This window comes from Posidoniimonas corsicana (assembly GCF_007859765.1).
Classification (GTDB): Bacteria; Planctomycetota; Planctomycetia; order Pirellulales; family Lacipirellulaceae; genus Posidoniimonas; species Posidoniimonas corsicana.
The window spans coordinates 3,079,156-3,540,528 of record NZ_SIHJ01000001.1 but is presented as its reverse complement, the minus strand read 5'-3'; the positions used below and the strand labels follow the sequence as shown (position 1 = coordinate 3,540,528).

The 461,373-nt window shown below is 67.4% G+C and carries 329 protein-coding genes, 9 tRNA genes, 2 other RNA genes and 2 riboswitches (1 of these 342 only partly in view); of the genes, 169 read left to right on the top strand and 171 right to left on the bottom strand.

Annotation, left to right across the window (positions count from 1 at the left end; genetic code table 11):
• A protein-coding gene (locus KOR34_RS13505) for a hypothetical protein (protein ID WP_146565090.1) crosses the window boundary here: on the bottom strand, positions 1-1,217 show its 5' portion. It extends 343 nt beyond the left edge of the window; 1,217 of the gene's 1,560 nt are visible here — the first part of the coding sequence; its start codon is at positions 1,215-1,217; the stop codon falls past the left edge of the window.
• Positions 1,218-1,436: 219 nt separating this feature from the next.
• Between KOR34_RS13505 and KOR34_RS13500 the strand changes: the two genes are divergently transcribed.
• Together KOR34_RS13500 and corA are read left to right on the top strand one after the other, a co-directional pair.
• Entirely contained in the window at positions 1,437-2,006 is a 570-nt protein-coding gene (locus KOR34_RS13500) for a potassium channel family protein (protein WP_146565089.1), read from the top strand.
• Positions 2,007-2,068: 62 nt separating this feature from the next.
• On the top strand, positions 2,069-3,238 hold the full coding sequence (corA, locus tag KOR34_RS13495; protein ID WP_146565088.1) for a magnesium/cobalt transporter CorA: 1,170 nt from the start codon (positions 2,069-2,071) through the stop codon (positions 3,236-3,238).
• Between the two features lie 405 nt (positions 3,239-3,643).
• On the opposite strand, the gene KOR34_RS13490 is transcribed toward corA, so the two are convergent.
• Together KOR34_RS13490 and KOR34_RS13485 are read right to left on the bottom strand one after the other, a co-directional pair.
• Positions 3,644-6,817 carry an efflux RND transporter permease subunit gene (locus tag KOR34_RS13490; RefSeq protein WP_146565087.1) on the bottom strand — a complete coding sequence of 1,058 codons (3,174 nt, stop codon included), beginning with the start codon at positions 6,815-6,817 and terminating at the stop codon, positions 3,644-3,646.
• A 9-nt stretch (positions 6,818-6,826) separates the two neighbouring features.
• The gene (locus KOR34_RS13485) at positions 6,827-8,074 is read right to left on the bottom strand and encodes an efflux RND transporter periplasmic adaptor subunit (protein WP_146565086.1); all 1,248 of its coding nucleotides are present in this window, start codon (positions 8,072-8,074) and stop codon (positions 6,827-6,829) included.
• A 406-nt stretch (positions 8,075-8,480) separates the two neighbouring features.
• On the opposite strand from KOR34_RS13485, the gene KOR34_RS13480 reads away from it, so the two are divergent.
• Positions 8,481-10,163 carry an efflux transporter outer membrane subunit gene (locus tag KOR34_RS13480; RefSeq protein WP_146565085.1) on the top strand — a complete coding sequence of 561 codons (1,683 nt, stop codon included), beginning with the start codon at positions 8,481-8,483 and terminating at the stop codon, positions 10,161-10,163.
• On the opposite strand, the gene KOR34_RS13475 is transcribed toward KOR34_RS13480, so the two are convergent.
• A complete protein-coding gene (locus tag KOR34_RS13475; protein WP_197531391.1) occupies positions 10,143-12,053 on the bottom strand; it encodes a lamin tail domain-containing protein in 1,911 nt (636 codons plus the stop codon). The two genes, KOR34_RS13480 and KOR34_RS13475, sit on opposite strands and share 21 nt — an antisense overlap.
• A gap of 286 nt (positions 12,054-12,339) precedes the next feature.
• Between KOR34_RS13475 and KOR34_RS13470 the strand changes: the two genes are divergently transcribed.
• Entirely contained in the window at positions 12,340-12,666 is a 327-nt protein-coding gene (locus KOR34_RS13470; protein WP_228714603.1) for a hypothetical protein, read from the top strand.
• A gap of 85 nt (positions 12,667-12,751) precedes the next feature.
• On the opposite strand, the gene KOR34_RS13465 is transcribed toward KOR34_RS13470, so the two are convergent.
• The 4 genes from KOR34_RS13465 to KOR34_RS13450 all read right to left on the bottom strand — a co-directional run bounded on the left by KOR34_RS13465 (position 12,752) and on the right by KOR34_RS13450 (position 20,754).
• Complete coding sequence (locus KOR34_RS13465) at positions 12,752-13,765, bottom strand: DUF1559 family PulG-like putative transporter (RefSeq protein WP_146566000.1); 1,014 nt, start codon at positions 13,763-13,765, stop codon at positions 12,752-12,754.
• A 95-nt stretch (positions 13,766-13,860) separates the two neighbouring features.
• The gene (locus tag KOR34_RS13460; protein WP_146565082.1) at positions 13,861-16,413 is read right to left on the bottom strand and encodes a hypothetical protein; all 2,553 of its coding nucleotides are present in this window, start codon (positions 16,411-16,413) and stop codon (positions 13,861-13,863) included.
• Positions 16,414-16,593: 180 nt separating this feature from the next.
• A complete protein-coding gene (locus KOR34_RS13455) occupies positions 16,594-19,227 on the bottom strand; it encodes a CehA/McbA family metallohydrolase (RefSeq protein WP_146565081.1) in 2,634 nt (877 codons plus the stop codon).
• 306 nt (positions 19,228-19,533) lie between these two features.
• Positions 19,534-20,754, bottom strand: a complete 1,221-nt coding sequence (locus tag KOR34_RS13450; RefSeq protein ID WP_146565080.1) for an amidohydrolase family protein — start codon at positions 20,752-20,754, stop codon at positions 19,534-19,536.
• Between the two features lie 449 nt (positions 20,755-21,203).
• On the opposite strand from KOR34_RS13450, the gene KOR34_RS13445 reads away from it, so the two are divergent.
• The 3 genes from KOR34_RS13445 (at position 21,204) to KOR34_RS13435 (ending at position 33,400) form a co-directional block, all read left to right on the top strand.
• Positions 21,204-26,432: a non-ribosomal peptide synthetase gene (locus KOR34_RS13445; protein WP_197531390.1), complete on the top strand. Its 5,229-nt coding sequence runs from the start codon at positions 21,204-21,206 to the stop codon at positions 26,430-26,432.
• Between the two features lie 115 nt (positions 26,433-26,547).
• A complete protein-coding gene (locus KOR34_RS13440; RefSeq protein WP_146565078.1) occupies positions 26,548-28,188 on the top strand; it encodes an NAD(P)-binding domain-containing protein in 1,641 nt (546 codons plus the stop codon).
• A 1-nt stretch (position 28,189) separates the two neighbouring features.
• Entirely contained in the window at positions 28,190-33,400 is a 5,211-nt protein-coding gene (locus tag KOR34_RS13435) for a non-ribosomal peptide synthetase (protein ID WP_146565077.1), read from the top strand.
• A 1,428-nt stretch (positions 33,401-34,828) separates the two neighbouring features.
• Here KOR34_RS13435 and KOR34_RS13430 read toward each other — a convergent pair.
• From KOR34_RS13430 to KOR34_RS13415, 4 genes are all read right to left on the bottom strand, one after another.
• Positions 34,829-35,230, bottom strand: a complete 402-nt coding sequence (locus KOR34_RS13430) for a hypothetical protein (protein WP_146565076.1) — start codon at positions 35,228-35,230, stop codon at positions 34,829-34,831.
• A 292-nt stretch (positions 35,231-35,522) separates the two neighbouring features.
• Entirely contained in the window at positions 35,523-36,119 is a 597-nt protein-coding gene (locus tag KOR34_RS13425; protein WP_146565075.1) for a suppressor of fused domain protein, read from the bottom strand.
• 85 nt (positions 36,120-36,204) lie between these two features.
• The gene (locus KOR34_RS13420) at positions 36,205-37,332 is read right to left on the bottom strand and encodes an ABC transporter permease (protein WP_146565074.1); all 1,128 of its coding nucleotides are present in this window, start codon (positions 37,330-37,332) and stop codon (positions 36,205-36,207) included.
• Between the two features lie 17 nt (positions 37,333-37,349).
• Positions 37,350-38,201 (bottom strand): hypothetical protein, encoded by an 852-nt coding sequence (locus KOR34_RS13415; protein WP_146565073.1) that lies wholly within the window; start codon positions 38,199-38,201, stop codon positions 37,350-37,352.
• Between the two features lie 136 nt (positions 38,202-38,337).
• Between KOR34_RS13415 and KOR34_RS13410 the strand changes: the two genes are divergently transcribed.
• On the top strand, positions 38,338-39,654 hold the full coding sequence (locus tag KOR34_RS13410) for a DUF3754 domain-containing protein (protein WP_146565072.1): 1,317 nt from the start codon (positions 38,338-38,340) through the stop codon (positions 39,652-39,654).
• Here KOR34_RS13410 and recJ read toward each other — a convergent pair.
• The 3 genes from recJ to KOR34_RS13395 form a co-directional block, all read right to left on the bottom strand.
• A complete protein-coding gene (gene recJ / locus KOR34_RS13405; RefSeq protein WP_146565071.1) occupies positions 39,630-41,435 on the bottom strand; it encodes a single-stranded-DNA-specific exonuclease RecJ in 1,806 nt (601 codons plus the stop codon). The genes KOR34_RS13410 and recJ overlap by 25 nt on opposite strands.
• 75 nt (positions 41,436-41,510) lie before the next feature.
• Positions 41,511-41,687, bottom strand: coding sequence for a 50S ribosomal protein L33 (rpmG, locus tag KOR34_RS13400; RefSeq protein ID WP_146565070.1), 177 nt, complete (start codon positions 41,685-41,687; stop codon positions 41,511-41,513).
• A gap of 517 nt (positions 41,688-42,204) precedes the next feature.
• Positions 42,205-42,301, bottom strand: a riboswitch (cyclic di-GMP riboswitch).
• A gap of 162 nt (positions 42,302-42,463) precedes the next feature.
• Complete coding sequence (locus KOR34_RS13395) at positions 42,464-44,320, bottom strand: DUF7453 family protein (RefSeq protein ID WP_146565069.1); 1,857 nt, start codon at positions 44,318-44,320, stop codon at positions 42,464-42,466.
• 250 nt (positions 44,321-44,570) lie between these two features.
• Here KOR34_RS13395 and KOR34_RS13390 point away from each other — a divergent pair, with 250 nt between their 5' ends.
• Complete coding sequence (locus KOR34_RS13390; protein WP_146565068.1) at positions 44,571-45,485, top strand: serine/threonine-protein kinase; 915 nt, start codon at positions 44,571-44,573, stop codon at positions 45,483-45,485.
• A gap of 21 nt (positions 45,486-45,506) precedes the next feature.
• Here the strand turns inward: KOR34_RS13390 and KOR34_RS13385 are convergent, their stop codons facing one another.
• Positions 45,507-47,066, bottom strand: a complete 1,560-nt coding sequence (locus KOR34_RS13385; RefSeq protein WP_228714602.1) for an RNA polymerase sigma factor RpoD/SigA — start codon at positions 47,064-47,066, stop codon at positions 45,507-45,509.
• 229 nt (positions 47,067-47,295) lie between these two features.
• Between KOR34_RS13385 and KOR34_RS13380 the strand changes: the two genes are divergently transcribed.
• From KOR34_RS13380 to KOR34_RS13370, 3 genes are all read left to right on the top strand, one after another.
• Positions 47,296-48,423 carry an acyclic terpene utilization AtuA family protein gene (locus KOR34_RS13380; protein ID WP_146565067.1) on the top strand — a complete coding sequence of 376 codons (1,128 nt, stop codon included), beginning with the start codon at positions 47,296-47,298 and terminating at the stop codon, positions 48,421-48,423.
• Between the two features lie 44 nt (positions 48,424-48,467).
• Complete coding sequence (locus KOR34_RS13375) at positions 48,468-49,262, top strand: enoyl-CoA hydratase/isomerase family protein (protein ID WP_146565066.1); 795 nt, start codon at positions 48,468-48,470, stop codon at positions 49,260-49,262.
• A 101-nt stretch (positions 49,263-49,363) separates the two neighbouring features.
• Positions 49,364-51,712 (top strand): penicillin acylase family protein, encoded by a 2,349-nt coding sequence (locus KOR34_RS13370; RefSeq protein WP_146565065.1) that lies wholly within the window; start codon positions 49,364-49,366, stop codon positions 51,710-51,712.
• A 34-nt stretch (positions 51,713-51,746) separates the two neighbouring features.
• Here the strand turns inward: KOR34_RS13370 and KOR34_RS13365 are convergent, their stop codons facing one another.
• The 3 genes from KOR34_RS13365 to uvrA form a co-directional block, all read right to left on the bottom strand.
• Positions 51,747-51,965 carry a hypothetical protein gene (locus KOR34_RS13365; protein ID WP_146565064.1) on the bottom strand — a complete coding sequence of 73 codons (219 nt, stop codon included), beginning with the start codon at positions 51,963-51,965 and terminating at the stop codon, positions 51,747-51,749.
• 124 nt (positions 51,966-52,089) lie between these two features.
• Positions 52,090-53,124: a ThiF family adenylyltransferase gene (locus KOR34_RS13360; protein WP_146565063.1), complete on the bottom strand. Its 1,035-nt coding sequence runs from the start codon at positions 53,122-53,124 to the stop codon at positions 52,090-52,092.
• A gap of 35 nt (positions 53,125-53,159) precedes the next feature.
• Complete coding sequence (uvrA, locus tag KOR34_RS13355; protein WP_146565062.1) at positions 53,160-56,045, bottom strand: excinuclease ABC subunit UvrA; 2,886 nt, start codon at positions 56,043-56,045, stop codon at positions 53,160-53,162.
• Between the two features lie 107 nt (positions 56,046-56,152).
• On the opposite strand from uvrA, the gene ligA reads away from it, so the two are divergent.
• From ligA to KOR34_RS13310, 9 genes are all read left to right on the top strand, one after another.
• The gene (gene ligA / locus KOR34_RS13350; protein WP_146565061.1) at positions 56,153-58,180 is read left to right on the top strand and encodes an NAD-dependent DNA ligase LigA; all 2,028 of its coding nucleotides are present in this window, start codon (positions 56,153-56,155) and stop codon (positions 58,178-58,180) included.
• Between the two features lie 607 nt (positions 58,181-58,787).
• Positions 58,788-60,209 carry a circularly permuted type 2 ATP-grasp protein gene (locus tag KOR34_RS13345; RefSeq protein ID WP_146565060.1) on the top strand — a complete coding sequence of 474 codons (1,422 nt, stop codon included), beginning with the start codon at positions 58,788-58,790 and terminating at the stop codon, positions 60,207-60,209.
• A 91-nt stretch (positions 60,210-60,300) separates the two neighbouring features.
• Positions 60,301-61,287: an alpha-E domain-containing protein gene (locus KOR34_RS13340; protein ID WP_146565997.1), complete on the top strand. Its 987-nt coding sequence runs from the start codon at positions 60,301-60,303 to the stop codon at positions 61,285-61,287.
• Positions 61,288-61,356: 69 nt separating this feature from the next.
• Positions 61,357-64,824, top strand: coding sequence for a transglutaminase family protein (locus tag KOR34_RS13335; protein WP_146565059.1), 3,468 nt, complete (start codon positions 61,357-61,359; stop codon positions 64,822-64,824).
• Complete coding sequence (locus KOR34_RS13330) at positions 64,824-67,409, top strand: circularly permuted type 2 ATP-grasp protein (RefSeq protein ID WP_146565058.1); 2,586 nt, start codon at positions 64,824-64,826, stop codon at positions 67,407-67,409. Before KOR34_RS13335 ends, KOR34_RS13330 begins: the two co-directional genes overlap by 1 nt.
• Before the next feature lie 104 nt (positions 67,410-67,513).
• Complete coding sequence (locus KOR34_RS13325) at positions 67,514-68,386, top strand: transglutaminase family protein (protein ID WP_146565057.1); 873 nt, start codon at positions 67,514-67,516, stop codon at positions 68,384-68,386.
• A gap of 166 nt (positions 68,387-68,552) precedes the next feature.
• Positions 68,553-69,569: a TRAP transporter substrate-binding protein gene (locus KOR34_RS13320; protein WP_146565056.1), complete on the top strand. Its 1,017-nt coding sequence runs from the start codon at positions 68,553-68,555 to the stop codon at positions 69,567-69,569.
• 18 nt (positions 69,570-69,587) lie between these two features.
• Positions 69,588-70,112: a TRAP transporter small permease gene (locus tag KOR34_RS13315; protein ID WP_146565055.1), complete on the top strand. Its 525-nt coding sequence runs from the start codon at positions 69,588-69,590 to the stop codon at positions 70,110-70,112.
• Between the two features lie 6 nt (positions 70,113-70,118).
• On the top strand, positions 70,119-71,411 hold the full coding sequence (locus KOR34_RS13310; RefSeq protein WP_146565054.1) for a TRAP transporter large permease: 1,293 nt from the start codon (positions 70,119-70,121) through the stop codon (positions 71,409-71,411).
• 10 nt (positions 71,412-71,421) lie between these two features.
• Here KOR34_RS13310 and KOR34_RS13305 read toward each other — a convergent pair whose 3' ends face one another.
• Positions 71,422-72,000, bottom strand: a complete 579-nt coding sequence (locus KOR34_RS13305; protein WP_146565053.1) for a thioredoxin family protein — start codon at positions 71,998-72,000, stop codon at positions 71,422-71,424.
• 280 nt (positions 72,001-72,280) lie between these two features.
• Here KOR34_RS13305 and trxA point away from each other — a divergent pair, with 280 nt between their 5' ends.
• Entirely contained in the window at positions 72,281-72,604 is a 324-nt protein-coding gene (trxA, locus tag KOR34_RS13300) for a thioredoxin (protein WP_146565052.1), read from the top strand.
• Positions 72,605-72,833: 229 nt separating this feature from the next.
• Positions 72,834-74,339: a hypothetical protein gene (locus KOR34_RS13295; RefSeq protein ID WP_146565051.1), complete on the top strand. Its 1,506-nt coding sequence runs from the start codon at positions 72,834-72,836 to the stop codon at positions 74,337-74,339.
• A gap of 30 nt (positions 74,340-74,369) precedes the next feature.
• Here KOR34_RS13295 and KOR34_RS26715 read toward each other — a convergent pair whose 3' ends face one another.
• Both KOR34_RS26715 and KOR34_RS13280 read right to left on the bottom strand, forming a co-directional pair.
• Positions 74,370-75,266 carry a hypothetical protein gene (locus KOR34_RS26715; RefSeq protein WP_197531389.1) on the bottom strand — a complete coding sequence of 299 codons (897 nt, stop codon included), beginning with the start codon at positions 75,264-75,266 and terminating at the stop codon, positions 74,370-74,372.
• A gap of 229 nt (positions 75,267-75,495) precedes the next feature.
• Complete coding sequence (locus KOR34_RS13280; protein WP_146565049.1) at positions 75,496-76,788, bottom strand: M20/M25/M40 family metallo-hydrolase; 1,293 nt, start codon at positions 76,786-76,788, stop codon at positions 75,496-75,498.
• A gap of 382 nt (positions 76,789-77,170) precedes the next feature.
• On the opposite strand from KOR34_RS13280, the gene KOR34_RS13275 reads away from it, so the two are divergent.
• Positions 77,171-77,476, top strand: coding sequence for a hypothetical protein (locus KOR34_RS13275; protein ID WP_146565048.1), 306 nt, complete (start codon positions 77,171-77,173; stop codon positions 77,474-77,476).
• A 94-nt stretch (positions 77,477-77,570) separates the two neighbouring features.
• Here KOR34_RS13275 and KOR34_RS13270 read toward each other — a convergent pair whose 3' ends face one another.
• The 3 genes from KOR34_RS13270 to KOR34_RS13260 form a co-directional block, all read right to left on the bottom strand.
• On the bottom strand, positions 77,571-78,956 hold the full coding sequence (locus tag KOR34_RS13270) for a tRNA modification GTPase (RefSeq protein WP_146565047.1): 1,386 nt from the start codon (positions 78,954-78,956) through the stop codon (positions 77,571-77,573).
• A 406-nt stretch (positions 78,957-79,362) separates the two neighbouring features.
• Complete coding sequence (yidC, locus tag KOR34_RS13265) at positions 79,363-81,777, bottom strand: membrane protein insertase YidC (protein WP_146565046.1); 2,415 nt, start codon at positions 81,775-81,777, stop codon at positions 79,363-79,365.
• A 108-nt stretch (positions 81,778-81,885) separates the two neighbouring features.
• Positions 81,886-82,653 carry a metallophosphoesterase family protein gene (locus KOR34_RS13260; RefSeq protein WP_146565045.1) on the bottom strand — a complete coding sequence of 256 codons (768 nt, stop codon included), beginning with the start codon at positions 82,651-82,653 and terminating at the stop codon, positions 81,886-81,888.
• A gap of 217 nt (positions 82,654-82,870) precedes the next feature.
• On the opposite strand from KOR34_RS13260, the gene tsaB reads away from it, so the two are divergent.
• Positions 82,871-83,566 (top strand): tRNA (adenosine(37)-N6)-threonylcarbamoyltransferase complex dimerization subunit type 1 TsaB, encoded by a 696-nt coding sequence (gene tsaB, locus KOR34_RS13255; protein WP_146565044.1) that lies wholly within the window; start codon positions 82,871-82,873, stop codon positions 83,564-83,566.
• A gap of 8 nt (positions 83,567-83,574) precedes the next feature.
• On the opposite strand, the gene hemL is transcribed toward tsaB, so the two are convergent.
• Together hemL and KOR34_RS13245 are read right to left on the bottom strand one after the other, a co-directional pair.
• On the bottom strand, positions 83,575-84,873 hold the full coding sequence (gene hemL / locus KOR34_RS13250) for a glutamate-1-semialdehyde 2,1-aminomutase (RefSeq protein WP_146565043.1): 1,299 nt from the start codon (positions 84,871-84,873) through the stop codon (positions 83,575-83,577).
• A 69-nt stretch (positions 84,874-84,942) separates the two neighbouring features.
• Complete coding sequence (locus KOR34_RS13245) at positions 84,943-86,718, bottom strand: serine/threonine-protein kinase (protein ID WP_146565042.1); 1,776 nt, start codon at positions 86,716-86,718, stop codon at positions 84,943-84,945.
• 211 nt (positions 86,719-86,929) lie between these two features.
• Here KOR34_RS13245 and KOR34_RS13240 point away from each other — a divergent pair, with 211 nt between their 5' ends.
• Positions 86,930-88,198: an SH3 domain-containing protein gene (locus KOR34_RS13240; RefSeq protein WP_146565041.1), complete on the top strand. Its 1,269-nt coding sequence runs from the start codon at positions 86,930-86,932 to the stop codon at positions 88,196-88,198.
• Positions 88,199-88,242: 44 nt separating this feature from the next.
• On the opposite strand, the gene KOR34_RS13235 is transcribed toward KOR34_RS13240, so the two are convergent.
• Entirely contained in the window at positions 88,243-89,337 is a 1,095-nt protein-coding gene (locus tag KOR34_RS13235) for a HEAT repeat domain-containing protein (RefSeq protein WP_146565040.1), read from the bottom strand.
• A 289-nt stretch (positions 89,338-89,626) separates the two neighbouring features.
• On the opposite strand from KOR34_RS13235, the gene KOR34_RS13230 reads away from it, so the two are divergent.
• A complete protein-coding gene (locus KOR34_RS13230; protein WP_146565039.1) occupies positions 89,627-90,529 on the top strand; it encodes a hypothetical protein in 903 nt (300 codons plus the stop codon).
• Here KOR34_RS13230 and KOR34_RS13225 read toward each other — a convergent pair.
• Positions 90,526-92,094 (bottom strand): AMP-binding protein, encoded by a 1,569-nt coding sequence (locus KOR34_RS13225; protein WP_197531388.1) that lies wholly within the window; start codon positions 92,092-92,094, stop codon positions 90,526-90,528. The two genes, KOR34_RS13230 and KOR34_RS13225, sit on opposite strands and share 4 nt — an antisense overlap.
• Positions 92,095-92,269: 175 nt before the next feature.
• On the opposite strand from KOR34_RS13225, the gene KOR34_RS13220 reads away from it, so the two are divergent.
• From KOR34_RS13220 to KOR34_RS13200, 5 genes are all read left to right on the top strand, one after another.
• Entirely contained in the window at positions 92,270-92,557 is a 288-nt protein-coding gene (locus KOR34_RS13220) for a hypothetical protein (RefSeq protein ID WP_146565037.1), read from the top strand.
• 224 nt (positions 92,558-92,781) lie between these two features.
• Positions 92,782-93,075, top strand: a complete 294-nt coding sequence (locus KOR34_RS13215) for a hypothetical protein (RefSeq protein ID WP_146565036.1) — start codon at positions 92,782-92,784, stop codon at positions 93,073-93,075.
• Between the two features lie 127 nt (positions 93,076-93,202).
• The gene (locus tag KOR34_RS13210) at positions 93,203-93,556 is read left to right on the top strand and encodes an STAS domain-containing protein (RefSeq protein ID WP_146565035.1); all 354 of its coding nucleotides are present in this window, start codon (positions 93,203-93,205) and stop codon (positions 93,554-93,556) included.
• Positions 93,557-93,709: 153 nt separating this feature from the next.
• Positions 93,710-94,138, top strand: a complete 429-nt coding sequence (locus KOR34_RS13205) for an ATP-binding protein (protein ID WP_146565034.1) — start codon at positions 93,710-93,712, stop codon at positions 94,136-94,138.
• 72 nt (positions 94,139-94,210) lie between these two features.
• Positions 94,211-94,283 (top strand) — tRNA-Asn (locus KOR34_RS13200).
• Between the two features lie 161 nt (positions 94,284-94,444).
• Here the strand turns inward: KOR34_RS13200 and KOR34_RS13195 are convergent.
• The 6 genes from KOR34_RS13195 to KOR34_RS13170 all read right to left on the bottom strand — a co-directional run bounded on the left by KOR34_RS13195 (position 94,445) and on the right by KOR34_RS13170 (position 105,445).
• Positions 94,445-96,649, bottom strand: a complete 2,205-nt coding sequence (locus tag KOR34_RS13195) for a serine/threonine protein kinase (protein WP_146565033.1) — start codon at positions 96,647-96,649, stop codon at positions 94,445-94,447.
• A gap of 92 nt (positions 96,650-96,741) precedes the next feature.
• Positions 96,742-97,944 (bottom strand): TlpA disulfide reductase family protein, encoded by a 1,203-nt coding sequence (locus KOR34_RS13190; protein ID WP_146565032.1) that lies wholly within the window; start codon positions 97,942-97,944, stop codon positions 96,742-96,744.
• Positions 97,945-98,134: 190 nt separating this feature from the next.
• The gene (locus KOR34_RS13185; protein WP_146565031.1) at positions 98,135-98,956 is read right to left on the bottom strand and encodes a hypothetical protein; all 822 of its coding nucleotides are present in this window, start codon (positions 98,954-98,956) and stop codon (positions 98,135-98,137) included.
• 21 nt (positions 98,957-98,977) lie between these two features.
• Positions 98,978-102,988: a PQQ-dependent sugar dehydrogenase gene (locus KOR34_RS13180; protein WP_146565030.1), complete on the bottom strand. Its 4,011-nt coding sequence runs from the start codon at positions 102,986-102,988 to the stop codon at positions 98,978-98,980.
• A gap of 141 nt (positions 102,989-103,129) precedes the next feature.
• Positions 103,130-104,695 carry a DUF4114 domain-containing protein gene (locus KOR34_RS13175; protein ID WP_146565029.1) on the bottom strand — a complete coding sequence of 522 codons (1,566 nt, stop codon included), beginning with the start codon at positions 104,693-104,695 and terminating at the stop codon, positions 103,130-103,132.
• Between the two features lie 114 nt (positions 104,696-104,809).
• Positions 104,810-105,445: a sigma-70 family RNA polymerase sigma factor gene (locus tag KOR34_RS13170; RefSeq protein ID WP_146565028.1), complete on the bottom strand. Its 636-nt coding sequence runs from the start codon at positions 105,443-105,445 to the stop codon at positions 104,810-104,812.
• A gap of 570 nt (positions 105,446-106,015) precedes the next feature.
• Here KOR34_RS13170 and KOR34_RS13165 point away from each other — a divergent pair.
• The 3 genes from KOR34_RS13165 to KOR34_RS13155 all read left to right on the top strand — a co-directional run bounded on the left by KOR34_RS13165 (position 106,016) and on the right by KOR34_RS13155 (position 111,437).
• Positions 106,016-107,098 (top strand): DUF1559 domain-containing protein, encoded by a 1,083-nt coding sequence (locus tag KOR34_RS13165; RefSeq protein ID WP_197531387.1) that lies wholly within the window; start codon positions 106,016-106,018, stop codon positions 107,096-107,098.
• 90 nt (positions 107,099-107,188) lie between these two features.
• Positions 107,189-110,236, top strand: coding sequence for a PEP-CTERM sorting domain-containing protein (locus tag KOR34_RS13160; protein ID WP_197531386.1), 3,048 nt, complete (start codon positions 107,189-107,191; stop codon positions 110,234-110,236).
• A gap of 67 nt (positions 110,237-110,303) precedes the next feature.
• Positions 110,304-111,437 carry a hypothetical protein gene (locus KOR34_RS13155; RefSeq protein WP_146565025.1) on the top strand — a complete coding sequence of 378 codons (1,134 nt, stop codon included), beginning with the start codon at positions 110,304-110,306 and terminating at the stop codon, positions 111,435-111,437.
• 254 nt (positions 111,438-111,691) lie between these two features.
• Here KOR34_RS13155 and icd read toward each other — a convergent pair whose 3' ends face one another.
• Entirely contained in the window at positions 111,692-112,936 is a 1,245-nt protein-coding gene (gene icd / locus KOR34_RS13150; RefSeq protein WP_146565024.1) for an NADP-dependent isocitrate dehydrogenase, read from the bottom strand.
• Positions 112,937-113,103: 167 nt separating this feature from the next.
• On the opposite strand from icd, the gene KOR34_RS13145 reads away from it, so the two are divergent.
• From KOR34_RS13145 to KOR34_RS13130, 4 genes are all read left to right on the top strand, one after another.
• Positions 113,104-114,021: a sugar phosphate isomerase/epimerase family protein gene (locus KOR34_RS13145; RefSeq protein WP_146565023.1), complete on the top strand. Its 918-nt coding sequence runs from the start codon at positions 113,104-113,106 to the stop codon at positions 114,019-114,021.
• Between the two features lie 456 nt (positions 114,022-114,477).
• Positions 114,478-114,660: a hypothetical protein gene (locus KOR34_RS13140; RefSeq protein ID WP_146565022.1), complete on the top strand. Its 183-nt coding sequence runs from the start codon at positions 114,478-114,480 to the stop codon at positions 114,658-114,660.
• Positions 114,661-114,922: 262 nt separating this feature from the next.
• Positions 114,923-115,315: a hypothetical protein gene (locus KOR34_RS13135; RefSeq protein ID WP_146565021.1), complete on the top strand. Its 393-nt coding sequence runs from the start codon at positions 114,923-114,925 to the stop codon at positions 115,313-115,315.
• Positions 115,316-115,821: 506 nt separating this feature from the next.
• A complete protein-coding gene (locus KOR34_RS13130; protein WP_197531385.1) occupies positions 115,822-116,535 on the top strand; it encodes a PEP-CTERM sorting domain-containing protein in 714 nt (237 codons plus the stop codon).
• Between the two features lie 83 nt (positions 116,536-116,618).
• On the opposite strand, the gene KOR34_RS13125 is transcribed toward KOR34_RS13130, so the two are convergent.
• The gene (locus KOR34_RS13125) at positions 116,619-117,800 is read right to left on the bottom strand and encodes a C25 family cysteine peptidase (protein WP_146565019.1); all 1,182 of its coding nucleotides are present in this window, start codon (positions 117,798-117,800) and stop codon (positions 116,619-116,621) included.
• 355 nt (positions 117,801-118,155) lie between these two features.
• Here KOR34_RS13125 and KOR34_RS13120 point away from each other — a divergent pair, with 355 nt between their 5' ends.
• Positions 118,156-119,601: an L-serine ammonia-lyase gene (locus KOR34_RS13120; RefSeq protein ID WP_146565018.1), complete on the top strand. Its 1,446-nt coding sequence runs from the start codon at positions 118,156-118,158 to the stop codon at positions 119,599-119,601.
• Here KOR34_RS13120 and kbl read toward each other — a convergent pair.
• The gene (kbl, locus tag KOR34_RS13115; RefSeq protein WP_146565017.1) at positions 119,598-120,785 is read right to left on the bottom strand and encodes a glycine C-acetyltransferase; all 1,188 of its coding nucleotides are present in this window, start codon (positions 120,783-120,785) and stop codon (positions 119,598-119,600) included. The genes KOR34_RS13120 and kbl overlap by 4 nt on opposite strands.
• A gap of 47 nt (positions 120,786-120,832) precedes the next feature.
• Positions 120,833-121,861 (bottom strand): L-threonine 3-dehydrogenase, encoded by a 1,029-nt coding sequence (tdh, locus tag KOR34_RS13110; protein ID WP_146565016.1) that lies wholly within the window; start codon positions 121,859-121,861, stop codon positions 120,833-120,835.
• Between the two features lie 590 nt (positions 121,862-122,451).
• Here tdh and KOR34_RS13105 point away from each other — a divergent pair.
• Positions 122,452-122,522, top strand: a tRNA-Gly gene (locus KOR34_RS13105).
• A 22-nt stretch (positions 122,523-122,544) separates the two neighbouring features.
• Here KOR34_RS13105 and galE read toward each other — a convergent pair.
• Positions 122,545-123,525 (bottom strand): UDP-glucose 4-epimerase GalE, encoded by a 981-nt coding sequence (gene galE, locus KOR34_RS13100; protein ID WP_146565015.1) that lies wholly within the window; start codon positions 123,523-123,525, stop codon positions 122,545-122,547.
• 193 nt (positions 123,526-123,718) lie between these two features.
• Between galE and tyrS the strand changes: the two genes are divergently transcribed.
• The 6 genes from tyrS to KOR34_RS13070 all read left to right on the top strand — a co-directional run bounded on the left by tyrS (position 123,719) and on the right by KOR34_RS13070 (position 137,091).
• Positions 123,719-124,996, top strand: coding sequence for a tyrosine--tRNA ligase (gene tyrS, locus KOR34_RS13095; protein ID WP_146565014.1), 1,278 nt, complete (start codon positions 123,719-123,721; stop codon positions 124,994-124,996).
• A gap of 333 nt (positions 124,997-125,329) precedes the next feature.
• The gene (locus tag KOR34_RS13090) at positions 125,330-126,229 is read left to right on the top strand and encodes an ABC transporter ATP-binding protein (protein ID WP_146565013.1); all 900 of its coding nucleotides are present in this window, start codon (positions 125,330-125,332) and stop codon (positions 126,227-126,229) included.
• 52 nt (positions 126,230-126,281) lie between these two features.
• Positions 126,282-128,117, top strand: a complete 1,836-nt coding sequence (locus KOR34_RS13085) for a hypothetical protein (RefSeq protein ID WP_146565012.1) — start codon at positions 126,282-126,284, stop codon at positions 128,115-128,117.
• Positions 128,114-130,045, top strand: coding sequence for a hypothetical protein (locus tag KOR34_RS13080; RefSeq protein WP_146565011.1), 1,932 nt, complete (start codon positions 128,114-128,116; stop codon positions 130,043-130,045). The genes KOR34_RS13085 and KOR34_RS13080 overlap by 4 nt, the downstream gene beginning before the upstream one ends.
• 158 nt (positions 130,046-130,203) lie before the next feature.
• Complete coding sequence (locus KOR34_RS13075; protein WP_197531384.1) at positions 130,204-131,238, top strand: WD40 repeat domain-containing protein; 1,035 nt, start codon at positions 130,204-130,206, stop codon at positions 131,236-131,238.
• 75 nt (positions 131,239-131,313) lie between these two features.
• A complete protein-coding gene (locus tag KOR34_RS13070) occupies positions 131,314-137,091 on the top strand; it encodes an SdrD B-like domain-containing protein (protein WP_197531383.1) in 5,778 nt (1,925 codons plus the stop codon).
• Positions 137,092-137,182: 91 nt separating this feature from the next.
• Here KOR34_RS13070 and KOR34_RS26710 read toward each other — a convergent pair whose 3' ends face one another.
• Genes KOR34_RS26710 through KOR34_RS13050 form a run of 5 tightly spaced genes read right to left on the bottom strand, consistent with a single transcriptional unit; the run spans position 137,183 to position 145,866 of the window.
• On the bottom strand, positions 137,183-137,353 hold the full coding sequence (locus tag KOR34_RS26710; RefSeq protein WP_197531382.1) for a hypothetical protein: 171 nt from the start codon (positions 137,351-137,353) through the stop codon (positions 137,183-137,185).
• Between the two features lie 45 nt (positions 137,354-137,398).
• Positions 137,399-137,905: a hypothetical protein gene (locus tag KOR34_RS13065; RefSeq protein WP_146565008.1), complete on the bottom strand. Its 507-nt coding sequence runs from the start codon at positions 137,903-137,905 to the stop codon at positions 137,399-137,401.
• A 59-nt stretch (positions 137,906-137,964) separates the two neighbouring features.
• Entirely contained in the window at positions 137,965-139,218 is a 1,254-nt protein-coding gene (locus KOR34_RS13060) for a CCA tRNA nucleotidyltransferase (protein WP_146565007.1), read from the bottom strand.
• Complete coding sequence (locus tag KOR34_RS13055) at positions 139,211-142,633, bottom strand: UvrD-helicase domain-containing protein (protein ID WP_146565006.1); 3,423 nt, start codon at positions 142,631-142,633, stop codon at positions 139,211-139,213. Before KOR34_RS13055 ends, KOR34_RS13060 begins: the two co-directional genes overlap by 8 nt.
• Complete coding sequence (locus KOR34_RS13050) at positions 142,630-145,866, bottom strand: PD-(D/E)XK nuclease family protein (protein WP_197531381.1); 3,237 nt, start codon at positions 145,864-145,866, stop codon at positions 142,630-142,632. The genes KOR34_RS13055 and KOR34_RS13050 overlap by 4 nt, the downstream gene beginning before the upstream one ends.
• A 593-nt stretch (positions 145,867-146,459) precedes the next feature.
• On the opposite strand from KOR34_RS13050, the gene KOR34_RS13045 reads away from it, so the two are divergent.
• A complete protein-coding gene (locus tag KOR34_RS13045; RefSeq protein ID WP_197531380.1) occupies positions 146,460-147,686 on the top strand; it encodes a DUF1559 family PulG-like putative transporter in 1,227 nt (408 codons plus the stop codon).
• A gap of 767 nt (positions 147,687-148,453) precedes the next feature.
• Here KOR34_RS13045 and KOR34_RS13040 read toward each other — a convergent pair.
• The 14 genes from KOR34_RS13040 to rnpB all read right to left on the bottom strand — a co-directional run bounded on the left by KOR34_RS13040 (position 148,454) and on the right by rnpB (position 164,996).
• On the bottom strand, positions 148,454-148,969 hold the full coding sequence (locus KOR34_RS13040) for a hypothetical protein (RefSeq protein ID WP_146565003.1): 516 nt from the start codon (positions 148,967-148,969) through the stop codon (positions 148,454-148,456).
• Between the two features lie 576 nt (positions 148,970-149,545).
• Positions 149,546-150,526 (bottom strand): sigma-54 interaction domain-containing protein, encoded by a 981-nt coding sequence (locus tag KOR34_RS13035; RefSeq protein ID WP_146565002.1) that lies wholly within the window; start codon positions 150,524-150,526, stop codon positions 149,546-149,548.
• A gap of 458 nt (positions 150,527-150,984) precedes the next feature.
• The gene (locus KOR34_RS13030; protein ID WP_146565001.1) at positions 150,985-151,866 is read right to left on the bottom strand and encodes an LpxI family protein; all 882 of its coding nucleotides are present in this window, start codon (positions 151,864-151,866) and stop codon (positions 150,985-150,987) included.
• 11 nt (positions 151,867-151,877) lie between these two features.
• On the bottom strand, positions 151,878-152,972 hold the full coding sequence (gene lpxD, locus KOR34_RS13025) for a UDP-3-O-(3-hydroxymyristoyl)glucosamine N-acyltransferase (protein ID WP_146565000.1): 1,095 nt from the start codon (positions 152,970-152,972) through the stop codon (positions 151,878-151,880).
• Between the two features lie 161 nt (positions 152,973-153,133).
• The gene (locus tag KOR34_RS13020) at positions 153,134-153,517 is read right to left on the bottom strand and encodes a J domain-containing protein (RefSeq protein WP_146564999.1); all 384 of its coding nucleotides are present in this window, start codon (positions 153,515-153,517) and stop codon (positions 153,134-153,136) included.
• A 70-nt stretch (positions 153,518-153,587) separates the two neighbouring features.
• Positions 153,588-155,201: a hypothetical protein gene (locus KOR34_RS13015; protein ID WP_146564998.1), complete on the bottom strand. Its 1,614-nt coding sequence runs from the start codon at positions 155,199-155,201 to the stop codon at positions 153,588-153,590.
• 186 nt (positions 155,202-155,387) lie between these two features.
• Positions 155,388-155,933 (bottom strand): DUF1572 family protein, encoded by a 546-nt coding sequence (locus tag KOR34_RS13010; protein WP_197531378.1) that lies wholly within the window; start codon positions 155,931-155,933, stop codon positions 155,388-155,390.
• A gap of 8 nt (positions 155,934-155,941) precedes the next feature.
• Positions 155,942-157,150, bottom strand: coding sequence for a DinB family protein (locus tag KOR34_RS13005; RefSeq protein ID WP_197531377.1), 1,209 nt, complete (start codon positions 157,148-157,150; stop codon positions 155,942-155,944).
• Positions 157,151-157,208: 58 nt separating this feature from the next.
• Complete coding sequence (locus KOR34_RS13000) at positions 157,209-157,985, bottom strand: NIPSNAP family protein (RefSeq protein WP_146564995.1); 777 nt, start codon at positions 157,983-157,985, stop codon at positions 157,209-157,211.
• Between the two features lie 87 nt (positions 157,986-158,072).
• Positions 158,073-158,807 (bottom strand): LPS export ABC transporter ATP-binding protein, encoded by a 735-nt coding sequence (gene lptB, locus KOR34_RS12995; RefSeq protein ID WP_146564994.1) that lies wholly within the window; start codon positions 158,805-158,807, stop codon positions 158,073-158,075.
• A gap of 38 nt (positions 158,808-158,845) precedes the next feature.
• On the bottom strand, positions 158,846-160,783 hold the full coding sequence (gene lepB / locus KOR34_RS26705; protein WP_197531376.1) for a signal peptidase I: 1,938 nt from the start codon (positions 160,781-160,783) through the stop codon (positions 158,846-158,848).
• Positions 160,784-161,191: 408 nt separating this feature from the next.
• A complete protein-coding gene (lepB, locus tag KOR34_RS12985; RefSeq protein ID WP_197531375.1) occupies positions 161,192-162,376 on the bottom strand; it encodes a signal peptidase I in 1,185 nt (394 codons plus the stop codon).
• Positions 162,377-162,405: 29 nt separating this feature from the next.
• Positions 162,406-164,406, bottom strand: a complete 2,001-nt coding sequence (locus tag KOR34_RS12980; protein WP_146564992.1) for a sulfotransferase family protein — start codon at positions 164,404-164,406, stop codon at positions 162,406-162,408.
• Between the two features lie 216 nt (positions 164,407-164,622).
• Positions 164,623-164,996, bottom strand: an RNA gene (rnpB, locus tag KOR34_RS12975) — RNase P RNA component class A.
• A 290-nt stretch (positions 164,997-165,286) separates the two neighbouring features.
• On the opposite strand from rnpB, the gene KOR34_RS12970 reads away from it, so the two are divergent.
• Positions 165,287-165,748, top strand: a complete 462-nt coding sequence (locus tag KOR34_RS12970; protein ID WP_146564991.1) for an FHA domain-containing protein — start codon at positions 165,287-165,289, stop codon at positions 165,746-165,748.
• Between the two features lie 176 nt (positions 165,749-165,924).
• The gene (rsgA, locus tag KOR34_RS12965; protein WP_146564990.1) at positions 165,925-167,061 is read left to right on the top strand and encodes a ribosome small subunit-dependent GTPase A; all 1,137 of its coding nucleotides are present in this window, start codon (positions 165,925-165,927) and stop codon (positions 167,059-167,061) included.
• Positions 167,062-167,216: 155 nt separating this feature from the next.
• Here the strand turns inward: rsgA and KOR34_RS12960 are convergent, their stop codons facing one another.
• From KOR34_RS12960 to KOR34_RS12950, 3 genes are all read right to left on the bottom strand, one after another.
• Entirely contained in the window at positions 167,217-168,788 is a 1,572-nt protein-coding gene (locus KOR34_RS12960; RefSeq protein WP_146564989.1) for a bifunctional GNAT family N-acetyltransferase/carbon-nitrogen hydrolase family protein, read from the bottom strand.
• 62 nt (positions 168,789-168,850) lie between these two features.
• The gene (locus tag KOR34_RS12955; RefSeq protein WP_146564988.1) at positions 168,851-169,915 is read right to left on the bottom strand and encodes a M42 family metallopeptidase; all 1,065 of its coding nucleotides are present in this window, start codon (positions 169,913-169,915) and stop codon (positions 168,851-168,853) included.
• 59 nt (positions 169,916-169,974) lie between these two features.
• Positions 169,975-170,409: a VOC family protein gene (locus KOR34_RS12950; protein ID WP_146564987.1), complete on the bottom strand. Its 435-nt coding sequence runs from the start codon at positions 170,407-170,409 to the stop codon at positions 169,975-169,977.
• A 176-nt stretch (positions 170,410-170,585) separates the two neighbouring features.
• Between KOR34_RS12950 and KOR34_RS12945 the strand changes: the two genes are divergently transcribed.
• Positions 170,586-171,191 (top strand): hypothetical protein, encoded by a 606-nt coding sequence (locus KOR34_RS12945; protein WP_146564986.1) that lies wholly within the window; start codon positions 170,586-170,588, stop codon positions 171,189-171,191.
• A gap of 84 nt (positions 171,192-171,275) precedes the next feature.
• On the opposite strand, the gene KOR34_RS12940 is transcribed toward KOR34_RS12945, so the two are convergent.
• Positions 171,276-172,049 carry a TatD family hydrolase gene (locus KOR34_RS12940; protein ID WP_146564985.1) on the bottom strand — a complete coding sequence of 258 codons (774 nt, stop codon included), beginning with the start codon at positions 172,047-172,049 and terminating at the stop codon, positions 171,276-171,278.
• A 172-nt stretch (positions 172,050-172,221) separates the two neighbouring features.
• On the opposite strand from KOR34_RS12940, the gene KOR34_RS12935 reads away from it, so the two are divergent.
• The 8 genes from KOR34_RS12935 (at position 172,222) to KOR34_RS12900 (ending at position 180,873) form a co-directional block, all read left to right on the top strand.
• A complete protein-coding gene (locus tag KOR34_RS12935; RefSeq protein ID WP_197531374.1) occupies positions 172,222-173,175 on the top strand; it encodes a DUF2167 domain-containing protein in 954 nt (317 codons plus the stop codon).
• Between the two features lie 314 nt (positions 173,176-173,489).
• Positions 173,490-173,738: a carbon storage regulator CsrA gene (gene csrA / locus KOR34_RS12930; RefSeq protein WP_228714600.1), complete on the top strand. Its 249-nt coding sequence runs from the start codon at positions 173,490-173,492 to the stop codon at positions 173,736-173,738.
• A gap of 217 nt (positions 173,739-173,955) precedes the next feature.
• Positions 173,956-174,028 (top strand) — tRNA-Glu (locus tag KOR34_RS12925).
• A 106-nt stretch (positions 174,029-174,134) separates the two neighbouring features.
• The gene (locus tag KOR34_RS12920) at positions 174,135-175,169 is read left to right on the top strand and encodes a ferrochelatase (RefSeq protein WP_146564984.1); all 1,035 of its coding nucleotides are present in this window, start codon (positions 174,135-174,137) and stop codon (positions 175,167-175,169) included.
• Positions 175,169-176,152 (top strand): aldo/keto reductase, encoded by a 984-nt coding sequence (locus KOR34_RS12915; RefSeq protein ID WP_146564983.1) that lies wholly within the window; start codon positions 175,169-175,171, stop codon positions 176,150-176,152. Before KOR34_RS12920 ends, KOR34_RS12915 begins: the two co-directional genes overlap by 1 nt.
• A gap of 157 nt (positions 176,153-176,309) precedes the next feature.
• Entirely contained in the window at positions 176,310-176,945 is a 636-nt protein-coding gene (locus tag KOR34_RS12910; protein ID WP_146564982.1) for a sigma-70 family RNA polymerase sigma factor, read from the top strand.
• Complete coding sequence (locus tag KOR34_RS12905; protein WP_146564981.1) at positions 176,942-179,695, top strand: protein kinase domain-containing protein; 2,754 nt, start codon at positions 176,942-176,944, stop codon at positions 179,693-179,695. The genes KOR34_RS12910 and KOR34_RS12905 overlap by 4 nt, the downstream gene beginning before the upstream one ends.
• Before the next feature lie 29 nt (positions 179,696-179,724).
• Complete coding sequence (locus KOR34_RS12900) at positions 179,725-180,873, top strand: hypothetical protein (protein ID WP_146564980.1); 1,149 nt, start codon at positions 179,725-179,727, stop codon at positions 180,871-180,873.
• Between the two features lie 4 nt (positions 180,874-180,877).
• On the opposite strand, the gene KOR34_RS27145 is transcribed toward KOR34_RS12900, so the two are convergent.
• The 5 genes from KOR34_RS27145 to KOR34_RS12870 all read right to left on the bottom strand — a co-directional run bounded on the left by KOR34_RS27145 (position 180,878) and on the right by KOR34_RS12870 (position 189,584).
• Complete coding sequence (locus tag KOR34_RS27145) at positions 180,878-182,545, bottom strand: dicarboxylate/amino acid:cation symporter (RefSeq protein WP_228714599.1); 1,668 nt, start codon at positions 182,543-182,545, stop codon at positions 180,878-180,880.
• Positions 182,546-182,583: 38 nt separating this feature from the next.
• Complete coding sequence (locus KOR34_RS12885; protein ID WP_146564979.1) at positions 182,584-183,891, bottom strand: TAXI family TRAP transporter solute-binding subunit; 1,308 nt, start codon at positions 183,889-183,891, stop codon at positions 182,584-182,586.
• A gap of 201 nt (positions 183,892-184,092) precedes the next feature.
• On the bottom strand, positions 184,093-188,361 hold the full coding sequence (locus KOR34_RS12880; protein WP_146564978.1) for a lamin tail domain-containing protein: 4,269 nt from the start codon (positions 188,359-188,361) through the stop codon (positions 184,093-184,095).
• Positions 188,362-188,844: 483 nt separating this feature from the next.
• Positions 188,845-188,918 (bottom strand) — tRNA-Arg (locus KOR34_RS12875).
• Between the two features lie 195 nt (positions 188,919-189,113).
• The gene (locus tag KOR34_RS12870; RefSeq protein ID WP_146564977.1) at positions 189,114-189,584 is read right to left on the bottom strand and encodes a CBS domain-containing protein; all 471 of its coding nucleotides are present in this window, start codon (positions 189,582-189,584) and stop codon (positions 189,114-189,116) included.
• 687 nt (positions 189,585-190,271) lie between these two features.
• On the opposite strand from KOR34_RS12870, the gene KOR34_RS12865 reads away from it, so the two are divergent.
• Together KOR34_RS12865 and KOR34_RS12860 are read left to right on the top strand one after the other, a co-directional pair.
• On the top strand, positions 190,272-191,354 hold the full coding sequence (locus tag KOR34_RS12865) for a TIGR03032 family protein (RefSeq protein ID WP_146564976.1): 1,083 nt from the start codon (positions 190,272-190,274) through the stop codon (positions 191,352-191,354).
• Positions 191,355-191,435: 81 nt separating this feature from the next.
• Positions 191,436-196,940, top strand: coding sequence for an ELWxxDGT repeat protein (locus KOR34_RS12860; RefSeq protein WP_146564975.1), 5,505 nt, complete (start codon positions 191,436-191,438; stop codon positions 196,938-196,940).
• Here KOR34_RS12860 and KOR34_RS12855 read toward each other — a convergent pair.
• Positions 196,937-198,346 (bottom strand): BBP7 family outer membrane beta-barrel protein, encoded by a 1,410-nt coding sequence (locus KOR34_RS12855; RefSeq protein WP_197531373.1) that lies wholly within the window; start codon positions 198,344-198,346, stop codon positions 196,937-196,939. The two genes, KOR34_RS12860 and KOR34_RS12855, sit on opposite strands and share 4 nt — an antisense overlap.
• Before the next feature lie 743 nt (positions 198,347-199,089).
• On the opposite strand from KOR34_RS12855, the gene KOR34_RS12850 reads away from it, so the two are divergent.
• From KOR34_RS12850 to KOR34_RS12840, 4 genes are all read left to right on the top strand, one after another.
• Complete coding sequence (locus KOR34_RS12850) at positions 199,090-199,317, top strand: helix-turn-helix domain-containing protein (protein ID WP_146564973.1); 228 nt, start codon at positions 199,090-199,092, stop codon at positions 199,315-199,317.
• A gap of 81 nt (positions 199,318-199,398) precedes the next feature.
• Entirely contained in the window at positions 199,399-199,692 is a 294-nt protein-coding gene (locus tag KOR34_RS26700) for a hypothetical protein (RefSeq protein ID WP_197531372.1), read from the top strand.
• Positions 199,689-201,113, top strand: a complete 1,425-nt coding sequence (locus tag KOR34_RS12845) for a bifunctional DNA primase/polymerase (protein WP_197531371.1) — start codon at positions 199,689-199,691, stop codon at positions 201,111-201,113. The genes KOR34_RS26700 and KOR34_RS12845 overlap by 4 nt, the downstream gene beginning before the upstream one ends.
• A 675-nt stretch (positions 201,114-201,788) precedes the next feature.
• On the top strand, positions 201,789-202,529 hold the full coding sequence (locus KOR34_RS12840) for a hypothetical protein (protein ID WP_197531370.1): 741 nt from the start codon (positions 201,789-201,791) through the stop codon (positions 202,527-202,529).
• 229 nt (positions 202,530-202,758) lie between these two features.
• On the opposite strand, the gene KOR34_RS12835 is transcribed toward KOR34_RS12840, so the two are convergent.
• The 3 genes from KOR34_RS12835 to KOR34_RS12830 all read right to left on the bottom strand — a co-directional run bounded on the left by KOR34_RS12835 (position 202,759) and on the right by KOR34_RS12830 (position 205,380).
• Positions 202,759-203,880 carry a pentapeptide repeat-containing protein gene (locus KOR34_RS12835; RefSeq protein WP_197531369.1) on the bottom strand — a complete coding sequence of 374 codons (1,122 nt, stop codon included), beginning with the start codon at positions 203,878-203,880 and terminating at the stop codon, positions 202,759-202,761.
• A 91-nt stretch (positions 203,881-203,971) separates the two neighbouring features.
• Positions 203,972-204,220, bottom strand: a complete 249-nt coding sequence (locus tag KOR34_RS26695; protein ID WP_197531368.1) for a hypothetical protein — start codon at positions 204,218-204,220, stop codon at positions 203,972-203,974.
• 191 nt (positions 204,221-204,411) lie between these two features.
• A complete protein-coding gene (locus KOR34_RS12830) occupies positions 204,412-205,380 on the bottom strand; it encodes a DUF6602 domain-containing protein (protein WP_146564969.1) in 969 nt (322 codons plus the stop codon).
• 215 nt (positions 205,381-205,595) lie between these two features.
• On the opposite strand from KOR34_RS12830, the gene KOR34_RS26690 reads away from it, so the two are divergent.
• The 3 genes from KOR34_RS26690 (at position 205,596) to KOR34_RS12820 (ending at position 207,344) form a co-directional block, all read left to right on the top strand.
• A complete protein-coding gene (locus KOR34_RS26690; RefSeq protein ID WP_197531367.1) occupies positions 205,596-205,742 on the top strand; it encodes a hypothetical protein in 147 nt (48 codons plus the stop codon).
• 148 nt (positions 205,743-205,890) lie between these two features.
• A complete protein-coding gene (locus tag KOR34_RS12825; protein WP_146564968.1) occupies positions 205,891-206,133 on the top strand; it encodes a hypothetical protein in 243 nt (80 codons plus the stop codon).
• Positions 206,133-207,344, top strand: a complete 1,212-nt coding sequence (locus KOR34_RS12820) for a tyrosine-type recombinase/integrase (RefSeq protein WP_197531366.1) — start codon at positions 206,133-206,135, stop codon at positions 207,342-207,344. The genes KOR34_RS12825 and KOR34_RS12820 overlap by 1 nt, the downstream gene beginning before the upstream one ends.
• A gap of 75 nt (positions 207,345-207,419) precedes the next feature.
• On the opposite strand, the gene KOR34_RS12815 is transcribed toward KOR34_RS12820, so the two are convergent.
• Positions 207,420-207,504 (bottom strand) — tRNA-Ser (locus KOR34_RS12815).
• Between the two features lie 232 nt (positions 207,505-207,736).
• On the opposite strand from KOR34_RS12815, the gene KOR34_RS12810 reads away from it, so the two are divergent.
• Positions 207,737-207,928, top strand: coding sequence for a DUF6800 family protein (locus KOR34_RS12810; protein WP_146564966.1), 192 nt, complete (start codon positions 207,737-207,739; stop codon positions 207,926-207,928).
• A 94-nt stretch (positions 207,929-208,022) separates the two neighbouring features.
• Here the strand turns inward: KOR34_RS12810 and clpB are convergent, their stop codons facing one another.
• On the bottom strand, positions 208,023-210,671 hold the full coding sequence (gene clpB / locus KOR34_RS12805; RefSeq protein WP_146564965.1) for an ATP-dependent chaperone ClpB: 2,649 nt from the start codon (positions 210,669-210,671) through the stop codon (positions 208,023-208,025).
• Between the two features lie 240 nt (positions 210,672-210,911).
• Here clpB and KOR34_RS12800 point away from each other — a divergent pair.
• Positions 210,912-210,986, top strand: a tRNA-Pro gene (locus KOR34_RS12800).
• 158 nt (positions 210,987-211,144) lie between these two features.
• Here KOR34_RS12800 and KOR34_RS12795 read toward each other — a convergent pair.
• The 7 genes from KOR34_RS12795 to KOR34_RS12765 form a co-directional block, all read right to left on the bottom strand.
• Entirely contained in the window at positions 211,145-212,569 is a 1,425-nt protein-coding gene (locus KOR34_RS12795; protein ID WP_146564964.1) for a DUF1501 domain-containing protein, read from the bottom strand.
• Between the two features lie 36 nt (positions 212,570-212,605).
• The gene (locus tag KOR34_RS12790; RefSeq protein ID WP_146564963.1) at positions 212,606-215,197 is read right to left on the bottom strand and encodes a PSD1 and planctomycete cytochrome C domain-containing protein; all 2,592 of its coding nucleotides are present in this window, start codon (positions 215,195-215,197) and stop codon (positions 212,606-212,608) included.
• 338 nt (positions 215,198-215,535) lie between these two features.
• Entirely contained in the window at positions 215,536-217,398 is a 1,863-nt protein-coding gene (locus KOR34_RS12785; protein WP_146564962.1) for a glycoside hydrolase family 3 protein, read from the bottom strand.
• A gap of 199 nt (positions 217,399-217,597) precedes the next feature.
• Entirely contained in the window at positions 217,598-218,752 is a 1,155-nt protein-coding gene (locus KOR34_RS12780) for a DUF1559 domain-containing protein (RefSeq protein ID WP_146564961.1), read from the bottom strand.
• 62 nt (positions 218,753-218,814) lie between these two features.
• Positions 218,815-219,258 (bottom strand): hypothetical protein, encoded by a 444-nt coding sequence (locus tag KOR34_RS12775; protein ID WP_146564960.1) that lies wholly within the window; start codon positions 219,256-219,258, stop codon positions 218,815-218,817.
• Positions 219,259-223,560, bottom strand: a complete 4,302-nt coding sequence (locus tag KOR34_RS12770) for a PEP-CTERM sorting domain-containing protein (RefSeq protein WP_146564959.1) — start codon at positions 223,558-223,560, stop codon at positions 219,259-219,261. It abuts the gene before it with no gap.
• Positions 223,561-223,707: 147 nt separating this feature from the next.
• Positions 223,708-224,685 carry a PEP-CTERM sorting domain-containing protein gene (locus KOR34_RS12765; protein WP_146564958.1) on the bottom strand — a complete coding sequence of 326 codons (978 nt, stop codon included), beginning with the start codon at positions 224,683-224,685 and terminating at the stop codon, positions 223,708-223,710.
• 1,004 nt (positions 224,686-225,689) lie between these two features.
• Here KOR34_RS12765 and KOR34_RS12760 point away from each other — a divergent pair.
• The 6 genes from KOR34_RS12760 to KOR34_RS12735 all read left to right on the top strand — a co-directional run bounded on the left by KOR34_RS12760 (position 225,690) and on the right by KOR34_RS12735 (position 239,537).
• Positions 225,690-227,702, top strand: a complete 2,013-nt coding sequence (locus KOR34_RS12760; RefSeq protein WP_146564957.1) for a rhamnogalacturonan lyase — start codon at positions 225,690-225,692, stop codon at positions 227,700-227,702.
• 197 nt (positions 227,703-227,899) lie between these two features.
• Complete coding sequence (locus KOR34_RS12755; protein ID WP_146564956.1) at positions 227,900-229,054, top strand: AraC family transcriptional regulator; 1,155 nt, start codon at positions 227,900-227,902, stop codon at positions 229,052-229,054.
• Between the two features lie 130 nt (positions 229,055-229,184).
• Positions 229,185-231,851: a glycosyl hydrolase gene (locus tag KOR34_RS12750; RefSeq protein WP_146564955.1), complete on the top strand. Its 2,667-nt coding sequence runs from the start codon at positions 229,185-229,187 to the stop codon at positions 231,849-231,851.
• 594 nt (positions 231,852-232,445) lie between these two features.
• Positions 232,446-235,679 (top strand): beta strand repeat-containing protein, encoded by a 3,234-nt coding sequence (locus KOR34_RS12745; RefSeq protein ID WP_197531365.1) that lies wholly within the window; start codon positions 232,446-232,448, stop codon positions 235,677-235,679.
• Between the two features lie 145 nt (positions 235,680-235,824).
• The gene (locus tag KOR34_RS12740; protein ID WP_197531364.1) at positions 235,825-237,144 is read left to right on the top strand and encodes a glycoside hydrolase family 28 protein; all 1,320 of its coding nucleotides are present in this window, start codon (positions 235,825-235,827) and stop codon (positions 237,142-237,144) included.
• 44 nt (positions 237,145-237,188) lie between these two features.
• A complete protein-coding gene (locus KOR34_RS12735; protein ID WP_228714598.1) occupies positions 237,189-239,537 on the top strand; it encodes a glycoside hydrolase family 2 TIM barrel-domain containing protein in 2,349 nt (782 codons plus the stop codon).
• 19 nt (positions 239,538-239,556) lie between these two features.
• Here KOR34_RS12735 and KOR34_RS26685 read toward each other — a convergent pair whose 3' ends face one another.
• The 3 genes from KOR34_RS26685 to KOR34_RS12720 all read right to left on the bottom strand — a co-directional run bounded on the left by KOR34_RS26685 (position 239,557) and on the right by KOR34_RS12720 (position 243,111).
• Positions 239,557-241,482 carry a rhamnogalacturonan acetylesterase gene (locus KOR34_RS26685; RefSeq protein ID WP_197531363.1) on the bottom strand — a complete coding sequence of 642 codons (1,926 nt, stop codon included), beginning with the start codon at positions 241,480-241,482 and terminating at the stop codon, positions 239,557-239,559.
• 89 nt (positions 241,483-241,571) lie between these two features.
• Positions 241,572-242,000, bottom strand: a complete 429-nt coding sequence (locus tag KOR34_RS12725) for a hypothetical protein (protein ID WP_146564952.1) — start codon at positions 241,998-242,000, stop codon at positions 241,572-241,574.
• 19 nt (positions 242,001-242,019) lie between these two features.
• Complete coding sequence (locus KOR34_RS12720) at positions 242,020-243,111, bottom strand: DUF1559 domain-containing protein (protein ID WP_197531362.1); 1,092 nt, start codon at positions 243,109-243,111, stop codon at positions 242,020-242,022.
• Positions 243,112-243,451: 340 nt separating this feature from the next.
• Between KOR34_RS12720 and KOR34_RS12715 the strand changes: the two genes are divergently transcribed.
• Both KOR34_RS12715 and KOR34_RS12710 read left to right on the top strand, forming a co-directional pair.
• Positions 243,452-246,595 (top strand): rhamnogalacturonan lyase family protein, encoded by a 3,144-nt coding sequence (locus KOR34_RS12715; protein WP_146564950.1) that lies wholly within the window; start codon positions 243,452-243,454, stop codon positions 246,593-246,595.
• Positions 246,596-246,649: 54 nt separating this feature from the next.
• Positions 246,650-248,101: a sulfatase gene (locus tag KOR34_RS12710; RefSeq protein WP_146564949.1), complete on the top strand. Its 1,452-nt coding sequence runs from the start codon at positions 246,650-246,652 to the stop codon at positions 248,099-248,101.
• A gap of 295 nt (positions 248,102-248,396) precedes the next feature.
• Here the strand turns inward: KOR34_RS12710 and KOR34_RS12705 are convergent, their stop codons facing one another.
• The 5 genes from KOR34_RS12705 to KOR34_RS12685 form a co-directional block, all read right to left on the bottom strand.
• The gene (locus tag KOR34_RS12705; RefSeq protein ID WP_197531361.1) at positions 248,397-249,299 is read right to left on the bottom strand and encodes a transposase; all 903 of its coding nucleotides are present in this window, start codon (positions 249,297-249,299) and stop codon (positions 248,397-248,399) included.
• Positions 249,300-249,414: 115 nt separating this feature from the next.
• On the bottom strand, positions 249,415-250,224 hold the full coding sequence (locus KOR34_RS12700; protein ID WP_146564947.1) for an Fpg/Nei family DNA glycosylase: 810 nt from the start codon (positions 250,222-250,224) through the stop codon (positions 249,415-249,417).
• Between the two features lie 15 nt (positions 250,225-250,239).
• Entirely contained in the window at positions 250,240-255,018 is a 4,779-nt protein-coding gene (locus tag KOR34_RS12695; protein WP_146564946.1) for an Lhr family helicase, read from the bottom strand.
• 135 nt (positions 255,019-255,153) lie between these two features.
• Positions 255,154-256,239 (bottom strand): phosphate/phosphite/phosphonate ABC transporter substrate-binding protein, encoded by a 1,086-nt coding sequence (phnD, locus tag KOR34_RS12690; RefSeq protein WP_146564945.1) that lies wholly within the window; start codon positions 256,237-256,239, stop codon positions 255,154-255,156.
• A 75-nt stretch (positions 256,240-256,314) separates the two neighbouring features.
• Positions 256,315-257,457, bottom strand: coding sequence for a DUF1559 family PulG-like putative transporter (locus tag KOR34_RS12685; RefSeq protein ID WP_146564944.1), 1,143 nt, complete (start codon positions 257,455-257,457; stop codon positions 256,315-256,317).
• Between the two features lie 494 nt (positions 257,458-257,951).
• Between KOR34_RS12685 and KOR34_RS12680 the strand changes: the two genes are divergently transcribed.
• From KOR34_RS12680 to KOR34_RS12675, 3 genes are all read left to right on the top strand, one after another.
• Positions 257,952-259,202, top strand: a complete 1,251-nt coding sequence (locus KOR34_RS12680; protein ID WP_146564943.1) for a hypothetical protein — start codon at positions 257,952-257,954, stop codon at positions 259,200-259,202.
• A 157-nt stretch (positions 259,203-259,359) separates the two neighbouring features.
• Positions 259,360-260,883, top strand: a complete 1,524-nt coding sequence (locus KOR34_RS26680; protein WP_197531360.1) for an endonuclease/exonuclease/phosphatase family protein — start codon at positions 259,360-259,362, stop codon at positions 260,881-260,883.
• A 7-nt stretch (positions 260,884-260,890) separates the two neighbouring features.
• Positions 260,891-262,687: an endonuclease I family protein gene (locus KOR34_RS12675; protein ID WP_197531359.1), complete on the top strand. Its 1,797-nt coding sequence runs from the start codon at positions 260,891-260,893 to the stop codon at positions 262,685-262,687.
• Here KOR34_RS12675 and KOR34_RS12670 read toward each other — a convergent pair.
• Together KOR34_RS12670 and KOR34_RS12665 are read right to left on the bottom strand one after the other, a co-directional pair.
• The gene (locus tag KOR34_RS12670) at positions 262,642-263,355 is read right to left on the bottom strand and encodes a 3-keto-disaccharide hydrolase (RefSeq protein WP_146564941.1); all 714 of its coding nucleotides are present in this window, start codon (positions 263,353-263,355) and stop codon (positions 262,642-262,644) included. The two genes, KOR34_RS12675 and KOR34_RS12670, sit on opposite strands and share 46 nt — an antisense overlap.
• 104 nt (positions 263,356-263,459) lie before the next feature.
• A tRNA-Val gene (locus tag KOR34_RS12665) sits at positions 263,460-263,533 on the bottom strand.
• 142 nt (positions 263,534-263,675) lie between these two features.
• On the opposite strand from KOR34_RS12665, the gene ssrA reads away from it, so the two are divergent.
• The 5 genes from ssrA to KOR34_RS12640 all read left to right on the top strand — a co-directional run bounded on the left by ssrA (position 263,676) and on the right by KOR34_RS12640 (position 269,169).
• Positions 263,676-264,040, top strand: a transfer-messenger RNA (tmRNA) gene (ssrA, locus tag KOR34_RS12660).
• A 274-nt stretch (positions 264,041-264,314) separates the two neighbouring features.
• Positions 264,315-264,890: a biliverdin-producing heme oxygenase gene (locus tag KOR34_RS12655; protein ID WP_197531358.1), complete on the top strand. Its 576-nt coding sequence runs from the start codon at positions 264,315-264,317 to the stop codon at positions 264,888-264,890.
• A 3-nt stretch (positions 264,891-264,893) separates the two neighbouring features.
• Positions 264,894-267,164 (top strand): ATP-binding protein, encoded by a 2,271-nt coding sequence (locus KOR34_RS12650; RefSeq protein ID WP_146564939.1) that lies wholly within the window; start codon positions 264,894-264,896, stop codon positions 267,162-267,164.
• Position 267,165: 1 nt separating this feature from the next.
• Positions 267,166-267,558, top strand: coding sequence for a response regulator (locus KOR34_RS12645; RefSeq protein WP_197531357.1), 393 nt, complete (start codon positions 267,166-267,168; stop codon positions 267,556-267,558).
• A gap of 9 nt (positions 267,559-267,567) precedes the next feature.
• A complete protein-coding gene (locus KOR34_RS12640) occupies positions 267,568-269,169 on the top strand; it encodes a response regulator (protein WP_146564937.1) in 1,602 nt (533 codons plus the stop codon).
• A 9-nt stretch (positions 269,170-269,178) separates the two neighbouring features.
• Here the strand turns inward: KOR34_RS12640 and KOR34_RS12635 are convergent, their stop codons facing one another.
• Positions 269,179-269,769, bottom strand: coding sequence for an ANTAR domain-containing response regulator (locus KOR34_RS12635; protein WP_146564936.1), 591 nt, complete (start codon positions 269,767-269,769; stop codon positions 269,179-269,181).
• Between the two features lie 178 nt (positions 269,770-269,947).
• Here KOR34_RS12635 and KOR34_RS12630 point away from each other — a divergent pair, with 178 nt between their 5' ends.
• Positions 269,948-270,691 carry an SOS response-associated peptidase gene (locus KOR34_RS12630; protein WP_197531356.1) on the top strand — a complete coding sequence of 248 codons (744 nt, stop codon included), beginning with the start codon at positions 269,948-269,950 and terminating at the stop codon, positions 270,689-270,691.
• 8 nt (positions 270,692-270,699) lie between these two features.
• Here the strand turns inward: KOR34_RS12630 and KOR34_RS26675 are convergent, their stop codons facing one another.
• Positions 270,700-270,837: a hypothetical protein gene (locus KOR34_RS26675; RefSeq protein ID WP_197531355.1), complete on the bottom strand. Its 138-nt coding sequence runs from the start codon at positions 270,835-270,837 to the stop codon at positions 270,700-270,702.
• Positions 270,838-271,129: 292 nt separating this feature from the next.
• On the opposite strand from KOR34_RS26675, the gene KOR34_RS12620 reads away from it, so the two are divergent.
• The 3 genes from KOR34_RS12620 to eutB all read left to right on the top strand — a co-directional run bounded on the left by KOR34_RS12620 (position 271,130) and on the right by eutB (position 276,875).
• The gene (locus tag KOR34_RS12620) at positions 271,130-272,599 is read left to right on the top strand and encodes an ATPase, T2SS/T4P/T4SS family (RefSeq protein ID WP_146564933.1); all 1,470 of its coding nucleotides are present in this window, start codon (positions 271,130-271,132) and stop codon (positions 272,597-272,599) included.
• Positions 272,600-273,373: 774 nt separating this feature from the next.
• Positions 273,374-274,429 carry a hypothetical protein gene (locus KOR34_RS12615; RefSeq protein ID WP_146564932.1) on the top strand — a complete coding sequence of 352 codons (1,056 nt, stop codon included), beginning with the start codon at positions 273,374-273,376 and terminating at the stop codon, positions 274,427-274,429.
• Positions 274,430-274,586: 157 nt separating this feature from the next.
• Positions 274,587-276,875, top strand: coding sequence for an ethanolamine ammonia-lyase subunit EutB (eutB, locus tag KOR34_RS12610; protein WP_146564931.1), 2,289 nt, complete (start codon positions 274,587-274,589; stop codon positions 276,873-276,875).
• A 29-nt stretch (positions 276,876-276,904) separates the two neighbouring features.
• Here the strand turns inward: eutB and KOR34_RS12605 are convergent, their stop codons facing one another.
• From KOR34_RS12605 to KOR34_RS12595, 3 genes are read right to left on the bottom strand one after another with little or no spacing between them, the layout of a single operon-like run.
• Positions 276,905-279,010 (bottom strand): protein kinase domain-containing protein, encoded by a 2,106-nt coding sequence (locus KOR34_RS12605; RefSeq protein ID WP_146564930.1) that lies wholly within the window; start codon positions 279,008-279,010, stop codon positions 276,905-276,907.
• Positions 278,970-279,728: a PP2C family serine/threonine-protein phosphatase gene (locus tag KOR34_RS12600; RefSeq protein ID WP_146564929.1), complete on the bottom strand. Its 759-nt coding sequence runs from the start codon at positions 279,726-279,728 to the stop codon at positions 278,970-278,972. Before KOR34_RS12600 ends, KOR34_RS12605 begins: the two co-directional genes overlap by 41 nt.
• A gap of 22 nt (positions 279,729-279,750) precedes the next feature.
• Complete coding sequence (locus KOR34_RS12595) at positions 279,751-280,434, bottom strand: vWA domain-containing protein (protein WP_146564928.1); 684 nt, start codon at positions 280,432-280,434, stop codon at positions 279,751-279,753.
• Between the two features lie 350 nt (positions 280,435-280,784).
• Between KOR34_RS12595 and KOR34_RS12590 the strand changes: the two genes are divergently transcribed.
• From KOR34_RS12590 to KOR34_RS12580, 3 genes are all read left to right on the top strand, one after another.
• Positions 280,785-281,675, top strand: coding sequence for a DUF58 domain-containing protein (locus KOR34_RS12590; protein WP_146564927.1), 891 nt, complete (start codon positions 280,785-280,787; stop codon positions 281,673-281,675).
• Positions 281,676-281,694: 19 nt separating this feature from the next.
• Positions 281,695-283,755: a vWA domain-containing protein gene (locus KOR34_RS12585; protein ID WP_146564926.1), complete on the top strand. Its 2,061-nt coding sequence runs from the start codon at positions 281,695-281,697 to the stop codon at positions 283,753-283,755.
• Between the two features lie 99 nt (positions 283,756-283,854).
• A complete protein-coding gene (locus KOR34_RS12580) occupies positions 283,855-284,463 on the top strand; it encodes a 3-keto-disaccharide hydrolase (protein WP_146564925.1) in 609 nt (202 codons plus the stop codon).
• Positions 284,464-284,482: 19 nt separating this feature from the next.
• Here KOR34_RS12580 and KOR34_RS12575 read toward each other — a convergent pair whose 3' ends face one another.
• From KOR34_RS12575 to KOR34_RS12550, 6 genes are all read right to left on the bottom strand, one after another.
• Positions 284,483-285,892: a POT family MFS transporter gene (locus KOR34_RS12575; protein ID WP_146564924.1), complete on the bottom strand. Its 1,410-nt coding sequence runs from the start codon at positions 285,890-285,892 to the stop codon at positions 284,483-284,485.
• 106 nt (positions 285,893-285,998) lie between these two features.
• Positions 285,999-287,231 (bottom strand): serine/threonine-protein kinase, encoded by a 1,233-nt coding sequence (locus KOR34_RS12570; RefSeq protein ID WP_146564923.1) that lies wholly within the window; start codon positions 287,229-287,231, stop codon positions 285,999-286,001.
• A 109-nt stretch (positions 287,232-287,340) separates the two neighbouring features.
• Positions 287,341-288,966: a Kelch repeat-containing protein gene (locus KOR34_RS12565; protein WP_197531354.1), complete on the bottom strand. Its 1,626-nt coding sequence runs from the start codon at positions 288,964-288,966 to the stop codon at positions 287,341-287,343.
• Positions 288,967-288,988: 22 nt separating this feature from the next.
• On the bottom strand, positions 288,989-289,951 hold the full coding sequence (locus tag KOR34_RS12560) for a DUF1559 domain-containing protein (RefSeq protein WP_146565991.1): 963 nt from the start codon (positions 289,949-289,951) through the stop codon (positions 288,989-288,991).
• A 3-nt stretch (positions 289,952-289,954) separates the two neighbouring features.
• Positions 289,955-291,253 carry a dockerin type I repeat-containing protein gene (locus tag KOR34_RS12555; protein ID WP_146564921.1) on the bottom strand — a complete coding sequence of 433 codons (1,299 nt, stop codon included), beginning with the start codon at positions 291,251-291,253 and terminating at the stop codon, positions 289,955-289,957.
• Positions 291,254-291,423: 170 nt separating this feature from the next.
• On the bottom strand, positions 291,424-292,116 hold the full coding sequence (locus KOR34_RS12550) for a PEP-CTERM sorting domain-containing protein (RefSeq protein WP_146564920.1): 693 nt from the start codon (positions 292,114-292,116) through the stop codon (positions 291,424-291,426).
• Between the two features lie 298 nt (positions 292,117-292,414).
• On the opposite strand from KOR34_RS12550, the gene hemP reads away from it, so the two are divergent.
• The 4 genes from hemP (at position 292,415) to ispD (ending at position 294,822) form a co-directional block, all read left to right on the top strand.
• Positions 292,415-292,582: a hemin uptake protein HemP gene (hemP, locus tag KOR34_RS27140; protein ID WP_228714596.1), complete on the top strand. Its 168-nt coding sequence runs from the start codon at positions 292,415-292,417 to the stop codon at positions 292,580-292,582.
• Positions 292,583-292,773: 191 nt separating this feature from the next.
• Positions 292,774-293,382, top strand: a complete 609-nt coding sequence (locus KOR34_RS12540) for a hypothetical protein (protein ID WP_146564918.1) — start codon at positions 292,774-292,776, stop codon at positions 293,380-293,382.
• A gap of 61 nt (positions 293,383-293,443) precedes the next feature.
• Positions 293,444-294,076 (top strand): pyroglutamyl-peptidase I, encoded by a 633-nt coding sequence (locus tag KOR34_RS12535; protein WP_197531353.1) that lies wholly within the window; start codon positions 293,444-293,446, stop codon positions 294,074-294,076.
• Positions 294,073-294,822, top strand: coding sequence for a 2-C-methyl-D-erythritol 4-phosphate cytidylyltransferase (ispD, locus tag KOR34_RS12530; protein ID WP_146564916.1), 750 nt, complete (start codon positions 294,073-294,075; stop codon positions 294,820-294,822). Before KOR34_RS12535 ends, ispD begins: the two co-directional genes overlap by 4 nt.
• Positions 294,823-294,848: 26 nt before the next feature.
• On the opposite strand, the gene KOR34_RS12525 is transcribed toward ispD, so the two are convergent.
• From KOR34_RS12525 to KOR34_RS12515, 4 genes are all read right to left on the bottom strand, one after another.
• Positions 294,849-296,666, bottom strand: coding sequence for an alpha-amylase family glycosyl hydrolase (locus KOR34_RS12525; protein WP_228714595.1), 1,818 nt, complete (start codon positions 296,664-296,666; stop codon positions 294,849-294,851).
• Positions 296,667-296,752: 86 nt separating this feature from the next.
• Complete coding sequence (locus KOR34_RS26670; protein WP_197531352.1) at positions 296,753-296,926, bottom strand: hypothetical protein; 174 nt, start codon at positions 296,924-296,926, stop codon at positions 296,753-296,755.
• A gap of 350 nt (positions 296,927-297,276) precedes the next feature.
• Positions 297,277-298,413, bottom strand: a complete 1,137-nt coding sequence (locus tag KOR34_RS12520) for an aldose epimerase family protein (protein ID WP_146564915.1) — start codon at positions 298,411-298,413, stop codon at positions 297,277-297,279.
• A gap of 151 nt (positions 298,414-298,564) precedes the next feature.
• The gene (locus KOR34_RS12515) at positions 298,565-300,244 is read right to left on the bottom strand and encodes a ribulokinase (protein ID WP_146564914.1); all 1,680 of its coding nucleotides are present in this window, start codon (positions 300,242-300,244) and stop codon (positions 298,565-298,567) included.
• A 138-nt stretch (positions 300,245-300,382) separates the two neighbouring features.
• Between KOR34_RS12515 and KOR34_RS12510 the strand changes: the two genes are divergently transcribed.
• Positions 300,383-301,351, top strand: coding sequence for a succinylglutamate desuccinylase/aspartoacylase family protein (locus KOR34_RS12510; protein ID WP_146564913.1), 969 nt, complete (start codon positions 300,383-300,385; stop codon positions 301,349-301,351).
• Between the two features lie 5 nt (positions 301,352-301,356).
• Here KOR34_RS12510 and rbsD read toward each other — a convergent pair whose 3' ends face one another.
• From rbsD to dnaK, 9 genes are all read right to left on the bottom strand, one after another.
• On the bottom strand, positions 301,357-301,746 hold the full coding sequence (gene rbsD, locus KOR34_RS12505; RefSeq protein ID WP_146564912.1) for a D-ribose pyranase: 390 nt from the start codon (positions 301,744-301,746) through the stop codon (positions 301,357-301,359).
• A 15-nt stretch (positions 301,747-301,761) separates the two neighbouring features.
• Positions 301,762-302,778 carry a fatty acid desaturase family protein gene (locus KOR34_RS12500; RefSeq protein WP_146564911.1) on the bottom strand — a complete coding sequence of 339 codons (1,017 nt, stop codon included), beginning with the start codon at positions 302,776-302,778 and terminating at the stop codon, positions 301,762-301,764.
• Positions 302,779-302,839: 61 nt separating this feature from the next.
• On the bottom strand, positions 302,840-305,152 hold the full coding sequence (locus KOR34_RS12495) for an efflux RND transporter permease subunit (protein WP_146564910.1): 2,313 nt from the start codon (positions 305,150-305,152) through the stop codon (positions 302,840-302,842).
• Between the two features lie 14 nt (positions 305,153-305,166).
• Positions 305,167-306,075, bottom strand: coding sequence for an alpha/beta fold hydrolase (locus KOR34_RS12490; RefSeq protein ID WP_146564909.1), 909 nt, complete (start codon positions 306,073-306,075; stop codon positions 305,167-305,169).
• Positions 306,076-306,155: 80 nt separating this feature from the next.
• Positions 306,156-308,273 carry a fatty acyl-AMP ligase gene (locus tag KOR34_RS12485; RefSeq protein WP_197531351.1) on the bottom strand — a complete coding sequence of 706 codons (2,118 nt, stop codon included), beginning with the start codon at positions 308,271-308,273 and terminating at the stop codon, positions 306,156-306,158.
• A gap of 316 nt (positions 308,274-308,589) precedes the next feature.
• On the bottom strand, positions 308,590-309,330 hold the full coding sequence (locus tag KOR34_RS12480) for a class I SAM-dependent methyltransferase (protein ID WP_228714594.1): 741 nt from the start codon (positions 309,328-309,330) through the stop codon (positions 308,590-308,592).
• Positions 309,331-309,547: 217 nt separating this feature from the next.
• The gene (locus KOR34_RS12475) at positions 309,548-310,048 is read right to left on the bottom strand and encodes a cell division protein FtsH (protein ID WP_146564907.1); all 501 of its coding nucleotides are present in this window, start codon (positions 310,046-310,048) and stop codon (positions 309,548-309,550) included.
• A 12-nt stretch (positions 310,049-310,060) separates the two neighbouring features.
• On the bottom strand, positions 310,061-310,513 hold the full coding sequence (tnpA, locus tag KOR34_RS12470) for an IS200/IS605 family transposase (protein ID WP_146564906.1): 453 nt from the start codon (positions 310,511-310,513) through the stop codon (positions 310,061-310,063).
• Positions 310,514-310,800: 287 nt separating this feature from the next.
• Positions 310,801-312,714, bottom strand: coding sequence for a molecular chaperone DnaK (gene dnaK / locus KOR34_RS12465; RefSeq protein ID WP_146564905.1), 1,914 nt, complete (start codon positions 312,712-312,714; stop codon positions 310,801-310,803).
• A 367-nt stretch (positions 312,715-313,081) separates the two neighbouring features.
• On the opposite strand from dnaK, the gene pheA reads away from it, so the two are divergent.
• The 14 genes from pheA to KOR34_RS12395 all read left to right on the top strand — a co-directional run bounded on the left by pheA (position 313,082) and on the right by KOR34_RS12395 (position 327,320).
• Entirely contained in the window at positions 313,082-314,173 is a 1,092-nt protein-coding gene (gene pheA / locus KOR34_RS12460) for a prephenate dehydratase (RefSeq protein ID WP_146564904.1), read from the top strand.
• An 89-nt stretch (positions 314,174-314,262) separates the two neighbouring features.
• Positions 314,263-315,288, top strand: coding sequence for a 3-deoxy-7-phosphoheptulonate synthase (aroF, locus tag KOR34_RS12455; protein WP_146564903.1), 1,026 nt, complete (start codon positions 314,263-314,265; stop codon positions 315,286-315,288).
• 124 nt (positions 315,289-315,412) lie between these two features.
• Positions 315,413-316,168, top strand: coding sequence for a triose-phosphate isomerase (tpiA, locus tag KOR34_RS12450; RefSeq protein ID WP_146564902.1), 756 nt, complete (start codon positions 315,413-315,415; stop codon positions 316,166-316,168).
• A 77-nt stretch (positions 316,169-316,245) separates the two neighbouring features.
• Positions 316,246-316,692, top strand: coding sequence for a preprotein translocase subunit SecG (secG, locus tag KOR34_RS12445; RefSeq protein ID WP_146564901.1), 447 nt, complete (start codon positions 316,246-316,248; stop codon positions 316,690-316,692).
• A 28-nt stretch (positions 316,693-316,720) separates the two neighbouring features.
• Positions 316,721-317,614, top strand: a complete 894-nt coding sequence (locus KOR34_RS12440) for a YicC/YloC family endoribonuclease (RefSeq protein WP_228714593.1) — start codon at positions 316,721-316,723, stop codon at positions 317,612-317,614.
• A 52-nt stretch (positions 317,615-317,666) separates the two neighbouring features.
• Entirely contained in the window at positions 317,667-318,254 is a 588-nt protein-coding gene (gmk, locus tag KOR34_RS12435; protein ID WP_146564900.1) for a guanylate kinase, read from the top strand.
• A 94-nt stretch (positions 318,255-318,348) separates the two neighbouring features.
• Complete coding sequence (locus KOR34_RS12430; RefSeq protein WP_146564899.1) at positions 318,349-318,615, top strand: DNA-directed RNA polymerase subunit omega; 267 nt, start codon at positions 318,349-318,351, stop codon at positions 318,613-318,615.
• A 42-nt stretch (positions 318,616-318,657) separates the two neighbouring features.
• Complete coding sequence (locus tag KOR34_RS12425; RefSeq protein ID WP_146564898.1) at positions 318,658-319,203, top strand: flavoprotein; 546 nt, start codon at positions 318,658-318,660, stop codon at positions 319,201-319,203.
• Between the two features lie 4 nt (positions 319,204-319,207).
• Positions 319,208-319,837 (top strand): phosphopantothenoylcysteine decarboxylase domain-containing protein, encoded by a 630-nt coding sequence (locus KOR34_RS12420; RefSeq protein WP_146564897.1) that lies wholly within the window; start codon positions 319,208-319,210, stop codon positions 319,835-319,837.
• Between the two features lie 98 nt (positions 319,838-319,935).
• Complete coding sequence (argC, locus tag KOR34_RS12415; RefSeq protein WP_146564896.1) at positions 319,936-320,946, top strand: N-acetyl-gamma-glutamyl-phosphate reductase; 1,011 nt, start codon at positions 319,936-319,938, stop codon at positions 320,944-320,946.
• Positions 320,947-320,974: 28 nt separating this feature from the next.
• Positions 320,975-322,168 (top strand): bifunctional glutamate N-acetyltransferase/amino-acid acetyltransferase ArgJ, encoded by a 1,194-nt coding sequence (argJ, locus tag KOR34_RS12410; protein WP_146564895.1) that lies wholly within the window; start codon positions 320,975-320,977, stop codon positions 322,166-322,168.
• A gap of 144 nt (positions 322,169-322,312) precedes the next feature.
• Positions 322,313-323,311, top strand: coding sequence for a potassium channel family protein (locus KOR34_RS12405; RefSeq protein WP_146564894.1), 999 nt, complete (start codon positions 322,313-322,315; stop codon positions 323,309-323,311).
• Between the two features lie 281 nt (positions 323,312-323,592).
• Positions 323,593-326,001: a DUF1592 domain-containing protein gene (locus KOR34_RS12400; protein ID WP_197531350.1), complete on the top strand. Its 2,409-nt coding sequence runs from the start codon at positions 323,593-323,595 to the stop codon at positions 325,999-326,001.
• Positions 325,998-327,320, top strand: a complete 1,323-nt coding sequence (locus KOR34_RS12395; RefSeq protein ID WP_146564892.1) for a DUF1552 domain-containing protein — start codon at positions 325,998-326,000, stop codon at positions 327,318-327,320. Before KOR34_RS12400 ends, KOR34_RS12395 begins: the two co-directional genes overlap by 4 nt.
• A 35-nt stretch (positions 327,321-327,355) precedes the next feature.
• Here the strand turns inward: KOR34_RS12395 and KOR34_RS12390 are convergent, their stop codons facing one another.
• Together KOR34_RS12390 and KOR34_RS12385 are read right to left on the bottom strand one after the other, a co-directional pair.
• Positions 327,356-329,263: a pyrroloquinoline quinone-dependent dehydrogenase gene (locus tag KOR34_RS12390; protein WP_228714592.1), complete on the bottom strand. Its 1,908-nt coding sequence runs from the start codon at positions 329,261-329,263 to the stop codon at positions 327,356-327,358.
• A gap of 593 nt (positions 329,264-329,856) precedes the next feature.
• Positions 329,857-332,313, bottom strand: a complete 2,457-nt coding sequence (locus KOR34_RS12385; RefSeq protein ID WP_146564891.1) for a multiheme c-type cytochrome — start codon at positions 332,311-332,313, stop codon at positions 329,857-329,859.
• 83 nt (positions 332,314-332,396) lie between these two features.
• Here KOR34_RS12385 and KOR34_RS12380 point away from each other — a divergent pair, with 83 nt between their 5' ends.
• The 4 genes from KOR34_RS12380 (at position 332,397) to KOR34_RS26665 (ending at position 338,605) form a co-directional block, all read left to right on the top strand.
• A complete protein-coding gene (locus KOR34_RS12380; RefSeq protein WP_146564890.1) occupies positions 332,397-333,176 on the top strand; it encodes an ABC transporter ATP-binding protein in 780 nt (259 codons plus the stop codon).
• A gap of 327 nt (positions 333,177-333,503) precedes the next feature.
• A complete protein-coding gene (locus tag KOR34_RS12375; RefSeq protein ID WP_146564889.1) occupies positions 333,504-334,718 on the top strand; it encodes a metallophosphoesterase family protein in 1,215 nt (404 codons plus the stop codon).
• A 57-nt stretch (positions 334,719-334,775) separates the two neighbouring features.
• Positions 334,776-338,255 (top strand): AAA family ATPase, encoded by a 3,480-nt coding sequence (locus KOR34_RS12370; protein ID WP_146564888.1) that lies wholly within the window; start codon positions 334,776-334,778, stop codon positions 338,253-338,255.
• A gap of 200 nt (positions 338,256-338,455) precedes the next feature.
• A complete protein-coding gene (locus KOR34_RS26665; protein WP_197531348.1) occupies positions 338,456-338,605 on the top strand; it encodes a hypothetical protein in 150 nt (49 codons plus the stop codon).
• Positions 338,606-338,619: 14 nt separating this feature from the next.
• Here the strand turns inward: KOR34_RS26665 and KOR34_RS12365 are convergent, their stop codons facing one another.
• The 3 genes from KOR34_RS12365 to KOR34_RS12355 form a co-directional block, all read right to left on the bottom strand.
• Positions 338,620-340,143, bottom strand: a complete 1,524-nt coding sequence (locus tag KOR34_RS12365; RefSeq protein WP_146564887.1) for a hypothetical protein — start codon at positions 340,141-340,143, stop codon at positions 338,620-338,622.
• Positions 340,143-341,156, bottom strand: coding sequence for a glycosyltransferase family 2 protein (locus KOR34_RS12360; RefSeq protein ID WP_146564886.1), 1,014 nt, complete (start codon positions 341,154-341,156; stop codon positions 340,143-340,145). Before KOR34_RS12360 ends, KOR34_RS12365 begins: the two co-directional genes overlap by 1 nt.
• Positions 341,157-341,222: 66 nt before the next feature.
• Positions 341,223-342,188: a lysylphosphatidylglycerol synthase domain-containing protein gene (locus KOR34_RS12355; RefSeq protein ID WP_146564885.1), complete on the bottom strand. Its 966-nt coding sequence runs from the start codon at positions 342,186-342,188 to the stop codon at positions 341,223-341,225.
• Between the two features lie 136 nt (positions 342,189-342,324).
• Here KOR34_RS12355 and KOR34_RS12350 point away from each other — a divergent pair, with 136 nt between their 5' ends.
• Both KOR34_RS12350 and KOR34_RS12345 read left to right on the top strand, forming a co-directional pair.
• Positions 342,325-343,632: an AI-2E family transporter gene (locus KOR34_RS12350; protein ID WP_146564884.1), complete on the top strand. Its 1,308-nt coding sequence runs from the start codon at positions 342,325-342,327 to the stop codon at positions 343,630-343,632.
• A gap of 161 nt (positions 343,633-343,793) precedes the next feature.
• Positions 343,794-345,254 (top strand): hypothetical protein, encoded by a 1,461-nt coding sequence (locus KOR34_RS12345; RefSeq protein ID WP_146564883.1) that lies wholly within the window; start codon positions 343,794-343,796, stop codon positions 345,252-345,254.
• A gap of 8 nt (positions 345,255-345,262) precedes the next feature.
• On the opposite strand, the gene KOR34_RS12340 is transcribed toward KOR34_RS12345, so the two are convergent.
• From KOR34_RS12340 to KOR34_RS12325, 4 genes are all read right to left on the bottom strand, one after another.
• Entirely contained in the window at positions 345,263-345,976 is a 714-nt protein-coding gene (locus KOR34_RS12340; RefSeq protein ID WP_146564882.1) for an RluA family pseudouridine synthase, read from the bottom strand.
• A 33-nt stretch (positions 345,977-346,009) separates the two neighbouring features.
• Positions 346,010-346,804, bottom strand: coding sequence for an SDR family NAD(P)-dependent oxidoreductase (locus KOR34_RS12335; protein WP_146564881.1), 795 nt, complete (start codon positions 346,802-346,804; stop codon positions 346,010-346,012).
• Entirely contained in the window at positions 346,801-348,147 is a 1,347-nt protein-coding gene (hflX, locus tag KOR34_RS12330; protein ID WP_146564880.1) for a GTPase HflX, read from the bottom strand. The genes KOR34_RS12335 and hflX overlap by 4 nt, the downstream gene beginning before the upstream one ends.
• Before the next feature lie 225 nt (positions 348,148-348,372).
• Positions 348,373-349,620, bottom strand: coding sequence for a BBP7 family outer membrane beta-barrel protein (locus KOR34_RS12325; RefSeq protein WP_146564879.1), 1,248 nt, complete (start codon positions 349,618-349,620; stop codon positions 348,373-348,375).
• A gap of 563 nt (positions 349,621-350,183) precedes the next feature.
• Here KOR34_RS12325 and KOR34_RS12320 point away from each other — a divergent pair.
• Positions 350,184-356,303, top strand: a complete 6,120-nt coding sequence (locus KOR34_RS12320) for a S8 family serine peptidase (RefSeq protein WP_146564878.1) — start codon at positions 350,184-350,186, stop codon at positions 356,301-356,303.
• A 186-nt stretch (positions 356,304-356,489) separates the two neighbouring features.
• Here the strand turns inward: KOR34_RS12320 and KOR34_RS12315 are convergent, their stop codons facing one another.
• On the bottom strand, positions 356,490-358,538 hold the full coding sequence (locus KOR34_RS12315) for a PTS sugar transporter subunit IIA (RefSeq protein ID WP_146564877.1): 2,049 nt from the start codon (positions 358,536-358,538) through the stop codon (positions 356,490-356,492).
• A 489-nt stretch (positions 358,539-359,027) separates the two neighbouring features.
• On the opposite strand from KOR34_RS12315, the gene groL (KOR34_RS12310) reads away from it, so the two are divergent.
• From groL (KOR34_RS12310) to KOR34_RS12275, 8 genes are all read left to right on the top strand, one after another.
• Positions 359,028-360,731 (top strand): chaperonin GroEL, encoded by a 1,704-nt coding sequence (gene groL, locus KOR34_RS12310; protein ID WP_228714591.1) that lies wholly within the window; start codon positions 359,028-359,030, stop codon positions 360,729-360,731.
• An 86-nt stretch (positions 360,732-360,817) separates the two neighbouring features.
• Positions 360,818-361,120, top strand: a complete 303-nt coding sequence (gene groES, locus KOR34_RS12305; protein ID WP_146564876.1) for a co-chaperone GroES — start codon at positions 360,818-360,820, stop codon at positions 361,118-361,120.
• A gap of 102 nt (positions 361,121-361,222) precedes the next feature.
• Complete coding sequence (groL, locus tag KOR34_RS12300; RefSeq protein ID WP_146564875.1) at positions 361,223-362,842, top strand: chaperonin GroEL; 1,620 nt, start codon at positions 361,223-361,225, stop codon at positions 362,840-362,842.
• Positions 362,843-362,989: 147 nt separating this feature from the next.
• Positions 362,990-364,135, top strand: coding sequence for a molecular chaperone DnaJ (dnaJ, locus tag KOR34_RS12295; protein ID WP_146564874.1), 1,146 nt, complete (start codon positions 362,990-362,992; stop codon positions 364,133-364,135).
• A gap of 1 nt (position 364,136) precedes the next feature.
• On the top strand, positions 364,137-364,682 hold the full coding sequence (gene grpE, locus KOR34_RS12290) for a nucleotide exchange factor GrpE (protein ID WP_146564873.1): 546 nt from the start codon (positions 364,137-364,139) through the stop codon (positions 364,680-364,682).
• 42 nt (positions 364,683-364,724) lie between these two features.
• Positions 364,725-365,036 carry an FmdB family zinc ribbon protein gene (locus KOR34_RS12285; RefSeq protein WP_146564872.1) on the top strand — a complete coding sequence of 104 codons (312 nt, stop codon included), beginning with the start codon at positions 364,725-364,727 and terminating at the stop codon, positions 365,034-365,036.
• A 16-nt stretch (positions 365,037-365,052) separates the two neighbouring features.
• Positions 365,053-365,226, top strand: coding sequence for a DNA gyrase inhibitor YacG (locus KOR34_RS12280; protein ID WP_146564871.1), 174 nt, complete (start codon positions 365,053-365,055; stop codon positions 365,224-365,226).
• Positions 365,227-365,239: 13 nt separating this feature from the next.
• Positions 365,240-366,235, top strand: coding sequence for a hypothetical protein (locus tag KOR34_RS12275; RefSeq protein WP_146564870.1), 996 nt, complete (start codon positions 365,240-365,242; stop codon positions 366,233-366,235).
• Positions 366,236-366,245: 10 nt separating this feature from the next.
• Here KOR34_RS12275 and KOR34_RS12270 read toward each other — a convergent pair whose 3' ends face one another.
• Positions 366,246-366,602 (bottom strand): DNA-binding response regulator, encoded by a 357-nt coding sequence (locus tag KOR34_RS12270; RefSeq protein ID WP_146564869.1) that lies wholly within the window; start codon positions 366,600-366,602, stop codon positions 366,246-366,248.
• Between the two features lie 18 nt (positions 366,603-366,620).
• Positions 366,621-367,292 (bottom strand): MBL fold metallo-hydrolase, encoded by a 672-nt coding sequence (locus KOR34_RS12265; protein WP_146564868.1) that lies wholly within the window; start codon positions 367,290-367,292, stop codon positions 366,621-366,623.
• A gap of 216 nt (positions 367,293-367,508) precedes the next feature.
• On the opposite strand from KOR34_RS12265, the gene KOR34_RS12260 reads away from it, so the two are divergent.
• Positions 367,509-368,465, top strand: a complete 957-nt coding sequence (locus tag KOR34_RS12260) for a DUF1571 domain-containing protein (protein WP_146564867.1) — start codon at positions 367,509-367,511, stop codon at positions 368,463-368,465.
• Between the two features lie 426 nt (positions 368,466-368,891).
• On the opposite strand, the gene KOR34_RS12255 is transcribed toward KOR34_RS12260, so the two are convergent.
• Positions 368,892-368,975, bottom strand: a tRNA-Leu gene (locus KOR34_RS12255).
• A gap of 229 nt (positions 368,976-369,204) precedes the next feature.
• Between KOR34_RS12255 and KOR34_RS12250 the strand changes: the two genes are divergently transcribed.
• A complete protein-coding gene (locus KOR34_RS12250; protein ID WP_146564866.1) occupies positions 369,205-370,308 on the top strand; it encodes a tRNA adenylyltransferase in 1,104 nt (367 codons plus the stop codon).
• 10 nt (positions 370,309-370,318) lie between these two features.
• On the opposite strand, the gene KOR34_RS12245 is transcribed toward KOR34_RS12250, so the two are convergent.
• From KOR34_RS12245 to KOR34_RS12235, 3 genes are all read right to left on the bottom strand, one after another.
• A complete protein-coding gene (locus KOR34_RS12245) occupies positions 370,319-371,158 on the bottom strand; it encodes a universal stress protein (protein ID WP_146564865.1) in 840 nt (279 codons plus the stop codon).
• A 93-nt stretch (positions 371,159-371,251) separates the two neighbouring features.
• Positions 371,252-372,064, bottom strand: coding sequence for a class II aldolase/adducin family protein (locus tag KOR34_RS12240; protein ID WP_146564864.1), 813 nt, complete (start codon positions 372,062-372,064; stop codon positions 371,252-371,254).
• 73 nt (positions 372,065-372,137) lie between these two features.
• The gene (locus KOR34_RS12235; protein WP_146564863.1) at positions 372,138-372,899 is read right to left on the bottom strand and encodes a PIG-L family deacetylase; all 762 of its coding nucleotides are present in this window, start codon (positions 372,897-372,899) and stop codon (positions 372,138-372,140) included.
• A gap of 177 nt (positions 372,900-373,076) precedes the next feature.
• On the opposite strand from KOR34_RS12235, the gene KOR34_RS26660 reads away from it, so the two are divergent.
• The 4 genes from KOR34_RS26660 (at position 373,077) to purN (ending at position 378,453) form a co-directional block, all read left to right on the top strand.
• Positions 373,077-373,436, top strand: coding sequence for a hypothetical protein (locus KOR34_RS26660; RefSeq protein WP_197531347.1), 360 nt, complete (start codon positions 373,077-373,079; stop codon positions 373,434-373,436).
• Positions 373,437-373,584: 148 nt separating this feature from the next.
• On the top strand, positions 373,585-377,169 hold the full coding sequence (locus KOR34_RS12225; protein WP_146564862.1) for a class I tRNA ligase family protein: 3,585 nt from the start codon (positions 373,585-373,587) through the stop codon (positions 377,167-377,169).
• Between the two features lie 128 nt (positions 377,170-377,297).
• Positions 377,298-377,825, top strand: a complete 528-nt coding sequence (locus KOR34_RS12220) for a GNAT family N-acetyltransferase (RefSeq protein WP_228714590.1) — start codon at positions 377,298-377,300, stop codon at positions 377,823-377,825.
• On the top strand, positions 377,818-378,453 hold the full coding sequence (gene purN / locus KOR34_RS12215; RefSeq protein WP_146564860.1) for a phosphoribosylglycinamide formyltransferase: 636 nt from the start codon (positions 377,818-377,820) through the stop codon (positions 378,451-378,453). Before KOR34_RS12220 ends, purN begins: the two co-directional genes overlap by 8 nt.
• Positions 378,454-378,855: 402 nt before the next feature.
• Here the strand turns inward: purN and mscL are convergent, their stop codons facing one another.
• Genes mscL through KOR34_RS12200 form a run of 3 tightly spaced genes read right to left on the bottom strand, consistent with a single transcriptional unit; the run spans position 378,856 to position 381,279 of the window.
• Entirely contained in the window at positions 378,856-379,263 is a 408-nt protein-coding gene (gene mscL / locus KOR34_RS12210; RefSeq protein WP_146564859.1) for a large-conductance mechanosensitive channel protein MscL, read from the bottom strand.
• Between the two features lie 24 nt (positions 379,264-379,287).
• Positions 379,288-380,268: an RluA family pseudouridine synthase gene (locus KOR34_RS12205; RefSeq protein WP_146564858.1), complete on the bottom strand. Its 981-nt coding sequence runs from the start codon at positions 380,266-380,268 to the stop codon at positions 379,288-379,290.
• 24 nt (positions 380,269-380,292) lie between these two features.
• Positions 380,293-381,279, bottom strand: coding sequence for a hypothetical protein (locus KOR34_RS12200; protein ID WP_146564857.1), 987 nt, complete (start codon positions 381,277-381,279; stop codon positions 380,293-380,295).
• A 99-nt stretch (positions 381,280-381,378) separates the two neighbouring features.
• Here KOR34_RS12200 and KOR34_RS12195 point away from each other — a divergent pair, with 99 nt between their 5' ends.
• Both KOR34_RS12195 and KOR34_RS12190 read left to right on the top strand, forming a co-directional pair.
• A complete protein-coding gene (locus KOR34_RS12195) occupies positions 381,379-383,388 on the top strand; it encodes an ATP-dependent helicase (RefSeq protein ID WP_146564856.1) in 2,010 nt (669 codons plus the stop codon).
• Positions 383,389-383,390: 2 nt separating this feature from the next.
• Entirely contained in the window at positions 383,391-383,732 is a 342-nt protein-coding gene (locus tag KOR34_RS12190) for a hypothetical protein (RefSeq protein WP_146564855.1), read from the top strand.
• A gap of 703 nt (positions 383,733-384,435) precedes the next feature.
• Here the strand turns inward: KOR34_RS12190 and KOR34_RS12185 are convergent.
• Both KOR34_RS12185 and KOR34_RS12180 read right to left on the bottom strand, forming a co-directional pair.
• Positions 384,436-385,302: a hypothetical protein gene (locus tag KOR34_RS12185; protein WP_146564854.1), complete on the bottom strand. Its 867-nt coding sequence runs from the start codon at positions 385,300-385,302 to the stop codon at positions 384,436-384,438.
• A 631-nt stretch (positions 385,303-385,933) separates the two neighbouring features.
• Entirely contained in the window at positions 385,934-387,106 is a 1,173-nt protein-coding gene (locus KOR34_RS12180; protein WP_146564853.1) for a M20 family metallopeptidase, read from the bottom strand.
• A gap of 85 nt (positions 387,107-387,191) precedes the next feature.
• On the opposite strand from KOR34_RS12180, the gene KOR34_RS12175 reads away from it, so the two are divergent.
• The gene (locus KOR34_RS12175; RefSeq protein ID WP_146564852.1) at positions 387,192-387,998 is read left to right on the top strand and encodes a fumarylacetoacetate hydrolase family protein; all 807 of its coding nucleotides are present in this window, start codon (positions 387,192-387,194) and stop codon (positions 387,996-387,998) included.
• Between the two features lie 228 nt (positions 387,999-388,226).
• Positions 388,227-389,495: a DUF1963 domain-containing protein gene (locus tag KOR34_RS12170; protein ID WP_146564851.1), complete on the top strand. Its 1,269-nt coding sequence runs from the start codon at positions 388,227-388,229 to the stop codon at positions 389,493-389,495.
• A 259-nt stretch (positions 389,496-389,754) separates the two neighbouring features.
• Here the strand turns inward: KOR34_RS12170 and KOR34_RS12165 are convergent, their stop codons facing one another.
• Positions 389,755-390,912, bottom strand: coding sequence for a metallophosphoesterase (locus KOR34_RS12165; protein WP_146564850.1), 1,158 nt, complete (start codon positions 390,910-390,912; stop codon positions 389,755-389,757).
• A gap of 35 nt (positions 390,913-390,947) precedes the next feature.
• The gene (locus KOR34_RS12160) at positions 390,948-392,642 is read right to left on the bottom strand and encodes a hybrid sensor histidine kinase/response regulator (RefSeq protein WP_228714589.1); all 1,695 of its coding nucleotides are present in this window, start codon (positions 392,640-392,642) and stop codon (positions 390,948-390,950) included.
• A 383-nt stretch (positions 392,643-393,025) separates the two neighbouring features.
• Between KOR34_RS12160 and typA the strand changes: the two genes are divergently transcribed.
• The 3 genes from typA (at position 393,026) to KOR34_RS12145 (ending at position 397,601) form a co-directional block, all read left to right on the top strand.
• Entirely contained in the window at positions 393,026-394,894 is a 1,869-nt protein-coding gene (gene typA, locus KOR34_RS12155) for a translational GTPase TypA (RefSeq protein ID WP_146564849.1), read from the top strand.
• 151 nt (positions 394,895-395,045) lie between these two features.
• Positions 395,046-395,873 (top strand): hypothetical protein, encoded by an 828-nt coding sequence (locus KOR34_RS12150; protein WP_146564848.1) that lies wholly within the window; start codon positions 395,046-395,048, stop codon positions 395,871-395,873.
• A gap of 210 nt (positions 395,874-396,083) precedes the next feature.
• The gene (locus KOR34_RS12145; RefSeq protein WP_146564847.1) at positions 396,084-397,601 is read left to right on the top strand and encodes an SHD1 domain-containing protein; all 1,518 of its coding nucleotides are present in this window, start codon (positions 396,084-396,086) and stop codon (positions 397,599-397,601) included.
• Between the two features lie 64 nt (positions 397,602-397,665).
• On the opposite strand, the gene hemG is transcribed toward KOR34_RS12145, so the two are convergent.
• Positions 397,666-399,090: a protoporphyrinogen oxidase gene (hemG, locus tag KOR34_RS12140; RefSeq protein WP_146564846.1), complete on the bottom strand. Its 1,425-nt coding sequence runs from the start codon at positions 399,088-399,090 to the stop codon at positions 397,666-397,668.
• A gap of 150 nt (positions 399,091-399,240) precedes the next feature.
• Here hemG and KOR34_RS12135 point away from each other — a divergent pair, with 150 nt between their 5' ends.
• On the top strand, positions 399,241-399,426 hold the full coding sequence (locus KOR34_RS12135) for a hypothetical protein (protein ID WP_146564845.1): 186 nt from the start codon (positions 399,241-399,243) through the stop codon (positions 399,424-399,426).
• A gap of 7 nt (positions 399,427-399,433) precedes the next feature.
• On the opposite strand, the gene KOR34_RS12130 is transcribed toward KOR34_RS12135, so the two are convergent.
• Together KOR34_RS12130 and KOR34_RS12125 are read right to left on the bottom strand one after the other, a co-directional pair.
• Entirely contained in the window at positions 399,434-400,309 is an 876-nt protein-coding gene (locus tag KOR34_RS12130) for an outer membrane beta-barrel protein (protein WP_146564844.1), read from the bottom strand.
• Between the two features lie 139 nt (positions 400,310-400,448).
• On the bottom strand, positions 400,449-401,552 hold the full coding sequence (locus KOR34_RS12125) for a DUF1573 domain-containing protein (protein WP_146564843.1): 1,104 nt from the start codon (positions 401,550-401,552) through the stop codon (positions 400,449-400,451).
• 338 nt (positions 401,553-401,890) lie between these two features.
• Here KOR34_RS12125 and KOR34_RS12120 point away from each other — a divergent pair, with 338 nt between their 5' ends.
• The 3 genes from KOR34_RS12120 (at position 401,891) to purQ (ending at position 406,488) form a co-directional block, all read left to right on the top strand.
• Entirely contained in the window at positions 401,891-402,739 is an 849-nt protein-coding gene (locus KOR34_RS12120) for a prephenate dehydrogenase (RefSeq protein WP_146564842.1), read from the top strand.
• Positions 402,723-405,641 carry a phosphoribosylformylglycinamidine synthase subunit PurL gene (gene purL, locus KOR34_RS12115; RefSeq protein WP_146564841.1) on the top strand — a complete coding sequence of 973 codons (2,919 nt, stop codon included), beginning with the start codon at positions 402,723-402,725 and terminating at the stop codon, positions 405,639-405,641. The genes KOR34_RS12120 and purL overlap by 17 nt, the downstream gene beginning before the upstream one ends.
• Positions 405,642-405,717: 76 nt before the next feature.
• Entirely contained in the window at positions 405,718-406,488 is a 771-nt protein-coding gene (purQ, locus tag KOR34_RS12110; RefSeq protein WP_146564840.1) for a phosphoribosylformylglycinamidine synthase I, read from the top strand.
• Here purQ and KOR34_RS12105 read toward each other — a convergent pair.
• Entirely contained in the window at positions 406,476-409,097 is a 2,622-nt protein-coding gene (locus KOR34_RS12105; RefSeq protein WP_146564839.1) for a hypothetical protein, read from the bottom strand. The two genes, purQ and KOR34_RS12105, sit on opposite strands and share 13 nt — an antisense overlap.
• Positions 409,098-409,451: 354 nt before the next feature.
• On the opposite strand from KOR34_RS12105, the gene KOR34_RS12100 reads away from it, so the two are divergent.
• From KOR34_RS12100 to KOR34_RS12065, 8 genes are all read left to right on the top strand, one after another.
• Positions 409,452-409,730, top strand: a complete 279-nt coding sequence (locus KOR34_RS12100) for a transcriptional regulator (RefSeq protein ID WP_146564838.1) — start codon at positions 409,452-409,454, stop codon at positions 409,728-409,730.
• Between the two features lie 82 nt (positions 409,731-409,812).
• Complete coding sequence (locus KOR34_RS12095; protein WP_146564837.1) at positions 409,813-411,279, top strand: serine/threonine-protein kinase; 1,467 nt, start codon at positions 409,813-409,815, stop codon at positions 411,277-411,279.
• Between the two features lie 14 nt (positions 411,280-411,293).
• Positions 411,294-412,292 carry a DNA polymerase III subunit delta' gene (gene holB, locus KOR34_RS12090; RefSeq protein ID WP_146564836.1) on the top strand — a complete coding sequence of 333 codons (999 nt, stop codon included), beginning with the start codon at positions 411,294-411,296 and terminating at the stop codon, positions 412,290-412,292.
• 224 nt (positions 412,293-412,516) lie between these two features.
• Entirely contained in the window at positions 412,517-414,799 is a 2,283-nt protein-coding gene (locus tag KOR34_RS12085; protein WP_146564835.1) for a V-type H(+)-translocating pyrophosphatase, read from the top strand.
• A complete protein-coding gene (locus tag KOR34_RS12080) occupies positions 414,792-415,127 on the top strand; it encodes a rhodanese-like domain-containing protein (RefSeq protein WP_146564834.1) in 336 nt (111 codons plus the stop codon). Before KOR34_RS12085 ends, KOR34_RS12080 begins: the two co-directional genes overlap by 8 nt.
• Before the next feature lie 155 nt (positions 415,128-415,282).
• Positions 415,283-415,822, top strand: coding sequence for a DUF1697 domain-containing protein (locus KOR34_RS12075; RefSeq protein WP_146564833.1), 540 nt, complete (start codon positions 415,283-415,285; stop codon positions 415,820-415,822).
• 107 nt (positions 415,823-415,929) lie between these two features.
• Positions 415,930-417,585 carry an MGH1-like glycoside hydrolase domain-containing protein gene (locus KOR34_RS12070; protein ID WP_146564832.1) on the top strand — a complete coding sequence of 552 codons (1,656 nt, stop codon included), beginning with the start codon at positions 415,930-415,932 and terminating at the stop codon, positions 417,583-417,585.
• Positions 417,586-417,617: 32 nt separating this feature from the next.
• A complete protein-coding gene (locus KOR34_RS12065; protein WP_146564831.1) occupies positions 417,618-418,865 on the top strand; it encodes a glycosyltransferase in 1,248 nt (415 codons plus the stop codon).
• Positions 418,866-418,870: 5 nt separating this feature from the next.
• Here the strand turns inward: KOR34_RS12065 and KOR34_RS12060 are convergent, their stop codons facing one another.
• From KOR34_RS12060 to KOR34_RS12050, 3 genes are all read right to left on the bottom strand, one after another.
• The gene (locus KOR34_RS12060) at positions 418,871-419,443 is read right to left on the bottom strand and encodes a c-type heme family protein (RefSeq protein WP_146564830.1); all 573 of its coding nucleotides are present in this window, start codon (positions 419,441-419,443) and stop codon (positions 418,871-418,873) included.
• A 10-nt stretch (positions 419,444-419,453) separates the two neighbouring features.
• On the bottom strand, positions 419,454-419,888 hold the full coding sequence (locus KOR34_RS12055) for an RrF2 family transcriptional regulator (protein ID WP_146564829.1): 435 nt from the start codon (positions 419,886-419,888) through the stop codon (positions 419,454-419,456).
• Between the two features lie 115 nt (positions 419,889-420,003).
• Positions 420,004-420,519 (bottom strand): hypothetical protein, encoded by a 516-nt coding sequence (locus KOR34_RS12050; RefSeq protein ID WP_146564828.1) that lies wholly within the window; start codon positions 420,517-420,519, stop codon positions 420,004-420,006.
• A gap of 318 nt (positions 420,520-420,837) precedes the next feature.
• Here KOR34_RS12050 and KOR34_RS12045 point away from each other — a divergent pair, with 318 nt between their 5' ends.
• The gene (locus tag KOR34_RS12045; RefSeq protein ID WP_146564827.1) at positions 420,838-421,914 is read left to right on the top strand and encodes a hypothetical protein; all 1,077 of its coding nucleotides are present in this window, start codon (positions 420,838-420,840) and stop codon (positions 421,912-421,914) included.
• Positions 421,915-422,104: 190 nt separating this feature from the next.
• On the opposite strand, the gene KOR34_RS12040 is transcribed toward KOR34_RS12045, so the two are convergent.
• Together KOR34_RS12040 and rhaM are read right to left on the bottom strand one after the other, a co-directional pair.
• Positions 422,105-422,749, bottom strand: coding sequence for a hypothetical protein (locus KOR34_RS12040; protein ID WP_146564826.1), 645 nt, complete (start codon positions 422,747-422,749; stop codon positions 422,105-422,107).
• Between the two features lie 484 nt (positions 422,750-423,233).
• Entirely contained in the window at positions 423,234-423,551 is a 318-nt protein-coding gene (gene rhaM, locus KOR34_RS12035; RefSeq protein ID WP_146564825.1) for an L-rhamnose mutarotase, read from the bottom strand.
• Positions 423,552-423,980: 429 nt separating this feature from the next.
• On the opposite strand from rhaM, the gene KOR34_RS12030 reads away from it, so the two are divergent.
• Positions 423,981-425,519: a YifB family Mg chelatase-like AAA ATPase gene (locus tag KOR34_RS12030; RefSeq protein WP_146564824.1), complete on the top strand. Its 1,539-nt coding sequence runs from the start codon at positions 423,981-423,983 to the stop codon at positions 425,517-425,519.
• A 25-nt stretch (positions 425,520-425,544) separates the two neighbouring features.
• Here the strand turns inward: KOR34_RS12030 and KOR34_RS12025 are convergent, their stop codons facing one another.
• Positions 425,545-426,903 (bottom strand): MFS transporter, encoded by a 1,359-nt coding sequence (locus KOR34_RS12025; protein ID WP_146564823.1) that lies wholly within the window; start codon positions 426,901-426,903, stop codon positions 425,545-425,547.
• A 376-nt stretch (positions 426,904-427,279) separates the two neighbouring features.
• Entirely contained in the window at positions 427,280-427,663 is a 384-nt protein-coding gene (locus KOR34_RS12020; protein ID WP_146564822.1) for a hypothetical protein, read from the bottom strand.
• A 397-nt stretch (positions 427,664-428,060) separates the two neighbouring features.
• Here KOR34_RS12020 and KOR34_RS12015 point away from each other — a divergent pair, with 397 nt between their 5' ends.
• On the top strand, positions 428,061-428,561 hold the full coding sequence (locus tag KOR34_RS12015; protein ID WP_146564821.1) for a hypothetical protein: 501 nt from the start codon (positions 428,061-428,063) through the stop codon (positions 428,559-428,561).
• 20 nt (positions 428,562-428,581) lie between these two features.
• Here the strand turns inward: KOR34_RS12015 and KOR34_RS12010 are convergent, their stop codons facing one another.
• From KOR34_RS12010 to KOR34_RS11950, 13 genes are all read right to left on the bottom strand, one after another.
• Positions 428,582-428,797, bottom strand: a complete 216-nt coding sequence (locus KOR34_RS12010; protein ID WP_146564820.1) for a hypothetical protein — start codon at positions 428,795-428,797, stop codon at positions 428,582-428,584.
• A gap of 90 nt (positions 428,798-428,887) precedes the next feature.
• On the bottom strand, positions 428,888-430,249 hold the full coding sequence (locus KOR34_RS12005; protein WP_146564819.1) for a phage major capsid protein: 1,362 nt from the start codon (positions 430,247-430,249) through the stop codon (positions 428,888-428,890).
• Between the two features lie 3 nt (positions 430,250-430,252).
• Positions 430,253-430,621 carry a hypothetical protein gene (locus KOR34_RS12000; protein ID WP_146564818.1) on the bottom strand — a complete coding sequence of 123 codons (369 nt, stop codon included), beginning with the start codon at positions 430,619-430,621 and terminating at the stop codon, positions 430,253-430,255.
• Positions 430,622-430,625: 4 nt separating this feature from the next.
• On the bottom strand, positions 430,626-430,838 hold the full coding sequence (locus tag KOR34_RS11995; RefSeq protein ID WP_146564817.1) for a hypothetical protein: 213 nt from the start codon (positions 430,836-430,838) through the stop codon (positions 430,626-430,628).
• Positions 430,835-431,146 (bottom strand): hypothetical protein, encoded by a 312-nt coding sequence (locus KOR34_RS11990; RefSeq protein ID WP_146564816.1) that lies wholly within the window; start codon positions 431,144-431,146, stop codon positions 430,835-430,837. Before KOR34_RS11990 ends, KOR34_RS11995 begins: the two co-directional genes overlap by 4 nt.
• A gap of 118 nt (positions 431,147-431,264) precedes the next feature.
• On the bottom strand, positions 431,265-431,600 hold the full coding sequence (locus KOR34_RS11985) for an HNH endonuclease (protein ID WP_146564815.1): 336 nt from the start codon (positions 431,598-431,600) through the stop codon (positions 431,265-431,267).
• A 98-nt stretch (positions 431,601-431,698) separates the two neighbouring features.
• The gene (locus tag KOR34_RS11980; RefSeq protein WP_146564814.1) at positions 431,699-431,911 is read right to left on the bottom strand and encodes a hypothetical protein; all 213 of its coding nucleotides are present in this window, start codon (positions 431,909-431,911) and stop codon (positions 431,699-431,701) included.
• Positions 431,912-432,222: 311 nt separating this feature from the next.
• Entirely contained in the window at positions 432,223-434,583 is a 2,361-nt protein-coding gene (locus KOR34_RS11975; protein ID WP_146564813.1) for a DNA primase family protein, read from the bottom strand.
• 65 nt (positions 434,584-434,648) lie between these two features.
• A complete protein-coding gene (locus KOR34_RS11970) occupies positions 434,649-434,846 on the bottom strand; it encodes a hypothetical protein (protein WP_146564812.1) in 198 nt (65 codons plus the stop codon).
• Between the two features lie 66 nt (positions 434,847-434,912).
• A complete protein-coding gene (locus KOR34_RS11965; RefSeq protein ID WP_146564811.1) occupies positions 434,913-435,176 on the bottom strand; it encodes a DUF1580 domain-containing protein in 264 nt (87 codons plus the stop codon).
• Between the two features lie 141 nt (positions 435,177-435,317).
• The gene (locus tag KOR34_RS11960) at positions 435,318-435,941 is read right to left on the bottom strand and encodes a hypothetical protein (protein WP_146564810.1); all 624 of its coding nucleotides are present in this window, start codon (positions 435,939-435,941) and stop codon (positions 435,318-435,320) included.
• 114 nt (positions 435,942-436,055) lie between these two features.
• Positions 436,056-436,991 (bottom strand): tyrosine-type recombinase/integrase, encoded by a 936-nt coding sequence (locus tag KOR34_RS11955; RefSeq protein ID WP_228714588.1) that lies wholly within the window; start codon positions 436,989-436,991, stop codon positions 436,056-436,058.
• 340 nt (positions 436,992-437,331) lie between these two features.
• Positions 437,332-437,404 (bottom strand) — tRNA-Ala (locus tag KOR34_RS11950).
• Between the two features lie 131 nt (positions 437,405-437,535).
• Here KOR34_RS11950 and KOR34_RS11945 point away from each other — a divergent pair.
• A complete protein-coding gene (locus KOR34_RS11945; protein WP_146564808.1) occupies positions 437,536-438,570 on the top strand; it encodes a lysylphosphatidylglycerol synthase transmembrane domain-containing protein in 1,035 nt (344 codons plus the stop codon).
• A 7-nt stretch (positions 438,571-438,577) separates the two neighbouring features.
• Here the strand turns inward: KOR34_RS11945 and KOR34_RS11940 are convergent, their stop codons facing one another.
• The gene (locus tag KOR34_RS11940; RefSeq protein ID WP_146564807.1) at positions 438,578-439,486 is read right to left on the bottom strand and encodes a right-handed parallel beta-helix repeat-containing protein; all 909 of its coding nucleotides are present in this window, start codon (positions 439,484-439,486) and stop codon (positions 438,578-438,580) included.
• A gap of 501 nt (positions 439,487-439,987) precedes the next feature.
• Here KOR34_RS11940 and KOR34_RS11935 point away from each other — a divergent pair.
• Positions 439,988-440,629 carry a hypothetical protein gene (locus KOR34_RS11935; protein WP_146564806.1) on the top strand — a complete coding sequence of 214 codons (642 nt, stop codon included), beginning with the start codon at positions 439,988-439,990 and terminating at the stop codon, positions 440,627-440,629.
• Positions 440,630-440,641: 12 nt separating this feature from the next.
• Entirely contained in the window at positions 440,642-441,019 is a 378-nt protein-coding gene (locus KOR34_RS11930) for a hypothetical protein (protein ID WP_146564805.1), read from the top strand.
• Positions 441,020-441,239: 220 nt separating this feature from the next.
• On the opposite strand, the gene KOR34_RS11925 is transcribed toward KOR34_RS11930, so the two are convergent.
• Complete coding sequence (locus KOR34_RS11925; protein ID WP_146564804.1) at positions 441,240-442,259, bottom strand: DUF362 domain-containing protein; 1,020 nt, start codon at positions 442,257-442,259, stop codon at positions 441,240-441,242.
• 11 nt (positions 442,260-442,270) lie between these two features.
• Entirely contained in the window at positions 442,271-443,146 is an 876-nt protein-coding gene (locus KOR34_RS11920) for a hypothetical protein (protein ID WP_146564803.1), read from the bottom strand.
• 273 nt (positions 443,147-443,419) lie between these two features.
• Positions 443,420-443,504: riboswitch (cyclic di-GMP riboswitch) on the top strand.
• A gap of 232 nt (positions 443,505-443,736) precedes the next feature.
• Between KOR34_RS11920 and KOR34_RS11915 the strand changes: the two genes are divergently transcribed.
• From KOR34_RS11915 to KOR34_RS11870, 10 genes are all read left to right on the top strand, one after another.
• The gene (locus KOR34_RS11915; protein ID WP_146564802.1) at positions 443,737-443,913 is read left to right on the top strand and encodes a Flp family type IVb pilin; all 177 of its coding nucleotides are present in this window, start codon (positions 443,737-443,739) and stop codon (positions 443,911-443,913) included.
• Between the two features lie 284 nt (positions 443,914-444,197).
• Complete coding sequence (locus KOR34_RS11910; RefSeq protein ID WP_146564801.1) at positions 444,198-444,773, top strand: A24 family peptidase; 576 nt, start codon at positions 444,198-444,200, stop codon at positions 444,771-444,773.
• A gap of 244 nt (positions 444,774-445,017) precedes the next feature.
• Complete coding sequence (gene cpaB / locus KOR34_RS11905; protein WP_146564800.1) at positions 445,018-446,058, top strand: Flp pilus assembly protein CpaB; 1,041 nt, start codon at positions 445,018-445,020, stop codon at positions 446,056-446,058.
• 153 nt (positions 446,059-446,211) lie between these two features.
• Entirely contained in the window at positions 446,212-448,089 is a 1,878-nt protein-coding gene (locus KOR34_RS11900) for a type II and III secretion system protein family protein (protein WP_146564799.1), read from the top strand.
• 79 nt (positions 448,090-448,168) lie between these two features.
• The gene (locus tag KOR34_RS11895) at positions 448,169-449,404 is read left to right on the top strand and encodes an AAA family ATPase (protein WP_146564798.1); all 1,236 of its coding nucleotides are present in this window, start codon (positions 448,169-448,171) and stop codon (positions 449,402-449,404) included.
• 382 nt (positions 449,405-449,786) lie between these two features.
• Positions 449,787-451,112 (top strand): CpaF family protein, encoded by a 1,326-nt coding sequence (locus tag KOR34_RS11890; protein WP_146564797.1) that lies wholly within the window; start codon positions 449,787-449,789, stop codon positions 451,110-451,112.
• 99 nt (positions 451,113-451,211) lie between these two features.
• Positions 451,212-452,180: a type II secretion system F family protein gene (locus tag KOR34_RS11885; protein ID WP_146564796.1), complete on the top strand. Its 969-nt coding sequence runs from the start codon at positions 451,212-451,214 to the stop codon at positions 452,178-452,180.
• A gap of 58 nt (positions 452,181-452,238) precedes the next feature.
• A complete protein-coding gene (locus KOR34_RS11880) occupies positions 452,239-453,201 on the top strand; it encodes a type II secretion system F family protein (protein ID WP_146564795.1) in 963 nt (320 codons plus the stop codon).
• 205 nt (positions 453,202-453,406) lie between these two features.
• Positions 453,407-454,006, top strand: a complete 600-nt coding sequence (locus KOR34_RS11875) for a hypothetical protein (RefSeq protein ID WP_146564794.1) — start codon at positions 453,407-453,409, stop codon at positions 454,004-454,006.
• Between the two features lie 96 nt (positions 454,007-454,102).
• Positions 454,103-455,131 (top strand): tetratricopeptide repeat protein, encoded by a 1,029-nt coding sequence (locus tag KOR34_RS11870; RefSeq protein ID WP_146564793.1) that lies wholly within the window; start codon positions 454,103-454,105, stop codon positions 455,129-455,131.
• Between the two features lie 7 nt (positions 455,132-455,138).
• Here KOR34_RS11870 and KOR34_RS11865 read toward each other — a convergent pair whose 3' ends face one another.
• Positions 455,139-455,501 (bottom strand): hypothetical protein, encoded by a 363-nt coding sequence (locus KOR34_RS11865; protein ID WP_146564792.1) that lies wholly within the window; start codon positions 455,499-455,501, stop codon positions 455,139-455,141.
• Positions 455,502-455,508: 7 nt separating this feature from the next.
• Positions 455,509-456,390, bottom strand: coding sequence for a 16S rRNA (cytosine(1402)-N(4))-methyltransferase RsmH (gene rsmH / locus KOR34_RS11860; RefSeq protein WP_146564791.1), 882 nt, complete (start codon positions 456,388-456,390; stop codon positions 455,509-455,511).
• Positions 456,391-456,866: 476 nt separating this feature from the next.
• Here rsmH and queA point away from each other — a divergent pair, with 476 nt between their 5' ends.
• Positions 456,867-457,928 carry a tRNA preQ1(34) S-adenosylmethionine ribosyltransferase-isomerase QueA gene (gene queA, locus KOR34_RS11855; protein ID WP_146564790.1) on the top strand — a complete coding sequence of 354 codons (1,062 nt, stop codon included), beginning with the start codon at positions 456,867-456,869 and terminating at the stop codon, positions 457,926-457,928.
• A 306-nt stretch (positions 457,929-458,234) separates the two neighbouring features.
• Here the strand turns inward: queA and KOR34_RS11850 are convergent, their stop codons facing one another.
• From KOR34_RS11850 to KOR34_RS11835, 4 genes are all read right to left on the bottom strand, one after another.
• A complete protein-coding gene (locus KOR34_RS11850; protein ID WP_146564789.1) occupies positions 458,235-458,414 on the bottom strand; it encodes a Flp family type IVb pilin in 180 nt (59 codons plus the stop codon).
• Between the two features lie 320 nt (positions 458,415-458,734).
• Positions 458,735-459,067 carry a HesB/IscA family protein gene (locus KOR34_RS11845; protein ID WP_146564788.1) on the bottom strand — a complete coding sequence of 111 codons (333 nt, stop codon included), beginning with the start codon at positions 459,065-459,067 and terminating at the stop codon, positions 458,735-458,737.
• Between the two features lie 122 nt (positions 459,068-459,189).
• Complete coding sequence (locus KOR34_RS11840; protein ID WP_146564787.1) at positions 459,190-460,392, bottom strand: cysteine desulfurase family protein; 1,203 nt, start codon at positions 460,390-460,392, stop codon at positions 459,190-459,192.
• 25 nt (positions 460,393-460,417) lie between these two features.
• Positions 460,418-461,056, bottom strand: a complete 639-nt coding sequence (locus KOR34_RS11835) for a phosphoesterase (protein ID WP_146564786.1) — start codon at positions 461,054-461,056, stop codon at positions 460,418-460,420.
• Positions 461,057-461,373 lie beyond the last annotated feature (317 nt).

Below are 461,373 nucleotides of genomic sequence, written 5' to 3'. Positions count from 1 at the left end.
CGGTTCGACTCGTCGAGGATCTCCTTCTGCACCGACGGCGGCAGCGGCATCGCTCCGGGGGCGTCGTCGACCGGCGTTGGCTTCACGTCCACGACCTGGGTGGTCGGCCGGTCGTTCCCCTGGGCCGATCGCGCCAACACCCCGCGGACCAGGGAATCGACCACCGGCCGCAGCAGGTGGTTAAACACGGGCCCGAAGACCCAGTAGTACGGCCGCGACACCAGCTCAAGGTTGTCGGTGAGGAACACCCGGTCGCTCGGCGCGATACGCTTCACGAAAGAAACCGACAGCTTCAGCGTGGCCCGGAGCCCGTTGATCGCCTCGTCGTCCGGCGACCACAGACCCAGCCAGCGGCCCCCATACCGGGCGAACGCCTTGCGCTGCAGACGCTTCTCCGCGCGGATGCGGATAGACTCGATCGCCGGCCGCACCGCCATCAGCGACAGGTGCAGGCAGATGTAGCCGAACAGCAGGATCACCCCGAACAGCAGAAGTCCCTCGCGGGTGAAGAGCAGATACTGCAGCAGCGACAGGTCGCCCGCCGGGTCGAAGCTGCCGAGGTGGATGCCGGCCTCGGTCCTCTCGACCGACACGCCCATCCGCTCGAGCAGCGCCAGGAACGGCGCCCGGAGGATGGACATGTAGCCCGCCTCGCTGCTGTCCTTGAGCGTGATGGCGATCGGGTGCCCCGCGGCGGCGTCGAACAGCAGCGTCAGCAGGCCCTTGGCCGCGGCGAAGGCCGGACGCAGCAACGCCAGGCCGACCAGGAACGACAGCAGGTTGATCGGGTGCCAGGGGCTGCGGCTGCTCTGGTGCAGGAACGGCGTGCCCACGGTGGTCCAGCTGCGGAGCCCGTTGAGCGGCTTGCCCGCCACCAGCGACATCCGCAGCGCCATCCAGATGACCGACCCCCCGTGGCTGTGTCCGACCAGGTGGTACGGCTTGCCCTCCTCCTCGAGCGGCCGCAGCCGCTGCAGGAGTTGCGATGCGGCCCGGCTGCGGGCGCGTTCGCCGTTCTCACCGGACCAGTGGAACACCTCCTCGTCAGCCGCGATGCGGACGCCATCCGGCAGCCGGTCCTGCAGCGCCTGCGAGACCTCGCTGCCCTCCTGCCACCACTTGTCGCCGGTGTGCGACTCGGCGCCCGCGAAGGTCCCGTGCACCAGGATCGCGAGTTCCTCGCTCGGCGGCGCCGCTGCTAGTGATGGCTGTGACATGTCGCGCCCGCGTGGGGAGAGGGGAGTTGGTGTGCCGGCGAGGGTAGGCTGGGGCGGGGAGGGTACTGCATCGGGGGCCCGCACGCCAAGGCCGGATGGGGCGGAATCTCTATGGCCGCGATTGCGGCTGGCTGCTAAGGTCCCCGCCCCGATCCCCCAGCTAGCACCCCCGCGGCGAAGCCCATCGGTGGGCGCCGGAGCACCCGAGGAGACCCGACCGTGATTGGCAGCATCCTGGTTGGCGCTGTGCTGACGATTGTCACCGTTGGCTTGCACGCGGCCGTGACCGCGTGGTGGATCGGCTGCCTGAAGCGGACCGCCCGCCGCGCGTCCGGGCGGACGGTGCGTCTGCTGCCGCTCCGCATGCTCTGCACCACGGCGGTGATCCTGCTGATGCTTCATCTGGCGGAGGTCCTCCCGTGGGCGGTCGCGTACCTGGCGCTCCCCGGCGGCGGTTTCGAGTCGTTCGAGGAGTGCTGCTACTTCGCCACTGTCACGTTCGCGTCGCTTGGCTACGGCGACATCGTCATCCAAGGGCCGTGGCGCATGCTCAGCGGCATCCAGGCGATGAACGGCCTGTTGGTCTTCGGCTGGAGCACGGCGTTGCTGTTCGCTGTGGTCGAGAGGATCTGGGGCCGTGACGACCTCCCCGACACGGCAGACCCCGACACGGCCGACCCCGACACGGCCGACGCCGCCTCGAGCGAAGACGACCCGCTCGTCCTGCAGCTGCGCTTGGAAGCCCGCCGCCGCGCGTCGCTCCGCGACCACGTGCGGCTCGGCGCCTGACGCCAACCGGCGCCGGATACGCAATCAACTACCCACCCGCTCACCTGACCCACCGAGCCAACATGTTCCAGAAACGACGCCCCGCCGTGGGCGCTCCCCCCGGCACCCTGGTGTTCCGTGGCGAGTCCGTCCCGGCCCGCGTGCAGGTGGTCCGCTACTCGCCCGGCCAGATTGAATCGGTTGCGATCGCCGGCCTCGACGACATCAAGCCGCCGGACCGGCAGGACCAGCTGCTGTGGATCGACGTCGCCGGGATCGACGACCCCGAAGTGCTGCACGCCGGCGGCGAGCGGTTCGGCCTGTCGGCGCTGACCATGGAGAACATCGTCAACGTGCCGCAGCGCCCCAAGACCGAGCTGCTGGGCGACAAGCTGCTGACAATCTCGCACGTGCTGAACGTCGACGCCACCGGCGCGCTGCAGGTTGACCAGCTGAGCTTGGTGCTGGGTCCCAACTACGTGATCACCGTGCACAACCAGGCGGACGGGTTCCTCGACCCCATCCGCACTAGGCTGCAGAACGCGGCCTCGCGGATGAGGCAGGCCGGCCCGGACTACCTGGCCTACGCCATCCTCGACGCGGTGGTCGACGGCGCCTACCCGGTGCTCGAGACGCTCGGCGAGCGGCTCGAGTCCCTCGAGGACGACGCGCTCGAGGACCCCCACCCCGACCTGCTGAAGGCGATCCATCAGCTCCGGTCGCAGCTCATCCAGGTGCGGCGGAGCTGCTGGCCGATGCGCGACGCGATTGAGCTGCTGATCTCCGCGGAGACCGACCTCGTCGACGAGGGCACGGTCGCCTACCTCCGCGACACGCACAACCACTGCGCCCAGATCGTCGACGTGGTGGAGATGTACCGCGAGGCCGCCGGGGCGCTGATCAGCACGTACATGTCGTCCGTTGCGCACCGCAGCAACGAGGTGATGAAGGTGCTCACGATGATGTCCAGCATCTTCGTGCCGCTTACGTTCATCGCCGGCATCTACGGCATGAACTTCGAGCACATGCCCGAGCTCGGCTACCAGTGGTCGTACCCCACGGCGCTGGGCGCCATGCTCGTGACCGCAGCGGTGATGACGTGGTTCTTCTTCCGCTGCGGCTGGTTGGGCCGCGCCAATCTCAGCGTGGGCTTCGGCGCTACGAAGCTGGGCATCGACCTGCCGGACGAACCGGCGGTCGCCGCCTCGCAGTCCAGACCGACTGCCGCGCCGCCCGCGAAGCGGGCGGCGTAGACACCGACGGCCGGCTCACACGAAGCGACGAAACGGCGGCTCCGCAGGTTCTGACCGATTCGTTTTGTCCAAAAACCCGCGCGCAGGGGACAAAACTCCGGGCCTATTTCGCCCCGGTTTCTCTGTAAGTGCTTTTGCTGTATCTGGTTGCGTCGAACTCCTCTCAGACGGGCTGGCGGGGTTTTGTCCGTTTTTGTGCGCGCCGAACGGACACTATTTGCTGAGGCCCATTGGCGCCTCATCGCGCAGCGGTCCCGCTGACGAGGCGGCGGGCGCACACCCCACTATTTGACCGCGCTTGGTGGCCGGTTTCAGCAAGGAACCGGGAGCAGAACCGACAAAGGTAACCGTCCGCAGACGCCGCTCGGTGCGGTTCGCCACGCGAGCTCAGGCCGGGAGGCCGTGCTAGGCCGCGTCGCGGTGCGGGTCGGCTTGGTTGCCGCTGAAGGGGTGGAAGTACCACCGCCGCAGGCGGGCCAGCACGCGGCCGACGTCGTCGGCGGCGAGCAGCGAGCAGGGGATGAGGAACAGCGTCACGACCGTGGCGAACATCACCCCGAACGCGAGCGACACCGCCATCGGGATCAGGAACTGCGCCTGCAGCGAACGGTCCATCAGCAGCGGGAACAGGCCCACGAACGTCGTGACCGAGGTCAGCATGATGGGGCGGAACCGCCGGGCGCCGGCCTGCAGGGCCGCCTCGCGGAGGGTCGACCCCTCCGCCATGCGGTGGTTCACGTAGTCGACCATGACGAGCGTGTCGTTCACCGCGACGCCGGCCAGCGCCAGCATGCCGAACACCGACAGGTACGACGGCGTGATGTCCAGGATGATGTGCCCCAACAGCGCGCCGATGATGGCGAACGGCACGGCCAGCAGCACGAAGAACGGCTGCCCCATCGACTTCAACGCGATGGCCAGCAGCCCGTACAGCGTGAACGCCAGCAGGCAGGCGCCGACGATGGTGGTGCGCTGCGTCTCGGCCGCCTCGGCCACGTAGCCCACGTACTCGAACGTCAGGTCGTGCGGCGCGCACAGGGCGGCGATGCGGGGGTTGATCTCCTTGGCGATCCCGAGCACGTCGATGGTTTCGTCGGCTGGCTGGGCGCCCACCCGCAGGATCTCGGCCCCGTCCTTGCGGTGCACGTGCGAGGGCGCCTTGGTGAACGCGATCTCGGCGACGGTCGACAGCGGCACGTTGGCGCCGCGGGGCGTGCGGATCCGCATGCTGTCCAGTGTGTGCAGCGACTCGCGCTGCTCGCGCGGCAGCCGGACCATGACGCGGATGTCGTCCACGCCGCGCTGCACCCGCTGGGCCTCCTCGCCGAAGAACGCCTGCCGGATCTGCTGGGCCAGGATCTGCTGCGTCAGGCCGAGCTCCGCGGCCAGCGGCTTGAGCGTCAGCTCCAGCTCGTCCTGGCCGTAGTTGATGTTCGCCCAGGTCGACGCGAACCCGTCGTACTCCTGCAGGATCTTGCGGATCTGGCGGGCGACCTCGGCCTTCTCCTCGGACATCGGCCCGCGGAGCTCGATGTTCAGGTTCTCGTTGTCAAAGCCGCGGTCGTTCTTCACGCTCCGCTCGGCGCGGATGCGGAACTCGACCGCCTCGGGGATCGGGCCGACCAGCTCGGTCCAGCGGGTGGCGAGCTCGCTGTTCCGCGGGCCCGGCTCGGTGCGGCGCGAGGGGGCCAGCACCTCGAACGAGATCGACCCGCGCGACTTGTCGAAGTCGCGGTGGATCCGGGCCGCGCCTACCAGCTTGGAGTAGTTCTCGACCAGCGACACGCCCAGCCCCTCGTCGGAGTACTCCTCCCGCAGCTGCAGCAGCGCCTGCTCGATCTTGTCCATGTACCGCGCGGTGACCTGCAGCGGGATGTCGTTGGGCAGGTCCAGCTCGGCGGAGATGCGCTGCTGGTCGATCGACGGGTACGCGATGAACTCCATCCGGCCGCTCAGGCAGTAGCCGGCCATCAGCAGGGCCGCGGCGACAAAGGTGGCGAGGACCGACGCCCGCCGCCGCACCGCGAACTCCAACGCCGGCTGGTAGGCCCGCTCGATGACGGTCTCCAGGCCGTTGGCGATCGAGGTCTGGAACCGCGTGAAGGGGTTGTTCCGCGGCACGCGGCGGAGGTGCTTGAGGTGCGCCGGCAGGATCAGCTTCGACTCGATCAGCGAGAACAGCAGCACCGGCGCTACGATCGGCGGCACCTGCGACGCGAAGTCGCCCCAGCTTCCGTCGAAGAACATCAGCGGCAGGAAGGCCACCATCGTGGTGATGGCGCCGAACGTGACCGGCGTGGCGACCTCGTGGGTGCCCTCGATGGCGGCCTCCAGCGGCGGCACGCCCTCCTTCATCTTCTGGTACACGTTTTCGCCGGTCACGATCGCGTCGTCCACGACGATGCCCACCACGATAATAAAGCCGAACAGGCTCATCACGTTGGCGGTGATCCCGAACCACGGCATCAGCATCACGCCGCCGGCGAACCCGACCGGGATGCCGATCACGATCCAGAACGCCAGCGACGGCCGCAGGAACAGGCCCAGCAGCAGCATCACCAGCACGCCGCCCTGCAGCAGCGAGTTGACCAGCGTGCTCAGCCGGCCGCGGATCGAGACCGACTCGTCGTCCCAGATGAACAGCTCGATGCCGTCAGGGAACCGGGTGCGGGCGTCCTTGACGTACTTCTGAACCTGGTCGGAGATCTCGATCGCGCTCTCCTTGCCGGTCCGCATCACCTCGACGAACAGCGCCGGGCGGCCGTTGAAGCTGACCTGCTTTTCGCCTTCTTCGAACCCGTCGATCACGGTCGCGACCTCGCCGAGCAGCACGTCCGAGCCGTTGGAGGAGCGGATCGGCAGCCGGTTGAACTCCCGCTCGGAGTAGGCCTGGCCGCGGGTGCGGATGATGAAGGTGCCGCTCTGGCTGTCGATCGCACCGGCCGGCAGGTCGACCGAGAACTGGCGGATCGCGTCGGACAGGTCCTGGAAGCTGAGCCCGTAGGAGATCAGCTTGTCCATCTTGACCTCCACGCCGATCTCGTAGCGGCGGTCGCCACGCACCTCGGCGCGGCTCACGCCCGGCAGCGCGAGGATGTCCTGCTCGACGCGGCGGGCCACCTCTCGCAGCTCGCGCTGGCTCAGCTCGCCGGTCACCGCGACGCTCAGCACCTCCCACCAGTTGGAGGAGTCGGGGATGAAGATCTTCGGCCGCTCGGTCTCGTCGGGGAAGGTGGTGATGGTGTCGATGCGGGCGGAGATGTCCTCCATCAGGGCCCGCAGGTCGGTCCCGGGCACGGCTTCGATGAAGAACCAGGCGCGGCCGCGGTCGCCCTCGGCGTTGAGCTCGCGGATGCCCTCGACCCCCTCGAGGGCCTCTTCGATGGGGATCAGGATCGCCCGCTCGATGTCCTTCGCGGTGCCGCCGCGGTAGTTCATCTCGACGATCACGCTCTCGAAGCTGCGTTCCGGCGAGACCTCCAGCGGGATCTTGAACAGGGCCGTGTAGACGCCGCCGATCAGGATCGCCAGCATCAAGAAGTTCGCCGCGATGCCGTTTATCGTGAACCAGCGGATCATGGGCGTCGGTTAGTTGGCGAGGGTCTCGTCGTCGTTCGACGCGGACTCGGCGATCGCGGCGTTCGCGTCGGGGTTGGCGTCCGGGATGATCTCGATCTTGGCGCCCTCGGGCGTGTACGACATCGGGGTCGTGGAGAGCCAGGTGTGGTCGGGGATGGCCGTCGCCTCGACAACCACGTGCTCCTCGTTCGACCAGAGCGGCGCGATGCTCAGCGACCGCAGCGTCAGGTCGGACTGGTTCACCAGCACCACCTGGTCCAGCTGCTTGACCGCGGCGCGGGGCAGCGCGACCACGTTGTTGAGCACCTGCCCCTGCACGTCGGCGGAGACCGGCTGGCCGATCCGCAGCGGCGGCATGCCCGACGTGCGGCCGAACGGGTCGTCGATGCGGGCGATGGCGAACAGGTCCCGCGAGTCGGCGTCGAGCACGCCCTCGGTGCGGACGATCTGGGCGTGCCAGACGGTTTCGTTGCCCTCGTTGATGGCGTCCCGCAGCTCGACGCTGACCGGCGGGTCGTCCGGGAACTCCGGCAGCGTCAGGTACCGCCGCTGCTGCCCCGAGATCGGCAGGCGCACCTCCGCGAAGTCGACGGCGAAGACCTCACCCAGCGGCGCGTTGGAGCTGGCGGTCTGGCCGATGCCGATCAGCTTGGTCTGCACGCGGCCGTCGAACGGGGCGTGGATCTCGGTGCGGGCGAGGTTGAGCTTTGCCTGCTCGACCTCGGTCTTGGCGAGCTCCAGGTCCGCCTCGGCCTGCTCGCGCGTCGCGGACGCCACGTCCACCTCCGCCCGTGAAACGGCGTTCGACTCGACCAGCCGCAGCTTGCGTTCCTCGTTCAGCCGGGCCAGCTTGAGCGCCGAGTCCGCGGCGGCGAGCCGCGACTTGGCGATCGCCAGCGCGGTTTGGTAGTCCCGTTCGTCGATCTCAACGAGCACGTCGCCCTTGCGGAAGTAGGCGCCCGCCTCGAACGAGGGGCTCACCTTCACCACGGTGCCGGAGATCTCCGACGTCAGCGTCACGCGGTTGTGCGGCTGCACGACCGCGTGCGTCCGGACCGTGACCGGGTAGTCGACGGTTTCCATCTGCTGCACGCGGGTCCGCAGCATCCGCTTTTCTTCAGCCGGCGCGGGGGGCTTCACCGTTTCTTCGGACAGCTCGACGAAGCCCAGCCACCCGGCCGCCAGGATGCCGCAGGGCACGATGGCCCGCACCAGCACGGCCGCGATCTTCTGTAAACGGTTGGGCGGCGACGCCATACGAAAAGCAGTCGGTAGGTCGGTTGGAGGGGAGCGCCGCGGGCCAAGAGGATTCGACGCCGGCGAGGGGGAACTGGCTATTGTAGCCGAATTTTAACCCCTGACAGGCCCTGTTCGTTCCGCCAAAGCTGGCGAATCCAGCCAAGTCGGGCAGCTGCGTGACGGCTGAGTCCCTAGCTGTAGGGGCCCGGCGTCGACTGCGGCAAACGGTTCGGGCTGCCGCAGCGATATGCGGAGATTCGCATGTCGATTAGTGCCGACCCTAACGATCGGGCCGAGTTGGCCCCCGCCGGCCTTGCGGGACGGATAAGGTTTGCCGGTTCCAACGAACGGCCTGTACGAGTGGCGCCAGGAATAACGAAGACCAGGGTGACGACGATCCTTCCCTCTTTGCCGGCCAGCCTACGTGTCGATCCCCGCCCCGACCCCGAATCCGCACAACGCCCTGACCCCTGTCCGTGGCCGCCTATCACGGCTGGTGCTGGCGCTGGCGGCGGTGTCGATGGCGGTAGGCTGCACCAGCCCGCGGCAGTGGGTGGCCAACGGTTTCAAGGTTGGCCCAAACTACTGCCAGCCGGGAGTGGAGGTCGCGGAGGACTGGATCGACGCGGAGGACAAACGCGTCCTCAAGGCGCCCGCGGAGCTGGAGGGCTGGTGGGGCGTGTTCAACGACCCGGTGCTCAACGAGCTGGTGGCCGAGGCCTACCGGCAGAACCTGACGCTCCGCGAGGCCGGGGCGCGGATCTCCGAGGCGCGGGCGCTCCGGGCGATTGTGGTCGGCAACTTCTTCCCCCAGCAGCAGGACTTCTCCGCGTCGTACTCGCACAACCTGTCGACCGGCTCCGGGTTCGACCGCCACTTCAGCGTGTGGCGGGGCTCGTTCAGCCTGGCCTGGGAGATCGACTTCTGGGGCCGTTACCGCCGCGCCATCGAGGCGGCCGACGCCGACCTGGACGCGACCGTGTTCGACTACGGCGACGTGGTCGTGACCCTGGTGGCCGACGTCGCAGCGACCTACGTCGACATCCGCACGCTGCAGGCGCGGCTGACGCTGGTGCGCCGCAACGTTGAGAACCAGCGCAACACCTACGACCTGGCGGTCACCCGGTTCGAGGGGGGCGAGACCAGCGAGCTGGACGTGCAGCAGGCGAAGTCGAGCCTCGCGCAGACCGAAGCGTTCGTGCCGCAGCTCGAGACCGCCCTGAGGCAGTCGCAGAACCTGCTGTGCATCCTGCTCGGGATGCCGCCCGAGGACATCGCCCAGCGCCTCGGCGAGGGGACGATCCCGGACGTGGAGTCGAGCATCGCGCTGGGGATCCCGGCGGCGACGCTCCTGCAGCGGCCCGACGTCCGCCGCGCCGAGCGGCTGCTGGCCGCCCAGAGCGCCCGGATCGGCGTCGCCGAGGCGGACCTCTACCCGCACATCACGCTCACCGGCACGGTGGGGCGCAGCGCCAACCAGTTCAAGGACGTGTTCAACAGCGGCGCCGGCTTCGGCTCGGTGGGCCCCAACCTCCGCTGGGACATCCTCAACTACGGGCGGCTGGTCAACAACATCGCGCTGCAGGACGCCCGGTTCCAGCAGCTGCTGGCGGCCTACCGGCAGACGGTGCTGGTGGCGAACTCAGAAGCCGAGAACGCGATCATCCGGTTCCTCAACGCGCAGGAGCGGCTGAAGTTCCAGCTCGGCGCCGCCGAGGCCGCCGACCGCACCAACGAGCTGATCAACCTGCAGCTCGACGAGGGCCTGGCCGACTTCAACCGCGTGTTCAACGTGCAGAACTTCAAGACGCAGCAGGAGGAGTCCGCCGCGCTCGCCAAGGGCGAGGTCGCGCAGAGCCTAGTGGCCATCTACCGCGCCCTGGGCGGCGGCTGGCCCTCGCCGTTCCTGTCGACGCCCATCGCGGCGCTGCCGCCGGTGGACGAGGAAGGGGACGCGGGCGAGCCGATCGACACGCCTACGCCGGACGACGCCGGCCCCTTCGACGAAGCCGCGCCCCTCGACGAACCCGCGCCGCCGATCGAGCTGACGCCGCCCGACGAGCCATCGCCGCTCGAGGCGTCGCTCTCATTCCCTAGCGCGTTTTAGCGTGAAGCCGACTAGCAGGCCCAGGCCCAACAGGCAGGCGCCGCCCGGCGACGGGACCACGGCGGATTGGGGGGACGACCGACTCGACCCGTAGTTCGAACGCCAGACGCTGTAGTCGCTCGTGGCGATGCGCCCATCGCCGTCCCCGTCGGCGGCGGACCAGGCGGGGACCTGGCGGCCCAGGTTGTCGCGCCACACGCCGTAGTCGGCCGCGTCGACCCAGCCGTCGCCGTTGTAGTCGCCCGGCAGAAGCGGGCTGATGGTGAACTCGAACGCGTTGGCCTCGTCGGTCTTCTGCAGGTCGTGCAGCGGCGAATAGGTGCGCACCCGCACTGAGCGGCCGTCGTCCAAAAACTCGATGAGCCGCAGCCAGCCGTTGCCGCCGTTGGTTTCGAACTGCGTGTTGAACAGCATCTGGTGCACCGTCTGGCTCGGCTGGCCCTCGCTCGCCAAGTAGCCGACGCCGTCACCGCCGACGTGGCCGCTAAACACCATCTCGAACGCAGCGTTCTGGCTAACCAGCTCCTCCCACAGGTCCTCGCCGTCATTGGTGTCGCCGCTGGTGGGGTAGCTGTACGGGTTGCCCCCCTGGTTGTTGCCGGGGTCGCTGTCCTGGTTGCGCTGCCAGTCGTAGCGGGTCTCGTCGTGGAACATGTAGGCGTGGGTCAGCAAAACCGCAGTGGAGTCGGCGTACTCCGGCGACCGCAGCGCCCGGGCCGCCCAGTCGACGGCCCTCTGCCGGGGGCCCCACTCGGTGGCGAGGATCGCCATCTGCCGGCCGTCCGGCGCGGTGAAGGCGTGGATGGCGTTGTCCAGCTCGCCGGGCGTCATTACCGCCTGCAGCGTTCCCCCCTGCGCCGGGTCGACGAGCGGGTTGTCGTCTTGCGAGAAGTAGTCGTTGTACTGTGTCGACCGGTCCTGCGCGTTGGTGGTCCCGTAGTCGTGGTTGCCGGGCGAGATGGCGTACGGCACGACGCCGTCCAGCACACTCATAGCGGCTTTGGCGTTCTGCCACTGCTGGTCGCCCGACTGGTCGCCGCTGGTCGGTGTTGCCTGCGAGTTCTGATTGACCACGTCCCCCTCGTGCAGCACGAACTGCACGCCGAAGGGCTCGTGGTTATCAGCGATCCACTGCGTCATCCGGTTGAGGATGGCCGTGTCGGAAGAGCTTTTTACGTAGGCCTGCGTGTCGGGCAGCACCACCATCGACCAGACCGCGTCGTCCGACGGCGCGAACGCGGCCTGCGGTTCGGTGGCCACGTACCCGGGCGACGCGCGGTCCTGCACGCCCCCCGGGCCGACGGCGAAGCGGGCGCCGTAGACGCCGCCCATCGAAAGAATCCAGGCGCCGCCGACATTGTTGCCCGATTCGCTCAGGCTTTCCGGACGGAGCGAGATGCTGGCCCCGTCGGGGCTGTCCGACGGCCAGCCACCCTGGTCGTCGTAGTTGACCCAGTCGACGAGGTTGCCGAGCGCGTCGCGGACCCCGACGGTCTCGTTCGTCGACGACGGCGAGTTGGCGAGCGTGGGGAACCCCGACAGCTCATACCGGTTGATCCCGGTTCCCCACTGCGCGTCGAACGCCGCGGCGTCGCCGACCAAGACTACCGACTCGCCGGGCTGCAGCAGCGTGCGGAGCGAGAGGGGGTCGGTCGACTCACCATCCTGCTCGTCAGTTACTCGCCAACCACGCAGGCTGACGGCGGCGTCACCGCTGTTGTACAGCTCGACCCACTCACGCACGGTTCCGCCCGCTTCGTCGCGGTCGGCGCCGTCCGGGTTGTACATGATCTCGCTGATCACAACGTCGGCGCACGCACGTGGTGCGACGTGCAGCGTCGCCGACGCGAGCGTGAGCACCGCCGCGGCCCGCGAGAGCCAACCCAGCACGCGCGTCGGGCTTCCGCTCGGCAATGCGAGGGTGGTGAACCTTGTAATGTGACTGAAATCGATTATCACCATTCGTAAGTCGCTGCGGTCTGTAGCTTGGTGCAACTCTGTGTTCCGCGTCGAGTCGTCAGAAGGTAGCGAGTCCCGCCCCCACTCTCTCCAGAATTGTGTTGCAATGAAGATGCGTTGGATTCGTTCTTTGTGGTTAGCGCCCGCTCTCTTGGTCGCCTGCGCCGGTTGCGGTGGGGGCGATTCCGGACCCGGTTTGAACCCGGTCCGCGGCGTCGTGACGAAGTCCGGGGCGCCGCTCGCGGACGCGGTGGTCACGTTCTACGCGACGGACCCCCAGGCGTTGTCGTCCGGCATGCCGGTGCCCAAGGGACGCACGGACTCCGAAGGCGTGTTTGAGCTCCGCACGTTCGACCCCGGCGACGGCGCCAAGGCCGGCGAGTACGCGGTTACGATCAAGCACGTGCAGTCGGTCGACACGCCCGACGGCCAGCTGATCGAGCAAGACCTGCTCAAGGGCGCCTACGCCGACCGGGACAAACCGTTCAAGGTTGTGACCGTGACCGACGGGACCAACGACCTCGGCACGCTGGCGATTCCCTAGCGGTCCCCGCAAGCACAAGACGCAACGGCCGCGTCGCTTGAAGCGACGCGGCCGTCTTGTTTTTTACCCTACGGCTGGCGGCCGCCTACCCTCGGTTGCGGGGGTCGGCCTGCTTGCCAGGGCCGGTGGTGCTGATGTCACCCTCGTCACGCGAGTGCATCGTGACGAACGCCTCCGGGTCCATGCTCTCGGGGATGAACCGCGCGGAGCCGTCGCCCAGCGCGAAGATCGCCCCGCCAACGTGGAACGCGAAGATCTCCTCGTTGTTGCCGCAGTTGAACATCTTGTTGCCGCAGGCGTGGTGCACCACGAACTCGTTGGAGCTGTCCGCCCAGTTCTGCCCGTGGGAGCCGGTGCCGGTCTCCATCTTCTGCTCGTTGTACATCGTCTGACGGCCGGCGATCTCGAACCACATAAAGGTCTTGGAAAGCCCGTCGGTGCAGTCCCGCATGCGGCCCGGCTTGCGCGTCGTGCTGTTGCGGAAGTCCAGCACGCTGCTGGTGCTGGATCGCGGGCTGATGGCGCCGGCGCTCGCCAGGTCGGCGATGTCGGACGCGCTGTACGAGATGAACCGCGAGACCGCGTAATCGCACACCGGCGAGTCGGGGTCACGCCCGGGCGTCGAGGGGCACTGGAGGAACTTGATTGGCGAGTCGTTCACCAGCCGGACGTTGAACGTGTGGTTCTCGCCGCGGCGGTCGGACTTGTCGTTCCAGTTGAGCTCGTAGAAGTAGCTGTCCGCCAGCGCGGTCTCTTCCAGCTCCGAGAGGATGAACGGGAAGGCGCCGTGCCTGACCTCGATCGGCACGGTGGCCGTCTCGCCGCCGTCGGTGACCGTCCCGCCCGGGGTCGCTCCGATCGGTTCGCCGCGGTAGTAGGGGGGCGGGAACTCGTTGCGGGACTCGTGGTAGTTGAGCGTCGCCAACGCGATCTGCTTCATCGAGGAGATGCAGGTCGTGCGGCGGGCGGCCTCCCGGGCCGCCTGCACGGCGGGCAGGAGCAGCGCGATCAGCACGCCGATAATAGCGATCACTACCAGCAGCTCCACCAGGGTGAAGGCGCGCCGCCGGTCGCTACGAAGGGTTGACCTCATGGTCATCGTATTCTCCTAAACGATTGATAAAGGCCAGCGGTGAGCGACCTGCCCCGACGGGCGCAATGCCCGGTCGCCCACCGCCGGCGATTTCCTTCTGCTCAGCCGGTCACCCGCCGCGGGCGGCGGCGGCCGGTCGAAGCGGCCAGGCCGCCGAGCGCGACAAGGCACAGGGCGGTGGGCTCCGGGGCCGCCTGGCTGGCGTCGACACTGGCGTTGCTGGCGCCGAAGTTGTCACGCCACACCTGGTAGTCCGCCTGGTCCACCGTGCCGAGGCTCGCGGTCTCGCCGTTCGGAAGCGACGTCTCGCCGAGGTTGTCACGCCAGACCGTGTAGTCCGCGGCGTCGACGACGCCGTCGCCGTTGTAGTCGCCGGCGAGCTCAAGCGGCGCCGGCGCGATCGGGGCGTTCACGTAGTCGATGTAGGCGAACATGAACCCGGCGTCCTGGTAGTCCACGAATGCGGACGCGTCGGGGACGTGGTCCAGGCCGCGGATCAGGAAGTCGCCGTTCGACGGGTCGACCTCGTAGATGATCGAGTTGTCGAAGTTCTCGGTCTTGACGATCTCCTCCCCGGTGCGGTCGCTGCCGCCGGTGCTGGTCAGCAGCAGCATGCCGTCGTCGGCGGTCTTGCCGTCGATCGACAGGCGGTACTGCGGGAAGTTGAACGAGTCGAGCTCCTTCGTGAGGGTCCACTCGACGCCCGCGCCCTCGGTCGAGGAGAGCAGGGTGCCGTCCTCGGCGACCATGCCGGCGATCAGGTTCTCCGACTCGTACGGCAGGTAGACGTAGTTGAAGGCGTCGGGCTCGGTGCTGGTCTCAGCGACATCGACGCCGTTGTCGAACGCCGTGACGCGCCACCCCGAGCCGTCCGACTGCGGCTCGGCGATCAGGTAGTTGTCGTCGTTGCCGTAGGGGGTGGCGATCAGCACGCCATCGGTCAACGCGTTGACGCCGTTGAACGCGACGATCACGCTCTCCGCCTCGTAGTCGACGCCGGTGACGCCCGGCAGGTCGACGTTCGAGCCCATCTGGAATCCCGACTCGCGGCCGAAGAAGGCCACGGCGTGGTTGATGTTGTGTTCGCCCTGGTCGTAGCCGCGGGCCGTGGCGGTGATGGCCGACCAGTAGCCGTTGAACAGGTTCGCGTTCACAACGCCGTACTCGTCGAAGCCGCCGGCCACGGAGTTCTCGCGGAACCCTTCACTGATGGTGGCGAGCATCACGCCGTCCGCCTCGGTCAGGCCCTGACCGTAGGCGGCGTAGCTGTGGTCGCCCTTCTGGTTGCCGATCCCCTGGACGTTGGCGCCCGGGGTCTGCCCCACCACGTCCAGGTAGACGTCGCCGGGGTTGTTGTCGTTGTTGGCCACCAGCACGTCCGCGCTCCACGCGATCACGCTCGTGCGCTCGAACCGGGTGAACGAGTCCGCCGAGGGAACCGGCGCCGCGGCGGTGGCCGCGTCGTCGTTGGGAACGTACAGGATGTTGAAGTACGGACGCAGCAGGTCGTGGTTCTGCCCGAGCCCGTCCAGCTCGTTGAGGGTCTCGGAGTTGCCGGTGAGGAAGTCGGACTCGATGTCCTCGGTGGTGATGATCCAGCCGTCGCCGTCGGCCTCGTAGGTCAGCGCGTTGTCGCCGGCGATGCCTTCGGTGGCGTTGCTGAGCAGCAGCGTGCCCTGGGTGGGCGAGCCGCCATTGATGGTCAGCCGGTACTTGCCAGGCTGATTCGCACGGTCAAGGGTCTGAAGGTTGTAATCGGAGCCGGTGTGGAAGAACGAGTAGGCGTCGACCGGCGTGGGGTTGCCAAGCGACACAGGCGACGGGGTGAAGCTGGGGTTGACGTGGGCCGCGGTCAGGCCGGTCTGACCGGCCGGCACGAACACGAACGAGAACGGCGTGGTGACGCCGTCCCCCTCGTTGACGATGTCCGGGTCGGACGCGGGGTCGAACTCGAAGAAGCCGTCGTTGTCCGGGGTCACGATCTTGTACCCCGACCCGTCAAACGCGGGCTGGACCGTGGCGTACCGGCCCGTGTTGGAGGCCGTGGTCGCGAACACCATGCCCTGGCGGAACGGGTCGCTAACGCCGGGTATGTTTAGGCGGTGTGCGCCGGGCCCGAACGCGTCCTCGTCGATCGTGACGCCGGCGGTGCCGTTGAAGGTGTCGAGCGCGCCGAAGGTGCCGTTGGCGTTGATCGTCGAGCTCGAGAAGGTGCCGCCGATCCAGCCCTCGGAGAACGAAAAGTAGGCGGCGCCGAAGTCGGACCCGAAGGGCTCGCCGCCGTTCGCCGGGTTGGCCGCCCCGGCGCGGGTCGTGACGACCGACAGGCCGCCCGACGTGTTGCGTGTGTTGAGCGAGAGCAGGTCATCGTCCGTTACGCCGGCCGAGGTGGTGAACTGCGTGCGGGCGCCGTCGGCGCGGCCGGTCTCGGCCACCGAGGTGAGGAGCACGCCGCCCGTGTAGTCGTCGGCCGCACTCGCGCCGATGCGGATCGGGTACTCGCCGGTGACCGCGCCCGAGTCGAGGAAGAAACCGCTGGTTCCGCCCGTGATGGTGGCCCCGCCCGAGCCGTCGATCGAGACGGTCGCGTGCTCGATCGCGTTGGCCACGCCGGCCGTTGCGGCTAGCAGTGAAGCAGCAATGGTGAGTCGCATCTTAAGGGGATCTCCTGTTGCAGATAGAGGCATACTTTGTTGTCAACCGAGTGGCGTTGCAGGTGGCTGGCCCTCTGATGTGGCCAGAGCGTAGACCGCAACTGTTCAGAAACGATGGGGTTAGTGTGTGGCTTCCGTTGAGCCGCCGCGCTGTGGGCGTGGGAGCCTAGAACCAGTGGCCTAGTGCCGGTGGTTGTGGTGGTCGTGCCCGTGCGACGGCTTGGCGCCCTCGAGCCGGGGGAGTGGCAGGCCGAGGTCGTCGCCGTTGGGCTCGAAGGGCGCGCCGTCCTGATTGGCGTCGCCGTCGGTGTCGATGAACACGGGGTTGGAGACCGCGATCGGCATCACGGCGCCCTCCTTCTCCCCGTACACGGCGCCCAGCTGCCGGTCCTCGCCGCAGGCGATCACCACCAGGTGGGTGTCGGCGTCCAGGTCGAGCTCGATCGTCTGGGAGAACACCTCCGGGCCGGCGGCGAACATCTCGCCGTTGTCGCGGGCCGTGTAGTTGTGCTGTTCGACCGCGCGGCCGTTGAGCAGCAGCTGGACGCGGTTGATCTCGAGCCAGTTGGGCCGCCGCACGGTGATGCGTACGCGGGCCTTGCCGTCGGCGGCCTTGAGGTCGTCGCCCGGGATGGCGGGGCGGTCCTGGGCGTCGGACTCAGCCACCACCTGGAGGAACGGCCCGTTGGACATCACGACGTGCCCGTGCTCGAACTCGTGCACCAGCTCGATCACCGATGCCTGGGCGGGGTCGTCCGTGGAGCTCTTCACCCAGTTCCGCAGCCAGCCGCTGCCGTGGTGGTTGTAGTGGGCGTCCGTGTTGACCACGCCGGTCACCCGGTAGCCGAGGTTGAGCAGCTGGAGCCAGTTGACGATGGTGTTCCCCCGGTTCCCGAGGCCGCCGGAGCCGACGCCGTTGTCCGCCTCGCCGGCGGGGCCGAGCGGCTGGAGGATCGTGTCGAGCGGGTGCACCTCCATCACGTCCATGTAGCCGAACATCGCCTCGAAGCCCTCGTCGGCCACGCCGTCCAGGTCGCGGTCGCCGATCATCTGGGCCACGTTCGGGTGGTTGGTCTGGATGAGCTTCTCTGAGTTGTTGTCCCAGGCGGCCAGCCGCTGGATCTGCGCGACCGGGTCGACGTTGGTGAGCGGGCCGCCGTTGTGCTGGCGGTGCTCGTGCTTGATCAGCGGGAACGCGTTCTGGTGGTTCAGCGGCAGCGGCTTGCCGGTCAGCTCCATGCCGGCGCAGGTCAGCATCCGATCGACCGCGTCGAAGTGGGCGAGGTGCTCGTCGTAGGTGTCGATCCGCTGGTGTTCCGTGCACGGGCAGAACTCGAGGTGCTCGGCCAGCAGGTTCAGCACGCGGCCCCGCTGGCTGGAGGTGTTGTCGCCCGACGGGGAGCTGTGGCTGTGGAGTTCGGAGCTCAACCACCCGGTGGTGTCGACCGACCGCCGCAGCGACGCCTCGACATCGGCCGTTTCGCCCTCGGCGATGGTCAGCTCGCCCTGCGCGGCGTCGTACTCCGGTCCGTGGCTGGCGATCCAGCGGTAGCGTCCGGGGAGCAGCTTGGCTTGGAACCGCCCGTCGGGCGTGTACTGCAGGTCGACCACGCCGCGCACCGCCGTGTCCGGCCCGAACCGGGGCGACGGCGTGTCGCCCAGTCCGGTGAACTGCACCTTGCAGGCAATAGCGTGTCCGGCGTCGTCGGTCACGACGCCGGACACGTACGCGGGCTTCGACAGCTGGATGTCGAGGCCCGCGGCCTCTTTGTCTTGCGTGGCAGCTACACTAGCGGCCAGATCCAGCGGCTGATGGCCATTGGCGCGGACGCGGATCTCGTAGTCGTCGGCCGGCAGCTTGGTGGCGAGTCGCCCATCACTGTCCGTGAGGCCTTCTCCGAGCCGCTTGCCGTTGCGCCGCACGACCACTCGCGCGCTGGCGACCGGGTCGGCGCCGTCGGTCACCGTGATGGCCACCGGGCGGAGCTTGTTCGGATTGGCTGCGGAGTGGGCAAAAAGCTCCAGCGTGTCGGCCGCCGGGATCAGCCGGCGGGACCAGGCAACCCGGCCTCCGGCGGGCAGCGTCTGCTCCGCGGATTCGGCGTTCGCCAGCGGGTAAGCCGCGACATGCGGGCGCCGCTTCTCGTCGCTCTTGACCAGCATCGCCCGGCGATCGTCGTCTTCGGCGACCAGGCCGTACGCCTGCCGCCAGTGCTGATCGTAGGCCCACCAGAGCCCTCGTTTGCGGGCGGAGCCCAAGCGGAAGCCCTTGTCGACGCGTAGGCCGTCGCGCACCTGCACTTTGGCGGGCGAATCGCCTGGGTTGGTAATGTCGCTGGTGACGCGGAGGAAATCCTCGCCGTCCCGCAGTTCGTAACCAACGCGGATCTGAAGCGGGGCAGAGCGGTCGTTCTTGCCCTGCACCTGTGCTCCGGCGAAAGCGATGCGGGCGGCGCCCTCGGCCTTTGTGCCGAACGCTTCCGGCCAGTCGATGACCTCATGTAGCCGGAAGACGCTGTCGCCCGGGTAGAAGCAGCTGAGCTGATCGCTCTGCCGATCGCGCTGCGTGAGGTCGATCACGCCGCCGCCGACGTTCAGCACGGTGAGGTTGGCGTGCCGCCCCTGATGGGGCGCGGCGACCGTGGCGACCACCTTGTCGTTTCTGAGGACGTAGTCGCCGTAGATGGCGTCTGCCTCTTTGCCGCGTGGCGCCGCCTCGGTGAAGTTTTCTGACGTTAGCGTCAACAGCTCTGCGCCGTACGAGGGTAGACAGCAGGCTAGGCAGAGGGTAAGTGCCGCGCTCTTCGTGGGCATCCGGTTGCCGTTGCTAGGGGATAGCAGGAAGGTGAGAGGGCGGTGATTGTGCGGAGCTAAATGAAGAAAGGCGGAGCGCTAGATGAAGGAAGTGTGAATTGTTTTTGTGCGCAGCAAACATTGCGCGTAGTGGTTGGCTGCGCTGCGCACGCGCGATAGCGCGCGGCGGATTGTGAGCGCAGTGTGAACGAGATGCGAAGCAACGATGAACCGCATGCACGCAGGCGCGCTATGCTAGTAAGGTTGCTTCGGAAGACCGATCGCTGTCAGGAGGCGGGGCAGATTGCCCTGTTGAGACAGCCCCCTTTAGGCGGCAGAGTACACGGCTTCGCCGCGCGCCCAGCAGCGTTCTACCCAGCGGTCGTCCCACGCGAACATGAGCATCGACAGCGGATCAACACTGGACGAGAGCCACGGCACGCCCGGTCGGATCAAGACTAGATCCGCCGGGTCGCCAACGCGCAGGTTGCCCGCGTTAGGCCAGCCGAGGGACTCGGCGTTGCCGGCCGTGATCTGGCGCCACGCCTGCGCCGCTACGGGGAAGGAGTCGCCGACGGCCGACGCGGTTTCGATCATCGCACGCGCGACGCGCACCATGCTGGTCTCGTAGCCGGCGCCGATGTCGCTGCCTAGGCAGATTTTGGCGCCGGCGGTGAGCGTCGCCCGGCGGTCCATCGCGCCGGCCCGCAGAAACGAGTTGGCCGTCGGGCAGTGCGCCGCGATGGCGCCCGCGTCGTGCATGGTCTGGCGGTCGTGGTCGCTCAGGTGAATGCAGTGCCCGTAGACCGACCGCTCGTTGAGCAGGCCCGCTCGGCGGTAGACCTCCACATACCTGGCGCCGCCGAACAGCTCGGACGCCCACTCGCACTCGGGGAGCGTCTCGGCGAGGTGCGACTGGACGGCGGCGCTGCGTTCGTCGGCCAGTCGTCCGGCCGCGGCGAGCAAGTCCGGGGTGCAGGAGATGGCAAACCGGGGCGTGACCGCTGCGGCCATCCGATCGCCGGGACGGAAGTCGTCCAGCAGAGAGGTGGTCTCGTCCAGAAGCTGCTGCGCCGGGCGGCACAGATCGTCGGGCGCGTTGCGGTCCATCAGCGATTGGCCGACCACCCCCCGCATCCCCCGCTCTGCGGCCGACCGCAGAGCTGCGCGGGTCCCGTCGGCGTGCACGCTCGAGTAGGCGCAGATGGCCGTCGTGCCGTGGGCGAACAGGCGGTCGATCGCCCGATGGGTCATCGCTGCGGCGTAGTCGGCGTCAGCCCACTTGCGCTCGTCGGGGAACGTGCACCGTTCCAGCCACTGCAGCAGCGGCAGCCCGTGGGCGCCCTGCATGTCGAACTGCGGCAGGTGCAGGTGGGCGTCGATAAAGCCGGGCGTGACCAGGCATTCCGGCCCGCCGGCGTCGCAGGTCGCAGGCGCCTGCCCCACGGCCACTTCCGCGATGACGCTGTCTTCGATCCGCACGTAGCCCGGCTCAATCCGCGCCCGGTCGGGCAGGTCGTTCAGCAGCAATTGGCCGGAGATGATCATGCCAGAGGTGGGGATTTAATTGGGGGACGGCGCGGGGTTGCGGGGCAGAAATGGCATTGTTGATAGACGGAACGGATCCGTCATTACCTGAATATGTCTCGCGGTCACGCTAGCAGCCACGTCCAGATTGCCGAAGTAGCCCTTATCGGTCGGGTAGTCTGGTGATCCTGCATAGCGTGGGCGGACTTTCGCGGCTGTGAGCACAGGTCACGCAACGCTCAGCTGAGTAACAAGTTATGGCGATTGACAGCGGTCTTCGGATTGCCGAGTCGGTCGAGCAGATTAACCACACGGGTGATAGAGATCCCGGTGAATGCGTAGAATAGGTGAGGCTACCAGCCGCTGAAAGTTGCCCAGCGGACTGGAAAGAAAGGGAATTCTCCCAGGGAAAGCACTGGGCAACAGCAGCGAACCGGATGAACGCAGGCACGGCAATCCCAGATCCGGCTGTGCGCCCTTCAAAAGGGGGGCCGCATTGGGGGCTCTCGACCCTGGTCGAGGTCGCCCAGTGGCGCGCGTTGCATCAGGGTGACGATCCCGCCTACACGTTCCTCGCTTCTGACGCCGGCGACCCAACCAGCCTGACGTTCCGGGGTTTGGAGCGGCGCGCCCGCGCGATCGCCGCCGCCATCCAGCAACGCGGGCCGGCCGGCCAACGCGTGCTAGTGGTGCTCGAGCCCGGACTCGACTACATCGCAACGCTGTTTGGTTGCTTCTTCGCCGGCGCCATCGCGGTTCCCGTCTACCCGCCGGACCCGTTCCGGATCGCCCGCACGCTGCCGCGGCTGCGAGCGATCTTCAAGAACGCCGACTGCCAGCTGCTGGTGAGCAGCCAGCAGTGGCTTGCTAGCAAGACGAGCTCGCTGCGTCAGACCTGCCCCGGTGGCGCAATCGCCGTTGAGGACCTGGGCGCCGACCTCGCCGACGCGTGGCGGCCCATGACGCTGCAGGGGAGCGACCTCGCGCTTTTGCAGTACACCTCCGGCACGACCGGGGCCCCGCGTGGAGTCGCGATCACGTACGACAACCTGCAGTACAACCTGCGGGCGATGGAACAACTGCTGGACGTTCCCGAAGCTATCGCCACGTTCTGGCTGCCGCCGTACCACGACCTGGGCCTGATCGGCGGCGTGTTCCTGCCCCTGTTCGCCGGTCGGCGGACGGTGCTGATGTCGCCGCTGGACTTCGTCCGCCGCCCCGTTTCCTGGCTGCGTGCCGTCAGCGACTTCCGCGCCACCACGTCGGCGGCGCCCAACTTCGGCTACGAGCTGTGCGTCCGCAAGGTGTCCGATGAGGACTGCGCCGGGCTCGACCTCAGCAGCTGGCAAGTCGCCGTGTCCGGCGCCGAGCCGGTCCGCAGCGCGACGCTCGACCGCTTCTGCGAGCGCTTCGAGCCGTACGGGTTCCGCCGCGAAGCCTTCGTGCCCGCCTACGGCATGGCCGAGACAACCCTCATGGTCAGCGTGGGGCGCCTCGCCAAGCCGCCGCTGGAGCGTGAGTACAAGGCCGCCGACATGGCGGAGTCAATCGTCGCCCCCCGCAACGGCAAGGCAGAGACGATCCGCAAGCTCGTTGGCTGCGGGCCCCCTGGCCCAGAGATCGATCTGCGGATTGTCGATCCAGAAACCTGCCAGGCAACCGACGGCGTCGGTGAGATCTGGGTCCGCAGTCCAGGCGTCGCCTCGGGGTACTGGCGCAGCCCCGACCAGACCTCCGCTGCGTTTGGCGCCAAGCTTGCGGCCGGCGAGTCCGGATTCCTCCGCACCGGCGACCTCGGCTTCGTCGACGCGGGCGAGCTGTTTGTGGTAGGCCGGCTGAAGGAGACGATCATCCTCGGCGGGCGGAACTACTACCCGCAGGACATCGAGCTCGCCATTCAGGACCGCGACCCCGCGCTGAAGGCAGAAGGCGGTGCGGTGGCCGCGGTCGAGCTGGACGGCGAGGAACGCCTGGTGGTGTTCCACGAGGTGCAGCGTCCCAAGAGGCAGGACCTGCCAGCACTTGCTGACACTATCCGCTCGGTCGTGCTCGAAGAAACGCTGCAGGAGCCGTACGCCGTCGTGCTGCTGCCGGTTGGTGAGCTGCCGAAGACATCCAGCGGCAAGACCCGCCGATCGCAGTGCTGGCCCGAGTTCGAGTCCGGCGCCCTGACGCCCGCGTACCAATGGGTCGCCGGCGAGTCGACCGCTGAGCAGCGTGGCGACGGTGATGCCAAGGGCGTCGACCCGCCCGCGTCGAAGACCGAGGTCATGCTGGCTGAGGTCTGGCGGTCGCTGCTGGATGTTGACGTCGTGTCGCGAACCGATTCGTTCCTCGCGTTGGGCGGGCAGTCGCTGCAGATCCTGCAGCTCCTGCAGGAAGTCGCGGGCCGGACCGGCAAGACGGTCGCGGTCCAGGAGCTGTTTGAGCACCCGACGCTCGCCGAGTTCGCGGAGGTGGTCGACCAGACCAAGGCCGACGGCGCCCGCGAGCTGTCGGCTGCGCCGGATTCGTTCCTGACCCAACCGCAGCGCCTCTCCGAACCACAGCAGCGGATGTGGATGCTGGAGCAGCTCGGCCTGCGTGGCGGCGCCAACGTGCCGTTGGCCGTGGAACTGCAGGGCGCCGTCGACCGCCAGCGGCTGGCTGATGCGTTGAACAAGCTAGTAAGCAGGCGGCAGATGCTCCGCACGGCGTTCCAGACCGCCGAGGGAGAACCGCGGCAGGTGCTCCGGCCGCAGGCGTCGGTCGAGCTCGCCGACCTTGCGCCGCCCGTCAGCGATCAGCAGCAGGATCTGATCGCCTGGGCGTTGAACCAGGACTTCGTCTGGCGCCCGTTCGACTTGGCCGAAGCGCCATTAGCGCGGGCCGCACTCGTAACCGCCTCCCCGGAACGGCACGTGCTGGTGCTGGTGATGCACCACCTGATCTGCGATGGCGCCTCGTTCGAGCCGCTGGTCGACGAGCTCGCCCGGATGTACGGCGGCGAAGAACTGGCGCCGCTGGCTTTCGACTTCTGGGACCACCTCGCTGCGGGCGACAGGGCTCCGGACGCCGCCGCGGACCAGGGCTACTGGAAGGACCGGTTGGCCAGCGCGCCGTCGGCGATCAACCTGCCGCAGCTCTCCGGACCCCCGGCGACCGACCCCCGGTCGATCGCGGCTCACCGCCTGGAGCTGCCTGCGTCGCTCACCGAGTCGGTCCGAGCCGCCGCTACCGATCAGTCGGCGACGCCATTCATGCTGTACCTGTCGGCGCTCCACTTGGTGCTGGGCAGGTTCAGCGGCGACTCCGAAGTGGTCGTTGGCGTGGCGCAGGCGGGCCGCGATAGCGCGACCAACGCCCACACGCTAGGCTGCTTCATGCACGCCGCGCCGGTGTTGGCCAACGTTGCGAGCGGAACGTGCGCCGATTTTGTCGCCCGCTTGCGAGACGACGTGCTCGCCGACTTCCACCACGCGCAGGCCTCGTGGGAAGAGATCGTCGCCTCGGCAGACGCGGAGCGGATCGTCGGCCGGATGCCGCTCACGCAGGTGTTCTTCCTGTACGAGAACTCTCCTGCCGCGTCCCTCCAGTTCGGCGGCGCCCGGGTGACGGCGGCGTCCACCGACTACCGCGGGCTGGGCGTCTACGACCTGACCGTCGCCGTCGACGAGGGCGCAGGCGGGACGCGCGTCGAGCTAGTCTACGACCCGGGCCGGGTTTCGGGTGAACTCGTGCAGTCGATCGGGGCGGCCTACCAACGCTTGCTTGAAGAGCTGTGCGAAGGCCTTTATGGTCCGATTGATTCCCTGGAGATCTTGGACGAGAGCCAGCAAGAGGAATTGCTGTCGCTTGCCGCCGGCCCCAAGGTTGACCAACAGGCCGAGCTGCCGCTTGCGCTGTTCGCTCAGCAGGTGAGGTCTCGAGGAGACGCAACCGCCGTCGAGTGCGCTGGCCGTTCGATGACGTACCGCGAGCTGGATGACCGCGCGACGCGGCTTGCTCACGGGCTGGTCAACGAGGGCGTCCGTCCCGGCGATCGCGTGGCGCTCCTGCTCGATCGTTCGTGTGACACGCTCGCTACGATGCTAGCCGTTTGGAAGGCGGGCGCCGCGTACGTCCCGCTCGACCCGACGTACCCGGCTGCACGCATCGCCCTGATGGTCGATGACTGCCGGCCGGCAGTCCTGGTCGCGGAAGAACGCCTCGCCGGCGAGGCGCCCGCCGGCGCTGGAAAGACGGTTGTTCTGAGTGAGTTGGCCGCGTCAGGCGCTGCCGCCGCAGAGCTGCCTGCCGCGAGCGGCTCGGACGCAGCCTACGTCATCTACACGTCAGGTTCGACGGGCAACCCGAAGGGCGTGGTGATCAGCCATGGGGCGGTCGCCAACTTCCTCCGTTCGTTCCACAAAGACCTAGATGTTAGTTCCTCCGACCGGGTGCTGGCGTCGACAACAATCTCGTTTGACATCTCGGTGTTGGAGCTGTTCCTGCCGCTGGCAGCCGGCGCCGCCGTCGTGTTGGCCGACTCCGCGACCGTGGGCGACGGTGGGCGGCTCGGGCGGCTGATTGACGAGGCCGGCGTCACCGTGCTGCAGGGCACGCCGTCGAGCTACCGCATGCTGCTGGCGACCGGTTGGAAGCCGACCAACACACAACGGCTGCTGGCCGGCGGCGAGGAGCTGACGCCCGACGTCGCCCGGCAGCTGATCGGCGCCGCAGGGCGGTTGTGGAACGTGTACGGACCGACGGAGACCACCATCTGGTCCACCATCGATGAGGTGCAAGACGTCGGCGAGCGGGTTTCGATCGGGCGGCCGATCGACAATACCGATTGCTATGTGCTCGACAGCCGCCACCGGATGGCGCCGCGCGGTGTGTGGGGCGAGCTCGCCATCGGCGGCGCAGGGCTGGCCGAGGGGTACTTCGGACAGCCGGATCTGACCGCCGAGCGCTTTCCAACCATCTCGATTGGCGGCGCCGCGCGGCGGGTCTACCTCACCGGCGACCTCGCCCGCTGGGCGCCCGACGGGCGGCTGGAGTTCGGCGGCCGCAGCGACACCCAGGTGAAGGTCCGCGGTCACCGGATTGAGCTCGGCGAGATCGAACGCGCCCTGCGGAGTCACCCGGCGGTGGCCGAGGCCGCCGTGATTACCGTCAACGACCCCCTCGGCGCCGCCCTGGCGGCCTACTTTGTCCCCGCGGGCGACGAGGCCCCAACCCCGGCCGAGCTGCGGCGCGCGCTTGCCGAGTCGCTCCCCGAGTACATGACGCCCTCGGCGTTCGTGCAGGTCGACGGCGCGCTGCCGCGGAACGGCAGCGGCAAGCTCGACCGCAAGCGGCTGCCCGAGGTCGAGGGCTGCCGGCTGGCCCGTTCGGCCGAGCGGGTCCCGCCGTCCACACCGCTGGAGCTGCGGCTCGCGGAGTGGTGGCAGGAAGTCCTGCGGCTCGACGAGGTCGGCGTGCACGACAACTTCTTCGAGCTGGGCGGGCACTCGCTCTCGGTGATGCAGCTGACGGTCCGCATCCACGAGCACCTGGGGGTCGAGCTCGACCTCCGTGAGGCGTACCGGCAGCCCACTATCGCCCGCTGGGCGGAGATGATCCTCGCCCAGCAGGTGGGCGGACCCGACCTGGCCGACCCCGACCTGCTGCGGCAGATCGAGGCCATGTCCGACGAGGAAGCCGTAGCGTTCTTGGAAGCCATGGGAGAGACCTGACCACGCGGCTGCGCTCCCCGCCAAGCGGGGCATTGCGGGCCGTCCAACCGAAACAGGAACTGGGTCAACGCCTCGACGGGCGCCGGGCCCCGCACGATAAACCGGAGAGCAAGACATGAACGGATCCACCTACATCGACTACCTGATCGTTGGCGCTGGCCCCGCCGGGCTCCAGCTGGCGTACTTCCTCGACCGCGCCGGCCGCAACTACCTGGTGGTGGAGTCGCGCGAACGCCCCGGAGGGTTCTTCGAGAAGTTCCCCCGCCACGACGAGCTGCTCTCGATCAACAAGGTGCACACCGGCTACTCCGACCCGGAGACCAAGCTCCGCTACGACTGGAACTCGCTCTTCTGCGAGGACGAGGCGATGGCCTTCACCAAGTACTCCAAGGAGTACTTCCCCAGCGCCCGCCTGTACGCCAAGTACCTGCAGGACTTCGCCGCCAAGATGGGCCTGCGGGTGCGGTACAAGACCCGCATCTCCGACGTGACCCGCTGCCACAACGGCCCCAACTTCGAGGTGGCCGACGAGTCGGGCACGCGTTACTCGTGCCGCGCGCTGATCCTGGCCACCGGCATGTGGGAGCCGTGGGAGCCCAACATCCCCGGCATCGAGCACACCGAGTCGTACGCCGACATGTCGATCGACACGGAGGACTTCGAGGACCAGCGGGTGCTGATCCTGGGCAAGGGCAACTCCGCGTTCGAGACCGCCAACCACCTCACCAGCGCCACGCGGGTCACGCATGTGTGCAGCCCCAACCCGCTGAAGCTGGCGTGGAAGTCGCACTACGTCGGCAACCTGCGGGCGGTCAACAACGACTTCCTAGACACCTACCTGCTGAAGGGCCAGAACTCGCTGCTGGACGCCAACGTCGACCGCATCGAGAAACGCGACGGCGAGTACGTGGTGGACCTCACGTTCACCCACGCTAACGGCCAGCGCGCCCAGCTCGCCTACGACCGAGTCCTGGTCTGCACCGGCTTCAAGTGGAACCACAACATGTTCCCGCAGAGCTGCAAGCCGGAGATGACCCCGTGCGGCCGCCTGCCGCTGATGACCAGCGCGTGGGAGTCGACCAACCTGCCGCACCTGTTCTACGCCGGCACGCTGATGCAGATGCGGGACAAGCACAAGACCATGTCGAACGTGCTGCACGGCTTCCGCTCGAACATCAAGTCGCTGGCGAGCATCCTCGGCTGCCGCTACGAGAACAAGGACTGGCCGTCGGTGGAGCTCGCGCGGAGCCCCGGGGCAATCGCCGACAAGATCATCTCCCAGGTGAGCCGCGACAGCAGCATCATGCTGCAGCCCGGCTTCCTGGCGGACCTGATCGTGGTCGGCGAGGACAACGCCCGCTACTACGAGACCCTCTCGATCGACTACATCAACGACAGCGACTTCGCCCAGGCGGAGAACTACTTCACCATCACCATGGAGTACGGCGACACCCAGGACGACGTGCTGGCCGTCAACCGCGAGCCCGACCCGACCAAGGCCTACAACGACGTCTACCTGCACCCCCGCGTGCGGCAGTACTCACGCGGGCAGCTGGTGGCGGAGCACCACATCTCCGAGTCGCTAGAGAACGACTGGCGCGTCGGCGAGCACTGCGGCTCCCGCCCCTTGATCCGCAAGCTGGACTTCGCCGGCCAGCAGGACCCGACCATGTTCCAGCAGACGCACCGCGACCAGCTGGTGGGCTTCCTCGAGCAGCGGCTGTCGCAGCAGTCGTACGCGATGGGGGCCATGTAGCATGGCCGACGGCGCCGCCACCGGAGGGCTGCGTGCGCTCTCGCCGGCAAAGCGGGCGGCGCTCGAGAAGCTGCTGCTCAAACGCCGCGACGCCGCGGCCCAGGCGGCGCGGATCCCGCTCGCCTCGCAGGAGGCTGCGGCCGAGCTGTCGTTCGCGGAGCGGAGGCTCTGGCTGCTCGACAAGCTCGAGCCCAACCACCCGTTCTACAACATGCCGCTGGCGGCGCGGGTCACCGGCCCGCTCGACCGCGACGCGTTCGCCGCCGCGCTGCAGACCCTCTGCGCCCGGCACGAGACCCTGCGCTACGCGTACCGCATTCGGGACGGCCTGCCGGAGCGCCGGGTCGCCGACCGCGTGGACATCGAGCCGGAGTACATCGACGCCAGCGCCCTGGCGGCGGACCCCGCGGCACTCGCCGACCGTCTGCGGAGTGAAGCGAGCGTCCCCTTCGACCTCAGCTGCCCGCCGCTGCTGAGGTGCGTGGTGCTGGAGCTCGCCGCCGACCAGCGCGTCGTGCTGCTGGTGATGCATCATATCGTGTCCGACGGGTGGTCGATGTGGGTGATGCTCAACGAGCTGGCCGCCGGCTACGAAGCGGCCCGCGCGGGCACGCCCGGCCTGCCGCCGCTGTCGATCCAGTACTCGGACTACGCCGCTTGGCAGCGCGACAGCCTCACCGACCAGCAGCGTGAGCGGCTGGTTGGGCACTGGTGCGACAAGCTGTCCGACGCGCCGCCGATGCTCGAGCTGCCCGCAGACCACCCGCGTCAGGCCGTGCAGGACTTCGACGGCGCCGTGCACGAGTTCCGCCTGCCGGCCGACGTCGGACAAGGCCTGCAAGCAGTCGCCGACCAACAGAACGCCACGCCGTTCATGGTGCTGATGGCCGCCTACCAGGCCTGGCTCAGCCGCTACACCGGGCAGCAAGATCTGCTGGTGGGGACCGTGGTTGCCAACCGCAGCCGCTCCGAGCTGGAACGCCTGATCGGGTTCTTCGTCAACACGCTGGCTATCCGGGGCGACCTGTCGGCAGACCCGAGCTTTGGCGAGCTTGTCGCGCAGACCCGCGCGGCGTCGCTCGAAGCCTACGCCCACCAAGAGCTGCCGTTCGACCAGCTGATCGAAGCGGTCACGCCCGAACGCGACCAGAGCCACGCCGCGTTGTTCCAGACCGCGCTGGTGGTGCAGAACCCGCCCCGCGACTTCGCGGCCGGCGATGGCCTGACGATCGAGCCGATGCTGGTCGACAACGGCACCGCGAAGTACGACCTCACGCTCTTCTTCTGGCAGGACGACCGCGGCTGGGCGGGGCAGATCGAGTACCGCACGTCGTTGTTCGAGTCGGCCACCATCGCCCGCTACGCGGCCAGCTTCCAGACCCTGCTGGCCGACGCGGTGCGGCGCCCGGCGGCGGCGGTCTCGGACCTGGCGGTCGTCGACCCTGCCCAGACGGAGCTGCTCACCTCGTTCAACCGCTCTGACCGGACCTTCGACGGGCCGCTGCTGGCTCATGAATTGTTCAAGCAGACCGCCGTGGCGAACCCGAAGGCGACAGCCATCCGTTGCGCTGGCGTCGAACTCTCTTGGGGTGAGCTCCAAGCGCAGGTCGCCCTGGCGGCCGCCGGACTGCAGGAGCTGGGCGTCACGCCGGGCGACCCGGTCGTGGTGTGCGTCGATCGCGGCGTTGATTCTGTCGTGGCAATGCTCGCGGTGATGTCGGCCGGCGGGGTGTACGTCCCCGTCGACCCGCAAACGGCGGAACACCGCCTCGACTTCGTCACTGCGGATTCCGGAGCTCGCCTGGTGATCGCCGGCGCCGCGGACCCCGAGGCAGCGCCGCAGCAGATCGGCGTTTCGGCGCTGCTGGAGCTGGGTGCCGGCCGCGGCGTTGCCGACGCCAAGGTCTCGCCCGATGACCTCGCGTACATCATCTACACCTCCGGCTCGACCGGAACGCCCAAGGGGGTGCAGGTCCGGCACCGCAGTTTCGTCAACTTCATGCGGGCGCAGGCCGAGCTGCTGGGCATCACGCCCGCCGACCGTATGCTGCACGCGATGTCGCCGTCGTTTGATGGCGGGCTGTCCGAGTCGTTCCTGCCGCTGGTGACCGGCGCGACAATGGTGATCGCCCCCCGCGACACGGTGCTCGACCCGGCGGCGCTGATCCGGCTGCTGCGGGACGAGCGGGTCACGGTCGCCAAGTTCCCGCCCGCGCTGCTGGCCACGCTCGCGCCCGAGTCCCTGCCGGAGCTGAAGACGATCTCCACCGGCGGCGACACCCTCACCACCGAGCTCGCCCGCCGCTGGCTGCCGGGCCGACGGGTGCTGAACGGTTATGGGCCCACCGAGGCGACCGTCGGCGTGACGATGCACGAGATCCGCGAGCCGCTGGCCGGGCTCCCCCCCATCGGCCGGCCGATGGCCAACATGCGGGCCTACGTGGTTGACGATCAGCTGCGTCAGACGCCCGTTGGCGTCGCCGGCGAGATCTGCATCGGCGGTGCCGGTGTGGCCGTTGGCTACGTCAACCGCCCCGAGGAGACCGCCGCGCGGTTTGTGCGCGACCCGATCGCCGACGACGGTTCGCGTATGTACCGCACCGGCGACATCGGCCGCTGGCGGGCCGACGGCGAGCTGGAGTTCCTCGGCCGCGTCGACGACCAGGTCCAGCTCCGCGGCTACCGGGTCGAGCCGAGCGAGGTCGCGGCCGCGCTCGAACGGCTGCCGCAGGTCGACCAGGCGTTTGTGGCGGTAAAACCCGACGCCCGGGGCGAGCAGCGGCTGGTGGCCTACGTCACGCCCGCAGCCGGCGCCCAGGCTGCCGACGAGGGAGAGTCGAACCACGTGGCCGCGTGGCAGTCGCTGATGGACGGATCGCACCGCGCCGCCGGCGCCCTCCGCGACACCGAGTTCGACACCACCGGCTGGATCAGCACCTACACCGGCCGCCCGATCGACAAAGACCAGATGCGCGCTTGGGCCGAGTCGGCCGCCGAACGGATCCTCGCCCACGGGCCCAATCGCGTGCTCGAGATCGGCTGCGGCACCGGACTGATCCTGCTGCAGGTCGCGCCGCGGTGCGACTTCTACTACGGCACGGACTTCCTCGAGCGGTCGCTCACCCAGCTCCAGCACGTGGTCGACGACCGCGGCCTGACCGACCGGGTGCGGCTGCAGCAGCTCACCGCTGACCGAATTGGCGATCTCGCCGGCCAGAGCTTCGACACCGTGGTGCTGAACTCGGTTGCCCAATACTTCCCCTCCAGCGACTACCTGAAATCCGTGATCCGCCAGGCGGCCGACCTGATCGCGCCTGGCGGGCGGATGTTCCTGGGCGACCTGCGGAACCTCCGCCTGCACGAGGCGTTCGCCGCGTCGGTCGAGATCGCCCGCGCCGACCACCGCGTCAGCCGCCGCGAGCTGCTCGGCCGCATCGAGGCCCAGCTCCGCCGCGAGGAAGAGCTGCTCATCGACCCGGCGCTGTTCGAGCTGCTGCCCGCCGAGCTGCCGCGGCTCTCGCGGGTGCAGATCGAGCTCAAGCCCGGCAACGCCGACAACGAGCTCACCCGCTTCCGCTACGACGTGACCCTCCGCTTCGACGAGACGCAGGACGCCGCCGAGCCCCCATTTGCCAGCGCTCCAACCCTCGACCAGGCCGCCGCGCAGCTCCAGGAATCACCCCCGGCGCTGGTCATCGATGGCGTGAGCAACGCTCGTGTAGCGTCCGACACCGACGCGTGGCGCGAGCTCCAGCTCGACGCCGGCGCGGCCGACGCCAACCAGCTCAAGGCAATGCGCTCCGCGCCGGTCGACGCCCCGACGCCCGACGCGTGGCGCGAGCTCGGCCGCCGCCACGGCTACCAGGCCGAGATCCGCTGGGGCGCCGAGCCCGACCAGCTGCAGGTGCGGTACACGCGGCCCGGCGTCGCGATCGCCGACCCGCCCGCCGCCGCCCCTACGCGGCTTACCAACGAGCCGATGCAGCAGAAGCTGCTGGCGCGGCTCGCGCCGGAACTCCGCGCCGGGCTCGCCAAGGAGCTGCCGCAGTACATGCTGCCGTCGTCGTTTGTGGTGGTCGACCAGTTCCCACGGACGGTCAATGGCAAGATCGACCGCGACGCGCTCCCGCCCCCGCCCAGCGGCCGGCCCGCCTGGGCCACCGGCTACGTCGCCCCGCGCGACGAGCACGAGCGGCTGGTCGCGGAGGTGTGGGAGCAGCTGCTAGGCGTTTCGCCGGTGGGCGCCGAGGACGACTTCTTCGACCTTGGCGGGCACTCCATGCTCGCCGTGCAGGTGATGGCCGAGATCGAGGCCCGCTCCGGCGTGGCGCCGCCGCTGGCCGCGCTGTTCCAGGAGCCCACCGTCGAGAACCTGGCCCGCCTGCTCAGCAACCCCGACGCGTCGGCGCCCACCACGCTCATCCCGCTGCAGGCGGGTGGCGACCTGCCGCCGTTGTTCTGCGTGCACCCCGCCGGCGGCGCCGTGTTCTGCTACCAGGAGCTGGCCGCCCACTTCGCCGGCGAGCGGCCCGTGTTCGGCGTGCAGGCCCACGGCGTCGACGGCCGCGTGCCGCCGCACGAGGACATGCCCCAGATGGCCCAGGCGTACGTCGACGCGATCCGATCGCTCCGCCCCGACGGCCCCTACCACGTGTGCGGCTGGTCGATCGGCGGAAACATCGCGTACGAGGTCGCCCGCCGGCTGCGAGCCGAAGGCGGCCAGGTCGGGCTGGTTGGCTTGTTCGACGCCGGCGCAATCCCGCCCGAGGGGTCGATCGGCGAGGAGGACCTGCTGCCGCTCTTGCAGGCGTTGTTCCCCGAGTCGGAGCACGCCTCGCTGGAGCAGATCCGAGGACTCAATCCTGAGCAGCAGGTCGAGTTCTTCACCGAGCGGGCCGCCAAGGCCGGCCTGGTCGACCCCGCGCAGCTCGCCGCCAGCCAGCACATCTTCAGCGTGTTCCAGAACAACGTGACCGCCGTGCACAAGCACCGCGCCGAGAGCTACCCGGGCGGGGTCACGCTGTTCCGCGCCGGCGAGCAGACCAAGACCAACCAGCTATTCGACGACCCCCAGCTCGGCTGGGGCCCGCTGGCCGAGTCCGTCCGCGTGCTCACCGTCCCCAGCGACCACACGCAGATGATGGTCGCCCCGCAGGTCGACGCGCTCGCCAAACTCGTCAAAGCCGAGCTGCAAGCCTGTGAAACCCTGTAGCCTCAACGCCGCCCAAAGGTGCGGCGGCTAAATGTACCCCCGGTTCTCCGAACCGGGAAAACAAGCCGCCACCCAATACCAACGTTCTACTCTATGCTTGCCCGATCCTTTCCTCACGGCTCGGCGAGCTGTGGGTACTTTCGGTCACCGCCCGCTTGGCTCCGATTTCTGTCCGCTTAGTTTTGTCCAGAAACACGAGCGAAGCGGACAAAACTCTGCGCGTATCTCGCCCTCGGCTGCCGTTTCACGCTTGTATAGCAGCGTCTCCACGGGTAGAGGGGGCAGCGCACCGCAGGGTTTTGTCCGATCCGGCGTCGCGCAACGGGACCAATCGGACAAAACCCTCCCGCGCCGGTGGCCGCCATCCCCAACCGCGCAGCAGGCGCCAAACCCGCCCGCTGCCGCGGTCGGGCTTCTCGCTTGGTGAGTGTGCAGGAATGCACCACCCATTGGACCATGCCAGGTGGCCGGATTCGACAAGAATCCGCCCAGGCAGGAGCGACGCCTACCGTCCGTAGCACGGTGGCCCTCCACCGTGGGCGCTACGAACTCGATCGAAGTACCCCGGCTAGTTCCGGCTCACCAGGATGAGCAGCAGCACCTCCACCGCCACAACCACCAGGGCAAGCAACGCGAACCGGACGATGTGGGAGGTCGCCTTCATTGAGATAAGAAAGGTGTCAGGAACCAATTCGCCTATTGGTTCCTGACACCGCTGTTCGTTCAATGAGCGCCTTACGATCTTAGCCATAGCGATTCGGCTGCCAGCCTTTCAGTAGTCTGGTCCCTTCTTTCCAGAGGAGTGGCTTCTATCCAATAATCGACGCACCTCAAGAACTCTGAGCAGGCTGCACTGTTGACAAAATCCTTGGCTGTGACCCGATCGAGACGAGATAGGACACGGAAAGCAAGAGCACGAGCAGTTACGACTGGGTGATCAACAGGGCGGCGCTCCGAAGTTATCAAATCGCAGAGATGGTCTCGAACTTCAACGGGAGGGATGCCAAGCTTTTCAAGTCCATAGATTGCGCCCGCAGCAACCTCAGGGTTTCTAACGTCAGTTAGATGCCGCAGGAAATCCAACACGTCCCGATGAAGATCGATTTCTAGGCTACATCCAACTGCATTAATTATGGCGCCCATTGACTGTGCTCCACTACTAAGCATGACTACTGCGTCCCAGCAAAGCACAGGGCGATCAGTGTCAATTCTGCGACATGCTTTCAGCAGTGCAGGAATGTGACGGTATCCATCAGCTCCTTCATTTCCAACGAAGATTGCTGCAGATTGCTGCACGCGAAGTGACTCGGACTGCAGTCGCTCGGTGTAGTCCATGCTCGTTCACCCTGTAGCGAGCCAAGTCGCGTAGGGTAGGGGTTCGCACCTACCACTTGCAGCTTATCCCGGACGCAAGGTGGGTGCGAGCACCTACCCTACAGCGTTCCCGCCGCAGAGTTTCCATAACGCACAAACCGCCAGCACGAGCGGCACGAGCGTGCAGCCGAGACCAAAGAAGCCCATGGAGAATGCAGGACCCACGCTGGCCGCAAGCTCAGCCGGCGTTGGCGCCGCCTTCGCCGCAGCCAACTCCGCGAACCTGCCGCAGGCCACGTAGATCGAGGCCATCGCTATGACGCCCGGGACCAGCGACAGCAACGCCTGCGCCAAGACATACCCCCGCTCGGCGCCGCGAACAAGGTTTACGACGCCGCAGGCAGACGCGACCACCCCGATGGCTAGCAACCAGCTGACATTGCCCGATAGCATGAATCGCATCGGCGACATGACTTCAGCGGCTTGAGCAAGAACCATGACCGCACCTTTCAGCAAGTGATGATTGTCGGCGTACGCTCTTACCCCTTACTTGTTGCCTAGCACTCGGTACACCAGCAGTCGTGTAGGGTAGGCGTTCGCACCTACCACTCGCAGCTTATCCCGAACGCAAGGTAGGTGAGAGCACCTACCCTACGGCCACGGTTTACGGACAGCAGTTGCCCCCATTTGCTCGCGCACCAACCCAGAGCTACCATCAGCACAAGCCGTTGGAAATGCGGATCGCCAGCGGTTCGTCCGGCTATGCTACGGCTCTCGCACGGGGAAATGATTGGTGTGCGAGAGACATTCATACAACGGATTCTCGGTACAACTCCGTATAAGGGTAGACATTACGTTGCTTCAGGGCCGCCTCGACTTCAGGCAGACGGCCCTCGCGACACTTCGCAAGTTCTTCTGCAGTGATGCCAAGGCAGAGCAGTAAACCGCAGTCGCGGCCAAGCACGGGAAACCTGGCGTACTCGAGAAAGAGCAACGCATGAATGCTTGATCCATCGGGAACAGCCGGGCCAATGTCCATCGTTTCACCCGGGTTCAGTTCTGCCTCAAGCGTGTAATGCGCCAGTTGACTGATGATGTTCGGGCCCCACTCCTCCTCACCTCGGTGGCAAACCATGAGTTCGTAGTTGCCAAGCGTGTTGAACCGCTGCTCGTCGCACCCGATCAATTCGGAGGTAACCGATACGATGCCGTCAATGTGCTCATGAAAGTAGACGATGTCGGCGGCGCCACCCATCTCTGGCCCGAACTGGAGAGGGACCACGGCATGCCCGTGCATGTCGTGTGACTTGCCAAGCACGTTCTCCATCGCGGAGACACGCGCATCCCACCAGCGTTGGAACTCGTCAGCATCATCGTCGTTCGTTTCGGCCCGTTCGTCGTTCATCGATGCAACTCGCAAATGGTTAAGTCGCGTAGGGTAGCTGCGAGCACCTACCCTACAGCCGAGGCGGCGCCAAAGCGGCGGCTAACTACTCGTGCCGCAGCCCTTCGATCGGAGCCAGGCGAGAAGCGCGGTAGGCGGGGTAGAGGCCGCCCAGCAGGCCGAGCACCAGCGCCACGATGAAGCCCTGCAGCACCACCTCGCCGGACACGTCGCCGCTTACCAGCCGGCCGGCCGACGGGGAGTACGACAGCACCCGCATCAACGCGATCGCGCCCAGGCTCCCCAGCACCGCGCCGCCGAGCGCCAGCAGCAGCGCCTCGCTCATCACCAGCCGCATCACGCGGCTGCGGCGCCAGCCCACCGCCCGCATCATCGCGATCTCCTTAGTCCGCTCGAACACGGCCATCAGCATCGTGTTGAGGATCCCCACGGCGCCCACCACCAGCGCGATGCTGGAGGTCAGCCAGGCGATGGACCGCACGGTTTTGAGCTCGGGCGAGTTCTCGGCGAACTCGCTCGGCGGCGCCACCTCCAGGCCCGACTGCAGCGCGTGGATCCGCGCGGTAAGGCCCGGCAGGTCCGTGCGGGCGGACTCGGTCGCGGTGACCATGAACAGGCTCACCTCGCCCTCGCGGAACATCAGGTCCTGCAGGTCGGCCAGCGGCATGGCGATGGCGCCGTCCTCGAAGCGGATGAACCGCTCGTACACGCCGGCCACGTTGAACGGCTCGCCCTCGTAGACCTCCAGTTGGTCGCCGGCGTGCTTGTTGAGCAGCTCGGCCAGCCGCTTGCCGACCAGCAGCGACTTGGGGCCGCTCGCTTCGAGCGGTTGGCCGTCGATCAGCTCGTACTGGTCCCACTGCGGGCTGTCCTGGGGCCAGCCCTGGATCGTGACGCCCATCACGTCTTCTTGGCTGAGCGACACCACGTCCATCAGGAACGGCGTGACGGTCTCGACGCCGTCGAGCGCGGCGAGCTGCTCGCCGAGCGACTCGGGCAGCACGCTCATCATCTGCTGCATCTTGCCGGCCTGCAGCACCACCAGGTCGACGTTGCGGCTCTCGTAGGAGTCGAGCATCGCCTTCTCGAACCCGGCCGACACGCCGACCAGCGCCACCACCGCGCCGACCGCCACGGCGATGCCCGACAGCGTGAGCAGCGTCCGCACGGGGCGGCCGAGCAGGTTGGCGGTGACCAAACGGGAGAATCGCATAGCGGGTATGTCGCGGGTTAGGGTTGGGAGGCGACCGCCTGGGCGAGGCCGCGGGCCAGCGCCGGCAGGGTCTGGTTGTCGTAGGCCGGCGCGGCGGCCAGACGGGCGAGCTCGGGGCCGACCGCGATCGCGCGGCCGCGCGGCAGGCGGGTCATCGCGAAGGCGGTCTTGCCGGGGGTCCCGACGAACGAGAACTGCGCGGGGTCGACCGACAGCACGCGGTCGTCGGTGAAGCGGCTGGGGAGCTGCACCACCTGGTTGTCCACCAGCGTGGGGCCGCTGGGCGGCGCTTCGTCCACGAGCCACACGACCGAGGCCAGCCCGCCCAGCTTGGCGCTGGTCCACACGAAGTGGCGGACCTTGAGTTCTTGGTGCGCGCCGCCGCGCAGGATCACCGCGGGCGACTCGAACAGCACGGCGGTGTCGTAGCGGGCGATCTGCCGGATCTTGTCCAGCTCCTTCTCGCCGGAGGCCAGCACCTGGCTGGCGAGGAAGGTCAGCCCCTCGGACTTGGGCGAGACAATCTGCACGCCGCCCTCGGACCGCATCGTGTGCCCGATCGCCACCCGGTTGAGCCGGTGCAGGCCGGTCTGCGGGTCGCGACGCACGTCGGCCAGGATGGCCGAGCCGAACATCTGGGCAAACTTGGCGGTCGTGGCCGAGATGCTCCTGGCCTGCTCAACCGGGATTCGTGGCCAAGCAATCATCACCACGTGCGAATACCCCTGCGGCGGCGACTCCGGGTCGAGCACGCCGGGCGCCAGCCGCTCCAGACCGCGGGCGCGGAAGTCCATCTCGGCCGACGCGTGGGTCGTCAGCAACAGGACGAACGGCGCGGTCAGGGAACGGCGGAGGCTGGTGCGGGGCATCGTGCGTAGGCGGAGTGTAGGGGCGACACGGCCATTCTACGCGATGCCGACGCGAGCGACAGTGCGCGACGCCCGCGGCGCGGTGCGGACCCGCCCCATGCTCGACGCCCGGTCGCCAACCGGCTGTGGTACCATGATGCCCATGCACCAGACACTCGAAACCGCCGCCGACCGGTCGATCGAAAAGGAGTGCTGGCGCCCCGAGCGGCGGTTCGTGCCGCTGCGGGCCGAGGACCTGGCGGACCTGCTGGTGCAGGACGCGGCCGCCTTCGGCGTCGACTGCGCAAGCCTGCGGGGCGTGTTCGACGAGGTCCGCGCGGTGATCGAGCAGGAGGGGAGCTACTTCCACAGCGAGCTGGAGCTGGCCTACGCGCGGTTCAACCCCGACCGCGAGACGCTCCGGGTCACCGACGACGAGCCGAGCGAACAGTCTGCTTACGACGCGCTGCATCGCCAGCTCTCCTATCTTCTCGACAAGGCAAACTTTGAGCGACTAGACGACGTCCGCATCGCCGAGGTGGTCGAGCGGGCCAGCACCGCCCGCATCCACGTGCGGATCCACCCGGACCGCGTCGAGCGGCTGGAGCTGTGGGTGCGCGGCCACGGGCACACGAGCTGCCGGCGGCGCACTATCCGCTGCCCGATCCGCGGCGCCGAGTTCAAGACGCCCGTCTTCAAGCGGCTGGCGGTCATCGCGCAGCTGAAGGACGAGCCGGACGTGCTGATCAAGATGTTCAAGGACATCCCCGAGCACGACGTCGAGGCGCTGCTGCCCCACGCCGAGGCCGCCATGACGCTGCTTGACCGGATCAAGCTGCTCGGTTCCGGCGCAGGCGTGGCGGGCGCCATGGCGATGAAGCTGGCCAAGGTGGCGCTGGCGTTCGCCATGCTCAGCAAGATCCTGTGGATCCTGGCGGTGGGCGTGGGCACCATCGCGCTGCGCACGTTCTTCGGCTACAAGAACGCCAAGACCAGCCGCGACTGGCGGCGCACGCAGCGGCTCTACTTCCAGAACCTGGGGAACAACGCCAGCGCGCTGCAGCTGTTGATCTCGTCGGTTAAGCAGGAGGAGCTGAAGGAGGCGTACCTGGCTTACGCGTTCACGCTCGACCCGGCCCGCCGTGACGAGCCCGAGGAGCGGCTCAACCAGCGGATCGCGGCGTACCTGTACAAGAAGCTGGGTGTCGAGGTCGACTTCGACCTGCCCGACGCGCTCGAGACGCTCGGCCGGCTTGACCTGTGGCGACGCGAGGGCGAGCTGCTCGCCCGGCCGCCGCTGGACGCCCGCCAGCGGCTGGAGGACCACCGCCGCGAGCAGCGTTCGAGCGATTACCACGCCCGCGCGATCAAGATCTACGTGGGGGAGCCGGGCGCGGCGCCGCGGCCAAGCGTCGAACCGCCGCGTCGCGCGATTGAGCTGAGCCCCGGTCAGCGGGGCAAGAAGCTCTCTTGAGCCCCGGCCGACGGCGCGCGTGAGCTTTCTTTCTGCGACTCTTCTTGCGTGCGCCAGTCTTCCAGGTGCATCTCGACCTTGGCCCAGCCGCGGAAGGTGTTGATCACCGGGCGGAACGCAATAGAAAGCGGCCCGTCGACGCGGAGCAGCTCTTCCTCCCGGTCGCCGGCGCCAAACGCCACGGCCCGCAGCTTCACGCCGGCCTGCTCCAGGTCCACCGACAGGTGCCGCCCCGCGCCGCCCATCCGGCGGGGCGGGCCGGCCAGCCGGACGTCGGACGTGCAGAGCGTGGGCCGCCGGTTGCCGTGCCCGAACGGCGCGAGCTGCTCGATCTGGCTGACGGTCTGGTGGGTGAGCGCGGAGAGCGGCGCCTCGGCGTCGATCAGCACCTCGCCCACCCGCTCGCCGCCGCCGAGCTGCTGCTCGGCGTGGGCGCAGAAGTCGATGCGGAACGCCTCGAGGTTCTGCTCGTCGATCCGCAGGCCCGCGGCCGCGGCGTGCCCGCCGCAGCTCACCAGGTGCTCGCGGCAGGCGGCGAACGCGCCGCCGAGGTCGAAGCCGGGGGCCGTGCGGCCCGAGCCGATGCCGGCGCTCGCGCCGAGCTTGTCGAGCGCGATCATCACCACCGGCAGGCAGTACTGCTCGGCCAGCTTGCCGGCCACGATCCCGATGATGCCGGGGTGCCAGTCGCGGTCGGCCAGCACCAGCGCCGGCGCCGCGCCGCCCGACAGGTACTGCTTGGCCTGCTTGCGGGCGGACAGCAGCACGCTCCGCTCGATCGACTGGCGGGTCTGGTTGAGTTCGTCGAGGTAGTCGGCCAGCTCCTGGGCGCGCTCGCGGGAGTCGGTGGTGAGCAGCTCGACCGCCAGGTCGGCCTGCCCCATCCGCCCCGCCGCGTTGAGCCGGGGCGCCAGCGCGAACGCGATGTCCTCGCTGCCCAGCTCGGGCGTGTCGGTCAGCTTCGCGACGCGCTCCAGCTCGGCCAGGCCGGGCAGCTGGTGCTGCCGCAGCGCGCCGAGCCCGGCGCGGACCAGGATGCGGTTCTCGTCGACCAGCGGCACCACGTCGGCCACGGTGCCGATCGCGGCCAGGCCGACCGCCTGCAGCAGGAACCGCCGCATCGGCTCGGTGACGCGCTTGGCGTCGCTCACGCGTTGGCAGAGCGCCCAGGCCAACTTGAACGCGACCGCGGCGCCGCACAGGCCGTCGAACGGGTAGTCGTGCCCCGGCAGGCGCGGGTGCACGATGGCGTCGGCGTCGGGCAGCCGGTCGGCCATCTGGTGGTGGTCGGTCACGATGAGCTGCAGGCCGAGCTGGCGGGCGGCGTCCGCCTCGGCCAGGCTGGCGATGCCGTTGTCCACGGTGACCACGACCTTGGCGCCCTGATCGGCCAGCGTGCGGAGCGCCTCGACGTTCATGCCGTAGCCCTCGTCCAGGCGGTGCGGCACGTAGAAGCTGGCGTCGGCGCCGGCCAAGCGGAGGCACCGCAGCAGGATGGCGGTGGCGGTCATGCCGTCGGCGTCGTAGTCGCCGTAGACGACAATCGGCTTGCGGTCCGCGATCGCGGCGTGCAGGATGCCGGCCGCGGCGTCAACGCCCGGCAGCTCGGCCGGGTCGCGGAGGGCGCTCAGCTTGGGCGCGAGGAACTGCTGGGCCTCGTCGGGAGAGAAGATCCCGCGGGCGACCAGCAGCCGGGCGACGATCGGCGGGACGCCGGCCGACCGCTCGAGGGACTGGGCGCGGTCGGCGTCGTGGGTCGCGATTCGCCAGCGCTTGGCCATCTGGTCCCTGACGGGGTGCGCCGCGGGCGGTGAACGAGGAGGAAGCAGCAGCGGGGGCGGGGCTCGGTCCGCGGGCTACTTCTTCTTCTCGTTGTGGATGGTGTGCTTGCGCAGACGCGGGCAGAACTTCTTCAGCTTCAGCTTCTCCCCGCCCAGCTTGCGGCGCACGGTGTAGTTGTAGTCGCCGGTCTCCTCGCAGACGAGGAACACGGACTCGACCTTCTTCTTCCGCTTGCCAGTGCTCTTGGCCATGATCGGTTGCTCGCTTCGGACGCTATGTCGGGACGCAGTATGTCGGACGCTGTGTCGGGAGACCGCGGGACCGGCGGGGCCTGTTGGCGACCCCGGTCGAGGTCGAATCGCACAGTCTAGCCGACAACCGGCCAATGAAAAAGGCCCTTTTCGGGCCTGCGGGGCGCCTCACCGCGGCCGGGGGCACGCCGATCCTGCGGGAAAAAAGAGGGGGCAGGGCCCGCCGAGCGTGGGACCAACGGGGGACACCGCGTGATCGGCAGCTCGGGCAGGCCCGCCCCAACGGGGAGGGAATCAGTCGCCGCGTGCAGACGAGGGTCGGGCGGTCCCGCTGCGGTCCGTGGGCAAGGACGGACGTTCTTTCGGCGTCACGAGGGGCAAGATCGTGGCGTCCGGACTGGGGGCGAACCCGCGGCGAACGAGACGGACTTGGCTGCTAGGGACGCTGATCCACGAGAGGTGGGCAAGAGAGAAGCTCATGGGTCGCTCCGTAGCAATCCGCCTCTGGGGCTGATTGTCCGGCGGCCTGGCGATCTCAGGCACGCGGAACGAGTCCGCGCGTAAGACCCATGGCTTTGCGTCCCCGCCTTACGACGGGTTTGCCTTTATCGGTAGCCCCTCAGGGAGGGACAAGACGCTGAAAAGAGGAAATTGGAGAGAAAAGAAGACGGGCGGGACAATGCCCCGCCACTCAATGAATAGGTCACGTTCGGGGGCTAAGCAAATCGCCGGCGGAGATTTCCCAAAAGATATCCGCCGGGCGGCTGCCTGCGGCGTCAGCCCGCGGCCCTCCGCGATCGCCCCCAAACGGCCAGCGCGGCGGCGATCCCCAGCTGGACGACCACGCCCGGCTCGGGCGCCGCGTTAAACTGGGCCGGCGCGTAGAGGTCCCGCCAGTGGGTGAAGTCGCCGGCGTCGATCACCCCGTTGAGGTTGCCGTCGGCGCCATCGCCGACGCGGACCTGGGCGCCGTAGGTCGAACGCCACGTCTGGTAGTCCGCCGCGTCGACAAGGCCATCGCCGTTGTAGTCGCCGGCTGCCGCGGGGGCGGTGACCGCGTCCGAAACGATCAGCGCCGAGCCGCCTTCTTCAAACCACGCCTGGATCAGCACGCGGCCGGCGTTGTCGAAGTCCTGCAGGCTGAAACTCGAAATGGTGCGAAGGTCGGGCGTGGCGTCCTGGCCAATGTCGACGGTGTCGCCGGTCTGGAGTATTTCAACCAACCCTCCGCCGCGTCCCAACGCCGCGAGCGCCTGGTGGTTATCGACATCCCCGTAGCTGAAACGTGTGAACGCGACCTGCCCGGCGTCGTTGACGCGGAAGCCAGACTCGTAGGTGCTGGTGACTTCGTGCGGCGGTTCGTTCTGCGTCAGGTCAACGAGCTCCAAACCCGCCCCTGGCGAGTAGAGCCAGACGCCATCCTGATCTTCGTACTCCGAGTACTCGTTTCCGAACTCGTCCTGGACGATGGTTTCCATCTGCATCGCGCCGGTGAACGCGACGTGTCCGGAGTTGGCGGCGCTGAACTCGCCGATTCGGCGAAACGTCGCCTCGCGATCGTCGGGCCGGGCGGCTGCCGCCACCGCGTCATGCACGGTCATCAGCGCGTGAAGACCGCCGCTGGCGGGCGACCTCCACAGGCCGTCCCACCCGCTAATGCCGCTGCGGAGGTTGGCGGCGAACACCACGTCGCCGTTGTCGGTGATCTGCGGGTCGGAAAACGCCCGCGAGCTGGTGAGGATCGAGAAGCCGGTCTCGGGCGCAAACACGTTGCCGGCCTCAGTTCCGGGGGCAGGCAGGCTGGTCCGCGTCACCAGCTGCGTACCGTTGCCTCGGTCGGCCCACAGCCCGCGTTCCTGAACGAACTCGAACCCGGGGATCTTGATCTCCGCCCAGAACGCCACGCCGCCGCGGCTGCTGGCGAAGGGCGCCACGGTGGGGTTGGAGCCGATGATGATCAGCGGGGTGTGGTGGCCGATCGGACCGAGCAACGCGCCGGGCACCCCGGGCGCCGGCGATCCCTCGCGGGCGATGACCTCGGTTGCGCCGTCGCGCGTCCTCCAGATGGCGGTGTCCTGGTCCGCGGTGACCGCTTGGCTTAGCTGAAAACGGCCGCTGTAGTACGCCTCGCCAGGCTTCCCGATGCCGATTTCCCGGGCGAATTGATTGTCGACGAACAGCTGCTCGTCGGTTGTGGCGAGCAGTGTGGGCGTGTCCTGGCCGGCTGGTAGCGTCCACAGACCAGCGGGCGTGTCGGGCGCCCCGGAGGTGTAGACCGCGTCGCCGCTTTGGCGGTCAGTGGCGAGCTGAAGTACCGGGCCGGGGCTAAACGGGGAGGTGTTGCGTCGGCCGACCTCTACCGACGCGATCGCCGCCCCGCCGGCGTCGAGCTGCAGCAGGTGCACCGGGACAAACTGGCAATTGATCAGCCCGCAGGACTCGATGGGACTCTCCACCATCGCCCAGGCGCCACCGTCGGGGGTCAGGTGGCTTTCGCGCCAGCTTACGGGCGTCAGCCCACCGCCTGGGATCGGCCGTTCCGTGGTTGCTAGCACCCGCACCGATTCGCTCGCCCAGCACGCGGGGCACGCCATGCAGCAGAAGGCGATTGCAATGGCGAGCAGACGAGTCATGGCGGGACCGACCGGGCAGACGCGGGACAAGGGCCTCCGTGCGGTTGCGTCGGCGGGGCACGGCTATCCTTTGATCGTAGACCGGCGGCTGGCCGGTCTCAACGCCGACGGCAGAATCGGCCGCGAGATTTACCAGGGCCGCCCAGTGTGACGGCCGTTTCCCGTAACGCAGGGCTCTCCTCAATTCGCCAGCAGATCTATCCGATTTGATCGTCAGGTGCGTGAATCTCTTCCTGAAAGTCGGCGTCGTATGGCGACAGCTCCCTCGACCACAACCCGGACCATTTTTGGCGGCGGCGCCCGACGCAAGATGGTCGGCCGCATGGGCCCCTGGCAGCTGACCCAGCTGCTCGCCGAGGGCGCCCTGTCGCGGGTCTACCTGGCTCGGCCGGCGGACTCCCCAGACTCCGCCGCCACCTATGCTATCAAGGCGCTGCGCCGCGAGTGGTGGCAGGACGCGACCGCCATCGAGACCATGCGACGCGAGGCGTGGGTCGGCCGGCAGGCCAGCCACCCGAACCTGGTGTCGGTGCTCGGCGCGCAGGTCTCGCAGCCGCCGTTCTACGTGGCCCTGCCGCGGCTGGTTGGCGAGTCGCTGTCGTCGGCGCTGGCCCGCGGCGTACGCCCCACGCTGCCGCAGACGCTGTGGATCGCGCGGCAGGTCTGCCAGGCGCTCGACGCGCTGAACCAGCAGGCGGGCGTGATCCACGCCGACGTGAAGCCGAGCAACATCTTCCTCTCGCCCGACGGCCACGCCACGCTGCTCGACCTGGGGTTCTGCCAGACCCACAGCGAGGCCAAGAGCTGGGCCGCGCGGCCGGTGATCGGCACGCTGAACTACATTGCGCCGGAGATGGTCACCTCCGCGTGCTCGGCCGACCGCCGCAGCGACCTCTACAGCCTCGGCGCCACGATGTACGAGCTGCTGTCGGGACGGCCGCCATTCCTCGCCGAGGGGCCGGCCGAGCTGATCGCGCTGCACCGGCAGGCGAAGCCCGAGTGCATCCGGTCCGCCGCGCCGGGGACGCCCAAGGCCGTGGCGTCGCTCATCCACCGGCTGCTGGCGAAGGACCCGCTGCGCAGGCCAAACTCGCCGGCCGAAACGGCCGACGAGTTGGCGAGGCTCGAGATTGCTTGTTTCGCCTACCACCAGGCGTCCGCCTAGTGGTCGGCTACGCGGCGTTAACTACACGGGGTCGACGATCGGCTCCACGCCGTCCAGGAAGCCGGCCAGCGACCGGCTGCGGTAGGGCTGCTGCAGCTTCCGCACGGCCTTCGACTCGATCTGCCGCACCCGCTCGCGGGTCACGGAGAAGATCTTGCCGACCTCTTCCAGGGTGTAGCTGTAGCCATCGGTCAGGCCGTAGCGGAGCTTGATGATCTCCCGCTCGCGGTAGCTGAGGTCGTCCATCACGTCCTCCAGCCGGCTCTTGAGCATCTCCATGTTGGTGTCGTAGAGCGGGTCGTCCTCGCGGTTCTCCTGGATGAACTCGCCGAAGTAGTTGTCCTCGTGGTCGCCGACCGGCTGGTCCAGCGAGAGCGGCTGGCGGGTCATCTTCAGCACCACGCGGGAATCCTCAATCGATAGGCCGGCACGCTCGGCCACCTCCTCGGGGTTCGGCTCGCGGCCAAACTCCTGCAGGAACTCGGCCGTGACCGCCCGGATCTTGCTCATCGTGTCGATCATGTGCACCGGCAGGCGGATGGTGCGGCTCTGGTCGGCGATCGCCCGCGTGATCGCCTGGCGGATCCACCAGGTGGCGTAGGTCGAGAACTTGTAGCCGCGGGCGTGCTCAAACTTGTCGACCGCCCGCATCAGGCCGGTGTTGCCCTCCTGGATCAGGTCGAGGAAGCTGAGTCCGCGGTTGCGGTACCGCTTGGCGATCGACACCACCAGGCGGAGGTTGGCGGCCGAGAGGCGACGCTTGGCGGCGTCGTACGCGGCGCGGCGTTCGACCGTGCGGGTCACCAGGTGGGCCAGCGTCGCCGGGCTCTCCTGGGTGATCCGCATCAGGTAGCGTAGCTCGTGCCGCAGCTCCTCGTCGTGCTTCGGCCCCAGCGTGGTGTTGGGCTCGGAGAGCTGCTGCTTGATGGTCGCCATGCGGCGGCCGATCTCGTGCAGCTGGTCCATCAGCGGCAGCAGCCGCGGCAGACGCAGGTTCATCTCTTCCACCAGGCGGATCACCTTGTTGCGGCGGCGGATCAGCCGACGCCAGGCGGCCCGCTGCTGGGCGCCGGTGGCGGTGGAATCGACCGCCTGCAGGAAGTCGCCCGTGTTCTGGGCCAGCAGGTGGCGGATGGTCTTGAGGTTGGGCGCCAGCCGCTTCAGCACCCGCTTCTTTTCCGCTGTGTTCGTGACGCTGATCTCAATCGTGCGGTCCAGCCGCAGCTCGCCGGCCTCGACCTTCTCCAGCAGATCGACGGCGCCGTGCAGCACGTAGTCATTGCACAGCATCGTGCGGCGGAACTTGGTGCGGGTGTACTCGATCTGCTTCGCCGCGGAGATCTCGGACGCCCGGTCCAGCATCGGGATCTCGCCCATCTGCATCAGGTACATCCGCACGGGGTCGTCGACGTGCGACTCCGACTCCGTCGAGTCGTGGTCATCGAGCTGCACATCGACGATCTCGACGTCCGATGCAATCTGGAGATCGTCCTGCGACTTGCGGCGGGCGGGACGCTTGACGCTCGACTTGCGGGACGAGGCGGGGCGAGACTTCGACGGGGTCTTGCGGCTGCTGGGCACGGGCGAATCCTCTCGGTGTGCGGGAGATGAGCTGCTTCGCCGAGCCTTATTGCAGCGGTGGCGCCACAGGGCGCTTCGCGGCCGCCGTGAAAGGACGTAAACTGTTGTTTGAAAAGTGTTTGTGATTATCTCACGCCGCCGATTCCGTGGGTTCAGGCGGCCCAGCCGTGACGCGAAAAGGCAACGCCGTGGCCGAGCGGCAACGCCTGATGCGAAAAGAGGACGCCCCATGAACGCACTGCGGCTAGCGCACCACGACCTGCGCGGGCCACGCACGCCGGCCTGGGCCCGCCAGCTCGAGGGCGTCGACTTCCTGCTGCTCGACGCCGGCCCGCTGAGCGGCGGCGACGCGCCCGCCGAGCAGCTGCCGAGGACGCTGCGGACGCTGGGGCCCCAGCTCTACATGGACGCCCAGCTCCGCCTGGTGGCGAGCCTGGCCGGCGGCGACCCCAGCATCGCGGGCCCGCACGCTGCCCAGACGCTCGTCGACACCGGCAACCCCGATTTGCCGCTGGCGGTGGTGCGGGGCCAGGACGTGCTCGACCGCCTGGAGGAGCTGCTGCTGCACACCGACCTGGCCCACGCGGAAACGGGCCAGCGGTTTGTGGAGCTCAGCGCCAAGACGGTCGGCGCGATCGCTAGCCTCGGCCCGCGAGCGGTGTCGCAGGCGGTCAAGCAGGGCGCGCGGGCCGTGCTCACCGCGCACGAGACCCCGGCCGTCCTGTGCGAGGCCGTCGCTCGGGCCGCGACCGGGAAACGCGACCTCCCGACCGCCCGGAAGCTCGGGCAGACGCTGGCCGATTGCAGCCCGCAGGCAGTCAGCGACACGCTGCGGCGGCCGGAGTGGTCGCCGGAACAATCGCTGCAGGCCGAACTGACCGCCGACCTCGACGTGGAGTTCTTCGGCGGCGCCGAACTGACGGATTCCGCCCGCCGGCGGTTCGCCGAGACATCCAGCGCTGTCGACCCCGACCAATCCAACCTCACGCTGACCTACCTCGACGGTTACCAGGCGCGCCTGGTCCTCTGGGCGTCCGAAGCCGCCGCGCGGGGCCGACTCGAGGAGGTGCTCACCAACGCCCCGCCCGAGCTCCGCCCGTGCATCTGCCCGCCGTCAGCGGCGGCCGACGGAGCGCTGGTGGAAGTGACGCTGCACCATGCCAACCGGGCGAAGGTAGAGAACGCGGCGGCCGAGCTAGCGGGCGTGCTCGAGGTCGCCAGCGGCGTGCTCGGCCTCCGGCGGATCGGCGGGCCGCCGCTCGTAGAGCCCCGGTACCGGCAGTGGCCGACGGTGCTCCCTGTTGAGCTGCTGGAGTGGTCGATCGATATCAAGCCCGCACAGCAGTGGGTAGACTAGCTCACCGGCCTCAGGCCAGCGAGCAAACCTTAGGCATTTAACCGATGATTATGCAGAGCAACTCGATCGAGGTGAGGGTTGACGGTCCGGTCGCCACGGTGACGATCAACCGCCAGCAGAAACGCAACGCGCTGACGCGGGCGATGATCGAGGACCTCCGCGTCGCGTTGTCCGACGTGCACCAGGAACGCCGCGTCCGTGTCATGGTGCTTACGGGCGCGGGCGCGGCGTTCTGCGCGGGCCGCGATGTCGAGGAGATGGCCGCCGGCGGCCCGGACCCGGCGGCCGACATGGTCCGCTGGGGTGAGGAGGCCGAGCAGCTGCGCGACCTGGTGCTCGAGATGCTGCAGCTCCCCAAGCCGATCATCGCGGCGGTAAATGGACCGGCGGTGGGCGCCGGCGCCGGGCTGGTGCTGGCGGCCGACATCGCCATCGCCTCGCCGGAGGCCACCTTCGGCTTCCCCGAGCCGCGGCTCGGTGTGGTGGCGGGCGTGGAGTCGCCGCTGTTGGCGTTCCGCTTGGGCGCCGGACCCGCATCGCGGCTGCTGTTGAGCAGCCAGCAGATCCCGGCCGACGAGGCGCTCCGCATCGGCGTCTACCACGAGACGGTCGACACCCCGCTGTTGTGGGCGCGCGCGGTCGAGCTGGCGAAGGAGTGCGCCGCCGGAGCGCCCGAGTCGGTGCAGCTCACCAAGCGTCTGCTGCTCGAGACCGTCGGCGAGCAGCTGGTTACGCAGCTCTCCAGCGGCGCGATCGCCACCGCCACCGCGCGCACCACCGAGGCGGCCCAGCAGGGCCTCGAGGCGTTCCTGGAGAAACGCGAGCCGGAGTGGCCCTAGACCACGCGGCCGGCGGATTTCTTTGACACGCCATCGCCCGAGCCCTACAACTCAGGGGTCTGTGCTCTGGTCCCTGTCCTCCGTCTATCCATGGGGGCGACATGCAACCGCGCCGCTGCTACTGCTGCCTGCTGCTCGCTGTTTTCTTCCTGGCGCCTGCGGCCCGTGCCGATTCGGTCGAGGTGCTCCGCGACCCGTGGGGCGTCCCCCATGTTTTCGCCGAAACCGACGCCGGCGCGTTCTACGGGTTGGGCTACGCCACGGCGGAGGACCGCGCGTTCCAGATGACCTACGCGCTGCGGACCGTGCAGGGGCGGCTCGCTGAGGTCGTCGGCGAAGTGAAGAGTTTGCGCCGACGCGACACGTCGATCGACCACGACCGCAAGATGCGGACCTTCGGCTTCCACCGCGCGGCCCAGCGGACCGCGGCGGGTTTGGACGGGGAGAGTCGCTCGCTGCTGGAGGCCTACTCACGCGGCGTCAACGACTGGTTCGTACAAAACGCCGACAACCTGCCGGCCTTGTTTGCAGCAACCGGCGTCGAGCACGAACCGTGGACTCCGGCCGACTGCCTGGCGTCGTGGTGGCATGTGGGCCAGTTCTTCGCCACCGACGGCACCCGCGACCTGATCGCCGGCCGCAACCGCGGCAGGGCGTTCCCGCAGCCGGAAGACCTGGAGCGTATGCCGCCGGACGACTCGCCGGCGGTCGTGCAGAAGTCGGATGTCAGCGACGAGTGGCTATCCGGCGTCCAGCAGTACGCCGTCGAGCAAGGCCTGACCCCCGGCCCGCCGGGCGCCCCCGGCCCCAAGTTCAGCCACGCCTGGGTGGTGGGCGGGGCGAAGACCACCACCGGCTCGGCCGTGCTGGTGAGCGACCCGCAGACGCCGGTCCGCAACCCGTCGTTGTTCTACGAGTTCCACATCCAGGGCAAGACGTTCAACGCCCGGGGGATGGGCGTGGCCGGCAGCCCGGTGATCCTGATCGGCTTCTCAACGAATGTCGCGTGGGGCATGACCGCCCTGGGCGCGGACCAGGCCGACCTGTTCCTGCTCGAGACCGACCCCGACCACCCCAACCGTTACCGCCTGGACGGACGCTGGCAGCCGATGACCGTGCTCCAGGAAGAGATCAAGGTCCGCGACGCCGATCCCATCAACTACCAAGTCCGCGAGACCGAGCTCGGCCCGGTGGCGACCGAGTTCTGCTACGCCCGGCCCGCTGATGGCGAGGTCGCCCTGAGCCGCGTGCCGATGGCCGAGCCCAATCGGGAGACCATCCAGGGCGCGCTGGCGATGATCCGGGCGGAGGACGCGGGGCAGTTCGACGCGGCGCTCGAAGGATGGCGGTTTCCCACGGCCAACGTCGTCTTCGGCGACCGCGGCGGCGACATCGGCTACCGAGCGCTGGGCGCGCTGCCGCTGCGGTCGGCCCACGACCCGTCGCACGGGCGCAAGGCCCACCCCGCACGGGACTCGGACGACCTGTGGCGGGGGATGCTGCCGCACGGCGTGAAGCCGAGCGTGCTCAATCCGGCAAGCGGCTTCCTCTACAGCGGCAACCACCGGCCGATCGGGTCGTGGTACCCGATCCCGATCGGCGCCATGACCGGCATGGGGGGGGATACCGTGCGGTCCTGGCGGCTGCGTGAGCGGCTTGTCGCGCAGGACCGGTTCACCGCGGACGAGGTCCTCGACATCCACTACGACAGCGTGAACCCGGCCCGCCGCGACATCGTGCGGCTAGGACTGCACCTCGGCAAGACGGAGCCCGAGGCGCTGTCCGACGCGTCGCTCATGACGCTGGGCGTGCTGGTCCCGTGGCTAGACCGCGGCGCGTCGATGTCGCTGGACAGGGAGGGGGCGGCGCTTGCGCTGGAGCTCGGCACCTTCTTCCGCTTCGTCAACACCGAGCTGGCGTTCCAGTACGGCGGGGGCGAGTCGGGCCTCGCCTACTTCCTCAAGTCCGCCACCTCGCGTGTGGCCGAATCGCCCGACACACGGCTGAACCGACGAGAGCGCGAGTTCCTGGACGCGGCGCTCGAGTCGGCCTGGGTGGCCTGCCTGGAGAAGTACGGCCCCGACCCGGACGCCTGGTCCGAGCTCGCCCGGCAGGCGGTCACGTCACGCAAGCTCGGCTACTACGAGGGGCTCGATGGTTTCCCGGAGCTCGATCGCCAGCACGCGTTGAACCTGCCGCCGCTCGACGTGATCGACGGCGGCACGATCGCGTGCCAGACCGCCCAGTCGTACACGCAGTGGGCGCCGATGCACGACCCGGACCTGGCGATGTCGATCCTGCCGATCGGCCAGTCTGAACGCCCCGGTGACGAGTCCCGGCTCAGCACCCTGCGGCTCTGGTCGGAGGGCAAGCTGCACCCGGCGCCGCTGTCGCGCGACAAGGTCGAAGCCCTGGGCGTGACGCGTACGGAGCTGCGGTACCCTCGTTAGGAGATGTTTGTGCTGCTCGACGGACGACCGGCCGCTAGTCGTCCCCGCCGAAATCGCCGAAGTCGTCGAAGGGATTGAGGTCGTGCCACAGCCACCAGCGGGAAGGGATCAACGCCGCGACCAGCACGATCCCCCAGAACCAAGGTTGCTCCAGCAACCCCGGTGGCTCCACGCCCGCCTCGTGGAAGCCGAGCAGCGCCAGCCCGTAGCAGACCAGCAGGGTAAAGGCGAACAGCGCGAGCTTGGTGAGCATGGGCACTCCTGCGGCGTAGCGGACCTGGCGAACCGCTCTGGACCGCCTTGCTCAAGCCTACGGCGCCACGGTCGCAGGGGGACCAGAATGCCGGTCGCGACGGTCGTGCGGGGTGCGCGACGCTCTACGCCCCCAGGTGCTGGGCGACCAGCGAGCGGGCCCGCGCCTCGTCTTCTGTGCCCGACACGATGCAGCGGCCGTCTTGGAACAGCGTGAGCTCGTGGTCGGGCAGGGTCAGGCGGAGCAGGAACGGATTGACGGTCACCTCGCCGACGCCGCGGAGCGACTCCGCCAGCGCCCCCAGGTCGACCTTGCGCGTCAACGCCGACCGGAGCTGCACGGCGTTGCGGCCGCAGAGCACGGCCGCCTGGCTGCCGCGCTCGCCGCTGAGCCACGGGAACTCTCTCGCGTGGCAGGTGGGGCAGGTCCCGTCGGCGTGCAGCTTTGCCACGTCTAGCATCCGGACGCGGTTGCGCCACAGGTCGATCGAGATCAGCTGGCGGTTCACGGCGTCCCGGTTGCCCGACAGCAGCTTCAACGCCTCGGCCGCCTGCAGCGAGGCGACCACGTTGACCGCCGGGCCGATGACGCCGGCGGTGTCGCAGGTCGGCGCCTCGCCGGGAGCGGGGGGCTCGGGCACCAGCCCGGTCAGGCAGGCGGTCTCGCCGGGCAGGACGGCCATCACCTGCCCCTCGGCGCCGATGCAGCCGCCGTACACCCACGGCACGCCGGTGCTGACCGAGTAGTCGTTGAGCAGCAGGCGGGTCTCGAAGTTGTCGAGGCCGTCGACAATCGCGTCGGCGCCGGCGGCCAGCTCGGCGATGTTCTGGTGCGTCACGTCCGCCACCTGGGCTTCGACGTCGACCGTGCTGTTGATCCGCTTGAGCTTGCGGCCGGCCAGCACGGCCTTCGGCAGCCCCGACGCCAGGTCGACCTCGTCGTACAGCGTCTGACGCTGCAGGTTGCTGAGGTCGAGGAAGTCGCGGTCGACAACACGCACCCGGCCGACCCCGCTGCGGACGAGCGTCTCGGCGATGACCGAACCCAGCGCGCCGCAGCCCACCACCAGCACGCTCGACTCGCGGAGCGCGCGCTGGCCCGGCTCGCCGATGGGGGCGAAGCGGACCTGTTTCGCGTAGCGGTCGGCGGGGGAGGGCATGCCGATGATTCTATACCGGGGAGTGCGCGAGTGGGCTATTCGTCGTCCAGTTCGCGGGCGGCGGCTTCGTGCTTGCGGATCGCCTCGGCGAGCGCCCGGCCGGTGGCCGAGTCGGGGTTCGCCGCGACCTGCTCCGGCGTGCCGGTGGCGATTACCCGCCCGCCGTCGTGCGCGGCGCCGGGTCCCAGGTCGATCACGTGGTCGGCCGCCAGGATGAGCTGCAGGTTGTGCTCGATCACCACCAGCGAGTGCCCCACCTCGAGCAACGCGTCAAAGCAGTCGATCAGCCGCACGATGTCCGAGAAGTGCAGGCCGCGGGTCGGCTCGTCCATGACAAACAGCGCCCGGCCGGCCTGCTTGCCAGCCAGCGAGCCGGCCAGCTTGAGCCGCTGAGCCTCGCCGCCCGACAGCGTGCTGGAGGGCTGGCCCAGCGGCACGTACCCCAGCCCGACGTCCAGCAGCACCTTTAGCTTCTGCTGCACCTTCTTGTGGCCGCGGAAGAAACGGAACGCCTCTTGGGCGGACATCTCGAGCACCTCGGAGATGTCGCGGCCGCGGTACCGCACGCTCAGCACGTCCGGGCGGTAGCGGCGGCCGTCGCAGTCGCGGCACCGCATGGTGATGTCGGCCAGGAACTGCATGTCGACTTCGACGCGTCCGGCGCCCTGGCAGGTCTCGCAGCGGCCGCCCTCCACGTTGAAGCTGAAGTGCCCGCTGGTGAGCCCCTGGGACTGCGCGTCGGGCTGCTCGGCGAATACCGACCGGATCGGGTCGAACGCCTTGATGTACGTCACCGGGTTGGAACGGGGCGAGCGGCTGATCGCCTGCTGGTCCACCTGCACCACGTTCTCCAGCTGGGCCGATCCGGCCAGCGAGCCGTAGGGGAGGGCGGGCTGATCGCTGGACTTGCCGTTCTCTTTCCCGAGCGCCGACGACAGCGCCGGGTACAGCGTCTGGAGCACCAGGCTGCTCTTGCCCGCGCCGCTGACACCCGTCACCACGCAGAGCCCGCCCAGCGGCACGCGCAGGTCGACGCCCTGCAGGTTGTTGCCCGTGGCGCCCTGCAGCTCAACCCATCCCTCGGGCTCGCGGCGGGGGCCGCCGCCCACCATCGCGCGGCGGCCGGCGAGCCAATCGCCCGTGCTGCTGTTGGGCGTCTCACGCAGCTGGAGCGGCGGGCCCTGGAACACGATCCGCCCGCCGTCGGCGCCGGCCGCGGGGCCGAACTCGACCGCGATGTCGGCGCCGCCGATGACCTCCTCCTCGTGGTCGACCACAATCACCGTGTTGCCGCGGTCCCGCAGGCGGTGGATGGCGCCGGTAAGCCGGTTCACGTCCACGGCGTGCAGTCCGGCGGTCGGCTCGTCCAGCACGTACAGCATGTCGACCAGGCTGGAGCCGAGGGTCGAGGTCATCGCGACCCGTTGGGCCTCGCCCGAGCTGAGCGTCCGCAGCGACCGGTCGAGCGGCAGGTACGCCAGCCCGACCTCGCTCAGGTACTGCAGCCGGTCCACGACCTGCGACAGCATCACGCGGCTGATCTCGCGCTGCATGTCGGTCAGCGGCAGGCTGCTGAGGAAGCTGTGCGCGTCGCCGGCGTTCAGGCGGCAGACGTCCGCCAGGTTTTTGCCGCCGATGCGCACGGCCAACGCGTCGGGCTTCAGCCGCGACCCGCCGCACGCTTCGCAGTCGCGGTACGACCGCCAGCGGCTGAGGAACACCCGCAGGTGCATCTTGTACTTCCGCCGCTCCAGCCAGCGGAAGAAGCCGTCCAGGCCGCCGAACTCGTGCTCGGGCGAGCCGTGCAGCACGACCGCCAGCTGCTCTTCGGTGAGCTCCTCGAACGGGGCGTCGAGCGGGATCCCCCGGTCGGGCGCCAGCGCGATCAGCTCTTCCAGCTCGTGGGCGTACGACGGCGAGTTCCACGGCGCGACCGCGCCCTGGCGGAGCGACTTCTTCTTGTCCGGCACCACGAGGTCCATGTCGGTCTCGATGATGCTGCCGAACCCCTCGCAGGCCGGGCAGGCGCCCAGCGGGCTGTTGAAGTTGAACAGCTGCGGCGACGGCTCGGTGAACGACTGGTCGCAGCGTCCGCAGTGCCACGTGCGCCCGAACCGGTGGGCCTCCCATGTGCGGTCGTCGATCGTGACGATCGCCGCCTGGCACGCTTCGTCGGGCCCTTCGACGACGATCGTGCAGTGGTCGTCGCCGTGCAGCAGCGCCGACTCGATCGACTCGGCGATCCGGCCCTCGGTCGGGCCGCCCGTGGTCAGCCGGTCGACCACCACGAGGACGGGGCCGTCGGTCGCCTCATTCCGCACCGACACGTCGTCCAGGTTGCGGGTGCGGCCGTTGATGATGACGCGGACAAACCCCTCCTCCACCAGCTCCTCGCGCCAGGTCGGCGAGTCGCTCTCGTAGGGGAAGGCCAGCATCCCGCGCCGCCCAGCGGGCAGCTCCTGCAGCCACCGCGCGATCGACTCGGGCGAGTCCTTCGTCACCTCGCGCCCGCAGCCCGGGCAGGTCACCCGGCCCACTCGGGCGAACAGCAGCCGCAGGTGGTCGGCGATCTCCGTCGCGGTGGCGACCGTCGCGCGGTTCGAGCGGCTGATCTGGTTCTGCGTGACCGCCACCGCCGGCGGCAGGCCCTCGATGACGTCCGCGTCCGGTTTGTCGAGCTGATCGAGGAACTGCCGGGTGTAGGTGGAGAAGCTCTCCATGTACCGCCGCTGGCCCTCGGCGTAGAGGGTGTCGATCGCCATGGTCGTCTTGCCGCTGCCCGACACGCCGCAGAACGCGATCAGCTGATTGCGCGGCAGCTCCAGGTCGATGTCCCGCAGGTTGTGGTCGCGGGCGCCGCGCACGCGGATCGTGTCGGTCGTGGGGGCGTCGGCTGCGGTGCTGGCGGCGGCGTTCGGCATAGCGGGAGTGCGGGCGGTGCGGGTAATCCTGTAAGATACGCGTTCCGGCCGACCAGCACCACCTCGGCCCCGCGGACGCCGCCGAACTCCCTGCTGTCAGAGCGACCATGCCGAACCCCGAGCAAGAGCCAGAGAAAGACCCCGCGAAGGAGATCGAAGCCCTCCGGAAAGAGATCCGCGAGCACGACCGGCGGTACTACGTCGAGGCCGCCCCCACGATCGCGGACCACGACTACGACAAGCTCATGCACCGGCTCAAGCAGCTCGAGTCGGAGCACCCCCACCTGGTGACCGCCGACAGCCCGACCCAGCGGGTCGGCGACGAGCCCGCGCCGCACCTGGAGCCGGCCGAGCACGTCACCCCGATGCTGTCGATGGACAACACCTTCAGCCGCGAGGAGCTGCAGAAGTTCGGCGAGCGGGTGCAGAAGCTGCTCGAAGGCGAAGAGATTGAATGGGTGGTTGAGCTGAAGATCGACGGCGTGGCGATCTCGCTGCTGTACGAGGGCGGCGTGCTCACCCGGGCCGCCACCCGCGGCGACGGCCGCACCGGCGATAACATCACCCACAACGCCCGCACCGTGCTGGGCGTGCCGCTGCGGCTGCTCGGCGACGACTACCCCGACGTGGTCGAGGTCCGCGGCGAGGTCTACATGACCAACAGCGACCTGGTCGCGCTCAACGCCCGCCGCACCGACGCCGGCGAGCCGCCGTTCGCCAACACACGCAACCTGACCGCCGGCGCCATCAAGACGCTCGACCCGCGGGTGTGCGCCGAGCGCAAGATCCGCTTCTTCGCCCACGGCGTCGGCCAGGTCGAGGCGCTCCCCGTCGACAACCACATGGACTTCCTGCACGCCATCGCGCGCTGGGGCTTGCCGGCCACGCCGATGGTCGAGCGGTTCGCGAGCTTCGACGAGGCGGTGGAGCACTGCGAGGGACTGATCGAGCGACTGCACGAGCTCGACTTCGAGGTCGACGGGCTGGTGCTCAAGGTAAACCGGTTCGAGCAGCGCGAGCGGCTGGGCGCCACCAGCAAGAGCCCGCGGTGGATGGTGGCCTACAAGTTCGAGAAGTACGAGGCGGTCACCACGATCAACGAGATCAAGGTCAACGTCGGCAAGACCGGCGCGGTCACGCCGTACGGCGAGCTGGAGCCGGTCGAGATCGCCGGCACCACTGTTAGCCGCGTGACGTTGCACAACGCCGAGGAGGTGGAGCGGAAGGACATCCGTCCCGGCGACACCATCGTTGTCGAGAAGGCCGGCAAAATCATCCCGCACGTGGTGCGGGTGGAGAAGCACCTCCGCAAGACCGAGCTGCCGCCCTTCCCATTCCCGACGGAGTGCCCGCGGTGCGGCGCCGAGCTGGTGAAGGACGAGGGCGGGGTCTACATCCGCTGCCCCAATATGAAGTGCCCCGGCCGGATGCGGGAGCGGCTGATGTACTTCTCCAGCCGATCGGCCATGGACATCGACGGCCTGGGCGAGAAGCTCATCGACCAGTTGCTGGACGCCGGGTTGATCGCCACATTCGGCGACATCTACCGGCTGACCGAGGAACCGCTGGTCGGCCTCGAACGCGTCGGCCAGAAGTCCGCCCAGAACCTGCTAAGCGCTATCGAGGTGAGCAAGTCGCGCGGGCTGGCGCGACTGCTCAACGGCTTGTCCATCCGGCACGTCGGGTCGACCGTGGCGCGCGTTATCGCCCAGCACCTGGGCTCGCTCGAGGCGGTCGCCTCCGCGAGCGTGGAGCAGCTGGCCGAGATCAACGAGGTTGGCGACATCATCGCCGAGAGCGTGCACGAGTTCTTCCAGAGCGAGTACGGCCAGCAGATTGTCGAGGACCTGACCGGCCTGGGGCTGAAGGTGACCGAGGAAGCCCCGCCCGAATCGGCCGAGGCCGGGCCGCTTGCTGGGCTGACGTTTGTCGTGACCGGCACGCTGCCGAGCTACAGCCGCGACGAGGCCCACGAACTGATCGCCCAGCACGGCGGCAAGAAGTCGAGCAGCGTGTCAAAGTCGACCGACTACCTACTGGCTGGCGAGAAGGCGGGCAGCAAGCTCGCCAAAGCCGAGAAGCTGGGGGTGAAGGTTATCAGCGAGGAAGACTTCCGCGTGCTGATCGGCGGGTAAGCCTCAGCCTAGGGGGCCGTTACGGCGGCGGCAGGCGACGGTGGGACGATGGCCGGCACGGGGATCGGCGTCGCGCGGGGCACCGGCGACTTCTTCCGGCAGGCCGCCGAGAGGCCCAACAGTGCAACCGCCTGTTTGAGCTGCCGGGGCGAGGGCTGATGACTAACCATCCTAAGACGACGCATGACGGATTCTCCTGCCGAGGGTGGTGATTCCTTCCAATGCGGAACGGCCCGCTTGCACCGCCAATCAACAAGCCGGGTCCGCGCCCGCCACGTGCTGGCGCCAGGCGAATCGCCGCGGATAAAGGTCGCGGACGATTGACATCCGATCGGGGGGAGCGATAACCGGGGGAGGGCGAGCCCCGCGACCGTCAGCGCGGGTCGTCCAGTGACCACGCGTGTGGCCTCCCGGCGACCAGCCTAAAGTCGTGGCATGGCAGTTGCATCCTGTCGGGTGGGTTCTTTCTTACAGCCTTTAGGTGAGAATCGAGCCTGCTTTGCAGCGAGTGACAGCGAGGCAAGCCTAGGATAGTGGCGCCCGGCGCCAATGTTCTGAGCGTCGGCCAGTGGTTGCAGCATTCCGAGTCACCAAGCGGCAGGAAACCATGCAGTATCAATGTCAGGGCTTTGACGAGACCTTCGACCCCGAGGGTCAGCCGCGTCCCGCCTGCACGGAGTTCTACCGCCGGTTGCAGATGATCGGCCCCGACGAACTCGGGCGCCGGCAGCAGGCCGCCGAGCTCCAGTTCCGCAACGCCGGCATCACCTTCAACGTGTACGGCCACGAGGACGGCGTCGAAAAGGTCTGGCCGTTCGACATCATGCCGCGGGTGCTCGACGGCGAGGAGTGGTCTCGGATCGAGGCCGGGCTGCGCCAAAGGGTGATCGCGCTCAACCTGTTCATCGACGACGTCTACAACGAGCGCCGCATCATCCGCGACGGCGTGGTGCCGGAGGAGCTGCTCCAGACCTCCAAGACCTACCGCCCCGAGATGCAGGGCTTCAGCCCCACCCACAAGGCGTGGTGCCACGTGAACGGCGTGGACCTGGTCCGCGACAAGGACGGCCAGATCTACGTGCTGGAAGACAACCTGCGGTGCCCGTCCGGCGTCTCGTACGTGCTGGAGAACCGCGAGGTCATGAAGCGGAGCTTCTCGCAGGTGTTCCACGGTGTGTCGATCGCGCCGGTCGAGGAGTACCCCGAGCGGCTGCTGCAGACGCTGCTGAGCTGCGCCCCGCCTTCGGCACACCAGCCGCTGGCCGTGGTGCTCACGCCCGGCGTGTACAACTCCGCCTACTTCGAGCACACGTTCCTGGCGCAGCAGATGGGCGTGCAGCTCGTCCAGGGGAGCGACCTCACCGTGGTTGACGACGTGGTCTTCCTCCGCACCACGCACGGGCTGCACCGCGTGGACGTGATCTACCGCCGCATCGACGACGACTTCCTCGACCCCGAGTGCTTCCGCAAGGACTCGTGCCTGGGCGTGGCCGGGTTGATGCGGGCGTACCGCGCCGGCAACGTCGCGCTGGCCAACGCGCCCGGCACCGGGGTGGCCGACGACAAGGCGGTCTACGCGTACGTGCCCGAAATCATCAAGTACTACCTCGACGAGGACGCGATCCTCAGCAACGTGCCGACCTATCTCTGCTCGGACGGCAGGCAGCGGGAGCACGTGCTCGGGAACCTCGACAAGCTGGTGGTGAAGCCGACCAACGAGTCGGGCGGGTACGGCATCCTGATGGGGCCGCAGGCGTCGGAGGAAGACCGCACGGCGTACGCCGACCTGATCCGGTCGAACCCCCGCAACTACATCGCCCAGCCGATGCTCCAGCTCTCGACCGTGCCCACGCTGATCGGCGACCGGCTCGAGCCCCGCCACGTGGACCTACGGCCCTTCGTGCTGGCCGGCGAGAGCGTCTACGTCATGCCGGGCGGCCTGACCCGCGTGGCCCTCAACGCCGGGTCGATGGTGGTGAATTCCTCGCAGGGAGGTGGTAGCAAAGACACCTGGGTGCTGCGAAACTAGGGGACGGCCCCCGCCGCGGATCAGCCCCCCTGGGGCGCCGCGCCGGACCCGCCTTCGCAGCCCGTGTTAACCAGGCGGAGCAACCTTGAACATGCTGAGCCGTGTGGCCGACTCCATCCTCTGGATGAGCCGATATATTGAGCGTGCCGAGAATGTCGCGCGGTTTATCGACGTCAACTTCAACATCACGCTCGGCGCCGACTCGGACGACCCACTGCAGTGGGCGCCGCTTGTCTACACCACCGGCGACCAGGACCTGTACAAGGAGCTGTACGGCGACCCCGAGCGGGACTCGGTCCTGAGGTTCCTCGCCTTCGACGACAAGAACCCCAACTCGATCCTGTCCTGCGTGAGCCAGGCCCGCGAGAACGCCCGGATGGTCCGGGACTCGATCACGGCGCCGATGTGGGAGCAGATCAACCGGTTCTACCTGCTGGTTCTCGCGTCGGCCAAGCACGCCGGGGCGCTCGCCGAACCGACCGCGTTCTGCGACGAGGTGAAGCTCGCCAGCCACGCCCTGGTGGGCCACACGTACACCACCATGTCGCACGGCGAGGCGTGGCACTTTTCGCGGATCGGGCGGCTGCTGGAGCGCGCCGACAAGACGTCGCGGATCCTCGACGTGCAGTACTACCACCTGCTGCCCTCGGTCAATGACGTCGGCTCCGCCCTCGACCTGGTCCGCTGGAACGCGCTGCTCCGCTCCACCAGCGCCCTGACGATGTACCGCCGGATGCACGGCAGCATTGTCCCCGATCGGGTGGCCGACTTCCTGATCCTCGACCGCGACTTCCCCCGGTCGATGCGCTTCTGCGTGATGCGGGCCCAGGATTCTATCAGCGAGATCACCGGCAGCCGGCCGGGCACTTTTACCTGCCGGACCGAGCAGCTGGCGGGCCGCCTGCGCTCGGAGATGGATTACACCGCTATCGAGGATGTCATACGCGAGGGATTGCACGAATATATCGATCGCTTCCAGCTCCTGCTTAACGGGATTGGAGAAGCTTTGCAGGCGGATTTCCTTTCGCCTGCCGATCAAACCAAAACGCCGACTTTGCAATCCCAGCGGCAGGGCTAGCCCCGCCGCTGAACATCCAGGGTTGGCCCAGCATCCCGCCACGGGCCCGCCAAGCGAGTAATCCATACGATGAGCATCCACGTTGCGCTGCACCACAAGACGACCTACAGCTACTCCGACCTGATTGGTCTGGGTCCGCAGGTTATCCGGCTGCGGCCGGCGCCCCACTCCCGGACGCCGATCCTGAGCTACTCGCTGCGCGTGCAGCCCGACAACCACTTCCTGAACTGGCAGCAGGACCCCTACGGTAACTACCAGGCGCGGTGCGTGTTCCCGGAGAAGGCCCGGGAGCTGTCGGTCGAGGTCGACCTGGTGGCGTCGCTTTCGTCGATCAACCCGTTCGACTTCTTCACCGAGCCGCAGGCCGAAGAGTTCCCCTTCGCGTACGACGCGCACAGCCTGCGCGACCTGAAGCCGTACATGGCGCTCGACCCGGCCGGGCCGCGGATGCACGCGCTCCTGGCGACCGTCGACCGCCGGCCGCGGAAGACGATCGACTTCCTGGTAGAGCTCAATCAGCGTCTGCAGCGCGAGATCGGCTACGTGGTGCGACTGGAGCCCGGCGTGCAGACCTGCGAGCAGACGCTCGAGCTCGGCACCGGCTCCTGCCGGGACTCCGCCTGGCTGCTGTGCCAGGCGCTGCGGCACATCGGATTCGCGTCGCGGTTCGTGTCGGGCTACCTGATCCAGCTGGTGGCCGACCAGAAGTCGCTGGACGGCCCCTCGGGCCCGGAGGCCGACTTTACCGACCTGCACGCCTGGACCGAGGTCTACCTGCCGGGCGCCGGCTGGGTGGGGCTCGACCCGACCTCCGGCCTGCTGGCCAGCGAGGGGCACATCCCGCTGGCGTGCACGCCGCACCCGGTCTCGGCGGCGCCGATCACCGGCGCGCACGACGAGTGCGACAGCGTCGACTTCGACTTCCAGATGTCCGTCGCCCGGGTGCACGAGGACCCGCGGGTCACCAAGCCGTACACCGAGGAGGAGTGGAACGAGATCGAGGCCCTGGGCCACAAGGTGGACGAGCGCCTGGCCCACCACGACGTGCGGCTCACCATGGGGGGCGAGCCGACGTTTGTCTCGATCGATGACATGGACGGCGAAGAGTGGCAGACCGCCGCCGTGGGGCCCAACAAGCGGCGGCTGGGCAACGACCTGCTGCTGCGGCTGAAGCGGCGCTTCGGCGCCGGCGGCTTGCTGCACTTCGGGCAGGGCAAGTGGTACCCGGGCGAGTCGCTGCCCCGCTGGGCGATGCACTGCTACTGGCGGAAGGACGGCGAGCCGATCTGGCAGAACGACTCGCTCTTCGCCCCCGACGGCGTGAACCTGGGGCACACCGCCGAGGACGCCGCCCGGTTCGCCAAGGCGCTGGCCGAGCGGCTGGCTGTGAACCCCGACCACGCGATCGACGCCTACGAAGACTCCATGTACTACGCCTGGCGCGAGCGGCGTCTGCCGGCCAACGTCAACCCACGCGACTCGAAGCTCGAGGACGTCGAGGAGCGCGAGCGCATCGCGCGGGTGTTCGAGCAGGGCCTGACCAGCGCCGTGGGCGTCACGTTGCCGCTGCAGTTCCGCTGGTGGGAGGCCGAGCCCCGCTGGCAGAGCGGCGCTTGGGTGGTCCGCTCCGACGAGATGTTCCTCATCCCCGGCGACTCGCCGATGGGCTACCGCCTGCCGCTGCAGAGCCTGCTCTACCTCGGCAAGTCGACAACCTCGCAGGACTACTTCGAGCGGGACACGATGGAGGCCCTGGCCGACCTGCCCCGCTACGAGTCGCTCCGCCGGCGGCACGCCCAGCCCGCGCTGGTGGGCGGCGGCGTCGGACTGGGCGGCGAGGGCGACCCGTTCGGCGCGCTCCGCCGACGCGGCGGCGCGTACGGCGACGGCCCCGGTAGCTGGAACGGCAACGGCGACGGCGGGCCGGGTCACGCCGAGCAACCGGAGCAGGCCCCGGAAGACCCCGAAGACCGCTACAACCCGGCGAACGTCTTCAAGGCCGACGTCAACTACAACGACCCGTCCGAGGTGGTCCGCACGGCGCTGTGCGTCGAGCCCCGCGGCGGCGTGCTGCACGTGTTCATGCCGCCGGCCGACCGGCTGGAGGTCTACCTCGACCTGGTCACCGCCATTGAGGAGACTGCCGAGTCGCTCGGCACGCAGCTGGTGATCGAGGGCTATCTGCCCCCGCACGACCCGCGCCTGCAGCACATCAAGGTCACGCCCGACCCCGGCGTGCTCGAAGTCAACGTGCACCCGGCCGAGAGCTGGGACGAGCTGGTCGACATCACGACCGGCGTGTACGAGGACGCGCGCAACAGCCGGCTCGGCACCGAGAAGTTCGACCAGGACGGCTCGCACACCGGCACGGGCGGCGGCAACCACGTGGTGATGGGCGGCGCGTCGGTGGCCGACAGCCCCTGGCTGCGGCGCCCCGACCTGCTCAAGAGCTTCCTGACCTACTGGCAGAACCACCCGTCGCTCTCGTACATCTTCTCGGGCAAGTTCGTCGGGCCGACCAGCCAGGCGCCGCGCGTCGAGGAGGCCCGCGCCGACTCGCTGTACGAGCTCAAGATCGCCTTCGAGCAGATCCAGGCCGGCCGGGACTGCCCGCCCTGGCTGGTGGACCGCGTGTTCCGCCACCTGCTGGTGGACGGCACCGGCAACACGCACCGGTCGGAGTTCTGCATCGACAAGCTGTTCTCGCCCGATGGCCCGACCGGCCGCCTCGGCCTGGTCGAGTTCCGCGCGTTTGAGATGCCGCCCCACGCGCGCATGAGCCTGACGCAGCAGCTCCTGCTGCGGGCGCTGGTGGCGCGTTTCTGGGAGAACCCGTACGAGCAGCCGCCGGTCACCTGGGGCACCACCCTGCACGACCGCTGGATGCTGCCGCACTTCATCTGGCAGGACTTCCAGGACGTCGCCGAGGAGATGGACCAGGCGGGCTTCCCAATCAAGCCCGAGTGGTTCGCCGCGCACTGGGAGTTCCGCTTCCCGGTGATCGGCCGGTTCACGCAGCGCGGGGTGCACGTCGAGCTGCGCCGCGCGATCGAGCCGTGGTACGTGCTGGGCGAAGAGCCGGGCGGCGGCGCGCTGGCCAGGTACGTCGACTCGTCGGTCGAGCGGCTGGAGGTGAAGGTCAGCGGCATGACCGACCCGCGGTACGTGCTGACCTGCAACGGCCGCCGCACCCCGCTGCACCCGACCGGCGTGCAGAACGAGTACGTGGCGGGCGTCCGCTACCGGGCGTGGCAGCCGCCGAGCTGCCTGCACCCGACCATCCCGGTGCACGGGCCGCTGGTGTTCGACCTGGTCGACGCCTGGATGGACCGGTCGATGGGCGGTTGCCAGTACCACATCGGCCACCCGGGCGGAAATAACCCTACAAGCTTCCCGGTGAACGCTCTGGAAGCCGAAAGCCGCCGCGCCACGCGGTTTTTCAGCTTTGGCCATACCCCGGGCCCTGTTAAAATTCCGTCAGCGGAAACCAACCCCGAGTTCCCGCTCACGCTTGATCTACGGCGCGGCGGACCCTGATGCAAGGCCAGCGGCAGACCCAACTCAGCGGCTTCGCATCGCAGCCCGCCGCGGACGCCTCGCCGCTGAGTGGTTACCGCCCCGCCCCCAACGCGTACGACGAGCTGGTCGACCCGCGGGGCGGGTTCCGGGCGCGCTGGCTCCCTTTTGCGTCGCAGTTAGAACGGCTCGGCACGCTGGAGCTGAAACGCCGCTGGGCGCACTCGCAGCGGCTGATCCACGCCAACGGCGTCGCGTACAGCCCGCACCGGTCGTCCAACGGCCGGCGGCGTCCGTGGACGCTCGACCCGTTCCCGCTGATCATCACCTCGCAAGAGTGGAAGGTCGTCGCCGAGGGCCTGGCGCAGCGGGCGCGTGTGCTGGAGCTCGCGCTGCAGGACCTCTACGGGCCGCAGACGCTGATCCGCGACGGCGTGCTGCCGGCCGAGCTGCTGTACTGCCACCCGGGCTACCTCCTGCCGCTGCGGCGCCGCCCCGAGGACCCCGCGCCCCCGGCCGCCGAGCGGATGCTCCGGTTCTACGCCGCCGACCTGGGCCGCGCGCCCGACGGGTCTTGGTGGGTGCTGTCGGACCGCACCGAGTCCCCCTCCGGGATCGGCTTCGCGCTGGAGAACCGCATCGTCGTCTCGCGCATGATGCCCGAGCCGTTCCGCGACTGTCGCGCGCTGCGCCTGGCGGGCCACTTCGCCCACCTGCGCGAGGTGCTCGGGTCGATCGCGCCGCAGCGGGTGCGCAACCCGGGCATCGCGATCCTCAGCCAAGGGCCGGGCAACCCCAACTACTTCGAGGACGCGTACCTGGCCCGCTACTTGGGCTACATGCTGGTCGAGGGCGAGGACCTCACGGTGCGTCAGCGGCGGCTGTGGCTCAAGACGCTCGAGGGCCTGGTGCCGATCGACGTGCTCGTGCGGCGCCCCAACAGCGAGCACTGCGACCCGTTGGAGCTGGGCGGCGAGTCGCCGGCCGGCGTCGCGGGTTTGATCCAGGCCGCCCGCGGCGGCGCGTTGTCGCTGGTCAACCCAATCGGCAGCGGGCTGGTAGAGTCGCCCGTGTTCATGGCGTTCCTGCCGCGGCTCTGCCAGAAGCTGCTGGGCGAGAAGCTCAAGCTGCCGGGCGTTGCGACCTGGTGGTGCGGCGAGCAGGCCTCGCTGGAGTACGTGACGCAGAACATCGACCGGCTGATCCTGAAACGCGCCTACCGGCTGCGCGGCGAGGAGAGCCTGCTGACCGCCGAGCTCCACGACACCCCGCGCGAGCAGCTGATCGAGAAGATCCGGCAGGACCCGCGCAGCTACGTGGCGCAGGAGCGGGTCGAGCGCTCCTCCGCGCCCCGCTGGGAAGAAGGCCGCGTGCAGACCTGCCGCGTGGCGCTGCGGGCGTTCGCTACGGCGGACGCCAAGGGCGAGTTCAAGGTGCTCGAGGGCGCGCTCGCGCGGACCACCTCCAGCGCCCAGACGCTCGAGACCTCGGTCCTGTCTGGCGAGGGCAGCAAGGACGTCTGGATCACCAGCGAGCTGCCGGTCGAGGCGATCTCGCTCCTCTCGCACGAGGACGAGCCGGTCGCGCTGGTGCGGTTCGGCGCCGAGCTGCCCAGCCGCGTGGCGGACAACAGCTACTGGCTGGGCCGCAACCTGGAGCGGGCCGACGCCAAGGCGCGGCTGGTCCGCACGGTCGCCAACCGGCTGACCGGCGAGAACGACCCGATGCAGCTTGTCGAGCTGCCGTACCTGCTGCGGGCGTTGGCCGACGAGGGCCTGATCGAGCCGGGCTACGCGGTCGCCGAGATGCGCGAGCTGCTGCCGCACGTGGACCGCTCGCTGCCGTCGCAGGTGCTCAACTCGCAGCAGCCCAGCTCGCTCGCCGCGTCGGTGGAGAACGTGTTCCACTCGGCCGCCAAGGTGCGCGACCGCTTGTCGCGCGACGCGTGGCGGCTGCTGCTGCGGGTGAGCGACGCGTTCCGCTCGCAGGAGTCGATGCCCCGCGACCTGACCGACCTGATCAACGCCACCGACGAGCTGATCGCCGACCTGGCCGCCATCGGCGGCCTCGTGGTCGAGAGCATGACCCGCACCCAGTTCTACCGGTTCCTGGACATCGGCCGTCGGCTGGAACGCGCCGCGCAGCTCGTGGAGCTGCTGTCGGCCTGCCTGATCGAGACCCAGCCCTCCGTGCGGCCGCTGCTCGAGGCGCTGCTCGAGACCTCCGACAGCATCATGACCTACCGCTCCCGGTACCGGTCAAACATGCGCTTCGTCGCGGCGCTCGATCTGCTGCTGACCGACCAGAGCAACCCGCGCAGCCTGGCGTTCCAGCTCGACACGCTGGAGCGGCACATCGGCAAGCTGCCCCGCAGCGACGACGAGCCCCAGGGCGCGTCGCTCGAGCAGCGGCTGGTGATGTCGATGACGCACGCCGTGCGGATGGCGGACGTCGAGGCGCTGGCCGAGGCCCACGAGATGGGCAACCAGAAGCCGCTGGCCGAGCTGCTCGAGATGTTCGCCCGCGACCTGCCGGCGTTGTCCAACGCGATCGCGCTGAAGTACCTTGTGCACGCGGGGGCGCCGCGGCAGCTTTCGCCCCTCTAGCGGGATTGAGTAACGCTGACACACCCCACGTGGGCCGGCCCGAACCCCGCCGGCCAGACACTGCGCAATCTTATTTAAGCATTGCTTAGCGGAACCGCCGGCCCATGCGTTACCGGATCACCCACACCACCAAGTACTCGTACACCGACCCGGTGGCGGTCTGCCACAACCTGGTGCACCTCTCGCCGCGCGACCTGCCGCGGCAGACCCGCTCCGGCTACCGGCTGATCATCCTGCCCGACCCGTCGGACGTGCTCCACCAGACCGACGCGTTCGGCAACCCCGTGGAGTACTTCTCGATCCTCGAGGCGCACCGCGGGCTGTCGCTATCAGCGACCAGCGAGGTCGAGGTGCGCGAGGCGCCCGCCCCCGGCGCCGGCGCGCCCTGGGAGCAGGTCCGCGACGCGCTGCCGCAGGCGGCGCCCGACGCGGTGATCCGCCCGTACCTGTACGCGTTCCCCTCGGCCAAGGCGCCCGTCGCTGCGGCGTTGGCCGAGTACGCGAGGGCGGCGTTCACGCCGGCGCGGCCGATTGTGGACGCGCTCCGCGAGTTCACCACCCGCGTCAACCAGGACTTCAAGTACGACCCCCGCGCCACCACCGTCAGCACCCCGGTCATGGAGGCCTTCGAGCAGCGGGCCGGGGTGTGCCAGGACTTCGCCCACGTGGCGATCGCGTGCCTGCGTTCTATCGGGCTGGCGGCGCGTTACGTTAGCGGCTACCTGCGGACGCTCCCCCCGCCGGGAAAGCCGCGGCTGGTGGGCGCAGACGCGTCGCACGCGTGGGTGTCGCTCTATTGCGGCGAGGACGGCTGGGTCGACGCGGACCCGACCAACGCCGTGCTGCCGGGGACCGACCACATCACCATCGCCCACGGTCGCGACTACGCCGACGTCTGCCCGATCCAGGGCGTGTATGTCGGCGGCGGCGGGCACACGATGGACGTGTCGGTCGACGTGGCGCCGATAAAGAACTAACGCACGCGTTCGCTGCTGGTTGCGTCAGATGACGCGGCGACTGCAACCAGCGTACGGGCGCCGCCGCCCGGCCGCCGCATCTTGGTCCGCGCTGTATCATTGCGGGCGGGTTTCTCGTAGAGTAGGGGTCTCGTTACCCCGGTGCTCATCTACCGCCGCGATCGCAATGCTTGGCAAATCCAACTCATTCCTCGTTGTGGGCCTCTGCGCCGGCGTGCTCGCGGCGACCCTCGGCTTCGCCATGATGCGGGGCGCGTCGGGCGCGGTCGCGGGCGAAGCCCCCGCGCGGGTGCTGAAGCTCGCCCACAGCCTCGACGAGAAGCACCCCGTGCACCTGGCGATGCTGTACATGGCCGGCGTGCTGGACCAGAAGTCGCAAGGCCAGCTGCGGCTGCAGATCTACGCCAACGGATCGCTCTGCGGCGAGGCCGAGTCGATCGAGCAGATGCAGCAGGGCGTGCTCGACCTGGCCAAGACGTCCACCGCGCCGCTGGAGAGCTTCGTCCCCGAGATGGCCGTGCTGGGCGTGCCGTACGTGTTCACCAGCGACGACCAGTACTGGCGGGTGCTGGATGGGGAGGTCGGCCAGGAGCTGCTCGACGCCGGCCAGGGCGTGGGGCTCAAGGGGCTCTGCTTCTACGACGCCGGCGCCCGCAGCTTTTACACCGTGAAGCGGCCCATCCTCAAGCCCGAGGACCTGGAGGGGCTGAAGATCCGCGTTCAGCAGAGCAAGACCGCCATCGCGATGGTCGACGCGTTGGGCGGTTCGCCAACGCCCATCGAGTGGGGCGAGCTGTACTCGGCGCTGCAGACCAGCACCGTGGACGGCGCCGAGAACAACCTGCCGAGCTACTTCTCGAACCGGCACTTCGAGGTCTGCCGCCACTTCAGCCTCAGCCGCCACACCCGCGTCCCCGATGTGCTGCTGTGCAGCGGCGACACCTGGAACTCGCTGTCCGCCGAGGAGCAGGGCTGGCTGCAGCAGGCGGCCGACGAGTCGGCCCGCATGCAGCGCAAGCTCTGGGACCTTGAGACCGAGCGCGTGCTCGGCGTGCTGGCGGCCGAGGGCGTGAGCGTGCACGAGCCGGACCTGGCGCCCTTCGCCGAGAAGGTGAAGGGGCTGCACCAGAGCTACGACGGCGCCCCGATCGGCGACCTCCTGCGACGGATTGCGGAGGAGTAGGCCCACGTGCAAAGAGCTATGAAACTTGGCGTCTGGCTCCTCGAGGCGTCGGTCGCGGCGATCATGGCCGTGCTGGTGCTGGTGGTGTTCTGGGGCGTGTTCACGCGGTTCCTGCTGGGCTCCGCCAGCCAGTGGACCCAGGAGGCCGCCGAGTACCTGATCATCTGGCTCACGTTCCTGGGCGCAGCGGCCGGGTTCCGCCGCTGGGAGCACCTGGGCCTGGACTGGATGGCCGAGAAGCTGACCCCGGACGCCCGCCGCGTGCTGGAGGTGATCTCCGCGTTGATCTGCGCGCTGTTCGCCGGCGCGGCGCTCCTGTGGGGCGGCTACGTGCTGGTCTCCAAGACGCTGGCGACCGGGCAGGTTACGACGATCGATTTCATGGGGCTGCCGACGCTCGCCAAGGGCTGGGTCTACCTGGCGGCGCCGCTGGGCGGGGTGCTGATCTGCCTGTTCTCGCTGATGCGGGCCTACCGGATCGCGGTCGGCGCCGAGCAGGTCGGCCACGATCACGGCGACAACGCACCGCAGCAGGAAGCCTAGCCGACTATGGACGTGCAGATTGTCCTGATCATCGTCGCGTTCTTCACGATGCTGCTGATGAACGTGCCCGTGGCGATCGCCATCGGCGGCGCCGCGTTCATCGCGATCCTCTCGCTCGGCGACACGCCGGCCAGCTACGTGGTCGCGCTGCGGATGAGCTCCGGCATCGCCAAGTTCAGCCTGTTGGCGATCCCGTTCTTCGTGCTGGCGGGCCAGCTCATGGGCGAGGGCGGCATGGCCCGCCGGTTGATCGAGTTCGCCACCACGCTGGTCGGCCACCTCAAGGGCGGGCTGGCGTACGTCTGCACGCTGACCTGCATGCTGTTCGGCGCGATCTCCGGGTCGGCCACCGCGGCGGTCAGCAGCATCGGCGGGATGATGATCCCCGAGATGCAGCGCAACGGCTACGACCGCGACAAGAGCGTCGCGCTGACGACCACCGCCGCCACCACCGGGCTGATGATCCCGCCGAGCAACGTGATGATCGTGTTCGCCGTGGTGGCGGGCGACGTGTCGGTCGGGGCGTTGTTCCTGGCCGGCGTGCTGCCGGGGATCCTGACCGGGCTGCTGCTGATGGCGGCCTGCCTGGTGACCGGCTTCAGCGGGGACGAGCAGGCCAGCCAGCGGTCGTCGCTCCGCGAGGTGTCGCGGGCCGCGCTGGCCGCGGCGCCGAGCCTGCTGCTGATCGTGATCGTGCTGGGCGGCATCCTGGGCGGCGTGTTCTCAGCCACCGAGGCGGCCGCCATCGCCGTGCTGTACGCGTTCCTGCTGACGTTTGTCGTGTACCGCGAGGCGCCGCTGTCCGCGCTGCCGCAGATGCTGCTCCGGGCGGGCGTGACGACTTCGGTCATCTTCCTGCTGATCGGCGCCAGCCAGGCGATGAGCTGGGTGCTGGTCTACCAGAACATCCCGCAGACGATCAGCCTGACCCTGTTGTCGCTGTCCAGCAACCCGGTGGTGATCCTGCTGATCATCAACGCGGTGCTGCTGGTGGTCGGCGCGTTCATGGACATGACCCCGGCCGTGCTGATCTTCACGCCGATCTTCCTTCCAGTCGCGATGGAACTCGGCATGGACCCGGTTCAGTTCGGCATCATGATCATCGTGAACCTGTGCATCGGGCTCTGCACGCCGCCGGTGGGCACCTGCCTGTTTATCGGCTGCGGCGTGGGTAAGACCACCATCGCGCGGGTGGCGTGGCCGATGATCCCGTTCCTGATCGCGATGGTGGTCGCGCTGCTGATCATCACCTACGTGCCGGCCATCTCGCTGTGGCTCCCCAAGGCGCTGGGCCAGTAGGCGGCCCGCGCTAGCCGAAGTACTCCGGCTCGCCGCCCGGCTTCCACTTGATGTTGCAGCCGATGCTCGGCTTTTGGTCCTCGCCGGGGGTCTTGCCGGCCAGCACCTCGTCGGCCGCCGCCCGCAGGTCCTCCCCCGTCACGGGCACGCCGTTGCCGGGGCGGCTGGCGTCGAACTGGCCGCGGTAGACCAGCTTCTGGTCCGCGTCGAACAGGAAGAAGTCGGGCGTGCAGGCCGCCTTGTACGCGATCGCGACGTCCTGCGTCTCGTCGTACAGGTACGGGAACGTGTAGCCGCGCGACTTGGCCTCGGCGACCATCTTCTCCGGCGAGTCGTCCGGGTAGTTGGCCACGTCGTTCGCGCTGATGCCCACCACGGCCAGGCCGCGGGCCTGGTAGTCGTCGGCGAACCTCTTCAGCTCGTCGGCGATGTGGATCACGAACGGGCAGTGGTTGCACATGAAGACCACCAGCAGGCCCTTGGCGTCGGCGAAATCGCCCAGCGAAACGTCCTTGCCGTCGACGTTCGGAAGGGTGAAATCGGGCGCCTGGGTGCCCAGGGGCAGCATGGTGCTGGGGGTCTTTACCATTGGGGTCTCCTGCGGAGGGCGGTAGCGAGGGCGAACCCGGCAGGGCCGGGCGGGTCCTGCAGTATTACGGGTCGCCCGCGGGCCGCCAACCGGCGGGCGGCCGACCCGGAGCGTTGACACGGCCCCCGCAGATCCTACAATCGGTTGCACGCAAACAACTTACGTCGCACGCGGCCGAGCGATCGAACCCGCGCTGTAGCGTTGCCGTAGTCAGTAACTAGATCCATCGGCCGGCGCGGTCTTTCGAGCGCCGGCCGAACCCTAGCGCAGGAGAGATACCGTGGGCGTCCAAGAAGTCAACGACGATAACTTTGAAGCGGAAGTGCTGCAGGCTGGCGAGCCCGTGCTGGTCGACTTCTGGGCCCCCTGGTGCGGCCCCTGCCGCCAGATCGCCCCGCTGGTCGAAGAGCTGGCCGGCGAGAACACCGGCGCCGCCAAGATCGTGAAGCTCAACGTCGACGACGCCCCCGGCGCCGCGCAGAGCTACGGCGTGAGCAGCATCCCCACGCTGATGGTGTTCAAGGGCGGCGAGGTGGTCGACCGCTTTGTCGGCGTGCAGCCGAAGAACCGCCTGCAGGACGCGCTGGACGCCGCCAAGGCGTAACGCGTCACGCCGCCCAGACCCGCTTGCGGGCACGGGCGGCCTGCAACCCAAACCCAATCGAAAGCCCCGTCGCATGCTAGCGGCGGGGCTTTCTTCGTTGGCGGCGGCCGGAATCGCCTCAAGTCGATCGCACGCCGGGCCGAAACGGAAGATAGGCAAATCTTATCGTTTGTGACGGTCGCACGGGCGGGACGCCCCCGCTGCGGCCCGAGGAAGGAACCCGCGACCGATGCCCGACCACACGCCCCAGCCCGCCGGCTCCCCGACCGAGTCACGCCTCGACCCGCCGCACCCGGTGCACGGCCCCTCGACCAAGGCGGCCGCGACCGCCGCCGTCGGCGACGCGGGCGGCCACGCCCGCGGCGCGCTGGAGCTGGAGTCGTCGCAGCCGATCGAGAAGCACGCCGCCGAGCTGGCCGAGCGGCTGCAGCGGCAGCAGGAGGCCCTGCAGCGCCGCGCCGCCGAGCTCGACGCCCGCGAGGCCGACCTGGCCGACAAGGTCGAGTCGGCGAAGCTGTGGTTTGAAGAACAGAACCAGTTGCTCGAGCAGGGCGGGCTGCCGCCGCAGGACGCGTCCGCCCCGCCCGCGGTCGACGAGCAGGCCGCCGAGGCGCTCGACGAGATGCGCCGGGCGCTCTCCCGGCGCGAGCACGAGCTCGACCAGCGGCAGGCGGACCTCTACCGCGAGATCGAGGAGCTGACCGCGCAGAAGGGCAAGCACGGCGACCGGGTCGCGGACCTGGACCGCCGGCAGCAGAAGCTCGAGCGGCTGGAAGAGGAGATTAAGCAGCGCGAGGCCACGCTCTCCGTCGAGCAGAGCGGCAAGGGGAAGGCCGAGGCCGACCTCCAGCGGCGGCGCGCCGAGGTCGAGGCCCAGACGCAGGACCTGCAGAATCAGATCGCGGAGTTCGCCCAGCGCGAGGCCCAGCTCGCCGCCCGTCAGGCGGAAATCCAGCTGGCCATCAAGCGGTACGAGGCGCTCGGCGTCACCGAGCGACGCATCGCCGAGGCCGAGAGCCAGAGCAACCAGTCCAACGCCCGCGCGCTGCACCTCGACGAGGCCGAGGCGATGCTGTCGGAGGAGAAACGCGTGCTGCAGCGGGCCCAGTCGCAGCTCAAGGCGGACCGCCAGGCGCTGCAGCAGACGCAGCTCATGGAACGGCGCAAGATCGAGGAGGAGCGGGCGGCGTTCAAGCAGGAGATGGCCCACGAGAAGGCGCTGCTGGCCCGCCGCAGCGAGCGCGTCGACGAGCGGGAGTCGGCGCTCGAGCGGCTGCAGGTCGAGCTTCAGGAGACGCAGCGCGAGGTGCTGGAGATGCGGCTGGCGACCGAGGAGACCTGGGCCCAGCTCACCGGCGCCCTGGCGCCTGCCACGCTGACCCGGTCGATCGCGCAGGTCCGGGCGCGGCTCAGCGACCACTACGAGCAGACGCTCCGCGAACTCGAGGAGAGGCGGGTGGAGCTGGAGTCGGTCTCGACTCAGCTGGGCGAGGAGCAGCACCGCCTGGAGGAGCACGGCCGGCAGCTGCTGGAGTGGTCACGCCGCCGGGACGAGGAGATCGAGAAGCAGGCGGCCCGGCTGGTCGCCAGGGAGCGCGAGCTCGACCGCCAGCAGGCGCACTACGAGACGCTCGAAACAAAGTGGGACCGCGAGCGGGCGGAGCTGCGGGCGAGGATCCGTGACCTGCTGGGCTCGATGCGGCACGGGTCGGGCCCCGCCGCGAAGGCCGCGTAGCGCGGCGCTGAGTCCGTTGTCGACCGGCCGCTACTCAGCGGCGTCGTCGGTCGACTCGTCGGCTTTTTCTTCGGCGGAGTCGGCCGGCTTCTCGTCGGAAGTTCCAAACTCGCTCTCGACCTGCACGGTGGACTCGCTGGCCGAGTAGCTGCTGGCCAGCGACGACTCGCTCGCCGAGCTGCGACGCTCGTTGGCCAGCCGGGTCGACTCCTTGGCGTAGGCCATCGCGGCGTTGATCTGCTGGCTGGTGAAGTAGCGGTTGCGGACCGAGCTGCGGGCCGTGCCGGTCAGCTTCTGGGCCAGCTCGGTCCAGGAGAGGTCGTTGTTCAGGTTCCAGACCGCCGCCTGAGCGGCGCCGTGGTCCAGCTTGCCCGTGCCGAACGCGGTCAGCAGCTCGACCACTTCCGGGCGGTCCACGACCTGGTCGACCGGGCGGATCTCGTAGGGCTTGCTCGAGGACGGGTCACGCTTGCCGTGCTCCAGGCACAGCACCGCCACGTCCAGCTTCGCGACCTTCTCGGCCGGGATGCTGAAGGCGCCGCCGCCGCCGCCCAGGCCGCCGCCACCGCCGCCCAGGCCGCCGCCGACCGACTGGGCGCCGCCGCCACCACCGCCGCCGAAACCACCGCCGCCCAGGCCACCGCCGCCGCCGCCAAACTGGGCGGCCACTGGCACTCCGGCGAACGCCTCGGGCAGCTTCAACGCGACCGGGTTCTTGGTCTTGTTGGCGATGATGATCTTGGCTTCGCGGTCGCTCTTCGCGACGAACTTGACGTCCACGTCGCCGCTCTCGATGGCGTCGAACAGGTCGATCTCGGCCGGTGGGTTCACCGTTGCGGGCGCTTTGGCCGAATCGGCCGCGTGCGCGGCGCCGGTTATCAGCAGGCCAGCGATCGTGAGGACGCCAAGTAGCAAGCGGGAAACCATTTCAGGACTCCGGAGTAACGCAGACGCTGCCGAGAGCAGCGGGAGGGGACAGCAGGTACGCTCAGCGGACCGAGGGGGATCTTCCCCTCGCCTGCGTCCAGCATAATCAGCGGGCCTGGTAAAACCAAGCAATCTGGGCGAATTTCGCCCGCCGGCTGACGGCCTAAGGGCCTCCGGGGCCCGGGGTTGCGGCCAGGCGCCCGCCGCGGGAGGGGCGCCGCCGGGGGGCTCAGCCTGCGGGCTGGATCCCCGCGATCACCACCCGCTCCACCCGGCCCTGCCGCTCGATCTGCAGGGCGATCTCCGCGGCGTCTTCGGCCAGCCGCTGCATGAGGAGGGTCTCGAACTGGCGGGAGTCGGCGAAGGTCTCTCCGTCGATCATCCGCACGCGGTCGTGCAGCTCCAGCCCGGCCGCGGCGGCGGGCGAGTCGGCCGCCACCCGGGTCAGGAATACCGTGCCGGGCTCGGCGTCGTCGGCCCGCCAGGAGATGCCGACCCGCGGCCGGGGCGCGTCGGCCGGCAGCGGCGGCAGGGGCCGCTCGCGGCGGGCCTGCAGCGACTTGCCCTCGTTCATGCCCTGCCAGCGGAACGCGGGCAGCGCGTCGGCGTCGGCCGCGGTGGTGGCCAGGTCGAACAGGTAACGCGAGACCAGCCGCACGCCCTCGGTGTTGATCTCACCGACGTCGTCGCTGGGGCGGTGGTAGTCGTCGTGCAGACCGGTGTGCAGCATCAGCGTGGGCACGCGCCGCTTGAGGAAGTTCCAGTGGTCGCTGTTGTCCTCCAGCTCCCAGGTGAAGTCGAGCCACAGCCCCTGGTCGGCGGCCACGCTGGCCAGCCTCCGCAGGCCGACGCCCGTGCGGGTACAACTAACCTCCAGGCGGTCTTCGCGCATGCGGCCTACCATGTCGATGTTGATCGACAGCGGCACCTGCTCGATCGGCACGGTCGGCCGGTTGCACCAGTGCTGGCTGCCCAGCAGCCCCAGCTCCTCGGCGTCCCAGAACGCGATGATCAGCGACCGCCGGGGTCGGATGTCGTGCAGCGCGACCGCTTGGGCGAATTCGAGCACGGCCGCCACGCCGCTGGCGTTGTCGTCGGCGCCGTTGTGGATGTAGCCGATCGGGCCGAAGCTGGTGCGGCGGTCGCCGTAGCCGACGTGGTCGTAGTGGGCGCCGATCAGCACGTGCTCGTTCTTGAGCTGCTCGTCGCTGCCGGGCCAGATAGCCAGCACATTCCGCCGGCCGCCCGGGAACGGCTGGTAGAACTCGTCCTCGGTCCCGCCGCCCTGCCAGCCCATCTCCTGGAGCTGCTTGACCAGGTAGGACGCGGCCGCGCGGCCGCCGCGGGCGCCGGCCCGGCGGCCCTCCATCGCGTCCGAGGCGAGCACCTCCAGGTGGGCCAACGCCTCGTCCGCCCGGATCGAGGCCAGCGCCGCCATCTTGGCGTGCTCCTCAGCGGGGGCGGGGGCGCACAGCAGGCTGGCCATCAGGGCGAGCTGCAGCGTCTGTTTGGTGAGACTCACCGAGTTGTCCTCTGGGCATGACGACACAGCGCCGGGCGTCGCCACGCCGTTGGCTGATTCAGGTCGGGTATCGACCGCCGCCCCGCCCGCAGGCCTTACGCGATTGCCGAACCCGTTAGAAGCAGCATAACAGCGGCGTCACTACCGGCAGAGTCTGCCTAGGTTCCGGAGTGGCAGCAACAGTGGGCTGGAGTTTGCGTTGCCGTCGGTACCGATTCCCGTCGGCCGATTGTCGGTGGGTGCAGCCCAAGAGGTCTTGCCGATTCGACTGGACACCTTAACGCCGATTGTCGCAAGCGACACGGACAATCGGCCGAAACAAACTTCACACTGGCCGGATCGCTCCCGGCCGAATATCGCTGCTACCCTGCGAAGCCCTTCAATGCCCCTTGTAGTCAAGTACAAGTATCGCGACCTGACGCAGTCGGAGCTTGATGAGCTAGGCCCGGATGCGCTAACGATGCGTCCTGCCAGACGCCTCAAGCCATTGGACGAAGCGGAGCTGGCGACACTCACCAAGAGTCGGCTCTTGCAGTATCGGAAGCGGGCGCTCGCTCTCGAAAACTGCTTGGCCGAGTCTGACTATCTAGACCAAGAGATTGAAGATTGGGACCCGGCCTACATCTACTTCAAAGACGACCCACGCTGGCGACAGCTCTACGACCAAATATTGGCCCGTTTGGCATAGGCTAGGACCAGACTCGGGTGGCAGCGACTGTCGGCCGGGGTTGGGACTGCTGCCGAGCCGGCTCCTATCGGCCGATTGTCGCTGCCACGCAGATTCACTTGCCGATGCAGAAGCGGCTGAAGATGCGGTCCAGGACCTCCTCGTTCGATGCGTCGCCCAGCACACGGCCTAGTGCATCGAGCGCCGTGCGCAATTCGAGCGTCACCAGGTCGTCGGCGCCGGCGGGCGCGAGTTCCTCGGCGCGGGCCAGGGCCGTTTCGGCATCGCGGAGCGCCTCGCGGCAGCGGTTGGCGGTCGAGGCGACCATCCGGTCGCCGGCGGTCTGGTGGGCCGCCGCTCCCACTTCTTGCAGCAGCTTGCGCAGGCCCTGGCCGCTCTGCGCACTGACCGCGAGGCGGCCAGGCGGCGGGGGGCTGTCGGTCAGGTCGGCCTTGGTCAGGACTTGCAGCCGCGTCTGTGCGGCCGGCGTCGGTGGTGTTGGCGATGGCGGACCCGTGGCGTCGGCCGCGCGGCAGTCGATCACCACCGCGGCGGTTTCGAGCGCCCGCCGGCGTTCGGACTGGGCGGCGTCTTCGATCGAGCGGTTGGTGGTGACGGCGACCTCGCCGGCGGTGTCGACCAGCTCGAGCGTGAGGCCGTCGACGCTCAGCAGGCGGCTCACCAGGTCGCGGGTCGAGCCGGCGCGGTCGGAGACGATCGCCGGCGGCGCGCCGGGCGTGACGCCGGCCAGGCGGTCTAACGCATTGAGCAGCGTGCTCTTGCCGGCGTTGGGCGGTCCGGTGATGACCGCCAGCGGCGCCTCGCCGTCGGTCGCGCGGTCGGCGGCCTGCCGGGCGGCGGCCGCGACGTGGGACCGCGCTTCGCCGAGCCTGCGCAGGGCCTCGTCCGGCGCGACGAACGTGACGTCTTCTTCGTCGACAAAGTCGAGGCCCGCCTCGAGGTCGGCCAGCAGCGACAGCAGGTCCTCGCGCACGCCGCCGAGCGGGCCGGCCAGCCCGCCCGCCATCTGCCGCAGCGCGGCATTGAGGTCGGACTCGCCGCGGGCGTCGATCACGCCGAGTACGGCCTCAGCCTGGGTGAGGTCGATCCGCCCGCTCAGCACGGCCCTGAGGGTGAACTCGCCCGGCGCCGCCAGGCGGGCGCCCTGGGCGCACAGCGTCTGCAGCACGCACTCCAGCAGCGGCGGCGAACCGGGAAGGTGTAGCTCGACCGACGGCTGCCGCACGTAGCTGCGGGCGCCGGGCCAGACGTAGAGGTCGGCCGGGATCGATCGGACGACGCCGGCAACCTCCGCCGTCAGCCGGGCCGACTCGATCACCTCCGGCCGCCGTGCCGAGGTCAGCCGAGCGGCAGACGCGGCGTCGACGCAGCGCGCCACCACGCTCAGGGTGTCGGGGCCCGCCAGCCGCACCACGCCCCGCGCGGCGGGGCCGCGTGCGCTGGCGATGGCGGCGATGGTGTCGTTCTCGTCGGGGAGCATCGGAGGCGGGGCTCTGGCTTGTGGTGTCCCACTCGTTCTAGCCAACGACGGCGCGGCCGGCTACGGACGCGCGCCCGTGTCGACGAGATTCTCGATCGCGGAATCCGGCCGGTTCTTAGTAGAAACCGGCCACCGCAGGCCTTCCAATAGAACACGGAGCGCGGTCTGCGGCGGGCTCGATACACACGCGGGTGAGGTGAGTGCGAGCTTGTCGCCGCGGGGTAATGTCCCCTCCGCGCGACCAGAATCGGACAAAACCCCGCCGCCCTGCCGGGAGGAAAACACGGCAATGCCTTAATTCAAAAGCACTTGCGAAGAATCAGGGCCAAGATACGCCCTGAGTTTTGTCCGCTCCGTTCGTGTTTTTGGACAAAACTCGGCGGACAAAAAACTGCCGGGCGGCCGCCTAGCGGCGTTTCTTTTTCTGCTGCTTCTTCTTGTTCGACTGTCCGCCGCCGCCCTGGGCGGGCTTCTTGGGCGGAGGGGTCGGCTTGGAGAACGCTGCGGGGTTTTCGGCCGGCTTGGGGGGCGGCACGAGCTTCCGCTCGGCGATGCCCCACAGGCTGGAGGTGATGAAGTAGATGCACAGCCCGCTGGGCACCTTGAAGAACATCAGGCCCATGAAGCCCATCATGTACTTCATCATCTTCTGCTGGAGGATGGCCTGCTCGGTGGTGGCCTCGGGCATGAACAGCTTCTGCTGCAGGAGGAACAGGCAGACGGTCACGACCGGCAGCAGGTTGAAGTACGGGCCGACCGCGAAGATGCCCATGATGCTGGGCAGGTACCCGTTGTTCACCCACTGGGGCATCAGCCACGACCAGTCGTAGAACATGTCGGGCGCGGCCAGGTTGGAGCAGAAGCGGGTCCAGTCGCCCAGCAGCGAAGCCTCGCGCAGCTCGACGTCCACCGCCAGGGCCCGGTACAGGCCGAGGAAGATGGGAAGCTGGAAGAACATCGGCAGGCAGCCGCCCATGGGGTGGAAGTTGTGCTTCTTGAACAACTCCTGCTGGGCCTGCGTCCGCTTCTGCATGTCGTCCTTGTACTTCTCAGCGATGCGGTCGATCTCGGGCTTCAGCTCCTGCATCTTCACCATGTTCATCGCCTGCTTGCGGCTGATGGGGAACATGCAGAGCCGCACGAGCACCGTCAGCAGCACGATCGCCACGCCGTAGTTGCGAACCACCGCGTAGAACATGTGGAGGATGCCGAGCATGAGCTTGGCCACCGGGCCGAACCAGCCGTAGTACAGGATGTTCTTCAGGCTGTAGCTCTCGGCGCCCTCGGGCTGGTACTGCGAGAGCAGCTCCGGCCGCTTGGGACCGGCGAATACGGTGAACGCGTCGGTGCGGGCGGCGGCGTCGCCGCCGGCGGCGGCCAGCGTGACCGGCGTGCGGGTGAGGGTGAACGTGGGGTTGTTGAGCGTGACGCGGCCCCGCTTGCCGAGCTCGGGCGTGGCGAGCACAGCCTCGCCGAAGTCGAACCAGTTGTCGTCGAGCTGCTGCTTCTGGGGGATCAGCATCATCGCGAAGTACTGCGCGTCGACGCCGATGTAGGCCAGCGGCGAGCCGTCGCCGAAGGGCTCGTAGTCGCCGTCGATAATTTGCGCGGGGTTGAGCTGCGAGACCGGGCCGTTCTCGTACCGCGCGATCACGTCGCGCAGGCCGACCGCGCCCCAGGCGCCGTTGCCGTTGGCCTTGCGGCCGATCTTGTTCGCGTACCAGAAGCCCTCGATCGGCAGGCCGTTGGGGCCCTCCAACTCGTAGGAGACTTTCTGCTCTTGGTCGAGCAGGTTGCGGACCTCGATGGAGAAATCGAAGTGGTAGCCGCGGTAGTCGACGTTGCCGACCTGGTCCTCCGGGACTTCGGCCAGGGTGTACGTCTTGACGACCTCCAGCCCGAGGTCGGCCAGGCGCATGGTGAACGCGACGGACGCGTCGCCCCTCTGGTCGACGGTCCATCCGCCGGACTGCAGCCGCTCGTTCGCGGCCGCGACCAGCGCCGACTTGGCGTCCTGACCGCCCATGCTGGTCAGCCGCACCACGAGCGACGGCACGTCTGCGTAGTCTACGGGCAGCTTGTCCTGGTGCTGCAGGATGTTCTCGCTCTCGGGGCGGACCAGCTGCAGGGCGGGGCGGCGGAGCGTGACCTCGACCTCGCGGGGGCCCTCGCCCGAGGCGACGCGCAGCGTCACCTTGTCGCCCGGCTTGCTGCGGCCCAGCCAGTTGGCCATGGCCTGGGCGTCGGGGAATTCGGTGTCCTTCAGCTTGCCGCCGCCTGTGCCGCCGGTGACGACATCGCCCGAGCGGAGGCCGGCCTCGGCCGCGGCCGTTCCCGGCCCGACCAGGTCGAGCCGCACTCCGGGCTCGGCTTCGGAGGTGTCGTGCACGCCGAGGCTGCCGTGGTGGTTGTCGATCTCCGAGATGTCGTCCGAGGAGAGCACGATCCGGTTGATCGCCGCGCCCTCGTTGGTCAGGGTCATCAGCATCCGGTACTGGCCGCCGGACGCGGCGGAGCCGAGCGTGAGCGACTGCGGCTCGGCCAGCGGCGCGTCCTCGATGGCGGGCGCGTCGGGCTCGTCGCCGCCGGCTGTGGCGGCGTCAGCCCCGGGGCTGACAGGGGGAGGGGCGTCGTCGCCGGTGGGATCGGGCTGGCCGTCGGCGGGGGCGTCGGCCTGCTCGGCGGCGGCCTGATCGGGCTGCTGCACCGGCGGCTGCTGGTTCATCGAACCCCAGAGCATCGCCATCGACGCCGCCAGCAGGAGGAACATGAACAGCCGCTGGTCCTGCGGCTGGTTGGGGTCTGCGGGGCTCCGCCTCATGATGGTGGGGGGCTAGCGGTTGAGGTAGGTGGGGGAGTGGTTGGTCGGGACAGACGGCGGCCCCCGAGCGGGGTTCGCCTGTCAGCCGCCCGCCGTGGGGAGGAGCTATCAGCGTCCCTGCTTGATGCGGTCCCCGAGGAAGTTATCCAGGTCGGGGATGTTGTAGATCTTGTCGGCCGTGGCGCCGCGGTCGTAGTCGACGCGGTGGAAGGTGACGGTGGCCGAACCGCCCGGCTCGTACTCCAGGATCACGTAGCAGGAGCGCGGGTCGCCGTCGCGCGGCTGCCCCACCGACCCGACGTTGACCATGAACTTCTGCTCGCCGACCGTGTACTTGAACTCGGCCTCTTCCGGGGTGAGGAACGTGCGGCTCTCGGTGAACACGCCGGGCACGTGGGTGTGCCCCTGGAAGCAGCCCTTCTCAACCAGGCTGAAGAGCTTCTCCATCTTCTTCTGGTTGTAGATGTCTTCCGGGAAGACGTACTCGTTCACCGGATTGCGGGGCGAGCCGTGCACAAACAGCCACGGGCCGTCGCGGTGCGTGCGGGGCAGGCCGCCCAGGAAGTCCCAGCGGGCGTCGATGTCCACACGCGCGCCCGAGCCGTTCTCCAGCTGGTCGCGGGTCCAGAAGATCGCGCGCTCGGCGCCGCTGTTGAAGCCCTCGGGGTCAAACAGCGCGGCCTGGTCGTGGTTGCCCAGCAGGCAGACCTTGGTCCGCCGCATCACCAGGTCCAGGCACTCGCACGGGTTGGGGCCGTAGCCGATGATGTCGCCCAGGCAGAAGATCTCCGAGACGTCCTGCTGCCCGATGTGGTCGAGCACGGTGGAGAGCGCCTCGAAGTTGCCGTGGATGTCGCTGATGATTGCGCGTCTCAAAGCCTCGGCGCCTTTCGCAACGGGCGTTCGTCGATCAACATGGTTACGCTAGGCCAGCAGGCCCGCCGACCACCCGAGACGCCCGCCAGGCGACCCACAGGGACGACTCGCGGGGACGATCGCCCGTCGGTCAGCTACCTCACAAGAGCCCTTAAGCCTAGATTCACTAGCGACTTCGGTCAAGGCGGCCGCCGGGCCGTAAAGCGAGCATGCCAGCGTGAAACTGATCGCCATCGAGACTTCCGAGCGGGTTGGGTCGCTGTGTGCCCTGAGCATCGAGTCAGGGGACGGGCCGGGGGGCGAGCCGGTCGCCATTCCGGCGTCGCTGCCGGCGGGCGTGCGTTCGGCGCAGTCGCTCGCGCCTTGCCTGAAGGAGCTGATCGAAAAGACCAGCTGGCCCCTGGCCGAATTGGACGCGGTGGCGGTTTCATCGGGTCCGGGGTCGTTTACGGGCCTGCGGATCGGCGTCACGGCGGCGAAAATGCTGGCCTACGCGGCTGGGTGTGGGGTGGTGGAGGTGAACACGCTGCACGCCATCGCCGCGCAGTCGGGCGGCGCCGGTGGTCCTGGCTGGGTCGTGATGGACGCTCAGCGCAACGAGCTGTTCGCCGCCCCGGTAGACGCCGACGGGGCCTGCGGCGAGGTCGCGGTGCTGCCCGCCAGCAAGTGGCTTTCCGAACTTTCGCCCGGGGTGTGGGTTTCCGGTCCGGTGGTGCGGAAGCTACGCAGCGAGCTGCCACAAGGGGTTTCGGTCGCCGAGGAGAGTTCTTGGGCGCCACAGGCCGAGACGATCGCCCGGTTGGCAGCGCCGCGGGTCGCGGCGGGCGAGCTGGCCGCGGCGACCGAGGTGCTGCCGCGGTACTTCCGCCTGAGCGCGGCGGAAGAGAAGCGGCTGGGGCAGGGGGCGCCGTAGCCCGCGGTTCAGGCGGCCAGTTCCGCCAGCGACTCTTGGGCCGCGTCGATCGTCCGCTGGATGTCCGCCTCAGTGTGCGCGGCCGAGATGAAGTTTGCCTCGTACTGGCTGCACGGCAAGTAGATCCCGCGGTTGAGCATCGACCAGAAGTACTTGGCGAACGCCGCGGTGTCGCAGCGGCTCGCCGTGTCCCACGACGTGACCGGTTCGTTGACGAAGAACAGCGTGGCCATGCTGCCGACCCGCGCTACGTAGTGGGGGACCCCGGCGTCTTCGGCGGCCTGGTGCAGCCCGCGGTACAGCATCGCGCCGAGCTCGTCGAGCCGCTCGTAAGGAGGGTTGTCGCGCAGGGCGCGGAGCGTCGCGCACCCCGCGGCGGTCGCCAGTGGGTTGCCGCTGAGCGTCCCCGCCTGGAAGACCTTGCCCTCGGGCAGCACGTGCGACATGACGTCGTCGCGGCCGCCGTAGGCGCCGACCGGCAGGCCACCGCCGACGATCTTGCCGAGCGTCGTGAGGTCGGGAGTGATGCCGAGCAGCTGCTGAGCGCCGCCCAGCGACAGCCGGAAGCCGGTCATCACCTCATCGGCGATCAGCAGCGCGCCGTGTTGTTTGGTGAGCTCGGCGAGCGCGTCGCGGAACGCCTGTGTCGGCGCCACCACCCCCATGTTGCCGCACACCGGTTCGAAGATGACCGCGGCGATCTGCGGCCCGTGCTGGCCGAAGGCGTCGTCCAACGCGGCGGGGTCGTTGTAGGGGAGCACGAGCGTGTCGCCCGCGGCGCCGGGCGTTACGCCTGGCGAGTTGGGCGCGCCGAGCGTGGCCGCCGCGCTGCCGGCCGCCACCAGCAGGCTGTCGACGTGTCCGTGGTAGTTGCCGGCAAACTTCACCACCAGCGGTCGGCCCGTGAACCCCCGCGCGAGTCGCAGCGCGCTCATGGTCGCCTCGGTGCCGGAGTTGACCAGCCGCACCCGCTCGACGCTGGGGACGCACTCGATAATCAGCTCGGCGAGCTCGTTCTCGCCAACGGTCGGCGCGCCGAAGCTGGTCCCGCCAGCGGCGGCCGCCTGGACCGCCTCGACCACGGGCGTGTAGGCGTGCCCTAGGATCATCGGGCCCCAGGAGCCGACGTAGTCGAGGTACTGGTTGCCGTCGATGTCGGTCATCGTGGCGCCCGCGGCGCTGGCGATGAGCAACGGCTCGCCGCCGACGGCGCCAAACGCCCGGGCCGGGCTGTTGACGCCGCCCGGCATGAGCTGCTTGGCGCGGGCGAAGGCTTGGTGGCTGGCGGAGTGGTCGAGCTTGGGCATGCGGAACGCCTGGGTTGGCTGACGAGCGGCGCCGGGCCGCGGCGGGGATCGTTCCCACAACCCGCAAGTCTACTGGCTGCCCTGGAGTTCGGACAGCAGCGCCCGCGCCTCGCCGACGGGCGCGTCCGCCCAGTCGCGGTCGCTGTAGAGCTGCACCACCGCCTGACAGATCTCCCGCGCCGCGGCGGGGTCGGACTCGGACAGGCGCCGCGCCGCGTCGAGCCGCTCCGTCAGGAACGGCAGCTGCGACTTGGCGCGGCTGGCGACGCGGCGCTCGAGTCGGTTGCTCTGCTGCTCCGCCAATTGCAGCAATGCAACGGCGTCCTCGTCGGCGCCGGGAGGCGGTTCTTGACTCAGCAACGCGATCATCGCCCGCATGTCACGCAAGGCCCGCTCCGGGTCGTCTTTGGCCGCACGCATCGCCTGCAAGTAGAGGGCCTCGACGGGGGAGTCGCTGGCCTCGCGGAGCCGCAGCTTGGCGAGCATGCGGCGCTCGGTACGGGCGAACGCCAGCTGCTCGGCGAGCGGGGCGAGCTCCGTGACCCGCGGGTCGTCCGGGAAGCGTTCGACAAAGGAGTGCAGGTCGTCCTCGGCGGCCAGCAGCGACTGGTCGCCCTCGGCGGCGGCCTCGGTGATGCGCTCGTAGAGCTGGTCCGCGGTGGCGGGCCAGACCGCCCAGGCGACCGCCCAGCCGCCGCCGACCACCAACGCCAGCAGCAACGCCCCTTGCAGCAGCGACTGCCACAGTGGGCGGAGCTCGGCCTGGGTGAGCAGCGGCTCGTCGGCCACCTGGGTGAACCGCTTCTCGCGTTCTTCGGCCGGCGGGGCAGGGAGGTCAACGGTCGAAGGCCGCACGGCCAGCGAGACATCCGACGGACCCCGGGTGGGCGGCGCGAGGGTCTCGTAGTCGTGCAGGCTGGGGGCGTCTGCGTGGCCGTCATCGGCCGGAGTCTCGGCGAAGTCAAGGTTGTCGTCCGGCTCGTCGTCGGGCTGAACGTCGAAATCGGTGTCGGGCCGAGGGGGGCGAGACAGCGCCAGGCTCATCGCCTCGAGGTGCTTGGCGAGCGCCATCGCGTTGGGGAAGCGGTCCCTCGGGGACTTCTCGAGCAGCTGCATGATCACCCGCTCGAGCTGCTTGGGCGTGCCGGGGGCGAACCGAGAAACCGGTTCGGGCTCGGCGTACCGCTGCAGCTGCAGCATCTCGGGCAGGCCCTTCGCGCGGAATGGCGGCCTGCCCGCCAGCAACGCGTACATCACGCAGCCCAGGCTGTACTGGTCGCACCGGTCGGTGATGGGGCGGGAGCCGGCCTGCTCGGGCGACATAAAGTCGGCGGTGCCCACCACCCCGCGGGCGGTGGTCAGCTTGGCGCCGCCGAACAGCTGGGCGATGCCGAAGTCGGCCAGCTTTACCTGTTCGTCAGCCAGCAGGATGTTGGCCGGCTTGATGTCGCGGTGGATGATGCCGTGGTCGTGGGCGTGCTTCAGGGCGCGGCTGACCTGCACGGCGATGCGGGTCACCTCTCGCCAGTCGAAGCGGCGGCCCTGGCGAAGCTCCTCCTCAAGGCTGACGCCGTCGACCAGCTCCATGGAGTAGAAGTGGACCCCGTCTTCCTCCCCGTAGCCGTACAGGCGGACGATGTTCGGGTGCCGCAGCGTGCGGAGCGATTCAATCTCGGCCTGGAACCGCTCCCGAAACCCCTCGCCTCCGGCCAGTTCGGCGGCCAGCGTCTTGACCGCGACCCGTTCGCCGGTCTCCTCGTTGGTGGCCTCGTACACGGCGCCCATCCCGCCCTTGCCGAGCTGTTTGCCGATCTTGTACGGCCCAAGGTGCTGCGGTGCGGACATAGAGGGTTGGTGCAGGATGCGAGGACGGCGCCAGCATCCATCCTAGCAGCGGCGCTGCCGGCCAACCACCAAACCGGCAGCGGATGCTAGCGGGCGCAAGTGTCCCGCCCCGCTGCTCTTGAGCACAGCCGCGCGATCCCCTACAAGCCCACCGCGAGTACTTTTACTTTTTGCGGCGACCCCACCGCGAAAGAGAATCGGAGGAACCGCCATGTTGGATCAATCCACACGCTTGGCCGCCATCGCCGTCGCCTGCTCGCTGCTGCCGGGAGCGGCCCGCGGCGGCGAAGATGGGTTCCCCTACGAGGCTACCGTGATTGGCGCCGCGGCGACCGTGTACGCCGGCCCGGGCCCCCATTATTACAACACCGCCGAGTTGCCACGCGGCGCCCGAGTTCAGGTTTACGAGGAGACCGCCAGCGGCTTCTGCGCGGTGCGTCCCCCCGAGGGCAGCTTCAGCTGGGCGTCCGCGAGCGCTCTGCGGCTGCTGGGCGACGGCACCGCCGAGGTGACCCGCGACCAGACGCCCGCCCGCGTTGGCAGCCTGCTGCACAACCGTCGGGACGCAGTTCATGTCCGACTCGACCAGGGCGAACGCGTGCGCGTGCTCGCGGAGCAGCCGATCGACGGCGTTGACTGGGTGCAGATCGCGCCGCCGTCGGGGGAGTTCCGCTGGGTGCGGCGCTCCGATTTGACAACGGATCCGACCCACCAGGCCGCCGGGGATCTTGAAGGTTCGTCTGCAGCCGTGGAGAACCAGCAGGGTGACTGGGTGCAGGCGGCGGCCCACACAACGCCGGCGGAGCAAGCACCGCCGCCCGCCGACGCTCCAGGCGCCGAGGTGGTCGGCGCCAAGCCGCTGCCTCCGGCCAGCCCGCCAGGAGCCGGCGACCAACCCGCAGCCACTGCTATGCTCCCGCGCCTCAGCGGCGAGTTCCGTGACCAGCTCGGAGCGCTCGAGGTCGAGCTCTCCCGTCAGGTGTCCGAGCGTCCGAACCTCTGGCGGTTCGACGAGATCGAACGCCGCGCCGCCGAGATGCTCGCCGCGGCGGGCGACGAGTCGGAGCGGAACGCCGTCCGCGATCTGGCCGCCCGCGTCGACCGTTTCGCGTCCATCGCGAACCGCTACCGCGCGACCCGAGGCGTCGCCCCCCAGGTGGGGCTAACCAGGAGCTCAACCCCCGACGCGACTCCGCCGACGATCGAGCGAATCGCAGAGAGCGTGACGCCCCTATCGGGCTACGATGCGGTGGGCACCCTCCGGCCGGTGGTCTCGAAACGCCCCAACGCTCCGCAGTACGCATTGGTCGACACCAGCGGAGAGATCGTCAGCTTTATCACGGCCGGTCCTGACCTCAACCTGGGATCGCTGATTGGCAAGCGTGTCGGCGTGCAGGGCGTGAAGGGCTACATGCCGGAGTACCAGCGGTCTCACGTCGCGGCGCAACGCGTGGCCTCGTTGACGACGGCTGTTCGCTGACACGGGTGCGACGCCCGCTTGCAGCGAATACCAGACCTCACTCGCTACCGCAGCAGCTTCTGCAGCTCGCTTGCCAGACGCGCGACCTTGGGGTCCTCGTCGTGGACCGCCAGCCGGTAGGCCGCCTCGGTCAGACGCGGGTTGGGGGAGGATCCCAGGGCCGAGATGGCCGATAGCCTGACCCGCGGCGCCGGGTCCTTGGCCAATCGCAGCAGTATGGCGGCGGCGTTCTCGTGCTCGCCGCGGAGCAGTTGCTCCACGAGTTGAAGCTTATCGCGATCGTCGCCTTCGAGAAGAGCGATGACCTCTGCGGACAGGCCAGGCTGCGTTGGCGAGGCGGGTACTGTGGACGCGTCCGGCGTCGTATCGGATTGCACGAGCCGACGGGGCTCCGTGGGCTCGCCCGCCGCTTGGGCAGGAGGCCGCCAATCAAGCGATGCGGGGCCGGTGGCTACCGCGGTTGGTTCTGACGGGATCGGCTCCGCGGCAGGGAGGGGGGAGTCCAGTTGCGGCGCGGGGGCGGCGGCCGTCAACGGCGGAGCCGCCACGGACCCCTCCGCCGGCGCTGCTAGAGGCGCCTGCTGAACTGGTGGGTTGGGCGAGGCCGCAACACTCGCCGGCGCGCGCCGCGGCGGGCTGACCCTAACGGTGCGGATGCTCCGGGCCCGCAGCGGCTGGTCCGGGTACTGGCTGGTCTGCTGCGACACCGCGAACAGACGTTCGACATCGGATAGCAGACCGCTGTCCTCGCCCGCCTGGTGGGGGTCGATGAGCCGCAGGGCCTGATCGCCTAACCGGCGGGCCCACACGCGTCCTGATGGCGTCAGCAGCGGCTCGCGGTGGGTGACTCCGCGGATAACCCGCGAGCACCGCGACTCGAACGACGCCGGCCGACCGGCGGCCCACCGCGCGAGCATTGCCTCTAACTCCGCACGGGCAGGGATGGCCACCTCGCGGTCGTCACTCACTGCGGCGTCGAGCAGCGCGGACAGGGCGCTATCGCCCAGCTGTGCTAGCTCGCTGATGGCGGATCGCGACGTTGCAGGGTTCTTCATCGCGCGGGCGGTGATGCCGCCCGCCACGTACCGTCGGCTGATCGACCATCCGCCCAGCACGACCACCACACCGAGTGCTAGCACTGTAAGGCGAGCCGCGTTGTTTGGAGGGGCGGTGATGGACGCTACCTGCGTGTCAGAGGAACGGCATAAGGGGGCTGCATTCTGCTGGCCAGCCGCCGCGGGAGCAATAGCAAGCCGATGCGAGTCGTGCGGTGCTACCACGCGCCGTGATCACAGATCGGAGAATGCCTCACGCGTCAGCCGGCCGGGCGCCGAAACCAGTACCTGATGCGGCAAGGTCAGCTTATTCGCTTTCTTCGGCTTTACCGCTAGCCTGTGCAGGGCGCCATCCGGGGGGGAATTCATGGCGTTGAGTGAGACGCATTGCGCGCCGCGGCTGGTCCGCGCTATCAGGGTCGGTCTGCCGGCCGCTTTCGTCGTGGCGTTCGGCCTTGCCGCGAGCGGGGCCACGGCTGCAAACCAAGTGGCGGACGGCTCTTCGAGCCGCGACGTCATGGAGCAGGCGCGTGGTGAGATCCCGTGGGCGAAGCTGTCCCGCCAGGATCAGCGGCTAACGCAGTACGTGGTGCGCAAGGCGAGCCTGTTTCGCCGGTCGCCGACGCACGCGTTCGACTGCGACCCGCAGGTGTTCAACTTCCTCTCGCAGCACCCCGAGGTGGTGGTCAACGTCTGGAACCTGATGGGCGTCAGCAAGCTGTCGCTCACGCGGCACGCCGAAGACCGGTTCCACGCCGAAGACGGCGCGGGCGCGGAGGGCGCGCTGCGTGTGATGCACGCCGACTACCAGCCCGATTCACGCAACACGGTCGTGGTGTTCGCCGACGGCCAGTACCAAGCCGGACCGATGCCCGAACCGATCGACGCCCACTGCGTCCTGGTGCTGCGCTCCGCGTCGCGGCGCGAGTCCGACGGCCGCGACTACGTGACAGCGCGGCTAGACTCATTTGTCCGGTTCGAGCATGTCGGCACCGAGTTGATCGCAAAGACGCTCAAGCCGCTGCTGGTCAAATCGGCGGACCACAACTTCACCGAGACGATGAAGTTCGTGTCGACGTTCTCCCGCACCGCCGAGCAGCGCCCCGACGGACTGCTCAACCTGGCGCAGCGGCTCGACAAGGTCGACGACAAGACCCGCGAAGAACTTGCCGTGCTGTGCCGCGAGACGGCCGCGCGGCACGCGTCGGTGGACCCCGCCGCGGGGCCGATCCGCCTGGCCAGGCTGCAGCAGCCGGAAGAAGTGGCGGGGCGTTAATCTCGCGGGGGGCTCAGCTCCAGCGCAAGCTGTGCGAGCCGCTTCAGGTCCAGCTTCCCGGATCCAAGCAACGGCAGCTCGTCGACCTGCACGAAGCTGTCGGCGCTGGGGATCCACAGGTTGGGCAGCCCCTGCTTGGCGAGGTGGGCGCGGACGTCGTCGGGCGTCTTGTCCATTGGCAGGTGCAGAACCACCAGCCGTTCGCCCTTCTTGGCGTCCGGGACCGCCGACACCACCGCCCGCACCGATTCGTCGTCTTCGCCGGCGACGAACGACTGGATCGCGTCCTCAATAGTGACGTGGGGCGCCATCTCGCCGGCGATCTTTGAGAATCGGCTCTGGCGACCCGTGATGTGGATGAACCCCTGCTCGTCGAGTCGCGCGATGTCGCCGGTGACGTACCAGCCGTCGTGGACCACCTCGGCCGTTTTGGCGTCGTCGTTGAAGTAGCCCTTCATCAGGTTGGGCCCGGTGACGAGCAGCATCCCGTCCTCGCCGGTCCCAAGCGGCTCCATCGTCTCGGGGTTAACGATCTTGGCCTTCACCTCCGGGAGTGGCTTGCCGACGCTCCCCTCGACGAGCCCGACCTCGTCGCTGCGTTTGCGCGTGGGTGGGATGTTGACGGACACGAGGGGCGAGAGCTCGGTTGCTCCGTAGCCCTCGATCGGTCGGACCCCGAACTTGGCCTCGAACCGGTCGGACAGGTCCTGCGGGAGCTTCTCGGCGCCGACAACGACGATCTCGAGCGACTTGAAGTCGTCCGTCGAGCAACGCTTCATGTACGAGCGTAGGAACGTGGGCGTGCTGAGCAGGATGGTCGCGCCACGCGCGCCGGCGAGCTTGCCCACCTGCCTCGGCTCGAGTGGGTTGGTGTGGTAGGCCGCGCGGACGCCCAGCATCAGCGGGCCCCAGAGCGTCACGGTGTACCCGAACGCGTGGAAGAAGGGGAGGATCCCGAGCAGGATGTCCTTCTCGCTCAACTGGATCGCCTTCTCCATGCCGTAGACGTTGGTCGCCACGTTGCGGTGGGTGAGCACCACGCCCTTGGGGTCGCCGGTCGAGCCGGAAGTGAACAGCACCGTAAGTTCATCGTCTTCGTTGGCGCGGTCCAGCCCGAGCATCTTGTCGAGCAGGCCCGCCGGCATGGCGTAGGCGGCCGCAGCGCCGAGCAGCTTGTCGGTGGTCGAGACCTTGGGCGCCAGGTCTTCCAGGCAGACGACATTCGAGTCGAGCTGCAGGTCCACTTTGCTCAAGAGCTTTTCGCTCGTGAGCACGTGCCGGATGCCGGCCTTGGCGATGCACTTGTTCAGCACCGTCGACGACGCGGAGTAGTTGAGGTTAGCGGTGACGCGCCGGTCCAGAGCCAGCGACGCGTTGACCACCGCGCCCCCCAGCGATGGCGGCAGCAGCACCCCGACGTAGCGCTCGTCGTCGCCGAGCAGCTCCCTCCGGAGCATCCGCCGCAGCACGAGGGCGCGTGTGAGCAGCTGCACGCCGGTCAGGTCGGCCCCCGTTGAGTCCGCGACTTTCCAACGCGAGCCCGCCCGGCGGCAGACGCGAATCATGGCTCTGGGGGGAATCATCTTGGCAATATCGGGCTAGACTAGAGGGAATGACTCAGGGGCGGTCCGGATCCGCCCGCCGGGGGCGGTTAGGCCTGCCGGAGGCGCTTAGGATAGTGGCGGCCGCCCGCCCGACCTAGCCCGATATCCGCTACAACCCGATTGGGAAGAGGCAACCATGGGCAAGATCTACGCGTTCCTGTTGGGCGTCGTCGCCGGTTTCGGCCTGTACCACCTGGCCGGATCGTACCACGTCCTGCGGGCGGAGTCGGGGTGGCGGGTGGTCCCCAAGGTCTCGCACACGCTTGAGGACACCTATGTCGACGTGCGGGATTTCGGGGCGGGCGATTGGGCCAAGCGCCCCGAGCTGGCGGCGGCTGTGATCAAGTCCGGCGATGATGAGCTGAAGAAGGACGCGGTGGGCGATAGCGTTAACCAGCTGCTGCCGGGCCGCAGTTCAGAGTAGCTGACGCCGCGCGTAGGAGCCGCCCGCAAAACCCGGATGCGCCGCACGCACGCTACGTCCGGGCGATGCCCTATCCTCGCGCGCAGTTTGTTGCAAGGACGTCCGCTCGTCGATGCCTATGGTGTAGAGCGACGCGGGGCAGGCCCGCCGCCGCTCCGACCGCGCCCGGTAGGCGCGGTTGTCCTGTTCAAACGCTTTGGAACCGAGCAAGGGCGGTCGGCGCCATGGAACTGAATCGTAACCAGTACTTCTTTGCCGGCATCCTGCTGGTGCTCATCGGCATGCAGCTGCGGATGGTGTCGTCGTTTGTGCTCACCCCCGAGGTGACCCAGATGCTGGCCAAGCCGGCCGCGGTCGCGCAGGGCGGCGCGCCCCCGACCCTTGCGATCTCGAGCACCGCCGCGGGGATCACCGGCGCCCGCAAGACCGTGAAGCCGCCCGAATGGCTCGGCTGGTGCCTGATCTCTGTGGGATCGGTGCTGATCCTGCACAGCCTCGCGATGAAGAAACCCGACTAGCCGGTCGGGAGGCGGGACCACACCGCCGCCGGATTCGCTTGACACCGGGGTCGCCTCCGGTATGATCGACCCAAAGGTTTTGCGCCAGTCGGTTTACGTCAAGTTCGGTTGAAGGTTGCAGTTCGAGATGAGCACATTTCGCCGCGTTAAGCTCAGCGAGTCCGGTTCGGTCACGGTGGTGACATTCGCCGATTCGAAGATCATTGATGAGGAAGAGATCCAGGAACTGGGGCAAGAGCTCTTCGACCTGGTCGAGCGAGAAGAACGCAAGAAGATTGTGCTGAATTTCTCGAATGTCGAGTTCCTGTCCAGTGCGGCCCTCGGCAAGCTGATCAGCTTCGAGAAGAAGGTGAAGAACCACCGGGCGGAGCTGATCCTCACGAACATCCGCCCCGAGATCTACGAGGTGTTCGCGATCACCAAGCTGACCAAGCTGTTCAAGATCAAGGACGACGAGGCGGACGCCCTGGCGGTGCTATAACCGCGGGCAAACGCCTCCCCGACCAGCCGCCGGCCCCCGTCGGGTGCTATAATAAGAGCGAGGAAGTCACGATCCGACGCCTCGTCCCCGGCAAGACGCCAAGCACCACCGCTGATCACGCGAACCGCCGCAGCTTGCTTGAGGTCGATCCCTGTGGGTCAAGAATGGGCTTGGACTACCGACGTGACACTCGCCAGCCAGCGGGGCGCCCACCTCCCGTTGATGGACGAGATCCTCGCTGAGCTCAAGAAACGCGGGTGGGACGGGCGAGACTACTTTGGCGTCCAGATGGCGCTAGAGGAGTCGCTCTCCAACGCGATCCGGCACGGCAATAAGCTAAATGAGGAGAAGTCGGTCGAGGTTGAGTGCAAGCTCAGCGAGGAGTCGTTCTGGATCCGTATCCGGGACGAGGGTGACGGGTTCCAGCCCGGAGAGGTGGCCGACTGCACAACCGCCGAGGGCCTGTCCTGCCACGGCGGACGGGGCATGATGCTGATCAACGCCTACATGACCCGGGTGGAGCACAACGAGGCCGGGAACTGCATCACTATGGAAAAAAACCGCGAACCATCCGACGGGTAACACCTCTTGATGGAGATTCGGGGCCTAGGTAGTATTAGTTTTTTGGTCAGGGGTTAACCGCCCCGCCAGCGATCCCCTGTAGCTCAGTTGGTAGAGCAAGCGGCTGTTAACCGCTTTGTCGTAGGTTCGAGTCCTACCGGGGGAGCTCCCACGGCTTCTTTCCAGGCCGATCTCGCTAACAAACGGACGCCCGGCGCCGAACTATCGGCGGCCGGGCGTTTAGCGTTTCAGGGCCGTTCGATCGAATCTGTCTAGTGCGGGCAGCCGCCGGAGGCGTTCACATCGCAGCGGACTGCCCGTCCTGCGTCACGAAAGGTCGATCGTCTGCTGCATGTCCGAATGGTTGGAACCGTTGACGTGAGCCGGAGGGGCGGCGGCGCCAGATTCTTGGGGCATCCCCCGCTCGTGCCGGCTCCACCACATGTCTGCCCGATCGACGGACCAGTCCTGGGAGCACTCGCAGCGGTCCAGCATGTTGGCCAGGTCGCGAGCGGTTTGTGGACGGCGGGCGCGGTCTTTTTCCAGGCACGACAGAATCGCGTGCACGACGTCGGCCGCGAACGGCTTGCCCAGACGCACCGACGGGTCCGCCGGCTGTTCGACCGCGTGCATCCGGCACAGGGTTACGAGGTCCTCGGACTCGAACACGGGCCGCCCGGTGAGCAGGAAGTACCCGACGGCCCCTACCGCGTAGAGGTCACTGCAGGCGTTGACGGCGTCGGGCGTCTGGATCGCCTCGGGCGACATGTACAGCGGCGTGCCGGCCATCCCGCCGTTGTCGCGGGCGTACCGGTTCTCACGGTCCTTGACGAGCCCGAAGTCGAGCACCTTGACGACGTCGCCTTCGCCGCCGCGGCGGTTGAGCATGATATTGGCGGGCTTGATGTCGCGGTGCACCAGGCCGGCCGAGTGCGCCTCGAACAGCGACCCGCAGACCTGGCGGAGTATGTACACCACCCTGCCGGCCGGCTGGGGGCCGTACTTGTCGATTAGCGCCTGGAGGTTGATGCCGTCCAGGTACTCCATGGCGTAGTAGAACACGCCCTCGGGCGTGCGTCCGTAGTCGTAGATAGCGACCGTGTTGGGGTGGTTCAGGTTGCCGGTGATCTGGACCTCGCGCTCGAAACGCTCGACAGATGTTTCGGTGACCTTGTCGGCGTCGATGAGCTTGATGGCGGTCGGGCGACGGAGCATCGCGTGCCGGCCCCGGTAGACGACGCCCATCGCGCCCTCGCCCAACTTCTCCTCAAGTTTGTACTGCCCCAACTCGCGGGCCTCAATCGCCGCCTCGCGAGCCCGACGCTGGGCGCGGGCGACCAGCAGCGTGAACACGAAGATGGCGATTGAACTTGCTGCCAGGAGCAGTAGGAGCCCCCAGAAGGTCCGCTTGAGTATCGCCAGGGGGCGGAACGCCTCGGCGTAGTCGACCTCGGTGGCGACGCCAAAGTGGTACTGGTCCAGCCACTCCCACGCGCCGACGACCTTTACCCCGCGGTAGTCGCTGTACCCCGCAACGTTGGTTGCGGGGCGCCCGGCAATGGCCTCTTGCACCATGTGCGTAGGCGGCAGCTCCGTGCGACGTACCGTGGGGCGGTAGCCGCGCGTCATGTCGCCGCCGGGGTCTCGCACCAGCAGCTGCAGGATCGACTCCGACTCGGGGAGGTCGGGGAGCAGCCCCAGCAGCACGAGCTCCTCTCCGAAGCGGCTGTTGGACAGCATCAGGCCTTCCTCGTTGAAGGCGTAGGTCTCGCCCGAGTTGCCAAGGCGGCCGAACTGGAGGATGCGTGTGAAACCCTTCTCCGGGCGGAGCTGCAGGCCCAGCACGGCGACCGTCTGCAGATTGTCGTCCACCACCGGCGCAAGGATCAGCATCACCGGCACCCCCAGCAGCTCGCGCCCTGTCAGGTCGCGTTGGGGGAGGATGCTCGGGTAGGGGGGCGTGACGGTGGTCTCGCCGTCGAAGACTCGGTCGAACGTCTCATGAAAGGCGGTGGGCACCGCCATGCCAACGACCTCCTTGCGCCCCGACGCCAGCACCTTGCTCCGCGTCGCGATGAAGTAGGCCTCGTAGTCGTGGGCGTTGAGCACCGGCTGCAGCTGCCGCGTGAGCTGGGCGGTTAGTTCGGCGATGTCCGGCTCGGTGGGGGCCGCGGCGAGGCTGGCCGCCGCGATCTGAGACACCAGCTGGCGCACCTCGGCGTCGCTGGCGGTGCTCTTGGCGTTGGTCTCCTGCGAGCTCAGCCAGGTGCGCAGCATCGCGACCTCGACGTCGAGCAGGGTCTTCAGCTCGGACCGGAGGTTGGCCTCCATCGTCCGCTCGATGGACCCGTGCACGCTCCAGCCAATCCCGGCCAGCAGCACGACGGCCAGGATCGGCCATACCCAGAGCTGGCGGCTCAGGAACAAGCGGGTGCGGACCACGGTGCCCGCAACCGTGCGGGACGCCCAGGTCATGTGCGCAGCGGGAGCCGTCGCACGCCCTGGGACGCGGGAGAATGGGGACTTGCTCATGCGGGGGGAGTCTCAGGCCTCGTGGGAGGGGGCCTCATTATACGAAGAGTTTGCCCCTCCCCTAGCCGGCGCCCGCCGCGGCGCCGGCGGTGCTAGCCCTCTCCCTCCGCGGACTGCTTTTGCTGGAGTTTTTTGAGTTGCCCCTCGAGGCGCGACGCCTGTGGGCTATCGGGGCCGACGGCGTCGATCGCCTGCTTGACGGCCGCGATCGCCCCGTCCAGGTCGCCGGTAAGCTGGCGTAGCTCCGACGTTATCAGCATTAAGCCAAGCTGGTACCGGCCCGGCTGCCCGTCTAGCGCCGTGCCGATGTGCCCCAGCATCGACTCCACTACGGTCGGATCTACCTGACCGGCGGGCGTGGCCGCGTGCAGCACCGCAACCGATAGCTCCATTGTCTTCGACGCCTTGTCGTCGGCGTCCTCGATCAAGTTGGTGAGCATCGCGATCGCCTTCTGTGGCTCACCCCGCAGCGCGTTCTGGAACTCGATCGACCGCAGCATCGCGTCCAGCTGCGACGCCTGCTCGCCCAGGGCGGCCGTGGGCGCCGTCTCGACTAGCTCCTTGAGCATCGACCTCGCGCGCTCAAGGTCTCCCTGCAGTGCGACGCTCCTGATGCTTGTGGCGGCCGCCTGCAGCCGCTTCTGCGTTAGAAACTCGTCCGCGAATGCGTCGCGGTCCCAACTGTCCGCGAGCACCTGCTGGAGCGGATCATCGAGAGCCATCGGGTGCCCCACCCACTCGATCTTGCCGTCATTGCCAACGACGAAAGCGTTGGGAATCCCCGAGCTTCCCGACGGCTTCATGTAGGCGTCCCATACCGAGCTATCCGGGTCGGTTGTCAGGCAGTACGAGGAGGTGAGCTCGTTGTACGTCTTGCCCTCGCCGCTGGGGACCGGCTTCTCCATCATTGCCGCCACGAGCTCAAGAGGTTCATTGCTAACCGAAATGATCTGAACTCCCTGGTCGGCGGTCGCCTTCTGCAGTTCGACCACGTGCGGCATGGCGGCGATGCAGGGCCCGCACCAGGTTGCCCAGAACTCGACGACATAGACTTTGCCGGGCTCGAATTCGGTCGTGTGGGGGTACCGCCCTCCGCCATCGTGCACCCAGTGCTCGATGGCGAGTGAGGGAGCGGCGTCGCCCACCGTCAGCTCTGGCTGGAAGTCCCACATCGACTTGCTGGCCGGCGCGGGTTCGGGCTTCGCGTCGCTGGCCGTCACACGCCCGCAGGCTAGGGCGGTTAGAATGAGCACCAATAGCAAGAATACCGCTGCGAGATTGAATTGACGTGTCATATGGATCCTCAGGCGGGCTGAAAGGGGGCGCAAGACTGGCGCAGGCGAGCATCATCTCGCCGTCGGCCGGTACGGTGGGAGGCGTCCGTCCGTTGTACCCGAAAGGGCGTTTCTTAGTACACAATGAACGCCAGGGTGATTGCTCGGTCCTGCACCTTTCCGAATCCGCCCAGGCCAGTCCTCTCGTGCCTTAGCGGGTAGGATTTGCCCTAGGCGAGCGGCGACGGCTGGCGAGCCAGAGGGGCAGGGTCAGCAGGACGGCCGAAGACGGCTCTGGCGCCCGGATCGGGTGGAGTGCGAGGTACTCTTCCAGGTAGAGCGACGCGTGGTGCTGGCGGGTCAGCTTGTCTGGGCCGTCTGGAGAGAGGATCACGTAGATCGGATCGCTGTCGGCGATCACGTCCAAGGCCGCGGGGTCGTTTGGGGTCGCGGACATAACAAACTCGAGCACATGAATCGTCCCGGAAGGGTGACCATTCACCTGGTAGTTCATAACAATGTCCTCGATCCCACCTGAGGGCACCGAGTTGCTCAACAGCACCGATCCCATTTCGGACGATGTCGTGACGCCGCCGGTCGACTCCACCTGAATGACGACTCCCGGGTCAAGAGTCGTAAGCATCGGAATCGTGCCGGCTGTGGGCATCGGCGGCGGATCCTTCCACTGCAGCGCCTTGGACAATTCGAGCTCCAGCCGATGGTCCTTGAGCAGAGTGAACGCGACGTCTAGCGGCGCCTCGAAATCTGGCAGGAATGACGACGCGAACGGACCAAGTCCAGACCCCGGCAGCGGCGTGACATTGAGCCAATGGTCGTGGATCGAGTTGGTATACCCACGTATGGCGGGGGCGCCGTCGCTGGCGCCGGAATTCACCCCTTGTGCCCGCAGCTTTCCCTCGACGACTTCGATGATGAACCGGCGTCCGTCGTGGGCACGGGTGGTTGTGCTTGGCAGCAGCCAGGCCGCCGCCGCGGCGCAGAGCAGAACGGGGACGCAGCAATCTCGGTTCATCAGCGGGGGTCCAAGGGGGCTCTAGAGCAGGCTCGCTAGCCGCTGTGGATCATCGCCCAGTCCTGCGAACACGGCGTCGGCAGCCGACTCATCGACTTCTTCGTCCGGCTCCTGGAGTGGCGTTTCAGCCGTCTCGCCATGCAAAGTGATCCGGCGGAACCTCGACTCGGCAGCATCGGCCTGAAGGTGTAGGGTCGCGTTGCTATCGTCGGATTCGGCGGTGGGCGGCCCGGCGAGCGGACGCCTGGGCCGGGTCATTGGGGCGGAATCCGGCGAGACCGGCGCCGCTGCCTGAGCGACCCGAGCAGGCGGCTCGATCGCGATCGCCGGCGCGGCGACCTCGGTCGTCGTGGCGAGGCTTGGTGCCAGGCTCGCGCCCAGGTTGTCACGCCAAACGGTGTAGTCGGCGGCGTCGACCCGGCCGTCGCCGTTGCCATCGGCTGCGAGCAAGAGGTTCGATCCGTAGCTCTGCCGCCACACGGTGTAGTCGTCCTGGTCGACGTCGCCGTCGATGTCGTAGTCGCCGGCCAGTGGGTTGACGTAGCGGACGCGGTAGATCCTTGCGCCCGGGCCGGTGGGGCCGCCCTCTCCGGTGTCCTCATACAACTCGGAGAAGTAGAGGCCGTCCGGGCCGGCGGCCAGCGCGACGACGCTGCTGCGACCGGTGCCCGCGTACTCGACGAGCGTCGATGGACCGTCGACCACCGCGCCGTTCGCGTCGAGCTCAAACACCGTCAATCGTTTGCCATTCGCCTGCGGGCCTGCGGCGTAGGTTGGGCCGGACTCGCTGATGAACGCCATGTCCTGCATGGAGGCCGGGAGCATGCTCCCGTTGAATGTCTCCCGCTGAACGAATGTGATATTCACCGGCGCCGTAGACGGGGCCCAGTTGTAGATCGCGTTGATCTGCATCGAGGCGTTGGAGCCGTCCCACCCGTAGTTCACGCCCTCTTCAACTTTCGCGAAGCGGTCGACGCTGGGACCGTTTTCCACTTCGTAGTGACTGCCGTCCGACGCCCGCCATGCGCCACCAAACGGGTTGCGGAACCCGTACGCCCAGATGTAGTCCCGGGCCGTGATCCCGTTGCCCGCATCGTAGAACGGGTTCTCTGCGGCGGGCGCGCCGTCGGTGTGCATGCGGAGGATCTTGCCACGGAATTGGTCGAGGTCCTGCGCGGTGCTCGCGTCGAAGCCGTCGCCTACGTGCACGTAGAGCAGGCCGTCGGGCCCGAAGGAAATATTCGAGATCTGGTGCGACTGCCCCTGGGTCTCGGGCTGCATGTTCAGCAGCACGGTGCGGCTGTCCATCGCGAGCCCGCCCGCCACGCTCGTAATCTTCTCGACCTTTGGGTAGTGGGACGCACCGCCAGCCGGAGACCCGTTGTCCCAGAGCATCCCGACGTACAGGTTGTAGATCTCGGGGTTGGCGGGGTCGCGCTCAACGGCGATCCCGGTGAGGCCCTGCTCGCCCGAGCCCGAGATCGGCCCCTGCGGGTTGTAGTCAAGCAGCCCGGTGGCGAACTCGTGCTTGGCGCCATCGCGGGTCACGACCTGAATCGACCCGTAGAGCTCCGTCACGAAGTAGAGAGGGTCGGACGGGTTCGGCCCAGGGTCCGGGACGAACGCGATGTTTACCGGCAGGCGGTAGCCATCGCCGACCTGCTCGATCACGAAACCGGGCTCGTTCACCACATACGGGATGTCGAGATCGGCCGACCGCGCCAGGAGGGAGAAATCGGGCGAGGTCTGCAGCTCGGCGCCGTAGTACGTGCCGCCTGCCGACGAGACCCACAGGTCCAACCGCTCGCCGGCCGCGAGTTCGACCTGTGGCAGGTAGATGGTGCGGGAACCGCCGCCGCCGTCACCAAAGGTCAGGTCGGACCGCGACAGCGAAAGCGGCTTATCTCCGGCGGTGATTACCACGCGTACGTCGGCGTGGCTGACTAGGCCCGGGTAGTCCGTGACGAGGTTGCCTGGGATGTCGGCGCCCTCGATCTCGAGGAACCTGTCGCCGGTGTCGCCCGCCTGGATGCTCAGCTTCGGCGCCTCGCCTGATGACTCACCCCCGAAGAACTCGACCTCGGAGAACTGCACCGAGTTGGCCGCGTTGACATCTCTAACGCCGGTGAAAACCATGCGGTAGGACGTGAACGCCCCGGCGGAGTTGTTGACCGCGACGTCGGCGCCCTGGGTGAATCGCTCGAACGGCAGGTCGACAATGCCCGAGTCGATCAACGTCCAGTTCTCGCCGTCGCCGAATCCGTGGTCGACCGACTGGATGGGCTCGTTGGTGCCGTACAGCTCCCAGCCTGTTGGGTCGCGTTCGGGCGCGTCGTTGGCGGTGGTCAACCGGAAGCCGCTGATCGATGTCGACCCGACCGCGGGGGTGACGATGAACCCGGAGTTCAGCTCGCCGTGGTTGATGTACTTGGTGCCGACATCGCCGTCGATCGCCTTGTCGACTTCTTCCCCAGGCGCAGAGTCGCTAGACGGGCCGGCGACGATGTCCTGAACGGGGATCACGAAGTCGCCGCTGGACAAGATCTCCGCACCGGTAGCCGCAGCGCCGGTGAAGAAGTCGACCTCCGCGATCTGCATGCTGTTGGCGGCGCCGTCATTCTTCACCGTGGGGAAGATAAGCTTGTACGAGGTGTACGATGTCGTGTTGGCGAAGCTGACCGGATCCGACGTGACGAATCGATCGTCGGACAGCGAGAGAGCTCCGGACGATAATTCTATCCAGTTCTCGCTGCGTCCAGAGCCGTGCGCGTTGGATGTGATGGGGTCGTTGGTGCCGTACAGCACATAGCTGGCGGGGTCGCGGGCGGGGGCGTCGTTGGCGGTGGTGATAGTGAAGCTCCGCACGGTGGAAGCAGAGCCGGGTGTGACGATAAAGCCGGTGAGCACCTCTCCGAAGTTGAGGTATTTGGTGTCGGCGTCGTTGTCGAGAATGTTGGGCGCCTGTTCGCCGCCAGGAGAGTCGCTGTTGGTCGACGCATCGAAGTCGAACGCGATAATGGCGTCTGACGGCGACAGGAAAGAGTCGCCCACCGGCAGTTCGATAGGCGTCCCCAGGGTGCTCGTCCAGGTCGGGGTTGGGGTGGCGGGTATGTCTTCCAACTGGAGGGAGAAGATGCTCGAAGCGGCGCCGGTCTGAAACAGGCGGCTGGAGTAGGCGCTAACGGACCCGGCCTCGTCGCGGTAGCGCGCCCGCAGCTCGTAGTCGGTGTTCGCGTTGAGCTCGATCTGCCCGGCGTGGCTGTTGATGAAGACGCCGTCGCCCAGGTGGGTGTGCAACCGTTCCACGCCCTCGATGCCCAGCGTCTGCCAGACCGGCTCGGCCGATCCGCCGACTGTCCAGATCTGCCAGTCGGTGGACTTGTGGGCATCGCCGTCGACGTCGAAGTAGCCGACCGCCTCCATGTGCACGTCGGCCGGGTTGACCTCCTGACCGTCGACCGACGGCTCGGTGATGTTCGGCTGCGCGGGCGCGTTGTTCGGTCCGCTGGGAACACCGACTATGTGCACGTAGTTGACGCGGGTCGCCTTCTCGGCGGCCCCGCCGACGTCGATGGTCAACCGACCATCGCCCACCGAGACAACCGCGGTCTGGGACATCGGGTTGTCGCCGTCAGCGACGCCCGCAAAGAACGGAACGCCCTCCACGTTCGCCGTGTGGACGCCATCATTGTTGTCGGGGTCGCCGATGACCAGCGTCACCTCGTACTGCCCATTGCTGATCGCAAACTCCCACGCCTGCCCCGCCTCGATGTGGATGAGGGTGTCCAGACGCTGGTCGGCTAGCACGCTGCGTTCGCGTCCCTGGTCGGTGTGGTCGCTCGTCCAGCCGTAGGAAAGGCCTTCGCCACGGTCGCCGAACAGGTTGCCGGAATCGCGGAGGTAGCCGGTTGGCGTGGTCGCTTCGTCATTCTGGAAGTTGACCAGGTACGTGTCGCCGGCGAGCAGCTGCCGCTGCTCTAGCCGTTCAATCCTTGGGGCGCGGCGCTGCCGGAGTTGGGGCGAATGGGGCATCGGGGCGAGCTCATGAGGTGAGATTGGCGCGCACGAACGGACACATCCCGGCCTGAGGATAGCCGTGGCGGGAGAACCCACTCGTGCAATGCTGTTCCGCGAGTAGAACGAGGGTTCCGAAGTGAGGGGCAGCCGGAGCTGCTAAGGCGAGTAGACTTTGATAAACACCCGCAAGTCTTTCCAGTCGACCTTCTGCCAGGTGCTGGGCGAGTCCTCGAAGCCAACCGTAACCGCGCCGGCGCCGATATCCGAAACTTGGAAGGGGCTCTGCGCCCACGGCGCCGACTCTGGCGCCAGGTAGTGCTTGTGCCTGCCCTGGATCCGGTACCGCTGCACGGTGTCTGACTGATTGCGGATCACGTAGATGCCCCGTTCGCTGGGCTGAACATGCTCCGGGCCAGAAGGAACGCCGTCGTGCTTCCATAGGACCCGACCCGACAGCTCATCGAGCACTAAGAAACCGTTTTGATAACGGGCGTCCGAGGTAATCGACAGCACCGCTTCCTCGCCCGGCAAGAGGTCGAGCATGTAGCCATTCGCCGTCTGGTCCGAACCCTGCGCTACCTCCTCCGTCTCAACCGGCTCTGGCAGGAAACGTGACTTAAGCAGTCTGCCGGGATCCATCCGGCCAGGGAACGAAAACTTGAGCAACGCCCGCATATCGTTGAAGTCGCGGTCGGGAGAGAACTTACTGGCCTGCTCAAGCAGCCCCGAGTAGCCGCTGTCATCCCAGCCGATCACCATCAGGTCCTCCTGATCGAACTGGATGCGGAAATCGCTCTGCTGCCAGTGCTCTTCGCCGCTTGCGTCGGCCATCGAGTAGGAGCCTGTGAACAAGTAGTACTTGGGGAGCGAGGAGCCGTTGAACTCGGAGAAGGACCCGATCTGGCCGACGCTCCGCTTACTGGCCGGCTGCCAGTCGGAGAAGTCGGTGTTGAATGCCGCGGTGTTGTCGAACACCATCGCCTGCCCAGTGGTCGCGCCCAATGGGGTGACTTCGACAACCGCTAGTGAGTTTCTGCTGGTCGCCTCGGAGTCGATTGAAACCTCCATCAGGCAGCCGGCGGGCAAGGCGACTAGGTAGCCACGCTCGCGACTGTCCTGAAGCCGCTCAAACCACGCGTTGCCGCTGCGTAGCTTCTGAGCTGCGCCCGCGGGGGTGCTCGAACGCGGAAGCACTACGTTAGAGATCAATGGGGCGCGGGTCAGCTTCTCCAGCAGCCGCAGCGATCCCCGGTCCTGCATCACCAGTCCCGGCGCCGTCTCGGACGCTGCAGGCGTGGGCGACCATGTGCGGACTTCATCGGAGGCGGTCGCTACACGGTCGACCGGGGCGGGCCGCAGGCGGAGCGACCACATCAGGCCGCCTAGAAACGCTGCCGCAACCAACGCGGCGCAGATCTGGGGAAGGAACCCGAGGGCGAATCGGTACACCGGGCCAGCGCTGGAACGCGCAACAACTTCAGAACCGCCGGGCGCCGCCGTGGGTCCCTCGATCGCTTGGCGGAAGTCGAGCAGCGGACGCGACGCCTGGGAATGCTCGATGCTCAACACCGCGTGCATCGTCTGGCGGTCAGCGTAGTACCCCTGGAGGTCAGGACGACCTAGCAGGAGTCCTTCCAGTGATTTAATCTTCGCGTGATCGGCCCCTTCGTCTGCGATGGCAGACAGGATGGCGTCGATCTCGTTTTTCTCGTTATCCGTCATTTGCCCCGTATGCTCTCGTCTTCCACTCTCGGTGATCGCCTCGTCCACCCGCTGAGACACACCGCTGAACACGACCGCCAAAGGCACCCCCCAATTGAGGTGGAGTAGCCCTCTCTAGCGAGAATCGGCCATTTTCCGCTCGATACAGTCGAACAACGCCCGGCGAATTCTCATCAGCCCCACCTTTATAGCAGATTGCGACTTCCCGAGGCTTTCTGCGAGCGCGGCGACCGGCCTGGCCTCCTCGTACCGCAATCGCAGAAGTTCGCGGTTCTTCTCGCTTACTTTCCTCAGGCAGTGACGTAGTGCGAGCCGGACCTCGACCTCTCGAGGGTCCTCAGCGTCCTCGCGGCTTGCCAGCTCCTCCATCAGTTGGTCCGAGAACACGAGCCGCTCGCGGCCCTTGTCGCGGACGTAGGCTTGCACCTGCCAGTAGGCGATCTTCTTGGCCCAGGCCCGGAAGTTGGTGCCGGGCTCGAACACATCCGCCTTCCGCCAAATCGCAACGTTGGTTTCTTGCAGCACGTTGCTTGCTGCGTGCGGATCGCCTAAAAGCACGGTGATGTATCGGAGCAGACGAAACTGCTCGCCCGTTAGCAACTGGACGAATGCTTCATCAGCCCGGTTGTCCCGCGGGCTCTCCCCGCCAGGACCCAGGTCGGGGGAAGACATGCTGCTCCGGGTCGCCTTTGGCACGGGTTTTTCCGGTGAAAGTTGCAGGAAGTTGTCTGCCCCGCTCGGCGAACGCATAAGCGCCGCCAGACGGTAACACCGCGAATGCCGTTCGCGGTTACATCATTCTCAGCAAAACGTGAGGATCGCGCCTAGCTGCTGCGACGGCGTCAGCCGATCACCACGATCGGCTGATGCCGTGCTTAGTCATTCTGTTATGCGGTTGATCGCTCATCCGGCACTGCGGAGTGCGGGGAGCCCCGCTTACGGGCAACCTCAGGCGGCGACAAACCGCGGCACGATTGTGATTTCGTGTAACGCGTGCCTGATGAACGGTATTAAGGGCTGGCGGGGCAACCGCTCGGCGACTGACTAGCGCTGTTGATTCCGCGGCCGTGTGGCTGCGGCGCTAAGTCTATTGTCGCTGCTTTTCCATAGACGATTCGTGTTCCCCGGTTGGGTTCACTTGGGATTCCCGTCAGGTGGCGAGTTTCATTGGGTGTTTGGATGCGCGGACGCGCACCTGCAGCGCCCGTGATCAATCAATCGCCGTTAGGTCAAGGAGCAAAGGACATGTCCTTAGGAGCGTTGTCAAAGCGTCCGAGCGGGAGCCAATCGGTTCGCGGACTTCGTCGATGGAGACGCGTCGTGGAACGCAGCGAGGCCGCATTCACGTTGGTGGAGTTGCTGGTGGTGATTGCCATCATCGGCATCTTGATCGCGTTGCTGCTTCCCGCGGTTCAGTCTGCTCGCGAGGCGGCGAGGCGGATGTCGTGCACCAACAATTTGAAGAACTTGACGCTCGGGATGGTGAATCTCGAGTCGACCTATGGGCGTTTGCCGTCGTCGGGGTGGGCGGGCAACTGGACCGGAGATCCAGAGCGCGGTGCGGGCGAAGAACAGCCGGGCGGGTGGGTGTATAGCGTGCTGCCTTTCATTGAGGAGTCGGCCCTCCATCAGATGGGCGCCTCAGAGGTGGGAAGCAACCGCAAGGTCTTGCTTGCCGAGCGTGACGCCACGCCGGTGGCGGCAATGAATTGCCCTTCCCGGCGGGACGGCGGACCGTATCCGTACGAGATCGCCCGGCCGGCCCAGTCGGGCGACGGCCAGGGTGGGATACTTACTTATCCTCAGCTTTCTGGAGCCCGCGGCGACTACGCCACCAATGTGGGCGACACGACCGGCTCCGACAACCTATGTCAGGGGCTGAGCCCGGCGAACTACACGACCAAGAAGGCGGGCTTCCCGCCTGGCTCCGACGAGTTTACCGGCATCTCGTTCTGTGGGACGGCGGTGAAACTGCGCCAGATCACTGACGGGCTGTCGAAGACGATCGCGCTCGGAGAGGCGTGGGTGCCGGAGGAGCGTTACGCCCTCTCGCAGTCTTGGATCGCTGACGACTGGGCCATGTTCTGTGGGTTCCAGGACGACATTGTGCGTGGCACCTACTACGACGGCCGCAACTACACGCACCGTCCGCGGGGGGACTTTGAGTCGCTCGAGTCGGTCGCCAACGCCCTGCGGGCGGTGGGCGTAACTAGCAACGCCGCGATCGACGGCGTCACCCGTGAGTTGTTCGGCGGACCCCACCCCGGAGGTTGTATGTTCGCCATGTGCGACGGCTCAGTGAGCCTGATCAGCTACGACATCGACGCGGAGCCCTACCGGCAACTAGGCGCCCGAGCCGACAACGGCGAGGCCAAGGCGTTCACGCGTCCGGGGCGCCCCTAAGCGAAGGCGGCCGGCACTGGCCGTGGCGCTGCCCCGTCGGCCGAGTATCTCACACACGTTCTTCTGATGCACACGCAAGGATTATCGACAATGGCGAAGAATCAACGGGCGCTCGCCCTCAAGCCTTCACTCCTCTGGCTGTTCGCTGCGGTCTTCGTGCTGGCGGCTTCTGAGAACGCCAACGCGTTCAACGTTATCACCCCCGGCGACTTCATCATCGCTATCGACCTAGACAAGACCACCGGTAGCTCATCGCCCGGCGCCGAGACGGCCGACCTGCTCTTGGACGGGAACCCTGCCAGCAAGTACCTCAACTTCGGAGACGACAACACGGGTTTCATCGTAACGCCGGACGTTACGGCCGCACTGCAGAGCTTCACGATGACCACCGGCAACGACGCTCCCGGGCGGGACCCCGGCTCTTGGACGTTGTGGGGCACCAACGAGGCGATCACCACGCCGGCACACAGTAACGGCCGCGAGCAGAATTGGACGCTCATCGACATGGGCGACCTGATGCTCACCGATGACCGGGGCGTAACGGAGGGGCCGTTCAACGTCAGCAATTCCACCACGTACAACTCGTACAAGATGACCTTCCCGGTCACCAAGCAGGCGGACATCGGACTGATGCAGCTTGCCGATATCGCTTTCTTTTCTGGTCCCGACGGCGGCGGGTCGAGCATGCTTACCGCATCCGACCCGATCATCCCGATCCGCGATGTCGACCCGATGCCCTCCAGCAACTCACCCGAGGCGGAGCGGCCCGTTAATCTGATCGACCGGGACTTGACCACCAAGTACTTGAACTTCGGCGCCGAGCGTTCCGGGTTCATCGTCACGCCATCCACCGGCTCGTCGATCATTAACAAGTTCAGCCTCACCACGGCTAATGACTTCAACGAGCGTGACCCGGCCACCTGGGAGCTGTACGGCACGAACGAGGCGATCACCACCGAGGACAACGGCATCGGCGACGAGCAGAACTGGACGCTGATCGACAGCGGCACGTTCGACGACACGCAGGTCTCTCCTGATCGTTTCACCAGGGGCGCCGACGTTGAGGTGGCGAACAACACCTCATACACCTCCTACCGCATGATCTTCCCAACCGTTCGTGGTGGCAGCGGCGTCTGCTGCATGCAGATCTCGGAGATCTCGCTTGACGCCAAGGACCTCGCGATCCTAAGGGTCAACCGCCAGACGGGTGAAGCGACGATCGAGGCCATTGAAGACGTGGACCTCGGCAGCTACCAGCTCACCTCGACACAGACCGAAGGCCTGGTGCCGAGCGAGTGGGACTCCATCGCCGCAACCTCGGGCGATCCTAACGAGACCTGGATCGAGACTTCCGCCCTCAGCACTGTGCTCGCAGAGGAGGACGACGCCAGCAGCGGCCCCAACGACGGCCGGATCCTGCTGGCGGGGCAGACCATCAGCATCGGTAACATTTGGCAGTCGCTGCCAAGCTCGTTCGAGGATCTCGACTTCGCTATCCGCGCGGCCGATGGCCGTCTGATCGGCGGCGCCGTGGAATACACCGGCACCGAGATCGTGCTCGGAGACTACTCGGGCAACGGCACCGTCGGTCCTGAGGACTGGCCATTGTTCGCGGCTGGCTATGGCGGGACTTACGAAGGGATGACCGCACTGGAAGCCTACCTGGGAGGCGACCTCGACTCCGATTTCGATAGCGACATCCACGACTTCAACCTGTTCGTGGCCGCCGCGGGCGGCGCCGCCGCCTTGTTTGGGACTCAGGTTCCAGAACCGGCTTCGACGGGTCTGCTGCTGGGCGTGGCTGCGATCGGGCTTCGTCTGCGTCGACGCCGTGTAGGTGTGCTGCCCTGCCTGGCGGCCGTGGTGGCGGCAGCAACTATGCTGCCGGTTACCAACGCTCAAGCGCAGAGCTTCAGTGTCGTAGGGCCGAACACGCCGTCCGCCGTGGTGACCTCCATCCCCGCGGATCAGATGGATGAGAACGAGAACTCAGGGCCGATCAACCTGTTTGACGACCAGTTCATCACCCCGCTCGACAACGTCAACATCGACCTGTTCTCACTGAACTACGCAGACTTTGCGGGCACCGAGGACGAGTACGCGCAATACGCTGGGCTGGGCATCGAGCAGAAGACTGTGTTCTTCGACTTCGGATCGAGCGTAAACGCCAACTGGTTCGCGTATGCCCAGCGTTCGGGTGGGAACGCGCTTGCGGACCGTGTTGGGCAGTTCGAGTTTTGGTTCAGCAACTCGGACTTTGGCGGCGTGACGCCGGCGTCGGCGCCAGATACAACCGTCAACATCACACCGACCGACAACCGGTTGCTCGACAGTGTGATCCGGCCGTACTCGCTGTACGGCGATCACTCGGGTCGCTACGTCGCGATGCGGCTCACCGTTTCAGAGATCTCCGCTAACCTGGGTGTGGGCAACATCGGCGGGCATGAGTTCCGTCTGCTCTCGGGGCCGTCGGACGTGGTGATCTCGGTCGACCGCGCCACCGGCGAGATGACCCTCAGCAATAACCTGAGCGGTGCGGCGTCGATGGACATCAAGTCGCTGACGATCGAGAGCCCGTCGGGGGGCCTAGACGCTTCAGGCTTTGACGGCCTGGGCGGCGCGTCGGGCGCTTTCCCCGCCGGAAATGGCTCGGGCAACGGCTGGGAGGTCGGCGGCGGGTCTGATCTGTTCCGCCTGGCTGACGGCTACTTCAGTGGCGACTCGACGCTGGCAGCGGGAACTTCGGGCCTGTCGCTCGGGACGGGCTACAACCCGCTGTCGCTGGCTGAGGACCTGGTGGCGACCTGGACCAACCCCGACGGCGGCGTGTTCAACGCACGGGTCGTTTACACGGGTGTGGCGCCGGAAATACTGCTTGGCGACTTCAACGATGACGGCACGGTTGACGCGGCGGACTACACCGTCTGGCGCGACAACCTGGGCACGAACACAAGTCTGCCCAATGACAAGACGCCGGGCGATGTGTCGCAGAACGATTACCTCGACTGGCGTGGCAACTACGGCGCGTCCGCTGCCGCCACTGCTGGAGGGGCCGCTGCTCCGGAGCCTGCCTCGGCCGCGTTGGTCGCCTTGCTAGGCGTTGGGCTCTCGTCGTGCCGCAAGCGCCGCGACTGCTAAGTGTTTCTCGTCTTACTCCCTTCCGTTGCTTCTTCTGTATTACATCTCTGACTAGTGGAGGAGTCTCATGAAGTCTGTGTTTGCTGCACTAGCAGCAATGGCTATTGCTGCTAGTGGGCAGCTAGCTTCCGCCGCGCCTTTCTTGACGCCTGCGGATGACATTTTTGCAATCGACACCGATGGCCTTCGGCCAACGAGCAATTACCCAGCAGGGGAGAACCCTGGTCTGGCGTTCGACGACGACACCGGCACCAAGTACCTCAACTTCGGCGGCGCAAACTCGGGTTTGATCGTCACCCCGAGCGTTGGCAGCACAACGGTTCGGAGCCTGTTGCTCACGACCGCCAACGACGCCCCGGACCGCGACCCCACGTCGTTCGCCCTGTATGGTACGAATGACGCCGTGACGAGCGTCGATAACGGGCTAGGGCTCTCCGAGAATTGGAGCCTGATTACCGGTTCGGCGGTCTCCTTGCCAGCGGACCGGCTGATGGCCGGTCCTGTGATGTCGTTCCCAAACAGCAACGCCTACACTTCTTACCGGCTGTTGTTCCCGACCGTGAACGGGTCGTCCTTGATGCAGATCTCCGAAGTGTCGCTGTTTGAAAGCACCGATGGTACGGGGTCGGACGTGCTCACCCTTGGTGATGCGGCTATCGCTTTCGACCACAATCTCGTTCCAGACAGCAATTACCCAGCCGCGGAGTCTCCCGCGAACCTGATCGACGGCACCCTCAACAAGTACTTGAACTTCGGGAAGGCCAATTCGGGTTTCATCGTCACTCCAACCGCCGGCGCGCAGGTTCTCAAGGCCATTGAGATCAAGGCCGCCAATGACGCGGTTGAACGCGATCCCACCCGGGTCGACGTCTATGGCACGAACGACGTGATCAACAGCACAGACAACTCGACGGGTGAGGCTGAGGCTTGGACGCTTATCGACACCGCTTCGATAAGCTTGAGTGACGTGCGGCCCACGGACTTCAACGCCCCGGGCACATTTGTTGCGATCAATAACGATACGGCGTACTCGTCGTACCGTGTTGTGTTCCCGGAACTTAAGGACGCACCCAACTTGGCCAACTCGATGCAGATTGCCGAGATCCAGTTCTACAACGCTGCTGTTCCTGAGCCGACCGCGGCTGGGATGGTGGTGTTGAGCTGCCTCGGCTTGGGTGTTCATCGCGGGCGTCGCAGTTAGTGAGAGTAACGGCTGTGGGGGCCTCCTCGCAGCCGAGCGATGAACCCCACGGGTAGGAGGGCAAGCAGCCAGGCTGCGAGGCCTACCCGCTAGAGTGTTTAAGGCGTCCGACCGCTCAGCGATCGGACGCCTTTTTCGTTGCGCGTCTGTGTCAAAGCGGGGCGGAAGTGACCCCGCACGCCAACAGAAAGGCCGCCCGTTCTCGGAAGAGCGGGCGGCCTGTGAGTTTCGAACTGGGAGAGTCGTCGGATAGATCAATCCATGTGCTTCACGATCGCATCGCCGAATTCGCTGCACTTCAGCAGCGTGGCGCCGTCCATCAGACGCTCGAAGTCGTAGGTGACGGTTTTGGCGCCAATGGCGCCGTTCAGCCCCTTGATGATCAGGTCGGCGGCTTCCGTCCAGCCGAGGTAGCGGAGCATCATCTCGCCGGACAGTGTTACGCTGCCGGGGTTGACCTTGTCCTGGTCTGCGTACTTCGGCGCGGTGCCGTGGGTCGCTTCGAAGATGGCGTGGCCACTGTCGTAGTTGATATTGCCGCCCGGCGCGATGCCGATGCCGCCGACGCACGCGGCCAGGGCGTCGGAGATGTAGTCGCCATTGAGGTTGAGCGTCGCGATGACGTCGTACTCGGCGGGACGCGTGAGGATCTGCTGAAGCATCGCGTCGGCGATGACGTCCTTGACGATGATCTCCTTGCCAGACTTCGGGGACTTGAAGCTGCACCACGGGCCGCCGTCAATCTCTGTGGCCCCGAACAGGTCCTTGGCGCACTGGTAGCCCCAGTCGCGGAAGGCCCCTTCGGTGAACTTCATGATGTTCCCCTTGTGGACCAGCGTGACCGACTCCTTGTCGTTGTCGATGGCGTACTGGATCGCGGCCTTAACGAGGCGGGAGGTCCCCTCCTGGCTCACGGGCTTGATGCCAAGGCCCACGGTCTCCGGGAATCGGACCTTCTTCCAGCGGTCCGGGAACGCCTCGGAGAGCAGTGATTTGAGCTTGTCGCAGTCGTCCGTGCCGTTCTCGAATTCGATCCCGGCGTAGATATCCTCGCTGTTCTCACGGAAGATCACCATGTCGGTGAGTTCCGGTTGCTTGACGGGTGAAGGGACGCCTTCGAAGTACTGCACCGGCCGGAGGCAGACGTACAGGTCGAGGATTTGCCGCAACGCGACGTTGAGCGAACGGATGCCGCCACCCACCGGGGTGGTTAGGGGGCCTTTGATCCCCACCAGGTAATCGCGGAACGCCGTGAGGGTGGCGTCGGGGAGCCACTCGCCGGTCTGGTCAAACGCCTTCTGGCCCGCCAGTACCTCCACCCAGGAAATCTGCTTGGATCCGCCGTAGGCCTTCTCAACGGCCGCGTCGAGCACCCGCTTGCTCGCCCGCCAGATATCGGGTCCGGTGCCGTCACCCTCGATGAACGGGATAATCGGCGTGTCGGGGACGGTCAACCGCCCGTCGTTCATGGTGATAGGCTGGCCGGCGGCGTCGGACATCTTAACGGACCTCGGGGTAACAACTGAATTTGCGGACGAAGCCACAATTCTGCCGCGGGCCCTTGCCGGCGGTCAATGGGGCGGCGATTTGCCTTTGGGCGTTTCTCCGGGGAGAATAGCCTGCCTGCTGCAATTCACGATCCTTCCTGTGTTAATAAGGTGATTCAATGGTCAAGGGCAGATTCGATCGCCGCGGTTTCCTCCGGGCGACCGCGGCGGGCGTGGGAGTTCTCGGTTGCATGCCGGCATTCGGGGCAGAGTCCGGCTCTCTCCCGTTCAGGATTTCGCTTGCGGAGTGGTCGCTGCACAAGACGCTGCGGTCGGGGAAGCTGGCGAATCTCGACTTCCCAGGGCTTGCGAAGAGCGAGTTCGGAATCAACGCGGTCGAATACGTCAATCAGTTCTTCAAGGACAAAGCCAACGACAAGGCGTACCTGGCGGAGCTCAAGGGGCGTTGCGACGACCACGATGTCCGCAGCCTGCTGATTATGTGCGACGGGGAGGGCAATCTCGGCGATCCCAACGACGCCCAACGCACCAAGGCTGTGGAGAATCACCACAAGTGGGTCGAGGCCGCCAAGTTCCTCGGCTGCCATTCCATCCGGGTGAACGCAGCCTCGTCTGGCTCGTTCGAGGAGCAGCAGAAGCTGGCCGCAGACGGGCTCGCCCGGCTTGGCGAGTTTGCCGACATCCACGGGCTCAACGTGTTGGTCGAGAACCACGGGGGACTCTCCTCCAACGGCAAATGGCTGGCCGGCGTGATGAAGCGAGTGGGCCGTCCGAACGTTGGAACGCTGCCCGACTTTGGGAATTTTACGGTCAACCACAGCACCGGTGAGGTGTACGACCGATACGTCGGGGTGAAGGAACTCATGCCGTACGCCAAGGCGGTGTCGGCGAAGAGCAAGAAGTTCAACGATGACGGCGTCGACACCGAGACCGACTACTTCCGCATGATGCAGATTGTGCTAGACGCGGGATACCATGGGTACGTAGGCATCGAGTGGGAGGGCCCAGGAGATGAGTACGAGGGCATCCACAAGACCAAGCGGCTCTTGGAGCGTGTGAGGGAGAGTGTTGCTTAGAGTCGGCTGCTTCCTGTGCCAATCTGAAGAGCCCAACCGAAGGCCGGACGCAACTCGCGTCCGGCCTTTCTTCGTATCGGTGGCCAACTACGTCAGGCCCGCAAACTCGCCGCGGGGCGTATCACCGCCTTGGTGAGGCTTCACAGGCTTGGTGACGCTCGGCGTAAGTTGCTTCTGGGTATTCGCTTACGGCGTCAGCCTGCTCGCAGGGATCACTGGTTTGGTGAGGCGTGCGGAGGGGGGGCTCGCCCGTGTTGAGAGAATCCCGCAACGGTAACCTCTCTGGCCGCATGGGTTTACAGCCCGTCTTCGGCGGCCCGCCCTGCGGTGGCACGCGCATCGCTTTTAACGGCATTCAACCAAGGCCGTATCGGTACGGCCCCCATGGAAACATGGCGTACTGCGCTCGCGGTGCGTCTTAAGGGTACGTGTCTCCCAACCACAAGGAGTGAGGCAATGAGCAACGAGCAATTGTACGAGCAGGGCGCTTTCGACTACCTGGACGGGTCGGACGTGAGTAGTCGTCGTCGGCCGAACGCTTCCAAAGAGCGCCGTCCGCAGCGTGGCCGCACCCGCGGCAAGGCGCCGCAGTCGGTTAATGGCATCCATCGCCGCCGCCGTCGCAAGGTTGCGTGGTGATCGACCCGGCCAAGCCGGTCGTTCGAAGCTAGTCGCGGGGCTTCCACCGCCAACGGTGGTGGGGCCCGCGGTGGGCGGCTGAGAGGGGCGTCGAACTGCGTTCGCATGCCTACGCCAGCCCAGCCGCTTCGGCCACCGACCAACGACCCGTATGAGGTAACCCGACATGAGTCCTTTGCAAACTGCGCACGACGCTAAGCGGACCTCCGCTGAGGGGCGTCGTAGCGCTCGGCGGAGATCCGCCGGATTCGCAGGGAAGTGTTTGCTGGTCAGCAAGGAGGAGGCGTTCCTGGAGGGGATGAAGCGCGCCGCGAGTGGGGCCGGGTGGGACTGCGCTACAAGCATGAGCGCCCGCGACTCTTTGCGACGAGCATTCCTGCACTGCTTCGGGCTCGCGATCGTCGATATCGACCCGTCGGCGCAGCGCCAGCTGCTCGCGGACCTGTTCCGGATTCTGAAGAGCGGTTCAGGCGGCTTGGTGATCGCCTACGACCGCAACGCCGAGCCGGACTCGGAGCTGTGGGCGCGGCAGAACGGCGCCTGGCTGTACGTCCCGGGGGCCGCGGAGTGGGACAGCCTATCGGTCGCATGCGCGGAAGCGCGGCGGCTGCAAGAACGCACAACTAACCGAGACACGCTGGGCGCCCCGGTCTGAGCCTAACGCCAGTCCCGGCCGTCCACGCGATGAGAGAGATGAACGCCAGGGGGAGCCAATGCAGCCGATTTTGACAACTTGATCTCGACACTCCGCCGGGTGTTTTCGCGTATTGGTTCGCGGCCCGGTGAGCAAGGAAATGCTCCTAGGAATGTAAAGCAACTTTTCAGCGATTTGAGGGTCTGAGCCATGGCGTTTGCTGGCTTTGAAGGATTCGAAGAGTTCCGCGACCGGAAGCCGGTCCCGGAGCGTCCTACGCGATCGAACTCGAAATCGGCTAAGTCCGAGAAGTGCCGGTCGCGGGGCTCACGCAAGGCAAGCCCCCCCAATGGCATCCACCAACGACGCAACAAGAGGGCGTCATGGTGAGCCGGTCGGGGCGCCGCCCTGAAAGAGAGAATCCGCCAGCGGCCCGCGTTGGTGAAGTAATCCGTTTGATTGACAACTTTGTACCGCGCGGCCGCCTCGAAGCAGCCCGCCCGGACGACCCTGAAAGGATAAGCATTATGAAGAAGACTCCCTTGCGGCTGGTCGGCGTGCTCGCCGTGCTCGTTGCTGCGTTTGCGTCTGCAACGAGCGGCCAGGCCGCAACTATCCTCGGCGCATCTGTTGCGTTGTCCGATCTCATCGGCGGCGGTTCGGTTGTCGTCGGGGACAAGGAATTCACCGAGTTTACCTACGCCTTCACCGGTGACATGCCGCCGGCCGAAGGCGTCAACGTGATTCCTATTTCTGACGACGACGGCAACTTTGGAATTCGGTTCCAGGGCGCCTTCCAGGATTCGACGTTCACGCAGGGCGGATCCGATGCGCTGCTCACCTACACGGTGACGGTGCTCGACCCGCAGTACCTGATTACCGACGCGCACATTCAGGGCAACACCCGGATTGTGGGCAGGGATCAGGGCGCCATCGGTTCCATCGCAGTGGTGGAGACCTTCCTGCCGCTAGGAGTGAACGGCGAGTTCACTATGGATATCCAGGACAAGAAGTCCGACACCGAGGACATCACTCGGCTGGCCGACTGGACCACGTTCGACAAGGGCTACAAGACCCTGAAGGTCCAGAAGGATATCCTCGCGTTCGCTTTTACAAACGACGCCACCATGTCGTTTGTCGATCAGACGTTCTCGCAGGAATTCGTCCCCGAGCCGGCGGCCGTTGCGCTGTTGGCCCTGGGCCTTGCGGGGGTGGCAACCGGCGGACGTCGGCGGTCCTAGCTTCTCTGACGGAGCAACCCTTCGTCGGCAACCGAAGCGACCACACCGGCCGCGTGCCCAGCACGCGGCCGGTTTTCTACGCGCTAGTGCACCCGCAGCAGCGGGTCGCCGAGCAGGTTGTACATGAGCACGTGCTCTTCTACTTCCGCGTCGAGCCGGTCCGCGTTGGGCGAGGCGCCCAACCCCAGCTGCTTCACCGACGCGCGCAGCGGCAGTTCCGAATCGGGCGCGAGCGCTCGACGCTTCCCGTCCCGCACGCACAGGCCAATGCTCACCGGCTGGTCGAACAGGCGGCTCAGAAGCTCCATGCCGAGCACGCTGTTGCCGTAGGGCATGCAGACCCGCGAGCTTGCGACTACAGCCAGTGGGCCGCTCGGGCACAGCAGCATCGACTCGGCCAGGCACTCGTCGGGCCCGTCGATCCGGCCGGTCTCGCAAGCCAGCAGCGCCGCGAGGACCGGGCCTACGCCGGGCGGGGCGTCGCGGCGTAGGTCGCCGCAGGTAAGCATCTGGGGCGCCGCCGCCACCGGCTCTACCCGGTCGAGCCCGTTGTGCGTCGCGTGCCCTAGGTAAATCCACGCGAGGGCGGGCTCGCCCAGCCCGTCGAGGACCGCCTGGCGGAATGGCCGGTCTGGGAAGTGGGCGCTAGTGGAGGAGTTGTAGATGGCGTTCAGGACCACGTGCTTGGGAGTCAGCTGCCTGAACGCCTGGTGAGCGGTCAGCTCGATCATCGAGTCGATCAGCGGCGAGAACCGGCCGGGCGAGGCGACCAGGTTGAGCCGCGTAGTTGCGGTGGCCTTCTGCTCGTGTGAGATAACCCGGTCAAGGTAGGCCGCCAGCTCACTGGGTGTGCGGCACGGGATCCTGCCGACCGCCAACTCAGGCGCCGTGTCGTCGTCCAGGTCGGCAAACGGGTTGTCGGTGGCGATCAACGCTTCGCCGCTGTACTGCTTGCTGACCGGCGCCGGGCGGTAGTCGGTGGGGATCGCATCAGGGAAGCATGAGCCTTGGTTGGGTGCGTCGCCCACCAGCACGACATGCTCAAGGTCACCGCTGGCCGCCGCGTCTGCGATGGCCTGCGCGAGGCCCTCCGCCGTCTGAGGAGGGCGCACCACCTCAATGGCATGGCCCTGGCCCCGCCGCAGTTCCAGCCACTTGGCGAGTGCAGGCCTGAAGGAATCGGGCGTCACGACCAGCGTGTCGGCCGCACGGGCGGCTGTCGACGCAGGGGGAATCAAGAGCAGCAGCAGGAGTTGGCGCCACATAGCCCACCGGTCGCGTGGTTGAGTTCGGACGGAAGGGCGGAGGTTACGCGCCTTGGGAATGATCCGCTAGAGGAATCTTACCGCGGCGGCATCCCCGGGGCTTCCTAGGCGCCCCAGACCAACCGGCCTGTCCCAACCCGCCCGCCCCGACAACTTAATGTGGAAATCCGTGAGCTTGCGGTCCTTGGACGCCCCATCTGATCTCGTATCGGGTGCCGCTGACATCGCTGCCCCCGGATTCCGTGCTGGGCACGTCTTGCTGACGGACGGTACCATTCACATCACAGGAAGCCGCTGCGGGCCACGTGATGCCGCAATTGGCAACCTCAGCTTGCAGCCCCGCACCTGCGTTGCCATGACTCCTTACAGCACGACGTTTAGGCCGGCCGAACGGCTGAGCATCTTCCATATGCTGAAGGTCGGCGTCGGGCCGTCGAGTTCGCACACGCTCGGTCCGTGGCTGGCGGCAAAGCGGTTTGTCGGTTTGCTTGGCGCCGATGCCTCCACAGTCAACCGCATCCAGGTTCACCTCTACGGCTCTCTGGCCAAGACCGGCAAGGGACACGGCACGGACATCGCGGTTCAGATGGGCCTGACCGGCGCCGATCCCGAGACCTTCCCGACCGAGCAGATTGCCGGTGTCATTGCCGACATCGCAAAGCAGAGTCGGCTGCCGCTGGCGAACGGCGGAGCGGTCGACTTCGACCCCTCAGCCGACATCCAGTTCCACACGGACCAGCAGCTCCCGGCCCATCCCAACGGCATGACCTTCGCGGCTGAGTTCGGCTCCGGCGAGCGGTGCGAGGCAACGTTTTACTCGGTTGGTGGTGGGTTTGTCGTGCAGGAAGGGGAGACCCCGCCCGTTTGTGATGCGAACCTCGAGTTCCCCGTCGACACTGCGGACGAGCTGCTAGCGCACTGCGCTTCCACCGGGCTCCCGATCAGCGGCGTGGTGATGCGCAACGAGCTGGCGTGGAGCACCAAGGCCCAGGTTGAAGCCGGGCTGGACCGAATCTCTTCGGTCATGATCCAGTGTGTCTACCGCGGCTGCCACGCCCACGGTGTGCTGCCGGGCGGGTTGGGAGTGAAACGCCGGGCCGCCGACATCGCGCAGCGGATGCTCGGCGATTCATCCGGGGAACCTGGCGGAGCGGACGCCTGGCTTGACGCGATCGGTGACCAAACGGAGGACTTTCAGGCGACCCTCGACTGGGTGAGTTGTTTCGCGCTGGCGGTGAACGAAGAGAACGCCGCGTTCGGCCGCGTGGTGACCGCGCCCACCAACGGCGCGGCCGGCGTCATCCCGGCGGTGCTGCTCTACTTCCGGCTGTTCCGCGGCGCCGATCAGTCCGCTTTGCGGCGGTTCCTGCTCACCGCGGGCGAGATCGGCTGCCTGTTCAAGAAGGGCGCCACGATCTCCGCCGCGATGGGGGGCTGCCAGGCGGAGATCGGCGTCTCGTCGGCGATGGCCGCCGCGGCCTTGGCCGAGGGCCTGGGCGGGACACCCCAGCAGGCCGCCGCCGCCGCGGAGATCGCCATGGAGCACCACCTTGGCATGACGTGCGACCCGATCCGTGGACTGGTGCAGATCCCGTGCATCGAGCGGAACGTGTTCGGCGCGATGAAGGCGATCACCGCCGCCCGGCTGGCTCTGCAACGCGACCCGGCCGACGCGCGGGTGTCGCTGGACGCGGTGATCCGGACGATGTGGAACACCGCGCTCGACATGAACTCCAAGTACAAAGAGACCTCCGAGGGCGGCCTCGCGATCCAGATCCCGGTCAACGTCAGCGAGTGCTAGGCCGCGACCGCCGCCTTGGCCTGCTTGAACCTCTCGACCGCCTGCTCCAGGTCTTCGGCGCTGTGGGCCGCGGAGATCTGCACGCGGATCCGCGCCTTCTCCATCGGCACGACCGGGTAGGAGAACCCGATCACGTACACGCCCAGTTCCAGCAGCTTGTCGGCCATCGCCGAGGCGAGCTTCGAGTCGCCCAGCATGATGGGCACAATTGGGTGCTCGCCCGGCAGGATGTTGAAGCCGGCGGACCCCATCGCCTCGCGGAAGTAGGCGGTGTTCTGCATCAGCTTGTCGCGGAGCTCGGTCGACTCGCCTGCGATCCGCAGCGCCGCGAGGGAGCCGCCGACAATCGGCGGCGCGATCGTGTTGGAGAACAGGTAGGGCCGCGACCGCTGCCGAAGCAGCTCGACGATCTCCTTCCGTCCGCTGGTGTAGCCGCCGCTGGCGCCGCCGAGCGCCTTGCCGAACGTGCCGGTGGTGATGTCGATCCGGTCGACCACCCCGCAGTGCTCGTGCGTGCCGCGGCCGGTCGGGCCCCAGAACCCGGTGGCGTGACAGTCGTCGAAGTGCACCAGCGCGTTGTACTTGTCGGCCAGGTCGCAGACCTGGTCGAGCTTGGCCACGCTGCCGTCCATGCTGAACACGCCGTCGGTGGTGATCAGCTTGGTCCGGGCGCCGGCGGCGTCGGCCTCCTTGAGCTTCTCCTCGAGGTCCGCCATGTCGCAGGTCTTGTACCGCAGACGCTTGGCCTTGCAGAGCCGCACCCCATCGATGATGGACGCGTGGTTCAGCTCGTCGCTGATCACGGCGTCTTCCGGGCCGAGGAGCGTCTCGAACAGCCCGCCGTTGGCGTCGAAGCAGGAGGAGTACAGGATAGTGTCCTCGGTGCCCAGGAAGCTGCTGACCGCCCGCTCCAGCTCCTTGTGGCACGTCTGCGTACCGCAGATGAACCGCACCGACGAAAGCCCGTAGCCCCACCGGTCAAGGTACTCGTGCGCGGCCTTGATAATCTCCGGATGGTCCGCCAAGCCCAGGTAGTTGTTGGCGCACATGTTCAGCACCTCACGGCCCTCGCCGACGGTGATGTGCGCCCGCTGGGGCGACTCGATCAGACGCTCGTTCTTGTACAGGCCGGCGTCGCGGATTTCGGTGAGCTGGCGCTCGACGGGCTCGGTAGTAGATGCCACGGGGTTCTCTTGGGTATTCGTGGATAGAAGGGTTCCAGGCGCCGCCGCTAGCTGGCCCAGTCCAGGATGATCTTGCCCGACTTGCCGGACCGCATAATGTCAAAGCCTGCTTGGAACTCACTGTACGGCATGCGGTGGGTGATCACCGGGCCGATGTCCAGCCCGCTGTCGATCATGACGCTCATCTTGTACCAGGTCTCGTACATCTCGCGGCCGTAGATGCCCTTGATCGTGAGCATGTTGAACACGACCTCGTTCCAGTCGATTGCAATCTCGTCCTCGGGGATGCCGAGCATCGCGATCTTGCCGCCGTGGCACATGTTGGCCAGCATGTCGCGGAACGCGGCGGGGTTTCCCGACATCTCCAGGCCCACGTCGAAGCCCTCGAGCATGCCGAGCTCCCGTTGGATATCGGCGTAGGTGGTCGATCGCACGTCCACCGCGCGGGTGACGCCCACCCGCTCGGCGATCTCCAGCCGGTGCGGGTTCACGTCGGTGATGACGACGTGCCGTGCGCCGGCGTGCCGCACCACGGCGGCGGCCATGATGCCGATCGGGCCGGCGCCGGTGATCAGCACGTCCTCGCCCAGCACCGGGAACGACAGAGCCGTGTGCACCGCGTTGCCCAGCGGGTCGAACACCGCCGCCACGTCGAGTTCGACCCCCGCGTGGTGCCGCCAGACGTTGGTCATCGGAAGCGATAGGTACTCCGCAAACGCCCCCGGCCGGTTCACCCCCACGCCCTTGGTGTCCTTGCACAGGTGCCGGCGGCCGGCCATGCAGTTGCGGCAGCGGCCGCACACCACGTGGCCCTCGCCGCTGACCAGGTCGCCGGCGTGGAAGTCGTTCACGTTGGAGCCGACCTCGACAATCTCGCCGACGAACTCGTGGCCCACGACCATCGGCACGGGAATCGTCTTCTGCGCCCAGCGGTCCCAGTTGTAGATGTGGACGTCCGTGCCGCAGATGCCGGTCTTCAGCACGCGGATCAGCACGTCGTTGATGCCGATGGTCGGTTCCGGCACGTCCTCGAGCCACAGTCCGGGCTCGGCGTGCTGCTTAACTAGTGCTTTCAACTGAGCGGGTTCCGCAGGGCGTGTGGGTGGCCGGGCTGGAGATAGGTCTGGCCAGGTAGGTGTCGGGCTGCTTCACCTCTACACACCGATGGCCGGAGCAGCGTTTCATCGTGCCGGCGGAGTTTTGTCCAAAAACACGATCGAAGCGGACAAAACCCTCCGGACGCCTCTCGGGCGGGGCTTCGTATCATCATGACAACAAACCACTTACGGCGGGGATCAAGTGCTGCAGGCGGTGGGTTTTGTCCGATCGTAGCCAACACCAGCGGACAAAACTTAGGCGGGCGGGGCCGGTTACGCTCGCTCCGCGCGCCGATCCGAAAGGCCCAGCCGATGCCCCCGTTAATTTGACCACACGAGTGGCCTGTTTTGTACGACGAACCTGATTGGAACAGAAGATAGTTCGTCGCCCCTGAGTGCGGACAGGGGGCCGGACGGCTGACCGAAACCGCAGAACCGGAAGCCGCCCGCGGCGCGGCGGTCGACCGACGCGGATTGCAGCTTTCCCACGCCCGCGGCCAGAAGTACAATCCAAACACCGTCGCCGGTGACCGGCGGCGTTAGACAGGGCCCGCAAGCGGGACCGACAAGCGGGTGTAGTTCAATGGTAGAACGAAAGCTTCCCAAGCTTTAGACGAGGGTTCGATTCCCTTCACCCGCTCTCTTGTAACGCCCGCGGGGCGTCAGTCGGCGTAGCCGTCCGGGTGGGCCGAGTGCCAGGCCCAGGCGGACTCGATGGTTTCTCGCATCGACCGCTTCGCCTTCCAGCCGATCGCGTCCTCGGCGGTCTTGGGATTGGCGACCAGCTCCGGCGGGTCCCCCTCGCGTCGCTCCCCGAGCAGGGTGGCGATCTCCTTGCCGGTGACCTCCTCGCACAGCTCGATCACTTCTTTGACGCTCGCGCCGCGGCCGGTGCCCAGGTTCAGCTTCAGCGACTTGCCCGGCGCCAGCTTGTTGAGCGCCGCCAGGTGCGCGTCGGCCAGGTCGTCGACGTGGATGTAGTCGCGGATGCACGACCCGTCAGGCGTTGGGTAGTCGGTGCCGAACACCGTGATCGAGTCCCGCTTGCCGAGCGCCACATCCAGGATCAGCGGGATGAGGTGGGTCTCGGGATCGTGGTCCTCGCCAATCGACCCGTCCGCCGCCGCGCCCGACGCGTTGAAGTACCGCAGCGCCGCGTAGCCCAGCCCGTACGCGTGGCGGTAGTCCTCCATCGCCCGCTCGATGACCAGCTTGGTGTAGCCGTAGGGGTTGATGGGCGCCTGGGGGTGGTCCTCGGGGATCGGTACCTGCTGGGGCACGCCGTAGGTGGCGCAGGTGCTGGAGAAGACGATCTTCTGCACGCCGCACTCCCGCATCGCGTCCAGCAGCGAGAGCGTGCCCACCACGTTGTTCTGGTAGTACTTGGCGGGGTCGGTCACCGACTCGCCCACGTAGGCGTAGGCGGCGAAGTGCATGACCGCCTCAATCTGGTTGTCGCGCAGCAGCTTGGTAAGCTTCTCGGACTCGTGCAGGTCGCCGACCACCAGCCGGTCGGCGGGCGCGGCCGACTTGTGGCCGTAGACCAGGTTGTCATAGACCCACACGTCGTGGCCGTTGGCCATCAGGCACTTAACCGCGTGGGAGCCAACGTAGCCGGCGCCGCCGGTGACAAGGATGTTCATGGTGCGAGGGGCAGGGGAGTGGCGGAGAAGGGCCTCCAGGGGGGCAGCGGTTCCACGCGTGCCGGCCGCTTCGAGCTCGAGCCCTCCAGCATAGCTCAAGTGGGGGCGTCCGCCTGCCCCCATCCGCCTTCCGCCTCCCGCCTTCCCCTTTACAATGAGCGGTTCACGAACCACGATCCGCGGAAGCCCAGGCATGCAGTTCTTCGACGACCTCCAGTGGCGAGGCCTCATCCACCAGACCACCGACGACGGCCTGGCCGCGTGGCTGCACAAGCAGCCGCGCACGCTGTACGCCGGGTTTGACCCCACGGCCGACAGCCTGCACGTGGGCCACATGATGGGTCTCATCATGCTGCGGCGCTACCAGCAGGCGGGGCACACCGCGCTGGCGGTGGTGGGCGGCGCCACCGGCATGATCGGCGACCCCAGCGGCAAGAGCGCCGAGCGCAACCTGCTCTCCAAGGACGACCTCGAGCGGAACGTGGCCGCCATCGGCGAGCAGATGAAGCGGTTCCTCGACTTCGGCGGCGCCAAGCCGACCGCCAAGCTGCTGAACAACTTCGACTGGACCAGCGGCTGGAGCTACCTGGAGTTCCTCCGCGACATCGGCAAGAACTTCCCGGTCAACGTGATGCTGGCCAAGGACTCGGTGAAGAGCCGCCTGGGCGGTGACGCCGGCATGTCCTACACCGAGTTCAGCTACATGCTGCTGCAGGCGTACGACTTTGTGCACCTGTACAAGGAGCACGGCTGCGAGCTGCAGGCCGGCGGCAGCGACCAGTGGGGCAACATCACCGCCGGCATCGACCTGGCCCGCCGGATGCACGGCGCGCACCTGTTCGGCCAGACCTGGCCGCTGTTGACCAAGTCGGACGGCACGAAGATGGGCAAGACCGAGGGGGGCGCCGTGTGGCTCTCGCCGGACCGGACCAGCCCCTACGAGTTCTTCCAGTACTGGCGCAACGTCGACGACTCCGACGTCGGCGGCTGCCTGCGGATGCTCACCGAATTGTCGCACGAGGAGATTGAATCACTCGACAAATCGCGCGAAGACGACGCCGCCAAGCGGGAGAGCCAGGTGCGGCTTGCCGAGGAGCTGACCCGGCTGGTGCACGGGCAGGAGGGGCTGGACGCGGCCCGGCGGGCGAGTGAGGTGCTGTTCGGCGCCGAGATCGCCGAGCTGGACGACCGGCAGCTGGTGTCGATCTTCCGCGACGTGCCCAGCACGGAGGTCCCGCGCGACCGGCTGGCCGGCGACGGCCTGGGCATCCTCGAGGCGTTCACGCTGGCCGGCCTGTCCAAGAGCAACGGCGAGGCCCGCCGCACGCTGGGCAACGGCGGGGCCTACGTCAACAACCGCCGGGTCGACGACCCCAAGCGGCAGCTCACCACGGCCGACCTGGCTAGCGAGACCGTCATGGTGCTGCGGTCGGGCAAGAAGCGGTACGCCCTGTTAAGATTTGCGGAATAGCCGGCTCAACCGGCCCCGCGGGGCGCCCGATTGCCGGGTGGGCCGCCGCGCCGCTTGCGACCCCATTGGGGGCTCTTTATAGTAGCCAGTCTGGCGCTCTAACGCCGTGGCGGGCGGGGGCGAACCCTTCCGGCCGCCCGGCCGTAGTCGTTTAGAGCGAGGCGCCGCGGACTGCCCCGTCGCGCCGCGCAGCTTTTCCTGTCGCCCAGGCACCAGGGGCCGTGTCCCGCGGACGCGCGTCGGCCGGCAGGCGTTCTGCAGACGCCCCGGTCGCCAGGGCTACCGCGCGGACCCGCCGAGTGAGAGTACGCGCCCACCCAGCGAGAGAACGCGATGGCCGACGAGACCGTGATTGAGACCCGCGCCCTGAGCAAGGTGTACCGCGACTTCTGGGGGCGCCAGAAGGTCCGCGCTCTCAAGTCGCTGGACCTCAAGATCGAGGAGGGCGAGGTCTTCGGGCTGCTCGGCCCCAACGGGTCCGGCAAGACCACCACCATCAAGCTGCTGCTGGGGCTGCTGTTCCCGACCGAGGGCCAGGCGCTGATCTTCGGCAAGGAGGCGACCGACGTCTCGAAGAACGAGCGGATCGGCTACCTGCCCGAAGAGTCGTACCTGTACAAGTTCCTCAACGCCGACGAGACCCTCGACTTCTACGGCCGGCTGTTCGACATCCCGCCCGAGGTCCGCAAGGAGCGCATCGAGAAGCTGCTGAAACTCGTGAAGATCGAGCGGGCCCGCAAGCGTCAGCTCCGCGAGTACTCCAAGGGCATGACGCGCCGCATCGGCCTGGCGCAGGCGCTGATCAACGACCCGGACCTGATCCTGCTGGACGAGCCGACCAGCGGCCTGGACCCGATCGGCACCCGCGAGATGAAGGACATGATCCTCGAGCTCAAGGCCGAGGGCAAAACCATCGTGATGTGCAGCCACCTGCTGGCCGACGTGCAGGACGTGTGCGACCGGATCGCGATCCTGCACCAGGGCGAGCTGAAGGAGCTGGGCCGCGTCGACTCGCTGCTCAAGGTGGCCGACACCACCCAGATCATGGCCAAGGGCCTGAGCGACGACTGCAAGAACGAGCTGCGCAGCGTGATCGAGCGTCACCAGGGCGAGCTGGTGTCGATGGACAACCCGACGACCACGCTGGAGGACCTGTTCCTCTCGATCGTGCGGGACAGCGAGGCGCGGCCCGGCCGACGGGTGGTCGCCGATTCGAGCGACGACGCCAACTGACCCCGCCCACGCCGGCGGAAGCCTCGCCCCACGCCCCCTACCCGCAGATTAGATGGTTGTCGAAAACGAAATCACGTCCTTCCTCGGCTGGCTGATCCCGACGGGCGCCAACTGGTACGAGGGCGCGCTGCTGCAGTTCTTCGTGACCGGGCTGGTGTTCGCGCTGGCCGCCATCCTGCTGGGCTTCCTGGTGCTGCTGGTGCGGTACGGCCCCGCCAAGGCGGGCGACCTGACCTACCGCACCTTCACCGACGGGCTGTCGGACCTGGTCCGCATCTCACCCCGCCGGGTCGGCGCGCTGGCCTGGCTGGCGGTGAAGGAGTCGTGGCGGCGGCAGGCGGTGATCGCGCTGGTGATCTACGCGGTGATCCTCAGCTTCGCCAGCTGGTTCCTGAAGACCAACCAGGACCCGGCCAAGGTGCAGATCGACTTCGTCATGGCCTGGACCACGTTCCTGATGCTGCTGCAGGCGCTGCTGCTCAGCGCGTTCAGCCTGCCGGGCGACTTCAAGACCAAGACCATCTACACGATCGTCACCAAGCCGGTCCGCGCCTGCGACATCGTGCTGGGCAGGATCCTCGGCTTCACGCTGCTGGGCACCATCCTGCTGACGATCATGGGCTGCTGCAGCTACCTGTACGTGAACCGGTCGCTGAACCACACGCACACGATCGACGCCGCGCGCGTCGAGGAGGTCGCCGGCCCCGACGGCGGGGTCGCCGCGCTGGTCGGCGAGACCACCTTCGACCACGACCACGAGCACGCCGTCGAGACCGACGCCGAAGGCCGCGGCGAGGCGCTCTCGTCCTACGGCCACCGCCACCCCATCCGCGGCGACGGCGACCGGCTGGTGGTGGGCGACGCGGTCGACTTCATGCGGGCGCGGGTGCCCAAGCGGGCCGCGAGCCTCGGGTTCCTCGACCGCCAGGGCGTCGAGGCCGACAAGGGCGTCAGCGTCGGCAGCGAGTGGGAGTACCGCAGCTTCATCGCCGGCGGCACCAACGCGGCCGCCATCTGGACATTCGACAACATCACGCCCGCCACGCTCGCCACCGACGGCGACGTCCGCTACCTGCCGGTGGAGCTGATCGTCCGCGTGTTCCGCACCCACAAGGGCGACATCGAGGAGGCGATTCGGGGCAGTATCCAGCTCCGCAACCCGGACAACAAGGACATCAAGAGCAGCCTGGTGGTGTTCCCGGCCAAGGACATGTCGGTCAATTCGTTCCGGTTCACCGAGGAGCTGTTCGACGAGGCCGACCAGAAGCCGATCAGCCTGCTGGAGGACCTGGTCAGCGAGGACGGCCGGGTCGAGGTGATTGTCCAGTGCATCGACGGCGGCCAGTACTTCGGGTTCGCGCGGGCCGACTGCTACGTGCGACTGCCGGAGAGGAGCCCCGGCTGGAACTTCGTGAAGGGGCACCTGGGCATCTGGGTGCAGATGGTCATCGTGATCACGATCGGCGTGCTGGCCAGCACCTTCCTCAACGGGCCGATCGCCGCGCTCTTCACGGTGTCGTTCATCCTGCTAGGATTCTTCCGCGAGTTTTTCGTGTCGGTCGCCACCGGCACGTCGTACGGCGGCGGCCCGATCGAATCGTTCGTGCGGCTGATCACGCAGATGAACCTGACCTCCCGGTTCAGCGACGAGGGCAGCCTGCCCATCCGCGTGATGAAGACCGTGGACGACGGCATCGAGGTCGCGATGCAGGCCGTGGCGAGCGTGCTGCCGGACTTCTACTCGCTGAGCTCCGCGACCTACGTCGCCCAGGGGTACGACATCCCCGGCGCCGTGGTCGGGCGGCAGCTGCTGATCGCGTTGGCGTACATCGTCGGGTTCACCATCGCCGGGTACTTCTTGCTGCGGACTAGGGAAGTCGCGAAATGACCGAACGCACCAACCTCTACCGGAAGCTGGCCTACGCGGTGGCGATGGCCGTGCTGCTGTTCCCGCTGTCGATCCTCGGGTCGCCCAGCACGGGCGTCAAAGACTCGGGCGGCCTGCTGGCCGACTTCCGCGAGGACAACCGGCTGGCCCAGGCCAACCTGGGCGAGATCGACCCCGCCAGCGAGACCATCAAGCTGGCCACGCTCGGCCTCCGCGGCGTGGCGGTCAACGCGCTGTGGCAGCAGGCCAACGAGTACAAGAAGAAAGAGGACTGGGGCAACCTCACCGCCACCCTCGAGCAGCTCTCCAAGCTGCAGCCCAACTTCATCACGTTCTGGAAGTACCAGGCGTGGAACCTGACGTACAACGTGTCGGTCGAGTTCGACGACTACCGCGACCGCTACTACTACGTCCGCCGCGGGATCAACTTCCTCAAGGAGGGCGAGACCTACAACCGCGACAACCCCCAGATCCTGTGGGAGCTGGGCTGGTTCATCGGCCAGAAGATCGGCCGCGCCGACGAACGCGAGCAGTACCGCCGCCTGTTCCGCACCGACGAGACCTACCACCCCGAAGACCGCCCGCTGGAGGAACGCGACAACTGGCTGGTCAGCAAGGAGTGGTACCTGAAGGGCGAGCGCGCCGCCGAGACCCGCGGCATCGGCCGCAAGAGCCCGATTGTGTTCTACTCCAGCTCCGCCAAGAGCCAGATGAACTACGCCGAGGCGATCGAGGAGGAGGGCCGGTTCGACCGCGGCCTGCCCGCCTGGCGCGTGGCCGGCGAGGAGTGGGACGACTTTGGCAACCTGCCGATCGAGCACAGCACCGGCACCATCCTGAAGCTCAACGACGAGCCCTACCTGGAGCAGGAAGTCGAGGAGGCCCGCGAGGAGCTGCTCGACATCGCCCCGGAAGTCACCCGACCGTACCTGGAGTCGCTGTCCGAGAAGCTGACCCCGCAGCAGCGCGAGGCGCTCGCCACCCCGATGATCCAGCGGCGGCCCGACCAGCTTGAGCTGGCGTCGCAGGCGCAGCGGCTGCTGGCGCCGCCCGAGTCGGAGCTGGCGGACCTGATCGCCAAGGAGCGGCCGGAGCTCCGCGGCGCCGCGATGCGGCAGCTGGAGAAGATCAACACCCTGACGGACCGGCTGCGGAAGACCAAGAACTACAAGACCACCGCCAACTTCGACTACTGGGGGCTGCGGTGCGAGTTCGAGCAGAGCCCCGACGCCGTGGCCGCCCGCCGGCTCTGCCACCAGGGCAAGATGGCGATGATCCAGGACGCCGACCCGGTGGCCGCCAAGGACTACTACGTCCAGGGCCTCGCCAAGTGGCACGACGTCCTCGAGGCGTACCCCGCGCTCAAGGACACCGACGGCACCACCGGCGACGACGTCATGGAGTTCATCAAGGAGTACGGCGAGGTCCTCGAGAAGATCGACGAGGAGATCCCCGACGACTTCCCGCTGTGGTACATCATCGAGGACTTCGACACCGACTACGACTTCCAAGAAGAGCTGATCGAGCACAAACGCCGCATGGGCGAGCAGGTGGACGAGCCAGGCGTCGAGGCGACCGAGGACGACGCCCCAGCCGACGACGCCCCAGCCGACGACGAGGCAGCCGCTGACGCGGCCCAACCCGAAAACCGCGACAGCGCCGCCGAAGAGGCGTCAGAGGCGCCCGCCGAAGAGCCCACCGCCGATGACCCGTCGGACGAACAAGCCAGCGGCGAAGCCGAGCCCGCCGACGCGTCCGAGGAGATGACGTCAGAGCCAGAAGCGGAGGGCGAGTCAGCCGCCGCCGCACCGGCTGACGAGGATGCCTCCTCGACCGACGGCGCGCCAGCCGACGACGCGGAGCCCAGCGAAGAAGCCCCCGCGCAGGACGCGGCCGATGAGCCGGCGCCGCAGGCGTCCGCCGCCTAGCCGAGCGTCATCATTGCAGGCCGCCGCGGTTTCTGATCCCCGCAGCCTGCCAGGCTTTCCCAGAGTCATGAACCGTAAAGGTTGACTAGGGCGGGGGCCGCCCGCGCGTCGATAGGGAGGAGGTGCTGTACCTCCGACCCCCTCAAGGGAGCCTTATCGTGCCAGCCAAGCTTGCTCTGCCAGCATGGTCCGTCATCGCGTTGGTGCTGGCCGGCGTTGCGCCGGCGGAAACCGTCCGCCAGCTCAGGCCGTTCCGCGCGTACGACTTCCGCGCCGAGGGACACGACACGCCGGTCGTGGTGACCGCCGTGGCGATCTCGCCCGACGGCAGCCAGGTCGCCGCCAGTGGAGACGACCACGGCGTGCGCCTGTGGACGCTGGCCTCGGGCCAGCAGCCGGAGCTGCTGCGGGGGCACGAGGGCTGGGTGCGGGCGCTCGCGTTCGACGGCGAGACCCGCCGCTTGGCCAGCGTCGGCGACGACCGCCGCCTCAATATCTGGAACCTGGCCGACAACCAGACCTCGCTGGTCAACAACGATGCGCAGGGGCCGATCGGCTCCGTGGCGTTCCTGCCGGGCGGCCAGCAGCTCCTGACCGCCGCGTACGGCGACCAGGTGCGGCTGCTGAACCTGTCGTCCGGGATGATCGACAAGCGCTTCGCGTGCCCGTGCCAGGACACGCGCGTCATGGCGGTCTCGCCCGACGGCCGGTGGATGGCCGCCGCGGGCCGCAACGGCACGCTGCGTCTGTGGGACCTCACGACCGGCGAGGAGGGACGCGACATCCCGGCCGACACGCAGCGGCTGCAGGCGATCGCGTTCTCGCCGGATGGCAAGCGGGTCGCGACCGGCGGCAACGGTCCCCGCGTGCGGCTGTGGGACCTCGAATCGGGCGACCTGGCCGGCGAGCTGCACACCCGCCCCGCCAAGGTCCGTTCGCTGCTGTTCCTGGACGACAACCGGCTGCTCAGCGGCGGCACCGACAACCGGATCCACGTGTGGGACCTGCGGACCGAGCTCCCCACGCACCGCCTGGTCGGGCACACGGGCACCGTGGCCGTGATGGCGGTCGACGCGGCCGGCGAGACGCTTGTCTCCGCCGGGTTCGACACCACCGTGCTGCTGTGGCGGGCGCCCAAGACGCCCGCGGCGGCGGCGACCGCCGACGCCGGATCGGACGAGGTTACCCGCTAGCTGCCTGAACGACACACACCGCGCCGGCCGGAGCGCATGACGCGCCTGCCAACAAGGGTTTCAAGGAGGAAGCCGATGGGACTGCTCAAGCTGTTTGGCCTGAACGCGAACGACGCCACGCCGGTCGCACGGAACAAGGTGCGACGCACCGCTTTGGAGCAGCTCGAGAGCCGCGAGCTCCTGGCCGCCGACGGCCTTGCGCCAGAGGTGCTGCTGGGCGGCGTCTACTTCGAGGAGGCCACCGGCGACGACTCCAAGGGCGACGTCCTGGTGATCTCGTTCCTCGGTGGGCCGCAGGGCACGACGCTCGACAAGCTGGTCATCGACACCGACAAGGACGGCCTCGGCCTCAGCGTGGGCGACCTGGTGTTCGACACCGCGCCGGGCGGCGGCGGCACGGACGGCTTCGCGTCGGTGCCGCTGGAGGTGATCAGCTCCGAAGGCTTCACTGTGCTGGGCGTCACGGTGCTCGACGGCGGCACGCAGGTGGTGTTCGACCTCAGCGGCTTCGAGGCGGGCGAGAAGCTGGTCTTCTCGGTCGACGTGGACGAGTACCAGGGCGACGACCCCGAGACCTCGCTGCCGTTCTACAACTCACTGGTCGAGGGCGCCGAGTTCCAGTTCAGCAAGCTGATCGGCGAATTTTCTGCGCCCGGGTACGTCGACCTGCAGCTCAGCGGCGTCTTCTACGACTTCTTCGACAGCCGCCGCGACGCGGCCGAGACGCACGTCGGCCTTGGCTTCGACCTCCCCGACGACCGCTACGACGAGCTCCGCGACCTGACCGACCGCACCGCCGGCGCCGTGGCCCACGCGCCGATGCTGGAGCTGGCCACCCTGTCGGGCTTCGTCTACCACGACCTCAACGACGACGGCGTCTTCGACCCGAGCGAGTCGCCCATCGCCGGCGTCGAGCTCAAGCTGCTGGACGCCAACGGGCAGGACACCGGCCTGCGCGCTGTGACCAACGCCGACGGGTTCTACAAGTTTGTCGACCTGGCGCCGGGCAAGTACACCGTCATGGAGAACCAGCCGGACGGCTGGGTCGACGGCAAGGACACGCCGGGCAGCCACGGCGGCCAGGCGGCCGACGAGTCCGCCGGGCCGGTCGACATGATCAGCTCGGTGATGCTGGCCTACGGCGACCACGCCGAGGAGTACAACTTCGGCGAGATCAAGCTGTCGTCGATCGGCGGCTTCGTGATGGCCTCTCACAGGCCCGACTGCGACTTCGACAACCCGGACGAGCTGCTCGAGGGCGTGAAGGTCGAGCTGCTCAACGAGGCCGGCGTGGTGATCGCCACCGCCCACACCGACGCGCAGGGCCGCTACCGCTTCGAGGGCCTCAAGCCCGGCAAGTACAGCGTCCGCGAGTACACGCCCAATGGCTACTTCGACGGCGAGGAGCGGGCCGGCACGGTCGGCGGCACGGTCTCGGACGACCTGATCTCGAACATCGTGCTGCTCTCGGACCAGAACGCCACCAACTACGACTTCTGCGAGCACGTCGGCGCCACGCTGGCCGGCTACGTCTACCACGACCGCAGCAACGACGGCGTGTACGACGCGACCGAGGACCCGATCGCCGGCGTCGAGCTGAAGCTGATCGATGAGAACGGCCAGGACACGGGCGTGCGGGCCGTGACCAACTCCGCCGGCTACTACCAGTTCACCGACCTGGCGCCGGGCAAGTACACGGTGATGGAGAGTCAGCCCGTGGGCTGGTTCGACGGCAAGGACACCATCGGCAGCCACGGCGGCACGGTCGGCGACGACATGCTGTCCGACGCCATGCTGAACTTCGGCGACAACGCCGTGAACTACAACTTCGGCGAGCTGCTGGCGGCGTCGATCGCGGGCCGAGTGTCGGCTTACACGAGCCCCGAATGCGACCCGGACAACCCAGAGATCCTGGTCGAGGGGGTGCAGATCGACCTGCTGGACGCGTCGGGCGTGGTCATCGCCACCACGCACACCGACGCTAACGGCGAGTACTCCTTCACCGGGCTGCGGCCGGGCGAATACCAGGTCAAAGAGCACCAGCCGACCGAGTACTTCGACGGCGATGAGCACCTGGGCACTGCCGGCGGCTCGGTATCCGACGACCTGTTCAGCGGGGTGCAACTCGGCTCGGGCGAAGACGCCACGCGGTACGACTTCTGCGAGCACGTCGGCGCCAGCCTGTCAGGCTACGTGTACCACGACCGCAGCGACGACGGGTCCTACGACCGACCCAGCGAGGAGGCCATCGCCGGCGTCACGCTCCAGCTCTACAAGGACGGCGTCAACACCGGCCGCACGTCCGTCACCGACGCCAACGGCTACTACAAGTTCTCCGACCTAGACGCCGGCAGCTACACCGTGGTGCAGGTGCACCCGACCGGCTGGTTCGACGGCAAGGACACGCCCGGCAGCCACGGCGGCGTGGCCGACGCGCCGGGCGACACGATCCGTCAGATCGTTCTCACCTACGGCGACGACTCCGTTGAGAACAACTTCGGCGAGCTGCTGGCCGCGTCGATCGCGGGCCGCGTGTCTGCTTACACCGGCCCGGACTGCGACCCGGACAACCCAGAGATCCTGGTCGAGGGCGTGCAGATCGACCTGCTGGATGCGTCGGGCGCGGTCATCGCCACCACGCACACCGACGCCAACGGCGAGTACTCCTTCACCGGCCTGCGGCCGGGCGAGTACCAGGTGAAGGAGCATCAGCCGACCGAGTATTTCGACGGCGATGAGCACCTGGGCACCGCCGGCGGCACAGTTTCCGACGACCTGTTCAGCGGGGTGCACCTCGGCTCGGGTGAGGACGCCACTCGGTATGACTTCTGCGAGCACGTCGGCGCCAGCCTGTCAGGCTACGTGTACCACGACCGCAGCGACGACGGCTCCTACGACCGGCCCAGCGAGGAGCCGATTGCCGGCGTCACGCTGATGCTGCTGGCGGCCGACGGTTCGGACACCGGGCTCCGCGCCACGACCGACGCCAACGGCTTCTACCAGTTCACCGACCTGGCCCCGGGCACGTACGCGGTGGTCGAGTTCCACCCGGCCGGCTGGCTCGATGGCAAGGACACGCCAGGCAGCCATGGCGGCGTTGCTGACGCGTCGGGCGATGCGATCCGCCAGATCACCATCACCTACGGCGACCACTCGATCGAGAACAACTTCGGCGAGCTGCTGGCTGCGTCGATCGCCGGCCGCGTTTCGGCGTTCACGGGCCCGGACTGCGACCCGGACAACCCGGAGATCCTGGTCGAGGGGGTGCAGATCGACCTGCTGGACGCGTCGGGCGCGGTCATCGCCACCACGCACACCGACGCCAACGGCGAGTACTCCTTCACCGGCCTGCGGCCGGGCGAGTACCAGGTTAAAGAGCATCAGCCGACCGAGTACTACGACGGCGATGAGCACGTCGGCACCGCCGGCGGATCGGTATCCGACGACCTGTTCAGCGGGGTGCACCTCGGCTCGGGCGAGGAGGCCACTCGGTACGACTTCTGCGAGCACGTCGGCGCTAACCTGTCCGGTTACGTGTACCACGACCGCAGCGACGACGGCTCCTACGACCGGCCCGGCGAGGAGCCGATCGCCGGCGTCACGCTGAAGCTGTACAAGGACGGCGTCGACACCGGCCGCACGGCCATTACCGACGCCAACGGCTATTACCAGTTCACGAACCTGGATGCCGGCAGCTACACCGTGGTGCAGGTGCACCCGGCCGGCTGGCTGGACGGCAAGGACACGCCCGGCAGCCACGGCGGCGTCGCGGACGCGTCGGGCGATGCGATCCGCCAGATCACCATCACCTTCGGCGACGACTCGGTCGAGAACAACTTCGGCGAGCTGCTGCCCGGCTCCATCCGCGGCAAGGTGGTGGTCTCCACCGACCCGGAGTGCGACCCGGACGACGGCGAGCCGCCGATCGCGGGCGTGACGATTGAGCTGCTCAACGAGTCGGGCCAGGTCATCGCCACCACGCTGACCGACGCCAACGGCGAGTACGCGTTCACCAACCTGCCGCCGGGCGTCTACAGCGTACGGGAGATCCAGCCCGCGGGCTACTTCCACGGCGACCAGCACGTCGGCGACGGCGGGGGCGCCTACTTCGGCCAGGACCTGATCGGCGACGTCCACGTCGGCTCCGACCAGCACTGGGACAACTACGACTTCTGCGAGACCCCGCCCGCCGCTTTGTCGGGCTACGTGTTCATCGACGGCGCGCCGATCCTGACGCTCGACGACATCGCCCCCGAAGACATCGTCAACTACCGCGACGGCGTCCGGTCGGCGGACGACACGCCGCTTGCCGGCGTGGTGGTCGAGCTCCGCAACGGCGTTTCGGGCGACCCGATCTTCGGCGAGCAGGCGCTGCCGGGCTACTACCCGCCCGGCCCGATCCGCGCCGTCACCGACGCCAACGGCTTCTACCGCTTCGACGGGCTGCCCGGCGGCGTGTACGCGGTGGTGCAGATCCAGCCGCAGAACCTGATCGACGGCGTCGACACGGTCGGCACGCTGGGCGGCATCGCCATCAACCCGGTCCCGCCGATCGAGGGCGAGCTGATCGCGTTCGACGGGATCCAGCAGCCCGGCAGCATGACCATCGAGCAGTTCCGCACCAACTTCGGCGACAACGCCATTGTGCGGATCCCGCTTCAGGCGGGGCAGCACTCGCAGGAGAACAACTTCAGCGAGGTGCGGAAGACTCCGTTCTTCCTGCCGCCGGAGACCCCGCCGGTGACGCCGCCGCCGCTGGTCGTGGCGCCGCCGATGTACCTGCCGCCGCGGCCGGTGGACCAGTTCTTCAACTCCGCCCCAGCGACGCTGCCGTTCTACGGCGCGTCGCAGGCGATCGGCTGGACCTGGCACCTGAGCGTGGTGAACGCGGGCAACCCGCGGGCAGCGACCGCCAACGGCCCGACCATGATCCTCGCCAAGAGCCAGTTTGACGCCGCGGCGTGGGAGAACGGCGAGCTGGCCGAGGCCGAGTGGACCCTGGTCCAGGACGAGCAGGACGACCAGCGCCGCCAGCGGTTCCGCTTCGGCGACGCCGACGGCATCCCGGTCGTGGGCGACTGGAACGGCGACGGCGTCTCGGAGATCGGCGTCTACACTGACGGCTACTGGCGGCTGGACCTCAACGGCAACGGCGTGTGGGACCGGGGCGACCTGTGGGCCAAGCTCGGCTCGCGGTCCGACCTGCCGGTCACCGGCGACTGGGACGGCGACGGCAAGACCGACATCGGCATCTACGGGCCCGCCTGGCCCCGCGACCCGCACGCCATCTCACGCGAGCCCGGCCTGCCGGACGCGGACAACCACCCGGCCGTGATCGCCGGCAAGGCGAAGAACCTCCCGCCCACGGCGGAGGACGCCACCAGCGGCGGGCGGCTGCTCCGCCGCACGGCCAGCGGCGCCAGCCGGGCCGACCTGATCGACCACGTGTTCCACTACGGCACGCCCGGCGACGAGCCGGTCGCCGGCGACTGGAACGGCGACGGCATCCGCACGATCGGCGTCTACCGTGACGGCGTGTGGGTGCTCGACATGGACGGCGACGGCCGCTTCACCGAGCGTGACCAGACCTTCGTGTTCGGCGCCATGGGCGACCTGCCGGTCGTGGGCGACTGGAACGGCGACGGCGTCGACGACCTGGGCGTGTACCGCGCGGGCCGGTGGCTAGTCGACTCCAACAGCAACCGCGAGCTGGACGCCAAGGACACGGCCTTCGAGCTCGGCGCCCCGGGCGACACGCCCATCGCCGGCGACTGGGACGGCGACGGCGCCGACGAGCCCGCCGTCTACGGCCCGAAGGAGCCAACGGTGCGGGTGTCGCAGAAGGCGGGATGATCCAATTGTGGATTGGTGGTTTCGGATTGCGGATTCAATCAGGGCGGACGTTAGTCCGTTGATTAATCCGCAATCCCCAATCCGGATTCGTTCAGCTTTCCTTCAGCTTGGTGATCTCGGCCTTGGCTTCGGCGATCTGCTTCTCGTACATCGCCACCTCGTCCGGGTCGTCCATCTGCTGCTTGGCGCCATTGAGCCGCTGCTGCAGGTCCTTGACCTTCTTGTTCAGCACCTCGACGCGTTTCTTGGCTTTCTTGTCCATGACTCCTCGGTGAACTAGTTCGAAAAGGGGACTCTCGGTGGACGGCTACTCGACCGCCGGGGCGGGCGTTGCGGGCGGCTCGGCCGCAGCGGGGACCTTGGGGATCGACTTCAGCACGGCGCCCAGCAGGAAGATGGCCAGCACCATCGCCAGGGTGATGTTCAGCCAGCGGCCCAGCTGCGCCTGCAGCTTGGCCGCCGCGTCGGTCTTGCCGGCCAAGAGCGCCATCAGCGCAAACACGGCGAAGGCCAGGAGGATCTTGATGCCGAACACCATGTGGTACGGGAACGCCGGCTTCTGGTACTGCGTGATGATCACCCAGAAGTTGTACGAGCCGCTGGCCAGCAGCAGCGCGGTGCAGACGCCCACACACTTGGCCCACGCGGCCCGGCGGCCGGCGTAGATGTCGGCGCCGTCTGAGGCGGCGGCCGGGGCGAGCACAAACCGCATGTAGACCAGCCCGCCGAGCAGCGTGCCGGCGCAGGTGGTGTGCAGCACTCGGAACAAGATTGCGAGCAGGTCGAGTTCGACGGCGGGCGCCTGGGCGAGCATGGCGGTTCTTCAGCCCCGCCGGACAGCGGGGCGGTTAGGGGTGCCGGACAGGGGAGCGGTTAATGTTGGTAGTGCGCGGCGGCGAAGTCGAGTGCGGCCTGCTTGGAGCCGAGTCGCCCCTCGAGCTGCTCGTCGCGGATCTGTTCCAAGAGTTTCCCAAACTCGGGGCCCGGCTGGAACCCCGCGGCGATCAGGTCCCGGCCGTCCACCAGCGGGGGCGGGTTCCACTCTTCCGGTGGACGCGCCATCCGCTCGCGGCAGTACGCGACCTCGGCCGAAGGCTCATCGGACTCTGCCTCAACCAGCGCGAGCACGTCCCCGGCGCCGGGCGAGGCCAGCACCCGCTGCAGCCGTGGCCACGGGAGCTGGCGGGCGGCGGCGACCGCGCCGCGGTTGTCGAGCAGCCAGTCGGTCTGCTTTGCGTCGTCGTTGGTGTACTTCAGCCGCCGGCACAGCTTCGACCCAGCGGGTGAGCCGAGCGTCGGCGGCAGGCAGGCGGCGAGCGCCAGCGGCAGGCCCGGCTCGCTGAGCCGGTCGAGCGCGGCGCAGCGGTCCGCGAGCGCCTCTTGGCTCAGGCGGTGCAGCTCGGGGAGCGTTGCGGGCAGCAGGCCCAGCTCGCTCAGCGTCCGCACCGCGCGTGCGCGGCTGGCGTGGGTGAGCATGCGGGCCGCCTCGGCGCCGATCCGCTCGGCGCTGACGACCGTGAGCTGACCGGCGCGGGCGGCCACGGCGGCGGCGGTTGCCGGGTCGAGCTCGAACCCGAACGTCGCGGCGAAGCGGACCGCCCGCAGCATCCGCAGCTTGTCTTCTTCGATGCGCGCTTCGGGGTCGCCGATCGCCCGCACCACGCCCGCCGCCAGGTCGTCCTGCCCGCCGACGTAATCGATCACCTCGTCGGCGATCGGGTCGAAAAACAGACCATTGATGGTGAAGTCGCGGCGGCTGGCGTCGTGTTGGGCGTCGGTGTACTCGACGCGGTCCGGGCGGCGGCCGTCGGAGTAGCCGGCGTCGGTGCGGAACGTGGCGACCTCGATCTGCCCCGCACGGCGGGGGCCGAGCACGGTCATCACGCCGAACGCGGCGCCGATGGCCAGCGTCCGCCGCTTGCCGAACACCTCGGCGACCTGCTCCGGCGTGGCCGACGTGGCGACGTCGTAGTCCTTGGGACGCTTGCCGAGCAGCTGGTCGCGCACGCACCCGCCCGCCCACAACGACTGGTGCCCCGCGCCGCGCAGCTGCTGGACGACCTGCAGGGCAAATTCCCGCTGGGCCTGGTGGCTCTCGCCGAATTGTTTCCGCTTGGGCTCAGTCATGGTTGGCGGCGACTGTTCGCACCTGTTGGATCGCGTCGTCGATGCTGGCGGCGGCCGCCTCACGCGCGGCGTCGTCCCAGGCAAAGGTCGCCTCGGCGCCGGGCCGGAGGAAGTGCAGCGTGAGGGCTGCGGGGCGCGCGCCGAGGGCCGCCTCGACCGCCAGCGCGTAGACCGACATCTGCAGCCGGTACTCCTCGGCAGCCTTAGGGACCGACTGGGCGGTGACGCGGTTCGTCTTGTAGTCGAGGATCCGCCACTCGCCGGGCCGCTGCTCCACCAGGCAGTCGATGTAGCCCTGCAGCATCGCCGGGGCGGCGGACGAGTCTAAGCCGGGCGCCGGCCAGGGCAGGGCGAACTCAACCTCCCGCTGCAGGCGGGCCGCCTGGGCCAGCTCCTGGCAGGCGGGGCCGGCCAGGAACTTCTCGATCAGAGACTGCGCCTCGGCGGCCGCCGCCTGCCAGTTCCGGCGGAGGTGGAGCGGCGCGAGCGACTCGCACCAGTCGCCGACGCGGCTGGGGCTGGCGAAGTCGATCCGCTCCATCACCGCGTGCACCAGAGTTCCCAGCCCGCGGGGGTCGATCGGCTCGGCGGCCGGGCCGCGCGGCGCCTCGACGATTGGCGCCGCGGCGTGGTGGAACCGGCCCGTCAGCCGCGAGACCGAGAACCGCTGCAGGCTCTCGGGCCGGACGGCTACCGGCGCGACCTCGGGGGCCCGCTTCACCCGCTGCTTGCTCATCGCCTGGGCGATCAGCTTCGGCAGGTCGGGCCGCTTGCCGCGCTCGGCCTGCGGCGGCTTGGCGCCGGACGGAGGCACGAACTCGGCCAGCACCTCGCCCGAATTGCGGTCGGCGCCGGTCTGCGGGTGGATCACCTTGGTCAGCGTGGCCAGCCAGTCGCCCTTGGGCTGCTCGATGTCCTCCACCGACGACGACAGCACCAGCAGGTCGGCGGCCCGCGTGCACGCCACGTAGAACACGCGGGTGAGCTCGTCCTGGTCGGCCTGCGTCTGCACCTTCTTGTAGAGGTCCAGCCCGACCTTCACCTGCTTGTCGACCCCGGACGGCCGGACCAGCGGCCCAAGCTCCGGCGAGAACGCCGACTGGCTGCGATCAGGCGACGCCTTGCGGCCCAGGTCCGCGACAAACACCACCGGAAACTCGAGCCCCTTGGAGTGGTGCACGGTCATCAGCCGCACCACGTCCGCGTGGTCGTCGGTCGTGGCGGCGTTCGCCTCCTTGGGCTGCCGAGCGATAAACTCGGTGAGCTGCCGCACGAAGGCGTCGACATCGCCCGGCCGGGTCTGGTCGGCCACCCGCGCCTGCTCGACGATCTTCTCGAGGTTGGCCAGCTTCCGCTCCCCCAGGTACTCCGAGAGCAGCGTCGCGTCGTAGGCGGTTCGGTCGAGCGCCGTGCGGATGATCTCTGCCGTGTTCGCCACGCCCTTCATCCGCCGCAGCTCGGTCAGCACGTCGCGGGCGGCGGTGACGCGGGCCTGCTGCTCGGGCGGCGCCTCGGCCGGTGGCTGGCGGCGCAGCAGCCCCGCGTTGAGCGACCCGCCCGCGCGGGTGAGCCACAGCAGCGTCTCGTCCTGCAGCGAGAAGAACGGGCTACGCAGCACCCCCGCCAACGCCACCTCGTCGCACGTGCTCGTAACGCTCCGCAGCAGGTTGAGCAGGTCGTACACCTCCTGCTGCGAGTAGAACGCGTGCCCGCCGATCAGGTGATGATCCACGCCCGCGTCGCGGAGCGCCTGCTCATAGTGCTGCACGTCGCCCAGCGCGCGGAACAGGATGGCGATATCGCCGGGGCGGACCCGGCGGGCGGTCCACTCGCCGTCGGCCTGTTCGGCGACGCGCTCCGTGGGATCGGCCAGCAGGCCGCGGACGTGCTCGGCGATGCGCTGCGCCTCGGCGCGGCGGGCGGGCTCGGCCTTCGTGTCGGGCGGGACTTCGGTCCACAGCAGCTGCACCGCGGGGGTCGGTCCGACCTGCGGCCGCGCGGGGCGGAGCGGCAGGTACTCCTCGCCGAACAGCGGTCCGAACAACGCGTTGACGAACCCCAGCACCGCCGGCTGGCTGCGGAAGTTCTGCGAGAGCGGCAGCCGGCCCTCGGCCGGCGTACGGGACTGCAGGTCGCGGAACACGGTCGGCTCGGCGCCGCGGAACCGGTAGATCGACTGCTTGAAGTCGCCGACGAAGAACAGCCCACCGGAGGTCAACGCCTCGCCGGCGATCGCCGACACGATGTCCACCTGCGCCTGGTCGGTGTCTTGGAACTCGTCGACCAGCAGCAGCTTGGTCGACCGCTCGATGCGGCGCCGCACATCGCGGAACGCGTCCTCGGTGAGTAGCCGCCGCGTTAGCGCTAGCAGATCGTTAAAGTCGAGCGCCGCCGCGCCCCGCTTGGCCTGCTCGTACTCGGCGACGACCGCATCGGCCACCCGCGCCAGCCGCTGGCCCATCACCGCGGCTTCGACGTGCGGCTCGCCCGGCGACCACTTGGTGAGCTTGTCGATCTTGTCGCGGATCTTCTTGCACGCGTCGCCGTAGAGCTTCTTGGCGTCGGCCGAGGGCCAGTCGGCCTTCTTCCCGCAGACGCCCTGCACCTTGGCAAGCTCGCGGAGCCGCTCCACGTCGACGTCGGGGTCGCCGGCCTGCAGGGCGGCGAGCATCGCGTCGAGCCCCGCAATCTTGCTGCGCGTTTCGGCGTCGCCCGTGCACTCGGGGATCATGCCGCGGACCTGTTCGACAGCGGGCAGCTCGGCGAGCTGCCGACGCTCGATCGCGGCGACCCTCTCTTCGTAGTACCGCCCCCACGCGGCGACCATCTCTTCCGGCGGGCCGGTGAGCCAGTCGTTCAGCGGCTGCGTCCCGGCGTGCTCCAGCAGCGGGACCAGCCGGCTCTTGAGCCCCGCAAACCCGGCGTCGGCGGCCAGGGTCATGACGTCGGCGTCGCGGTCCTCCAGCATGGCCCGCAGCCGGCGGTCGGTCGCCTCGGACAGCAGCACGTCGGCCGCCGCCTGGTCCAGCACGTGGAAGCTGGGGTCGAGGCCCAACTCCAACGCGTAGTTCCGCACCAGCGTCGAGCAGAACGCGTGGATCGTGCTGACCCGCGCCCCGTCCAGCGCCCGCAGCAGCCGCAGCCAGTGCGGCGCCTCGTCGGCCGAGGCGGCCGCCAGCCGCTCCAGGCACTTCGCCCGCACCCGCTCACGCATCTCGCGGGCGGCGGCGTCGGTGAAGGTGATGGCGACCAGCTCGTGCAGCTCCAGCGCGTCGTCGCCCGGGGCGAGCTGCGACAGGAACCGCTCGGTCAGCACGAACGTCTTGCCGCAGCCGGCGCCCGCGTCCAGCGCGACCGACACGCCGCGGGTCTGGATCGCCCGGGCCTGCTCTTCGGTGTAGCAGAGAACGCTCATCCGTCCTCCCCGTCGGGCGTCTTGGCGAGGCTCCGCGCCTGCGCGACGCGGCAGACCGTGCGGTACTCGCACCGGCCGCCGCAGTCCTCGTCGGTGTTGAACATCGGGAACCGCGCCGCCCGAACGTTGCGGACTATCTGGCCCACGCGCTCGCGCACGGCCTGGACCAGCTCGTTCCAGTCCTCCGCCAGCACGACCCCGCCGTCCGCCCGCTCGCCAGGCTGCGGGAGCTTGCCAAACTTGAAGCCGTTCTCCTGCACGGCCCAGTAGCCGCTCCGCCACGGCGCGACGTCCTGGCCGGCGAACAAGTGGTCGCTCACCGCGATCGTGTACAGCACCATTTGCAGCAGCCTGCCCGACTCAATGTCCTCCTGCTTGAGCTTGAGCGACTTGGCGGTCTTGTAGTCGATGACGTTGAACACGGCCTGGCCGCCCACCCGCCCCACGTCGATCCGGTCCACCTGCCCGGTGAGCAGGATTCGGTAGTCGCCCGCCTGCAGCGCGAACGGCTCGGGGGTGGACAGTGGGTCGGGCGCCTCGCCGGTTGACGCGACCGCGGGGCCGAACCGGGCCTCGAAGTGCCGCGGCACGAGCGGCTCGACAAACGCCGAGTTCTTGTCGTCGTACCGCCGGTGCTGCCGTTGGTACTCCTCGCTCCACGCGGCGGCCTGCATGGCCTCGATCTCCGCGACCGCCGCCTCGTGCGGCGCGGTGGCGAGCGCCTCGAACGCGTCCTGAATGGCGGCGCCGAACGCGGCGGAGAACGCCTCGGCGTCGAGGGTCGACGTCGCGGCGCCCTGCCCGATCAATTGGTTCACCTGGCGGTGGAAGCGGACCATTGCGTCGTGCAGCAGCGAGCCGCGGCGGCGGTAGTCGACGTCCAGCGCAAGCGACTCGACCGGGTCCGCACGCAGCACGTGCCGCAGATAAAACTTGAAGGGGCAGGTCCCGTACTGCTCCAGCTGGCTGGCGCTCCACAGGTGCTCCGGCCCGAACCGCGCGTCCAGGGATGCCTGCGCCTCGGCGCTGGTGAGCACGCCCTCGTACGCGCCGAACGAGTCGCCGTGCGAGCGCTCGTGCGAGGCGAGCAGTCCTGCCGCGAGCGCCGCCCCGGTTGCGTCGGACGACCCTCCGGCGACGACTTGGGCGAGGGGGCCGGCGTCGCCCTCCATCAGCCGTCGCACGGCGTGCCGGCGCAGCTGCTGCGGGTCTTGCGGGGCCTGCTCGCCGGGGTCCGCGGTTGTGCGTAGCTGCCGCCGTGGGAACAGCCTCTCCAGCTCCGCGACGTAGGAGCTCGGGTTGAGCGTCTGCGCCTTCGCGTCGAGTGCGGCGTACGAGAGGTAGACCGCTTGGCGGGGAGTGGCCAGCAGCTTGCAGAACAGCAGCATCTCGCTCGCCTGCTGACTGCGGAGTTGATCATCGGCAGAGCCGATCGCGATCGCCGAGTCGGGACGCGGGAAAGACTGCTCGTCCAGGCCGACCAGCAGCAGGTGCTCGCACGGCGTCTGGCTGGCGGTCTCGGCGCTGAGCGCGCGGACGCGTCCCTCGGCGTCCCAGCGGACATCGAGCGGCACGCGGCTCAGCCACCCCTGCACCAGCCGGTGCGCCTCGGCCAGCGGGATCCGCTGCTCTTCGGCGCGGCGCTGCTCCGACAGCCGTTGGAGGGAAGCGAACGCGTCCTCCAGGGCGGCCAGCGCCGCCTCGTCGTCCCGCTGGGCAGTCTGGTCGGTAGGACGGTAGCCCAGGGTGGCGATTGCGCCGGCCAGCCGGTCGTGCCATCCGAGTGGGTCGGCCTCGTGGTAGAAGGTCTGCGTGACCTCCGCCAGTGTCTGCAGCGCGGGCAACGCCAGGGTGGCGGCAGAGGTCAGCCGCTCGCGCCGGCGGTCGGGCGGCTCGTCGTCCGCGGTGGCGTTGTCAGTGCTCGCCTGGTTCTGCGAGGCGAGCCAGTTCACGCGATCCAGCAGCTGCCTGCGGCCTTTGGGGTATAGCAGCTCGTTCAGTACCCATTCCACCGCGGCCCGGCGGCCGGCGAGGCCCAGCCGACGCGCGATCCGACGCTCGTCGTCGTCCAGCGGCGTGTCGAACAGCCCCAGGCTGGGCAGCGTAACCGCGCTGTGTACGGCGTCGTAGGTCCAGTCGTCGGTCGCCAATCGCAGCACCAATGCCGCCACCCGACCCACGGCTGTCTGCCCCAGCGTAGCGGCGCCTTCGACCGCCAGCGGCACGCCCGCCTGGGCAAACGCCTCACGCAGCCGCGGCGCCCAGCCGCCAATGCCGCGGGCGGCCACCACGATGTCGGCGGCCGGCACGCCCGATCGGAGCAGTTGCTTGGCGCGGTGGGCCGCGGACTCGGCCTCTTCCTGCAAGCCAGCGGCGCCGTGGACCACGATGCCGGTCCCGCGCTGGTCGGCGCCGGCGCGGCGTCGCGCGTCGCGAGGGTCGCGGAAGATTGCGTCGAGCGCGTGGCGCCGCGCGTCGGCGTCTGGCAGGCGGCTTTCGACCCAGGTGATCTCGCTGGCGGGGAACAGCGACCGCAGCCGCCGCACGGTAGCGGCGGGACCGTCGTAGAGGGTGGCGGTCTGTCCCGCGGCTGCTGACGCGAGCGCCTCCGGGCCGTTCACGGTGAAGGCCGCCGCCCACTGCCCCGCCGAGCGGAGCACCGCCTGCAGGAACCGCGCTTCCAGCATCTCCAGGCGGTCGAGGCCCGACGCGGCGACCATTTCCGGCGCGCCGCCGGGCGCTGCGCCCGACTCGAATAGCTCGCACGCGTAACGGAGCCGCGCGGAGCGATCCATCAACCGGTGGCGGCGGCACTCCTGGGTGTAGTCCTGGTACGCGCGGGCCAGCTCGCTGATCCGGGCGTCACCGATGGCGCCGGTCTGGTCGAACAGCTCCTCCGGCGTCAGGTTGTCCATCGCAAACTGCTCGAGAGCGGTCGCCACGTAGTCGAGCCCGCCGGCAGAGCCGCGGGCCTGCGTCAGCAGCCGGAACCGCCCCGAAAAGCTGCCGCGGTGCAGGATCTCTTCGATGAGCCGCGAGCGGGCCACCCGGGACAGCGGGCGGATCGGCTCGGGGGCGGCCGAAACGACGGCGTCCGCAGCCTGGTAGAGCGGCTTGATCCCCGGCGCCAGCATACCCCCCGTTAGGGTTGCTAGCACGCCAGTGAGCCTGGCGGACTCAAGCGTGGTCGGGGCCAGCCACAGCCGCAGGCCGGGAGCGGGGTGCGTTCCCATCCAACCGGCATAAACCCGTAGGACTTCCTCGGTCGTTGGGGCGGCAGGGGGTCCAAGGAAGAGCCGCATGGCAGCGTCACAGCGGGGTCGAGATACGCGGGCCGATGGGCCGGGGTTATCGCTGCTATTGTTGCGGCAAGTCCTTTGAAAATAAAGACCTACGGCGATTCCCGATACGCTGGTCGCGGGCGGGTGGATAGGGGGTATGCGTCGTGTGGTACGATTGAGTAGACGATGCGCCCCAGGGCTGAGTGGGCGTTCGGACGTGGGCATACCGGTAAGTCAGTTGATTGACAGCCCTTGCAGCCGGCGGTTATTATTTCGGCTACGGTTAGAGGGCAGCTATTCGTGTTAACCTGGGGGAGATCCTCCACTTCCTGCGTGCGTACCCCGTGCGCAGCGAGGGGCGTCCGGGACACGCCTCATGAGTCGCTATTCTCTTTCCGCGGCCTGCGGACCGCTGTTTCCGGGAGTTATTCCCGGCAACTGAATAAGGATCCGAGGGTGCTGCGATGGTATAGGAGGCAATGGCGCCGCCCCGTTCGGGGTGCGTCGTCCTTATTTATCCCTTTTTTCTTTGGAGAGGTAACGCAATGAGACTTCGTGCACGCGAAAACCAGGGTTTTACCCTGGTGGAGCTGCTGGTCGTGATCGCGATCATCGGCATCCTTATCGCGCTGCTGCTGCCGGCGGTTCAGGCCGCCCGTGAAGCAGCCCGGCGCAACCAGTGTCTGAGCCAGATGAAGCAGTTGGTGCTGGCCACCCACAACCACCACGACACCTACAACTACCTGCCGCTGGCGTCGACCTCGCCGTACGCCACGTCGCAGGGTGGGCCCGTTCAGATCGGCGCGCAGGGTAACGCCGCCAACGGTCGTGACCCTCAGAACCTCAGCGACGGCTACAGCTGGATGGTGCAGCTGCTCCCTTACCTGGAAGAGCAGCCGCTGCACAGCCGGATGAGCCAGAACTCGGCCACTTTCTCGCGGTCGGCTTTCAGCCAGACTGCCAACGGCGGCGTTTTCATGACCCCGTCCGGCGCTGCCGCGTCCGCGACGAACCCGTGGTTCTGGGAGCAGCCGCTGGATTTCGCACTCTGCCCCAGTTTCCCGGGTGACGAGAACGTCACGCTAACCGGCGTTGCCGAGGCGGGCGATGGTCCGGCCGCAGGCAACTACATTGCGATGGCTTCGACCCACTACACCAACCAGAACGGCGGCCACCTGGCGACCAGCGGTTCGCGGAACACCACCGCCAATCCGTGCAATTCGTCGTCGTACTGCGGCAACGGCGCCCTGCCGTTCCCAGGTGTTGCGGGCAATCGCGTAACTAAGAAGGGCCACTCGTTTGCGGCTCTGTCGGACGGCACGTCGAAGTGCGCGATGATCGCCGAGAGCCGCGAGCAGGCGATCACCAGCTGGTACAGCGGCCTCGCCTCGTACGGCGTGGCTTGGTGGCCCAACTACAACGGTGGTGGCGAACTGCCTAACGCGGTTCCCAACAACACGGCCCCGAACCAGAACGCTTGGCAGAAAAACCTGGACTCGGCGGCCGCTCAGGCGTTGAACAAGGGCACCGACAGGAGGACCGCCTCGGGCAACTCAGCGATCGACCCGCAGACCCTGTGGTACGCGACCAGTTCGCAGTACCCGCACATGGGCACCGAGCGCAAGTGGGGCCCGAGCTCGGCCCACCCGTCGGTGGTGCAGCACGGGTTTGGTGACGGCCGCGCCAAGGCTGTGGCCGACAACATCGACACCGATGTCTACCTGTGGATGGTTACCCGCAACGGTCGCGAGACCTACGACGAGGGCACCTGATCCTAGTCAGGCATAGCCCGCTGCGGGCTATGTTTCTGGGTTAGCTACGAACCGACCGCCGGGGCAGCCGAGTTGCCCCGGCGGTTTTCTGTTGCGCTCTCGGTGGAGCCATGGCCGTCGCACTGGGGGCTTCAGCCTCTCTGCGCGGCCTGCTTGCCGTGGATGTTCCACGCTTCGTCGTGGAAAACGGCCACGCGTTGCGATCAAATGGAGGGTGGGTCCACGTGTGCACATCCCATGTGGTGTGGGCGTCCGGCGCGGCGTGCAGCTGGATCTGTGGCGTTTTGAGTACGGGAGTGTCCGATCTTTGCGCCCGCATCGGACAAAACCCAGACCACCTATTTGAGAGGAATCGGTGTAAAGGCATACTCCAAAACCACTTGTGGTTTTACGCGGCGGTAGTGTGTCCCGGGTTTTGTCCCCTTCGCGCGTGTTATTGGACAAAAAGAATCGGACGGTACCTGCCGACAAAGCTGTGGCTGGCCTGCCGGGCACCGAAGCTGGGCTCGAGCACGTTTAGTCGTGGAATCCGGTGGGGTGAGCAACTGGGCCGCGGGGCACAGGTGGTCCGCCGGCTCGCTGTGCGGCTGGAGCCTTCGCAGCGTGTGGAGTCGAGTCCGCGGCTGTCCGGCCGCCGGGATGGGGCTCGGTAGCGGAGTGGGGCGGGCGCAAGCAAAAGCCGCCCCGGACAGGCCCGGGGCGGTTTTGCTTGGAGGGTTCAGTCTGCAGCCGCCCGCATTTGGGTGAGGCGGCTAGCTGTGCCTGGCCTACTGGAAGGTCGGGCGGAAGCCGCCGGGGGCGTCGGTGCTGGCGCCGTTCTGCGAAACGGCCGCCGGCTCGCTGGTCGCCGGGGAGGGGGCGGTCGGCGTGGTGCGGCGCTTCGGCGGGGCGTTCTTCTCGGTCGGGATCTTGTCCTGCTCGATGACCTGCAGCAGCTTCGAGATACAGAGCTTGTTCATGCTGGTCCGCAGGTCGTGGGCCTCGGTCCGCAGGTACTCGTGCATGCTCTTGGGGAGCCGCACGGTGATCACACGGGTGGGCTCCGAGTCGGCGTCGGCCGCGGGCTTCTGCTCACGGAGCTTCACCAGCATGTTCTGGATCTGGTCGAACTCGTCGCTCTTCTCAAAGGCGGTCAGGTCGTCGAAGTTTGGGAAGGTTTGACGGGCGAGGCCCTCGATGCCAAGGATCTCGCGGAAGAACACCACCCAATCGGGGGAGGTTTGATAAAGCCGCTCCGCGGCGAGCAGCACTTGTTGGTAGCTTACAGGGGATTGGTTCTGCACAGCACTCGTCTCCTTCCAGAGATGCGTGTACGGGATGGACGGGGAGGACCACGCCAGTCCTCGCGTTTGCTGGCATCATCCGGTGCGGTCAAACGCGGGTCGCGAAGTCCTTGCATTGCTTGCACTTACGGCATCGTCCGGGCGGCGCCTATTCCGGGGCAGGGCGTGCACGCGGTCGGGCACGGCCTCCCTGCCTGGTTTTTGGGCAGCTGGGCATTTCCCATTGCGGTAGGTGTCCAGTGGCGGTGGCGGCGTTGCAAGTCGTTTGGGGATTGGGTTTTGCGTGATCTTTACTCTTTTTTGAGAGGAATTAGGCGTGTTGAGCAGCCGTGCCGACCCTGAATCGTCGGGCGAGCGGCGACCCCAAGCTCGCTGGATCAGTGTGACGACAGCGCTCGCCGAGTCGAGCTGCCAGTTTGGCGGTCCGCGAGAAATGCCGGTATTCGGCAGGGCGTCAACGGGCAGCGGAACCCGGAACTGCTCAGGCGAGCGGGCGGAAAAGTCGTGACCCGTATCGAGCCGGGATCGACCGCAGGAGAGGCAGCAATCGAGCACCCCGTCGGGGTGGGCTGGCGATTACTGGAGCGGCGGGTTCTTGTCGAGCTGCGCCAGCAGGCGGGTCATCGTGTTGGGGTGGACCCCCAGCAGCTTGGCCGCCTGGCCCTTGTGCCCCTGAGTGGCCCGCAGGGCCTGCTTGACCGCCACCTCACGAAGCTTGGTGAGGTCGGTAAAGGGCAGGGCCACCGCGTCGGGCTGGCTGGCGCGGCGGTTGGGGAGCACCGGCTCGCAGTCCAGCACGTAAGACTGCTCGATGACGTGGCCGAGCTGCCGGATGTTGCCGGGCCACGAGTACTCGCAGAACTCCCGGAGTTCCTGCTCGGACGGGACCCAGAGGTCACGCCCGTAGCGGCTGGCGAAGCGCTGCGAGAAGTACCGCACGAACGCGGGGATGTCCTCGATGCGGTCGCGGAGCGGCGGCACGTGGAGCTCAACCATGTTGAGCCGATAGTACAAGTCCTCGCGGAATCGGCCTTCGCTGACCTCTCTTTCGAGGTCGCGGTTGGTGGCCGCGATCACCTGAACATTGATCCGCTCGGGCCGGGCGGCGCCGACCGGGGTGACTTCGGATTCCTGCAGAACGCGGAGCAGCTTGGGCTGCAACTCCATGGGCATTTCGCCCACTTCGTCGAGGAACACGACGCCATCCTGGGCGGCGCGGAACACACCGAGGCTTTGCCCGGCGGCGCCCGTAAACGCCCCTTTCTCGTGGCCAAATAGCTGGCTCTCGGCCAGGGTGGGGGTCAACGCGGCACAGTTGACGGGAACCAGTGGCTTGTCGCGGCGGTGGCTGAGCCGGTGTAAGGCCCGGGCCCAGACCTCTTTGCCGGTGCCGGTTTCGCCGGTGACGAGAACGGTGCACTGCACCTCAGCTGCTTTTTCAGCGTGGCGTGCGATCTGCGTGATACGCGGATTCGAGCCCAGCACCCAGCTGTCGGGTGCGTCTGGCGGTGTCGCCAGGAGAGATTCGATCGAAGGTGATAGTTGCGCCGAAGCCATAGATGCTGTCGAGACGCTTGAGATCCACCGACTGAACGTGCTAGCGAGAGGACGCTATGCAGGAGGGGTTCAGCCTGTCCGCTGCTAGATCAGCAGTGGGGGCCGAGTAGAAGTAGGTCGTCGGTACTCAGATCACTAGCGGCCCGCCAATAGTTTGCTCTGCCCTGTTGCCTTTCGAGGACCTTGCTGGTTTGGTAAACCGGCGAGGCTCTGCCCTTTCTCCCGATAATACACGAGTTGGCGGATTCCCTCAATCAAATTGGCGCCAGCGAACCGGTTTTCAGGTCCCCGAGTTCCGGTTGTGCTGGGTGGCCGCGGCCGCGGTGATAATCGCCGTAAGGTGATTGTCAGTAACGGCTTGCGGATCGGCGTGCGGATGCCGCGGGACTCCCAAGGTCGGCCGATGCGCGGGGGAGAGAGAGGGCGCCCGGTCCCGATTGGGGTGGCGGGGCGATCGCTTACCCAGCCGCTCGCAGAGCGGCAGCCGACTTCATCGCCACCACACTGAGTTTGTTGCGGAGCGCGAACTCACGGAAGTCGGCCTCGTCGAGCAGGATGGTCTGATCGGCTTCAATGACGAGTGTGCTTGCGCCGGCGGCCACCATCGTTTCGAGCGTTCCGCGGCCGACGGTCGGCACGTCGAACCGCATGTCTTGCTGCGGCTTGGCGACCTTCACCACCGTGAACCCGCCCTTGGGGCAGAGCTCGCCAGCGCGGCGGATACAAAGGTCGGTCCCCTCGACAGCCTCCACTGCGATCACCGACCGGTCCTTCACGCAGACGCTTTGACCGACGTCCAGGCGGCCCATTTCCTTGGCCATCGACCAGCCAAAGTCCGCGTCTGCCTGCCGGGCGGGGGAGAGCGGCGCGCCGGCGATGAGTCCAGGTATCACGAGGAGTTCCTCCGCAAAGTCGGTGGCCGGCGCCAACCGGATGCCCCGGTCGGCGAACGCCTGCACGATCGCGCCGAGCAGGGTGTCGTCGCGCTGGTCGGCGGAGCGGCTGACGAAGTGGGGGTAGAAGGTCTTGATGGTGGTCCAGTCGGGGGCGTACCGCAGCCAAGCCAGGGGGCGGTACATCTCGACCTTGTGGATCTTGCCCGCCATGGTGGCGGTGGTCACTCCGTGGCGGCGGAAGCACCGCACCACCTGGCCGATCCGGGCCGCCCCCACCCACTGGAAGTGGTCGCAGATGTCGCGCAACGCCGGGTCGGCGTGGCGCTGAACAGCAGCGCACGACACCCGGTACCCCGAACGCTTGAGGGCCTCAGCAATGACCACGGGGTAGCGACCCCACGCGGCGATCAGGCCGATTGTCTCTCGGGGAGGCGGTGCTAGCACGGTGGCCTCGTCTAGGCGGCGCGGTCGGACGCGGCGGATTCGCTGGCGGTCCGGGGCTGGGGCCCGTTGACCGCGTCTTCCAGTTCGGCAACCAGCTGCCTCAGCTTCTTGAACTCCTTGCGCATCGCCGGGAGCTTGGCGATCGCCGCGAACTGCAGCTTCTGCACCCGTTCGGGCACCGCTGGCGCTCCCAGCATCTTCGCGCCGGCGGCCACGTGGTTGCTCACACCGGCCATCGCTCCCAGCACAGCCCCGTCGCCGATGGTGACATGGTCCCGCACGCCGACCTGGCCTCCCATCACGACGTAGTCGCCTGTGGAGGTGCTGCCGGCGATCCCGACCTGTGAACAGATCAGGTTGTAGCGGCCGATCTGGCAGTTGTGGGCGATCTGCACAAGGTTGTCGATCTTCGTGCCGGGGCCGACCCGTGTGGGGCCGTACACCCCACGGTCGATGGTGGCGCCGGCGCCAACATCCACGTCGTCGCCGATCTCGACCGAGCCGAGCTGGGCCGACAGCACGTGTCGGCCTTCCTGCTGCGAGTAGCCGAACCCGTAGGCGCCCAGCACGGCGCCGGAGTGGATCAGGCACCGCTCGCCCACGGTGACATCGTCGTAGAGCGTCACGTTGGCGAAGAGCTGAGTCTCGGCGCCGATCCGGCAGCCCGCGCCGACGACTGTGTTGGGGTAAATTACCACCCCGGGGCCAATCACCGAGTCCTCGCCGATCACCACCCCTGCTAGCACCTGCGCGGTGGCGTCGATGCGGGCGGATTCTGCGACGACCGCCGTCGGGTGCAGGGCGACACGCTTGGTCGCCCTAGCGGGGCGGAAGTAGCCGACGACGGCCGCGAACGCCTGGTGGACGTCGTCGACCAGGATGCCGGGCATGCCGGCCAGGTCGCTCCCGGTCGGGGCCACGGCGGCGGCAGCGGGCGAGCCGGGCAGGCTGCCGACCCGGAGGTCGTTGTCCGCTAGCGTCAGGCACCCCTCGACGGCGTCGTCCAGGGGGTGGGCGGAGTGGATGGGTGTTTGTGGGTCGCCTACCAGGCGGCCGCTGACGAGCTCGGCCAACTGGCCAAGCGTGGCGGCGGACGGACGAGTCATAGGGATTCCCTTCCCGGGCGCATCGAATCGTCGATGGTGTCGAACTTGCGCCGGCGAAATCGGCCGTCCTGGCCCCGGCGCAGGCGGGCATAGTACCCACCCAGTCGGTAGCGTGCCAAGAGCAGAGTTTGGCCCGTGCCGGCGCCGCTGGCTGGGCCGCGCTAGGGGTGCGCGTCGCTGGCCAGCCGCATCGCTTCCTCGAAGTGGTTCTGCAGTCGCGCGAACGCCCTGCGGGTGCCGCCGGCGTCGGGGTGCAGCCGCTTCACCTGGGCCCGGTAGGCGGCCAGCACTTCCGCGGTGGTGCAGCCTCGCGAGAGCCCCAGCGCGACGAAGCAGGGGGGCGTGTCCCGGCGGACCCACTCGGGGACCGCGACCGCGTAGCCGCGGACCAGCACCAGGGCCCGGCGTAGCGAGCGGAGGTAGGCCCGGTAGTCGAGGTACAGCAGCGCGTAACCCAACGCGGGGAGTGCGATCGCCAACGCACCCAGCCCCCCGAGGCCAGCCAGGTCGACGGCGTCGGGCCACGTTCGATCGGCGAGGAGCATGAAGAGACTGCCGTAGCGTAGTGAGGCGCCTGGTCCGCCCCAGTTTAACCCATCACGGGCCGCAGTCTATTCACTTTCGCCATGCTCGCCCGCCACCCCGCAGGGCGGTCACGGCGAGCGCGGCCACGAGGATCCCCGCCGAGGCGGGCTCGGGGACGGCGCTCAGCGCCGCAAAAGCCGCGGCGCCGTTCGCCGCGACGTACAGGTTCTTGAACCGCACAAAATCGGCGTAGTCGTTGTCGCCGTCGGCGTCGAGGTCGCCCCGCAGGTACCGGTTGGTCGGTGAGAGCAGCCGGACATCGGTGTGCGTGTGTGCGGCGAAGATCCGCCAGTCCTCGGTAGTAAGTACGCCGTCGTCATTGAGGTCGCCGGCGACGGCGTTCTCGATCACGAAGTCGGATACGCCGACCACAAGGTCGACGTAGCTGCCGATGGCGTCGCTCCCCAGCCCGAGCACGCTGAACTCGTACCACTCCCGCATCACCTCCCACGGGCGTCGGGGCGCGGTGGGGTTGAGGCTGAGGAAGTCCTCGCCCTCGTTGCCCTGGTAGACGGACGTGGCGAAGTCGATGTCGCGGATGGATCGGCCGACCTCGAGTTCCCGTTCCTGGTTGTTGCGGTCCTGGTCGCCTTCTGGGTCCATGTCCAGGATCGCGCCGTCGAGGTAGAACTGCACGCCGTCTCGGCCGGTGCGGTACTCGATGGTTATCTCTTGGGTCACGGTGGTGTAGCGGCCCCGGTGGGGCGTGTATTCCTCGGCCTGCCGCCGGTAGGTGAGCCCGTAGAGGACGTCGGCCGCGTAGCCCGCCTCAACGCCGTAGAGGTCGTTGTCGCTGTCGTAGGTGACGGCCCGGTCGTCGTGCGCGTAGATCCGGAAGACGCCTTCTCCGAGTTGGTCGAGGTCCGGCGCCTGGGTGTCGCTGAGCCAGTGCAGGTCGTTCAGCTTCTCGTGCACGCTAAAGTGCCCGTGGCTGATGTTGCCCATCACGTCGAACGGGTTGCCGTACTCATCGCGGTGGACGCCCAGCGTGGTTGGTTGGTTGCCGTGCTGGCCAGCGTCGTAGACGTCGTACCGACCCCGCTCAAAGTTGTAGACGTAGGGCGTGTGGTTGCTGTCGTCGACGTTGCGCCAGGCGGCGGCGTGCGGCGCGCCGATGCGGTGCCCGAGTTCGTGGTCGACAACAATCCGCCCCCAGCTCGTGTTGATATCGGCCTGCACCGCGTAGTTGTTGCTGGGGATCCACGCCAGGCCCGACCAGCCCTGGTCCGGGTCGGGGGTGGTCCGGCTCACGTCGAAGACGTTCGAGTGGTAATCCTCCGGCTCGATCCCGTACTGGCTGCGGACGTAGTTCTCTGCGTCGGCGATCCAGTCGCCGATGCGCGTGCCGTCGGCGTTGAGTGTCAGCGGCACGTCGAGGACGTGCTCGTAGCGGAGGTCGAACGTGCCGCCCGAGTTGGCGGCGTAGAACTCGCGTGTGGCGGTTGAGTTCTCGCGGATTTGGCGGATCTCCCTAGCGGTCGGCGGCGCCGCGTTTGCGTCGCGGACGATGAAGTAGATCCCGTTGTAGTTCCCCTGGCTGATCGACAGGTCTTGCAGCGGGTAGGTTGCCGCAGCGGCCAACGCGGCCGACGTCAACGCGGCACACAGACCAACCACCACCCGCGCAGCTCCGCCCACCGCCATTGTCGGCCCCTTTCGCCTCGCCCAGCCACGGGCGCTTCAGAGTTCTGTTCCTAGGGAGTCGCGGGCCGGCATCGTGGCGGCCGGCTCGCCGATCTGCCCACCTACGTATGGAGCGCCACGGACGGTTCTTAAACGAGAATCCGCCCGGCGAGCGGGTTGCCGCCTGCAACGCACTAGGCGAGGGGGCTACCGCTGTTCGCCGCGGTACTGCTGCTCGCCCCAGCTACGGGTGTTGTGCTGCTGCGACTGCCCGCGGGCGATGGTGAGTGTCTGCCAGGCGTCGCCGGCGAGCGTGCGGCTGATCATCACGATCTGTCCCACGTGGTAGCCCGTGTGCGAGAGCGACCGTCCGATCGCGAGGGGCACCGAGAGTTTCTCTCCACGGATCGTGATCTGCTTGTCGAAGTCGCTGTTCTTAAGCGAGTCGAGCGACGCGAACACCGCAGACCAGCCCGCCTCCCAGCAGTCCATAAGCTCCTGACGGTCGGCGAAGCTGTCAACGAACTCCGCGTCGCGGTCGCGCCACGGCTTCTCGCCATCGCTGGAGAGGAAGTCGGTCCAGCGCGACCGCAGGTTGCCGGCGACGTGCTTCATGATCACCGCGACGCTGTTGCTCTGCCCGTCCAGTGCGGCGTGCAGTTGCTCGTCGTTCAGCTGGGCGGCGGCCTGCTCGGCGAGCCGCTTGTTGTACGCGAACGCGGCCGCGAACTCTTTGCCGTAGGGTGGCGCCATCGGTTGCATCATCGACTCGCTGCCGGGCCGCCGGGCCAGCCCGGCTGGTTGAACTTGCTGACGGTGTTGGCGGTGTGTTCGTCGTAGTGACGCTGCATCTGTTTGAGCAACCGCCGGAGCGTCCAGCGGCTGCCGGGGGCGGGCCGGTCGAGGTCGACCCCGTCCAGCAGGTACGCGAAACGCAGCGTGAAGTCCATCACCCGCTGCATCTGGCGGGCCTCCTCTTGGCCGTCCCAGTCGGGGTGGGCCGGCTGGTAGTCCGTTGGCATCTGTCGCGGGTTCAGGTCCAGGACCGGGATTTCCGGCGACAGCGCGTGGTAGATCTGCGAGAAGAACTGAAGCTGGCGTCCCATCATGTGCTCCGCGTTCCACCGCGGCGTGTGCGTGCCATTGGGGGGCTGGAAGTTGAGCTGCTCGGCAGTGAGACCCGCGAAGACGGCCTGCGACTCGTCGCAGGCCTCCTGCATCGCGGTGATCAGCTCCTTGAGTTCTGCTGGCGGCGTCCATGGCGACTCCCCGATCAGAACCACCCGCGTGGATGCGGGCGAGGGGCCGCCGGACGAGACTGCAATGGTGTTGTGCGCTCGACGCTCGATCTGCTTCGTGCTGAGCTCCTTGCGGACCTGCTCAAGTTCCTCCTCGGTGAGGCTGTCGGCGGGATTCAACAGTACGACGCGCGGTTTGAAGGCGTCGACGAGCCGCTTCAGCTCATTGCCGGCATTCGATGGGACGCCGAGCACCAGCAGGTCCACCGGCGGTTGCTTCTCAGCGATCACCGACAGGTCAATGCGTTGCAGCGACTGCGGCGCGACGATCACTACCGCTTCGTCGACCGTAATCGCCAGAACGGCCGCGCCGTTGGCGTCTTGCTGCAATGTTCGAACCCGCACAGCGTTGGGGCGAGCGGCGTCGGCGCCGACCGGAGCACGGCGCCACTCGGCCTCCGCGGAATTTGGCGTCCGTTCGAGCACATGGTCGTAGACGCGTGTGGATACAACTTGCTGCTGGCCGGTGCGAAGCGGCGGCTTCACGCGGCTTTCGGTCCCGGGGTCGACGACCAGGTTCAAGCCCCAGTGGGTCTCGATCGTGATCGCCCCGCCCAGCCAACGCCGCACCGCGAGCGGGTCGCCCGGGTCCGCATGGGCCGGCGTGGCGGCGATCAGAGCCGACGCAATGATCAGCCACCGGGCGGCAGCGACACCGCGAATGAAACGCAAGCACATCGGAGGACTCGCTAATGAAGCGGTTGCGACCGGGCGGCGGGCTGCCCCTTCGTTACAGATCAGAGTAGCTCTTGGGCCGCCAGTCGCTCTTGTGGATCTTGCTGACGGTGCCTGCGTACTTCTTCACCTCCTTGAGCACCTGCCAATCGGCGTGTTCGACGAACGTCTTCCACGCCTTGCCGCGGGAGTCGACGTCGTCGTAGACGGTCATGTAGGTGAGGTTCGGCAGCTTGTCGCCGACCAGCGCCTGACCCATAAACACCGGCGTGATGCCCGAGTCGAGGAAGATCGGCACTTCCCCTGAGTTGAACATCTCGACCTTCAGGTGGCCAAGCCGCTCGGTGGGGCTCTCGTAGGTCCGCAGCTCGAATAGCCGGTCGCGGCCCTCCTGCTTCTGCTTCGAGGCTGTCGCCTTCGGCCAGACGTCGAACGAGAGCAGCAGCTCGCTCGAGATCCGGCTGATCACCGGCTTGTCGGCCGGCGTGGTCAGGTACTGCTTGGCCGCGGACTGGTAGGCCTCGTCCGAGGCGAGCTCCAGCTCTGCGGCGACAACCGCGTCGGCCGAGTCGCCCGCGATCAGCAACAGCACCTGCGGCGGCGCCGTCGGATCTGGCTCGGCCTGAGCGAAGGCGCCGATCGGGCCCAGCCCCTGCCGCTTGAGGGCGGGTATCAGGGCGCCCTCCAGGTACGCGTCGAGCGTCTTCTCCGCCTCGGCGTCCGTCAGCGTGTAGGTCCGCAGCTCGAGGACGTGCTTGTCGGGGTTGGCGGCACGGCCGGATGTGCACAGGACGGAGCAGGCCACGGTAGTTGCGAGCAGCAGGCGGAGCATAGGGACCTCGGCGTAGGGTGAGTCTTGGCGGGACCAATATACACCCGTGGCCTCGGCGATGCGAAATGTCCGCGGGCCGATATTCTGCTACGCCGCGCCCAGCTCGATCCCCTCGCCGAAGTAGTATCGCTTGGCGTCCGGGTTGTTGAGCACCTCCTGGGGAGGGCCGTGGCACAGGATCTTGCCGGCCCGGACCACGTAGCTCCGGTCGGTGATCTCGAGCGTCTCGCGCACCTGGTGGTCGGTGATCAGGATCGAGATCCCGCGGCCGCGCAGGTCCCGCACGATGCCCTGGATGTTGTCGATCGTGACCGGGTCGATGCCGGTGAACGGCTCGTCCAGCAGGATGATCTTGGGATCGGACACCAGGCAGCGGGCAATCTCCAGCCGGCGGCGTTCGCCGCCCGACAGCGACATCGCCCGGCTGCGGCGCAGCTTGGTGATGCCGAACTGCTCCATCAGCTCCTCGGTGCGCCGGCGACGCTCGCGGCGGTTCACGCCGAGCATCTCCATAACGCCCAGCAGGTTGTTCTGCACCGACAGCTTGCGGAACACGCTGGACTCCTGCGCCAGGTAGCCCATGCCGCCCTCCTTCGCGCGGCGGAACATTGGCCAGCTCGTGACCTCCTTGCCGCACAGCATCACGCGGCCGGCGTCCGGCTCGACCATGCCGCAGGTCATCCGGAACGAGGTCGTCTTGCCGGCGCCGTTGGGGCCCAGCAGCCCCACGATCTCGCCCGGCTCCACCTCAAACTCCACGCCGTCGACCACGCGGCGGCGGCCGTACGACTTTACAAGCCCGCGGGCTTCCAAGAGTGGCATCGTGATCGTCCTCCTTGACGATGTTTGTCTTTAGGCGTTCACCGCACCAGCCGCATGTCGCCCACGTTGGGGAACAGCGGGAAGGGGAGCGAGGTGCCGGGCACTTTGTCGAACGAGTGCGGCCAGTACACGCAGACCGCCTTGCCGATGAGCATCTTGCGTTCCAGGTACGGCCCGCCCGGCACGCCGCCGCGGTTGCCGTTGCCGTTGGCCCACAGCCGGGCGTCGGAGCTGGCGGCGCTGTTGTCGCCCATGACGAAGAACTGGTCGTCTGACAGCTGGAACTGCTGCGCCCGCCGTGCGCGGAACGCGTTCCACAGTTCCGGGTCCCGGAGCAGGTCTGGCAGCGGGACGTTGCCGCTGTCGGTCTTGACGGCGATGTCGAACTCGTCGCCGGCCAGCTCAAAATCGCTCGGCGTGAAGTTAGGCGAGCGGTTGCCGAAGGTCGCCTTCTCGGCGATGTAGTAGATGTCGCGCCACAGCACGAGGTTCTCGACGGTGGCCTCCATGCCCTCGGCGCCAACGCCGGCGGGGGAAAGGTCGCCCGGGTTCCCCTGGCTGCTGCGGGGAAGGATGGCGCCGCTGGTCGCGAGCAGCTGGTTGGCGTCGTAGTCGGTGGGGGCGTCGAAGCCGAGCACCGAATTGTCGACCCACACGGTCAGCCGGTTGTCGACGTTGGCCAGCCGCAACGTGTGGCGGCCGTCGCCCTTCACACCGGTGCGGTCGCAGCGGGCGATCGAGACCGCATCGCCGCCGTCGAACGGCACGGCGGTGAGCTCGGCCGTGCCGTCCGCCACGTCGAAGGTGCAGCGGAAGCGGCAGCCGGCCTCAACCAGCTCGAGCGTCAGGCGGCCCTGGTCGGATTGGATGTCGACCTTCGCGTCGACGATCAGGTCGCCCACCCAGTGCAGGCCCCGGTCCTTGCCCGGCATGAACACCTTGCCCTGCTGACGCTGGAGCTGACGCATGTCGATGGTGGTGTTGTACGCGTTGTAGTCTGTCACCAGCTGCGGCTCGGCCTCGGCGGCGAGGTCGACGCGCTCGCTCTCCGACATCACCCACGTCTGGGCGTTGGGCGGCACGTGCACGTAGCGCAGCCAGCTCGTCTGGTCCGACGCGTCGACCCGGTAGCTGACGTCGACTTGGTGGCCGTCGATGGTCTCGTCGGCTTCCCACAGCGACTCCCCGCCCGCGGGGTTCCAGCGCAGCGGGTAGTTCGCGCTGATCAGCTCGCCCGGCTCACGCTTGGTGTCGTGCACCAGCTGCCGCATCGCCAGGATCTTCTTGGGCGGCTTGGCGACAATCTTGAATTCGTCGTCCGCCGAGGTGCGGACGAACAGGTCGCCCCCCTCGATCTGCAGCTCCTCGCCCGGCAGGCCCACCAGCCGCTTGATGTAGTTCTGCACGGCGTCGCCCGGGTACTTGAACACCACCACGTCCCACCGCTTGGGGTCGGTGAACGAGTAGAGGTACTTGTTGACCAGGATCCGGTCGCCGCTGTAGGACCGCTGGGGCTTGCTGTCCCGGCTGGCGGGCACGCCTTCGACCGGGCCGAGCCACATCGAGTGGCGGCAGTCGGGGCACTGCCCCGCGACGCCGCGGTACTGGGCCATCACCTGGGCCGGGGTGATGCCGTGGCGCCCCCGGTCCGCCTGGTCCTGGATCACCTGGGCGACCTCGGCGTCGGTGAGCTCGCTCTCGTTGATGCGGAACCGCTGACCGCACTCGGTGCAGGTCAGGTCGGCGTGGCGGCCCATCAGGGTGGGCGCCATCGAGCCGGTGGGGATGACAAAGGCCTCGGCCTGGAAGGTGCGGAACAGGAACGCCAGCACGAACGCGATGACCAGCGACTCGATCGTCTCGCGGGTCGCCTGCCCATGGGTGGGCGTCGGCTTGGCGGCCTTCTTCTTCGACTTGGCCGCCGCCGGCGTTGTGGGGTCGGGGCCGCGGCGTTTGTTCTTGTTCTTCTTGGCCATCAGGAGCTGCTGGGTGAAGGATCCAAGCCGGCGCTAGCGAACCGCCAACGGGGCAGGGCGTGCACTATAGCCCATCGCGAACTTTGCCGGAATGTTGGCCGAGTGGCCGCGGGGCGCGACCGGTAGCGGGAGTTTTGTCCACTTCTGGCGCACGCAACGTTAGGGACAAAAGTCGGGGCGGATCACGCGGGTCGATTCTCGTTCTACTCTGGTATAGCAGTGTCAAACGCCATGGGCGGTCCGGGGTGAGTGCGACTTTTGTCCCACCTAACGCCGTGATAGGGACAAGAGTCGGCTGGGCTGGCCAGCGGTAGGAGGCGGCCGGAGGCGCTCGCTGCGACTAGTTTCCCGCGCTGGGTGGCCGGTTTCTACCACAAAGTCAGGGGTCGGTTGGTTTCTGCTCTGCCGCTACTGCTGGCGCCAGCGGTGCGGCCGGCCGACGATCAGCCGCCGGGGCAGCCCTGGGCCGGAATCCCAGCGCCGGCTATCCACCGAAACCGCCTGATTGTCGCCCAGCACGAAGTACTCTCCCGGGCCGATCCGCCAGGGCTGGTCGCCGGCGGCGCCGAACGCCAGCGGCGTCCCCTCGTAAAAGAGGTCCTTGTAGAGGGAAAGCCCACCGAGCTCGACGCTAGCTTCTAGTACGCGCACCACCGGTCGGGGGTTCATTCTTGCGTCGACAACAGGCAGCCGCAGCACCGCCTCGCCGTTGACGGCCGCCAGCAGCGTGCGGTCGAAGTTGGAGAAGAGCACCCGTCGGAGGGGCGCCGGCAGGTCGACCAGCTCCTCGCGGGCGCCGTTGCTGAGCGACAGCGTCCCCCGCCCGGCGTCCAGCGTGGCGTGGCCGCCGGGGAGCTGGATCTGCCAGCGGGCGTTTGCCGCCTGCTCGACGTCGGCCTCGACCATTAGGTCCGAGAGCGGGTTGAACCGCCGGCTGACGCCGACGTTGCCCGGCAGGTCGTCGTGGACCGGCGCCAGGTACCGCAGTTCAGCGATGCGGCCGTCCTCGGCAATCCCCCGCCACGCGTTCTGCTGCAGCCGCCAGTTTCCGCTGGTCGCCGCCCAGCCGGGCAGGGTTTCGCTCGGGGTGTGTTCGAGTCGGCGGACCCGGAGCTGCGTGGCGAGCGGCTTGGTCGCCCGCCCGCCGTTGATGAGCACGTCGCCCGCGTCGAGCGACACCGTCTCGCCCGGCAGGCCAACGACCCGCTTGATGCAGTAGGTCTGCGCGTCGTAGGGGCAGCGGAAAACCACCAGGTCCCACCGCCGGAGCCTGCCCGGCGCGCGGTCGATCCACAGCCGGTCGGCGCCGACGAGTCGGACCGCGTCGTCCGCCAGCGGGTGCGAGCAGATGAGGCACTCGGGCGGCGGCGCCGCCAGGCGTTGATCGATGCCGATGGTCGCCGTGCGGCCGCAGCGCGGGCAGTCGAGCACCCACCGCCGGCCCTCGAGCGTGGGCGCCATCGAGCTCCCCTGCACCACCACCGGGTTGGCGAGCCCCAGCACCACGAGCGTCTGCGCGGACAGCAGCAGCGCAACGAACCCGACCACGACAAACAGTCCGCGGCGGATGATGATCGGTACGCGGTTCAGCATGGAGGCAACGCCGGGACGGGGCATGGCCGCTAAGCGGCGGCGCGACGCGGCTGGTCGTAGCCCCATTGTTGCAGATAGGGCGCCATCGCTCCATCGACCTCGGCCCGCTCGTCGGCGTCGAGGTTGGCGAACCGGTTCTTGCGGTAGCCGCTGACCGACTCCACGTAGGCCTGCAGGCGGCGTTCGAACTCCGGGGTCACTTCCATGCCCAGCGCGGAGTACGCGGCGCGGATCGCCCGCAGCGGATCCTGGACGACGTCCTCGTACCGCACGTCGACCGCGCCGCCCGACGGCAGGTCGTCGGTCGCGTTGTAGTACGAGTCCATCAGCGCGCGGTAGTTCTCCAGGCAGCGCGTGGCGTAGTTGTCCGCGGGGTGCGGGTCCTGCAACTGGAACACCACTAGGCCGTGGCTCGCCAGCCGCTGGTTCGAGCGGTAGACGTCGTGCGGGTGGCGGACGATGTGGATGAACTTGGCCCGCGGGAAGTGCCTGCGGAGCATCGCCACCCGCCCGGTGTTGGCGGGGTTCTTGAGCAGCGGCGTGCGGCGGCGGAAGCAGGTGATCTTCCGCAGGAACAGCTTGTAGTGCCGCGCCCAGCGACGCTCTTCTGCGGCTGCGAAGCCCTCCGGCTGCCAGTAGGCGTCGTGGCGGGCGATCTCGCGGGGGAACTCGAACCCCCAGTACGGCGACGGGCTGCCCATCGCCGCCAGCGCAAACTCCTCCTCCTGCGCCGACATAACGGTCATCTGCATCGAGTCCATCGGCCGCCGCCAGGACAGCACCGGCGCCAGGCAGGCGGTGGTGCTCCAGCCCGTCAGGAACCCGTGGGGGTTGAACACCTCGTAGTTCCGCGGCGAGCGGAACTGGGGGTCGAGCGCCAGCAGGTTGTGCAGGTGGGTGGTGCCGCTGCGGGGCATCCCCACGATGAACACCGGGTCGGGCGGGTCACGCCGCAGGAGCAGCGGGCAGAGCAGCCGCTCGGGCAGAGAGATCAGGGTGTTGAGCGCCGAGGCGATCAGCGTCACCGCCAGCCGCGGCGTGTACTTCAGGCCGACGCGGAAGCGGGCCTGCCACAGCAGCGCCGCCCAGCGGTCCAGCGGGGTGAACGACAGCAGATTCGAGAACGGCAGCACCCGCTTGAACGCCGCGTCGGCCGCCGCGTCCGGTTGCGCGCGGCGTTCGCCGTGGCGGGCCAGGTCGTAAGCGGCCCAGACGATGCCGATCCCCAGCAGCGACCACATCCCAACGCCCAAACGCGGGTCGCGGTAGGGGCAGAACCACCAGGCGTGCTCCGAGTCGGGCGCCAGCCAGAGCTGCTCGGTCTTCGACAGCAGCTTGCGGGCGATGATGCAGCCCGTCAGCACGCCGGTTGAGAAGGCTATGGTTCCGGTCCGCAGCCGCCACAGCCCCAGCAGTGTGGCGAGCAGGAACATCCCCACGAATGAGGGCGCCGCGAGCGGTGTGCCGAGCTTGCCCGCCGCGGCAACGGCCGCGAACAGCAGCGCTGGGACAACGACCGCCACCGCCCGCGAGTGGCGCTCGCGGAGGATGCTGACCAGGTAGCCGGCGAAGATGATCTGTTGGGTGGCGGCGATCGGGCCGGCGGACAAAGCCGCCAGCAGCGTCTTGCCGATGCGGGTGGGGGTGAGCGGAACGGCGGTGTAGTGCGCCGTCCCGGCTAGCCAGGCCCAGAAGATGAAGGCGGCGTACGCCCCCAACCCTAGCGCTACGCCCCGGCCCACGTGTCGGAGCCAGTCGCGTTCGACCACCAGGCCGTATTCGGCCATCGGCCGGCTCTCGATCGCCAGCATGCCGAGCAGCAGCGACAGCCCGACAACGATTAGCACGCCGGCGCCGGCGCTCTTGTCGAGAACCCAGAACTCAACGCCCGCGAGGGTGGCCGCTAGTTGGATCACCGCCGCGACTGCGGCCACACCGGCAGCCCACAGGCCGAGCTTGGTAAGCGGCCCGGCCGAGGCGATCCACCGGATTGAAAACAGCGGCGGCGCCGCCGAGTTGTCGGTCGCCATGGAACCACCGGTAAACGGAGAAGGGGAGCACGACGCATCGGGCTCTATCGTCGATCGCGGGCGGCGGGTCCAGGGGAATCGGAGGATTGCGAGGAATAAGCAGATTCTAACGGCGCCGCCAATGCTGGCGCCGCTAGCGCTGCCCCGCTAACGGCGGCGGCAACGCCGCGTTTCCGAAAAGCGGCGCCTGACAGCAGCGGAGGCTGCAAGCTGAAAAAGTGGAGAGGACCTGTAAGCCGGGTTTTGTCCCCGCCCGAAGGCGGGCGGCAATCATTCCTCTAGGGCGGCGATTGCTCGCCGTCTCAAGCGGCCTACCCGGGGGTTGAAGCGAGCCGGACCAGCTCTTGCCCCCTGCTTGGCCTTGCGCCGGGTGGGGTTTACCTAGCCAAGCGGGTCACCCCGCCTGCTGGTGCGCTCTTACCGCACCGTTTCACCCTTACCGACGGCACAGAGCCGCCGGCGGTCTGCTTTCTGTTGCACTTTCCCTAGCCTCGCGGCCGGTGGGCGTTACCCACCACCCTGTCCTCTGGCGCCCGGACTTTCCTCCCGCCGGGCCTCGCGGCCCGACCGGCGACTGCCCGGTCCTCTCCACGGCGGTGGATTGTAGCACCGCCCGTCTGGGGAGTAACCGCTAGGCCAGCCGTCGGATTTAAACGCGGTTTCCGCCGATGCGACCAACCACATGCGGGGATTCCTTGCAAACCGTTAGTGTGAACCGACTTGTCCGGATTGTGAGGGCGGCAATCGTGGCTCGGCGGGCCGCCGTAGGCCGTGCAGCGAGTTGACTAGTTTTCCCGGTGTTTCTAGAGTGGATCTTGATACGCAGGCGGGGCCATCGTGTTATTCATCCTCCCCCGTCTCCCCCCACCTGAGGCAACCCATGTACGGCGAACTCATTCCTCTCGGCGGCGGCGACCCGGTCCCGCTGCTCAAAGAAAAGCTGCTTGTTGGGCGCCGTGAGAGCTGCGACATCGTGCTGCGGTTCGCCAACGTGTCGGCCCACCACTGCGAGCTCTACTTCGACAGCGGGTACCTGTTTGTCCGCGACCTGCAGAGCCGCAACGGCGTGAAGGTCAACAACGCTAAGGTGCAAGACAAGCGGGTCGACCCGGGCGACACCCTGGCCATCAGCAAGCACAAGTACCGCGTCGAGTACTCGCCGGCCGAGCTCGGCGCCGTCGGCCCGCCGCCGTCGGACAATCAGTCGAAAGAAATTCTGGGCGAGTCGCTCCTTAAGCGGGCCGGCCTGGAGCACACCCCCCGCGGCGGTTCGTCCTCCAAGCGGTACGATCCCAACAACAACGCGGCCGGCCAGGTCAAGCTTCCAGGCCAGGCCCTGTGAGCCGACGCTAACGCAGAGACAAGCCACAAAGGACGCTCGGCCCCGCCGAGCGTCCTTTCTTTTTCGACCGCACCGAACCGCGGGCGGCGCCGCGGCGTCGTTCTCGACGGTGCTCCCTCCGCCCCCCTCCGCGCTGTAGACTGGGGCGGTTTCACCCCTGCAGCAGCAATCGATCCGTGTCCAAAAAGAAGAAGGGCAAGCTGCGGGCCGACTTCCGCAAGAACCACCAGTCGCGGGCCCGCAACAACGACCTCACCCGGCGGTTCACCGGCGACTCGGACGCCGCCGGCGACGAGGCCGGCCGCGAACGCGTTTCGGGCAAGGGCGGCCTGACCCGCAAGAAGACCATCGCCGGGGGCGAGGTTGTCGAGGACGCGTCCGGCACGATGGTGCTGCCGGAGATCGATCGCGACCAATGCGTGCAGGGCAGGGTGCTGCGGGTGCAGGGGCTGGTGAGCACCGTTCTGACCGACGAGGGCCGCACCCGCGCCTGCGCCACGCGGCAGCTGCTCAAGCAGCTTTCCACCGAGCTGCGACACGTGGTCGCCGCCGGCGACAACGTCTGGGTCCGCCCCGAGGGTGAGCAGGAGGGTATCATCGAGCGCGTCGAGCCCAGGCACGGCGTGCTGAGCCGCACCAGCCGCGGGCGGCGGCACCTGATTGTGGTGAATGTGGACCAGGTGCTGATCGTGGTCAGCGCGGCCCAGCCCAGGCTGAAGCCGAACCTCATCGACCGGTACCTGGTGACCTGCGAGCAGGCCGGGCTGAGCCCGATTGTCTGCATCACCAAGACCGACCTCGTCGACCGGGCCGATCTGATGCCGATTACCGGCGTGTACGACCAGATGGGCTACGACGTGCGGCTCATCTCCGTGGTGGACGGGCAGGGGATCGAGCCGCTGAAGGAGTCGCTGGCCGGCAAGGAGACCGTGCTAACCGGACAGTCCGGCGTCGGGAAGTCGACTCTGCTCAACGCGATCGACCCGGCGCTGTCGCTGCGGGTGCAGACCGTCAGCACCGAGACCGACAAGGGCCGCCACACCACGACCACCGCCGAGCTCTACCCCACGGGCGACGGCGGCTATCTGGTCGACACGCCCGGCATCCGCCAATTTCAACTGTGGGACGTGATCCCGGAGGAGGTCGCCGGCCTGTTCCGCGACATCCGGCCGTTCGTCAGCAAGTGCCGGTACGCCGACTGCACCCACACGCACGAGGAGTTCTGCGCGGTGAAGGACGCCGTGGCCGATGGCTGGATCGACGCCCGCCGCTACGAGAGCTACGTGCAGATCCAGGCGGGCGACGACGTCTAGAGCGCACTTCACGTACCTGCAGCGTTGCTAGCGGGCTGCGGCTTCGCCGGGCTTCGTCGTCCTGCATCGACGGATCTACCAATCCGCCTGCTTCGGACTCCTTGCCCCGCTCGCCTCGCCTACGCCATCGACGCTGCAGGTACGTGAAGCACGCTCTAGCGCACGGTCACGACCTCGACCTTGGTCTTGCCCCGCGTCTCGTAGAGGTCGTCGCGGCGGTCCTGCAGCGGCAGCACGCTGCCGATGTCGCGCTGCACGGACAGGTCGTTCAGGTCCAGCTCGCCGATCACCACCGTTTCGACATTGGGCTCGGCCTCGGCGATGATCCCGTCCTTCGGGAACGAGAAGTCGCACGGCGTGCAGATGGCGGACTGAGCGTAGTTGATCAGGAAGCTGCGGACCTGCGGCAGGTTGCCGACCGAGCCGGCCAACGCCACGTAGATGACGTTCTCCACTGCGCGGGCCTGGGCACAGTAACGCACGCGGTGGTAGCCCTTCCGCTCGTACACCGCGAACGGGACGAAGAGGATCTCGATGCCGTTCTGCACCAGCAGCCGGGTCAGCTCCGGGAACTCGACGTCGTAGCAGATCAGGATGCCGATCCGGCCGACCGGGGTGTCAAACACCTTGAGCGCGTCGCCGGGCTGCATGCCGTAGTACTGCCGCTCGACCGAGGTGATGTGCAGCTTGTCCTGCCAGTAGGTCTCGCCCGACGGGGTGAACAGGTACGCGCGGTTGCGGAGTTCGTCGTCGACCAGGGCGGGGTGCGAGCCCCCGATCAGGTACAGCCCGTGCTTGGCCGCCATCCGCAGACACAGTTCCTTGTACTGGTCGGTCCACTCGGCGAGCCGCTTGACCGCCTCGAACGACTCCAGCTCCGCCGGCAGCAGGCTGAAGAGCTGGGCGGTGAACATCTCCGGCATCAGCAGGAAGTGGCAGTGGTACTCGTTGGCGGCATCGGCGAAGAACTCTACCTGGTACGCGAACTGCTGCCAGTCGGCCAGCGGGCGCATCTGGTACTGGGCCGCGCAGACCCGGACCTTGCGGACCGACTTGCGAATCGGAGCGCCCGCGATGAGCCGCTTGGCCGGGTCGAAACGCGGGTTGGGCATCTCGAGCAGCGTCGCAAAGTTCATGCTCTCGGCGTCGCTAAGGTAGCCGTAGTGCACGCCGCGCACCTGGTAGCCGGCCTTGAGGTGGGCCGACAGCGCGGGGTCCTTCAGCGCCCCCTGCCTGACGGCCTCAATGTAGTTCTGCGCCGTCAGCTTCTTGGCGTGCTCGGCGTAGCCCGGGATCCGGCCGCCGGCGATCATCCGCCGCAGGTTGAGCCGCTTCATCAGCGACTTGCGGCGCTTGTACAGCGCCGCCGCCACGCCCCTCCCCCGGTAGTCCGGGTGCACGGCGATGTCCGAGCCGTACAGCGAGTCGCCGCCCGGGTCGTGCGTGTTGAACGTGCCGACGCCGGTCATCTCGTCGTACGAGTGCCACGGCAGCTCGTCGTCGATCGTGACGATCAGCGAGGAGCAGTAGCCGACGACCTTCCCATCGGCCTCCGCCAGGAACTGCCCCTCGGGGAACGCGGCGAGCTGCAGCTCGAACTTGCGCTGGTCCTGCAGGCTCTCCTCATCGAGCCGCGGGTAGGCGGCCTGCTGGCAGGCGACGATGGCCGGGATGTCGGCCTTCTTCCAACGGCGGATCTTGAGTTCCGCGAGCGGCGTTTTTGGCATGCGCGAATCATAGCGTCCGCCGCCCGCCGCGGAAGGGGGTAGGTTGCGCGGCCGCAACCGCCCTACCGTGGCGTGAAGTCCGCGTCCGCCTCGATGCCTAGCAGAAACTCGGCCAGCAGGTCGGCGCACTGGTCGATGTCGTCCAGCGAAATCATCTCCACCGCGCTGTGCATGTAGCGGTTGGGAACGCTTACCAGGCCCGCCGCGACGCCTCCGCGGGCGAGCTGGATGGCGTTGGCGTCGGTGCCGCCGGGGCGGCCCATGCCGCACCACTGGAGGCCAATGTCAGCCGCAGCGCCGGCGGCCTTGAGCCGCTTGCAGACCTCGGGGTTGAAGTTCGGCCCGCGGTACACCACCGGCCCGCCACCCAGCTTGACGTCGCCCTCTTGGGTCTTGTCGATGGTGGGGCAGTCGGTCGCGTGCGTCACGTCGACCGCGATGCCCACGTGCGGGTGCACGCCGTAAGCGCTGGTCGCGGCGCCGCGCAGGCCGACCTCTTCCTGCACCGTGGCGACCGCGTGCACGGCCACCTTCAGCCCGCCCCGCTCAACCGCCCGGCGGGCGCCCTCCATGCAGACCCACAGGCCGGTCTTGTCGTCCATACCCGGCGAGTTGGCCAGGTTGTTGCGCATCTCCTGGTAGCCGAGCTGCAGGGTGACCGGGTCGCCGATGCCGACCGCTTCGGCCGCCTCGGCCTGATCCTTTGCGCCGATGTCCAGCCACAGCTCCTTTGTCTTGACCACCTGCTTTCGCTCCTGCTCATCGAGCAGGTGGATCGCCTTGCGGGCGATCACCGCGGGGATCGGGCCGCCCGCGGTGTGGATGGTCATCCGCTGGCCGATCAGCTGCTGCGGGTCCCAGCCGCCGATCGTATTGGTGTAGATGAAGCCGAGCTCGTCGATGTACGTGACGATCAGGCCGATCTGGTCCGCGTGCCCGGCGAACATCACCCGCAGCGGCGCGTCCGGGTTGCAGCTCACGATCACGTTGCCGTGCAGGTCGGTGCGGACCTGGTCGGCGAAACCCTCGGCGTAGTCGCGGACCAGCTTCTGCACCGGCTGCTCGAAGCCGGACGGGCTGGGGGTTTCGAGGATCTGCTGGAAAAAGGTCTTGGCTTCGGGCGTCATGCGTGTGCCTGGCGGTGGTGGTTGTGGGCGGGGGGATGAATTGTTGGTGCTGTCGGCCGCTAGCCGTCCAGCTCTAGGTTTTCTCGCTGGATCAGGTCCTCGACGTCGGGCCACTCGCCCAGCTCGATGATGTTGCCGTCGGGGTCATGGAAGAACGCCTGGCGGTAGCCCAGGTCGGGTAGCGTGCGCTCCACGAACGGGATGCCCCGCTCACGCAGGTCGGCGAGCGTCGCGTCGAAGTCCTCGGCGCGGAAGGCCAGGTGGCGGTGGCGGGTCTGGATATCGTCGGGCAGGGAGGGCAGATCCTGAATCTCGTTGAGGTGGATCATCATCCCTAGGCCGTCGCGGTACAGCCAGGCGCCCGCGAAGCTGAACGGGGGCCGCTTCATCTGACGGAGGCCGAGCAGATCGCGGTAGAACGCCACACTCCGGCCGACGTCGCGGCAGTTCAGCGTGGCGTGATTAAAGCGGCCAATAGCTAGCGGTGTTGGCATGCTGGGGGCGGGACCGGTGAGTCAGACGGGGCAAACTTTGACGATTCTAGCGGATTTGCTCAATGGCGGCTGCCCTCCTCGACGATCGAACCGACGGAAGCGTTCGCTGCATGAGGCGGCGTTCGTCCGTGCCGCTGGCCACGCCCTGGGCGTGGCGACCACGAGGGGGGAACTCGATGACCGCTGTGCAAAAGTCGCTGTCGCTGGGACTCGTTCTGCTGATTGCCGCTGCCAACGGCTGCGCCTGCTGCCACTTGAAGGGCAAGGGCTGCGGCTCGGAGGTCGGCTGCTGCGACACCGCCAGCGGGTGCGACATGGCCTTCCAGAAGTTCAAGGGCAACTGCAAGAAGACGTTCCCGATCTGCGTCTGCACCGGTCCCTGCTCTTGCGATGTTGGGTGCGGCTGCGAGCCCGGCTGCTGCGCTGAGCCCGACTGCTGTGCGGATCCGGCGTGCTGTGCAGAACCGGATTGCTGCGCTGACCCCGACTGCTGCTGCGACACGGGGTGTGACATCGGTTGCGGCGTTGAGGACTGTTGCGACCCGTGCGGCTGCGGCGACTGCTGTGGCAAGCCCTGCGGCTGCCTGGTCAAGATCAAGCGCACCCTCGGCAGGCTGCTGGGCGGCTTGTGTGCATGCGACGGCTGCGACGGCGAGGTGTACTGGAACGAGTGGCACAACGACCCGCCCCGCTGCTGCGACCCGTGCGACAAGTGCGGCAACTGGGTAGGCCCCTCGGGCGGCTACCGGGCGCCGTACGATCATCCCTGCAACTGCAACTAACTTCGCGCTTCGTCGGACTACGACCAACCGGCAGCCCGTGAGAGCTTCTCACGGGCTGTTCGCGTTTGCTGTGGCTAACGGATGCTAGGCAAGCCGGAACAGCCGCTTCGCGTTGGCGGTGGTCTGCCGAGCGAGGTCGTCAAACGGCACGCCGCAGGCGTCGGCCAGCAGCCGCGCCGTGTGGGCGACGTGCGCCGGCTCGTTCCGACGGATCTTGCGCACCGGCTCGGGAGAGAGGTACGGGCAATCGGTCTCGACCAGCAGCCGGTCGATCGGGATCGATTGAGCCACAGCACGCAGCTCGTTCGACTTCTTGAAGGTCACCATCCCGGCGAAGCTGATGTCCAGACCGAGCGCCAGGCACGCCTCGGCGAGGGCCGCGTCGCCGGTGTAGGAGTGCATCACACCGTGCAGCGGGCCGCGTTCCCGCGCTTCCTGCAGCATCTGCAGGACGTCCTCCCCGCAGTCGCGCATGTGGACGATGAACGGCAGTCCGGTCTGCTGCGACAGCCGGAGGTGGCGGTCGAAGTAGTCCTGCTGCTGATCGAACGGCGTGAAGTCCCAGTGCCGGTCGAGCCCCGTCTCTCCCAGGGCGACCACGCCCGGCCGCTGCGCGAGCTCGACGATCCGGTCCCAATCGCCCGGTTTGGCCTCGGCCACGTCGTTTGGCTGGATTCCGACCGCGGCGCTGACGGGGCCGTGCTCCTCGGCGAGACGGACGCACGCCTCGCTCGAATCGGCCGTGACCCCGATCGCGACGACATGCTCGACGCCTGCATCGACGGCTCGGCGGATCACCTCGGTGCGGTCCGCATCGAACGCGTCTTGGTCGAGGTGGGCGTGTGTGTCGATCAGCATCGTTTGCGATTCAGTCTAGCTTCTTAGTCGTGGAAGCAACGGAGGCTGGAGCCGCAGTATGCTGCCGGCTCATGCTCGTGTCGCAGAATCACCGCGTTACTGTTGCGGCGAACCGTTTTGGTGGTTAGGGTGCTGCTGAGTGTAGTCCGTTACGCACCCGTAGGTTAAGTACATGTCGAACTCTCCCTGGCGGCTCGTCCGCAACCTTGCCGCCGTCGCGGTCGTGTCCGTTGCTGCCGTAACGTCGGGTGTTGCGGTCGCTGCCGGCGAAGAAACTCCGCCCGCCGATCTGGAGGCCGCGATGGAGCAGATGCGGCAGTGGCAGAAGCAGTTCGAGGGCTCGCTCGACCGGAAGACGGGCGTTGTCGAGTTGCCTGGGGGGATGGCGAGCCTGGACCTTGGGCAGGAGTACTACTACCTCTCTCCGGCCGACGCCCGCCGCGTGCTGACGGAGGCCTGGGGCAACCCCGCTGCGGGCGAGACCCTCGGCATGATCTTCCCCGCGGAGTACTCGCCGCTCGACGAGGAGTGTTGGGGCGTGACGATCGACTACACCGAAGACGGGTACGTCTCGGACGAGGACGCCAACTCCATCGACTACGACCAGCTGCTCAAGGACATGCAAGCGGGCACGGTTGAAGAGAACAAGCAGCGCGAGCAGGCTGGCTTCGAACCGATTAGGCTTGTGGGTTGGGCGTCGCCGCCGCGGTACGACGCCGCCGAGCACAAGCTGCACTGGGCGAAGGAGCTCCAGTTTGGTGAATCGGAGACCAACACCCTCAACTACAACATCCGTGCGTTGGGTCGCAAGGGCGTGCTGGAGCTCAACTTCGTCGCCGACATGAGCCAGCTGCCGGAGATCGAACGCCGCCGCGGCGATGTGATGTCGGCGGTCTCATTCAACCCCGGCTACCGCTACTCAGAGTTCGACCCGTCGATTGACAAGATCGCCGCCTACGGAATCGGCGGGCTGGTCGCGGGCAAGGTGCTGGTCAAGACTGGGCTGCTGCTCAAGCTCGCCCTGATCTTCAAGAAGTTCTGGATCGTGCTGCTGCTGGCGGGCGGAGCGGTCGCGAAAAAGCTGTTCGGCGGCAAGTCCGACAGCCCCGCGCCAGGCACGACCTGAGCCTGCCGAGGCCGTGAAAACCGTCAGAATTGGGCGCCTAACCGGCGCCAATTGACGGGATTTCGGGCTTCCGGTGGCCGGCCAAACTTATCTGCCCTCTAAAATCGTGCCAAATTCGGGATTTTCTCCGATTTCGTCGCCGCCCCGCTCGGCATTCGCTTGACTCGCAATAGACGGGTTTTAGAGTGGAGGTATGGACGATGCCCGCAAAGTGAGGCTTTGTAGGCGGAAGGCCGTGCGATTTGCTCGTAAGGGCGCCCCGACGTGGGCCGCCACGGGCGCTTCGCCAGCTGTCGAAACCGAGGAATCGACCCATGTTGGTCCTGTCCAGGAAGAAGAACGAGAGTATTGTCATCAATGATGACATTACGATCGTTGTCGTTGAAATCCGCGGGGACAAAGTGCGCCTTGGCGTGGAAGCGCCCAAAGAGGTGCCCGTGCATCGCAACGAGGTGTACGAAGCGATCCGCCGGAGCCAACAGCCTGAGCCTTCGGGACCTGGCGCCGCCGAGCAGGGCGTTTCGCGTTCCGTCGACGAACCTGATAGCAGCCCCGCTGAGTAACGCGGATCCTCACTGGCGTGCTGAATTCTAGGTGGAGCGAATCTTGGCTCCATCATGCTCTCGATAGTGAGAGCCGATCGATTGGCTACCAATAGCCGTCTGTCAGTGACTTTTTGTTGGGTCACGCGTGTCTTGGCGCCGATCATCGCCTTGACGATCACGCCTCGCCAGCCTAAAAACGCTACTTCTGGCGGATCGCACGCGGTCGCCACTCTCAGGCCCCATCGTCTAGTGGTCTAGGACTCCGGCCTTTCACGCCGGCAACACGGGTTCGAACCCCGTTGGGGTCACTACTAGCCGGCCCGCTCAGCTGCCCTATAACAGCACTTGAGCGGGCCGGCTTTTTTTGTCGTGGATGCGGCCCGAGGTTCCTTACTTCCTGATGCGGAGTTCCCGTTGCCCGGCGATTACGACGCGATTCTGGTGGTCTCGTTCGGCGGACCCGAAGGCCCTGAAGATGTGCTGCCCTTCCTGGAGAACGTGCTCCGCGGAAAAAATGTGCCGCGCGAGCGGATGATGGAGGTGGCGGAGCACTACCAGTCGTTCGGCGGGGTCAGCCCGATCAACGAGCAAAACCGGCGGTTGATCGCAGCGCTGGAGGAGGAACTGGCGCGTCGCGGACCGAAGCTGCCGATCTATTGGGGTAACCGCAACTGGCGCCCGCTGCTGCCGGACACGCTCAATCGCATGGCTGAGGATGGCGTGAAGCGGGCGATTGCGTTCTTCACCAGTGCGTTCAGCAGCTACTCGGGCTGCCGCCAGTACCGGGAGAACATCGCGGAAGCTCAGCAGACGGTCGGCCCAGACGCCCCGCGGGTCGATAAGCTGCGGATGTTCTACAACCACCCGGCGTTTGTTGAGGTCAACGCGGAAAACCTGCGTGCGGCCCTGGATCGTATTCCTACCGATCGCCGCGATGACGCGCTGGTGCTGTTCTCGGCTCACAGCATCCCGATGTCGATGGCGGACAACTGCCGCTACCAGCAGCAGCTCGCCGAGTCGAGCCGGTTGGTCGCCGAGGCGGTTGGCCACCCGAAGTACGAGCTCGTCTACCAGTCGCGTAGCGGACCACCCCAGCAGCCTTGGCTCGAGCCGGACGTGTGCGACGTCATCGAAGAACGCCACTCCGAGGGCACCGCCGCGGATGTTGTGGTGCTGCCGATCGGCTTCGTGTCGGACCACATGGAAGTGATCTACGACCTCGACACCGAGGCGAAGGAGCTGTGCGAGCGTCTGGGGATCGGGTTTCAACGCGCGGCAACGGTCGGCGTCCACCCGAAGTTCGTGGGCATGATCCGCGACCTGGTCGTCGAGCGCACGACCGACGGCGCAGCGCGCCCGGCGCTGGGCGACCTCGGCCCAAGCCACGATGTCTGCCCTGTCGACTGTTGCACCTACACGCCCCGTCGCCCTCCTGTAGCCAAGTCCTGATGCCTAGCAACTTCCCAACCGAGCACCGTCCTCTGGGAAACACCGGCCTGCGCGTGAGCGGCATCGCGCTGGGGTGCTGGCCTATCGCAGGGGTGACGACGCTGGGCGCCAATGACGCCGACAGCATCGCCACGATCCAAGAGGCGGTCGCTGGCGGGATCAACTTCATCGACACAGCCTACGTTTACGGCCCGCGAGGGGAGAGCGAGCTGCTGATTGCGCAAGCCCTCGAGGGGCGCCGCGACGAGGTGGTGATCGCCACCAAAGGTGGGATCCACTACGAAGACGGCGAGATGACTCAGGACGCCCGGCCCGCCACGCTGCGAGCGGAGTGCGAGGAGAGCCTCCGCCGGCTCGCCACGGACCGCGTTGAGCTGCTGTACCTCCACTCGCCCGACCCCAACGTGCCGATTGAGGAATCGGCCGGCGCCCTCAAGCAGCTGCAGGACGAGGGGAAGACCGTCTCGGTGGGAGCGTCGAACTGCTCGCTGGAACAGCTGCAGGCGTTTCACGCGGTCTGTCCGCTGGCGGCCGTGCAGCTGCCGTACAACATGCTGCAGCGGGACATTGAAAAGCGGACGCTGCCGTGGTGTCAGGAGAACGGCGTCGCGGCGGCCTCCTACTGGCCGTTCATGAAGGGGCTGTTGGCGGGCAAGCTGCCGGAGGACGGCGAGCTGGCGCCCGACGACAACCGCCGCAAGTACCCCATGTACCAAGGGGAAGAGTGGGTCAAGAACCAGTCGTTCGTCTCGCGGCTCCGCGAGGCCGCCGAGCTCACCGGTAACACGGTGGCCCAGCTCGTTGTCAACTGGACCATGCACCAGCCCGGCGTGACGTCGGTCCTATGTGGGGCCAAGCGGCCTTGGCAGATCCGTGAGACCGCCGGCGCCGCTAGCTGGCGGCTCACCGACGAGCAGCTTGCGATCATTGAGCAGGCATTCGCCGAGCGGGGCGACGCGGAGACGAACCGGACCTTCGAGTAGCCGCGAGTCAAATCGGCGCCCAGCGACGGATTTTGGCGGTTTCACGCGGATTGTTGGGTTAGAATGAGGACTTGCAGCGGCCGCGTGCGGCCGCCCGGGGGCCCTGCCCGCCGGAGTTCACCTTGCCGTACCGCTTGGCCAACCCCGCGTGCGTCCGATGGAACCGTCCAGCCCCTCCCAGCTCCCTGCGCTGCTGCTTGACCGAGCGCTGGCCGGTTCGAAATCATCGCTGGGGCGGCTGATGGGGCTCTATTCTGAGTACCTGAAGTACGTTGCCTCGTCCCGGATGGACGACCGCCTGCGACGCAGGGTGAGCGCGTCGGACGTGGTGCAGGAGTCGTTCTACGAAGCCCACCGGGACTTCAGCAGATTCCGCGGCGACTCGCCGGAGCAGTTTGTGGGCTGGATGCGTCGGATCCTGGTGAACAACCTTATGCGAGTGGTTGAACGCAACCTAGTCGCCGCGAAGCGCGATGTGCGGCGGGAGGTCTCGCTGGACCGGTTGCGGCGTGGCGTGGAGCAGTCGTCCTGGCGGTTCTCGGCTCTTCTCGCCAGCGACGAGGAAACCCCCAGCACCGACCTCCGCCGGCAGGAAACCCAGACCGCCATGGCGGCGGTGCTCGCGAAGCTGCCTGAGGACTACCGCCGCGTGATCCGGCTCCGCAACATCGAGGGGCTGTCGTTCGCTGATGTCGCCGAGCAGATGGACCGCACCTCGGGCGCGGCGCGGATGCTGTGGCTGCGGGCGTTGGAGCAGTTGCGGGCCGAGTATGCTGGGACGGACGAAGAATGAGCCAGCCGACCCCACCGCCGGCCGACCGAGGCGCCGACGCCCCTAGCGACGCGACCCGGGAGAAGCTTGCCCAGATCCTCGACGAGTACTTGGAGTCGATGGAGAATGGGGAGTGGCCGACCCTCGAGGAGCTTACGCGGCGGCACCCCGACCTCGCAGAACATCTACCCGGCTACCTCGAGGGCCTGCACCTGCTGCAGTCGTCGCTGGGTGATTCCCCCCTCAACGGCCTGCGCTGCGATGGCAACCTGCTGGACGACGAAACCGTCCACTATGAAGCGGCGGTCGGGGTGGACAAGCCGACCGTCAACAAGCGTGTGGGCGACTTTGAGCTGATCAACGTGATCGGGCGCGGCGGCATGGGCGTCGTGTACGAGGCGTGGCAGCTCTCGCTCAACCGGCGGGTCGCGCTCAAGGTGCTGCCGTTCGCCGCGATGCTCGACGAGCGGCAGACCGCCCGCTTTACCACCGAGGCGCAGGCCGCCGCCGGCCTGCACCACCAGAACATCGTTCCCGTGTACGCGGTGGGGCAGCAGCGGGGCATCCACTTCTACGCGATGCAGTTTATCGACGGGCATTCGCTCGCCGAGGCAATCGCCGAGATGCGTTCGGAACGCGACGGCGCCGCGTCGGCCACCGACGAGGCGACCCCACGGGCCGCCTCCCGCATCGACTCGCGGAGCGACCGACCGCCATCGAGCCTGGGGGCGATCCGCGGCGCCGCGTTCTTCCAGGCGGTGGCGCGCCTGGGCGCCGAGGCTGCCGACGCGCTCGACTACGCCCACCGGTACGGCGTCGTCCACCGCGACGTCAAGCCTGGCAACCTGCTGGTCGACCGCGACCGCAAGGCGTGGGTCACGGACTTTGGCCTCGCCCGGGTGCAGTCCGAGATGAGCATGACCATGCCGGGCGACCTAGTCGGCAGCCTGCGGTACATGAGCCCCGAGCAGGCGCGGGGCCGGGGCGACATGATCGACTGCCGCACGGACGTTTACGGTCTGGGGGCGACGCTGTACGAGTTGCTAACGCTGCAGCCCGCGCACTCGGGCGAGGACCACGAGGAACTGCTGCACCGCGTCTTCAACGACGATCCGACGCGCCCCCGCAAGCTGAACCCCGCGATCCCGGCCGACCTGGAGAACATCGTTCTGCGGGCGATGGAGAAACGCCGCGACGACCGGTACGCGACTGCCGAGGAGTTGGCCGACGACCTCCGCCGGTTCCTCGACGGGAAGCCAACCGCGGCCCGCCGCCCTTCTTTGGCGGACCGCACGGCCAAGTGGGTCGCGCGCCGCCGCGGCGTGGCGATCTCGGCCGCCGCCGCCCTGGTGGTGGTGTCAGTAGTGTCAGTCGCCAGCGCGATCTGGATCGCGTCCGCGGGGCGCCAGACGGCCGAGGCGCTGCGTCAGTCGCAGGCAAGCCAGGCCCTGGCGGAGAAGCACTTCGAGCAGGCGCGAGCCGTGGTGGACCACTTCGGCGGCGACCTGGCCGACCGGCTGTCCGACATCCCGGGGGCCGAGACGCTGCGGCGCGAGCTGCTGTCCGACACCCTGGGGTACTACCAGCGGTTCCTGCAGTCGACGCCCGACGATCAGTCGGTCGCCAGCGACATGGCCGCAACCTATTTCAAGTCGGGTGCGATTGCCGAGCGGCTTGGCGAAACGATCACCGCTCGCGACTTCTACGCTAAGGCGGTGGAGCACTGGCGCCAGTCGCCTGTTGAGACCGAACAGTCCGACGGCGCACCGCTCGCCTGCCTAGAGCTCGGGCTTGGCCTGGGCGCCTTGGCGCGCGTGCAGGGGCAGCTCGGCGTGGTTGATGATTCTGAGCAGCTGTTCGGCGAAGCGATCACGATCCTCCGAGAGTGCGCCATCGAGTCCCCGGGGGACGCCGACACCGCGAACGCCTTGGCCGAGACGCTCTCCAACTTCGGGCTGCTGCTCCGCCGCGACGGGCGCAGCGGTTTGGCGGCGTCGAACATCCGCGAGTCGATCAAGTGGCTCGAAGACGCGTCGCGTTCCGCGCCGGAGGAGCCCCGCTACGTACGCAACATCGCGGTTGCGAAGAGCAACCTCAGTGAGGCCCTCCGGGAGCATTCTCCGGTCGAGGCGATCACCGCCAGCCGGGACGCGCGGTTGGCGATGCGGCGCCTCGTGCAGGAGTACCCCGAGGATACCGGTTTCAAGGCCGACCTGGCGATGACCTACAACAACCTGGCGGCCATGCAGGGAGCACAGGGCAACTGGGCGGCCGCGGCCGAGGGGTACCGCGACGCCGCCGGTCAGATCGAGCAGCTCGTGCGTCGCAACCCATTGATCCCGCGTCACCGCCGCGAGCTGGCGATCACCCACAGCAACTTGGGCCTGGCCCTCGCCCGGATCGGGGAACCGCACGAGAGTCAGAAAGCCTTCCGGGTTGCCGAGGGGTACCTGATCGGGCTGATCGGCGATTTTCCGCAACAGACCAGCTACCGCAGCGCTATGGCGGCGCTGTGGAACAACCGCGGGGTGGCCCTGCAGTTCGCCGGCCAAGACGAGGCCGCCCTGGAAGCCTTCGAGAAGGCCGTGGACGTGCAAGAGGAGCTGGCCGAGCAGGGTGGCATTTCGCTGGCCCAGGCAAGTGTGCTAAACCGGCAGTACCAGAACTTCGCAGAGCTGCTCCGCAGGGCCAATCGGGCCGAGGAGGGGCAGGACATCGAGCGGAGGAGGAAAGAGCTGAATCAGATCCTCGACTCTGGTAATATCAAGTAGCCCCGCCCCCTCCCTCCGAGGTACCTCCCGTGAACATCCGGTCGCTGCTGCAACGTCCCCGACGGAAGGTAAGTGTCGGTCGGGGGCGCCGGTTGGCCTTCGAGGGTTGTGAACGGCGCGAGCTGCTGTCCGGCGATGGGCTCTCACTCGAGACGCCGCTGTTCACCGAAACTCAGTCGGTCGTGCAGTTGCCGGGGTCGTTCGATTTAGCCGGCGGCGGCACACTATTCGGTGATTGGTGGGACAAGGGAAACCCGACGCAGTTCTTGACGCTGAGCTACGCCGAGGACGGCAGCATCCGTTTCTCTGTTTCGGACGTGGCTCTGCAGTCGTACGCCGGCGCCGACCGCGATACCGACGCCGTTGACGAAGCGCCCGTCGTCGCCGGGACCAGCAACAGCTACCTGACCATCACGAAGGTTACCCCGTCGCCTGAGATTGCCCCGTTGCCCCCATTCTCGGCGGGCAGTGGAGCAACAAGTAAGACGGGCCTGGCCGATCCCCTCTCCGCGGCCGAGACGCCGCTGCGGGCCGCGTTGGCCGAGTTCGAGTCGTCGCACGGCCCGGCCGACTCGAACGCGGGGGTATCTTCGGCGAGCGCTCTGGCCGCGACGACGGACAGCCCCCGCGCGCTCTCGATTGGTCCTGCCGACCGCGTTAGGTTCGAGCAGGGCAATTGGGACCGCGCCTGGGCGTTTGAGATGGCGGGGTTTGCGGCGCAGGCAGAGTCCGGTCAGGAGTCCGTCCCGCACTTCGAATCGGCCTTCCGCCAATTCCCGTCGGAGATCGACCTCGGCCTGCGTGGCGAGTCGGCCACGCAGGACCAGAGAGAAACTCAGGCATCCCTTAGCGCCGAAGAAGCGGGATCAACCGTCGCTGCTATTCTGCCCGGGACCCGATCGCCTGGGCTGGAGCGGATGGCGGCGTCTTCCACCGAGCGGGCGTCCCGCGAGGCCCGAGCCGACGAGAACGCGATCGACGTCGCGCTCGCCGAAGATCCCGCCACGGCCGAAGACCAGGGCGCCTGGTGGGGCGCGGCCATTGAGAGGCACAAGGAGCTCACCGCTACCGTGGTGGCGGCCGTTATCGCGCGGCAGGCGTGGCTCCACGCCAAACCCACGGTGAAGCGAGACTCGGCCCCCGAACTGCGTCCGCGCCGCCGGACGGGCGGTCGGTAGCCGGTCAGGCGGCAGCGGCGCCGTTGTCGGGTGGGAACCCCTTGTCGACGATTGCGGCGCCGACCGAATCGCCAAACGTGTTGACGGCCGTGCGGAAGCGGTCGAGCAGCCAGTCGATGGGCAGGATCAGCCCGATCAGTTCTAGCGGCAGGCCCACCGCGTTGAGCACGATGAGCATCGTGACGAGGCCGGCTTCCGGGATCCCCGCCGCGCCGATCGCCGCCAGCGTGGCGGTCACCGCGATCACCACCTGCTTGTCGAACGTGAGCACGAAGGCGGGGTCGACCAAGGCGTAGGCCTGCGCGATGAAGATGGCCGCCGCCGCCTCGTACAGGGCGGTGCCGTCCATGTTGATGGTCGCGCCGAGCGGGAGCACGAACTCGGTCGAGCGGCGGGAAACCCCGGCCTTGGTTTCGGCGCACTCCATCGTGACCGGGAGCGTCGCGGTGGAACTGGCGGTGGAGAACGCCGTGAGGACCGCCTGCGACATCTGTCTCAAATAGGTCCACGGGTTGCGGCGGGTGAAGAACCACAGGAGCAGGGGCAGCGTCACCAGCGCGTGGATCCCCAGGCCGACCAGCACGCTCGTCATGTACCAGGCCTGCGTCTTGAGGAGCGTCAGGAACTGGCCGTCGAGCTGCGCGTGGGCGAACCGCGCGGCGACCAGGCAGAAGATGCCCAGCGGGGCCAGACGCATCAGCAGCAGGATGAAGCTCATTAGGGCATCGTTGATGCTCAGCACCAGCTCAGAGATGGTGTCCGCCCTGGGCCCGAGCGTAGTGAGCATCGCGCCGAACGCGATGCTGAACACGATCAGCGGCAGCAGGTTGATCTCTACCATCGAGGCCAGCAGGTTGTTGGTGAACAGCATCAGCACCAGGTTTTTGAAGATGTCGCCGATGGAGGGTGCCCCGGCGACCAGGTACGCCTCGACCACGCTGCGCTCGCCACCGTCCTGCGGAGTGAAATCCAGACGTACGAACTCGGCGCCCTCGGGGATCGGCACGACCGGGCTGGTCGTGTAGACCCCGGGCTCCAGTCCGGCCTTGAAGAGCCCGTCGGGCGCCTCTTCGAACACATCGCCATCGTGACTCCAGAGCACGCGCGCCTCGGCGGCGGTGTCGGCCTCGCCTACCTGGTCGATCGCCACCCGCACGCTCCAGACGCCCTCTTCCGGTACGGCCGCGTTCTTGCTGCTCCCCGCCGCTGCCGCCCGGTCGCCCGTGACGTTGTGCCACTCGATGCGGCGGCCCTGGCGCCGGTCCGCCACGTGGGCCAGCGTCTGCTCGCCTTCCTGCCGCGCGTCCTCCACCAGCACCGGGTCGATGCCGCGGCCCGGGTTGACGATGTTCACCACGATCAGGCCCGTCACCACCGCCAGCACCGTGGTGCACAGGTAGTACGAAACCGCGTACGCCCCGGGCCGCCCGAGCTTGCGGACGTCTCCCAGGCCGAGGATGCCGCTCATCACGCTCGCCATCACCAGTGGCACGACCACCATCTGCAGCAGCCGCAGGAAGATCTCGCCCCCGACATCCAGCACCTCCACGGCGGGGCGGACGCTCTCCCCCAGCACCGCCGGCCCGATGATCGCCGTCGCGACCGCCAGCAGGATGGCGCCGACGATGTAGAGGGTCGTGTTTCCGTGGCCGCCGTTGCTGGAGCTCTCCATGCGCGTTCTGCCTTGTCTTGATTAAGGGACGGGCGGGGCTACTTGGTGCAGTTGATGATCTTCAGCTGGATTTTGCTGATCAGGTTGGCGCACTGCATCAGGAAGATCGCGAAGGTCCGGTCGCCGCGGAGGTCCTCGTGCGTCAAGCGGCTGAGCGCCTTGAGCTTGATGTCGGTCACGTCGTCGAGGAACCGCTGCAGCTGCGTGGGATCGAACACGTCCATCTGTGCGCGTTCGATCTCGAGGGTCTGCTCGAGGTAGGTGTCGAGACGGCTCTTCTGCTCCTTGATCTGCCGCTGGCTCTCGCGTTCCTTGATGCGCCGCCAGCGGTCCCACACGAGGTAGATGGCGGCGCCGAGCGCGAACAGCAGCTCCTTACCCGCCGCGAGCCCCTCCAGCACCGTGTGGAGCACGCCGTACCTGCCAAAAGGATCATGGTACTTGCGGGTCATGGGGTGCAGCCGCGCCGGGGTGAGGCTGCGCGCCTCCTGCGGCGAGAACAGCGTGGAGAAGTACTCGGGCAGGCTGTCCTCGAAGATCGAGTCGAGGAGCAGGTTCACCAGTCTCGACGACGCGTTCTCCCGGACGACGACCAGCGCCGACGCGGCGACCGTGGGCACGGTCCTGGTTGGCACCGGGGGCCAGAGCTGGGAGGGGATCTCGTAGTACTCGAAGTGGCGGTAGCGTTTGTCGAGCGCCAACGCGTCTAGGGGCAGCAGGTCGAAGTCGCCGGTCTCCAGCACCAGACGCAGGTCGCCGTTCTCGACGCCGGTCGTGACGATCGCTGCTGCGTGTTTCTGGTCAGGGTCCTTGAGCAGCTCGGTGAAGTGGGTCCCGCTCAGCGTGACTTCGCCCAGCAGGTTGTAGTGCTCGAGCACGTCGGTGGCGCTGCGCCGCATCCCCGAACCCTGTTTGCCGACAATCACGTCACGCCCGGCCAGGTCGCTGAACGATCGGATGGGCGGGCTGCCGTCGTCAGGGGCTTTGCGGACGATCACGTGCACCACGTCGCGGTGCAGCGGCGTGACGATCGCCAACCCCTGCAGCGACACCGAGCCGGCCTGAACAATCGCCACGTCGATCTCGCCGCCGCGGAGCTTCTCCGCGTTCTCTTCTGAGCCGGACGTCTCAACCACCTCGGCGTCGCGGCCGGTCCGCCGCTCCAACGCCTCCGCGATCCGGAGGCCCTCCTCGTGGTACTGGCCCCCGCGCACCGCGGTGCCGATCAGAATCCGGCTGGGCAGCGTGGGCCGCGTGATGAACCAGACCGCCAGCGAACCTACCAGCACCATGGCCATCAGCCACGCGAACCAGTTGCGAACGATGCGCGAGATTGGCCGCTGCATTGGTGGTCCTTGCGCTCAATTCGAGGAGCAGCGCGCTAGGGAGTCGCTAGCCAGCACAGGCGAGCCAACCGCCCCAGTGTAGCGCCGATACTGTTGAGTAGCCGGGTATTCGCGGGCACTCGTCCGATCTTGCCTGCGAATCGCGACCCAGGCAGACAGGATAGCCGGTGATGAAGAGGGCCGCCATCCGAGCGGAGCGTCTCAGGACCCCGGTCGGGGCATCGCGAGCGGCCTCGCAGGCCGACTGAAGATTGCGTCCGCGTGACGTGGGTCGCTATCGGCGTCGTCGATCGGGTCCCATGCGTCGTCTGAAGACGGACCGGCGAGAACTTCTTCGCTACGGTCTGCCTCGACCGTGAAGCGTGCAAACGCCGCGTCGATATTCCGATGCAGCGTCGGGGAGGAACGCAGCGGCCGCCCACTGTTGGCGTCCGACCGCTCGTTTACAAGCACGTCTGTGCGTGGCGCTGGTGCAATTGCATCGGCCACAAAGATGATCGCTTGATCGCTCTCCAGCGGTGCACTTGGCTCACCGACTGGCCAGGCGGAGAGCTCTTGGGGGGGGCCATCGGTGGCCCGATCGGCATCAATGTTCCCTACCGACGCCGCATTAGGGCTGCTCGCCACGCCCAACTCCGTGGGTGTGAGCACCGCTCCTAAGTTGTCACGCCAGACCGAGTAGTCGGCCGCGTCGATCAGCCCGTCCGCGTTGCCGTCGGCGCCCGCTCCCGGAGTGAGCGGGGTCGACCCGTAGGTGGACCGCCATACGGCGTAGTCGAGCTGGTCCACCACGCCGCTGCTGTCGTAGTCGCCGGCGAGTTGCGGGAGGACCACCTGGGCTGCGCCGGGAGAGCCGCCAATGCTGGCGCTCGCTCTCCAGTTGGTGGGATCCGCAGGGTCGCCGTACGGGTCGATGATCTCTAGCGACGGGCCCTCGCCGTCCGCGGCGGTCGGCCAGGGAGCGGCGTCATCGTAGGTAAAGGACAGGAACACCACGCCCTCGGCGCTGAGCAAGGAGATAGTTTCGCCACCGTTGCTCAGGTTGCCGGGAGCGAAGCCTCCTTGCGCAAGAGCGACGCTATCGCCATAGATCGATTGGAAGATCGACGGCGAGCGGGCCACCACCAGGTACTCGCCCGGGCCGAGCGACTCCCCCTCGGCGAACACAAAAGGCTCGTCCGCGAAGTCGGCGATCTGCACCCCCGACAGATCGACCACCGAATCCCCCGTGTTGAAGATCTCGATAAACTCCTGGTCGCTCTCGTCGGCGAGGCCCGCATTGCTGGGGTGGTAGTGCAGCTCGGTCACCGCGATGGTCGGCGTGAGCGCGGGGGCGCCGGCGAGAAACTCGATTGGGTCTGACCAGTGGCTCCAGTTGCCCGAAGTGTCCTGCATCCGAACGCGGGCGCGATAGGTGTGGCCTGCGGCCAGGGCGTCGACCGGCACGTCCAGCTGGCTATCGAAACTGGTCAGCTCGCCAGACTCCCAGGTCCCCTCGATCTCGTAGAGGTACGGCTGCCCCTGGACGTAGTTCACCACCGAAGCGTTCACGACCTCCGCGATCCGCCACTCCATGGCGGCGAAGGTGCCCGCGCCCTGCGGGTCGCTGAACGGGGTGGTTTGGAAAACGAGCTGGTCGACCGGGTGCTCGGGGCCGCCCGTGTACGAGATTCCAGGAGTGGCAGGGATGTTGGCGTCCGACCCCTGCGATTGCACGAGGTTGTAGCCATAGCCGCCCGGGCCGACAAAGTCCTGCATGTAGTCGACCAGCCCAGCAAAGTCCTCACTGGCCAGCAGGCTGGGGTTGAAGTTCTCGTACCAGATGCCCTTCTTATTTTTCCGTGGGTGGAAATCCCACATCGCCTGGTTGGCCTGCACCACCGACAGGTCGCCCGTTCCCAGCGTCAGCACGCCGGCCAGTTCTTCGATGACGCGGGCGGCGTCGCCGCTGTTGAGGAGCAGGTCGGTCACCTCACGCAGGCGGTTGTCGTAGGCGAGCTTCGCGGCGGGGTGGTGCGACAGCAGTGTGCGGATGTTCTCGCGCGTTGTCACGGGCGTGCCGTGGTGCGGCGCGTCCTCAAAGGTCAAGTCGAGGTCCCAGGGGATCACGTACCACTGGCCGGTCTCTTCGTTGCGGTAGTAGTTGACGTTCTCGTTGGGGCGGATGTCGGAGTTGTTGACCAGGTGGTTGATGATGTTCCACGCAAAGTAGACGTCCCAGTTGAGGTTCTCCTCCCACCACTGGAGCGATTCGAAACCGCCGTCGGCGCCCGCCACGAACGCGGCGAGGTCGGACCGGTCGGTGACCGACTCGGAGCCCTGGTGACGCTGGTTGGTGGCGCCGAACACCGACTGGTGCATGTTGTAGACGTTGCCGTCCGGCAGGCCCCGCTCGTCCAGGAAGCTGCCGTCGGGCTGCTCGATGCCGATGTAGAGCCCCCAGTAGTCGCCCCCGTACTGGTCCGAACCAGTCTCGGACGCGCCGTCGATTACGCGGAAGTTGAAGTAGTTGGTTTTGGGCGCCGGGGCGCCGGCCAGCTCGTACAGCTTGAACGCGGCCGGCTCGAACAGCACCGTCCCCTCGGTCGAGACGTCGTTCCGCCACCACGGGTTGGTGCCGGGCAAGATATTGATCTCATCCCATTTTTCCGCGTAGGGCACGCCGTAGTTGTCGTAGGCCTGGAACTCGTGCCCCTGCAAGAAGTCGATCTTCCACTTGTTCTTGCCGACCTGGTACGTGGACGCCACTCCACGGTTGCGGAACTCGACGTGGTCGTACACCACGCCGTTGTACACCAGCGTTCCGCGGAACTGCACTTCGTTGTACTGGCCGTTGTACTGGCTATTGATGACATCCGTCGGGTTGGCGATCAGGTGGTACGTGGCGATGTCGTCAAGTGCGTCGCCGCTGTAGACCACGCTCGGCTCCACCCCTGGACGGAGCGACGCCGTGTAGTCCGGCACGCCGTCGTAGACGAAGTAGGCGAAGTTGGGCTGCGGGTCGTCCGCGTAGGGGCCGGTCACCGAGGCGCCCAGCGTATCGACGGCCGAGACGCGGTACCGGACCAGCCGCCGGTTCACCTGCAGCGACCCGGCGAGCGTAACCGAATAGACGTCGTCTCCGGCGACGGCGTCGCCGCCGAGCCCGTCGTCGCGCATCACGACCGTGGTCCAGCCGGCGTCGTACGCGGGGTCGGTAAGCCGGACGTAGGCGCCCGCGTCGACCAGCTGGTACTCGAGCGTCACCTGCTGCACGCCGTCGGGGTCGGTCGCCTTGATCGAGACCACCACATCCTCGCCCGACTGGGGCTGATCAACCGACTGCTTCAGCTGCCGGATCTGCGGCCCCGCGTTGGCGACCAAGGCCAGGTTCTGTGCCCCCGGGGTCGGCTGGGCGAGGGTCCCATCCGGGATGGCGAGCTCGAGGTTGAACGACAGGTCGCTGCTGCCGAGCGTGCCGTTGAGCACGTGAACCGCGACCGTGTTCTCGCCGGAGGTCAGGTAGGAGGACGCGCCGGTCAGGGTGTAGCTCTCCCATTCGGCGTCGTGGTTGACGCCGGAGAGGCTGTCGTAATTCTTGACGCCGGCCGACACGTTCGCCCGCACAACCTCCAGACCGTTGATGTAGACAATGGCCCCGTCGTCCACGTAGATCCGCAGGTCCAGCGTGTCGGGGATGTCGCCGTCTAGGGTGAACGACCGCCGCGTGTAGACCGACGAGTAGCTGTTCCGCATGTCGTTCAGCTCGGTCGCGTCGTCGCCGTCGCCGTAGCCGATCGAAGCTGGACCCTCCGTCCAAGCAACCGCGTCGTTGGACTCAACGAAGCCTGTCTGCCGCCAGTCGTTCGCAGGCGATCCCGCGTTGGTGGGCGGGTTCGCTACGATCCCCTTGCGGTACCGCCACACGCTGCCAGCGCCGACCAGCACCGCGCCGGCGTCCGGCGCCGAGGACAAGCCCGACGATCGCCAGCTGCCGGCGAGGTCGTTGTCGAGGTTCGGGTTGATCAGTTCCAGCGAGCTGCCGTACTCGCCGGTGGTGGGCCACGGGAAGCCGGGCTGGTAGGTGACGACATCGATCAGCTCGCCGCCGGCGTCGAGCAGCTCAATACGCTCGCCGTCGTTGCTGAGCTTGTCGCCGGCCTCCCACTCGCCGAACGGCGCGAAGCCGAACTTGGCCTGGAAGTCGGACGCGTTCTGGGTGATCACCAGGTACCCGCCGGCGGGCAGCGTTGACGCATCTGGGAAGGTGTAGTCGACCGCCTCATCGATGCGCCACTGCGACAGGTCGACCGCCGCTGGGCCCGTGTTGTGCAACTCGAGGAACTCGACTCGCTCGGTGTTGATGTCCGGGTCGTAGTGGATTTCGTTGATCACCACCGCCAGCAGGTGACGGGGTTCGAGTCGCTCGAACCGAGCACGAATATGGCGCTGCACCGGTTGGCTCGAGGAATCGCCGCTAACCTGCTTCATCGCGAGTAACCTGACGTCTTGTTAGCACTGCAGAGACGTGAGCGATCAACGCCCTACACCCTGGACGACCTTCTTCTTTCATCTGAGGCACAAGAGCGTGCCGCCCGCGGCCGCTGCCCGAGAGATCGGGCACTTGAGGAGTCAGTCGCCTAGCCATGCGACAATGTCGATAACCGTTCCCCTCAACGGCAGATGCATATTATGGCAGCCCAGCGCTGTCGGGTCGACAAATCGACACGCCGCCAGCCAACACGAGGTTTAGGCGTCGTCGGATTGCGGGAACGCAGCGGGCAAAGCCTCCACCGTTTGCGATGTGGCGGAATAGCCGCAAACTGCCCCTGGTTGAGAGTCCCGGGGAGCGATCGGGACGCAGGATCCCGTACCCACCAATCGGAAACGGCAGAGTAGGCGTCAGAAAGTTCGCCAGCCCGGGCAAGCCGACGCCGCTCCAAGCAGGCAGAGACGCGGCAGAGAAGTAGAAAGTACACCCCGCAGGATTCGAACCTGCAACCTTCGGATTCGTAGTCCGATGCTCTATCCAGTTGAGCTAGGGGTGCACGCGGGCCAGCAGCCCACTTCTCAGTGACAGCACCCGCCGTGGGCGGGTTCGTTGTCTGAGAAGCTCGGATTTTAGCGGGGTTGGGGCCGGCTGGCCAGGGGCATCTACGCGAAAAGCCCCCGGCGGTTGAGCGCCGGGGGCTTTGGCTTTTCTGGATGCAGCGGTCGGCGGGCCAACGGGCCGGCGCCGATCGCTAGGAGATCGGGGCGTGCTGGCGGTCGCCAAGAGCGCTGAGGTAGAGCACCGAGCTCTCTCGCGCCGGGCCCTGGTTGATCTGCTTCATGCCGGCCTGGATCACATCCCGACGGCTGATCTGCCCGAGCAGCCGGTTCGACTCATCCACCACCGGCAACCGGCGGGCGCTGGTCAGCAGGAACACCTGCGCGATGCTCAGCAGCTGGGTGTCGGCAGAGATCGTCTTGGCTTCTGTGTCCATGAACGCGCCGACGCGGTGCGTTGGGAGCTGTTCGTACGCGGCGTCAAGAATGGCGCCCAGGCAGCACCGTTCGCTGAACACGCCGAGGTAGGCGCCGCTGGCGTCGACGACCGGCGCCCCGGAGATGCGGTTCTTCAGGAGCAGCTTAACGGCGTCGTGCACGTCCATGTCCGGGTTCAGCGTGATCAAACGCTTCACCATAATGTCGTTGGCTGTGATCGAAGTCATCTGGCGCCTCGTAGTGAAGTGAAGGCGTCGCGAGAACGGCCGTCCGGGCGTCTTGCGATTGCGAGGAGGAGACGCGAGCGGCGTTGCCTGCCTACCCGCGAACTGCGTCAAGTATAGCGACGCCCGACGCGTGTCGAGCAGATTCCATCTAAAACCGGCGGGAAATTGGGCGGTCTGTGAAAGAGTTCACGATGTGCTGTCCAGCACAACACGACTTACGTCGAGATTGTGATTTCCTTCACACATCATCGTTGAGACCATTGCCTTCTCAGCAATCCTTCGAAGACGAATTCGATCGCCCCGATTGCGACGGCGAGTCGTCAACGCCAGACGTTGATGACCCGCAGCCACGAAGCGTGCCGAGGTGACATCCGGGCTGGTGTGCTCGGCGCATTCGGCGCCCGCCGACGTAGCGAGCGCGTCAACTCATGGATTTGCGGTTGCAGCTCTCAAGTACCGCATGCCTTCTCTCCCCCTTAGTTTCTGAGCACGTCGCGGCGGGGGGCTCAGCTGTGTCGCGGTGGTCCCAGTTGTCAAAAGCCGTGCAATCCGCACCGGCGGCCCCGCGGACACCCGATCGCGAGGGCCAATTGAACGCGGGATCTGTAAGTGCGGATTACCATGAAGGTTTGCTCGCCCCGATGGCCGCTCTCCGCCTGACGCCGACGCCGCACTACAACCAAGCCTATGCCCCAGAACACGGTCCAACCCTCAGGCGATCAGACCTCTTCAGCCAAGCGAGAGGTTCGTTTTGAGCACTCGCTGAGTCTGCCGACTTTGCTGGAAGAGCTGCAGATCTCTTTGCTGGTGTCGACGTACCAAGCAGGCAAGCTGATTGCGCTGGGCGCCGGTGACGGTCAGCTTCGCCAGACGTTCCACAACTTTGACCGGCCGATGGGGGTGGCGCTAAGCGACGACCTGCAGTCGATGGCGGTCGCCGCCCGTGACAAGGTCTGGCTGTTGCGTAACGACCCAAACGTGGCGGGGCAGATGACACCGCCGGTTGGCGGGTGCTACCTGACTCGGTCCGCGTCGGTGACGGGCGAGATCCAGGCCCACGAGATGGCTTGGGCCGGCGGCGAGCTATGGGTGGTCAACACGCTGTTCAGCTGCCTCTCGACGTTGCACCCTGACTACAGCTTTGTCCCACGTTGGAGGCCTTCGTTCGTGAGCGAACTGGCCCCCGAAGACCGGTGCCACCTCAACGGGCTCGCCGTGGTTGACGGTCGGCCCAGGTATGTCACGGCGATGGGCGAGTCCGATGTTGCCGGAGGCTGGCGTGAAGGCAAGGCGAGCGGCGGGGTGCTGATCGATGTCCAGTCCAATCAGACGATTGCTGGTGGTTTCGCGATGCCGCACTCGCCGTTGTGGCACGCTGGCTACGTCTGGCTGCTGGACTCGGGCCGCGGACTCCTGTTGCGCGTCGACCCTGAATCCGGCCAGGTATCTAATGTAGCCCGACTCCCTGGCTACACGCGTGGGCTGGTTATCCATCAGAACTTCGCGTTCGTCGGGTTGTCGAAAATCCGGGAAACCTCCACGTTTGGCGGCGTTCCGATCGCGGAAGATCGCGCACGGCTCAAGTGCGGATTCGGCGTAGTGAACCTGCTGACCGGCGAGCTGGCGGCCCAGTTCGAGTTCGCCGCGGGGGTCGACGAGATCTTTGATCTGGCCGTCGTGCCTGGCGGCTTAGAAACCGCGATCCGAGGCCCCTTCGCGCACCAGGACGGTGAAAAAACCATTTGGACCGTTCCCGGACCGCACTCATAATAGACATACCCCTCCTTCGTCAGGCCGCGGACCCACCGGAACGGGACCGCGGCGACCTCCCCTCCTGAGATTGCAACACCCGTGTCACGTAAATCTGCGCGCAGTCGTCGATCCCTTAAGAACGCCGAGCGCCGCCGCGCGTGTCGGACCAATCGGCGGGGTGGGTGGTCCGGCCGTGGCCCGCTGGGCGTCGAGCCCCTGGAGACGCGCGCGCTGCTGTCCGGGACGCCGATCAACCTTGACCTCAACCCGTTCGGCCCGTCGTACCCGGCCGAGTTTGTCGAGATTGGCGACGTCACGTACTTCGTCGCCAACGATGGGACCAACGGGCGAGAGCTCTGGAAGACCGACGGCACGGTCGAGGGGACATCGATGGTGGCCGACATCCGGCCCGGGGCCGGTTCGTCGTACCCAACGGAGTTGGTCAACGTGAACGGCACGCTGTTCTTTGCCGCTGACGACGGCGCCTCGGGACTCGAGCTTTGGAAGTCGGACGGCACGGCTGATGGCACCACGCTGGTGCGCGACATCCGGCCAGGGACCACCACCAACGAGGGCGTGACCACGCCCAACTCCTCGACGCCACAGTCGCTGACCGCGGTGGGGGGGACGCTGTTCTTCACCGCCGAGGACGGCGTGTCGGGTCGGGAGCTGTGGGCCTCGGACGGCACGCAGTCCGGGACGCGGCTGGTCCGCAATATCTTCACGGGTCAGTCGAACGACGGCTCGACGCCGCTAAGCTCCTCGCCCAGCCAGCTGACCGACGTTGACGGTACGCTGTTCTTCGCTGCGTCAGACGCCGCCGCCGGGCGGGAGCTGTGGAAGTCGGACGGGACCGCCACCGGCACCGTGATGATCAAGGACCTGTTCGAGGGGACCTACCCCTACTACCTCAACGATGAGGACCAGACGTACGTAGGCCGCTACGCGAACAACTCCAATCCCGGGTTGTTCACCGAGCTGAACGGCGAGCTCTACTTTGTCGCCGGCAATGACGAGGTAGGAGCCGAGCTATGGAAGTCGGACGGCACGGAGGCGGGCACCGTTGTCGTGAAGGATATCCGACCCGGCGAAGCGGGCGCGTTCGTGAACCTCGACACGATGGTCTCGACCGGCGGGCTGCTGTTTTTCACCGCCAACGACGGCGTCAACGGCAGCGAGCTGTGGAAGTCGGACGGCACCGCCGAGGGCACGGTGCTGGTCAAGGATGTCCGGCCGGGCGCGGCGGGGCAGCACGGCAGCGGGCAGCTGCAGAACTACACCAGCCTGACCGCGGTGGACGGCAAGGTCTACTTTGCCGGCAACGACGGCGTCAACGGCCGCGAGCTCTGGGTGTCCGACGGTACGGAGGCGGGCACGCGGATGGTCGCGGACATCAGCCCGGGCGACGACGCCGACGGGAACGTCAACAACTCCTACCCGGCCTACATGCAGAGCGTGGATGGAGTGCTGTACTTCTCAGCGTTCAGCGTCGCGAGCGGGCGTGAGCTGTGGAAAACGGACGGAACCACCGAGGGCACGGTGCTTGTCGAGGACCGGATCCACGGCGAGAAGGGCTCCTACCCCAACGAGCTGGCGGACATCAACGGCACGCTGTTCTATTCGAGCGAGGAGAACAACGCCCGGGAACTCTGGATGGTGGCGCCGGAGGACGATTTCCACCTGACGATTGTCGTCGACAGTGAATTCGTCGATATCCCGGCGATGATCGGCGTGGCGTCCGACGGGGGGCTCCAGCCGGTCTACACCTGGGACGACTCGGGCCAGGTGCTGTTCGACTCGGAAAGCGGCCTTACGCTAGGCGACTTCTTCGACACCTGGCGGACCAACGCCGGCCGGGCGGGGAACAACTCGGACGCGGCGCTCAACAGCTTCAGCCTGATGGGCAACTTCATCAATAGTGAAGAAACGCTGCAGATGTTCGTCAACGGGCAGCTGGTGACCTCGTTCGACGACTACGTCCTGCAGGACGACGACTCCATCGTGCTGGTCTACGGCGAGAACCCGGTAGTGTCGTTGAACACCAACTTCGGGCCCATTGTGGTAGAGCTGTTTGAGGGCGCCACGCCCGGCACGGTGCAGAACTTCCTGAACTACGTCAACGACGGCGACTACATCAACTCGTTCTTCCACCGCTCCGACCCGGACTTCGTGATCCAGGGAGGCGGGTTTGTGACCAGCTCCGAGGAGTTCACCGACACGTCGCAGTTCACGAGCGTCCCCACCGACGCCCAGATCCAGAACGAGCCGGGCATCTCGAACCTGCGCGGCACGATCGCGATGGCGAAGCTGGGGGGGCAGCCCAACAGCGCGACCAGCCAGTTCTTCATCAACCTGGGCGACAACTCCGCGCTCGACCTGGCGGCCAACAACGCGTTCACCGTGTTCGGGCAGGTGCTTGGCATGGCGACGGTTGACGAGATTGAGTCGCACGGCATCAACAGCGAGAACGGCTCGCCGTTCGGCGAGCTGCCGCTCTCGCGTGACAACACGCTGACGGTGATCGAGTCCATCGAGGGCTACGGAGACCTGACGGGCGAGGTGTATGTAGACGCCAACCAGAACGGCGTGTTCGACGCCGGCGAGATCGGGATCAACAGCGCGTTGGTCTACATCGACGGCAACGACAACGGCGTCCGGGACGCCGACGAGGCCGCGGCGTTCACCGACGCCGACGGCCGCTACCGCCTGCAGGCTTCTGCGGGCGATCATCTTCTTCGGGCGGACCTGTCGTCGTCCGGGTTCGTGTCAGGCAACGGCAGCCACGACGTGGCGGTCCGGATTGGCGAGACCGTTTCTGGGCTCGACTTTGTCGGGGTCCAGCTTAGCGTGCTAGGGACGATCGATCTGATCGCTTCGGCGGACACCGGTTCGGCCGACGACGACGACCTGACCTCCCGCAACAACTCGTCCGCCGCCAATGTGCTCCAGTTCGCGGTCACCAACGCAACGGTGGGCGCGGAGGTTCGGGTCTACGCGGGCGATACGCTCATCGGCGTGCGGGTGGCGACGAGCGATACCGTCATCGTGACGACCAACGGCGCCGCAGCGCTCGGCGATGGCGAGCACATGATCACCGCGACCCAGACGCTAGGCGGCGTTGAGAGCGACCCAACCGACGTGCTCTCGATCACCGTCGACGCGACGCCGCCCGCGGCCATTTCTTCGGCCCCGCCCGAGACCGTAGAGCTCGACGGCGAGGCGTTCACCTTCGACGTGCAGAGCCCCGACGAGGGGCAGCCGAGCGTCGTCTACTCGCTGGACGGCGCGCCGGACGGGATGACAATCGATGCGGCAACCGGCGTCATCACCTGGGCCGCCGACGCCGACGACACCGGCGAGCACCCGTTCACGATCCTCCTGACCGACGGCGCCGGCAACACCGTCTCGCAGGCGGTAGCGCTCACGGTGTTGGCGCCAGCTCCGGCGTTCCCGGATGAGTATGAAGTGGACGAGGACGCCGTGCTGCAGGTCGCGGCGGAACTGGGTGTGCTAGCCAATGACGGTGACGGCGACTCCAATGTGACTTCCGCGACCGTGGTCGAAGGTCCGCTGCACGGCCAGCTCGATTTCAACTCCGACGGTTCGTTCACCTACACGCCCGACCCCGACTTCTTCGGCGAGGACTCCTTCACCTACGTTGGATCGGCCGGGGACGAGCAGACTAATGTCGCCCGAGTGACGATCGTCGTGAATGGCGTGCAGGACGTCCCGGTGACCATGGAGGACGCGTACGACGTCGATGAAGACGGCGTCTTGACCGTCGACGCGGCCGCGGGCGTGCTGGCGAACGACACCGACCCAGAGGGCGACGCGATCACCGTCGAGCTGGTGGACGGCCCCACACACGGGACGCTAAGCTTGATGGAGGACGGCTCGTTCACCTACACCCCTGACGGGGACTTCTCCGGATCCGACTCGTTCACCTACCGGGCAAGCGATGCGACGGCCACGTCCGGCCCGGTGACGGTCACGCTCACGGTCAACCCGGTCAACGACGCCCCCTCGGCGACCTCCGAGGCGTACTCGGTCGACGAGGACTCGACGCTGACCGTCGACGCGGCCACCGGGGTGCTCGTGAATGACTCGGACGTCGAAAGCGGCTCCCTCACCGCGGTGCTGAAGACCGACGCCGCCAACGGCACGCTGACCCTGATGGACGACGGGTCGTTTACTTACACGCCGGACGCCGATTTCTTTGGGACCGACTCCTTCACCTACGCCGCCAGCGATGGCGACCTTGAATCAACGGAGGTGACGGTCACGATCACCGTGGCCGCGGTCGCGGACGCCCCCAACGCGGCGGACGACGCGTTCACCGCCCCTAATGACAGCAGCCCCCAGCCGCTGGACGTCCTGGCGAACGACGACTCGGATCCCGACGGGCAGCAGACGCTGACCGTCACGGCGGTCACGCAGGGGACGCAGGGCGGGACCGTCACGTTAAGCAACGGTGCGATCACGTACGCCGCTCCCGACGGCTATATCGGCGACGACACGTTCACCTACACAATCACCGACACGGACGGCCTCACCAGCACCGCCACGGTCACGGTCACCGTTGAAGAGGCGGCCAACAACACACTCAGCGGCTTTGTCTACATCGATGCTAACGGCAACGGCGAGCGGGACGCCGGTGAGGCGGGGGCGCCCGGCGTGCGCATCACGCTCACCGGCACACCAAACTCGAGCAGCGCCAGCGCCGTGAATATGTCGGTTCTCACCGGCGACGACGGCAGCTACACGTTCGAGGACCTCCCTGCCGGCACGTACGAGCTGACGGAGACGCAGCCAGCCGCCCTGGCCGACGGCGACGAAGAGACCAGCGTCTCCGGCGCTTCGATCAGCGACGACGTGATCAGCAACATTGTCCTCTCGGGCGGCATGACCCACGAGGAGAACAACTTTGGCGAGCTTGCGCTCCTCCCGCAGTACTACTCCATTGTGTGGATGTTCGCATCGTCGACCGATCCGCAGTCGCTGCTGGGCGACATCGTTGAGGCCGCAGGGCAAGCGACAGGCAGCTCGCAGCAGGCCCAGGCGTTGAGCACGGCGCCGGTCGATAGCGGACCGCCTAGCGCCAACGCCCAGCCAATCAGCACGCCGGCGGATGGCGGCTCCGTGGCTGCGGCGTCCACCTTACAGCCTGCCACGTCCAGCGCAGCCCGGCAGGCCAACGTAGTCGCCGTCACGCCCCAACAGGTTGAAACCGTCATGGACATTCCAGTGACGATTGCGGCGCCTCAGGTCGATGGCGAAGAGGTAGTCGAACTGGAGGTCGTTACCGAGCCATCGCACGGCGTGGTTAGAACCCAACCCGGAGTCGGCTTGGTGTACCTGCCGGCAAACGGATACGTTGGCGACGACGTGTTCAGCGTTCGCGTCCGCGGCGAAGACACAGCCATGTCGTTCGAGGTCAGCGTCCTCTCGCCTCAGGCGGTCGCATTCGCCATGCTGGCATCGGGCGCCAACCACGACGAGACGCTCGTCGACCTACCAATGCCAGAGATCGATGGGCCCGCTGACGCCGAGTCATTCGACGCTGCGTTCGAGCAGTCCAGCGAGGGCGTTGCCGCCGCGATCTAAAAGCGAGACTCCAGGCCCGCCCGAAATCCCTGCGCCCAGTAGCTGGTCGAGGCGAAACCGAACGCCGGCCGCGGGTCGCCGGTGAGCGTACCGGGAGGGATCTGTGTCGGGTTTACCGCGGCGTCGATCTGCTCGGCCGCCCGCAGCACGTCGCTCCAGAAGACAATGTTGTAGCCCACTGAGAGCGACGTCGACTTCTTCAGCCGGTAGCGAAGCGTCAGCCCCACCTCTGAAACCGCGCTGAACTCGCTCCGCGAGTACTCGCCAGCATTAGACCCCTGAACCAGCAGGCCTGCGTCGGATGTGCTCGATCCGCCGCCCGTGGTGACGGTTGTGCTGCCGGCGATGCGGGCCTTCTGCCGGGTGGCGCCAAGCGCGGTCTTCACGGTGCAGTCGTAGCTCCACCGGCGTCCCTGCACAAGCTGGCAGGTGAAGCCCACCTGACCACCGTGGAAGGTGTTGCTAGTCGAGAACAGGTCTTCCAGATTGGTTGTCGCGCCGGCCGTCGGGCCGGACAGGGCGAGGGACGTCTGACGGATCGCGATACCGTCGTCCAGCTCCGCCGCCCGGTAGCCGACCGTCAGCTCCATATTGGCGCCGCGGTAGCAGCAGGCGTCCTGCCGCATCTGCAGCTCGTACGAGCGGAACTCGCTGCTTGCGTCGACGCTCAGACCGCCCGACACCAGTCCGCCGAACCCGATAAGCAGCGCGTCCTGCTGACCTGATTGGGAGTTGAAGAAAGGACGGGCGAGGATCGGAAACTCATCGCTCGATGTGGCGAATGCCTCGTCAGCGTCTTCTAAAAAGGAGTAGATGAACTCGACGCGTCGGTTTCGATAAGATCCGGCCGCCGTGCCCAGAGTCAACCGACCTCCTGATTGGCCGCCGTTGTTTAGCGAGTCGCCCCCCAACAGAGTGGTCGTCGACGCCAGCCCCAGCACGCCGGCGTCGTCCTGCGCGGTCCCGTTGTCGCTGGTGGTTACCAGTGCCGGGGAATCTGAGCCCTTGGCCCAGCCGTAGACGTACTCCACAGCGCCGTAAACACGCGGCCACTTCCGTGGGCGAACGCAGTCACCGCATCCGATCGTGTCGCCGCATCCGAGGTCAAGCTCGCAGCCGCAAGCCGGGTCATCACAGCAGCCGGCGACGAGGTGCTCGTTGTACGAGACCAGCTCGGTCTCCGACTCTGCTAGATCGTTTCTACAACCGGAGTCGCCGCTGGTGGGCTCGTGACTCTCCTCGGATTCGCCAAAGCGACCACCGCCCGGGTTGTGCCCGAAGTACTGCCCGTTGATCCAGACGCCGCTGCTACCGGCGACAACGCCCCGCTGTTGGGCATGGCTGCTGGACGGACCTGCTGCGCAGAACGCTAGCAGCGCAACGATAGTAACTGCAGACCTAGACATCGCGCCTACTCTCGCAAGACAGCGTGTAGAGAGCGCCCCCCTAGGCGCCTGCGGGCAGCCCCGCATAGTGAGGGTTATCGGCAGACTCGGGCGCAATCGTTACAGATTGTCTAACCCGAACAGGCGGGAAAGGGGCGGCAACAACCGAGAATTGGCGGCCCAAGGCCAGAGACCCCGCCCTAGACCAGAGAGCCCTAGACCAGAGAGTAGTGCAGCGGTCGGGGAGGGATGCTTACCCCTGCAGCTTTCGTCGGGGATTCGTCAGCCCGGCGGCCGGCAGGGGGCAAAAATGGGGGCGCCTCACGTTTGCGACCCACGCCCGCCGCTAGCCCAGCCGGCGAGACCGACTGATCCCCGTAGCGGCTGCCCCGCAGTTTATTCCCGTGGGCAGCGGCGCGGGCAGACGGCCCTGCATGGGAGCCCTGCCGATGGCCTCTCCCCCGCAGCATTCACGAGACGATGTACCGCCACTCGCGCAGCAGGCGGCGGCATTCGGCAACAATCTGGAAAAAATCGAAAGAAAAAACACCTCAAGAACGGCGTAAGATACACGACCCAAACCACTATGCCACAACACATTACAGCTTATTGGAGATGTGGGTATATTTTTATAAGAAACTATGGTATGTGACTTCGCGCCGCCGCTTTTCTGGCACGAGGTTTGTTGGCCGGGTAAGATTTGCCCATAACGGCGACAACATGCCGTCCGCAGACAACTTCAACCAAGTCCTCGGAGGTGCAGAATGCGACAGCTTGCGATCAAGACGAAAGAAGTCACCCGCTGCGACCAGCCGGTCGACCCGGTCGTCGGGATCAACGCCGCCTGCCGCGAGCTCGGGCTCTCGGAGCGGACAATCCGCCGCCATGTCGCCGAGGGGCGGATCCGGCACGCCAGGGTTGGCGGCTCGATTCGAATCCGCGCGAGTGAGCTGGAACGCATCAAGGACGAAGGCCTCCGTGTGGTTGAGTAGCCCCGCGACACACGATCACGACCCGCTCGCGCGTTTGTTGGCGACGCGTGATTGGGGTTCCCCTACCGCCAGAGGCGCTTCGTGCAAGCCAACAAGAAGCTTCGGATCGCGTGCGTCGAAATCGAGTCGATCCGTCCAGTCGGCGAGACCTTCAGTGAAGGTTTTCGCATCGATCTCATCGAGGTCGTGGAGTGCGGGCGTCGCCCCCGGCGATGGGCCCTCGAGCTGGCCGCCACGTCATTGCTATGCCGGCGGGATTTTTCCGCGGCCTGTCGGGAGCACCTGAGTATCTTGCCCTACCTCCGTCGGCCGCAGGCCGGCAAGCCTTGGGCCGGCATTGTCAACGCTGCTTTGGCGATGGAGTGTTGCGCGTGAGAACACAAGTAAGCGAAAACCTCGAGGCCGCTCTCGACTACGCCGAGCGGGGTTGGCGGGTAATCCCCTGCGACGTTGAGAAGAAACACCCGCCGCTAAAGCGGTGGCAAGAGCTGGCGACCTGCGACCCGGATCAGATAGCGGAGTGGTTCGAAGAGAAGTTCCCCGGCGCCGGCGTCTCGCTGGTGTTCGGCCCCGCGAGCGGGATCGTCGACATCGACGTCGACAACGCCGAAGACGGCGACAAGCTCTGCCGGCTGGCGTTCGGCGGCGAGTGGCCGGCAACGCCGACCTACTTGTCGGGCACGAAGAAAACGCCCCATAGGCTCTTCCGGTTCTCAGAAGAGCTGCCGAGCCTGGCGAATATCAACCTACGCGACGTCGGCTTCGACATCGACTTGAAGATCGGCGCGATCGGCAAGGGATCGCACAGTCTGGCGCCGCCGTCGAGGGGCTACCAGTGGGTTCCGGGCCTGTCGCCCGACGACGTCGAGCCGGCCGAGCTGCCCGACTCGTTCCTCGCTTGGATTTCGAACCAGGTCGTCGGCGGGGGCGGCGTCGACGAAGGGCCCGCGGCGAAGTCGCCCGACGAGTGGGCGGAGATATTCGCCGGCGTTGACCAAGGGGCCCGGAACGACTCGCTAACTAAGGTCGTTGGGAGGGGGCTTCGGCTGCTCGCCGATCCAGGTTCGCCCGACGCGATCGCTTACCTCGTTGACCAGGCGCGGGCATGGAACCGGCAGAACCACCCGCCGCTTGACGATGACGAGCTTGTGCGAACGGTCCGGTCGATAGTTGGGCGTGAGAATAAACGGCGTGCTGGACAGTGCGTGGAAGCCGATGGCTTCAAGATCGTGATTCGTCAGGGGGATCCGTGCATCTACGAGTTGCATTTTCCGGCAATGCGTGATCTGCCCCCGGGGCACGTCGACCTCAAGAGCGACCAGCTCTACTCCGGGGCGAAGACTCGCGATGCGTTGGGGGACGCCGGTTATTTCTTCCAAGACGCCCGCGCGTTCGTAAAGACGTGGCCGCAGGACATCCTTCCCGATCTGCTAGCCAACGCCGAGAGGCGGGCTGCCGACCCCAGCGAATCTCGCCGGGCGATCATCGCGCAAGCGGTGCTCAGCGTAATCAGCCGTCAGGCGAGCCACAGCCGCGTGTTTTCTGAGGGCGAGGAGCCGGTGCCGGATGGGGTTAGCCGGTATGAGAGCGGCGACATGCTGATCAGCGTGTCCCTCATCGGCGAAGAACTCCGGTACCACAATGATCGCCCAACGCGCAGTGAGTACGTCGAGGTACTCCGCGAAGCGGGATGCTCGAAGGTGCGGCCTGGCAGCCGTTCGAGTGATCGGCGCCGCTACTGGCGGATGACCAAACGCAACCTGCAGAAGCTCGAAGCAATTGCGTGGCCCGCGTGACCCGTCCCTTATAGGGAAACTTTTCAGTGAGTGAGCAAATAACAACGGGACACGTGGGACACGTGGGACACGGAAGAGGGAATCTGGCGTGTGTGAGACGAAACCCAGAAAAAAGTACCACTATTGGCTCAGCTCGGCAGTGGTCCAGCGTCCCCAACCGTGGTGCCGTGTCCCGCGGCGGGGGGACACGGCCGCAAGTCACGGCCCAGCTGCCCTCCTCTGTTGGCCGAAGTTTGGGACACCCCCCGGGTGCGGGTCCTTTTTCACGACCTGAAACGGGCTGACCAAAGGGAACAGCCGGATACTGCAACTTTCTTTACTCTTGCGCGGAAACGCCAATTCAGGAGACCAGTCAAGTGATCGTTGAATTTGTCCCCGGTGTCCGGGAGATCGCCACACCGACCTGGCCGATGACGCCGGAGCAACTAGCCGCCCAGCCCGCCCCAGTGCAGGCCGCGGTGCAAGCTTTCATCGCGGCCGACGCCCAAGACGACGAAGTCGCGGCGGCAATCGCCCCGCTTAGGCCCGCGGCCCCGTCTAAGGGGACTGATCGCCGGGCGACGTCGAGCCCCGCGCCCGGCGTCCGCTTCGCGAGAGGCTTTCGGGCGAAGCCTCGCCGCGTGAAACGCTGATCTGGAAATCCCGACCCCGTCAACAATCCAACAAGAGGAACCGATGACGATGCCTAAAGAAGCGGGTTTGCGATGCGACCCGTTCGACGTGAAGCTACCGACTGTGCTGGCGAAGCGCGTCGACGAACTACACCGCCGCGGCCTCGAGACCGAAGCCGAGGTCAGCGAGCTGCAGGCTTCGATTAGCGGGCTGTTCGAGAACGCCCGCGACGCGACACTCGGCGATCTGATCGACGACGGCCGCAAGCTCGCCCGGCGGCGCCAAGAGCTGCTGGCCGAGCTAGGCGATCTGCAGATCGCGGCGTCCGACCTGCGTCTCGAGATGCTCCCGGCATTCGCGGCGCACGTTGAGCGTTGCGAGGCCGAACGTGACGCAGCGATCAAGGCCGAACGTGAACGGCTGGCGGCAATCGGGATTGATGCGAGCGTTATGCCCGCGGCTCAGACCAGCGAAGACGCAGCCGAGCGCCAGCTGCAGGCCCGGATCGTCGACTCGGACGCAATCCTCCCGCTGGCCGGCAAGGTACGCCAAGCTCGGGAGCGGCTCCGCGTGCTTGATAGCGTTCGCCGGGACCGCCGCCACGATTCGGACCAGGCTCGCGACGCCCGCCTCAAGCGGACGCGTGCGGGCGTCAGGATCGCGATTCCGCGCCAGACCGACCCGGTCCTCGCCGCGATCGCTGCGGCGGTCGGCTTGGCCGAAGACGTCCCGCAGCCGCCCAGGACGCCGGACCAAGTCCGCGGCCTGAGCGCGGACGCCCAACGGGTGCTGGCGGGCGTGTAGTAGTTCACCGGCTCGAGCGCGGTGGACCCGCGGCGTGTCGACAGCCGGCCTAGCGGCCCCCGGCGGTCAGAGACCGGGTAGGCGTCGCGGGAAGCCTCTGCCCGCGGCGCCGCGTCCGCTTCTCACCAGACAGATAGCTAGTCCTGCCGAGCCGTGCTGGCTTAGCGTGATCCTTGGCAACTCGAACGACACCCGCGCCGGTCAGAGCGTCAGCGGCCGCGGCGCGGGGCTATGGAACGGGAACCGGTACTGAGATCCGCTGCATCATAAAGTGGCTGGTGTTAATGACAACTGAAGCCATCATGGCGAACCAAAGAATATGCATCAATAAGAGAAGATTCTCCCAGGTGATGTTTCGAAAGAACTTACTGCTAAGCGAAAAGCGTGGTGGGATGCCAGTGATCTTCTCACGCTCTTCTAGCTCGAGCGTCTTGCGTAGAAGTACGACGCGGATGAGGTTAAAGAGTAGGACAACAGCGAAGCAGCCCAGGCTCAAGTAGTTCGGCTGCCATGATGCCTGCCAGTTCTTGCCCCCCGTCACGATGAAGCGAAGCAAGGCTTCAAGCAGCGTCATCGAGTCATCACCCGGCTGGTCCTTGAACTTTGCGCCAGCCCACTTTGAGCCGACGAACCAGATGTATGGCCAGAGGAACACAGCCACAGACAGCAGGTGAATCGTTCGCCAAACTCCGCCGAATCGGTATCTAAGCTCGTAAACAGGATCAGAGATGGCCATCGCGGACAAGTTGCCAAGCGTTAGGCTCCCCATCTGTGGACCAAGCGTATTCAAAAAGTTCCTGTCCGCCTTACACTCGTCGCAAGACCGCAGGAATTCGAAAGTAGTCGATGGATCTACATCAACGTTGCATAGCGATGCGTGATCAAGAATCGCCCCCGTGAATTCAGCAGATCGAAGCGATGAGTCATCGAAGTACACCCAAGTGAGGTTCGCGTTAGTAAACTCAGCGCTTGTAAGATCCCCCTTGAGACGCGCCCCATGCAGGTCCGCATCGCGAAAGTTAGCGTGCCTCACGCTCGGTAGGGGATGGCCTCCCGGTCCCCAAGTAGGATAAATCCAGGACTCAACCAGAGTTGCATTGCGGAAAGTCGCGCCAGTTAAGTCGCAGTTGATAAACTTGGTGCCCGACAGCACCAGGTCGTCAAAGTCGGCCTCTCGGAAGTCTAGCGATTCAATCCGTAGATTTGTAAAGTCAGAAAGTCCCGGGAAACCCCTTCGAAACTCCGCTAGCGCTCTCGCGTGATTTCCATAGGGATTCGCTACGTCGACACTGAGCGATGCAACGTGCTGATCGATATTCTCGAAGAAGTCCTTTACTTGCTCGCTAGCCATGTGGTGATCGCGCAGGTGAATGTGACTGCCTAAGCCATGCGTTGGGGTCGGCCACTCTCGCAAGTGAGACGTTGGTGCCGGCGGCACTAGATTAGGCGGTCCGGGCTCGCAATGCCACAACATAGCCGCCCGATTCGTGCAACCCGGCCTGAGCGGCTACGATGCCGCCCGCCATGGAAACGCCGCTCCACTCAACGCCCGTTGTCAGGAGGCCACCGCAGCCGCTGCCCGAGGGCGTGACGCGTTGCTGCCATGCCGGGCCCGACGCGACGCTTGAGAATTGCTGGGCGGTCCGGGTGACCATGCGGATGCTTGATGGCTCCCGGGCGTTCTCGCTCATTGCGTGGCGAGACCGTCCGACGCAGATCAGGCCGATCAACAAGCCGCGAATCACGGCGCTGCGACCGGGAGATTGGGTTCGGTGGCGGCGTGGTGTGTATGAGGTTTGCGAGCTTCAGGTCTGGCGTTAGCGACGCGTACTATGGCGGAGGGCAGAGTTTGAGCAATACCTGGCTTGCGTATCGGAGACATCTAGAAGCAGTACAGGCTCCACGAATCCCAAGGCTTGTTGCTCGTCAGCTTGCCGGACGCGATTCCCTGCTGCACGGTCTCGCTGTAGACGGCGGTGGGGTCCCAGTGTCGAATGATGCCTCTGCCCGATCCGTAGAGATTCGCAACGCGATAGTATCTAGCAAGGCTCCGGAGCGAAGGTTCCTCTCTTGCCAGTTGAAGCGTCAACTTCGCGATCAGTGCGCCAATAGGTGTGAACTCGTCGCTTTGCGAATGGGACGAGTAAGCGTGTGCGATAAAGGAGGTATTGACTTGTCCCTCGTTTGCCCCCCAGTCTCCAAGGACATGGGTGGGCCATTCTGCCAACACCCGCGGGCCAAAGAAAGCCAGGGAGTCTTGGGTCCATGCTCCGAGATCGGCAACACACAGGACATCAAGCAATTCCCGAGGATGCTCGGCCACCCGTCCACTCTCTGTCTCCAGCTTGACCGTGACATTCTCCTCAGGCGTAGACTTCTCGCGTTTCCACACGTGCGAGTGAGCGAGAATCCCGTAGACAACCGGCGCGTAGAGCTCTTCGTAGGGCGTGCCCTCTCTCTTGGGGAATAGATTCTTGACTGCTTTGCAGGTTGCGACTGCCTCTTCGATATGAGCGCCTTTAAGCGTAGTCTTGCACTCGAACGCGGCGGCGACACCGGCGGCCAGGTACAGCTTTTTGTCGAGCAGTTTCTCGGGATATACGCTGTTTAGAACAAGCACATCTATCTGCGGACTCGTCTCACCTTTCTCGCTAATAATGCGCCCTTTTGTAACAACTTCGTAGTTCCGAGGAAGCCAGCCTCGCAACAGGGTAGCCCAGTTCTCTTCACCCTGATCCCCGGCGGTTCCCGGGTCTTCGGTCGCACGTCTACTGATGCGGTCGTACTCCGCCGACATCAATACCGTCATTTGTTGCATGAAGTCGTAGAGATCGTGCTTGTTCTTATCCATCGCAGCAATCCTCCAGTGAAGTGGATGTAGTCCTGCACGCGTCACTACTCCTCACGCTAGTACGGATCTTAGCAAACCACGCACGTCAAAGTCAGCAAGGTGTGTCGATACGCGCGGGAAGGGACTTCTGCGTGTAGTTATCGCTGGCATTGTCGACCTCTGGGGCTAGCCACGCCTTAATCGAGGCAGCTCGAGCAGGACGGATCACCCGGCGAGTGCTCGAAGACCTGCATGCCAGACTCGAGGCCTTGTCGCGCCGGCTTGAGCAAGGCGGCCGGTTAGCCAGTGCGGCTATTGCCGAGGTTGAGGCCGTCCTCGAGGACAAGGCAGACCAGAGCAGCGAGCTGCGTGCCGCTGGCTGATCCGCTCGCCAGATGATGACCTCAAGGCTCGCCCCGTCGTGCGACTAAGCGACGGCCGATGACCTCAGAGTCGCCAAGACCAGAGCCCGTCACGCGTGACGTGAGGGGCGCAGGAACGTTGCAAGTCTATAACCCCGGAGGTACTGCTGTGAGCGAGCCCCCTATCCGCACTAATCCTCAGACGCCGGCGTTTCCGGTGGTCCACATCGACGAGCTTTGCGAGCGGCTCAACGTTAGCCGTGACTGGGCGGTCCGCGTCCTGCTTAAGCTTGAGAACCCTCCCCCGCATTTTACGATCGGCCAACAGACATTCTTCGGGGTTGAGCCGTTCAACCAATGGATGCTCCAGATGACTCGCGCGGCCGGTTTCGACGTGGGAGGGCAGGACTGATGGCATCACTCAGCAGCGAAAACGGTCGGCGGATCATTTACCTCAACCGGCCGCGTCGCCCGAAGGTATCACTCGGCCGAATCTCCAAGTCGCAAGCCGAGTCGATCTGCAGGCACGTTGAGAACCTCGAGGCCGCTAAGCTTGACGGCTCGGCGCCGCATGACCGCACGTCGCGTTGGCTGCGCGAAATCGACTCGAAGCTGCGGCGCCGCCTGGCGGACCTCGGATTGTGTGAACCGCTCGAGAGCGACCGCGGCCTGACGCTCGGCCAAGCGATCGAGCGGTACAAGCTCCAGAAATACCCCGGCTACAAGCCAGGGACGATTCAGATTCACGATCAGGCATTCAACCAGGCCAAGAAGTTTTGGGGCGCCCGGCGGCCGATGCAGACGATCACCGGAGGTGACGCCGAGGCGCTCCGTGACCACATGCTGCAGGACGGTCTCGCCGAAGCGACCACGCGCAAACGGTGCGCAATCGTCGCGAAGCTGTTCCGCCACGCGATCAAGTTCCGCATCATCGACCGCAACCCGTTCGCGGACGGCGAGGTCCCCATGGCGAACGTAGCCAGCCCACATGCGGGTTACGTGAGCGAGGCCGACGCGCTCGCCGTGCTCGGCAAGATAAGCGGGAGCGAGTGGCGGCTCTTGTTCGGGCTGGCTCGCTGGGCCGGCCTGCGGATCGGTTCTGAGGCTCGCCCGCTTCGTTGGGGGGACATCGACTTCGACGCCGAGCGGATTCGAGTGACGTCGCCGAAGACGGCGAACTACCCCGGCCGCGAGACGCGACTGATCCCGCTGTTTACTGGCACGCTCGAGCGGTTAGTCCTCGACCGCCTGGCCGTTGCTCAGGACAGCGACGAAGCCGCCCCCGGCGACCTGGTGCTCCCAATGCTGCGAGGACGGTCAGACGCTTCGCTGCGCAAGCGGATAACGACCGCCGCCGACGCTGCCGGCGTGCCTCAGTGGCGTCGCTTGTGGCACACGCTGCGGGCGTCATGTCAAACCGACCTAGTGACCCGTGGAGTCGCGCCGCACGTCGTCTGCGCGTTCCTGGGCAACAGCCCCAAGATTGCCGAGAAGCATTACCTGCGCGTCCACGATGCCCACTTCGACCAGCACACTGCGCGGGGTCAGAAAATGGGGGCAGAAATGGGGGCAGTCAGGGGGCGCCAAGCGTTGCAAAGCGAGGACACCGCAGAAAAGACGTGATGCTCTAAGCCCTTATGCCGTCACTGCTTGGCACTGTTTTGCAGAGCGTGTCAGAGATTTGCTCTTGCATCAAAGCGGTCGGGGAGGGATTCGAACCCCCGGTGAGTTTCCCCACGCCGGTTTTCAAAACCGGTGCATTCGACCACTCTGCCACCCGACCGATTCGCCCAGATTCGCGTCGGGCGTGCTGCGGGATTATGGTCCAGCACGCCCGGGCGTTCAAGGCTCGCTGCAAGCCTAGGTCACCCGGGGGCCCGCAGCGGTTCACGACCGCGCGGAAACGCCCGTTGACGGGGGCCCGTGCCGTCCGTCAAAATACTCGGTCCGGCCTCTTCAGGCGCCGCACACGACCCAAACGAAGTCCAGAACCGCACCGATCCAAGGAGCCCACCATGCCAGGCAGCGAACGCCGCCGCGAACTACGCCGCCGCCGCAAGCGTCGCGAGACCATCGATCAGTTCAAGGCCCGCCTGCCCAAGGCATCCAACAGCGAGAAGGTCGAGATCGCCCGCAAGCTGCGTGAGATGACCCCGGGCGCCGAAGAGCTGATCACTCGCTGGGAGCTGGCCGAGGTCGACCGCTAGAGCGGTCCCTGCGGAGCAAGCCCAACCACGAGACACCATCGCCGGCGGCGGACGCGCTTAGCGCGGTCCGCCGCCGGCGTTTTGGTGTTGCTGGCTAGGTTCGCTCGAAGGTGAAGGCGTCGCCGTCCCAGTCGATGCGGACCGCGGCGCCCTCGGGGAATCCCCCCTTCAGCAATTCTGACGCCAGCGGGTTCTGCAGCTTCTGCTGCATTACCCGCTTCAGCGGGCGGGCGCCGTACATCGGGTCGTAGCCCTCGTTGGCGATCTCCTGCCGAGCCGCCTCGGTGACCTCCAGTCCCAGCCCGTTGCGTTCCAGCAGCTTCGCCAGTTGCCGGACCTGCAGGTCCACGACGCTGCGGATCTCGTCCCGCTTGAGCGGGTGGAACACGATGGTCTCGTCGACGCGGTTGAGAAACTCCGGCAGGAATTGCCCGCGGAGCGCATCGTCGACAGCGCTCCGCATCTCTTCTTCGGTCCCGCCCTCGTCTGCAATCTTCTGGATCAACTGGCTGCCGATGTTGCTGGTCATCACGATCAGCGTGTTGGAGAAGTCGACCGTGTGACCGTGGTTGTCGGTCAGCCGGCCGTCGTCCAGCACCTGCAGCAAGATGTTGAAGACGTCGCGGTGCGCCTTCTCGATCTCATCCAGCAGCACAACGCTGTACGGCCGGCGCCGCACCGCCTCGGTCAGCTTGCCGCCCTCCTCGTAGCCGACGTACCCGGGGGGCGCGCCGATCATTCGGCTGACGGTGTGCTTTTCCATGAACTCGCTCATATCGAGCCGGACCATGGCGTTCTCGTCATCGAAGAGCGTCTCGGCCAGCGCCTTGCAGAGCTCGGTCTTGCCGACCCCGGTGGGGCCGCAGAAGATGAACGAGCCGATCGGCCGGCTCGGGTCCTGCAGCCCGCTGCGGCTGCGACGCACCGCGTTGGCGACCGCCTCGACCGCCTCGTCCTGACCGATGACCCTTTGGTGGAGCCGCTCCTCCAACACCAGCAGCTTGGCCCGCTCGGTCTCCATCATCCGTGTCACGGGTACGCCGGTCCACGAGCTCACGACCTCCGCGATCTCGTCCGGCGTGACTTCCTGCCGCAGCAGGCGTTTGCGTTCGGGCGTGTCGACGCCGCTGTCCTCGCTCGCCTCGTGGGCCTCGATCTCCGCCATCCGCTTCTCGAGCTCCGACCGCGCGACGTCCAGCTCGTACAGCTTCTGGTAGGTCGCCTCGGGGATCGGCTGCCCGGCGGACTGCTGCTCCTTGATGCTAGTGGCCTGCTGCTCGTAGGCCAGCTTCGCCTCCTCCAGCTTGCGACGGACATCGGCCACGTCGCCGACGCCGAGCTTCTCCGCCTCCCACTGCTCCCGCAGACTGGCAAGCTCGCGTTGCTGCTCCTCCATCTCGTCGTTGATCTCGGCCAGCCGCTGCTGGGCGTGCTCTTCCTTCTCCTCGGTAAGCTGACGGGCGGCGAGCTCGAGCTGGACGAGGCGGCGCTGCACCTCGTCGATCTCGGTCGGCACGCTCTCCAGCTCCATCGCCAGCCGGCTCATCGCCTCGTCGACGAGGTCGATCGCCTTGTCGGGGAGTTGGCGGTCGGCGATGTAGCGGTCGGACAACTCGGCCGCGGCGACCAGCGCCGAGTCGCGAACCTTCACGCCTTTGTGGTGCGCCTCGTACCGCGGCTTGAGCCCACGCAGGATCGCAATGGTGTCTTCGACCGACGGCTCGCCCACAAACACCGGTTGGAACCGTCGCTCCAGGGCGGCATCCTTCTCAATGTACTTGCGGTACTCGTCGAGCGTGGTGGCGCCGACGCACCGCAGGTCGCCCTGCGCCAGGGCCGGCTTCAGCAGGTTGGCGGCGTCGGCGCCCCCCTCGGCGGCGCCTGCGCCCACCACGGTGTGCAATTCGTCGATAAACAGGATCACCTGCCCGTTGGCGTCCTCGACCTCCTTGAGGAGTGCTTTGAGCCGCTCCTCAAACTCGCCGCGGAACTTGGCGCCGGCGATCAGGGCGCCCATGTCGAGGGCGACCACCCGCTTGGACTTGAGACTCTGGGGCACGTCACCGGCCACGATCCGTCCGGCCAAGCCTTCGGCGATGGCGGTCTTGCCGACGCCCGGCTCGCCGATCAACACTGGGTTGTTCTTGCGCCGACGCGACAGCACCTGCACCACGCGGCGGATCTCCTGGTCCCGGCCAATCACCGGGTCCAGCTTGCCCTGCTTGGCCCGCTCCACCAGGTCGATGCCATACTTCTCCAACGCCTGGAACTTACCCTCCGGCTCCTGGTCGGTAACTCGGGTCGAACCGCGGACCTGCTGCAACGCCTTGAGCAGGTCGGATTCCTCGACGGCGTTCAGCTTCAGCAGGTCCTTGGCTTTCGAGGGCGCCTTGGCGAGCGCGAGCAGCATGTGCTCGGTCGACACGAAGTCGTCCTTCATGTTGCTCGCTTCGCCCTGCGCGGCCTCCAGCACGGACATCAACGCCTGCGAAGCCTGGGGCGGCGCCCCACCGGCGGCCGTGGGCAGGTGCTTGAGGTCCGCGTCGACGGTTTGGGACAGTTGGCCGACGTTCGCCCCGGTCTTTTCGAGCACCGGGCGCACCACCCCCTCGCCGTCCCGCAGCAGGGCCGCGAGTAGGTGCAGCGGCTCCACCTGGGGATTGCCCGCGTCGGCGGCCAGCTCCTGGGCGTTCTGCACCGCAGCTTGGGACTTGTGGGTCAGTTTGTCGAATCGAAAGGCCATGAACGCTCGGTTTCCAGTCGCGGTTGGGGGGACAGTGCGGCGGCGGAACAACGAACCAATTCTCGCCGCCGTGTGTCCTTACGCAAGCAGCAAGAGAGAGGTTCTGATATCCGATACGCGCACGGCGGGAATCTCGGAAATCCTTACGGGACTGCTCTCCAACCCGTTGAGCCATCGGAGCTTGCGGTCCCGGGGAAGGTCTGCTAACCTGCTGAGCTCGGCCATGAGGCCGGGGTTCAACGGGCTGTAGCTCAGCTTGGCTAGAGCGCTGCGTTCGGGACGCAGAGGTCGCAGGTTCAAATCCTGTCAGCCCGACTTCTTAAGGGGCGGCGGTCCCCAGTCCGCCGATTTTGGCTCGCCCGTTTTTCCGGCTGGCGTCGGGATAGCAGCTCAGCCGCTTCTTATGGTGGGTTCCACACGGGCCGTCGGGACGATCTGAACTGCTGAGTGCAGCGGTTCCAGAGCACTCAAGGCTACGCCAGCAATTCGGTCACGACGCGGCCGTGCACATCGGTCAGCCGGAAATCTCGGCCGGCGTAGCGGTAGGTGAGCCGCTCGTGGTCGAAGCCTAGGCAGTACAGCATGGTGGCGTGCAGGTCGTGGACATGGACCCGGTCTTCTTGGGCCTTGAAGCCGCACTCGTCGGTGGCGCCGTGCACGTAGCCGCCACGCGTGCCGCCGCCGGCCATCCAGACCGTGAAGCCATGGTGGTTGTGGTCGCGGCCGTTCATCTTGCCTTGGTTGGCGCCTTCCTTGGGCAGCTCCACGACCGGGGTGCGTCCAAATTCGCCGCCCCATAAGACCAGTGTCTCATCGAGCAGGCCCCGCTGTTTCAGGTCGACCAGCAGCGCACCGATCGCCTGGTCGGATTCCTGGGCCAGCCGGCGGTGCCCAGCGGCGATGTCGTCGTGGTGGTCCCACGGCTGGCCGTCGCCGTGCCAGACCTGCACAAATCGGACGCCGCGTTCGACCAGGCGGCGGGCGATCAGCATCTGCCGGGCCTGCAGGCCCGGGCCGTACATGTCCAGGATGTGCTGCGGCTCGCGGGCGACATCGAACGCGTCGGTGGCCTCGATCTGCATGCGGTAGGCGAGCTCGAAAGAGCGGACCTGCGCTTCGAGTTGAGGGTCGTGCTGTCGCGACTCGGCGTGGCGCTCGTTCAGCGATGTGAGCAGGTCGAGCTGGAGCCGCTGGTCGCGGCGGGCCACCCGGTTGTTCTTGATGTTCTCGACCAGCCGCTCGACACGGGTGTGCTTAGTGTTGACGTAGGTCGCTTGGTAAACGCCCGGCAGGAACCCCGCTTGCCAGTTCTGAGATTCCTGGATGGGGTACCCGGGGCACAACGCAACGAATGAGGGCAGGTTCTGGTTGTCGCTTCCCAGCCCGTAGGTCACCCACGAGCCGACGCTGGGGCGGATGAGCCGACCGTCTCCGCAGTTCATCAGCAGCAGGGACGGTTCGTGGTTGGGAACGTCGGCGTGCATCGACCTCACGACGGAGATGTCGTCGATGCTGCGGGCGACGTGTGGGAACAGTTCGCTGACCTCAATGCCGCTCTGCCCGTGCCGCGTGAACTTGAAAGGCGAGGGCAGGGCGCCGCCGGTGGGCCGCTCGGTCCCGAGGTTCTTGAACGGCAGAGGCTTGCCCGCGAACTTCTCGAGAATCGGCTTCGGGTCGAAGGTGTCGATGTGCGAGGGGCCACCGTTCATGAACAGGTGGATGACGTGCTTCGCCTTGCCGGGGAAGTGCGGCGTGCGGGCTGCGAGCTGGTCGGCGGAGGCCGCCGCGTTGCCGGCGAGCATCCCGTTCATCATCAGCCCGCCCATGCCCATGCCGCAGGTCGAGAAGAAGTCTCTTCGCGAGACGGCGGGCTGCTCTGCGGTCGGGCGGTGCGACATACTGGGGCCTGTTGGCTTGTGTGCTGTCCGGGGCAGCTAGTCGACGTACAAGAACTCGTTGGAGACCAGCAGCACCTGCGCCAGCTGTGTCAGCCGGTCGAGCGGAGGCGCTTCGGGGCCGTGGAACCCCTCTTCGGACCGCCAGGTGCGGCGGCTGGTCTTGGTCACGAGCGAGACATCCGTCTTCCACTGGAAGCTGTCGTAGGCCGGAGTCTCACGGCAGTCGACAACGAAGTCGAAGATCTCGCCGGGCTGAACGGCGTCGACGCGGGCCGGCGTCGGTTGGGCTCCGGTGACGACCGTCCACTTGGCGATCATCCCCCGCTTAGACGAGACGATCATGCCGTCAACGCCGTCTCCTTGCGACTCGTGGCGTTCAAGCTGGCCTCGCACGATTAGCTCGCCGCTGTCGGGCGAGGTCCAGCGTCGGATCGAGCAGAACTGGGCTGAGTTTCCGGGGTGCCCGCCGGTCGGCGTGATGCAGACGTAGCCGAATTGTTCGTTCGGAAACGCCGGCTCCGGCTGCCAACGGTTTTCGCTGAAGTGCACGAGCGGCGCGAAGCTTACCGTCGTAGAGCTATCAGTGGTCGCAACCGCGCCGTAGCCGAAGGTCCAGTCACCGGGTGGGAGGGCCGCCGGTTCTCCGCGGGCGAGAAAGTCGAGGGCTAGTGTAAGCTCGTCTTCGCGGGGATCGCGACCTAGGACCCGCCGGTAAAGGTGGTGCACGCGGTCCGAGTTGCTCACAGCCGTGAGTCGGCCGGCGATTACCTCGGCGGAGCGCTGAACGATTGGGTTGTTCATCAGGTATAACGCCTGCTGCGGCACCAGCGTGCGGGGCCGCTCGGGCGAGTGGGCGTCGGGGCTGGCGAAGTCGAAGGTTCGGAACAGGCCAGGCAGGTTCTGGCGGTCGATGTGCGCGTAGAGCGTCCGCCGGGCGCCGCCGTCGGCCGCGGCGATATTCTCGGACGGCCCGCCGACCTGCTCCGCTGCGAGCAGCCCGGCAGCGTCAAGCAGCCGGTCGCGGAGGGACTCGAAGTCCAGACGGCGGCGGTTGGCCCTGCCCCACAGCACGTTCTCGGCGTCGGCCGCCAGCAGTTCTGGGCTCGCCTGAGCCGACTGCCTGTAAGAGCTGGAGGAAACAATCTCGCGCACCAGCCACTTTGTCGACCAGCCGTGGTCCATGAACTGCACTGCCAGGTGGTCCAGCACCGCCTGCTGCGGCGGGGCTTCGCAGCGGAGGCCGAAGTCGCTTGGGGTGCGCACCAGTTGCTCGCCGAATAGGTGCCCCCATACTCGGTTCACGTACACCCTTGCGGTTAGTGGGTTGTCGCGGCTAGTGATCGCCGCGGCCAACTCGCGGCGCCCGCTGCCGCTGTCCACGTCCGGGGCGAACGAGCCGAAGAATTCTGGGAAGCCCCGCTCCACCGCGGCGCCGCGGTTGTGCTCAGATCCCCGGATAAAGACGCCCACGTTCTCTGGCTGCTCCTTGTCGACCAGGCGGAGCGGGAACTGCTCGTCCTGCTGTTCGACGGAACTGGTAAATACGCCGTACAGCGCGTAGTAGTCCTCATCGCTGATCGGGTCGTACTTGTGGTCGTGGCAGCGGGCGCAGGCGACCGTCAGGCCCATCATCCCGCGGAACACGACGTCAATGCGGTCTGCGATGATGTCGTGCTGGTTGTTGATGAACCTCCGGCCTAGTGTGACAAACCCTTGCGCCGCCAGGTGCCGCTCGTCACCCTCGGTGGTTAGCAGGTCGGCCGCCAGCTGCAACTGAAGGAAGCGGTCGACCGGCATGTCGTCGTTGAACGCCGCGATGACCCAGTCGCGGTATTTGTACGCGTTGGGGAAGGTCCGGTCTTCGGTGAACACGTAGCCCTTGGTGTCGGCGAACCGTGCAACATCGAGCCAGTGACGGGCCCAGCGTTCTCCGAACCTTGGGGAGTCGAGCAGTCGGTCCACGAGCCGCTCGTAAGCGTCCGCGTCGGGCGATTCGACAAAGTCGCGAACCTGCTCGGCGGTCGGCGCCAAACCGCTCAGGTCGAAGTAGAGGCGCCTGATTAGTGCTTCACGGCTCGCCTCGTCCGTGGGGGCGTGTCCGGCATTGTGCAGTTTCGCTGCGATGAGCGCGTCGAACTCGGTCCGCGGCCAGTCGTCGGCGGTTTGCGGGGGCTCCGCCAGCCGCGGCGGCTGAAACGCCCAGTGGTCGGCCGAACGCGTCGCGATGGTGTCGATCTGCGGCGCGGCGCCGCCCCGCGGGTCGGGGGCGCCCAGTGCAACCCACTCGCGGAAGGCGTCGATGGTCTCCAGCGGCAGCCTCTCGCCCGGGGGCATTTGCACTTCGCCGTGGCGGTGCTCGATGGCCTGAATCAACAGGCTGGCGTCTGGGTCGCCGGGGACGACCACCGCTCCACGTCGACCGCCGCGCTGGACCGCCGCGCGGTTGTCGAGAGTCAGCTCTCCCTCGATGGATCCGGCTTCCTGAGAGTGGCAGGAGTAGCACGAGTCAGCGAGCGTCGGGCGGACCTTCAGCTCAAAGAGTTCCTGCCCGCGATCCGAGGCGCCAGCCGCCGCGATAAGGCTGGCGCCGGCAAACGCTGTTGCGAGGAGGGGAGTCGGTCGAACCATTGCGTGGGCCGAAGGCGGGGCGGGACGCGGGCGAGGCCCGCGCTTGGCCGAAACTATAAAACCTGCGGGCCTAAGAATCGAGCGTATCTTGCGCAGCAGGGCGGCTGTGCTTCCGGGCGGGACGTTGGACCCGCGGCCTCAAACTATTGTGGCAGCTACGGTTACACCGTTGAGCTGTCCGCCATGAGACCGGGAACGCAAGGCGTGCAGCATGGCAATTGCGACAATATGCAAAGTTTCTGAGGCGATTGTACGCGGCCGACGTCTCTTGTCGGATCCCTTGCGGGGCGCGATCCCCTGCCACGAGGAGGCACGAGTGGCAGTTACGGTAAGAACCGCTAGTAGCTCAGACCGTGCCCAAACGGGTAGAGCGGGTCGGCGTCCGCGTCGCCTACGTTGATTGGGTGCTGAGACGCGTTCCTTGGCCACGTGAACGAGAGTTGGCCGCTGGGCTGGTAGTCGCCCAGCAGCACGTCAGCAACGCCCGCGCCCTCGGTGCCGGGAAGCCAAGCCGCGACGACCGCCTCACAATGCTCCTCCAGGCCGTCGAGGATCAGCGGTCGTCCAGACAGCAGGACCAACACCGTGGGCACGCCGGACTCGGCTACACGTTGCACAAGCTGGCGATCGCCCTTGGAGAGCGCCAGGTCGGCGTCATCGCCGGCGCCCTCGGCGTACGGCGATTCCCCAACTACGACGACCGCGACTTCAGCGTCATCGGGCACGTGCCCAGCCGGGTTGTAGGTGACCCGGTCCCCAACTGCTTTGCGGAGGGCGGCGAGGATGGTCGTGCCGCCCGGCGTGACCTCCCCCTCGGCGCCCTGCCACTCGATCGTCCACCCCCCACACTGGACACCGATGTCGTCGGCGGCCCGGCCGGCCACATGGATCCGTTGTTGCTGGCGGTTGAGTGGCAGCGCGCCATCCTGGTTCCGCAGCAGGACCAACGACTGGCGGACGGCCTCCCGCGCGACTGCGCGGTGGGCGTCGGAGCCGAACTCTCTGGCGAGCTGCGGATCGGCTTCAACGGAGAAGCCCTGGTCCAAGAGCCCCATCGCAATCTTGACGCGGACTATACGCGTGACAGCGTCGTTGATTCGCTCGACCGGAACCTGGCCTTGGTTGACCAACTCGGTCAACAGGTTGATGAACCGCTCGTATTTTTGCGGGACCATGAACATGTCCATCCCCGCATTGACCGAGGTCTTGATCGCCAGCTTGTAGTCGTCACTGATCTGATCGATGGCGTTGTAGTCGGAGATCACAATGCCGGTGAACCCGAGTTCCCCCTTGAGCAGCTCCGCTAGCAGTTGATGGCTGGCCGAACACCGGACCCCGTTCCACGTGCTGTAGGACGGCATGACGGCGCCGACGCCCTCGTTGATCGCGTCGACGTAAGGACGCACGTGCAGGTGGCGGAGCGTTGGCTCGTCGATGCGGGCGTCGCCCTGATCGAGCCGCAGCCGCTTCTCGGCGCCAAACCCCTCCCAGTCAGGTAGTCGGACCTCCGCGGCGGTTGCCCCGTCCCCCACAAAGTGCTTCGCACATCCAAGCACGCGGGCGGGGTCTCTAAGGTCGAAACCCTGCAAGCCGCGGACAGCCGCTGCGCCCAGTTCGGCCACCACACCGGGGTGTTCGCTGAACCCTTCGTAGGTCCGCCCCCAGCGGTCGTCGCGTGGCACGGCGACGCACGGGGCAAAGTTGAAGTTCATCCCGCTGGCGCGAACCTCCCGGGCGGTAATCCGGTTCACTTCTTCCACCAGCTCGGCGTTCCGAGTGCAACCGAGCCCAATGTTGTGGGGAAAAACAACCGCGCCCAGCACGTTGCCGTGGCCGTGGACGGCGTCGACCCCGTAGAGGATCGGGACGCCCAGCCGCGAGCCGACCGCCTGCTGCTGACAGGCTTCGTACGCGGCCGTCCACGCGGCGAGGCTGTTGCCGTCATCGGGGTCGGCGCCCCCGCCGCTGAGCACCGATCCAAGCGCCAGCCGGCGGATGTCGCTGAGGTCACCCAGCGAGGTTAGCTCCGCCTGCGTCATTTGCCCAATCTTCTCGGCCAGCGTCATGCGGTCGACCAGCTGAATGGCGGCAGCGGTGTGCTTGGTAAACAGGTCGTCGTTCGCCACACAATGTGAGGCGGTGGCGAGCAGAAGAAGCCACATGAATGCGAGGGCGGTGATCTGTATGACCTTGGTGGGCATGTAGTGTCCGATCCTGATACGTGAGACTCCGGTTCACAGAAGTCCAGTAGCGGTCTGGTTTCAGTAGGGCGCCGACGTGCAGGCCCCCAAGCAACCGCTGCTGCGCTGCCCAACTGCGAGAGCCATGCCGTAAGCGGCCGACCCGTGAGACGCCGCCCGCCGTGGCGTGAGCTCGGGGCCTCTCGCGAGTCGCCCAGGCCTAGAAGACGCTACCGGTGTCGATGGATTCGGGGTCACCGGCGCCGGGCAGCGGTCCGTCGGAGGTGCCGTTGCGTGTGCCCAGGGCGTTGAACACGAAGATGTCGATATCGTAGGGCAACGCGTGGACCGACCCGTCGGCGAACACGGCGTTGAATGTGCCGGGGTGGGCCGAGCCGAAGTTGAAGAGGTAGTGCGGCGCCCCTTGGCCGAAGTCGTGCGTCAGCAGCTTGATGGACTGGCTGTCGTTCAGCGGCCGGACGCATGTGCAGCGCATCACGTCGGGGTCCCAGCCATCGGTCCAGCCGGTGTCGTCCGAGGAGGAGCCGGAGAGGTACAGGTCGCTGCGGACGTACTTCTCGCTGATCATCAGCGTCTTGGACAGGCCGTCGATGATCTTCCTGGGCTGCGTGGGCCGGGGCGAGTTGCTCTCGAAGCGGCCGGTATTGGTCTTGGTGAACGGGTTCTGAGAGATCCACCGCCAGCGCGAGCGGACGATCACCCCGTCGTACACGGCGTTCGCCTGGGGCGCTGGCCCAACCGGCTGGCCGAGCGGCCGCGGCTGCGAGGCGGCGCTGCCGGTGCCGGTGTAGGCGTACTGGAAGACGTCGTTCCAGCCCCAGTTGGCGGTCGCCTCGGGGCTGATGTCGACTGGCGCGGCGTCCTCGGTCGACGACCGGGTGCAGGGCTGGGCGCTGGCGTAGTCGGTCAGCACCACCGTGACGCCTAACGCGTTGGGCAGCCGCACAACGCCGCGTCGGGAGGGGCAGATGTAGAGGGGCACCGACGTGTCCCGCATCTGCTCGCTCCGCGTGATCCCGTGGATCGCGTCCTGCTCCAGGTACGGGAGGATCTGGTACCCCCAGCCCAGGCCCATCTTGTCGACGCCGAACGGCGTGCCGTTGTCGACGTACTCCTCGACAAACACCCCCCAGGTCTCACCGCCGGTCGGGAACGCACGCTGCGTGCTCTCGTGATTCAGGCACGCGAGGCCGACGTTCTTCAGGTTGTTCAAGCACTGGGTGCGCCGCGCCGCCTCGCGGGCGGACTGGACGGCCGGCAGCAGCAGGCTCACCAGCACGCCAATAATCGCGATAACGACCAGCAGCTCGACAAGAGTGAATCCGTTCCGGCGGCAGGGGCGGGTAGTTCGCATGGTTAGCTCTCTGAAACCTTTGGTCAATGGGTCTCGAGTTGGTCCTGTTCGGCGTCGGCCCGTCAGTTGTGGGGAAGGCTGGCGAACCGCGACTCGTCCATCATCTCGAACATGCCGTTGGGGCCGATCACCAACCGGACCCCGCCCTCCGCCGCCGCCTCGTGCCCGTTGGCCCGGAACCCGGCGGCGTCGGCCTTCGCCTGCGAGCCGTAGCGCCAGACGAAGGCCCCGCCCGACCGTGGCGACACGAACACCTCGTCCGCGGTCAGGTCCAGGCTCTCGAGCAGGTCCTCGTTCGTCTGCAGGTGCTGGCGGAAGGCCGCCTCGTCGGCGGGCGGTCCGCCGTGCTTGATCACGTAGTTGTCATAGGCAAGGCCCATCGAACGCGCCTTGGCCGCGTCGACCTTCAGGGCGCCCGATCCGATCCGACCGCAGCCCACCGCGGCGGTCAGGATCAGGCAGCCTGCCGTCAGGCAGCGGAGCGTTGTCCGGGCGGTGGCCTCCATCTAGTTGATGCACTCCTCGGCGCTTGGTGTTGGGACGCGGTGGCGTCGGTTGACCGCGGCCAGCAGCGCCAACGCAGCGATCGCGACGCCGGCGGGCTCCGGCACGCCGGCTTGCAGTTCCGGCGACCCGGCGACGTCGGTGCGGTTGTCGCGCCAGATGCGGTAGTCGGCCAGGGTGACGATCCCGTCGGCGCCCTGAGTGCCGTCGGCCCGGGCGACATCGCCCTCCAACGCGGTGGTGACGCGTTGGTTCATGTGCGAAACGATGTTCTGGTAGTCGTCGAGGTCCACGTCGCCGTCGTTGTCGGTGTCGCCCGGCAGCGGGAACGGCGGCACCGCGTCGACCCAGCTGTCGGCGACCCGGATCTCGTCGATAGCCATCAGGTCGCCTCCGCCGCCGGCGAACTGCGCGATCCCCATCGAGCCGAGTGTGAAGTCGACGCCCGAATAGATGGCGCCCGGCAGATCGGGCTCCACGAGGCTGACGGGGTCGAGGTAGATCGACACCACGTCCGACTCGGGCTGATCGCTCAGCTCAAACTTTGTGACGATCAGATGGGTAGCGCCGTCGTTGACGAACGACGAGGGCGCGCCTTCGAGGACGTTGTACCCCTCACCCGGGAGGGTCGCCTGGATGCGGGCGCCGTTGGGCGCCTGAGAGTTGGGCCCCTGGTAGCCCATGTACCCGATCAGCATGCTGAGGGTGCTGTCCTCGCCAACCTCGCCGGTGTCGCTCCAGAACTCCATGGCCCGGTGTCCCATTGCGTTGCGGTCGAACGGGTCGGCGCCGTCGGCGATCGTACCGAAATTCAGCAGCCAGCTGATGTAGTAGGTGCCGGTCGTTGAGTCGGTCCAGCGGGTCTCTTGAGGCATGTACCGCCCGACGCGCGCCGGCGGGTCGGTCACGACTCCCAGCGATCCCCCGAACGCGTCGGCGCCGAGGAACGAGAGCCCCGGCGCAGCCTTCACCTGACCGTTGGGCGCCATGTCGACGCCGCCGGGTCGCTCTTCCCACGGACCGGAGAAGAACGGCGTGGGACCGACCGTAGGGTTCTGACCGGTGATCGTGCCGACCGTGTACTCGCCCGCTGCCGGGCTGGCGCCGATCTCGAACGGGTCGTAGTACAGCAGCGTCGCTGAGGCGTTGCTCCCGCAAATCATCAGGCCGGCTAGCGCGTAAGCCACCGACCGCCCGACAACGCCGCGGTTCCGGCGTCCCAACAGCAGTCCCATGCAGCCCAACGCCAGCAGCGCGGAGGCTGGCTCGGGGGCGGCGTAGATCGGCCCCGCCAACCCGATCGAGGCCGCCGCGGCGTGCAGGTTCTTGAAGGCCCGAAAGTCGTCGAGGTTCACGATGGTGTCACCGGTGAGCTCTCCTTCGGCGCTGAAGGGGGTGATGCGTTGCTGGTTGTTGGCGACGATCAGGTAGTCGTCGTTGTCGACGTCGCCGTCGCCGTCCAGGTCGCCGGGCAGCACGCCCTCGATCTGCAGCACCACGTTGTCGACGTGAGCCCAGCTGTGGGCGACCAGCGGATTGAAGACGTCGCTCGTGACGTCAAACTCCACGCCGATCGGCCTGCCAAGGGCGGGCGTCAGCGCGGCGGCGCCGCCGACGAAGTCGAGCGTGTAGCGGGTGACCTCGCCCGGCAGGCCGTCGATCACCAGCGGCGCGCCGATCGTGGTGCGTGTGACCCCGTCGCCGGCCAGGTAGTAGAGCCGGGCCTGGAACTGGTTCTGACTCTCCGGGAACGTCGAGTTGTTCTCGTCGATGGTGAAGATGTCGCTGGCGTCAAAGCTCAGGCTGTACCGCTGTGTCGCGGGGACGCCAACCACACTGAACTGCGACGTCTGGTATGCGACGCCATCCAACGTCGACAGGATCATCGCGTTGCCGGGTGACCCGCCGCCCTCGGTGCCGGAGTCGCCGAGCTGATCCTCGTGACCAAAGTCCTCGACGCCCGGGCCGGGGAAAGTCCACCCGGGGATCGCACCGTTGGGCACGCCCGCCTCGTCGAACGCGATGGTCTTCTCGCCTTCGGGCCCGGGGAGCTCGAACTCTCCGTTCACCAGCGGGATGCCCTGCGTAACGGCCAGGCTGTCGGTCGTCCCGAGGGCAATCAGGGGCATAAGCAATGCCCCGAGCACGCGGCGCGCGGATACGGTCATGGCTGCTGCTCCCGGGTCGCGGCTGCGGAGGCTGGTCGGGCGGTGGTCTGCGGGCGAAGTTCGCCTGCGGCGGCGCAGCAGCGTGGTCAGCCCAGCCGCCAGCAGGCTGGCGGTGGCGGGCTCCGGGACGGCCGACACAGCCGCCGACGCGCCCAGCGACTCGAACGAAACCGCCCCCACACGGAAGCTCAGCTCCGGCTGCCCACCGCCGGAGCTGCCGTACTGGTCCCGCCAGTAGTCGTAGTCTTCCTGGTCGACGAGGCCCGGCGTCGTCGCGTCGGGGCGTTCGTTGGGCAGGGTGACGCTGGCGCCAAGGTTGTCGCGCCAGATGGTGTAATCGGCCGCGTCCACCGCGCCGTCCGAGTTGTAGTCGCCGCCGGCCGAACCCCCGACGAGCGACTCGGCGAGGATAAACTCGAGCCCCAGCCCTTCCCGCGCTTCGGCCGAAGCGAACCCGGTCGACGAGATGTCGCCGATTGCCAGCTCCTGCCCCGGGCTGAGCGTGGCGGCGCCGGTCAGGTTGGTTTGCGTCAGCGCGTCCCCGCTGGGCGGGGTGGTGTGCCAGCCGGCGCCCAAGCCCGTGAAGCCGCCACCGTCGAGGGCGCCGGTCTCGGAGACGATCGAGTAGCCGTCGAGCGTTAGGGTTTCCTGCGAGTCGTTCTTCAGCGCCGCCTGGCCGGTGGCGGGGTCGACCTTCAGCAGCAGGTTGTTGGTGAACTTCGTCCCGACGTAAACCACCTGCCCCTGGATCGGCGACGTGACGCCGGGACGCGTGTAGGTAAACACAAGGTCCTCGCCATCGACGCCGAAGTTGTTCACGTCGACGGCGACCGCGTGCCGGTCGAAGCCGACGCCGAGGGCGACTGGCGTCGCCGATGACAGATCGAACTCGGTGTCCGCGCTGCCGGGGTCGTTGATAACCTCGGTCACGGCGTTGGCGGACAGACCGTACTTCTGCCAGTTGGGGCTGGGCGGAGTCGGTGTTGTGCCGGAGATGCCGTGGTAGCTGGTCAGCAGCGACCCCAGTGATGAATTCACCGAGTACCCGTCGATCCCGATATCGCCGGAGAGCGGGTTGGTTACGGTCATCTCGCCGGTGTCGCGGTTCACCTCCAGTACGAGCACCGCGTTGTAAGCGAGCTGCAGCTGCTTACGGCCATTATTCTCAGCCCGCCGGACGTTGTAGACGGCGCCCACCGGCGGCGGCGAGGCGAGCCCCGCCACCTCGATCGTTCCCCCCGGTCCCAGGTTGTTGAAGTTGCCGGCGATCGCCGTGCCCGCGTCCGCCAGGTCCCACGTCTGTCCGATAGTGTGCCCGCTGGCGCCGGCGCCGCTGAACTCCACGTTCAGCGACCCGCCCAGCACCACCGCGACATCCGACTTGATCGGCGAGTGGGTCGCGTCGGTGATCACCGCCGTGTACCGGTTGCTGGCGTTCAGCCGGGCCGTGCCCGCTGAATTAAAGTCGACCGACGGGCCCTCGATGCGCAGCCGGCGGTTGAGGGTCGTCCCGCCCGCGATGCTGACGGTGGCGTCGCCGCTGAGGTCCAGCAGGCTGTGGCCAAGCGAGTCGCCGTTGTACTCTTCCCCCTCGACAACCAAGGCTTGCCCGGTGAGCGTCCCGCCGGTCATGGTCAGGAAGCCACGCCCTTCGACCCCAAGCACGATCCGCCCGTCGACGCCGTTGACCGCGAAGGGCGTGGAAATGTTGTTGAGGGCGCCGCCGGAGATCGTCAAGGCGCCCACGAGCGTTCCGGCCGCGGGCGCGGGATTGACGTTGCTCGGGGGCGAGTCGACGTAGTTGAGTTGTCGGGCGCCGAAGTACAGGCCGCCGATCGTGGCCTTGTTGCCGGGCAGTGGACCCGAGATGACGGGCGAGCCATTCGGCGCGTCATTCGTATTCAGCGCGCCATTAGGGTTATCGGTGCCCAGGATCGCTCGGATGCTCAGTCCTGGGCTGGCCTCGGGCACGAACGCGTTGCCGGGCGCCTCTTCGACGTACCAGCTGCTGGCGGTGTTCCAGTTGCTGCTTGCCGCGCCCGACCAGTACGCGTCGATCGCCATCACCGGGCAGGGCGTGTGCGCGAGTCCGGATAGCAGGCAAGCCACAATTGCGGAGCGTGTTGGCGTGATCATGGAGGTGCTGCTAGAGAAGTCGGGGTTGATCGTGGAGTCGTCCGGTTGTTGCGTCGAGAACCTGCTGCAGCCGTGTGCGAGTGGTTTATCAAGTTGGGCGGCCCCGTGGCGCCCTTTGCCGGGCGCCACGGGGCTCCGCCGTGCCGACTACATCAGCCGGCGGCGACGCGCCAGCCCGCCAGCGACGCTCATCGCCAGCAGCCCGACCGACGCGGGCTCGGGCACGCCCTTGAACTCCAGCGAGTTGATCGCCACATCGGCGAACTCGGTTCCAACCCGCAACTCGTCGAACTGCCCCGCGGCGGACGGGTCCGCGCTGTTGAATGTGAACTGGGTGTTCGTCGACAGGCGGTCGGCCAAGAACTGTCCGACCGTTACCGATGCGCTTGGGGTGGGTTCGGTTGTGCCGACCGGGTCGAGGAACACGGAGATGACGTCATCGGCGGTGGTCGACATCTCAAACTTCATCACGACGTAGTGGGTCCCCTGCACACTGAGGTCGTTCAGGTCCGCCTGCTCGGAGAGCACCTGCAGAGCCGATTCGTCTGTTAGCGAGTCGCGGACCGACAGCGCTAGCTCGTTGCCCAGCCCTGCGAAGTTGCTGATGCCAAGCATTAGGTTCCGGTTGAGGTCGTCGTCGAACCCGCCGGAGTGCATCTCGATGGTGCGGTGGTGCGGGTCGTCCATGATTCCGGTACCGAAGTCAATGAGGTAGCCCATGTAGAAGGTGCCGTTCGGGTCGGTGAACCCGCCCCAGGGCGATGAGAACAGCCGCGACGTGCGGGTGAAGACGCAGCAGTCGAACTGCACCTCACGCCCCGCGGCGCCTCCGACGACCGCCTCGGTTAGCCCGGGGCGAGACAGACCAGACGACTGGGCGTTGGTCCACGAACCGGTGTCGTCTTGGTCGGCAGCAACCCAGTTGCCACTGAAGAACGAGCCGCTGCCGCCCGCGGTCCCGTTCAGCGCGGTGTCGGCGGTGTAGTCACCCCCCTCGCTGGCAAGGCTGAACCCGTCGTACCACAGCTGGGTGCCCTCGGCGGTAAGACCACCCAACCCCACCACGCAGGCTGCGGCAAGCAGCGGGGCACGGCAAAACGCCGCACGCACTTGATTCGGTTTCATGAGACAAGACCTCCATAGGAGCGGAAAGCAAAGGGAGAAGAAACAGACAAGAGCGTCTTGAACGAGACGCGAGCAGCAAAATCCTCCACGCGAAACACACTGATTAGGTGGCCGGCTGGAACGCAGGCCCGCCCCCAACCAGCTGGCTTCATGCCCCCCATCGCTACACGGGTGGGGGCGCCGGGCCGAAAGTCACTACGGGCCCTTGGGCTGCCCTCCTCGACAGCGAACCAGCGAGACCTGCGCCACGCGGCGGCGTTTCTGCGTGCCCTCAATGCACTGAAGTAGGCCAGAGCGGATCGCGTCAATCTCGCGGCGCATCAAGTGCGGCAGCATCTCCAGCCGATACCACAGCGAATGCCACACTCTGAGACTCCGCACGCCTGCGCGTCGCGCTAATCGATGACTGAGGTCGCGATTCGCCATGGTGAGCAATCGCCTTGATATGAGAAGAGCTGGCGGTCACGCCGAAGAGCATCGCATCTGCCCCAGGGAACCCGGGCACAGGAATTAAGCAGTCTCTAGCCGGATCTGACGCCGAAAAGCTGAGTTTCTTCCAGATTCCTGACGCGACAGTGAACCGGAAGCAGGCCGAAATTCGCAGGCTCAACGGGCTACAATTCCGAGTCGGGCGTTGCTGGCCGCTACGGCGTGTCTCAATACAAGGCGTCCCGGTCCGCTGCCCGATTCGAGGCTTACTGGCTGATCGCTACGATTGACCAGCGGTATACCCGCAACACTCGCAGCGCCCAACAAGGACGCGCGATCAGCTACTACCGGGAGGCGCTGGCCCGTCTCCTTCGTTGGTGGAATGCGGGCGTTGTTGCGTGATGTGACCTTGAGGATGCAATCGTCCGCCCGCCAGGATAGGGGGGCTGCACTACCTTGCCCCGCCGCCGGTGTTGCATCAACACGAGCTTGCACCGGCTCCACCCCTCATCGCGCTGTGGCACGGCGTGTCTGTTTTCTCCTACCCCCACCCTCCCGCCAGGCGATTCATCCAAATGGGCTCCTATTGCTTCTCCCAACGTTTTCTGCCGGCTGCTCTGGTCTGGAGCCTGTTGCTGGGCACCGCGGCAGACCTGGCCAGCGGTCAGCGATGGATGGAGCGTCTGGACCGGGGCGTCGTGGCCGTGCAAAACCCCAGCGGCGAGGTCTTCGTTAGCTGGCGGTTGTTGGGGAATGACCCGGAAGGCGTCACATTCAACGTGTGGCGGCACGTGGACGGAAAGCCGCCAGAGCAGATCAATGACCAACCGCTGACCGGCGGGACCAATGCTGTGGACCCGGCACCGGCGGAGGGCGCGCAGTACTCGGTGCAGGCGATCGACGGCAGCGTGGACCTTGGTGCGAGCGAGCCCACTCCGGTATGGAGCGAGGGGTACCTGGAAATCCCAATCGTCAATACCGAGGGGTACCGGCCGGGCGACGCGTCGGTGGGCGACCTCACCGGCGACGGCAAACCCGATATCGTGATTCACCAGTCTTCTCGGGGACGCGACAACAGCTTCGCTGGGATTACGGGGACGCCCGTTCTCGAGGCGTACACCTTGTCCGGCGAGAGGCTCTGGCGGATCGACCTGGGTAAGAACATCCGCGAAGGCGAGCACTACACGCAGTTCCTGGTCTACGACCTCGACGGCGACGGCCGCGCTGAAGTGATGTGCAAGACCGCCGACGGGACCGTCGATGGGCAGGGCAAGACGCTCGGCGACGCCGACAAGGACTGGCGCACCGATCAGCCAGGCTCTCAAAAGCACGGCCGGATTCTCGACGGACCAGAGTACCTGACCGTGTTCGATGGCCGCACGGGGGCCGAACTAGCGACAACGGACTACGTCCCGGGCAGGGACCCGATCGATGGCTGGGGTGGGATCGGCGGCAACGCCGGCAACGACAGCTACGGAAACCGCTGCGACCGGTTCTTGGCGTGCGTGGCCTACCTGGATGGCCAGCGACCCAGCGCGGTGATGTGCCGCGGCGTCTACGGCCGGATCGCGATCGCCGCCTGGGACTGGCGTGACGGGGAGCTCACTCAGCGGTGGGTGTTCGACACCGGCCCTAGCAAACCGCCCTACCGTGACGCGTCGCCATTTGCCGGTATGGGCGGACACTCGCTGTCGGTCGCCGACGTGGACGCCGACGGCCGCGATGAGATCGTGTACCAGGCGATGGTGGTCGACAACGATGGCCAGGGGCTCTACTCGACAGGCCTCCGTCACGGCGACGTCATGTACATCGCTGACATGGACCCAAAGCGCCCCGGCCTGGAGGTTTTCTCGGTGCAGGAGAACGAGGAACGGGCGGAGCAGTTCGCCACGCCCGGCGCCGCCATGCGGGACGCCCGCACCGGCGAGATCCTGTGGAGCCACAGCCCTGCGATCGACGTGCCTCAGGGCGTGGCGGCGGACATCGATCCCCGGCACCCAGGCTTCGAGGCCTGGGGAGGCCCAGGCGGTCTGCGCAGCGTGCAGGGCGAGCAGATCGGCGACGCCCCGCGAAGCCGGGGCTGGACCATGTGGTGGGACGCGGACCCGCTGCGCGAGTTTCTTTCGGTTGGCCGTAGCTTTGACGGCCGGGGCCGACGCGGCCGCCGCCGACCGCCCGAGGCCACAACCGCAAACGCTGCGGAGCAACAGACCGGGTTCCGCGGACGTCCCACTGAAGTGCAGAAGTGGGACTGGGAGGCGGGACAGCTAAAGCCGGTGCAGACGCTGCCGGGCGTGAGCTTCAGCCGCGAGCCATGCCTGGTGGGCGATCTGCTGGGCGACTGGCGGGAGGAGGTGCTGGCGGTTTCTCCTGATATGAAGTCGCTCCGACTATTCACGACATCCATTCCCACCGACCTGCGTCTGCGGACCCTGTTGCACGACCCGCAGTACCGCCTGGGCCTGGTGTGGCAGAACGTGGCCTACAACAAGCCGTGCTATCCCAGTTTCTACCTAGCGGATGGCATGACCGAGCCCTCGGTGGCGCCGATCATGGTTACCCCAGTGAGCGGCGAGCCATCTAAGTAGCGACTCCTGCGCCGCAAAGCTATGCTTGGTGGGTCCAGCCGCCTCGGCCGTCTTCGCAGGTGATCCCTGCGCTTTACGCAATAGGGACGGCGGGTTGCAAACGTTGGGCTTGGGGCGTGCAGTAGAGGTTGCATGCTGGGCGTTAGGATGCAAACCTATCTGCTGCTAGGTCCCACTCTTATCCCGCTCGAGCAGACGTGTCCAACCGACAGCAGATCGCCTTCGCCTTCCCCCGCGGCGCCCATCAGGAGGCGTTCATCCAGGGCGTGTTCCGCTACGCCGCGGATCAAGAGCTCAACTGGACCTACACGATTGCACCGGAGTCGCTCTCGCTGTCGGTGTTGGACCTGGTCGACTGGCCGGGGGATGGGGTCCTGGCCGCGCTGAACACCGCGGAAGAGGTCGAGTACGCGATGGCGATGCGGCCCCACGTGGTCAACATCTCCAGCACGCTGCCCGAATCGCCGGTGCCGCGGTCGATGGTGGACAACGTGGCGGTCGGCCGGATCGCCGCCGATCACCTGGCGACCCGCGGCCTCCGCAACTTTGCGTTCTACGGCCTGCAGGACGTCGAGTACTCCAAACGCCGGTGGATGGGGTTCATCGAGCGTCTGGAGGAGTCGGGCTACTCCGCCACCAAGCACCTGGCGACGCCGACCTTCGGTTTCCGGGGATCGGTGTGGCTGAACCAGCACCAAGAGCTGGCCGCGTGGCTCGAGTCGTTGCCGACGCCCTGCGGTGTGTTCTCGGTATCGGACTACCGTGCCCGGCACGTGCTGGACGCGTGCCAGCAGGTCAACCTGAACTCGCCTGAGCAGATCGCGGTGCTCGGCGTCGACAACGAACACGTCATCTGCGACCACATTACCCCGAAGCTGAGCAGCGTCGCCCGGAACGACGTGCTCGAAGGCTACCGCGCGGCGGAACTGCTCCACATGCGGCTGGACGGCCGTTCGTCCGAAGAGACCGAGATCGCCGTGCCCCCGCTGGAGGTGGTTGCCCGCGACTCCACATCGGCCTTCGCGGTGGAAGACCCGCGGATGAAGAAGGTGCTGGAGTACCTGCTGACCAACGTCGCCGAGCCGATCACCATCGACGAATTGGCCGAGCACGCGGACGTCTCGCGGCGGTGGCTAGAGTACGCCTTCCGCGATGCGCTCGGCGAAACCCCCTACCACTACCTGCAGCGGCAGCGGCTGATCCTCGCCAAGCAGCTGCTGCGGGACGACCCGACCTCGCCGGTGTACCGGATTGCGCAGCGGACGGGGTTCTCGTCGGTGAAGCAGCTCAGCAACGCGTTCCAGAAAGCCTACGGCGTCACGCCGGGCGAGTACCGCAAGCTGTCGCATTAGCTGCTTGGCGGGCCCCGATCGCAAATGCGACGCTTATTTGCGGAGGGCGAGCGGGTTTCCGGTGCGCGGGGTTGATATCCTGGACGTCGAGTCGTCCGAGCGTTCGTAATCTCTTCTCCCGACGGGTCCCATGCCGATACCGCTCCGCGTCGCCACGCTTGCCGCCCTGCTGATGCTGGCCAACTGCTGCCCGTCCGTTGCCGCCGACGCGCCGGGCCTGTGGCCGGAGCCGACCGCCGAGAGCCGCCCGTGGACGCGGTGGTGGTGGCTGGGGTCGGCGGTCGACAAGCAGGAGATTACACGGCTGCTGCAGGAGTACCATGACGCCGGCATCGGCGGCGTCGAGATCACCTGCATCTACGGCGTCCAGGGGGAGGACGAGCACGAGCTGCCCTACCGGTCGGAGGCCTGGCTCGGCGCGGTCCAGCACGCCATCGCCGAAGCCGACCGGCTGGGGATGGGCGTCGACCTCCCGCCGGGGTCAGGCTGGCGGATGGGGGGGCCGGAGATGAGCCGCGAGCAAGGCAACTCTCGGCTGGTGCTCAGCGAGCACGAGGTTGCCGCGGGCGAGACGCTCAGCGTCGACTTCGACAGGGAACGCCCTCAGGCCGCGGTCGCTGTAGGCCCGGAGGGACGCCGAGCGAATCTCTCGGAGCACCTGACCGACAGCCGGCTGGAGTGGCAGGCCGACGCCGACTCGAAAGTCTACGTGGTCGCCTACCGCTGGGCCGGTGACCGCGTGAAGCGTCCGGCGCCGGGCGGCGAGGGCGTGAACATCAACCCGTTCTGGGCCGACTCGGTTAGGGGCTACCTGAACGAGTTCAGCTCCACCGCCAAAGAGCTGCCCGGGCTGCGGGCGTCGTTCCACGACTCGTTCGAGTATGAGGGCGATTGGCAGCCAGACTTCTTCACCGAGTTCCACAACCGCCGGGGCTACCGTTTGGAAGACCGGCTCGCCGAGCTGAATGGCGTGGGGCCCAGCGAAACGGTTGCGCGGGTCAAGTGCGACTACCGCGAGACGCTCTCCGACCTGGTCCGCGACCACATGCTGCTGCCGTGGATCGAGTGGTCGCACGAGCACGGCCTCCTGGCCCGCAACCAGTCGCACGGATCGCCCGCCAACTGGCTCGACCTGTACGGCCTGTGCGACATCCCGGAAACCGAGAGCTTCGGTCGTCTCACCAGCGGCGACACCAATCCCCTGGTGATGAAATTCGCCTCGTCGGCCGCCAACACCATGGGCAAGCGGCTCACGTCGAGCGAGTCGGGAACGTGGCTCAACGAGCACTTCCACGTCACGCTTGCTGAGCTCAAGCAACTGCTCGACCGGCAGATGACCGCTGGCGTCAACCACGCCATCTACCACGGCACCGCCTACTCGCCGGAGCGGGCACAATGGCCGGGGTGGTTGTTCTACGCCTCGACCCAGGTGAACCCGCAGAACCCGCTGTGGCGTGACCTGCCGGCGCTCAACGCGTACATGACGCGTTGCCAGTCGCTGCTCCAGGCCTCGCAGCCGGACAACGATGTGCTGCTCTACTGGCCGATCCACGACTACTGGCACAACCCACGCGGGCTGCGGAGCAACATGAGCGTGCACAGCAGCGAATCGTGGCTCGATCGGCAGCCGATCGGCGAGGCCGCGGCGATGCTGGTCGACAACGGCTACGGGTTCGATTTTATTTCCGACGCGCAGTTGCAGCAGGCCGTCGCGAGCGGCGACAACGCGATCAGGCTCCCGGGCGGCGAGTACCGCGTGGTAGTCGCGCCGAAGCCCGAGCACATGCCGCTCAAATCACTGGCCAAGCTCAGCGAGCTCGCCCAGGCCGGCGCCAAGGTGGTGTTCTGGGGCGGGCTGCCCTCGTCTGAGCCCGGGCTGGCCGGCTTGGAGGAGTCCGACGACTGGAAGAACACCACCGCGATGCTCAAGGACAGCGGCGATTGCCTCCGCGGGGAGGACCTGCTGACGCTGCTCAAGCAAACGACCGCCCGTGGTGAGCAGGTCCCGGCGGGGCTGTCGATCCTCCGCAAGAAAGCCGACGACGCGTCGCTCTACATGGTCGTCAACACCGCGGGCGAGCCGTTCGACGGGTGGTTCGCGCCCGCCGGCCAGTTCGAGCAAGCGGTCCTTCTCGATCCGATGACGGGCGACACGGGCGTAGCCGAGGGGCGAGCCGGTGAGAACGGCCACGAGCTTCGCCTGCAACTGGCCCCGGGCGAAAGCCTGTTCGTCCGCTGCGAAGCCGCTTCCACGGAATTCCCGGCCTGGGTCTACACGGGACAGGATGGGCAGTCGATCGCGCTGGACGGCCCGGCCGACGTCGAGTTCATCGCCGGCGGCCCCACGCTTCCTGGGCCGCAAAGGATGGACATCGTTCAGCCCTGGACCGCCCTGGATTTGGCCGACGCGCAGCGGTTTGCGGGCACAGCCCGGTACGCGTTTGAGTTTGATGTCCCCGCCGAGGCGGCCGAGGGCGATTGGCGGCTCGACCTGGGGGAGGTCGCGCACAGCGCGCGGGTCCGGCTCAACGGCGGTGAGCCACGCACCCTGATCGGGCCCACCTTCCAAACGCAGGTCGGCCCGCTCAAGTCCACTGGCAACCGACTGGAAGTGGAGGTGACCAGCACGGCCACCAACCGCATCCGGGACCTCGACGGGCGGGGTATCCCGTGGAGGATCTTCAAGGACATTAATCTTGTCACGATCCGGTACCGGAAATTCGACGCGTCCGGCTGGCCGGTTCAGCCGCAGGGGCTGATCGGCCCTGTTAAGCTGACGAAGGTCACCACCGATTAGAAACCTGCTGATCGTCCGACGGTCCAGCTGGCCGCCAAGAGATCGCTCTGCGGAGAGCCGTTCTTGCGGGCTCCTGCTCTGTTGAGCTCTTTGTTGCATCGAAGCATGAAGAGCACTGACGCTCCCCGCAGTCGGGAAGAGCTAACCTGACCGGTCGAGCCCGGCAGGAGTGCAGTCGACTACGCTTGCACCCCGCTGCGTTTTCCGCGACCCCCATTGCAAACAGGGCTGCTGGACAGCCCCACAGGGCGGATCTAATCTGAAGGGCACAGGGGCGGATTATTCCGTTTGGGCAGCCTGTAGTACTGGTTCCCTGTCTTATCTCCGACTGTTTTCCTCGCCCGTTCAGGGTGAACTGTGGCGGCTTCGAGTCGTTCGCTGCCCGTATGCACACCTACTCGGCGGCGGAGCCATGCTCTGCTTCACGACGCTTGGGCTACCGGATTCGGCTCGCGGTCGAGCGTGCAAATCAACTGTTCTAGGTTCCAACTCCGACGTCACCCCACTTCTCAGGACATGGTGCGAAAGATGGCAATGCTCACTGGACGAACAATCACGCGACCTTTCGCTGGTTTAGCCCGCGCGGGCGCCTGTGTGGCGCTGTCCCTAGCACTGACTCCGCTCGCCTTGGGCGTTGACGGCACCTGGAACAACACCGCCGGGGGCGACTACTTCAGTACCGGCAACTGGAATGGCGGAACGGTCGCCAGCGGCGTGGGCGCCACGGCCGACTTCAACTCGGTCGACCTGAATGGCGACGCCAGCATCACGGTCGACTCGCCGCTGACCCTGGGCCACATCATCTTCGGCGATACCAACACGGCCACCGGCGGCGTCTGGGACTTCTTCACGAACGTCCCGGAGACGTCGGTCATCACGCTCGACGACGACGCGCCCACCATCACGGTCAATCAGCTCATTCCCAGCTCCGAGTTCGACGACGCCTTTATCGGCAACAACCTGGCGGGCACAAGCGGCTTCACCAAGCAGGGCGTGGGCATCCTTACCATCGGCGGCGACGCCAGCGCCCTCACCGGGCCCATCAACGTGAACGGCGGCACGCTCCGCATCGGCACGCTGGGCATCTACGCGGGCGCCACGGCCCCGATCGCGATGGCCGACGGGACCGTGCTGGAGAACGCGATCGCCGGCGGCGTGTTCGACACGGTTTCGGTCGCGGCCGGTGGGACCGGCACCATCCGCATGCTGGGCGGCGGATCGAACTTCCTGGACAACATCCAGGGCGGCGGCGGGAGCACGCTCAACATCGAGTCGGGCACTGCGGGCGCCACGGTTTCCGCTGACGGCGACTGGGTCACCGGCGGCGGGTTCAGCGTGGTGAACATGACCGGCACCGACGAGGCCGGCGTCAGCTTCTTCCGCGGCCGCGTCAACGGCGGCGGTTGGACTGCGGCGTCGTTCGAGAACTCGGTGGTCAACATGGACAACTTCGAGTTCTTCATCCGGACCAACTCGTTCGGCAACAACCTCCCCTTCGGCGCCCTCAACGGCACGGCCACCGCGAACCTGCGGGGCGGCAACGGCGGCTCGGGCGGCAGCGCGGCCCGCTACATCATCGGCGGCCTGGGTGGCGACAGCGAGTTCGCCGGCACCGTGACCGGCGGCGGCGGCTCCACCACGTTCGGCGGCATGTCGATCAACAAGATTGGCGCCGGCACCCACACCTTCTCCGGGACGTTTGTGGACCCGCTCGTGGGATCCAACACCGACATCGGCCGCCAGGGCGGCGTGGTCCGCGTCTCTGAGGGCACGCTCGCCTTTACCAACACGGCGGACTCGATCCCCGGCGGCTACGGCACATTCAAGTCCACGATCGACGTGCTGGCCGGCGCCACGCTGGACGTCTCCGGCACGACCAACACGTTCTCGTCGTCGCCTCTGCAGCAGATCCAGGGCAGCGGCACGATTGTTGGCGCCTTTAACCACGACGAGGGCGAGATCCGGCCGGCCGACGTGTCGACCGTCGACAACGACACCGACCTGACCAACGAGCCCGTCCCCACCGTGGGCACGATCACGTTTGACGGTCAGCTGAGCTTCAACGGCGGCTCGATCGTGTACGACATGAACGACACTCCTGGCGTCAACGACCTGGTCCAGGTCAACGGCACGACCAGCGTGTCGGGGGGCGGCTTGGTCGACCCTAACTTCCTGGGCGCCGACCCCGCGCCCGGCCTGACCTACACCTTCCTGACATCCAGCGGCGGCTTCAGCGACTCGCTCAGTGGCTGGAGCGTCAACTGGCCCGGCCGCGGTGACAAGCCGACCGTGTTCATCGACGGCAACAGCCTGAAGTTCACCAGCACCGAGGTGGGCGCGGGTGGGGCGGTTGTCTGGTCCGGCGCCGTGAACGGCGACTGGGACGTCGAGACCACTCAGAACTGGACCCTTGGCGGCTCGCCGGATGTGTTCTTCCAGGGCGACGACATCACCTTCAACGACACCGGCGCCAACCCGGCCATCAATGTCACGACGGTGGTCAACCCGCGTAACGTGGTGGTCGACTCTAACACCAACAACTACGGCTTCAGCGGCAGCTCGATCCTGGCCACCGGCACGCTCACCAAGCGTGGGTCGAGCACCCTGACGCTGAGCGCCGTCAACGAGTTCACCAGCGTCACGATCGAGGGCGGCGCCGTCGAGATTGGCGCGAACCAGGCGATGGGCACCGGGGCCCTGACCATGTCGGGCGCCACGATCAACGCCCCCACGGGGTCCGCGATCAGCAACAGCAGCCTGACCGTGACCGCCGGCACCTCCAACACCATCCAGGCGGAGGGTGCGTCGGGGTCCGGCGGCACCTACGGCATCCCCAACCTGTCCGGCGAGGGTGACCTCACCATCAACTCGGGCGTGGAGGGCAAGTGGCTGGCCCTGAACAACACCGAGTCCTTCAGCGGCACCCTGACAATCGCCCCCAACGGCAGCGCCCTGCTGCTCGGCGAGGTGCGCACCGCCGGCGCGGCGACCACGCTGCCCAACGCGGTGCTGAATCTCACCGGCGCCCGACTGGCTAACCGTAACGGCGGCACCGGCGAGATCACAACCGCCATCGGCGAGCTGCACGGCGACGCCAGCTCCGTGCTCGACGGCTTCACCGGCGGCTCGGGCACGATCCCGAACGTCAACTGGGAGATCGGTGGGCTGGGGACCGATTCGGACTTCGCCGGCGTCATCGAGGACGGCGACGGCGGCGGCGGATCGATCGCCGTGTCGCGTCTGACCAAGGTGGGGGCGGGCACGCTCACCCTGACCGGCGCCAGCACCTACACCGGCGACACCACGGTCTCCGAGGGAACGCTGAGCGTCAACCAGGCGTTCTTCGCCGACGCCGCCGACCTGTTTATTGGCGGCAGCTCGATCCTGAACCTGGATCACAGCTCGACCGACGTTATCGACTCGCTCTACTTTGGGAACGACCCTCAGGCGGTCGGCACCTACGGGCGGATCGGCAACGCCAGCGCTACGTTCCAGGTTTCGTACATCACCGGCAACGGCTTGCTGAGCGTCACGACGCTCGGCGAGGTGCTCGGCCTGCCGGGTGACTACAACCAGGACAACGTGGTCGACGCAGCCGACTACACCATCTGGCGTGACAGCCTCGGCGCCAACGTCGCGCTGCCGAACGACGGCGGCCTTGGCGTGCCGGTTGGCGGCGCCCACTACGACCTGTGGCGCGACAACTACGGTGCGGTCGCCGCCGGGCCGAGCGGCTCCTCGGGCGCTGCGCCCGAGCCGGCCGCCCTGGTTGCGGGCTTGATTATGGCTGGCCTCGCCGGCGGGCTGCGGCCGCGCCGGCGCGTCTGAGGCGGCCGGGCCGAAGGCGACCGGTAGGTCGCCGTGAAGGGTCCGCGTCTCTGTTGAGTTTACCCAGGCGGTTGCCTGGACCGAGCGGGGCAGTGGGGGCGGTGATTCATCACCGCCCCCATCGTTTTTTGATAAGATGGGGTTCATGAAACAGCTTCAAAGACCATTGCTTCAAAGACCACTGGCTGCAGCGCTGGCGGTTGTCTTTGCCTCCGCCGCCACCGCCTGGGCGGATACGTCGATCGTCGATCACGGCGCCGTGGGCGACGGCGAGCAGATCAACACAGCCGCTATCCAGAAGGCGATCGACGCGCTCAGCAAACAAGGCGGCGGCCGCCTCGTGGTTCCCGAGGGCGTGTTCAAGTCCGGCGCGCTGTTCCTCAAGCAGGGCGTCGAGCTGCACCTCGAACAGGGCGCCGTGCTGCAGGGCTCGGGCGACATCGACGACTTCCCCACCCGGATGACGCGCATCGAGGGCAAGGTCCAGCCCTGGCGCCCCGCGTTGATTAACGCTGAGGGCCTCAAACGTGTTGCGGTCACCGGAGCCGGCGTGCTGGACGGCGCCGGCCGGCCCTACTGGGCCGCGTTCTGGAAACGCCGCGCCGAGAACCGCAAGTGCACCAACCTGGAGGTGGAACGCCCCCGCCTGATGTACATCGACGACTGCGACGGCGTGACCGTCAGCGGCATTCGGCTGAAGGACTCAGGGTTCTGGAACCTGCACGTCTACCGCTGCCGCAACGTGCTGCTGCAGGGGCTGGTGATCACGGCCCCCCACGGCGACCCGCCCAAGATCTCCGGCGATGACCAGCCCTGGGACGAGGTTTCGATCGACCGCGCCCCCAGCTCCGACGGGATCGACGTCGACAGCTGCCAGGGCGTGACCATCCGGTGCTGCATCATCTCCGTCGGCGACGACTGCATCGCCCTCAAGGGGACCAAGGGGCCGCTGGCGCTCGAGGACGAGTCGAGCCCGCCGGTCGAGAACGTGGTGGTCGAGGACTGCGACTTCCAGAGTGGCCACGGCGTGCTGACCTGCGGTAGCGAGGCGACCCTGGTGCGCAACGTGGTGGTGCGCAACTGCCGCGTGGGGCCGGCGATCCCGGTGGTGCGGCTCAAGCTCCGGCCGGACACGCCCCAGCTCTACGAGAACCTAACGTTCGAGGACCTGAAGCTCGACGGCGCGCAGTCGCTGTTCGACGTGAAGCCGTGGACGCAGTTCTTCGACCTGCAGGGGCACGAGCCACCGACCTCGACGGTCCGGAATGTTGTCCTCCGGCGGGTCAGCGGCTCGCTCGCCACGCTGGGCGATCTGCGCGGCAACGACGGCGACACCCTGCAGAACATCACGCTCCAGCAGGTCGAAGTGACCGCCCGCCAGGATCGTCTCCGCACGGGCCAGATCGACAACCTGCTGCTGCTTGACGTGTCGGTCAACGGGCGCGCCTTCCAGCCGGAAGACTGAGGCCACGGCCCATCTATCTCAAGAACTACCGTTAGGAGAAGCCCGTGCGACTTCCCTTACTTGCGCTGGCCGCGATCACCACCGCCGTGCCCGCCGCCGCCGCCACGCGGGTCCTCACCGACCTGAACGATGGCTGGCGTTTCCAGCAGTCCGATCTGGAGGGCGGTCAGGCGGCCGACCTCGACGACTCGGCCTGGTCATCCGTGCGGCTGCCGCACGACTGGAGCATCCGGGGCGACTTTCAGAAGGACGCGCCGTCGGGTTCGTCCGGCGGCTTCCTGCCGACCGGCGTGGCCTGGTACCGCAAGCACTTCACAACCCCTGAGGCCGGCGGCGGGAGGAGGGTGTTTGTCGAGTTCGACGGCGTCATGTCCAACAGTGATGTCTGGATCAACGGCGCCCACCTGGGCAGCCGGCCGTCCGGCTACGTCGGCCTCCGCTACGAGCTGACGCCGCACCTCAAGGCCGGCGGCGAGAACGTGCTCGCCGTCCGGGCGGACACGTCCGCGCAGCCGGCGTCGCGGTGGTACACCGGCAGCGGCATCTACCGCAAGGCCCGGTTGGTGGTCGTGGACCCGGTCCGGTTCTCGCAAGACGGCGTATTTCTTTCCACGCCGGAGGTCGCCGCCGAGTCGGCCGTGCTTGCGTGCCAGGCCGAGGTGATGAACGAGTCGGACGCCGACCTGGAGGTGACGCTCCGGACGACCGTCCACAGCCCAGACGGCGCCGAGGTGGCGACCCGCGAGGCGGTCGGGCAGGTCCTCGCCGGCGCCGTGGGCGTCGTCGAGCAAGACCTCTCGATCACCAAGCCGGAGCTGTGGCACGTTAGCCACGGCGCGCTCTACACGGTGACCAACCAGCTGCTTGTCGACGGACAACCCCGCGACGAGGTCGCGACCCGCATCGGTATCCGCAGGGCCGAGTTCCGGCCCGACACCGGGTTCTGGCTGAACGGCCAGAACCTGAAGCTCAAGGGCGTGTGCCTGCACCACTGCGCCGGAGCGGTCGGCGCGGCGGTCCCCAAGAGCCTGTGGCGGGAGCGGCTGATGGCGCTGCAGCGGCTGGGCGTCAACGCGGTGCGGACATCCCACAACCCGGTGGACCCCGTGTTCCTCGACCTGTGCGATGAGCTGGGCCTGCTGGTAATGGACGAGTTCTTCGACGTCTGGCACAGGGGCAAACGCCGGCACGATTACCACCTGTACTTCGACGAGTGGTGGCGGCGCGACCTGCGTGAAACGGTGCGGCGAGACCGCAACCACCCCTCGGTCATCATGTACAGCGTCGGCAACGAGATCCGCGACACGCACGACGCCGAGCACGCCAAGCGGGTGCTCGCCGGCCTGGTGGAGGTCTGCCACCAGACGGACCCGACCCGGCCCGTCACGCAGGGGCTGTTCCGCCCGAACGTAACCCACGACTACGACAACGGCCTGGCGGACCTGCTGGACGTGATCGGCACCAACTACCGCACCACCGAGCTGCTGGACGCCTGGCGGGACGACCCCACACGCAAAGTCGTCAACACCGAGCAGGGCCACGACCGCAGCCGCTGGCTCACGTGCCGCGACAACGCCCAGGTCGCCGGGCAGTTCCTGTGGGTGGGCATCGATTATCTGGGCGAGTCCGCCCGCTGGCCGATCACCACCTTCGACACCGGCCTGCTGGACCGCACGGGCCACCCGCACGCGCGGGGCTACGAGCGCCAGAGCTGGTGGTCCGAGACCCCCATGGTCCGCGCGTTCCGCCGCGTCGCGCCCACCGCGCTCACGCCGGAGGACCCCGGCTACGAGGAGAGCGAGTGGAAGCGGCCCCAGGTGCTGTTCGACGACTGGACCCCGCAGGACGCCGACCCGGGCGAGCAGCTGGTCGAGGTCTACAGCAACTGTGAGGAAGTTGAGCTGCTGCTCAACGGCGAGTCGCTTGGCGCCCAGCCGCTCTCCCGCAGCGGCCGGGCCCGCCAGTGGCGCGTCGACTACCAGCCCGGCAAGCTGGTGGCGGTCGCCCGCGACAGCGGCGCCGAAGTCGCCCGTCACGAGTTGCAGACCGCCGGCCCCCCTGCGCGGCTCGAGCTGATCAGCAGCGTCGGGCAGCTGAGCGACTCGGTCGACCAGGTCGCCGTCGTCGAGGCCCGCGTGGTGGACGCCAGCGGCGTGCTCGTGCCTGGCGCCGAGCAGCTGGTGACTTTCACCGTGGACGGGCCGGGCGCGGTGCGGGCGGTCGACAACGGCTCGCCAACCAGCCACGAGCCATTCCGCGGAGACCAGCGGACCACGTACCGCGGCCGCTGCATTGCGATCGTGGGGGCCGACGCGGCCGAGGGCGAGCTGACGGTGACCGCGGCGGCCGAGGGCCTCGAGCCCGGTGAGGCGACGATCCGCGTCGCTGAGTAGGGCCTCTGCTCGCCGTGGACTACGGCCGCACCGGCGGAGCGTCCGACAGGTGGGCGGCCAGATCGGGCGCCGACTGGCGAACCCCATCGGCCACCAGGGCGGCGAGCAGCTCGGCGCCGAAGTTGGTGTGGTGCGTGCCGTCCTGGAAGGCCGAGTCGAGCCGGTCGTCTAGGTCTTGGTAGAGCTGCTTGCTAGTCGCGTGCAGGTCGATCAGCGGGGCGTTCATCTCGGCGGCGACGTCACGGACCGTCTGCGGGTACTCGCCCAGCGTGTCCTTGTCGAGTCCCGCCTTGCGTTCCATGGAGGTCACCAGGATCGGCTGCCCACCGCGCTCGCGGACGGCCTGGACCAGCTTCACCAAGTCGCGTCGGTACCGCTCCAACGCGTCGGGCCGCTTGCTCTTCATGTCGTTGTGGCCGAACTGCGCCATGACGAAGTCGCCCGGCCGCAGAAGGTGCAGCACCTTGTCGCACCGCCCCGCGCCCCAGGCGCCGCCCAGCGTCTCGCCCGACTCGGCGTGGTTAGCCACCGCCAGCGTCGAGTCGAACAGCCGCGGCAGCTTCTGCCCCCAGCTCGCCCAGGGCTCTTTGTACTGGTCGGCCACGGTCGAATCGCCCAGCAGGAACAGCGTCGGCGCGTCCGCCGCCGGCAAGACCTCGAGCCGCTTGACGCTGGGACGCTCGCCAGCGAACCGCAGCGTCAGCTTGTGGTCCCAGGCGGCCACTTCGGAGGTCTTCTCCCGCTCCTTCAACCGGACCCAGCGGCCGTGGGGCAGGGCGGGGGTGCGGGTGTTGACGAGGAACTCCCGGGTGGCGGTGTCGCCGCCCTGAGTGACAACGTCGTCGATCAGGCGGCGGCGCAGCTCCGCCTCGACCCGCGTGGCGGAGCCCCCTTCGGCGGCGCCCAGCGTGACCCGCACCAGGTGATTCCCCTCCGGCAGCCGGACGGAGAACGCGAAGGGTTCTTCCGAGGCAGCCTGCCCACCGTCCGCGCCGCTGAGCGTGACGTCGGCGCCCGGCTCGAACCCGAAGCCCGGGTCCGCCGCGTAGGGCTGGGCATTGGTGATCGCCACGAAGCCGTCGGTTGCCTGTTCGGCCCCAAAGTCGAATCGGTATTCCTGGCCGGGTGGCGGAAGCAGGGCAGCGCGGAGCGGCGAGTCGCTTAAGCTGCGGACGCCGGCCGCGACGCACTCGGCGTTGACCTCGGCGCCGCGCCGGTTCGTGTGGGTGTGGTCGGTGGGCGTGAACAGCTCCGCGTGGACCGCCTCCTGTCCCAGCTCGTCGTAGCGGTCGGCGACGAGAGCGTTGAGGTCGACGAACGCGGCGCCCGCCTGTTCGGCCGCCTCGCGGGCCCAGCGGCCGTAGTCGCCGTCGGCGCGCACAAGCTTGCCGTCCTTCCATCGGTCCCGCGGCACGGGCGAGAGCACCACGGGGGTCGCCCCTTTCGCCTGGGCGTCGGCGATATACTTGCGGAGGTACCAGCCGTAGCTGTGGACGGTCTCGGCCTTGCCGGTCTGCTCGACGACGCCGTCTTGCGTCTCATCGCCGTTGCCACGGATCGACGCCCGCGGGCGGTTGCTGGCGAACATCTGCCCGCCGTCGTTGTGGCCGAACTGCATCAGCACCACATCGCCCGGCTTGATCTTTTCCAGCGTGCGTTCCCACAGCCCCTCGGTCAGGTAGGTCCGGCTGCTGCGGCCGCCGAGCGCGCGGTTCTCGACGATCACCTGCTCGCGGTCGAAGTGTGGCTGCAGCACCTGGCCCCAACCCCACAGGCCGCCGTCGCCCCGGCCGCTGCCGTTCTTCACGGTCGAGTCGCCGATCAGGAACAGCGTGCGTGGGCCCGCTTGCTCGCCCTCGGCCGCCGTAACGCCGGAGGCCGCCGTTGCCGCCACAGCCAAGAGAACGAGTCGGTAAGCAGCAGGCCGCGGGACGTGAGGGGGCATCGGGATCTCGGAGTGGGTGTCAGGGTGGAAGCTGTTAGTGCGCGCAGCCTCGCCCGGCGGGCCCAACGATGAGCGAAGCAGCGTCACCGCTAGTTGGAGCTGAGCTCGATGGTGAACTCGTTCTGGCCAGGCTCGACCTCGAAGCTGATGCCCGACGAGTCCGCGATCCCGTAGTGGGCGGGCACAAGCGCGCCGGAGTCCTGCTGGCCGTCGGTCTGGTCGTAGTTGGGGGGCCAGGTGGCGCTCTTGAACGCCACGACCGCGACGCGGTGCTTGCCGACCAGGGCGCCACGGCCGACATCCTTGGTCTGCAGCTCGAAGCTGCCGTCGGCGCTGATCTCGCCGGACGCGGCCGGGCCGCCGTCGGCGGGGATGAAGTTCACCGTCCCGGTGGAGAGCGGCTTGTCGTCCAGCAGCACGACGCCGCGCACCGTGGCCAGGTCGGGACCGCCGCCACAGCCGGCAAACAGCACGCAGGCGGCCAGCAAGACGGCCGCGGGGCGAAGGAGGTGAAGCATAGCTCTCGGCTGGGGGACGCTAGAACGGCGACTCGTAGATGTCTTCCGACTGCCGGCTCGCCATCGGCCGGAGCACCGCCACCAGGTCGACATCGTTCGTGACGTACTGGATCGAAGCGTCGCACATCAGCACGTGGAACCCGCCCGGGTGGTTGCTGCCCAGGCTGGCGTCGGTCAGCGGGTTGTTGGTGCGGGTCGTGGCGGACGGCTGCACGTCGGCCGGGTCGTGCAGCGCCGCGAAGCCCGGCGGGTGCATCACGTTCTTGGCGCCGTGCACCCAGCCGCGGGCGGCGGTGCTCTTGGGGTCGGTGATCCCGGCGCCGGTGATGCTGCCCACGATCCACGGCTGCATGGCGCCGACGTCCCACGACATCTCACCGTACATCATGGTCTTCGACGTGCCGTCGGTGATCTTCGAGAACTTGACGTTCGACAGCGGGAAGATAGCGCCGTTGATCGCCACGCCGCCCGAGTTCGCCGTGCCCATGCTGCAGTTGTCTTGGTAGTAGGTGGTCGCGAAGCCCTCAAACTTCGCGCTGCGTCCGCCGCCCGAAGGGGGGCAACCGGAGATGATGGAGCCGTCCTTCCGCGGGCCGGGCTTGGCGCCCATGATCCCTACGTAGTGCGGGCTGAGCGCGGTCTCCATCGAGTCGCCGGCGGCCGGCTGCCCGGCGATCTGCGGGGCGCGGCCGGTGTCGGTCCACTGGGTGGACGGGGTGCTCGGGCAGCGGAGCTGCGGGATCGGCGTCCAGTATGCGCGGGCGTTGCGGCTGTTGGACCAGTGCTGCTCCTGATCGACCAGGTCGTAGATCGCGGCCTCTTCCATGAACCGCGTCAGCTGGGCCTGGCTGCTCAGCGAGGTCGGCAGCACGCCGTGCGTGGGCAGTTCCTTGAAGCTGTCGTGGTAGTTGTGCGCCGCGATGCCGAGTTGCCGCAACCGGTTGGCGCAGTCCATCCGGCGGGCCGCCTCGCGGGCCGACTGGACTGCCGGAAGCAGCAGCGCGATCAGCACGCCGATGATGGCGATCACCACCAGCAGTTCCACCAGGGTGAAACCGGTCTGACCAGCACGGACGCGGGCCGAAACGCGGGCGGTTTGGGCAGGGGACATCGGCAGCCTCCGTGAACGCCCGAAAGGGCAGGAGCTAACTAGTGAATAGCGCAGCAGTCCTAGGGGCGGGCGGACGAAAAGACCACCGGGTGCATCCCGCCCCACGGGACACTTGAATAGTACCAAACGCCAACCTGTCAGATAGTCGGGCGGGAGCGCGGTGCGCCGCCTTTGCGGAAAACGGGCAGGCAATTGCGGCGGTGCTCGGCGCCGTTTACTACGGCATTCCGAGCCAGCTGCTAAAATAAACAGACTCGCGCAGGCGGCGCCTCTTCCGGCCCTCTGATTCTCTGGGCGTCTAAGCCGCGCACCGCCGATCTCTCCCCCCGCCCGCCCCTGCATGTCACGACGCACCCTTCGTAGTTTCGCGCCCGGGAAGCCTGCTTGCCTCGGTTTCGAACCGCTGGAGCCTCGCCAGCTGCTTGCTGTCACGAACCTCGTGGCCGAGGCGGACACGTACACTCAGTCAGGGGTCGGCGCCGGCGACGCGGCCGTGCTGGACACGCTCGACGCCAACGGCCCCGGCGACCGGGTCACGTACGTGCGGTTTGACGTCTCGGGGATCGACTTCGACGCCTACGAGTCGGTGTCGCTCAACCTGTTCAAGACCGCCGGCGCCCGCAACGACACCATCATCACCGGCCGGTTCGACGTGTACGGGCTGCTCGACATGGCCGGCAACACGCCGCAAGACTGGGACGAGGCCACCCTAGCCGAGGGCGGTGTCGGGCTCGAGTACACGGCCGTCGGCGGCGACGGGCTGGACGTGTCACGGTTGTTCAATCTGGACGAAGAGAGCGGCGCCGATGTCACCGAGGTCGTGGAGAACGTGGACGGCGCGGCCCAGTCGATCTCCGGCCCGGACCTGATCGCGTTCCTCGAGAGCCGCCAGGCCGACGACGGGCTGGCGACCTTCGTCACGTACGTCGACGCCGGCAACTACCGCGGCTGGGGCTACGGCTCGCGCGAGAACGCCGACCCGGCCATGCGGCCCGTGCTGACCCTCGACGACGGCCAACCACCCGGCCACGACGACGCCTACCCAGAAGACCCGGTCGTGTTCCCGCGGCAGGTGGAGTACCTCAACCGCGGCGTGGTGGCGGTGCGTCCCTCCGGGTCCACCGTGTATGTGGGCTGGCGGCTGTTGGGGACCGACCCGGCGGACGTGGCGTTCAGGATCTACCGGTCCACCGACGGCGGCGCCCCTGTGCCGCTGCAGCGGGGCGCGATCACCCAGACCACGGACTTCGTCGACGACACGGCCGACCTGACAAGGGACAACACCTACTACGTCGCCCCGGTGATCGACGGCGTCGAGCAGCCTCTCAGCGAGGGTTACACGCTCGGCGCCTTCGCCACGATCGAGCAGCACCTGACGATTCCGCTGGTGATACCGCCGGGCGGCCAGACGCCCTCAGGCGAGGACTACACCTACTCCGCGAACGACGCCACCGTCGGCGACCTCGACGGCGACGGGCAGTACGAGGTGATCCTCAAGTGGGACCCGTCCAACTCGAAGGACAACTCGCAGTCGGGCTACACCGGCAACGTGTACGTCGACGCGTACACGCTGGAGGGCGAGCTGCTGTGGCGGATCGACCTTGGCCACAACGTCCGCGCCGGCGCGCACTACACGCAGATGGTGGTCTACGACCTCGACGGCGACGGCCGATCGGAGGTGGTCCTCAAGACCGCGCCCGGAACGGTCGACGGGCAGGGGAACGACGTCCTCCTCAACCGCGACAGCCCCGCGGCGGACTACCGGAACTCCAGCGGCTACGTGCTCACCGGCCCCGAGTACCTGACCGTGTTCGACGGGCTGTCCGGGGCCGAGCTCCAGAGCATCCCGTTCCCGCTCGAGCGGATCAGCGCGTCGACCTGGGGCGACTCGTACGGCAACCGCGTCGACCGCTTCCTGTCCGGCGTGGCCTACCTGGACGGAGAGCGGCCCAGCATCGTCTGGGCCCGCGGCTACTACGGGCCGCAAAGCGGGTTCCAGGCGCGCAACGAGGTGGTCGCGCTCGACTGGCGGGGCGGCGAGCTGACCCAGCGGTGGCGGTTCAACGCGGCGACCAACGGCGCCAACCCGGAGTACATCGCCCAGGGCTCCAACGCGCTGGTGATCGCCGACGTCGACGGCGACGGCTACGACGAGATCATCCACGGCGGCTCGGCCCTCGACCACGACGGCACGGGCCTGTACTCCACCGGCCTGGGCCACGGCGACGCGATTCATGTGTCCGACCTCGACCCCTCCAACCCCGGCCTGGAGGTGTTCATGGTGCACGAGTCGCCTAGCGCCTACGAGAGCGAGGGCCGTGATGCGGGCGGCGAGCTGCGCGACGCGCAGACCGGCGAGCTCCTGTTCCAGATCCCCTCGAACAACGACGTCGGCCGCGGCGTCGCGGCCGACATCGACCCCAACCACGTGGGGTACGAGTTCTGGGCCACCACCAACGAGGGGACCCGGAGGATCTACAACGTGTCCGGCGAGGCGTTGTACGACACCCCGGGCAACATGATGTACAACTTCGCCGTCTGGTGGGACGCCGACCTGTCCCGCGAGCTGCTCGACGGCACCACCATCTCCGAGTGGAACAACCCGGGCAGGTCGAACCTCGTTTCGTTCGGCAACTCGGGGATCAACAGCACGGCGGGGCTGTCGTCGAGCAACGGGTCGAAGAGCACGCCAAGCCTGGTCGCCGACCTGTTCGGCGACTGGCGTGAGGAGGTGATCTGGCGGCGCAGCGACAGCACGGCCCTGGAGATCTGGACCACCACCATCGCCGCCACGTCACGGCTGCCGACCCTGATGCACGACACGCACTACCGCTCGTCGGTGGCGGGTCAGAACGTAGCCTACAACCAGCCCTCGCACCCCGGCTACTGGATCGGCGAGGGGATGGACCCGGCGCCGCTGCCGCCGCTCTACTTCGGCGGCGGACTTGAGGGCGACTACAACGCCGACGGGCTGGTCAATGCGGCCGACTACTCCGTGTGGCGCGACACGCTCGGCAGCACCGACAGCCTGGCGGCGGACGGCAGCCGCAACGGCGTCGTGGACCAGGCCGACTACGACCTCTGGCGGAGCAACTACGGCGCGACCGCGGCCGCGCCTGTCGCGTTCGCCGAAACGCCCAGCGCTGTTACGGCGCTTGCGGCAGCGGCCTCGGCTGCCGCCGCCGCTGAGGCGGCGCCTGTGGCCCAGAGCATCCAGTCGCCGACTCCGCTGCAGGCGGCGTTCGCGATCGCCATCGAGGAGATCGACGAGGCCGAAGGGGCCGACACGCCCGCAATCTCCACGCCGGCGCCCGCCGCCAGCCCACTCGGCGACCTGCTGCTGTACGACGCGGACCCAGACGCCCGGCCCGCCAAGCGGCTGTCGGTTGAGTCCGCGGCCGACGCGGATAGCGAACCCGAAGAGCCGGCCGACGAGCTGTTCGCCCTGCTGGACGCCGACGAGTCGGCTTGGCTAGAGTGGTAGCCGGACGCCGCCCGCCGCGGCGCCACTCGTCCCACGCACACTCGGAATGAATCTATGCGCGCCCCGGCCTTCCTGCGGAACTCGCTGCTGGCGATGGCGGTCTTCGGTCTGGTAGTGGCGGCCTCGCGATGGGCGTCCGCGGCAGAGAATACGCGTCCCAACGTGCTGCTGATCATCGCGGACGACCTTCGTAACGAGATGGGGTGCTACGGCAGCCCGGTCGCCCAGACGCCCCGCCTGGACGAGTTCGCCGCGACCGCGGTGCGGTTCGACAAGGCGTACTGCCAATTCCCGCTCTGCAACCCGTCGCGCAGCTCGGTGCTGACTGGGCTGCGTCCCACCACGGTGGGCGTGCTGGGCAACCGCACGTGGTTCGGCGCCACGCGGCCCGACGCGGTCAGCCTGGTCCGCCACTTCAAGGCCCACGGCTACCAGACGGTTCGCTCCGGCAAGATCTTCCACGGCGGGATCGATGACTCTCAGGCCTGGTCCGTAGGGGGCCGCCCCCGCTACTTCGGCCAGGACGCGTCCGCCAAGCCGCCCGTGCACCGCGAACGCAACGCGGACGGCCGGTTGCTCACCAAAACCGAACGCTCCGACCGCTGGATCGTGCTGCCCAACGAGGGCCGCGACCACACCGACCACAAGATCGCCGACCGGGCGGTGGAGTACCTCCGCAGCAATCCGACCGAGCCGTTCTTCCTCACGGCCGGGTTCCACAAGCCGCACAGCCCGCTGGCGGCGCCGCAGCGGTTCTTCGACCAGTTCGACCCCGCGGAGATCGAGCTGTCGCCCGACTATGCGCCGCGGCCGACCGTGCCGGAGGGCTTCCCGGCCGGCTCGATCCGCCCGTCCAACGCCGACCTGTTTGTGGGCCGCGACTCGACTCCCGAGTCCGCCCGTAAGATGATCCACGCGTACCTGGCCGCCAGCGCCTGGATGGACTGGAACGCCGGCCGCGTGCTCGACGAGCTGGAGGCCCAGGGCCTGGCGGACAACACCATCGTGCTGTTCTGGGGCGACCACGGTTACCAGCTCGGTGAGAAGGGCAAGTGGTCCAAGGCCGGGTCGCTGTGGGAGCAGGGCGCGCGGACGCCGCTGCTGATCCGCGACCCGCGCGCCGCAGCGGCCGGCGCCGCCTGCCCGCGAGTCGTCGAGGCGCTGGACATCTACCCCACGCTGTGCGACCTGTGCGGGCTGCCCATCCCCGAGCAGCTGGAGGGGGTGAGCCTGGCGCGGTTCCTCGAGGACCCCGACGCGGCGTCGGACCGGCCGGCGTACACCATCTGGAGCGCCGACGGCAAGACCGTCAGCGGCGTGTGCGTCCGCACCGAGCGGTGGCGCTACGCCGAGTTCTACGGCCGCGGACCCGGCCGGATGCTGACCGACCCGGTCAACGACCCCCACGAGCTGACCAACCTGGCGGACCGCCCCGAGCACGCCGAGCTGGTGGCCCGGCTGTCGCGGCTCGCCCAGGAATACGTTGCGGGCCACGCGGCGGAGTGAGCCTGCTGGGCCGTTTCTTTGTAGAAACCGGCCACCTCGCGCGATCTAATGGGTGTGCTTAGGTAGGTGCGCATCGGTCGGTGAGCTTGCTCGCTCGGGCCGTCGGTGACTGCTGCGCGGATGGGAACTGGTTCGCTCGGTCGCGTTGAGTTGTCCCCTCGGCGATCGAAAACGGACAAAACCCCCCGGCTCAATTGCCCCTCTCGCGCGGAAACACTGCTATAGCAGCACCAGACGCTGTTTGAGCGGAAAACACGCCCGGAGTTTTGTAGCTCTGTAGAAAGCTTCTAGATGTTTAGAGGATCATGAGGTTGAGAGTGAGGGTCTTGAGGGCGGCTTCGCGTCGCTGCATGGGCTTTTTTCGTGCTCGCAGCTGGGGCCCGAGGAGGCGTTTGAGCATGCTGATGGTGGTCTCGGCCTGGGCGCGTTGCCCGTAGCGGGTGGTGTGCAGCCGGCTGGCCATGACGCGTCGCCAGTAGGTTCGGGGCGGCTTGCCGGAGCGGCCGAGCCTAGCGGGGATCAGCGAGCGGACGCCGCAGGCCTCGCGGCAGTGGCGGTGGTTGGCCTCGCTGTCGTAGCCGCCGTCGGCCAGCAGCGTCTGGATCGGGATCCGCCGGCGGGCCTGGTCGAACGCCTCGCGGAAGTGGCGGACGTCGCAGCTGGGGCCCTTGTCGTGGACCACCGCCAGGACCAGGTGGCTGGTGCAGTCGCTCAGCACGCCGATCTTGGGGAACTCCCGGTAGGTGAGGTAGGTGTGCTGTTTCCCCCGTTTCTGGGCCCGCGAGCGGGCCTGCGTGTAGTGCCGACTGGCGGTGCTCGACTCCAGGCCCGTGGCGTCCAACGCCGCCAGCGGCGAGCGGCCCGGCAGGAGCGTCAGCTCCTGCCCCATCCGGGTCGTCTGGTCCAGCATCCGCTGCACGCGGCGGTTCTCCAGCAGCCGCGCGGCCGCCTTCTGGAAGGTGGTGAAGTGCGGCACGCTCGCCAGGCCGATCGCCGCGGTCCAGCTGGGCGACTCCTCCAGCACCGCCGACAGCTTCCGGTAGTCCAGCCGCAAGAACTCCTTCAGCACCAGGCACGCGAACAGCTGAGGGAGCGTGAACTTCTTCGGGGCACGGTGATGCCAGTAACGACGCACCGTCCGACGACCCAGCTCGTGGGCGGCAAGCAGCAACGCGATGGGAGACTTCGTCGTTCGCACCCACACCGTACGGAAACAACACTACCTACAGTTTAGCTAGCAACGATAAGATTTCTACAGAGCTAGTTTTGTCCCCTCCGCGCGTGTTTTTGGACAAAACCCTAGCGGACAGTAGTCACCGGCCGGCGGGCGGTTGCTGGCAGGTGGGGCACCAGTAGGTGGTGCGGCCGGCGTCGCCCTGGCGGCGGATGCGGACCTTGTCGGCGCACTCGAAGCACGCCTGGCCGCTGCGGCCGTACACCCAGAAGCGGACGCCGTCGCCGGCGAAGCGGGTGGTGCGTTTGCCCGACTTCCGGTTGAGCCGCATCAGCCGGTGGGTGAGCTGGAGGTAGTCGAGCAGCTGCTGGTCGCCCAGCTCGTCGACGCGGGACCACGGGTTGATGCGGGCGAGGAACAGCGTTTCGGATTTGTACACGTTGCCGACGCCAGCCAGCAGCGTCTGGTTCATGACCGCCTCGCCGACCGGCGCGGCGTTGTGCGTCCGCAGCCGCGGGAGGATGCTCGGCAGGTCGACGTCCGGCAGCATCAGGTCGGGGCCGAGCCGCTGCAGGTAGTCGTTGCGGCGGAGCGTGGTGGCGGTGACCAGCTCGAGCAGCTTGGGGTTGAAGTTGACGACCTCGTGCGTCGCGGTCCGCATGGCCAGGCCGGCCTGCCGCGCCGGCTTGCGCCACGGCTCGCCGATCGTGTAGGCGTGCCACGAGCCGTGCATGCCGAGGTGCGAGTGCACGACCCGGTCGTCGTCGAGGGAGATCAGCAGGTGCTTGCCGCGGGCTTCGACCGAGGTGATCGTGCATCCGACCAGCGACGCCGCGTCGATCGCCGGGACCTGGGGCGAGGGGTTGCTGAGCGCGGCCGTGATGGCCTGGCCCTGGAGCACAGGCCGGATGTTCTCGGCGATGCGGTAGAGGGTGTCGCCTTCGGGCACGGACGGGGGATCAAGCTAGGAGGTCGTGGGGTCGTCGAACGAAGCGGCCCGCCGCCGCGGGGGCTGCCCCGACATGAAGTCGCTGCGGCACAGCAGCCCGCGGGTGGTGGCGGTGAAACCCGCGGCGGTGAACACGGGCGCTAGCGGCGAGGTGATGGCCGACCGCTTGTCGATCTCGGCGAGCAGCAGCGAGCGGTGCGAGCGGGCGGACTCGGCCAGGCAGGCGGCGAGCTGCCGGGCCTGCTCGCCGCGGCGGGCCTCGTCCTCGGAGAGGAACGTAGTGAGCGAACGGTCGCCGCGGCCGAGGTACCCCAGCAGCTCGCCCGCCAGCAGCACCACGCGGGCGCCGGCGGCGCGTTGCGGGCGGGCAGACTCGTCGGGGCTTGTGGGCCACGGCAGCGAGGCGCCGTACGCGTTGGCGGGGTCGGTGGCGGCCAGCAGCAGCGGCTGCTCGTCGTCGCGCGGGGCGGAGCGGAGCAGGTCGTCGGCGCCGGCCGCGGCGAACTGCGCGCCGCCCTGGCCCTCGACAAAGTAGCCGCGGCGGACCTTGCCGGCCTCCTCCATCGCCTTGAGCACCGGGTAGACCGCCGAAAAGCCGCCCTCGATTTGTTCCCGGCCAATCTGATCACGCGTGAGGACGCCATGCCGCTCGACCAATTGAGCCGCCAGGGCCGTGACCCGGCGGGTGGGCGTGGCGTCGTCGGCGCTGATTGGAAGCAGCGACCAGCGGCCCTCGGAACCGGGCAGCCGCGCGCGGCGCCGCGAGCGGTATGCGCGGCGGCCCCGCCGCGTGGCGGCGCCGACCGCCTCACGGGACTTGCCGCCGCCGCTGGCGACCAGCGAGCGGAGCGGTGCGAGGGTGTCGTTGCTGAGCTCGCCACGCCAGACCAGCCGCCACAACGCGGCGAGCACGTCGTTCGGGAAGGCGCCGGTGGCGCGGGTCAGCTCGTCGAAGAACAGCGCGCCGCGCTCGGCGAAGAGCTCGAGCAACCGTGCGGCCAGCGGGTCTTCTTGCGGGTCGGCCGGCGCCGGGAGTCGCCCGAGCAGTGGGAGCTGGTCCGCCAGGTAGAGCGCGATGCGGCCGTCGGTCATGCCGACGCTCTCGACGCCCTGCCAGGCGACCTCGCCGGCGACGAACAGCTCGTCCAGCATGCCGGGCGAGTAGTCACCGACCCGCGCGGGGAGGATCTGCTGCTCCAGCACGCTGGCCGGCAGCGGCGCGCCCTGCAACTGCTCAACCGCGTCCAGCACACCGTCCAGCCCGCCGCGGCGGTTGGTCAGGCCGTGCCAGACCGGCAGGAAGCGGGCGTAGGACTCGGCGGGCACGGCCTCGACCTGCTGGCGGAGCTCGGCCAGCGAGCGGCGTTTGATCGTGCGGAGCACACCGGCGTCGCACCACTCGCGGCCGCGTCGGCCGGGCAGGAACTCGCCCTCGACCAGCCGGCCGGCGTCGCGGAGCTGCTCGAGGGCGCTGCGGACCGGCGCCTCGCCGAGCGCGAACCGGGCGGCCGCCTCCGACGCCTGGAAGGGGCCGTGGGTGCGGGCGTAGCGGGAGAGCAGGTCGCCGAGCGGCGCGGCGACCGCTTCCAGGAACGCCGCTGGCAGGCCACCGGGCGGGGCCACGCCGAGCGCGTCGCGCAGCCGCGCGGCGTCCTCGGCGGCGGCGTACCGCTCTTCGCCCGCGATGCGGACCCGCAGCACGCGACGAGCCGCCTGCAGCTCGTCGAGCCAGGCAACCAGGTCCTGCTCGGTCGCGTCGGCGTGGCTGCACCGTGCCCACAACTCCTCGAACGTCAGGTCCCCGAGCGAAAGGAGCAGATCGTGAACCGCGTCGGCGTGGCGGCAGCTCGGCTCGGCCAGCCGCTGCAGCTCCAGGGTCAGCTGGTCAATCACCTCGCCGCTGAGCAGCTCGCGCAGCTCCGAGGCGCCCAGCAGCTCGCGGAGCTGCGAGTGATCCAGCGCGAGCGCCTGGGCGCGACGCTCGGCGAGCGGCGCGTCGCCCTCGTAAACGAAGTTGCCAACGTAGTTGAACAGCAGTGAAGCGGCGAACGGCGAGGGCTGCTTCAGCGTGACGGCCTCGACGCGGATGGCCCGCCGCTCGATGTCCTTCAGCACCGCGATCAACCCGGGCAGGTCGAACACGTCGCGCAGGCACTCGCGGTAGGTTTCCAGCAGTATCGGGAAGCTCGGGTAGCGGGAGGCCACCGCCAGCAGGTCGGCCGCGCGGCGGCGCTGCATCCACAGCGGCGAGCGGCGGCCGGGCTGACGCTTGGGGAGCAGCAACGCGCGGGCGGCGTTCTCGCGGAAGCGGGCGGCGAACATCGCGGTCGACCCCACCTGCGAGGTGACGCGGTCCTCCACCTCGTCCGACTTGGGCACGAACAGCTCAACGGGCGGCGGCTCGGGGGTCTCCGGCAGGCGGAAGATCATGCCGTCGTCGGTCCAGCTGTAGTCGATCTCGCCAAAGTCCTCCTCACGCAGCCGCGCGGCGACCGCCATCGCCCACGGCGCGTGCACGCGGGACCCCAGCGGCGAGAGCACGCAGACCCGCCAGTCGCCGATCTCGTCGAGGAACGACTCGACGATCACCGCGTTGTCGCTCGGCGGTTCGCCGGTTGCCTCGCCCTGGTCGCGTACGTATTCCAGGAGCGCGCCGGCCGCCTCGGCGTCGAGCGCGTGCTGGTTGGTGAGCTGGTCGATCAGCTCGGCCGGCTCGCCGCGGGCGAGCTCGCCGGCCAGCCGCCCGATCGCCTTGCCGAACTCGAGCGGACGGCCCGGCCCGTCGCCCCGCCAGAAGGGCATCTTGCCCGGCTCGCCCGGCGCGGGCGCGACCAGCACGCGGTCCTTGTCGATCTCCAGCACGCGCCAGCTGCTAGCGCCCAGCAGGAAGACGTCGCCGGCGTGGGTCTCGAACACCATCTCCTCGTCGAGCTCGCCGACGCGGCTGCCGCCCGTGCCGCCCGGCCCGTCGCCGACCAGGAACACGCCGTACAGCCCGCGGTCGGGGATCGTGCCGCCGTTGAGCACCGCGATCCGCCGCGAGGTGTTGCGCGGCGAGACCACGCCGCCGAGCCGGTCCCACGTGACGCGGGGCTTGAGCTCGGCGAACTCGTCCGACGGGTACCGCCCCGAAAGCAGGTCCAGCACCCCCTCGAACGAAGACCTCGGCAGGTCGGCAAACGGCGCGGCGCCCCGGACCATGGCGTACAGCTCGTCGACGTCGATCGGCCCGTCCGAGACGATCGCCACCAGCTGCTGCGCGAGCAGGTCGAGAGGGTTCCGTGGGTAATAGGTTTCCTCGACGTGCCCGGCGAGCATCCGCCCGGTCGCCCCCGCGCACGCCAGCAGATCGCCGCGGTACTTGGGGAAGATGACCCCGTTGGACAGCAGGTCCACGCCCCGACCGCTACGGCCGATGCGCTGGATGCCGGACGCGATGGTCGGGGGGGCCTCGATCTGGATGACCAGGTCGACCGCGCCCATATCGATGCCGAGCTCCAGCGAGCTGGTCGCGATGATCGCCGGCAGCTGGCCCCGCTTCAGCCGGTCTTCGATCTGCGCCCGCTTGTCCTTGGCCACACTGCCGTGGTGGGCCAGGCAGATCTCCACCGGCTGGCGGACGGCGTCGTCTTGCTGCCCGCGATCAAGCTCGTCCTTGGCCGACTCCTCGTTGGCGAGCTCATTGAGTGCGTTCGCCAGTCGTTCGGCCAGCCGGCGGCTGTTGACGAAGATCATCGTCGAGCGGTGCGCTCGGATCAGCTCCAGCAGCCGTGGGTGGATCGCCGGCCAGATGCTGGGCGAAGAAGGGCCCATCGCGGCATTGGCGTTCTCGGCGCCATTGCCAGTGGGCGGATCGGCGGAGGCCTCCGCGTCGAACCCGCTGGGGAAGCGGGCCTGGCGGCTCTGGTCGACCTCATCGTCTCCGAGGAACACGTGCCGCGGCATCGCTTGCTTGGCAAGGTCTTCTACCGGCATCTCGACGCGGATCGCGAGCCGCTTGGGCTCGCTGGCGTCTACCACGCGGACCGGACGCGGCCGAACCGGCTGCTCCGGGTCGGCCGTGGCGTCGGCGCCGCCGAGCAACCGGGCAATCTCGTCGAGTGGCCGCTGCGTCGCGGACAGGCCGACCCGTTGCAGCGGCGGGCAGGCCCGCCCGTCCGACTCAGCGGTCACACGCCGCAGCCGCTCAAGCCGCTCGAGCGACAGGAACAGGTGCGAACCGCGTTTCGACGGGACCATCACGTGGATCTCGTCGATGATCACCGCCTCGACCCGCGACAGCACACCGCTCGCCCGGCTCGTCAGCATCAGGTAGAGCGACTCCGGCGTGGTGATCAGGATGTCGGGCGGGTTGCGAGCGATCCGCTGCCGCTCGCGCTGGTCGGTGTCGCCCGTGCGGATCGCGACTTCCGGTTGGCGGAACGGCTGGCCCATTCGCTCTGCCGCGGCACGGACGCCGGCGATCGGCGCCCGCAGGTTACGGTCGACGTCGACGCCCAGGGCTTTGAGCGGCGAGATGTAGAGCACCCGCGCATGCTGATTGGTTTGCCGCGGCGGAGCGTCGGCTGGTTCGACGGGCTCGAACATCAGCCGGTCGAGCAGCGACAAGAACGCCGCCAGCGTCTTGCCCGACCCGGTCGGCGCCAGCAGCAGCGTGCTCTCGCCCGAGCCAATTGCTGGCCACGCCAGCCGTTGCGCCTTGGTCGGCGAGGTGAACGACTCACGGAACCAGGCGCGGGTTGGTTCGTGGAAGCCGGCGAGGGCGTCGTCGGGGATGGCGGCGGGCGCGTTCACCTCACTAGTGTAGAAAAGAACAGCACCCTGACCATGGGCGCCGAGGCCAACGCCTTGCTCTGCAAGGGCTTACCAGGCGGGAGGACACTCGGCGCCATGAGGGCGAACCGGGTGTAGGTAGCCGAGTCCCCGCACCTACTGTGGGCCGCGCGGAGTCGCCAGACGCCGGACGGCGTCATCGATGCGGCGGATGTTGGCCCAGTCGTTCTTGTAGTTCACTTCGACAAATCTGGCGGCGCCCATAGGGCCGAACTGTTCTTCCAGCCCGGTTCCGTCCCAATCGAGCCCGATCAGGGTTGAACGGATCTGCTCAATCATACCTGCGGGCAGGTTGTGGGCGCACCCAATCACGGCTGGCGGGAATGCCTCCGACTTGTAGATGACGCGGTACTGAGACTCGTCCACATCCCCCTGTTCGACCATCTTGGCGAGGATGTCGCTAGCCACCGGGGCGACGTCGGCGGCGCCAGACAGCACGTCGTGCACGGAGGATTCATGCGACAGCGAAAAGCTCCACTCGTAGTCCTGCTCGGGAAGGAGGCCGGCGTCGTCGTACAGCTGCACAAACGCGGCCTTGAACCCGGAGTTGGAGGTGGGACGCACGAACACGACCTTGCGTCCTTTGACGTCGGCCAGCTCCTTGATGCCGCTGTCGGCCGAGGTCAGCAGCACCATTTTGTAGCCTACCTCGCCGTCGGCGTTCGCCATGGTGCACAGCGGCACAAATCCCGCCGTCTGCACCGCAAGCGGTGCGGCGCCGGTGCCGAGGCCGAGGATGTGGATCTGACCGCGACGCATCGCCTCGAGCTGCTCGTTCAGTTGCTCAAACTCAACCACGGTGACCGGCTTGCTGGTCGCGCTGTCGATTGCGGACAGGAGTGCGTCCCACTGGCCTCCTGCCGATTCAGGTCTGCTTTCTTTGGAGCTTGCGATGTAGGAGAAGACCAGCGACTCGGGCTGCTGCAGCAGTCCTTCGTCCTCAGGAGTGTCCGCGACGAGATCCTTGTCGGCGTCTTCATACAGATCGGCTACCTCTCCGCCCTCCGCCCAGTTCGGCAGCATGGTTGAAAGCACGTCGCGGTTGAGCTGCGCGGTGGCGGACTCGCGGAGGGAATTGCCCCACAGGTGCACGGCAACGGCGGTGAACAGAGCCACGGGGATCGCGACAGCCAGTATTCTTAGGAGCGACGTGCCCTGGGCCCGATCGTCGTGCGGATTCATCAACAACGCCCCTAATCGAGTGAAAGGAAGAGTTACAGATCGAGCTTTGAAGACCCCTGCTAGCTGGGGCCGTTGTCACTCGGGGAACGTCTCGCCGCCGTTTCTTGACCCGGCCGCTCTCCAGACATTGAGATCGACGCCGTCAGTCACGAACTCGACATGCCCATCGCCATAGCCAACGTTAACGCCGCCAGGATGGTCGCTTCTTGCCGCAACGACGGCGTGCTCGTGAGGCGCGTCGGGGATGGAGTTGACGCCGCAATCAATCCCGGACCAGTTGGGGGGCGCGACGTGGTTGTACTGCGAGCTGTCGTATCCTGCGAAGGGCCAGCCGTTGGACCAGTCGCCTATCCATCGTCCGGCGCCGCCGAACACAAATGTCATTGGCTGCGTTGGGGGCGTGCTCTCCGATGCGAACGCTTGGTTGAAAGCCGCTACGTCCGCATTGGGGCTGACCAAGGTGGAGTTCTGACAGCGTAGCATGTCGGCTCGCGTCGGCACGGCAGAGGCGCCAGTCTCGTAGTCGTGCCCGCTGCCCTTGATGCGTTCGGAGAAGAAGGCTGTCTTGGAGAGGCCGTCGGAGTACTTGCCTAGCTTCAACCCCTTCGCCCCGCTCGTGAATGCGCCGTTGCCTCCGACATGCCAGGTCTCGGACGGGAGTTCACGGTACGCCGCGCTGCCCTTCTGACCGGTGCGGCCGCCGGCGCCAGGGGTGCTGCCGCCGAAGTTGGACCGGTAGTTGTTCTCCGAAACGATAATCCCGGTGTTGCCGTCGCTAGGACAGAGGAACAGATCCTTTGCCGTCGAGTACGCGGCGAAGTGCGGGTTGGTTGGATTCTGCATCTTCTTAACCTGGCCGAGGCTGAAGTCGATCAGGTCGTAGACGTTTCCTTCCTCCATGTAGGGCAGGAGCCAGATGTGGACAGAAAAGAACCCGGTCTTCGTGCTTGGCGTGACCGACTCGTAGGCGGTGTAGCCGAGGGCACGCTCGGTCGAGCCGATCACCCAGTCTGGCGCGAGTCGGCCGGGCGGGAAGCGTCCCTGGCCGCTCTCGTAGTTGATGGCCCCAAGCGCCATCTGCTTGACGTTGTTAACGCACTGCGTCCGTCGGGCGGCTTCGCGGGCCGACTGCACCGCCGGCAGAAGCAAGGCGATCAGGACGCCAATTATCGCAATGACAACTAGAAGCTCGACGAGCGTAAAACCGATGCGTCGCATGATTGCCTCGGATGCGAAGTGGTGCACTCCTGCCTGTTGTTCAAACCACTGATTGTAACGCTAACGTGCGTAGGGGTAACTCGCTATCGCTAAATTCCGGTAGACCATCGATCGCGGACGTGAGCGGTTGGCTTGAGGGCACGCGACGTGAGTCAGCCGATTGGTGCGGAGAGCCGTCGTCTCGCGCGTGCCGAATCCTTTGCGTCGACTTCGGGCAATCACTCATTGTGGATCCACTGCAAGTGGCCGGATGTGGCCAGATGCCGGTAATCTCGCGTTGGAGCACGAGGTCTTCGGTCTGCCGCAGGCATTCTTCGCGGATACTTCACGGTTGGATGCTGGATGGAAAGGAACGTGTTGCGGTATAGTATGAGGCTGCTTCCCAGGCCGTCCCAGCTCACCTAGGCCGCAACGCCCGCGCGTGAAGGGCAACCCACCGCAACGGCGTCGGTGCTGCGCGCCGCAAGGTTCACAACTCACTGGAGCAATCTGCCATGACGAACACCCGAGTTAGTATTCCCCTGTTGATGAGTCTAGTCGTTGCTATGCCGACGGCGGCTTCGGCGGCAACGCCGTTCGCAGGCGAGGACTTTGATGGAGGCGCCACAAACGGCGGCTTCACGGCTGCGACTCAGGTTTTCACCCCCGACAACTCGGGATTCTCGGACAAGGGCACTTTCACCGAAGGCGGCAGCATCTTTGACCGCTACGGCATCGTCAGTCGCGCGGACAACATCCCGTTTGACGTCCAAGACGATTCCGCGGGAAACTTCCCTCCGGATTCGATGGGGATCTTGGAGAACGGCAAGATCGACAATGTCGTGCTGCTCGCCGACACAGAAAACGGAGACAACTCTGGTCCGGTCACCGCCGAGTGGACGTTCGACATATCAGGGCGTAGCAACCTTGAGCTTAGCATCGACATGGCGATGGTCGGAGACTTTGAAGCCGGAGATGACACGTTCGAGTTTACCTACTCCATCGATGGTGGCCCTTCGATGTCCGCTTTCTCTATCGATGCCGATGGTACGAATCCAACGGTCTTCTACGGGATCTCCATGGAGGCGGGCGGCTTCTTTGATCGTTATTTCACGCCGTTCTTCGATGAGGCCGAATGGCTCGAATTAACCAGCGTTGGACCGTTCAACAACGTCACGTATCACCCGGACGACAACGGTCTGGACGGAGACACGACAGCACAAGACGGCTTCATCCCGATCGAGGGGTTGGGCGGTGTCGTTGAAGAGCGCGCGGTGCAGAGTGGCGACTTTACCGACGTCGAACGACTGGCCTACAAGGATCCACTCTTCGTGAACGGTGACGCCACTACCGGCACGATGTTGACCGATGACTTCCAGTCGTTGACTGCGGCCTTGTCAGGCACGGGCTCCACTCTCACGCTGTCGTTCTCTGGGATGACTAATAGCAATCAGGAGTTCTTCGTCTTCGACAACATCCTGCTTAGCGAAGGCGACGGCCCAGCAGCCCCCGGCGACTTCAACGGCGACGGGGCGGTCGACGCCGCCGACTACACCGTCTGGCGTGACAACCTTGGCGAATCCGAGGGCGACTTGCTCGGTGGCAACGGTACGGGCGGCACAATTGACGCCGACGACTACGACTTGTGGGTCGCCAACTACGGCTCGTCGTTCGGCGAACTCGCGGCGGCGGACGCAGCGCCCGAGCCCGGCGCACTCGGGTTGGGGGTGATCGGAGTGGTCGCCGCCCTGAGACGCCGGCGCTAGTGCCGGGCTGGCCGCGGACTAACGATAGATGAGGGATTCATCGCCCCACCGGAACCCGGTTCCGGTGGGGCGAATTGTTGCCATGCGAGTGACTTCTCCCCAGTCGACGAGTGGACAACTTGCCAGCTTCGCGATCGGATATGCGCTGGTTGCGGGAATGGCATACTCCGCGTGTGCACAGTTGAGAGTGGTCAACTACAACACGCTCGACAAGCCGTTCTCTCAGTCAGACCTCGACGACCTCTCGATCATTGTTCAGGCCATCTCCGACACTCCGCGGAACGGCGTCGCCAAGCGGCCTGACATTCTCGCTCTGCAGGAGCAGACGACCTTCTCATTAAACGACTCCACTTCATCCCGCGTAGCCGAGGCCCTGAACTCGCTATTCGGCGTCAGCTCCTACCAAGCCAGCGTGCTCGGCTTCGGGGTCGATCGGCTCGGGGTCGTATTCGACTCGGCTACGGTTGGCTTAAGTAGTTCCTCCAATATTCCTACAGGAGGGCCACGCGCCGCGCAGCGCGCAGAGTTTTCGCTGCTGTCCTACGCCGGCGAGCAACTCTACCTCTACAATGCGCACTTAAAGGCTGGCTCTTCCAGCGCCGACAACGCCACCAGAGCAACCGAGGCGTCGAACCTGGTGGGCAACCTCGCGTCGCTCGGTCCGAACGTGAATGCGGTCGCGCTGGGCGACATGAATATCGGCTCCAGTTCCGAGGCCGCTTTCGACGCCCTAACCGATTCCGGGTCGCCCGGCTTCTCAGATCCGCTAGCGTTAGGGGCTTGGCCAAACTCGTCCGTAGCGGTGCACATGACGCAGTCGACACGCACATCGTTCCTGTCTGACGAGGGCGCCACTGGCGGCATGGACGATCGGTTTGACCTGCAGCTCGTGACGTCACCACTCCTCGACGGGGAGGGGCTCAGCTACCTGGGGCCTACTTCGGTTGGTCTGGAGTCGCTCGAGCATTCCTACCAGGCGTTTGGGAATGACGGCGTCTCGTGGAACACTCGCATCAACAATACGTTCGTCGGTCGAACGCAAACGGCCGACGTCTTGAACGCCCTGCACGACTTTAGCGATCACTTGCCGGTGGTGGCAGACTACCAGCTGCCCGCGGTGCTCGAGGTGCTCACCGCCCCGGTTCCGGAGACGCTTGCGGTCGGCGAGCCGTTCACCCTAGATGTCACGGTTCGCAATGCGGCCGAAGTCTTGGTCGCTGTCGGCGCCGACGAACTCGACTATGAGCTGAGCGTTTCGGGCGACCTCAGCGGCCAGGCGTCGGGGAGCGTGTTAGCGTTATCGGGGGGAGACACTATTTCGGTCGCGCTGGACACGAGTGTTCCCGGCATGCGGAGCGGACTGCTATCCGTGACGACAGCCAGTCAGGGGGCGGCGAATGCCCTGGTCGAGCTGCCGATTAGTTTCGAGGTGATTGCTGCTGGGCTGGCCGGGGACTTCGACGGAAGTGGGGTTGTCGACGCAGCAGACTACACCGTGTGGCGGGATGGGCTGGGCGTTGACTACGTGCAGTCGGACTACCTCACGTGGCGGGCCAACTTTGGCCAGTCCGCGGGTGGGGTCGGCGGCTCGGCCGCACCGGAGCCTGCCGCCATGCTACTGGTATTCACTGCGTTGGGGTGGTCGGCGCCGCGGCGGTGGTGGTCTGGCCGCCGAGATTGAGACCTTTATGACTCGATACTTTGCAACCTTCCTGCTACTGGTTTCTGCGGCTGACGCGGCCGCGGAGTACGATCCGCCCGTCGGCTACTACTCATCAGCGACGGGCGTCGGGGTTGAGCTGAAGAACCAGCTGCACGATATCATCGACGGGCATACCGACCTGGGCTACGGCGGATTGAGGACGGCGCTGCAGGTAACGGACGAAGACCCCGATAACCCTGGCCACATTCTGCTGGTGTACGACCGGTCGTCGCTCGACCTGTCTGGCATCGGCGGCAGCATTCCGGGGTGGGACAACGGCGCCTCGTGGAACCGCGAGCACACCTGGCCGCGGAGTAGGGGGGTCGGCTCGTCGGGGCCCGACAACAGCGATCTCCATCAGCATCGCCCTTCGGACCCGCAGATCAACGCCGATCGGGCGAGCCTGAACTTCGGAGGCGCCTTCGGTCAGGAGTACGGATTTGTCAACGATGGCGGAACCAAGTGGTACCCGGGCGACGCTGACGCCGGCATGATCGCGCGGCAGGAGTTCTACATGACCGTCCGTTACGACGGCAGCGACTTCTCTACTACTGATCTGGAGCTGGCGTCCGGGAACCCGGGCGGCGATCAACTGGGCGACCTGAGCCGATTGATCGAGTGGCACTTCGCGGCGCCACCAGACGAGTTCGAACGCCGGCGGAATCAGCTTGTGTACGGGTACCAGGGGAATCGCAACCCGTTTATCGACCGGCCCGAGTACGTGTGGAGCGTGTTCGTGGGCCAGGCAAACGACAGCCAGATCGCGCTGCAGGGCGGCGTTCTGGGTGGCGATGGGGGTTCATCGTTGCAGCTTGATCTCGGCAGGGTCTACGTCGGCGGTGCGGCCCCTCAAACGCAAGACGTGACGCTCACGAAGAGTGGCCTCGACGGGACGTACTTCTCAGCAACGGTGTCGGGCGCCGCGAGTAGTTTCCTCGCGGGAGGGTTCAACGCGTTCCGCACCGGTCAGATTGACTCGACGCAAATCGCGGTTGGGATCGACGCGTCATCGGCGACCCCCGGCGAATACCTCGGGCAGGTAGTCATCGACAACCTCGACGTAACCAGCGGCGCGGGTATGTCGTTTGGGGCGATGGACGCCGACGACGTGATCGCCCTCGAGTACACGGTCGTTGAGCACCCGGTGGCCTCCTTCGCGTCCGACTCGATTGTTGCTGAGCTATCCATTGACCTCGGCGAGCTGGCTTTCGGCGCCGGGACCATTTCGGCGCCTGTTGTCGACCTGTTCAACTACGCCGGCGCCGGCGGGCCTGGGTTCGCCTCGGTTCTCGAACTCGATTCGGTCATCGGTTCCGGGGACACTGAGCAGTTGCAGCTAGGCGATTCACTATTCACCGGCCTGCCGCAGGGACAGGGCGCCTCCATTGACGCGTTGATCGATACGTCGATGAGCGGAGACTTCACCTCGTCGTTCCAGCTGACGCTTTCGGGGGAGGACCTTCCCGGCGACCAGTCCCAAGTGCTCATGCTCACGCTCAGCGCCAAGGTGGGTGGCGATAGCCTGCAGGGCGACTTCAACGGAGACGGCTCGGTCGACGCCGCAGACTACACCGTGTGGCGGGACGGGCTGAATGTCGAGTTCAGCCAGCAAGACTACGTCACTTGGAGGGCCAACTTCGGGGCTTCGTCCGCGACAGCCTCACCCGCGAGTGTGGCGCCGGAACCCGTGGCAGTAACCCTGTGGGCGAGCCTGCTAGCGGCTGCCCTGACCAGTCGCTACCGCTTGGCCTTGGGAGACTCCGGCGCGATCGCCCGGAGGTAGATGTTCCGGAACCGCATCTCACCGCCGTGGGTCTGAAGCTGGATCGGCCCTTGCTCGTAGAGCTTCTTGTCGCGGTTCCAGAAGTTGTGCATCACCGCGTCGTCAACGACGAGGATGTCGTTGAGGTGGACGGTCACCTTGTCGCCGACGATGCGGATGCGGAAGGTGTTCCACTCGCCGACGGGCCGGTCAGCAAGCACCTTCGGGTCCTTTCCCGGGGAGCCGGGGTTGTTGTTCCAGAGCCCCCCCGAGCCTAGGTGTCCGCCGTGGACCTTCTTGCTCGGATCGTTCGGGTCCCAGATCTGGACCTGCGGGCAACCCCGCAGGTAGACACCACTGTCCGTGTGGGGGTCGACCATCCGCCAGTCGACCAGCAGTTCGAAATCGCCGTAGTCTTTCACGGTCGTGCAGAATACACCGTGGCCGTCGTTGACAATCTCGCCGTTCTCGACCCGCCAGTGTTCGGCCAGGTCGGCGTCGGCCTTCTTCTGGCGAGCCTGCTTTTCTTCCGCGGACAGCTGCCGGTAGACGGTTGGATCGACCTGTTCCATGCCCCGCCAGCCGGAAAGATCCTTGCCGTTAAACAGCGGCGTATACCCCTCGGGCACAGCGGCGGCGAGCTGTGTCGTCCACGCGAGGATCACGAAGAGAATCGGCAGGCAGCGCATCTAGCAGGAACTCCAAGGTGGGCAGGCGGGCGAGACCGGCGTCTGAAGGCCGGCGTGGAAGCGGCGTCCCAGGTGTCTAGCATTCCCTGCGCTGATTGCCAAAGTGGGCGATGAGGGACTCGAACCCCCGACATCCTCGGTGTAAACGAGGCGCTCTAGCCAACTGAGCTAATCGCCCGCGGAACGCTCAAGGATAGTTTCGGTCCCACACCAGTGTCAATTGAGCCCGCCCGTTGGGGAGCGGGACCTGGCCGCACGGATTTTGACTGCTACCCCGCCAGTGGATGGTCGAATACAATGGAAGATCGCGTTATGCAATCGGGGGCGAACTGGGTTCGACCGGATAGCAGAAGCGTGCAGTTGCGTGCCGTGGTTGATCGGTGGCCCACGTAAAAAGCCGATTAAAACCTTCAATTGCCGAAGGTAACTACGCTTTGGCTGCCTAGAAATAGGCTGCCCGAGTCCCAGTTGGTCGCCGGAATCGGCTGACGACTCGTATTACCCCCTCCGGACCGCCGCGGGTCACTGCTGAGCACGCCCGCGGTTAAACAAAGTTCTCGGCTAGCGTTTGGGGAGCCCTGTCGGCGAGGCGCCCCTAGCGCGAAATCAAACCCGCCGACTATGCACGTAGACGCTCACGTGGAACTATTGCGGGACGCGGGTTCGATTCCCGCCGCCTCCACTTGGGTTCTTATCTGGCTGACGGCGGACTTATTGTCGCCGCGTGCTGGGACCCGGATCTCGGGGATTTCGCCCGCTAGCGGTCGGCCGCCTTGTTGACGCGCCCCGACCAGACTGGATAATAGAGAACCAGATTTCCTTACTGTTGCGCGATCGTCGGCCTATGGCAGCCCGACTCAGACTCAGTACTGTTTCCCACTGAATTTGAGAAGGCCTCCCGGTTGTCTACGAACCCGCCAGTGCCGTGCGCTATCCTCTTCGAGAGGGCTTCAGCGCAGTTGCGTTCCGGGACGGCCGCAGCACACCTCCGGGTCGAGCAGTCGATCGACTGGCGGCGATTCTTCTCTGATCTCGCCAGCTACCGAGAGTTTCTTGCTCGGTACAGCGTCATCGTCGCTAACGCTGTCGGGCGGCTTGCGCCGACGCTCGCGCGTGACATGGATCGGTTTGCCGCTCCGCAGATGGTGCAATGGCTGGAGGAAGACCTCCGCACAGTTGACGGCTGGCTGACCGGTCGGGGCAGCCGTCCGCCAGAGTGGAGTTGGCGGTCAGCGTCGCCGAGCGAAGTCACGTGGATCGGTTCGCCGGCAGCCGCCGCTGGGGTGGTTTACGTGCTGGAGGGATCGCTCAACGGGGGCGCGGTGCTCGGACGCTTGGCTGAGGCCTCGCTGGGAATCTCGGGCGAGGCCGGGCGCCGATTTCTTGCGGGGCCGGGGATCGACCGCGGCCAGCACTGGCGGGCTACGCGGGAGTGGCTCGATACGGTGTTGTTCGGCCCAGGCGAGACCCGTTGCGCCGTCGAGTCGGCCAACCAGATGTTCTCCTACTTCACGGAACACCTGGAGACCCGATAGGAAGTGGAATCAGCCAGGACGCCAAGCGCGGTCGCGGACCTAACGAACTGCGATCGCGAACCAATCCATCTCGCCGGGGGCATCCAGCCGCACGGCGGCCTGATTGCGTTTGAGATCCAGACCCTCAGGCTGGCGCACTACTCGGCCAATATCGGCCAGTGGCTGGGCGCCGAACCTAACGTCGGCGCCGCCGTAAGCGACCTGTTCGACGAGGAGTCTTCCCTGCGACTGGCCGAAGCGGCGGCCTCCGTCCGCGCTGTGGTGCGGCCCATGCGCCTCAGTTGGCGTCAGGCATCCGCGAGTGACGCCTTTACTGCCGCGGTGCACGTGCACCAGGGCGTGCTGTTTGTCGAGGTCGAGAGCCCTGAGGTAGCCGCGCAGTCTGGCCAGAACAGCCAGCTCGGGCTGCCACTCCAGGTGAACCTGGCCAACCAACACCTGCAGCGTTGTGGCGACTTCACGCAGCTGCTAAGGGTCGCGGCGGAACAGGTACGATCGCTGACAGGCTTCGACCGCGTGATGATCTACCGCTTCTCGAGCGATGGCCACGGCGAGGTCGTCGGGGAGGCGGCGAAAGAGGGGTTGGAGTCGTTCCTAGGGCTGCACTACCCGGCCACCGATATCCCGCAACAGGCTCGCAAGCTCTACGTGCTCAACACGGTGCGTGGCATCGCCGACCTGACCGCGTCGCCGGCGCCGATCCTGCCGAGGTGCGACGCCGAGTCCCAGCGGCCGCTCGACCTCAGCTACTGCTGCCATCGCGCGGTCTCGCCCGTCCACGTAGAGTACCTGCAGAACATGGGCGTGTCGGCGTCGATGTCGGTATCCCTGGTGGACGATGGCGCCCTGTGGGGGTTGATCGCCTGCCACCACTACTCACCCAAAGCCCTTTCGTTCAGTGAGCGGGCCGCGTCGGAGATTATGGGGCTGATTGTCGCGAACTGCCTCACGGCGAAACGCGCCGAGCAGGTCAACCGCGAGCGGGACGCGCGTCGGGGCCACTACCATCGACTCCTGGAGACGGTTGCAGGCGCGCCGTCGGTGTGGGGGAACCTCGACGCGATTGCCGCCGACCTGCTGTCGGCTCTTAAGTCGGACGGAGTCGCCGTTTGCTCGGAGCGCGGCGTCCGCACCTCAGGATCGACGCCGCCCCGCGAGGCTGTCGAACGGATTGCCGAGGCGATCCAAGGCAGGGTCGACAACGACCTTCGTCAGTGGTCTACCAGCCAGCTCGGTGAGGAACTGCAGGAATTGGCGAGCAACGAGCTTGGTCCCTCCAGTGGATGCCTGGCTCTGAGGTTGTCGGCGCCGGAGATGGAGTGGCTGCTGTTCTTCCGCGACGAGTTTCAGCGAGAAGTGTCTTGGGCCGGAGAACCCAGCAAGGTCGCCGCTGAGGTTGACGGCGGTGTGCGGTTGTCTCCGCGAAATTCATTCGAGGAGTGGAAGCAGGTCGTCCGGGGGCACTCACGCGACTGGACGCAGGTCGACACCGAGGTCGCTAGCGAGCTACGCAGCGGCATGGTGGAGTTGCTCAGCCTGCGGGCCGCAGAGCTCACGCGCGTTAACCAAGAGCTGGCGAAGCTGAACGCGGATCTCGATTCGTTCGCGTATGCCGCTTCGCACGATCTGCGCGAGCCGCTGCGAGGGGTCAATCAGTCGGTGTACCTACTGAGCGAAGAGCTAGGCGAATCCAAGACGCCAGAGGTAGAACGCCGCCTGGCCGCACTCCGCCGCCTGGCGGCGCGCATGGACGAACTGGTGCAAGGGCTGTTGCGGTTGTCCCGTGCCGGGCGGGGCGACCTGGAAATAGAGAAGGTGTCGCTGAAGGAGGTTGCTCGGGAAGCGGCCGAGATGGTCCTCCAGGAGTCAGAACGCAGCGGCATAGAGGTCGAGGTCGTGGCCGAGGGCGAGTTCCTGGCGGACTTCCTCTGCGTGCGTGAGTTGCTGACGAACCTGATCGCCAACGCGGTCAAGTACAACCTGAGTGACGAGAAACGGGTAGAGATTGGTCGGCTCGCCGAAGGGGGGAGCGAGAATGGAGCGACCCCGGTGTTCTTTGTTCGGGATAACGGAATAGGAGTTGCAGAGCACATGCGTGAAGAGATCTTCCAGATATTCCGCCGGCTGCACCTGCCGGAGGAGTTTGGCGGAGGATCGGGAGCCGGGTTGGCAATCTGCAAGAAGATTGTGGGTCGCCATGGCGGAAGGATTTGGGTCGAGTCGATTGACGGGCAGGGCTCAACATTCTTTTTCACGCTGGAGGAGGACAGGTGATATGTCCCATACCGTGTGCTGCATTGAAGACTGTGACCTCGACTTCGAGCTGGCCGCAGAAGCGGTGCGCCAGGTCGCTCCCCGTGCCGAGGTGCTGCGTGCGATTTCCTGCCAAGAAGCGACGCCGCTGATTGCCGAGCACCCGCCGGCGCTGGTGCTGCTCGACCTGCGTCTCCCGCGGTGCAACGGAACGGATTGGCTCCACCAGTTCTCGACGTCCGGCAAGCCCCTTCTGCCCGATTGGGTAGTCGTGGTAGTTTTTACGACATCCACAAGCCCTGGGGACCGCCGGGACGCGCTCGCGGCTGGCGCCAAGGACTTCGTCAGCAAACCGATGGATCCGCGTTTGTACCTTGCTGCGGTCAGGGAAGTCGTACAAACCTGGCTGAATTGAGGCCCCCGCTTGAGCCGGCGCTCCATACTAATAATCGACGACTCGCCTGAGGACCGCGAAGCGGTGATGACCGCCCTACGCAGGGATCAGGAATCACGCTACGAGTTCGTTGAGGCGAGCACCGGCGCCGCGGGCCTGACCGAGATTCGCAATCCCGACCGGTCGTTCGACCTGGCGGTGCTCGACTTCCACCTGCCGGACATGGACGCCGAGCGGTTCGTCGAGTCGCTCATCGACGGCGACACGATCCCGCCGCTCTCGATCGTGCTGCTGACCGGCAGCATGACCGACGATCTTGACCTCGAGATCCTTCAGCGGGGGGTGCAGGACTTCTTCTCGAAGTCGCTCATCTCTCCGGAACTCCTGCCCCGCATTGCTAAGAACGCGATCGAACGCCACGGCCTGATGACCCGGCTTGTCGCGAGCGAGCGCAAGGCGGAGGAGGCGATGATGGTCGCCGAGCGGGCCAACCGCGCGAAGTCGCAGTTCCTGGCGTCGATCAGCCACGAACTGCGCACCCCGCTAGCGGCGATCGTCGGCTTCGCCGACATCCTGCAGAAGAACCCGAACGCCGCTGACGCGGACCGGATGCTGGGCATGATCGCCAGCAGCGGCGAGCACCTCACCACGCTCGTGAACGACCTGCTCGACATCGCCAAGATTGAAGCCGGAACGCTGGAGGTCGACGCGGAGCCGTGCGACGTCCAGCAGGTTGTCGAGATGGTGTGCAACCTCATGCAGCACCGCGCGGCCGACAGCGGGCTGCGCTTCCACTGGTCCGTGACTCCACGCTGCCCCACCTGCGTCCGTCTGGACGCGGTCCGATTGAAGCAAATTCTAATCAACCTCATCGGCAACGGGATTAAGTACACCGAGTCGGGCGCCGTGCGCTGCGAGATGGAGTACGACTACGGGACCCAGACCGTCGTGGTCAGGGTGGCCGACACCGGCCCCGGTATCCATCCAGACATCCAGCAGCGTCTGTTCACGCCTTTCGTCCAGGGCCCCACCGGGGCCGACAACCGGCGTGCGGGGATTGGGCTAGGGCTGTCCATCAGCCGCCAGCTTGCTCAGCTGATGGACGGAAAGCTCGAGCTTGAGAGCACCTCCGAGAACGGCAGCGTCTTCTGTTTAGCGGTGCACGCGCCGGAGGTGACCGACACGCTGGTCGAAGCCTCGAACCAGCGTGCGGCGTCCGAGCCACGCCCCGTTGATATCTGTCGCGGGCAGCGCGTGCTGGTCGCCGAAGATGTGCGGGCCAATCAGTATCTGATGGAGAAGCTGCTCAAGCGGTTGGAGATCTCTCCGGAGTTTGCGGCGGACGGCAAGGAGGCGGTCGAAAAGGTAGAGCGGGCCGCTGTCGATGGCGATCCCTACCGGCTGGTGCTGATGGACATGCAGATGCCGGTGATGGACGGCTACGAGGCCACCAAGCGGGTCAAGGCTGCTCGGCCCGATCTGAGTGTGGTCGCGCTCACCGCGGCCGCGTTGAAGGGGGACCGCAAGCGCTGTATGGCCGCAGGTTGTGACGACGTGCTGCACAAGCCCATCGACTACAAGAAGCTCGAGTCGACCCTTGTCCGCTTCATGGTAGAAGCCGCCGCGAGGTAGCCCGCGCGGCTACTCCGCCGCCTCCTGATCCAGGAGCCGCTGGGCCGTCACCGCCATCCGCTCTCGCGCCGACTGCGCCATCTTTTGCAGCCGGCGGAACGCCTGCTCTTCGGTTAGTTCGTCCCGGCCAATCAGCAGGCCCTTGGCCTTCTCGATTACCTTCCGCTCCGACAATGCCTGGGCGAGGTCCTCGTTCTCCTGCTTGAGCGCCTCGAACTGTCGGAAGCGTTCACAAACCAGGTAGATGGTGGGCCGGATCTGATCGGCGTCGAGCGGCTCGACCAGGTAGGCCATGACGTGGTCACGCAGGGCCTTCTCGACATCCAGCAGCGAATCGCGGTTGGTCACGATGATCGCCGGCGTGGGGTTCCGGTTGCTGATGTCAATCAGTGCGTCGATGGCGTTGCCGTTGCTCAGCTCGACGCTGCTAATAATCAGATCGGGGTCCGCCTCCGCGCAGACCTCGATCAGGTCGTCGACGCTGCAGCAGCCATCTTTAACTTGATAGCTCAATCCCTCGATCACTTCACGCAGCTGGTTGCGCGTCGCGTCGTCGTTGTGGGCAATGACCACCGTTAGGTTGTCGGGGATGTTCTGCATTCGCTCCGCTCGCCGAAAAAGCCGTAACTCCCAGTAGGCGCCTGGACTCCGGATGATACTTTTGATCGGTGGAAATGACAATCCGACTGCTGGTAGTGCGGGCGAGTTCAAGCCCTGTCACCGCCCAATTCAGGCGGGTATACAGGTGTCAGAACGGGGGCGGCGGACGGCCGCCAGCTTGCAACGATCGGGGGGCGAGATGTGCAACCGGTACCTCATCAAGGCCAAGCTGGAGGAGGTCGCGCAGCGGTACAACGCGCGGCTGATCGCCGAGTTGGACGGCGCCGGCGAGTTCCTCCCCCGGGCGATGGCGCCGGGCCTGTTCATCGACGACGAGGACGAGCGGCTGCTCGGTCCCATGCAGTTCGCGTTCTGCCCGCCCGGCTGCCCCTCGCCATCGGACCCGAAGCGGGCGCTCAACAACGCCCGGATCGAGTCGGCCGGCAAGTGGCCCTGGAAGGACGCCTTCCGCACGACGCGCTGCGTGCTGCCGATGACCGAATTCCGCGAGCCCTGCTACTGGGGCGAGACCGCCGGCTCGGAGGTTTACTTCAGCCGCGCCGACGCCGACCTGCTGCACGCCGCTGGGATCTACCGCGTGTGGTCGTCGCCTGACGGCAAGACTCGGCTTGTCACTATGTCGCTGCTGATGCGGCCGGCGTCGGACTACATCATGGACCGCGGCCACCACCGGCAGCCGCTGTTCATCGACGAGCACGGCGTCGACCAATGGATCCGTCCCGGCAGGATCGAGACCGACGCCGGCGTCGCCCTGCTCCGGTCGATCGCCGCCGAGCCGGAGTTTACCCACACGCACGCACGCGACATGGCCGCCAGCTGGACCAAGCGGCGGACCGCGAAGCTGAGGGAACGCGATCAGCAGCTCGCCGCTCTCGACTCGGCGCCGGCCGTGGGGTTCTAACGCGGCCGCTAGGAGAACGCCATTGCGGCGGTCGTCCCGGTGATTGCCAGCAGCCCAATCACCAGCACCACGCAGACCGCCGCCGACAGCGAAACCTTCGCCGGGTCCGACTGCCCACAGTGGTTGCAGTACTGGTCGAGCGGCATCACCCGCTGACCGCACCCGCGGCACGTGGTGCACTCTTCCTGCCGGAGTTGACTCCACCGCGTCGCCGCGGCGCGTGCCCGGCTTTTCCAGCCCGCTTGCGCATTGCCCATACCTGTTCCCCGAGTCGAGTCGTTGCCCTACTCGAAGCTTAGCATACGCTTGAAGCAGGACGCCCCGCGGCGTTCCGGCCCCCGGTTTCGCGGGGTTTCTATCGCCCCCCGACGGCGGCCCTGCTAGGCTGTACACTGCGTTCTGGCTGCCGCACTTATCCCAGTTCACTTGGCGTCCAACATGCTCGACCAGTGGTTTTTTGAGATCGGCGACGGTCAGGTTTACGGCCCGTTCCCGCTCGACAAGCTAAAGAAGTGGGCCGAGGCGGGCGACCTGATGCCGACCCACCGCGTCCGCCACGCGGAGTCCGACGAGTGGGTCATCGCGGCGTACGTCAAAGGGCTGGAACTCACCACCGCCGCCCCCGAGGCGAAGCCCGAACCCGCGCCCGACAAGACCAAACGCGGCCGCGGGCCGCTGAGCCTGTCACGCAAGGCAAAGCCGGCCGAAGCCGCCCCCAAAGCCGAGGCGCCCGCCGCCGCGCTGCCGACCAACGCCACCGACGCCTGCCAGGAGATCCTCGACTCGGCCGTGGCCCGTCGGGCGTCGGACATCCATATCGACCCGGAAGAGAACGTTGTTCTGGTGCAGCTCCGCGTCGACGGCGTGCTGGAGGTGTTCCGCAAGTACCCAAAGGACATGCACCCGGCGGTGATGGGCCGCTTCAAGGTGCTGTCCAACATGGACATCGCCGAGAAGCGGATGGCCCAGGACGGCCGTTTCACCCACGAGTGCGGCGACAGCGGCCAGCAGGTCGACATCCGCGCGGCGTGCCTCCCCACCACGCAGGGCGAGCGGCTCACGCTGCGGCTCTTGGCCACCGAGGCGGGCAAGCTCACGCTCAACCGCCTGGGCATGTCGGAGAAGACGCGGGCCACCTTTGCCGACGAACTCACCCAGCGGCAGGGCATGGTGCTGCTGACCGGCCCGACCGGCGCCGGTAAGAGCACCACGCTGTACGCCGCGTTGCGCCACCGCCTGGCGGCCCGGCCGGGCAAGATCATCACCGTGGAAGACCCGGTCGAGTTCGACATGGTGGGCGTCTCGCAGGTGGAGGTCGACACGGCCGACAAGGTCGCGTTCGGCACCGTGCTGCGGAACATCCTCCGCAGCGACCCGGACGTGATCATGATCGGCGAGATGCGTGACTACGAGTCCGCTTCGACCGGCGTCAAGGCGGCGCTCACCGGCCACCTGGTGCTCAGCTCGCTGCACACCAACTCGGCAGCCGGCGCGGCGACCCGGCTGATCGACCTGGGTGTGGAGCCGTTCCTGGTGGCGGCCACGGTGCGGCTGTCAGTCGCCCAGCGGCTGGTGCGGCGGCTCTGCATGCGGTGCCGCAAGCCCCGCGAGCTCACCGCGCTCGAGGCCAATTCGCTCTCCCGCCCCGGCGTCGAAGGCGTGACGGTGTACGAGCCCGGCGGCTGCCAGGAGTGCAACAAGCGGGGCTACCTGGGCCGGGTTGGGGTGTTCGAGGTGATGCTGGTCGACGACCAGATCCGCGCCCTGATAAACGACCACGCCAGCGAATCCGACCTCCGCGCCGCGACCACCAGTTCCGGCGGTTCACTGCTCGTGGACGACGCCGCGGACAAGGTGCTCAAGGGCCTGACCAGCTACCAGGAAGCCATGACCCTCGGCCCCTTCTAACGCAATCGTCGGCGCCACGCGACTTTTGTCCCATTTGGCGCTATCGATCCTTAGGGTCAAAAGTCGGGCCCCACCGCGAGCCGCCAGGATCGTTTCACGCTTGTATATCGGTGTCTAGCTGTTTCCGTATCACTTTCGCCGGCCGACTTTTGTCCACTCATACTCGGCGATAGGGACAAAAGTCACCACAAACCTCGGCCCATTTTCTTGGTTCCTAGTCTCGCGAATCGGCGCCGGTGTTGAGCCCCAGCACGCCCGGATCGATTCCAATGCACCCCGTATTAGACCGCGCGGGGTGGCCGGTTTCTACAAAGAAATGGACACCGAGAGGCGTGCCTATAAAGGATTGGTAGCCGCGCGAGGTCACAGACAAGGAGCGTGTAAAGCTTGTCCCCGTTAGCGTCATTGAACCGTGTTGTACCTTTCAGGGGACGTCGCGCGTTGGCGTGGCGCTGCCGCGCGGTTGCCGAGGTTAGATTCCTGCTCTAGGCATTGGTAGTGAGGTCGGCCGGCTTCTTCTGCTCAGCCCGCATTGAGACGTGGCGCCGATCACACTTGGCGACGGCCACGCAGGGGGGGAACTGACAGCGATGCTGACAATCAAACGCCTGCACCGCTGCCTGGCCGCAGGGTTTGACTAACCCGTCCCCCTTAAGGAATCCGCGGGACCCGCCGCACCAACCCGGCGGGCGGGCGTGCGGGAGGTCGGACCTCGGACCGATACGGTTAGTTAGTTGCCCGGTCTCTAACTCACGTCACCAGGGACGGTGTCGCGTGGCTGCAAGAACTCCTATCGCCGCGGTCGTTGTGCTAGCGTTGGCTGCCCAGGCAGCGGTCGCCGCCGACTGGGCCGGGCTGCGTATGGGGGAAACGCTCGAGAACCCGGCCGCCGGCTGGGTGGACCCGCCTGCGGAGACCGCCCCCGCGACCTACGACACCCACATCCAGCTGATGTCGCTCGACGGTTCTGCCTGCTGCGACGGCGTGGGATGCGGCGACGCCTGCGGCTGTGGCGACACGTGCGGCCAGCAGGAGCAGCACGACGGCTGCGTCGACCGGTTCCTGCCCCGTTCGAACCTCCCCTTCCCGCTGCTGAAGGGGCTGACCGAGGGGCGTGACGTGGTCCTTCCGCTGCCGCTGGGGACCGGCGTCGTCTGGACCGAGCTCAACCGCACCGTTGCGGTGTCGGACGTCCGCCTCGGGCTGGGGACGGTCGACCCGTCCTCGGTGGAGCGGATCGACGTGCCCGAGACCAAGTTCCACGCTTCAACGCAGATCGCGCGGGTCGACCTGTGGGTGCTCCCCTGCCTGAACATCTACGGGATCGCCGGTCACACGCGCACGACCGGCTCGGTCGACGTGGTGGTCAGCGACTTCCCGTTGCCGGTCTCGCCGGATGTCACAATCGATGTCCCGGTGAGCATGCAGGGGCCAACCTTGGGCTGGGGCTGCACCACCGGTATCGGCGCCAAGGACTGGTTCGCGATGCTCGACGTGAACAAGTCCTGGACCACCTTCTCGAACCTCGACGGGTCGCTCACCGCGCTGGTGGTGACCCCGCGGGTCGGACTGGTGGTCGACCGCCCGCTATTCAAGGGCGAGGTGCACATCGGCGCCATGTGGCAGGACACCGCGCAGACGGTTGAGCTGACGATCAACCACCCGCTCCTCGGTCCCGGACTGAAGGTCGAGGTCGATCAGTTCGAGCCCAACCCGTGGAACTTCCTAGTCGGCGGGCTGTGGGCGCTGGACGAGCGCCTGCAGGTGATGGTCGAGGGCGGCATGGGCGGCCGCAGCTACGTGGTGTCGGGCGTGACGATCCGCTACTAGGCTCGTGTTTGTGGGTGGTTCCACGGATGGGGTCAAGCGGAGTGCGCTGCACGGCAGCTCCCCCCTCAGCGTTCATTGACCGGTGCGTCGGCCGGCGGTAGCCTGGGCGGGCATAGGCGTTCATCGTGCCGCGCGGCGCGCCACCGGAGCCGGTCTGATGCCATCGCGACGTTCGTTCCTGCGGCAGGTTGCCGGCGGTTCTGCCGCCGTCGCTTACGGCGCCGCCGTGCCCGCTTGCCTCTCCAACGAAGGCCCGCTCGAGATCCCTGCGCCCAGGCAGGGGGAGGATGTCTTCTCGTTCATCCACCGACGCCACGGCGGGCACGACCCGCGGATGTACGCCCAGATCCTGGGCGCCGCGAACGAGTTCAAGGAGGGCGACCAGGCGATCGGCGTCGCGGCGTCGGACAACCGGTCCCGGATCCACGCCCGGCGCCTGCTCGGAGCCACGCGGCTGTCGGCCCTCGACGCCAACCCGATCCACACCGACGAACTGTACCGATTCATCTCGCTGGATCGGCCTGGGCTGGGCCAGCTGCTTCCAGGGCAGCCAACGCTGGGAACACTCAAGCGGTTTCTGTTGGTCGCCGACGAGGCGAGCATCAAAGAGGCGGCCCCCGCGTTGTCGAGCGATGTCATCGGCTGCGTCGTGAAGCTGATGACCAACGACGAGCTGATCCAGGTTGGACGCAAGGTCTTCAACCCGCTTCCGGGCAGCCAGCTCGGCGCGAAGGGCTACCTCGGCGCGCGGGTGCAGCCGAACTCGCCTACCGACAACGTAGACGACATCGCGTGGCAGGTGTTCGACGCCTGGTCGTACGGGGTTGGGGACATGCTGCTGGGCACGAACCCGGTGTCCAGCGAAGCGGCCTCGGTCGCGGCGGTCGAGCGGACGCTGCAGGACCTGCTCCAAACGTTTGGTGTTGAGCAGCACATGCCACACTGCGTGCTGTCGCACATCGACGTGCAGGCGGAGGTCGAGCGGACCGACCCGGGCAGCACCGCGCTGTGGTTCCAGAGCATCGCCGGCTGCGACGCGGCGAACGCCACCTTCGACATCAGCGTCGCGAAGATGGAGCGGCACGCCTCGTCCCGCAGCGGCCGCTACGGGTTGTACTTCGAGACCGGCCAGGGCGCCGACTTCACCAACGGGCACAGCCACGGCTTCGACATGGTGCTGCACGAGGCCCGCAAGTACGGCTTCGCACGCACCCTCAGCAGCCAGGTCTCCGCGGCGCGAGCCGCCTCGGGCAACGAACCCGCGGCGTGGGTGCACCTGAACGACGTCGCCGGGTTCATCGGCCCCGAGGTGTTCCGCACCCGCGAGCAGCTCGTCCGCTGCTGCCTGGAGGACATTGTCATGGGCAAGCTGCACGGGCTGTGCATCGGCCTGGACGTGTGCTCGACCCTGCACATGGACGTGTCGCTGGAGGACCTCGACTGGTGCCTGGACCAGATACTGCCCGCCAACCCGGCGTACCTGATGGCGCTGCCGACCAAGATCGACCCGATGCTCGGGTACCTGACCACCGGCTACCACGACCACGTGCGGCTGCGTGAGAAGTTCGGCTACCGCGTCAACGACGCGATGTGGGCGTTCTTCCAACAACTTGGGGTCATCGAGTCAGACGGGCGGCCAGGCGGTCGGTTTGGCGACCCGCTCTGGGTGTACCTGCAATACCGCCGTCGCAAGGGGGACCCGCGAGCGGACGACGTGGTGTTTGCGGAGGGGCGCCGGAAGCTGGCGGAGGTGCGTAGCCGCGGGGTGTTTATCGCCGAGGGCCACGGCGACCGGCACGGAGACCCACCGCAAAAACTGCGCGAGGGGGTCCGCCGCATCTACGACGACGCCAAGCTGGGCATCTGGGCCGAGCTAGACGATCGGTTTGTCGCCGAAGCCCCCGACGCCCTGGTGCTGGAGACCAACTCGGTCGACCGGACCGACTACATCCTCCATCCCGTCACGGGGGAGCAACTCAGCGAGCGGTCCCAAAGCACGGTGCGGTCGCTCCGCGAGCACCGGGCGGGCGAGGTGGATCTTCAGATTGTGATCTCCGACGGGCTCAATGCGCTGGCGATCATGGAGCCCGGGCAGCTGACTACCTTTCTTACTGCGCTGCGGGCGGCGCTTGCCGAGCGGGACCGACGCGTCGCCTCCGAGCACCTGATCGTGAACTCGGGTCGTGTCCGGGCCGGCTATAGCATCGGCGAAACGCTCTTCGCGGGCCTTGAGGGACGCCGCACAATCCTGCACGTGATCGGTGAACGCCCGGGAACTGGCCACCGCACGTTCTCGACCTATATCACGTCCGCGTCGGGCGAGGTGTGGGGGCGGGCCGGCGAGGTCGACCACAACATCACTAAGGTTGTGTCGGGGATCGCCAACACGGCCCTCGACCCGACTCAGGCGGCCGCCGACGTCGCACGACTGGCGAAACTTGACTAAGCGTAGCACGGCGGGGTCCGCGGCCGCTCTCAGCCCAGCACCAGCCACAGCAGCGTGCCGACCAGCGGGGCCGCGACCGCCGCCACGGCGATGGTCGTCGCGCTCTGATTGACCTTCCGCTCGACCGTGCTGCGGGTCGCCTGGAAGTCCTGGTACTCCCGGGCCAGGGCGCGGAACCGGGCGGCCAGCTGTTCGAAGACCTCCAGATCCTGCTGCAACGCTTTGCGGCCCTGGTGAGCCATGGATCTTAGCCTCGTGGCGCCGTTCAGCACCTTGCGGGCCTGGGAGATCTTGAAGCGGGCGGCGGCCTCCTGGCGGTCGATCTCGACCTCCCGCTCGGTGACGCCGGCCTCGGGCTGGAAGGCGAACTGCTCGAGCCTCGCCTCACGCCACTGCATCAGCTCGATGGTGATCTCCGGTGGGATGCTGGGGATGCCGGCCAGCAGGTGCGATTCGCAGTCGGCGGCGGTCTCGACGCCGTACGACTGCAGCACCGCGACGTGACCCCGCTGCAGGCCGGGAATCTTGCGGCGGTACTGGCGGATCTCCAGACCACGGAGGTAGTCTTCCCGCTGTTCGACGCGCAGCTGCTTGACGATGGTCTCCAGGTCCTCGGCGTCGGTTGCGTAGCGCTCCCGGCCAGTGTTGACCACCGCCGCGTAGGTGTCAAACTCGGCCTCGCGTTGGCGGTGCCGCGCCATGACGTTGGCGCCGGCGGTCTCGAGCTTGTCGGTCAGTTCGTCGACCCGCTCGGCGTACTCGAGGCTGGTGGTGCGCCGGCCCTTGGCGCCGGCGTGCAGCCAGAGCAGGGCGGAGGTCGCTAGCGAGACCGCCCAGCCGCCCGCCAGCACCGGCCAGAAGAAGGCGCCGCCCAAGGCCAGGGCCGCGCCAAGCGGGGCGCCCAGCGCGATCCAGTCGGCGGCCCGCATCGGGAACCGCTCCTCGGCCTTCTTGATGATCGGCATCGCCGGGACCTTGACCGTCTTGCGGGCGAGGTCCGGGAAGTATATCTCCTCAACCTTCGCGACGCAGCGGTCGTAGGCCTCGAGCCGGGACTGCATCGACCCGCCCACGAGCGCCGAGTTGACGAAGAAAGCAGGCCCGCCGTTGGCTTCGATCCGGCACCACGGGCACTCCTTCGAGCCGTTGTAGTAGACGTGCGACGAGTCGATGTCGCACTCCCGGCGGTTCTTCAGCAGATTCTCTAGCGCCATCACCCACTGCCGCGGCATGGGACGCTCCTGCCCCTTGGCCGGGTCGCAGCGGAGGGCGGCCTCGAACATGTCCGCGATCTGCTTCGGCAGGTCCGACAGGCTGAGCGACGCCGGCGGCGGGTCCATCTGGGTTGCGTCACGGCTGCTGCTGAACGCGAACCGCCGCTCGCTTATCGCCCGCTCGATGTGCATTTCCCCCTCGCCGCGGTAGCGGCCGGCGAAGGGGTGACGACCGACGAACAGCAGGTGGAATATCAACAGCGCCAGCCCGAACGCGTCGTGCTGCGGCGTGCGGACGACCTCCGACAGCCGGACCGACTGCAGCTCGGGCGGGGTGAAGTGCGGCGTGCCGACCAGGCACGGCAGCACCCGCTTGCCGTAGCGAATCTGGAACGAGTCGCAGTCGATGAACCGGACGCACATCTCCTGGTCGACCAGCAGGTTGCCCTGGTTCACGTCGCCGATCACGACGCCGCGCGAGTGCAACGCCTCGAACGCCGCGGCCGCATTGCGCGCGGCCAGCACCAGGTGGTGCCAGTAGGCGTGGGGGAAGTGCCGCGCGCGGGTCGAGGCGCCGTACAGCTCGTGCAGCTCGAGCGCGTCGTTGACGCGGGTCATCACGATGCCGCACGGCTTGTCGTTCTGCGCGTCCAGCAGCAGCTTCTGCGGCCAGGCGGCGATCGGCGCCAGCTCCTTGGCGCCGATGGTCAGCATCGCCTGCAGCTTGTTGAGCTGTTGACCGGCGAGCGGCGTCCGGTGGTAGATCTTGGCCGCGCAGTCCGGTTCCTTGACCACCTCGAACACGCGGCCCTCGCCGCCGACGCCGATCGGCTCGCCGAGCGGCACCACGTTGCCCTGGGCGTCGGTGACCAGCGGCTTCTTAACCGGGATTCTTAGCAGCGAGGACGAGGGTCTTGTCATCGTCGGACCTGTTCTGAACGACCTCGGAGGTCAGGAAGCCGTGCAGCCCCTGGTTGAGCCCCTCGAGGTCGTCTGTCTGGCGGACCGCCTGCAGCAGTGGGTCGAAGAAGGGGGCGTGGGCGGTCTGCCCCTCGAAACTCAGCGCCAGCCGTTCCAGGCCGTCGGTGAACAATGCGACCTCGCCGAAGGTGCTGGGCGAGGCGAGGAACTCGAGTTGGTCTTGGTAGCCCTCCTGCGTGAGGAAGTTGGTGCTGTTGGCGTACTCGCCCGACTGGGGCCAGAACACGACCCCGTAGACGCCGCCGCGGCGGGCCACGATGGCGCCGTCGCCGATCTGCAGGAACGCCGAACCCCGCTCGGACAGCAGGGCCGCGCTCAATGTGCACGCGTAGTCGCGGGGCTGCTTGCCGTCGGCTTCGGCGCGGCGGTTGATCTCCGACCGGGCGTGGTCGCACCAGACGATGGCGTCGTCCCGCGAAACGATCTGGAAGCCCCCCACGCGTTCATAGTGCTGGCGGGCCTTGGCGGCGATCGCCTCGCAGGCGATCTGCGACCCGTGCTGGCTGTCGCTCGCGCTGCCGGCGCCGTCGGCCACACAGGCGACCATGCCGGGCCCCCAAGCGGAATCGATGACGCACGCGATGTGCGTGTCCTGGCAGGGTTCGCCGCCCCGTTCGTGCGAAGCTCCCCTGACGCTGCCGGCGATGTGCCGCCACATGTCGGTCGTCCTGACGTTCAAGCTAGACGGCCGCCCAGCCGGTGGGGCCGGAGGTCGGGTCTTCGAGGGGGACCTCTTCGCCGGGCGAAGAACGGGACACCGACTGCTGGGAGTTGGACAACCAAGTGAACAGCTCGGCGAACTTTAAGCCCTGCAGCCACAGCGGCTTACGCACGCTCAGCTCGCCCAGGATCTCCATGTTGGCGCCCTCGACCCCAACGCAGAAGAAGCTGAACGCCTTGGCCTTCTCGCCCGACTCAATCCGGCTGATGACCGGTTTCCAGTGGTCGTTGGGCTCGCCATCGGTGATCAGGAACGCCCAGGGCCGGTAGTACGCGACGCCGTTCTCGCGGTAGGCGTCCTTGCGTTGCTCGATCATGTCCAGCGAGGTCGACACGGCCTCGCCCAGCGGCGTGCCGCCGATCGCGTTGAGCGTCGGGGGTTCGAACTGCTCGGCGGTGACAAAGTCCACCACGCGGTTCACGCGTCCCCCAAAAGTTACCACCGCGACCTCCACCCGCTTCGAGGCGAGCGGGTCGGTTAGCAGGGCCTGGCGGTAAATCTGCAGCCCCTTGTTCAGCTCGTCCAGCTTCGGGCCGTGCATGCTGGTCGAGGTGTCCAGCAGCAGCACGCACGGGACGCGGGGCTCGGGGTTTTCAGCAAACTCGACGTTGCTAAAGACGCTGTCAGCACGGAGCTGGTCCATATCGCGGTGGTCTCCGGGAGTATCGCAAGCGTTTGGTCCACGCCGCCCCTGTGGCTCAAGACCCGTCGGGGCGGGCCGAGGACGCTGCTTCCCTGTTCCTCTTCTATATTGCGCACTTCCGCCTGAATCCCGCAAGGCATATGACGCCGGTTGCAGGTAGTTCGTTTCCGGATTCTCATGATTCTTAGGTTTGGGCCGGGTTTGCCGTCGGCCAGCGCTAGCGTCTGTGGCCTTCCGTCAACCAAACCGCAGGCAGGCGGCGTGATTTGCGCACGCCAGGCGATGATCGGGTAGAATCCGATACGCGAAACCGAAGCCAGCAACGCGCCCGCACGACCGACCCGCCGCCGATGCCGATCTCCCCACCCGAGCTGCTCCCGCCCGACCTGATGAGCCAGCTCGAGCGGCTTGAGCTAGTCACCCGCAAAGTGTTCCGCGGCCGGATGAAGGGCGAACGCCGGAGCAAGCGGAAGGGCGAGTCGGTCGAGTTTGCAGACTACCGCAACTACACCCCGGGCGACGACCTGCGGCGTCTGGACTGGAACCTCTACGCGAGGCTCGACAAGCTGATCCTCAAGCTCTTCCTGGAAGAAGAGGACCTGCACTTCTACACCCTGATCGATGCGTCGCCGTCGATGGCGTTCGGCGACCCCACCAAGCTGGAGTACGCCAAGCGGCTGGCGGCGGCGCTCGGGTTCGTCGGCCTGGTGAAGAGCGACCGGGTCGTGATCGAGACCCTCGGCCAGGGCCTCCGCGAACGCTCGCCCGTGCTCCGCGGCCGCAAGAGTGTGTGGCGGATGCTGGACCAGCTCTCCGCGATCGAGCCAAACCAGGAGGGCTCGCTGGTCGAGGGCGTGAAGCGGTTCTGCCTCCGCAACGCCGGCAAGGGGGTGGTGGTGCTGATCAGCGACCTGATGGACAAGCAGGGCTACGAGCCGGCGTTGAAGTACCTGATGGCCCAGCGGGTGGACGTCTACCTGATCCACGTGCTCAGCCAGGAGGAGATCGACCCGGACGTCGCGGGCGACCTGCGGCTGGTTGACTGCGAGGACCAGGACATCGCCGAGATCACCGTCAGCGCCCCGCTGCTCTCAAGGTACAAGCAGACGCTGGCCGCCTTTACCGCCGGCGCCCAGGAGTTCTGCGCTAAACGCGGCATGGCCTACCTGCTGGCGAACAACCAGATGCCGGTCAACGAGCTGATGACCAACTACATGCGCCGCCGCGGGCTTGTCCGCTAAAGGATCGATCGAACCTCCGATGCTCGAAGGCCTGTTCCGCAACACGCTCTCTCCCGTGCAGTGGTCGCTGCTGCTGGCGATCCCGCCCGCGATCCTTGCGCTGTACTTCCTGAAGCTCAAGCGGATGCCGGTCGAGGTGCCCAGCACCTACCTGTGGCGCAAGTCGATCGAAGACCTGCGGGTGAACAGCTTCTGGCAGCGGCTGCGGCAGAGCCTGCTGCTGCTGCTGCAGCTGCTGATCGTCGCGCTGGCGATCTTCGCGCTGCTGCGTCCGGGCTGGGAGGGGACCGAGCTGAACGGCGAGCGGGTGATCTTCGTTATCGACAACTCCGCCAGCATGGGCGCCGAGGACGTTGACGACGCCGAGAACCGCCTGGCCGACGCGAAGCAGAAGGTCGCCGGGCTGATCGACCAGCTCGACTCCGACATGTCCGCGATGCTCATCGCGTTCGCCGACGCCCCGCAGGTGATCCAGCAGTTCACCGGCAGCCGGGGCGTGCTCCGCGAACGGCTCGAGTCGATCGAGCTCACCGCCCAGCCGACCGACCTGCTCGACGCGCTCAAGCTGGCCGGGGGCCTGGCCAACCCCGGCCAGATGACCATGCAAGACTCTGGGGTGGAGGTCGAGGTGGTGGAGCCGGTAACCACCAGCCTTTACATTTTTAGCGACGGCCGATTCGCAGACGTCGAGGGGTTCGACCTGGGCGGGCTCGACCCGGTGTACGTGCCGGTCGGTTCGACCGAAGCGGCCAACCTCGCCATCACCGCGTTCAGCACCCGCCGCAATGAGGTGCGGCCGGAAGAGCGCGAGGCGTTTGTGCAGGTGACTAACTTCACCGAGGCCGACCAGGAGTTCGTCGTGGAGGTGCAGCTGGATGGCCAGTTCCTCGACGCCAAGAGTTCGGCCGCCAAGGCGGGCGAGTCGGCCTCGCTCAGCTTCCCACTGGCGGACGCGCCGCCCGGCAAGCTGACGGCCTCGCTCGATTTCGAGTCGCTGCAGTCCGCCGACGACAAGCTGGCGGTCGACAACGTGGCGTACGCCGGTCTCAATCCCCAGGAGCAGGGGAAGGTGCTGCTGGTGACCAACGGGAACAAGGTGCTGGAGGCCGCGCTCAGCACCGAGCGGGCGGCCCGGATCGCGGACCTGACAATTGTCAGCCCCGACAAGCTGGCGTCGGATGAGTACAAGAAGTCGGCGCAGTCAGGCGAGTACGCGTTAATCATCTACGACGTCTGCTCACCGGAGGAGATGCCCCGGTCGCACACGTTCTTTATTGGCAGCCGGCCGCCCACCGCCGCGTGGGGCGGTAAGAGTGAGGAGGGCGCCGACGCCGCCGAGCCTCGAACCGAGCAGTTCCCGCAGGTGATCGACTGGAACCGCGCGCACCCGCTCCTGGCCTACGTCGAGCTGAACGACCTGTGGATCTTCGAAAGCCAACTGGTCGACGCTCCTACCGGCGGGGTCGACCTGATCGACACGGGTGACGGCTCGCTGATGGCGATCGCCCCCCGCGAGAGCTACGAGGACGTCGTGCTGGGGTTCCCCATTATCGTCAACCGCGACGGCGTCGCGATGGGCAACACCCGCTGGTTCCGCCGCCGCAGCTTCCCCACCTTCTGGCTCAACACGCTCAGCTACCTGGTCGGTCAACTCTCGGGCGACGCCAACAGCCAGGCGGCGCCGGGCGAGCCGGTGGAGTTCCGCCCCGTGACCAACGTCCCGGAAGTGGTGGTCCGTTCACCCGCCGGGAAAGAAGTGACGCTGACACGGGCGGGCGACACAACCTTCCAGTACCAAGACACCGCCGAGCCCGGCGTTTACGAGGTGCTCGAGCGAGGCCAGGTGAGCAAGCGGTTCGCCATCAACCTATTCGACCGACAAGAGAGCGACATCCGGCTCCGCGCCACGCAGCAGGAAGTGGGAACGCCCGTCGAGGCCATCCGCATCGGCTACACCGACGTGGCGGCCCAGGCCGGCGGCGCCCCCGCCCGCAAGGAGCTGTGGCAGCTGCTGCTTGTGCTGGCGCTGGTGGTGCTGATGGCGGAATGGTACATCTACAACCGCCGGGTTTACATCTAATTGGACGCGGTGCGGCTCTTCATTCCTCCGCCCACCGACCGGCCAAGGCCGGCTGTCGACAAGTACTCAACACTACTTTTCATCCGAGGCTGTTCCGCCATGATTTACCGCTCTGTTCGCCTGTTTCTGCTCTGCAGCTGCGTTTCGTCCCTCGGGCTGGCCCCTAGCTGCCTTGCGGCCGAGCTTCCGAAGATCTTCAACGGCAAGGACCTGTCTGGCTGGAAGGTTCCCAAGGAAAGCAAGTGCTGGCAGGTGAAGGACGGTGTGCTGCACGTGAAGAACAACGCAGACAAGCAGGGCGAGACCCTCTGGACCGACGACGAGTACGAGAATTTCGTGCTGGAGCTTGATTTCCGCTTCGTCTCCGGGACCATCGACTCGGGCGTGTTTGTGCGGACCGAGCACGAGCAGATCCAGATCGGCATCTCGGGGTCGCTGAAACGCGACCTGACTGCCTCGCCCTACATCGTGGGCAAGGGCTACCCGGTTGAGGCCAAGGGAGTGGCGGAGCTGCTCAAGGCGGCCGGCTGGAACACGATGACGGTGGTCGCCAAGGGGCCCGACTATGCCGTCTGGCTCAACAACCGCCTGGTCATGACTTACGAGTCAGAGACGTCCGTCAAACGCGGCCCGATCGGCATCCAGCTCCACCCGGACCGGGAAATGTCGATCGACTTCCGCAACATCCGCGCGGCCGGGCTGGAGTGAGCCCGATGGAGGAGAGTCGCTACTCGTTGACTCCCTCGGCCGTCGCGACCGCGTCGAGTTCCTCTTCGCCCTGGATGTAGGTCTTGCCACGGTAGAACTGCGACCAGACCACGTACGCCACGGCGGTCGCCAGCATGGCCCACGTGAAGAACCAGTAGTAGTTCTCGCCGTCGAGCACAGGGTTGCCGGCGTCTTTCTGGGCTTGGACGTAGTGGTTGACCTGGGCGGTCGCCATGTTGCCGAGAAAAACGGACAGGAAGAACAGACCCATGACAAACGACTTGAGCGTGCGGGGCGCCTGCGTGTAGGAGAACTCCAAGGCAGTGATCGACACGAGGATCTCCGCGGCGGTCATCACGACGTAGGCCAGCAGCTGCCAGCTAATGTGCGGGCTCTGGCCCGCGTCTATGCCACGCTGCAGCAGCGCCGCGATGGCGAAGGAGATGGGCGTCACGAGCAGCCCGGCGCCGATGCGACGCAGTGGCGTGAATTCCCAGAACCTGCCGACCACGGGATAGATGACGAAGCTGAACAGCGGGATCATCAGCATTACCAGCAGCGGGTTGGTGGCCTGGCTCTCCGCGGGGTTCAGCTCGTAGCCGAACATGTTTCGATCGAGGTGTTTGGCCTGCTCGACCCAGGCGGAAGATGTCTGGTCGAACAGCATCCAGAAGGCGGCCACGAAGATGTACAGCGGAACAAGGTTGAGGATGGCCGACCGCCCTGCGGGGCTGACGATGTCGGTCCACATCTTGCTTCCCGTAGCCGGCACGTGGACGAACACCTTGCGTCCCATCCAAAAGACAAGGGTCGCCAAAGCCATCAGCACTCCCGGGACCCCGAACGCGACGCCGGGTCCGTAGCTGTCCAGCAGTCGTGGGATGATGATGTACGACGCCATCGACCCGAGGTTGATCGAGAAGTAGAAAATGCTGAAGACGGCTGGGATCAGGTGCTTGTTCTTCGTCCCAAACTGGTCGCCGACGTGCGACGATACGCACGGCTTAATCCCACCGGTGCCGATGGCTATCAGCGAGAGCGCCATGAACAACGCCGTGCGTGGCGCGATGTGAGTCACGAGGGGGAAGTCGACCAACGCCATCACCGCGTGCCCCAGGCAGTAGACAAGCGACAGAATGATGATCGTGCGGTACTTGCCCCACAACCAGTCGCTGAGCACGGCGCCGACGATAGGCGTGAGGTAGGCGCCGGCCACAAAGCTGTGGTACCAGTAGTTCGCCTCGTTCTCTTCCATCACCGCCAGGTCGCCGCTGGCGTTGAGCAGGTGCTCTGTCAGAAACAGATACAGGATGCCCCGCATCCCGTAAAAGCTGAACCGCTCGGCGGCCTCGTTCCCCACGATGTAGGGGATGCCCTTGGGCATGCCGCTGCTGTTGTCGGGTGTGGTGCGGTACTGGGGCTCGGACATCCGCTTCCGTTCGGCTGGAGGGCAGGGCGGGCAGCTGGGGGGGCCGGGGCGGCCGCGACCCAGTCTAACCGAGGCCCGCCGCCAGCACAGCGCGGGTGGCCCGCCGTCAGCGTGGCGGCGTGAGCGGCAGCACGCCAGGCTGGTCGGCCTCGCCGGTGAGCTCGAACGGCTGCGGCGGCGACGGCGACGGCGCCAGACGCGGCCACAGCAGCCAACCGGCCACCAGAACCGTCGCCGCGACCATCCACGGCGCGTGCCGACGCAGGGCCATGTCGTCGGAAGTGAGCGACCGCGCCGTGGTCAGCAGCCCGGGGCTGATGCCGAGCCGCTGGGCGAGCCGCAGCAGCGCCGTCAGCAGCGCCGACGGGTCGGCGTAGCGGTCCTCGGGGCGTTTGGCCAGCATCCGTGAGATGGTCCGCGCGACGTCCCGCGGGACGGACGTGCGGAGCGTGCGGATGTCCGGCGGGCGATCGCCCTGGTGCTGCAGCAGCTTCTGCAGGGCCGTCCCCTCCGGGAACGGCGGCCGTCCGGCCAGCATGAAGAACAGCGTGCACCCCAGCGAGTAGATGTCGCTGCGGGCGTCGGCGTTGCGCGGGTCGCGGGCCTGCTCGGGCGCGATGTAGTCGAACGTCCCGAGCGTCGCGCCGCTGGCGGTCAGGTCGTGGCGGCCGTCGTCGACCTGCTTGAGCCGCGCCAGGCCCATGTCGACGACCTTCACCCGCCCCTCACGCGTGATCAGGATGTTCGACGGCTTGATGTCGCGGTGCACGACATCGCGCTGCCACGCGTGCTCGAGGGCGTCGGTTATCTGGATCGCGAAGCTGAGCGCGTCGTTCAGGCCCAGCGGGCCGTGCTCGGCGACTAGGTCGCGGAGGTTGGCGCCATCGACGTACTCGAACACGATGTACCGCAGCCCCTGAGCCTCGCCCACCGAGTAGACTCGGGCGATGCTGGGGTGGTCGAGCCTGGCGGCCGATTGGGCCTCGACCTCGAAGCGACGCTTGGTGTCTTCGTCGGCGGCGCGGTGGGTCGAGAGGACCTTGACCGCCACGGTGCGCTGCAGAGCAAGGTCGACGCCGCGGAACACGGCGCCCATGCCGCCGCCGCCGACAAACTCCTCGAGGAGCACATCGTTGATCGTTTGCCCGCGGAGGGCGAGGCCCAACTCCTTGGGACGCAGGCCCGCATACGCGACGTCCGAGTCGATCGGCTGGCCGCTCGAGTAGACGGTATTCTCGATCTCGCTGATGAGCGCCGAATCGTCCCCCGGGCCGCTCAGACCACTGGCCGAGACGGTGGGCGTCTCTTCCGCGGGCTGATCGGGCGGGGGCGTGGACACGGCGGGCTCACTGGGGCGGGCGGGGCCCCGCGGCGCACCGGGCCCTCTAGGCCAGTCTAGGCCCCGCGCCGCGGGTGGTCAAACAGGCTCCGCCGCTGCCGGGACTCGGCTACTGGCGGTCCAGCTCGATCTTCTCGACGGTCCCGACGTGGCCATTCTCGGTCGAGGCGCCGGCCACGACCAGCAGCGAGTTGTCGCCGGCCGGCAGCAGCCGGTGGAAGAACCGCGGGGCGCCGACCTTGCCGACCTTGGTCCACTTCTCGGCCCCCGGCCCCAGGGCGTAGACGTCATCCTGCATGCCCGAGGCGTACAGCACGCCGCCCATGTTCCAGGCCGAAACGCCAAACCACGAGAACGGCTTGCCGGGCAGAGCCGGCAGCTCGCTCCAGGTGTCGGTGCTGGGGTCGTACGCGTCGACGCGGTTGGTGACCCCCTGCTCCTCCTGCATGCCGCCGAGCACTACCACCTTGCCGTCGAGCTGCGCGGTAGCCAACGCACGCCGCTTGAACGGGGGCTCGGCGATCGGCTTCCAGCCCGCTTCGGGGTGGTTGAGGTCGAAGCTGAGACCGGCGTCGGTCCACTCGCCCGGGCTCTCGCCGGCCAGCTGCCAGCCGCCGACGACAAAGATCGTGTCACCGATCACGACGGCGTCGTGCGACGATCGCGGGGTGGGGAGGGGCGTTAGCGCGGTCCACTCGCCGGTAGCCGGGTCGAAGCAGGCGAACTCGTCGGTGCTGTGCATGTCCTCTTCCTCATCAGCGGCGTTGCGCGAGTGCACGCCGCCGATGCGGTACAGCTTGCCGCCGTGCTCCACCAGCGGCAGGCCCTGCAGCGTCGTCTGCATCGGCAGGCTCTCCCACTCGGAACCGCCGTCGATCTTCAGCCGGCAGAAGTGCTTCGACAGGTTTTCGCGCGAGTGCTCGTGCTCGGTGCCGGTGTGGCCGCTGTACACGTAGACCCAGCCGTCGGAAACGGCCGCGCCGAAGCTGGCGATCGCGGCGGGCAGCTCCGGGTACGAGCTCTCTGCGGTCGCGCCCGAACCCTTGGACTGCGGCGCATAGCTGGTGGTCAGGGTCAGGTAGTAGCTCTCGCTGGTGTAGTCGTCGTCCTTGAACTTGCCCTTGGTGTCCTTCACGGTGTGACCGGCCATTAGGCCGACCTCACCCTCGGCGGGCAGAGGGAACTTGGCGACGCCACGCTTGTTGGTCGACGCGGAGACCGCCTCGCCACGCGAGTCGGTCATGGTCACCTCGGCGCCCGGCAGAGGCTCGCCCTGCCAGGTGACGAGCAGCCGCAGGAAGTCGCCGTCGACCCACGGCTGGGCGGCGATAGTCTGCTGCTTGTCGCCGCTCGGCTTGGGGGCCTTGTCGCCCAGCGCGGCGTGCAGCGCCTCGTAGCGGAGCATCGTGCCGTGGTAGACGCCGTACTCGATGGTGGACGCCAAGCCGGCGTCGCCCACCTTGTTGTCGCTCCGCAGCCCGGTGAAGCCTTCCTTCTCGAGCGGCTTCATCGCGACCGCCTGGGCGGCGTCGCCGGTGGTGGTGACCTTGGCCTGCGCCACGCACTCGGGGGTGTGGTAGTCGCGCTCGCCGATGCCCTCGGAGAAGAACATCAGCGCGTGCCCGTCCTGGTCGGTGGTCAGCCAGGGGAAGTGGGCGAAGGTGGCGGCGGGGGCCAACGCGATTGCCGCGGCGGCCAGCACGCGACGCGCGAGCGTCGAACGGAGAGAGAGCATTGGGGTTTCCATGAAAGGTTGGTTAGAGCGGGTCGGCGACGGTTTCCTCGCCTGCCCGGGTGATCAGTGCAAACAGCGATTCCTGCGAGACGTCGCTCGAGATCAGGTGGACCGAGCCGTCGATGTACAGGAAGTTTACTCCGCCGGGGTGGTCGCTGCGGAAAGTTGTCCGCTGCCGCGAGTCCCAGGCCGCGGTGGTGTTGTTGAAGTGGTACTTGGAGGGCTGGCTCGGCGTCCAGCCGGTGTGCCCGAACGCGTGGTGCCAGTAGCCCTCGGCCCACGCGTAGTCGCCCCAGCAGACGCCATCCCGGCTCTGGCACCCGGACGCCGAGTGGTTCGACCACCTGTAGTTTTCCAGCCCGAAGCTGGTCTCGCCGATCAGCGCGGTCTTGGACGATCCGTCCAGCACCTTCTCCAGGCCGAGGTCATACCGCTTGCCCTCACGCGGCGGCGCGTTGAAGGCCCCGTCGAGCGCGAACTGCGGCTGGTAGCGCACCCGCGAGCTGATCAGGTAGCTGCCCGGGCCCAGCGACTCGCCGCAGGGGTCGGGCATGGTGCGGGGCAGGTGCATGGTGGGACAGGTATACGCTGGCAGCGCGGTCTCGGCGATGCTCAGGTTGTCGGCGTCGGCGCCCCGGTACGTTGGCGGGTGGCTGAGGTCGTACTGCTCGAAGAGGCTCCCTTCTTCCAGGTAGGGGAGCAGCAGCACAAACATACTGCCCAGGTGGCTGTAGAACGAACTGGAGGCGACCAGCCCGTCGCCCGGGCCAAGCACCTGAGGCGGCGGCAGCGTCTGGTGGGTGTTCTCGAAGTTGAGTGTGGCGAGGCCGATCTGCTTGAGGTTGTTGGTGCACTGGATGCGGCGGGCGGCTTCCCGGGCCGATTGCACGGCGGGCAGCAGCAACGCGATCAGCACGCCGATAATGGCGATCACCACCAGCAACTCGACCAGGGTAAACCCACGGCTTAGGCGTCGGATGCCCATCGCTCAACCCTCCCCGTTTCGATTAGGCCGGACGAACCACTCGGCCCATCCGCAGAACGCCATCGCCACGCCAAACAGCCCCAGCATCGCCACGCTGGAGGGCTCAGGGGCGGCGGTCGCCGCACTGGCCGGCGGAAGATTGTCCCGCCAGACCGTGTAGTCGGCCGCGTCGACAGTGCCATCCCCGTTTCCGTCGGCCTCCGGTCCGGGGCCGCCGAACTGCTCCCGCCACAAGGCGTAGTCGAACGCGTCGACGACGCCGTCGCCGTCGTAGTCGCCCGGCAGAGCCTCACCGACGGTGACCGACAGCTCAATAAGGGGCGCGGCGCCGTCCGGATTGTTCCCCACGTCGAGGTCGTCGAGGTAGAAGTCAGGGTAGGCGGCGGTCGCGGCCTGCCCGCCCGGCTCGTGCAGCGACGAGAACATGAATCCCAAGGCGCCGTTGGCGAGCGACTGCTGCACGTAGCTCAAGATGCCCGGGTTGGCGAGGTTGGGCTCGAAGATCAGCTGGTCGCCGCTGTTCATCAGCGTGCCCGGAGTGAGCTCCTCCCCCCCGGCGCCGTACACCTTGCCAACCGCGAGGGCGTCCGCGAAGAACGGCTCCGTCTCACCGGTCGGGTCGGTCGCGCTGTAGCCGCCGGAGATGGAGTTCTCCGCGTCCCGTCCCTGAGCGTCTACGGCGTAGAACTGGTAGGGGGCGATCGGCTGACCCGCCGCCGGCTCGCCTTCGATGTACCCCTCTTCCCCCTCGCGGAAACGCCGCCAGCGGGGGTCGCCTAGCTGCAGCGTAGCGGGGTCCGCCGTATCGTCGAACCCAAACCCGCTGTAGTCGCCCTGCAGGCCGACGCCGTACATCTCAATCGGTCGGCCCGGGTCGTCCGTTCCATTGATCAGCGACTCGAGGTCGTCGAGTGTGTTGTCGTACGGCAGCGTGTACCCGGCCGGCTCGTAGATCAGGCTGCCGACCAGCGTCACCGTGACCCGCAGCGAGTCCACCTGGTACTGGCTCAGCGGCAGCCCGGTGGGCACGGTCTGAGACGTGTCGGTGGCGACCAGCACGCTTGCCAGGCGGGACGGCCCGGCGCCGCTGCCGGGCACGGGGACCGTCTGGCCTGTTCCCGAGTCCTCACCGAGGAACGCAGCGAAGGTGGGGCCCCGGCTCTGCACCGACGCCCCGCCGGCGGCGGATGCGTTGGGGTAGGTCCACATCTGGATCTCGGGATGGGCGCTGACGTGGCTGTAGGACTCCGCCAGGCCCGCGTTGGAAATCAGGCAGGTCGTGAGGATCGCGGTGGAACGCACCAAACCCCGAAGCGGCGTTCCAACCAGTCGCAATCCCGTCCTGAAGCTCGTTGAATGGTGCATTTCCGTACGGCTGCGATAGCTTGGTTCGTTCTAAGCGGTTGTGTCGGCCGAGTCGCCAGCGGCGGGCGGACCCTGCGGCCCGCCCGCCTCAGCGGCTGGTTGCATGGTTAGCCTTGCGTGGCCCGGCGGCGAACGCCGACCGCGGTGAGCAGCCCCAGGGCGGCTAGTGCCGCGGTCGCCGGCTCGGGGACGTTCGTCGGAAAGGCTGTGAAGGCGTCGGCCTGGGTGTACGTGTCCACCACGACGCGGTCGAGGCTCATGTGGGCGCCGCCCGCGGCGAACTGAAGTTGGTAGCTCGAATCGTTCCCGGGCACGTCCCAGGCGAACAGGTACTCAAGGACTCCGGCTCCGGCGCCGGCCACGGTGTAGGTGGGGGCCGCAGCGGACCCGGCGGCGGGCGTTAGCAGGACCGAATCCGTATCGAGTTCCGTGCCGAAGGCCGAAAGCACGATCTGGGCAACCACGCGCGTCGTGCCGGCGCCGAGGCCGAGGCCTGGGATGTTCACGTCGAACGCGGAAGGCCCGGCCGGCGAGTAGATGTTGTTGGTGCTGGTGATGATCGCACCGAAGGAGGTTTGCTGGAGCGTCGCCGCGGCGTTCTCAACCTCGCCAACGTCCGGCGAGTTGGGCGCGCCGAACGCCGAGGTGAAGGCGTCCCACTCGGCGTACGTCGAGTCGTCGTAGCCGCGCGACCAGTCCTCGAACGGAGCGTCGATGCTGTTGGGAACAAGAACCGCGCCGTTCGCTTGGCCGACCGCGGCCAGCAGAACGAGGCAACTAACTCGAGCAAACATCTTCATTGGATCGTCTCACAGGTGTGGGATTCGGGGGAGCGCCATTGCTCCGTGTTTCTATCCGCGGTCGTCCGGTGCTCGAGCTGCTCTGGCTCCTTTGACCATGCTCACTGTCCGTAGGAACGGCAGCGGACGAGGCGTGGGTCAGGCGGAAGCGAGTCAATCGAGGTGGGACAATTAGCTGGCGTTTAGGCTGGCTGAGGTCTTGCGAACGAGTCGCAATAGCAGTAACTTACCGGCTCGTTGCTTTAAGGCAACCCCCTATGCCGAATATTTCCCTCACACCCGGCCCCACCTATCCGCCGTGAATCCACCGCCTCCACCGGGACCCTCCAGCGATCGACCCTGCGAGCCGCAAGAGATCGATAGCCAAACGCTGATGCGGGGTCAGAAGCAGCTCATCATCCGGCACGACGGCGAGAGCTACCGGTTGATCGTCACCCGGAATAACCGATTGATCCTGCAGAAGTAGCCGTTAGCGGCCCGCTGACCGTGGGATGACGTTTGGTGCACCCGAGGGGTGGATTGCTTGCATTCCCTACCGCGTGGGCTAGGTTTGCGTAGTGGATCTCACCGGTCCTACCCCACCTTTTCTCTGGCCATCCTGGCGGCTTGCCGCGTCCCTCGGCGGCGAGGATTGGCTACCTTCCTGGAGATGCACCCATGATCGGTCGTCATGATGACGGCGGGCGGTTGGTCCTGTTGTTCGCGCTAGCATTCGTCGCGATTTCGGTTCCCTCGGCTTGTCCCTGCCGTGCGGCGAACGCGGTGGTGACCGTGATGGCGCCGCTGGACTGGCCAGTGGAATCGATGATGAAACGCATGCAGGGCCAGCGGCAGGCGATCGTGTTTGTCGACCCCAACGACTACCGCGGACGCACGGCCATGAGCCAGGCCATCGAGGTGAGCGCCCGCAGCGGCGCCCCCTTCACCTTCTGCTTTGTAGGCCCCGCCGACGCCGATGAGGCCTACTTCGACACGCCGTTGTTTGGCGCCATCCGGCGCATGGGCCTGGGCGTCCACCGGGACGTCGGCGGCGTGGAGGCGAGCCGCTTCGGCGCGTCGACCTCGGGCGTGTGCGTCGCCTACGACGCCCGCGGCCGGCTCTGTTTCTTCGGTGACCTGGCGCCGACCGGGCCCGGCTACACCAAGGAGGACGGATCGGACGCGGTGATGAAGGGGCTCTCGAGGATCCGGGGCCGTTCCGACCACTTGTTCCTCAGCCCGATCACCGGCCCAGCCCTGCTGCCGATCGCTGCGGACCAGCCGTAGCCCGGGGATGGGGCCGTACGGCGTGCTTGATCCTGGCTCCCGCATCCGGTCCAATCGTGTCATGCTCAAGATCCTGATCACCGCCTACGGGCCGTATGACGACTGGGCGGAAAACGCTAGTTGGCTAGCGCTCCAGGCCTTTTTGCGGGACCTGCCCGACGGCGTGGAGATCAAGACCCGGCTCTACCCGGTCGACTTCAACCAGCTCCGCACTCGGCTTGAATCGGACATTGCCGACCAACCCGACGTGGTGCTCCACCTGGGCCAGGCGCCCGGGGCCTGCCGAGTCGAGCTCGAAGCGTTCGGCCTTAACATCGGTCGCGACCGTGGCGCCGCCGCCGAACAGGCGTTCCCGCTGGCCTCTGACGGGCCGGACGCGTACCGCAGCCGCCTGCCGCTGGAGCAGTGGGAGGCCGCCCTCCGCTCCGAGGGCATCCCGGCGGCGGTCTCGTACCACGCGGGCGCCTACCTTTGCAACGCGGCCCTCTACCTCACCCACTACTTCTGCGAGCAGGCGGGGCGCGAGCCGTTGGCGACCTTCCTCCACCTGCCGCTGGACCCGTCGCAGGTGCTCGCCGACCAACGCGGCGTGGCGTCGCTGCCGGTCGAGGAGTCGGCCCGCGCGATCGGGCTGATCGTCGACGACCTCAAGCGGCGGCACGCGCCGGTGGCCGACGGGGTGGGGATCGCATGAGCCGCTTCGGAGTGATCCTCGTTGCTGCCGGCGGCAGCCGCCGCTTCGGCGACAAGCACTACAAGAAGCCGTTCGCCAACCTCGCGGGGCGTGCGGTCTGGCTTCACTCCGCTGAGCTGTTCCTCAACCGGGAGGACGTCGAGCAGCTGGTCGTGGTGATCGCCGAGGAAGACCGCGAGGACTTCGACCGCCGCTTTGGCGCCAACCGGGCGATCATGGGGTTCGATGTCGCTACCGGCGGAGCGCAGCGTGCCGACTCGGTAGCCGCCGGCCTGGCCAAGATCAAAGACACCGTCGACTTTGTCGCCGTCCACGACGCCGCCCGGCCGTGCGTGACCGACAAGGCAGTGACCAGCGTGTTCGAGGCCGCGGAACGCGCCGGGGCCGCCATCCTGGCTGCGCCGGTCTCGTCCACTCTCAAGCGGGCGGCCCCGCAGGACGGGCACAACGTGATCGCCGAGACCGTGTCCCGCGAGAACCTGTGGGCGGCGCAGACCCCGCAGGTGTTTGCCCGGGCGTTGCTCACGCGGGCCTACGAGCAGCCCAACGCGGCCACGGCAACGGACGACGCTCAACTGGTGGAGCGGCTCGGCGAGCCGGTCTGCCTGGTGGAGGATACGCTGCTGAACCTGAAGATCACCACCAAGCCCGACCTCAAGTTGGCTGAGCAGATCCTCAAGAATCGGCCCGCGGCCAAGCCGAAGGGGGTCAGCCACCCGTTCGCCGCGGACGACCTCTTCCGCTAGGCGAGGCGGCCTTGGGACATCGCGCTCTAGTCGGTTGAGTAGATGAGCGCCGAGTACGGCGCCAACGGCAGCGCCGAACTGTGCGACAAGCCGTCCCAGCCATGCTCTTCCGGCAAGACGTCCTCGGCCGGGGTGTCGTCGAAGTCCTCGCTGTAGACGCGGGCGTCGCTGTTGAAGCGCAGCCGCCACGGGCCGGGCCCGGGGAATCCGATGCGGTAGTCGGTCCACTCCTTGTTGGCAAAGTTGAGAACGACTAGCACTCTGCTGCCGGCGTGGTCGCCCGACCAGCGGGTGAAGGCGATCACCTTCTCGGCGTCGTTGACGTGCGTCAGCGCGATGTGCTGGCCGATCAGCCCGGAGGAGACGCCGTCCCGGTTCAGACGCAGCCGGATCAGGTCGCGGTACATTCGCACGATGCCGCGGAACTCCTGGGCCTGGTCCCAGTCAATCGGGCGGCCGTCGTCGAACCACCCGTCGCGGAGGAACTCCTGCCCCTGGAACAGCATGGGGACTCCCGGCGCGGTGAACATCAGCACGGCGGCCAGCGTTGATCTCTTCTGAGCGAACAGGCTGGTGGGGTCGTCGGGCGAGATCTCCGAAGGGACCCGCTGCTTGCCGTTGGCGACCTCGTCGTGCGACTCGCTGTAGATGACGCGTTCGAAGGCGTCGAAGTTGTACCGGTGGAGCAGGGCCCCGCAGATCTTTCCCATCGAGCGGTCGGCGTCGTTGGTCGCCTGCACCACGTCACGAACGGGGTGGACGAAGCCGGCGTCCCACTGGCTGCTGAAGCCGGCGCCGCCCCACTCGGGCGGCTTGGTAAGCCAGTCGTTGTTCTGCAGGTCCTCGGCGATGGTGATCGCGCGGGGAAACTCTTGGGCCAGGGTCGAGTTGACCCACTGGGCCAGCGACCAACCCTCTGGGATGTCAGAGCCCCCATCGACCGTGCGGATGTACAGGGTCATGTCGTACCGCAGGCCGTCCATGTGGAAATCGCGGAGCCACATCCGGGCGTTGTCATGGATGAAGGCCCGCACCTCACCGCGGCCGTAGTCGGGGCGGGTGTCGCCCCAGGGGGTCTTGGAACGCCAGTCGTTGTAGAAGTAGATGCCGCCTTTGCCGTTCTCGCTCCAGCCGTCGAACTGCCAGATGGAGAGGTCGCTCGGCCCGAAATGGTTGTAGACCACATCGAGAATCACACCGATGCCGTGTTGGTGGGCGAGCTTGACGAACTTCTTGAGCCCGTCCGGCCCGCCGTACGCGGACTCGACCGCGTAGATCTGGGCGGGGTTGTAACCCCACGAGTAGTCGCCGGCGAACTCCGCCAGCGGCATGAGTTGAACGGCGTTGACGCCCAGTTTCGCGAGGTAGGCGAGCTTCTTGGCGGCTTCGTCGAAGGTCCCCGGCACGCCGTCCTTCGTGGCGTTGAAGGTGCCGATGTGCATTTCGTAGATGACCAACTCGTTGAAGTTGGCCAGCTCGAAACTGTCCCCCTCCCAGTCGAACTCGTCGGCGTAGATTACGCCGTTGCCAACCGAGTTGGTCACCTCGCGGGCGTAGGGGTCAATGCGGCTGAGACGCTGATCCCCGTTGATGATAAGGTACCGGTACTCGTCGCCCGGCTTCGAGTCGGGGCAGTCGGCGTACCACGTGCCACTCTCCTCGCGGCTCATCGGCGTGGCGTCCTCAACCCAGCTGTTGAAGTCGCCGACGATAAACACGGCTTCGGCGTTGGGCGCCCAGACTCGGAACGCGACGCCATTGGGGTGGGGCAGGCTGCCCATGCCGGGCAGCGGGGCGGCGGGCGGCGCAGGGCTCGCCGGGGGATCGCTCAAAAGGCGGGTCATTGTCACGCGCTCATCAAGAGGGAGGCCCCGCGGCGACGCCTCAGGGGCACGTGGAGTCTACGCCTGGGAATGATAGCACACGCCGTTTAGGCGGTGGCGAGCTGGCGCTGGCCGGCCTGGATCTGGCGGAGCAGTCGATCGGCAGCGGCATTCGCCGCCTGGCGGCGCCGACAACGCTCGCTCGGGGTCCATTCCTGGCGGATGGCGGCGCAGCGATCGCGGATAGTTTCGGGGTGAGCAGCGGCTTGCTGGATAGTCATCGATCCGTCCTCGTATGTGTGCAGAAAACTTAATGGATCGTGACATAGCGAATGGCGTGCCGAACGACAGCGCAGCGATAGAAGGACAAGAATCTCACGGGAAACTTGGCGTCTGAGGAAATAGTTAAGGAGGTTGTAGGTCGACGCTGGTCGTCCGATGATCAATCTGGCGGCGCTAGAACGGTACAGATGGTCTCGAATTGGGATCTCTCGTCACGGAGAGAATGCCAATCTGGAGTGACGCCCTTGCTGCGTTCGTAACCCCGAGGATGCGTTCGCTTGCACCGCGCACAAAAATGGGGCGGGCCGACCGGCCCGCCCCACGTTTTCTTTTTAGCCGTTTCCCCGGTCTACTTGTCCACTCCGAACGCGTAGATGCAGGTGTGAGTGTAGGTCTCGCCCGGCCGCAGCACCACGCTGGGCCAACCCTCTTTGCCCTGCTTGTTAGGCGAGTCCGGGAAGTGCTGCGTCTCGAGGCAGAGGCCGCTGCGGTAGGCGTAGGACTGGCCGTCCTTGCCCGCCTGGCCCGTCAGGAAGTTGCCGCCGTAGAATTGGAGGCCGGGCTCGGTGGTCTTCACGGTGAGCGTGCGGCCCGACTTGGGGTCCTTCAGCACGGCCGCGGTGACCAGTTCGCCCTCGGAGGCGCCCTTACGGTTGAGCACGAGGTTGTGGTCGTAGCCGAGCTCGGGGCTGTCGTTGTACTCGTCGACGCGGTCGCCGATACGGGTCGGCTTGCGGAAGTCGAGCGCCGTGCCCGCCACCGGCTTGATCTCGCCGGTCGTCATGATCGAGTCGGCGCTGCCGGGCGTGTAGTTGTCGGCGTTGATCATCAGCACGTGGTCGTTGATGGTGTCGGCGCCGGCCCCCTCGAGGTTGAAGTAGGCGTGGTTGGTGAGGTTAATAACGGTGGGCTTGTCGGTGGTCGCCTTGTACTCGATACGGACCTCGTTGTCGTTGGTCAGCGTGTAGGTGACCTCGGCGGTCAGCTCGCCCGGGTAGCCCTCAGAGCCGTCGGGGCTGGTGTGCGAGAACTTTACGCCCGACCCGTCCGGGCCGCTGAATGGCTCGGCGTCCCACACGACTTTGTCAAAGCTCTCCTCGACGCCGCCGTGGAGGTGGTTGCCCTCATTGTTGGCGGCCAGCTCGTAGTCCTTGCCGTCGAGCGAGAACTTGCCGGCGGTGATCCGGTTTCCGTAGCGGCCGATCGTGTGGCCGAAGTACTGGTTCTTGTCGGACTCGTAGTCGGCCACGGTGTCGAAGCCGAAGGCCACGTCGGCCACCTTGCCGTCGCGGTCGGGCACGTCGATAGCCGCCAGCGTGGCGCCGCGGGTGAGCAGCTCGATCGACATGCCGCTGTCGTTCTTGACGGTGTACTTGTCGACCGCCTCACCGGAGCTGGTCTTGCCAAAAGACGACTTGTCAACGGAACCGGCGAGCGTGGGCATGGCGATCAGGCCTAACAAACAGAACGTAAGGGGTTTCAACATCGGGTTCTCCTCGGGATGAGATGCGTCGAGAAGCGGTCGATCTGCCAGGAGGACTTCGTGGCTTGACGCGTCAGGGACAGTCTACTGGTTGGCGGCGCGGCGCCGCCGGAGTCGCTATTGTACCCCGTCCGTGGGGGCGGCGCCGGCCGGCTCAGCCTTTCCGGGCGGATTGCCGGATGTCCATCAGTTCCTTCATCACTCCGCCCAGGTCGGCCGAGCGGTTCTGCCCGCCGAAGGCGTCGTGCAGCTGCTTGTACAGGCCGTACAGCCGCTCGTACACCGCGGCGTTCTCCGCGATCGGCTCGTAGACCACGTCCTTCACCCCGGTCATCGCCGCCTGGGCGGACGGCACGTCCGAGTGCGCGCCGCCGGCCACGGAGCCAAAGATCGCCGCCCCCAGGGCACAGGTCTGGGCGGAGCGGCTGACCTTCATCGGGCGGTTGCAGACGTCGGCGTAGACCTGCATCACGAACGCGTTCTTCTCGGCGATGCCGCCGCAGTTGATCACCTCGTTGACGTTGACGCCGTACTCCTCGAAGCGGCGGATGATGGTCAGAGCGCCGAACGCGGTTGCCTCGACCAGGGCCCGGTACACTTCGGGCGCTGTGGTGTGCAGGGTCTGGCCAATCAGCAGGCCCGTGAGCCGCGGGTCGACCAGCACGGTGCGGTTGCCGTTGTTCCAGTCGAGCGCCAACAGGCCCGACTCGCCCGGCTTCAGTTTGGCCGCGTCGTCCGTCAGCTTGACGTGTGCCTGAGCGTCGTTGCCGTACTCGGAGGGCGACAAATACCGCACGAACCAGTTGAAGATGTCACCCACGGCCGACTGGCCCGCCTCCAGCCCGTACATGCCGGGCATGATCGATTCGGGCACGACGCCGCACAAACCCGGGATGTCTGGCAGCTTTGCGCTCAGCGGCGCTGGGACGCAGTCGCAGGTGCTGGTGCCCATGATCTTGACCAGCGAGCCGTCGCCGCAGCCGGCGCCGACAGCGCCCATGTGCGCGTCGAACGCGCCCACGGCGACCGCGACTCCCGCTGGCAGCCCGACCGCCTCGGCGACATCAGGGCAGAGCTTGCCTGCGAGCTGGTCGGACGCAACGGCTTTGGTCTCGTAGCGGTACCGGGACAGGCCTGGCTCCAGCGACTCGAGGAACTCAACGCTCGGCAGGCCGCCCCACTCCTCGCTATACATCGCCTTGTGCCCGGCGGCGCAGATGCCGCGTGGCAGCGTGGCCGGGTCGGTGTTGCCTGTGACGTGGGCCGGGATGTAGTCGGCCAGCTCGACCCAGCTGGCGGCCGCCTTCGCGACCTCGGGCTGGGTCCGCAGGCAGTGCAGGATCTTCGACCAGTACCACTCCGACGAGTACACGCCGCCGCACTTGGCCAGGTAGGGTTCGCCCCGCTCCTTGGCGACGCGGGTGATCTCCTCCGCTTCGGCGTGCGAGGTGTGGTCCTTCCACAGCCACGCGTGCGCGGCCGGGTTGTCCTTGAACTGGTCGAGCAGTGCCAGCGCCGTGCCGCTGGCGTCGACCGGGATCGGGGTGGAGCCGGTCGTGTCGACCCCGATGCCAACCACCGACTCGGGCGAAAAGTCTTGGTCCGCGGCCGCCGCCTTGACCGCCTCGCGGACCGAGACGCGGAACCCCTCCAGGTAGTCGGCCGGGCTCTGCCGAGCAAGGTTCGGGTCCTTGGGGTCCAGCAGGATGCCCGCGTCGCCGCTGGGGTAGTCGTAGACGTGGGTTGCGACCTCGCGGCCGGTTGAAATATCCACCACCAACGCCCGGACGCTGTTGGTGCCGTAGTCTACGCCGATTGCATAACTGACCGTCATGCCGCCCTCCGAGTCCTGTCGAAAAGAATAAGAACCATTTAGATTAATGACGAAACCGGCCCACGGCTAGCGCCGAATCCGGGAAACTTAGCTAAGCTTTCGCCCGTGACCCGAAGCGTCAGGAGCGACCCCAACCCCATGACCAAGAAGAACGAGCCGCTGAACGTGGTCGGCGTGGTGACCCCCCCCGGGGCGACCGAGCGTGTGGAACTGAAGGTCTCGCGGCTGCCGACCGGGACCCAGCTCACCGTGCCGCTGCAGGTAGTCAACGGCGCGAAGCCGGGGCCCGTGATGTGGGTGAGCGCCGCGGTCCACGGGGATGAGTTGAACGGCGTCGAGATAGTCCGCCGGGTGCTCGAACGGATCAAGGCCCGCAGCCTGGCCGGGGCGTTGATCGCGGCGCCGCTGGTCAACGTGTTCGGGTTTATCGATCAGTCCCGGTACCTGCCCGACCGGCGGGACCTGAACCGGTCGTTCCCCGGGTCGGCCAACGGGTCGCTCGCCAGTCGGCTGGCGCACAAGTTTCTCGACGAGGTGGTCAGCAATTGCCACTTCGGCATCGACCTGCATACCGGGTCGAACTTCCGGACCAACCTGCCCCAGATCCGCGCCAACCTGTCGGACGCGCAGACCCGCGCCTGCGCCGAGGCGTTCGGCGCGCCGGTGGTGATGCACGCCCAGACGCGTGACGGCAGCCTCCGCCACGCGGCCACCAAGCGGGGCATCCCGGTGCTGGTGTACGAGGCCGGCGAGCCGATGCGGTTCGACGAGGACGCCATCAGCCGCGGCGTCAACGGCGTGCTGCGCGTCATGGCCCACCTCGGGATGCGGTCCCGCAAGGCGCCGCTGAAACCCTACGCCGGGCAGTTCATCCGCGAGAGCGTGTGGGCCCGGGCCAAGCAGGGGGGGATCCTCAGGCTGTCGGTTCAGCTGGGCCAGCGGGTGAGCCGCAAGGAGCCGCTGGGCGTGATCGCCGACGCATTTGGGGCCGAGGAGCGGGTCGTGACCTCGCCGATTGCGGGGATGGTGATCGGGCACACCACCAGCCCGCTGGTGCACCAGGGTGACGCGATCATCCACGTCGGCAAGACCGCCCCAGACGCCTGATGTGCCTAGGCCGACTCCAGCACTAGGTTGGCGTACTGCGTGGTGTCGCCGGTGCGGATCAGCCCGATGGCGTGCGGGATCCGCTGTTTGAACTCGTTGTGGGGCTGGCGGGTGATCGTGATTCCTTCGAGCGCCTGCTCGAACGACGCGCGGGTGGCGTCGTCGTTGCTGGATGCGAACTCTTCCGCCATCCACGCCTTGCCGATGACAAAGTTCGGCCGCACTGCACGGAGCACGTCCAGCACGGTCGGCAGCCCGTCCACCAGCGAGATATCGACCGTTTCGATCTGTGGCCAGTAGGGGAAGCCCCGGTCGGCGATCACCAGCGTGTTGGTGTGCCGCACGCGGCTCAGCAGCGAGTTGATCTGCGGGTTGAGGATGCCGGTCTTGAGCATTGCCGCCTGCGGTGTTTATGCGTTGAGCACTTCGGTGGTGACGTCGGCCACAAAGTTGTCGACCTCGCCGCGGCGGGAGGCGCCGGGCGGGGCGGCGCCGACGTTTACGCCGACGCCCGGGTTGCGGACCATCCAGGGCGCCATGTCGCGGACGGCGGCGCCGTAGGTTCGGAAGATCGGCAGCGACCCGTCTTCGGCGGCCGCGACGTACTCCTGGGTGAGCTTCTCGAGCTGGTCGTGCGAGACCCGCGGGTGCCGATGGTGCGGGCCGTGCACGAAGATGTCAAAGTTGAGGAACGTGCAGAGCTTGGTCCACAGGCTCTTGCCGACCACGGTGCGTGTGCCCAGCATCGGGTCGTAGCTGATCATGCCAAGGTGCTCTGTGAGCTTACGGCCGTTCTGATAAACGCCCGCCAAGTAGTACGGCAGCACGTAGACCAGCAGGAAGGTGGTCCAGGCGTTGCAGTACGCGACGTACCCCAGGATGGCCGCCCAGAACAACGCCATGCCCACGTACTCCCACCGCACCGCGCGTCGCTGGTCCGGCTTGAGCGGCGAGTCGCGGTGGAAGAAGATCCGGGCGTAGACCACCGGCGCGGTGAACACGCCAGCCAAGAGATCGAGCCAGACGAACACCCGCCGGAACCAGAGCGGCGAGTCCGGGTCAGAGTAGGGCCACAGCTCCCAGTCGCTCGGTTTGTTCAGGTACGCGTGGTGCCGGATGTGGGTCTCTCGGTATGCGGTGTACGGGACCAGCATCAGCCAGCCGAGCACCCGCCCCAATGCCACGCTGAGCCGGTGCGAGAGGAATAGCGTCTGGTGGGCGGTCTCGTGGAAGCAGCTCGTCCAGCAGAACATCAGGTAGCTGGTGACCAGCACCCAGAACGCCTGCACCGACCAGTGGTCCCCAGGCCAGGGGTGGGCGATCAGCACCATCGCCGCGATCTGCAGCGGGAAGAACAGGAACCGCAGGGCCGTCCGCCGGTTGGCGATGGCCCGAGACTCTTCCTCGGTGAACGTGGTGATGCTCATGGCGTCGACTCGGCTGGACGGCGGTTGCTAGCGGTTATTCTTTGCTCCCGGCAGGCGGACATCAAGCAACCCCCTCGGCCCGACGCTTGCGGACTGCAAACATCCCCCCCAGCGGGCTGGCCAGGATTGCCGGCAGGAAGACCAGGTCGGCCACCAAGGCGGCGTTGAGCAGCGTGAACATCAGCAGCGAGAATCGCTTGGTCGGCATGAAACCGCTGAGCCCGAACACAAGCATGCCGAAACCGCAGATCACGGTGGTCTGGATCATCGCGCGGCCGCAGTGCTGGAACGAGTGCCGGATGGCGAGCTGCGGCGGGTCGCCCTTGGCCGTTTCGCGGCGGTACCAGGCGAGGAAGTGCAGCGTGTCGTCAACAGCTATGCCCAGCGCCACACAGGCGGTCATCGTGGAGCCGATGTCGGCGGGCCAGTCGAGCCAGCCCATCAGCCCGAACACGACCACAATGGGGAACACATTGGGCAGCATCGCCAGGACGCCCAGCCACAAGCCTTTGAGCAGCGCCCCGGCCCGCGCGAAGCCGCGGACGCCGGAGTCGGTCAGCATCATGCTCATCACCAGCCACACCAGCACAAACGCCAGCAGCATGCTGTAGAACATGTCCTCCAGCAGGGCGTGCTGAGCGCCGTACACCAACGGCATGGTCCCCGTGTAGCTCGTCTGGGGTCGGAACCCGTGGCGGGGGTCGGCGGCGTACTCGTCCAGCAGTGGCTCCACGCGGCCCCGCAGTTCATCCAGCACCACCTGGTAGTCGATCTGCCCCACGCCCGAAACCCGGGCGCTGATCCGCCAGTCCTGCCCGCCGTCGGCCTCGTGCAGGTAGTGGCTCGCGAGCAGCTCTTCGCGGTTGGCCTCGAGCCGGGCGTTAAACTGGGCTCGGCGGAAAATCGAGTTGCTGCCGCGCGCCGTCGGCACGCGGGGGCAGAAGGTAAGCGCGGACATCACGCCGCCGACCGAGTCGACCTCGCGCACGGCCTGCTCGACCCGCATCAGCAGGGTCAGGCGGTCGATCATCCGCAGGCCGTCGTCGGGGGGGAACCGGACGATCACCTCCAGCGGCACCAGGTTCGCGACGTTGTCCTCCATCCACTCGAAGTCTTGGATCACGCGGCTGTTGGGCGCGAACAGGTTATTAACGCCGATCGATGTCCGCAGCTGGGCCAGCCCCATTCCGCCAACGATCAGGCAGCCGATCCCTAGCGCCGTGATCAGCGACGCCCGGCGGCACACAGCCCTGGCCATCCGCACCAGGTAAACCACCAGAGCACTGGTGGTCTCGCCCGCGGTGATCGCCGAACGCGAGATAGGCCACCGCGACATCACGCCCGGCAGGGTGAAGAACAGCAGCAGCACCGCGATCACGACCCCGCCGGCGGCAAACTTGCCGAAGGTCGCGACCGGGGTGATGCGGCTGACCAGCAGCGAGCCGAGTCCCAGGGCGGTGGTGAGCGCGGCCATGCTGCAGGGCGCCCAGCCCTGGCGGACCGCCCGCCGCGGGGCGTCGTCGCCGGCGCCGGCCCGCACCTGGTCGTAGTAGTAGTTCACCAGGTGGATGCCAGAGGAGACCGTGAGCACGAACACGAGCGGCGGCAGTACGATCAGCACCGCGTCCATCGTCACGCCCAGGTAGTGGAGCGAGCCGAGGATCATCAGCTCGCCGAACCCCGCTACCGCCAGGATCGCTAACGAGTACCGCAGCGAACGCAGGCACCACAGGCAGGCCAGGAACGACACCAACGCCGATGGGCCGGAGTAGTAATCAACGCTGCGGTCGCTCTCGATGTCGACCGCGAGCGCATCGACCGTCGGGCCCGCGACCCGCAGCTCTTCGTCTGTAACGCCGGTAACCTGCTTAGCAGTTTCGACCAGGTAGCCGTGAGACTCGGCCCGCTGCCGCTCTCCCCGCGGCGACAGGACGGCGGCCAGGCAGGTGCTCTCGCCGTCCGGGCCGATCATCGCGCCCTGCAAACGGGCGATTGCCTGCTCGCGAGTCAGCCCCAGCTCGGGCCTCGACAGGTCCTCCACCAGGCTGCGGCCCGAGAGAACGTGCTGAACCAGCGGTCCGTCGGGCGTGGCGGCCGCCGCGTAGTGCGCGATGGTCCGTTCCAGCTCGGCCAGTCGCGGGTCGTCGAGCGTGCAGCCCGGCCACGAGAGGAGGATCGTGTTGCCGCTCTGGAACTGCTCGGTGAACCGTTCGTACTCGACCCGCGCCGGCTCGGACGGGTCCAGCCAGTGCAGCGCCGAGGTGTGCATGCTGTCCATCGTGCGGATGGCGCCGATGATCAGGAACGGCGTCGCGACGAGGGACGCCACCACGGTCACGAGCAGCCGCTGCTGATTCGCTCTACCGCTGCCCACAACTGCTTCCTTGCTTAGACCTGCTGCGAGTTGGTCATCACGTTGACGCGGGCCTCGGCCAGCGGGCGGGACGGGGCGGTCGGCGTCAGGCCGGCCATGCCACAGAACGCCCGCTCGACGCGGTCGACGAACTCGGCCGGGTTCTCCTCAAACCCGAAGTGCTGCGCCTTGGGGACGGTGTCAGTCGTGGCGTTGGGCAGCAGCTCGGCCAGCCGTTCGCCCATCGGCATGAAGGGCGAGTGCTCGCCGAACAGGCAGACCGTGGGGCAGCCGATGGTTGGAAGGTCGGCCTCGCCCATGCCGGCTTGGTCGGCCACGTCCTTGCCGCAGGTGGTGGGGTGCAGCCGCACGAGGCGGTCGAGCGCGCCCTGGCCGGCGCGCTTGACGAACATGCTCCGCCGCCGCGGCGAGAGGTTGGCCGCCTGCTCGAGCATCGCGCTGAGGTCCCACAGGTCGCCGCCGATGTACATGCCGGCCGTGGCGGCGTTGAGTTTGTACTTCAGGTAGCCCTTCCACTTCCGCGGGTCCTTCTGCAGGTGGTGCAGCGCGGGCACGAACGGGTCGGACAGCACCAACCCCTCCACGCTGTCCGGGAACCGAAGAGCCGAGTGCAACGCTACCGCCCCGCCGTAGCTGTGGCCCAGCACGTAGGCGGGGCCCAGGCCCAGCTCCTCGTGCAGAGCGGCGAAGTCGTCGCTCATGTGGCGGGTGGTGTAGCCGGCGTCGGGCGTGTCGCTGTGGCCGTGGCCACGCATGTCGTAGGCGGTGACGCGGAACTGCGTCGAGAGCTTCTGCAGCAGGCCGCTCAGCATCCACACAGCCATGTTTCCCGTAACGCCGTGGACCAGCACCACGTCCGGCGCGCCGGCCGGCCCGACCTGCTGGTAGAACAGCTTGGCGTTGGTGGTCTGGGTGTGCGGCATGCTGTGGCGGCTGAGTGTGCGGGAGGGAGGGCTTCGGGGACCATTGCGGCTCCGCCGCGCGCGGCGCGGTGGCAGTCGGTCTAGTTGTTCAACGGGCCATCCGGCAGGTTGACCGTGATGAACTCGACGAACTGGCCCATCGAGACATCCCGCTGGTTCTGCCGGCCGAGCTCCGCCATGAAGTCGAAGAAGGGGAACTGCTGCTCGTACCGACGCTCGACCATCTCGTTGAGCATCACCAGGTCGATCGACTCGATCGACAGGTCGGCGAAGAAGAGCGACTGCTCGCTGATCTGGGCCGGCGTCGAGCCGTTCTTCAGCTCACGGATGATCGACTCGACGTCGTTAAAGACGCGGTTGCCGCCCGCGGCCGGGCGGCCGTTTGGCGGGGTGGCGTCGGCCGCGTCTCGACGCTCAGCGGACGCCTGATCATCCCGCTCGCACCACTGGGCGGCGGCGGCCAGATCGCCCGCCAGGTACAGCTCCTTGCACGCCCGCCGCTGCAGCTTGCCGCTGCTGGTCTTGGGGATCTCTCCCCCTTTGACGAGCACGATGGCGTAGGGGGCGGCCTCGTGCTCGTGGAGCAGCGACGCGCGGATGTCGGCCATGACCTGATCGAGGTCCAGCTTCTGCGGGCGCTGCACGCCCTGCACAATCACCAGCCGCTCCTCGCCGTCGATGTCGACGCCGAACGCCACGCCGTGGTCGCGCCGCAGAGCCGGGCAGCAGCCCTCGACCGTCCGCTCCAGGTCCTGCGGGTAATGGTTGCGGCCGCGGATGATGATCAGGTCCTTCAACCGCCCGGTGACGAACAGTTCGCCCTCGTCCAGGAAGCCGAGGTCGCCGGTCCGCAGGAACGGTCCCTCGTCGCCCGCGTCATCGTCGCCGGACAGCCTAGCGTTGAAGGTAGCTTTGGTCGCTTCGGAGTTGCCCCAGTAGCCCTGGGCCACGCCGAGCCCGCGGACCCAGATCTCGCCGACTTGGTCGTCGCCGCAGCGCTTGAGCGTCAGCGGGTCGACGATCGCGATCTCTTGGTTCTCAACGCTGGTCCCGCAGCCGACAATCTCCCGCGCGCCGTCGCCCGGGGCGACGCGGCGGACGCGGTTCTCGGTGAGCAGCTGGGCGTCGAACGTCCTCACGATGGGGTCGGACTGCTTCTCGCCGCCGCTGACAATCAGGGTCGCCTCGGCTAGGCCGTAGCAGGGGTAGAAGGTTTGTGCTCGGAACCCGGCGGGGCCGAACTTCTCGGCGAACCGCTCCAGCGTGTCGGGCCGGACCGGTTCGGCGCCGTTGCACGCCAGGGTCCAGCAGCTGAGGTCGAGCTCGGCGAGCTCCTCGTCGCTGATCTTCTGCACGCACAGGTCGTAGGCGAAGCTGGGGCCGCTGGTGGCGTAAGCGCGGTACTTCGAGATCGCCTGGAGCCACCGCGCAGGGTGCTTCACAAACGAAAGCGGTGACATCAGCACCGTGCGGCGCCCGCTCTGCAGGACCTGCAGCACCAGGCCGATGAGGCCCATGTCGTGGTACATTGGGAGCCACGACACCGCCACCGCGTTGGGTTCGTCGAACTTCTTGATGTGCTCGAAGTTGAACATCAGGTTCGCGTGCGTCAGCATCACCCCCTTGGGGCGGCCGGTCGAGCCGGACGTGTACTGCAGGAACGCGAGCGTCTGGCCGTCGATTGGGGGCTGCCGGTAGTCGGCGCCGTCCTCGGTTGGGATGTCGTCGGTGATGATCAACTCGCCGCTCCCGGCGGTCGCCGGGCCGAAGCGCTCGGACTCGTGGCGGCCGGTCAGCACGAACCGCGCTTGGGCGTCGTCCATGATGGCGTGCAGCCGGCTCAGCGTCCGCTGCATCCGCATCGGGTCGGGCGGGTAGATAGGCACCGCCACCACGCCCGCGTAAAAGCAGCCCAGCAGAGCCGAGATGTACTCCAGGCCTGGCTCGTACACCAACGCCGCGCGGTCGCCGAACTTGCCCAGCTCCTGCAGCTTGGCCGCGATCGAGCGGGCCCGCCAGTCGAGTTCGCGGAAGGTGATGTGCTGCTCGGTCTCGCCGTCGACGAGGAACGTGTACGCAATGTTGGTGGGGATCGCTTCGCTCAGGGCGCCCAGAGCGTGCACCAGGCTGGGGGCGGACTGGGCCGCGGTGACCATGGTCCCATCAGCCGTGGCGGCGGTGGTCAAGCTAGGCTGCATCGTTCGTTCTCTGCTGGTTGGCGTTCCCTCACCCGGCTCGGCCGGCGACACACTTGGGTCGCGGGCCATGTCGCAGCGTTCTGCAGCCAGGAATCGCCGGCGGCGCGCCCGGAGGTGGGGCGGACGCGCCGAGCGGGGCGGTTGTCTGAGTGTTGCTAGCTAAGCCCGGTATTATAGGTAATCGGAGGTTTCCCACTACCGCCCGGCGGCGGTTATTTACCTGTACGGCGAAGCGGGCCCCGCGTTACGGAGCCGGACCGGTAAACCGCGCCAGCGGCGCATCGCGGCCCGACGCAAGTGCCGCGTGAATTGCAGGTTACGGCTTGTCAGCCTGCTTTGGAGGGCGGCGGAACTCCAGGCAGTAGTTTTCCTCCAGGCCCGCCGGTTCGTGCTCCCGCACGAACTCGAACCCGGCCTGCTCGATCTCCTCGCGGAAGGTCGCCTTGCCGGCCCGCACGTGGCCCAGCACGAACTCACGGCTTTGCCCCTCGATCCGCTCAAAGTCGACCACGATCAATCGGCCGCCCGGCTTCAACAGCCGCAGCAGCGCGTGGTTGGTGATCGTGGGGAACTCGAAGTGGTGATAGACATCGCACACAAAGACGCAATCAACGTCGCTCATCGGCATCCGCCGATCCCGGTCGCCGACCACCCGGGCCTCGACCTGGAGGAGGCCCTTCCGCTTGGCGATCAGGTCGATCCGCTCAATGAACTTTGGCACGATGTCCACGGCGAACACCCGACCCCGCGGGCCAACCTGCTCGGCGAAGATCATCGTGAACAGCCCCGTGCCGGCCCCTATATCCGCGACCCGTTGGCCGGGCTCAAGGCGGCAGATCTTCGCGATCTGGCGCCGGGCGCGGAACACCTCGCGGCTCTCAACTTCGAATCGCTTGACCCACTCTTCCGGATTCAGGTCCGGGTCCAGGTAATTGTCATTGATCCCCGGCCGGACGCTTTCTACGGCCGGCTTATCGGCTGTGGCGGGCTGGCCGAAAGCCGCGCCACACATCAGCACCAGAAGCCACGGCGCCAGTAGGCAAGATCGCAAGTTCATCGGTAATTGGTGCGCAAGGAGAGGGGGAATCACCCTAATGGGTGGCCACGATACTTCGTCGGCTCTTGAGGGATACTGCCAATCGTGATGAGAAGCGGCGACATCCCACGTGAAGTTCGATCCGATTCATCGCCAAACCTCGGGCCGAGTCCTATTAGAGCACACAAGCGGTGGGCTTCGGCCCAAATTCCGCAGGCGTGAAAGCGGCGAACAGCGACTAAATCCGCCCGATCCAGAAGCTAAGCGTTTCGTCGGTCTGCTCCTGGTCAAGCACCTCGTGCGCCAAGAGCTCGTCGGCCACCGCGGCGATGGCCGCCCACCACGCGTCTCGCTGCATCGTCTGCCGAAGCGAGGCGATAAGCGATTCGAGCACTCGAGTGCGGAGCTCCGGGGCAGGTACCGCAGCTCGGCACAGTTCCCACGCGTGGGCCCAGTCGCCCTGGCTGGGGCCGTCGAGCGCCGGGTGCAGCGGCTCGTCACGGTAGATCATCTCCGCCACCGGTCCGGCGAGCACGGCCAGCAACTCCCGCTGCAGCTGCCAATCGGTCTTGGGATCTACACGGCCCCAGTTGACCCGACAGTCGCCAAACCGTTGAGGCAGCTCGTCCGCATCATCGAACCCGCCGAGCCGCAACTGTTCGACGGTAGCCCCCAATGCGTAGGCGACCACGGCGTGGCCTGCTTCGTGGTAGGCGGTGAGGGTGTCGTGGTCGTCCATGGGGAAGTCGGGCTACTCGTCGAAATGCTCAGCGTCGAACTCGACGCCGTGTTTGCGGCAGAGGGCCTCGACCTCGTCGCGGTAGGTCGTTTGCTTGTGGTGTTCGGCTTGCCGATTGAGGTAACGCCGTACGGTGTCGATCTGCGAGTTACTGACCGTAAACGCGCTGTAGCCAGTTTGCCAAGCGAACCGTTCACGCAGCAATGCTCCGTCGTTGATCCACTTTGACGAATTGCACTTGAGCACGCGGAGGATATCGGCGACCGCTTGGGTCGTCTTCAGTTGGGCGAGGAGGTGGACGTGGTCCTGCACGCCGCCGATCTCGATGAGCGTGCCGCTTTCACTCCGCAGGATACCGCCCAGGTACCTGTAGAGCGGCTCTCGAACTTCATAGGTGATGAGCGGCGCGCGGTGTTTGGTGCTGAATACGAGGTGGTAGGTCAGGCAATTGTACGTCGATGGCATCTGTATAGTCCCGGAGGGACGGCAGCCACTAGCCAGGGGCGTCAGCCCCTGGAACGCGGCGAGCACGGCGATATCAATTATAATTCGCCCGAAACGCCGCCGCCCCGCTGGGGCTGTGTCGGTTGGGAATCTCTTTCCCAGGGGCTCGCGACCCTGGCTAGGCGCTGTCGGCCCTCCGGGCCTAACGCAAAACAGGGAGCGACCATTACTGGTCGCTCCCTGTTGGTCGCGGTTCCGATTGCGTTGGCTGCTTGCCTGTAGTGAACGGCCAACGGCCTGCGGAGGCCTTAGCCCTCCTTCACCTCGAACTCGGCGTCGATGGTGTCGTCGTCGGCCGAGTCGGGCGAGGCGTCGGCCGTGGCCTGCTCAGCGCCTGGGGCGGCGCCGGCCCCGGCGGCCGCCTTGTACATCGCCTCGCTCATGGCGTGGCTGGCGGCGCTGAGGGCCTCGGTGGCCGACTTGATGGCCGCGACGTCGTCGCCCTTGGCCGCCTCGCGGGCCTTCTCGACGGCGTCCTCGATAGGCTTCTTGTCGGACTCGCTGACCTTGTCGCCCTGGTCCTTGAGGGTCTTCTCGACCTGGTAGGCGAGCGACTCGGCGTTGTTGCGGGCCTCAACCAGCTCGCGCTTCTTCTTGTCCTCGTCGGCGTGGGCGGCGGCGTCCTCCTGCATCTTCTTGATCTCCTCTTCGCTGAGGCCAGAAGACTGCTCGATCTTCACTGTCTGCTCGGTGCCCGTTCCCAGATCCTTCGCCGCGACGTTGAGGATGCCGTTGGCGTCGAGGTCGAACTTGACCTCGATCTGCGGCACGCCCCGCGGCGCGGGCGGGATGCCCTCCAGGTTGAACTGGCCGAGCAGCCGGTTGTCGGCGCACATCTCACGCTCACCCTGGAACACGCGGACGGTCACGGCGGACTGGTTGTCGTCGGCGGTGCTGAACACCTGCTTCCGCTCGGCCGGGATCGTGGTGTTCTTCTCCACCAGCTTGGTCATCACGCCGCCGAGGGTCTCGATGCCGAGGGACAGCGGGGTGACGTCTAGCAGCAAGATATCCTGCACGTCGCCGGCCAAGACGCCGCCCTGGATCGCGGCGCCGATCGCCACCACCTCGTCCGGGTTCACGCCCTTGTGCGGCTCCTTGCCGAAGATCTCCTTGACGAACTCCTGCACCTTGGGGATGCGGGTGGAGCCGCCCACCAGCACGACCTCGTCGATCTTCGACTTGTCGAGCTTCGAGTCCTCTAGCGCCTGCATCACCGGGCCACGGCAGCGCTCGACGAGCTTGTCGACCAGCTGCTCGAACTTGGCGCGGCTGATGTTCATCTGCAGGTGCTTCGGCCCGCTGGCGTCGGCGGTGATGAACGGCAGGTTGATGTCGGTGCTCTGGGCGCTGGACAGCTCCTTCTTGGCCTTCTCGCACGCCTCCTGCAGACGCTGCAGGGCCATGGTGTCCTTGCGGAGGTCGATCCCCTGTTCCTTCTGGAACTCTTCGGCGACGTAGTTGATCAGCTCCTCGTCGAAGTCGTCGCCGCCGAGGTGGCCGTCGCCGTTGCTGGCGATCACGCGGAACACGCCGTCGGCGACTTCGAGGATCGACACGTCAAACGTGCCGCCGCCCAGGTCGAACACGCAGATGGTTTCCTGCGCCTTCTTGTCCAGACCGTAGGCGAGCGACGCGGCGGTCGGCTCGTTGATGATCCGCGCGACCTCCAGGCCGGCGATCTGACCGGCGTCCTTGGTGGCCTGACGCTGCGAGTCGTTGAAGTACGCCGGCACCGTGATCACGGCCTTGTTGACCTTGTGACCCAGGTACGCCTCGGCGGACTCCTTGAGCTTCTGCAGCACCTTGGCCGAGATCTCCGGGGGAGTCAGCTCTTTGTCGCCGACCTTAACCTTCACATAGTCGTCGGCGGCGCCGGTGATCTCGTACGGCACCATTTTCTCTTCGTTGGCCACCTCGTTGTGGCGGCGGCCCATGAACCGCTTGATCGAGTAAACGGTCTTTGTCGGGTTGGTGACCGCCTGCCGTCGAGCCGGCTCGCCGACCAGGACCTCGCCCTTGTCGGTGAACGCCACAACGCTCGGGGTCAGGCGGTTGCCTTCCGGGTTCGGGATGACCTTGGCCTCTTTGCCCTCCATCACGGAGACCACCGAGTTGGTTGTGCCGAGGTCGATGCCGATGATTTTTTCGCCTTCAGCCATGAGATTTACTCCTTATGAAAACCCTGGGGGCCTTGTCGAAACGTCGGCCCGCGGGCCGCTTTTTAATTGGGTTGGGGTGGCTACACAGCCAGCCGCAGCGTTCAGGAGCAAAGGACGTGCCGGCGTCCCAGTCGGTTGGTCGGCGTTGACATAAACCCCATGATGAAAAATACTTGTGTCAATTGCAGGCGGCCTTGAGCTGTCCGCAGCGGGGCGACGTTCCGCAAGCAGGCTGCCAAAGTCGCAGTCGTGGCAGACCTGGCCTGCCAGCACCTATCCTGCTCGGTTGCCAAATTGGCAGTCCGATAGTCCTGATCATGGCGTTTCCTCGGTAACCAGATCCTCCGCGGCGACCGCCGCCCCAGCGATGGCCAAGAAGAAGTCACCAGCCACCGCCCGACCCGCCGGGCCGAAGCGGCAGATCACCCAGCTCGACCGTGAGCTGCTCAAGCTGCTAAGCCAGCGTCGGCGGCTGGCCGAGGAGCTTGCTCAACAGGCTGCATCCACTGCTTCTGCGCAACTAGCCGCCGAGGACGAGGCCATCGAAAAGCTCGCTGGGAACGCCAGCAGCGGCCTGCCAGACGCATACGTGCGGGCCGTCCTCCGCGAAGTGATGGCAGGCTGCCGGGTCGGTCAGCGGGCCGTGCGGATCGCCTACCTGGGGCCGGAGCACACGTTCAGCCACCTGGCAGCGGTCCACCGGTTCGGGGCGGCGGCGGACCTGACGCCGGTCAGCTCGATTGCGGCAGTGTTCGAGGAGGTGGACCGCGGGACCAGCGATTTCGGCGTGGTTCCGCTGGAGAATTCCACTGATGGCCGGGTCACCGACACGCTGGACTGCTTCGCCAAGACACGGGTCACGGTCTGTGGCGAGTTGCCGCTGAGGATCCACCACTGCCTGCTGGGCAGCGGCCCGCGGGCCAAGCTGACGACCGTTTGCAGCAAGCCCCAGGCCCTGTCGCAGTGCCGTAAGTGGCTGGCGCAGCACCTGCCGGGCGCCGAGCTCCGCCCGGTGGCCAGCACCGCCGACGCGGCCCGGATGGCGAAGGACGACCCAACGGTGGGGGCGATCGCCAGCGGCTCTGCCGCCGCGCCGCTCGGCCTGAAGCTGCTGGCAGAGAATATTGAGGACCAGCCCGACAACGTGACGCGGTTCGCCGTGATCGGCGGCGAAACCCCGGAAAAAACCGGTCGGGACAAGACTGCGCTGTGGTTCGAGGCGCCCCACGAGCCGGGCTCGCTGGCCGACGCCATGGCGATCTTCAAGCGTCAGAAGCTGAATCTGACCTGGATCGAGTCGTTCCCGATCCCCGGCAGCCGAGGCCGGTACCTGTTCTTCCTTGAATTCGTCGGCCACCAGGCCGAGGCCCGCGTCCGCCGGGCGCTGGAGTCGCTCGGCAAGAAGGCGACCCAATTAGAGGTGCTCGGCTCCTATCCACAAGCCGATCCTATCGATTAAAGTGGGGGGCTCGGATTCTGGGATCAACGGCGCCAGGCAGGGCTGGCCCCACGCCCGGCAGCCCCCACAGACTCAAGCCGCGTAACGCTATGCTCATCATCCTGAAAGAGTCCGCCACCGACGCCCAGATCGACCACGTGGTCGAGCGGGTCGAGGGGCTCGGCTTGGCGACCCACCTCAGCCGCGGCACCTACCGCACGGTGATTGGCGTCATCGGCGACGAGGAGAAGCTTCAAGCCGCCTCGCCCGAGGCGATCCCTGGCGTCGCCAAGGTGGTGCCGGTGATGCCCCCGTACAAGCTGGCCAGCCGCGAGGCTCATCCGCAGCCCACGATCGTCGAGGTCGGCTCGGGCAAGGCGGTCACCAAGGTCGGCGGCGGCCACCTCGGCATGATCGCGGGGCCGTGCGCCGTCGAGTCGGCGGAGCGGCTGGACCAGATCGCCGGTGAGGTGAAGAAGGCCGGCGCCAATATCCTGCGGGGCGGGGCGTTCAAGCCGCGCACCAGCCCGTACTCGTTCCAAGGGTTGGGCGAGGAGGGGCTGAAGATCCTGCGGGAGGTCGGCGACCGCCACGGCATGCCGATCGTCACCGAGGTGATCGACCCGCGGCACGTGGAGCTGATCGCCGAGTACACGGACATGATCCAGCTCGGCGCCCGCAACATGCAGAACTTCGTGCTGCTGACCGAGGTCGGCAAGACGCACAAGCCGGTGCTCATGAAGCGGGGCATGGCCGCCACGGTCAAGGATCTGCTGATGAGCGCCGAGTACGTCATCGCCAACGGCACCACCGACGTGGTGCTGTGCGAGCGGGGCGTGAAGGGCTTCGACAACAGCTGCCGCAACATGCTGGACGTCGCGGCCGTGCCGCAGGTGCAGCAGATGAGCCACCTGCCGATCATCGTCGACCCGAGCCACGCCACCGGCCGGCCCGAGTTGATCCCCAGCTGCGCGCTGGCCGGCCTGGCCGCCGGCGCCGACGGCATCCATATCGAGGTGCACAACTGCCCCGAGGAGGCCATGTCCGACGGGCCGCAGGCGTTGCTACCCGAGCAGTACGCCGAGCTGATGGGCCAGCTCAAGAAGGTCGCCGAGGCGATCGGCAAGAAGTTCTGAAACCCCGGGGCTTCCTGGCCGCCAGCTCCGATCGCCAGTAGCAGCCGGGCGGCGCGGCCGTCACCAGCGGCCCCACAGGTAAATCACACAGGCACCCACCCCAACTCAACCGACATTACCAGCCATGCGACGCTACCTAATCGCCGGTAACTGGAAGATGAACACCGACCGCTCGACCGGCGTGGCCCTAGCCACGGCGATCGCCGAGCAGGCGGCCGACCTGAAGGACGTGGACTTATTGGTCTGCCCGCCGAGCATCTACTTGGCGCCGGTCGCACAGGCGTTGGCCGGCAAGGCGGTCGCCCTGGGCGCGCAGAACATGTACTTCGAGGACAACGGGGCGTTCACCGGCGAGGTGAGCTCCGCCATGCTGACCGACGTCGGCGCCGAGTACGTGATCCTGGGCCACAGCGAGCGGCGGCACATCCTTGGCGAGACCGACCAGGACGTGAACAAGAAGACCCTCAAGGCCCTGGCAGCCGGCATCGCCCCGATCGTCTGCGTCGGCGAGAAGCTGGAGGAACGCGAGGCGGGCGAGACCGCCGCGGTCAACCGCCGCCAGTTTGAGGCCGCTTTCGAGGGCGTCACCGCCGAGCAGGCCACGAGCGTGGTGATCGCCTACGAGCCGGTCTGGGCAATCGGCACCGGCAAAGTCGCCACGCCGGAGCAGGCCGAGGAGGTGCATGCCGATCTTCGCCAGTTGCTCACCGATCGCTACAATGCCGAGATTGCCGGCCAGGTGCGGATCCTGTACGGCGGCTCGATGAAGCCGGGCAACGCCGCCGAGCTGATGGCGCAGCCCAACGTCGACGGCGGGCTGATCGGCGGCGCCGCGCTGAAGGCCGAGGACTTCATCGGCATCGCCAAGGCGGCCGGCTGACCGCCGCGCCGCTCACCCGAGCTACCGCCTGGCGCCGTTCGCCGGGCGACGACTGAACACTGCGGGATACGAAAGTTATGGAAAACCTATTCCTGATCGTGCTCTTCCTGATGGCGGTCTTCCTGATCCTGCTGGTGCTGGTGCAGCGCGGGCGGGGCGGCGGGCTGGCTGGCGCCTTTGGCGGCGCCGGCGGGTCGAGCGCGTTCGGCGCCAAGGCCGGCGACACCTTCACCAGGATCACCATCTGGGCGGCGTCCATCTGGATCGTCACCTGCGTGGGCGCGTCTTACTGGGCTTCGCACCGCGGCGACGCCTTCGGCAAGGCCAAGCCCTCGACCGTGAGCTCGAGCATCGACCTTTCGGAGCCCGGCATGACCGGCAGTGGTGAGGACACCGACGCCGAAACGGCGGCCAACGAGGACGAGACCCCCGGCGCCGGCCTGCCGGCCGACAGCGGCGACGAAGGCCCGGCGATGGAAGGCCCGTCCGACGACGCGGCCGATGCGCCCGCCGAGGACGAGTAGCCCAACCGCCCTCGGGAGATCCCCCTACGTGCCCAACACCGCCAGCGCGCTCTCTAGCATGACCGGCTTCGGCGAGGCCCGCGGCGAGTCGGACCGGCTCGCCGTGGCGGTCGAGGTGCGGACCATTAACAGCCGGCACTACAAGCTCAGCCTCCGCGCCAGCGAGGGCTACGGCGCGCTGGAGCCGGAGATCGACGCCGCCATCCGGTCGCGTTTCCGGCGGGGCACCGTGCAGATGAACCTGCGCGTGTCGCGGCTCAACCAGGCGGACGACTACCAGATCAACGCGGACGTGCTGCAGGGCTACCACCAGCAGCTGGTGGAGATCGGCGTAGAAGGCGCCGCGGTCCCGCTCGACTCGCTGCTGCAGCTGCCCGGCGTAGTTATTGAGCAGGGCGCCGCTTCGGTCGACCCCCGCGCCGTGTGGCCGGCGATCGAGCCGGTGGTGCTGGAGGCCGTGGATGCGGTCTGCGACATGCGGCTGCGGGAGGGCCTGGCCCTCGCCGACGACCTGGCCGCCAACTGCCGGATCATCGAGGAGCAGCTGGGCGGCATTGAGCAGCGTGCGCCGAACGTCACCACGAGCTACCGCGAACGCCTGACCGAGCGGGTCAACAAGGCGATGTCCGAGCTGAACGTGACGGTGGAGCCGAGCGACCTGCTCCGCGAGGTCGCCCTGTTCGCCGACCGCAGCGACATCTCCGAAGAGGTGGTGCGGCTGCGGAGCCACATCAAGCAGTTCAACGCGGCCCTGGCCGATCCGGGCATCAGCGGCAAGAAGCTGGAGTTCATCGCCCAGGAGATGGGCCGCGAGACCAACACCATCGGCTCCAAGGCCAACGACACCGAGATCTCCAAGCACGTTGTGGAGATCAAGACCGCCCTGGAGCGGATCCGCGAGCAGGTGCAGAACGTCGAGTAAGCGTCCCTACCGCGGACCCGCGTCCTGCGCCCCCGCCGGCGACCCGTTTCGTATGTCAGACCAGCCCGGACAACTTGTTATTATCTCGGGCCCCTCGGGGGTCGGGAAGTCGACGATCGTGCCGCTGGTGCTGTCCCACTTCCGGGGCGGGTTGGTTCCGAGCGTCTCGGCCACGACCCGTCCGCCGCGTCCCGGCGAGGTGGACGGCAAGAACTACCACTTCCTGTCGGCCGCCGAGTTCCGCCGGCGGCTGACCGAGGGCGAGTTCCTCGAGTCGGTCGAGGTGTTCGGTCGCGGGCACTGGTACGGCACGCTCAAGGACGAGGTGATCCCTAGGCTCCGGCGGGGCGTCTGGGTTATGCTGGAGATCGATGTGGACGGGGCCCGGCGGGTGCTGGACGAGTACCCGTCCGCCCTAACGATCTTTATCGAGCCGTCGTCGATGCACGAGCTCGAGCGGCGGCTGCGGGCGCGCAAGACCGACACCGAAGAGGCGATCCAGCGTCGGCTCACCGTGGCCGCCGAAGAGATGCAGCGGGCCGGCGAATATCGCTACCGGGTGGTGAACGACACCATCGACGGCGCGGTCGCCGAGATCTGCTCGGTGCTGCAGGACCGCGGCCTCCGGCCCACCGGCTGAGGTTGGGGCAGGCGGCGCAGAAGATACACATTGGCGGGGACCGTGGCCAGCGGGCTGCGGCCAGGCGACAGAACGGAATAAGGGATCCAGTTAAATGATTGAAGCGCTCAAAGAAGAAGAGATCGTCAACAAGGTGGGCGGCCGCTTCAAGCTCTCGACGCTCATCCAGAAGCGTCTGGTCGCGCTAAACAGCGGCGCACGTCCGCTGGTTGATCTCGACACCCCCGAGAAGATGGAGATCGTCGTGCAGGAGATCCTGCAGGACAAGATCTTCCTGGACGCGTCGAACGAGGTGCGGACCGTCAGCGACGCGCCCGCGCCGGCGGACGAGGCGCCCGAGTTCGACCTCGACAGCCTGTAGGTCCTCCCGCGCCGCTAACCCCTAGCGGCGGAGCGCCGCGCCATGGCACACGAAATCCTGATCGGCGTGACGGGCGGGGTCTCCGCGTACAAGACCGCCGCGGCGGTCAGCCGCTTGGTGCAGGACGGCCTTGGCGTGACCGTGGTCATGACCCGCGCGGCGCGTGAGTTCGTCGGCCCCGCCACATTCCGCGCGCTGACCGGACGCAAGGTCTACTGCGAAGTGTTCGACGCGGACGAGATGCCGCTCGGCCCGCACATCGAACTGGCCCGCCGGGCCGAGCTCTTGTGCGTCGCGCCGGCGACGGCGGACTACCTGGCCAAGGCGGCCAGCGGCCTGGCTGACGACCTGCTGTCCACGCTGACGCTGTCGCTCACCGGGCCTCTGCTGGTGGCGCCCGCGATGAACACTGAGATGTGGGCCAAGCCGGCCGTGCAACGCAACGTCGCTACGCTGCAGGGCGATGGCGCGGTGGTCATCGGACCCGGGAGCGGCTGGCTGAGCTGCCGCGACCAGGGCGCCGGCCGCATGGCCGAGCCCGATGAGATTGTCAGCGCCGTCAAGGCGGCCCTCAAGACAACCGCCTAACCCGATGGCCCGCATCCTCATCACCTCCGGCCCCACGCGTCAGTACCTCGACCCCGTGCGGTACCTGACCAATGCCAGCAGCGGGCGGATGGGCGCCGGCCTGGCGGCTGCGGCGCTCGAACTGGGGCACGAGGTCATGGTGGTCAGCGGCCCGGTCGACGTCCGTTACCCAGACGGCTGCCGGGTCGTCCCGGTGGTGTCGACCGAGGAGATGCTTGAGGCCGCCAGGCATGAGTTTGACCAGGCCGACGGCCTGATCGGCGCCGCTGCGCCGTGCGACTACCGCCCGAAGCTGGTCGCGGAGCAGAAGATCGCCAAGACGGGCGAACCTCTCGAGCTGCGGCTTGTCGAGACGGAGGACGTTGTCGCGACGCTGGCCGCCGACAAGGGACGCCGGTGGGTGGTCGGGTTCGCGCTCGAGACCGAAGACCACCGGCTGCGAGCGTTGGCCAAGCTGGAACGCAAACACTGCGACCTGATGGTCTCGAACGGCGCCGAGGCGATGCACGCCCACACCAACGACGTCGAGGTGCTGACGCCCGACGGTCAGACCCTCGGCCAGTTTGCCGGGCCGAAAGCGGACGTCGCACGCGGGATTCTGGGGGTCATCCAGGACCGGCTGATCGACGCCTAACCCGCCCGCTCGGTCGGGGCTGTGCTGCAGCCGAGCCGCCGGCTTGTTATACTGGAGTGCTGTTTCGGTCATCCGCTAGCAGAGAGGCGCACGCCCGCATGGCGAGAGTCGCGATCATTGGCGCATCGGGTTACACCGGCTTAGAGCTGCTGGGGCTCTTCGCGCGGCACCCCGGGATGGAGGTCACGGCGCTGGCCACCCGTCAGACCGACGCGCCGCACGTGGCCGACGTGCACCCTTCGCTGCGTGGCGTGTTCGACCTGCGGCTCGAGGCACTCTCGCCGGCCGAGCTCGCCGACCGGGCCGACTACGCGTTCGCGTGCCTGCCGCACGCCGCCAGCGCAGCGATGATCACCGAGCTGCTCGATGCGGGGCTGAAGGTGGTCGACCTCAGCGCCGACTACCGGCTGACCGACCGTACGGTGTACGAGCAATGGTACAAGGTCACCCACCCGGACCCCGATCGGTTGGGGCACGTGGCTTACGGGCTGCCGGAGCTGTATCGGTCTCGCGTCCGCGAGTCGGATCTGGTCGCCAACCCCGGCTGCTACCCGACGTCGGCGATCCTCGCGCTGGCGCCGCTGCTCAAGGCGGGGCTGATCTCGGGCGAGGGGATCGTGATCGACAGTAAGTCGGGCGTCAGCGGCGCCGGGCGAGACCCCAAGCCGGCCTTCCACTTCCCCGAGTGCAACGAGAGCTTCACCGCATACGGTGTTGGCGTCCACCGGCACATGCCGGAGATCGACCAGGTGCTGACCGACGCGGCCGGGTCAGGCGTCGAGGTGCTGTTCACACCGCACCTCGTGCCGATGGACCGCGGCATCCTGAGCACCTGCTACGCGACCCCTGCCGACGGGGTCGACCAGGACGGGCTGATGAGCGCGCTGGCCGATTTCTACCGGGACGAGCCGTTCGTGCAGGTCGTTGAAGGGCTGCCCGCCACCAAGCACGTGGCGGGCACGAACAACTGCCACGTTACCGCGCGGTTGGCGCGGGGCAGGGCGGTGGTGATTGCTGTGATCGACAATCTGATCAAGGGCGCGGCGGGGGCGGCCGTGCAAAACTTTAATCTCATGAGCGGGCAAGAAGAGACGCTTGGTCTCACCTAGGCCCGCACAACAGGCGCCCCCAACTTACATGGAACACCAGTTTCCCAAAGGCTTCACAGGCTCCGGCCTGCACTGCGGCATAAAGAGCAACGCGCAGGCGGAAGACCTGGCGTTGATCGTCTCGGACCGACCGGCCGTTGGCGTCGGGGTCTACACCCGCAACCTCGTGTTCGCGGCGCCGGTCCAGCTCGACCGCGAGCGGACCCCCAGCGAGTCCGTCCGCGGGGTGGTCATCAACTCGGGAAACGCCAACGCGTGCACCGGCGAGCAGGGCCTGCGTGACGCGCGGCAGATGGCCGACTGGTTCGGCGACGCCTGCGGGTTCTCGGGCGATGACGCCCTCGTTCTTTCTACCGGCATCATCGGCGAGCACCTGCCGATGCCGAAGATCCAGCAGGGCATCGCGGACGCGGCCGGCCGGTTGGGCGGCGGCGGAGACGCGCTAACGCTCGCCGCCCGGGGCATGATGACCACCGACACCGTGCCTAAGATCCGGGCCCGCTCGTTCGAGCTGGACGGGGCGCCGGTCAACGTGGTCGGCCTGGCCAAGGGCGCGGCGATGATCGGGCCCAGCATGGCGACCATGCTGGGCGTCGTGATGACGGACGCGGCCATCAGCGCCGCGGACGCGCAGGCGGCGCTCTCCGAGGCCGTGGACGAGTCGTTCAACTGCATCAGCGTCGACGGCCACACCAGCACCAACGACACCGTGCTGCTGCTGGCCAACGGCGCGGCGGGCGGCCCGGTCGTGGAAGGCAAGTCGCTCTCCATCCTGCGGGCGACAATCCTCGAGGTCTGCGAGGACCTGGCGCAGGCGATTCCCGCCGACGGCGAGGGCGCCACCCACCTGGTCACGGTCGAGGTCCACGGCTGCAAGTCCCGCAAGGACGCCGTGCAGATCGCCAAGACGATCGCCGACAGCCCGCTGGTCAAGACCGCCATCGCCGGCGCCGACCCCAACTGGGGCCGCATCGTTTCTGCGGCGGGCTACGCGGGTGTGCCATTCCAGCCGGAGAGCGTCACGCTGCTGATCAACGGCCTGCTTGTTTACGAGCACGGGGTGCCGGTCAAGTTCGACGCGGAGGAGGTGAGCGCCTCGATCCGCGACAACCGCGACACGGGGCTGGTGCTGATCCTATCAGAGGGCGCCGAGTCGGCGCGTTTCTGGACCACCGACCTGACCGCCGAGTACGTCCGGCTGAACGCCGACTACCACACCTAGCGAACGGGCGCACCTGGCCAAAGCTTTGCTGCTGGGGCGGCGGCCCCACCGGCTCGCTTCCTGGCTATACTCGGGGCTGCCCCGCCGCCGATCGTCGGACCGAGTCGCCGGGCACCACTACACCGCCGACTGCCTGCGTCGATCTTGTCCATCCTGCTCCGCATCCGCCGTGGTCTCTCCGCTCTGGGCGTGCTGCTGCTCGTGTCGGTGGTCAGCTACCGGATGCTGACCGGCAAGAGCTGGCTGGACTCGGTCTACTTCTTCGTAATCACGGCGTCCACAGTCGGCTACAGCGAGGAGTCTTCGGCGACCGCGCCGGTGCAGCTGCTCACCATCGCGATCATCGCGACCAGCAGCGTCGTGGTCGCGTACACCATCGGCCTGATCATCCAGTCGATGGTGGAGGGGCAGATCAATCTAGCTTTGGGAGTCATGCGCATGACACGCGAGATCCAGCAGATGTCGGGCCACACGGTCATCTGCGGCTACGGCCGCATCGGCCAAACGCTTGCCGAGGAGCTGTCGCTGCGGAAGTCGGAGTTCGTCGTCGTGGAACGCGATCAGGACGCGGCGCGCGAGGCGGCCGACGCCGGCTACCTGGTGGTCGCCGCCGACGCCACAGATGAAGAAACGCTCGTCGAAGCGGGCGTTCCGCGGGCCAAGACCCTGATCGTTGCCCTGCACGGCGACGCCGAGAACGTGTTCCTCACACTGACCGCCCGCAACCTGTCGCCGGACCTGCGGATCATCGCCCGCGGCGAGCTGCCCTCTACCGAGAAGAAGCTGCGGCAGGCGGGCGCCAACGAGGTGGTGCTGCCGGCGGTGATCGGCGCCCGCCGCATGGCCGCTATGGTCACGCGGCCCTACGCCGCGGAGATGATGGACCACTTCAGCAACCACGAACGGATCGACGCCGGCCTGGAAGAGCTGACCCTGCCGGAGGGCAACGGGCTGGTTGGCCAGACGGTCCGCGAAGTAGCCGCCCGCCAGCGGCACAACCTGCTGGTGGTGGGGATCCGCAGAGCGGATGGGCTAATGGTGTTCAATCCAGACCCCGACAGCCCGCTCGAGAGCAGCGACACCCTGATCGTGCTCGGCAACGTCCAGGATATCCGCACGTTTCAGGCTACTCACGGGCTGTGAGAGCACGGGCGTCGCGGTTATCCCGGTCTGCTGTGGTTTGCCGCAGGTCCCGCCGCTGAGCCGTGCAGGCCGGGCCCTTACAGGCCGCGTAGGCGCCGCAGCTTCCGGGGCGTCCCGCCGCCGCCCGCGGGGTGGAGCGGTTTTTAGTTTGCTTCGCGCCCCCCGGATCGGGTATGGTTGGCGCTCCCACCTGGCTGCGTTTTCGAGACCCGCCGTTGCGTACAGTGCCCCAACCTGGGGAGCTGTCGTCCCCCCCGACCGTCCCCGCTCTAGGACCCCCGGTGATCCTTAGCCGACCCTTATACGATCTGCTCGTCCGCGGCGCCGCGCCGCTGGTGCTAGCGCTTACGGCAATCGTTGGCGCGGCAACCGCCGAGTCGCCCCGGCTCCCAGTTCCGGACGCGGCTACCCTGCCGAACGCAGAGCGGGTGCTGCCGTTCGTCGAAGAGCACTGCCTGGACTGCCACAGTGAGGGCTACGCCGAGGCGGGCGTCATGCTCGACCACTTCGGAGAGGTCGGCCAGATCCTCAGCGACCGCAACGCCTGGCAGCGGGTGCTCAAGCAGGTCCGCGCCGGCGCCATGCCGCCGGACGGCTCGAGCGCGGTGGCGAAAGAGGACCGCGCGGCGTTCGTCGAACAGCTTGGCGCGCTGCTCGAGTACGTCGACCCCACGAAACCGGTCGACCCGGGCCGGGTCACTGCGCGGCGGCTCAACAAGCATGAGTACGACAACACCATTCGCGACCTGTTCGGCCTGGAGCTGAGACTCTCGCACGCCTTCCCGGACGACGACGCCGGATACGGCTTCGACAACAACGGCGACGTGCTCAGTCTGTCGCCCCTGCACCTGGAGCAGTACCTCGGCGCCGCGGAGGAGCTGACCGCCGCGTTGTTCAAGGTGGCCGGCAGCAAGCACACCGAACGGATCCTGTTCGACCACCTGCTCACCGATGGCGACACCGACGGCGTCGACGGCGCCCGGCTGATGCGGCCCGGCGCTACCGCGGTCACGACGATCGAGGTCCCCGCCCCCGGGCGATACCGCGTTGCGTGCGAGGCCTGGCGGCACGACGCCCAGGAGGGCGACCGCCACGCGGCGGTGCGGATCGACTGCGGCGAGCAGAGCGTCGGCGTGTTTGTGCCTGAGGCGACCAGCCCCGACCGCGGCCGCAAGGACCGCGTCGGGGGAGAGCTGACGCTGGCCGCCGGCGAGCACACTATCCGCATCGAGTACGCCATCCCCGAGCCGCGCGACGGCGAAGAACTGTCCGCGGCCGACCTCAAGCCGATCGCGATCGGCACGACCATCGCCCGCCGGATCGGCGACGCGCCGCCCGAATCCTGGCCCACCGCGGGGCGGGCCCTGTTGTTCGACCGGCCCGCCGATGGCGAGGCGCCCGAAGCCGCTGTCCGACGCGTCACCGAGGCGGTGCTCAGCCGATGCTGGCGCCGCGCCGCCTCGCCAGAAGAGGTCGACGCCTACGCGGGCTTCGCGCTGGACCGACTGGCCGACGGCGCCCCGTTTGAGGACGCGGCATCGTCGCTGGTGCAGGCGGTGCTAGTCAGCCCCCAGTTCTTGTTCCGCGTCGACCTGTTGCCGCCCGAACCGCAGCAGGCAGAGCACGCCGTCGTGGCCGATTCGGCCCTGGCCTCGCGGCTCTCCTACTTCCTCTGGTGCAGCGCCCCGGATGATGAGCTCCTCGGGCTGGCGAACGAGGCGAAGCTCAGCGCCGACGCCACCCTGACCGAGCAGATCGCCCGCCTGCTGGCCGACCCACGCTCCGAGCGGTTCATCGAGTCGTTCTTCGGCCAGTGGCTCGGGCTCCGGAAGCTGGAGGGGCTGCCGATCGACACCACGGTGTTCCGGCGGGTAAGCTCGCAGCTCAAGGAGGACATGCAGACCGAGACCCTCATGCTGGCCGAGTCGATCGCCCGCGAGGACCAGAGCCTGCTGCAGCTGATCACCGCCGACTACACCTTCATCAACCGCTCGCTGGCCCGGCTGTACGGCATCGACGGCGTGCGCGGCAACGCGTTCCGCCGGGTCGAGCTGGAGGGCCTGCCCCGCCGCGGGATGCTGACCCACGCCAGCGTGCTCACGCTTACCAGCTATCCCAACCGCACCTCGCCGCCACGCCGCGGCGCGTGGGTGCTGGAGAACCTGCTCGGCGACGAGCCGCCCGCCCCGCCCGCCGACGTGCCGGAGCTGGCCGAGACCCAGGCCAACAGCCCCGACCTGCCGCTGCGCGAGCAGCTCGCGCTGCACCTGACCGACGCCACCTGCGCGTCCTGCCACGAGGTGATGGACCCCATCGGCTTCGGCCTGGAGAACTACAACGCCATCGGCCAGTGGCGCGACAAGGACAAGGGCGCCCCGATCGACGCCGCCGGCGACCTGCCGTCGGGCGAGTCGTTCGGCAACGCCTTGGAGCTGATCGAGATCCTCCGCCAACGCGACCAGGCGTTCGCCGAGTGCGTCACGCGGAAGATGCTCACCTTTGCCCTGGGCCGCGGCCTGGAGCACTACGACCGCATCGCCGTGGACGACATCGTGCGGTCCATCAAGGAAGACGACTACCGATTCTCGCAGCTGGTGCGCGAGGTGGTGCTCAGCCGGCCGTTCCGGCTGCACCGCGTCGACCCCGCCGGCGCGGACCAGCCCCCGCAAGACAGCAAGGAGCCCTCATGACGCCCCTCCCCCGCAGGACCTTCCTCCACGGAATCGGCGCGACGCTCGGCCTGCCCTGGCTCGAGGCGATGGCGTCGTCCACGGCCGCGGCGCCCGCCGCCGGGCTGCCGGTCTGCACGGCCTGGGTGTTCGCCCCCAACGGCGTCGCCCGCGAGTTCTGGACGCCCGAGGGCGAGGGCCGCGACTTCACCTTCAACAAGACCACCGCCGCACTCGAGAAGGTCCGCGAGGACGTGCTGGTGGTGTCGAACCTGGCGCACCACTACGCCCGCGCCAACGGCGACGGCCCCGGCGACCACGCCCGCTGCGCCGCCACCTACCTGACCGCGGCCCAGGCCAAGAAGACCGGCGGCGCGGACATCTACCTCGGCCAGTCGATCGACCAGGCCGTGGCCCGCCACATCGGGCACGAGACCCGCATGCCGTCGCTCGAGCTCGGCCTGGAGCCGAACCAGAAAAACGGCCGCTGCGACTCCGGCTACAGCTGCGCGTACGTGTCGAACGTGTCGTGGCGGTCCGCCACGCAGCCCAGCGGCAAGGAGATCAGCCCCCGCCGAGCGTTCGAGCGTCTGTTCAACGGCGGCGCCGACTCGCCCGCCGCGGCCGAGCGGCTCGCCCGCCGGCAGAGCGTGCTCGACTTCGTCAGCTCCGACGCCCAGCGCCTCCGTGGCCGGCTGGGCCAGACCGACCGCCGCAAGATCGACGAGTACTTCCAGAGCGTCCGCGAGGTCGAGAAGCGGATCGAGAAAACCGTCACGATGCCGCCGCTCGACGTCCCCGACCACGGCGTGCCGGCCGAGGACCCCGAGGGGCTCGGCGAGCGGATGCGGCTGATGTACGAGGTGATCGCCCTCGCCTTCCAGACCGACGCCACCCGCGTGGCCACCTACATGCTCGCCAACGCCGGCACCAACCGGCCCTACGAGGCGCTCGGCATCCGCTCCGGCCACCACCAGATCACGCACGACCGGGGCGAGGTCGCCGCGAACCAGATGCAGCAGATCGACGAGTACCTGCTCCGCGAGTTTAGCCTGTTCGTCGAGCGGCTGGCCTCGATCCGCGAGGGCGAGGGCCGGCTGCTGGACCGCTGCGCCGTGGTGTACGGCTCCGGCATCGGCGACGGACGCCGCCACAACCACGACCGCCTGCCGTGCGTGGTGGCAGGTCAGGCCGGCGGCGCGATCACCACCGGCCGGCACCTCAAACTCCCCGGCGAGACCCCCGCCGCCAACCTGTTCGTCTCGATGGCCCAGGCCGCCCGCGCGCCGATCGCCTCCTTCGGCGACAGCACCGGCGCCCTGCAGGGGCTCAAGGCGTAGGCCGGCCAGCCGGTTGGCCAGCGCAGCCAGCCGAATCAGTCGCCCAGCGCGAACGCCACGAACGCGTCGCCCGCCCGCGTGCCCTGCTTGCCGGCGCCGCCGGCCGCGATCACCACGTACTGCCGCCCGCCGACGCTGTAGGTGCACGGCGTGGCGTAGCCGCCGGCGTCCAGCTGGTGCTCCCACAGCACGCGGCCGTCGCGGCTGTCGAACGCGCGGAACCGCTCGTCCTTCGTGCCGCCGATAAACACCAGCCCGCCCGCGGTCGCCACGCTGCCGCCGAACGACTCGGTCCCGGTCGGCGGCACGCCCCGCGCGGTCAGCTCCGGGTGCTCGCCGAGCGGGACCCGCCACGCGATCTCGCCCTGGTTCAGGTCCACGGCCACCAGCTCTCCCCACGGCGGCTGGTTGGCCGGGTAGCCCTCGTGGTCGCGGAACTGGATGTAGCCGTAGTGGGCGAACCCGCCGTATGCGCGGTCCGACGCCGCGGCCGGCTTCAGCGTCATGATGTTCGGGCAGTTGGTCACGTTCACGAACAGCAGCCCCGAGGTCGGGTCGAACGAGGCGCCCGACCAGTTGGCGCCGCCGTGGAAGCCGGGCATGATCACCGTGCCGCGCACGCTGGGCGGCTCGAACGGCTCACCGGTCCGCAGCCCCTTGAGCCGCGCCAGCACCCCCTCGCGGTTGGCCGGGCCGATGTTGGTCACGCTGGACTCGTCGAGCGTCTGCGCGGCCAGCGGCGGCGGCTTCACCGGCACGGGCTGCGTCGGCCAGGCCTGCTCGCCCGGCACGTCGGACGCGGGCGCCGGGCGTTCCTCGATGTCGAACAGCGGTTCACCCGTTTCGCGGTCAAACAGATACACAAAGCCGGTCTTGGTGACCTGCGCGGCCGCGTCGATCGTGCGGCCGTCGTGCTGCACGGTCACCAGGTTCGGCGGCGTGGGCAGGTCGTGGTCGGCCAGGTCGTGGTGGATGGTCTGGAAGTGCCACACCCGGCCGCCGGTGCGGGCGTCCAGCGCGATGGTGCAGTTGGCGAACAGGTTCTCGCCCAGGCGGTCGCCGCCGAAGAAGTCGAACGCCGCGGACCCCAGGCCGGCGAACACCATCCCCCGCTTGGCGTCGACCGTCAGACCGCTCCACGCGTTGGCGCCGCCGCGGTTCCGCCACGACTCGCCGTCCCAGGTCTCGGCGCCGAACTCGCCGGGCCGCGGCACGGTGCGGAAGCTCCACCGTTGCTTACCGGTGCGCACGTCGAATGCGCGGATGTCGCCCGGCGCCGCGACCCCCGGACCCTCCCCGCACGACACGCCCACAATGATCGTGTCCTCCCAGACCGCCGGCGCCGAGGTCGGCCCGTAGCCCAGGTTGGCCACCGCCGGGTCGAGCTCGGCCCGCAGGTCGCGCACGCCTTGTTCGCCGAACGCGCGGTCGAGCTCGCCGGTGCGCGCGTCGAGCGAGAACAGCCGCCCGTCGGACGTGCCATGGATCACCCGCCGCTCGCCGTCGGGCTGGCCGTCGGACCAGTACGCGCAGCCGCGGTTCACGCCGCCGGACGTGGGGCTGTGGGGGTAGCCCTGCACGGCCGGGTCGTCGCCGAACGGGTCGAACCGCCACCGCTCCTCGCCGGTCGCCGCGTCGAGCGCGACCAGCTTGAGCCCGCCGGTCGTGAGGTACATCACCCCCTCTACCACGATCGGCGTGCACTCGATCGTGCGCCCGTTCCCGTTGGCGTCCAGCTCGCCGGTGTGGAACGTCCAGGCGGGCACCAGCCGGTCGACGTTCTCGCGGTTGATCTGCGTCAGCTCCGAGTACCGCGCGCCGCCCGGGTCGCCCCCAACCACCGGCCAGTCGCCCCCGCCGGCCGCCACGGGCCGGGCGGGCAGCAGCGTCACGATCGCGATCACAGCAAGGGTTCGTCCAACAAGACTCCGGCGGATCGGCACGGCGGCTCCTACTGCGGGTGGCAAGTCGTCTGCGGCCCCAGGATAACGCGGCGGCCAGCACCGATCAAAATCGACGAGGGTCAAGCAGCTGAGCCGCAGCCCAGGCAGCTTGCCACCATCCCCAGTGCCTATGCGCCTGTTTCAAAGCCGGGCGTAGCGCCCGGGGTTTTGTCCGCCTCGTTTTGTCCAAAAACACGCGCGGAGGGGACAAAACTCGGGGCACAGCTCCGCCCTATTTCCCGCTTAAGCCGTTTTAAAACAACGACTTGCAGCGAACCCCGTGTGCCCAGCGCGCCGGGGTTTTGTCCGTTCTTGCGCCCCACAGCGGCCAAAACCCCGCCCGCCGCCGTCCCCACCCAGGCCGCCACGGCCCGCGCGCCAACCCTGCATTAGACCGCGCTGGGTGGCCGGTTTCTATTGAAAAGCGGTGCGAACGGCCGCGAAGTTGGGCATCACTTCGCCGCAAGTGAGAGCCTGGTGTCATACCTACCGCTACGTGGCAGTGTGGAGCACGGCAACGAATGGTGTCTTAGGCAGCAAAGGATAGTTGCGGGCGGTGTGTGCCGCTCATGACTGCTAGCCAGTAACGCCTGCTACCCCGCCGCACGGCGCCGCCGCCACCAGTACGCCCCGCCGCCGACCGCACAGACCACCGTCAGCACGCCCAGCACCTGGCCCCATGCGCTGAGCAGCAGGATCTTGTGGACCAGGCTGTCGTGCTCGTCGCGGTGCTTGGGGAGCTGTCCGGTGTACTTCGCCACGTGGTGCAGCAGGTTGACCGCCGTCGACTGGTAGGGGATCTCGCGGTGGCACGACAGGCACGTGCCCTCGCGGCTGATCCGCAGCTGCTCCTCGCGGTTGAACGCGCGCGACAGCTGGAAGTGGTGCCCCACGGTGGCGAGCTGGTTGCCCTCGGCGTCGACAATCTGCGACCAGTCGTGCGTGAGGTTCTCGACCGGCTCCATCTGCGGCTGGGACTGCCGGGGGAGGATCGTGCCGTCGATCGCCTGCAGGTCGACCGTGCGTTGCTCGTCCCACGGGCGGGGGCCGCCGATGCCCAGGCCGAGCGCCTTGGCCGACGCGTGGCACGACTCGCACGTGCGGGCGTTCTTGGTCGTGGTGTGGGGCTGAACCGGGCTCATGTCGATGGCCAGCTGGCCGTCGTCGCTCCGCTCAAGGCCCGGCTCCACCTTGAAGATGTGGTTCACCAGGACCGGCTTACCATCCTCGCCGATGATGGTGACCGACGGCTGACAGCCGGGGGCGAGCGGCGTGACGCGGCCCTCGCCGTTGACGCCCAGCATCGGCTCCTCCCAGCGGAGGTACGACCGCTGCTCGCTGACCTTGCCGGGGATGACGGTGTCGTAGCCCGCCTCGCCACGGTCGGCGCGGTGGTCGGGCTCGTCCTGGTGTTTGCGGCCCGCGGCGACCCAGTCGAACGCCTGCATGTCCTCGGCGCACTCGGGGCACTTGTCCTTTTGCGAGTAGTCGACCTTCACGTGGCAGCCGTAGCACTGGGGGGTCCAGGTGGAGTGGCAGGTGTAGCACTCCATCTTCTCCATGTGGCTGGCGACCGACTTCATCGCCACCACGCCGCGTGACGACACCGCGCCCTCGTCGATGAGCGTCTTGAGCGGCTTGATGCGGAGGTCCTGGCCGGCGGCGGTGTGCACGATGACCTGGTCGCCGTCGCGGACCACGTTCTCGTAGGGGTTGCCGCGGGCGGTGAGCAGGAAGCCGTCGCGGGCGTCGACCGGGTCGCCCTGCAGGGTGTGGGGCAGCTGCTCTTGAGCGACGCCGCGGGGGCCGCCGTCGGCGGGCGCCATGGCGAACTCGTCCATGTAGCCCAGCGGCAGCTCCCAGGGGAACTTCTCCGGCGTGCCGTGGCAGTCGGCGCACTCGATCTGCACCGCGGCCAGGTTGGCGGCCGCCAGGAAGCCGTCGCTGTGCACGTCGATCGACGTGTGGCAGTCCTGGCAGGTCATCCCCTTCTGGTAGTGGATGTCCTGCTCCATGGCGATGTAGTGCTTGGTGTGCAGCGCCGGCTGCGGGCCGCCGTCGGCGGCGAAGGGCGAGTGGTAGGGGGTCTCCATCAGGCCCTGGAACGAGACGCCGATCCGCTTCCCGCGGTCGTGGCAGGTGGTGCAGGTCTCGACCGGGATGCCGCTGTAGGTCTTCTCGTGCACGGTGACCTGCGCGTCCCGCGTGCCCTGGAGGGAGTGCACCAGCATGTGGCCGGGCGCCGTGCGGTCGATCGTGGGGTCGCCCCCCTCGTAGAAGCCCTCGTTGCCGTACGGGGTGTGGCACGAAGCGCAGCCCATGCCGCGGTAGTCGCCCCGCTTCTGGCGGCCCTTCACGGCGTGGTGGCAGCGTTGGCACTCCTGCCTCAGGTAGGTGAACGCCGCCAGGCTCGGGTCCTCGTGCAGGCGGGCAAGCTCCTCCTTGGCGGGGGCGTCGGGCAGCGGCTCGTGCTTGTCGACAAACACGTTGGGCTCCAGCTGCTTGAGCCGGGCCATGTACGCGCGATACTCCGGCGTGCCGAGGCGGTCGGCCGGGTCGGTGGGGTTCTCGACCGCGTAGTTGCCCCACTTGTGCTGGTAGCCGGTCAGCGAGCCGAACGCCCACGCGACGCCCTGGATCTTGCCGGCCTCGGTCATCATCAGGCTGGTCCACTGCACGTCGACGTGCTCGGCGTGGCAGCGCCCGCAGGTGTGCTCGTTGATCCAGGGGCTGCCGGGGGCGGGGTAGAAGTCGCCGCCGTGGGCGACCGCCTTGTCGGCGGTCTCGCTGGGGTCGCCGCCGTGGCAGATGACGCAGCCGGCGGGGTCGCCCTCGGCGGCGCCGAGGGTCATAATCTGCTGCATCATCGGCGAGTCGGGCTCGCGGATCAGCTCGACGCCGGCGTGGCACTTCATGCAGCCCGAGTTGGCCGCTTCCGGGAAGTGGTCGGTGATAGGGTCGGCGTGCGCCGCCGGAACACCCAGCGGCACGCCGCCCAGCAGCAAGCCGACCAGCAGGCCCGCCGTTCCTAGATGCCCTGCCCTGTGCATAGGGGGCGAGCATAACAAACCGGCCCGCCGTGGTCGAACCTTACCCGCCTCCCCCTCAGCCACAGGGCAGCCCAGGACCACCCATGTTTGAGTTGCAGAACGTCGGCTACAAGCAGGGCGGCGTAGATATCTTGAAGAAAGTCGACTGGGCGATCCGCGGCGGCGAGCACTGGGCCGTGCTGGGGCCGAACGGGTCGGGCAAGACCACGCTGCTGCGGGTGGCGTGCGGCTACCAGTGGCCCACGTCGGGGCGGGTGCTGCGGGGCGGCGCCGAGCTGACCGACCTGTCCGAGCTGCGGCGGCGGATGGGTTGGGTCGGCGAGGAGCTGCTGTCCCGCGTGCCGCGCGAGCAGACCGCGCTGCAGATCGCCGCCTCGGGCGCGATCGGGCAGATCGGCCTGCGGCTGATCGGGCAGGTCGACCCCACCGACGAAGACTACCAGCGGGCCGAGCAGCTGCTGGTCGACAGCGGCTGCGGCGGGATCGTCGACTCGCCGTTCCGCGTGCTGTCGCAGGGCGAGCGGCAGAAGGTGCTGGTCGCGCGGGCGCGGATGACGGACCCCACGCTGCTGGTGCTCGACGAGCCGTGCGCCGGCATGGACCCCGGCACGCGCGAGCGGTTCCTGGCCTGGCTCCAGACGCAGCTCACCGACAAGCGGTCCCCGTCGCTATTGCTGGTGACCCACCACGTGGAGGAGATCATGCCCGGCGTCGAGCGGACGCTGGTGATGGAAGCGGGACGGGTGGCCGCCGCCGGCCCGACCGCGGAGGTCGTGACTGAGGGGCTGCTGTCACGGCTGTACGGCGTAGGCGTCGACCAGATGGTCCGCTCGCAGGGCCGGATGTGGCCCGTTTGGGGTTAGTGGTGTGTCGCTCAGATTATCTAGGGTGCCGGGGGCGCTCCCGTAGGGAAGCCCCCGCGGTGTACTCTTCAAGGTCGATCTGCCGCCCGGGGGCTTCCGCTGTCGCGGAGCGCCCCCGGCACCCCTATCTCCGGCGCCCCCATGCTCTGCCGCCGCGTGCTAGCAAGCTCGGGACCCGGTCTGGCCAGGCCGTCAGTATTCACGGGGATTGAAGTTGGTGGATCTTGTGCCCCGGGGTAAACTGCGGGGCATTCGCTGGCAAGGCATGCGCGCTCGCAGGGATGGCAAGCAGCCGCGTCGGCCAACAACGCACGCAGGGAGGCGTCGATGTCGCACAAGCCGATGCGGTTCGTTCACGCGAGCGACCTGCACCTGGAGCAGCCGCTCTGGGGCCTGACGAATATCCCCGAGCACCTCCGCGAGCTGCTCCGCGACGCCCCCTACCACGCGGCGGAGCAGGTCTTCGAGACCGCGCTCACCGAGAACGCCGACGCGCTGCTGCTGGCGGGCGACGTGGTCGACATCCCGCTGGCCGGCCCCCGCGCGGTGGTGTTCCTGCTGGAGCAGTTCCGCCGCCTTGAGGCGCGGGGCATCCCGGTGTTCTGGGCCGGCGGCCGCGTCGACCGCCCCGAGCTGTGGCCCCCCAGCACGCCGCTGCCGGAGAACGTGCACGTGTTCCCGGTCGGCAAGGTGGCGCAGTACGACATCTCGCGCGATGGCAAGGTCATCGCCAAGGTGCAGGGCATGAGCTGCGACGAGGACGGCGTGGTGAACGCCAAGGGCTTCCACCGTGACGCGCACGGCCTGTTCACCGTCGGCGTGGCGCACGGCACCAGCGACGCCCCCGGCAAGGAGGGCGACCGCGTCCACTACATGGCGCTCGGCGGACGGCACCGCCGCGCGACGGTCGACCACGAGCCGGGCGTGGCCCACTACCCGGGCACGCCGCAGGGGCGCTCGCCCGACGAGCCCGGCCCGGCCGGCTGCGCCGTGGTGCAGGTCGACGAGACCCGCAAGGCGAAGACCAAGTTCGTCTCAACCGACGTGGTGCGGTGGGCGACCGAGACCATCGAGTTCACCGACGGCACCACCGCCGAGCAGCTCAACCGCCGCATGCGTGAGCGGCTGGAGAAGCTCCGCGCGTCGACCCAAGAGACCGACCACCTGGTCGCCTGGAACCTGCGCGGCGCCGGCCCGCTGCTCGCCAAGCTGCGTCCCGACGGGCTGTGCCAGGAGCTGCTGGAAGACCTGCAGAAGTTCGACGGCCGGCAGCAGCCCGCCTGCTGGAGCTACGCGGTGCACTGCCGCGACCGGTTCGTGGCGCCGCACGAGTGGGTCGACCAGGAGACCATCCTCGGCGACGTGCTGCGGCAGTTCGCCATGCTCCGCAAGAGCGACGCCTTCGTGCTCGACATGAAGGACATGCTGCCCAAGCCGCTGCCCGATCCCGCGCTCGCCAAGATCGCGTCGATCGTCCCTCAGGACAAGCAGGAACTGCTGGACCGGGCGGAGAAGCTCGGCGTGGCGCTCTTGACCGAGTAGCCGCCGCGTCCCCGCCGCCCCCGCACACCCCCCACGACCCTCGACCCCTCCGCACTCATGCGTATCACCGACCTGCACGTTGACGGCTTCGGCGTCTGGCACGACCTGCGGCTCAACCGGCTGTCGCCCGAGATCACCGTGTTCTACGGCCCCAACGAGGCCGGCAAGACCACGCTGATGCAGTTCATGCGGACCATGCTGTACGGCGTGTCGGCCGACCGCCGCGAGCGGTACCTGCCGCCCCGCGAGGGCGGCAAGCCGGGCGGGCGCATGGGCCTGGAGAGCGAGGCCGGCCGCTTCGAGGCCACCCGCTACGCCGAACGCGACAAGGACGACCGCGGCCGCGTCACGGTCTTCAGGCCCGACGGCGAGACCGAGGGCGACCGGCTGCTCCGCGAGGCGCTCGAGGGCGTCGACGAGGCGACCTACAACAACGTGTTCTCCGTTGGGCTCGACGAGATCCAGTCGCTCGGCGCCCTCAGCGGCGACGAGGTGGCCAAGGCGATCTACCGGCTGACTTCCGGGCTGGACCGGGTGTCGCTGTATGACGTGATCCAAGGCTTGGAGTCGTCGCGCCGCAAGCTGCTGGCGCCGCAAGAGCTCGACTCGGTGATCGGCGGGCTGGTCGGCCGCCGCGACACGCTGCTCACCGAGATCAGCGACCTCTCCGCCCAGGGGCGGCGGTGGGCGAAGATCGCCGTGGAGATCGACGAGCTCGGCGTAAGTGTCGACGACGCCCACGCCCGCCTGAAGGACGCCGAACGCGCCGCCCGCCGACTCGAGATCGCGATCAACCTCAAGCCGCAGTGGACCGAGCGGGCGAAGATCGACGAGCGGCTGCTCGGCTACGCCGGGCTGCACGTGCTGGGCGAGGGCGCGATCGAGGAGCTCGACGAACTCAACGAGAAGATCGAGGAGCACGCCCGGCAGCGCGACATGCTCCGCGGCCAGCGGAAGCAGGTCCGCCAGGAGGCCGACGAGCTGGGCGTCAACGAGGTGTTGATGCGGAGCTGCTGCCGCCTGGACGCGCTGGGCGAGCAGGCCGAGTGGATCGAGGCCCTCGAACGCGAGGCCGAGGACGGCGACGCCGAGCTCAACAAGCTGGTCGCCCGCATCGACAGCGAGACCGCCCGGCTGGCCGCCATGTGGTCGCACGACCCCGACGAGGCGCCCGAGCTGACCCGCGAGATGGTCGACGAGCTGGAGCCGCAGGGCAGGGCGATCGCCGCCGCCGAGAGCGCCGCCGCCGAGGCCCGCGAGCAGCTCGACCGCAAACGCAATAGCGAACGGAGCTACCAGTCCAAGATCGAAACCGCGATGGCGGCCGGCGGCAAGATGGGCCTGCCGACCGACATCAACGAGGCGGGCGAGTTGGTGGCCCGGCTCCGCCGCCGCCAGCAGGCCGAGCACAAGCTCGAGCTGGCCGAACGCCACGCCCGCGAGTTGGAGGAGCAGAACTTCGAGCTGGAGGACCGCCAGGTCATCCCGCTGGAGGGCTTCTTCTTCATGGGCGGCCTGTTCATGGTGGGCGTGCTGGTCTGCGGCTGGTGGCTGCTCAACCAAGAGACCGCGTTCGTCAACCTGGGCGGCGGCTGGTTCGCGCTGGCGGGGCTCGCGCTGTCGATCGGCGTGTGGATGTACAAGTACTACCGCGAGGACAACGCCGCCGAGGAGCTGGACGGCTGCGAGCGGCAGATGGAGGTCGCGGCGAAGCAGATCAAGGAGGCCCAGCGGGACCTCAAGGCGCTCAGCGCCGAACTGAACATCACCGACGGCTCGGCGTCGCTGCAGCTGCAGCACGCCGAGCGGCACCTGGCCGAGCTGGAGCAGACCCTGCCGGTCGAGACCCAGCGCCGCCAGGCGAGCGAGGAGGTCGCCGCCGCCGAAGCCGAGTACGACGCCGCCAAGCAGCGGCTGGCCGACACGCTGCAGCGTTGGACCGCCGCGCTGGCCAGCCTCGGCCTGCCCGACTCGATCACGCCCAAGGACCTGGCGGCCATGGCCGGCCAGTACGAGCAGCTCGCCGAGTGGCAGCTGAAGGCCGAGAACCGGCAGGACGAGGTCGACCGCCGGGCCCGCGAGTACGAGCGCGTGACGCAACGCATCGCCGCGCTGGCCGAGGAGGCCGACCTGGTCGTCGACGAGGCCACGCCCCTCGAGCAGCTCGAGGCGTTGCTCTCCGAGCGGCGGCTGCAGCAGGGCCGCATCGACCACCGCAAGAAGCTGATGGAGCGCGGCAAGGCGCTCAAGGAGAAGCAGGCCCGCCACTCGGCCGAGATCGACAGCCTGGAGGCCCACCGCGACTCGCTGTTCCGTACCGCCCGCTGCGAGGACGAGGACGCCTACCGCCGGCTGGCGGACAAGCTGGCCGAGGCGGAGGAGCTCCGCGAACGCCGCCAGCGCGTCACCGCCGAAATCGCCGCCGCGATCGGCCGGCTGGGGACCGAGGACGACTTCGCGCCGCTGCTCGCCGAGGACCAGATCGGCCAGCTCGACGCGCAGTGGCAGACGCTCATCGAGCGCCACGAGGAGATCGAGGCGGAGCTCCGCGGCCTGCAGTCCCAGCAGGGCGCGCTGACCGAGCAGCAGAAGTCGCTCGGCCAGGACGTGACCATCGCCGACAAGCGGATGGAGCTCGGCGAGGTCGAGGCCCAGCTCGCCCAGGCGGGCGAGCGGTGGCGCGAACGGGCCGCCATCGGCCAGATGCTGGAGCTGATCCGCAGCGACTACGAAGCGAACCGCCAGCCGGAGACCCTGGTCGAGGCCTCCCGCTACATGGAGCAGCTGACCGACGGCCGCTACACGCGCGTCTGGACGCCGCTGGCCAACGACATCCTGCTGGTCGACAACCGCGACGGCCAGTCGATCGCGGTCGAGGCGCTGAGCCGCGGCACCCGCGAGCAGCTGTTCCTGAGCGTCCGCCTGGCGCTGGTCGCGATGTACGCCCGCCGCGGCATCCAGCTGCCGATGGTGCTGGACGACATCCTGGTGAACTTCGACGCGGGCCGCTCGCGGACCGCGGCCAAGGTGATGATCAACTTCGCCAAGGCGGGGCACCAGCTGTTTGTGTTCACCTGCCACGAGCACGTGTGGGAGATCTTCAAGAACCTGAACGCCGACGTCCGCCGCCTGCCGAGCCGCGAGGACGGCGTGGTCGAGCAGGTGGAAGAAGAGGTCGAAGAGATCATCGAAGAAACGCTGGAGCCCGAACCGGTTGTGGAGCCGGCCCCGGCCCCGGTCGAGGTCGTCGAGGCGGAGCCCGCTGCGGTCGAGGCCCACTACCTCGACCTGCAGCCCGAAGAGCGGGTGGAGCGGCACGAGTACCTCGAGGCGGTGTACGAGGAGCTGGCGCCGCGGGCCGAGCGGGTGGTGGTCGAGTCGGAAGTCGACTACGAGTTCCCTCGGGCCGAGCCGGCCGCCGAGCCGGAGGAGATCGAGTACCGCTGGGACGAGCGGGGCGAGAGCAACCGCTACGACTACGACGACTCTCCGCTCTCGCAGCGCGACGTCGACGTCTACGCCGTGGTGCGGCGGTAGCGCGAGCCGACGAGCCGGCGGCGCCTTCTGCAACGGTTGTGCGGGCGGGGGATAACCGCCTCTGCGTCGATTTGTGGCAAGCCACCACGCGCCGGCGCCTATTCTTTCCAGGTGTGGATCGCCACACCGTGGCCGGCACTGCAGGGCGTCACCCGCCCGGCCGTCCACGCGCTCGCCAACGCCACGCCCGATGCACCCCTATGACCAACCCCACCAACGGATCGTCAGCGGACCCCTCGCCCGCCGAGAACGAGCCGGCCGGCGGCGCCGACAATCTGCCGCCGCTTAGCGAGCAAGAGCTCGACGAGATGCTCCTCATCCCGGACAACGAGGCGGACGCGGAAAGCTGAGGAGCGGACCCGGTCTAGCCCAGCAGATCGAAGCCGCACCACTGCATCCAGTGGTAGACCCAGGGCTGCGACCAGGGGTTCCAGGTTGGGAACGCGGCGGACAACGCCGAGAACGCGAGCAGCGTCATCGCCAACGCCCTACCGCCCGCGGTGCGGGCCGCCCAGTCGACCGCGGGGCTCATCGTGGCGAGCCACAGCGGCGCGAACCAGAACACCCACCGCAGCCCGTTGGTCATGCCGCCGTAGTTGCGGTCGGCCTGCGGGCGCAGGCCGAGGTAGAACACCAGCACCACCAGCGTGAGGCCCAGCACGCCGAACGCGAGCTCGCGACGCAGGCCCGACCCGCGGAACAGCCAGGCGATCGACCCGGCGACCGACAGCAGCCAGATGGGCGTCAGCGAGAACAGCCCGTGGTGCCCCACTAGCGCGTGCAACGCGTACACGCCCTGGCACTCCTCGCCCTGGTCCATCCCTTTGGGGTTGTCCCAGTGGCTGTTCGGGTAGTGGTACCAGTTGTCCTCGACGTTCTCCTTGTCGCGGTGCATGTAGGGCGGGCGCAGCGAGTTGTGGGCGTAGTAGTTGGTGCCGAAGAACGCGACCGCGACCAGCAGCGCCGCGGGCGCGTAGCCCAGCAGGGTCCCGCGGGCGTCGTACGCCAGGAGGGACAGGCCGACGCCGACCAGCATCGCCAACGCCGGCAGCTCGTTGGCGGCCGTGAACGCCGCCGCCAGCCCGGCGAGGGCGAACCAGCGGAACTGGAAGTCCTTGGTCTCGCGGATCCGCACCCAGCAGTACAGCGTCACGGCGGTTGCGACCGCCGCGAACAGGTGGTTGTTCAGCACCACCGCGAACGCCGACAACATCGTGCCGAACGAGGCGCAAGCCACCACGTAGACGCGTGCCCAGGTCGAGACGCAGAACCGCTCGGCGAGCGCCGCCACGAGCGTCAACATCAGGGCGAACGGCAGCACGCTGAAGGTCAGCAGCATCAGCCGGCCAACCGCGTAGGGCTCGTCGCCCAGCGTCCAGCCGGTGGCCTTGTTGACCAGCCAGTACTCGCCGGCCAGCAGGATGTACAGCAGCGGGGGCTTGCTGCTGTAGTAGTGCAGCTCGCCGTTTGCGTCCTTGTGGCGGACCTTGTCGATGGTGTCCCAGCCCGGCTGGCTCACGTAGTCGTCGATGGCGAACGTGCCCCCCTCGACCAACGCGCGGATGGCCACCCAGCGGCTGCGGTCGTTGCTGCTGAGGAACGGCCGCTGCAGCCGCAGCTTCTCCTCGAGGTCGGCCCGCTTCCGTTCGACCTTGGCGTCGAGCTGGTCGCCGGCGAGCCCGCCCTCGGCCTGTTCGGCGCGGAAGTCGCGCAGCCGCTGGTCGATGCGGTAGGACTCGAGCCGCACGACGTCGACCGAGTTGACCGCCAGGATGCGGCCGGACCACTGCCCGACAGCGACGGCGATCAGGATCGCGTAGACCGACCAACGCAGCCGCGCGTCGGACATCGCGGCGTCGGCCTGGGGTCCGCCTGGGGACTCGTTCATCACGCCTCGTGGTGGGTGGGGGCGTCGCTGGCCGCGGCGCTGGCTTTCGGGTCGGTGTACTCGGCGATCGAGTAGGTGTCCTCGCTGCGGCTCAGCCGGGCGGTGATCATCTCGCCCAGCAGGCCGATCGCCAGGAACTGCGTGCCGATCATCAGGAAGCCGAGGCTGTAGTACAGGGCGGCGGTCTCGTGCAGGTCGATCGGCGTCCAGCCGTCAACCACCCGGCTCAGCACCCAGCGGCAGGCCAGGTAGAACATGCCGGCCAGCCCCAGCAGGAATGAGCCCATGCCCAGCCCGCCCAGCAGGTGCTGCGGACGCTGCGCGTAGCCGGTGATGAAGTGCACCGTGAGGATGTCGAGCAGCCCCTTCAGCAGCCGCGACGCGCCGTACTTCGACGCGCCGAACTGGCGGGCCCGGTGGTTCACGACGATCTCCGTCACCTTGAACCCGCGGGCGGCGGCCAGCACCGGCACGAACCGGTGCAGCTCGCCGTACAGGCAGACCTCGTTGAGCACCTCGCGGCGGTACGCCTTGAGGCCGCAGTTGTGGTCGTGCAGCTGGACGCCGGTCGACTTGCTGACCAGCCAGTTAAACACCTTCGAGGGAGCGGTCTTGTGCAGCGGGTCGTGGCGGACCTGCTTCCAGCCGCTCACCACGTCGAACGCGCCGCCCTGCGTGCGGTCGATCTGCTTGAGCAGGCGGGGGATCTCGGCCGGGTCGTCCTGCAGGTCGCCGTCCATCGTGACGACAAACGGGTGCACGGCCGCCTCGAACCCGGCGCTGAGCGCCGCCGCCTTGCCAAAGTTGCGCCGCAGCCGCACGCCCAGCACGCGGCTGTCTTCCCGGGCGAGCTCCTCGATCACCTCCCAGGAGCCGTCGGACGAGCCGTCGTCGGCGAACACCACCTGGACCTGGTAGTCCTTGGCGGAGGCTACCTCGTCGATCTGCCGGACCAGCTCGCGCAGGCTCTCGGCTTCGTTGTAGACAGGAACGACGATGCTGACGCTGGTCATAGACACGACCACAAGGGGAGGGAGTGCAGGGGGGAGGAAGGCCGCGGGTCGGTCGCCTGGTCGGGGCTAACCGCCAAGACGCACGACTCGTGCGGCAGCCACTAGGATACCACAAACCACCGCCTCGGAGCCAATCCACGCCAGCCGGACCAGCACCGTTGCGGCCAGGGCGACTTCGGGTCCTGCGGTTGGGGTAAGCAGCGCGACCATCAGCCCGTCGCGGACCAGTAGTCCGCCGGGGATGAGCGACAGGAACCCCGCTACGACCGGCAACGCCGCCGCCAGCAGGCACGCCAGCCAGTGGTTAATGCTCAGCTCGAAACCGGGTAGGCACGACCGGACCGCCAGCCACAGGCTCGCGCCCAGCCCGCACCACGTGACCGCCGCCGCGAGCCAGCCCGCCGCGAACAGACCCCAGCTCAGCCGGTGCGGCTCGGCCGCCGGCGCGTCCTGCCGACGGGCCTCGTAGAACGCGATCAGCCGGTTCATCACCGGCGGGCAGATCGGCAGCAGCGATCCGGCCGCCAGCCCGAACGCCACCACCACCAGCCACGCGGGCTGGCCCGCCGCAAACCGCGGGATCGTCAGCAGCACCCCCGACAGCACGCCGCCGAGCGCCATCAGCGTGAGGGTCTCGACGAACACGCTAGCCGCGATCGCCGCGGTTTGGCCGCCCGCGGCGCGGAGCGAGCCGGTCCGCAGCACCACCACCAACGCCTTGCCCGGCACGTACTTGCCGAGGTGCCCCAGGTAGTACGCCTGCACCACCGGTCCCAACCCCGAGGGCTGGCCCCACGCCTGCAGCACCCGCCGCCAGTACAGGCCCATCGGCAGGAAGGCCAACGCGTAGACCGCCCCGGAAGCGACCGCCAGGCCGGCCGCCGGGCGGACCGGCGCGTCCTGCAGGCCCCGCGCTGCGGCGGTTAGGGTGCGTCCCACCGCCAGCAGCACCACCGCCGCCACCAGGACCTTCAGCAGCGGCAGCGCCCACCGTGGCAGACGTCGGCGGGGCGAGGGTTCGGCGGCGGCCATCAAGATCCGCGGGTGGGGAGCGAAGGCGGGGGAGGGCGAGTTGCACTTTGCAACCGGCCCGGGCCGTGGCAAAGTATCGGCTCCAGCTTAACCGCGCAGCCGGCGCAAGAGAACGCCGAGAAGGAACCCCGCCCGCATGCCGACCGACTCCTCGCCCAACCTCTTGGCCGACGCCGCCGACCACCCCCGCGCGATCCCGCGCGTGGTGTCGCTGATCGCGCTGGTCGCCGTGCTCGTGCTCACCGGCCTGTTCTTCTTCAAGGTGATGGCCCTGTTCGTGGTGCCGTTGTTCTTGGCGGGCGTGCTGGTGGTGATCTTCGAGCCGGTGTTCAAGTGGTTTGTGGCCAAGCTGCCCGGCAAGAAGTCGCTGCCGGCGCTCTGCACGACCGCTGTGATCCTGCTGGCCGTGCTGCTCCCATGCGTGCTGCTGGGGTGGCAAGCGTTTGAAGAGCTGTCGGCAATCGCCAACGTGACGACCAACGCCGCCGGCGAGGATCAGTCCGGCAACGCGCTGGTGCGGCTGTGGAACGTCGACTTCGACAAGCTGCAGGCCGAGTGGCAGGCCCAGCCGCTCAAGGAAGACGAAATGCCTTCGCGGCTGCGGCGGGTCGCGCTCGCGTACCAGCAGCTCGTCGGCCGCCCGCTCACGAACGACGAGTTTGACGTGCTGAAGCGGCAGGTGCTCTCGGTCGCCGGTGAGGAGGGGCCGCACTCGCTGCTGGTGGGGCTGAAGGCGGTGGGCTCGATCGGGCTGGGGCTCCTGGTGATGACGGTCGCCGTGTTCTACTTCTTTGTCGACGGGCCGGCGATGATCCAGACCATGATGCACCTATCGCCGCTGGACGACGCGTACGAGGAGGAGCTGCTCGAACGCTTCGCCCAGGTGAGCCGGGCCGTAGTGGTCGCGACGCTGCTGTCGGCGGTGGTGCAGGGCCTGCTCGCCGGCATCGGCTACTACTTCGCAATGGACAATGGCCCCATCTTCTTGCTCACCGTGATGACCATGCTGCTGGCGATGGTGCCGTTTGTCGGCGCGATGGCCGTGTGGGGCTTTGTGGCGATCGTGCTGTTCGTCCAGGGCCAGACCTTCGCGGCGGTCGGGCTGGCGATCTACGGCGCAGCGATCGTTTCAACGGCGGACAACGTCATCAAGCCTATTGTGCTGCACGGCCAGTCCAAGCTGCACCCGCTGCTCGCGTTGCTCAGCGTGCTGGGCGGCGTCACGGCGCTGGGGCCGATCGGGATCCTGGTTGGCCCAATGCTGGTGGCGTTCCTGCAGGCGCTGTTGACCATGCTCCGCAAGGAGCTGGAGAACCTAGAGGAAGAAGGCGGTTTAGCTTTGGGCGCCGCCCGCGTGGTCACCTCTCCCGCGGCCGCCGAGCCGGCCCCGCCATCCGCCGAGGAAGCCCCTCCCGCAGAGGACCCGGCGGGCGGCGGAGAGTGATAGCACCCGCGGAGCAAGCGGGCCCGCTAGCAACTCCCGGCGTCTGGGGCGGCCGCAATCGGTGTTAGCGGCCGGGCCGGAGTGTGTTAAGCTGGCCCGAAGGCCGAAGGAATCGTGCCTGGGATCACTCCCCAATTGGCTGCATCAACGGAAGAAATCGCATGCCCACCGCCTTCTTGTTTGCCGCGCTGGCCGCGACCGCGGTCACCTACGAATGGCGGCCCGTCGACGACGCCCAAGGTGGGCACGAGTATGTCGTGACCGTCGAGCAGGAGCTCCTCCAAGCGGCCGAGGAGGGAGGCCCGTCGACATTCCGCAGCGATGTGCCCCAGGACGTGAAGCGGATCCGCAGTGTGGTGGTGAAGCTCGGCGACGGCCCGCAGCGGCACGGCGTGCTGAAGCCCCCCGTCGACGCCGAGGCGATCGATGACGAGCAGTTCGCCCCGATCCGCCACACGGTCTACCAGCAGACCTACCCGCCGCAGGGGTACCCACCGCAGGGCTACCCGCCGGTCCCAACCGCGATGGAGCAGGGGTTTAGCGAATACAACACCCCGGCCGCCGAGCCCCGCAAGAGCATCGGCTCGCAACTCGCCAAGGGCACGGAGAAGGTTATCGACGGCACCGGCCGGGTGATCAAGGACACCGGTGAGGCGATCGAAGGCACCGCGCTGAACATCCGTGATGGCTTCCGCCACATGGTGAACCCCACCGCCACGACCACCACAACGACCGCCGCCGTGGCGACGCCCCAAGCGCCAGGCGCCTATCAACCCTACGCCTACAACCAGCAGACGCCGACCGCCGCGTACCCGCCGATCCCGTCGCTAACGCCCACGGCCGCGTCGCCGCAGGGCTATCCTGGATCGTCGGGGCCGCCGGTGCTCACCACGCCGACCGGCGCTCAGTCTCCGCCGCCTGGGCAGAGCCCGCCGCCGCTCCCACCCAGCGGCCTGCCGTCCGCCAGCGGCGGGAACCCATCGGTCGACCCGTCGCAGTACTCCGGCCAGACCGCCCCGCGTGGCGGGCAGGCGTTCGTGAGTTTTAGTGAGCAGGAGGAGGAGACCTTCGCGCCGATCCGTGACTCGCGTTCCGACAACTCAAACAGCTATCGAACCAACCAGGTCCAGTCGCACCAGCCGCCTGCGCAGGGCCAGTACGCGCCGAACAACCAGTACCCGCCGGGGGGGCAGCAGAGCCAGCCCCCCGCGGCGAACGACGATCCTTGGCCGCCCTGGCCTGATTCCAACCAGTCGGCACCCCCCTACAACCACGGGCAGTACGCCGGCGGCGCCAACGGAGGCTACCCGCCCCGTCCGACGACGGCGTCGTACGGGCCTTCCGCCGGCGGCCAGGCGCCCGACCCCGCCTCGTGGAACCCCAACTCGATCGACGGCCAGGCCAGCGTTGGTGGCCAGCAGAACGACCAGCAGTCGGCAGGCGCCGACCCGCCGCCCAGCAGCGGCAAGTCGAGCTGGTACGCCGTGGTGGCGGTGGCCGCTATTGGCTCGATCGCGTGGAACTTCTACCTCGGCATGAACTACATCGACGCGCGCAACAAGTACCGCGCCGCGCTGCGTCGCAGCGGCCGCGCGTACAGCGAGGTGATCGACGACATGTAGCCGACCGGCTACGCGAGCAGCCCAGGCTCCACGCCGAGCGCGTCCCAAGCGGGCGGCAGCGGCGCGGTGATCTGCACCTGCTCGTCGCGCATCGGGTGCCGGAACCCGAGCTCCCGCGCGTGCAGCGCGATCGCCCGGTCGCGGGCCTCGTCGGTCTCGTGCCCGAACAGACGGGTCGCGCCGTACTGCTCGTCCCCCAGGACGGGCAGCCCCCGAGAAGACGCCTGCACGCGGATTTGGTGGGTGCGGCCGGTCTCGAGCTGGATCTCCAGCAGCGTCTGGTCGCCCCACCGCTGCAGCACCCGGTAGTGCAGCACGGCCAGCTTTCCCCGCGGGTCGTCCTCCGGCACGACGATCGTCTGGGCCATGCCGTGCCGCTTGTGCAGGTGGTCGGTCCAGGTCCCCTCGTTCGTGGGCGGGGCGCCCTCGACCACGGCCCAGTAGGTCTTGCTGACGGTGCGCTGCTGGAACTGAGCCGACAGCCGTTGGGCCGCCCGCACGTGCCGCGCAAACAACGTGGCGCCCGACACCGGCCGGTCGAGCCGGTGGATAATGCCGACGTAGATCTTCTCGTCGTCGGACTTCTCCTCGCGACACTTCCAGAACTCGCGGACCCAGATCTCCAGGCTGTCGATGCCGCGGGGCGCCTGGGTCAGCAGGCCCGACGGCTTGTTGACCACCAGGCAGGGGCCATCGTCGTAGAGAACTTTGAGGTCGGGCATAGGGCGCGGCGGCGGGATAGTCGTGGGGTGGAGCTAACCACCATAGCGACGCATCGCGCGGTCCATCAGCCCCGGCGCCAGCCGGGCGCCCAGCACAAACGCCTTGGCCTTCCACCCGGGGACGATCTCGCGGCGGCGACGCTCCAGCCCGCGGACCGCGGCCCGGGCGACCGCCTCGGGCGGCATGCCCTGGGGGCTGCCCCACGGGAGCTGCTCCCGCTGCTTGTCGATCAGGTGGCTGAAGAACTCGGTGTCGGTGGTGCCGGGCGTGAGCAGCACCACGTCGATCCCGCGGCCGGCCAGTTCGGCGCGGATCGCCTCGCTCCAGGCGCGGAAGGCCGCCTTGCTAGCGCAGTACTCGCTGTTGTGGGGGATGCCCCGGTGCGCGAGGATCGAGCCGACATTGAGGATTGCCGGGTCGTCCGCGCCCCGCATCAGCGGGATGGCCAGCCGCGTCAGCTCCGCGGCGGCGAGGAAGTTGACGCGCAGGATCTGCTCCAGCCGCTCGGCGCCGGCGTCGGCGAACAGGCCGTGCGCGCTTACGCCGGCGTTGTTGACCAGCAGGTCGAGCGGTCGGTCGGTCAGGCGGGCCGCGGCGACCAGCCGCTCGCGGAGCGCCGGGTCGGCGATATCGCCGACCACCACGGTCGGCTGCGGGGCGCCCCGTTTCACGGCCTCGGCGGCGACCGCCTGCAGCTGATCATGCCGGCGGGCGGTGAGCACCAGTTGGGCGCGGCGGTTGGCCAGCTCCAGCGCAATGGCGCGGCCGATGCCCCCCGAGGCGCCGGTCACGACCGCCAGGGCGCCCTCGAGTCGGCGCCAGCTCATGCGACGTCGTCGATCGATTCGTCGCGCTGCTGCAGCGGCCGGACATCGGGCTCGGCGCCGTCGTCCTCGTGCTCGCGGACCAGCACGCCCTCACGCTCCAGCGGCCGGAGCTTGGCCTTGGGGATGCGGCAGTGCACGGTGGCCCGCTCGTTGGAGTAGGCGCGGCTCAGCACCTCCGCGTGGCGGGACAGGTAGGCCAGGGTGCCGCCGTCGGCCACGTCGAACTCCACCTCGACGTCCAGGAAGTGCTCGCTGAGGGTTTCGCTGACCGCGTCGGCCAGGCGGTCGAGGCCGTCGCCGGTCTTAGCGCTGATCTTCACCGCGCCAGGATACCGTTCCTCCAGCACGTGCAGCTGGTGCGCGTCCTGGACCATGTCGGCTTTGTTGAGCACCAGGAGCGAGTTCTTCTGCTCGATTCCCAGCTCCTCCAGCACGTCGTACACGGCGCTGATCTGCTCGAGCACGGCGGGGTTGCTGGCGTCGGCGACGTGCAGCAGCAGGTTCGCCTGGCGGGCCTCTTCGAGCGTCGCCTTGAAGCTGGCGATCAGCTTGTGCGGCAGGTTCCGGATGAAGCCGACGGTGTCGCTCAGCAGCACCGGGCCCCAGCCGGGCAGCTGCCAGCGGCGGGTGCGGGTGTCGAGGGTGGCGAACAGCTGGTCCTTCGCCATCACGGTCGACTCGGTCAACGCGTTGAGCAGCGTGCTCTTGCCGGCGTTGGTGTAGCCCACCAGCGAGACCGTCATGCGGTCGTTCCGGGCGGCCACCTCGCGCTCGCGGCGTTGGTGGATCTTGTCGAGCTCGGTGCGGAGGTCGTTGATGCGTTTCTCAACCAGCCGGCGGTCGGTCTCGAGCTGCTTCTCGCCCGGGCCACGCATGCCGACGCCCGCCTTGATGCGGGACAGGTGGGTCCACATCCGCTTGAGCCGCGGGAGCGAGTACTCGAGCTGGGCCAGCTCGACCGCCAGACGCGACTCGTGGGTCTGGGCGCGGCTGGCGAAGATGTCGAGGATCAGCTCGGTGCGGTCCAGCACCTTGACGCCGGTCGCCTGCTCCAGGTTGCGCGTCTGGGCCGGGGAGAGGTCGTTGTCGAAGATCACCACGTCGGCCTCAGTGCCCGAGACCATGTGGGTGAGCTGCTCCAGCTTGCCCCGACCCAGGTAGCTGTGCGGGTCGGGCTTCTCGCGACGCTGGGTCATCAGACCCACAACGTCTGCGCCGGCGGACTCCGCCAGGCCTGCAAGTTCTTCGAGTGGCTCTTCTTCGTGGGGCTGGCCTGCGAGCTGCACGCCTACCAGCACGACCTGTTCACTAGAGACGCCCTGTTGGCGATCGAGATCCTTCACGAGGTGGGCTGTTGCCTGGCGGGGTGATAAGGGGGTGAACTCCGCGTTCCGATTACTTCCAGTATAAACCGCGGCCGCGGCCTGCCTAGATTCGTCGCCAACGCCGGGGGGCGGCCCCGGGCCCTTGTTTTGCCGGGATCCGCCGCCCTGGCCGCCCGTTGCGGCCTTTCCTCCCCGCTGGACACGACCCGGCGGGGCCGGGTTCGCGTCCAGCCGTGCTGGCGCCTACCAGACGTACTCGACGCCCGCGTGGAAGCCGTGGAACAACGCGTCGGACTGCGTCCAGAACACCGTCTCCCGCGGCACGCCCTGGCCTTCCACGTACGGCGACGCCGCGTTGAAGTTGTCGACCGCGGTCACGATCGAGCTGAGGAACAGCACCTCGTAGCCCGCCTTGAGCGAGATGCACGGCGTGATGTCCGCCACGGCCATCAGCCGGGCCTCGCCGATGAACGCGACCTGCTCATCCGAGAAGGACTCGTTGATGTCGACCGTTGCGGCGGGGCTGGTCTGGGCGTTGTTGACGATGTCGATCGTGTTGCCGTACACGCCCGCCTTGCCCTCGAGGCCAAACCGCAGGCCCTGGATGACGGTCATCCAGGCGTCGGCGCCGAGCTGAAAGCCGGCCAGGTCGTTCTCGGCCTCGATGTAGTTGTTGTACGTGCCATTGGCCTGCGTGTAGTAGTTGAACTCGTCCTTCAGGCGGGTGTAGCGGAAGCCGGCCAGCCACGTCCCCGACACCCGCGGGCTGTGGCCCACCCAGTAGCGGCGGTAGCTGATCTCGGCGCTCTGCAGGGTGGTCTCGATGGTGGTCGCCGCGGAGACGGCGCGGTCGGTCTCGGCGAAGCTGCTGGCGTTCACGCCGATGGCGCCAACCGGGTTCTGTCCGAAGTCGGAGAACGGCGAGTAGAGGTTGCCCTCGGTGGGGCTGACCGGGTTGGGGTCGATGAACGAGGCGCCGCCCCCCATGTCGAAGAAGCCGGTGTAGCCGAACTCGAGCACCGCCAGAGGGCAGATGTCGTAGCGACCGGTCAGGCGGAAGCCGGCCTCGTAATCGGTGGCGAGGTCGTTGGTGTTGAGCACCTCGGTCCCGCCGGGCAGCACGTTGAGCGTCGCGAGCGAATGCGAGAACGAGCCGTAGTCGTCGCGCTGGTAGCTGACGTACTCCAGGCTGGCGTCGAAGTAGTGCGGGCCGCACTGCTCTGTGCAGGGGCACACCGCGTTGCTCGCGTACGGGTCGCAGCCGTAGCCGCCCCCGTAGCCCGGCGGGCACCCGCCGGGGCAGTAGTTGGCCGGCGACACGGCGGGGTCGCCGTGGGCGTCCATCATCTGGCCGGCGCCAGAGTAGAACATCGCCTGGGTGAAGCCGCCCTGTGGCCCGCCGTAGGGGACCTGGGCGTGGGTTGGCTGGCAAGCCAGCACGGCGGTCACGATCGCCGTAGCGATGGACGCAGCAGTGACGCGAATCCTCATGGATCTCCCCCCCAAAGTCGTGTCCCGCCGCTTGGCTGGCGGGTTTGCATAAGCCTTGCAGTGGGAACCGCCGCCAAGATGACTGGCCGCCAAGCGAACAGTCGCCGCGGGGGTCCCTGCGCCCAACCGGCTAGATCGGGCGCTCGGAAGAGACTATCGGACCTGAAATACCGGACGAACCAGTCGTTCCGGAACATCCGGCAGATTTTTCCCAGCCTCGCTGAGCGGAAGCGGAGTTGACTCTAGAGCGTCCCCGCGTCCGCCGGCGGGACGCCGCCAAATAGGGCTAAACCCTTGGTGTGCAATATGTTTGACGCTTATTTCAGGGGCAATTAGGATGCAGGGGTTGCGCACTGCCGGTCAAAACGGCCTAAACAGTGTGTCCCGCCTATTTGCTTGAAACTCTTCTGAGTGACAAGTCGTCCCAACTAGATCCTATTGGGCAGGGCCGCCCCCACTCGGCAACAACAGACCCGGAACAGCTGACATCGACGCCACGGCCCGGGGCCGGGCGTCGTCCAGATACGTAGAACGCGTACGGTAACGCGGACAGGGAACGAAACGTGACGATCAACCGACGAACCGGCATCCAGTCCTCTTCGAAGCTCATCAGCGGCCCCTCCAAGCAGCGCAAGAAGAACTGGAACTTCGAGCAGCTCGAGGCCCGGCACCTGATGACCGGCAACCCGGTCGCCGACCCGTACGACGCGCTCTCGCAGGACGACATGGACGGCCTGGTGGCCTCGGCCGTGTCCGCCACGTCCGCCAGCGGCGTGCTGCCGAACGACCCCTACATCGGCTTCCAGTGGCACCTGATCAACACGGGGCAGATTGTTGGCGACCCGATCGAGCAGGACATCCACGGCGTGCCCGGCGAGGACATCAACGTCGCCGGCGCATGGGGACTGGGCTACACCGGCGCCGGCGTCGTGGTGGCGGTGGTCGACTCTGGCGTGCAGCTCGACCACCCGGACCTGGCGGCGAACATCTCGACCACGCTCGGCTACGACGCAATCAACGACTACGAGATTGGCGACGTTCCACCCTTCGGTTTGGGGCTCGATCCGGGCGAGGCCGACCAACGCATCCCGGACAACGCCCACGGCACCGCCGTTGCGGGCCTCATTGCGGCGGTGGGCAACAACGGGATCGGCGGCGCCGGCGTGGCGTACAACGCGACCATTGTGCCGGTGCGTCTGATCGACACGGGGCTCACGGACGCGGCGGTGGTCCGCGCGCTCGGGTTCCACAATGACGAGATCGACATCTACAACCACAGCTGGGGCCCTTCCGATTTTGATCGGACGCCAAGCGGCCCCAACGGTCCCCTCGATCAGATCCTGGCCACTCTCCGGATCTCCGCGACCGAAGGACGCAACGGCCTCGGCAACATCCATGTCTGGGCGGCAGGCAACGGTGCGGGGCAGACCTATGCGAGCCCGCTGTTCCTGACGGTTGGCTCGTGGGACTACGCGGGCTACGACGGGTACGTCAACTCGCGGCACACGATTGGCGTCACCGGCGTCGACCACGATGGCCAGTACAACAACGTCGACGGCACCTACACGAACTACCCGGAAGTGTCGGCCTCGGTGCTGGTCGCGGCGCCTACTGGGTCCAACGTAGCAGAGATCGGCAACTCGGCGATCGCCGGCAGCGGCCTGTGGACCACGGACTTCTACAATCCGCTGCTCGACCCAACCCTGCCGGTGACGAACCCCTCTTCGCCGCTGTACAACCCGCTGCTCGTGCAAGAGGGCTACAACGGACCCACGGTTGACCTGACCGAGCCGTACGACGGGATTTTCGACCGGTTCGAGGACAGCTCGTACACGTCTCGCTTTAACGGAACCAGCGCGTCCGCGCCAATCGCGTCGGGTGTTATCGCGCTGATGCTCGAGGCCAACCCCAACCTGTCGTACCGCGATATCCAGAACATCCTCATCCGTTCGGCGCGGCAGAACGCCCAGTTCGAGGACCTGGGCGACGGCCTGTCGCAGGGCACCTACGGGAATACGATCAACAACACCTGGATCACTAACCGCAACGAGTTTTTCCACAATCCCGACTCGACGACGGGCCTTCTCTACAGTCCGGGTAATGCGGTCGATCTCATGGAGCTGTTCGACGACAACGGCACCGATACCGGCCGCGACTTTATCGACTCGGCGGTCGGAAGTGCTGACACGATGACGCTCTACCCGAACCTGACGCCGCAGTCGTTCAACCTCGGGTCTCCCACCGACCCGTTCCCCGAGAACGACAATGTCATCATGACGAGCATGATCGACCCGAACATGTTCACCACCGGTGCGGGTTTCACGGTCAGCATGGGGCGCGGCGAGTTTGGAACCGGCGTGGGGTACGCGCACGGCGTCATCGACGCGGAGCTTGCAGTCAAGCTGGCGGCCCAATACACCGAGTACCTGCCCGACGAGCTCACCTGGACCACCGCCAAGCAGCAACCCGCGGCATTTCCGGTTGGCGGTGAAGAGATAGCCGGCGGTGCGAACAACCTGGTCGTTCCCGGACGGTTAGAGTCATTCAATCAGGCCAGCGCCATTGACCCGATCTACTCAGAAGCTCCTGCGTTTCCGGAGCCGGAGACGCTGAGCTTTGGTCAGGACTTCTTCCCGATCGTGGTGCCTGAGACGCTGACAACGAACCCGGCGGAGGGGTTTAACAGCAACATGGTGGTCGAGTGGGTAGAGGTTCGTCTCAGCCTGGCGGCCGGCAACTACGATGACGGCCGCATTACGCTGGTTTCACCGGATGGCACGCACTCGGAGCTGACCAACTACTACGACCTGGACGAAGGAAACCGCCTTTATCAAACGACTTGGGCTGCGGACCTAGTGGGCGTCCCAACCGGTGGGGGCGCGGCCGTTAACCCTGAGTGGACGTTCTCTACCAACCGTCACTGGGGCGAGCGGAGCGACAACACCATTGCAATCGACCCGTCGACCGGCGAACCGTACCCCTTCACGCTCTCTGGGATCGACCCCGTGACGGGGGAGGTGTCGTACAGCGCTCCCGAGCGGTCGTGGCAGATCCACTTTGAGAGTTTTGGCGGCACCGACAATATCATTGACTACGAGGTGATCTTCCACGGGTCGCCTCTCAACCCCGAGACCCAACGCATCCAGGGGTTTGTGGGCGTCGACGAGTACCGCGCCGACCAGTACGACATCGACGGCGACGGCGACTTTGATGAGGTGCTGCAGGACGGTGTGTTTAACTTCGACCGTTGGATTCAGTACCAGCAGGACATCTACAATTCCACGACGATCGAGCCAACCGACGGCGACATGCTCGACTTCGCGACATTCTCGCGACTGAACATGTTCGGGATCAACGCCAACAACAGCACCACGGCTGTGCAGTGGGTTGAGGATGATCTGCTGCCCGAGGGCGGGTACTTTGAGACAACGGTAATCGCGTCGGAGTCGCTGGCCAACGGCGAGATTGAGTTCAACCGGTTAGGCGAGGTCGAGCGACTGCTCGACACCACGCAGGAGCAGTTTGCCGAGAACGTCACGGTGCAGCTGTTCCGGGAACTCGCCGACGGGCTGGGTGGCTCTTCGGTCGAGGCGACTCCGTACAAGTCGTTCATCACCGGCGACGACGGCAACTACTACTTTGATGTGGTGCCGCCGGTCGACGAGGCCGACGCGATCGTAGGCGACGTGATCGCCTACATGGTGCGTGTGGTTGACGGCGAGGGCCGGGAGGTGGTTGCGACCGACGCCAACGCACCCGTCGCGGACCCCGACGACCCCGACGCCATGAACTTCCTGCCGAAGTACCAGGGCGAGTGGCGCGTCACCGACGACTACTTCTTCGCCTGGGACCACTACGGGCGGAGGCCCGAGTTCGTTACGCAAGAGAACATCGACACGGGCGAGCTCGAGTATGTCGTCCCGATTGTAGATTTCTCGGGCCAGCCGGGGGCGTTCGACGCCGACGGGCTGGCGGTGACCGCGATGGTCACCAACCTTGGGTCTGGGCAAGGGCCGGTTGGCGAGGGCCACAACTTCCGTCCGTCTCAGTCGGTGCGGTTTGTAAACGAAATGGGGGATGAGGTTGAGCCCTATGATGAGAACGGCGCGCCGCTGTTCACCGACGCGTCTGGAGCGCCGGTCGTCATCCTCGACTGGGATCCCACGCCGACCGGGTTTAACGCTCAGCAGTACCTCGCTTTGGCGGTTGATCCGACGGACCCCAACGGCGGCCTAACGGTCACCGACCCGGACGACACGTTTGAGTACACGCTCGATGGCGAAACCGGCCTAATCATGGGCATGCCCACGGATCCGGACGCCGACCCGGTCGAGATCGTGATCAACGGCAACTGGTCGCACGTTGTCACGACGCTCCCCGCCGACGGGGACCCGGAGGTGGAGGAGGTCGACGCCCTGCTGGAGATCTATGATCAAGCCGGCCAGCTAGTCACGGTCGAGCAGGACCTGGCGGGCAACTACTATTTTGTCAGCGTCAGCAACATCCGCACGGACCTTTTATTCACCCCCCTCGTCGACACCTACGGCCTAGAGGGAGACACCTCGCTCTCGATCTACAATCCGGCCACCGTCTACGACGTATTAGCCGACGAGAACGGCGCCCCCATCCCCTTTATGGACGCCGGCACCGGCTTTACCACTCGGGACGACGTCCGCGGCATCAACTTCCTACTAAGCTCTGGCGCCGCGCCTGAGTTCCAGGGCCGGATCTACACCGACGCCAACGGCGACCGGGCCTACAACCCGACGTCGGGCGACGTGGCCAAGAGCGGCGTGCTGGTCTACGCCGACCTCAACGAGGACGGCGCGTTCCAGCTCAGCACCGAGCCGTTCGCGGTCTCGGACACGAACGGCCTGTACTCGATCGACATGAGCGGGCTGGACAGGCCGCGGTTCGTTGAGTTCCGCGTCGAAGACCTGTCGGGCTTCACGCTGGTTTCGCCGAGCAGCGGGTCCTACCTTGAGTATGTGTCGCCGACGAACCTGGCGGGCGAGTCGTTTGATTTTGTGTACGAGATCGGTGGCAACGGCGGTGGCAGCGGAGGCGGCGCGGCGTCGGTGACCGGGCAGGTGTTCCACGACACCAACCTGGACGGCGTCAAGAACTTCAACGAGTTTGGCGTCTCGGGCGTGACGGTGTTCGCCGACTCCAACGGCAACGGCCTGCTGGATGAAGGCGAACGCCGCACCACCACCAACGACGGCGGCGTCTACGAGCTGTCGCTGCTCACCACCGGCTCGATCGACATCGCCGTGAGTGTCGAGTCTCCGCTGGTTCAGACCACTCCGTTCAACGACCAGAACGGCAACGGCATCCTCGACCCGGGCGAAGGCTCGCGGACCATCAACGCGCAGAGCGGTGTGGTCAGCTCGGGCGTGTCGTTCGGCGTGGTCAGCCTGGCGGGCCGCGACTGGGGCGACCTGGCCGACTTCCCGACGCTGGCCTCTGAAGGCGGCGCGTGGCACCAGATCATCGCCGGCGTTCGACTGGGCGCGGCCATCGACGGTGAAGTGGACGGCCAGCCGTCCAGCGCGGCCGACGGCGACGACCTGGACGGTGACATCGACGACGAAGACGGCGTCGTCCCGCGGTTTGGCGCCGACGGCGTCATCAGCGACGGCGAAGAGTTCGGCTTCACGGTCACCACCGCCGGCACCGGCTACTTCCTGAACGCCTGGATCGACTTCAACGGCGACGGCGACTGGGACGACGCCGGCGAGCACGTGTACAACGACATCGACCTCAACCCGGGCACCTGGGTGGCCGGCGTCACGACCGGGTCGGACGGCAAGATCGCGCTGCCGACGATCACCGCTCCTGACGTGTCCGAGGGCGCGGCCCTCGCCGCCCGCTTCCGCTGGGGCGTAGGTGGCCTGGGCTACAGCGGCGGGGCGACCATCGGCGAGGTCGAGGACTACGTGTACCAGGCTTCGCTCAACGCGGTGTTCCTGCCCGCCGGCGACTACGACGGCAACAGCGTCGTCGACGACGACGACTACCTGATTTGGCGGTCGAGCTACGGCCAGACCGGTCCCGACCTGGCGGCCGACGGCAACGGCGACGGCCGCGTCGATGCCGCCGATTACAGTGTCTGGCGTGACAACTTGGGAGCCGGCGAGGCGGTAGCGGAGGCGGCTTCGAGCACTAGTTTGATCGCTGCGCCTTATCATCAGGTGCCCTACACTCCTGAGCAACTCGCCGCGATGGGCGTTGAGGTGCTCGTGCAGAAGGTTGGCCACGGCGAAAACGCCCGGTACGTGCCGGTCTACCGCCTGATTAACACGGGCAACGCAGTAGAAGAATCCGTCGCCGCCGCGCCGGTCGACGGCGATCAGTCGCTGTCCGACGCCGTAGCCAAGAGCGGCGAACAGGCGGAGGCCGATCCCTTTGCCGTGGGCGCCTCCGATCAGGCGACCGCGACCTGGGTCGTCGACACCTCGGCCCGCCCGACCCGCAGCCTGCCGTCGGTCAGCCTCGACAGCGGCGAGGCGGAGCTTGTCGCGGCCGCCGGCCGCGCCAGCGACCTCGACCTGTACTTTGCCGAGATCGACATCGCGGACGAGGAGGATTCGCTCGAGTTCGTGAGCTTTGCCCCGGACGAAGAGGTCGAGGAAGTCGAGGCCCTGGCCTTGGCGCTTGCCGACGACGACCTGAACGCCTAGGCGAGCGGGCCCCCGTCGAATCCGCAGCCATCACAAAGCCGCGTGGGTACTCCCACGCGGCTTTTTCTTGCTAGTTTGCGCTGTGGGGGCGCCTGCTCAGCCTCGCGACGCTGGTTTCCGGGCCCACAGCGTTGCGTGCTTAGCATTCACCGCTCCGCCAAGCCTGCCCAGCGACTTGCACGGCGGCTACGCGGCCCAGTGGGTGGCCTCGTCCTCCGGCTCCTCGGCGGCGTCGAGCGCCTCGAGGTGCGGCCGCTTGTAGAACCGGTTCAGCGCGAACCGCACCGGCACCAGCAACGCGACGAACATGGGGAACAGGATGCTGATCGCCGGGTTCTTGTTGAGGTTCACCACCCACAGCACGGCCAGGCAGACGAACTGCACGCCGGTGAACGAGTGGATCACCCAGATCGGCGCCCGGCGGATGTAGTGGGTCATCGGGTACAGGTCCGGGTCCTTGACCCACAGGCTGAGCCGCTCGAAGAACTGGTTGCCGGCCATCGACACCACGCCCATGAACAGAAACACGCCGTACAGCACCGCCAGCGGCACGTACCGCAGGTAGGGCAGCAGCAGCAGGGCGCACGCGATCAGGCCGTGGATGGCGATGCCGGTCAGCCGGTTCTCGCGGACGTGGATGATGCGCTCGTGGGGCGAGCTGCCGGGCCGGGCCACCTCTTCGAAGGTCGCCAGGCTGCGGACGTGGTTCAGCGAGCGGACCGTGGCGGCCGCAAACCAGGGCAGGCCGAACAGCGAGCAGAGCCCGGTCAGCCCCGCCAGCACGGCCAGGTCGAGGTGGTAGCCGTGCCCGTGCCGCAGCTTGTGGTCGGGGCTGTTCACCAGCCGGGCGGTGATGTTCTGCACCAGGTAGATCAGCACGGCGATCAGCAGGCCGGGCGCGGCCGCCGCCAGGCGGAGCCACGGGGGCGCCGCCCACAGGTCGACCAGCCAAGGCCTTCCCGAGGTGGTGCCGAACTGGTCGGGCGCCTGCAGCGTGTCGAGGAACACCTCGTCCAGGTTGAACGCGACGATGCTCATAGCGCCCAACGCAATCATCGGCCCGAAGTCGGCCAGGAACTCGCGCATCCAGGGCAGCAGGTAGCTGCTGCGGCGGAGGCCCGAGAGGCTCATCGCGATGTAGAACGTGCCGAGCGCCAGCAGCAGCGTCAGGAGGGCCGTGTCGTGGTGCTGGTCCGCCTCCAGGCCCTGGAACTCGTCGGCGAGCTTGACGATCGCGTAGTGGATGAAGATCAGCGACATCAACGCGCTGAAGATCTCGTCGGTGAACCGCGTGAAGTACTTCATCAGGAAGCTGGCGTCCAGCACAGACATCAGCAGCAGGAACCCTGCCGCCCACAGGCCGACCCAGCCGTAGGTCGGCAGGAACGGCGCGTCCCACGCTTGGCACAGCTCGTAGAGCTTGACGGTCAGCACCAGCACCGGGCCGGTGAAGCCGAGGATGATCAGCGGCTGCCCGCCCAGCAGCGCGTACAGCACCCCGCTCAGCGCGGTGCCGACAATGATCTCGACCGTGCCGATCTCGTTGCCGGTGCCCGCCGCCAGCAGGCCGCCGAAGGTCAGCGCCGGGGCAAGGCACGCGAAGAACAGGAACACCGCCGACCCAACGCACTTGGCGTGCAGCCCGTCAACGAAGTCCTTGACGTACCACGGCCGCTTGCGGGCGACGTCCTGCCGCAAGCCGCCGGCGAATCGCCCGGTCCATTCGAGGCCGACGTCGGCGACCGGCGTTTCTTCCGGGGCGGCCGTGTTGCGGTCGATGTAGCTTTCTAGCGAGGCCGCCAGGTCGTCGGGCGTGCGGGCCTTGCCCACCTCGTACCGGAACTCGTCGTCGGCCATGAGCCGCGCGACGCTGGCCAGTGTGTCCAGGTGCGCGGACGTGGCGTTGGGCGGTCCCAGCAGGAAGAACAGGTGTTGCGTCGGTACGCCGTCGGGAGCGCCCAGGTTGATCGGGTGCTCGAGCCGGACGAACAGCACGACCGGCTCCTTGATCGCGTCCAGGTAGACGTGCGGAACCGCCACGGCGTGGCCGATCGCGGTCGAGGCCTCGGCCTCGCGGCGCAGCAGCGCCGTCTGGACATCCGCCGCCCGTTCGGCGTCTACGCGTCCCGTGTCCACCAGGTGTTCTACCGCCACCCGGAACGCCGTGGGCAGGTCGTGGGCCGGAACGTCCAGCAGGGTGTTGTCGGGGCTGAAGCAGTCTCGCAATACCTGCACAAATCACCTCGTGGATCTCATGACGACGGGCCGGGCGCCCGCGGGGTGCTGAGAGTATAGGGGGTTTGCGACCCACAGCTTAAGTGCGACATCGCCCCGCCAAGGGGTATTGCGACAGCATTTACGCGCCATCCGGCGATTCGGTAGGAAAATCCCCGCTGAGCGAGCCGCCAGCCCCGAGGGGGGCATTCCGGTTTGGCCGCACCGCGAGCCAATCCTCTCCCGCTGCCAGTTTGGCAGCCCTTGCCGGCCGGCCTTGTTCGGCGGAAGCGAGCCGAGCTCTGTAAGGCATTCTCAAATAGCGACTTAGGGCGTTGTTCGGGTTGCTGGCACGGTGATTGCATTCAGCAGGGGCGGACAGGCTGCGCCTGCCAATAACGGACCGCAGCCCCATTCAACGCACACCCCGACCCGTCGGCCCCGCCGGCGGGAACGCGAAGAAGACTCCCGGCCCGCATGGGTCAAGAATCACCCTCAGGAGGTCAAACAGTGGCTAAGCAGATGGTTTTCGAGGACGACGCCCGGAGGGCGCTCGCCGCAGGCGTCGAGAAGCTGGCCAAGGCGGTCCGCAGCACGCTGGGGCCGCGGGGCCGCAACGCCGTGCTGGACAAGGGCTGGGGCTCGCCCAAGGTCACCAAGGACGGCGTGACCGTCGCCGAGGACATCGACCTGGACGACCCGTACGAGAACCTGGGCGCCCAGCTCGTTAAGGAAGCCGCCAGCAAGACCAACGACGTCGCCGGCGACGGCACCACCAGCGCCACCGTGCTGGCCGAGGGCATCTTCCGCGAGGGCCTGAAGATGATCGCCGCCGGGGCCGACGCGATGGCGCTGAGCCGCGGCATCCACAAGGCCGTGGCCGCCGTGGGCGACGCGGTCGCCAAGATGGCCGACCCCGTCGACGTGAAGGACAAGAAGAGCCTGCAGCACATCGCCTCGATCGCCGGCAACAACGACGCCGAGATCGGCAAGATCCTGGCGGACGCGTTCACCCGCGTCGGCAAGGACGGCGTGATCACCGTCGAGGAAGGCCGCGGCTCGGAGACCACCGTCGAGACCGTCGAGGGCATGCAGTTTGACCGCGGCTACCTCTCGCCGCACTTCGTGACCAACGAAGACGACATGGAGGCGGTCCTCGAGAACTGCCTGGTGCTGATCCACGAGGAGAAGATCTCCAACGCCAAGAGCCTGGTGCCGGTGCTCGAGGCGGTCTCGAAGGCGGGCAAGCCGCTGCTGATCATCGCCGAGGACGTCGACGGCGAGGCCCTGGCCACGCTGGTCGTGAACAAGATGCGGGGCATCGTCAACGTTTGTGCGGTGAAGGCCCCCGGCTACGGCGACCGTCGCAAGGCCATGCTGGGCGACATCGCCACCCTGACCGGCGGCACCGCCATCTTCAAGGACCTGGGCATCAAGCTCGACGCGGTCCAGCTCTCCGACCTGGGCAAGGCCAAGAAGGTCATCATCTCGAGCGACAACACCACGGTCGTCAGCGGCGGCGGCACCAAGGACGCCATCGCCGGCCGGGCCGATCAGATCCGCAAGGAGATCGAGAACACCGACAGCGACTACGACCGCGAGAAGCTGCAGGAGCGGCTCGCTAAGCTCGCCGGCGGCGTGGCCCAGATCAAGGTGGGCGCTGCGACCGAGAGCGAGATGAAGGAGAAGAAGGCGCTGTTCGACGACTCCCGCGCCGCCACGCAGGCCGCGCTGGAAGAGGGCATCGTGCCGGGCGGCGGCGTCGCGCTGCTCCGCTCGGAGAAGGCCATCGACAAGCTCGACCTCTCCGGCGACGAGGCGCTCGGCGCCAAGATCGTCAAGAACGTGCTGGAGTACCCCCTCCGCTACATCGCCGAGAACGCCGGCGTTGACGGCGCCGTGGTCGTGAACCGCGTCCGCCAGCTCAAGGGCAAGACCGAGGGCTACAACGCCGACAAGGACGACTACTGCGACCTGGTCGCCGCGGGCGTGATCGACCCCGCCAAGGTGGTCAAGACCTCGCTGCTCAACGGCGCGAGCGTGGCGGCCCTGCTGCTGACGACCGACTCGCTTGTCACCGAGATCCCGACGGAAGAGGAAGAGGCCGGCGGCCACGACCACGACCACGGGATGGGCGGCATGGGAGGCATGGGCGGCGGCATGCCCGGAATGGGTGGCATGGGCGGAATGGGCGGCATGCCCGGCATGATGTAGGCCGCGCACACACCCGAGTAGCGTCGTCCGTCAGGACGAGTCTTCATCCAACAGACACAACCACATACACGTAAGGAAACCTACCCATGGCGAAGTCCCTTAACCTGCGTCCGCTCGATGACCGCGTTGTTGTTCACCCCGTCGACGCCGAAGAGATGACCGCCGGCGGCATCGTGCTGCCGGACGCGGCCCGCGAGAAGCCCCAACGCGGCAAGGTCGTGGCGGTCGGCGTCGGCAAGCTGCTGGACAGCGGCGCCCGCGGCGAGCTGTCCGTCAAGATCGGCGACGAGGTCATCTACGGCAAGTACGGCGGCTCCGAGGTGGAGGTCGATGGCGTGGAGTACAAGATCCTCCGCGAGAGCGACATCCTGGCGAAGGTCGCTGTCTAGTGTCCGTGGTCCGTCGCCGGGGGGCCGAAGCAGGCCGCCGGCGACGCGACACGCACCGGACGACGGGCAACTCACAACGCACAACTACCACAGGAGCCACCCATGGCTAAACAACTCATGTTCGACGACGCCGCCCGCGCCAAGATGCTGGCCGGCGTCGACAAGCTGGCCGACGCGGTCGCGGTCACGATGGGCCCGACCGGCCGGAACGTCATTATCAACAAGTCCTTCGGCGGCCCCTCGGTCACCAAGGACGGCGTCACCGTGAGCAAGGAAGTCGAGCTCGAAGACCCGTTCGAGAACATGGGCGCCAAGCTCGTGCACGAGGTCGCCGACAAGACCTCCTCGCTCGCCGGCGACGGCACCACCACCGCCACCGTGCTGGCCCGCGCCATCCTCCGCGAGGGCACCCGCAACATCGTGGCGGGCAGCAACCCGATGGCGGTGCGGCGGGGCATCGAGAAGGCGGTCGCCGCGGCGGTCGAGTTCCTCAACGACTTCTCCAAGCCCGTTAAGGACAAAGAAGAGATCGCCCAGGTCGGCGCCATCAGCGCCAACAACGACCGCGTGATCGGCGACCTCCTGGCCGACGCCATGGAGAAGGTTGGCAAGGACGGCGTCATCACCGTCGAAGAGGGCAAGACCACCGAGACCACGCTCGAGCTGGTCGAGGGCATGCAGTTCGACAAGGGTTACCTGTCGCCCTACTTCGTCAACGAGACCGCCAGCATGGAGTGCGTCCTGGACGACGCCTACATCCTGCTGTTCGAGAAGAAGATCAGCAACCTCCGCGACCTCCTGCCGGTCCTGGAGCAGGTGAGCCAGAAGGGCAAGCCGCTGATGATCATCTCCGAGGACGTCGAGGGCGAGGCCCTGGCGGCCCTGGTGGTCAACAAGCTCCGCGGCGTTCTGAACGTCTGCGCCGTGAAGGCCCCCGGCTTCGGCGACCGCCGCAAGGCCATGCTGGGCGACATCGCCACGCTGACCGGCGGCACGCTGGTGAGCGAGGACCTGGGCCTGAAGCTGGAGAGCGTCACGCTCGAACAGCTGGGCCGCGCCAAGAAGATCAGCGTCTCGAAGGACGCCACGACCATCGTGCAGGGCGCCGGCGCCGCGTCCGACGTGCAGAAGCGGATCGACCAGATCCGCAAGAGCATCGAGTCGACCAGCAGCGACTACGACCGCGAGAAGCTGCAGGAGCGGCTGGCCAAGCTGACCGGCGGCGTCGCGATCGTGTCGGTGGGCGCCTCGAGCGAGGCCGACATGAAGCAGAAGAAGGCCCGCGTCGAGGACGCGCTGCACGCCACCCGCGCGGCGGTCGAAGAGGGCATCCTGCCCGGCGGCGGCGTCGCCCTGCTGCGTTGCCGCGAGGCGGTCGAGGCCGCCAGGAGCTCGGCCAAGGGCGACGAGAAGATCGGCGTCGAGATCATCCTCGGCGTGCTGGACGCCCCGGTCAAGCAGATCGCCAACAACGGCGGCCTGCCCGGCAGCGTGGTGGCCGACGAGATCAGCCAGAAGGGCAAGAACTTCGGCTACGACGCCAACAAGGGCGAGTACGTCGACATGGTCAAGGCCGGCATCATCGACCCCGCCAAGGTGGTCAAGACGGCCCTGTCCAACGCGGCCAGCATCGCCGGGCTGATGCTCACCACCGAGGCCCTGGTCACGAACTTCGACTCGAAGGACGACGACAAGAAGGCCGTGATCGGCAGCCTGCACTAGGCCCGGCCGATCCGAGTTGTACCGACGACCGGGCCACTCCGATTGGGGTGGCCCGGTTTTTAGGCTCAGGATCCAATGGGGCCGCCCGCCAACGCGGCCGGCGCCCCGACAAACGCTTAGCACGGCTGCTAACAGACGCGAGATATGATGGCCACCCAACGCTGCTACTACGAAGTGCTTGGCGTCGAACGCACCGCGTCCGGCGAGGTGATCTCCAGCGCCTACCGCAAGCTCGCCATCAAGTACCACCCGGACAAGAACCCGGGCGACGATGAGGCGGTCGCCCAGTTCAAGGAGGCGGCCGAGGCGTTCGAGGTGCTGTCGGACGCCGACAAGCGTTCCCGCTACGACCGCTTCGGCCACGCCGGGGTGAACGGCGCGGGGGGCGGCGGCGGGGGCCACTTCCACGACGTCGAGGACATCTTCTCGGCCTTCGGCGACATCTTCGGCGACATGTTTGGCGGGCAGCGTGGCGGCCGTGGCCGCGCCCGGCCGGGCCGCGACGTGCGGTGCGACGTTACGCTCACGCTGCACGAGGCCGCCGAGGGGTGCGAGAAGGAGGTCGAGTTCCAACGCCACGAGGCGTGCGAGAACTGCAGCGGCTCCGGCGCCGCGCCGGGCAGCTCACGCGAGCAGTGCGGCTACTGCGGCGGCGCCGGCAGGGTGATCCAGTCGGCCGGCATCATCCGCATGCAGACCACCTGCCCCGCCTGCCACGGCGAGGGCTCGACGGTCGGCCGCCCGTGCACCGACTGCCGCGGCGCCGGCCAGAAGCTCCGCCGGGTCGTGACCAAGGTGAAGATCCCCGCCGGCGTCGACGACGGCATGCGGGTGCGGATCTCGGGCGAGGGCGAGCCGAGCCCCGGCGGCGGCCCCCGCGGCGACTGCTACTGCTTCGTCTCGGTGCTGCAGCACCCGCTCTTCGAGCGGGAGGGGCAGCACCTGGTCTGCCGCGTGCCGATCAGCTACACGCAGGCCGCGCTGGGCAGCACGATCGAGATCCCGACCCTGCACGGCAAGACCGAGTTCGAGGTGCCCGCCGGCACCCAGTCCGGCGAGGTGTTCCGGATGGCGGGCGAGGGCATGCCCGATCCCCGGCGGCGAGGCTTGGGGGACCTGCTCGTGCAGGTTACGATCGAGGTCCCCAAGAAGCTGTCGAAGGAAGAGAAGCAGAAGCTCCGCGAGCTCGCGCAGCTGGAACACAAGAACGTGGCGCCCGAGCGTAAGACCTTCTTCGGTCAGCTGAAGGAATACTTCACGCACGAGCAGGAGCCCGCCGAGGTGGAGGACTGAGATGGCAGAGAAAGAGCAACCCAACGAAGAGGGCCTGGACGTGACGGTGGAGGACATCCAGCTGGATGACGCCGGGCAGCCCGCTGAGCCCACGCCGGAGGACCAGCTGGCGGCGGCCAACGACCGCATCCTGCGTCTGCAGGCCGAGGTGCAGAACCAGATTTCCCGCGGCGCCCGCCAGCTGCAAGAAGAACGCAAGTACGCCGCGCTGCCGCTGGCCCGCGACCTGCTGCCGGTGCTGGACAACGTGGACCGCGCGATCGAGTCGGCCGAGAAGGAGGGCCAGACCGGTGGTCTGCTAGAGGGGATCAAGCTGGTCCGCCAGCAGCTGGTCACCACGCTCACGCAGCACAAGTGCGAGCCGATCGAGGCGGCCGGCCAGCCGTTCAACCCCGACTTCCACGAGGCGATCCTGCAGCAGCCCTCGGACGACGCGCCGGCCGGCTCGGTCGTCCAGGACGTGCAGACTGGCTACAAGATGCACGACCGCGTCGTGCGGGCGAGCCAGGTGATTGTGTCGTCTGGCCCCGCCTCCGCCGACGCGTAGGTCGCCGGCTATTCCCAACCAAGAGTTACTGAGTTCACGCCCATGCCCACGTACGATTACCAGTGCGACGCGTGCGACCACGAGTTCGAGCTGTTCCAGGGGATCAACGACCCGGTCAAGAAGAAGTGCCCCGAGTGCGGCAAGCTGAAGCTGCGGCGGCTGTTCGGCACCGGCGCCGCGGTGGTGTTCAAGGGCTCCGGATTCTACGAGACCGACTACCGCAGCGACTCTTACAAGAAGGCCGCCGAGAAGGACAAGAAGGGCGAGTCCTCCAAGAGCGACGGCGGGAAGGCCAAGGGCGAGAAGGCGAAGAAGTCGACCGGCGACAAGGCCAAGAAGGCGTCGAAGGACTAACGCGCCGCGTCCGGTTATGAAGTGCCCCATCTGCCAGAACGAGTTCAAGCCCGACGAGTCGCCGGCGCTGCCCTTCTGCAGCGAGCGGTGCAAGCTGATCGACCTCGGGCGGTGGCTGGGCGAGGAGTACTCGCTGCCGTCGATCCCCGACCCGGAAGACGACGAGCAGCCGCCCGAGTGGAACAACTAAGGACGCCGTGGACGTGACGCCACCCAGCCCCGACCGGCCGGACTCGGAGGGCCTGTTTCCCTGGCGGTTCTTCGTGCGGGCGCTGGCCTGCACGGTGCGGGTGCGGGTGCTGGCGTTGGCCCTGGTTGGGACGTCGGTCGGGACGCTGCTCCTGCCGCCGCAAGCCCCGGTTGAGGCGTCGCGACTCGAAGCCTCGCTGGACCTAGCCACGGCGCTGCCGGGGCCCATCAACCACTGGCGGGCCGTGGTTGGAACCGTTGTCCATCCATTCCTACTGGGTGGCGCAGCCCGATGGCCCGCTGCCGCAGCCGCGGTGGGGATGCTCGTCTGGTGGTCGCTGGTGGGCGGGGCCATCGCCCGTATCGCCGCGGCGCAGCTAACGTTCCGCGCGCCGCCAGCAATGTTCGCCGCGATGGCCGGGTCGGCTCGGCTGCTGGGCGTGCGCTGTCTGCCGGTGGTTGGCGTGGGGCTGGCGGCCGCAGCGCTGCTGCTGCCGCTGTGGCTGCACGGCTGGCTGATGCACCTGCCATTGCTCGACTTCGTGTCGGCGTTGCTGCTGCCGATACCGCTAATCCTGGCGGCGGTGGCGGCAGTGATCCTGGTGCTGCTGACGCTCAACTGGCCGCTGCTAATTGCGTGCCCCGCGGTCGAGCGGACCGACTCGTTTGACGCCGCCAGCCGGGCGTTCGCCTACGTCACGCAGCGGCCGATTCGATTGGTCGCCTACTTGGTTACGGCGGTCTTGGTGGCGGCGCCAGTTGGTCTGGTGGTCGCCGCCGCGACGCTGCTGCTTGAGCGGTTCACGGGCCTGCTCCTCCCGACGCCATCGGAAGAGCCCGGTATTGCCGACTCCGTGGCCGCGTTCTGGCTCCGCACCGTGGCGATGCAGTTGCCGGCCGTGTTCTACGCCGCCTACGCGTGGTGCGCTGCGGTGGCGATCTACCTGCTGCTGCGCCGCGACATCGACGGCGTGCAGGTCGACGAGCTTGAAACCGCGTCGCGAGCGTAAGAGCGGACGTCTAGCCCTCCGCAGACGCCAACTCGGCCAGGATCGCCGCGGCGGAGTGGTGCAGTTGCCCCCGGCTCATCACGAAATCGCAGCCCGCCTGCTGGGCCTGCTCCAGCTTCGCCTTGTGCACGTGGGGGCCGAAGGCCAGCAGCTTGGCGTCGGGCGCCGCAGCACGCAGCTCGGCGACCAACGCGGGCACATCGCTGGCGCCTGCCAGGTCGATGATCGCCAGACTCGGGGCCGCGTCCGCTGCTCTGGCGGCGGCGTTGGCGGGGCCGGCGACCGACAGCTCCGCGGCGGCCTGCCGCGCGGCGCCCTCTAGCGTGGACGAGATCATCAGGTCGGTGGTGATCAGCAGAACGTGCATCGGCGGCGGTGTCGTGGCCTAGAGGTCAAAGCCGGCCGCGCGGCCGACGAAGGGGTTCGACTGCTTTTCTTCGCCGATCGTGGTGACCGGGCCGTGGCCGGGGTAGACCACCGTGCTGTCGGGCAGGGGGAACAGTTTTTGGTGGATCGAGTCGCGGAGCGCGTCGAAGCTCCCGTCGGGGAAGTCGGTCCGGCCGATGCTGCCCTGGAACAACACATCGCCGCCCAGGACCTGGGGGCCGCCGTCGGCCTCGTACACGAAGACGACGTGCCCCGCCGAGTGGCCGGGGGTTTCGAGCACGCTGAACCGGATCCCCGCAAACTCGATGCTATCACCCTCGCGCACAGTCTGGTCCGCCGGCGGGCTGATCAGCGCGATGCCGTAGTTGGCCGAGAGGTTGCCCTGCGGATCGGTCAGCTTGTACGCGTCGCCGTGCCCGATGATCAGCGGGCAGTCGGGCCAGCGGTCCTTGACGGCTTGGTTGCCGGCGATGTGGTCGGAGTGGCCGTGGGTCAACAGCACGGCGTCGGGCGTGAGGCCTTCCCGCTCGAGCAGCCCCAGGATCAGCTCCGGGCTGAACCCCGGGTCGACCACCACGCACCGAGTGTCCCCCTGCAGCCAGAGGATATAGGCGTTCTCGGCAAAGAACTCCGAGACCACCGCCTCGATTCGGATCGGGCTGCTATCCATGATTCTGAGGCGTCCCGCGGGGTTGGGCCCGGTTCCGCCGGCCGGGGGGGAGGGCGTTTTTCGCTCTTTCTAGGATTCTCCGGTTCCGTCTACGATAGTTGCTGAACCTGACCAGCCATAGGGTGCGTACAGGGACGGACGCCCCAAGCCGAGGCGTGAGACAAAGAACCAGTGGCTGGTCCCGCCGGCCCGCCTGCTTCCGTACGGAGACTCCCCATGACCCCCGCCGCCCGATTGGCGCTGGCCGTGACGCTCGCCGCGTTGCCGCTGGCGCCCGCCACCGCCCAGCAGCTCACCCAGCCCGTGTACCGCGTGCCCGACCAGCAGGCCGCCGCGCCGGTGCAGCTGGCCCAGGCCCCGGCGCCCGCCGCCGCGGCCTCCACGCCGATGGTGGACCCGCGGGTCACGCCGGTCTCGATGCCGGCCGGCGCAACGCGGCCCGAGGGGCTGGAAGAGTCGCCGTTCGACATCTACGAGCTGCCGGGCGAGCACCCGCTGATGCCGTGCATCCGGCTGGCCGAGCAGGGGCTGAGTGAGATCAACGCCAACGTCCGCGGCTACTCCGCGACGCTGACCAAGAAGGAGCGGATCGACGGCAAGGTGACCCCGGCGCAGCAGGTCGCGTTGAAGGTGCGTCACGAACCGTTCTCGGTCTACGTGAAGTTCGTGCAGCCGTTCGCCGGGCGGGAGGTTCTGTACAACTCGGCCGCCAACAAGAACAAGCTGATCGCGCTGGAGGGGAGCGGCTGGAAGCGGAAGATCGGCAAGGTGCACCTGCCGGTCGACGGCCGCCTGGCGATGGACGGCCAGCGGTACCCGATCACGATGACCGGCATGAAGTACCTGACCGAGGAGCTGCTGCGGATCGCCCGCGAGGACGTCAAGTACGGCGAGTGCGAGACCAAGTACGCGGTCGTGCCGGTCGACGGCCGGCCCTGCACGATGATCCGCGTCGAGCACCCGGTCCCGCGGCGGAACTTCCGGTTCTACATCGCGCGGATCTTCGTCGACCACGAGCTCCGCATCCCCACCGGCTACGACGCCTACAGCTGGCCGCTCAAGCCGGGCGACGGCCCGCAGCTCGAGGAGAGCTACTTCCACACCAACGTGGTGCTGAACCCTGGCCTGACCGACGCCGACTTCGACGAGAACAACCCGGCGCTGTTCCAGTAACCACGCCGGAAATCTAAACCGAGCACACGGAGCGTCGTGGCGACGCCGCACATAGCAGCGGCGGCGCCGCGACGCTTTTTTTCGTTGAGCGACGCCAACCGCCCCGCGAGCCGGCATGAGGGCGAACGCAATACGATCGCAGGTGAGGGCCGCAGCGCTACGTCGCTAGGGATTCAAGCGGTGGCTGCTAGAATGCCTAGCGAGGCGATGCATCGGCGGAGTAAGCAACCACTCGATTGCCTGAGCGGTTAGTACACCAGCCTCGCGCGGCGAAGTCATAGCTAAGCTGAGCATGGGCCGCCGACAATCGCCTAGCTTGGCGACATCTGGGCGAAACCAAGCCGAGACCGCTTAGTACCGCGCTGCCGAGAAGCGGCTCGCGTGGCGAGATGTTGGCGAAGCCAACTCGAGACCGCTAAAAACCAGTACCGCCGAGAGGAGTCGAACCTCCACCCTCTTGCGAGGACATGGACCTGAACCATGCGCGTCTGCCAATTCCGCCACGGCGGCGTGGGGAAGCATTGCTGCTGAGCCTTAGACCTTCGCAAATGTCGGCGGGTTCGGCAAGTGGGGCGCCGACATTTTTTCCGCCCGCCTGCCGGCCCGCCGCTCGACCGGCCCGCGCGGCCTGCTAAACTCATACAACTGGCCCCGCGGCGCCCGCCGCGGACCCCCGCCGGCTGTCTTACTGCTCTGCTACGCCCCCGCGTCGGTTCTTGGGCTAACGACGCACGCCTGAATGCGTAATTCGAAACTGCGGCGCCAGATCGCCTGGGAAGCCGCGCGGCTGATGTACGACCGGCAGGAGTCGGAGTACTACCGGGCCAAGATGAAGGCCGCCCGCCAACTCTGCCGCGGGTGGGTGAAACCGGCCGACCTGCCCAGCAACGCCGAGATCCGCGACCAGATCCAGTCGTTCGCCCGGATGCTCGAGGGCGAGTCGCGCAGCCAGAACCTGCAGGCGATGCGGCTGGCGGCGCTGCGGATGATGCGGCTGCTGGCGCCGTGGCGGCCGCGGCTGATCGGCAGCGTTTTGACCGGCCATACCCGCGAGGGGTCGGACATCGACCTGCACGTGTTCGCGGACAACGTCGAGTCGGTCGCCCACCTGCTGGAGCAGGAGGGGCTGGCCTACACGGTCGAGAAGAAGCTGGTCCGCAAGCAGGGCGAGGAGCGGGTGTTCACGCACGTGCACGTCCGCAGCGGGTTCGACTTCGAGCTGACGATCTACGCCACGGACAAGGCGCACTACGTGTTCAAGAGCTCGATCACCGGCAAGGCGATCGAGCGGGCCAGCATCAACCAGCTAGAGCAGTTCCTCCACTGCGAGTACCCCGGCCTGGACATCGACGCGGCGCTCGCCGCCGCCGAGCACCAGGTCGACCCCTACCAGCTGTACGAGTCGCTGCTGCTGCCGCTGGAGAACGTCAAGCAGGACCCCCGCTACCACCCGGAGGGCGACGCGCTCTACCACAGCCTGCAGGTGTTCGACCACGCGCGGGACGAGCACGCCTACGACGAGGAGTTCCTGGCGGCCGCGCTGCTGCACGACGTCGGCAAGGCGATCGACCCGTACGACCACGTGGGCGCCGGGCTCGAGGCGCTCGACGGCTTCATCACCGAGCGTACCGCGTGGCTGATCGAGCACCACATGCTGTGCCACAAGCTGGTCGACGGCACGCTGGGCGCCCGGGCGAAGCGGCGGCTCCGCGACAGCGAGCACTACCACGACCTGGTGCTGCTGGGCGAGTGTGACCGCGCCGGGCGGCAGCCGGGCGCCGAGGCGCCTGAGCTGGACGAGGCGATCGACTACCTGCGGGAGCTGGAGTCGATGTTCGGTTGAGTCGCCGCGGCTACTGCCCCAGGAACAACGCCTTCTGCGAGTTCTTGATGATGTGCAGCACGGTTTCGCCGAGGACGCGGCGGAGGATTAGGCCCTTGTGGCTGTTGCCCATCACGATCACGTCGGCTCCCCATTGCTCGGCCTCCTCGAGCAGGCCCTTGTTGGGCGAAGCGTCGATCAGCTCGGTTTCGACGGCGCGGCCGTGCGACTCGCAGAAGCCGGCCGCGTCGGTCAGCAGCTGGCGGTGCTCGTCGTTGTCGCGGCCGAAGGTAACCAGCCGGGTCTCGACGTCGGGCCACAGGTCGAGGTTGAGGAAGTGGCGGAGCGTGCGGGCCGACTCCATGCTGCCCGAGTACGCCACCAGCGCGCGTTTGACCGTGAACGGCTCGCTCGGCACCGCGACGATCGGCCGGACGCCGCCGGTGATCAGCCGGTCGACCAGCTTGACCGCGTCGAGCGAAGCGGCCTCGACGCCGTAGTCGAACGCCGCCCGCAGCCCCATGACCGCCAGGTCGTGGTAGCGGGAGAGCTGGATGAGGAAGTTGCCGGGCTCGTCGTGCTCCTCGCGCAGCACGTTGTGCTTGACGCCGGCCTCGGTGCAGGCCTCCTCGAAGCGGGCGATCACGATCTCCGCCGCCTCGCGGCTGAGCGCCACCCGCTCGTCCCGCAGCTGCTGGGCGATGTCGCCGGCGCCCATCGGCACCGGGCCGATGCGGCGGAGCCGCTCAACGTTGAAGACGGTCACGCCGGTGAGCTCGGCGTTGTGCTTCTTGGCGAGCGCGACGGCCGTTTCGATGGACACCAGCGTATAGTCGGTGCCGCCTAACGCAACAAGGATACGACCCAGCATGACGCGTGCCTCCGGGCGGGTGCAGGAGCCTAGGGGCGGTTCGTCCGCCCCTACTGCTATTATAACGGAGACTCAACGCCGGGCGCAGCTCGTTTACTGCTTGATCAGCTCCGCAACGCGGCGGGCGATCTTGTCGACCAGTTGGTCCTCAATGTCCGCCTGGCTGAACGCCCTGGCGGCGGCGCCCGCCTGGGCCCAGGTGTCGCGGAACAGCGGGTTGGTGGTCAGGTCGGCGTCGGCGAAGTCGTCCCCCATTCTAGGGTCGGTCAACCCGAACCGCTTCTTGAGCTCGATCAGCCCCCGGCAGTCGGCGTCGGTGAGCTGCTGGACGCGGCCGATCTGCTTGGCGAGGATCAGCATCCGGCAGTACGAGTCGAGGATCTCGGTCCACCAGTACGCCTGCTCCAGCGACACGTCGAAGCTGACCGTGCCGTGGTTGGCCAGCACGATGGTGTTGCACTTGTGCACGAACGGCAGGATGGTCTCGGCCAGGCGGTCGTCGCCCGGGGTGGCGTAGTCGGCGATCGGCACCTCGCCGAGGAACACGTCGGCCTCGGGGTGGACGCCCACCGGGATCGGCTCGCGCGCCACCGCGAACGCCGTGGCGTGGGGCGGGTGGCCGTGGACCACGCCGCGGATCTCCGGCCGCTCCTTCATGATCTCCAGGTGCAGCAGCACCTCGCTGGTGCGCTTCCGCTTGCCGTCCAGCTGCTCGCCCCGCATGTTCACGGTGCAGATGTCGTCCGGCGTCATCGTGCCCTTGCAGAAGAACGTGGGCGTGCAGAGCACGGCGTCGTCGTCCACGCGGACCGAGATGTTGCCCTCGTTCGCCGCGACAAACTGCCGGGCGTACATCCGCCGGCCGATCTCGCACATCTCTTCTTTAGTCGCGTTCAGGTCGCTCATGGCAATTGCGTTCTTGTCCGGCCGCACAGCGGGCGGCCACGGTTGGTTAAGTGGGGAGGAAGGGGCGAGCGCATCAGGAAGGGCGTGGTCCGGCGCCGAACACCAGCCCCATCAGGTCGGTCACGCCGAGGGCCCGCGGGCTGCTGAGCACCTCGCCGGCCTCGTAGCCGGCGGCGAACCCGAACCGCTGCGCCATGGCCGTGACCTTGGCGAAGATCTCTTGCTTCTCGGGCGGGAACTGGGTGGCGTAGGCCCGGATGCTGGCCATTTTTTTCTCGAGTGTCGAACCGATGTCGACGACAAAGTAATTGCCGTCGAGCGGCGCCTCGAGCGAGTAGAACGACAGCGGGTAGTACAGCTGTGCGGAAATCCGGTGCGGCGGCAGCCCGTCAAAGCGGTCGTCCCACTTGGTGAGCCGCGAGTAGAACACGCCCGCATCGGTGATCTGCCGGGCCTGCCAGTGGTCTGGCGAGGCGAGCGGCGTGCGGTCGCTGATGCCGATCACCAGGCGGGGCCGGAACCGCCGGAACACCTTGGCCAGCGCGACCCGCGCGTCGAAGTCGTCCATCAGCCGCCGGTTGGGCAGGTCGAGCGTTATGCGTTCGTGCACGCCCAGCCGCCGGGCGGCCTCGGCCGCCTCGGCCAGGCGCGCCTCCGGGCCGGGCGAGGCGGGGGTCGGTTCGCCGTCGGTCAGGTCGACGATGCCGACCCGGTGGCCCTGCTCGACCAGCTTCGCCAGGGCGCCGCCGCAGCCGATCTCGACGTCGTCGGGGTGCGCTCCCACGGCGATCACGTCGAGCGGATCCGGCAGGTCGGGGGTGTCGATTGAGGGCATGCTGGCGGTGCTGGGGGCCGGGATGCTTGGGGCCGGGCAAATTTGCCGTCAGATGGCCCAATCGGCCATAGCCCCAGAGGCGTTCAGAGGGCAAAATAGCGATTCTATCAAACGGCCGGCGGCCCGCCGGCCCTCGGCCCCGCAAAACTGCAACCCAAAATAACAAGGCATCGCGTGATGGTCACCCAGGCGTCCGAATCTTGGAACCCGTTAGAGGCCGCCCCGCTGGGCGGCGTGGCGCCCGAGATGAACCCTACGGCGACCGATGCTGTCCCGATTGGCGATGCGGCCCTCCCCAGCGGGGACCGCTGGCGGACGCCCGCCGCCGCCGAGGTCTGTTCCAGCGACCCGTTCGACGACTTCGAGGACGACGACTTCGACGACGAGTTTGACGACGACTTCGAGGAGGAGTGGGACGACGACCTCGGCGACAGCGAGTACGCCGACGAGTTCCCGCCGGACGAGGAAGACGGGGACGAGGACGACGGCGACGACGACTCCGAGTTCAACGACGACCCGGACTTCGACGACGAGTGAGTCGGGTTCCGGGTCTCGGGATTCGGGGGCCGGAACTATGTTTGTCGCCGCCTAGGCTCTTGCCGCCTTCGCATCGGCCAGTCGCGCCAGAGGGGATTCACCACGACTGGACGGAACCCGAGACCCGGATCCCGGAACCCCAACCTCTATGTTCCAACCCGCCGACGGATCGCCCCGCTTCCCGCAGCTCGAAGAGGACGTCCTCAAGTTCTGGAAGCAGAATGAGATCTACCACAAGTCGCTGGAGCGTCGCGCGGGCGCCGAGCCGTTCGTATTCTACGAGGGGCCTCCCACGGCCAACGGCATGCCCCACCCGGGCCACTGCCTGACCCGCGCGATCAAGGACGTCTTCCCCCGCTACAAGACGATGCGCGGCTACCGCTGCGAGCGCAAGGCGGGCTGGGACACCCACGGCCTGCCGGTCGAGGTGGAGGTCTGCAAGGAGCTCGGCATCCACTCCAAGGAGGAGATCGAGCAGCACGGCGTCGAGCCGTTCATCCAGAAGTGCCAGCAGAGCGTCTGGCGCTATATGCAGGAGTGGGAACGCCTGACCGAGCGGCTCGGCTTCTGGGTCGACCTCGACCAGGCGTACGTCACCTACCACCAGAGCTACGTGGAGAGCGTCTGGTGGAGCCTCAAGCAGCTGTTCGACCGCGACCTGTTGTACCAGGGCCACAAGATCGTGTGGTGGTGGGCGCAGGGCGGCACCGCGCTCTCCAGCGGCGAGGTGGGGCAGGGCTACCGCCAGGTCGCCGACCCGTCGGTGTTCGTCAAGTTCCCGCTGCTGGACGACGGCCAGGTCACCAAGACCAGCCTGCTGGTCTGGACCACCACGCCGTGGACGCTGCCCAGCAACCAGTTCGCCGCGGTGCACCCCGAGATCGAGTACGCCACCGTCGAGGACAGCGAGACCGGCGAGGGACTGATCCTCGCCAGCGACCTCGTCGAGCCGATCTCCGCGAAGCTCAAGCGAGAGCTTAAGGTCGTCGAGACCTGCCAGGGCACCGACCTCATCGGCCGGCGGTACCTTCCGCCGTTCGAATGCTACTACACGCTTGCCGGCGCCCAGCACCGGCAGAAGCTGCGCGAGCAGGCGGGCGACGCCGCCGGCGATGTCCCGTTCAAGCTCGGCGGCGCCCAACGCGGAAACCTCGCGTCGGGCGGCGAGGAGTACCTCGCCTGGCGGGTCGTGTCGGCCGACTTCGTCACCACCGACAGCGGGTCGGGCGTGGTGCACCAGGCGCCGGCGTTTGGCGAGGTCGACTACGAGGTGCTGGTGTCTGAGCAGGCGCGCTTCGAGGCGGGCCAGGGCCCCACGCTGATCAACTGCGTCGGCCCCGACGGCAAGTTCACCGACGAGGCGCCCGAGTTCGTCCGCGGCCGCTGGGTCAAGGACTGCGACAAGGACATCACCCGCGACCTCAAGGAACGCGGCCTGCTGTTCCACCAGGAACAGTACCTGCACGACTACCCGTTCTGCTGGCGGGCGGAGGAAGACCCGCTCATCCAGTACCCCCGCGAGAGCTGGTTTATCAAGACCACCGCGTTCAAGGACGCGATGCTCGATAACAACCAGCGGGTCAACTGGCTGCCCGAGCACATCAAGGGCGGCCGCATGGGCAAGTTCCTGGAGTCGAACGTCGACTGGGCGCTCAGCCGCGAACGCTATTGGGGCACGCCGCTGCCGGTCTGGCAGTGCGAGCAGACCGGCAAGCAGGAGGCCATCGGCGGCTACGACGAGCTGCTGGCCAAGCCCGGCGTCGCGGGGACCGAGGCCTGGGAAGAAGCCAAGGCCGCCAACCCCGCCCTGCCCGAGGACCTCAAGGTCCACAAGCCGTACATCGACGAGGTCACGTACGACAGCCCGTACGCCAACGGCGCGCGCATGCGACGCGTCACCGAGGTGATCGACTGCTGGTACGACAGCGGCGCCATGCCCTTCGCCCAGTGGGGGTATCGGGGCGAGACACTTCCTCCTCCTCCGGGGGAGGGCCGGGGTGGGGGTGAGTCGAGTTCCGATTTCGCCCAAGACCATCCCGGTACCCAGGGCGCCCCCACCTCACCCCTCCCCCAAGGGGGGAGGGAGTCAGCGGCGGCTCGCTTCGCGAGCCAGTTCCCGGCCGACTTCATCAGCGAAGCCATCGACCAGACCCGCGGTTGGTTCTACAGCCAGCTCGCGATCTCAACCATGCTGTGGGGCGGCGATGAGCCGACCGCCAACGGCCGACAGCCGACCGCCTACCCGCACCCGTTCAAGAACTGCATCGTGCTCGGCCTGATGTTGGGCGAGGACGGGCAGAAGATGTCCAAGAGCAAGCGGAACTACCGCGAGCCGAACGAGATCTTCGACAAGTACGGCGCCGACGCGCTGCGCTGGTACCTGTTCGCCAACCAGCCGCCGTGGACGTCGATCCGCTACAGCGAGCAGGCGATCAAGGACAGCATCCCCGAGTTCCTGCTGCGGCTATGGAACTGCTACAGCTTCTTCGTGATCTACGCCAACATCGACGGGTTTGATCCGAAGGCGGAGTGCGGAGCGGTGAAGGGGGAGGATGTCCAGCTGCACCCCGCCGACCTGGCCAGCGCCGACAGCTACCGCCCGCTGGCCGACCGCGCGGATCTGGACCGCTGGGTCATCAGCGAGCTACACCGCACCGCGGCGCTGGTCACCGAGCGGATGGACGCGTACGACAACTACGGCGCCTGCGAGGCGGTCACCACCTTCGTCGACGGGCTCTCCAACTGGTGGGTCCGCCGCAGCCGCGACCGCTTCTGGGCCAAGGACAAACGCTCGCCCGAGAAGCTCGACGCGTACTGGACGCTGTACGAGTGCCTGGTCACGACCAGCAAGCTGATCGCGCCGTTCACGCCGTTCCTCGCCGAGACCTTCTGGCAGAACCTGGCCGGCGTGTTCGACGGGTCGCTCCAGAGCGTGCACCTGTGCGACTACCCGGAGGCGGACCCGTCGGTCGTCGACCTGGACCTCTCCGAGCGGATGGACCAGGTGCGGCTGATCAGCTCGCTCGGCCGCCGCGCCCGCGAGGGCGCCGGCCTGAAGGTGCGGCAGCCGCTCTCCCGCGTGGAGGTGATCCTGGCCGACAACACGCACCAGGCGTGGCTCGAGCAGCACGCGTCGGTCATCCAGGACGAGCTGAATGTCAAGGCGGTGGAGTACAGCGACTCGCCGGAGAAGTACGTCGACCACGAGGTGCTGCCCAACTTCAAGCTGCTGGGCAAGAAGCTCGGCAAGCTGATGCCGAAGGTCAAGTTCGCGCTCAATCAGGCCAGCGGCAGCGAGCTGCTGGCCAACCTGCGCGACAACGGCAAGATCAACCTGGAGGTCGACGGCCAACAGGTCGAGCTCTCGCCCGAGGAGGTCGAGGTCCGCATCACCGCCAAGGAGGGCTGGGCCGCCGCCAACGACCGTGGCGTGGTGGTGGTGCTGGCGACCGAGCTGACCGACGAGCTGATCGCCGAGGGCCTGGCCCAGGACCTCAAGCGGGCCATCCAGGACCGCCGCAAGGAGATTGGCTGCGAGTTCACCGACCGGATCGAGATCGGCGTCGAGAGCGACGCCGAGCCGGTGCGGCAAGCGGTCGATCAGCACCAAGACTACCTGGCCGGCGAGACCCTATCCGACAAAGTCGCGTTCAAAGAGCTGAGCGGCGTCGAGCCAATCGAGCTCGCGTTGGGCGATCACGCAGCCAAGCTGTACGTGAAACGCTTGCCGTAGTGAGTTCTACCACGAAGGACACGAAGAGCACGAAGCAGCGTGTGGTCAATGAAAGGAAGCTTTGTGCCCTTGGTGGTTCAATTCATTAAGACTCAGCGCTCGCTTCTCAGTCTTCACCCCATTCCACGATGCGGACGCTCAAAGGTGCTGTGATGATCCGCGACGCAACGCCGGCCGATTACGCGTCGCTCGCCGAGGTGTACAACCACTACATCGTCGAGACCGTGGTTACGTTCGAGGTCACGCCGATCTCGCCCGATGAGATGGGCCGGCGGGTCGAGGGCGTGGCGGCCGGGCACCCGTGGATCGTGCTGCAGACCGACCACGGGGTCCAGGGTTACGCGTACGCCCGCCCGTGGCACGAGCGGGCCGCGTACCGGCACACGCTCGAGACCAGCGTCTATCTTGCCCCCGACGCCCGGGGCCAGGGCCACGGCACGCGGCTGTACGGCGAGCTGTTCCGGCGGCTGGCGCCGATCGCGCCGCACGTGCTGATCGCCGGCGTCACGCTCCCCAACGAGGCGAGCGTCGCGTTGCACGAGAAGCTCGGCTACGTAAAATCCGCCCACTTCCGCGAGGTGGGCCGCAAGTTCGACCGGTGGCTGGACGTCGGCTACTGGCAGAAGACCCTATCCAACGCGACCGAGCATGCCTGATTCGACCAAGCCCCGCATCGCCGTTCTGATCTCCGGCTCCGGCCGGACGCTGAAGAACTTTATCGACCTCGCGCGGGAGGGCTCGCTGCCGGTGGAGGTTGCGCTGGTGATCTCCAGCAACGCCGCCGCGGGCGGTCTGAAGTTTGCCGAAGAGGCCGGCGTCCCCACCGAGGTGGTCGAGCGGCGGGGCTTCGCCTCGCACGAAGCCTACGGCGAGGCGGTGTTCAACCCCTGCCGCGCGGCCGGGGCAGAGCTGGTCGTGATGGCCGGCTTCCTGAAGCTGGCCCCGGTGCCGGACGACTACATGGGCCGGGTGGTCAACATCCACCCGTCGCTGATCCCGTCGTTCTGCGGGCACGGTATGTACGGCGACCGCGTGCATCAGGCGGTGCTGGACTACGGCGCCAAGGTGACCGGCGTCACGGTGCACTTTGTCGACAACGAGTACGACAACGGCCCCATCATCTGGCAGCAGCCCGTGCCCGTGTTCGACGACGACGACGCCCACACCCTGGCCGCCCGCGTGTTCGAAGCCGAGAAGGAGGCCTACCCGCACGTGCTGAAGCTGATCGCTAATCGCCGCGTCCAGGTCGAGGGGCGGAAGGTCACCATCGGCGGAAGACGGTGAAGTGAACCTAGAGCCCCTGGACCATTCGCTGCACGATGCCTGTGTCGAGCGGGTCTCGTTCGGACCGCGTCAGGAGATTCACTTGTTCCTCGACCTGGGCTCGGCGCGGATGTCGGATCCGAGGCTGCCGGATCAGGCCATTCTCCGATTTGGCGCCGTCACGAATCTCTCTGAGGTCCGGCCGACACTCGACTTGGGGCCAGACCCGATCTGTCGTATCGATCAAGTCTTGTACACCGCCGTCACAAGAGACAAGTCGTACGAGAGTAGTGGTTGTGGAATGTCGGAAGCTCAGGCTGAGCTTGTGGGATGGCGTGTAGGGCAGTCTCCAACTGCGCGTCCACAGCGATACCATGTTCGAAGAGCGCGCCCACAACGCCGTCCGGCTCAGTGGTCAGCCGGCTATTCCTTCACCAGCGCGTCACGGATCTCCCGCAGCAGCTTGATATCCTCGGGGGGCGGCGCGGGGTCGGGTTCTGAGTCGTCGGCGAACTGCTCCTCGACCTTGTTGACCGCCTTGATCACCAGGAACAGCGCGAAGGCGATGATCAGGAAGTTGATCGACGCCTGCAGCAACGCGCCGTAGCCAATCTCGGGCTGGTCGGCGGCGTCGAGGCCCGGCACCGGCAGCTTGACCGACCGCTCGCCGTAGTTGATCCCGCCCGTGATGGCGCCGATCACCGGCATGATGATCTTGTCGACCAGCGCCGTGACGATGTCCTTGAACGCGGCGCCGATTACGATGCCGACCGCCAGGTCGATCACGTTGCCCCGCAGGGCGAACTTCTTGAACTCGCTCACCAAACCCATGCCGGTCCTCCTTGTGCGGGGAGACTAGCCGCGCTTGAGGCAGTCGAGCGCGGCCTGCATATCTTGGGGGATCGCCGCCCGGAAAGTAAGCCTGTGGTCGCTGGTTGGCTGGAAAATGCTCAAATCCGCGGCGTGCAGCGCCTGGCGGGCGAGCACCACGCCGCCGCCCGCGGCGCCCGATTCGAGCTCGCCCGCGGTGACCTGGCTGCGGCCGCCGTACAGCTTGTCGCACAGCACCGGGCAGTGGAGGTGGGCCAGGTGCAGGCGGATCTGGTGGGTGCGGCCGGTCTTGGGCAGGCACTCGACCAGGGCGAAGCCGCCAAGCCGTTCGAGCACGTTGAACCGGGTCAGCGCCTCGCGGCTGGAGGGGTGATCGGCGCGGATCGCCTTCTTCTCGCGGCTGTGGGGGTGGTCGCCGATCGGCCGGTCCACCACGTCCTCGTCCCGGTCCGGCACGCCCTGGGTGATTGCCAGGTAGCGTTTCTCGGTGGTCCGGTCGTGGAATTGGGCGGCCAGGTGCTCGTGGGCGCGGTTGTGCTTGGCGACCACGATCACACCGGAGGTGTCCCGGTCGAGCCGGTGCACGATACCGGGCCGGGCCGCGCCGCCGATGTCGCTGAGCTGCCCGAAGTGGAACGCCAGCGCGCTGGCCAGCGTGCCCTCCCAGTGCCCCTTAGCCGGGTGCACCACCATGCCGGCCGGCTTGTTGACGGCGATGAGGTCGTCGTCCTCGTGCAGGATGTCGAGGTCGATCGCCTGCGGGGCCGGGCCCTCGTGGGGCAGCTCGAACGCGTCGACGTGCACGGACTGGCCGTGCTCCACGCGGAAAGAGGGCTTGCGCCGCTGCCCGTCGACGGTGACCGCGCCGGAGTCGATCGCCTTGCGGAGCAGGCTGCGGCTGAGGCCCGGCAGCTGGGCGGCCAGGTACGCGTCCAGCCGAGCGCCGTGCGCCGCCTCGTCGACGATCAGGTCGGTTGGCAGTTCCGGCGGCGGGGGAGCGGGCATAGAGCGGGACTCGCCGCGCGGGGGCTACTCGTCGGAGGGCTTTTCGCCGGCGGGCTCGTCTTCGGTCGCTTCGTCGGCGGAGGGCTGCTCGCCGGCGTCGGCCGATTCGGTGTCGGCGTTGGCGGGCTCTTCCGCGGCGGGCTCGGCCGGCTCCGTCGATTCGGCGGGGGCGTCGGCCTCGGCTTCAACGTCGGCGGGCATCTCTTCGATCTCGGCGTCGATCTCGGCGCCCTCGCTGGTCATCTCGCCTTCCTCGCCGGCCTCGTCCTGGTAGCTCTCGAGCAGGTCCTCGAGTGTGACGTCGGCCTCGGGCTCGGCGTCGGCGGCCCCCATGTCGAAGTCGTCCGGGGCGAAGTCGGGCTGCTGGCCGGGGATGCCGGGGCCGCGGGGCATGCTAAACGCGGGCGCCTTGGCGGTGGCGAGCCACTGCAGGTCTTCCTTCGCGTCCTCGCTGGCGAGCGCCTCGGCGCGGTCGGCGGCCATCTCGGCGAAGGCGCCCTTGGTTTCCTTGTAGGCCTCGACCGCCTTTTCCCAGTCGCCGTCGAGCTCGTAGCTGCGGGCCAGGCCGAACTGGGCGCGGTTGCGGATGGCGGGCTGGACGCCCTTGGCGAGCAGCAGACGCTCGAACTCCTGCCGCGCGGCGTCGGTGGCCTCGAGGGCCTTGTCGCGGTCGGTGAGCACGGTCTCGGACGCCTCGTACAGCTTGCCCTCGGCCCACGTGACGCTGGCGTAGTCGGCTGGCGCGCCGGACCCCTCGAGGTCGGCCGCGGCGGTCTCCAGGGCGTTCATGTTGGGCACGCCCTCAAGCGTGGTGGTGGTGTAGAGCGACCACTCCGCGGCCTGGTTCGCCTTATTGGACTTCTGGTAGAAGCCCCACGCGGTGAACAGGGCGATCACGCCCACCACGCCGATCACGATCAGCGAGGCGAACGGCTTTACCTGCTCGATAAAGTCTTCCAGCCAGTGGGCCAGCTCGTTCTCGGCCAGTTCGTGACGGTGTTGGGAGTCCATAGGGCGATTTAATGTTTGCGGTTGGCAATCTATCATGGCGGCCTCGCTGCCGCCCGAAGCACTCTATGGTACGGGCAAACCCCGATTTCCCCAATCCCTATGCCCTCCGGCCTGAATCCCGCCCAGCACGACGCCGTGATGACCCTCCGCGGCCCCCTGCTGGTGCTGGCGGGCGCCGGCACCGGGAAAACCCGCGTGGTGACCTTCCGGATCGCCCAGCTGATCAAGAGCGGCGTGCCCGCCGACCGCATCCTGGCCGTGACCTTCACCCGCAAGGCGGCCGGCGAGATGCAGGAGCGGGCGGCCGAGCTGCTCAACGGCGGCAAGCGGAAACGCCGCAAGCGGGGGGCCCCCAAGCCGGAAATCTCCACGTTCCACTCGCTCTGTGTGCGGGTGCTGCGGCGGCACGCCACGCGGCTGGGCTACCCGGAGAAGTTCACCATCGCCGACCGCGGCGACCAGGAGAGCCACGCCCGCACCGCGCTGCGGGAGATCCGCGCCCCGAACGACGCGCTCAAGCCGGGCGACCTGCTGGCGATCATCAGCCAGTGGAAGATGCGGTCGATCACGCCGTCCCAGGCGGGCGGCGTCGCGGAGACCGACCGCGAGCACCTGGCGGCGGTCGCCTACCGGCGGTACCAGAACCACCTGAAGAACAGCGGCTCGGTCGACTTCGACGACCTGCTGTACCTGACCGAGGAGTTGTTCCGCAAGTTCCCCAGCGTCCGCCGCGAGGAGGCCGGGCGGTTCGACCACGTGATGGTCGACGAGTACCAGGACACCAACCACAGCCAGTACGAGATTGTCCGCGGCCTGGCGATGGGCCACCGCAACCTGTGCGTGGTGGGCGACGACGACCAGTCCATCTACTCGTGGCGCGGCGCCGAGGTGACGCATATCCTGCAGTTCAAGCAGGACTGGCCCGACGCCAAGGAGGTGCGGCTGGAGAGCAACTACCGCAGCCGCAAGCCGATCATCGACTACGCCAACACGCTGATCGTGCACAACGCGCACCGGCACGACAAGGTGCTCCGCCCCGCCAAGGGCGGCGGCGAGCCCCCCCGCATCATGCAGTACAAGGACGAGGCCACCGAGGCCAAGGAGGTGGTGTGGGACATCGGCCGCAAGGTCGAGACCACCAAGCTCCGCTACCGCGACGTGGCCATCCTGTTCCGCACCAACGAGCAGCCCCGCGCGTTCGAGGCCGAGCTCCGCTCGCAGAACATCCCCTACGTGCTGATCGGCGGCATGAGCTTCTACGACCGCCGCGAGATCCGCGACGTGCTGGCGTACCTCAAGCTCACCGCCAACCCGGACGACGAGCCCTCGCTGCTGCGGATCCTCAACACGCCCCCCCGCGGCATCGGCGACGGAGCCCGCAAGAAGATGATGGAGCAGGCGGTCTCGCGGGGCGTGCCGCTGTGGCGCGTGGTCACCGACGCGGCCAACGTGCCCGGCCTGACCGCCGCGGCCAAGCAGGGCTGCGCGTCGCTGGTCCGCATGGTCGAGGGCTGGAAGGCGGACCAGGGGCCGGTCACGCGGCTGATCGACCGCGTCATCGACGAGGCCCGCTACCGCCAGGAGCTGGACCGCCTGTACCCCGACCCCAACGAACGCGACGCCCGCGTCGCGGCGCTGGGCGAGGTGGTCAACGCCGCCTCGCAGTTCGACGACAAGGAGCGCGACCCCGACGACAAGCAGACGCCGCTGGAGGGCTTCCTCGAAGAGATCGCCCTGGGCGGCCCGGCCGACGGCAACGACAAGGAGTCGCAGCTCGACCAGAACGCGGTCGGCCTGCTGACGCTGCACGCGGCCAAGGGGCTGGAGTTCCCGCACGTGTACCTGGTCGGCATGGAGGAGGGTATCCTGCCGCACCGCCGCTCGATCGAGGCCGACGACGGCTCGATCGACGAGGAACGCCGGCTGGCCTACGTGGGGGTGACCCGCGCCCAGGACCGCCTCACGCTCTCGCTGGCGCTCACCCGCCGCAAGTGGGGCAAGCCTCGCGACAGCATGCCCAGCCGGTTCCTGTACGAGATGACCGGGCAGGCGGAGCGGGCGCCGCACCGCCACCCACGCAACCAGCACGCCAACGGACGGAAGAGGTAGCCATGGACCTAGCCAAAGCAGCGGCCGGCGCGATCGGCGGCGCAGTTGTCGGCGCGGTGGTGTTCGTCCTGCTCGCGCGGATAGGCCTGCACGCCGGCATGCTGATGGGCGCCGGCGCGGGTTGGGGCGTGCAGCTGGCGGTGCGCGACCGGAACCTGGCGACCGGCGTGATCGCGTTGATCGCGGGTCTCGTGTCCTCGGTCCTGGCGGAGTGGCACTGCTTCCCCTTCTTGGCCGACGGCAGCCTGCCATACTTTTTGGCCCACCTGCACGAGGTCAACTTCATCCACCTGCTGCTGCTCGCGGGCGGCGTGGTGGTGGGGTTCTTCTGGGCGAAAGGCTGACGCTCGTCGCGCCGGAGAAGCCCGCTCTTCCGCCGCCAGTGGCTCTCGAGTTCTGGGCACGTCCCTCATTTCACACTGGCAGAGCCGGTGTTGTTCGGCTTACGTGGGGCCGTCGGACGGTGAAGCCGGCGCATGTTGTAGACTCTCGCCTTCAGCGTGTGGGACTACCGATATTGCCCTGTGCCATCCCATTCGTGCTCTGGATCTGGGTAAAAGAACGAACTCGGAGGGGGGTTTTGCCGGTTCGACGTTAGTCTGTCCCGCACACATACAAACCAACCGCCTGGGACCTTTGTCCGCGAGACTATAAGGTCTCGGTTCGAGGACAACCTGGACCACCTTAAGTCGGGTTGATTGCTCTCGTCTCCGTTGCCTCCTTGCTGGGCTGTAGTGTTGCCAACGACAGCGAACGCAAATACGCAGACGACTACGGCCATGAGCCCTATCGTAACGTGTCGTGTGGAAGCTCTAGCCATTCGAACCTCGGATGATCTGGGGCACTACAGGACGTTGCGAACGTGTACATGCTCGGCGCGCCTGAGTCTAATCGATCTGTGCTCAAGCACCAACAATTGGGGAGCCGGGCGCCATGCTCACACCCGGTAGCGGGTGAGCATACTGCTGGTTGAATTGCCGTTAGGCATGCCTACCCACTGTCGCGGGGGTAGGCATGGCGCCCGGCTGAAACACGTCTCGCCGGTGGCTACCAGTTGGCGCCGACGAGGAACCCGGTCGTGTCGAGGCCGAGTTTCAGGCTGCCCTCGACGCGCCACACCTGGGTCTCTCCCTTGAACTGGAACAGGAAGTCGCCACGCGACCACTCGCGTCGGTACTCGAACCCGAGGTACGCCATGCCGGTGGTCATCGTCGTGCCGACATCGTCGTAGCCGTCGATGCCCACGTAGTCCGCCTCGCCCACCAGGTAGGCCAGTCGGCCGCCGCCGATGACGCTCCACTCGCTGCAAGGGGTCGCGTAGTACAGCTGGCGGCCTTCGGCGAACAGAGAAGGCCCGGCGCCGGACCAGCGGTCCTCTCTACCATCGCCGTAGTCGAAGCCGAACGCGGCGATTCGCGAGCCAGCGCCCAGCAAGAGGTCGAAGTCGTCAAGCCGCAGCCGCCGGTAGAGGTCGATGTTCAGGCTGAAGGCGTCGGGGTCCAGGCCGAATCGGCTGGCGTCCGCAGCGAGCGTGGCGACCGACTCGGCGCCGGCGAAGTAGAGGTCGCCCCGCATGCCCAGCCCGCGGGGGTTCTCGTAGCCCAAGAACGGGCGGAACGACGCGCCGACCTCGTCGTCCGTGAGCGCGAAGATGCCGTTGGCGTGCACGAACCGGGTGATGCCGAACTCCACGCCTCCGTACCACGGGTCGTGCCCGATGGCGCCCGGCATCGCGACCGCGGAGGCGGGCTGCACGCTGGGGTCGGTGAGCGCCGCGGGAGCAGCCGGCGGCTCGGGCGCTGCGTGGCCCGCATCGAGGGGGAGGGCGTCGTAGGCTTGTACCGCCGCGAGGCGTTGGCCGGCGACGAGCACCACCACTGCTAGCATCAGGCGAGTGAGGATACGGAGCGTCATCACGGTTGTCCTGGGTTGCGGTTCTCCCGCGACGAGATAGCAAGTTAGCGGCCGTGACGCCACGCCAAAGCGCCGGGCGCCACTGCCAGCTCGTCTGGCAGTGTGAAGCGGGTACCTGGATCGCACTGCTGGACAAGCCAGCAGTGGCGCCCAGCGGCCATCATGCACAGAAGTAGAACGCCAACACTCCTACAAGCCAGCTTTGCGGAGGCTGCACGCCTCATCCAAGCCGCCAATCAACGCCAGGCCTTCGCCAGTTCGTTGTAGAAACCGGCCACCCGGCGTGGTCCAATCGTTAGTGACTAGCGTGCACTTTCCCGGGACGGGCGGCCTTGGCTGCGGCCGCCCTGGGGTGTCTGCTGCGCGGTTGGGTCGTTCGGCCTGCGGCCTTGGAGGAGCACGCGTCGCGTGGGTGGGGGTCCGATAGTGTCCCCTCATGTGGCCCAAATCGGACAAAACCCTGGGCCCCATCCCGCCGGGCTAACGGCAGACGCTGCAATAGAAGGGGGAAACGCGAACTGGGGGCGAGGTGTGCTGGGGGTTTTGTCCGCTTCGCTCGTGTTTTTGGACAAAACGATTCGGACAACGGGGCAGAACCGGGGGCTAGCGCCCTGCGGCTGATTGGGAGGGGCTAAGCCTGGGGCAGGCTTTCCATCAGGGCGCGGTAGCCTTGCACGCCTAGCTGGAGTTGCTCGAGGGAGATCCACTCGTCCTTGGTGTGGGCCTGGGCGATGTCGCCGGGTCCGAGCACCACGCACTTCAGGCCGGCGCCGCCGTAGTGGTTGGCGTTGGTGGTGTAGGGGGCGCCGTGCACGGTGGACGCGATGCCGGCGGCGTTGAGCACCGACGCGACGTGCTCGCTGAGCGGGCCGTTGAGCTCGGGGCCCATAGGCGGGGCGGTCTCGACATCGTCGAAGGAGTACTCCAGCCGGTTGTCGCGGGCGGCGAGCGCGTCGAGCGCGGCGCGGATGCCGGCCAGCGCCAGCTCGCCGTCCTGCCCGGGGGTCAGGCGGTGGTCGATGGTCACCTCGCAGCGGGGCGGCACCACGTTGTGCTCCGACCCGCCGCGGATCACGTTGATGCTGCAGGTGGAGCGGCCGGTGAGCGGGTGCGTGGCGTCGAGGCCGGCGATGTACTGGTCCTCGATCGCGGTGACCGCGCGGGCCATGGTGCTGATCGCGTTGAGGCCCTGCTCCGGCGAGCTGGAGTGCGCGGCGCGGCCGTGGGTGGCCAGCCGGATGCGGACGTAGCCGTTGGCGGCCCGCACCACGTTCATCTGCGTGGGCTCGCCGACCACCACGGCCGCGGGCGACCAGCCGAGCTTCGCGAGGTCGCGTTCCAGGAAGGCGCGGGCGCCGACCTGGCGGGCCTCCTCGCCGACGGTGAACAGCAGGGCCAGGTTGGCGGGCGCCGTGCCGGCGGCGGCCGCCTCGCGGAGCGCCCACAGCATGGCGGCGCCGGTGCCCTTGGTGTCGCACGCGCCGCGGCCGTACAGGCGGCCGCCTTCGATGTGGGCGCCGAGCGGGTCGATAGTCATCCCCTCGATGCCGACCGTGTCGAGGTGGCTGTCGAACAGCCACCACGGCGCATCGGGCTGGCGGGGGCCGGTGACCAGCACGTTGGGCGCGCCGCCGGGCACGTGCAGCTCGGTAACCGCCAGGCCCCAGCCGCTGGCCAGCCCCGCGACGTATGCGCCCAGCGGCTGCTCGGCGTCGGGGCGGCCGGAGGTGCGGGGGGTCACGGAGTCGAAGCGCACCATCGCCTGCAGCAGTTCCAGGCAGCTGGTTGGTGGGGCGGGGGGCATAGCGGCGGGGCAGTGTACGGGGCGGGGCCCTGGCGGTAAGCTCTCGGGCGGACACGAAGGCGTATTCTAGCAGAAGGCAGCCCGGATGAAGATCACGCGTTTTGAGGACCCGCTCGGCCTGGTTCACTATGGCTGCCTGCAGCCGGACGGCGGCATCACGCTGCTGGACGGCGACCCGCTGCACTCGCCGATCGACACCGGCAAGCCGGCGCAGGTCGCCAAGCTGCTGGCGCCGATCGAGCCGGTCGACATCCTCTGCATCGGGCTCAACTACGCCAAGCACGCCGAGGAAGGGGGCAAGCCCTGCCCGGAGCACCCCGTGCTTTTCATGAAGACCACCTCCGCCGTGCAGAACCCGGGCGACCCGGTGGTGCTGCCCCGCGCCCTGCGGAGCGACAAGGTGGACTACGAGTGCGAGCTGGTGGTGGTGATCGGCGGCGACTGCAAGAACGCCACCGAGGAGGACGCGCTGAGCTACGTGGCGGGCTACACCTGCGGCAACGACATCAGCGCCCGCGACTGGCAGTCGCAGTGGGGCGGGGGCCAGTTCTGCCGCGGCAAGACGTTCGACACCTTCGCGCCGCTGGGCCCCTGCCTGGTCACGCCCGACGAGCTGCCCGAGCCCAACAACCTGGCCATCAAGACCACGCTCAACGGCCAGGTGATGCAGGACTGGACCACCGCCGACATGATCTTCAGCGTGAGGAAGCTGATCGCGTTCCTCAGCGGCAGCACCACGCTGCGGGCGGGAACGGCGCTGTTCACCGGCACGCCGCACGGCGTGGGCTTCGCCCGCCAGCCGCCGGTCTGGCTGCAGCCGGGCGACACGGTCACGGTCGAGATCGAGGGGATTGGGGAGCTGACGAACCCTGTGGTGGAAGAAGAGGTTTGAGAAGTTAGGAACTTAATGCGGGTGCCAGGGGCGCTCCGCGACAGCGGAAGCCCCCGAGAGGTACTCGCCGCGTATTGCTGGCCGTCGGGGGCTTCCCTAGCGGGAGCGCCCCCGGCACCCGGCGGGTAGGAAGGCGCCCGGCTAGCAAAATATGCCAAGCCGCTGCACCCGCTCGAAACGGATAAGTGGGAAGCAAAACCTTCGCTTGCAAATGGGTGGAAGCTCGCCATGGTCGATAAAGTTGTTTGCAAGGCATCCGGTTGTTCCAACCTGATTCAGGAAACTACCGCGGCCCGTACTGGTGGGCGCTGTATGCCTTGTGTCCAGGCGGCGGCCAAAAAGGAGCGTGACGAGTACATCCGCAAGAACCGTCGAGACTTCAACGAGTTTGAAGGTGTCACCGATGTTGTTGAGGCTCTTAAGGTTATTCACAAGCCACGCAAGTACGACCCGCTCATCAACTGGATTCCCCATCCGACGCCAACCGATGAGCTATATCTCGGTCTAAGTGAGTCTGAGCAGAGTCGGCTGACTGAATACGCGAAGGGCCTCGTTGGAACTGAACGCAACCAAGAGGCGGAAGAAATATGCCTTTGCTTGTCAGCTTTCACCAGCACACCACTAGATGCGTGTTTGAGACGGCTCGTTTCGTACGGTCGGATTCTGCCAAGTCTTGCGTTCCGTAACGCCCCCGTTGATGTACGTGATGAGTTAGTTGAGAGAGTTGAATGCGATGCATGTAGCCGCGGCCCCGCGCTTCTAGCGCTGGCATGGATTGGTGATTCGACGGTAGTGGAGCATTTTCGCAAGTGGCGAAGCGAGAAACCCGCTTGGGGTGATTCGCTGTTCATTCCTCCGGAAGACTACTCGCGTGAGGCAGGTTGGGAGCTAACGCCTGAAGGCAATAGGCGTGATCTTGTCTTTCCTCAATGCCATGCTCTTGAAAGTGGAGCATCAAACACAGCGGAGCCGTTCCGGGCTATCAGCGAGCGCGGCGACCATTGTCCTTGGTGCTCGTCTAAACTTACGAATCTCTTCCAAGTAGAGTTGGCGGCGTTTGGTCTCCCCCACACCGACGCTTGCCGAGACCAAGTTGAGGTTCTCACCTGCGAAGTCTGTACGGCATTTGGAACCGTCTTCAGCAGCATTGACCGCAATGGCAGCACAGTTTGGTCGCCAAGAAACGTGCGGCCAGAATACCTGCCCGATGATTCAGACGCGTGGGGTAGACTGCCTCAAGGCAGTTTGCGTGTTGGCAAAGGTCGCTCAGCATTGCATTCAGCAGACCAATTCCTTCCGACAAGGTTCTCCCAGATTGGTGGGTACCCCACTTGGGTTCAGGATTCAGCATACCCGAAGTGCTTGGAATGCAGCCAAACGATGATGTTTCTTGCGCAGGTTGACCGCCAGGACATCGAGCAATATTCCGAAGGAATGTTCTTCGCTTTTGTTTGCCTTGATTGCTTGGCAACAGCTACCGTTTACCAGCAAACTTAGAGTAGGAATCGTTGAGGATGTCCCATCAACCGGCGGGTGGAACGCCGCTTGTCAGAAGCGACACCGACGTTCACCCGGCTGATGTTTGTTGGCTGGCGAGCTTTGCCGCGGGCGAAAGTCGCTGCCACCCGCGTAGGCCGTTTATGCGATGAGCGCGGGCGCCGGGGGCGCTCCGCGACAGCGGAAGCCCCCGAGAGGTACTCGCCGTGTCTTGCTGGCCATCGGGGGCTTCCCTAGCGGGAGCGCCCCCGGCACCCGGCTAAGAACTAGGCTGCTCGAGCGTGATCAGCGTGAGCTCGGGTGGGCAGAAGTAGCGGAACGGCGCCAGTGAGCCGGTGCCGCGTGTGACGTGCATGATGGTGTCGCCGCGGCGGAACGTGCCGCACGCGTACCGCGTGCCGTGCAGGCTGGGGGTGAGCACCGGGCCGAGCGGCGGGAACTGGACCTGCCCGCCGTGGTTGTGCCCGGCGAGCATCAGGTCGGCGCCGCGCTCGACGGCCCAGCCGAACTGGTCGGGGTTGTGGGCGACCACCAGCCGCAGGTCGGGGTCGGCGTTGGCGCCTGGGTCGGTGAATTCGGCGGGCGGCCCGAACCAGGGGAGCTCGTTGCCGGCGATCTGGATCACGTGGTTGTTGTGCTCGACTTGCGCCGCCTGGCGGCTCACGTCGACCGCGCCCACGGCGTCCAGCGCGCGGCGTACCGCGGCGTGGTCACACTTTTTGTCGTGGTTGCCCAGCACGTAGTGCACGCCCAGCGGCGCCGTCAGGCGGCCGTAGGTGTCGGCGACCCACGGGGTGCAGTGGTCCTTCTCGACGAGGTCGCCCGCCAGGATGACCAGGTCGGGGCGCCAGGCGTTGGCCTGCTCGATGATCTTCTGGTAGAGCTCGATGCCGAACCTGCCCGACATGTGCAGGTCGGCCAGGAGGGCGATCTTCAGCCCGGCCAGCTCGCCCGGGAGCCGCGGCAGGCCGAGCGTGAGCCGCTCGACCGAGAGCGTGAGCACCTGGTTACCCGGCAGGCGGCAGAACGCGCGGGGCACGGGGTTGGCGATCCCGAGGCCGAGCTCGGGACGGAAGTCGATCCGCTCGGCGGTGACCGACTTGGATACCGTCCGCCGCTCGGGGTGCAGGCGGAGCCAGACCTGGTGCACGATCGACAGCACCGTGAGCGGCGCCATCACCCACGCGTAGGCCGCTAGCGCGGTCGACTGCCGCACGGCGGGCCAGCCGCCGGCCGCCCACAGCCACGCCGCCCACAGCGGCACGCCGGCCAGCGCCACGGCGCTGATCATCGTCAGCGCGTCCACCACGCGGTGGTTCCAGCCGCAGGCGTGCGTGCGGTTCACGAAGCCGACCCAGAACACCACGTGGCCGACGAGGGCCAGCAGGACGAACACGAGCAGCGGAATCGGGGGCATAAACCGGGGCGGGGGAGGGCGGGGCCGATCGGCGATCAGCTGATGGGCTCGCCGGACAGCACCCGCTCAACGGTCTGCAGCAGCTGGTCAAGCCGGAAGGGCTTGTAGAGCACTTCCTTCAGCCCGGCCTTGCGGGCGTTGACGATCGAGTGGCCCGGGTCGTAGCCGAAGCCGGTCATCAGGATCATGGTCCCGACGTCAATGTGCTCCTGCAGCTTGGTGAGCAGCTCGAAGCCGCTCATGTCGGGCAGGCGGATGTCGGCCAGGATGGCGTCGTACTCGTGCCCGGCGCCGAGGTTGCGGACCATGTAGAGCGCCTCGTTGCCGTCGTGCGCGGTCTCGACCACGCACAGGTAGCGTTCGAGCAGGTCGTGCGCGGCGCTCCGCACGGCCTCGTCCTCGTCGACCACCAGCACCCGCTTGCCGCTGAGCACCGGGTGGGGCTCGGTGCGCGAGCCGGCGGCGCGGGCCTCGATGGGCGCGAGCGACTGGCCCACCTTCTGGATCACCTGCTTGATGTCGCGGGCGTTGCGGAGGATGCGGTGCAGCCGCTCGGCCACGGCCGGCTCGTGCCCGATGTACCGCTCCATCACGTTCACGGCGTCGTTGAGGATCTCATCGACCGGGATAGCCACGGCGCTGTGGATGGCCTCGACGCTGGCGGCGGCGGTGGTGGCCTTCTCGGCCGCCAGCAGCTCTAGCGTGTTGAGCGCCACAGCCAGGTCGCGTGCGAAGATCTCGAGGAACTGGCGGTCGCTCTCGGAGAACGCGGCGGTTTCCGGGCTCTCCACGTTGAACGTGCCGATCACCTGCTCGTGCAGCATCAGCGGCACGGTCAGCGAGCTGCGGGCGTCCTGGGCGCCCTCGATGTACAGCGGGTCCTCGCGGATGTCCTCGCAGAGGTAGCTCTTGCCGGTGGCGGCGACGAAGCCGGTCACGCCGTTGGCGTTGGTGTCGGCGCGCAGCTCGCGGGCCTCGGCCTCCGGCTTCATGCCGACCGCCAGCAGGGGCTGCAGCCGGCCGGTCTCTTGGTTGAGCATGCGGATCTCAACCACGTCGAAGTTCAGCACCGCCTGGGTGCAGTGCAGGATGTTTTGCTTGAGCAGGTCGATCCGCTCGTCGACGTCCATCTCCGCGACCTCGTCGGTCGTCAGGTCCGCCAGCTCGACGCCCGCCTGGTGGATGGCGGCGATCTTCTGCTGCTGGAGCATCTCGTCGGAGATGTCGCGGATGGTGACCACCAGGTGCTCGGTGCGGCCGGTCGCGGGGTCGATGACCGGCGCCGCGTGCACCCGGAAGTAGACGTTGTCGTCGCGTTGCAGCGTCGACGCGCTCGCCTTGCCCGAGGCGAACGCGGTGTGGAAGGGGCAGAAGTCGGGGCCCAGGATCTCCGGGTTGCCCAGCAGCGAGTAGAAGTTCTGGCCGAGCACGGTCTCCTGACCGGTCCACTCGCGGAGCTTGCCGTTGCCCCAGATCACCACGTTCTTGGCGTTCAGCAGCACGACCCCGTCGGGCATGCCCTGCAGGATCCGCTCGTTCTGTAGCAGCCGCCCCGGGTCGAGGGCCCGGGCAAACTGCTGGGTGTCCGCGTAGACGGCCGTGAAGCCCCCGGTGGCCAGCTGGGCTAGCGCGCGGACCGGGGTCGAGACGTTCACAATCTCCAGGCCCGGCGACGATAGCGCCTCGCGGAGGTCGGCGGCGGAGCGTTCGGTAGCCCCCAAGCAGAGCACGCGGGGGTGGGAGGGCTGAGGACTGTCTGACCCGTTGGGATCCGTCACCGCCGCGACCTGTGGGAGGGGGGAAGGGCCTGTGGGCAGCGGCGCCGCAACAGCGGAACTGGCGCCGCGTGGTCTGAGGGGTACAATCTCGACGGACCGTGCGATCCGCCCCGCGTCTGAATTATAGGGGTCCCTGCTAGGGCTCACAAGAAGAACGGCCCACGCAGGCCATCCTTCTTCCCTAAGATTCATCGGCCCCGCCGCCGACACGATCCACCCGGGGGGCAACAGCGGCCTGGAATTTCTCCCCCCGCCGGCCGCTGCGAACGCCCCCAACCCTACAGAGCGTCCCCGCCGCTAGACCACCCCCACCCGATCCCCAGAAGCCCTCCCGAATGGACTCCCAGCCCGCCTCGTTGCGGAACGTCGCGATTATCGCCCACGTTGACCACGGCAAGACCTCGCTCGTCGACAAGCTGCTCTACCAATCCGGCCGCTACCGCCAGGAGCAGCTGGACAAGCTGGCCGGCGGCCAGCACGGGCTGGTGTTCGACTCCAACGACCTGGAGCGCGAACGCGGCATCACCATCTTCAGCAAGAACTGCGCAGTCGAGTACCAGGACCTCAAGGGCGACCGGTACCGGTTCAACCTCATCGACACCCCGGGCCACGCCGACTTCGGCGGCGAGGTCGAGCGGGTGCTCACCATGGCCGACGGGGTGCTGCTGGTGGTGGACGCGTTCGAGGGGCCGATGCCGCAGACGCGGTTCGTGCTGCAGAAGGCGCTCGGCCTGGGGCTCCGTCCGATCGTGGTGGTCAACAAGGTGGACCGCCCGGACTCCCGCCCGGACGAGGTCGTGAGCGAGGTGTTCGACCTGCTGGTCGACCTGGGCGCCGACGACGACGCGCTGGACTTCGCCACGGTGTACGCGTCGGCGCGGCAGGGCTGGGCGTCGCTCGACCTGGACGACCGGACCGGCGACATGCGGCCGCTGCTCGAGACCATCGTCCACCGCGTCCCCCCGCCGGAGGTCGACCAGGAGGGGCCGGCTCAGATGCTGGTCACCACGATCGACTTCTCCGAGTTCGTTGGCCGGATCGGGATCGGCCGGGTGAGCCGCGGCACGCTCGGCAACCGGCAGAAGGTGAGCGTTGTCGAGCGGGACGGCGAGGTGACCAGGCAGCAGATCGGGCAGTTGTTTACGTTCGACGGCCTCGACCGCAAGGAGACCCAGGCCGTTGGGGCGGGCGACCTGTGCGCCGTGGTCGGACTGGACCCGGTCAACATCGGCGACACCGTCTGCGACCTCGACAACCCCGAGGCGCTGCCCGGCGTTGAGATCGACGTGCCCACCCTGCACATGACCTTCCGTGTGAACGACGGCCCGCTCTCGGGCCGCGAGGGCAAGTACCTCACCAGCCGCCAGCTCAAGGAACGCCTGGAGAAGGAGCTGCGGTCGAACGTCGCACTGCGGGTCGAGACCGGCGACACGATGGAGCAATTCCGGGTGTCGGGCCGCGGCCTGATGCACCTGGGCATCCTGATCGAGAACCTGCGTCGCGAGGGGTTCGAGCTCTGCGTCGGCAAGCCGCAGGTGGTGCTCAAAGAGGAAGACGGCGAGCGGCTCGAACCCATCGAGCAGCTCGTGATCGACGTGCCCGACGACCACTCCAACGCGGTCATGGCGCTGCTGGGCGACCGCCGCGCCCAGATGCTGAAGATGGGCCGCAAGTCGGGCGCGTCCGGTTTCACCCACATGGAGTTCTCCATCCCCGCCCGGTCGCTGATCGGGCTGCGGAGCCGCGTGCTCACCGCGACCGCGGGCAACGCGATCATGCACCACACGGTCATCGGGTTCGAGCCGTCGCGTGGCGAGCTGCCGGACCGCGCCAACGGCGTGCTGATCGCCAGCGAGGCGGGGCCCGTCACCGCTTACTCGCTGGACGCGTTGTACGACCGCGGCGTGTTCTTCGTCGAGCCGGGCGACGTGGTCTACGAGGGCCAGGTGGTCGGCGAGAACTGCAAGGCGGGCGATCTGGTCGTCAACGTGGTGCGGGGCAAGAAGCTGACCAACGTCCGAGCCGCCGGCAAGGACGACAACTCGCAGGTCCGCCCGGCCCGCCGGATGTCGCTCGAGGAGTGCCTGGAGTACATCGACGAGGACGAGCTGGTCGAGGTGACCCCGTCCAGCGTGCGGCTCCGCAAGATGATGCTGAAGGAGTCCGACCGGCGGCGCGAGTCGCGACGCCTGGCGCAGGTGTAGCGGCCGGGGCGGGGTCGATCCCGCGTGACCCGCACGACCGGAAATCTGGCGCCGCGGGTTGCGGTCTCGCGTCGTGCGCGAGCTAGACTCCCGATAGAGCCCACCGAGGTTTGAGGGTTTTTAGGCACCGGGCTCGCTAGGGGACACCAATATGTTCGGGCAAGCTAGCCGCACCGGGCGCCGTCAGCGGCGGACCGGTGGCGCCGCGTTTCAACTCATCGCCTTTGTGCTAGTCGCCGGCCTCGGCGCCTGGCTGGGCGCCCGCTACGTCGGCGTGGACGTCGAGCACATCGCGTACACCGCGCTCGACGAGACCAAGCTCATCGAGCACATCCCCGAGGACTGGCGGCCCGACGCGCCCCAGGCCGAGGAGGCGGAAGGCGAGGCCGGCTTCGTCGCCGAGCAGCGCGCCGCTGAGCTCCAGTCCGAACTGGAGGTGCTGCGGTCCGAGGTTTCCGTGATCCAGCAAGGCGTGAACGGCCCGGCGGCGGACGACCAGCAGCCGGCCATCGAGGGCGAGGATGGCGCCCCCTCGGTCCGCGAGGCGACCCTGGCGTACTGGACGCGGCTGCGGCAGATCGCCACCGAGGTGACCGAGCTGCACGACGGCGTGGAGCCCGGTCTCGAGGCCGCCACGGCCTCGGCCGTGTTCAGCATCCGCCAACGGGCCTTCGACTACGGCGCCAGGGCGATCGAAGCGGTGGACGACAGCGAGGTGGATCAGCAGGCCGTTGATGCAGGTCACCGCATCGCCAAGTGGTACCGATCGGGCGGCGAACTGTACCGTCAGGCCTCGGAAGTCTGGGAGGGCCGGGTGGCCGGCGGCGCCGGCGGCGCCGGCGAGGAGGCCCAGCGGTCGCTGGAGAGCGCACGCACCCAGCACGCCCGCGAGGCCGAGCTCGTCCGCGAGCTGACCGGTCGCACCGAGGAGATCCTGATGCGGCGATACGCCGTTCAGTTCCCCGTGCTGAGCATCTAGCCCGGCACGCGCGGGGGGAGCGGTTGCGCTGGTTGTCCGGAGGCCAGCGGTCGTGATGGAAAAGGGGCCGCGGCAGGCCTGATGGCCGCTGGCGGGGGTGCGGAGTTCGTTGCCTAGGCCAACTGCGGCGACTAGGATGAGGGGAATCGGATAAACCGTATCCGCCCCTCGAACGCCTCGCTTGAACCGCCATCCGGAGATTCCCTTCCCATGCGTAAGTGCTTGAATGTGCTGCTGGTCTTTGTGCTGACCATCAGCCTCTCGATTGACTATGCCACAGCCGGATGGTTGCTGCGTGGTTGTCGCACGCCGGCTCCCTGCTGCGAGCCCGCAACGGTGGAGTGCTGCGAGGTGGTCGCGCCATCGTGCTGCGAAGTCGTGGTCGAGAGCGCGCCGGTTGAGTCCGACTGCGGGTGCGCTTCGGTGGCGTCTGAAGAGGTGGTGGTGAGTGAGCCGGCCGCTGAGCCGACCGCCCCCGAGCCCACGCCGGCCGCGACCTTCAAGCCCGAGCAGGACTGGTCGTCCGCCGAGGTCGAGCCGAGCCCGGCCGACGCGCCGGCGCCCAACCCCGCCGACCCGGAGCCCGCGGCTACCGCGGTCGAGATCGTTCCGCAGCCCGCGCCGGTCACGCCGCCCCCGGCCATCGAGGCCGAGGACGACGTCCCGCCGCTGCCCGTCATCGACGACGAGCCGGTTGAGGAGCCGATGCCCGAGGTCGTGGAAGAGCCGATGGACGACCTGTTCGGCGACGAGCCTTCCATGGAAGAAGAGCCCATGACCGATGAGCCGCCGGCCGATGACTTGTTCGGCGAGCCCGCTGCCGAAGAGGCGATCCCGACCGACGACCTGTTCGGCGACCCGGCGCCTGCTGACGAAGCCGCCGCCGATGACCTGTTCGGTGACGAACCGGCCGTTGAGGAAGAGCCGATGGTTGAAGAGGCCCCCGCCGACGACCTGTTCGGCGATGAGCCCGCCATGGAAGAAGAGCCGGCCGTCGAGGAGGAGGGCTCGCTGGACGACTTCTTCTCCGCCCCGGCCGAGGAAGAGCCAATGGCCGAAGAGGCGCCCGCCGACGATCTGTTCGGCGATGAGCCCGCTATGGAAGAAGAGCCGGCCGTCGAAGAGGAAGGCTCGCTGGACGACTTCTTCTCCGCCCCGGCCGACGAAGAGCCGATGGCCGAAGAGGCGCCCGCCGACGATCTGTTCGGCGATGAGCCCGCTATGGAAGAGGAGCCGGCCGTCGAGGAGGAAGGCTCGCTGGACGACTTCTTCTCCGCCCCGGCCGACGAAGAGCCGATGGCCGAAGAGGCGCCCGCCGACGACCTATTCGGCGAAGAGCCCGCCATGGAAGAACCGGCCGACGAGGACATTGGCGGCCTGTTCGGCGATGAGGAAGCCCCCGCCGACGAGGAGACGCCTGCGGACGACGACTCGGGCGGCCTCGATGACCTGTTCGGCGATGACCTGTTCAGCAAGGCCGAGCCGATCCTCCGTCAGCCTGGCGGACTCAACAGCCCCGAGATGCGGACGTGGGTCGACAACACCGGCCTGTACCGCACCCGCGGTCGCCTGGTGAGCGTCGCTGACGGCGCGGTTAAGCTGCTCAAGTCGAACGGCCGCACCAGCACCGTGCCGTTCTCCCGCCTGAGCACCAACGACCTGAGCTTTGTGAACCTGCAGGCCTCGGCTCAGCAGAGCTTGGCCGTGATGCGGACCGCTCAGCGGTAGTCGCTCACCGCAGATGCACCAATTGAATCCAAGCCGTCGGGGGTACGCCCCCCGGCGGCTTTTTTCATGTGCCGGCTTCGCCGGTCAGCCGCGCGTGGACCCGATCGGCCGCTTGCTGACCGCTGTGAACGCACTGCGGCACGCCAACGCCGCGGTACGCCGCCCCGGCCAGCCCCAAGCCTGGGTGACGGTCGGCGAGCGCAAAGATCTCGTCGACCAGGGCGTTGTGACCCAGGTGGTACTGCGGCATCCGACGCGGCCAGCGGGCGATGACGACCCGCTCGGGTTCACCGGTCAGGCCACACAGCTCACGGAGTTCCTCGAGAGCTAATCGCTCGAGATCGGCATCGGGCAACTCGGCGAGTTCCGGCTGCAGCGCGCCGCCCACGAACACTCGGATCAGCAGCCGCCCGCTGGGGGTGCGGTCGGGGAACTTCAGACTCGAGAAACTGGCGGCGATGATCCTCCGGCCCTCGGCGGCTGGGACCACAAATCCGAACCCGGTGGGCAGGCTCGGCAGCTGGTCTTCCCTGACGCCCAAGCAGACGATCGACGAGCCGGCGTAGGGGATCTGGTCCAAGAGGCTGCTCAAGTCGGGGTCGACCCCGGTGAGCAGCGCCGCCGCCGCGTACGACGGGGTGGCGACAATCACGCCATCAAACTCATGGGGATCGGCGTCGGGCGCCTCGACCCGCCAACCGCGGGCGGTCTTCTGGATGGCGCGGACCTCCGCCGCCACCCTCACGGCGCCGGCGGGCAGACGCCGCACGGCGGCGTCGACAATCGATTGCATGCCCTCACGCGGCGCGACGAACTGCGAGTACCGTGCGCCGCTCTCGCCGCGCACTCTGTTCTCTTGCCGCCGCGCGGCCAGGAACAGGCTGCCGTGCTCGCGTTCCTGCTCGACGAACTGCGGCATGGTGGCCTGCATGCTGAGCTTCTCGGGGTCGGCCGTGTAGATGCCGGCCAGGAGCGGCTGCACCAGCCTCTGGAATGCTTCCTCCCCGACGCGTCGACGAGCGAACGACGCGACGCTCTCGTCCGAGTCGTCCCGTTTGCGGGGAACAAACGGCTCGCAGAGCAGCCGCAGTCGGCCCCGCCAGCTCAGCAGCGGCGTCCGCAGGATCGGCACGATCGTCCGCGCGGACATCAGCAGGAACCCTTCCGGCGTAGGCGTCACGCGGCCGAGGTTGACCACCAGCGCCCTGCGGCGGGCGGGGTCGGTCTCGAGCAGCTGGTCCGCTACGCCGAGCGTCTCGCAGAGCTGAGTGGCGTAGGGGAGCTTGGTGAGGAAGTTGTCAGCCGACTGCTCGATTAGCCAGCCGTTGTCGCGCAGGGTGCGAAGCACGCCGCCGGGCTGCGGCTGGGCCTCGAAGACCGTCACCTCCGAAGCGGGCGAAAGCTCGCCCAGCCTGACCGCCGCGGAGAGGCCGGCGATTCCGCCGCCAACAATCGCGACTCGTATCGGGGTGGGGGAGGGGGGCGGCATTACTCACGTGGCGGCGGGCGTGTGCTAGAGGCCTCCAGCATACCCTCGGGCCGCTGGAGTCAGAAGCGGCGGCGGCTTGTCGGTCGTGCGGAGGGCGCTAGTATCTGGATGTTAGCCGATCGTTCCTACTCAGCCTGTGCGAGGCGCCACATGGCGAGCCAGCCCACCGACACCGAACCGCCACGCTGCCCCGCATGCAGAGTCGCTGTCGAGCCCGGCATGCCGGCCTGCCCGGCCTGCGGCGAGAAGCTGTACGTCGAGCATCCGGGCGCGTTCCCGCGGGACGCCCGCGCCGTGGACGAAGAAGCCTACCGCCGCGCGCAGGACGAGGCGTAGCGGCGCCCTACCACCAGTGCCGGCCGCGGGGGCTCCAGGCCCAGTAGCCGCTGGGGCGGCCGCCGTAGCGCGCCTCCATGCCGCACGTGATGGTCAGGTTGTTCATCGTGTCCGTGCCATTAGCGCCCAGTGCGAGGTTGTCGACCACCTCCAGGCGCCACGCCAGCCAGCGTCGGGTCTGGTGCTTGACGCCAACGCCGAAGGGGATGGTAAACAGGTGCTGCTGCTGCCGCACGCCGTTGATGTTGGTGAACTCGAGGTCGGTCAGGCCCATCCCCATCCGCCAGTAGGGGCGGATCTTCGAGTCGCCCCACGGGTAGTACATCAGGCTGACATCGGTCAGAAACATGTTGTCGGGTTCGCCCCCGCCGAGGTTGGGCGTCGACCACCCGAGCCGCGCCTGGGCGCCCCAGTAGTGGTCCCAGTCCCACCCCGCCGTGACCGCGGCGAAGTGGTCGTGCGCGCCGCTGACGCCGTTGGCGGCGTTGCCGGTCATCAGGAACGCGCCGAAGTCGAGCGACACCTCGTACGGCCGGTTAAGCCAGCTGGTGCCCCGCAGCGGCTGACCGAGCCCGGTCGCCCGGCCGTGCGTGAACGAGTTGCGAGAAGAGAACTCGTGCAGGCGGGCCAGCGAGTCGGTGAGCCATTCGCCCGAGCTGGTCTGCCATTCCGCGGCGTCGTAGCAGTCGGTGCAGGCGCCGTCGACCTGGTCGCGGGGCGTAGCGAAGCTGTCCGGCGTGAGGGGGGGGCCGTCTTCGGCCGGCGTGGGCAGCGTTTCTTGCTGCGGCGCCCTGGTTGGCGCGGGCTGGGCGCGCGACTCCCCACGCAAGCACGCGGCAGCGAGCAGCATACAGACCAGCCGCAGCAGGTAGACCGTCCTCACGATGGGCGCTCCGGGGCCGTCACCCGAAACCGGGCGGTGGGGCAGCCGGGCGGACGTACCCGCCGACCGGCCGCCGGAAAACAAGGCGGCGGAGGTTAGCGGGCGCAGGGGGCGCCGTCAATGCGAGGGCGGCCGCGTGCTAGCGGTCCTGGGCGAGGCTGCCGCCGATCGGGCGGACCGGCGACTCGGCGCCCTGGGTGGCGTCGGCGACTTCCTTCTCGGGCTCGCCCTGTTCGACCGACTGCTCGATCGTGGCGTACGCCGTGCAGCTGGCGGCGTAAGCGTCGCCGCGGTCGGTGCGGATGATGATAGGCGCCTTGAGGTCGCCGGGCTCGGCAGTGGCGTCGAACTCGACGGTCACGATGTGGTGCTCCTTGGCGTCTTCGTCGGTGCTGAACCGGAAGGCCTTGTTCTCGCACTCGATACTGACCACGCGGAACGGGGTCTTGCCGCGGACGATCAGCCGCTTCTTGGCGGACTGCCCCTCCTCGACCTTGCCGAACACCAGATTGGCCGGCGCGACGGAGATCTCAGGCACAATCCGGCCCTCGACGTCGATCGGCACGCGGGGGTTGCTCGAGTCGTTCGTGACAATCGCCAGCTGCTCCTTCACCAGCCCGGGCGTGGCGCCCTCCTTCAGGCGGGCGAGCAGGTCGTACACCACGCGGCCGCCCGAGCGGTGACGCTCAGTCAGCTCCACTTCAAGGTTGTCGCTGGCGCTGCGGACGTCCTCGATCTTCCAGCTCGACCGGCCCGAGTGGGTGACGGTCACCCGCTTCTCGAGCGTGTCGCCCTGGTCGACTTCGCCGAACACAATGGCGCCCGGCTCGAACACCACGTCGCCGCGGATGTTGCCGTGCACGCGGAGCTGAACCTGACCCCGGTAGGTCGAAACCTTCGGGCTCTTCACCTCCAGGTCGACCGTCAGCGTAGCGCTGTGCAGGCCGGTGAAGGTGCGGGTATTGAACTTAGCCAGCACGTAGCCCTTCTCCCAGGTCTTGATCCAGTCGGTGGTCTCGATCGAGGGGGAGGTGCAGCCGCAGCTGGAGCGGACGCTCAGCAGGCGGATGTCTTCCTTGTACTTGTTGGTCACCTCGAAGCGGTAGACCGTGTCAGAACCCCGGGCGACGGCCCCAAAGTCGTGGTCGACTTTGTCGAACATCTCCTTTGCCCACTGCTGCGCGTGGCAGGCGGGGGCCAGGACGAGGGTGGCAAGCAGAATCAGGCACACTCGCAGATGCATCGCAGGCTCGCTCCTAAAATGCAGCGCCGGGCCGGTCTTCGGCGGGACGCTGTGGTACCAGGGCTGGGGGGATAGCCGGGCACGCGGGGATTCCGATCCCACACATGGGCTAATTTTCACCTTTTTCACAGCATTGGGAAGGCCACTTAGATTGTGTCGCCTGCCCAACTCGCGGAAAGCATAGGTCGCCCCAATGCCGCTGCCGGGCTTGTTTGTTAGAATCGGCCCGGTTCCGGCTATTTCTGACAGATAACCGCTAGCGGAAGCTAATCGCCCTCGGGTTTTGCCCTCCTCCGTGGACCACTGGACACCCCTAGGCTTTGCAGCCCGCGCATCTTATGGCGAACCACGGTGTAGTAGCGATTATCGGGCCGGGGCTCATCGGGGGATCCATCGGCCTCGGCCTGCGGGCGAACGGGATCGCCGAACGCACCATCGGCGTCACGCGGTCCGACGCGTCGACCAAGCGGGCGTTGACCGCCGGTGTGGTGGACGTGGCGACCACCGACCTGGGGGCCGCTTGTGCCGAGGCCGACTTGATCGTCGTTTGCACCCCCGTGAGCGGTGTGCCCGCCGCCTGTCAGCAGGCCGCAGCGGCCGCCCGCCCCGGGACGGTGATCACCGACGGCGGCAGCACCAAGAAGCGTCTGGTCGAAGCGGTTGAACAGGCGTTGGACGGGTCCCCGGTCAGGTTTGTCGGCAGCCACCCGCTTGCAGGCGACCACAAGTCTGGGCCAGAATCTGCCCGGGCCGACCTGCTAGCAGGCCGAGTGGTGGTGGTGACCCCGACCCGGCACACCGACGCGGACGCCCTGGAGGTCGTCAAGCGACTGTGGGCCGGGCTGGGCGCCCGAGTGGAGTCGATGTCGCCGGCGGAGCACGACGCCGCGCTCGCTAAAACCAGCCACGCGCCGCACGTGATCGCCGCCGCCCTGGCCGCCGCAACCCCCGAGGAGCTGCTGGGCCTGACCGGCGGCGGGTGGCGCGACACCACGCGTGTCGCTGCAGGCGGCGCCGGCCTGTGGCGCGACATCCTGCTGGACAACCCGCAGGCGACCCTCCAAGCCCTGGAAGCGTTTACCGAGCAGCTCGGCCGGCTGCAGCAGGCGATCGCGGACAACGACCGCGACGCCACCTACCGACACCTCGAAGAAGGGAAGCTCCGCCGCGATGCTCTGGGAAGTTGATATCCACCCCGCCCCCACCGAAGCCGACCGCGCCGCCGAGCGCCTGGTCGCCTCCGCCCGGCAAGCCGGCTACGGCGAGCAGCTGAACGCGGCTACCGCCCGGGCGTTCCTGATCCAGGGCGAGCACCTCGGCGAGGACCAGGTGCAGCGGATCTGCGACGAGCTGCTGTGCGACCGCGTTGTGGAGCGCGCCGAGTTCGCCCCCGTGGGCGACGACCGGCTGCTGGCCACGCCCGCTCGCCTCGCAGGCGACGCGACGCTGGTGCAGGTGCTTCCCAAGCCGGGCGTGATGGACCCGGTCGCGCTCAGCACCGAGACCGCCATCGCCGACCTGGGCATCGAGCGACCGCTGGTCCGCACGCTCAACAAGTACTGGCTGACCGGCGTCGACGCGGCCGCCGCCCAATCGGTCAGCGACCGCCTGCTGGCGAACGACGCGATCGAGCAGTCGGTCATCGGCCCGCTGTCGGTCGACCACCTGGACGCCGGCGGCGCTTACGAGTTCCATCTGCAGCACGTGAAGATCAGCGGCCTGGACGACGACGCCCTGATGCGGCTCAGCAAGGAGGGACAGCTCTACCTGCAGCTGGCCGAGATGCAAACCATCCAGCGGTACTTTGACGAACTGGGCCGCGAACCGACCGACATCGAGCTCGAGACCCTCGCCCAGACCTGGAGCGAGCACTGCAGCCACAAGACGCTGGCCGGCCGGATTGCGTACCGCGACGAGAACGGCGAGCGGACCTTCGACAACATGCTGAAGGAGACCATCTTCGCCGCCACGCTCGAGCTCCGCGAGCGGTGGGGCGCCGACGACTGGTGCGTCAGCATCTTCAAGGACAACGCCGGCATCGTCCGCTTCGACGAAGAAGACAACATCGCCTTCAAGGTCGAGACCCACAACCACCCGTCGGCCCTCGAACCGTACGGCGGCGCCAACACCGGCCTCGGCGGCGTGATCCGTGACACGCTGGGCACCGGACTGGGCGCCAAGCCGGTCTGCAGCACCGACGTGTTCTGCTTCGCCCCGCCCGACGTCGACGCGGCCGACCTGCCGCCCGGCGTGCTCCACCCGCGGCGGGTGATGCAGGGCGTGGTTGAGGGCGTGCGCGACTACGGCAACCGGATGGGCATCCCCACGGTCAACGGCGCCGTCTACTTCGACGAGCGCTACCTCGGCAACCCACTGGTGTACTGCGGCAACGCCGGCATCATCCCCCGCGACATGTCGTTCAAGGAGCCCCAGCCGGGCGATCTGGCGGTGGCGATCGGCGGCCGCACTGGCCGTGATGGGATCCACGGCGCCACGTTCTCCAGCGCCGAGCTGACCAGCGAAAGCGAGGACCTCTCCGGCGGCGCCGTGCAGATCGGCAACGCGATCGAAGAGAAACGCGTGCAGGACGTGCTGCTCGCCGCCCGCGACCGGGGCCTGTACACCGCGGTGACCGACTGCGGCGCCGGCGGCTTCTCGTCGGCCGTGGGTGAGATGGGCGAGGAGATCGGCGCCGAGGTCTGGCTCGACAAGGCACCGCTCAAGTACGAGGGCCTCTCGTACACCGAGATCTGGATCTCCGAGGCCCAGGAGCGGATGGTCTTCTCGGTACCCGAGGCGAAGCTGGCCGAGTTCCAGTCGCTGTGCGAGTCAGAGGGGGTCGAGGCGGTCGTGATCGGCCAGTTCAACCCGACCGGCAAGCTGCTGCTGAAGTACGGCGAGCACACCGTGGGCGAGCTGCCGATGTCGCTCCTGCACGACGGCCGGCCGCCCGTGGTCAGGCAGGCCAGCTACACGCCCAGCCCCGTCACGCCGCTCACCCCGCCGGACAAGGCCAACTACACCGCCGACCTGCTCGCCATCCTGGGCTCGCTGAATGTGGCGAGCAAGGAGTGGGTGATCCGCCAGTACGACCATGAGGTGCAGGGCGGCAGCGTGGTGAAGCCGCTGGTGGGCGTCCGCTCCGACGGTCCGGGCGACGCGGCCGTGGTGCGGCCGAAGCTCACCTCCCGCCGCGGTATGGTGATTGGCTGCGGCATGAACCCCCGCTACGGCGACCTCGACACCGGCCGCATGGCGGCCAGCGCCATCGACGAGGCGGTCCGCAACTGCGTCGCGGTGGGCGCCGACCCGAAGCTGATCGCGGTGCTCGACAACTTCTGCTGGGGCGACTGCGAGAAGCCCGAAACCCTCGGCTCGCTGGTGAGGGCCGCCATCACCTGCCACGACCTATCACTCCAGCTCGAAACGCCGTTTGTCAGCGGCAAGGACAGCCTGAACAACGAGTTCAGCTACGAGGCCGACGGGCAGAAGCAGACCATCGCCATCCCGCCGTCGCTGCTGATCAGCGCGATGGGGCAGATCGACGATGTCGAGAAGAGCGTCACGATGGACCTCAAGCAGGCGGGCAGCGCGCTCTACCTGGTGGGCGCCACGCGGGACGAGTTGGGCGGATCCCACTTCGCCCAGGTCAACGATCTGGAGGGTGGCGCCGCGCCCACCGTTGACGGGCCGGCGGCCCGGGACACGTTCATTGCACTCCATCAGGCGATCAACTCCGGTCTGGTCCGAGCCTGCCACGACCTCAGCGAGGGCGGCTTGGCCGTGGCCGCCGCCGAAATGGCGTTCGCCGGAGAGCTGGGCGCCCAGATCGACCTGTCGGCCGTGCCCTTCGTGGGCGACGGCGACTCCGCCGCGGCGCGGCTGTTTAGCGAGTCGAACACGCGGTTCCTGTGTGAAGTCGCGCCCGAAAACGAGGCAGCGTTCAGCGAGGCGCTCGGCGGCCGCGCCGCCAAGGTCGGCGTCGTGACCGATTCGCAGGAGCTCACGATCGAGAGCGGCGGCGCGGCGGTCATCAAGTCGCCCTTAGGTGAGCTCAAGGCGGCGTGGCAGTCGCCGCTCGCGTGGTGACCGCACGCCCCTCCGAGAGTCCTCCCGCCAAATCAGCCGCGTTCAACCCCCCGTCCAACGGACAGAGTCAAACGGAATGGCCGCTCCCAAAGCCCTTATCCTCCGCTCCCCCGGCACCAACTGCGACGTCGAAAGCGCCCACGCGTTTGAGTTGGCGGGCGCGACGACCGAGTCGCTGCACATCCGCCGTCTGCTGGAGCAGCCCGACCGTGTCGACGACTTCCAGATCCTCTGCCTGCCGGGCGGGTTCAGCTACGGCGACGACATCTCGGCCGGCCGGGTGCTGGGCAACGAGGTGCGGCTGCACCTGGCGGACGCCTGCCGCCGGTTCAAGGACGCCGGCAAGCTGGTGCTTGGGATCTGCAACGGCTTCCAGGTGCTGATGAAGACCGGCCTACTGGACATCGACGACGACCAGGGCCCGCAGGCGACGCTGACGCTCAACGACAGCGGGCATTACGAGGCCCGCTGGGTGCGCGCCGCGGCAGTGCCCGGCCAGTGTGTGTTCTTGCAGGGGCTGTCGGACCTCGACCTGCCGATCGCCCACGCCGAAGGAAAGTTCGTCGCCCGCGACCAGGACGCGTTCGACGCGCTGCAGGCGGCCGGTAGGCTCGTGATCCGCTACACCGAGCCGTGCGGCGCCTCGCCCGCCACGTACCCGGCGAACCCCAACGGGTCGGTGGGCGACGTGGCCGGAATCTGCGACACGACCGGACGCGTGTTTGGCTTGATGCCGCACCCCGAGCGGTTTGTCGACCGCACGCAGCACCCGCGGTGGACGCGCGGCGGCGTGGAAGAGGGGGCGGGCCTCAAGATCTTCGAGAACGCGGTCGGCTACTTCCGCTGAAGCGCCGGCGCCCCCAGCACTGCCGCCTTGGCGGCGCTGGGCAGTTCGACCGGCCGCACCATTACCGCGTCGAGCTCGGCGGTGATCGGGCCGTTCGCCGCGAACGTAACCTGCAGCGGCGCGTCCTGCAGGGCCCGGCGGAGCAGCCGGAACGGCCGCCAGGACGTGGGGCGGTCGAGCACCACGGCTAGTTCCTCGCCGCCTAGGTTGTCGGTCAGCACGAGCTGGCCGCCGCGGTCGGCGCTCTCCACACGCACCATGCCGGTGACCTCCACCAGCTGCCCGGCCTCCAGGTTCACGCCGGGCGAGGAGATCTCGACCGAGGCGGCCGCCGGCGCCTGGGCGTCGTCGGCGGGGCATTCGATTCTTAGGCACCGCGCGCCATGGGGCGGCGCCGCGCCGGCGAACGACACCACCGCCTGGCTGGCGCCCGCGTCGCGGGCGATGTGCCGCCAACCCGACGCGGCGGCGGTCGTGTGGTCTTCGAAGTCCCCGGCGGGGAGCAGGTTTGCCCGCCGCGAGAGTGGCTCGATGAGCTGCAGCAGCCGGTAGTGGTCGATGATCGTCGACGCCTGCACGGCGAGCGGCGAGCTGTCGAGGGGGCCGACCGCGTTGGCGGCCGCGACGCGGTCGCGGCTCCAGCGGGCGAGCTGGGTGGTCGCCTCGGCGGCGTGGGCGAACGCGGCGCTGATGTCGCCGGTCGACTCGGCGGACTTGGCGAGGCTGATCTTGCGGCGCGCGTCGGCCAGCACCGCCGCGTCGGGCGAGCGTGACCCGGCGGCCAGCACTAAGGGGGAGAGGTGCGCCTCAGCGTGACGCAGCTCGGCCACCGCGATCGACTGCTGCAACGCCTCGGCTCTTCGCGACACGGACCTCACGCGCTGGCCGACCTCCGCGGCGGACCGGGCGTCCTCGGTGATCAGCACCCAGGCGGCCGGGTCGCCGGCATTCACATGGGCCCCGCCCGCCAGTCGGTTGAGGGCCAGCGGACGCATGCCCACCAGCGTGAACTCGTAGGCCTTGGCCGCTTCCGCGACGCCCGGCACGATGTACGTCGCCCCTTGGGAGGATTGGGTCACCGGGTCGTCGAGCCGCGGGATAAGCAGCCGCGTCCTTCCGCGCGACATCACCACCGCGGAGCGGCCCGGCTCGCGGGCGGCGATCTCGCCGGCGCGGCGGCCGTCACGCAGCCAGGGCTCCAGCAGCGTCAGGTTGAGGTTCAGCAACGCCATCCCCTGGCGGACCCGCTCGTCCCCCTCGGCGCCGGTGAACGCGGCGTTGCGAGTGATCCACACGCCGCGGGCGCCGTCGGTCGAGGCGGCGGTCGCCTCGGCGATGACGTCGGTCGGAGCACGCCAGGTGTCGACCGTTCCGGCGGGAGCAAAAGCCGTGACCTGCCGCAGGTACGCGTCGGAGTGCGTGAGCGGGATGGCGGCCAGCAGCGGCGCGCCGGGCCGGGCGAAACGGCGGGCGGCCATGAACCGCGACTTGCAGCCGTCGAGCATCCGCGCCGGCGGCGCCCAAGGCGCGTCGACCACGAGGCCGTCTGCCAGGCGGCTCCATGCGCCCCACGCCTCGGTCGGGCGGGCCAGCACCGGCCGGTTGAGCACGGTGTCGTTCTGCCGCAGCGTTTCTGCGACCGCGGCGGTGGCGTCCAGCGAGTGCTCATCGACCGGGTCGGGCAGCAGCCAGGCCAGCACGCCGTCCCAAGGGGCAGCGGTCGCCGGACTGGTCAGTTCTTCGGTCGGCGGAGGGGGGCAGATCAGCTGCAGGCCAAGCCGCCCGCACTCGTCGCGGAGCTCCTCGGTAGGCGTGGACTCGAACGCGATGGTGTTGAAGCCGAGCTTCTTAAGCTCGGGCAGCGACTCGCCGTAGTGGGTGATCACACGCGGGAAGTACGGCCGGTCGTCGATCAGCAGCCCCTCCTGCGTGAGGCGGACTTGGCGTGGCGTGGGCGGCGCATGTTTGGCGGTCGTGTCAGGCTCGGCGTTGTCGGCCGCGCTGCGCACCAGGCCCTCAATCTTGAGTTCGTCGATCCACAGCGCGGCGCCCTGTGGGTCGCACGGAACGATCAGCACAACCGCGTCCGCGTAGGCGCCCCGTTCATCGATCGAGTGCCCCAGCGAGCTGCCCACGGCGCGGGCGTGCCGCCGCACGGTGGCCGGCGCTTGGCGGAGTGTGAGGGTCTCCCAGTCGCGGACGCCCAGGGCGCGGTCGTCGCCGCGGACGATCGACACCAGCGACCGCCCGGTATTGGGGTCGGTCTCGCGGGGGAATACCACCCGCACGCCGAGCTGCACGCCCGGGTGGTCGGTGCGTAGCCGCACTTCGATCTGCAGGTCCTCAAGGATCGGGGCGTGCCCGATCGGGGTAAGCAGCAGGCCCGAGTAGCCCGGCGGCCCGGTCAGCCGCACTAGCTCCGCGCCGGTGCCCCGCTGGTCGTCCTGGCGGACCCGCTCGTGCGCAAGCACGCGGACGCCAAAGCGGTTGGGGACCGGGCTCCACGAGGTGGTGGGCCCGTCGTACCGCTCCAGCAGCGCCGGCTCCGCCCGCCCGGCGTGCGGGAGCAGCGTCAGCAGGCAGGCGATGAGCAGACGCCGCAAGGGCATAGAGTTCTGGCCCACGCGGCCGCGTGGGCGGACGCCGGGGAATGAGGGCGGCGGGTCGTGTTTAGGACTCGTGAGCCGGTTCGGCGTGTTGCCACAACGCAACACGTGCGTGCACGGCGCAGCGGCCCGTGAATCCCGGGCTTTTAGCAGCGTTCGGGCCTGCGGGCGAGGTCGGTTGGTGAAAACAGGCATCATTTGGCGATCGGCCCGAAGCGGCGGCGCCAACCGCTTGATAATTCGTAACCCGTTTGCGTAGAATCAGTTGGGGCTCATGTAGCAGGAGGTGGAGGCGTCCCGTGGCGCGCCAGCTGCAATCTGAGGTTGGCGTCCACTTCGCCTTGGAGATTAACCCTGATGCCAGACACGCAACGCCTCGCTTCGGATTCCGCCACCCAGCTCCCCGCTGACCTGCAGCAGCTTGTCCATGCTATCCAGAGCCTCCCCGAGACGCAGAGGGCCGAGATCCTGCCGCTGCTCGACCGGGTGGTGGAGAGCACCGGCCGCCGCCGCCGGATCCTGACCTTGGTGCAGGACGCGCTCAGCCAGCTCCGCCTGGACATGAAATACCTGATGTTCGACCTGGAGGCGACTCGTCGCGAGCGTGACGAGTACCGCGAGAAGCTGGAAGACTGATCGCGCCGCCGACGCCGTCCACCGAGCCGACCGACAGGAAACCCCCGGAACTCCCCAGGCACCCAGCCTGTGCAAGTTATCGATGTCTAGCGTTACGACCGCCGAGCAGCTCTCGCAGCGAGCCCAGGATGTGAACATCCTGACCGAACACCAGGCCCAATCGGCCTGGAGCGAGCTGGGCACCCGCAATGTGGACCTCGACACCTTCGCCCAGGTGCTAGTCCGCAAGGGCTTGGTGACCAACTACCAGCTCGAGCGGCTCAAGAAGGGGCAGCGGACCGGCTTCTTCTACGGTAAGTACAAGGTGCTGTACGGGGTTGGCTCCGGGACGTTCGCCCGCGTGTACCGCGCAGTGGACAACGAGTCGGGCGACGTTTTCGCCGTGAAGGTGCTCCGCGCCAGCGTGGCGGCCGAGCCGGGGCAAACCGACCTGTTCCGACGCGAGGGCGAGCTGGGCATGACGCTCAAGCACCCCAATATCGTGCCGATCCACGAGGTGTACTCCAAGGGCGGCGTGCACTACATGGTGATGGACTTTGTTGAGGGACGGAACCTCCGCGAGCTCTACAAGGTCCGCAAGAAGTTCGCCCCGATCGAGGCCGCCAACATCATCGCCGACGTGGTGGCGGGCCTGAACGGCGCGTTCCAGGTCGGCGTCACGCACCGCGACCTCAAGATGTCCAACGTGCTGGTGTCGAGCGACGGCCGCGCCATGCTGGTCGACTTCGGTCTGGCTGCGCTGGAGGAAGAGGTAGCCGACGGCGAGGCGGCCAACGCCCGCGCCATCGACTACGCCGGCCTCGAGCGGGCCACCGGCATGCGGAAGGACGACACCCGCAGCGACATCTTCTTCGCCGGGTGCATGCTCTACCAGATGGTGAGCGGACGGCCCCCGCTCTCCGAGACCCGCGACCGCATGCAGCGGCTGCAGAAGTCGCGTTACCAGGAGATCCCCCCGCTGGGCTCGATCGCGCCGGAAGTCCCCGCTCCGCTGGTGATGGCGATTTCCAAGGCGATCGAGTTCGACCCGGCACGCCGCTACCAGACGCCGGCCGAGATGTTCGCCGACCTCAAGCTGGCCATCAAGCGGGCCGAGTCGGGCGCCGAGGCGAAGAAGCAGGACCGTGCGGTCGGCTCCGAGGGCCTGGGCCCCGATGGCGAGCCGCGCAAGCTGATGATCGTCGAGTCGTCGATCAAACGCCAAGACGTGCTCCGCGAGTTGTTCAAACGCAACGGCTACCGGGTGCTGGTCACGGGCGACCCGGAACGGGCGCTCGACCGCTTCCGCAGCGACCCCGCCACCGCCGAGATCGTCGTGTTCTGCACGGGCGAGCTTGGTCAATCCGCCCTCGAGATGTTTAACCACTTCGGCGAGGAGACCGCCACCCGCGACCTGCCCGCCGTGCTGCTGCTCGACGAGGCGCAGAAGTCGTGGAAGCCGCACGCGGCAGTCGCCGACCACCGCCGCTGCCTGGCGATGCCGATCAAGCTCCGCGAGCTCCGCGAGGCGGTGGTCCTCTCACGCACCGCCAAGGCGACCGCCACCTAGTCGCGAGGGCACGGATGCCGCTGACCGTTCACGAGCACGAGGAGGTCTACCGCCGGTTCCGGCGCACGCTAGCGCACCATCGGCTGGCCAGCACCTACCTGTTCGTGGGGCCCGACGGCGTCGGGAAACGCTCGTTCGCGCGGCTGCTGACCGCGGCGCTGCTGTGCAAGGGCATGCCCGACGCTGAGCTCTCCCCCTGCGGCCACTGCGAGTCGTGCCGGCTGCTCGCGGCCGGCAACCACCCGGACGTGATCCAGGTCGCGCGTCCGGAGGGCAAGTCGGTGCTGCCGATCGACCTGTTCATCGGCGACAAGGAGCACCGCAACCAGGAGGGGCTGTGCCACGAGATCGCGCTGAAGCCGTTCCTGGGCGACCGCCGGGTGGCCATTATCGATGACGCCGACGACCTGAACGTTGAGAGCGCCAACTGCCTGCTCAAGACCCTCGAGGAGCCGCCGCCCCGCTCGCTGCTGATCCTGGTGGGCCGCTCCCTCAGCCGCCAATTGCCCACCATCCGTTCGAGGTGCCAGGTGGTGCGGTTCGGCCCGCTCGCGGAAGCCACGGTCGCGCGGGTGCTGCGTGACGAGGGGCTGCTGGAGGAGGGCGAGGACGCCGACCGGCTGGCCGCGGCCGGGGGCGGGAGCGTGTCTCGGGCGCTCGCCGCGCGCGACACGGCGGCGGCCGAGTTCTCTGAAACGCTGCTCATGTATCTCGCGAAGGCGCAGTTCGACCCCATCCGACTCGCCGCCGAGGCGGTCGCGTTCTCGGCGGAGGGCGGCGCCGAACCGAGCGCCAAACGGGCCCGGCTGGCCGGGCTGATCGGCGCGGCGGTGGGGCACTACCGCCGGGCGATGACTGGCCAGGAGGGGGCGGAACTCGACCCGCACACCGCGGTCCGCTGCCTGGAGCTGTGCCTAGACGCCGAGGCCGCCCTCGGCCGCAACGCCAATCAGGCGACCCTCGTCCAGGCGTGGTTAACCGGGCTGTGGAGGGCGCAGCGGCGCGGGCATTAACGGCTTTCCGGTCTACAATCGGCCGATTTTTGCCTTGTTGACATACTTTGCCGGCGTGGAGTAGTTTGCCCGCTCCTAGGTTTGTTAGCGGCTAACTGGCCCGCGGCAGACGGCTCCTCGCTGGTTGCCCGGCCTTCTCACTGCCGCGTGGACAAAAGGACGGAGGGCCCGCCCTCCCAGTCACGGACGATTAATTCTCTTATCCGATTCTCAGGAGTCGCGTCATGGGTGGTGTTGTTCTGTACGCAGTTCCCGTTGTGGCGGTCGCCGCGTTGGTCTACGCGGTGAACCGCGCGTCGTGGGTTCGCAAACAGGACCCCGGCGACGAGCGGATGCAGAAGATCGGCGGCTGGGTCGCCGACGGCGCCATGGCGTTCCTCTCCCGCGAGTACCGCACGCTGGCCATTTTCGTGGTGGTGGTGGCGGCTCTGCTGGGCTACGTGAACCACCGGATGGGCGCCGGCCAGGAGAACCCCGAGTCGAATGGCCTGATCGCCTTGTCGTTCGTGATCGGCGCGGTCTGCTCCGGGCTGGCGGGCTTCTTCGGCATGAAGACCGCCACCCTGGCCAACACCCGCACCGCCGCCGCCGCCCGGGGCGGCCTGAACACCGCGCTGCAGGTGGCGTTCGCCGGCGGATCGGTGATGGGCCTCTCGGTGGTTGGCCTGGCGCTGCTCGGCATGGGCGGGCTGCTCTTGGTGTACGTGAACATGTACGAGGGCTCCTTGGACGGCGGCGCCGCGACCATGCTGGTGCTGAACATCCTGTCGGGCTTCTCGCTGGGGGCATCGTCCATCGCGCTGTTCGCCCGCGTCGGCGGCGGCATCTTCACCAAGGCGGCCGACGTCGGCGCCGACCTGGTGGGCAAGGTTGAGGCCGGCATCCCCGAGGACCACCCGCTCAACCCCGCCACCATCGCCGACAACGTGGGCGACAACGTGGGCGACGTCGCGGGCATGGGCGCCGACCTGTTTGAGAGCTACGTCGGCGCGATTATCTCGTCGATGATCCTTGGCGTCGCCTGGTACGGCGGCGTGGTCGTCGCCGGCGAGACGCTCGTCGGCGCCGGCATCAACGGCATCCTGCTGCCGTTGGTGGTCGCAGTGGTGGGCGCGGTCGCGTCAATCATCGGCTTCTCGTTCGTCAAGACCGAGGAAGGGGGCGATCCCCAGGCCGGCCTGAACAAGGGCATGTTCGTCTCCGGCGGAATTATGGTGGTGGGCACCGTGATCGCTATCTGGGCGATGATCCCCGCCGGCGGCGTGCAGGTGCAGAGCGTGCTGGACGCGACGGTGACCACCTTCCACTGGTACGGCGTGGTGCTGGCCGTGGTGGCCGGCCTGGCGTCGGGCATCGCCGTCGGCATGATCACCGAGTACTACACCGCCTGCAACCGCCGCCCGGTCGAGACCATCGTCGAGTCCGCCCGCACCGGCCACGCGACCACCATCATCCAGGGTGTGGCGGTCGGGATGAACAGCACCACGGCGCCGATCCTGGTGATCTCCGCCGCGATTATCGCCGCGTACTACTGCGCCGGCCTGTACGGCATCGCGATGGCCGCGCTCGGCATGCTCTCCACGCTCGGCATCCAGCTCGCGACCGACGCGTACGGCCCGATCGCCGACAACGCCGGCGGCATCGCCGAGATGGCCCAGCTGGGCCGCGACGTCCGCGCCCGCACCGACAAGCTCGACGCGGTGGGCAACACCACGGCGGCCATCGGCAAGGGCTTCGCCATCGGCTCCGCGGCGCTGACGGCGCTGAGCCTCACGGCGGCTTACCTGACCAAGATGAACGGCACGGTGTCCATCAACGCGGCGGACCCGTACGTGCTGGTCGGCCTGCTGATCGGCTGCATGCTGCCGTTCCGCTTCTCCGCGATGGCGATGGTGGCGGTCGGCAAGGCGGCCCAGGACATGATCCAGGAGGTCCGCCGCCAGTTCCGCGAGATCCCCGAGCTGCGTCCGGCGCTCGACGCCGCGCAGCGGGCCGAGAGCGAGGAACGCGACCCCTCCGAGGAGGAGGCCGCGGTCATCGCCGCCGCCGACGGCAAGGCCCAGTACTCGCACTGCGTCGACATCGCCACCCGCGCGGCCATTAAAGAGATGGTCGCCCCCGGCCTGCTGGCGGTGATCACGCCGATCGTGATCGGGGTGATCTCGCCAGACATGCTGGGCGGGCTGCTGGTGGGCGTGACGATCTCCGGCGTCTGTCTGGCGATCTTCCAGGCCAACTCCGGCGGCGCGTGGGACAACGCCAAGAAACAGACCAAGGACGAGGGCCAGACGAAGTGGGGCGAGGAGTACGAAGAGATGCACAAGAGCACGGTCACCGGCGACACCGTCGGCGACCCGTTCAAGGACACCTCGGGCCCGTCGATCAACATCCTGCTGAAACTGATTAGCGTGGTGGCCATGATCATCGCGCCGGTGCTGTACAGCATGCACCTCGACGCCCCAGCAACCGCCACCCCTACAGCCCAGGCCGAAGCCCCCAATGAGTGACCTGCCGCTAGAAATCTCCTGCGCCGAAACCAAACAGAAGCTGGACGCGGGCGACGCGTTTGTGCTATTGGACTGCCGCGAGCAGAGCGAGTTCGAAATCGCCACGATCGACGGCGCCACGCTGCTGCCGATGAGCGAGATCCAGGCCCGCGTCGGCGAGTTGGAGCCCAAGCAGGGCGAGCCGATCGTGGTGTACTGCCACCACGGCGGCCGCAGCGCACAGGTGGCCAACTGGCTCCGCGCGCAGGGCTACGCCCAGGCTCAGAGCATGGCGGGCGGCATCGACCAGTGGGCCACGGACATCGAGCCGGGCATGCCGCGGTATTGATGGATGGTGGTAAGTGGTAGTTGGTATTTGGTAGGTGGTAAGTAGTAGGTGGTTGGCTGTCCGGAGCGGACGCCAGATTTGGGGTGTGTGCCTCGATTGGTAGCCACTTGCAGAACCACGCGTCACAAACCAACCACCACCATCAAACAACCATTATGCCCACTTGGGTCGCACTACTGCGGGGCGTCAACGTTGGGGGCAAGAATCGGCTGCCGATGAAGGAGTGGGCAGCGGGGCTCGCGTCGCTAGGGCTCAAGAACCCGCGGACGTACATCCAGAGTGGCAACGCGGTGTTCGAGTCGCCGCGGAAGGACGCGCGTCGGCTGGCGGACTCGATTGCCAAGCAGGTCGAAACGGCCCACGGTTTCCGGCCGCACGTGCTGACGCTTACGGCCGCGAGGCTGAACGAGCTGATCGCCGCCAACCCTTTCCCGGAAGCGGCTTCGGACCCCAAGTCGCTGCACCTCTACTTCTTGTCTGCTACCCCGGCTCGGGCCGATTCCACTGCTCTCGATGCTGCAAAGGCCGACTCGGAGCGCTGGTCGCTCTACGAGGACGCGTTCTACCTGCACGCCCCCGCGGGTATCGGCCGCTCGAAACTGGCCGCGGGTGCGGAAAAATGGCTCGGGACGCCGGCCACCGCCCGCAATTGGCGGACCGTGCTGCAGCTGCAGGCGATGTGCCTGGTAGACTAAGGCGGCCGCGGTGGCGCATCATTTGCCCATAGGCTCCTGTGCTCTTGAGGCTCCCGAATGGGCCGGTCGCCGTGAACCGGTCTGCCCCAACCGGAGGACCCACCGCTTTGTACGCTGCGCTCACCGCCCCCGTGCGTGGACTGCTCCGCCTTGTGCGCCACCGCTCGGGGCAGGCGTCGCGTCTGGTGAACCGTCTGAGCCGTTTGAGCCGCTACGGATGGGACATGGTGCTATGGTCGCACCTCTTGGGCCGGCACCGGGACGCCGCCCCTGCGGAGTTCCCGCCGGCCCTGCTTTCCGACAAGGGGATTGCCTTTCAGCCGCCCACACTGCACGTTTCGGGACCACCCCACGAGACCGCCGCGTGGGGCCAAGGTTTTGCCGCTGTGAACGCGGCGCTGCTGCTGAACCTGCAGCCCCCGGACGTGCTTTCGGAAATCCGATACGCCCACCCGGCACCCGCATTCCGCGGTGTCTACCTGTGGGACTCCGCTTTCACGGCGCAGGTCTGGCGGCACTGGGACCCCCAGGCGGCGCTCGACGTGAACCGCGCGGTGCTCGCCCTCCGCGACGACGATCGGCTGCAGCACGTGGTGGCGGACTTTGTGCAGTCGCGCTACACGCAGCCGCCGCTGCTGGCGTGGTCGCTCGCACGGTGCATTAACGACGACCCAGCGCCCGACCGCGCAGCGCTGGTCCGCGACTACGAAGCGCTCAAGGCGTACCGGGCGTGGTTGATGCGGTGCCGCAGACTGCCGAACGGCCTGTTCGCCTGGGCCCACCCGTACGAGTCGGGCATCGACAACTCGCCGCGGTTCAGCAACCGCGACGAGAGCCGCCTCGACGATACCCGCCGGCTCGCCGCGCCGGACTTCTCGGCGTACCTGGTGCTGCAAGGGGAGGCGTTGGCCGAGCTGGCGGACCGGCTGAGCCTGCCACGCGACGCGTCGCTGCACAGGGCGTCGGCCAGCATGGTCCGCGACGCGGTCAACGAGCACCTGTGGAGCGACGACGACGGCCTGTACTACGACCTCGACACCGCCAGCGGCGAGCTGCTCCGCTGCCGCACCATCGCCAGCCTGCTGCCGCTGTGGGCCGGCATACCCGACGTGGGCCGCGCGGGGCGGATGCTCGAGCACATTATGGACCCGCGGTCCTTCGGCACGCTGACCCCGCTGCCGTCGGTCGCGCGGGACGAGCCGTCGTTCCAGAAAGACATGTGGCGGGGGCCGGTGTGGATCAACGTCGCGTTCGGCGTGATCTGCGGGCTCAAACGCTACGGCTACTGGGAGGAGGCCGCCGAGCTGGCCTACCGCCTGTGCGCCGGCGTCTACCAGACGTTCTTCAACTGCCGCCGAGTCTATGAGTTCTACGACCCCGACCGGCACGACGTCGAGGAGCTGACCCGCAAGCGTGGCAACGCTTGGAAGCGGGTCACGCTAGGCCCCAAGCCGGTGACCGAGTTTGTCGGCTGGTCCGGCCTGGTGAACACGCTGCTGATCGAGGTGCTGGCGGGGAGGGAGTCGAACGCCGGCGAGCTCTCCTTCCGGCCCCTGCTGCCGCCGGCCTCAGCCGGCCGGGAGCTGAACGTCAGCCTGCCCGCCGACGGACTCACGATAAGCGTCCAGCGCCTGGCCGACGGCCAGGTCAGGGGCGTGATCCGCGGCGGCGGCGAACCCGAACAATTCACTCTTCCGCTCGGCGAGGCCTACACGCCCCACAGCGGGAGCGGCGGTAGGGTCGTGCTGCACGACTCCGCCTGAACCACCACCGGGAACCCAACGGGAGCCAACCCATGCGATTCTGCGACGTCACCCTCTCGTACACCGAGACCAGCGGCGGCATCCGCACCTACATCGACGCCAAGCGGGACTACCTGCTCGAGCACACCAATCACCACCACGTGCTGATCGTCCCCGGCCATCACGATGAGGTGGAGGAGCACGACCGCTGCACCATCCACCGCATCGCCAGCCCGACGCTGCCCGGCTGCGAGCCGTACCGCTTTTTTTGGCGGCCCGACAAGATCCGCCAAGCGCTCGACCAGTCGGCGCCGGACGTGGTCGAGCTGGGCAGCTTCTACGTCGCGCCCTGGCCGGTGTTCGGCTACCGCAAGGACCGGCAGGCCGCCGGCCACCCGACCGTGGTGGGGGGCTACTTCCACACCGACATCGCCGAGGCGTACGTCGGCCAGCCGATGCGGCACGCCTTCGGCGAGTGGAACGACGCCATCGAGTGGCTCGGCGACCGCCTGGCGGAGCTGACCGAGAAGGGCGCCGAGAAGTACGTCGGCTCGGTGTTCGATCACTGCGACCTCCGCATGGCCTCGTCCCCCAAGCAGGCCGCGCGGCTGGTCGACCACAACGTGCCCGAGGTGCACGTGGTGCCGCTGGGGGTCGACCTCCAGCGGTTCACCCCGGACCGCCGCTCGCAGGAGGTGCACCGCGCGATGGGCGTCCCCGACAACGACCTCGCTCTGATCTATGCCGGGCGGCTGGACGTGGAGAAGCACGTTGAGCTGCTGGTCGACGCGGTCGAGCTGCTGCCCGACGACATGCGCCCCCATCTCATCCTGGTCGGCGAGGGCCCGCTGCGGGGCAAGCTAGAGAAACGCGCCAAGGAGAACGGCCGCACGCTGGTGCTGCCCTACGAGGACGACCCCGACCGGTTCGCCAACCTGCTCGCGTCGGCCGACCTGTACGTCACGGCCGGGCCCACCGAGACCTTCGGCCTGTCGGTGCTCGAGGCCCAGGCCTCCGGCCTGCCGGTGGTGGGCGTCGAGGCGGGGGCGCTGGTCGAGCGCGTTCCGTCCGAGCTGGGCGCCCTGGGCCCGGTCGACGACGCCCGCGCGTTCGCCGACAACATCCAGCAGGTGGCCCCCAACCGGCAGGAGCTGGGCCGCAACGCGCGGCGGCACGTCGAGCAGCACTTCGGCTGGGACTCGACGTTCCGCAAGTTGCTGGGGCTGTACGACGATGCGCTCGCCAGCCACGGCTTGCCGGCCGCCAAGCGGGCGGCAACCGGCGCCGTGGCCCACCCCTAGCTGCGTTACTTGCCGGCCTTGCTACGCTTGGTGACCAGCGGTCCGTCGATTGGGACGAGGTAGGTCAGTGCGCCGATCGCCTGGCCCTTGGGCACTTCCTCGTAGTTGTCGTGGCACATGATGCACTTCTCAAACACCACGGGGATCGGCGTCGCGACGCGCAGGTGCCGCGTGCCGTCGCGGACCTCAACGGCCTCGACCCAGGGCTCGCCCTTCACCAGCCGCTTGACGGCGTCCTTCTCGAAAGCGTCCTCCGCGACGTTCTCGTCGCTGTAGGGCTCGCCGGACGCGTCGATCAGCCGCACCCGGTGCCAGCCCTTCTTCTCGGCCGCCTCGAACATCTTCTTGAAGGCGGTCCCGGCAGGGATCATGTCCTCGTCGTTCACGTAGTGCTCGGTGATCGTCACGATCCCGCTCTTGTAGATGTCGTCCAGCATGCGGACCTCGGTCCGCTTGCGGTCGAGCTCGGGGTCCTTGGGCGCCGCCGGATTTTCCTCCGCGGCGCCGCCCGGCGCCAGCCAGGTCAGCCCCGCTGCCGCCACCACCGCCAACGCCCATCTGCCTGTCTTGCTCGTCATCGCTTCCCGCCTAGGTTGAGATTTCCAGGTTCTTCAGTCCGCCGCGTTGGCCCCGCCTGCAGAGGTCGCCGATGGTCGTGTCGGCCAGGGCGTCGTAGAACGCGTCCTCGGCCGTGATCAGCAGCCTGCGGAGCCGGCAGCCCGGCTCCAGCGGGCAGACCTCGGGCTGCGGTACGCAGTCCAGGATCCCGTGCCGCCCCTCCATCTCCTCCACGACTACCTTGACGCGGATGTCGCCGGGGTCGCGCGTCAGCTCGACCCCGCCGCCGCGGCCCGGCGTCGTGCGCACCAGCCCGCTCCGCACCAGTTGCTGGATCACCTTGACCAGGTGGTCCTTGGAGATGTCAAACACGCCCGCGATCTCTTCCGCCTTGGCCTTGCGGTCGACAAAGCCGAGGTACATGAGGGTCCGCAACGCGTAGTCGGTCTGCAGTCGGAGTTTCATACCAACATGGTACTTCTTATACCACAAAAGGAAAGCAGCGGAAGCGAAGCAAACTGGTATTCCAATACCGGTTTAGACGCGCCGGTCGGCCCCCGCGGTGCGCGCCCCGCCACCGCTAGAACTCCGGCCGCCCGATCGCGCAGGCCGCCTCCTTGCGCAGCGCCCGCTTCAGCGTGGGGTACATTGCCGTGCCCGTGACGCACAGCGCCAGCTCGCCGTACGCGGCGGCGCCGTAGGCGTCCTCCACGGTGCGGACGATTTCTTCTCTCGGCTGCCGCTGCTGATGCACGTCGAGCGCGACCTGCCGCACCGCGGACAGCACCGGCGGCAGGTCTTCTGGGTGGTCGAGCAGCGTGTCCAGCAGCTCTCGCGCGACGCCCTGCTCGATCGCCATCCTTAGGTTCAGCTGCAGGCACGCGCCGCAGTCGAGCCGCTGCATCACGGTGACCGCCGCGGTGTAGTACGCGTCCGCGGGCAGGGCCTGGCGGAAGCTGCTCATCTGCCGCGCGGACAGGAACACCTCGAACGCCGCCGGCGAGCGGTCCAGCAGGTCGTGCAGGTAGGCCGCGTCGTAGCCGTAGTGCTGTTCGAACGCGCGGATCTCGTCGTGTAGTGCTTCGGGGGTTGGCATGGGGGGCTCCTCAGAGGGGGCGGTGGGCGGGGCGAACTCGCTTTATTTGAATGACGCTTGGCCAGGCCCCAGGGTGACAGGTCTGCCCGCAGAATCGGGGAAAAAGCGTCCCGCCGATAGGGTGGGAGTCGGCTGCGGCTTTTCGTGCAAGATCCCGCCCACGAGGGCGAATGATTCCCCAGCGATCCGCGACTAGCTACGTGCTCGCCTGGTTGGCGTTTGCCGCCCAGGGCGCAGCGTGAGTTGGGTCCGGTCGTTTCTCGCCAGCGGCGTGCTGCAGTCCGCCACTGATCTGCCCTGCTAGTTGGAGCCCTAACGATGCCCAAGACGATCCAGCGTCCCCAAACGACCCCGGCCCCCACCGCACGCGTGCGGCCATCGATCGTCGCCCCGGGCCAAGGCAAGCCGTTCACGCTGGATCAGGAGCTGGAGCCGTTTGGGGCCTGGGTCGGCGACCCGATCTGGGCGCCGCCCAAGGACTCGAGCCCCGCGATGGCCGAGTCGATGCTCAAGCACACGCGTCCCTTCACGCCCCGCGACCAGCGTTGGCAGACCGTGATCGAGCAGCACCGCGACGAGTTCACACAGGTCCGCGAGATCGACCTCTGCCGCGCGTCGATCCGGCTGCCCAAGGGGCGGTTCTTCATGATGGTCACCGAGCGGGAAGACTTCGACAAAATCACCGATGTAATCCCCGCCTGCGTGCAGACCCGCCTGGAAGAGTTCCTGGCCGGGCCGGGCCGTCGGCCGGGCGTGAAGGTCTACTACCTCAAGCCGCTGTGCGTCGAGTCGGGCGATCAACTGATCCTCACCACCCGGAAGGACCTGATGGCCGCCATCGACCGGGTGCAGAAGGAGGTGTTCAAGGAGTACTCCGAGATGGCGCCCGCGGTTCGGACGCTGCAGGCCGCGACCGCCGCGCTCAACCTGGCGCTGACGCCGCCGCGGGCGGTGCTCAAGTTCTTCTCCGACCGGCGGCAGAAGGCGATCGACGCGTACCAGGCCCGGCTGGAGTTCAAACGCCGCAAGGTGGCGCTCGGCGCCGCCCGCACGCACCGCAAGTGCCGCACCGACGGCTGCAGCTTCGACGAGATGCTGGCGCTGACCAACCCGCTGCAGCGGGCCGCGGTGGTCGCCCGCTACTGCGCCGACGAGGAGCTGTCGCGGGCGCAGCGCAAGCAGCTCATCCAGCAGGCCGCCGGCGAGACGGCGCCCTGGTTCATGAGCATGTTCTTCTCCGGCTCGTACCTCTACACGCTGACCATGATCGCGATGACGCCCCCGTTCTTGGTCTGCGACCCGGCGTTCGTCGCCGAGATGCCGGACGCCCCTGGCGAGCTGCTCAAGATCGGCCACTTCGACGAGGTCGACGGGGTCACGCACGTCGAGATCTGACGGTCTCTCTCGCAGCGCTCGACCGCGGGGGAACGCCCGGATAGCTTATTCGCTCCTGCGGAGACGCACATCCACAATGGCGTCGAGTCGATCGTCTTGTGGGAGAGTGGCAAAGGCGCCACGGCACACGAGTAACGCCGCGACGCGCAAGCGAGGGCGTTAGCAGACTGCTGATAGAGCTAGGCCCAAGCTACGATGACCGGCGCGTTGTGAACAGCAACGCCACAAGCACAAAGGCCAGCAGCCCCGTGACGGCGATCTGCGGCGACCACAGCGGCGGCGCATCCTTCGTGCTGGATTGAGTCGCGGGCGGCGGCCGCCGCTCACGTTCTCCGTTGCGCTGACGGGCGTTCTGCCGCCGCTCGTAGTGGTCGAAGACCTCCACGCCCGGCGGCAATGGCACGCTCTGCAGGTCAAAGGTATCGGGGGGCAGCGCCCGATTAACGGAGAGCCACTCGAATGTGTAGCTCCTGCGGCGGGGGTGCTTCGAGTTGGGCTCGTTGTGCTCCGTTGTGGCGGGGACCCAGATTCCGTTGACTTCCCGCCAGGTTGTTTCGCCTTGCTCAAGCGGCTGCTTCCACTCGGCGTTGGCGTGACTACGAGTGACCACTGCATAACGCACGGGGACGTAGTCGCGGGCGGGGTCGAACCAGAACTCCTGCTTGGTGTTTCTGCTCGAGTCGGTTACCCAGGTAACGTGATGCGTTCCGTCGTCTGCCACCTCAGCGGTCAGCTCAGCGCCGTCGAGCACGTGCTCAACGTACGGGGGCAAGCGGATGCCTCCGTTCCACGTGCCCCACGTGATGGCGCCGACCAACCGTGGATCGAACGGCATTGCTCCGACCGTAAACAGTCCCTGAGGATCTCGGGTGACGACCCGATGCTCTCCTTCCCGCCATTGCAACCCTACCTCAGGGCTCCGCAGCGACGCGTAACGCACGGGGCGGACTTTGCCTTTACGTTCTGACTCAATGAGGCTCTGCTCAAACAGCACGCTGTCTGCCGCGTTGTCGAAGACGCAGTGGACCGCCAACGGCCCCTGCATGGGGGAATCGGGTCCCGCGACCGGTCGAGGTGACCCTCGCAACGAAACTCACCTGACGTGAGCTTCTCACGGCCAGCGGCAAACGCCCGCAGCGTTGAGACGGCCAGGTCACGCGAGGCGTCGTCGCTAGCGTGGGCAGTGGCGCCCGTGCTGACTGGCACGCCCAACAAGATCGCGAGCAAGATCGGGCGGCGCGGGTTCATCAGGGGGATTCCTTGGTCCGGGTCGCGCGAGGGCAGGGGTCGCGGGGGGGCCGACCCCGGTTGTGCGGCGGTCATTCCAGATGGAACACCTCAACCAGCTCAATGGACCGCGGGCTGTTGTCGGGGTTGGTCGCCATGATGTCCTGCATGTGGTCCCACCAGCGGCGGCAGACCTCGGTGTCGGCGATTGCCGCCCACTGTGCTTCGCTCTCGATTTCGGCGTAGCCGAACAGCTGGTTGGTCTCTTCCAGCAGCGCGATTGTATAGTTGCGGACGCCGTGCGTGTGGAGCAGGTCGACCATCTCGGGCCACAGCTCGTCGTGCCGCCGCTGGTACTCAGCGCGGCAGCCCGGGTTGAGGGACATGACAAACGTTTTGCGGAGGGGCATGGCGGTTCCTGATGATCGCGCTGTCGATAACTCCTCGGATTCTAGTAGAAACCGGCCACCCAGCGCGGTCCAATAAGGGGTGCGATGGCGTCAATCCAGGCGGGACGGGCGTGAGGTTGGCAGGCTGCCCGAGGGCGCCGACGAGTTCTGTCCCCTTTTGTCCCTAGCGACCCACAGGGGTGGACAAAAGTCGGCCGTCGAAAATCGGTGCGTTTCGTCAGACACTACTATACAAGCCTGAAACGAATCTCAGGCGAGCGGTGGGGCCCGACTTTTGTCCCTAAGGATCGATAGCGCCAGAAGGGACAAAAGTCGGGCCCCGCTGGGTGGTCCAAACGGTTCTCCGATCGATTCCAGCGATTCGATGGTTGCATTCGGCTGCGCCCCGCGGCATACTGTCCACGCGTACAGTATCCGGAGGGCCGAGCCATGCTTGCCAAGCTGCACACCTACAGCCTGCTGGGAATCGACGCGCTGCCCGTGGTGGCGGAGGTGGACGTGTCGCCCGGCGCGATGCCCAAGACCATCCTAGTCGGCCTGCCCGAGGCCGCCGTCCGCGAGAGCACGCACCGCATCGAGCGGGCGATGGTCAACAGCGGGTTTGTGCGGCCGCACGACCGGATCGTGATTAACCTGGCGCCGGCCGAGCTGCCGAAGCAGGCCGCTTCGTTCGACCTGCCGATCGCGCTGGGCGTGCTGGCGGGCAGCGGGCAGATGCCGATCGAGCGGCTCAGCGAGTACGCGGTGGTCGGCGAGGTGGCGCTGGACGGCGCCGCCCGACCCGTGAAGGGCGCGTTGTCGATGGCGCTGGCGGCGTCGCGGCAGCCGGGCGTGCGGGGCCTGGTGCTGCCGCAGCAAAACGCCTCGGAGGCGGCGGTGGTGAAGGGGCTGGAGGTGATAGCGGTCGAGAGCCTAGCGCAGGCGGTGGGGTTCTTCGCCGGCCAGATCGACATCGAGCCGCAGCCCTGCCGCGTGGAGGAGCTGTTCGCCGTGCACGGCGGCTACAGCGTGGACTTCGCCGACGTCCGCGGCCAGGAGATGGCCAAGCGGGCGATGACGATCGCTGCGGCAGGAAACCATAACCTGCTGATGCTTGGCCCGCCGGGGTCGGGCAAGACAATGCTCGCCAAGCGGGCGCCGACGATCCTGCCGGACCTGTCGGCCGACGAGTCGATCGACACCACCCGGATCTATAGCGCGGTTGGTCGGTTAGAGGAAGGCCAGGCGTTGATGGCCCAGCGGCCGTTCCGCGCGCCGCACCACACCATCAGCAACGCGGGCCTGGTCGGCGGCGGTTCGACGCCCTCGCCCGGCGAGATCAGCCTCGCGCACCACGGTGTGCTGTTCCTGGACGAGCTGCCGGAGTTCAACCGCCAGACGCTCGAGGTGCTCCGCCAGCCGCTGGAGGACGGGCACGTGACCATCAGCCGGGCGCTGGCCAGCAACCGGTTCCCGGCGGACTTCATGCTGATCGCCTCGCTGAACCCGTGTCCGTGCGGCTACCGGAACGACCCGCGTCGCGAGTGCCACTGCTCGGTGATGCAGGTGGAGCGGTACATGGCGAAGATCTCGGGACCCTTGCTCGACCGAATCGACCTGCACATTGAGGTGCCGGCGGTTGACTACCAGGAGCTGTCGTCCGTGGTCGAGGGCACCAGCAGCACCGCCATGCGCGAGCAGGTTGCCGAAGCCCGGCGCGTGCAGCGGACACGGTTTGAGGACTCGGGCGTGATGACCAACGCCAGCATGAGCCCGCAGGAGGTGCGGCGGCACTGCCGGCCAGACGTCCGCGGCGCGGAGCTGCTGCGCGAGAGCGTGCACCACCTGGGCCTGTCCGCCCGCGCGCACGACAAGGTGCTGCGGGTGGCCCGCACGATCGCCGACCTCGACGGCAAGCCGACCATCGGCGCCGAGCACGTGAGCGAGGCGGTCAACTACCGGATGCTGGACCGCAAGCTGTGGAGCTGACCGGCGACTGAAGCGGACAGGGCGCCTACGCAACAGGGTTGTTCGACTCGGCCGAGCTGACCTCTTCGGGGTCGGCCTCGACCGGCTGGGAGTCGTCGTCTTCGTTGGGCGTGGAGGGCGGGTGGTGCGGCGCCTCGAAGAAGAACACAGCGAACAGCAGTGCGGCCGCCAGGCTCACGCCGCACTGCAGCAGCCAGAAGCTACGCCACTCGTACGGCGGCGGGTCGACGCCAACGGGGGTCAGCCAGACGGACTGGGCCCAGCCGGACAGGCGGGCGCTGATCATCGATCCGACCCCGAACACCGCGAGCACGTGCAGACCCTGGGCGGAGCCGCGGAGCCCGGGCGGCGCGAGCCGGTCGATGTACAGCTGACCGAGGATGAACACCAGCACGAAGCTGAACCCGTGCAGCGAGATCGCCGTGTAGGTCATCCAGGGATGAGCGGCGCCGTCGGAGAACGCCAGAAACGCGAACCGCGCGGCCCACGCCAGCACTCCCACCAGCACCAGGTTCTTCAATCGGAACCGGGCGGTGAGCAGCGGGATGGCGAGCATCACCAGCACCTCGGAGTACTGCGCGAACGTCTGCACCCAGGCCGGGTAGGCGTAGTTGTTCTGGTTGAGGTAGAGGTTGATGAACGACTCGTACCCGCGGAACGGGATCGCCACCAGCAGGGAGATCGCCAGGAATGCCAGCACGCTGCGGCTGCGCCACAGCTGGCCGGCGCCGCTGAGCGGGCTGGCCGGGTCGGACTCTTCCGGCGGAGTCGACGGCAGCGTCAGCGCGTAGAACGTGTAGATCAGGTGCACCGCGGCGCCGATCCACATCGGGATAACGGTCGCCTCGATGCTGTAGCCGGTCAGCTTGGGCCACAGCCCCACCAGGCTGGCCGTGACGATGTAGCCAACCGTGCCCATCGCCCGCACACGCGGGAAGTCCTGCGCCGAGTTGGGCAGCTGCCGCAGCGCCATGCTGCTGGCCAGCGCGCCGGTCGGCGCGTACGCCAGGTAGTAGCAGACCGCGATCAGGAAGAACAACCCCTGGTGACCGCACACCGAGAGCGCGACCAGCAGCACCGCGCTGAGCGCGTTGAGGGCGGCAAGCACCCACTCGGTGTTGAACCAGCGGTCCACCAGCAGCCCGCACAGTGCCGGCGAAAACAACGCCCCGATGGCGGTCGCGGCCCCGATGTCGCCGACGAACGCGGAACCAAAGATCGCCTCGCCGCTGGGGCCCGTGTTGGCGCCGATGTAGGTGGCCAGCGTGCTGGTCCAGGCGCCGATCGTGGCCCACTGCAGCCCCATCATCAGCGACAGCCGCCAGTAGACGCCGGGCGGGGCGTGGTGGGCGGGTTGCGACGGTTCTGGCGGGGATGCAGGCACGGCGGGCGGTGGTTGTGGGCTACACTACTGCAGCCCTCGGAACGAACCGGCCGCAGCCCCCGTCGGGCGCCGGCCGCGGACTCCAGAGCTGCACGGTTAGCCCACAAAAAAAGCCCTTGCGGTGCAAGGGCTAGGAGGCGGATCCCCGACGCCTCTTGCTGAGGCAGCGGGGGGAGTGGAGGATAGCGGGCTCGAACCGCTGACCTTTTGGCTGCCAGCCGCTACCCCAACGCTAAGCAAAGCCAACAAGCGTGAATGGTTAACAACGCTAGCTAATCTTAGAGGCGGGGTACCGAGTGTGCAAGAGTTCTCGGGGATTCGCACGCCTTAGCTATCGTTCGGGGGTAACGTACCCTGGAATTTACCCTGGGCGGCGCTATGGGTCGCCATCACGCTCATCAATCCTGGTGTCGATCAGGTCGGCCGCAATTTCAACACACGCCTTGATGGAGCACCCCGGCTTCTCGCAACGCAGGACGGCGTCACAGCTCTCGATTATCTCTTCGAGGTACTCAAAGCAGCCATCGCAACCGGCGCGCTGTAGTGCCCTCATCAGGCGGCTGGCGGTGTGCCGGCGACGGGGCAGGCAGTTGTGCAACTCGCACAGGGCGGTCAGGTACCGGCACAGCGCCACCCTGACCTTGGCGGCGGCGGCTATCTCGTGCCCGCGCTTCAGGTCGTCGTGGGCCGCGTAGAGAAGGGGCATCGCCAGCGACGGCATACGCTGACCGCCGAACACCGGGACGTTGAACGCGACCATGCGCACCACCTCGGGACCAGTGACGCGACGGGGCGAGCGCGGTGAACACCAAGATGCTGGTGTGGGCCCCGTCCAAACCGGGGGCGATTATTGGCAGCGGAGGCACAAGAAGCAACCACACTAGCGTGGTTTCGCGAGAATCGTGGCTGGTGTAGCCGCCTCGTGCTAGAGATACATCACACGAACGCCGGGCGCTTGCACACCATGAGGCAGAAAAACCCGCTTTGTCTTTTTGCGTCCGTCGACAACAACTTCTATCGTTGCGTTACACGACTCGATGGGCTCGCATGGTCCGCGGACTACAAACCCGTCTGGGCCAAGGTGCGAGAGGCTCAAGGTCCTATCGCCAACGATAAGTCTCAAAGCCACCTCGGCCGAATAGCGACTGGTTGTAGACATGGTTGACGATTCCGAGTTGTTCGACCGAGTGCGGCAGTACGCCGACGCAAGGCAGCTTAGGGTAACGCAGAACAAAAAACTAGGATATGGCACTGACGGAACGGTCTGGGTGACGTCAAACTCCGCCGTCAAGGCCGTCCACCGGTACGAAAACTACTATGTAGAGCGGGCTTCTTACGAACGGCTTGCCGAAGCGGATATTAGCTCAATCGGCCGCTTTGCGGTGCCGAGGCTCATTGATTCTGATGATAGTCTCCAGATTGTGGAGATGGAGATTGTCGAGCCACCTTATGTTCTCGATTTCGGGAAAGTGTATCTTGACGCTCCGCCGTTCTACTGGCGTGACCCACAGCTACGCAAGAACGCGTACGACGAATGGCGGGAGCGGTTTGATTCCCATTGGGAAGAGGTTGCTTCGGTGGTCTACGAGCTAGAGCGCCACGGGATCTACTACATCGACCCGCGCCCGTCGAATATCAACACGGACGGACTTGATTAGCGCCCCCCCCACACGCGGAACTATTCGTCGTCAGGGGGTACCGCGACGAACTCGATTGTTACTGGTTCCCACTCCTGCGGCGGCTGCGTCGGCCGCTCCCGCTCCACCTTTTCCACCCACCGCTTTCTGATTGCGGCGGCTGCCGCCCGTATCTCGCTGGGCGTTGGCTCGCCCTTGGGTATGGGCTGCCCGTACTCGTCCGTTTCCGATCCAGGCTTCGACTTGTCGTGCGTCACGCGCCATCGGTCCCCCCGGTTTCAAAAAAGCAGCAGCGCCGACGGAGGGCTCGGAGATTCCCACCGCCGACGCCGCACGCTAGACGTTTCTTAGCTGGCGGCAAGCTTGAGCCCCACATAGGAGCCCGCGTCATCGGCGTTGCCCGGCTCGGGCAGCAGCAAGTCGTAGCGGTGCGTCACCTTGAACGACACCAGGTCGTTCTGGAACTGCTCCAGGTCCGTGACCGCAACCCGCATGTCGCCGCGGTCGCCCAGGTAGACGCCGTGCCGCTTGCTCACCAGGAACGCGACGAACGTGCTCACGGCCGCCGTCGGCATCTGCTCGGTGAAGTGCACGGGGTAGCCGAACCAGTTCACCGCGGTGCCCGGCGCGCCGGCCATGAGGCTGGCGAACCCGGCCCCGCCCGAGTTGGCCATCAGCGGCAAACACGAGTTGTTCCACGTCGCCCGCGGCATGACCCACGCGGCGTCGTCCAGGTACTTGGGCGGCATCAGTGCGATGGTGCCGGTCCAGTCCTCCACGTCGAGCAACCCGAGGCTGGTCTCGCCCGAGTCGGCATCTTTCACGGCGGCGGAGCCGATGCCGCCTACTAGGCCCGTGATGCCGCCATAGGTGCTGGTGCCGTCGCCGTTGACTAGCTCGCTGTCCATCTGCTCGGCGGCGCTGTACGCCATCGCGTCGACGATCCACGCGCCGGCATCACCAGCGGCGTCGGCCAGGAACTCGGGCGACGAGCGCAGGAAGCTGGCCCGCTTCTTGACCGTCAGCATGTGCGTCTGCAGCGCGGCGTCCGACGCGGTGATGCTGTTGCCCTCGCCCACGATGTAGGTGGTCGGCCGGCCGGACTCCGCGGGGATGGTCAGCGACTCGCTGGTCATCGAGAACGTGCGGGCCACCTTCGACGTAACGCCCACCTCGTCGCGGCGCCGCTCGATCTCGGACGCAATCGGCGTCGGCACGATGTAGCCACCCGCGGACGGGGTGCCCTCGGTCATCGTGGCGAACTCGGACGCGCCCCACTGAACCAGGCTGCCGCGGGCGGCGTCCGCCTTGTCGTAGTCGCCCACTGCGGCAGCGGCGATTGCGGTGAAGTAGCCGCCGGCCAGCCGGGCCAGCTGCGGGTCAATGCCGCCGTTGTTGGGCTCAACCACGCGGTGCCGCCGCTGGTCGCCCGTGTACGGGCCGCCTACCTTGCCGCTGTAGGCGCCAAGCTTGGCCGCCCGCTGGGCGTCGCGGTTCTTCTCGATGCGGTGCTGCACGTCCACCTCTTCGGCCTTCTGGTCAATCAATCCGCCGTCCGACGTCAGCTCGTCGAACCGGGCCTGCTCCTGGTCGTTCAGGTCGCGGGCGTTCTTGCCCTCACGCAGCCGGGCGATGCCGTCGGCCTCGTCGATCAGGGCCAGCCGCTCGGCTTCCAGGTCGCGTGCGTTCTTCTTCGTGAAGTCCACCATGAATCAATCCTTTGGGTAGGTGACGGCGGGCTCGCCGTCCAGCAAAGCCGCGACCGCTCGCAGGTCGGCAACTGGTGAAGTCGGGTCGGCAGTAGCGAGCGCCGCCGCGTTGTGAAACTGCGATATAGATCTGGGCACAAACTCGGTCGCGGCATGGCGGTAGTCGCGGGGGCATCCCGCCTTGACCCACGCCGCGATCTGCTGATGCGGCCAGCGAACGAGCCCGACGCCGCTGAACACAATCGGCAGCGGAAGCGACTGCGGATCGCTTTGCAGCCGCCCGCGCACCTCACTGGCCCGCGCGTCGAGGATGTCCGCCAGGTCCAGCGCGTCGTAGAGAATCACGCCGTCCATCTCGCTAAGCTTGTTCATGCTGCTAATTATCCCCATCACTTGCGATTGTTGTTGGCTGTGATGTGCGTCTGCACACAACTGGTTGGACCGATAGGATCTGCTCGGGCTGCACGAGCACCTTGTCGACGTGCCCGCAGTCGACGCACAGCCGTCGCCGCTGGATCAGGCTCCCCACCTTCCGCCGGTGCGTGTACTTGGCACGCCCGCCGCAGGCCGTGCACTCGTGGGCGTTCATCGGCGGTCCACCCCGTTCGTCCAGTGGAATCCGAGTTCCCCCCACAACTTCGCGAACATCTGCCTGCCCTCACGCTCGACCTTGATCAGCGGGTGCACGTGAACGGCGCCCGTGCTCTTGGTGGTGGTCGTCATGCCCGCCGCTTCGACTTCGGCGCGTGCGGCGTCGGCGCGGTCCAGGCTCTCTAGGGCCGTCTGCACCAGGGCGAGCCGCCCGGCGCTTCTGGCCTTCTCCGGGACGTACTCATGCCACAGGGCGACCGCACGGGGGCTCAGGTGCGGCGGGGGCGGATACTGCTGGTCTTCCATGACGAAACCTCAACTTTTAATGAAGTGGTAAAAGCCAAAACTAGCCAAAAAATTCACGCGACCACGCAATCGGTCTTCATCCGGCAACTCTTGGAACCGACCCCACGGGGGGTGGGGGTCACAGCCCTTGCGCCGTCTTCCGTGAGTGGCAGGCAGCGCACATCGACTGCCACAGCTCCTGCCGCCAAAACAACTCCATGTCGCCGCGGTGCGGGATGCTGTGGTCAACGCACGTCGCCGCGGTGATACGGCCCCGTTTCTCGCATTCCACGCATAGCGGGTTCTCCTCCAGGTGGGCCTTGCTGGCCCGCTGCCACGCCCTGCCGTAGCCACGCTGGTAGGCGCTCGGGCGGTTGGCGTCGTGCTGCTGGTGCCGCTTGGGTTTGCATGTCGGGCAGGCGTCGCGGTGCAGCCGCCGGCATCGGGGGCATCGCTTCTGTGGTGCTTGGGCCATGGGGGGGGGCAGGCTGCCTTTGGAGCAACTCGGGTGAAGACCGCGGGGTGAGCGCCGTGCACTCGTTGTCAAAACTCGGGGGGTTGGAAAGCAGGGTATTAGAACTCAGCCGGCGGGTACGGTGCGGCGTGCAGCTCGGCAGTCTCGCGGGCCATCGAGACGATGACCTCGGTCCTCAGGACAGCCGGGTCATCAGCCACGGTGCTCGGCTTGTGAGCTCCGCCCCGGTCGCGGAGTCGCTCGGCCGTGCGGCGCCAAAACGGATTCTTAGCGGAGTAGCAGGTGTGCACCCTGGTGTCCGTGGTGGCCATCAGAAGAGCTCCGTTTGTGTGGCGCGGACGAGTGGGCCCGTCGTCAACACGGCGGCCGTGACGGGCTTGGGCGCGGAGCCGAGCTCCGCCTCTTCCCACTCGATTAGCAGGCGGGCAAGGTCCGGATGCCGCATCCGGCCGGCAGCGACGAGCAGCTCGTCGCCGGTCAATTTGCGGCGGCGCGGGCCACCCGAGAATGCATGTTGTGCATGTTGTGCATGTTGGTTCCGCATAAACGCCACGCGTAGTGATTTTCTAGGGACAACCCGGAACCAACCTGCACAACGTGCAAACCCCGGGAAAAACGGACTTTAAACCTGCACAGGATCGGCGGCCGCGATTCCGATTCCGATGTAACACATCCCTCTTGATTGCTTTTCCTTCGCAAACGTTGCACTCAAGCGCTCACCAAACCGACGATGGCTGAGCGCCGTCTCGCCATTGCGGTCGCACCAGTCGCGGTACCGTTTCAGCAGCACTGACGATTGCGTCTGCGCGTTCGCCGTCGCGACCGCCTCCTCGTCTAGCCAGCGAGCCAGGTTGTCGCAGTCGGCCCGGTAGTCGTCGGTGGCGGCCCGGACGCAACGGGGCTCCTGCAGGCCGGACCGCTGCCACGACAGGCAGCCCTGGACGAGCCACCGCAGGATGGCCGGCAGCTCGGCCTCCAGCTTCTCGGGTAGGTGGCGGTCCTGCTTGTCGGGCGGGATGGTGACTGTGAACGGCACCAGCCTCAGCCGCCGCCAGATTCCGAAGTCGTCGCCCTGGACCATGGGCCGGTGGTTCGTGACGACCACGGGCGTGTGACTGGGGGTGAACTCCCAAAAGTCTTCACGCATACGCCGCGCCCGGATGCGGTCGCCGCCGGTTGTCGCCTTAACGAGCCCCTCGTCCAGCCGTTGGCCGTCCTTGGTTTCCGCCAGCACGACCAGCCGCTTGCGGAACAGGTCCGCGTTCTCGGTCGGGTGGCCGTCCGACCTCTTGGTCATCAGCAGGCCGGGCGGCGCGGTCATCGCGTAGTCGCCCATCGCCTTCTGCACCGTGTTGATGAACACCGATTTGCCGTTTGCGCCGCCGCCCCAGAAGATGGGCAGCACGTGTTCCACCTGTTGACCGACGAGCGCCAGGCCCATCATCCGCTGCAGGAACCGGATGAGCTCTGTGTCGCCGCCGAATATCTGGTCAAGAAACCCCATCCACAGCACCGCGTCCTCGCCCGCGTCGGTCGGGTACTCGATGCCGGTGGTCCTCGTTAGCAGGTGGCCGGCATCGTGACGCAGCAGCTCGCCGGTGCGCAGGTCGAGAACCCCGTTCTCACAGTTGAGGAGCCAGGGGTCGGCATCAAGCGAGTTGTGCCGCACTGGGATGGGGAGCTCACTCTCGGCCAAAGCGAGCATCGCATCGAGCCTGGTGCGTGATTGCGATGACTGTGCGTGCTTGCTGATCTTCTTGGCCTCTTCTTCGTCATCAACAAGTGACGCCTCCGCGTAGATCGAACGGGCGGTCTGCTTAGCGAGCCGCTGCACTTCGCCGGTCTCGTTCATGGTCCAGCGGTTGCCGGTCCAGACGAGGAACTTGCCCCACGCGGCGACGTAGCGGACCCGGTCGCCGTATCGCTGAACAAACCGGACGGCGTTGCCCATGTCAGTGAGGGCCTGCCGCTGCACTAGGGCCGCGCCCACCTGCACGTCCGGGCGCGTGTACGCGTACTTTAGCCGGGCCAGGATGTCGGCGTCGGTGTAGTGCCGGGGGAACGGCCTCTGCAGCTCGTACGCACGCACCGCGGCGACCGCGTCACCGTCCCGAAGGTTGAACTCGGCGAGCCGGCAGCAGACCGCCACAAGCCTCTTGGAGCCATCGCCGCCATCTTGCATGTTCCGGGTCGAGCGGAGCATCGCGGCGACGACGGCGTCCGTGGGCGCCGCCGTGTCGGTCAGGTCTTGGACGATGGGTTTGGCGGGCGCGGGGTTGGCCGCCGCGACCAGCTTGTCGACGACGCTGTCGGGCAACATTGGGAGTCCGATGTCGTCGATGGACAGTCCGGGCTTGAACGCGTACCGCTTGCCGCTCCAGCGAAGCGGGCCCTTCTTTGCCTGGTCTTCATCCTTGTCGCTGCCAAGCGCGTGATAGCTGGGCGGAACAATCGACTGTGACGCGCCCTGAACCAATTCCCCCTTCTCGTCCAGCTTGGGGCATCCCAACCGGACTGTGATTCTTTTGCCGCTCGGCGCCTTGAACGTGTGAAACGACTTCCCGATGGCGTTCAACCGGGAGTCGTACGCAGCAAGCCGGTGCTCGCCGCCCTGTCGCCCCGAAGTGTAGGTCGGCAGCACAGGCGGGTCGCCGTCGAATAGTTCATTGAATGCGTCGAGCTCTTCGTCGCCGTCGATGTCGAAGTCAACAGCGCCACCTGCTGCGCCCTGCATGACGCCAATCGTGGGGAACGGCACGCGGTCGATGATGGTGGCAGCCTGATCAGCATCAAGTCTCTGGTGCTGCCACCCGTTCCCCATTGCAGGGTCGCCGGGGCTCTTGCCGTTGCAGACCGTGACCGGGAACCCCTGGTCGATGAGTTCTGCAACCGCCTCTTTGAGCTCCACCCGGTACTCGCCCATATCAGGCGGGCCGAGAATTGGCGTCTCGACTGCGCTTGCGGTAAGATTGTTATTAACCATCGCTGTGCCCTCCCATGGCACATTGCCCCGCGCCGGGTCAGCTCCGGCGCGGGGACCTTCCTGTGCTAGTCAGAGAGGGGCAGTTGCCCCGGCAGGCTCTTCCGTTGCTTGGGCTGCGGTAGCGGATTCACTCCCGCCAGACCTAGCGAACGACTACGTCGGCGGTCCTTAGCTTGCCGGTGGCGAAACTTCTTGAGCTCCGCCACGAGTTCCTTGTTCTCCAATAGCTCTTTGTTGAGTGATTCGCTGGTTATGCTGGCCATCGCTCGACCCTCGTGGTGAATCGGTCGCCGCCGAAGAACCGCCCGGCAGCTTGGCGGGTCGGACTCTCAGCCCTCAGCCGACGCCTGGGCCTCGGTGCGGGCGCGGATGAACTCGCGCACGGCGCGCCGAGTCGTCATGGGGCGGGCGCCTAGCGTCACGGTCTGAAGTCGCACACCACCAACGCCAACGCGGTGCCAGCGGCAGGCGGTGGTCGGGTGCGGGCGGTAGCCGGTTTCAGCCTCGACGGCCGCGGCGATAGAGCGGAACGGGTCGTCGGGGTCGGGGGCGAAAAGGTCTTCCCGAAGAGTCGCGGTTGCGTTTGCAGACATGAAAAAACCCTTGCTTGTGGCGGTTTAGTTACCGTTCACAATCAAGGGTAGATACGTCGTGCCGACGTACAACACACACGAGACTGTACTTTGGGAAGTGGCGGCCGCTACTTCCCAAGATAGGTGCACGCGGCGCGGCAATCAGTCGCCTGTCGCGTTTTCGGCTCGCTCGCGCGCGTCTCTCAACCGGTTATTGAGCGCCCGCTTGGTGATGCCGATGTGGTCCGCGGCCTTCTGTTTCTGCGTATCGGGGCCTCGCTGAGGAAACTCCTTCTTGGCCCACTCAACCGCATCTAGGGCGTCTTGCTCCCGGGCAATAGCCTCTGCCCTCTTTTTCTCAGTAGAGCGCTCAATGTTCTCATCACGAACCCATTTGTCTCTGAACCGCTTGTTCGCAAGTGATGACAGCCGTTCATAGATGAGCCCCAGACGCACCCCCTCGGTAAACGCGGCGTGTACCTCAGCGGAGCGGTCGTCTTGCACGTCACGCCAAGCCACTTCAGCGCGGTCCAGGAAATCCAGGGCGCCGGTCATGACGTGGTAGGCCTGGAGGCGGTCTGCCTCATCACCATTGGCCAGCTCATCCATGCGGCCGTGAATGTCGGTCGCGACAGCTTCAAAGGTCTCGATACACTCGGTCAACCATTCCCGCAGCAGGTCTGGCGACACAACCGGGTGTTCCTTCCACGAAGTAATCGCAATGAATGACTCGCTTGCCTCGCTGGGCAGCAGAGCCTCGCGCACCGCGGCTTTTTTCTTCCCCATCATCGCACCTATCAGTTGAGCCGGGCTGACCGACCGGCGCCGCGCGTAGGTGCTCGCGCCGCGCCGGCCGGTCTCGCGGTAGCTACTCCGCAACCCGGCAAGGTTGTGTTGAGTTTATCCGATGGCCCGCGCCACCTCGATGCCCTTGCTGGCGTCTCGCTCGGCGTAAACCTGGGTTACATCGGCCTTGCTGTGCCCCAGGATGACTTGGCTGGCTTCGAGCCCAAACTGCTTGCGGACGAGGGTGGCGGCCGTGTGGCGCAGTCGGTTGGGGGTCCAGCGGTGCTGCTTGCGGTGCGCCTTCAACTCGTCATCGCTCAAGTCGTCGGGGGCGGGGAACGCACGGTCACAGGCTCGCTCGACCGCCTGTCGGTATGAGTCGATGCGGTATCGCTTCTTGGCCTTGGGCACGGCGACATGGCGCTTGGGGCGGAAGCAGAACTCGTCCGCCGGACGCAGAAGGTACGCGCTTAGAATCCGTTGGCCAGCCGGCCCGATGTACACCACACGACGACGACCATGATGTTGGGTCTTGTGGCTGGCGGGGCGGTATTCCCAGACCTCGCCGCCGCGGTCGATGTCGCCCGGGCGCATGCTGCAAACCTCGTCCGGCCTCATCCCGGTGAGCAACTGCAGGCGCACCATATCGGCGACGACCGGGTTGGTGTGCTGGATGGTCTTTTCGACCACCTCGGGGTCGACCGGCAGCACCGGGTCGGACTCGCGGGCCTCGGTCCTGCCGACCTTCAACCCGGGCAGCAGCGATAGTGCCTGGGGGACCGTGGCGGGGATGAGCTCCTCAGTCGCGGCCCACGTGAACGCCAGCCGGATGCGGCGGATGTTCTTGTTCACGCTGGAACGGCAGTGCCCCGCCGCAACCATCGCCTCCCTGACGACTTTAAGGTCCCCGATGCCGAACTCGGGCGCGGGCAGGCCGCCGTGGTTGGCGACGAGGAACCGCAGGGCGCAGCGGACGGCGGCGGGCTCGCTGGTCGGCTTGCCGTTCTTGACGTAGTAGCGGTTGGCGTGGGCCTGGAACTTGGTCGCCACCTCGCCCACGGTCGGGGTAATCTCTACCCCGGTTTTGGCGCCGGGATTTGCCGGTTGTGGCGCTTGGACGGGTCGGCCGGAAACGATGTCCGCGATGACGCGTGCGTACGCTTCGCGGCTCTCAGGGGAACCGTGCGGGCCCAGGTAGAAAGACCTACCTTTGACTTTCACGACCGCCCGACCACTAGGTTTGTGGAGGCAATACGCGGGGACGCGGGTGGGGCGAGCCATGCGGGCGACCTTTCTAGGGTACGATTACCCCGGTTTCGGTAGCTTGCAGGCTGCTCGGCGAAGAATGCCGGTTGTGCTATGTTGCACACGCCAAAGAGGTTACGGCGAGTGGAGGATAGCGGGCTCGAACCGCTGACCTTTTGGCTGCCAGCCAAACGCTCTCCCAACTGAGCTAATCCCCCGGATTCCCGCGGCCTGGCGGCGGGTATGGGGCCCCACCAAACTAGACGGCCGCGGATGGCGGAGCCCGTTTAGCCCCGCCCAGACCACTAGTAAATCAGGCTTCCGGCCGACTGTCAACGCCTGCTACGCAATGCCCGAAAAACGGTCCCCACTCAAACGACACCTGCTGACGCTGGCCAAACTGCTAGTGGGTGGACTCATTATCGGCTGGCTTGCGTGGCAGGCACAGCAGAATGACAAGTTTCACGAGCTCGCGTCCGGCCAGAAGAACTGGGGGGTGCTCGGGCTCGCATTCCTGGGCGCGTGCTTGACCGCGGGCTTGTCGTTTGTCCGCTGGCGGCTGGTTGCGTTGGCGGCCGGCGTGCCGCTGTCGATCGGCGAGGCGCTGCGGCTGGGGGCGCTGGGCTACACACTCAACTTTGTCAGCCCCGGATCGGTCGGGGGCGACGTCTTCAAGGCTGCCGTGCTGGCCCGGGACCGGCCCGGCCGCCGCACCGCGGCGATCACCACCATCGTTGTCGACCGCGGGCTGGCGCTGGTTTCGTTCATGATTTCGGCCGCTGTGGCGTTCCTGGTGCTGTGGGCGATCGGTACGCCGATGCCCGCCGACGCGCGTGCGGCCGGTTGGATTGCGGTCAGCTTGGCCGTGGTGGTCCCATGCGGGCTGGCGGTGCTGTTCGCGCCCGGTGTGGTGACGCCGGCGCTCGTCGGTCGTGTCGAGTTGCTGCTCGCTGTCGGTGGGCTGCTTTCACAAATCCTGATGACCTGGGCCGACTACCGCCGCGGCTTCCGCTGGCTGGCGGCGGCATTTGGGCTGTGTGTGGTGGGGCACCTGCTGCTGGTCACCTCGTTCTACCTGGTGGCGAAGGGGCTGCCGTTCAGTTCTCCCGACTGGCTGGAGCACGCGTTCATCGTGCCCTTCGCCTGCCTGTCGGGCGCGATCCCGATCTTCCCCGCGGGGCTGGGCGCGGTGGAGGGCACGCTGGCGTACGCGTACCAGTGGTTCGGCGCCGAGCCGGGCAACGGCGCGTTTGTGGCGTTCGGCTACCGGCTGGCGACCGTGGCGGTCGCGTTCATCACGGCCCCGTACTACCTGACCCACCAGGCGTTGGTGAAGAGGGCGCTGGCGGACGTCGACATCGAACCGCCGCCGGAGCCGGCCTGATCCGCGGCTACCGGGCCAGCAGCTTCTCGCCGTCGATGTTCAGCTCGCCGCCCTGCAGGTCGTAGGGCATCGCGTCGTCCGCGTCGTCCAGTTCGCAGCCGTCGAGTGTCAGTTTCCCGAGGCCAGCGACGCGCACCTGGCTGCGGCCGTTGTCGTAGAACCCGGACCCGACCGCCGTCACGCGTGAGACGCCACCAACGCTCAAGCCTGAGCGGCCATTCGCCCGGCACTCCACGCGGCGCAGCACGCAGTCCTTCACCAGTTCGTGGGCGTTGACGCCGTCCTGCTGGAAGCCCTGGATGACGAAGTCTTCGATCACCACGTGCCGGATGTTGTACAGAGTGATGCCCGTCTGCAGCCCGGCGTGCCGCAGCCCGTACTGCTGGGGCAGGCGGTCTTTCTCCACCTTCAGCAGGATGGCGTTCTGGGCGAACGCCCACTCGAGCGGCTGCAGCAGGTCGCCCGCGTCGTGCGCCGAGGCGGTCCGTACCCGCTTGAGCGGGGCGCCGTTGTAGAACAGCTGCTGGAACGTGAGCCGACGCGGGTTCATCGCGAAGACATCGCCCTCGACGTGACGCCACGCGCGGTCGGCCGACATCACCGAGCCGTCCAGCACCGCCCCGTGCCCGGAGAGGGTGAGCGGTCGGTTCTCGAAGCCGTGCAGGTCGCAGCCGAACACCGAGAGCTGCTCGCGGTACGGCTCGCCGGTGTTCGCCACGTTGATGCGGTCACCGGGGCCGGCTAGCTTGAGCGCCCGGCTGATGGTGGCCAGCGGCCCGTCGTCCTCCCTGAGTTCCTGCTTCAGGCCCGACAGCCGGTCGTCGCCGGTTTGATTATTTACAAACAGGTCGCGGCCGGAGCACAGGGCCGGGGCGAGCGTCACAACACAGCAGGTGATCCGCAGCAGCAGAGTCATCGGTCTGGTATCCGTCCCTGGGATTGGCTGGCCGAGGCCCGGGCAGCGGCCGCGCCCGTCCGTGGACGCACCCAGTGATTGCATCGGAAGTTGCGCGGCGTGGCTTCAACCAGAGGCTCGCCAGGCCGTCAGGTCGGGCGCCAGTACGCCGAACGCTAGCGTTGCTGCGCCCGGGCTCCGAGCCAAGAGCCAGTGTGGAGTGCTCCAGGCGAGATGGGGCGAAACACGCGGTTCTCGGTAGAAAACAGCCACCAGACGTGGTCAAATCTAACTGTCGGCATTCACCTGCGGATCAGACGTAGTGCAATCGGTGCCAACGTTGCAGGCTTGGTCGAGAGGAAGCTTGCTCAATGCCGCTTGGACACTCTAAATCTATTGCGGATTGACAGCACGAGTCACCTGACATGGCGATCGTGGCTCGTGAGCCCGAGCCGGTAGGGCCGCGGAAGAAAAACCCCGCTAGGAAACATGAGCCGCGACTCGCAAGCGATAGCACGCGTAGTGCAAAGCGTCCTCCGCGGCGGCAAGGGCCGAGCGCCAACGCCGCTGTTGCTGCTGGCGTGCGTGCTGCTGGCCGGCTACCTCTTCTTCGAACCGAGTCTTGAGCGGTCGTGGGGAGTCGACCTGCCGGGCGTCCATGAGTATGCGGGCGAGAACGCACCGCAGGGAACGCCGCCGGCAGGCCGGACCAGCGGCGCAGAGTCGGCGCCGCGAGCCGGAACGGGTGGCCAGGGTCGCCAGGCTACCTCGGTCGAGTCCCTGATCCGCAGCAACAGCGACACGTACACCTCGCCGGCCGGCCTCCGTTACTCGCGCGGCACGCAGCACGGGCACCACCTGCGGCACCTGATGGCGCATGCCGAGGACGAGCCCAATCGGCCGGGCCAGCACGGAGTGTTCGACAGCAATGATGTGCAGGAGGTCGTGGACCTGGTGGACGAAGCGTACCGCAAGGCGGAACGCGGCGTCGACACCCGCGAGCGGCGCGAGGGCGACCGCACGGTGTACGTGGTCGACATGCGCCGACGCGTCGGTTACGTCGGTGGCCAGAGCGGCGGCCGGCGTGGCCACCCGCCCGCCGATCACATCCAACTGGTGCTGGTGGGCGAGAAACTGATCACCGCCTACCCCTTGATCCCGTAGCGAGGTCGCGGCATGGCTGCAGAGCCAGAGAAGATGTATTACGTGGGCGAGTGCCGCGTCTGCACCACCGGTCCACTCGGCCTCCGTCGGTGCGGCGGCTGTGGGCGGGTAGTGCTGCTGTGCGACGAATGCGACTCGGTCTGGACCGACGCCGACACGGACCAGCCGCCATGCCGGGCGGCCGAGGATGATCTGCCCTGCCCGCACTGCGACGCCAGCCTGATCGAACGGCCTTCACGGTGGGCGACCCGCGACGAGGCGGACGGCTGCGACTGGGTGAGCCGGGCGGTCGAGGAGCAGCGGTTCACGCTGCGTCAGGGCGCGGCGTTCTCGCCACGCCGCAACGAGCTGCCTACCGATGGCGATGACGAATCGCCGGACGACGGCTGACCGCCTAAGAGGCGGTCCCGTTCAAGGCATGTTGCGGTTCCGAGAAGCTCATACTAGTGACGTTTGCGCTCACCCACCTCGGGGCAATCAGCGGTCAGCTATCAGCTCTCGGCCCTCCAAACGCGGGAAGGGCTGATAGCTGACCGCTTGATTCACACGCTGGGTTCGCGCGACCGTCCGCCCAGCCCAGCAAAGTCTTTCATGCGATTCAGGACAGCCTCTAAGACACCAGCTCGCCATCGGGCGTGGCCCGCAGCTTCTGCAGGTGGGCCTCGTCTAGGATGTGGAACGGGCTGCGGACGTCCTGCCAGGCCTCGCCGCGTTGGTCGAGGTAGGCGTCGTCGATCGTGCCGAGGTGGTGGGACGCGAGCCGCAGGTACTCGATCTTAGTCGGGTCGAGCCCCATGATCCGCGCAACCGTGGCGTCGACGGCCGGCAGGTTGGCGCCGACCACCACCAGGCCCATGTGCTTGACGCTGCCGAGGATCGGCCCGTCGCCCTCCATGCAATCGACGCCGTCGACGATGGTCATGGTGCGGGGCAGCGTGGCGTTGATGTCCGCGACCGTTTGGGGGATGCCGTTGTGGTGCAGCACGTTCTTGGGCCAGCCGTACTTGATGCCGGGCATGACGCCGTAGAAGTTCTTCATCCCGCACGTGACCCCGACCCAGTGGTGGGTCTTCATCTTCGGCATCGAGACCACCACGTCGGCTTCCAGCACGGACCGCGGCAAATAAATCCCCTTGAGCCCGCTGTACTTGCCGCGGTTGCGGCGCCAACCGACCTCTTCGTAGTTGAGGTCGGCGAATCGGAGGCCGCCGTCGGACAGCGCCTCGCCGACGCCTGACTCGGCAAGCGCCATCTCGGTGTCGCGGACGTGGCCGGGCGCCTCGCCGACGCTCACCTCGGCGCCCCAGTCGCGGAACACATCGGCCGCGGCGACGATCATCGCCGGGTGGGTGGTCATGTGCGGGATCCGGCGGCTGGGCTCCACCAGGTTCGGCTTAAGCAGCACCCGCTTGCCCTGGAAGGAGTTGGGCTGCACATCGCAGGCCAACAGCCCGTCACGGATCGTCTGAGCCAGCTCGCCCGTGTACGACTGCCCTTTGGCGACGAACACCGGCGAGCGGGACTTGCGGAGCCGCTCAACTGCCGGCATCGCCACCAGCCCGGCCGCGGCCAACCCGCCCAGCCCGAGGAGCGAGCGGCGGTCGATAAAGGTCTTGTCGTGGGGGTTCATATCGGTTGGGTCTAGGAGCTGGCGGACGCGAGCGGCGTGGGGGCGGGCGAGGGTAGGGCGGCGGCGAGCAGCGCCAGCTTGTACAGGCTGGGCCGGTCGGCCGACTGCCGGTCGAAGGCCTCTTCGAGCCAGCTATCGGCCTCGGCTGGTCTGGCGTTCTGCACGGTTAGCCCCAGCACCGCGTAAGCGAGCGACGCGGTGGTTGTCTGGGCGGTCAGGCTGTTAGACAGGTAGTCGATTGCCTGGGGCAGGCGGGCGTCTTCGATGGCTTCGCCGGCCAGCGCCCACAGCACGATGCCAGTTGGCTGCGCGTGGGCCAGCAGCTCCTGGCCCAGCACCATCGTGTTGCCGTAGTTCGCGCCGCCGGAGGGGAGCAGCCTGTCGGTTAGCAGACGCACCCCTTCGCGAACGCGGGGGTGGTCGGCGTAGCCGGCTTGTCGCAGCGCTTTGACGAACATCGCCGTGGGCTCGAGCCAGGAGTGTGTGTCCGCCGCCCACGACCATCCGACCAGCATCGTGTCGTGGCCGATCTGGGGCTTGCGTGGCGCTGTGCGGCCCTTGGCCTCCAGGGCCCAGTCGACGGCGCGTTGGATGTTGTCCTGGTAGGAGTGGGCGCCGTCGGCTTGCTGCGCGGCGAGCCAGGCCAGGATCGACAGGCTGGTGGGCCAGGCGGGGGTGGACTGGTCGGCGGTGACTCCGACGGCGCCATCCCTCTGTTGCGCGTTGGCCAGCCAGTCGGCGGCCCGGCGGGCCGCGCCGGGCCTGCCGGCCGCGGCGAGCGACACGGCCGCCCACGCTATTGGCTCGGTGGCTGGCGGCCCGGCAGGCAGGTAGCCGCCCGGGGTCGCGGCCGCGACGCAGTCTATTAATTGGTCCGTCCACTTCATACTGCGTGAGCCCTGGGGCTTCGGTCGGGGCAGGTTTCCTGCGGAAAGGTAGGCCGAAACGCGGGGGATTCACGCGTGGGAAGATTTTTTGTTCGGTTCGTTTGACTCCTGAAGAAAGTGACATAGGTTTCAAGTGTCAGAGGAAAACGACGCGGACAGCAAGCCGCAAACCGCTGACAAAACCTTTTCCCACCGCTTTTCTGACCTACCTTTCAAACGTGAGCCGGTTTCCGGCGAACGTCCCACCGATCGAGAGCTTGCCAGCGTCTTCGTCCATGAGAAGGGCAAACCGGCCGCGAGGCCGGGACGCAAAGCCAAGGGCCAGCCGCTTACCGCTGCTGGCAGCCTAGCTACCGATGGAAGTTGCAACCTACCGAGAACCGGGTGGTTGTAGTAAGGAAACGCCTCACGCAGGGTGACTACGCAGGACTGTTATTTTTTAGGGCTTTGCCGTCAGCACTTGGCGAGCTCACCGGGGCCAACCGGCCGCGGCGCTGACGGCGGGTTCATCCACCGGGGGCCTTGAAACCCCCGACAAACAAGTAGGGTCTGACTCGAGGGTCGGCCCGCGAATCCGGAGGAAGCTACCCATGAAGAAGTTTGCATCGAAGGTCCAGAAGTTCCTCAAGTCGGAAGATGGCCCCACGGCGGTTGAGTACGCGGTTATGCTCGCGTTGATCGTCATCGTCTGCCTGACGGCCATCCAGTCGATCGGCACCAACGCCGCGACCACGTTTAACAACGTGTCCGCTCAGCTTGGTAGCTAAACGGCTATCGCCCTACTTGTTTGCCCGAGCAAGTTATCCCCCTCGCCCGCGATTGCGGGCGAGGGGTTTTTCTTTGCGCTAGCCGGCGCGCGGCGTAACCGTAACGACCGGCGCGTCCGCCCGATCCGGCAGGGTCGACCGGGCGGGCCGGCCAACCCCGGGTTAACTCCGCCGGATTGGCGAGCCCATGCGATTCCCGTGCTAGGTTTGCGCAGCGGCGGGGCTCTTGGCGCCCGCCACGGGTCACAAAACAACACTCAACGCTGAAGACGGAAATCTGCGCCATGTTTGATGCTTCACAACTCGCCGAGGCGGTGGTCGCCAATTGGCCGGTCTGGTTTGTCACGGTCACGCTGGTGGTCGCTGCTGTCATCGACGGCTTGCAACTGAAGGTGCCGAACTGGATCACGTTCCCGATGATTATCAGCGGATGGGTCTGGAGCGCGACGCTCAGCCCCTTCCCGGGCTGGGAAGGTCTGGTCTACAGCCTGATCGGCACGGCGGTCGGACTGGCCCTGCTGCTGCCGGCCTACGCCATCGGCGGCATGGGCGCCGGCGACGTGAAGCTGATGGCCGGCATCGGCGCCTGGGTCTGGGGCACCGTGACGCTGTACTCCTTCGCGGTCTCGGCCGTGGTGGGCGGCGTGATCGCCGTCGGCATGGTGCTGACCAACAAGCGTTGGGAGAAGCACCACGGCCAGTTCTGGATGATCTGGAATGAGATCCTAACGGTTAAAAGCCCGGAGAAGCTGGCGGAGATCGCCGCCGAGCGGAAGCCGCGGATGATGCTGCTGCCGTACGGCATCCCGATCGCGATCGGCACCATCGCCTACTTCGGTTGGGCCGGGATGCTGGTCTGATCGCGGGCTGTTTCCCGCACAAAGTGAACGTAACCAACGGCTTCGGACGCTCGAAAGCAGGGCGTCCGAAGCCAGTTGCGGGTTGCCCACGGTGGGCTGCCTAAATTAACTGGACCGGCTGCGCCGGTCTTGCCGAAGAAACCGTCGAGGCCCGCTGGCGGCGGACGTAACCGCCGCGCGGTCACCGGGTCTCACGCTCAGACGCCTTGGCGTCGGGCAGCAAAATCGACCGCCGGGGGGTGTCATGCGACCAAAATCTCTCATACTGCTTGCGCTTGCACTGGGCTGCGGCCTCGTTGCGTCCATCGGCATCAGCCAAGTGATGGAGGGCAACAAGTCGCGGGGGCCTTCGGTCGAGACCACCTCGATCTACGTGGCCCTGCACAACATCAACCTGGGCGACCCCATAGACGCAACGATGGTCTCGCTGCAGGAGTGGCCCAAGGACAAGGTTCCGCCCGGTGCCCTGACCTCGCTCGAGGATCTTGAGGGCCGCCGCCCGCGGACCAACATCATCGCCGGCGAGCCGATCCTTGACGCCAAGCTGCTGGCCCAGGGGGAACAGTCTGACCCGCTCAGCTCCGTCCCGCCAAACATGCGGCTGTCGACGATCAGCGTTGACGCCGAGAAGAGCGCCGCCGGGCTGCTGAGCCCCGGCGACCGCGTGGACATCCAGCTATTCGTGCGGGCCGACCCGCGCAACGGCATCCACGAGGCCACCACCAAGATCTTCCTGCAGAACATCCGGGTGTTCGCCATCGAGCAGGCCGTCCAGCGGTCGGCCGACGGCGGCGAGGCCCGCACCATTCCTAAGACCGTCTCGCTGCTGGTCACTCCCGAGCAGGCCAGCAAGATCGACTTCGCCCAGCACATCGGTGAGCTCTCGCTGATCCCCCGCAACCCCAACGACGAGGGGCTCGCGATGGACTCGGCCATCACCTACGAGGAGCTGATCGGCGGCACAGTCGAGAAGAACGACCGTGAGCAGGAGCAGGCCCGCGACGAGGTCGCGAGCGACGACGACGCGGGCGGCAGCTTCCTGGGCGGCATGCTGGACATGATGAAGCGGACCGCCAAGGACCGCCCGCCGTTCGAGATCGAGATCGTGCTCGCCGATGAGGTTTCGGTCGAGTACTTCGACCCGAACACCGGCAAGCCGCTCCGCGACTACAACGAGACCCGGAAGGCGACTGGCCCCAAGGCCACGCCCGCCGCCACCCCGGCGCCGGACAAGGCCGCCGAAGCGACGCTGGATGACTTCCCGATCGACTTCGGCGGGGAGTAGCCGAGAGACCACTGAGACCCGCCGGGCGAGGGAACGCCCGGACCGATCCATTTCTTTGGGGGGAGCCAGCGAGGCCCCGTCGCAGGTAACGCGGCGGGCCAACCTGGCGGCAGCGACGTCCTGCGGGGCGGCGCTACAAAAGGAAGTACAAGGATGTACGACGCAACGCCCGCGACCCGTCTGTGCCCACGCCACACGCTCCTGGCGATCGCCAGCGCGCTGCTAATGTGCAGCGGCGCCTCGGCGCAGTTCGTCCAGCAGGACGCCTCGCTGATACGCAAGATCAGCGGCGCCAGCGACAAGTTGGAGATCACGACCAACAGCAGCCGGATCCTGACCCTCGAGACGCGCATCCCGCGCGTGCAGGTCAACAACCCCGAGCTGCTGTCGGTGACCGCCCTCAGCGCCACCCAGATCCAGGTCTCGGCCAAGAAGGCGGGCGTCACGGCCGTCAACCTGTGGGACGAGGAAGGCAACATCCACACGGTGGACGTCTACATCTACGGTGATGTCCGCGAGCTAGAGCACGCCCTCAAGACGCAGTTCCCCAACTCGTCGGTGCGTGTCTATCGCTACAGCAACTCGCTGGTGCTGGCCGGCTTCATCGACCGGCCAGACTACGTCACTCCGATCGTCGAGATGGCGCAGGACTACTCGCCGAAGATTATCAACAACATGAACGTCGGCGGCGTGCAGCAGATCCTGCTGAAGGTGAAGGTGTTCGAGGTGTCGCGCACCAAACTGCGTCAGCTCGGTGTCGACTGGTCGTACCTCGGCGGCTCCGGCGGCGGCGTGGTCAGCTCGGTGTCCGACATCCTCACGTCGACCGTCGCCGCGGCGGGCCTGGGGATCTCCAAGGGCACCACCGACACCTTCGCCTACGGGATCGTGAACGGCAACAGCCGCTTCGACATGTTCATCGATGCGTTGCAGGAGAACAACGTCGCGAAGATCATGGCGGAGCCGAACGTTGTAGCGGTGAGCGGGCGCCCCGCGAGCTTCAACGAGGGCGGTGAAATCCCCATCCTCGTGCCGCAGAGCCTCGGCACGTCGACCATCGAGTTCAAGCCGTACGGAACGCAGGTCGACTTCCTGCCGATCGTGCTCGGAAACGGCAACATCCGCTTGGAGGTCCGCCCGAGGATCAGCGACCTGGACTACGCCAACGGTCTAATCCTCAACGGCGAGCAGGTGCCGGCATTGAAGGTCCGTTACGTGGACACCGCGGTCGAACTGCGGGCCGGCCAGACCTTTGCGGTGGCGGGCCTCATCCAGCAGCGTACGCAAGGCGTGCAGGTTGGTCTGCCCGTGCTGGCCGACATCCCGTTCTTCGGGGTGCCGTTCCGCACAACCCGCAACGAGACCGAGGAGTTTGAGCTCCTGGTGCTCGTGACACCTGAGTTTGTCGACGCCCTCGACCCGGACCAGGTGCCGCAGTGCTACCCGGGGACCGGCACGATCGTACCGAACAACAAGGAACTGTACTGCGAGGGCCGGATGGAAGTGCCCAACCCGTGCAGCCCGTGCGGCGCCTACCCCTGCGTGCAGAGCCACGGGCACGAGCCCTGCTGCCCGAACGGGCAGGGTGGACTGTTCTCCTGTCCGTGCGGCAATGGCTCGTGCGGCAGCGGCTTCGATGCCCCCGCGGCGGACTACACGTACGGCCAGGGCGGCTACCCCCAGCAGTACGAGCAGCACCAGTACTCTCAGGGCTACGAGCCGATCCCCGTGGAACTGCCGGACCCCACGTCGACCGACGCCCCGGGCGCCCAGCACGGTGAGCTGATGCTTCCGCCCGACGCCGGGGCCTCGCTGCCGACCGATCGGGTCCAGGGCCCGGCGATCGACGGCGCCGGCCGGTCGATGTCGGATCTGAGTCACCGCCCGTCGCAGCACTACACCGCGTCGCGCAGTCCGCAGTACCGGCGCCAGCCCTCCGAGCCGTTCAACCCGCAGGCGTCGCCCGCGGGCGCGGCCCAGCGGGCGGGAAGTGGGGGACTAATTGGGCCGGTTGGCTACGACCTGGAATAAGTGAGCTACCATCCAGTAGCACACTACATACCAGCAGCCACGCGCCCGGCTTTGGCCGGGGTCGACCGGAACGCACCTAATGTCCAACGTTCTTCGCCTCGCAATCGTCGATCCCAACGACGCGACCCGCGAATCGTTGAAGTCCACCCTGATGGGCCTCGAAACCGTCTGGCTCGAGGCGGAGTGCTCGCGGTACGCCTTCTTCCAGGACGTGCTGGAGCAGACCAACCCCGACGTGGGCTTCATCGCCATAGACGGCGATCCTGACGAAGCGGTGCGGCTCGTAGAGCAGCTGACCCAGGCAAAGCCCACTATCTCGCTGCTGGTTTCCAGCAGCTCGACGGACGGCAATCTGATTCTGCGGACGATGCGGGCGGGCGCCAAAGAGTTCCTGCCGCAGCCGATCCGGCCCGAGGACCTTGCCGCCGCCCTGCAGCGGGTGTCGCGGACCAAGTTTGGCGCCACCGGCGGGAAGAATCGAGGCTGCCAGGTGACCGTCGTAGCCGGCGCTACCGGCGGCGTCGGGGCGACCAGTCTGGCGGTGAACCTCGGCTGCCAGTTGGCGTCCGACCCGGACAACAGCGTGGTCCTGCTGGACCTGGACCTGGCGCTCGGCGACGCGGACGTGTTCCTGGACTCGATCCCTGAGTACACGCTCACCGACGTTGCGCAGAACATCACCCGGCTCGACTTCACGCTGCTCAAGCGGTCGCTGACGAAACACTCAACCAACCTCTATCTGCTGCCCCGTCCGGTGCAGTTGGAGGACTCGCAGCTGGTCACCACGGACGACCTGACCCGGGTGATCGGACTGCTGAAGGCGACCTTCACGCACCTGATTATCGATGCCTCAAAGAGCTTCCACGCGCTCGACCTGCTTGCTATGGAGCAGGCGGACGAAGTGCTGATGGTCACGCAGCTCGACCTGCCGTGCCTGCGGAACGTGGTGCGGCTGCTGATGTCATTCGAGCAGATGAACAGCCTCAACGAGAAGATCAAGATCGTCGTGAACCGCGTCGGACAGGGCGGCGCGTCGATCAGCATCAAGAAGGCTCAGGAGACGCTCGGCCGCGATATCTACTGGCAGCTTCCTAATGACTACAAGACGATGATCGAGGTGCGCAACAACGGCGTGCCCCTCATCGAGCAGGCACCCAAGGCCGCCATTACGCAGTCGATCGCGCAGCTCGCTGATGGTCTAACCGGCAAGCAGACTTCGGTCGCACCCGGCGACCTGGCAGGCAAGAGCCGGAGCTGGCTCGGCCTGTGGGGCAAGAACGGCAAGATCGAGGCCCCGCCGCAGCCCGCCGAGTAGCCGGCCAGCGCTCCGCGATGCGGCGCGCCCATGGCTCGTCGTCTCTTGCCTGCTTCTCTCTTGTTGTCGGCAACCCGTTGCGCCCTCGTACTCGCTACCTGCGGTGGCGCTTAGCCCCGACCCCAGCGGCTGTAGCCCCGTGTGGTCTCGGGGCGGATCGCTTCTTCTACGGGATTTCGACGATGGGGGCCGCATTCTCGCGGCCGCTGATCATCGGACGGCGCGTGGCATCCGCCCCATTCGGTGTGCGTAATCGGCGCAACCGGACTCCCGTGTTTCTTTTCTGACTCACCGCTCCTCCTGAGCTATGGTTTGGCAGGAGCCCTCGTTGCGCCGACGCGGGCCCCGGGTCACGCATTCCCCCACGACAACGCAGACAACCATGACCAAGATCGCAACAGGACCGGCTTCGCTCTCCGCCAAAGAGAAGGAAGCCGAGTTCGAAAACATCAAGCGCCGTATCCACACCAAGCTGGTCGACAAGCTCGACCTGTCTCGTGTGGGCGAGCTCGAGGGCGACGTCCTGCGGCGCGAGATCCGCATGGTGGTGGAGCACCTGTGCGACACCGAGGACACGTTCCTCAATCGCAACGAGCGCGACCGGCTTATCGACGAGGTCCTTGACGAGACCTTCGGCCTCGGCCCGCTCGAGCTGCTGCTGAAGGACCCATCGATCAGTGAAATCATGATCAACGGCCCGAAGACGGTGTTCGTTGAAAAGAGCGGCAAGCTGGTCAAGACGCCGGTCGTGTTCCGCGACGACAAGCACTTGATGCAGGTCATCGACCGCATCGTGTCGCGGATCGGTCGCCGCGTCGACGAGGTCTGCCCAATGGTGGACGCCCGTCTGCAGGACGGCTCGCGTGTGAACGCGATCATCCCGCCGCTGGCGCTGGACGGCCCGAGCATGACCATCCGGCGCTTCGGATCCAACCCGCTGAAGCTCGAGGACCTGCTCAACTACAAGTCGATGACGCCCGAGATGGTGATGCTCCTCGAGGGCGCCATGAAGGCAAAGCTCAACATTATCATTTCGGGGGGCACCGGCTCAGGTAAGACCACGCTCCTGAACACGCTCTCGAGCTTCATCTCGAACGAAGACCGCATCGTCACGATCGAGGACGCGGCGGAGCTCCAGCTGCAGCAGGACCACGTCGTCCGGCTCGAAACCCGCCCGCCCAACATCGAGGGGAAGGGGCGCATCAGCGCCACCGACCTGGTGAAGAACTGCCTGCGTATGCGTCCCGACCGCATCATCATCGGCGAGTGCCGTGGCGGCGAGACGCTCGACATGCTCCAGGCGATGAACACCGGCCACGAGGGGTCGCTGACCACCTGCCACGCCAACACGCCGCGGGACGCGATCGCCCGACTCGAGACGATGATCATGATGGCCGGCTTCGAGATGCCGGTCAAAGCGATGCGGACTCAGATCTCTAGCGCCGTGGACCTGATTGTGCAGGCCAACCGCCTGCAGGGCGGCCCTCGTAAGGTGACCCACATCACCGAGATCCTCGGCATGGAGCAGGACACCATTGTGATGCAGGACATCTTCAAGTGGGTCCAGGACGGCGTCGACGCAAATGGCCGCGCAATCGGGCACTTCATCTCGACCGGCATCCGGCCCTCATTCATGGACCGCCTTGAGCAGGCCGGCGTAAAGCTGCCTGCCAGCACGTTCCGCGAGCGGGTCATGATGCGCGACTGATCCAGATAGTTGATTTCGGACTGCGGATTTGCGGATCCCGTGGTGCGAAGCTCGAACGAACAGCAATCCGCAAACCTGAATCCGCAGCTCGAAATCATCATGACTCCTTGGATCATCTACGCGAGCGTCTTTGGCGGAGTGGCCCTGATGGTCACCGCCGTCGCCGCCCTTCTGCGCGGCGACAAGGACGCCGAAATGGAGGACCGGCTCAGCGTCCTGACCGGGCAGAAGTCGGGCGGCAAGGCGTCTGCCGACGCGAACGTCGCCGGCGACATGATGCGGGTCTCGGTTGAGGGCGCCGGCCTCCTTGAGAAGTCGATCGTCAAGTACCTCAACCTGAAGATGATGTTCGAGCAGGCGGACGTCTCGTTCACGGTCAGCAAGTTCCTGATGGTCTGCGTGGTGAGCGGCACCGTGGGCTTCGTGCTGCCGACCCTGGGGGGCATGCCCGTCAAGTTTGCCCCCATCGTGTCGGCGATCTTCCTCTTCATGCCTTTCCTATGGCTGATGATGAAGCGGAAGAGCCGGCTGAAGAAGTTTGCCGCCCAGCTGCCCGAGGCGCTGGAGCTCATCGCCCGGGCGTTGCGGGCAGGTCACAGCCTGGGGGCGGGCATGAACCTGGTTGCGCAGGAGATGTCCCCGCCGATTTCGAAGGAGTTTGGCCGGGCGTTCGAGGAGCAGAACCTCGGCATGCCGATGGAGGAGACGCTCGACAACCTCGCCACCCGGGTACCCAACCTCGACCTCAAGTTCTTCGTCACCGCGGTCATCCTACAGCGTCAGACCGGTGGTGACCTGGCGGAGATCCTCGACAAGATCGGTCGCCTAATCCGCGAGCGGTTCAAGATCTGGGGCCAGGTGCAGGCGCTCACAGGCGAGGGGCGGCTGTCCGGCATCGTGCTGCTGGCCCTGCCGCCGGCCCTGTTTGCGGCGGTGTACCAGATGAACCCCGACTACCTGATGCTGCTGTTCACCGACGACCTCGGCAAGAAGATGCTGGTGGGCGGCGTCGTGATGCAGCTCCTCGGCGCCATCGTCATCCGCAAGATCATCAACATCCGCGTCTGACCCTCCCTCCCCGCGACGCGACTGCCCGCCAACCGACAAGACAACCCCGGCCAACGCCATGCTTCTACTCGCCGTCATCAGCACCACGCTCCTGACCAAGCTCGCTATCTTCGGCGCCGTCGCCGCGGGCATGTGGGGGCTGTTCGAATTCTTCGGCAACGGGGGCAACGCCCGCACGGCGGAACGGCTGGCGGAGCTGAGCGACCCTCGCACCCGCAACAGCGACAACAAACGCGACTCGTCGATGTCGAAGCTGCTGCAGTCCGCTTCGCCCAAGCTGGCGGCGCCGTTGCAGCCCAAGACCGACGAGGAGGCCGGCAAGCTCAAGACGCGGCTGCAGCACGCTGGCTTCCGCGGGGAGACCGCCACCAGCGTGTTCCTCGGCATGAAGTTCCTGTGCCTGGTGGTCGGCTTCGTGCTGACCGGCGGGTCGATGGCGGTGCTCAAGGGGCTGACGCAAGAGGCCGGCATGATCACCATCGCGGTGTCGGGCCTGATGTTCTACCTGCCGGACGTCGTGGTCTACTTCATCAAGAAGAGCCGCCAGGACCAGATATTCTATGGGCTCCCCGACGCGCTTGACCTGATGGTCGTTTGTGTTGAGGCCGGCCTTGGCCTCGACCAGGCGATGCGCAAGGTGAGCGAGGAGATGGCCAAGTCGTACCCGGTGCTGGCCGAGGAGTTCGGCCTTTGCAACCTTCACCTCCAGATGGGCCGCGCCCGCAACGACGTTCTCCACGACCTCGGTCAGCGGACCGGCGTCGACGATCTCAAGGCCCTCTCAGCGATTCTCATCCAGGCCGACAAGTTCGGCTCGAGCGTCGCCCAGGCGCTGCGGGTGCAGAGTGACTCGATGCGGACCAGGCGGAGCCAGATGGCCGAGGAGAAGGCGGCCAAGACCGCTGTGAAGCTCATCTTCCCGCTGGTTATCTTCATTTTCCCGGCGATCTTCGTGGTGCTTGTTGGCCCGGCCGCGATCACCATGATCAACGAGATGTTCCCCGCGATGCAGGCGAAGTAGGCGCCCCGGAGGGCGTAAGCTAGCACTGCATCCGGGCGTGAGGCTGGGCAAGCCTTGAGGGTCGCAGGGGTCTGTCTAGAAGTTCCGCAGCGTTGGCTTCGAGCGGGTCGATACCCACGTAGCAGACGGGTGCCCTGCCGCCCCTGCAGACGTACGCCGCCGCAGGCGGTCCGTCGACCCTAGACTCAACCCAGGAACGAGAGCCATGGCTCGGATTCTTTGCCTCCGCTCGGCCGCACTGGCCGCCTGCGTCACGATCACGGCTCCCGCCAACGCCTTTTGGTGGGGGGACAACTGCGCCGGATGCGCTGAGGCATGCGGCTCCCGCCCGACGCCGGCCCAAACCGCGGTCGATCACGTGCACTCGCTCTACTGCATCAACCGGCAGTGGCCGTCGCCGTACGTGTGCCCCGACCGGGTGAACGCCCACGCCCCGTTCAACACGATGGTCAGCAACGGCTGGCGTCGTCAGAACCTGATGGGCAGCCACCACTTCAAGCAGGACTCGACCGAGCTGACCCAGGCCGGCGAGCTGAAGGTGCAGTGGATCATGAACCAGGCGCCCCCCGCGTACCGGAGGATGTTCGTCGAGCGGTCGGTCGACCCGCAGGTCACCAGCACGCGGATCGAGACCGTCACGAAGTATGCCGAGCGGATCGCCATGAACGGCGTTGTGCCGCAGGTCCGCGATACGACCATCGTGTCCGAGGGGCGTCCGGCAGGGACCGTCGACTTTGTGAACACGCAGTTCCGTGAGAACATGCGGGTCCCGATGCTGCCGGCCGGTGCCTTTGAAAACGAGTAGTAGAGTCCGCGTTGGGGGCGGCGGAAAGGATTCCGCGGCCGCGGTGCGTAAACGTCATCAGCCGGCGAACAGGCCGGAGAGCAGGGAGGCTCAGTCGTGCCCGTAAAGAATATCGCGACCGCGGTCATCATTGCACTCGCTGGGCAGTCTTGCTTGGCGGCGCCAGGCATGATGCCGAACACCGCACCGGCTCAGCAGTCGGGCCCAGGGTTCTGGAAGAAGCTGTGGCGTGGGGATGATGCCCAGGCGGCCCCCACGCAGCCCGTCGCGGTTGGTGAAGAGAAACGCTGGTGGTCGCCGGTAACCAACAACCCGTTGGCGAACGCGATCAGCGGCGGGGGACGACGGCAAGAGACGCAGGCCGGCCAAACAGCCGCGACGCCCGCTTACTCCAGCGGAGACTCCCTCACGATCAAGGGATGGGTGGTCAAGGCCCAACTCGCCGAGGCGCAGCAGGACTACGCCGGCGCGCGGCGCTGCTTCAGCGAGGCGCTCACGCTAGCGCCCAACGACGCCGCCACGCTGCGAGAGGTCGGTCACTTTGAGGACCGCCGAGAGCAGCTCGCGCTCGCCGAGCAGATGTACCGACGGGCCCTGGACGTGACCCCGCGTGATCCCGCGCTGCTCAACGACCTGGCCTTGTGCTGCGCCCGGCAAGGCAAGCTGGACGAGTCCGCCGGCATGCTGAGCACCGCGATCTCGCTCCGACCCGAGAAGGTGCTGTACCGCAACAACATCGCCAAGGTGCTGATCGAACTCGGCCAGCCCGAGGCCGCATCGGTCCACTTGACCGCCGCCCACCCTGCCGGGGTCGCCCAGTACAACCTTGGACAGCTGCTGGTGGCGAAGGGCAACACCGCCGCAGCCGCCAACTGCTTCCGCGAGGCGGTCCGGCTGGATCCAAGCCTGACTGCGGCCGCCGAGGCGCTGCAGTCTGTGGCGCCCGGGGGTAGCCTCCAGGTGGCCGCCGCGCCTCAATCCGTGCAGCGGGACCCGGCGCCGGCGTCGTCGTCGTCGTGGCGGACGCAAGAGCCCATTTCAGCCCAGTCGGTAGAGGGCGCCGGCGCCCCAACGCCGATTTCCGCAGAGGACTTCCCGCGCCTGTTGCCGCCGGTCCGGGAGTAGCGACCCGCTACCGCCATCCGGGCGTTGCGTTGACAGCCGTGTCAACGCGCGGCGCCGACGGTGAGTCGGGGGAGAAGATTAGGTTGAAGCCAGGCACGTCGCCCTCGGCGTCGTCGTCGCGTCCCATGGAACGCAGCACGGTCGGACGCTCCTGCGGCTGTGGGCTCTCGCTTACTAGTGGCTCCGGGTTCTCTTCCCTTTGAGGACGATCGGACACCCGGCCGAAGTACTCAACCACGATCAGTCCGACCAGCAGCGACGCGATCGTTGCACCGCTCAGCGCCCAACCGACCATGCGGGCGGTAATAACGTGCTGCTGGGTGGCTGGCGCCGCCGCGTCGGGTTGGTTCGGTTGAGGCTCGGTGTTCATCGGTTGGTCATTGGTCGGAGCCAACCCGCTCCGCCACGCGTAGCCGCGAGCTGCGCGAGCGGGGATTGCTGGCTAATTCTTCGTCTCCGGGTCGGACGGCGTTCTTGGTGATGATCCGCAGCCGATCGTCGCCTCGGAACGCCTGCTTGACCCGGCGGTCCTCTAGCGAGTGGAAGCTGATCACCGCGAACCGGCCTCCGGGCGCCAGGCAATCCGGCAATCTGCGGAGGGCGTCGTCCACCCATTTCAGTTCGTTGTTCACCGCGATCCGCAACGCCTGAAACGTGCGGGTCGCGGGATTGATCCTCTTCTCGTACTGCCGCCCAACCGCCCGACGGATGACATCCGAGAGCCGGCGCGAGGTCTCAATCGGCTCGCGTCGACGCTCCTCCACAATCTTCCTGGCGATGCGTCGGCTCAGCTTTTCTTCTCCGTAGTTGTAGATCAGGTCGGCCAGGTGTTCGGCACTCAGACGGTTCAGCAGTCGGTACGCGGGCTCGCCGCGGGAAACGTCAAACCTCAGGTCGAGTGTGCCCTCGCAATCAAAGCTGAATCCCCGGTGTTCGTCACCAAGCTGGTCGCTCGAGAGGCCCAGGTCCAGCAGGATCCCGTTCACCTTCTCGACCCCTAGCCCCGCGAGGACCTCCGGCAGGTCGGCGTAATTGGCGTGGTGCGCCTCGACCGGCAGCCCGGCGAGTCGCTCGCCGGTGCTTGCGGCGGCCGCCGCATCGCGGTCGAGCCCAATCACCCGCCCTGTCTCACCAACCCGCTCGGCCAGCAGCGCTGCGTGCCCCCCTCCGCCTAGCGTGCCGTCGACAATCGTGTCGCCCGGCATAGGCGAGAGCAGGTCGACGACCTCGGCGGGCAAAACGGGGATGTGGACAGTCATCGCAATGGAACTAGCAGGAGGAGTCTATTAGAGGTTCTCGGCCGACGCCGCAAGGCGTGATGATCGCCTCGGGCCTGCTAGCAGGGCAAGGGGAGGCCGCCGAGAGCAGACTGCGGCCGTTGAAGAGTGGCCACGCGGACGGGGCGAAAGTGGCCAAATCGCCCCGACCGCGGCGGGCCGTCAGGCAGAGCCGGCGGGACTTGCGCTCCCGCCCGTCTGCCTCCTCCACAGAATAAAATCCCTTGCGGCCCGGTCAACACCGCTGGCTGACAGCAGCTCTGCTCGCCTGTTCAGCGACAGCAGCCGCCGACCACTAGAATCCCCGAGCCCGAACCGCGCTTCCCGCTTGGCGACTTTTTTGGACATTTTTGATCGCCCCCTGGGCTGGGGGACGAGTCGCGGGAGGCGGCCCGATGCGATACGATGCTGATCCGCCGATTGGCGCCGCCTACCTACCCTCTCTGCCCGCCTGCAGGATGCCTGAAGACCCGCTGCTGTTTGATTTTGACCTGCCGCGTGAGCTGATCGCCCAGCAGCCGCTGCGGAACAGAGCCGATGCCCGATTGATGGTTGTGGACCGGCGCCGGCAGGCCGTTTCTCACCACCACGTCCGCGACCTGCCTGACCTGCTAGCGGCGGGCGACCGCCTGGTGCTGAACAACACCCGGGTGGTCCCCGCCCAGCTGACCGGCCGCCGGGCGGCGACCGGCGGCCGGTGGCAGGGGCTGTACCTGAACTCGACCGACGAGGGGCACTGGCGCATCGTCTGCAAGACGCGGGGCCGGCTAGAGGAAGGGGAGTCGGTCGTCCTGGAGGACCGTGAGGGCCGTCCCAGCAGCAAGCTGTGGCTGCTCCAGCGCCTGGAGGCGGGGCAGTGGCTTGCCCACCTACAGCCCGAGGAGCCCGCTGAGGAGGCCCTGGGCCGCCTGGGGCGGGTGCCGCTGCCGCACTACATCCGCGGCGGCAAGATGGTCGACGAGGACATCACCCGCTACCAGACCGTGTTCGCCAAGCGTCCCGGCGCCGTGGCGGCGCCCACCGCCGGCCTGCACTTTACCAAGGAGCTGCTCAAGTCGATCTCCCGCCGGGGAGTCGAGTTTTCGGCCCTCACGCTCCATGTCGGGCTGGGCACGTTTCGACCGATCTCAGGCGGTTCGATCGAGGAGCACCAGATGCACTCGGAGTGGTGCGAACTGACCCCGACCGCAGCCGCAGAGATCAACGCCACGCGGGCGGCCGGAGGCCGGCTGGTGGCCGTCGGCACCACAAGTGTCCGGACGCTGGAGTCCGCCGCGGCTCACTCGCCAGACGGGGGGCCGCTGGAGCCGTGGAGCGGGGAGACCGACCTCTTTATCCGCCCGCCGTACGAGTTCCGTGCGGTCGACGCCCTGCTGACCAACTTCCACTTCCCCTCCACCACGCTGCTGGTGCTGGTCCAGACGTTCGGCGGGCCGGAGCTGATCCGTGCGGCGTACCTCGAGGCGATTGCCGAGAAGTACCGCTTCTACAGCTACGGCGACGCCATGCTGATTATCTGAAGCCAATAAAAAAGCGGCTCTCTCGACCAAGGATTGGGGCAGGTAACCCCTGGTGTGAAAGAGCCGCTATGCACGTTGGCGCCGCGGTGGCCCGATTGGGCCAGGTAGGGCAGCCGAGTGTTGAATTTCTAAATTTCCTATCGACATGCGAAGCCGGCATCATGACGCAATGCCATGGAGCCGCGGCAATCGGCGGGATTTCGCAGCCGCCTGACGTAAACTCGCACCCGAATCGCCGCGGGGGCCGGCGTTCACGATACGCCGGGTAGCCGCGTAGCACGGTCGCCCGCCGAGGACCGCGGCAGACTAAGAGCCGAGCACACTGTTCAGGTGCGCGGCCGAGTCGTCGAAGCTGTCGGCGGTGGCGTTTGCCATCCCTTGGACGGCGCCCAGGCACGCGATGACGATCATCGCCAGCATCACCGCATACTCAACCGCGGTGGGACCGTCTTCGCTCTTCAGGAATGTGAGAATGGCTTTACGCATGAGATTGGCACGGGTTAGAGGATTGTCCGCTCCTCACGGTTTCCTACGTGAGGCTTAGCAGCCAGCAGCGTTTGCGGTTGTGCCCGATCCCCGCAGACGCCAGAGGGGAGCCTCCCCTCCAACTGAAACCTAGCTTCGATTCTCATTCCCGGGGGCGCCAAATAATCGCGGCGGCGGCGGCGTTGAAGATTTGCCGAGCGGTCGTAACGGTTGTGTTGAGCAGGACAGGATACGAAAAAAGGCCGGCGGGGATTCCCGCCGGCCTGCTGTGCTGGTGTCCGTTAAGACCCACACGACGCTAGGCGATGGCTTGGCGTCGGCTAGGCCTGGAACGAGCTGCCGCAGCCGCAAGACTTCACCGCGTTCGGGTTCTCGAACGTGAAGCCGCGCTTCTCGATGCCGTCGTAGAAGTCCACGGTGGTGCCGTCCAGGTACAGGGCGCTCTTCTTGTCCACCACAACGCTCACGCCGTGGCAGTCAAACTTGCTGTCGACCTCTTCGTCGAACTTGTCGTCGAAGCCCAGCGCGTAGCTGAAGCCGCTGCAGCCACCGCCGGTGACGCCGACACGCAGCACGTGGCCTTCGTCCAGCTTCTGCTGCTCTACAATCCGCTGCACCTCTTGGGCGGCGCGTTCGGTGAGGGTGACTCCCATAATCTCTATTCTCCTCAACGTAAGTTTGGGCCGGCCGGATCGACCCCGGTGGCCGGCGGCAACTGATTCCCTAGATTATACCACGCCGGGCGCCCCGGGAAGAGCGGCCCCACGCGGCGTTCTTAACCCATGCCACCCAGTTCCGCCGCTGCTCTGGACACCTCTGCGGCTGCGTACCGCACGTCCTCGGCGGTGTTGAACCGCCCCAGCCCGAACCGCAGGCTGCTGCGGGCCTGGTCCTCGCTCAGCCCAATCGCCTGCAGCACGTGGCTCGGCGACGGATCCGTGGACGAGCAGGCCGCCCCGCTGCTCACCGCCAGCCCCTCGAGCCGCATCAGCAGCGCCTCGCCGTCGAGGCCCGGGAACCACACGTTGAGGTTCCCCGGCAGCCTGGCGGCGTGGCCGGCGTCGTCCTGCAGGTGCAGGCTTGGGCCGCACAGCTCAGCGGGGGCCGCTTCTGCCTGGAGCCGCCGCCACAGCTCGTCGCGAAGTGCGGCTAGCCGTGCCATTTCTTCCGCCAGGCCGGCCACGGCAATCTCTACCGCCTTGGCCATGCCAACGATGCCCGGCGTGTTTAGCGTGCCGGCGCGGCGGCCCTGCTGCTGACCCCCCCCGATGATCTGCGCGTCGAGCCGGGCGGCCGGCCGGTCGGCCGCCGAGCGGCTACGCACGTACAGGGCGCCGATTCCCTTCGGCCCGTACACCTTGTGGGCTGTGAAGCTCATCAGGTCGACGCCCAACCGACCGACGTCAACCGGTATCCGCCCGACCGCCTGGGTCGCGTCGCAATGCAGCAGCGTCCCCCGCTCGTGGCAGGCCTGGGCGATCCGGGCGATGGGCTGCACTACGCCGATCTCGTTGTTGGCCAGCATCACGCTCGCCAGGCAGGTCTGGTCGGTGAGCTCGGCCGCCAGCTCTTCGGGGTCGACCTGTCCGGACGTTTCGCAGCCGTGCTGCGCGACCGGCAGCAGTGTTACCTGGTAGCCCGACTTCTCTAGCCGCCGCAGCGGGCCGAGCACGGCCGCGTGCTCGGTCTGGACGCTGACCAGGTGGTCGCCCCGGCGGCGGCGGCGGGTCGCAACCCCGCTGATCGCCAGGTTGTTGCTCTCCGTGGTGCCGCTGGTGAAGACGATCTCTTCAGGCTGGGCGCCGATCGCCTGGGCGATCACCCCCCGCGAACGCTCGACCGCCTCGCGGGCGTGCTCGCCGAACTCGTGCCCGACGCTCCCGGGGTTGCCGTACTCCTCGGTGAAGCAGGGCAGCATCGCCTCGACCACGCGCGGGTCGACCCGCGTCGTGGCGTGGTTGTCCATGTAGACACGCATAGGCGGCTGCCCCGGTCCCGTGCCGCTACCGGGCGTCAACTAACGCCCGCACGGCGATCTGGGACCATGTTTCGTAGTTGTCGAGCTGCTTGGCGATCTCGTCCAGCGGCAGGAACGACGCGTCCTGGATGTCTTCCTCCCGCGGCGCCACCGCCGGGCTCTCCATGTCGAACACGTGCACCACGCCCAGGTGGACGCGGCCGACGTCGGTCTCGTCGTCGTTGATCATCCCGACGCACGACTCCTCGCTCGCGGCGTCGATCGACACCTCCTCGTCCAGCTCCCGCATCAGGCCCGCACGGTACACGGCGGCCGAGTCGGCGGCCTGCGCGTCGCCCTGGTGGTCTAGGGTCGAGATGTGCCCGCCCACGCCCACGCTCCGCTTGGCCTTCAGCCGGGCCTCGCCGCCGGACTGGCCGCGCTGGTAGCTGAACACCCGCACCACGCCGGCCTCATCGGTGTATCGGAACAGGCAGTACGGGATGAGCTGCTTGAACGACGGGTCGGACTCCATCTGTCCGCGGGGCCGGTAGCTGATCTGGCCGCTCTCGAGGATCGGCTTCAGGTAGCGGTCGACCTCGGGCGAGAACCCTTGGAAGTGGCCCAGCGAGTGGAACAGCTCGGTGGGGATGACCAGAACCTGCTCTTCGGCAACCAGCGGCATCATTGTCCTCCTGACGTGGCGGGATTTCAGAAGCCGTGAGTCTAACGCGCCGGCGCCCCCACGCTAATGGGCCGCCAGGCCGGGTCCGCTGTCCGACTTTTGTCCCGAACTAGCAACACGGTTTTTAGGGACAAAAGTAGCTCTGTAGAAATCTTATCGTTGCTAGCTAAACTGTAGGTAGTGTTGTTTCCGTACGGTGTGGGTGCGAACGACGAAGTCTCCCATCGCGTTGCTGCTTGCCGCCCACGAGCTGGGTCGTCGGACGGTGCGTCGTTACTGGCATCACCGTGCCCCGAAGAAGTTCACGCTCCCTCAGC

What these genes read in the sequence shown, in the direction of transcription:
- ispD (WP_146564916.1), top strand. Translation starts at nt 294,073, where the DNA reads ATGAGCCGCTTCGGAGTGATCCTCGTTGCTGCCGGCGGCAGCCGCCGC.
- KOR34_RS13160 (WP_197531386.1), top strand. Translation starts at nt 107,189, where the DNA reads ATGGCGAAGAATCAACGGGCGCTCGCCCTCAAGCCTTCACTCCTCTGG.
- KOR34_RS12670 (WP_146564941.1), bottom strand. Translation starts at nt 263,355, where the DNA reads ATGCGCTGCCTGCCGATTCTCTTCGTGATCCTCGCGTGGACGACACAG.
- KOR34_RS12980 (WP_146564992.1), bottom strand. Translation starts at nt 164,406, where the DNA reads ATGGCGACCGACAACTCGGCGGCGCCGCCGCTGTTTTCAATCCGGTGG.
- KOR34_RS12325 (WP_146564879.1), bottom strand. Translation starts at nt 349,620, where the DNA reads ATGAGGATTCGCGTCACTGCTGCGTCCATCGCTACGGCGATCGTGACC.
- KOR34_RS12740 (WP_197531364.1), top strand. Translation starts at nt 235,825, where the DNA reads ATGAAACAGCTTCAAAGACCATTGCTTCAAAGACCACTGGCTGCAGCG.
- icd (WP_146565024.1), bottom strand. Translation starts at nt 112,936, where the DNA reads ATGTCCGACGCCGCCGGCCAGCCTATCACCATGAACGACGGGCGGTTG.
- KOR34_RS11965 (WP_146564811.1), bottom strand. Translation starts at nt 435,176, where the DNA reads ATGTCTGCAAACGCAACCGCGACTCTTCGGGAAGACCTTTTCGCCCCC.
- purQ (WP_146564840.1), top strand. Translation starts at nt 405,718, where the DNA reads ATGGCCGCTCCCAAAGCCCTTATCCTCCGCTCCCCCGGCACCAACTGC.
- KOR34_RS12500 (WP_146564911.1), bottom strand. Translation starts at nt 302,778, where the DNA reads ATGAGCATCACCACGTTCACCGAGGAAGAGTCTCGGGCCATCGCCAAC.
- KOR34_RS12430 (WP_146564899.1), top strand. Translation starts at nt 318,349, where the DNA reads ATGATTGAAGCGCTCAAAGAAGAAGAGATCGTCAACAAGGTGGGCGGC.
- KOR34_RS12250 (WP_146564866.1), top strand. Translation starts at nt 369,205, where the DNA reads ATGCGTAATTCGAAACTGCGGCGCCAGATCGCCTGGGAAGCCGCGCGG.
- KOR34_RS12285 (WP_146564872.1), top strand. Translation starts at nt 364,725, where the DNA reads ATGCCCACGTACGATTACCAGTGCGACGCGTGCGACCACGAGTTCGAG.
- argC (WP_146564896.1), top strand. Translation starts at nt 319,936, where the DNA reads ATGGCGAGAGTCGCGATCATTGGCGCATCGGGTTACACCGGCTTAGAG.
- phnD (WP_146564945.1), bottom strand. Translation starts at nt 256,239, where the DNA reads ATGAATCCGCACGACGATCGGGCCCAGGGCACGTCGCTCCTAAGAATA.
- KOR34_RS13330 (WP_146565058.1), top strand. Translation starts at nt 64,824, where the DNA reads ATGCAAGGCCAGCGGCAGACCCAACTCAGCGGCTTCGCATCGCAGCCC.
- KOR34_RS12820 (WP_197531366.1), top strand. Translation starts at nt 206,133, where the DNA reads ATGGCATCACTCAGCAGCGAAAACGGTCGGCGGATCATTTACCTCAAC.
- KOR34_RS13390 (WP_146565068.1), top strand. Translation starts at nt 44,571, where the DNA reads ATGGCGACAGCTCCCTCGACCACAACCCGGACCATTTTTGGCGGCGGC.
- KOR34_RS11995 (WP_146564817.1), bottom strand. Translation starts at nt 430,838, where the DNA reads ATGAACGCCCACGAGTGCACGGCCTGCGGCGGGCGTGCCAAGTACACG.
- hemL (WP_146565043.1), bottom strand. Translation starts at nt 84,873, where the DNA reads ATGCCCAAGCTCGACCACTCCGCCAGCCACCAAGCCTTCGCCCGCGCC.
- KOR34_RS13220 (WP_146565037.1), top strand. Translation starts at nt 92,270, where the DNA reads ATGGGCAAGATCTACGCGTTCCTGTTGGGCGTCGTCGCCGGTTTCGGC.
- KOR34_RS11865 (WP_146564792.1), bottom strand. Translation starts at nt 455,501, where the DNA reads ATGAACACCGAGCCTCAACCGAACCAACCCGACGCGGCGGCGCCAGCC.
- KOR34_RS12075 (WP_146564833.1), top strand. Translation starts at nt 415,283, where the DNA reads ATGCCCACTTGGGTCGCACTACTGCGGGGCGTCAACGTTGGGGGCAAG.
- holB (WP_146564836.1), top strand. Translation starts at nt 411,294, where the DNA reads ATGCCGCTGACCGTTCACGAGCACGAGGAGGTCTACCGCCGGTTCCGG.
- KOR34_RS13130 (WP_197531385.1), top strand. Translation starts at nt 115,822, where the DNA reads ATGAAGAAGACTCCCTTGCGGCTGGTCGGCGTGCTCGCCGTGCTCGTT.
- KOR34_RS12940 (WP_146564985.1), bottom strand. Translation starts at nt 172,049, where the DNA reads ATGCTGATCGACACACACGCCCACCTCGACCAAGACGCGTTCGATGCG.
- purN (WP_146564860.1), top strand. Translation starts at nt 377,818, where the DNA reads ATGCCTGATTCGACCAAGCCCCGCATCGCCGTTCTGATCTCCGGCTCC.
- KOR34_RS12340 (WP_146564882.1), bottom strand. Translation starts at nt 345,976, where the DNA reads ATGCCCGACCTCAAAGTTCTCTACGACGATGGCCCCTGCCTGGTGGTC.
- KOR34_RS12040 (WP_146564826.1), bottom strand. Translation starts at nt 422,749, where the DNA reads ATGCCGTTCGATCCACGGTTGGTCGGCGCCATCACGTGGGGCACGTGG.
- KOR34_RS12055 (WP_146564829.1), bottom strand. Translation starts at nt 419,888, where the DNA reads ATGAAACTCCGACTGCAGACCGACTACGCGTTGCGGACCCTCATGTAC.
- KOR34_RS12810 (WP_146564966.1), top strand. Translation starts at nt 207,737, where the DNA reads ATGCCAGGCAGCGAACGCCGCCGCGAACTACGCCGCCGCCGCAAGCGT.
- KOR34_RS11990 (WP_146564816.1), bottom strand. Translation starts at nt 431,146, where the DNA reads ATGGAAGACCAGCAGTATCCGCCCCCGCCGCACCTGAGCCCCCGTGCG.
- KOR34_RS12485 (WP_197531351.1), bottom strand. Translation starts at nt 308,273, where the DNA reads ATGCAGCCTAGCTTGACCACCGCCGCCACGGCTGATGGGACCATGGTC.
- KOR34_RS13050 (WP_197531381.1), bottom strand. Translation starts at nt 145,866, where the DNA reads ATGGGAACGCACCCCGCTCCCGGCCTGCGGCTGTGGCTGGCCCCGACC.
- KOR34_RS12225 (WP_146564862.1), top strand. Translation starts at nt 373,585, where the DNA reads ATGTTCCAACCCGCCGACGGATCGCCCCGCTTCCCGCAGCTCGAAGAG.
- argJ (WP_146564895.1), top strand. Translation starts at nt 320,975, where the DNA reads ATGGAACACCAGTTTCCCAAAGGCTTCACAGGCTCCGGCCTGCACTGC.
- KOR34_RS13440 (WP_146565078.1), top strand. Translation starts at nt 26,548, where the DNA reads ATGAACGGATCCACCTACATCGACTACCTGATCGTTGGCGCTGGCCCC.
- KOR34_RS12000 (WP_146564818.1), bottom strand. Translation starts at nt 430,621, where the DNA reads ATGAACAAGCTTAGCGAGATGGACGGCGTGATTCTCTACGACGCGCTG.
- KOR34_RS12205 (WP_146564858.1), bottom strand. Translation starts at nt 380,268, where the DNA reads ATGCCCGCTCCCCCGCCGCCGGAACTGCCAACCGACCTGATCGTCGAC.
- KOR34_RS12595 (WP_146564928.1), bottom strand. Translation starts at nt 280,434, where the DNA reads ATGGACCAGCTCCGTGCTGACAGCGTCTTTAGCAACGTCGAGTTTGCT.
- KOR34_RS12510 (WP_146564913.1), top strand. Translation starts at nt 300,383, where the DNA reads ATGACCAAGAAGAACGAGCCGCTGAACGTGGTCGGCGTGGTGACCCCC.
- KOR34_RS13415 (WP_146565073.1), bottom strand. Translation starts at nt 38,201, where the DNA reads ATGCCCCGCACCAGCCTCCGCCGTTCCCTGACCGCGCCGTTCGTCCTG.
- KOR34_RS12680 (WP_146564943.1), top strand. Translation starts at nt 257,952, where the DNA reads ATGACGAACACCCGAGTTAGTATTCCCCTGTTGATGAGTCTAGTCGTT.
- yidC (WP_146565046.1), bottom strand. Translation starts at nt 81,777, where the DNA reads ATGAGGCGGAGCCCCGCAGACCCCAACCAGCCGCAGGACCAGCGGCTG.
- KOR34_RS12935 (WP_197531374.1), top strand. Translation starts at nt 172,222, where the DNA reads ATGTCGAACTCTCCCTGGCGGCTCGTCCGCAACCTTGCCGCCGTCGCG.
- KOR34_RS12620 (WP_146564933.1), top strand. Translation starts at nt 271,130, where the DNA reads ATGCTCGACCAGTGGTTTTTTGAGATCGGCGACGGTCAGGTTTACGGC.
- mscL (WP_146564859.1), bottom strand. Translation starts at nt 379,263, where the DNA reads ATGGGTTTGGTGAGCGAGTTCAAGAAGTTCGCCCTGCGGGGCAACGTG.
- KOR34_RS12395 (WP_146564892.1), top strand. Translation starts at nt 325,998, where the DNA reads ATGACGCCCCTCCCCCGCAGGACCTTCCTCCACGGAATCGGCGCGACG.
- KOR34_RS13080 (WP_146565011.1), top strand. Translation starts at nt 128,114, where the DNA reads ATGACCGAACGCACCAACCTCTACCGGAAGCTGGCCTACGCGGTGGCG.
- KOR34_RS13420 (WP_146565074.1), bottom strand. Translation starts at nt 37,332, where the DNA reads ATGCGATTCTCCCGTTTGGTCACCGCCAACCTGCTCGGCCGCCCCGTG.
- KOR34_RS13320 (WP_146565056.1), top strand. Translation starts at nt 68,553, where the DNA reads ATGCTTGGCAAATCCAACTCATTCCTCGTTGTGGGCCTCTGCGCCGGC.
- KOR34_RS13360 (WP_146565063.1), bottom strand. Translation starts at nt 53,124, where the DNA reads ATGCCCTCCCCCGCCGACCGCTACGCGAAACAGGTCCGCTTCGCCCCC.
- KOR34_RS13340 (WP_146565997.1), top strand. Translation starts at nt 60,301, where the DNA reads ATGCTGAGCCGTGTGGCCGACTCCATCCTCTGGATGAGCCGATATATT.
- KOR34_RS13085 (WP_146565012.1), top strand. Translation starts at nt 126,282, where the DNA reads ATGGTTGTCGAAAACGAAATCACGTCCTTCCTCGGCTGGCTGATCCCG.
- KOR34_RS12080 (WP_146564834.1), top strand. Translation starts at nt 414,792, where the DNA reads ATGAGTGACCTGCCGCTAGAAATCTCCTGCGCCGAAACCAAACAGAAG.
- tnpA (WP_146564906.1), bottom strand. Translation starts at nt 310,513, where the DNA reads ATGCCATCGACGTACAATTGCCTGACCTACCACCTCGTATTCAGCACC.
- KOR34_RS12870 (WP_146564977.1), bottom strand. Translation starts at nt 189,584, where the DNA reads ATGACTTCGATCACAGCCAACGACATTATGGTGAAGCGTTTGATCACG.
- KOR34_RS13380 (WP_146565067.1), top strand. Translation starts at nt 47,296, where the DNA reads ATGAACGCACTGCGGCTAGCGCACCACGACCTGCGCGGGCCACGCACG.
- KOR34_RS12020 (WP_146564822.1), bottom strand. Translation starts at nt 427,663, where the DNA reads ATGGTCGCGTTCAACGTCCCGGTGTTCGGCGGTCAGCGTATGCCGTCG.
- rhaM (WP_146564825.1), bottom strand. Translation starts at nt 423,551, where the DNA reads ATGCCCCTCCGCAAAACGTTTGTCATGTCCCTCAACCCGGGCTGCCGC.
- KOR34_RS11890 (WP_146564797.1), top strand. Translation starts at nt 449,787, where the DNA reads ATGACCAAGATCGCAACAGGACCGGCTTCGCTCTCCGCCAAAGAGAAG.
- KOR34_RS12785 (WP_146564962.1), bottom strand. Translation starts at nt 217,398, where the DNA reads ATGCCCACCAAGGTCATACAGATCACCGCCCTCGCATTCATGTGGCTT.
- KOR34_RS26660 (WP_197531347.1), top strand. Translation starts at nt 373,077, where the DNA reads ATGGTCACCCAGGCGTCCGAATCTTGGAACCCGTTAGAGGCCGCCCCG.
- KOR34_RS12795 (WP_146564964.1), bottom strand. Translation starts at nt 212,569, where the DNA reads ATGTCGCACCGCCCGACCGCAGAGCAGCCCGCCGTCTCGCGAAGAGAC.
- KOR34_RS13425 (WP_146565075.1), bottom strand. Translation starts at nt 36,119, where the DNA reads ATGAACGACGAACGGGCCGAAACGAACGACGATGATGCTGACGAGTTC.
- KOR34_RS13490 (WP_146565087.1), bottom strand. Translation starts at nt 6,817, where the DNA reads ATGATCCGCTGGTTCACGATAAACGGCATCGCGGCGAACTTCTTGATG.
- KOR34_RS13485 (WP_146565086.1), bottom strand. Translation starts at nt 8,074, where the DNA reads ATGGCGTCGCCGCCCAACCGTTTACAGAAGATCGCGGCCGTGCTGGTG.
- KOR34_RS13410 (WP_146565072.1), top strand. Translation starts at nt 38,338, where the DNA reads ATGCCCATGCACCAGACACTCGAAACCGCCGCCGACCGGTCGATCGAA.
- KOR34_RS26680 (WP_197531360.1), top strand. Translation starts at nt 259,360, where the DNA reads ATGGCATACTCCGCGTGTGCACAGTTGAGAGTGGTCAACTACAACACG.
- KOR34_RS11900 (WP_146564799.1), top strand. Translation starts at nt 446,212, where the DNA reads ATGTACGACGCAACGCCCGCGACCCGTCTGTGCCCACGCCACACGCTC.
- clpB (WP_146564965.1), bottom strand. Translation starts at nt 210,671, where the DNA reads ATGGCCTTTCGATTCGACAAACTGACCCACAAGTCCCAAGCTGCGGTG.
- KOR34_RS12585 (WP_146564926.1), top strand. Translation starts at nt 281,695, where the DNA reads ATGCTCGAAGGCCTGTTCCGCAACACGCTCTCTCCCGTGCAGTGGTCG.
- KOR34_RS12775 (WP_146564960.1), bottom strand. Translation starts at nt 219,258, where the DNA reads ATGGAGGCCACCGCCCGGACAACGCTCCGCTGCCTGACGGCAGGCTGC.
- KOR34_RS12605 (WP_146564930.1), bottom strand. Translation starts at nt 279,010, where the DNA reads ATGACAAGACCCTCGTCCTCGCTGCTAAGAATCCCGGTTAAGAAGCCG.
- csrA (WP_228714600.1), top strand. Translation starts at nt 173,490, where the DNA reads ATGTTGGTCCTGTCCAGGAAGAAGAACGAGAGTATTGTCATCAATGAT.
- KOR34_RS12480 (WP_228714594.1), bottom strand. Translation starts at nt 309,330, where the DNA reads ATGAACTTGCGATCTTGCCTACTGGCGCCGTGGCTTCTGGTGCTGATG.
- KOR34_RS12960 (WP_146564989.1), bottom strand. Translation starts at nt 168,788, where the DNA reads ATGCCAAAAACGCCGCTCGCGGAACTCAAGATCCGCCGTTGGAAGAAG.
- KOR34_RS12760 (WP_146564957.1), top strand. Translation starts at nt 225,690, where the DNA reads ATGGGCTCCTATTGCTTCTCCCAACGTTTTCTGCCGGCTGCTCTGGTC.
- KOR34_RS12600 (WP_146564929.1), bottom strand. Translation starts at nt 279,728, where the DNA reads ATGTGGCGGCACATCGCCGGCAGCGTCAGGGGAGCTTCGCACGAACGG.
- KOR34_RS11975 (WP_146564813.1), bottom strand. Translation starts at nt 434,583, where the DNA reads ATGGTTAATAACAATCTTACCGCAAGCGCAGTCGAGACGCCAATTCTC.
- uvrA (WP_146565062.1), bottom strand. Translation starts at nt 56,045, where the DNA reads ATGCCGAACGCCGCCGCCAGCACCGCAGCCGACGCCCCCACGACCGAC.
- KOR34_RS12710 (WP_146564949.1), top strand. Translation starts at nt 246,650, where the DNA reads ATGCGCGCCCCGGCCTTCCTGCGGAACTCGCTGCTGGCGATGGCGGTC.
- KOR34_RS12945 (WP_146564986.1), top strand. Translation starts at nt 170,586, where the DNA reads ATGACCGCTGTGCAAAAGTCGCTGTCGCTGGGACTCGTTCTGCTGATT.
- KOR34_RS26695 (WP_197531368.1), bottom strand. Translation starts at nt 204,220, where the DNA reads ATGAGCGAGAACGCCCGGGAGCCATCAAGCATCCGCATGGTCACCCGG.
- KOR34_RS12590 (WP_146564927.1), top strand. Translation starts at nt 280,785, where the DNA reads ATGCCGATCTCCCCACCCGAGCTGCTCCCGCCCGACCTGATGAGCCAG.
- KOR34_RS13435 (WP_146565077.1), top strand. Translation starts at nt 28,190, where the DNA reads ATGGCCGACGGCGCCGCCACCGGAGGGCTGCGTGCGCTCTCGCCGGCA.
- KOR34_RS12515 (WP_146564914.1), bottom strand. Translation starts at nt 300,244, where the DNA reads ATGACGGTCAGTTATGCAATCGGCGTAGACTACGGCACCAACAGCGTC.
- KOR34_RS12180 (WP_146564853.1), bottom strand. Translation starts at nt 387,106, where the DNA reads ATGCCCCCCGCCCCACCAACCAGCTGCCTGGAACTGCTGCAGGCGATG.
- KOR34_RS12185 (WP_146564854.1), bottom strand. Translation starts at nt 385,302, where the DNA reads ATGACGCTCCGTATCCTCACTCGCCTGATGCTAGCAGTGGTGGTGCTC.
- KOR34_RS13305 (WP_146565053.1), bottom strand. Translation starts at nt 72,000, where the DNA reads ATGGTAAAGACCCCCAGCACCATGCTGCCCCTGGGCACCCAGGCGCCC.
- KOR34_RS12170 (WP_146564851.1), top strand. Translation starts at nt 388,227, where the DNA reads ATGGTCGATAAAGTTGTTTGCAAGGCATCCGGTTGTTCCAACCTGATT.
- KOR34_RS13175 (WP_146565029.1), bottom strand. Translation starts at nt 104,695, where the DNA reads ATGACGGATAACGAGAAAAACGAGATCGACGCCATCCTGTCTGCCATC.
- KOR34_RS12260 (WP_146564867.1), top strand. Translation starts at nt 367,509, where the DNA reads ATGACCCCCGCCGCCCGATTGGCGCTGGCCGTGACGCTCGCCGCGTTG.
- KOR34_RS12220 (WP_228714590.1), top strand. Translation starts at nt 377,298, where the DNA reads ATGCGGACGCTCAAAGGTGCTGTGATGATCCGCGACGCAACGCCGGCC.
- KOR34_RS12345 (WP_146564883.1), top strand. Translation starts at nt 343,794, where the DNA reads ATGCCCACCGCCTTCTTGTTTGCCGCGCTGGCCGCGACCGCGGTCACC.
- KOR34_RS11945 (WP_146564808.1), top strand. Translation starts at nt 437,536, where the DNA reads ATGCCCGAAAAACGGTCCCCACTCAAACGACACCTGCTGACGCTGGCC.
- KOR34_RS11845 (WP_146564788.1), bottom strand. Translation starts at nt 459,067, where the DNA reads ATGGGAGTCACCCTCACCGAACGCGCCGCCCAAGAGGTGCAGCGGATT.
- KOR34_RS13180 (WP_146565030.1), bottom strand. Translation starts at nt 102,988, where the DNA reads ATGCCCCATTCGCCCCAACTCCGGCAGCGCCGCGCCCCAAGGATTGAA.
- cpaB (WP_146564800.1), top strand. Translation starts at nt 445,018, where the DNA reads ATGCGACCAAAATCTCTCATACTGCTTGCGCTTGCACTGGGCTGCGGC.
- KOR34_RS13375 (WP_146565066.1), top strand. Translation starts at nt 48,468, where the DNA reads ATGATTATGCAGAGCAACTCGATCGAGGTGAGGGTTGACGGTCCGGTC.
- KOR34_RS13045 (WP_197531380.1), top strand. Translation starts at nt 146,460, where the DNA reads ATGAGACTTCGTGCACGCGAAAACCAGGGTTTTACCCTGGTGGAGCTG.
- tpiA (WP_146564902.1), top strand. Translation starts at nt 315,413, where the DNA reads ATGCGACGCTACCTAATCGCCGGTAACTGGAAGATGAACACCGACCGC.
- rbsD (WP_146564912.1), bottom strand. Translation starts at nt 301,746, where the DNA reads ATGCTCAAGACCGGCATCCTCAACCCGCAGATCAACTCGCTGCTGAGC.
- KOR34_RS12490 (WP_146564909.1), bottom strand. Translation starts at nt 306,075, where the DNA reads ATGCCGCACACCCAGACCACCAACGCCAAGCTGTTCTACCAGCAGGTC.
- KOR34_RS13315 (WP_146565055.1), top strand. Translation starts at nt 69,588, where the DNA reads ATGAAACTTGGCGTCTGGCTCCTCGAGGCGTCGGTCGCGGCGATCATG.
- KOR34_RS12420 (WP_146564897.1), top strand. Translation starts at nt 319,208, where the DNA reads ATGGCCCGCATCCTCATCACCTCCGGCCCCACGCGTCAGTACCTCGAC.
- KOR34_RS12720 (WP_197531362.1), bottom strand. Translation starts at nt 243,111, where the DNA reads ATGTCCCCTGCCCAAACCGCCCGCGTTTCGGCCCGCGTCCGTGCTGGT.
- KOR34_RS13270 (WP_146565047.1), bottom strand. Translation starts at nt 78,956, where the DNA reads ATGCTCCCCGACGAGAACGACACCATCGCCGCCATCGCCAGCGCACGC.
- KOR34_RS13035 (WP_146565002.1), bottom strand. Translation starts at nt 150,526, where the DNA reads ATGGCTTCGGCGCAACTATCACCTTCGATCGAATCTCTCCTGGCGACA.
- KOR34_RS26665 (WP_197531348.1), top strand. Translation starts at nt 338,456, where the DNA reads ATGACCAACCCCACCAACGGATCGTCAGCGGACCCCTCGCCCGCCGAG.
- KOR34_RS13310 (WP_146565054.1), top strand. Translation starts at nt 70,119, where the DNA reads ATGGACGTGCAGATTGTCCTGATCATCGTCGCGTTCTTCACGATGCTG.
- KOR34_RS11915 (WP_146564802.1), top strand. Translation starts at nt 443,737, where the DNA reads ATGAAGAAGTTTGCATCGAAGGTCCAGAAGTTCCTCAAGTCGGAAGAT.
- KOR34_RS12575 (WP_146564924.1), bottom strand. Translation starts at nt 285,892, where the DNA reads ATGTCCGAGCCCCAGTACCGCACCACACCCGACAACAGCAGCGGCATG.
- KOR34_RS12195 (WP_146564856.1), top strand. Translation starts at nt 381,379, where the DNA reads ATGCCCTCCGGCCTGAATCCCGCCCAGCACGACGCCGTGATGACCCTC.
- KOR34_RS12885 (WP_146564979.1), bottom strand. Translation starts at nt 183,891, where the DNA reads ATGCAGCGGCCAATCTCGCGCATCGTTCGCAACTGGTTCGCGTGGCTG.
- KOR34_RS12725 (WP_146564952.1), bottom strand. Translation starts at nt 242,000, where the DNA reads ATGCTTCACCTCCTTCGCCCCGCGGCCGTCTTGCTGGCCGCCTGCGTG.
- KOR34_RS13190 (WP_146565032.1), bottom strand. Translation starts at nt 97,944, where the DNA reads ATGACACGTCAATTCAATCTCGCAGCGGTATTCTTGCTATTGGTGCTC.
- KOR34_RS12540 (WP_146564918.1), top strand. Translation starts at nt 292,774, where the DNA reads ATGATCGGTCGTCATGATGACGGCGGGCGGTTGGTCCTGTTGTTCGCG.
- KOR34_RS12145 (WP_146564847.1), top strand. Translation starts at nt 396,084, where the DNA reads ATGCGTAAGTGCTTGAATGTGCTGCTGGTCTTTGTGCTGACCATCAGC.
- KOR34_RS12280 (WP_146564871.1), top strand. Translation starts at nt 365,053, where the DNA reads ATGAAGTGCCCCATCTGCCAGAACGAGTTCAAGCCCGACGAGTCGCCG.
- KOR34_RS12240 (WP_146564864.1), bottom strand. Translation starts at nt 372,064, where the DNA reads ATGAGCGACCTGAACGCGACTAAAGAAGAGATGTGCGAGATCGGCCGG.
- KOR34_RS13090 (WP_146565013.1), top strand. Translation starts at nt 125,330, where the DNA reads ATGGCCGACGAGACCGTGATTGAGACCCGCGCCCTGAGCAAGGTGTAC.
- KOR34_RS13145 (WP_146565023.1), top strand. Translation starts at nt 113,104, where the DNA reads ATGGTCAAGGGCAGATTCGATCGCCGCGGTTTCCTCCGGGCGACCGCG.
- KOR34_RS13345 (WP_146565060.1), top strand. Translation starts at nt 58,788, where the DNA reads ATGCAGTATCAATGTCAGGGCTTTGACGAGACCTTCGACCCCGAGGGT.
- KOR34_RS13240 (WP_146565041.1), top strand. Translation starts at nt 86,930, where the DNA reads ATGTTGGATCAATCCACACGCTTGGCCGCCATCGCCGTCGCCTGCTCG.
- KOR34_RS12350 (WP_146564884.1), top strand. Translation starts at nt 342,325, where the DNA reads ATGCCGACCGACTCCTCGCCCAACCTCTTGGCCGACGCCGCCGACCAC.
- KOR34_RS12560 (WP_146565991.1), bottom strand. Translation starts at nt 289,951, where the DNA reads ATGGGCATCCGACGCCTAAGCCGTGGGTTTACCCTGGTCGAGTTGCTG.
- KOR34_RS12335 (WP_146564881.1), bottom strand. Translation starts at nt 346,804, where the DNA reads ATGAGCTGGCGCCGACTCGAGGGCGCCCTGGCGGTCGTGACCGGCGCC.
- KOR34_RS13455 (WP_146565081.1), bottom strand. Translation starts at nt 19,227, where the DNA reads ATGCCCACGAAGAGCGCGGCACTTACCCTCTGCCTAGCCTGCTGTCTA.
- KOR34_RS13460 (WP_146565082.1), bottom strand. Translation starts at nt 16,413, where the DNA reads ATGCGACTCACCATTGCTGCTTCACTGCTAGCCGCAACGGCCGGCGTG.
- KOR34_RS13275 (WP_146565048.1), top strand. Translation starts at nt 77,171, where the DNA reads ATGCCCCTTGTAGTCAAGTACAAGTATCGCGACCTGACGCAGTCGGAG.
- KOR34_RS13000 (WP_146564995.1), bottom strand. Translation starts at nt 157,985, where the DNA reads ATGCTCCGCCTGCTGCTCGCAACTACCGTGGCCTGCTCCGTCCTGTGC.
- KOR34_RS12050 (WP_146564828.1), bottom strand. Translation starts at nt 420,519, where the DNA reads ATGCCAACCCCCGAAGCACTACACGACGAGATCCGCGCGTTCGAACAG.
- groL (WP_146564875.1), top strand. Translation starts at nt 361,223, where the DNA reads ATGGCTAAACAACTCATGTTCGACGACGCCGCCCGCGCCAAGATGCTG.
- KOR34_RS13295 (WP_146565051.1), top strand. Translation starts at nt 72,834, where the DNA reads ATGCCCGACCACACGCCCCAGCCCGCCGGCTCCCCGACCGAGTCACGC.
- KOR34_RS13245 (WP_146565042.1), bottom strand. Translation starts at nt 86,718, where the DNA reads ATGTCCGCACCGCAGCACCTTGGGCCGTACAAGATCGGCAAACAGCTC.
- KOR34_RS13395 (WP_146565069.1), bottom strand. Translation starts at nt 44,320, where the DNA reads ATGACTCGTCTGCTCGCCATTGCAATCGCCTTCTGCTGCATGGCGTGC.
- eutB (WP_146564931.1), top strand. Translation starts at nt 274,587, where the DNA reads ATGCCATCGCGACGTTCGTTCCTGCGGCAGGTTGCCGGCGGTTCTGCC.
- queA (WP_146564790.1), top strand. Translation starts at nt 456,867, where the DNA reads ATGCCTGAAGACCCGCTGCTGTTTGATTTTGACCTGCCGCGTGAGCTG.
- KOR34_RS12005 (WP_146564819.1), bottom strand. Translation starts at nt 430,249, where the DNA reads ATGGTGGACTTCACGAAGAAGAACGCACGCGACCTGGAAGCCGAGCGG.
- KOR34_RS12425 (WP_146564898.1), top strand. Translation starts at nt 318,658, where the DNA reads ATGGCACACGAAATCCTGATCGGCGTGACGGGCGGGGTCTCCGCGTAC.
- dnaJ (WP_146564874.1), top strand. Translation starts at nt 362,990, where the DNA reads ATGGCCACCCAACGCTGCTACTACGAAGTGCTTGGCGTCGAACGCACC.
- KOR34_RS11920 (WP_146564803.1), bottom strand. Translation starts at nt 443,146, where the DNA reads ATGAAGTGGACGGACCAATTAATAGACTGCGTCGCGGCCGCGACCCCG.
- KOR34_RS13365 (WP_146565064.1), bottom strand. Translation starts at nt 51,965, where the DNA reads ATGCTCACCAAGCTCGCGCTGTTCGCCTTTACCCTGCTGGTCTGCTAC.
- KOR34_RS12765 (WP_146564958.1), bottom strand. Translation starts at nt 224,685, where the DNA reads ATGAAACCGAATCAAGTGCGTGCGGCGTTTTGCCGTGCCCCGCTGCTT.
- KOR34_RS12165 (WP_146564850.1), bottom strand. Translation starts at nt 390,912, where the DNA reads ATGCCCCCGATTCCGCTGCTCGTGTTCGTCCTGCTGGCCCTCGTCGGC.
- KOR34_RS26670 (WP_197531352.1), bottom strand. Translation starts at nt 296,926, where the DNA reads ATGACTATCCAGCAAGCCGCTGCTCACCCCGAAACTATCCGCGATCGC.
- KOR34_RS12265 (WP_146564868.1), bottom strand. Translation starts at nt 367,292, where the DNA reads ATGGATAGCAGCCCGATCCGAATCGAGGCGGTGGTCTCGGAGTTCTTT.
- pheA (WP_146564904.1), top strand. Translation starts at nt 313,082, where the DNA reads ATGGCCAAGAAGAAGTCACCAGCCACCGCCCGACCCGCCGGGCCGAAG.
- lepB (WP_197531375.1), bottom strand. Translation starts at nt 162,376, where the DNA reads ATGCTGAACCGCGTACCGATCATCATCCGCCGCGGACTGTTTGTCGTG.
- lepB (WP_197531376.1), bottom strand. Translation starts at nt 160,783, where the DNA reads ATGGCCAAGAAGAACAAGAACAAACGCCGCGGCCCCGACCCCACAACG.
- hemG (WP_146564846.1), bottom strand. Translation starts at nt 399,090, where the DNA reads ATGCCGCCCCCCTCCCCCACCCCGATACGAGTCGCGATTGTTGGCGGC.
- KOR34_RS12475 (WP_146564907.1), bottom strand. Translation starts at nt 310,048, where the DNA reads ATGGACGACCACGACACCCTCACCGCCTACCACGAAGCAGGCCACGCC.
- KOR34_RS11835 (WP_146564786.1), bottom strand. Translation starts at nt 461,056, where the DNA reads ATGCCGCTGGTTGCCGAAGAGCAGGTTCTGGTCATCCCCACCGAGCTG.
- grpE (WP_146564873.1), top strand. Translation starts at nt 364,137, where the DNA reads ATGGCAGAGAAAGAGCAACCCAACGAAGAGGGCCTGGACGTGACGGTG.
- KOR34_RS12525 (WP_228714595.1), bottom strand. Translation starts at nt 296,666, where the DNA reads ATGACCCGCCTTTTGAGCGATCCCCCGGCGAGCCCTGCGCCGCCCGCC.
- KOR34_RS11940 (WP_146564807.1), bottom strand. Translation starts at nt 439,486, where the DNA reads ATGACTCTGCTGCTGCGGATCACCTGCTGTGTTGTGACGCTCGCCCCG.
- KOR34_RS26710 (WP_197531382.1), bottom strand. Translation starts at nt 137,353, where the DNA reads ATGGACAAGAAAGCCAAGAAACGCGTCGAGGTGCTGAACAAGAAGGTC.
- KOR34_RS12045 (WP_146564827.1), top strand. Translation starts at nt 420,838, where the DNA reads ATGCCCAAGACGATCCAGCGTCCCCAAACGACCCCGGCCCCCACCGCA.
- KOR34_RS12245 (WP_146564865.1), bottom strand. Translation starts at nt 371,158, where the DNA reads ATGCTGGGTCGTATCCTTGTTGCGTTAGGCGGCACCGACTATACGCTG.
- rsmH (WP_146564791.1), bottom strand. Translation starts at nt 456,390, where the DNA reads ATGACTGTCCACATCCCCGTTTTGCCCGCCGAGGTCGTCGACCTGCTC.
- KOR34_RS12910 (WP_146564982.1), top strand. Translation starts at nt 176,310, where the DNA reads ATGGAACCGTCCAGCCCCTCCCAGCTCCCTGCGCTGCTGCTTGACCGA.
- KOR34_RS12645 (WP_197531357.1), top strand. Translation starts at nt 267,166, where the DNA reads ATGTCCCATACCGTGTGCTGCATTGAAGACTGTGACCTCGACTTCGAG.
- groES (WP_146564876.1), top strand. Translation starts at nt 360,818, where the DNA reads ATGGCGAAGTCCCTTAACCTGCGTCCGCTCGATGACCGCGTTGTTGTT.
- KOR34_RS12095 (WP_146564837.1), top strand. Translation starts at nt 409,813, where the DNA reads ATGTCTAGCGTTACGACCGCCGAGCAGCTCTCGCAGCGAGCCCAGGAT.
- KOR34_RS12365 (WP_146564887.1), bottom strand. Translation starts at nt 340,143, where the DNA reads ATGAACGAGTCCCCAGGCGGACCCCAGGCCGACGCCGCGATGTCCGAC.
- KOR34_RS12190 (WP_146564855.1), top strand. Translation starts at nt 383,391, where the DNA reads ATGGACCTAGCCAAAGCAGCGGCCGGCGCGATCGGCGGCGCAGTTGTC.
- rpmG (WP_146565070.1), bottom strand. Translation starts at nt 41,687, where the DNA reads ATGGCCAAGAGCACTGGCAAGCGGAAGAAGAAGGTCGAGTCCGTGTTC.
- KOR34_RS13010 (WP_197531378.1), bottom strand. Translation starts at nt 155,933, where the DNA reads ATGGCGCCACCCTACGGCAAAGAGTTCGCGGCCGCGTTCGCGTACAAC.
- KOR34_RS12580 (WP_146564925.1), top strand. Translation starts at nt 283,855, where the DNA reads ATGATTTACCGCTCTGTTCGCCTGTTTCTGCTCTGCAGCTGCGTTTCG.
- KOR34_RS12380 (WP_146564890.1), top strand. Translation starts at nt 332,397, where the DNA reads ATGTTTGAGTTGCAGAACGTCGGCTACAAGCAGGGCGGCGTAGATATC.
- KOR34_RS11910 (WP_146564801.1), top strand. Translation starts at nt 444,198, where the DNA reads ATGTTTGATGCTTCACAACTCGCCGAGGCGGTGGTCGCCAATTGGCCG.
- KOR34_RS12685 (WP_146564944.1), bottom strand. Translation starts at nt 257,457, where the DNA reads ATGCGACGCATCGGTTTTACGCTCGTCGAGCTTCTAGTTGTCATTGCG.
- KOR34_RS12370 (WP_146564888.1), top strand. Translation starts at nt 334,776, where the DNA reads ATGCGTATCACCGACCTGCACGTTGACGGCTTCGGCGTCTGGCACGAC.
- KOR34_RS12855 (WP_197531373.1), bottom strand. Translation starts at nt 198,346, where the DNA reads ATGTCTAGGTCTGCAGTTACTATCGTTGCGCTGCTAGCGTTCTGCGCA.
- lpxD (WP_146565000.1), bottom strand. Translation starts at nt 152,972, where the DNA reads ATGACTCGTCCGTCCGCCGCCACGCTTGGCCAGTTGGCCGAGCTCGTC.
- KOR34_RS12015 (WP_146564821.1), top strand. Translation starts at nt 428,061, where the DNA reads ATGGTTGACGATTCCGAGTTGTTCGACCGAGTGCGGCAGTACGCCGAC.
- KOR34_RS13210 (WP_146565035.1), top strand. Translation starts at nt 93,203, where the DNA reads ATGAGCACATTTCGCCGCGTTAAGCTCAGCGAGTCCGGTTCGGTCACG.
- KOR34_RS12830 (WP_146564969.1), bottom strand. Translation starts at nt 205,380, where the DNA reads ATGGATAAGAACAAGCACGATCTCTACGACTTCATGCAACAAATGACG.
- KOR34_RS26685 (WP_197531363.1), bottom strand. Translation starts at nt 241,482, where the DNA reads ATGCCCCCTCACGTCCCGCGGCCTGCTGCTTACCGACTCGTTCTCTTG.
- KOR34_RS13450 (WP_146565080.1), bottom strand. Translation starts at nt 20,754, where the DNA reads ATGATCATCTCCGGCCAATTGCTGCTGAACGACCTGCCCGACCGGGCG.
- KOR34_RS12780 (WP_146564961.1), bottom strand. Translation starts at nt 218,752, where the DNA reads ATGCGAACTACCCGCCCCTGCCGCCGGAACGGATTCACTCTTGTCGAG.
- KOR34_RS12950 (WP_146564987.1), bottom strand. Translation starts at nt 170,409, where the DNA reads ATGCCAACACCGCTAGCTATTGGCCGCTTTAATCACGCCACGCTGAAC.
- recJ (WP_146565071.1), bottom strand. Translation starts at nt 41,435, where the DNA reads ATGGCCAAGCGCTGGCGAATCGCGACCCACGACGCCGACCGCGCCCAG.
- KOR34_RS11930 (WP_146564805.1), top strand. Translation starts at nt 440,642, where the DNA reads ATGGCTGCAGAGCCAGAGAAGATGTATTACGTGGGCGAGTGCCGCGTC.
- KOR34_RS12715 (WP_146564950.1), top strand. Translation starts at nt 243,452, where the DNA reads ATGTCACGACGCACCCTTCGTAGTTTCGCGCCCGGGAAGCCTGCTTGC.
- ligA (WP_146565061.1), top strand. Translation starts at nt 56,153, where the DNA reads ATGCCGAACCCCGAGCAAGAGCCAGAGAAAGACCCCGCGAAGGAGATC.
- KOR34_RS12905 (WP_146564981.1), top strand. Translation starts at nt 176,942, where the DNA reads ATGAGCCAGCCGACCCCACCGCCGGCCGACCGAGGCGCCGACGCCCCT.
- KOR34_RS11850 (WP_146564789.1), bottom strand. Translation starts at nt 458,414, where the DNA reads ATGCGTAAAGCCATTCTCACATTCCTGAAGAGCGAAGACGGTCCCACC.
- KOR34_RS12835 (WP_197531369.1), bottom strand. Translation starts at nt 203,880, where the DNA reads ATGGCTAGCGAGCAAGTAAAGGACTTCTTCGAGAATATCGATCAGCAC.
- KOR34_RS12105 (WP_146564839.1), bottom strand. Translation starts at nt 409,097, where the DNA reads ATGCCCTTGCGGCGTCTGCTCATCGCCTGCCTGCTGACGCTGCTCCCG.
- KOR34_RS13335 (WP_146565059.1), top strand. Translation starts at nt 61,357, where the DNA reads ATGAGCATCCACGTTGCGCTGCACCACAAGACGACCTACAGCTACTCC.
- KOR34_RS13185 (WP_146565031.1), bottom strand. Translation starts at nt 98,956, where the DNA reads ATGAACCGAGATTGCTGCGTCCCCGTTCTGCTCTGCGCCGCGGCGGCG.
- KOR34_RS12970 (WP_146564991.1), top strand. Translation starts at nt 165,287, where the DNA reads ATGTACGGCGAACTCATTCCTCTCGGCGGCGGCGACCCGGTCCCGCTG.
- KOR34_RS12030 (WP_146564824.1), top strand. Translation starts at nt 423,981, where the DNA reads ATGCTTGCCAAGCTGCACACCTACAGCCTGCTGGGAATCGACGCGCTG.
- KOR34_RS13325 (WP_146565057.1), top strand. Translation starts at nt 67,514, where the DNA reads ATGCGTTACCGGATCACCCACACCACCAAGTACTCGTACACCGACCCG.
- KOR34_RS12955 (WP_146564988.1), bottom strand. Translation starts at nt 169,915, where the DNA reads ATGACGCCCGAAGCCAAGACCTTTTTCCAGCAGATCCTCGAAACCCCC.
- KOR34_RS13015 (WP_146564998.1), bottom strand. Translation starts at nt 155,201, where the DNA reads ATGGCGGTGGGCGGAGCTGCGCGGGTGGTGGTTGGTCTGTGTGCCGCG.
- KOR34_RS12635 (WP_146564936.1), bottom strand. Translation starts at nt 269,769, where the DNA reads ATGCAGAACATCCCCGACAACCTAACGGTGGTCATTGCCCACAACGAC.
- KOR34_RS12850 (WP_146564973.1), top strand. Translation starts at nt 199,090, where the DNA reads ATGCGACAGCTTGCGATCAAGACGAAAGAAGTCACCCGCTGCGACCAG.
- tyrS (WP_146565014.1), top strand. Translation starts at nt 123,719, where the DNA reads ATGCAGTTCTTCGACGACCTCCAGTGGCGAGGCCTCATCCACCAGACC.
- KOR34_RS12750 (WP_146564955.1), top strand. Translation starts at nt 229,185, where the DNA reads ATGCCGATACCGCTCCGCGTCGCCACGCTTGCCGCCCTGCTGATGCTG.
- KOR34_RS13065 (WP_146565008.1), bottom strand. Translation starts at nt 137,905, where the DNA reads ATGCTCGCCCAGGCGCCCGCCGTCGAACTCGACCTGCTCGCAATCTTG.
- KOR34_RS13465 (WP_146566000.1), bottom strand. Translation starts at nt 13,765, where the DNA reads ATGACCATGAGGTCAACCCTTCGTAGCGACCGGCGGCGCGCCTTCACC.
- KOR34_RS12270 (WP_146564869.1), bottom strand. Translation starts at nt 366,602, where the DNA reads ATGCACGTTCTGCTGATCACCACCGACCTGATGATCTCGTCCACGCTA.
- KOR34_RS12085 (WP_146564835.1), top strand. Translation starts at nt 412,517, where the DNA reads ATGGGTGGTGTTGTTCTGTACGCAGTTCCCGTTGTGGCGGTCGCCGCG.
- KOR34_RS13020 (WP_146564999.1), bottom strand. Translation starts at nt 153,517, where the DNA reads ATGCTCCTCGCCGATCGAACGTGGCCCGACGCCGTCGACCTGGCTGGC.
- secG (WP_146564901.1), top strand. Translation starts at nt 316,246, where the DNA reads ATGGAAAACCTATTCCTGATCGTGCTCTTCCTGATGGCGGTCTTCCTG.
- KOR34_RS11980 (WP_146564814.1), bottom strand. Translation starts at nt 431,911, where the DNA reads ATGGCCACCACGGACACCAGGGTGCACACCTGCTACTCCGCTAAGAAT.
- KOR34_RS27145 (WP_228714599.1), bottom strand. Translation starts at nt 182,545, where the DNA reads ATGGAGAGCTCCAGCAACGGCGGCCACGGAAACACGACCCTCTACATC.
- KOR34_RS13140 (WP_146565022.1), top strand. Translation starts at nt 114,478, where the DNA reads ATGAGCAACGAGCAATTGTACGAGCAGGGCGCTTTCGACTACCTGGAC.
- KOR34_RS11895 (WP_146564798.1), top strand. Translation starts at nt 448,169, where the DNA reads ATGTCCAACGTTCTTCGCCTCGCAATCGTCGATCCCAACGACGCGACC.
- KOR34_RS12770 (WP_146564959.1), bottom strand. Translation starts at nt 223,560, where the DNA reads ATGATCACGCCAACACGCTCCGCAATTGTGGCTTGCCTGCTATCCGGA.
- KOR34_RS13060 (WP_146565007.1), bottom strand. Translation starts at nt 139,218, where the DNA reads ATGACTGAGCCCAAGCGGAAACAATTCGGCGAGAGCCACCAGGCCCAG.
- KOR34_RS11875 (WP_146564794.1), top strand. Translation starts at nt 453,407, where the DNA reads ATGGCTCGGATTCTTTGCCTCCGCTCGGCCGCACTGGCCGCCTGCGTC.
- KOR34_RS12535 (WP_197531353.1), top strand. Translation starts at nt 293,444, where the DNA reads ATGCTCAAGATCCTGATCACCGCCTACGGGCCGTATGACGACTGGGCG.
- KOR34_RS11840 (WP_146564787.1), bottom strand. Translation starts at nt 460,392, where the DNA reads ATGCGTGTCTACATGGACAACCACGCCACGACGCGGGTCGACCCGCGC.
- KOR34_RS12060 (WP_146564830.1), bottom strand. Translation starts at nt 419,443, where the DNA reads ATGACGAGCAAGACAGGCAGATGGGCGTTGGCGGTGGTGGCGGCAGCG.
- KOR34_RS12375 (WP_146564889.1), top strand. Translation starts at nt 333,504, where the DNA reads ATGTCGCACAAGCCGATGCGGTTCGTTCACGCGAGCGACCTGCACCTG.
- KOR34_RS11925 (WP_146564804.1), bottom strand. Translation starts at nt 442,259, where the DNA reads ATGAACCCCCACGACAAGACCTTTATCGACCGCCGCTCGCTCCTCGGG.
- KOR34_RS11985 (WP_146564815.1), bottom strand. Translation starts at nt 431,600, where the DNA reads ATGGCCCAAGCACCACAGAAGCGATGCCCCCGATGCCGGCGGCTGCAC.
- KOR34_RS12880 (WP_146564978.1), bottom strand. Translation starts at nt 188,361, where the DNA reads ATGAAGCAGGTTAGCGGCGATTCCTCGAGCCAACCGGTGCAGCGCCAT.
- KOR34_RS12150 (WP_146564848.1), top strand. Translation starts at nt 395,046, where the DNA reads ATGTTCGGGCAAGCTAGCCGCACCGGGCGCCGTCAGCGGCGGACCGGT.
- KOR34_RS13155 (WP_146565025.1), top strand. Translation starts at nt 110,304, where the DNA reads ATGAAGTCTGTGTTTGCTGCACTAGCAGCAATGGCTATTGCTGCTAGT.
- KOR34_RS13225 (WP_197531388.1), bottom strand. Translation starts at nt 92,094, where the DNA reads ATGATTCGCGTCTGCCGCCGGGCGGGCTCGCGTTGGAAAGTCGCGGAC.
- KOR34_RS12565 (WP_197531354.1), bottom strand. Translation starts at nt 288,966, where the DNA reads ATGCTCTCTCTCCGTTCGACGCTCGCGCGTCGCGTGCTGGCCGCCGCG.
- KOR34_RS13120 (WP_146565018.1), top strand. Translation starts at nt 118,156, where the DNA reads ATGACTCCTTACAGCACGACGTTTAGGCCGGCCGAACGGCTGAGCATC.
- KOR34_RS13195 (WP_146565033.1), bottom strand. Translation starts at nt 96,649, where the DNA reads ATGAGCAAGTCCCCATTCTCCCGCGTCCCAGGGCGTGCGACGGCTCCC.
- KOR34_RS12840 (WP_197531370.1), top strand. Translation starts at nt 201,789, where the DNA reads ATGACGATGCCTAAAGAAGCGGGTTTGCGATGCGACCCGTTCGACGTG.
- KOR34_RS13070 (WP_197531383.1), top strand. Translation starts at nt 131,314, where the DNA reads ATGGGACTGCTCAAGCTGTTTGGCCTGAACGCGAACGACGCCACGCCG.
- KOR34_RS12675 (WP_197531359.1), top strand. Translation starts at nt 260,891, where the DNA reads ATGACTCGATACTTTGCAACCTTCCTGCTACTGGTTTCTGCGGCTGAC.
- KOR34_RS12865 (WP_146564976.1), top strand. Translation starts at nt 190,272, where the DNA reads ATGCCCCAGAACACGGTCCAACCCTCAGGCGATCAGACCTCTTCAGCC.
- KOR34_RS12065 (WP_146564831.1), top strand. Translation starts at nt 417,618, where the DNA reads ATGCGATTCTGCGACGTCACCCTCTCGTACACCGAGACCAGCGGCGGC.
- lptB (WP_146564994.1), bottom strand. Translation starts at nt 158,807, where the DNA reads ATGCCACTCTTGGAAGCCCGCGGGCTTGTAAAGTCGTACGGCCGCCGC.
- purL (WP_146564841.1), top strand. Translation starts at nt 402,723, where the DNA reads ATGCTCTGGGAAGTTGATATCCACCCCGCCCCCACCGAAGCCGACCGC.
- corA (WP_146565088.1), top strand. Translation starts at nt 2,069, where the DNA reads ATGTTCCAGAAACGACGCCCCGCCGTGGGCGCTCCCCCCGGCACCCTG.
- gmk (WP_146564900.1), top strand. Translation starts at nt 317,667, where the DNA reads ATGTCAGACCAGCCCGGACAACTTGTTATTATCTCGGGCCCCTCGGGG.
- KOR34_RS12360 (WP_146564886.1), bottom strand. Translation starts at nt 341,156, where the DNA reads ATGACCAGCGTCAGCATCGTCGTTCCTGTCTACAACGAAGCCGAGAGC.
- KOR34_RS11880 (WP_146564795.1), top strand. Translation starts at nt 452,239, where the DNA reads ATGCTTCTACTCGCCGTCATCAGCACCACGCTCCTGACCAAGCTCGCT.
- aroF (WP_146564903.1), top strand. Translation starts at nt 314,263, where the DNA reads ATGCTCATCATCCTGAAAGAGTCCGCCACCGACGCCCAGATCGACCAC.
- typA (WP_146564849.1), top strand. Translation starts at nt 393,026, where the DNA reads ATGGACTCCCAGCCCGCCTCGTTGCGGAACGTCGCGATTATCGCCCAC.
- KOR34_RS11885 (WP_146564796.1), top strand. Translation starts at nt 451,212, where the DNA reads ATGACTCCTTGGATCATCTACGCGAGCGTCTTTGGCGGAGTGGCCCTG.
- KOR34_RS12520 (WP_146564915.1), bottom strand. Translation starts at nt 298,413, where the DNA reads ATGTTGAAACCCCTTACGTTCTGTTTGTTAGGCCTGATCGCCATGCCC.
- KOR34_RS12915 (WP_146564983.1), top strand. Translation starts at nt 175,169, where the DNA reads ATGCCTAGCAACTTCCCAACCGAGCACCGTCCTCTGGGAAACACCGGC.
- KOR34_RS12235 (WP_146564863.1), bottom strand. Translation starts at nt 372,899, where the DNA reads ATGCCCTCAATCGACACCCCCGACCTGCCGGATCCGCTCGACGTGATC.
- KOR34_RS13370 (WP_146565065.1), top strand. Translation starts at nt 49,364, where the DNA reads ATGCAACCGCGCCGCTGCTACTGCTGCCTGCTGCTCGCTGTTTTCTTC.
- KOR34_RS26715 (WP_197531389.1), bottom strand. Translation starts at nt 75,266, where the DNA reads ATGGTTTCCCGCTTGCTACTTGGCGTCCTCACGATCGCTGGCCTGCTG.
- KOR34_RS12200 (WP_146564857.1), bottom strand. Translation starts at nt 381,279, where the DNA reads ATGGACTCCCAACACCGTCACGAACTGGCCGAGAACGAGCTGGCCCAC.
- KOR34_RS12385 (WP_146564891.1), bottom strand. Translation starts at nt 332,313, where the DNA reads ATGCACAGGGCAGGGCATCTAGGAACGGCGGGCCTGCTGGTCGGCTTG.
- galE (WP_146565015.1), bottom strand. Translation starts at nt 123,525, where the DNA reads ATGAACATCCTTGTCACCGGCGGCGCCGGCTACGTTGGCTCCCACGCG.
- KOR34_RS26675 (WP_197531355.1), bottom strand. Translation starts at nt 270,837, where the DNA reads ATGCCGCTCGACCAGTACTGCAACCACTGTGGGCAGTCGGACCCGGCG.
- KOR34_RS13055 (WP_146565006.1), bottom strand. Translation starts at nt 142,633, where the DNA reads ATGAGCGTTCTCTGCTACACCGAAGAGCAGGCCCGGGCGATCCAGACC.
- KOR34_RS11970 (WP_146564812.1), bottom strand. Translation starts at nt 434,846, where the DNA reads ATGGCCAGCATAACCAGCGAATCACTCAACAAAGAGCTATTGGAGAAC.
- KOR34_RS11960 (WP_146564810.1), bottom strand. Translation starts at nt 435,941, where the DNA reads ATGGGGAAGAAAAAAGCCGCGGTGCGCGAGGCTCTGCTGCCCAGCGAG.
- KOR34_RS13125 (WP_146565019.1), bottom strand. Translation starts at nt 117,800, where the DNA reads ATGTGGCGCCAACTCCTGCTGCTGCTCTTGATTCCCCCTGCGTCGACA.
- KOR34_RS12120 (WP_146564842.1), top strand. Translation starts at nt 401,891, where the DNA reads ATGGCGAACCACGGTGTAGTAGCGATTATCGGGCCGGGGCTCATCGGG.
- KOR34_RS12175 (WP_146564852.1), top strand. Translation starts at nt 387,192, where the DNA reads ATGAAGATCACGCGTTTTGAGGACCCGCTCGGCCTGGTTCACTATGGC.
- KOR34_RS12550 (WP_146564920.1), bottom strand. Translation starts at nt 292,116, where the DNA reads ATGAAGATGTTTGCTCGAGTTAGTTGCCTCGTTCTGCTGGCCGCGGTC.
- dnaK (WP_146564905.1), bottom strand. Translation starts at nt 312,714, where the DNA reads ATGGCTGAAGGCGAAAAAATCATCGGCATCGACCTCGGCACAACCAAC.
- KOR34_RS13215 (WP_146565036.1), top strand. Translation starts at nt 92,782, where the DNA reads ATGGAACTGAATCGTAACCAGTACTTCTTTGCCGGCATCCTGCTGGTG.
- KOR34_RS12135 (WP_146564845.1), top strand. Translation starts at nt 399,241, where the DNA reads ATGGCGAGCCAGCCCACCGACACCGAACCGCCACGCTGCCCCGCATGC.
- KOR34_RS12125 (WP_146564843.1), bottom strand. Translation starts at nt 401,552, where the DNA reads ATGCATCTGCGAGTGTGCCTGATTCTGCTTGCCACCCTCGTCCTGGCC.
- KOR34_RS12790 (WP_146564963.1), bottom strand. Translation starts at nt 215,197, where the DNA reads ATGGTTCGACCGACTCCCCTCCTCGCAACAGCGTTTGCCGGCGCCAGC.
- KOR34_RS12100 (WP_146564838.1), top strand. Translation starts at nt 409,452, where the DNA reads ATGCCAGACACGCAACGCCTCGCTTCGGATTCCGCCACCCAGCTCCCC.
- KOR34_RS13170 (WP_146565028.1), bottom strand. Translation starts at nt 105,445, where the DNA reads ATGCGTTCGCCGAGCGGGGCAGACAACTTCCTGCAACTTTCACCGGAA.
- KOR34_RS12355 (WP_146564885.1), bottom strand. Translation starts at nt 342,188, where the DNA reads ATGGCCGCCGCCGAACCCTCGCCCCGCCGACGTCTGCCACGGTGGGCG.